This is a genomic window from Curtobacterium sp. AC272 (assembly GCF_979258155.1).
The window spans coordinates 3,283,701-3,735,918 of record NZ_OZ409838.1 but is presented as its reverse complement, the minus strand read 5'-3'; the positions used below and the strand labels follow the sequence as shown (position 1 = coordinate 3,735,918).

The 452,218-nt window shown below is 70.6% G+C and carries 392 protein-coding genes, 9 tRNA genes, 63 pseudogenes and 3 riboswitches (2 of these 467 only partly in view); of the genes and pseudogenes, 207 read left to right on the top strand and 257 right to left on the bottom strand.

What is annotated here, in order from left to right; genetic code table 11:
- Window positions 1–1,062, bottom strand: partial view of a M16 family metallopeptidase gene (locus tag ACZZ0J_RS19200; RefSeq protein ID WP_123293916.1) — the 5' portion only. The gene continues 273 nt to the left of window position 1, outside the view; 1,062 of the gene's 1,335 nt are visible here — the first part of the coding sequence; the start codon lies at window positions 1,060–1,062; its stop codon lies beyond the left edge, outside the window.
- Window positions 1,063–1,307: 245 nt separating this feature from the next.
- Here ACZZ0J_RS19200 and ACZZ0J_RS19195 point away from each other — a divergent pair, with 245 nt between their 5' ends.
- Window positions 1,308–1,955 carry a TetR/AcrR family transcriptional regulator gene (locus tag ACZZ0J_RS19195; RefSeq protein WP_463438023.1) on the top strand — a complete coding sequence of 216 codons (648 nt, stop codon included), beginning with the start codon at window positions 1,308–1,310 and terminating at the stop codon, window positions 1,953–1,955.
- A gap of 236 nt (window positions 1,956–2,191) precedes the next feature.
- Here the strand turns inward: ACZZ0J_RS19195 and ACZZ0J_RS19190 are convergent, their stop codons facing one another.
- Both ACZZ0J_RS19190 and ACZZ0J_RS19185 read right to left on the bottom strand, forming a co-directional pair.
- On the bottom strand, window positions 2,192–2,671 hold the full coding sequence (locus tag ACZZ0J_RS19190) for a ferritin-like domain-containing protein (protein WP_463438022.1): 480 nt from the start codon (window positions 2,669–2,671) through the stop codon (window positions 2,192–2,194).
- 122 nt (window positions 2,672–2,793) lie between these two features.
- Window positions 2,794–3,156 (bottom strand): annotated as a pseudogene (locus tag ACZZ0J_RS19185) (ferritin-like domain-containing protein); the annotation flags it as partial.
- A gap of 221 nt (window positions 3,157–3,377) precedes the next feature.
- Here ACZZ0J_RS19185 and ACZZ0J_RS19180 point away from each other — a divergent pair.
- Window positions 3,378–3,905 (top strand): YbhB/YbcL family Raf kinase inhibitor-like protein, encoded by a 528-nt coding sequence (locus ACZZ0J_RS19180; RefSeq protein WP_194648089.1) that lies wholly within the window; start codon window positions 3,378–3,380, stop codon window positions 3,903–3,905.
- 164 nt (window positions 3,906–4,069) lie between these two features.
- Here the strand turns inward: ACZZ0J_RS19180 and ACZZ0J_RS19175 are convergent, their stop codons facing one another.
- A complete protein-coding gene (locus ACZZ0J_RS19175; protein WP_463438021.1) occupies window positions 4,070–6,352 on the bottom strand; it encodes a polyribonucleotide nucleotidyltransferase in 2,283 nt (760 codons plus the stop codon).
- Between the two features lie 281 nt (window positions 6,353–6,633).
- Here ACZZ0J_RS19175 and ACZZ0J_RS19170 point away from each other — a divergent pair, with 281 nt between their 5' ends.
- Window positions 6,634–7,839 (top strand): coiled-coil domain-containing protein, encoded by a 1,206-nt coding sequence (locus tag ACZZ0J_RS19170; RefSeq protein ID WP_463438020.1) that lies wholly within the window; start codon window positions 6,634–6,636, stop codon window positions 7,837–7,839.
- Between the two features lie 25 nt (window positions 7,840–7,864).
- Here ACZZ0J_RS19170 and ACZZ0J_RS19165 read toward each other — a convergent pair whose 3' ends face one another.
- The 7 genes from ACZZ0J_RS19165 to ACZZ0J_RS19135 form a co-directional block, all read right to left on the bottom strand.
- The gene (locus tag ACZZ0J_RS19165) at window positions 7,865–8,074 is read right to left on the bottom strand and encodes a ferredoxin (protein ID WP_463438019.1); all 210 of its coding nucleotides are present in this window, start codon (window positions 8,072–8,074) and stop codon (window positions 7,865–7,867) included.
- A gap of 38 nt (window positions 8,075–8,112) precedes the next feature.
- Complete coding sequence (locus ACZZ0J_RS19160; RefSeq protein WP_463438018.1) at window positions 8,113–9,939, bottom strand: NADH-ubiquinone oxidoreductase-F iron-sulfur binding region domain-containing protein; 1,827 nt, start codon at window positions 9,937–9,939, stop codon at window positions 8,113–8,115.
- Window positions 9,939–10,886, bottom strand: coding sequence for an FAD:protein FMN transferase (locus tag ACZZ0J_RS19155; RefSeq protein WP_463438017.1), 948 nt, complete (start codon window positions 10,884–10,886; stop codon window positions 9,939–9,941). The genes ACZZ0J_RS19160 and ACZZ0J_RS19155 overlap by 1 nt, the downstream gene beginning before the upstream one ends.
- On the bottom strand, window positions 10,883–11,254 hold the full coding sequence (locus ACZZ0J_RS19150) for a hypothetical protein (protein ID WP_463438016.1): 372 nt from the start codon (window positions 11,252–11,254) through the stop codon (window positions 10,883–10,885). Before ACZZ0J_RS19150 ends, ACZZ0J_RS19155 begins: the two co-directional genes overlap by 4 nt.
- 124 nt (window positions 11,255–11,378) lie before the next feature.
- Entirely contained in the window at window positions 11,379–11,996 is a 618-nt protein-coding gene (locus tag ACZZ0J_RS19145) for a CE1759 family FMN reductase (RefSeq protein WP_123293925.1), read from the bottom strand.
- Window positions 11,997–12,132: 136 nt separating this feature from the next.
- Complete coding sequence (gene rpsO, locus ACZZ0J_RS19140) at window positions 12,133–12,402, bottom strand: 30S ribosomal protein S15 (RefSeq protein ID WP_070416523.1); 270 nt, start codon at window positions 12,400–12,402, stop codon at window positions 12,133–12,135.
- Between the two features lie 102 nt (window positions 12,403–12,504).
- Entirely contained in the window at window positions 12,505–12,951 is a 447-nt protein-coding gene (locus ACZZ0J_RS19135) for a VanZ family protein (protein ID WP_123293926.1), read from the bottom strand.
- Between the two features lie 143 nt (window positions 12,952–13,094).
- On the opposite strand from ACZZ0J_RS19135, the gene ACZZ0J_RS19130 reads away from it, so the two are divergent.
- The 3 genes from ACZZ0J_RS19130 to ACZZ0J_RS19120 all read left to right on the top strand — a co-directional run bounded on the left by ACZZ0J_RS19130 (window position 13,095) and on the right by ACZZ0J_RS19120 (window position 15,251).
- The gene (locus ACZZ0J_RS19130; RefSeq protein ID WP_463438015.1) at window positions 13,095–13,718 is read left to right on the top strand and encodes a glycoside hydrolase family 6 protein; all 624 of its coding nucleotides are present in this window, start codon (window positions 13,095–13,097) and stop codon (window positions 13,716–13,718) included.
- On the top strand, window positions 13,706–14,149 hold the full coding sequence (locus ACZZ0J_RS19125) for a glycoside hydrolase family 6 protein (protein ID WP_463438014.1): 444 nt from the start codon (window positions 13,706–13,708) through the stop codon (window positions 14,147–14,149). Before ACZZ0J_RS19130 ends, ACZZ0J_RS19125 begins: the two co-directional genes overlap by 13 nt.
- Window positions 14,150–14,312: 163 nt before the next feature.
- Window positions 14,313–15,251, top strand: a complete 939-nt coding sequence (locus ACZZ0J_RS19120) for a M4 family metallopeptidase (protein ID WP_463438013.1) — start codon at window positions 14,313–14,315, stop codon at window positions 15,249–15,251.
- A gap of 465 nt (window positions 15,252–15,716) precedes the next feature.
- Here the strand turns inward: ACZZ0J_RS19120 and ACZZ0J_RS19115 are convergent.
- From ACZZ0J_RS19115 to ACZZ0J_RS19105, 3 genes and pseudogenes are all read right to left on the bottom strand, one after another.
- Window positions 15,717–17,959 (bottom strand): annotated as a pseudogene (locus ACZZ0J_RS19115) (HelD family protein).
- Between the two features lie 73 nt (window positions 17,960–18,032).
- Window positions 18,033–18,869, bottom strand: a complete 837-nt coding sequence (locus tag ACZZ0J_RS19110) for an aldo/keto reductase (RefSeq protein WP_111084570.1) — start codon at window positions 18,867–18,869, stop codon at window positions 18,033–18,035.
- A complete protein-coding gene (locus ACZZ0J_RS19105) occupies window positions 18,869–19,240 on the bottom strand; it encodes an FKBP-type peptidyl-prolyl cis-trans isomerase (protein WP_123293932.1) in 372 nt (123 codons plus the stop codon). Before ACZZ0J_RS19105 ends, ACZZ0J_RS19110 begins: the two co-directional genes overlap by 1 nt.
- A 281-nt stretch (window positions 19,241–19,521) precedes the next feature.
- On the opposite strand from ACZZ0J_RS19105, the gene ACZZ0J_RS19100 reads away from it, so the two are divergent.
- Both ACZZ0J_RS19100 and ACZZ0J_RS19095 read left to right on the top strand, forming a co-directional pair.
- A complete protein-coding gene (locus ACZZ0J_RS19100) occupies window positions 19,522–20,628 on the top strand; it encodes an MFS transporter (RefSeq protein WP_463438012.1) in 1,107 nt (368 codons plus the stop codon).
- Between the two features lie 190 nt (window positions 20,629–20,818).
- On the top strand, window positions 20,819–21,904 hold the full coding sequence (locus tag ACZZ0J_RS19095) for a YihY/virulence factor BrkB family protein (RefSeq protein ID WP_194648102.1): 1,086 nt from the start codon (window positions 20,819–20,821) through the stop codon (window positions 21,902–21,904).
- A gap of 72 nt (window positions 21,905–21,976) precedes the next feature.
- Here the strand turns inward: ACZZ0J_RS19095 and ACZZ0J_RS19090 are convergent, their stop codons facing one another.
- The 3 genes from ACZZ0J_RS19090 to ACZZ0J_RS19080 form a co-directional block, all read right to left on the bottom strand.
- Complete coding sequence (locus tag ACZZ0J_RS19090) at window positions 21,977–23,467, bottom strand: aspartate ammonia-lyase (RefSeq protein WP_111084566.1); 1,491 nt, start codon at window positions 23,465–23,467, stop codon at window positions 21,977–21,979.
- A gap of 287 nt (window positions 23,468–23,754) precedes the next feature.
- On the bottom strand, window positions 23,755–24,051 hold the full coding sequence (locus tag ACZZ0J_RS19085; RefSeq protein WP_123293936.1) for a hypothetical protein: 297 nt from the start codon (window positions 24,049–24,051) through the stop codon (window positions 23,755–23,757).
- A 55-nt stretch (window positions 24,052–24,106) separates the two neighbouring features.
- Window positions 24,107–25,363, bottom strand: coding sequence for an inorganic phosphate transporter (locus ACZZ0J_RS19080; RefSeq protein WP_123673409.1), 1,257 nt, complete (start codon window positions 25,361–25,363; stop codon window positions 24,107–24,109).
- A 117-nt stretch (window positions 25,364–25,480) separates the two neighbouring features.
- Between ACZZ0J_RS19080 and ACZZ0J_RS19075 the strand changes: the two genes are divergently transcribed.
- Genes ACZZ0J_RS19075 through ACZZ0J_RS19065 form a run of 3 tightly spaced genes read left to right on the top strand, consistent with a single transcriptional unit; the run spans window position 25,481 to window position 29,106 of the window.
- Window positions 25,481–27,169 carry a cation:proton antiporter gene (locus ACZZ0J_RS19075; RefSeq protein ID WP_463438011.1) on the top strand — a complete coding sequence of 563 codons (1,689 nt, stop codon included), beginning with the start codon at window positions 25,481–25,483 and terminating at the stop codon, window positions 27,167–27,169.
- Between the two features lie 52 nt (window positions 27,170–27,221).
- On the top strand, window positions 27,222–28,790 hold the full coding sequence (locus tag ACZZ0J_RS19070) for an ABC transporter permease (RefSeq protein WP_463438010.1): 1,569 nt from the start codon (window positions 27,222–27,224) through the stop codon (window positions 28,788–28,790).
- A gap of 28 nt (window positions 28,791–28,818) precedes the next feature.
- The gene (locus tag ACZZ0J_RS19065) at window positions 28,819–29,106 is read left to right on the top strand and encodes a hypothetical protein (protein ID WP_463438258.1); all 288 of its coding nucleotides are present in this window, start codon (window positions 28,819–28,821) and stop codon (window positions 29,104–29,106) included.
- Between the two features lie 138 nt (window positions 29,107–29,244).
- Here the strand turns inward: ACZZ0J_RS19065 and ACZZ0J_RS19060 are convergent.
- Window positions 29,245–29,712 (bottom strand): annotated as a pseudogene (locus ACZZ0J_RS19060) (8-oxo-dGTP diphosphatase); the annotation flags it as partial.
- Between ACZZ0J_RS19060 and ACZZ0J_RS19055 the strand changes: the two are divergent.
- Window positions 29,711–30,061, top strand: a complete 351-nt coding sequence (locus tag ACZZ0J_RS19055; RefSeq protein WP_463438009.1) for a tryptophan synthase subunit alpha — start codon at window positions 29,711–29,713, stop codon at window positions 30,059–30,061. The pseudogene ACZZ0J_RS19060 and the gene ACZZ0J_RS19055 sit on opposite strands and share 2 nt — an antisense overlap.
- Window positions 30,062–30,107: 46 nt before the next feature.
- On the top strand, window positions 30,108–30,998 hold the full coding sequence (locus ACZZ0J_RS19050; RefSeq protein ID WP_463438008.1) for an aminodeoxychorismate lyase: 891 nt from the start codon (window positions 30,108–30,110) through the stop codon (window positions 30,996–30,998).
- 110 nt (window positions 30,999–31,108) lie between these two features.
- On the opposite strand, the pseudogene ACZZ0J_RS19045 reads toward ACZZ0J_RS19050, so the two are convergent.
- Window positions 31,109–32,307: pseudogene (locus tag ACZZ0J_RS19045) on the bottom strand (amidohydrolase).
- 165 nt (window positions 32,308–32,472) lie between these two features.
- On the opposite strand from ACZZ0J_RS19045, the gene ACZZ0J_RS19040 reads away from it, so the two are divergent.
- Both ACZZ0J_RS19040 and ACZZ0J_RS19035 read left to right on the top strand, forming a co-directional pair.
- Window positions 32,473–33,726, top strand: a complete 1,254-nt coding sequence (locus ACZZ0J_RS19040; RefSeq protein WP_463438007.1) for a Fic family protein — start codon at window positions 32,473–32,475, stop codon at window positions 33,724–33,726.
- 37 nt (window positions 33,727–33,763) lie between these two features.
- On the top strand, window positions 33,764–35,911 hold the full coding sequence (locus ACZZ0J_RS19035) for a S9 family peptidase (protein ID WP_463438006.1): 2,148 nt from the start codon (window positions 33,764–33,766) through the stop codon (window positions 35,909–35,911).
- A gap of 110 nt (window positions 35,912–36,021) precedes the next feature.
- Here ACZZ0J_RS19035 and ACZZ0J_RS19030 read toward each other — a convergent pair whose 3' ends face one another.
- Both ACZZ0J_RS19030 and ACZZ0J_RS19025 read right to left on the bottom strand, forming a co-directional pair.
- The gene (locus tag ACZZ0J_RS19030) at window positions 36,022–38,361 is read right to left on the bottom strand and encodes a CYTH domain-containing protein (protein ID WP_463438005.1); all 2,340 of its coding nucleotides are present in this window, start codon (window positions 38,359–38,361) and stop codon (window positions 36,022–36,024) included.
- Window positions 38,358–38,684, bottom strand: a complete 327-nt coding sequence (locus ACZZ0J_RS19025; protein ID WP_194648112.1) for a PadR family transcriptional regulator — start codon at window positions 38,682–38,684, stop codon at window positions 38,358–38,360. The genes ACZZ0J_RS19030 and ACZZ0J_RS19025 overlap by 4 nt, the downstream gene beginning before the upstream one ends.
- A 68-nt stretch (window positions 38,685–38,752) precedes the next feature.
- Here ACZZ0J_RS19025 and ACZZ0J_RS19020 point away from each other — a divergent pair, with 68 nt between their 5' ends.
- Window positions 38,753–39,025 (top strand): mycoredoxin, encoded by a 273-nt coding sequence (locus ACZZ0J_RS19020; protein ID WP_123293947.1) that lies wholly within the window; start codon window positions 38,753–38,755, stop codon window positions 39,023–39,025.
- A gap of 128 nt (window positions 39,026–39,153) precedes the next feature.
- Here ACZZ0J_RS19020 and ACZZ0J_RS19015 read toward each other — a convergent pair.
- Window positions 39,154–41,278: pseudogene (locus ACZZ0J_RS19015) on the bottom strand (DEAD/DEAH box helicase).
- 582 nt (window positions 41,279–41,860) lie between these two features.
- On the bottom strand, window positions 41,861–43,105 hold the full coding sequence (locus ACZZ0J_RS19010) for an aminoglycoside phosphotransferase family protein (RefSeq protein ID WP_194648114.1): 1,245 nt from the start codon (window positions 43,103–43,105) through the stop codon (window positions 41,861–41,863).
- 80 nt (window positions 43,106–43,185) lie between these two features.
- Here ACZZ0J_RS19010 and ACZZ0J_RS19005 point away from each other — a divergent pair, with 80 nt between their 5' ends.
- From ACZZ0J_RS19005 to ACZZ0J_RS18990, 4 genes and pseudogenes are all read left to right on the top strand, one after another.
- Entirely contained in the window at window positions 43,186–44,694 is a 1,509-nt protein-coding gene (locus ACZZ0J_RS19005) for an FUSC family protein (RefSeq protein ID WP_463438004.1), read from the top strand.
- Between the two features lie 189 nt (window positions 44,695–44,883).
- Window positions 44,884–45,561 (top strand): response regulator transcription factor, encoded by a 678-nt coding sequence (locus ACZZ0J_RS19000; protein ID WP_111084549.1) that lies wholly within the window; start codon window positions 44,884–44,886, stop codon window positions 45,559–45,561.
- Window positions 45,562–45,872: 311 nt separating this feature from the next.
- Window positions 45,873–46,424: pseudogene (locus ACZZ0J_RS18995) on the top strand (HAMP domain-containing protein); the annotation flags it as partial.
- 347 nt (window positions 46,425–46,771) lie between these two features.
- Entirely contained in the window at window positions 46,772–47,065 is a 294-nt protein-coding gene (locus tag ACZZ0J_RS18990) for an ATP-binding protein (protein WP_463438231.1), read from the top strand.
- Between the two features lie 36 nt (window positions 47,066–47,101).
- Here the strand turns inward: ACZZ0J_RS18990 and ACZZ0J_RS18985 are convergent.
- The 15 genes and pseudogenes from ACZZ0J_RS18985 to rplU form a co-directional block, all read right to left on the bottom strand.
- Window positions 47,102–50,525 (bottom strand): annotated as a pseudogene (locus ACZZ0J_RS18985) (error-prone DNA polymerase).
- Entirely contained in the window at window positions 50,525–51,907 is a 1,383-nt protein-coding gene (locus tag ACZZ0J_RS18980; RefSeq protein ID WP_463438003.1) for a DNA polymerase Y family protein, read from the bottom strand. Before ACZZ0J_RS18980 ends, ACZZ0J_RS18985 begins: the two are co-directional and overlap by 1 nt.
- Before the next feature lie 297 nt (window positions 51,908–52,204).
- Window positions 52,205–52,852: a hypothetical protein gene (locus ACZZ0J_RS18975; protein WP_463438002.1), complete on the bottom strand. Its 648-nt coding sequence runs from the start codon at window positions 52,850–52,852 to the stop codon at window positions 52,205–52,207.
- A 278-nt stretch (window positions 52,853–53,130) separates the two neighbouring features.
- Window positions 53,131–54,701: pseudogene (locus tag ACZZ0J_RS18970) on the bottom strand (anthranilate synthase component I family protein).
- Window positions 54,680–55,603: an aldose 1-epimerase family protein gene (locus ACZZ0J_RS18965; RefSeq protein WP_463438001.1), complete on the bottom strand. Its 924-nt coding sequence runs from the start codon at window positions 55,601–55,603 to the stop codon at window positions 54,680–54,682. The pseudogene ACZZ0J_RS18970 and the gene ACZZ0J_RS18965 overlap by 22 nt, the downstream one beginning before the upstream one ends.
- A gap of 80 nt (window positions 55,604–55,683) precedes the next feature.
- Window positions 55,684–55,755: transfer RNA gene (locus tag ACZZ0J_RS18960), tRNA-Ala, on the bottom strand.
- Between the two features lie 108 nt (window positions 55,756–55,863).
- A complete protein-coding gene (gene rsfS, locus ACZZ0J_RS18955) occupies window positions 55,864–56,238 on the bottom strand; it encodes a ribosome silencing factor (protein WP_111084542.1) in 375 nt (124 codons plus the stop codon).
- A gap of 131 nt (window positions 56,239–56,369) precedes the next feature.
- Window positions 56,370–57,926 carry a hypothetical protein gene (locus ACZZ0J_RS18950; protein WP_463438000.1) on the bottom strand — a complete coding sequence of 519 codons (1,557 nt, stop codon included), beginning with the start codon at window positions 57,924–57,926 and terminating at the stop codon, window positions 56,370–56,372.
- The gene (nadD, locus tag ACZZ0J_RS18945) at window positions 57,923–58,522 is read right to left on the bottom strand and encodes a nicotinate-nucleotide adenylyltransferase (RefSeq protein WP_111084540.1); all 600 of its coding nucleotides are present in this window, start codon (window positions 58,520–58,522) and stop codon (window positions 57,923–57,925) included. The genes ACZZ0J_RS18950 and nadD overlap by 4 nt, the downstream gene beginning before the upstream one ends.
- Window positions 58,523–58,532: 10 nt before the next feature.
- On the bottom strand, window positions 58,533–58,733 hold the full coding sequence (locus ACZZ0J_RS18940; RefSeq protein ID WP_194648122.1) for a hypothetical protein: 201 nt from the start codon (window positions 58,731–58,733) through the stop codon (window positions 58,533–58,535).
- Between the two features lie 41 nt (window positions 58,734–58,774).
- Window positions 58,775–60,040, bottom strand: a complete 1,266-nt coding sequence (locus ACZZ0J_RS18935) for a glutamate-5-semialdehyde dehydrogenase (protein ID WP_463437999.1) — start codon at window positions 60,038–60,040, stop codon at window positions 58,775–58,777.
- 76 nt (window positions 60,041–60,116) lie between these two features.
- Window positions 60,117–60,934, bottom strand: a pseudogene (gene proB / locus ACZZ0J_RS18930) (glutamate 5-kinase).
- A gap of 7 nt (window positions 60,935–60,941) precedes the next feature.
- Window positions 60,942–62,555, bottom strand: a complete 1,614-nt coding sequence (gene obgE, locus ACZZ0J_RS18925; protein WP_463437998.1) for a GTPase ObgE — start codon at window positions 62,553–62,555, stop codon at window positions 60,942–60,944.
- Between the two features lie 156 nt (window positions 62,556–62,711).
- Window positions 62,712–62,963, bottom strand: coding sequence for a 50S ribosomal protein L27 (gene rpmA, locus ACZZ0J_RS18920; RefSeq protein ID WP_071257351.1), 252 nt, complete (start codon window positions 62,961–62,963; stop codon window positions 62,712–62,714).
- 12 nt (window positions 62,964–62,975) lie between these two features.
- Entirely contained in the window at window positions 62,976–63,284 is a 309-nt protein-coding gene (gene rplU, locus ACZZ0J_RS18915) for a 50S ribosomal protein L21 (RefSeq protein WP_111084536.1), read from the bottom strand.
- Between the two features lie 178 nt (window positions 63,285–63,462).
- Here rplU and ACZZ0J_RS18910 point away from each other — a divergent pair, with 178 nt between their 5' ends.
- The gene (locus tag ACZZ0J_RS18910) at window positions 63,463–63,735 is read left to right on the top strand and encodes a DUF4031 domain-containing protein (RefSeq protein WP_123313478.1); all 273 of its coding nucleotides are present in this window, start codon (window positions 63,463–63,465) and stop codon (window positions 63,733–63,735) included.
- 373 nt (window positions 63,736–64,108) lie between these two features.
- Here the strand turns inward: ACZZ0J_RS18910 and ACZZ0J_RS18905 are convergent, their stop codons facing one another.
- Together ACZZ0J_RS18905 and ACZZ0J_RS18900 are read right to left on the bottom strand one after the other, a co-directional pair.
- Window positions 64,109–64,870, bottom strand: a complete 762-nt coding sequence (locus tag ACZZ0J_RS18905; RefSeq protein WP_463437997.1) for a hypothetical protein — start codon at window positions 64,868–64,870, stop codon at window positions 64,109–64,111.
- A gap of 160 nt (window positions 64,871–65,030) precedes the next feature.
- Entirely contained in the window at window positions 65,031–67,898 is a 2,868-nt protein-coding gene (locus ACZZ0J_RS18900; protein WP_463437996.1) for an Rne/Rng family ribonuclease, read from the bottom strand.
- A gap of 387 nt (window positions 67,899–68,285) precedes the next feature.
- Between ACZZ0J_RS18900 and ACZZ0J_RS18895 the strand changes: the two genes are divergently transcribed.
- Window positions 68,286–68,849 carry a vitamin K epoxide reductase family protein gene (locus ACZZ0J_RS18895; protein ID WP_123341079.1) on the top strand — a complete coding sequence of 188 codons (564 nt, stop codon included), beginning with the start codon at window positions 68,286–68,288 and terminating at the stop codon, window positions 68,847–68,849.
- Window positions 68,850–69,002: 153 nt separating this feature from the next.
- Complete coding sequence (locus ACZZ0J_RS18890) at window positions 69,003–69,821, top strand: DsbA family protein (protein ID WP_463437995.1); 819 nt, start codon at window positions 69,003–69,005, stop codon at window positions 69,819–69,821.
- A gap of 72 nt (window positions 69,822–69,893) precedes the next feature.
- Here the strand turns inward: ACZZ0J_RS18890 and ACZZ0J_RS18885 are convergent, their stop codons facing one another.
- The 5 genes and pseudogenes from ACZZ0J_RS18885 to ileS all read right to left on the bottom strand — a co-directional run.
- On the bottom strand, window positions 69,894–70,742 hold the full coding sequence (locus ACZZ0J_RS18885; RefSeq protein ID WP_463437994.1) for a DsbA family protein: 849 nt from the start codon (window positions 70,740–70,742) through the stop codon (window positions 69,894–69,896).
- A 19-nt stretch (window positions 70,743–70,761) separates the two neighbouring features.
- Window positions 70,762–71,181 (bottom strand): nucleoside-diphosphate kinase, encoded by a 420-nt coding sequence (ndk, locus tag ACZZ0J_RS18880; protein WP_111084529.1) that lies wholly within the window; start codon window positions 71,179–71,181, stop codon window positions 70,762–70,764.
- A gap of 38 nt (window positions 71,182–71,219) precedes the next feature.
- On the bottom strand, window positions 71,220–71,549 hold the full coding sequence (locus ACZZ0J_RS18875) for a DUF4233 domain-containing protein (protein WP_194648128.1): 330 nt from the start codon (window positions 71,547–71,549) through the stop codon (window positions 71,220–71,222).
- 152 nt (window positions 71,550–71,701) lie between these two features.
- A pseudogene (locus ACZZ0J_RS18870) lies at window positions 71,702–73,143 on the bottom strand (bifunctional folylpolyglutamate synthase/dihydrofolate synthase).
- A 410-nt stretch (window positions 73,144–73,553) separates the two neighbouring features.
- Window positions 73,554–76,711 (bottom strand): annotated as a pseudogene (gene ileS / locus ACZZ0J_RS18865) (isoleucine--tRNA ligase); the annotation flags it as partial.
- Window positions 76,712–76,955: 244 nt separating this feature from the next.
- On the opposite strand from ileS, the gene ACZZ0J_RS18860 reads away from it, so the two are divergent.
- Entirely contained in the window at window positions 76,956–77,990 is a 1,035-nt protein-coding gene (locus ACZZ0J_RS18860) for a cation diffusion facilitator family transporter (RefSeq protein ID WP_463437993.1), read from the top strand.
- Window positions 77,991–79,187: 1,197 nt separating this feature from the next.
- Here ACZZ0J_RS18860 and ACZZ0J_RS18855 read toward each other — a convergent pair.
- The gene (locus ACZZ0J_RS18855; RefSeq protein ID WP_463437992.1) at window positions 79,188–79,787 is read right to left on the bottom strand and encodes a TetR/AcrR family transcriptional regulator; all 600 of its coding nucleotides are present in this window, start codon (window positions 79,785–79,787) and stop codon (window positions 79,188–79,190) included.
- 32 nt (window positions 79,788–79,819) lie between these two features.
- Between ACZZ0J_RS18855 and ACZZ0J_RS18850 the strand changes: the two are divergent.
- The 5 genes and pseudogenes from ACZZ0J_RS18850 (at window position 79,820) to ACZZ0J_RS18830 (ending at window position 85,080) form a co-directional block, all read left to right on the top strand.
- A pseudogene (locus tag ACZZ0J_RS18850) lies at window positions 79,820–81,437 on the top strand (ABC transporter substrate-binding protein).
- Between the two features lie 5 nt (window positions 81,438–81,442).
- Complete coding sequence (locus ACZZ0J_RS18845; protein ID WP_463437991.1) at window positions 81,443–82,498, top strand: ABC transporter permease; 1,056 nt, start codon at window positions 81,443–81,445, stop codon at window positions 82,496–82,498.
- Entirely contained in the window at window positions 82,461–83,357 is an 897-nt protein-coding gene (locus tag ACZZ0J_RS18840; RefSeq protein WP_463437990.1) for an ABC transporter permease, read from the top strand. The genes ACZZ0J_RS18845 and ACZZ0J_RS18840 overlap by 38 nt, the downstream gene beginning before the upstream one ends.
- Window positions 83,354–84,367 (top strand): ATP-binding cassette domain-containing protein, encoded by a 1,014-nt coding sequence (locus tag ACZZ0J_RS18835; RefSeq protein ID WP_463437989.1) that lies wholly within the window; start codon window positions 83,354–83,356, stop codon window positions 84,365–84,367. Before ACZZ0J_RS18840 ends, ACZZ0J_RS18835 begins: the two co-directional genes overlap by 4 nt.
- Entirely contained in the window at window positions 84,271–85,080 is an 810-nt protein-coding gene (locus ACZZ0J_RS18830; protein ID WP_463437988.1) for an ABC transporter ATP-binding protein, read from the top strand. Before ACZZ0J_RS18835 ends, ACZZ0J_RS18830 begins: the two co-directional genes overlap by 97 nt.
- Before the next feature lie 105 nt (window positions 85,081–85,185).
- On the opposite strand, the gene proP is transcribed toward ACZZ0J_RS18830, so the two are convergent.
- A complete protein-coding gene (proP, locus tag ACZZ0J_RS18825) occupies window positions 85,186–86,772 on the bottom strand; it encodes a glycine betaine/L-proline transporter ProP (protein ID WP_463437987.1) in 1,587 nt (528 codons plus the stop codon).
- A gap of 278 nt (window positions 86,773–87,050) precedes the next feature.
- Here proP and valS point away from each other — a divergent pair.
- Window positions 87,051–89,630 (top strand): annotated as a pseudogene (gene valS / locus ACZZ0J_RS18820) (valine--tRNA ligase).
- A gap of 82 nt (window positions 89,631–89,712) precedes the next feature.
- Window positions 89,713–89,946: a hypothetical protein gene (locus ACZZ0J_RS18815; RefSeq protein WP_463437986.1), complete on the top strand. Its 234-nt coding sequence runs from the start codon at window positions 89,713–89,715 to the stop codon at window positions 89,944–89,946.
- Between the two features lie 80 nt (window positions 89,947–90,026).
- Here ACZZ0J_RS18815 and ACZZ0J_RS18810 read toward each other — a convergent pair.
- Window positions 90,027–90,862 (bottom strand): annotated as a pseudogene (locus ACZZ0J_RS18810) (alpha/beta fold hydrolase).
- A gap of 122 nt (window positions 90,863–90,984) precedes the next feature.
- Between ACZZ0J_RS18810 and ACZZ0J_RS18805 the strand changes: the two are divergent.
- Entirely contained in the window at window positions 90,985–91,584 is a 600-nt protein-coding gene (locus ACZZ0J_RS18805) for a TetR/AcrR family transcriptional regulator (protein WP_228510192.1), read from the top strand.
- 173 nt (window positions 91,585–91,757) lie between these two features.
- Window positions 91,758–93,782 carry a M3 family metallopeptidase gene (locus ACZZ0J_RS18800; RefSeq protein ID WP_463437985.1) on the top strand — a complete coding sequence of 675 codons (2,025 nt, stop codon included), beginning with the start codon at window positions 91,758–91,760 and terminating at the stop codon, window positions 93,780–93,782.
- 199 nt (window positions 93,783–93,981) lie between these two features.
- Here ACZZ0J_RS18800 and clpX read toward each other — a convergent pair whose 3' ends face one another.
- On the bottom strand, window positions 93,982–95,262 hold the full coding sequence (gene clpX / locus ACZZ0J_RS18795) for an ATP-dependent Clp protease ATP-binding subunit ClpX (protein WP_111084519.1): 1,281 nt from the start codon (window positions 95,260–95,262) through the stop codon (window positions 93,982–93,984).
- Window positions 95,263–95,495: 233 nt separating this feature from the next.
- Between clpX and ACZZ0J_RS18790 the strand changes: the two genes are divergently transcribed.
- Both ACZZ0J_RS18790 and ACZZ0J_RS18785 read left to right on the top strand, forming a co-directional pair.
- Complete coding sequence (locus tag ACZZ0J_RS18790; RefSeq protein WP_463437984.1) at window positions 95,496–96,224, top strand: YcnI family copper-binding membrane protein; 729 nt, start codon at window positions 95,496–95,498, stop codon at window positions 96,222–96,224.
- A gap of 50 nt (window positions 96,225–96,274) precedes the next feature.
- Window positions 96,275–96,880, top strand: coding sequence for a copper resistance CopC family protein (locus ACZZ0J_RS18785; protein ID WP_185041005.1), 606 nt, complete (start codon window positions 96,275–96,277; stop codon window positions 96,878–96,880).
- A gap of 179 nt (window positions 96,881–97,059) precedes the next feature.
- Here the strand turns inward: ACZZ0J_RS18785 and ACZZ0J_RS18780 are convergent, their stop codons facing one another.
- From ACZZ0J_RS18780 to ACZZ0J_RS18760, 5 genes are all read right to left on the bottom strand, one after another.
- On the bottom strand, window positions 97,060–97,719 hold the full coding sequence (locus tag ACZZ0J_RS18780; protein WP_111084516.1) for an ATP-dependent Clp protease proteolytic subunit: 660 nt from the start codon (window positions 97,717–97,719) through the stop codon (window positions 97,060–97,062).
- A gap of 26 nt (window positions 97,720–97,745) precedes the next feature.
- Window positions 97,746–98,375, bottom strand: a complete 630-nt coding sequence (locus tag ACZZ0J_RS18775; RefSeq protein WP_111084515.1) for an ATP-dependent Clp protease proteolytic subunit — start codon at window positions 98,373–98,375, stop codon at window positions 97,746–97,748.
- 169 nt (window positions 98,376–98,544) lie between these two features.
- A complete protein-coding gene (tig, locus tag ACZZ0J_RS18770; RefSeq protein WP_185003198.1) occupies window positions 98,545–99,852 on the bottom strand; it encodes a trigger factor in 1,308 nt (435 codons plus the stop codon).
- Window positions 99,853–99,904: 52 nt separating this feature from the next.
- Window positions 99,905–99,981, bottom strand: a tRNA-Pro gene (locus ACZZ0J_RS18765).
- A 93-nt stretch (window positions 99,982–100,074) separates the two neighbouring features.
- On the bottom strand, window positions 100,075–100,350 hold the full coding sequence (locus tag ACZZ0J_RS18760; RefSeq protein ID WP_463437983.1) for a hypothetical protein: 276 nt from the start codon (window positions 100,348–100,350) through the stop codon (window positions 100,075–100,077).
- Between the two features lie 53 nt (window positions 100,351–100,403).
- Between ACZZ0J_RS18760 and ACZZ0J_RS18755 the strand changes: the two genes are divergently transcribed.
- The 4 genes from ACZZ0J_RS18755 (at window position 100,404) to ACZZ0J_RS18740 (ending at window position 102,442) form a co-directional block, all read left to right on the top strand.
- A tRNA-Gly gene (locus tag ACZZ0J_RS18755) sits at window positions 100,404–100,474 on the top strand.
- A 151-nt stretch (window positions 100,475–100,625) separates the two neighbouring features.
- A complete protein-coding gene (locus ACZZ0J_RS18750; protein ID WP_463437982.1) occupies window positions 100,626–101,552 on the top strand; it encodes an ATP-dependent nuclease in 927 nt (308 codons plus the stop codon).
- Complete coding sequence (locus tag ACZZ0J_RS18745) at window positions 101,498–102,088, top strand: hypothetical protein (protein ID WP_463437981.1); 591 nt, start codon at window positions 101,498–101,500, stop codon at window positions 102,086–102,088. Before ACZZ0J_RS18750 ends, ACZZ0J_RS18745 begins: the two co-directional genes overlap by 55 nt.
- Window positions 102,089–102,160: 72 nt before the next feature.
- Window positions 102,161–102,442, top strand: coding sequence for a DUF3892 domain-containing protein (locus ACZZ0J_RS18740; RefSeq protein WP_463437980.1), 282 nt, complete (start codon window positions 102,161–102,163; stop codon window positions 102,440–102,442).
- An 11-nt stretch (window positions 102,443–102,453) separates the two neighbouring features.
- Here the strand turns inward: ACZZ0J_RS18740 and ACZZ0J_RS18735 are convergent, their stop codons facing one another.
- Both ACZZ0J_RS18735 and ACZZ0J_RS18730 read right to left on the bottom strand, forming a co-directional pair.
- Window positions 102,454–103,062 (bottom strand): site-specific integrase, encoded by a 609-nt coding sequence (locus tag ACZZ0J_RS18735; RefSeq protein ID WP_463437979.1) that lies wholly within the window; start codon window positions 103,060–103,062, stop codon window positions 102,454–102,456.
- Between the two features lie 11 nt (window positions 103,063–103,073).
- On the bottom strand, window positions 103,074–103,430 hold the full coding sequence (locus tag ACZZ0J_RS18730; RefSeq protein WP_463437978.1) for a hypothetical protein: 357 nt from the start codon (window positions 103,428–103,430) through the stop codon (window positions 103,074–103,076).
- Between the two features lie 12 nt (window positions 103,431–103,442).
- On the opposite strand from ACZZ0J_RS18730, the gene ACZZ0J_RS18725 reads away from it, so the two are divergent.
- Window positions 103,443–104,177, top strand: coding sequence for a DUF2511 domain-containing protein (locus ACZZ0J_RS18725; RefSeq protein WP_463437977.1), 735 nt, complete (start codon window positions 103,443–103,445; stop codon window positions 104,175–104,177).
- Between the two features lie 263 nt (window positions 104,178–104,440).
- Complete coding sequence (locus ACZZ0J_RS18720) at window positions 104,441–105,316, top strand: DUF3761 domain-containing protein (RefSeq protein ID WP_463437976.1); 876 nt, start codon at window positions 104,441–104,443, stop codon at window positions 105,314–105,316.
- A gap of 39 nt (window positions 105,317–105,355) precedes the next feature.
- Here ACZZ0J_RS18720 and ACZZ0J_RS18715 read toward each other — a convergent pair whose 3' ends face one another.
- On the bottom strand, window positions 105,356–105,688 hold the full coding sequence (locus ACZZ0J_RS18715) for a hypothetical protein (protein WP_463437975.1): 333 nt from the start codon (window positions 105,686–105,688) through the stop codon (window positions 105,356–105,358).
- A gap of 192 nt (window positions 105,689–105,880) precedes the next feature.
- A complete protein-coding gene (locus ACZZ0J_RS18710; RefSeq protein WP_463437974.1) occupies window positions 105,881–106,171 on the bottom strand; it encodes a DUF1905 domain-containing protein in 291 nt (96 codons plus the stop codon).
- 143 nt (window positions 106,172–106,314) lie between these two features.
- Between ACZZ0J_RS18710 and ACZZ0J_RS18705 the strand changes: the two genes are divergently transcribed.
- Together ACZZ0J_RS18705 and ACZZ0J_RS18700 are read left to right on the top strand one after the other, a co-directional pair.
- Window positions 106,315–106,647 carry a hypothetical protein gene (locus tag ACZZ0J_RS18705; protein WP_123293983.1) on the top strand — a complete coding sequence of 111 codons (333 nt, stop codon included), beginning with the start codon at window positions 106,315–106,317 and terminating at the stop codon, window positions 106,645–106,647.
- A gap of 102 nt (window positions 106,648–106,749) precedes the next feature.
- The gene (locus ACZZ0J_RS18700) at window positions 106,750–106,902 is read left to right on the top strand and encodes a hypothetical protein (RefSeq protein ID WP_159572741.1); all 153 of its coding nucleotides are present in this window, start codon (window positions 106,750–106,752) and stop codon (window positions 106,900–106,902) included.
- A gap of 8 nt (window positions 106,903–106,910) precedes the next feature.
- On the opposite strand, the gene ACZZ0J_RS18695 is transcribed toward ACZZ0J_RS18700, so the two are convergent.
- The 3 genes from ACZZ0J_RS18695 to ACZZ0J_RS18685 are packed head-to-tail and all read right to left on the bottom strand — an operon-like array spanning window position 106,911 to window position 110,046.
- Window positions 106,911–107,774 carry an EamA family transporter gene (locus ACZZ0J_RS18695; RefSeq protein WP_111084504.1) on the bottom strand — a complete coding sequence of 288 codons (864 nt, stop codon included), beginning with the start codon at window positions 107,772–107,774 and terminating at the stop codon, window positions 106,911–106,913.
- 13 nt (window positions 107,775–107,787) lie between these two features.
- Window positions 107,788–108,450 (bottom strand): response regulator transcription factor, encoded by a 663-nt coding sequence (locus tag ACZZ0J_RS18690; protein ID WP_111084503.1) that lies wholly within the window; start codon window positions 108,448–108,450, stop codon window positions 107,788–107,790.
- A gap of 39 nt (window positions 108,451–108,489) precedes the next feature.
- A complete protein-coding gene (locus ACZZ0J_RS18685) occupies window positions 108,490–110,046 on the bottom strand; it encodes a sensor histidine kinase (RefSeq protein WP_194648160.1) in 1,557 nt (518 codons plus the stop codon).
- Between the two features lie 130 nt (window positions 110,047–110,176).
- On the opposite strand from ACZZ0J_RS18685, the gene ACZZ0J_RS18680 reads away from it, so the two are divergent.
- Window positions 110,177–110,758 (top strand): hypothetical protein, encoded by a 582-nt coding sequence (locus tag ACZZ0J_RS18680; RefSeq protein WP_463437973.1) that lies wholly within the window; start codon window positions 110,177–110,179, stop codon window positions 110,756–110,758.
- A gap of 32 nt (window positions 110,759–110,790) precedes the next feature.
- Here ACZZ0J_RS18680 and ACZZ0J_RS18675 read toward each other — a convergent pair whose 3' ends face one another.
- The 5 genes and pseudogenes from ACZZ0J_RS18675 to ACZZ0J_RS18655 all read right to left on the bottom strand — a co-directional run bounded on the left by ACZZ0J_RS18675 (window position 110,791) and on the right by ACZZ0J_RS18655 (window position 114,888).
- The gene (locus ACZZ0J_RS18675; RefSeq protein ID WP_463437972.1) at window positions 110,791–112,443 is read right to left on the bottom strand and encodes a dipeptide ABC transporter ATP-binding protein; all 1,653 of its coding nucleotides are present in this window, start codon (window positions 112,441–112,443) and stop codon (window positions 110,791–110,793) included.
- Window positions 112,440–113,024 (bottom strand): GbsR/MarR family transcriptional regulator, encoded by a 585-nt coding sequence (locus ACZZ0J_RS18670; protein WP_463437971.1) that lies wholly within the window; start codon window positions 113,022–113,024, stop codon window positions 112,440–112,442. Before ACZZ0J_RS18670 ends, ACZZ0J_RS18675 begins: the two co-directional genes overlap by 4 nt.
- Complete coding sequence (locus ACZZ0J_RS18665; protein WP_463437970.1) at window positions 113,021–114,085, bottom strand: serine hydrolase; 1,065 nt, start codon at window positions 114,083–114,085, stop codon at window positions 113,021–113,023. The genes ACZZ0J_RS18670 and ACZZ0J_RS18665 overlap by 4 nt, the downstream gene beginning before the upstream one ends.
- An 86-nt stretch (window positions 114,086–114,171) precedes the next feature.
- Window positions 114,172–114,339, bottom strand: a pseudogene (locus tag ACZZ0J_RS18660) (serine hydrolase); the annotation flags it as partial.
- A 174-nt stretch (window positions 114,340–114,513) separates the two neighbouring features.
- Window positions 114,514–114,888 carry an ABC transporter permease gene (locus ACZZ0J_RS18655; RefSeq protein ID WP_463437969.1) on the bottom strand — a complete coding sequence of 125 codons (375 nt, stop codon included), beginning with the start codon at window positions 114,886–114,888 and terminating at the stop codon, window positions 114,514–114,516.
- Here ACZZ0J_RS18655 and ACZZ0J_RS18650 point away from each other — a divergent pair.
- Entirely contained in the window at window positions 114,806–115,396 is a 591-nt protein-coding gene (locus ACZZ0J_RS18650) for a hypothetical protein (RefSeq protein ID WP_463438256.1), read from the top strand. The two genes, ACZZ0J_RS18655 and ACZZ0J_RS18650, sit on opposite strands and share 83 nt — an antisense overlap.
- A 5-nt stretch (window positions 115,397–115,401) precedes the next feature.
- Here ACZZ0J_RS18650 and ACZZ0J_RS18645 read toward each other — a convergent pair whose 3' ends face one another.
- From ACZZ0J_RS18645 to ACZZ0J_RS18635, 3 genes are read right to left on the bottom strand one after another with little or no spacing between them, the layout of a single operon-like run.
- On the bottom strand, window positions 115,402–116,343 hold the full coding sequence (locus ACZZ0J_RS18645; RefSeq protein WP_123341105.1) for an ABC transporter permease: 942 nt from the start codon (window positions 116,341–116,343) through the stop codon (window positions 115,402–115,404).
- Window positions 116,343–117,764, bottom strand: coding sequence for a M14 family zinc carboxypeptidase (locus ACZZ0J_RS18640; protein WP_463437968.1), 1,422 nt, complete (start codon window positions 117,762–117,764; stop codon window positions 116,343–116,345). Before ACZZ0J_RS18640 ends, ACZZ0J_RS18645 begins: the two co-directional genes overlap by 1 nt.
- Before the next feature lie 11 nt (window positions 117,765–117,775).
- Entirely contained in the window at window positions 117,776–119,362 is a 1,587-nt protein-coding gene (locus ACZZ0J_RS18635) for a peptide ABC transporter substrate-binding protein (protein ID WP_228510196.1), read from the bottom strand.
- A gap of 158 nt (window positions 119,363–119,520) precedes the next feature.
- On the opposite strand from ACZZ0J_RS18635, the gene ACZZ0J_RS18630 reads away from it, so the two are divergent.
- The 3 genes from ACZZ0J_RS18630 to ACZZ0J_RS18620 are packed head-to-tail and all read left to right on the top strand — an operon-like array spanning window position 119,521 to window position 121,639.
- Window positions 119,521–120,174, top strand: a complete 654-nt coding sequence (locus tag ACZZ0J_RS18630) for an FMN-binding negative transcriptional regulator (protein WP_463437967.1) — start codon at window positions 119,521–119,523, stop codon at window positions 120,172–120,174.
- Window positions 120,171–120,695 carry a hypothetical protein gene (locus tag ACZZ0J_RS18625; protein ID WP_463437966.1) on the top strand — a complete coding sequence of 175 codons (525 nt, stop codon included), beginning with the start codon at window positions 120,171–120,173 and terminating at the stop codon, window positions 120,693–120,695. Before ACZZ0J_RS18630 ends, ACZZ0J_RS18625 begins: the two co-directional genes overlap by 4 nt.
- Complete coding sequence (locus ACZZ0J_RS18620; RefSeq protein WP_463438230.1) at window positions 120,581–121,639, top strand: amidohydrolase family protein; 1,059 nt, start codon at window positions 120,581–120,583, stop codon at window positions 121,637–121,639. The genes ACZZ0J_RS18625 and ACZZ0J_RS18620 overlap by 115 nt, the downstream gene beginning before the upstream one ends.
- Before the next feature lie 6 nt (window positions 121,640–121,645).
- On the opposite strand, the gene ACZZ0J_RS18615 is transcribed toward ACZZ0J_RS18620, so the two are convergent.
- The 3 genes and pseudogenes from ACZZ0J_RS18615 to ACZZ0J_RS18605 form a co-directional block, all read right to left on the bottom strand.
- Window positions 121,646–122,575, bottom strand: a complete 930-nt coding sequence (locus ACZZ0J_RS18615; protein WP_123293993.1) for an Fpg/Nei family DNA glycosylase — start codon at window positions 122,573–122,575, stop codon at window positions 121,646–121,648.
- 9 nt (window positions 122,576–122,584) lie between these two features.
- Window positions 122,585–123,082: a ribose-5-phosphate isomerase gene (locus tag ACZZ0J_RS18610; RefSeq protein ID WP_123293994.1), complete on the bottom strand. Its 498-nt coding sequence runs from the start codon at window positions 123,080–123,082 to the stop codon at window positions 122,585–122,587.
- A gap of 414 nt (window positions 123,083–123,496) precedes the next feature.
- A pseudogene (locus ACZZ0J_RS18605) lies at window positions 123,497–123,712 on the bottom strand (helix-turn-helix domain-containing protein); the annotation flags it as partial.
- A gap of 48 nt (window positions 123,713–123,760) precedes the next feature.
- On the opposite strand from ACZZ0J_RS18605, the gene ACZZ0J_RS18600 reads away from it, so the two are divergent.
- A complete protein-coding gene (locus ACZZ0J_RS18600) occupies window positions 123,761–124,237 on the top strand; it encodes an N-acetyltransferase family protein (RefSeq protein WP_463437965.1) in 477 nt (158 codons plus the stop codon).
- A gap of 51 nt (window positions 124,238–124,288) precedes the next feature.
- Here the strand turns inward: ACZZ0J_RS18600 and ACZZ0J_RS18595 are convergent.
- A pseudogene (locus ACZZ0J_RS18595) lies at window positions 124,289–124,887 on the bottom strand (mycothiol-dependent nitroreductase Rv2466c family protein).
- A gap of 199 nt (window positions 124,888–125,086) precedes the next feature.
- Between ACZZ0J_RS18595 and pepN the strand changes: the two are divergent.
- The 3 genes and pseudogenes from pepN to ACZZ0J_RS18580 all read left to right on the top strand — a co-directional run bounded on the left by pepN (window position 125,087) and on the right by ACZZ0J_RS18580 (window position 129,306).
- Window positions 125,087–127,666, top strand: coding sequence for an aminopeptidase N (pepN, locus tag ACZZ0J_RS18590; RefSeq protein ID WP_463437964.1), 2,580 nt, complete (start codon window positions 125,087–125,089; stop codon window positions 127,664–127,666).
- 81 nt (window positions 127,667–127,747) lie between these two features.
- Entirely contained in the window at window positions 127,748–128,542 is a 795-nt protein-coding gene (locus ACZZ0J_RS18585; protein ID WP_463437963.1) for a mechanosensitive ion channel family protein, read from the top strand.
- Window positions 128,543–128,854: 312 nt separating this feature from the next.
- Window positions 128,855–129,306, top strand: a pseudogene (locus ACZZ0J_RS18580) (globin).
- A gap of 198 nt (window positions 129,307–129,504) precedes the next feature.
- On the opposite strand, the gene ACZZ0J_RS18575 reads toward ACZZ0J_RS18580, so the two are convergent.
- A complete protein-coding gene (locus ACZZ0J_RS18575; RefSeq protein ID WP_463437962.1) occupies window positions 129,505–130,347 on the bottom strand; it encodes an NAD-dependent epimerase/dehydratase family protein in 843 nt (280 codons plus the stop codon).
- 37 nt (window positions 130,348–130,384) lie between these two features.
- On the bottom strand, window positions 130,385–131,086 hold the full coding sequence (locus tag ACZZ0J_RS18570; protein ID WP_123341116.1) for a hypothetical protein: 702 nt from the start codon (window positions 131,084–131,086) through the stop codon (window positions 130,385–130,387).
- A 47-nt stretch (window positions 131,087–131,133) separates the two neighbouring features.
- Here ACZZ0J_RS18570 and ACZZ0J_RS18565 point away from each other — a divergent pair, with 47 nt between their 5' ends.
- Window positions 131,134–131,997 carry an acyl-CoA thioesterase gene (locus ACZZ0J_RS18565; RefSeq protein ID WP_123673310.1) on the top strand — a complete coding sequence of 288 codons (864 nt, stop codon included), beginning with the start codon at window positions 131,134–131,136 and terminating at the stop codon, window positions 131,995–131,997.
- Here the strand turns inward: ACZZ0J_RS18565 and ACZZ0J_RS18560 are convergent.
- Both ACZZ0J_RS18560 and ettA read right to left on the bottom strand, forming a co-directional pair.
- The gene (locus tag ACZZ0J_RS18560) at window positions 131,984–132,439 is read right to left on the bottom strand and encodes an acyl-CoA thioesterase (RefSeq protein ID WP_123673308.1); all 456 of its coding nucleotides are present in this window, start codon (window positions 132,437–132,439) and stop codon (window positions 131,984–131,986) included. The two genes, ACZZ0J_RS18565 and ACZZ0J_RS18560, sit on opposite strands and share 14 nt — an antisense overlap.
- 32 nt (window positions 132,440–132,471) lie before the next feature.
- Window positions 132,472–134,156 (bottom strand): annotated as a pseudogene (gene ettA / locus ACZZ0J_RS18555) (energy-dependent translational throttle protein EttA).
- A 190-nt stretch (window positions 134,157–134,346) separates the two neighbouring features.
- Between ettA and ACZZ0J_RS18550 the strand changes: the two are divergent.
- Window positions 134,347–135,054 carry a hypothetical protein gene (locus tag ACZZ0J_RS18550; RefSeq protein WP_463437961.1) on the top strand — a complete coding sequence of 236 codons (708 nt, stop codon included), beginning with the start codon at window positions 134,347–134,349 and terminating at the stop codon, window positions 135,052–135,054.
- A 40-nt stretch (window positions 135,055–135,094) separates the two neighbouring features.
- Here the strand turns inward: ACZZ0J_RS18550 and ACZZ0J_RS18545 are convergent, their stop codons facing one another.
- From ACZZ0J_RS18545 to msrA, 3 genes are all read right to left on the bottom strand, one after another.
- Window positions 135,095–135,802, bottom strand: a complete 708-nt coding sequence (locus ACZZ0J_RS18545) for a single-stranded DNA-binding protein (protein ID WP_194672395.1) — start codon at window positions 135,800–135,802, stop codon at window positions 135,095–135,097.
- Between the two features lie 123 nt (window positions 135,803–135,925).
- Entirely contained in the window at window positions 135,926–136,129 is a 204-nt protein-coding gene (locus tag ACZZ0J_RS18540) for a methyltransferase (RefSeq protein WP_111086793.1), read from the bottom strand.
- Window positions 136,130–136,166: 37 nt separating this feature from the next.
- Complete coding sequence (msrA, locus tag ACZZ0J_RS18535; RefSeq protein ID WP_214546446.1) at window positions 136,167–136,694, bottom strand: peptide-methionine (S)-S-oxide reductase MsrA; 528 nt, start codon at window positions 136,692–136,694, stop codon at window positions 136,167–136,169.
- Window positions 136,695–136,852: 158 nt separating this feature from the next.
- On the opposite strand from msrA, the gene ACZZ0J_RS18530 reads away from it, so the two are divergent.
- The 3 genes from ACZZ0J_RS18530 to ACZZ0J_RS18520 all read left to right on the top strand — a co-directional run bounded on the left by ACZZ0J_RS18530 (window position 136,853) and on the right by ACZZ0J_RS18520 (window position 138,500).
- Complete coding sequence (locus ACZZ0J_RS18530; RefSeq protein ID WP_111086795.1) at window positions 136,853–137,119, top strand: hypothetical protein; 267 nt, start codon at window positions 136,853–136,855, stop codon at window positions 137,117–137,119.
- 90 nt (window positions 137,120–137,209) lie between these two features.
- Window positions 137,210–137,983, top strand: a complete 774-nt coding sequence (locus tag ACZZ0J_RS18525) for a hypothetical protein (protein ID WP_463437960.1) — start codon at window positions 137,210–137,212, stop codon at window positions 137,981–137,983.
- A gap of 154 nt (window positions 137,984–138,137) precedes the next feature.
- Window positions 138,138–138,500 carry a hypothetical protein gene (locus ACZZ0J_RS18520; RefSeq protein ID WP_463437959.1) on the top strand — a complete coding sequence of 121 codons (363 nt, stop codon included), beginning with the start codon at window positions 138,138–138,140 and terminating at the stop codon, window positions 138,498–138,500.
- A 104-nt stretch (window positions 138,501–138,604) separates the two neighbouring features.
- Here the strand turns inward: ACZZ0J_RS18520 and ACZZ0J_RS18515 are convergent.
- Window positions 138,605–138,676: transfer RNA gene (locus ACZZ0J_RS18515), tRNA-OTHER, on the bottom strand.
- A 112-nt stretch (window positions 138,677–138,788) separates the two neighbouring features.
- Between ACZZ0J_RS18515 and ACZZ0J_RS18510 the strand changes: the two genes are divergently transcribed.
- The 6 genes and pseudogenes from ACZZ0J_RS18510 (at window position 138,789) to ACZZ0J_RS18485 (ending at window position 141,879) form a co-directional block, all read left to right on the top strand.
- Complete coding sequence (locus tag ACZZ0J_RS18510; RefSeq protein ID WP_463437958.1) at window positions 138,789–139,262, top strand: acylneuraminate cytidylyltransferase family protein; 474 nt, start codon at window positions 138,789–138,791, stop codon at window positions 139,260–139,262.
- Between the two features lie 75 nt (window positions 139,263–139,337).
- Window positions 139,338–139,577, top strand: a complete 240-nt coding sequence (locus ACZZ0J_RS18505; RefSeq protein ID WP_463437957.1) for a hypothetical protein — start codon at window positions 139,338–139,340, stop codon at window positions 139,575–139,577.
- 10 nt (window positions 139,578–139,587) lie between these two features.
- A pseudogene (locus ACZZ0J_RS18500) lies at window positions 139,588–140,459 on the top strand (N-acetylneuraminate synthase family protein).
- A gap of 4 nt (window positions 140,460–140,463) precedes the next feature.
- Window positions 140,464–141,177: pseudogene (locus tag ACZZ0J_RS18495) on the top strand (DUF6716 putative glycosyltransferase); the annotation flags it as partial.
- Window positions 141,125–141,397 (top strand): DUF6716 putative glycosyltransferase, encoded by a 273-nt coding sequence (locus ACZZ0J_RS18490; RefSeq protein ID WP_463438229.1) that lies wholly within the window; start codon window positions 141,125–141,127, stop codon window positions 141,395–141,397. The pseudogene ACZZ0J_RS18495 and the gene ACZZ0J_RS18490, both read left to right, overlap by 53 nt.
- A 92-nt stretch (window positions 141,398–141,489) precedes the next feature.
- Window positions 141,490–141,879 (top strand): DUF6716 putative glycosyltransferase, encoded by a 390-nt coding sequence (locus ACZZ0J_RS18485; protein WP_463438228.1) that lies wholly within the window; start codon window positions 141,490–141,492, stop codon window positions 141,877–141,879.
- 173 nt (window positions 141,880–142,052) lie between these two features.
- On the opposite strand, the gene ACZZ0J_RS18480 is transcribed toward ACZZ0J_RS18485, so the two are convergent.
- Window positions 142,053–142,313 (bottom strand): thioredoxin domain-containing protein, encoded by a 261-nt coding sequence (locus tag ACZZ0J_RS18480; RefSeq protein WP_194648177.1) that lies wholly within the window; start codon window positions 142,311–142,313, stop codon window positions 142,053–142,055.
- 29 nt (window positions 142,314–142,342) lie between these two features.
- Window positions 142,343–142,633: an oligoribonuclease gene (locus tag ACZZ0J_RS18475; protein ID WP_111086801.1), complete on the bottom strand. Its 291-nt coding sequence runs from the start codon at window positions 142,631–142,633 to the stop codon at window positions 142,343–142,345.
- A 71-nt stretch (window positions 142,634–142,704) separates the two neighbouring features.
- On the opposite strand from ACZZ0J_RS18475, the gene ACZZ0J_RS18470 reads away from it, so the two are divergent.
- The 6 genes and pseudogenes from ACZZ0J_RS18470 (at window position 142,705) to ACZZ0J_RS18445 (ending at window position 146,441) form a co-directional block, all read left to right on the top strand.
- Window positions 142,705–142,896, top strand: coding sequence for a hypothetical protein (locus ACZZ0J_RS18470; RefSeq protein ID WP_463437956.1), 192 nt, complete (start codon window positions 142,705–142,707; stop codon window positions 142,894–142,896).
- Complete coding sequence (locus ACZZ0J_RS18465) at window positions 142,878–143,144, top strand: MarR family winged helix-turn-helix transcriptional regulator (protein ID WP_463437955.1); 267 nt, start codon at window positions 142,878–142,880, stop codon at window positions 143,142–143,144. The genes ACZZ0J_RS18470 and ACZZ0J_RS18465 overlap by 19 nt, the downstream gene beginning before the upstream one ends.
- Entirely contained in the window at window positions 143,141–144,382 is a 1,242-nt protein-coding gene (locus ACZZ0J_RS18460; protein ID WP_131878453.1) for an MFS transporter, read from the top strand. Before ACZZ0J_RS18465 ends, ACZZ0J_RS18460 begins: the two co-directional genes overlap by 4 nt.
- Before the next feature lie 802 nt (window positions 144,383–145,184).
- A pseudogene (gene orn / locus ACZZ0J_RS18455) lies at window positions 145,185–145,821 on the top strand (oligoribonuclease).
- A gap of 75 nt (window positions 145,822–145,896) precedes the next feature.
- Window positions 145,897–145,972: transfer RNA gene (locus tag ACZZ0J_RS18450), tRNA-His, on the top strand.
- Window positions 145,973–146,096: 124 nt separating this feature from the next.
- Window positions 146,097–146,441, top strand: coding sequence for a metallopeptidase family protein (locus ACZZ0J_RS18445; RefSeq protein ID WP_123341128.1), 345 nt, complete (start codon window positions 146,097–146,099; stop codon window positions 146,439–146,441).
- A 120-nt stretch (window positions 146,442–146,561) separates the two neighbouring features.
- On the opposite strand, the gene ACZZ0J_RS18440 is transcribed toward ACZZ0J_RS18445, so the two are convergent.
- Both ACZZ0J_RS18440 and ACZZ0J_RS18435 read right to left on the bottom strand, forming a co-directional pair.
- A complete protein-coding gene (locus tag ACZZ0J_RS18440) occupies window positions 146,562–147,827 on the bottom strand; it encodes an acyl-CoA dehydrogenase family protein (RefSeq protein WP_463437954.1) in 1,266 nt (421 codons plus the stop codon).
- A pseudogene (locus ACZZ0J_RS18435) lies at window positions 147,824–149,258 on the bottom strand (LLM class flavin-dependent oxidoreductase). Before ACZZ0J_RS18435 ends, ACZZ0J_RS18440 begins: the two are co-directional and overlap by 4 nt.
- A gap of 101 nt (window positions 149,259–149,359) precedes the next feature.
- Here ACZZ0J_RS18435 and ACZZ0J_RS18430 point away from each other — a divergent pair.
- Window positions 149,360–150,766 carry an MFS transporter gene (locus ACZZ0J_RS18430; RefSeq protein ID WP_463437953.1) on the top strand — a complete coding sequence of 469 codons (1,407 nt, stop codon included), beginning with the start codon at window positions 149,360–149,362 and terminating at the stop codon, window positions 150,764–150,766.
- 84 nt (window positions 150,767–150,850) lie between these two features.
- Here ACZZ0J_RS18430 and ACZZ0J_RS18425 read toward each other — a convergent pair whose 3' ends face one another.
- The 6 genes and pseudogenes from ACZZ0J_RS18425 to ACZZ0J_RS18400 form a co-directional block, all read right to left on the bottom strand.
- Window positions 150,851–151,456 (bottom strand): nucleoside/nucleotide kinase family protein, encoded by a 606-nt coding sequence (locus ACZZ0J_RS18425; RefSeq protein ID WP_463437952.1) that lies wholly within the window; start codon window positions 151,454–151,456, stop codon window positions 150,851–150,853.
- Window positions 151,449–152,558 (bottom strand): annotated as a pseudogene (locus ACZZ0J_RS18420) (CbiQ family ECF transporter T component); the annotation flags it as partial. The pseudogene ACZZ0J_RS18420 and the gene ACZZ0J_RS18425, both read right to left, overlap by 8 nt.
- A 292-nt stretch (window positions 152,559–152,850) precedes the next feature.
- Window positions 152,851–153,045 (bottom strand): annotated as a pseudogene (locus ACZZ0J_RS18415) (hypothetical protein); the annotation flags it as partial.
- A 455-nt stretch (window positions 153,046–153,500) separates the two neighbouring features.
- Window positions 153,501–153,965 (bottom strand): annotated as a pseudogene (locus ACZZ0J_RS18410) (ABC transporter ATP-binding protein); the annotation flags it as partial.
- Between the two features lie 41 nt (window positions 153,966–154,006).
- Window positions 154,007–154,645 carry an ECF transporter S component gene (locus ACZZ0J_RS18405; RefSeq protein WP_123294023.1) on the bottom strand — a complete coding sequence of 213 codons (639 nt, stop codon included), beginning with the start codon at window positions 154,643–154,645 and terminating at the stop codon, window positions 154,007–154,009.
- Window positions 154,641–154,752, bottom strand: a riboswitch (TPP riboswitch). (Overlaps the previous gene by 5 nt.)
- 99 nt (window positions 154,753–154,851) lie before the next feature.
- Window positions 154,852–155,172: a hypothetical protein gene (locus ACZZ0J_RS18400; RefSeq protein WP_111086838.1), complete on the bottom strand. Its 321-nt coding sequence runs from the start codon at window positions 155,170–155,172 to the stop codon at window positions 154,852–154,854.
- A gap of 129 nt (window positions 155,173–155,301) precedes the next feature.
- Between ACZZ0J_RS18400 and glgX the strand changes: the two genes are divergently transcribed.
- From glgX to treZ, 3 genes and pseudogenes are all read left to right on the top strand, one after another.
- Window positions 155,302–157,536 (top strand): glycogen debranching protein GlgX, encoded by a 2,235-nt coding sequence (glgX, locus tag ACZZ0J_RS18395; RefSeq protein ID WP_463437951.1) that lies wholly within the window; start codon window positions 155,302–155,304, stop codon window positions 157,534–157,536.
- Window positions 157,533–160,033 (top strand): annotated as a pseudogene (gene treY / locus ACZZ0J_RS18390) (malto-oligosyltrehalose synthase). Before glgX ends, treY begins: the two are co-directional and overlap by 4 nt.
- Window positions 160,030–161,784, top strand: coding sequence for a malto-oligosyltrehalose trehalohydrolase (treZ, locus tag ACZZ0J_RS18385; RefSeq protein WP_463437950.1), 1,755 nt, complete (start codon window positions 160,030–160,032; stop codon window positions 161,782–161,784). Before treY ends, treZ begins: the two are co-directional and overlap by 4 nt.
- A gap of 108 nt (window positions 161,785–161,892) precedes the next feature.
- Here the strand turns inward: treZ and ACZZ0J_RS18380 are convergent, their stop codons facing one another.
- From ACZZ0J_RS18380 to ACZZ0J_RS18345, 8 genes are all read right to left on the bottom strand, one after another.
- Window positions 161,893–162,687: a polyprenol monophosphomannose synthase gene (locus ACZZ0J_RS18380; protein ID WP_123294027.1), complete on the bottom strand. Its 795-nt coding sequence runs from the start codon at window positions 162,685–162,687 to the stop codon at window positions 161,893–161,895.
- A 127-nt stretch (window positions 162,688–162,814) separates the two neighbouring features.
- On the bottom strand, window positions 162,815–163,426 hold the full coding sequence (locus ACZZ0J_RS18375; protein WP_463437949.1) for a sortase domain-containing protein: 612 nt from the start codon (window positions 163,424–163,426) through the stop codon (window positions 162,815–162,817).
- Window positions 163,423–164,577 carry a glycosyl hydrolase family 8 gene (locus tag ACZZ0J_RS18370; protein WP_463437948.1) on the bottom strand — a complete coding sequence of 385 codons (1,155 nt, stop codon included), beginning with the start codon at window positions 164,575–164,577 and terminating at the stop codon, window positions 163,423–163,425. Before ACZZ0J_RS18370 ends, ACZZ0J_RS18375 begins: the two co-directional genes overlap by 4 nt.
- Before the next feature lie 102 nt (window positions 164,578–164,679).
- Window positions 164,680–165,501 (bottom strand): DUF4397 domain-containing protein, encoded by an 822-nt coding sequence (locus ACZZ0J_RS18365; RefSeq protein WP_463437947.1) that lies wholly within the window; start codon window positions 165,499–165,501, stop codon window positions 164,680–164,682.
- Window positions 165,502–165,848: 347 nt separating this feature from the next.
- Window positions 165,849–167,837 carry an ArnT family glycosyltransferase gene (locus ACZZ0J_RS18360; protein WP_194648189.1) on the bottom strand — a complete coding sequence of 663 codons (1,989 nt, stop codon included), beginning with the start codon at window positions 167,835–167,837 and terminating at the stop codon, window positions 165,849–165,851.
- Entirely contained in the window at window positions 167,834–169,825 is a 1,992-nt protein-coding gene (locus ACZZ0J_RS18355) for a glycosyltransferase (RefSeq protein ID WP_463437946.1), read from the bottom strand. The genes ACZZ0J_RS18360 and ACZZ0J_RS18355 overlap by 4 nt, the downstream gene beginning before the upstream one ends.
- A 264-nt stretch (window positions 169,826–170,089) precedes the next feature.
- Window positions 170,090–171,094: an aldo/keto reductase family protein gene (locus tag ACZZ0J_RS18350; RefSeq protein WP_194648192.1), complete on the bottom strand. Its 1,005-nt coding sequence runs from the start codon at window positions 171,092–171,094 to the stop codon at window positions 170,090–170,092.
- 663 nt (window positions 171,095–171,757) lie between these two features.
- Window positions 171,758–172,138 (bottom strand): hypothetical protein, encoded by a 381-nt coding sequence (locus ACZZ0J_RS18345; protein WP_463437945.1) that lies wholly within the window; start codon window positions 172,136–172,138, stop codon window positions 171,758–171,760.
- A gap of 157 nt (window positions 172,139–172,295) precedes the next feature.
- Between ACZZ0J_RS18345 and ACZZ0J_RS18340 the strand changes: the two genes are divergently transcribed.
- The 4 genes from ACZZ0J_RS18340 to ACZZ0J_RS18325 all read left to right on the top strand — a co-directional run bounded on the left by ACZZ0J_RS18340 (window position 172,296) and on the right by ACZZ0J_RS18325 (window position 175,332).
- Window positions 172,296–172,517: a hypothetical protein gene (locus ACZZ0J_RS18340; protein WP_463437944.1), complete on the top strand. Its 222-nt coding sequence runs from the start codon at window positions 172,296–172,298 to the stop codon at window positions 172,515–172,517.
- 109 nt (window positions 172,518–172,626) lie between these two features.
- Complete coding sequence (locus ACZZ0J_RS18335) at window positions 172,627–173,187, top strand: YceI family protein (RefSeq protein WP_123340768.1); 561 nt, start codon at window positions 172,627–172,629, stop codon at window positions 173,185–173,187.
- Window positions 173,188–174,009: 822 nt separating this feature from the next.
- Window positions 174,010–174,315, top strand: a complete 306-nt coding sequence (locus ACZZ0J_RS18330; protein ID WP_463437942.1) for a DinB family protein — start codon at window positions 174,010–174,012, stop codon at window positions 174,313–174,315.
- A 69-nt stretch (window positions 174,316–174,384) separates the two neighbouring features.
- Window positions 174,385–175,332 (top strand): aldo/keto reductase, encoded by a 948-nt coding sequence (locus ACZZ0J_RS18325; protein WP_463437941.1) that lies wholly within the window; start codon window positions 174,385–174,387, stop codon window positions 175,330–175,332.
- 194 nt (window positions 175,333–175,526) lie between these two features.
- Here ACZZ0J_RS18325 and ACZZ0J_RS18320 read toward each other — a convergent pair whose 3' ends face one another.
- A complete protein-coding gene (locus ACZZ0J_RS18320; RefSeq protein ID WP_463437940.1) occupies window positions 175,527–176,450 on the bottom strand; it encodes an oxygenase MpaB family protein in 924 nt (307 codons plus the stop codon).
- 96 nt (window positions 176,451–176,546) lie between these two features.
- Between ACZZ0J_RS18320 and ACZZ0J_RS18315 the strand changes: the two are divergent.
- A pseudogene (locus tag ACZZ0J_RS18315) lies at window positions 176,547–178,232 on the top strand (long-chain-fatty-acid--CoA ligase).
- 35 nt (window positions 178,233–178,267) lie between these two features.
- On the opposite strand, the gene ACZZ0J_RS18310 reads toward ACZZ0J_RS18315, so the two are convergent.
- From ACZZ0J_RS18310 to ACZZ0J_RS18285, 6 genes and pseudogenes are all read right to left on the bottom strand, one after another.
- Window positions 178,268–178,843 carry an EamA family transporter gene (locus tag ACZZ0J_RS18310; protein ID WP_463437939.1) on the bottom strand — a complete coding sequence of 192 codons (576 nt, stop codon included), beginning with the start codon at window positions 178,841–178,843 and terminating at the stop codon, window positions 178,268–178,270.
- Between the two features lie 11 nt (window positions 178,844–178,854).
- Window positions 178,855–179,178 (bottom strand): annotated as a pseudogene (locus tag ACZZ0J_RS18305) (EamA/RhaT family transporter); the annotation flags it as partial.
- Window positions 179,179–179,231: 53 nt separating this feature from the next.
- Window positions 179,232–181,132: pseudogene (locus tag ACZZ0J_RS18300) on the bottom strand (APC family permease).
- Between the two features lie 155 nt (window positions 181,133–181,287).
- Entirely contained in the window at window positions 181,288–181,443 is a 156-nt protein-coding gene (locus ACZZ0J_RS18295) for a hypothetical protein (protein WP_463437938.1), read from the bottom strand.
- Between the two features lie 115 nt (window positions 181,444–181,558).
- Window positions 181,559–182,968 carry a PspC domain-containing protein gene (locus ACZZ0J_RS18290; protein WP_463437936.1) on the bottom strand — a complete coding sequence of 470 codons (1,410 nt, stop codon included), beginning with the start codon at window positions 182,966–182,968 and terminating at the stop codon, window positions 181,559–181,561.
- Between the two features lie 308 nt (window positions 182,969–183,276).
- Window positions 183,277–183,774 carry a hypothetical protein gene (locus tag ACZZ0J_RS18285; RefSeq protein ID WP_463437935.1) on the bottom strand — a complete coding sequence of 166 codons (498 nt, stop codon included), beginning with the start codon at window positions 183,772–183,774 and terminating at the stop codon, window positions 183,277–183,279.
- 101 nt (window positions 183,775–183,875) lie between these two features.
- Here ACZZ0J_RS18285 and ACZZ0J_RS18280 point away from each other — a divergent pair, with 101 nt between their 5' ends.
- Window positions 183,876–184,313 carry a sensor histidine kinase gene (locus ACZZ0J_RS18280; RefSeq protein WP_463437934.1) on the top strand — a complete coding sequence of 146 codons (438 nt, stop codon included), beginning with the start codon at window positions 183,876–183,878 and terminating at the stop codon, window positions 184,311–184,313.
- Complete coding sequence (locus ACZZ0J_RS18275) at window positions 184,310–184,972, top strand: LuxR C-terminal-related transcriptional regulator (protein WP_194648201.1); 663 nt, start codon at window positions 184,310–184,312, stop codon at window positions 184,970–184,972. Before ACZZ0J_RS18280 ends, ACZZ0J_RS18275 begins: the two co-directional genes overlap by 4 nt.
- Before the next feature lie 12 nt (window positions 184,973–184,984).
- On the opposite strand, the gene ACZZ0J_RS18270 is transcribed toward ACZZ0J_RS18275, so the two are convergent.
- The 10 genes and pseudogenes from ACZZ0J_RS18270 to ACZZ0J_RS18225 form a co-directional block, all read right to left on the bottom strand.
- Window positions 184,985–185,833, bottom strand: coding sequence for an ABC transporter permease (locus ACZZ0J_RS18270; protein WP_123294045.1), 849 nt, complete (start codon window positions 185,831–185,833; stop codon window positions 184,985–184,987).
- Window positions 185,830–186,831, bottom strand: coding sequence for an ATP-binding cassette domain-containing protein (locus ACZZ0J_RS18265; protein ID WP_123340758.1), 1,002 nt, complete (start codon window positions 186,829–186,831; stop codon window positions 185,830–185,832). The genes ACZZ0J_RS18270 and ACZZ0J_RS18265 overlap by 4 nt, the downstream gene beginning before the upstream one ends.
- Before the next feature lie 61 nt (window positions 186,832–186,892).
- Complete coding sequence (locus ACZZ0J_RS18260; protein ID WP_463321982.1) at window positions 186,893–187,108, bottom strand: hypothetical protein; 216 nt, start codon at window positions 187,106–187,108, stop codon at window positions 186,893–186,895.
- On the bottom strand, window positions 187,062–187,712 hold the full coding sequence (locus ACZZ0J_RS18255) for a hypothetical protein (protein WP_463437933.1): 651 nt from the start codon (window positions 187,710–187,712) through the stop codon (window positions 187,062–187,064). Before ACZZ0J_RS18255 ends, ACZZ0J_RS18260 begins: the two co-directional genes overlap by 47 nt.
- Before the next feature lie 268 nt (window positions 187,713–187,980).
- On the bottom strand, window positions 187,981–189,591 hold the full coding sequence (locus tag ACZZ0J_RS18250; protein ID WP_463437931.1) for an inositol monophosphatase family protein: 1,611 nt from the start codon (window positions 189,589–189,591) through the stop codon (window positions 187,981–187,983).
- A gap of 574 nt (window positions 189,592–190,165) precedes the next feature.
- A pseudogene (locus ACZZ0J_RS18245) lies at window positions 190,166–190,663 on the bottom strand (ABC transporter ATP-binding protein); the annotation flags it as partial.
- Between the two features lie 44 nt (window positions 190,664–190,707).
- Window positions 190,708–191,520 (bottom strand): ABC transporter permease, encoded by an 813-nt coding sequence (locus ACZZ0J_RS18240; protein ID WP_123340755.1) that lies wholly within the window; start codon window positions 191,518–191,520, stop codon window positions 190,708–190,710.
- The gene (locus ACZZ0J_RS18235) at window positions 191,517–192,557 is read right to left on the bottom strand and encodes an ABC transporter permease (RefSeq protein ID WP_463437929.1); all 1,041 of its coding nucleotides are present in this window, start codon (window positions 192,555–192,557) and stop codon (window positions 191,517–191,519) included. The genes ACZZ0J_RS18240 and ACZZ0J_RS18235 overlap by 4 nt, the downstream gene beginning before the upstream one ends.
- A complete protein-coding gene (locus tag ACZZ0J_RS18230; RefSeq protein WP_463437928.1) occupies window positions 192,554–193,711 on the bottom strand; it encodes an extracellular solute-binding protein in 1,158 nt (385 codons plus the stop codon). Before ACZZ0J_RS18230 ends, ACZZ0J_RS18235 begins: the two co-directional genes overlap by 4 nt.
- 453 nt (window positions 193,712–194,164) lie before the next feature.
- Complete coding sequence (locus ACZZ0J_RS18225; protein ID WP_463437927.1) at window positions 194,165–195,115, bottom strand: hypothetical protein; 951 nt, start codon at window positions 195,113–195,115, stop codon at window positions 194,165–194,167.
- Between the two features lie 123 nt (window positions 195,116–195,238).
- On the opposite strand from ACZZ0J_RS18225, the gene ACZZ0J_RS18220 reads away from it, so the two are divergent.
- A complete protein-coding gene (locus ACZZ0J_RS18220) occupies window positions 195,239–195,661 on the top strand; it encodes a DUF3054 domain-containing protein (protein ID WP_463437926.1) in 423 nt (140 codons plus the stop codon).
- Window positions 195,658–197,073, top strand: a complete 1,416-nt coding sequence (locus ACZZ0J_RS18215) for a LacI family DNA-binding transcriptional regulator (protein ID WP_463437925.1) — start codon at window positions 195,658–195,660, stop codon at window positions 197,071–197,073. Before ACZZ0J_RS18220 ends, ACZZ0J_RS18215 begins: the two co-directional genes overlap by 4 nt.
- A gap of 448 nt (window positions 197,074–197,521) precedes the next feature.
- Here the strand turns inward: ACZZ0J_RS18215 and ACZZ0J_RS18210 are convergent, their stop codons facing one another.
- Window positions 197,522–198,466 (bottom strand): DUF3097 domain-containing protein, encoded by a 945-nt coding sequence (locus tag ACZZ0J_RS18210; RefSeq protein ID WP_463437924.1) that lies wholly within the window; start codon window positions 198,464–198,466, stop codon window positions 197,522–197,524.
- A 78-nt stretch (window positions 198,467–198,544) separates the two neighbouring features.
- Between ACZZ0J_RS18210 and ACZZ0J_RS18205 the strand changes: the two are divergent.
- The 7 genes and pseudogenes from ACZZ0J_RS18205 (at window position 198,545) to ACZZ0J_RS18175 (ending at window position 206,776) form a co-directional block, all read left to right on the top strand.
- Window positions 198,545–199,593, top strand: a pseudogene (locus tag ACZZ0J_RS18205) (zinc-binding dehydrogenase).
- 137 nt (window positions 199,594–199,730) lie between these two features.
- Window positions 199,731–200,972 (top strand): ROK family transcriptional regulator, encoded by a 1,242-nt coding sequence (locus ACZZ0J_RS18200; protein WP_123938924.1) that lies wholly within the window; start codon window positions 199,731–199,733, stop codon window positions 200,970–200,972.
- Between the two features lie 125 nt (window positions 200,973–201,097).
- On the top strand, window positions 201,098–202,456 hold the full coding sequence (locus ACZZ0J_RS18195) for an extracellular solute-binding protein (protein ID WP_463437923.1): 1,359 nt from the start codon (window positions 201,098–201,100) through the stop codon (window positions 202,454–202,456).
- A 150-nt stretch (window positions 202,457–202,606) separates the two neighbouring features.
- Window positions 202,607–203,494, top strand: coding sequence for a carbohydrate ABC transporter permease (locus ACZZ0J_RS18190; protein WP_463437922.1), 888 nt, complete (start codon window positions 202,607–202,609; stop codon window positions 203,492–203,494).
- Window positions 203,494–204,384 carry a carbohydrate ABC transporter permease gene (locus ACZZ0J_RS18185; RefSeq protein ID WP_123340746.1) on the top strand — a complete coding sequence of 297 codons (891 nt, stop codon included), beginning with the start codon at window positions 203,494–203,496 and terminating at the stop codon, window positions 204,382–204,384. Before ACZZ0J_RS18190 ends, ACZZ0J_RS18185 begins: the two co-directional genes overlap by 1 nt.
- A gap of 8 nt (window positions 204,385–204,392) precedes the next feature.
- Window positions 204,393–206,645, top strand: a complete 2,253-nt coding sequence (locus ACZZ0J_RS18180) for a family 4 glycosyl hydrolase (RefSeq protein WP_463437921.1) — start codon at window positions 204,393–204,395, stop codon at window positions 206,643–206,645.
- Window positions 206,642–206,776, top strand: a complete 135-nt coding sequence (locus tag ACZZ0J_RS18175) for a hypothetical protein (protein ID WP_463437920.1) — start codon at window positions 206,642–206,644, stop codon at window positions 206,774–206,776. The genes ACZZ0J_RS18180 and ACZZ0J_RS18175 overlap by 4 nt, the downstream gene beginning before the upstream one ends.
- Window positions 206,777–206,914: 138 nt before the next feature.
- Here ACZZ0J_RS18175 and gap read toward each other — a convergent pair.
- From gap to mnmA, 12 genes and pseudogenes are all read right to left on the bottom strand, one after another.
- A pseudogene (gene gap, locus ACZZ0J_RS18170) lies at window positions 206,915–207,889 on the bottom strand (type I glyceraldehyde-3-phosphate dehydrogenase); the annotation flags it as partial.
- Between the two features lie 111 nt (window positions 207,890–208,000).
- Window positions 208,001–208,951, bottom strand: coding sequence for a GlxA family transcriptional regulator (locus ACZZ0J_RS18165; protein ID WP_463437919.1), 951 nt, complete (start codon window positions 208,949–208,951; stop codon window positions 208,001–208,003).
- Window positions 208,952–209,002: 51 nt separating this feature from the next.
- Window positions 209,003–210,802: a methyltransferase domain-containing protein gene (locus tag ACZZ0J_RS18160; RefSeq protein ID WP_463437918.1), complete on the bottom strand. Its 1,800-nt coding sequence runs from the start codon at window positions 210,800–210,802 to the stop codon at window positions 209,003–209,005.
- A gap of 119 nt (window positions 210,803–210,921) precedes the next feature.
- Window positions 210,922–212,422 (bottom strand): annotated as a pseudogene (gene gatB, locus ACZZ0J_RS18155) (Asp-tRNA(Asn)/Glu-tRNA(Gln) amidotransferase subunit GatB); the annotation flags it as partial.
- A pseudogene (gene gatA, locus ACZZ0J_RS18150) lies at window positions 212,422–213,966 on the bottom strand (Asp-tRNA(Asn)/Glu-tRNA(Gln) amidotransferase subunit GatA). The pseudogenes gatA and gatB, both read right to left, overlap by 1 nt.
- Window positions 213,963–214,262, bottom strand: coding sequence for an Asp-tRNA(Asn)/Glu-tRNA(Gln) amidotransferase subunit GatC (gatC, locus tag ACZZ0J_RS18145; RefSeq protein ID WP_111085021.1), 300 nt, complete (start codon window positions 214,260–214,262; stop codon window positions 213,963–213,965). The pseudogene gatA and the gene gatC overlap by 4 nt, the downstream one beginning before the upstream one ends.
- 145 nt (window positions 214,263–214,407) lie before the next feature.
- The gene (locus ACZZ0J_RS18140; RefSeq protein ID WP_463438255.1) at window positions 214,408–214,824 is read right to left on the bottom strand and encodes a hypothetical protein; all 417 of its coding nucleotides are present in this window, start codon (window positions 214,822–214,824) and stop codon (window positions 214,408–214,410) included.
- A 57-nt stretch (window positions 214,825–214,881) separates the two neighbouring features.
- Window positions 214,882–215,298 (bottom strand): annotated as a pseudogene (locus ACZZ0J_RS18135) (penicillin-binding transpeptidase domain-containing protein); the annotation flags it as partial.
- 659 nt (window positions 215,299–215,957) lie between these two features.
- A pseudogene (locus tag ACZZ0J_RS18130) lies at window positions 215,958–216,467 on the bottom strand (transglycosylase domain-containing protein); the annotation flags it as partial.
- 470 nt (window positions 216,468–216,937) lie between these two features.
- Entirely contained in the window at window positions 216,938–218,305 is a 1,368-nt protein-coding gene (locus ACZZ0J_RS18125; RefSeq protein WP_463437917.1) for an alpha/beta hydrolase, read from the bottom strand.
- A gap of 181 nt (window positions 218,306–218,486) precedes the next feature.
- Entirely contained in the window at window positions 218,487–220,820 is a 2,334-nt protein-coding gene (ligA, locus tag ACZZ0J_RS18120; protein WP_463437916.1) for an NAD-dependent DNA ligase LigA, read from the bottom strand.
- Between the two features lie 65 nt (window positions 220,821–220,885).
- Complete coding sequence (mnmA, locus tag ACZZ0J_RS18115) at window positions 220,886–221,992, bottom strand: tRNA 2-thiouridine(34) synthase MnmA (RefSeq protein ID WP_463437915.1); 1,107 nt, start codon at window positions 221,990–221,992, stop codon at window positions 220,886–220,888.
- Window positions 221,993–222,048: 56 nt separating this feature from the next.
- On the opposite strand from mnmA, the pseudogene ACZZ0J_RS18110 reads away from it, so the two are divergent.
- The 3 genes and pseudogenes from ACZZ0J_RS18110 to ACZZ0J_RS18100 all read left to right on the top strand — a co-directional run bounded on the left by ACZZ0J_RS18110 (window position 222,049) and on the right by ACZZ0J_RS18100 (window position 224,354).
- Window positions 222,049–223,342, top strand: a pseudogene (locus ACZZ0J_RS18110) (MFS transporter).
- 112 nt (window positions 223,343–223,454) lie between these two features.
- Window positions 223,455–223,534, top strand: a tRNA-Leu gene (locus ACZZ0J_RS18105).
- Window positions 223,535–223,652: 118 nt separating this feature from the next.
- Window positions 223,653–224,354 (top strand): DedA family protein, encoded by a 702-nt coding sequence (locus ACZZ0J_RS18100; RefSeq protein ID WP_463437914.1) that lies wholly within the window; start codon window positions 223,653–223,655, stop codon window positions 224,352–224,354.
- Between the two features lie 64 nt (window positions 224,355–224,418).
- Here ACZZ0J_RS18100 and rdgB read toward each other — a convergent pair whose 3' ends face one another.
- The 3 genes from rdgB to murI form a co-directional block, all read right to left on the bottom strand.
- Window positions 224,419–225,009 (bottom strand): RdgB/HAM1 family non-canonical purine NTP pyrophosphatase, encoded by a 591-nt coding sequence (gene rdgB / locus ACZZ0J_RS18095; RefSeq protein WP_123340733.1) that lies wholly within the window; start codon window positions 225,007–225,009, stop codon window positions 224,419–224,421.
- Entirely contained in the window at window positions 225,006–225,737 is a 732-nt protein-coding gene (gene rph / locus ACZZ0J_RS18090; RefSeq protein WP_463437913.1) for a ribonuclease PH, read from the bottom strand. Before rph ends, rdgB begins: the two co-directional genes overlap by 4 nt.
- A 74-nt stretch (window positions 225,738–225,811) precedes the next feature.
- On the bottom strand, window positions 225,812–226,651 hold the full coding sequence (murI, locus tag ACZZ0J_RS18085; RefSeq protein WP_123340801.1) for a glutamate racemase: 840 nt from the start codon (window positions 226,649–226,651) through the stop codon (window positions 225,812–225,814).
- Window positions 226,652–226,729: 78 nt separating this feature from the next.
- On the opposite strand from murI, the gene ACZZ0J_RS18080 reads away from it, so the two are divergent.
- On the top strand, window positions 226,730–227,980 hold the full coding sequence (locus ACZZ0J_RS18080; RefSeq protein ID WP_463438227.1) for a nicotinate phosphoribosyltransferase: 1,251 nt from the start codon (window positions 226,730–226,732) through the stop codon (window positions 227,978–227,980).
- Between the two features lie 88 nt (window positions 227,981–228,068).
- On the opposite strand, the gene ACZZ0J_RS18075 is transcribed toward ACZZ0J_RS18080, so the two are convergent.
- A complete protein-coding gene (locus ACZZ0J_RS18075) occupies window positions 228,069–228,329 on the bottom strand; it encodes a DUF3039 domain-containing protein (RefSeq protein ID WP_111033217.1) in 261 nt (86 codons plus the stop codon).
- Between the two features lie 1,374 nt (window positions 228,330–229,703).
- Window positions 229,704–231,263 carry an ABC transporter ATP-binding protein gene (locus ACZZ0J_RS18070; RefSeq protein ID WP_463437912.1) on the bottom strand — a complete coding sequence of 520 codons (1,560 nt, stop codon included), beginning with the start codon at window positions 231,261–231,263 and terminating at the stop codon, window positions 229,704–229,706.
- Between the two features lie 298 nt (window positions 231,264–231,561).
- Here ACZZ0J_RS18070 and ACZZ0J_RS18065 point away from each other — a divergent pair, with 298 nt between their 5' ends.
- The 4 genes from ACZZ0J_RS18065 to ACZZ0J_RS18050 all read left to right on the top strand — a co-directional run bounded on the left by ACZZ0J_RS18065 (window position 231,562) and on the right by ACZZ0J_RS18050 (window position 234,314).
- Window positions 231,562–232,257: a phosphocholine cytidylyltransferase family protein gene (locus ACZZ0J_RS18065; protein ID WP_111085011.1), complete on the top strand. Its 696-nt coding sequence runs from the start codon at window positions 231,562–231,564 to the stop codon at window positions 232,255–232,257.
- 44 nt (window positions 232,258–232,301) lie between these two features.
- Window positions 232,302–233,126, top strand: a complete 825-nt coding sequence (locus ACZZ0J_RS18060) for an ABC transporter permease (protein WP_416371912.1) — start codon at window positions 232,302–232,304, stop codon at window positions 233,124–233,126.
- Entirely contained in the window at window positions 233,126–233,896 is a 771-nt protein-coding gene (locus tag ACZZ0J_RS18055; protein ID WP_111085010.1) for an ABC transporter ATP-binding protein, read from the top strand. Before ACZZ0J_RS18060 ends, ACZZ0J_RS18055 begins: the two co-directional genes overlap by 1 nt.
- A gap of 115 nt (window positions 233,897–234,011) precedes the next feature.
- The gene (locus ACZZ0J_RS18050) at window positions 234,012–234,314 is read left to right on the top strand and encodes a hypothetical protein (protein ID WP_111085009.1); all 303 of its coding nucleotides are present in this window, start codon (window positions 234,012–234,014) and stop codon (window positions 234,312–234,314) included.
- A gap of 17 nt (window positions 234,315–234,331) precedes the next feature.
- Here ACZZ0J_RS18050 and ACZZ0J_RS18045 read toward each other — a convergent pair whose 3' ends face one another.
- From ACZZ0J_RS18045 to ACZZ0J_RS18025, 5 genes and pseudogenes are all read right to left on the bottom strand, one after another.
- The gene (locus tag ACZZ0J_RS18045) at window positions 234,332–235,564 is read right to left on the bottom strand and encodes a hypothetical protein (RefSeq protein WP_463437911.1); all 1,233 of its coding nucleotides are present in this window, start codon (window positions 235,562–235,564) and stop codon (window positions 234,332–234,334) included.
- Window positions 235,565–235,606: 42 nt separating this feature from the next.
- Window positions 235,607–236,515: a glycosyltransferase family 2 protein gene (locus ACZZ0J_RS18040; protein WP_463438226.1), complete on the bottom strand. Its 909-nt coding sequence runs from the start codon at window positions 236,513–236,515 to the stop codon at window positions 235,607–235,609.
- 71 nt (window positions 236,516–236,586) lie between these two features.
- Window positions 236,587–237,408 (bottom strand): CDP-alcohol phosphatidyltransferase family protein, encoded by an 822-nt coding sequence (locus tag ACZZ0J_RS18035; protein WP_463437910.1) that lies wholly within the window; start codon window positions 237,406–237,408, stop codon window positions 236,587–236,589.
- A gap of 4 nt (window positions 237,409–237,412) precedes the next feature.
- Entirely contained in the window at window positions 237,413–238,456 is a 1,044-nt protein-coding gene (locus ACZZ0J_RS18030; RefSeq protein ID WP_463437909.1) for a glycosyltransferase family 2 protein, read from the bottom strand.
- A 340-nt stretch (window positions 238,457–238,796) separates the two neighbouring features.
- Window positions 238,797–239,618, bottom strand: a pseudogene (locus tag ACZZ0J_RS18025) (S1C family serine protease); the annotation flags it as partial.
- A 273-nt stretch (window positions 239,619–239,891) separates the two neighbouring features.
- On the opposite strand from ACZZ0J_RS18025, the gene ACZZ0J_RS18020 reads away from it, so the two are divergent.
- Together ACZZ0J_RS18020 and ACZZ0J_RS18015 are read left to right on the top strand one after the other, a co-directional pair.
- A complete protein-coding gene (locus ACZZ0J_RS18020) occupies window positions 239,892–240,755 on the top strand; it encodes a hypothetical protein (protein WP_463437908.1) in 864 nt (287 codons plus the stop codon).
- Window positions 240,756–240,898: 143 nt separating this feature from the next.
- Window positions 240,899–242,100, top strand: a pseudogene (locus tag ACZZ0J_RS18015) (aminotransferase class I/II-fold pyridoxal phosphate-dependent enzyme).
- 130 nt (window positions 242,101–242,230) lie between these two features.
- Here the strand turns inward: ACZZ0J_RS18015 and ACZZ0J_RS18010 are convergent.
- The 4 genes and pseudogenes from ACZZ0J_RS18010 to ACZZ0J_RS17995 all read right to left on the bottom strand — a co-directional run bounded on the left by ACZZ0J_RS18010 (window position 242,231) and on the right by ACZZ0J_RS17995 (window position 247,649).
- Window positions 242,231–243,145 (bottom strand): carbon-nitrogen hydrolase family protein, encoded by a 915-nt coding sequence (locus ACZZ0J_RS18010; protein WP_463437907.1) that lies wholly within the window; start codon window positions 243,143–243,145, stop codon window positions 242,231–242,233.
- A gap of 123 nt (window positions 243,146–243,268) precedes the next feature.
- Window positions 243,269–243,345 (bottom strand) — tRNA-Met (locus ACZZ0J_RS18005).
- Between the two features lie 63 nt (window positions 243,346–243,408).
- Window positions 243,409–246,425: pseudogene (locus tag ACZZ0J_RS18000) on the bottom strand (UPF0182 family membrane protein).
- A 114-nt stretch (window positions 246,426–246,539) separates the two neighbouring features.
- Window positions 246,540–247,649: a YlbL family protein gene (locus ACZZ0J_RS17995; RefSeq protein ID WP_323749176.1), complete on the bottom strand. Its 1,110-nt coding sequence runs from the start codon at window positions 247,647–247,649 to the stop codon at window positions 246,540–246,542.
- A 152-nt stretch (window positions 247,650–247,801) separates the two neighbouring features.
- Here ACZZ0J_RS17995 and ACZZ0J_RS17990 point away from each other — a divergent pair, with 152 nt between their 5' ends.
- Window positions 247,802–249,253, top strand: a complete 1,452-nt coding sequence (locus ACZZ0J_RS17990; protein WP_463437906.1) for a zinc-dependent metalloprotease — start codon at window positions 247,802–247,804, stop codon at window positions 249,251–249,253.
- A gap of 702 nt (window positions 249,254–249,955) precedes the next feature.
- Here the strand turns inward: ACZZ0J_RS17990 and ACZZ0J_RS17985 are convergent.
- The gene (locus ACZZ0J_RS17985) at window positions 249,956–251,866 is read right to left on the bottom strand and encodes an ATP-dependent helicase (protein ID WP_463437905.1); all 1,911 of its coding nucleotides are present in this window, start codon (window positions 251,864–251,866) and stop codon (window positions 249,956–249,958) included.
- Window positions 251,863–252,798, bottom strand: coding sequence for an NAD(+) diphosphatase (nudC, locus tag ACZZ0J_RS17980; protein WP_463437904.1), 936 nt, complete (start codon window positions 252,796–252,798; stop codon window positions 251,863–251,865). The genes ACZZ0J_RS17985 and nudC overlap by 4 nt, the downstream gene beginning before the upstream one ends.
- A gap of 129 nt (window positions 252,799–252,927) precedes the next feature.
- Between nudC and ACZZ0J_RS17975 the strand changes: the two genes are divergently transcribed.
- On the top strand, window positions 252,928–253,926 hold the full coding sequence (locus tag ACZZ0J_RS17975; RefSeq protein WP_123294087.1) for a phosphotransferase: 999 nt from the start codon (window positions 252,928–252,930) through the stop codon (window positions 253,924–253,926).
- Between the two features lie 217 nt (window positions 253,927–254,143).
- On the opposite strand, the gene ACZZ0J_RS17970 is transcribed toward ACZZ0J_RS17975, so the two are convergent.
- The 5 genes and pseudogenes from ACZZ0J_RS17970 to ACZZ0J_RS17950 form a co-directional block, all read right to left on the bottom strand.
- Window positions 254,144–255,172, bottom strand: a complete 1,029-nt coding sequence (locus ACZZ0J_RS17970; RefSeq protein WP_463437903.1) for a PD-(D/E)XK nuclease family protein — start codon at window positions 255,170–255,172, stop codon at window positions 254,144–254,146.
- A complete protein-coding gene (locus tag ACZZ0J_RS17965; protein ID WP_463437902.1) occupies window positions 255,169–257,433 on the bottom strand; it encodes an ATP-dependent helicase in 2,265 nt (754 codons plus the stop codon). The genes ACZZ0J_RS17970 and ACZZ0J_RS17965 overlap by 4 nt, the downstream gene beginning before the upstream one ends.
- Window positions 257,430–258,563 carry a RecB family exonuclease gene (locus ACZZ0J_RS17960; protein WP_463437901.1) on the bottom strand — a complete coding sequence of 378 codons (1,134 nt, stop codon included), beginning with the start codon at window positions 258,561–258,563 and terminating at the stop codon, window positions 257,430–257,432. Before ACZZ0J_RS17960 ends, ACZZ0J_RS17965 begins: the two co-directional genes overlap by 4 nt.
- Window positions 258,500–259,906 (bottom strand): DEAD/DEAH box helicase, encoded by a 1,407-nt coding sequence (locus ACZZ0J_RS17955; RefSeq protein ID WP_463438254.1) that lies wholly within the window; start codon window positions 259,904–259,906, stop codon window positions 258,500–258,502. Before ACZZ0J_RS17955 ends, ACZZ0J_RS17960 begins: the two co-directional genes overlap by 64 nt.
- Before the next feature lie 43 nt (window positions 259,907–259,949).
- A pseudogene (locus tag ACZZ0J_RS17950) lies at window positions 259,950–260,501 on the bottom strand (UvrD-helicase domain-containing protein); the annotation flags it as partial.
- On the opposite strand from ACZZ0J_RS17950, the pseudogene ACZZ0J_RS17945 reads away from it, so the two are divergent.
- From ACZZ0J_RS17945 to ACZZ0J_RS17935, 3 genes and pseudogenes are all read left to right on the top strand, one after another.
- Window positions 260,464–260,760: pseudogene (locus ACZZ0J_RS17945) on the top strand (hypothetical protein); the annotation flags it as partial. The pseudogenes ACZZ0J_RS17950 and ACZZ0J_RS17945 sit on opposite strands and share 38 nt — an antisense overlap.
- A complete protein-coding gene (locus ACZZ0J_RS17940) occupies window positions 260,654–260,935 on the top strand; it encodes a DUF3107 domain-containing protein (RefSeq protein ID WP_463437900.1) in 282 nt (93 codons plus the stop codon). The pseudogene ACZZ0J_RS17945 and the gene ACZZ0J_RS17940, both read left to right, overlap by 107 nt.
- Before the next feature lie 4 nt (window positions 260,936–260,939).
- Window positions 260,940–261,236 (top strand): hypothetical protein, encoded by a 297-nt coding sequence (locus ACZZ0J_RS17935; protein ID WP_123294090.1) that lies wholly within the window; start codon window positions 260,940–260,942, stop codon window positions 261,234–261,236.
- A gap of 22 nt (window positions 261,237–261,258) precedes the next feature.
- On the opposite strand, the gene ACZZ0J_RS17930 is transcribed toward ACZZ0J_RS17935, so the two are convergent.
- Window positions 261,259–261,975 carry a ferritin-like fold-containing protein gene (locus ACZZ0J_RS17930; protein ID WP_463437899.1) on the bottom strand — a complete coding sequence of 239 codons (717 nt, stop codon included), beginning with the start codon at window positions 261,973–261,975 and terminating at the stop codon, window positions 261,259–261,261.
- A gap of 90 nt (window positions 261,976–262,065) precedes the next feature.
- Here ACZZ0J_RS17930 and ACZZ0J_RS17925 point away from each other — a divergent pair.
- Window positions 262,066–263,567, top strand: a pseudogene (locus ACZZ0J_RS17925) (DEAD/DEAH box helicase).
- Window positions 263,568–263,726: 159 nt separating this feature from the next.
- On the opposite strand, the pseudogene ACZZ0J_RS17920 reads toward ACZZ0J_RS17925, so the two are convergent.
- A pseudogene (locus tag ACZZ0J_RS17920) lies at window positions 263,727–264,598 on the bottom strand (PHP domain-containing protein).
- Between the two features lie 69 nt (window positions 264,599–264,667).
- Here ACZZ0J_RS17920 and ACZZ0J_RS17915 point away from each other — a divergent pair.
- Window positions 264,668–266,151: pseudogene (locus ACZZ0J_RS17915) on the top strand (aminopeptidase P family protein).
- A 182-nt stretch (window positions 266,152–266,333) separates the two neighbouring features.
- Window positions 266,334–266,648: a GNAT family N-acetyltransferase gene (locus ACZZ0J_RS17910; protein WP_463437898.1), complete on the top strand. Its 315-nt coding sequence runs from the start codon at window positions 266,334–266,336 to the stop codon at window positions 266,646–266,648.
- A 55-nt stretch (window positions 266,649–266,703) separates the two neighbouring features.
- Here ACZZ0J_RS17910 and ACZZ0J_RS17905 read toward each other — a convergent pair whose 3' ends face one another.
- Window positions 266,704–267,615 (bottom strand): YflT domain-containing protein, encoded by a 912-nt coding sequence (locus tag ACZZ0J_RS17905; protein WP_463437897.1) that lies wholly within the window; start codon window positions 267,613–267,615, stop codon window positions 266,704–266,706.
- A gap of 83 nt (window positions 267,616–267,698) precedes the next feature.
- Between ACZZ0J_RS17905 and ACZZ0J_RS17900 the strand changes: the two genes are divergently transcribed.
- From ACZZ0J_RS17900 to ACZZ0J_RS17880, 5 genes are all read left to right on the top strand, one after another.
- Window positions 267,699–269,018, top strand: a complete 1,320-nt coding sequence (locus ACZZ0J_RS17900) for a magnesium transporter MgtE N-terminal domain-containing protein (protein ID WP_111084991.1) — start codon at window positions 267,699–267,701, stop codon at window positions 269,016–269,018.
- Between the two features lie 52 nt (window positions 269,019–269,070).
- Entirely contained in the window at window positions 269,071–269,571 is a 501-nt protein-coding gene (locus tag ACZZ0J_RS17895; RefSeq protein WP_463438225.1) for a DUF1003 domain-containing protein, read from the top strand.
- Complete coding sequence (locus tag ACZZ0J_RS17890) at window positions 269,564–270,724, top strand: Mrp/NBP35 family ATP-binding protein (protein WP_123294097.1); 1,161 nt, start codon at window positions 269,564–269,566, stop codon at window positions 270,722–270,724. Before ACZZ0J_RS17895 ends, ACZZ0J_RS17890 begins: the two co-directional genes overlap by 8 nt.
- 140 nt (window positions 270,725–270,864) lie before the next feature.
- Window positions 270,865–271,347, top strand: coding sequence for a carbohydrate-binding protein (locus ACZZ0J_RS17885; RefSeq protein WP_463437896.1), 483 nt, complete (start codon window positions 270,865–270,867; stop codon window positions 271,345–271,347).
- Window positions 271,244–272,176, top strand: coding sequence for a glycoside hydrolase family 18 protein (locus ACZZ0J_RS17880; protein WP_463438253.1), 933 nt, complete (start codon window positions 271,244–271,246; stop codon window positions 272,174–272,176). Before ACZZ0J_RS17885 ends, ACZZ0J_RS17880 begins: the two co-directional genes overlap by 104 nt.
- 80 nt (window positions 272,177–272,256) lie before the next feature.
- On the opposite strand, the gene ACZZ0J_RS17875 is transcribed toward ACZZ0J_RS17880, so the two are convergent.
- A complete protein-coding gene (locus ACZZ0J_RS17875; RefSeq protein ID WP_123340711.1) occupies window positions 272,257–272,631 on the bottom strand; it encodes a Sec-independent protein translocase family protein in 375 nt (124 codons plus the stop codon).
- A 64-nt stretch (window positions 272,632–272,695) separates the two neighbouring features.
- On the opposite strand from ACZZ0J_RS17875, the gene ACZZ0J_RS17870 reads away from it, so the two are divergent.
- The gene (locus ACZZ0J_RS17870) at window positions 272,696–273,328 is read left to right on the top strand and encodes an O-methyltransferase (protein WP_123294100.1); all 633 of its coding nucleotides are present in this window, start codon (window positions 272,696–272,698) and stop codon (window positions 273,326–273,328) included.
- A 16-nt stretch (window positions 273,329–273,344) separates the two neighbouring features.
- Here the strand turns inward: ACZZ0J_RS17870 and ACZZ0J_RS17865 are convergent, their stop codons facing one another.
- A complete protein-coding gene (locus ACZZ0J_RS17865) occupies window positions 273,345–274,058 on the bottom strand; it encodes an AAA family ATPase (RefSeq protein ID WP_463437895.1) in 714 nt (237 codons plus the stop codon).
- Between the two features lie 142 nt (window positions 274,059–274,200).
- The gene (locus ACZZ0J_RS17860) at window positions 274,201–274,371 is read right to left on the bottom strand and encodes a DUF3117 domain-containing protein (protein ID WP_017887054.1); all 171 of its coding nucleotides are present in this window, start codon (window positions 274,369–274,371) and stop codon (window positions 274,201–274,203) included.
- A gap of 211 nt (window positions 274,372–274,582) precedes the next feature.
- On the opposite strand from ACZZ0J_RS17860, the gene ACZZ0J_RS17855 reads away from it, so the two are divergent.
- On the top strand, window positions 274,583–275,734 hold the full coding sequence (locus ACZZ0J_RS17855; RefSeq protein ID WP_194648333.1) for an AI-2E family transporter: 1,152 nt from the start codon (window positions 274,583–274,585) through the stop codon (window positions 275,732–275,734).
- Here the strand turns inward: ACZZ0J_RS17855 and ACZZ0J_RS17850 are convergent.
- Entirely contained in the window at window positions 275,713–276,957 is a 1,245-nt protein-coding gene (locus tag ACZZ0J_RS17850) for a hypothetical protein (protein WP_463437894.1), read from the bottom strand. The two genes, ACZZ0J_RS17855 and ACZZ0J_RS17850, sit on opposite strands and share 22 nt — an antisense overlap.
- Window positions 276,942–278,024, bottom strand: a complete 1,083-nt coding sequence (gene dapE, locus ACZZ0J_RS17845) for a succinyl-diaminopimelate desuccinylase (RefSeq protein WP_123294103.1) — start codon at window positions 278,022–278,024, stop codon at window positions 276,942–276,944. Before dapE ends, ACZZ0J_RS17850 begins: the two co-directional genes overlap by 16 nt.
- Before the next feature lie 132 nt (window positions 278,025–278,156).
- Between dapE and dapD the strand changes: the two genes are divergently transcribed.
- Window positions 278,157–279,143 (top strand): 2,3,4,5-tetrahydropyridine-2,6-dicarboxylate N-succinyltransferase, encoded by a 987-nt coding sequence (gene dapD / locus ACZZ0J_RS17840; RefSeq protein WP_463437893.1) that lies wholly within the window; start codon window positions 278,157–278,159, stop codon window positions 279,141–279,143.
- 75 nt (window positions 279,144–279,218) lie between these two features.
- On the opposite strand, the gene ACZZ0J_RS17835 is transcribed toward dapD, so the two are convergent.
- From ACZZ0J_RS17835 to ACZZ0J_RS17810, 6 genes are all read right to left on the bottom strand, one after another.
- Window positions 279,219–280,517, bottom strand: a complete 1,299-nt coding sequence (locus ACZZ0J_RS17835; RefSeq protein WP_123340789.1) for a citrate synthase — start codon at window positions 280,515–280,517, stop codon at window positions 279,219–279,221.
- Between the two features lie 184 nt (window positions 280,518–280,701).
- Window positions 280,702–281,820, bottom strand: a complete 1,119-nt coding sequence (dapC, locus tag ACZZ0J_RS17830) for a succinyldiaminopimelate transaminase (protein WP_463437892.1) — start codon at window positions 281,818–281,820, stop codon at window positions 280,702–280,704.
- A gap of 13 nt (window positions 281,821–281,833) precedes the next feature.
- The gene (gene fdxA, locus ACZZ0J_RS17825; protein ID WP_069711637.1) at window positions 281,834–282,151 is read right to left on the bottom strand and encodes a ferredoxin; all 318 of its coding nucleotides are present in this window, start codon (window positions 282,149–282,151) and stop codon (window positions 281,834–281,836) included.
- Window positions 282,152–282,186: 35 nt separating this feature from the next.
- Window positions 282,187–283,377, bottom strand: a complete 1,191-nt coding sequence (locus ACZZ0J_RS17820; RefSeq protein ID WP_463437891.1) for a PIG-L family deacetylase — start codon at window positions 283,375–283,377, stop codon at window positions 282,187–282,189.
- A 19-nt stretch (window positions 283,378–283,396) separates the two neighbouring features.
- The gene (locus ACZZ0J_RS17815) at window positions 283,397–283,597 is read right to left on the bottom strand and encodes a hypothetical protein (RefSeq protein WP_463437890.1); all 201 of its coding nucleotides are present in this window, start codon (window positions 283,595–283,597) and stop codon (window positions 283,397–283,399) included.
- 548 nt (window positions 283,598–284,145) lie between these two features.
- A complete protein-coding gene (locus tag ACZZ0J_RS17810) occupies window positions 284,146–285,339 on the bottom strand; it encodes an amidohydrolase (protein WP_214546833.1) in 1,194 nt (397 codons plus the stop codon).
- Between the two features lie 102 nt (window positions 285,340–285,441).
- Between ACZZ0J_RS17810 and ACZZ0J_RS17805 the strand changes: the two genes are divergently transcribed.
- A complete protein-coding gene (locus ACZZ0J_RS17805; RefSeq protein ID WP_463437889.1) occupies window positions 285,442–286,314 on the top strand; it encodes a hypothetical protein in 873 nt (290 codons plus the stop codon).
- Between the two features lie 204 nt (window positions 286,315–286,518).
- Here ACZZ0J_RS17805 and typA read toward each other — a convergent pair whose 3' ends face one another.
- Complete coding sequence (gene typA / locus ACZZ0J_RS17800; RefSeq protein ID WP_111084979.1) at window positions 286,519–288,441, bottom strand: translational GTPase TypA; 1,923 nt, start codon at window positions 288,439–288,441, stop codon at window positions 286,519–286,521.
- A gap of 121 nt (window positions 288,442–288,562) precedes the next feature.
- Between typA and ACZZ0J_RS17795 the strand changes: the two genes are divergently transcribed.
- From ACZZ0J_RS17795 to ACZZ0J_RS17785, 3 genes are all read left to right on the top strand, one after another.
- A complete protein-coding gene (locus tag ACZZ0J_RS17795) occupies window positions 288,563–289,312 on the top strand; it encodes a CPBP family intramembrane glutamic endopeptidase (RefSeq protein ID WP_123294108.1) in 750 nt (249 codons plus the stop codon).
- Between the two features lie 9 nt (window positions 289,313–289,321).
- Window positions 289,322–289,801 carry a peroxiredoxin gene (locus tag ACZZ0J_RS17790; protein ID WP_123673108.1) on the top strand — a complete coding sequence of 160 codons (480 nt, stop codon included), beginning with the start codon at window positions 289,322–289,324 and terminating at the stop codon, window positions 289,799–289,801.
- Window positions 289,802–290,044: 243 nt separating this feature from the next.
- Window positions 290,045–290,596 (top strand): hypothetical protein, encoded by a 552-nt coding sequence (locus ACZZ0J_RS17785; RefSeq protein WP_463437888.1) that lies wholly within the window; start codon window positions 290,045–290,047, stop codon window positions 290,594–290,596.
- Between the two features lie 90 nt (window positions 290,597–290,686).
- Here the strand turns inward: ACZZ0J_RS17785 and ACZZ0J_RS17780 are convergent, their stop codons facing one another.
- A complete protein-coding gene (locus ACZZ0J_RS17780) occupies window positions 290,687–292,405 on the bottom strand; it encodes an ABC transporter family substrate-binding protein (protein ID WP_463437887.1) in 1,719 nt (572 codons plus the stop codon).
- A gap of 256 nt (window positions 292,406–292,661) precedes the next feature.
- On the opposite strand from ACZZ0J_RS17780, the gene ACZZ0J_RS17775 reads away from it, so the two are divergent.
- The 3 genes and pseudogenes from ACZZ0J_RS17775 to ACZZ0J_RS17765 all read left to right on the top strand — a co-directional run bounded on the left by ACZZ0J_RS17775 (window position 292,662) and on the right by ACZZ0J_RS17765 (window position 296,719).
- Window positions 292,662–293,642, top strand: coding sequence for an ABC transporter permease (locus tag ACZZ0J_RS17775; protein WP_123340698.1), 981 nt, complete (start codon window positions 292,662–292,664; stop codon window positions 293,640–293,642).
- A 3-nt stretch (window positions 293,643–293,645) separates the two neighbouring features.
- Complete coding sequence (locus ACZZ0J_RS17770) at window positions 293,646–294,584, top strand: ABC transporter permease (protein ID WP_123340697.1); 939 nt, start codon at window positions 293,646–293,648, stop codon at window positions 294,582–294,584.
- Window positions 294,577–296,719, top strand: a pseudogene (locus ACZZ0J_RS17765) (dipeptide ABC transporter ATP-binding protein). The gene ACZZ0J_RS17770 and the pseudogene ACZZ0J_RS17765 overlap by 8 nt, the downstream one beginning before the upstream one ends.
- A 104-nt stretch (window positions 296,720–296,823) precedes the next feature.
- Here the strand turns inward: ACZZ0J_RS17765 and ACZZ0J_RS17760 are convergent.
- From ACZZ0J_RS17760 to ACZZ0J_RS17740, 5 genes and pseudogenes are all read right to left on the bottom strand, one after another.
- The gene (locus tag ACZZ0J_RS17760; protein ID WP_123340696.1) at window positions 296,824–297,330 is read right to left on the bottom strand and encodes a PH domain-containing protein; all 507 of its coding nucleotides are present in this window, start codon (window positions 297,328–297,330) and stop codon (window positions 296,824–296,826) included.
- Between the two features lie 62 nt (window positions 297,331–297,392).
- Window positions 297,393–299,136, bottom strand: a pseudogene (locus ACZZ0J_RS17755) (dipeptide ABC transporter ATP-binding protein).
- Entirely contained in the window at window positions 299,133–300,083 is a 951-nt protein-coding gene (locus tag ACZZ0J_RS17750) for an ABC transporter permease (protein ID WP_111084969.1), read from the bottom strand. The pseudogene ACZZ0J_RS17755 and the gene ACZZ0J_RS17750 overlap by 4 nt, the downstream one beginning before the upstream one ends.
- Window positions 300,073–301,002 (bottom strand): ABC transporter permease, encoded by a 930-nt coding sequence (locus ACZZ0J_RS17745; RefSeq protein WP_111084968.1) that lies wholly within the window; start codon window positions 301,000–301,002, stop codon window positions 300,073–300,075. Before ACZZ0J_RS17745 ends, ACZZ0J_RS17750 begins: the two co-directional genes overlap by 11 nt.
- Before the next feature lie 227 nt (window positions 301,003–301,229).
- Entirely contained in the window at window positions 301,230–302,855 is a 1,626-nt protein-coding gene (locus ACZZ0J_RS17740; protein WP_194648252.1) for a peptide ABC transporter substrate-binding protein, read from the bottom strand.
- 306 nt (window positions 302,856–303,161) lie between these two features.
- On the opposite strand from ACZZ0J_RS17740, the gene ACZZ0J_RS17735 reads away from it, so the two are divergent.
- Window positions 303,162–303,635: a TolB family protein gene (locus ACZZ0J_RS17735; RefSeq protein WP_463437886.1), complete on the top strand. Its 474-nt coding sequence runs from the start codon at window positions 303,162–303,164 to the stop codon at window positions 303,633–303,635.
- Window positions 303,636–303,877: 242 nt separating this feature from the next.
- The gene (locus ACZZ0J_RS17730; protein ID WP_463437885.1) at window positions 303,878–305,158 is read left to right on the top strand and encodes an alpha/beta hydrolase family protein; all 1,281 of its coding nucleotides are present in this window, start codon (window positions 303,878–303,880) and stop codon (window positions 305,156–305,158) included.
- On the opposite strand, the pseudogene gcvP reads toward ACZZ0J_RS17730, so the two are convergent.
- The 3 genes and pseudogenes from gcvP to gcvT all read right to left on the bottom strand — a co-directional run bounded on the left by gcvP (window position 305,155) and on the right by gcvT (window position 309,589).
- A pseudogene (gene gcvP, locus ACZZ0J_RS17725) lies at window positions 305,155–308,092 on the bottom strand (aminomethyl-transferring glycine dehydrogenase). The gene ACZZ0J_RS17730 and the pseudogene gcvP sit on opposite strands and share 4 nt — an antisense overlap.
- The gene (gcvH, locus tag ACZZ0J_RS17720) at window positions 308,089–308,466 is read right to left on the bottom strand and encodes a glycine cleavage system protein GcvH (protein WP_123294121.1); all 378 of its coding nucleotides are present in this window, start codon (window positions 308,464–308,466) and stop codon (window positions 308,089–308,091) included. Before gcvH ends, gcvP begins: the two are co-directional and overlap by 4 nt.
- 4 nt (window positions 308,467–308,470) lie before the next feature.
- Window positions 308,471–309,589, bottom strand: a complete 1,119-nt coding sequence (gcvT, locus tag ACZZ0J_RS17715; RefSeq protein ID WP_194648254.1) for a glycine cleavage system aminomethyltransferase GcvT — start codon at window positions 309,587–309,589, stop codon at window positions 308,471–308,473.
- Between the two features lie 48 nt (window positions 309,590–309,637).
- Window positions 309,638–309,739: riboswitch (glycine riboswitch) on the bottom strand.
- A riboswitch (glycine riboswitch) is annotated at window positions 309,740–309,858 on the bottom strand.
- 96 nt (window positions 309,859–309,954) lie between these two features.
- Here gcvT and ACZZ0J_RS17710 point away from each other — a divergent pair.
- The 4 genes from ACZZ0J_RS17710 to ACZZ0J_RS17695 are packed head-to-tail and all read left to right on the top strand — an operon-like array spanning window position 309,955 to window position 311,854.
- Window positions 309,955–310,329 carry a BlaI/MecI/CopY family transcriptional regulator gene (locus ACZZ0J_RS17710; protein WP_111084962.1) on the top strand — a complete coding sequence of 125 codons (375 nt, stop codon included), beginning with the start codon at window positions 309,955–309,957 and terminating at the stop codon, window positions 310,327–310,329.
- Window positions 310,330–310,342: 13 nt separating this feature from the next.
- On the top strand, window positions 310,343–311,080 hold the full coding sequence (locus tag ACZZ0J_RS17705; RefSeq protein WP_111084961.1) for a M48 family metalloprotease: 738 nt from the start codon (window positions 310,343–310,345) through the stop codon (window positions 311,078–311,080).
- A 40-nt stretch (window positions 311,081–311,120) separates the two neighbouring features.
- Complete coding sequence (locus ACZZ0J_RS17700; protein ID WP_123673093.1) at window positions 311,121–311,603, top strand: FBP domain-containing protein; 483 nt, start codon at window positions 311,121–311,123, stop codon at window positions 311,601–311,603.
- Window positions 311,600–311,854 (top strand): hypothetical protein, encoded by a 255-nt coding sequence (locus ACZZ0J_RS17695; RefSeq protein WP_111084959.1) that lies wholly within the window; start codon window positions 311,600–311,602, stop codon window positions 311,852–311,854. The genes ACZZ0J_RS17700 and ACZZ0J_RS17695 overlap by 4 nt, the downstream gene beginning before the upstream one ends.
- Before the next feature lie 25 nt (window positions 311,855–311,879).
- Here ACZZ0J_RS17695 and ACZZ0J_RS17690 read toward each other — a convergent pair whose 3' ends face one another.
- On the bottom strand, window positions 311,880–312,764 hold the full coding sequence (locus ACZZ0J_RS17690; RefSeq protein WP_463437884.1) for a LysR substrate-binding domain-containing protein: 885 nt from the start codon (window positions 312,762–312,764) through the stop codon (window positions 311,880–311,882).
- Window positions 312,765–312,832: 68 nt separating this feature from the next.
- Between ACZZ0J_RS17690 and ACZZ0J_RS17685 the strand changes: the two genes are divergently transcribed.
- Entirely contained in the window at window positions 312,833–313,321 is a 489-nt protein-coding gene (locus tag ACZZ0J_RS17685) for a GNAT family N-acetyltransferase (protein WP_463437883.1), read from the top strand.
- On the opposite strand, the gene ACZZ0J_RS17680 is transcribed toward ACZZ0J_RS17685, so the two are convergent.
- Window positions 313,266–314,339, bottom strand: a complete 1,074-nt coding sequence (locus ACZZ0J_RS17680; RefSeq protein WP_463437882.1) for a MalY/PatB family protein — start codon at window positions 314,337–314,339, stop codon at window positions 313,266–313,268. The genes ACZZ0J_RS17685 and ACZZ0J_RS17680 overlap by 56 nt on opposite strands.
- A 504-nt stretch (window positions 314,340–314,843) precedes the next feature.
- Between ACZZ0J_RS17680 and ACZZ0J_RS17675 the strand changes: the two genes are divergently transcribed.
- A complete protein-coding gene (locus tag ACZZ0J_RS17675) occupies window positions 314,844–315,620 on the top strand; it encodes an isocitrate lyase/PEP mutase family protein (protein ID WP_463437881.1) in 777 nt (258 codons plus the stop codon).
- A gap of 82 nt (window positions 315,621–315,702) precedes the next feature.
- Here ACZZ0J_RS17675 and ACZZ0J_RS17670 read toward each other — a convergent pair whose 3' ends face one another.
- Both ACZZ0J_RS17670 and ACZZ0J_RS17665 read right to left on the bottom strand, forming a co-directional pair.
- Window positions 315,703–317,547: an amidase family protein gene (locus ACZZ0J_RS17670; protein ID WP_463437880.1), complete on the bottom strand. Its 1,845-nt coding sequence runs from the start codon at window positions 317,545–317,547 to the stop codon at window positions 315,703–315,705.
- Window positions 317,544–318,341, bottom strand: coding sequence for a hypothetical protein (locus ACZZ0J_RS17665; RefSeq protein WP_463437879.1), 798 nt, complete (start codon window positions 318,339–318,341; stop codon window positions 317,544–317,546). Before ACZZ0J_RS17665 ends, ACZZ0J_RS17670 begins: the two co-directional genes overlap by 4 nt.
- Before the next feature lie 228 nt (window positions 318,342–318,569).
- Between ACZZ0J_RS17665 and ACZZ0J_RS17660 the strand changes: the two genes are divergently transcribed.
- Together ACZZ0J_RS17660 and ACZZ0J_RS17655 are read left to right on the top strand one after the other, a co-directional pair.
- Window positions 318,570–319,088, top strand: a complete 519-nt coding sequence (locus ACZZ0J_RS17660) for an HD domain-containing protein (protein WP_463437878.1) — start codon at window positions 318,570–318,572, stop codon at window positions 319,086–319,088.
- A 273-nt stretch (window positions 319,089–319,361) separates the two neighbouring features.
- On the top strand, window positions 319,362–319,649 hold the full coding sequence (locus tag ACZZ0J_RS17655) for a hypothetical protein (protein WP_463437877.1): 288 nt from the start codon (window positions 319,362–319,364) through the stop codon (window positions 319,647–319,649).
- 79 nt (window positions 319,650–319,728) lie between these two features.
- Here the strand turns inward: ACZZ0J_RS17655 and ACZZ0J_RS17650 are convergent, their stop codons facing one another.
- Complete coding sequence (locus tag ACZZ0J_RS17650) at window positions 319,729–320,046, bottom strand: hypothetical protein (RefSeq protein ID WP_463437876.1); 318 nt, start codon at window positions 320,044–320,046, stop codon at window positions 319,729–319,731.
- Between the two features lie 278 nt (window positions 320,047–320,324).
- Window positions 320,325–320,789, bottom strand: coding sequence for a phage tail protein (locus ACZZ0J_RS17645; protein ID WP_463437875.1), 465 nt, complete (start codon window positions 320,787–320,789; stop codon window positions 320,325–320,327).
- 86 nt (window positions 320,790–320,875) lie between these two features.
- Between ACZZ0J_RS17645 and ACZZ0J_RS17640 the strand changes: the two genes are divergently transcribed.
- Window positions 320,876–321,355, top strand: a complete 480-nt coding sequence (locus tag ACZZ0J_RS17640; RefSeq protein WP_463437874.1) for a nucleotidyltransferase domain-containing protein — start codon at window positions 320,876–320,878, stop codon at window positions 321,353–321,355.
- Between the two features lie 30 nt (window positions 321,356–321,385).
- Here ACZZ0J_RS17640 and ACZZ0J_RS17635 read toward each other — a convergent pair whose 3' ends face one another.
- Window positions 321,386–321,793 (bottom strand): DUF2510 domain-containing protein, encoded by a 408-nt coding sequence (locus tag ACZZ0J_RS17635; protein WP_463437873.1) that lies wholly within the window; start codon window positions 321,791–321,793, stop codon window positions 321,386–321,388.
- Between the two features lie 11 nt (window positions 321,794–321,804).
- Complete coding sequence (gene ychF, locus ACZZ0J_RS17630) at window positions 321,805–322,878, bottom strand: redox-regulated ATPase YchF (RefSeq protein ID WP_214546851.1); 1,074 nt, start codon at window positions 322,876–322,878, stop codon at window positions 321,805–321,807.
- 134 nt (window positions 322,879–323,012) lie between these two features.
- Here ychF and ACZZ0J_RS17625 point away from each other — a divergent pair, with 134 nt between their 5' ends.
- The 4 genes and pseudogenes from ACZZ0J_RS17625 to ACZZ0J_RS17610 all read left to right on the top strand — a co-directional run bounded on the left by ACZZ0J_RS17625 (window position 323,013) and on the right by ACZZ0J_RS17610 (window position 325,590).
- Window positions 323,013–323,549, top strand: coding sequence for a hypothetical protein (locus ACZZ0J_RS17625; RefSeq protein ID WP_463437872.1), 537 nt, complete (start codon window positions 323,013–323,015; stop codon window positions 323,547–323,549).
- A pseudogene (locus ACZZ0J_RS17620) lies at window positions 323,540–324,177 on the top strand (exonuclease domain-containing protein). Before ACZZ0J_RS17625 ends, ACZZ0J_RS17620 begins: the two are co-directional and overlap by 10 nt.
- Window positions 324,178–324,278: 101 nt before the next feature.
- Window positions 324,279–324,737 (top strand): SRPBCC family protein, encoded by a 459-nt coding sequence (locus ACZZ0J_RS17615; protein WP_194648269.1) that lies wholly within the window; start codon window positions 324,279–324,281, stop codon window positions 324,735–324,737.
- 95 nt (window positions 324,738–324,832) lie between these two features.
- Window positions 324,833–325,590 (top strand): annotated as a pseudogene (locus tag ACZZ0J_RS17610) (GntR family transcriptional regulator).
- A 159-nt stretch (window positions 325,591–325,749) separates the two neighbouring features.
- Here the strand turns inward: ACZZ0J_RS17610 and ACZZ0J_RS17605 are convergent.
- From ACZZ0J_RS17605 to iolC, 11 genes and pseudogenes are all read right to left on the bottom strand, one after another.
- The gene (locus ACZZ0J_RS17605) at window positions 325,750–326,157 is read right to left on the bottom strand and encodes a tautomerase family protein (RefSeq protein WP_463438224.1); all 408 of its coding nucleotides are present in this window, start codon (window positions 326,155–326,157) and stop codon (window positions 325,750–325,752) included.
- Between the two features lie 193 nt (window positions 326,158–326,350).
- Window positions 326,351–327,472 (bottom strand): annotated as a pseudogene (locus ACZZ0J_RS17600) (Gfo/Idh/MocA family protein); the annotation flags it as partial.
- Between the two features lie 146 nt (window positions 327,473–327,618).
- On the bottom strand, window positions 327,619–328,731 hold the full coding sequence (locus ACZZ0J_RS17595) for a transaldolase family protein (RefSeq protein WP_463437871.1): 1,113 nt from the start codon (window positions 328,729–328,731) through the stop codon (window positions 327,619–327,621).
- Complete coding sequence (locus ACZZ0J_RS17590; RefSeq protein ID WP_123938993.1) at window positions 328,728–329,597, bottom strand: sugar phosphate isomerase/epimerase family protein; 870 nt, start codon at window positions 329,595–329,597, stop codon at window positions 328,728–328,730. Before ACZZ0J_RS17590 ends, ACZZ0J_RS17595 begins: the two co-directional genes overlap by 4 nt.
- A gap of 3 nt (window positions 329,598–329,600) precedes the next feature.
- Window positions 329,601–330,632, bottom strand: coding sequence for a Gfo/Idh/MocA family protein (locus tag ACZZ0J_RS17585; RefSeq protein ID WP_463437870.1), 1,032 nt, complete (start codon window positions 330,630–330,632; stop codon window positions 329,601–329,603).
- 49 nt (window positions 330,633–330,681) lie between these two features.
- Window positions 330,682–331,608, bottom strand: a complete 927-nt coding sequence (locus ACZZ0J_RS17580) for a sugar phosphate isomerase/epimerase family protein (protein WP_194648883.1) — start codon at window positions 331,606–331,608, stop codon at window positions 330,682–330,684.
- Between the two features lie 50 nt (window positions 331,609–331,658).
- A complete protein-coding gene (gene iolD, locus ACZZ0J_RS17575) occupies window positions 331,659–333,566 on the bottom strand; it encodes a 3D-(3,5/4)-trihydroxycyclohexane-1,2-dione acylhydrolase (decyclizing) (RefSeq protein WP_463438223.1) in 1,908 nt (635 codons plus the stop codon).
- Between the two features lie 35 nt (window positions 333,567–333,601).
- Entirely contained in the window at window positions 333,602–334,540 is a 939-nt protein-coding gene (iolB, locus tag ACZZ0J_RS17570; RefSeq protein WP_463437869.1) for a 5-deoxy-glucuronate isomerase, read from the bottom strand.
- An 8-nt stretch (window positions 334,541–334,548) separates the two neighbouring features.
- Complete coding sequence (locus tag ACZZ0J_RS17565; protein ID WP_173169470.1) at window positions 334,549–336,060, bottom strand: CoA-acylating methylmalonate-semialdehyde dehydrogenase; 1,512 nt, start codon at window positions 336,058–336,060, stop codon at window positions 334,549–334,551.
- Entirely contained in the window at window positions 336,057–337,013 is a 957-nt protein-coding gene (locus tag ACZZ0J_RS17560) for a class I fructose-bisphosphate aldolase (RefSeq protein ID WP_228510613.1), read from the bottom strand. Before ACZZ0J_RS17560 ends, ACZZ0J_RS17565 begins: the two co-directional genes overlap by 4 nt.
- On the bottom strand, window positions 337,006–338,037 hold the full coding sequence (gene iolC / locus ACZZ0J_RS17555; protein ID WP_463437868.1) for a 5-dehydro-2-deoxygluconokinase: 1,032 nt from the start codon (window positions 338,035–338,037) through the stop codon (window positions 337,006–337,008). The genes ACZZ0J_RS17560 and iolC overlap by 8 nt, the downstream gene beginning before the upstream one ends.
- On the opposite strand from iolC, the pseudogene rmuC (ACZZ0J_RS17550) reads away from it, so the two are divergent.
- Window positions 338,036–338,905 (top strand): annotated as a pseudogene (rmuC, locus tag ACZZ0J_RS17550) (DNA recombination protein RmuC); the annotation flags it as partial. The gene iolC and the pseudogene rmuC (ACZZ0J_RS17550) sit on opposite strands and share 2 nt — an antisense overlap.
- 101 nt (window positions 338,906–339,006) lie before the next feature.
- The gene (gene rmuC, locus ACZZ0J_RS17545) at window positions 339,007–339,534 is read left to right on the top strand and encodes a DNA recombination protein RmuC (RefSeq protein WP_463438222.1); all 528 of its coding nucleotides are present in this window, start codon (window positions 339,007–339,009) and stop codon (window positions 339,532–339,534) included.
- 3 nt (window positions 339,535–339,537) lie between these two features.
- Here rmuC (ACZZ0J_RS17545) and ACZZ0J_RS17540 read toward each other — a convergent pair whose 3' ends face one another.
- The 7 genes and pseudogenes from ACZZ0J_RS17540 to glpX form a co-directional block, all read right to left on the bottom strand.
- Window positions 339,538–339,912 (bottom strand): hypothetical protein, encoded by a 375-nt coding sequence (locus ACZZ0J_RS17540; RefSeq protein WP_463437867.1) that lies wholly within the window; start codon window positions 339,910–339,912, stop codon window positions 339,538–339,540.
- Window positions 339,913–340,074: 162 nt separating this feature from the next.
- Entirely contained in the window at window positions 340,075–340,623 is a 549-nt protein-coding gene (locus ACZZ0J_RS17535; RefSeq protein ID WP_463437866.1) for a suppressor of fused domain protein, read from the bottom strand.
- A 241-nt stretch (window positions 340,624–340,864) separates the two neighbouring features.
- Window positions 340,865–341,389: an ankyrin repeat domain-containing protein gene (locus tag ACZZ0J_RS17530; protein ID WP_463437865.1), complete on the bottom strand. Its 525-nt coding sequence runs from the start codon at window positions 341,387–341,389 to the stop codon at window positions 340,865–340,867.
- 9 nt (window positions 341,390–341,398) lie between these two features.
- Window positions 341,399–341,602: a GH-E family nuclease gene (locus tag ACZZ0J_RS17525; protein WP_463438221.1), complete on the bottom strand. Its 204-nt coding sequence runs from the start codon at window positions 341,600–341,602 to the stop codon at window positions 341,399–341,401.
- Between the two features lie 732 nt (window positions 341,603–342,334).
- Window positions 342,335–342,727: pseudogene (locus ACZZ0J_RS17520) on the bottom strand (putative T7SS-secreted protein); the annotation flags it as partial.
- A gap of 255 nt (window positions 342,728–342,982) precedes the next feature.
- Complete coding sequence (locus tag ACZZ0J_RS17515; protein WP_463437864.1) at window positions 342,983–343,879, bottom strand: hypothetical protein; 897 nt, start codon at window positions 343,877–343,879, stop codon at window positions 342,983–342,985.
- Window positions 343,880–343,950: 71 nt separating this feature from the next.
- Window positions 343,951–344,940 (bottom strand): class II fructose-bisphosphatase, encoded by a 990-nt coding sequence (gene glpX / locus ACZZ0J_RS17510; RefSeq protein WP_111084799.1) that lies wholly within the window; start codon window positions 344,938–344,940, stop codon window positions 343,951–343,953.
- Between the two features lie 159 nt (window positions 344,941–345,099).
- Between glpX and fbaA the strand changes: the two genes are divergently transcribed.
- Window positions 345,100–346,128: a class II fructose-bisphosphate aldolase gene (gene fbaA, locus ACZZ0J_RS17505; RefSeq protein WP_133936920.1), complete on the top strand. Its 1,029-nt coding sequence runs from the start codon at window positions 345,100–345,102 to the stop codon at window positions 346,126–346,128.
- A 93-nt stretch (window positions 346,129–346,221) separates the two neighbouring features.
- Window positions 346,222–347,481, top strand: coding sequence for a M18 family aminopeptidase (locus ACZZ0J_RS17500; protein WP_463437863.1), 1,260 nt, complete (start codon window positions 346,222–346,224; stop codon window positions 347,479–347,481).
- Window positions 347,482–347,498: 17 nt separating this feature from the next.
- Here the strand turns inward: ACZZ0J_RS17500 and ACZZ0J_RS17495 are convergent, their stop codons facing one another.
- Together ACZZ0J_RS17495 and ACZZ0J_RS17490 are read right to left on the bottom strand one after the other, a co-directional pair.
- Entirely contained in the window at window positions 347,499–348,263 is a 765-nt protein-coding gene (locus tag ACZZ0J_RS17495) for a DUF6264 family protein (RefSeq protein WP_463437862.1), read from the bottom strand.
- Window positions 348,260–349,324: a 4-hydroxy-3-methylbut-2-enyl diphosphate reductase gene (locus ACZZ0J_RS17490; protein WP_395873674.1), complete on the bottom strand. Its 1,065-nt coding sequence runs from the start codon at window positions 349,322–349,324 to the stop codon at window positions 348,260–348,262. The genes ACZZ0J_RS17495 and ACZZ0J_RS17490 overlap by 4 nt, the downstream gene beginning before the upstream one ends.
- A 125-nt stretch (window positions 349,325–349,449) precedes the next feature.
- Between ACZZ0J_RS17490 and xseA the strand changes: the two genes are divergently transcribed.
- The gene (xseA, locus tag ACZZ0J_RS17485) at window positions 349,450–350,742 is read left to right on the top strand and encodes an exodeoxyribonuclease VII large subunit (RefSeq protein WP_463437861.1); all 1,293 of its coding nucleotides are present in this window, start codon (window positions 349,450–349,452) and stop codon (window positions 350,740–350,742) included.
- A gap of 25 nt (window positions 350,743–350,767) precedes the next feature.
- Here the strand turns inward: xseA and ACZZ0J_RS17480 are convergent, their stop codons facing one another.
- Window positions 350,768–351,523, bottom strand: coding sequence for an alpha/beta hydrolase (locus ACZZ0J_RS17480; RefSeq protein ID WP_463437860.1), 756 nt, complete (start codon window positions 351,521–351,523; stop codon window positions 350,768–350,770).
- Between the two features lie 81 nt (window positions 351,524–351,604).
- Here ACZZ0J_RS17480 and ACZZ0J_RS17475 point away from each other — a divergent pair, with 81 nt between their 5' ends.
- From ACZZ0J_RS17475 to ACZZ0J_RS17460, 4 genes and pseudogenes are all read left to right on the top strand, one after another.
- Window positions 351,605–351,850 carry an exodeoxyribonuclease VII small subunit gene (locus ACZZ0J_RS17475; protein ID WP_111084805.1) on the top strand — a complete coding sequence of 82 codons (246 nt, stop codon included), beginning with the start codon at window positions 351,605–351,607 and terminating at the stop codon, window positions 351,848–351,850.
- The gene (locus ACZZ0J_RS17470; protein ID WP_463437859.1) at window positions 351,847–352,482 is read left to right on the top strand and encodes a DUF4245 domain-containing protein; all 636 of its coding nucleotides are present in this window, start codon (window positions 351,847–351,849) and stop codon (window positions 352,480–352,482) included. The genes ACZZ0J_RS17475 and ACZZ0J_RS17470 overlap by 4 nt, the downstream gene beginning before the upstream one ends.
- 76 nt (window positions 352,483–352,558) lie before the next feature.
- On the top strand, window positions 352,559–353,173 hold the full coding sequence (locus tag ACZZ0J_RS17465) for a carbonic anhydrase (protein ID WP_111084807.1): 615 nt from the start codon (window positions 352,559–352,561) through the stop codon (window positions 353,171–353,173).
- 206 nt (window positions 353,174–353,379) lie between these two features.
- Window positions 353,380–354,737 (top strand): annotated as a pseudogene (locus ACZZ0J_RS17460) (class II fumarate hydratase).
- A 91-nt stretch (window positions 354,738–354,828) separates the two neighbouring features.
- On the opposite strand, the gene ACZZ0J_RS17455 reads toward ACZZ0J_RS17460, so the two are convergent.
- The 4 genes from ACZZ0J_RS17455 to ACZZ0J_RS17440 all read right to left on the bottom strand — a co-directional run bounded on the left by ACZZ0J_RS17455 (window position 354,829) and on the right by ACZZ0J_RS17440 (window position 358,616).
- Window positions 354,829–356,190 carry a PhoH family protein gene (locus tag ACZZ0J_RS17455; RefSeq protein ID WP_463437858.1) on the bottom strand — a complete coding sequence of 454 codons (1,362 nt, stop codon included), beginning with the start codon at window positions 356,188–356,190 and terminating at the stop codon, window positions 354,829–354,831.
- 381 nt (window positions 356,191–356,571) lie between these two features.
- A complete protein-coding gene (locus ACZZ0J_RS17450) occupies window positions 356,572–357,414 on the bottom strand; it encodes an aminotransferase class V-fold PLP-dependent enzyme (RefSeq protein ID WP_463437857.1) in 843 nt (280 codons plus the stop codon).
- Window positions 357,411–357,680: a hypothetical protein gene (locus ACZZ0J_RS17445; protein WP_463437856.1), complete on the bottom strand. Its 270-nt coding sequence runs from the start codon at window positions 357,678–357,680 to the stop codon at window positions 357,411–357,413. The genes ACZZ0J_RS17450 and ACZZ0J_RS17445 overlap by 4 nt, the downstream gene beginning before the upstream one ends.
- A gap of 150 nt (window positions 357,681–357,830) precedes the next feature.
- A complete protein-coding gene (locus ACZZ0J_RS17440; RefSeq protein ID WP_173170760.1) occupies window positions 357,831–358,616 on the bottom strand; it encodes an isoprenyl transferase in 786 nt (261 codons plus the stop codon).
- Window positions 358,617–358,711: 95 nt separating this feature from the next.
- On the opposite strand from ACZZ0J_RS17440, the gene trhA reads away from it, so the two are divergent.
- Window positions 358,712–359,419 carry a PAQR family membrane homeostasis protein TrhA gene (gene trhA, locus ACZZ0J_RS17435; protein ID WP_111084811.1) on the top strand — a complete coding sequence of 236 codons (708 nt, stop codon included), beginning with the start codon at window positions 358,712–358,714 and terminating at the stop codon, window positions 359,417–359,419.
- Window positions 359,420–359,543: 124 nt separating this feature from the next.
- Here trhA and ACZZ0J_RS17430 read toward each other — a convergent pair whose 3' ends face one another.
- Complete coding sequence (locus ACZZ0J_RS17430; RefSeq protein WP_463437854.1) at window positions 359,544–359,849, bottom strand: hypothetical protein; 306 nt, start codon at window positions 359,847–359,849, stop codon at window positions 359,544–359,546.
- Window positions 359,846–360,631, bottom strand: a complete 786-nt coding sequence (gene mca, locus ACZZ0J_RS17425; protein ID WP_463437853.1) for a mycothiol conjugate amidase Mca — start codon at window positions 360,629–360,631, stop codon at window positions 359,846–359,848. Before mca ends, ACZZ0J_RS17430 begins: the two co-directional genes overlap by 4 nt.
- 127 nt (window positions 360,632–360,758) lie before the next feature.
- Between mca and ACZZ0J_RS17420 the strand changes: the two genes are divergently transcribed.
- Entirely contained in the window at window positions 360,759–361,259 is a 501-nt protein-coding gene (locus tag ACZZ0J_RS17420; protein ID WP_165918729.1) for a DUF4307 domain-containing protein, read from the top strand.
- A gap of 70 nt (window positions 361,260–361,329) precedes the next feature.
- The gene (greA, locus tag ACZZ0J_RS17415) at window positions 361,330–361,818 is read left to right on the top strand and encodes a transcription elongation factor GreA (RefSeq protein WP_111084815.1); all 489 of its coding nucleotides are present in this window, start codon (window positions 361,330–361,332) and stop codon (window positions 361,816–361,818) included.
- Window positions 361,819–361,964: 146 nt separating this feature from the next.
- Here the strand turns inward: greA and ilvA are convergent, their stop codons facing one another.
- Window positions 361,965–363,224: a threonine ammonia-lyase gene (gene ilvA / locus ACZZ0J_RS17410; RefSeq protein ID WP_123340649.1), complete on the bottom strand. Its 1,260-nt coding sequence runs from the start codon at window positions 363,222–363,224 to the stop codon at window positions 361,965–361,967.
- Between the two features lie 62 nt (window positions 363,225–363,286).
- Window positions 363,287–364,537, bottom strand: a complete 1,251-nt coding sequence (locus ACZZ0J_RS17405) for an AI-2E family transporter (RefSeq protein WP_463437852.1) — start codon at window positions 364,535–364,537, stop codon at window positions 363,287–363,289.
- Between the two features lie 92 nt (window positions 364,538–364,629).
- Here ACZZ0J_RS17405 and ACZZ0J_RS17400 point away from each other — a divergent pair, with 92 nt between their 5' ends.
- The gene (locus tag ACZZ0J_RS17400) at window positions 364,630–365,901 is read left to right on the top strand and encodes a winged helix-turn-helix domain-containing protein (protein WP_463437851.1); all 1,272 of its coding nucleotides are present in this window, start codon (window positions 364,630–364,632) and stop codon (window positions 365,899–365,901) included.
- 6 nt (window positions 365,902–365,907) lie between these two features.
- On the opposite strand, the gene ACZZ0J_RS17395 is transcribed toward ACZZ0J_RS17400, so the two are convergent.
- Both ACZZ0J_RS17395 and ACZZ0J_RS17390 read right to left on the bottom strand, forming a co-directional pair.
- Complete coding sequence (locus ACZZ0J_RS17395; protein WP_111084819.1) at window positions 365,908–366,810, bottom strand: M48 family metalloprotease; 903 nt, start codon at window positions 366,808–366,810, stop codon at window positions 365,908–365,910.
- A 19-nt stretch (window positions 366,811–366,829) separates the two neighbouring features.
- Window positions 366,830–367,410, bottom strand: a pseudogene (locus ACZZ0J_RS17390) (LemA family protein).
- A gap of 524 nt (window positions 367,411–367,934) precedes the next feature.
- On the opposite strand from ACZZ0J_RS17390, the gene ACZZ0J_RS17385 reads away from it, so the two are divergent.
- From ACZZ0J_RS17385 to ACZZ0J_RS17375, 3 genes are all read left to right on the top strand, one after another.
- Window positions 367,935–369,524, top strand: coding sequence for an Ig-like domain-containing protein (locus ACZZ0J_RS17385; RefSeq protein WP_463437850.1), 1,590 nt, complete (start codon window positions 367,935–367,937; stop codon window positions 369,522–369,524).
- Window positions 369,525–369,535: 11 nt separating this feature from the next.
- A complete protein-coding gene (locus tag ACZZ0J_RS17380) occupies window positions 369,536–369,994 on the top strand; it encodes a hypothetical protein (protein WP_463437849.1) in 459 nt (152 codons plus the stop codon).
- A 92-nt stretch (window positions 369,995–370,086) separates the two neighbouring features.
- Entirely contained in the window at window positions 370,087–372,090 is a 2,004-nt protein-coding gene (locus tag ACZZ0J_RS17375) for a class I adenylate-forming enzyme family protein (RefSeq protein ID WP_463437848.1), read from the top strand.
- Here ACZZ0J_RS17375 and ACZZ0J_RS17370 read toward each other — a convergent pair.
- From ACZZ0J_RS17370 to ACZZ0J_RS17340, 7 genes are all read right to left on the bottom strand, one after another.
- Complete coding sequence (locus tag ACZZ0J_RS17370) at window positions 372,014–373,339, bottom strand: threonine/serine exporter family protein (protein ID WP_159573638.1); 1,326 nt, start codon at window positions 373,337–373,339, stop codon at window positions 372,014–372,016. The genes ACZZ0J_RS17375 and ACZZ0J_RS17370 overlap by 77 nt on opposite strands.
- A gap of 10 nt (window positions 373,340–373,349) precedes the next feature.
- Complete coding sequence (locus ACZZ0J_RS17365) at window positions 373,350–374,042, bottom strand: class F sortase (protein ID WP_463437847.1); 693 nt, start codon at window positions 374,040–374,042, stop codon at window positions 373,350–373,352.
- Window positions 374,043–374,154: 112 nt separating this feature from the next.
- Window positions 374,155–374,373 (bottom strand): hypothetical protein, encoded by a 219-nt coding sequence (locus tag ACZZ0J_RS17360; protein WP_463437846.1) that lies wholly within the window; start codon window positions 374,371–374,373, stop codon window positions 374,155–374,157.
- 10 nt (window positions 374,374–374,383) lie between these two features.
- Window positions 374,384–375,685 (bottom strand): hypothetical protein, encoded by a 1,302-nt coding sequence (locus tag ACZZ0J_RS17355; protein WP_463437845.1) that lies wholly within the window; start codon window positions 375,683–375,685, stop codon window positions 374,384–374,386.
- A gap of 589 nt (window positions 375,686–376,274) precedes the next feature.
- On the bottom strand, window positions 376,275–376,493 hold the full coding sequence (locus ACZZ0J_RS17350) for a hypothetical protein (RefSeq protein WP_463437844.1): 219 nt from the start codon (window positions 376,491–376,493) through the stop codon (window positions 376,275–376,277).
- Window positions 376,490–377,386, bottom strand: a complete 897-nt coding sequence (locus tag ACZZ0J_RS17345; protein ID WP_463437843.1) for a tyrosine-type recombinase/integrase — start codon at window positions 377,384–377,386, stop codon at window positions 376,490–376,492. The genes ACZZ0J_RS17350 and ACZZ0J_RS17345 overlap by 4 nt, the downstream gene beginning before the upstream one ends.
- A 264-nt stretch (window positions 377,387–377,650) precedes the next feature.
- Window positions 377,651–378,586, bottom strand: a complete 936-nt coding sequence (locus ACZZ0J_RS17340) for an XRE family transcriptional regulator (RefSeq protein ID WP_463438220.1) — start codon at window positions 378,584–378,586, stop codon at window positions 377,651–377,653.
- A gap of 433 nt (window positions 378,587–379,019) precedes the next feature.
- Between ACZZ0J_RS17340 and ACZZ0J_RS17335 the strand changes: the two genes are divergently transcribed.
- The 47 genes from ACZZ0J_RS17335 (at window position 379,020) to ACZZ0J_RS17105 (ending at window position 410,060) form a co-directional block, all read left to right on the top strand.
- Entirely contained in the window at window positions 379,020–379,277 is a 258-nt protein-coding gene (locus tag ACZZ0J_RS17335; protein ID WP_463437842.1) for a helix-turn-helix domain-containing protein, read from the top strand.
- Window positions 379,278–379,812: 535 nt separating this feature from the next.
- Window positions 379,813–380,085 carry a hypothetical protein gene (locus ACZZ0J_RS17330; RefSeq protein WP_463437841.1) on the top strand — a complete coding sequence of 91 codons (273 nt, stop codon included), beginning with the start codon at window positions 379,813–379,815 and terminating at the stop codon, window positions 380,083–380,085.
- Window positions 380,085–380,483 (top strand): hypothetical protein, encoded by a 399-nt coding sequence (locus ACZZ0J_RS17325; RefSeq protein WP_463437840.1) that lies wholly within the window; start codon window positions 380,085–380,087, stop codon window positions 380,481–380,483. The genes ACZZ0J_RS17330 and ACZZ0J_RS17325 overlap by 1 nt, the downstream gene beginning before the upstream one ends.
- Before the next feature lie 150 nt (window positions 380,484–380,633).
- Window positions 380,634–380,960 (top strand): hypothetical protein, encoded by a 327-nt coding sequence (locus ACZZ0J_RS17320; protein WP_463437839.1) that lies wholly within the window; start codon window positions 380,634–380,636, stop codon window positions 380,958–380,960.
- Window positions 380,960–381,181, top strand: a complete 222-nt coding sequence (locus ACZZ0J_RS17315) for a hypothetical protein (protein ID WP_463437838.1) — start codon at window positions 380,960–380,962, stop codon at window positions 381,179–381,181. Before ACZZ0J_RS17320 ends, ACZZ0J_RS17315 begins: the two co-directional genes overlap by 1 nt.
- Window positions 381,182–381,213: 32 nt before the next feature.
- Window positions 381,214–381,693, top strand: coding sequence for a hypothetical protein (locus tag ACZZ0J_RS17310; protein WP_463437837.1), 480 nt, complete (start codon window positions 381,214–381,216; stop codon window positions 381,691–381,693).
- 47 nt (window positions 381,694–381,740) lie between these two features.
- A complete protein-coding gene (locus ACZZ0J_RS17305; protein ID WP_463438219.1) occupies window positions 381,741–382,127 on the top strand; it encodes an HNH endonuclease in 387 nt (128 codons plus the stop codon).
- A gap of 220 nt (window positions 382,128–382,347) precedes the next feature.
- A complete protein-coding gene (locus ACZZ0J_RS17300) occupies window positions 382,348–382,917 on the top strand; it encodes a hypothetical protein (protein ID WP_463437836.1) in 570 nt (189 codons plus the stop codon).
- Window positions 382,917–384,182 carry a replicative DNA helicase gene (locus ACZZ0J_RS17295; protein ID WP_463437835.1) on the top strand — a complete coding sequence of 422 codons (1,266 nt, stop codon included), beginning with the start codon at window positions 382,917–382,919 and terminating at the stop codon, window positions 384,180–384,182. Before ACZZ0J_RS17300 ends, ACZZ0J_RS17295 begins: the two co-directional genes overlap by 1 nt.
- A complete protein-coding gene (locus tag ACZZ0J_RS17290; RefSeq protein WP_463437834.1) occupies window positions 384,179–384,478 on the top strand; it encodes a hypothetical protein in 300 nt (99 codons plus the stop codon). The genes ACZZ0J_RS17295 and ACZZ0J_RS17290 overlap by 4 nt, the downstream gene beginning before the upstream one ends.
- A gap of 283 nt (window positions 384,479–384,761) precedes the next feature.
- Window positions 384,762–385,271 carry a hypothetical protein gene (locus ACZZ0J_RS17285; protein ID WP_463437833.1) on the top strand — a complete coding sequence of 170 codons (510 nt, stop codon included), beginning with the start codon at window positions 384,762–384,764 and terminating at the stop codon, window positions 385,269–385,271.
- A gap of 124 nt (window positions 385,272–385,395) precedes the next feature.
- Window positions 385,396–385,467: transfer RNA gene (locus tag ACZZ0J_RS17280), tRNA-Arg, on the top strand.
- A gap of 566 nt (window positions 385,468–386,033) precedes the next feature.
- Window positions 386,034–386,267: a hypothetical protein gene (locus ACZZ0J_RS17275; protein ID WP_463437832.1), complete on the top strand. Its 234-nt coding sequence runs from the start codon at window positions 386,034–386,036 to the stop codon at window positions 386,265–386,267.
- Complete coding sequence (locus ACZZ0J_RS17270; RefSeq protein WP_463437831.1) at window positions 386,264–386,449, top strand: hypothetical protein; 186 nt, start codon at window positions 386,264–386,266, stop codon at window positions 386,447–386,449. The genes ACZZ0J_RS17275 and ACZZ0J_RS17270 overlap by 4 nt, the downstream gene beginning before the upstream one ends.
- 23 nt (window positions 386,450–386,472) lie before the next feature.
- Complete coding sequence (locus tag ACZZ0J_RS17265; protein ID WP_463437830.1) at window positions 386,473–386,637, top strand: hypothetical protein; 165 nt, start codon at window positions 386,473–386,475, stop codon at window positions 386,635–386,637.
- A 202-nt stretch (window positions 386,638–386,839) separates the two neighbouring features.
- Window positions 386,840–387,178 (top strand): phage tail fiber protein, encoded by a 339-nt coding sequence (locus tag ACZZ0J_RS17260; protein WP_463437829.1) that lies wholly within the window; start codon window positions 386,840–386,842, stop codon window positions 387,176–387,178.
- A 13-nt stretch (window positions 387,179–387,191) separates the two neighbouring features.
- Window positions 387,192–388,658, top strand: coding sequence for a hypothetical protein (locus ACZZ0J_RS17255; RefSeq protein WP_463437828.1), 1,467 nt, complete (start codon window positions 387,192–387,194; stop codon window positions 388,656–388,658).
- Complete coding sequence (locus tag ACZZ0J_RS17250; RefSeq protein ID WP_463437827.1) at window positions 388,639–388,899, top strand: hypothetical protein; 261 nt, start codon at window positions 388,639–388,641, stop codon at window positions 388,897–388,899. The genes ACZZ0J_RS17255 and ACZZ0J_RS17250 overlap by 20 nt, the downstream gene beginning before the upstream one ends.
- A gap of 317 nt (window positions 388,900–389,216) precedes the next feature.
- A complete protein-coding gene (locus ACZZ0J_RS17245) occupies window positions 389,217–389,423 on the top strand; it encodes a hypothetical protein (protein WP_463437826.1) in 207 nt (68 codons plus the stop codon).
- Window positions 389,424–389,941: 518 nt separating this feature from the next.
- Complete coding sequence (locus tag ACZZ0J_RS17240; RefSeq protein WP_463437825.1) at window positions 389,942–390,268, top strand: hypothetical protein; 327 nt, start codon at window positions 389,942–389,944, stop codon at window positions 390,266–390,268.
- 40 nt (window positions 390,269–390,308) lie between these two features.
- Entirely contained in the window at window positions 390,309–390,686 is a 378-nt protein-coding gene (locus ACZZ0J_RS17235; protein ID WP_463437824.1) for a P27 family phage terminase small subunit, read from the top strand.
- Window positions 390,670–391,332 carry a hypothetical protein gene (locus tag ACZZ0J_RS17230; protein ID WP_463437823.1) on the top strand — a complete coding sequence of 221 codons (663 nt, stop codon included), beginning with the start codon at window positions 390,670–390,672 and terminating at the stop codon, window positions 391,330–391,332. The genes ACZZ0J_RS17235 and ACZZ0J_RS17230 overlap by 17 nt, the downstream gene beginning before the upstream one ends.
- Window positions 391,333–391,382: 50 nt before the next feature.
- Complete coding sequence (locus ACZZ0J_RS17225; RefSeq protein WP_463437822.1) at window positions 391,383–392,447, top strand: hypothetical protein; 1,065 nt, start codon at window positions 391,383–391,385, stop codon at window positions 392,445–392,447.
- A complete protein-coding gene (locus ACZZ0J_RS17220) occupies window positions 392,447–393,805 on the top strand; it encodes a phage portal protein (RefSeq protein WP_463437821.1) in 1,359 nt (452 codons plus the stop codon). Before ACZZ0J_RS17225 ends, ACZZ0J_RS17220 begins: the two co-directional genes overlap by 1 nt.
- Entirely contained in the window at window positions 393,771–394,580 is an 810-nt protein-coding gene (locus tag ACZZ0J_RS17215) for a VG15 protein (RefSeq protein ID WP_463437820.1), read from the top strand. Before ACZZ0J_RS17220 ends, ACZZ0J_RS17215 begins: the two co-directional genes overlap by 35 nt.
- 92 nt (window positions 394,581–394,672) lie before the next feature.
- Window positions 394,673–395,251 (top strand): hypothetical protein, encoded by a 579-nt coding sequence (locus ACZZ0J_RS17210; protein WP_463437819.1) that lies wholly within the window; start codon window positions 394,673–394,675, stop codon window positions 395,249–395,251.
- A 50-nt stretch (window positions 395,252–395,301) separates the two neighbouring features.
- Window positions 395,302–396,186 carry a P22 phage major capsid protein family protein gene (locus ACZZ0J_RS17205; protein WP_463437818.1) on the top strand — a complete coding sequence of 295 codons (885 nt, stop codon included), beginning with the start codon at window positions 395,302–395,304 and terminating at the stop codon, window positions 396,184–396,186.
- A complete protein-coding gene (locus ACZZ0J_RS17200) occupies window positions 396,186–396,650 on the top strand; it encodes a head-tail connector protein (protein WP_463437817.1) in 465 nt (154 codons plus the stop codon). The genes ACZZ0J_RS17205 and ACZZ0J_RS17200 overlap by 1 nt, the downstream gene beginning before the upstream one ends.
- Window positions 396,651–396,677: 27 nt before the next feature.
- On the top strand, window positions 396,678–397,061 hold the full coding sequence (locus ACZZ0J_RS17195; protein WP_463438218.1) for a DUF6093 family protein: 384 nt from the start codon (window positions 396,678–396,680) through the stop codon (window positions 397,059–397,061).
- Window positions 397,061–397,516, top strand: a complete 456-nt coding sequence (locus tag ACZZ0J_RS17190) for a hypothetical protein (protein ID WP_463437816.1) — start codon at window positions 397,061–397,063, stop codon at window positions 397,514–397,516. Before ACZZ0J_RS17195 ends, ACZZ0J_RS17190 begins: the two co-directional genes overlap by 1 nt.
- A 503-nt stretch (window positions 397,517–398,019) precedes the next feature.
- Window positions 398,020–398,520 (top strand): phage tail tube protein, encoded by a 501-nt coding sequence (locus ACZZ0J_RS17185; protein WP_463437815.1) that lies wholly within the window; start codon window positions 398,020–398,022, stop codon window positions 398,518–398,520.
- A 93-nt stretch (window positions 398,521–398,613) separates the two neighbouring features.
- Complete coding sequence (locus tag ACZZ0J_RS17180; RefSeq protein WP_463437814.1) at window positions 398,614–399,081, top strand: hypothetical protein; 468 nt, start codon at window positions 398,614–398,616, stop codon at window positions 399,079–399,081.
- 86 nt (window positions 399,082–399,167) lie between these two features.
- The gene (locus ACZZ0J_RS17175; protein WP_463437813.1) at window positions 399,168–399,479 is read left to right on the top strand and encodes a hypothetical protein; all 312 of its coding nucleotides are present in this window, start codon (window positions 399,168–399,170) and stop codon (window positions 399,477–399,479) included.
- Window positions 399,480–399,570: 91 nt separating this feature from the next.
- Window positions 399,571–400,710, top strand: coding sequence for a phage tail tape measure protein (locus ACZZ0J_RS17170; RefSeq protein WP_463437812.1), 1,140 nt, complete (start codon window positions 399,571–399,573; stop codon window positions 400,708–400,710).
- A gap of 354 nt (window positions 400,711–401,064) precedes the next feature.
- Window positions 401,065–401,316, top strand: a complete 252-nt coding sequence (locus ACZZ0J_RS17165; RefSeq protein WP_463437811.1) for a hypothetical protein — start codon at window positions 401,065–401,067, stop codon at window positions 401,314–401,316.
- The gene (locus tag ACZZ0J_RS17160) at window positions 401,313–402,203 is read left to right on the top strand and encodes a hypothetical protein (protein ID WP_463437810.1); all 891 of its coding nucleotides are present in this window, start codon (window positions 401,313–401,315) and stop codon (window positions 402,201–402,203) included. The genes ACZZ0J_RS17165 and ACZZ0J_RS17160 overlap by 4 nt, the downstream gene beginning before the upstream one ends.
- Window positions 402,204–402,861: 658 nt before the next feature.
- On the top strand, window positions 402,862–403,212 hold the full coding sequence (locus ACZZ0J_RS17155; RefSeq protein ID WP_463437809.1) for a hypothetical protein: 351 nt from the start codon (window positions 402,862–402,864) through the stop codon (window positions 403,210–403,212).
- 458 nt (window positions 403,213–403,670) lie between these two features.
- The gene (locus tag ACZZ0J_RS17150) at window positions 403,671–404,426 is read left to right on the top strand and encodes a hypothetical protein (protein ID WP_463437808.1); all 756 of its coding nucleotides are present in this window, start codon (window positions 403,671–403,673) and stop codon (window positions 404,424–404,426) included.
- On the top strand, window positions 404,362–405,462 hold the full coding sequence (locus ACZZ0J_RS17145; RefSeq protein ID WP_463437807.1) for a hypothetical protein: 1,101 nt from the start codon (window positions 404,362–404,364) through the stop codon (window positions 405,460–405,462). The genes ACZZ0J_RS17150 and ACZZ0J_RS17145 overlap by 65 nt, the downstream gene beginning before the upstream one ends.
- 239 nt (window positions 405,463–405,701) lie before the next feature.
- Complete coding sequence (locus tag ACZZ0J_RS17140; protein ID WP_463437806.1) at window positions 405,702–406,052, top strand: hypothetical protein; 351 nt, start codon at window positions 405,702–405,704, stop codon at window positions 406,050–406,052.
- Window positions 406,053–406,601: 549 nt separating this feature from the next.
- On the top strand, window positions 406,602–407,090 hold the full coding sequence (locus ACZZ0J_RS17135; RefSeq protein ID WP_463437805.1) for a hypothetical protein: 489 nt from the start codon (window positions 406,602–406,604) through the stop codon (window positions 407,088–407,090).
- Window positions 407,087–407,305 carry a hypothetical protein gene (locus ACZZ0J_RS17130; RefSeq protein WP_463437804.1) on the top strand — a complete coding sequence of 73 codons (219 nt, stop codon included), beginning with the start codon at window positions 407,087–407,089 and terminating at the stop codon, window positions 407,303–407,305. The genes ACZZ0J_RS17135 and ACZZ0J_RS17130 overlap by 4 nt, the downstream gene beginning before the upstream one ends.
- 680 nt (window positions 407,306–407,985) lie before the next feature.
- Window positions 407,986–408,579, top strand: coding sequence for a M15 family metallopeptidase domain-containing protein (locus ACZZ0J_RS17125; protein WP_463437803.1), 594 nt, complete (start codon window positions 407,986–407,988; stop codon window positions 408,577–408,579).
- Window positions 408,542–408,766: a hypothetical protein gene (locus ACZZ0J_RS17120; RefSeq protein ID WP_463437802.1), complete on the top strand. Its 225-nt coding sequence runs from the start codon at window positions 408,542–408,544 to the stop codon at window positions 408,764–408,766. Before ACZZ0J_RS17125 ends, ACZZ0J_RS17120 begins: the two co-directional genes overlap by 38 nt.
- 10 nt (window positions 408,767–408,776) lie before the next feature.
- Entirely contained in the window at window positions 408,777–409,109 is a 333-nt protein-coding gene (locus ACZZ0J_RS17115) for a hypothetical protein (protein ID WP_463437801.1), read from the top strand.
- 13 nt (window positions 409,110–409,122) lie between these two features.
- Complete coding sequence (locus ACZZ0J_RS17110; RefSeq protein WP_463437800.1) at window positions 409,123–409,587, top strand: hypothetical protein; 465 nt, start codon at window positions 409,123–409,125, stop codon at window positions 409,585–409,587.
- Window positions 409,584–410,060 (top strand): hypothetical protein, encoded by a 477-nt coding sequence (locus ACZZ0J_RS17105; protein ID WP_463437799.1) that lies wholly within the window; start codon window positions 409,584–409,586, stop codon window positions 410,058–410,060. Before ACZZ0J_RS17110 ends, ACZZ0J_RS17105 begins: the two co-directional genes overlap by 4 nt.
- 102 nt (window positions 410,061–410,162) lie before the next feature.
- Here the strand turns inward: ACZZ0J_RS17105 and ACZZ0J_RS17100 are convergent, their stop codons facing one another.
- From ACZZ0J_RS17100 to ACZZ0J_RS17085, 4 genes are all read right to left on the bottom strand, one after another.
- Window positions 410,163–410,660 carry a hypothetical protein gene (locus ACZZ0J_RS17100; protein ID WP_463437798.1) on the bottom strand — a complete coding sequence of 166 codons (498 nt, stop codon included), beginning with the start codon at window positions 410,658–410,660 and terminating at the stop codon, window positions 410,163–410,165.
- 97 nt (window positions 410,661–410,757) lie between these two features.
- Window positions 410,758–410,994: a hypothetical protein gene (locus ACZZ0J_RS17095; RefSeq protein ID WP_463437797.1), complete on the bottom strand. Its 237-nt coding sequence runs from the start codon at window positions 410,992–410,994 to the stop codon at window positions 410,758–410,760.
- Window positions 410,995–411,146: 152 nt separating this feature from the next.
- A complete protein-coding gene (locus ACZZ0J_RS17090; protein ID WP_463437796.1) occupies window positions 411,147–411,527 on the bottom strand; it encodes a hypothetical protein in 381 nt (126 codons plus the stop codon).
- Between the two features lie 4 nt (window positions 411,528–411,531).
- A complete protein-coding gene (locus ACZZ0J_RS17085) occupies window positions 411,532–411,954 on the bottom strand; it encodes a hypothetical protein (protein WP_463437795.1) in 423 nt (140 codons plus the stop codon).
- Between the two features lie 277 nt (window positions 411,955–412,231).
- On the opposite strand from ACZZ0J_RS17085, the gene ACZZ0J_RS17080 reads away from it, so the two are divergent.
- Window positions 412,232–413,587 (top strand): hypothetical protein, encoded by a 1,356-nt coding sequence (locus ACZZ0J_RS17080; protein ID WP_463437794.1) that lies wholly within the window; start codon window positions 412,232–412,234, stop codon window positions 413,585–413,587.
- A gap of 43 nt (window positions 413,588–413,630) precedes the next feature.
- Here the strand turns inward: ACZZ0J_RS17080 and ACZZ0J_RS17075 are convergent.
- The 7 genes and pseudogenes from ACZZ0J_RS17075 to ACZZ0J_RS17045 all read right to left on the bottom strand — a co-directional run bounded on the left by ACZZ0J_RS17075 (window position 413,631) and on the right by ACZZ0J_RS17045 (window position 420,276).
- Window positions 413,631–413,707: transfer RNA gene (locus ACZZ0J_RS17075), tRNA-Leu, on the bottom strand.
- A 76-nt stretch (window positions 413,708–413,783) separates the two neighbouring features.
- Window positions 413,784–415,259, bottom strand: coding sequence for an NAD(P)/FAD-dependent oxidoreductase (locus ACZZ0J_RS17070; RefSeq protein WP_123294735.1), 1,476 nt, complete (start codon window positions 415,257–415,259; stop codon window positions 413,784–413,786).
- A gap of 38 nt (window positions 415,260–415,297) precedes the next feature.
- Complete coding sequence (locus ACZZ0J_RS17065) at window positions 415,298–415,798, bottom strand: DUF501 domain-containing protein (RefSeq protein WP_205464068.1); 501 nt, start codon at window positions 415,796–415,798, stop codon at window positions 415,298–415,300.
- A gap of 113 nt (window positions 415,799–415,911) precedes the next feature.
- Entirely contained in the window at window positions 415,912–416,445 is a 534-nt protein-coding gene (locus ACZZ0J_RS17060) for an FtsB family cell division protein (RefSeq protein WP_111084824.1), read from the bottom strand.
- A gap of 154 nt (window positions 416,446–416,599) precedes the next feature.
- A complete protein-coding gene (gene eno / locus ACZZ0J_RS17055) occupies window positions 416,600–417,883 on the bottom strand; it encodes a phosphopyruvate hydratase (protein ID WP_111084825.1) in 1,284 nt (427 codons plus the stop codon).
- Window positions 417,884–417,979: 96 nt separating this feature from the next.
- A pseudogene (gene hisS / locus ACZZ0J_RS17050) lies at window positions 417,980–419,223 on the bottom strand (histidine--tRNA ligase).
- A 294-nt stretch (window positions 419,224–419,517) separates the two neighbouring features.
- Window positions 419,518–420,276 carry a MazG family protein gene (locus tag ACZZ0J_RS17045; RefSeq protein ID WP_463437793.1) on the bottom strand — a complete coding sequence of 253 codons (759 nt, stop codon included), beginning with the start codon at window positions 420,274–420,276 and terminating at the stop codon, window positions 419,518–419,520.
- A 90-nt stretch (window positions 420,277–420,366) separates the two neighbouring features.
- On the opposite strand from ACZZ0J_RS17045, the pseudogene nhaA reads away from it, so the two are divergent.
- Window positions 420,367–421,544 (top strand): annotated as a pseudogene (gene nhaA / locus ACZZ0J_RS17040) (Na+/H+ antiporter NhaA).
- Between the two features lie 95 nt (window positions 421,545–421,639).
- Here the strand turns inward: nhaA and mfd are convergent.
- The 16 genes and pseudogenes from mfd to ACZZ0J_RS16960 form a co-directional block, all read right to left on the bottom strand.
- Window positions 421,640–425,246: pseudogene (gene mfd / locus ACZZ0J_RS17035) on the bottom strand (transcription-repair coupling factor).
- Window positions 425,247–425,316: 70 nt separating this feature from the next.
- Entirely contained in the window at window positions 425,317–425,901 is a 585-nt protein-coding gene (gene pth, locus ACZZ0J_RS17030) for an aminoacyl-tRNA hydrolase (protein ID WP_123939048.1), read from the bottom strand.
- A 29-nt stretch (window positions 425,902–425,930) separates the two neighbouring features.
- On the bottom strand, window positions 425,931–426,563 hold the full coding sequence (locus ACZZ0J_RS17025; RefSeq protein ID WP_123294728.1) for a 50S ribosomal protein L25/general stress protein Ctc: 633 nt from the start codon (window positions 426,561–426,563) through the stop codon (window positions 425,931–425,933).
- 199 nt (window positions 426,564–426,762) lie between these two features.
- Entirely contained in the window at window positions 426,763–428,130 is a 1,368-nt protein-coding gene (locus ACZZ0J_RS17020) for an RbtT/DalT/CsbX family MFS transporter (protein ID WP_463437792.1), read from the bottom strand.
- Window positions 428,131–428,531: 401 nt separating this feature from the next.
- Window positions 428,532–429,443, bottom strand: coding sequence for a hypothetical protein (locus ACZZ0J_RS17015; RefSeq protein WP_463437791.1), 912 nt, complete (start codon window positions 429,441–429,443; stop codon window positions 428,532–428,534).
- A 16-nt stretch (window positions 429,444–429,459) separates the two neighbouring features.
- The gene (gene manD / locus ACZZ0J_RS17010; protein ID WP_228504708.1) at window positions 429,460–430,812 is read right to left on the bottom strand and encodes a D-mannonate dehydratase ManD; all 1,353 of its coding nucleotides are present in this window, start codon (window positions 430,810–430,812) and stop codon (window positions 429,460–429,462) included.
- Window positions 430,809–431,249: a mannitol dehydrogenase family protein gene (locus ACZZ0J_RS17005; protein ID WP_463437790.1), complete on the bottom strand. Its 441-nt coding sequence runs from the start codon at window positions 431,247–431,249 to the stop codon at window positions 430,809–430,811. Before ACZZ0J_RS17005 ends, manD begins: the two co-directional genes overlap by 4 nt.
- Window positions 431,250–431,296: 47 nt before the next feature.
- Window positions 431,297–431,578 (bottom strand): annotated as a pseudogene (locus ACZZ0J_RS17000) (mannitol dehydrogenase family protein); the annotation flags it as partial.
- Window positions 431,579–431,688: 110 nt separating this feature from the next.
- Window positions 431,689–432,096, bottom strand: a pseudogene (locus ACZZ0J_RS16995) (mannitol dehydrogenase family protein); the annotation flags it as partial.
- Entirely contained in the window at window positions 432,093–432,980 is an 888-nt protein-coding gene (locus ACZZ0J_RS16990) for a sugar phosphate isomerase/epimerase family protein (RefSeq protein WP_463437789.1), read from the bottom strand. The gene ACZZ0J_RS16990 and the pseudogene ACZZ0J_RS16995, both read right to left, overlap by 4 nt.
- Window positions 432,977–433,186, bottom strand: coding sequence for a hypothetical protein (locus tag ACZZ0J_RS16985; RefSeq protein ID WP_463437788.1), 210 nt, complete (start codon window positions 433,184–433,186; stop codon window positions 432,977–432,979). Before ACZZ0J_RS16985 ends, ACZZ0J_RS16990 begins: the two co-directional genes overlap by 4 nt.
- A complete protein-coding gene (locus ACZZ0J_RS16980; RefSeq protein ID WP_463437787.1) occupies window positions 433,150–434,181 on the bottom strand; it encodes a Gfo/Idh/MocA family protein in 1,032 nt (343 codons plus the stop codon). Before ACZZ0J_RS16980 ends, ACZZ0J_RS16985 begins: the two co-directional genes overlap by 37 nt.
- A pseudogene (locus ACZZ0J_RS16975) lies at window positions 434,178–435,016 on the bottom strand (sugar phosphate isomerase/epimerase family protein). The gene ACZZ0J_RS16980 and the pseudogene ACZZ0J_RS16975 overlap by 4 nt, the downstream one beginning before the upstream one ends.
- Before the next feature lie 85 nt (window positions 435,017–435,101).
- Window positions 435,102–436,061: a carbohydrate ABC transporter permease gene (locus tag ACZZ0J_RS16970; protein ID WP_165901164.1), complete on the bottom strand. Its 960-nt coding sequence runs from the start codon at window positions 436,059–436,061 to the stop codon at window positions 435,102–435,104.
- Complete coding sequence (locus tag ACZZ0J_RS16965) at window positions 436,058–437,074, bottom strand: carbohydrate ABC transporter permease (RefSeq protein ID WP_123294721.1); 1,017 nt, start codon at window positions 437,072–437,074, stop codon at window positions 436,058–436,060. Before ACZZ0J_RS16965 ends, ACZZ0J_RS16970 begins: the two co-directional genes overlap by 4 nt.
- Complete coding sequence (locus ACZZ0J_RS16960) at window positions 437,074–438,429, bottom strand: ABC transporter substrate-binding protein (protein WP_463437786.1); 1,356 nt, start codon at window positions 438,427–438,429, stop codon at window positions 437,074–437,076. The genes ACZZ0J_RS16965 and ACZZ0J_RS16960 overlap by 1 nt, the downstream gene beginning before the upstream one ends.
- Before the next feature lie 122 nt (window positions 438,430–438,551).
- On the opposite strand from ACZZ0J_RS16960, the gene ACZZ0J_RS16955 reads away from it, so the two are divergent.
- Window positions 438,552–439,610: a LacI family DNA-binding transcriptional regulator gene (locus tag ACZZ0J_RS16955; RefSeq protein WP_463437785.1), complete on the top strand. Its 1,059-nt coding sequence runs from the start codon at window positions 438,552–438,554 to the stop codon at window positions 439,608–439,610.
- A gap of 74 nt (window positions 439,611–439,684) precedes the next feature.
- Complete coding sequence (gene uxaC / locus ACZZ0J_RS16950) at window positions 439,685–441,124, top strand: glucuronate isomerase (RefSeq protein ID WP_463437784.1); 1,440 nt, start codon at window positions 439,685–439,687, stop codon at window positions 441,122–441,124.
- On the opposite strand, the gene ACZZ0J_RS16945 is transcribed toward uxaC, so the two are convergent.
- Complete coding sequence (locus tag ACZZ0J_RS16945) at window positions 441,114–441,923, bottom strand: sugar phosphate isomerase/epimerase family protein (RefSeq protein ID WP_463437783.1); 810 nt, start codon at window positions 441,921–441,923, stop codon at window positions 441,114–441,116. The two genes, uxaC and ACZZ0J_RS16945, sit on opposite strands and share 11 nt — an antisense overlap.
- A gap of 77 nt (window positions 441,924–442,000) precedes the next feature.
- Between ACZZ0J_RS16945 and ACZZ0J_RS16940 the strand changes: the two genes are divergently transcribed.
- The gene (locus tag ACZZ0J_RS16940; protein WP_463437782.1) at window positions 442,001–442,597 is read left to right on the top strand and encodes a class I SAM-dependent methyltransferase; all 597 of its coding nucleotides are present in this window, start codon (window positions 442,001–442,003) and stop codon (window positions 442,595–442,597) included.
- Window positions 442,598–442,713: 116 nt separating this feature from the next.
- On the opposite strand, the gene ACZZ0J_RS16935 is transcribed toward ACZZ0J_RS16940, so the two are convergent.
- From ACZZ0J_RS16935 to ACZZ0J_RS16925, 3 genes are all read right to left on the bottom strand, one after another.
- Window positions 442,714–443,091: a type II toxin-antitoxin system death-on-curing family toxin gene (locus ACZZ0J_RS16935; protein ID WP_123340626.1), complete on the bottom strand. Its 378-nt coding sequence runs from the start codon at window positions 443,089–443,091 to the stop codon at window positions 442,714–442,716.
- A complete protein-coding gene (locus tag ACZZ0J_RS16930) occupies window positions 443,088–443,291 on the bottom strand; it encodes a ribbon-helix-helix protein, CopG family (protein WP_463437781.1) in 204 nt (67 codons plus the stop codon). The genes ACZZ0J_RS16935 and ACZZ0J_RS16930 overlap by 4 nt, the downstream gene beginning before the upstream one ends.
- 112 nt (window positions 443,292–443,403) lie before the next feature.
- On the bottom strand, window positions 443,404–443,943 hold the full coding sequence (locus ACZZ0J_RS16925) for a gluconokinase (RefSeq protein WP_463437780.1): 540 nt from the start codon (window positions 443,941–443,943) through the stop codon (window positions 443,404–443,406).
- Window positions 443,944–444,052: 109 nt separating this feature from the next.
- Between ACZZ0J_RS16925 and gndA the strand changes: the two genes are divergently transcribed.
- Window positions 444,053–445,510 carry an NADP-dependent phosphogluconate dehydrogenase gene (gndA, locus tag ACZZ0J_RS16920; RefSeq protein WP_463437779.1) on the top strand — a complete coding sequence of 486 codons (1,458 nt, stop codon included), beginning with the start codon at window positions 444,053–444,055 and terminating at the stop codon, window positions 445,508–445,510.
- A gap of 96 nt (window positions 445,511–445,606) precedes the next feature.
- On the opposite strand, the gene ACZZ0J_RS16915 is transcribed toward gndA, so the two are convergent.
- A complete protein-coding gene (locus tag ACZZ0J_RS16915; RefSeq protein ID WP_463437778.1) occupies window positions 445,607–446,251 on the bottom strand; it encodes a hypothetical protein in 645 nt (214 codons plus the stop codon).
- 170 nt (window positions 446,252–446,421) lie between these two features.
- Between ACZZ0J_RS16915 and ACZZ0J_RS16910 the strand changes: the two are divergent.
- Window positions 446,422–448,049, top strand: a pseudogene (locus ACZZ0J_RS16910) (molybdopterin-dependent oxidoreductase).
- A gap of 223 nt (window positions 448,050–448,272) precedes the next feature.
- Here the strand turns inward: ACZZ0J_RS16910 and ACZZ0J_RS16905 are convergent.
- From ACZZ0J_RS16905 to ACZZ0J_RS16885, 5 genes are all read right to left on the bottom strand, one after another.
- On the bottom strand, window positions 448,273–448,401 hold the full coding sequence (locus tag ACZZ0J_RS16905) for a hypothetical protein (protein WP_463437777.1): 129 nt from the start codon (window positions 448,399–448,401) through the stop codon (window positions 448,273–448,275).
- Window positions 448,398–448,784, bottom strand: a complete 387-nt coding sequence (locus ACZZ0J_RS16900) for a methyltransferase (RefSeq protein WP_463437776.1) — start codon at window positions 448,782–448,784, stop codon at window positions 448,398–448,400. Before ACZZ0J_RS16900 ends, ACZZ0J_RS16905 begins: the two co-directional genes overlap by 4 nt.
- 340 nt (window positions 448,785–449,124) lie before the next feature.
- On the bottom strand, window positions 449,125–450,102 hold the full coding sequence (locus ACZZ0J_RS16895) for a ribose-phosphate diphosphokinase (RefSeq protein ID WP_111084848.1): 978 nt from the start codon (window positions 450,100–450,102) through the stop codon (window positions 449,125–449,127).
- A gap of 61 nt (window positions 450,103–450,163) precedes the next feature.
- Entirely contained in the window at window positions 450,164–451,591 is a 1,428-nt protein-coding gene (gene glmU / locus ACZZ0J_RS16890) for a bifunctional UDP-N-acetylglucosamine diphosphorylase/glucosamine-1-phosphate N-acetyltransferase GlmU (RefSeq protein ID WP_463437775.1), read from the bottom strand.
- A gap of 196 nt (window positions 451,592–451,787) precedes the next feature.
- Window positions 451,788–452,218, bottom strand: the end of a protein-coding gene (locus ACZZ0J_RS16885; RefSeq protein WP_463437774.1) for an MFS transporter. The gene runs 952 nt beyond the window's last position; 431 of the gene's 1,383 nt are visible here — the last part of the coding sequence; the start codon falls outside the window, past its right edge — the gene reads right to left on this strand; its stop codon occupies window positions 451,788–451,790.

The following is a 452,218-nucleotide window of genomic DNA, read 5'->3' as shown; positions in this document are numbered from 1 at the left end:
GGTGATGCCGTCGTCCACCATGCGGCGGAACTCGGCGTCGATGATCTCGATGACCCCGGGGACGTTGTCGGGCGCACAGCCCGCGTAGACGCCGAAGGCGCCGTTGTCGAGGTAGGCGGGCGCGAAGGACGACACCGCGTAGGCGAGGCCGCGTCGCTCGCGGACCTCTTGGAAGAGCCGGGAGCTCATGCCCCCGCCGAGCACGGCGTTCAGGACGCTGAGGGACGGCCGGCGGTCGTCGCGCAGGTCGAGCCCCTGCGAGCCGCGCAGCATGCTGACCTGCTCCGTCGGACGGTGGACCACCGACAGCTTCGGTTCGATGGGGTCGGCGACGGTCTGCGGCGTCCGGCGTGCGAGCGGCTCGGCGTGCGGGGCGTCGTGGAACACCGCGGCGACCGCGTCGCAGAACCGGTCGTGGTCGACGGCTCCGGCGGCGGTCACGACGATGCCGTTCGGCGCGTAGTGCTCGCGGTAGTGCGCCAGGACCTCGTCCCGCTGGACCGCGCGGATGCTGTCCGGGGTCCCGCCGATCGGGCGACCCAGCGCATGTCCACCGAAGGCCGCGGCGAAGAACGCTTCACCCGCGACGTCGGCCGGGTCGTCGGCGGCCATCGCGAGTTCTTCGAGGATGACGCCGCGCTCGACGGCGAACGCCTCGGGGTCGAGCACCGAACCGGTGACCATGTCACCGATGACCTGCACGGCCATCGGGACGTCGGCGTCCCGCACCCGTGCGTAGTAGCAGGTGTACTCCTTGGCGGTCGCGGCGTTGTGCTCGCCGCCGACCGAGTCGAACGCGATCGCGATGTCGAGCGCCGACCGGGTCTCGGTGCCCTTGAACAGCAGGTGCTCGAGGAAGTGGGTCGATCCGAACTGGCCGTCGCGTTCGTCGCGCGAACCGACGCCGACCCAGAACCCGATGCTCGTCGAAGCGGCACCGGGCACGGCTTCGGTCAGCACGCGGACACCCGACGGCAGCACGGTGCGGCGGACGAAGGCTCCTCCGGACGTCAGGAAGGACGTGTCCGGGGCCCCGAGCGGCAGTGGCACTGGCTGGTTCATCGCAGACGAGCCTACTGATGCTCCGGAGCCCACCGCCCAGTTTCCACAGGCCCGCAGACTGTCACTCGAAGAGGGGTACAGAAATTGCGGACAGACCGACTCGTCTGTCTGTCCTCCTTGTGGTACAGTCGTTCACGCCGGATCGAAAGCCCCCTAAGTTCCGATCCGGCGGCTCGGGACATCAGTCCTCGCGGCCACGAGTCCCCCCACTCGGTCGCGGAGCCGATGAACCAAGGAGCCACGCTGTGACGGTCGATTCCCCCCAACCGGCCGTCCAGCGTCTCCTCGGTCCGAGCACGAACCTCGCGTCGCCGGACGGGTCGAGCGTCCCCCCGACTCCCCGCTCCGGCGGCGCGAAGGTCCGCATCCTCGGGACGGCCACGCGACTCTTCTACGAAGAGGGCATCCACAGCGTCGGCGTCGACCGCCTCATCTCCGAGGCGAGCGTCACGAAGGCGACGTTCTACAAGCACTACGGGTCGAAGGACAACCTGATCCTCGCCTACATCCGCACGCAGCACGAGCGCGTGCAGGAACGCCTGGAACAGCTCGTCACCGACGCCGGCTCCTCCGCCGCAGCGGTCCGCGCGTGGGTCGCCGCCCTGGCTGACGAGGTCAACGACCCCGACTTCCGCGGGTGCGCGTTCCTCAACGCCGCCGCCGAGTACCACGACCCCCGAGACCCCGTGCGCGAGGTGGTCGCCACGCACCGCGACTGGTACACCGACCGGCTCGCCACCCTGCTGCAGGAGTCCGGACACCAGCTGCCCGGCGACGGCGCCGACGAGCTCATGCTCGCGCGCGACGGTGCGATGGCCGGCGCCTACGCCGGTGACGCCATCGCGGCGACGGCCGCACTCGGTCGCGTCGTGGACCGCGTCCTCGCCGCCTGACACCCGGCCGACGCCCGCGCCGACGCCCTCCCGGCTGCCACCCGGCTGCCGCGAAAGCGACAGTCTGCCGCGAACTGTTCGCGGCAGACTGTCGCCCTCGCGGCACGGACTCGCCGACGTGACGGACGTCCGTCGCTTTCGCGACCACGAGCGGACGGGAGGCACGGTGCCAGCTGGCACCGTGCCTCCCGTCCGCACTGTGGTCGCGCTCACCGCGACCGGTCGCGTCGCGCGGATCAGGCCGGTCCGGTGGCGCTTCCGGGGTTGCCGCTCGAGACGATCGACCCGTTGACGCCGTCCGGGAAGAACCCGCCCTTGTCGATCTGGTTCGGGTTCAGGAACACCACGTTCAGGACACGCTCCGCAGTGCGGCCGTAGGCGAGCGAGTTCGCGTCCGTCGGCACGAGGTTCACCGCTCCCGACCGGGTCGTCACCCCCTGGTCGTCATCGGTCGGACCGTCGAGCGAGTCACGGGCGTCGGAGATCTTGTTCGCCGGCGCCTGCAGCCCCTTGTCCGAGAGCTTCGACCGGATGATCCCGGCGTGGTAGGCCTCGACGGCGAGGATGCCCGCCGCGGCACTGAGGTACGTCTTGCTGGTGATGAGCGGCGCGGCCCCCTTGTAGGCGGTGACCCCGACGTCCTCGAAGATGTACGCCCCGAGCAGGAAGTTCTCCTCACTGGCGAACGGGTCGAAGGTGCCGGTCGGGCCGACCACACCGAAGCGCGCGCCGCCGCGGTGAAGCTCGACACGAGGTCGATCTTCGGACGTGAGACCGTCGCACCGCCGAGGGCGGATCGGAGGAACGCCACGTGCGCGCGCTCGTCGTTCGCGATCTCGGTGGCGATGCCGCGGATGGCCGCGGTCTTGAACGGCACCTTCTTGCCACCGATCACCGGCCCCTGTGGGTCGATGCCGGTGATCATGCTGTCGGCGAGCCCCGCGCCGAACACGGCACGCAGGTAGAACTCGGCCTCGAGGTACTCGAGGTTGAGGGCGAAGTTCAGGATGGCGGCGTCGGAGACGGCACCGTCCTCTTCCGGGGTGGCGGCGGCGCGGTCGGTGGTGAGCACCGACGAGCCGAGCGCGGCGATGCCGGCTGAGGCGCCGGCGACGCCGGCGGCTGCGAAGAACCGTCGTCGGTCGAGCGCGTTCTCGGCGCTGCGATCGATGGCGTGGTGGATGAAACGCTTGTCGAACATCGTTGTCCTCATGTCGTGCTGGCAGCACGGGACCCCACCGACGCTGCAGGGAAACGGGTCGGCGTGATCGCGATCGGCGGGTTGGTCGATCGTGGGGTGAAGATACCCCCGATCAGGGGGCGCTTCCACCGTTCCCGGTCATTCGGCGGAGTTCGGACAGGGCGGCCGCGTCGGGCGGCCGCGTCGGGCGACCGCCGAGGCTGCGGGTGTTGGCTGGGGGCATGGCCAACGACCCCAACTGGAACCTCCCCGAGGTCCCCTCGTTCACCCTGACCAGCCCCGACTTCACCGACGGCGGCGCACTGCCGACCTCGGCGCGCGGCACCGACGCGGGTGGCGAGGACCGCTCCCCCGCACTCGAGTGGTCCGGCGCTCCCGAGGGCACGAAGAGCTTCGTTCTCACCGTCTACGACCCCGACGCCCCGACCGGCTCGGGCTTCTGGCACTGGAGCCTGACCGACATCCCGGGCTCGGCGACCTCGCTGCCCGCCGGCGCCGGCACCGACGACGCCCTGCTGCCGGCCGAGGCACTCCGCCGCCGCAACGAGTTCGGCACCGACACGTTCCTCGGCGCCGCTCCGCCCGCGGGCCACGGCGTGCACCGCTACTTCTTCACGCTGAGCGCCCTCGACGTGCCGCTGCTCGAGGCGCCGGCCGACGCGACGCCCGCGGTCGTCGGCTTCGTCCTGCGTGAGCACCTGCTCGGTCGCGCGCAGCTCGTCGGCACGCAGGAGACCCCCACCGCCTGACCGGCGGCCACCCGCGGCTCGGCCGAGACTCGGCGTCAGCGACAGTTCTCGGGCCCCAGTGCCCGAGAACTGTCGCCCAGTCCGAGTCTCGGCACGGGCCGCCCTGCACGACGAACGGCCGCCGCCCCGGAAGGGACGACGGCCGTTCGTGTGCCAGGGGTGGATCAGACGGTGGCGTCCGTCGACTCCTCGCGGGCACCGCTGGAGTCGGTGTCCGACTCCTCGGCGACGACCGGCGCGAGCGACAGCTTGCCGCGGTCGTCCACCTTGGTGACCTCGACCAGGACCTTCTGGCCGACGCCCAGGACGTCCTCGACGTTCTCCACACGCTTGCCACCGGCGAGCTTGCGCACCTCGGAGACGTGGAGCAGACCGTCACGGCCCGGGAGCAGCGACACGAAGGCGCCGAACGTGGCGATCTTCACGACGGTGCCGAGGAACTGGTCCCCGATCTCCGGGTTGGTCGGGTTCGCGATCGCGTTGACCGACGCACGAGCGGCCTCGGCCGACGGTCCGTCGACGGCACCGATGTAGACGGTGCCGTTGTCCTCGATCGAGATGTCGGCACCGGTCTCGTCCTGGATGCCGTTGATCGTCTTGCCCTTCGGGCCGATCAGCTCGCCGATCTTGTCGACGGGGATCTGCACCGAGATGACGCGAGGAGCGGTGTCCGCCATCTCGTCGGGGGCGTCGATCGCCTCGTTCAGCACACCGAGGATGGCCGAGCGGGCCTCCTTGGCCTGCTTCAGCGCCGCGTCGAGCACCGTCGACGGGATGCCGTCGAGCTTGGTGTCGAGCTGGATCGCGGTGACGAACTCCGAGGTACCGGCGACCTTGAAGTCCATGTCGCCGAGGGCGTCCTCGGCACCGAGGATGTCGGTCAGCGCCGCGTAGCGGGTCTGACCGTCGACGGTGTCGGACACCAGGCCCATCGCGATGCCGGCGACCGGGGCCTTGAGGGGCACACCGGCGTTGAGCAGCGAGAGGGTCGAGGCGCAGACGGAACCCATCGAGGTCGAGCCGTTGGAGCTGAGCGCCTCGGAGACCTGACGGATGGCGTACGGGAACTCTTCACGCGTCGGCAGCACCGGCACGAGGGCGCGCTCGGCGAGGAAGCCGTGCCCGATCTCGCGACGCTTCGGCGAACCCACACGGCCGGTCTCACCGGTCGAGTAGGGCGGGAAGTTGTAGTGGTGCAGGTAGCGCTTCTTCGTGACGGGCGACAGCGAGTCGATCTGCTGCTCCATCTTGAGCATGTTCAGCGTGGTGACGCCGAGGATCTGCGTCTCGCCGCGCTGGAAGATCGCCGAACCGTGGACGCGCGGGATCACGGCGACCTCGGCGTCGAGCGGACGGATGTCGGCGAGGCCGCGACCGTCCATGCGGACCTGCTCGGTCAGGATGCGGCCGCGGACGACCTTCTTCGTGACCGACTTGTACGCGGCACTGACCTGCGAGTTGGCGACCTCGGGCAGTTCGCCCGCCGACACCTTCGACGCGATGGCCTCCTTGACGCGCGACTTGAGTGCGTCGTCGGCGTCCTGGCGCTCGGTCTTGGCGGCGATCTTGTAGACGTCACCGAGCTCGGAGAGCGCGATGGCCTCGACGGCCGAGTAGACCTCGAGCGCGTACGGCGGGAAGACCGGGTAGTCCTGGATCTCCTTGGCGGACTGCGCGGCGAGCTTCGCCTGGGCGTCGACGAGGGACTTGAGGAACGGCTTGGCCGCCTCGAGACCCTGCGCGACGACGGCCTCGTCGGGCTTGGTGGCGCCGCCCTGGATGAGCTCCCAGCTGTGCTCGGTGGCCTCGGCCTCGACCATCATGATGGCGACGTCCTCGTTGCCCGCCTCGTCGGTGACGACACGGCCGGCGACCGTGAGGTCGAAGACGGCGTCGGCGAGCTGCGATGCCTTCGGGAACGCGACCCACTGGTCGGTGCCGTTCGAACCCGGGATGAGCGCGAGGCGCACACCGGCGATCGGGCCGGAGAACGGCAGACCGGAGATCTGCGTCGACGCGGACGCGGCGTTGATGGCCAGCGCGTCGTAGAACTCGTCCGGAGCGATGCTCAGGACGGTGATGACGATCTGGACCTCGTTGCGCAGGCCGTCGACGAACGACGGGCGCAGCGGCCGGTCGATGAGTCGGCAGACCAGGATGGCCTCGGTCGACGGGCGGCCTTCGCGGCGGAAGAACGAACCGGGGATCTTGCCGGCGGCGTAGGAGCGCTCCTCGACGTCGACGGTCAGCGGGAAGAAGTCGAATCCTTCACGCGGGTGCTTGCCGGCGCTGGTGGCCGAGAGGAGCATCGTTTCCTCGTCGAGGTACGCGGCGACCGCGCCCTGCGCCTGCTGTGCGAGCCGACCGGTCTCGAACCGGACGGTGCGCTTGCCGTACTTGCCGTTGTCGATGACGGCTTCGGCGAACTTGATCTCGGGACCCTCCAAAAGGGTGCCTCCTTGATGAGTGTTCGGCAGGCCGTGGCGACGGCACTCGATGGTGCGTGCGCGCCGATCGTTCCGGACGCATGTCTGGCCAGCAGTAGAAGCACTCGGGAAACCGTTCCGGCCCGCGAGCCACCACCGATGACCAGCTCCGTGCCCGGCCTGCGCAGTGTTGTGTCGAACATCCGGGGAAACGGTCCTCGGACACGATGGACTTTACCAGTCCACAGGGAATCGGCGGCGCGGCTCGCTGACGGCCGGGCGAGCCTCGGTAACCTGCTGCCATGCGTCTCACCCCCTCGCGGGGCGTGCTCGTCGCGGCCGCCGTGGTCGTCGGCGCGCTCGTCGCCCCGGTCCTCACCGCTGTCCCGGCGTCCGCGACGGAGTACCCGACCTGGCAGGACGTGCAGCAGGCCAAGGGGAACGAGACCGCCAAGCGCGCCGAGGTCACCAAGGTGCAGGCCGCGCTGCAGTCGGCGCAGGACGAAGCAGCGGCGAAGTCGCAGGCCGCGCTGACGGCCTCGTCGAAGGCGGACGCGGCCGAGGCGGAGTTGGCGGAGGCCACCCAGGCCGCCACGAGCCTCCAGGCCCAGGCGCAGCACGCGACGGAGACGGCGGACCGGGCCCAGAAACGTGCCGGCCAACTGGCGGCGAACCTGTACCGCGACGGCAGCACGAACCAGATGACCACCCGGATCGCGACCGCGGGGAACCCCGACCAGCTGCTCTACCAGCTGGGCGCGCTCGACCAGCTGTCGTCCACGTGGTCCGGCGTGATGGACGAGGCGTCCGTCGCGGCCGGCACGGCATCGTCACTGCACGAACAGGCCGAACGCGCCGAGACCGAACGCGCGACGCGTGCGGAGGCGGCCGAGGAACGGTCCGCGGCGGCGAAGTCCGCCGAGTCCGTGGCGAACGCCGCGGTCGAGTCGACCGAGCAGCACAGCGACGAGCTGTACGCGCAGCTCGCGTCGCTCCGGGACACCACCGCGAAGCAGGCCGCAGGGTACGAGCTCGGGCAGAAGGTGGCGGCGCAGAAGGCCGAACAGCAGCGCAAGCGTGCGGCGGCCGCAGCGGCACAGGCGGCGGCAGCGTCGGCGAGCACCGACACCGGCAACGGCGGGAGCACCAGCGCCGGCGGCGGCACGAGCTACCCGAGCACCGGCGGTGTCGTCGTGGACCCCGCGGCCGCGCAGGCCTACGCCAGGAGCGCCCTGGGCTCGTACGGTTGGGGCGACGACCAGTTCTCCTGCCTGGTGTCGCTGTGGACGCAGGAGTCCGGCTGGCGGGCGAACGCGCTGAACGCCTCGAGCGGCGCCTACGGCATCCCGCAGTCGCTGCCCGCGGACAAGATGTCGGCGGCCGGGGCGGACTGGCGGACGAACGCGAACACGCAGATCAACTGGGGACTCGCCTACATCAAGAGCGCGTACGGGTCGCCGTGCGGTGCGTGGGGCCACGAGATGAGCGTCAACCCGCACTGGTACTGAGGACCACTGCTCGCCGCGTCCCTGCTCACTTCCCCACCAGTCGCAACGCCTGCAGCGGGCACATCGCCACCGCGTCCGCAGCGGCGGCGCGTTCGTCCGGCCGCACCGGCACGTCGCGGGTGCCGGTGCCGTCCCGCGCGATCGGGTAGCCCCACTCGTCGCGCACCAGCCGCTCGGCGAACAGTTCGGTGCACAGGCCGCGTCCCCGGCAGCGGGTCCAGTCGACGTGCAGCACGACGGGACCGGCTGCGGTTGCACCGCCCGGTGCGCCACTCACCGTCGTCCCCCGACCAGGCACGCGCCCCGCAGGTGCGCCTGGACGTCGTCGTGGAACACGTCGAGGGCGCTCCGCACCATCCGCGCGACGCCGTCCGGGTGGTGGCAGGCCCCACGTCCGTCGACGAGGGCAGCGACCCGCCGGACCTCGCCGGCCAGGTCGCCCGCCCGACGCCCGGAGGCCAGGTCGGCGACCACGTCGGCGATCCGCGGCAACCCGTTCACGCACGGCCCGCAGCGGCCGGCGGACGCCCCGGCGAGCGCCGCGGCGAGGCCCGCGGTGACCCCGACCGGGCAGGTCCGGTCGTCGAGCACGGCCAGCACGCCCGCCCCGGGCGCCGCACCCCACGGTGCGAGCCCGTCGACGTCGAAGGGCGCGTCGAGCGCTGCGGCCGGCACCCAGGTGCCGCCCCACCCGCCGAGCAGGACGGCTCGCGTCCGTCGCGGGTCGGCCGCCGGCAGCCGGGAGGCCCCCAGCAGCTGCCCGAGCGGCGCACCCCCCGCGGTCTCCAGCACCACGGCACCGCCCGGGTCGGTCACGTCGCTGACCGTCACGAGACGGGTGCCGGGAGCGTTCGCGCTGCCGACGCTCCGCGCCCACGCCGCCCCGTACCGTGCGACGAGTGCCGCCTGGGCGAGGGTCTCGACGTTCGACACGAGGGTGGGGTGACCGCTCGGGCCACGGTCGGCGAGCCGCACGACACGGTCCTCCGGCAGGCCTCGGCCTCCAGCGACGGCGGAGGCGAGCGCCGTGGCCTGCCCGGCGACGAAGCTGGTGTGCGGCAGGGCGCGGACCTCGATGGCGACCGGGTCGGTGCCGGTGCCGCGCTGGCCGTCGGTGCGTTCGGCCAGTGCCTGCCGGACCCGATCGGCGAGCCGTGCGCTCGTGGCGACCACGGCCTCGGTCGCACCGATCGCCTGCGCCACGACGACGATGCCGTCGAGCACCAGGTGCGGTGCGCGTTCGAGCAGGACGGCGTCCTTGCGGCTGGCGGGTTCCCCCTCGGCGCCGTTGGCGATGACGATCGGGGCACCGCGGCTGCCGCGGCGGGTCCGGCCCGCCACGGCGTCGAGCTTGCGGGCGAGCGGGAACCCGGCTCCGCCGCGGCCGTCGACCCCGGCGAGACCGATCTCGTCGATGATCCCGGGTCCCACGTGCGGCAGCGGCCCGTGCGTGCGGTGGTGGGCGTCGAGTCCGGGGCCGGGGGCTGCGAGGAGTCGCTGCGTGCCGGCGGGTGGTGGCACGGTGAGTGGGTGGGCCAGGGTCATCGGGAGGGCCTCCTTCGGGGTCGGACGGAACGCGGTGACGCCGGCCGTGCAGCGCCAGGCGACGGCTCCGAGGACGGCGGCGGCGCAGCCCCCGGCGACCACCAGGAACCAGGCGGACGTGCCGTCGGTCCCGGTGCCGATCGCGTGCGTCATCGCGATCGGCCACATGGCGTAGGCGGTCCAGTGCACGGCGCGGAACACCCGAGGACCGATCACCCGGCGGAGCATCCCCGTGACGACGAGCACCACGAGCAGGTCCACCGCCAGGGTGCCGAGCCCGAGCCAGAACCAGCGGTACGCCCCGACGAACGGCACGACGGCGTCCAGCAGGCGCAGTTCGGCCTCGGTGTCCAGCAGCAGCGTCACCACGTGCACGGCCACGAACACGGTGGACGCCAGGGCGACGTCCCGGTGCACGAGTTGCACGCCGAACCGCGGCAGGCCGGGGAGCGGTCGTCCGCCGCGGGTCACGATGCCGAGCAGGACCGTCAGGGTCAGGAGCACGACGGCGGCGACGCCCGTGCCGCGGCCGACCACCCAGAGCGCGGTGTCCATCAGGCGGCGTCCGCCCGGTCGACGTGGTCGACCTGGTCGTCGGGCCATCCGCCGATCCGCAGCACCGATCCGTCGGCCGCGACGAGCCGTGCCGCACGGCCGCTCTGCCGGAGCCACTCCACGGCGCCGTGCCCCCGGACGACCGCGGCGGTGGTCATCGTGTTGGCGGTGGTGCACGAGGGGGCGACGACCGTCACCGACCGCCACACCGGTTCGGCGGGCAGGCCCCACCGCGGATCGAGGATGTGGTGCCGCGCGGTCCCGTCCTGCTCCCAGCGGCGCTTCTGCGTGCTCGAGGTCGCGACGGACCACCCGGAGGCGATCCGGACGTGGTCGACGGGGTCGTCCGCCAGGTCCTGCACACGCACCTGCCAGCCGCCGGAGGGGTCCGGGCCGGCCGTGGCGACGTCCCCGCCGAGCGAGACGAGGGCGCCGATGCCGAGCCGCGCGGTGATGCTCGCGGCCGCCATGTCCGCGGCGGCGGCCTTCGCCGTGGCGCCGAGGTCGAGCGTGACGCCCTCGGGGACCCGCAGGAACGTGCCGGACAGCAGGATCCGCTGCCACGCCGGGCGGTCGTCGAGCGCTCGGGCGACGGCGTCGGGTGACGGGACCGGGGGCGCGTCGGCGAACGCGGCGTCGTACCCGAGGGACACCATGCGCCGTCCGAGCGTCGGGTCGACGTCCCCGTCGGACAGCCGTGCGGCGTCGACGGCCTGGTGCACGAGCGTCGCCAGCAGGGGCGAGACCTCGGCACCGCGCACCAGGTCCTCGGCGCGGGCCACGAGCTCGGAGTCGGCGCGGAACCGGCTGCACGCGGCGTCGACGGCGGCGGTGACCTCGCGGACGCAGGACTCGGCGGCGGCGAGGTGGCGGCGGTCGCGGTGGTCGAGGACGACCCGGGCGTTGGTGGTCCAGAGGTCCCACTCGGCGGCGGCGCGCACGGTCACGATCCCGTCGTCGTCGTGTCGGACGACCCACCGGTGGTGCCCTGCGAGACGCCGGTGTCGCTGCTGCTCGTGCCGCTGTCGGTCGACGTTTCATTCGACGAGTCGGTCGACGTGTCGGTCGACGTGTCGTTCGACGACGAGGAGGACGAGGACCCGGAGCCGGTGGTGGCGTCACTCGACGTCCCGGTACCCGAACCGGAGTCCGTCGCGGTGCTCGTGCTCGTGGACGTGTCGGTCGTCGTCGTGCTGGCCTGCTCGTGCCCGAACCACAGCCCGGCACCCGTGACCGTCGCGACCGCGAGTCCGCCCAGGCTCACGAGCGCACTCGTGACCCGTGCGGATCGCTTGCCGTTGCCTCTGGTGTCCATCGGTCCTCCTCGTCGTCACGACGAGGTTCCCGAGCACACCGATGAGCGAGCCGCCAGCCGGCCGCACGCCGACCCCACGAACCCTGTGGTCCGCCTAGAGCGCGCCGCGGGTCAGCGGTCCAGGTCAGTGGCCGAGGCCACCGAGCAGGCTCGCGAAGTCCACGGTCGCGGGGAGCGCGTCGGCTTCCTGCGGGGCCCGCCGGGAGGCCCGGATCGCCCAGGCCAGGTCCGCTCCGGCCCGGCGGATGCGTCCGTCCAGGGCCGCGGCGTCGCCGTCACTCCCCCAGTCGTCGGTCGCGGCGAACACGCCGGTCGGCACCACCGCTGCGCGGAGGTACGCGAAGACCGGACGCAGGGCGTGGTCGATGGCGAGCGAGTGCCGCGAGGTCCCGCCAGTGGCGCCGAGCAGGACGGGCAGGTCGGCGAGGGCGTCCTTGTCGAGGACGTCGAGGAACGACTTCGCGAGACCGCTGACGCCGGCCGTGAAGATCGGCGTGACGAAGACGACGGCGTCGGCCTCGACCACTGCAGCCATGGCGGCGGACAGCGCGGGCGCCGCGAAGCCGGTGAGCATCGCGTCGGTGATCTCGTGCGCGAGCGGCCGGAGCTCGACGTGCAGGACGTGCGCGGGCGTGCCCTCGGCGACGAGCGCGGCGACGGCGGCCTCGCCCAGGCGGTCGGCGAGCAGGCGGGTGGAGCTGGGCTCGGAGAGTCCGGCGGAGACGACGGCGATGGTGGTCATGGTGGTTCCCGACTTTCGATGCGTTTGCATGAACATGGTACTGAACCACACACAGCGCGCAACCATTCCCGGAACGGAGAACGCCCCGGTCCTCGCGAGGAGGACCGGGGCGTTCAGTCAAGCCGTGAGGCGTCGACTAGCGGCGCAGGCCGAGGCGCTCGATGAGCGCACGGTAGCGGGCGATGTCGACGTCGGAGAGGTAACCGAGGAGACGGCGACGCTGACCGACCATGAGCAGCAGACCACGACGCGAGTGGTGGTCGTGCTTGTGCTCCTTGAGGTGCTCGTTCAGGTCGTTGATACGACGCGTCAGAACGGCGACCTGGACCTCGGGGGAACCGGTGTCGCCCGGGTGGGTCGCGTACTCTTCGATGATCTCCTGCTTGACCTTCGCGTCAAGTGCCATGCGTAGATCCCCTTTCAGTCCGTTGCGCGGTGCCCGTGCCTGATGCACGAGCGCTCTTTGTCCGCGGCCGTTCGACGGCAACCGCGCAAGACTACCAGAGTCCTAGGCGGTCCTGGCGCGCAGGCGACGACGACGCGGGGCCGGCAGCAGACTGCGGACGAGTCCGACGAGGGTCGCGCCGAGCAGACCGCCGAGGCCGTTCGACAGCACGTCGCGGGGGTCGGCGACGCGGTACGGCAGGTAGGTGGCCTGCGCGAACTCGATGCCGGTCGACAGGGCCACCGCGACCAGGGCTCCGAGGATCCACCAGCGCCGCGGCAACCAGAGCGCGGCGAGCATGCCGACCGGCACGAACATCGCGATGTTGGCGAGGAACTCGGTGCGCTCGTACGTGAACCAGGTGCCGTGCGGCAGCTGCTGCACCCAGGCGATCGCGTGCAGGACGAACGAGTTCTGTGCCGACGTGAACACCTGCGGGGTCAGCGTCATCCGCCAGATCACCCAGGCGTACGCCGCGGTCACGGCGAGGAGGAGGAGTCGACGGAACATCCCGCCAGTCTGCGGTACCGCCCTGCACGCCCGCTGGAGCGCTCCTGGCAGAACCCGTCGGCCGACCTGGACGAACACCCCGGCGTCCTGGTCAGGACTTCCCCGCACCTGTCAGCATGGGTGCGAACAGGGAGGACCGCCGGATGCCGGAGCACCAGGGGAAGCGTGCGTCCGCGCGACGTCAGTGGCTGTGGATCACGGCCGCGGTCGTCGGCGTCGCGGCGGTCGTCACGACGCTCGTGGTCGTCGTGCCGCACGGCAGTGGGCCGGACGCCGACCCGACGGCGAGCGGACGGGACGTCGTGACGCGGAAGACCGTGGAACAGGCGTTCCCCGGCGGCCTCGCGCACCAGCCGTCGGACGTGAACCAGCCGGGCATCCGCGAGCGCCAGGCCCGCGCCGCCGGACACGACGACACCGCGGCGCAGATCGCCCGCATCGCCGACCAGCCGATCGCGACCTGGCTCACGAACACCTCGCGGTCCGAGACGCGCGCGACGATCCGCGCCGTCGTCCGGAACGCCGAGCAGCAGCGGGCCACCCCGGTGTTCGTGCTGTACACCGTGCCGGACCGCGACTGCGGCAGCTACTCGAAGGGCGGCACCACCGACGACGCGTACCTGCCCTGGGTCCGCTCCGCCGTCCGCGCGATGGCCGGCTCGAAGGCCGTCGTGCTCGTCGAACCGGACGCGATCGCACAGATCCAGAACTGCGAGCGCCTCCGCGACTCCCGGCTCCCCTGCTCCGCGAGGCCGTGGACGCGCTGACCGGGCACGGACTGACGGTGTACCTCGACGGCGGCAACGAGAACCGTGTCCTGACCGCGACGATGGCCGACTGGCTGCGTCAGGCGGGTGTCGACGAGGTGCAGGGCTTCTTCACGAACGTGTCGAACTTCTACCGCGTCGACCAGGAACGCGCCTACGCCGACGAACTCGCCGACGCGATCGGTGGTGACCCGCACTTCGTCATCGACGTGTCCCGCAACGGTCAGGGCTGGCGCGGGACCTGGTGCAACCCCGAAGGCGCGGGCCTCGGCCAGGACCCGCACGTCACCGGTGGATCGAGCCGGCTCGACGCCCTGCTCTGGGTCAAGACGCCGGGGCTCAGCGACGGCACGTGCAACGGCGGACCGGCCGCCGGGCAGTGGTGGGAGTCGTACGCGCTCGGCCTGGTCGAGAACCGCAAGCGCGACTGACCCACGGCCGGGGTGTCGGTGCCCGGTGGTTGCATGAGCGCATGACCCCGACCGACAGCCGGCGCTCCGTCGTCCCGCCCTACCTGCTCCACGCCGTGGCCCAGGCGACCGAGTTCCCCGTGCGGCTTCGGCCGCGCGCACCGCCCTGGCGTCGCTCGAGCTCGTGCAGCGCCCGAAGCACCGGCACCTGGTCGCCCCGCGCGGTGTCAGCGTCAACGGCAGCGGCGCGGTCGACCGGTCGCCCCAGCGCACGATCGCCGATGCCCGCGGCACGACGACGCTGCCCGGCACGGTCGTCCGGCACGAGGGCGACCCCGACACCGGCGACGCGGCCGTCGACGAGGCGTACGCGGGCCTCGGCGCGACCCACGCCTTCTGGCTCGACGTCTTCGGCCGGGTGTCGATCGACGGCGCCGGGCTCCCCCTCGACGCCACGGTCCACTTCGGGCAGGACTACGACAACGCCTACTGGGACGGCAGCCGGATGGTGTTCGGCGACGGCGACGACGAGGTGTTCCGACGCTTCACGATCGCGCTCGACGTCATCGGGCACGAACTGGCGCACGGCGTCACGCAGTACACCGCCGACCTGACCTACCAGGGGCAGTCCGGGGCACTCAACGAGTCGATCAGCGACGTGTTCGGCTCCCTCGTCGCCCAGTACGCGGCCGGGCAGACCGCCGAGCAGGCGAGCTGGCTCATCGGCGAGGGGCTCTTCACCGATGCCGTGCGCGGCGACGCCCTGCGCTCGATGCGGGCCCCGGGCACCGCCTACGACGACCCGGTGCTCGGCAAGGACCCGCAGCCCGCGACGATGGCCGACTTCGTCGTGACGACCGACGACGCCGGCGGGGTGCACACGAACTCCGGCATCCCGAACCACGCGTTCTTCCTGGCGGCGACCGCGATCGGCGGGTACGTCTGGCAGGGCGCCGGTGCCGTGTGGTGGGACGCCCTGACCTCGGAGTCCGTCACCGCCTCGATCGACTTCGCCGGGTTCGCCGCCGTGACGATCGACGCCGCTCGGTCCCGGTTCGGCGCCGGTTCCGCGGAGCACACCGCGGTGCAGGATGCCTGGCGGACGGTGGGCGTCCTCGACTGAGACGATCGAGCGCCACGCACCGGCGTACGGTCGGGAGCATGCGCATCGAGGTCCGTCGTTCCGGGGGCTTCGCCGGTACCACGCGGCACTGGCGGGTCGACACCGACACGAGCGCCGACCCCGCGGCGTGGTCCGAGGTCGTCGACGCGCTCCCCGGACCCCCGCGACGGCGTCGGCCGGGCCGCCGGTCCCCGACGACTTCACGTGGACGATCACCGTCGAGCGCACGACCGTGACGATCCCGGGTCGCCGCCTCGACGGCGCGTGGGCCGACCTCGTCGCGCGCGTCCGCTCTGCAGGCGACCCGTCCTGAGACGGCGGGGGTGTGGCGGAGCCGCCACGGGCCTCCCGTCCGCACCGCGTCGGCCGTACCGCCGCGGATCGTGAGCAGGAATGGTCGCGTCCGCGCCGCCGACCCGACCGTTTCTGCTCACGAAGTGGCCGCGGGAGCGCGCGACCCGCGGATCAGTCGACGTCGATGATCGTCAGGCGCCGCGTCGGACGGGTCATCGCGACGTAGACCGCGGCCGCCGGGCGCGCAGCGTCGGCACCGACCCGGTCGGGGTCGACGAGCAGCACGCCGTCGAACTCGAGGCCCTTGGCGTCGGCCCCGGTCAGCACCGTGAGCGACCCGGCGTGCGGCGAGGCGAGCCCGCGCACGTCGGCCTCGGTGCGCGTGAGCCGCTGCCGGACGGCGTCGACCTCGGACTCGGGGACGATCACGCCGATGGTGCCGGCACCGATCCGCGACCGTTCGGCATCGGCGACCGACACGACCGTGTCGAGCAGGTCGGCGCGGGCGACGCGGACGCGCTCGACGGGGTCGCCGTCGCGCACGGCCTCGTTGCGGGTGACGGTCAGGCCGGCGCCGTCGGCGAACACGCCGGCGGCCTCGACGATCGACCGCGGGGTGCGGTAGTTCACGGTGAGCTGCTCGATGCGGTGGTCGAGCGGCACGAGCGGTGCCCGGCCACGGCGTCGGCGGGCGAGCGCGCCGAGCACGTCGTCCCAGGTGCGCGCGGCCCCGGGCGAGGAGCCCTGCGCCATGTCGCCGACGATCGTGAAGGAGCGCAGCGGGTTGCGGCGGGCGAGCACGCGCCACTGCATCGGCGAGAGCTCCTGCGCCTCGTCGACCACGATGTGCCCGTAGGTCCACTCGCGGTCGTCGGCGGCGCGCTCCGCGGTCGAGCGGGGTCGCCACCCTCGGCGAACGAGCCGGCGACCTGTTCGGCAGTGACGATGCCCTCGACGCCCATGTTCTCGATCGCCTGCCGCGCGTTCTCGATGTCACGGTTCCGGCTGGCCTTCGCCGCGCGCTTGGCGGCGCCGCCGGTCGGGTCGAACGGGCCGAGCAGTTCGGCGGCCTCGTCGAGCAGGGGGACGTCCTCGACCGTCCAGGCACCACCGCGTGCGCGCTGCAGCAGGGCACGGCGCTCCGGGGTCCAGTCCGGGGTCAGCGAGGCGAGCCAGTTCGGACGGGCGTACAGGTCCTCGAGGAACTTCTCCGGGGGCAGCGGCAGCCACGCGGTGTTGAGCAGCACCCGGGCGTCGTAGGAGCTCCGGATGTCCTCGCGCAGGACCTTCTCGTCGGCTTCGTCCACCGTCGTCCCACGCTCGCGCAGCTGTTCGGCGAGCAGCCGGGTCATCGCGTCGAGCGCCAGCTTGTTGAACGTCACGCGCGCGGCGTTGTGGGGCTTGCCGCGGTCCTGGGCGCGCTTCATCGCATCGGCCACGAGCTGCGGCGGCACCACGAGCCGCTCGCCCTCGACGTCGAGGGTCACCGACTCGGTCGGCACCACCTGGCGGGACCGCACGGCGCGGCGCAGGAGCGCAGCCGTCTGCGCGGAGCCCTTCACGGCGGCGACGTCACGGGCGTCGTGGGTCGTCGCGTGCACCCCCGGGTAGAGCGAACCGAGCGAGGCCATCACGACGCCCGTCTCACCGAGCGACGGCAGCACCTGCTCGATGTAGGTCAGGAACGCCGGCGACGGGCCGACCATCAGGACGCCGGAGCCCCGCAGCCGCTCGCGGTACGAGTACAGCAGGTACGCGGCACGGTGCAGCGCCACGGCGGTCTTGCCGGTGCCGGGGCCGCCCTGCACGATCAGGACACCCTCGAGCGGTGAACGGATGATGCGGTCCTGCTCGCCCTGGATGGTGGCGACGATGTCGGTCATCCGGCCGGTGCGCTCGGCGGTCACCGCGGCCAGCAGCGCCCCCTCGCCCTGCAGGTGGGTGCGCTCGTCGTCGTAGAGCGAGGCGTCGAACACCTCGTCCTCGACGCCGACCACGCGACGGCCCTCGAGCGACAGGTGGCGACGCGAGCGCATCCCCATCGGGTGCGCCGCGGTGGCCTGGTAGAACGCGCTGGCACCGGGCACACGCCAGTCGAGCAGCAGCGGACGGTGATCGGCGTCGCGGAGCCCCACCCGGCCGATGTACCGGAAGGCGTCCTCGGAGCTGTCGGGCTCGGAGACCTCGAGCCGGCCGAAGACCAGACGGTCCCCCACGCGCTCCAGGGTCGCCACGGTGTCTTCGTAGAGTCGGGCGTACGCGTCGCGCTCGCTGCGGCTCTGGTGGTTCCCGCCGACCGCCTGACGACGGGTCTCGGCGAGACGCTGCTCGGCCTCGGCGGTCAGCTCGTCGAGACGGCGGAAGAGGCCGTCCACGTAGCCGCGCTCGCGGTCGATCTCGGTCGGTTCGGACACACGCAACCCTTCGGGAAGAGGGGAATCCAGTGTACTGCCCGCTGGAGGCCCGCAGTTCCCGAAGGGTCGTCGGTCACATCTCTTCGTGCGTGTCCGGGTCTGCGTCCCACAGCCGACCGCGCTCGAGGCCGGAGATGGCCTGCACCTCGGCGTCGGTCAGCTCGAAGCCGAACACGTCGAGGTTCTCGCGCTGCCGGGTGGCGTCGGCCGACTTCGGCACCGGCACGGCACCGAGCTGGACGTGCCACCGCAGCACGACCTGGCCGGGGGTCACGCCGTGGGCCGCTGCGGCGTCGGTGATCGGCTGCTCGGTGAGGAGCTCCGACCGGACCGCGAGCGGGCTCCAGCTCTCGGTCACGATGCCGAGCTCCTGGTGCACCTTCCGCAGTTCTGCCTGCGGGAAGTACGGGTGCAGCTCGACCTGGTTCACGGCCGGGGCGACACCGGTCGCGTCGATGATGCGGCGCAGGTGCTCCGGAGTGAAGTTCGAGACGCCGATCGAGCGGACCTTGCCGCTGTCACGCAGGTCGACGAACGCCTTCCAGGTGTCGACGAACCGGTCCACCGACGGGTTCGGCCAGTGGATCAGGTACAGGTCGACGTGGTCGAGCCCGAGGTTGCCCAGGGTCTCGTCGATCGAGCGGTGCGCCTCGTCGTAGCCGTGGTGTCGACCGGGGAGCTTCGACGTGACGACGAGGTCCTCGCGTGCCACGTCGGACTCGCGGACGGCGCGGCCGACGGCATCTTCGTTGCCGTAGTTCAGCGCCGTGTCGAGCAGCCGGTAGCCGCTGGCGATCGCGGTGCCGACCGCGGCCGCACCCTCGTCGCCGTTCAGGCCGTAGGTGCCGAGGCCGAGCTCCGGGAACCGGTGGCCGTCGTTCAGCTCGATGGTCGGGGCACCGACCTGCATCAGCGCACCCCGAGCAGGTCGATCACGAAGATCAGGGTCTTGCCGGACAGGAAGTGGCCGCCACCGGCGGGACCGTAGGCGAGCTCCGGCGGGACGACGAGCTTGCGGCGACCGCCGACCTTCATGCCGGGGATGCCCTCCTGCCAGCCGCGCACGAGCGCTGCGAGCGGGAAGTCGATGGGCTCACCGCGGTTCCACGAGCTGTCGAACTCCTCGCCGGTCTCGTACTCGACGCCGGCGTAGTGCACCTTGACGGTCGAGCCAGCGGACGCTTCCTCGCCGGAGCCCTCGACGATGTCGGTGATGACGAGGTCGGTGGGGGCCGGGCCCTCGGGCGCGTCGAACTCGGGCTTGCTGTTGAGGTCAGTCATGCGATCCAGTCAACCAGAGCGCGGCAACGGCAGACGCAACGGCCACCCAGGCCGCAGAATGGTTCCACCGTGACACGACCCACTCCCGCACCGCCGCGCCGCCGCCTGCTCGCCGACCTCACCCCGCTCCGCCGATCCCCCGCCTTCGCCCGGCTCTGGGCGGGCACCGCCATCGCCGGGATCGGCACGCAGATGACCACGGTGGCGGTCGGGCTCGAGGTGTACGAGATCACGCACTCCACCTTCGCCGTGGCGCTCGTGGGGTCATCGCCCTGCTGCCGATGGTGGTCGCCGGCCTGTACGGCGGCATGCTCGCGGACGCCTTCGACCGCCGAACGGTCGCGCTCGTGTCGTCGATCATCGCCTGGGTCGCGGTCGCCCTCATCGCCACACACTCGTGGCTCGGGCTGCACAGCGTCGCGCTGCTCTACGTCCTGGCGACCGTGAACGCCGTCGCCGCGACCGTCAGCAACGCCTCGCGTTCGGCGATCGTGCCGCGACTCGTCGGCACCGACCTGCTGCCAGCGGCGAGCGCCCTGGGCGGGATCGCCTCGGGGTTCCAGGTCACCGTCGGACCGGCCGTCGCCGGTGTCCTGATCGCGAGCGTCGGGTTCGCGCCGACCTACACGATCGACGTCGTCCTGTTCACCTTCGCGTTCCTCGGGGTGTTCACGCTGCCGAGGATGGCGGCCGACCACGGTGCCCTCCGCCCGGGGCTCAGCTCGCTCGTCGAGGGCGCGCGATTCCTCCGGCGGTCGAAGAACATCACCATGACGTTCGTGCTCGACATCGTCGCGATGACGTTCGGCCAGCCCCGCGTCCTGTTCCCCGCGATCGGGGCGCTCGTGATCGGCGGCGGATCGATCACCGTGGGCAGCCTCACGGCCGCCTACGCGATCGGCGCGCTGCTGTCGAGCGTCTTCTCCGGGCCGCTCGGACACGTGCGCCGCCAGGGTGAGGCGGTCGGGTGGGCCATCACCGCGTACGGCGGCGCGATCGCGGCGTTCGGCGTCGTCATCGCGCTCGCGCACGTGCTCGGCGGACGCTCGGGCGAGTCGTTCTCGGTCGAGATCCTGCCCGCGCTCGGGTTGGCGGCGCTATGCCTGGCGGCGGCCGGCGGTGCGGACAACGTCAGCTCGGTGTTCCGGAACACGATCCTGCAGGCGGCGTCGCCGGACGGCATGCGCGGCCGGCTGCAGGGCATCTTCATCGTGGTCGTCACAGGAGGCCCGCGGCTCGGCGACCTCTACGCGGGTCTGGTCGTGGCGGCCGGCATCGCGTACCCGCCGATCATCGGCGGCGTGCTCATCGTGGCGCTCGTCGCGCTGCTCCTCCGCCTCGTCCCCTCCTTCCGCCGCTACGACGCCCTGCACCCCCACGCCAACTGACGCCCGAGACTCGGGGCCGCTGCGCCGAGACTCGGCCCCAGCGACAGTCCTCGGGGCGCGCAGCGCGCGATCTGTCGCTCAGCCCGAGACTCGGCAGCGGCCACCGGACGCGACCACGGGACGGCCTGGAGGCCCGTGGCGGCGCCGCCACGGGCCTCCAGGCCGTCACGTGTCGGGTACCGTACAACGCATGCCGGACAGCGCATCGCGCGACCTCCAGCGGACGGGAGTCCGCGCCGTCGTCCGGCGCACCTACCACTCGGTCATCCGGCACCGCGTCGTCGACGCGGCGGCGTCGCTGACGTTCTTCGCGCTGCTGACCGTGTTCCCCACCGCGCTGACCGTGGTCTCCGCACTGTCGATCGTCGACCGCAAGGGCGACAGCCTGGCCGACATCATCGGTGTGCTCGGGTTCATCCTGCGCCCGGAGACGGCCGAGCACCTCGAGACCCCGCTGCGCCAACTGCTGACCCTCGACAACCCGTGGCTCGGCTTCGCGACCGGCGTCGTGCTGACGCTGTGGTCGCTGTCCGGGTACGCGACGGCGTTCGGGCGGGCGATGAACACCTCGTACGAGGTCGAGGAGGGTCGGCGGATCTGGAAGTTCCGCAGCATGATGCTCCTCGTGACGCTGCTCGTGATGGCGGGCGGGGCGATCGCGATCGTGATCCTGCTCGGCACCCCGACGATCTCGGCGGCGATCGTCGCGTCGTTCGGGTGGGCACCGTGGATCGACGACGTGTGGAACGTCGTGAAGTGGCCCGTGCTCGCCGCCGACCTCGTCGTGATGGTCGCGGTCCTGTACTACGCGACCCCGAACGTGAAGACGCCGCAGCTGCGGTGGGTGTCCGCCGGTGCCGCGTTCGCCATCGTCACCTGGGCGCTCGCGACCCTCGGCTTCGCCGTCTACGTCGAGACGATCGGCGGCGGGAACCGTGCGTACGGGTGGCTCGGCGGCGGGATCCTGCTGCTCGTCTACCTGTACATCTCGAACTTCGTGCTCGTGGTCGGCGGTGAGCTCGACTCCGAGGTGATCCGGATGCGGCAGCTCCTGGCCGGCATCGAGGCCGACGAGTCGATCCGGTTGCCGCTGCGCGACGTCACCCGCAACTTCACGCTCGCCCGCTGGCGGGACGCCGACATCGCCGCGGCGCGGAACGTCCGGACCACCGCGGCCCAGGTCGCCGCCGACGAGGACGTCGAGCCGACCCCGGCGCAGGAACACCTGCGCGACGTGGCCCAGCAGGTGCGCGTCGGCGAGACTCCGATGCCTTGAGGCGGTCGTGCCGCCCTTGCTTGCGCTGGTCGCGCTGGTCGCGCTGGTCGCGCTGGTTGCGCTGGTTGCGCGTCAGCGCTCGCGCGCCGCTTGGTCCAGCATCTCCTCGGTGACCACCGGGATCGCACCGGTCGCGAGCTCGATGCCGGACAGCCGCGCCGGGCTCAGCACGCGCTGCACCTGGTCCTCGTCCATCAGACCGGCAGCCACGACGAGCGTCGAGATCGGCGTCGACGTGGTCAGCGCCGTGTGCGCGATCGACGCCGCAGCCGCGTAGCCGATGTACGGGGTCAGGGCCGTGACCACCCCGACGTTCGTGTCGACCTGCGCCGCGAGCTTCGCCTCGTTCGCCTCGATGCCCGTCACGCAGTGCTCGCGCAACGTCGCACAGCCCCGTGACATCCACTGCAGCGACTGCAGGATCGAGTGCGCGATGATCGGCTCGAACGCGTTGAGCTGGAGCTGACCGCCCTCGGCTGCCATCGTCACGGTGGTGTCGGCGCCGACCACGGCGAACGCGATCTGGTTCACGACCTCGGGGATCACCGGGTTCACCTTGCCCGGCATGATCGACGAGCCCGCCTGGCGCGCCGGCAGGGTGATCTCGCCGAGTCCCGCCTGCGGCCCGGACGCGAGCAGCCGCAGGTCGTTGCAGATCTTCGAGAGCTTCGCGGCACTGCGCTTCACCGTGCCGGACAGCGTCATGAAGGCGCCGGCGTCGCTCGTCGCCTCGATCAGGTCCGGTGCCGTCACGACGTCGATGCCGCTGGCGTCCTGCAGCTGCCGGCGGACCTCGTCGCGGTAGAGCGGGTCCGCGGTGATCCCGGTGCCGATCGCCGTCGCACCGAGGTTCATCTCGGCCAGCAGCGGCAGGACCTTGCGGAGCAGGTCGGCGTCCTCCTGGATCGTGTGCGAGAAGCCGGTGAACTCCTGCCCGAGGGTCATCGGCACGGCGTCCTGCAGCTGCGTGCGGCCGACCTTGAGCACGTCGGCGAAGGCGTTCCCCCGCTCGGCGAACGCCGCGGAGAGCTGCTCGAGCTGCTCGATGAGCCGCCGGGCGGAGAAGATCATCGCGATCTTGATGCTCGTCGGGTACGTGTCGTTCGTCGACTGGCTGCGGTTCACGTGGTCGATCGGGTGCAGGTACCCGTAGTCGCCCCGCTCGCGACCGAGGAGCTCGAGGGCCCGGTTCGCCAGGACCTCGTTCGTGTTCATGTTCGTGCTCGTGCCGGCACCGCCCTGCACGATGTCGACGACGAACTGCTCACGCAGGGCGCCGTCCCGCACCTCCTGCGCAGCACGGTCGATGGCGTCGGCGCGCTCGTCGTCGAGGACCCCGATCGCCCGGTTCGCCCGCGCAGCCGCCTGCTTCACGGTGGCGAGCGCCTCGATGAGGTCCGGGTACACCGAGATCGGCACCGACGTGATCGGGAAGTTCTCCAGTGCCCGCAGGGTGTTGATGCCCCAGTAGGCGTCGATCGGGACCTCGCGCGACCCCAGCGAGTCGCTCTCGGTACGGGTCTGCGCCCCGGTGGGGGCCTGTGCTGCTTCGTTGCCGGTCACACGTCGAGGCTAGCCCAGTCCGTCCGGCCGGTCCGGAGCGCGCACCTGGTGAGCAGGAATGGTCGGGTCGCCGGAACGCACCCGACCATTTCTGCTCACGAAGCGCGCGTCGCGTCAGCGCCGCCCACACCCAGCCGGACGGGAGGCGCGGTGCCAGGCCGCCACGGGCCTCCCGTCCGGTGGACGCGAGCCAGCGCGTGCCCGTGGATGGTGAGCAGGAATGGTCGGGTCGTCGGAACGCACCCGACCATTCCTGCTCACGAAGCGCGCGTCGCGCGCACCCCGCGTCAGTGGAACTGGGGGACGATGAGGTAGATGCCGTACAGCACGACGGCGCCGCAGACCGCGTAGCAGAGGATCGCGAGCGCACGGAAGGCACGCACCGCGGTCGTCGCTCCTGCGGGGTTCGGGAACCCGGCGGTCGCCGGACCGATCGTGCCGTCGTCCTTCACGGTGAACTTGCCCGCGCGGGTGTCCGCGGCGCTCCAGAACCGGAGACCGACGGAGTACACGGCGACGACGAAGCACGACGAGACCACGGCGACGAGCGCCACGGTGACGAATGCGAACCAGTCGATACCCATCAGTGATCTCCCACCGTGAGGAATGCGAAACGGCGTCCGTCAAGCGCGATTCCCATCAGCGACGGCCTCCCTTGCGTGCGGCCATGCGACGGAGCGTGCGCTCGCGGCTCAGAGCTGCGCGGCGGTCCGCGACGGCGTCGGCGCGCTTCTTGCGCTGCAGGTCGCGCAGTTCCTTGCGGGTGTACACGGCGTTCGCGGCGACGTCGACCTCGATGGCCGAGGCCTGCTCGTGCGGCTTCCGGAGCGACCACAGGTACAGGCCGAGGATCACGGCGGCGCCGACGATGGCGTCGATCACGAGGCCGATGACGCCCAGGCGTGCGATGCCCGAAGCCACTGCGCCCACGGCTGCGGCGGCGGGCAGCGTGATGAACCAGGCGATGACGATCTTGCCGGCGGTGGACCACTGGATCTTCGAGCCGCGGCGGCCGAGCCCGGCGCCGATGATCGAGCCGGAGGACACCTGCGTGGTCGAGAGCGCGAAGCCGAGGTGGCTGGACGCCAGGATCGTCGCGGCGGTCGAGGCCTCGGCCGCGAAGCCCTGGGTGGCCCGGATCTCGGTGATGCCGGACCCGAGCGTGCGGATGATGCGCCACCCGCCCGTGTAGGTGCCGAGGGCGATCGCCAGGGCACAGGCGACGACGACCCAGAACTGCACGCCCTGGTTCGACGACTGCGCCCCCGAGGCGATCAGCGTCAGCGTGATGACACCCATCGTCTTCTGGGCGTCGTTCGTGCCGTGCGCGAGCGACACCATCGACGAGGTGAAGATCTGCCCGACGCGGAAGCCGCCGCGCTCGTTCGGGAACACCGGGCGCTTCGTGATCCGGTACGCGATGCGGGTCGACAGGAACGACACGAGCGACGCGATCACCGGCGACGCGAAGGCCGGGATGATGACGACCGTCAGCAGCGCGACGTAGTTGACGGACTGGAACCCGGCGCCGACGATCGCGGCGCCGATCAGTCCGCCGAACAGCGCGTGCGACGACGACGAGGGCAGCCCGCGGAGCCACGTGATCATGTTCCACACGACCGCTCCGATGAGCCCCGCGAAGATCATCTCCGGTGAGATCGCGACGCCGCCCGGGCCCTCGTTGATGAGGCCGTGCGAGATCGAGGTCGCCACCGCGGTGCTGAGGAACGCACCGACGAGGTTGAGCACCGCGGCGACCGTGACCGCGACCTTGGGCTTCATGGCCCCGGTCGCGATCGGAGTCGCCATCGCGTTGGCGGTGTCGTGAAAACCGTTTGTGAAGTCGAAGAAGAGGGCCAACGCGATGACCAGGACGACTATGAGTGTGATGTCCACCGCGGGCCAGTGTTCCCCATCGACGGCCTCCGGAGCAAACCTGATCGGCAACCTGCTGTTCACCGGAGCTTCAGACTCGTTCAGATTCGGAACCATGCCGATGCGAGAATGAGTCCCATGGACACCGTCGAGCTCCTCATCCTGTTGGTCGGATCGCTCGCGGTGACCGGGTTCGCACGGGCCAAGGGACTCCCCGCTCCGCTGCTCGTGACGGCGGTCGCGCTCGCAGCGTCGTTCCTGCCGGGGCTCCCCGCGATGGAGATCGACTCCGAGGTGATCCTGACGGTGATCCTGCCGCCGCTGCTCTACTCGGCGGCGCTCGACGTGTCGTGGCAGAGCTTCCGGACGTCGATCAAGCAGATCCGGCGTCTCGGCATCTTCCTGGTCATCGTGACGGCACTCGTGGTCGGCGCGGTGGCGTACTTCCTGATCCCGGACATGACCCTGCCCGCGGCGATCCTGCTCGGTGCGATCGTCGCTCCGCCGGACGCGGTGTCCGCCGCCGCGATCGGTCGCAAGCTCGGGCTTCCCCGCCGGGTGATGACGGTGCTGTCCGGCGAGAGCCTGATCAACGACGCCGCGTCCCTGACCCTGGTGCGCGTGTTCACCCTGATCATCGCGGGGACATCGCTCACCGTCTGGCAGGACCTCGGCATCTTCGGCTTGGCGATCGGCGTCGGCCTGGCCGTCGGCATCGTGCTCGGTGTCGTCGTGCACTGGATCCGGATGCGGCTCAACGACCCCGTGGTCGAGACGATCATGAGCATCCTGCTGCCCTTCGTCGCCTACATCCTCGCCGAGGACCTGTCCGGTTCCGGCGTCATCGCGGTCGTCACGGCCGGCCTGTACATCGGCTACAACTCGCCGAAGGAGGGCTACGCCACCCGCCTGCAGGAGCGCCCGCTGTGGACCAGCATCGACGTCATCCTCGAGGGCTTCGTCTTCGCCCTCATCGGCCTGCAGCTCAACACCGTGGTGCAGGACCTGGTCGAGAGCGAGCGGAGTCTCGGCCAGACGCTCACCGCCGCGGCCGTGGTGCTCGGCGTGGTGATCCTGGTGCGGCCCCTCTTCATCTTCGAGTCGTACGTGCGCAACCGCTTCAACGGGCGATGGCTCCGTCCGCTGCGCATCAAGCTCTCCCGTGGCCACCCGTCGCTGCGGTGGATGCGCGGGACGGCCGAGCCGAAGCTCAACTGGCGCGAGCTCACCGTCATCTCGTGGACCGGCATGCGCGGCGTGGTGACCCTCGCCGCCGCGGTGTCCGTGGTCGCGAGCCCGACGCAGATCCCCGCACAGGACACGATCTTCATCATCGCGTTCTTCGTCACCGTCGGCACCCTGCTGCTGCAGGGCCTGACCCTGCCCTTCGTCATCCGTGCACTCAAGGTGCAGGACCCGGCCGAGGGCGAAGAGGACGTCCGGAGCGAGATGCGGCTGAACCAGCGCACGACCGAGGCCGCGATCGAGCTGCTCGAGAAGCGTCGTCCGGACTGGTCGAAGCAGTACGGCGACGTCGCCGTCGACTCGGTGGTGAACCGGCTGAAGGCACGGCTCGAGCGACAGGTCGAGACCTTCCGCCAGGACGCCGAGGAAGAGGAGGTCGAGGAGCGCAACGCCCCGATGCGCCTGCGCGGCTCGCAGATCCAGGACATCCGGCGCGAGCTGCTCGACCGCCGACGCGAGATCGTGCTCGAGGAGCGCGAGAAGGGCAACCTCGACGAAGAGGTCATGCGCCGCGTGCTCGTGACCCTCGACGCCGAAGAACTCGCGATGGACTCGGCGCAGGCGTCACGCAGCCGCTCCTGAGGGCCTCGGGCGTATCCTGGCGCTCCGATCGAGTACAGGAGCACAACGCCGAGTGAGCACGCCGCGGAACGACGTCCCGAAGAACGACGACACCCCGGAACGTCCGGGAGGGTCCCGGCCGACGTCGGCCCCGAAGCCACGCAGCACACGGCCCTCGGCCCGTGGGACCAAGCCCCGTCGCGGCGCGAAGGTCGCCGGTTCCACCCGACCGGCACCGCGCCGACAGGCACCCGTGCCGGCACCGCAGCAGCACGGTGCGTACCGCCGCTGGTACTCGACGCTGCACCCGTCGCTCCAGCTCATCGGCCTGCAGCTCTGGATGCCGCTGTTCTTCATCGTCGGCTTCTGCCTCTGCTACGTCTTCGCGTTCCACGCACCGCACCCGCACGACGTGCCGATCGCCCTGGTCGGCAGCGACCCGACCCTCGTCGCCGCCGTGCAGAAGGCCTTGCCGGGCGAGTTCGTGTTCCACACCTACGACTCCCTGGCCGCGGCGAAACGTGACGTCATCGCCGGCTCGATGGCGGTCGCGTACGACCCCGCGACGAACGAGTTCTTCAAGGCGAGCGCCCACCAGTTCCAGGTCGCGAGCCTCGTACCGGCGACGCTGAGCGCAGTCCTGACCGGCATCGGGGTCGCGACCCCGAAGATCACCGAGCTCGCTCCCCTGCCCGCGTGGGACGAGTACGGCACCGTCCCGATGTACGTCATGCTCGCCTGGTGCATCGGCGGCTACATGGTCGCGATGTTCATCGGGATCATGGGCGGCCCGCTCCGCCACCGCACCCGCATGACCGTCATCGTCGTCGGCGGCCTCGTCATCTCCCTCATCACGAACACGCTCGCCGGTCCGGTCGTCGGCGCCATCCACGGCCACTGGATCCAGCTCGTGCTCATCGCGTGGGGGTGGATCGTCGCGATCGGTCTCGCCGTCAACGGGCTGAGCTACTTCGTCGGCCGGTTCATCGCCGCCCCAGCCATGATCTGCTTCGTGTTCCTGTCGATGCCGTCGTCCGGCGGGGCGTACCCGAAGTGGTTCATGCCGGAGCCGTTCGCCTGGCTCAACAACGTCGTCGTCGGTTCCAGCATGGTCGACATGATCAAGCACCAGATCTACGGCGTCGGCCCCGGCCCGGCCCGCGGCCTGATCACGATGGGCTGCTACGCGGCGGTCGGCCTCGTGCTCATGTACTTCGGCAAGAAGTGGTGGGAACGCCGACGCATCCGCGCCATCGTCACCGGCCGGACCACGATGTTCCAGGACGCCAACACCGCCAACCGCGAGTTCCTCGGCAAGGAGCGCGACGCCGAGCTCGAGCGCCACGGCCTCGAGTCCACCGAGACGGGCACCCTGAGCGTCCTGAGCGACGACGACTGGGAGGACGCCCGCGTCGGCGGCGACGTCTTCACCGGCGGCCGCGACGGCCTCGAGACCGAGACCACCCCCACCGGCCGCATCCCCGTGGTGCGGACCGGGGAGCGCACGGGAGGCGCGGGGACCGGACCGCGCACGCGTCCCGTCCCACGCACCGGGGGCTCCAGGGCACCGGCTCGGTCCGACACGTCGGCCCGCGTCGACACGTCGGACGAGCCGCCGCACGGCCGCCACGCGGACCGGTGAGGTGCCGGCGGCGCGTATCCTGGGGGGCATGAACCCCCGCATCACCTGGCACCGCGTCCTCGTCAGCGTCGTCGTCGTGCTCCTCGTGCTGACGGTCGGCTTCTACGTCGCGAGCATCGTGCTCGCGCCTGCCGACGGCCGGAACACCGCCGGGCTCTTCGTCGGCTGGGCGATGTTCGCCATGGTCGGCGCGATCGTGTTCGGGATCATCGACTTCTTCGTCCGGCCCCTCGGTGGTCGCAGCGGGGACGCCGAGGTCATCGCCGCCGCCGAGGAAGCACGCACCGGCAGCACCCGCACCCAGCAGACCCGCTGATCCGCTGATCCGCTGATCCGCTCTACGCGGGTGTCTCGACACCCGTCCCGGTGAAGCCCGCGACCGTCGCGTCGTCGTCGGCGAACGTGAAGCGTGCACGCACCGAACCCCGCGGAGCACCCCGGGGAGCCAGTACTTCGCGTCGTCCCACATCGCCTCGTAGGGGACGTCGGCGACCGGGATCCACCGCGGCTCGAGCTCGTCGGAGCCCGACGGGCTGCCCTGCCAGCGGCGGCACACGAAGACGTCCGAGACCTGGGACCAGGACGGCCGGTACGGGAACCGGTAGTCCAACGTGCCACGGGCCTCCAGGTCGACCGTCTCGAGACGCAGGTCGACCTCTTCGCGCACCTCGCGCACGGCGGTGTCGACCGCCGTCTCACCGGGCTCGCGCTTGCCGCCCGGGCCGACCAACCGACCGGTGCCGAGACCGCGGCGCTTCTCCCCGAGCAGGACCTCGGGCCCGCGCTCGCCGTCGCGCAGCAGGTAGACGACGACCACTCGGGGGTGCTGGGACTTGCTCTCGTCGCGCGGGGTCACCCGTCCAGTCTGGCCGAAGATGTGTCGTACGCTCTTCCCATGGCAGGCGTGCTGCGGGGGCACCATGGCTGAGCCCCGCAGGACCGGGCGCAGCCTCGAAGTGCTGCGCGCCGAGGCCGCCGAGGAGATCTCGATGCTCGTCGAGCACCGGAGCCGCCAGGGCGAGGACCCGTGGGAGTTCATGCCGACGCTCCCGACGGTGGACGAGCAGGTCGTGCTCATCCTGCGGGCCGACGCGGTCGACCTCGACGCCGCGATCGGCAAGCGGCACGCCCATTGGTCGATGCACCCCGCGTCCGGTCAGGGCACCGTCCTCGGCGAGGAGTACCACCGGTTACGCCGGATCGCGCTGCAGCACCCCGAGCTCACCCAGGCGGTGTGGAAGCTCATGGGCGCCCTGCCCGACGCGAGCTGAGGTCCACGCACAACGCACGCGGACGTGTGTGCGATTGGATGGGCGCATGACCGAAACCGTGCTCGCGATCCTCAACCAGCCCTCCCGCGACGCCGCGGCGCACGACCCCGCAGCGGACGCCTTCACCTGGGCCAAGCCGCTCGAGGAGCACATCCAGGTGCAGGACCTCGGCATCACCCGAGGCGACGGCGTCTTCGAGACGATCACGGTGGTCGACGGTCGTCCGCAGGCCCTCGAGGCGCACCTCGACCGGTTCGGCCGCTCCGCCGCGATGCTCGACCTGCCCGCGCCGGACCCCGATGCCTGGCGGCAGGCGATTGAGGCCGTCTGCGCCCGGCTCGACCCGGTCCGCGAGGCCTTCGCGAAGACCGTCCTGACCCGTGGCGTCGAGGGCACCGACCGACCCACCGGCTGGGTCTACGCCGCGCCGTCCGTCGACTCGACCGCCGCGCGCACCGAGGGCATCTCCGTCGTCGTGCTGGACCGCGGCTACCGTCACGACGTCGAGCGCACCTCGCCGTGGCTGCTGCAGGGCGCGAAGACCCTGTCGTACGCGGTCAACATGGCCGCCCTGCGCGAGGCCGCCCGGCGCGGTGCCGACGACGCCCTGTTCGTGTCGAGCGACGGCTACGTGCTCGAGGGCACGCGCGCGAACCTGATCCTGAAGGTCGGCGACCGGCTCGTCACGCCGCGCACCGACATCGGGATCCTGGCCGGCACCACGCAGGCCGACGTCTTCCGCTTCGCCGAGCAGGAGGGCATCGAGACCGCCTACGAACTCGTCACGCTCGCCGACCTGCAGGCTGCCGACGCGCTCTGGCTCGTGTCGAGCGTCCGGCAGGCGGCACCGATCCGCGCCGTGAACGGCGACGCCCGCGCGATCGACGCGGACCTGACGGACCGCATCAACGAGTTCCTCCTGGCGCGCGAGGTCTGAGCCGGCCGGGCCCGCCGGCCGTCACGACCCAGCGCCCCCGGCGCCACGGACGGGAGGCCCGGATCGCGACGTGCGGGCACGTCGCGATCCGGGCCTCCCGGCTCTCCCCGCTACCAGCGCGGAGTGGTGACGCCCGCGCCGTCCGCCCACTCGAAGACCTGGCGGCCGTCGATCCAGACGCGTGTCGCGCGACTGGTCGCGTCGAGCGGGTCGCCGTCCCAGAGCACGAGGTCGGCGTCGTAGCCCGCGGCCAGCCGGCCGACGCGGTCACCGAAGCCCAGGAACTCGGCCGGGTTGACCGTGAGCGCCTCGAGCGCGGTCTGGGCGGGCAGGCCCTCCTTCACCGCGGCCGTGGCCTGGTCGACGAGCATGCCGATCGGCACGACGGGGGCGTCCGTGGTGATCGCGACCCGGACGCCGGCGGCGGCGATGGTGGCGAGGTTCGGGATGCCGCGGTCGCGGAGCTCGACCTTCGAGCGGCTCGTGAACAGCGGGCCGTAGATGACCGGGATGTCCTTCTCGGCGAGCAGGCTGGCGATCTTGTGCGCCTCGGTGCCGTGGTTCACGACCAGGCGGTAGCCGAACTCCTCGGACAGCCGGATCGCGGTCGCGATGTCGTCGTGGCGGTGGGTGTGCTGGTCCCAGACGAGTTCGCCGTCGAGGACCCGGACGAGTGCCTCCTTCGTCAGGTCACGCGCGAACGGCTCCCCTTCGCGGCGGCGGCGTCACGGGCGGCGCGGTAGTTCTGGGCCTCGACGAAGGCGTCACGGATGATCTTCGCGACGCCGAGGCGCGTCGACGGCGTCTGACCCTTGCCGCCGTACACCCGCTTCGGGTTCTCGCCGAGCGCGCTCTTGATGCTCACCGAGTCCGAGATGAGCTGCTCGTCGACCGTGCGCCCGCCCCAGGTCTTGATGGCGACGGTCTGGCCGCCGATCGGGTTGCCGGACCCCGGTTTCACGACGATGCTCGTGATGCCCCCGGCGAGCGCGTCGCGGAAGCCCTCGTCGTCGATGTCGATCGCGTCGATCGCACGGACCCCGGCCATGTTCGGGCCGGTCATCTCGTTCGTGTCGTTCCCGGCTTCGCCGTTCGCCTCCTCGTGGATGCCGACGTGGCCGTGGGACTCGACGAACCCGGGGACGAGCCACGCACCGGCTGCGTCCACGACGGTGATCCCCGGGGGCGGTGTGACGTCCGGGCCGATCGCGGTGATGCGGCCGTCCTCGACGACGACCGCGCCGCCGTCGAAGGCGGGGGCGGAGACGGGGACGACGTGGGCACCGGTGATCGCGAAGGAGTTGCTCATGCCACCAACGCTACGCGGGCCGGCGAAATACGAATTCCTGGCGTCGGGCGTCCGGGGTCCCTACGCTCCCGGCATGGTGCATCGGAGCGAGACCCCGCACGTCCACGACGGCTCGACCGCGCTCGGGGGCCAGACCGCGCACGGCGGCGTGCTCCTGCACCGCGGATGGCCCGTGCACGGCAGCGCGGAGCGTCCGTGGCGCAGCGCCCGCCGGGGTTCCCGCGCCGATCGGATGACCACGTCCGTCCGGGTGTCGCTCCCACCGGTGATCGCTCGTGCTCGGTGGGAGCCCGATGCCCGGACCGAGGCGCTGCTCGATCGCGCAGCCGCGGCGCTCCGGTCGCTCGACGTCCACCACGGCTCCCGGCTCGCGCCCCTCGGATCGGTGATCGGTCGGACCGAGGCCGTCGCCTCGTCGCGGATCGAGGACGAGTCCGCGTCGCTCGACGACTGCGCCCGAGCGCTCGTGGGCATCCGCGCGAACCCGAGTGCGACCGTCGTCGTCCGCGCCGCCGGTGCGATCGAGGGGTTGGTCGCGGCAGCGAACACGGGCGTGATCACCGAGGCCGCGCTGCTCGGGCGCACCGGCTGCTCATGCGCGACGACCCGGTCGACGGGCGGTACGCCGGGCGCTACCGCAGCGTCCAGAACTGGATCGGTGGCGGTGACACCCCGCGGCTGGCGACGTACGTCCCGCCGCCGCCGGAGCTCGTCGCGCCGCTCATGGCCGACCTGTTCGCGTTCCTGCACCGGACCGACCTGCACCCGATCGCCCAGGCTGCGATCGGGCACGCCCAGTTCGAGTCGATCCACCCGTTCACCGACGGCAACGGCCGGATCGGACGGGCAGTGATCAGTGCCGTGTTGCGGCGGCGGGGCGTCACGACGACCGTGACCGCACCGATCGCCACCGCACTCGCAGCGGATCGAGGCCGGTACTTCCGGCACCTCGAGCGGTACCGCAACGGGGTCGTGGACGCCCTCGTGGCAGACATCGCGATCGCCATCGGTACCGTGTGCGACGAGGCGACCGTGACCGCCCTGCTGCTCGACGAGCACGCGGCCGACCGGATGGCGGGTCCGTGCGCCACGGGTGTGCACGCAGTCGTCGGGCGGGCGCTCTCCGCCGACCCGGTCCTGACCGAGACCCGACTGCAGGACCTCCTCGCCGGTGTCGACGACGGATCGGTCGATGCCGACCTGGCCGGCTCCGTGGCCGCAGACCTCGTCCGCGCCGGGGTGCTGCGTCCGGTCACCGAGCGGCGGCGTGACCGTGCCTGGGTCGCACCGGCAGTCGTGGACGAGCTCGAGGCGTTCGAGCAGCGGGTCCGCGCGGGGGTGGCCGGGCGGACGCGGTCCGACCGCTTCCGGACGGGGCGGCCCGGCAGAGCGCGGTGCGACCGGTTCCGGGCGGCGTGACGCCCGGCTCGCCACGGGGCCGTGCGCATAGGGTGGGATGGTGAGCACCGAGCACTCCCAGGCCACCCCGCCCACCGCCGCCAAGCGGCCCGTGACGCGGACCCACCACGGCATCGACTTCGTCGACGACTACGAGTGGCTGCGTGACAAGGAGTCGCCGGACACCCTCGCCTACCTCGAGGCCGAGAACGCCTACACCGACGCCGCCACCGACCACCTCGCCCCGCTGCGCGACCGCGTCTTCGCCGAGGTCAAGAACCGCGTCCAGGAGACGGACCTCTCGGTGCCGGTGCGCATGGGCGGCTGGTGGTACTTCACCCGCACGGCCGAGGGCAGCCAGTACGGTGTGCACTGCCGTGCGCCGATCGCCGGTCCGGACGACTGGACCCCGCCGGCTGTCGTCGAGGGCGAGTCGACCCTCCCCGGCGAGCAGGTCGTCCTCGACGGCAACGCCCTGGCCGACGGCCACGAGTTCTTCTCCCTCGGCACCTACGACATCAGCGACGACGGCACCCGACTGGTCTACGGCATCGACGTCGAGGGCGACGAGCGGTACACCCTGCACGTGCGCGACCTGGCCTCCGGCACCGATCTCGGCGACGCCATCCCGAACACCGGGGCCGGTGCGACGTTCGACCCGGCCGGTCGCTACGTCTTCTACCCGACGGTCGACGAGTCGTGGCGCCCGGACAAGATCTGGCGGCACGCGGTCGGCACCGCGGCGTCGGACGACGTCCTGGTCTTCGAGGAACCCGACGACCGCTACTGGGTCGGCGTCGGCGTCACCCGGTCGTCGCAGTACATCGTCATCGAGCTCGGGTCGAAGATCACGTCCGAGGCCCTGGTGCTCGACGCCGCAGACCCGACCGGCGAGTTCCAGGTCGTGTGGCCGCGGCGCGACGGCGTCGAGTACGAGATCGAGCACGCCATCGTCGGCGGCAGCGACCGGTTCCTGGTGCTGCACAACGACGGTGCCGAGAACTTCGAGCTCGTCGACGTCCCCGCCGACGACCCCACGTCCGAGCGGGACCGCCGGGTCGTGGTGGCGCACCACACCGAGCGCCGCATCGAGTCCGTCGACGCCTTCGCCGGGCACCTCGCGCTCGAGTACCGCTCTGAGGCGCTCCCCCGCATCGCGATCATCCCCATCGAGGGTGACGGGTACGGCGACGCGCACGAGGTCCCGTTCGACGAAGCACTGTTCTCGGCCGGCCTCGGCGGCAACCCCGAGTGGGACCAGCCGACGCTCCGCATCGGGTTCACCTCGTTCGTCACCCCGTCCGAGGTCAGCGACCTGGACCTGGCGACCGGCGAGGTGACGGTCCTGAAGCGCCAGCCGGTGCTCGGCGGCTACGACCCCGCCGACTACGCGCAGGAGCGCGACTGGGCCACGGCGGCGGACGGCACCCGCGTGCCGATCTCGCTCGTCTGGCGGCGCGACGCCGTCGACGCGGACACCCCCTCGCCGCTCCACCTGTACGGCTACGGCTCGTACGAGCACTCCATCGACCCGGGCTTCAGCGTCATGCGTCTGTCGATGCTCGACCGCGGCGTCGTCTTCGCGGTCGCCCACGTGCGTGGTGGCGGCGAGATGGGTCGCCACTGGTACGAGAACGGCAAGACGCTGACGAAGAAGAACACGTTCACCGACTTCGTCGCGGTCGCCGACCACCTGATCGAGTCCGGCCGCACCACCGCGGACCGGCTCGTGGCCGAGGGCGGCAGCGCCGGCGGGCTCCTCATGGGTGCGGTGGCGAACATCGCTCCGGACCGGTTCGCCGGGATCGTCGCCGCGGTGCCGTTCGTCGACGCGCTCACGAGCATCCTCGACCCCGACCTGCCCCTGACCGTCATCGAGTGGGACGAGTGGGGCGACCCGCTGCACGACGCCGAGGTCTACCGCTACATGAGCGAGTACACCCCGTACGAGAACGTCCGCGACGACGTGCAGTACCCGCGGATCCTCGCCGTGACGTCGATCAACGACACCCGTGTGCTCTACGTCGAACCGGCGAAGTGGACCGCGAAGCTGCGCGAGGTCGGGGCGCCGGTGCTGCTGAAGACCGAGATGTCCGCGGGCCACGGCGGCGTGAGCGGTCGGTACGCCTCGTGGAAGGAGCGGGCGTTCGAGCTCGCTTGGCTGCTCGACGTGCTCGGGCTGGCCGACGAGTCGCCCGCCGCCTGATGACTTCGTGAGCAGAAATGGTCGGGTTGCGCGCGCGCACCCGACCATTTCTGCTCACCAGCGACCGGCCGCGCCCGCGGCACGCGGCGCCCCGCGACCCGCCCCGCGCCTCACACGCGGTTGAGCGCGTGCACCGCCTCGTCGTAGGACTCCTCGGCCAGGCGCACCCGGTCCCCCGCGAGCACGCCGTACCCGAACGTGCCCTCGCCACCGCGTTCGGCGATCGCCGCGTTGGTCCGCAGCGCGTCGAGGGCGTGCAGCGACCGGACGCGCTCGGTCAGCACGTCGGCCGCGCTGCCGATCCGCTTCCACAGCGCGTGCGGGAACGCGTCGTCGCCGAGCACGTCCATCGCCATCCGCGCCCGCATCGTGCCCTGCCAGGCGGCTTCGGTGGTCGCACGGTCGGCGGCCTCGCGCTCGGCGGCGGTGTCCGAGGTGTCGTCGGCGACCGCGGCCCGGACGAGTTCGCGGATGTGCGGCTTCACGACGGCGCCGACGTCCTGCGCGACCTTCTTCGGCGAACGGAGCGACCACTCGGTCGGGGTCGGACGTTCGACGGCGTCGTCGAGCGCGTCGAGCAGCTCGAGGAACGGCTCGCCGTGCACGAACGCGACGACGTCCCGCACCGACTGGTCGCGGCGCTCACGGGTCGACGCCAGGATGCGTTCGCGGGTCATCGAGTCGACCAGGTCGTCCTGCGCCGGGGTCGACGCGCGCGGCAACCGGTCGATGAGGTACTCGTTGAGTGCTGCGCGCGCGGTCACGGCAGCCAGGCCGTCGGCCGCCTCGGCGGCGCGGTCGACGGCGTCACCGTCGGCGAACGCCGGACGGTAGGCGCCGAGGATCGAGGCGATCTCGAGGGCGGTCTCAGCCGTCTGCCGGAGGTCGGCCGCGTCGCCGGAGCGGAGCCGCGATTCCTGGCCGAGCAGCGCAGCGCGCAGCTTGCGCAGTCGCTTCGCGAGGACGCGTGCGGTCGTGCCCTTGTCCGGCTTCTCCTCGGTCTGGAGGCGCGGTGCCGGTGCTCCTGCCAGCCCGCGTGCCAGCTTGGACGCGACGGCGGCGGGGCCGGCGCCCACGGCCGCGAAGCGCCCGTCCAGCGCCGCGAAGAGCTCGTGCGCGACCTGCGGGTCGACGTCGGCGACGGCCTCGACCTCGACCTCGCGCCAGGTGCGCGGCGTCTCCGGAGCGTCGTCGTCGAGGCGCTGCGCGGTCACCTGGTCGTCGGCGAGCTCGGCGACCTGGTCGCCGTCCTCGTCGAGCAGGCGGGTCACGGTGCGGGTGGTCGTGATGCGGACCACGGGGCGCAGGCCACGGCCGCGACGCTCGGTGAAGAGCGCCGCGAGGACCTCGGTCGGCACCGTGTCGGCGTCGTCGGTCAGTGCGAAGTGCTGCTCGTGGCGGACCGTGTCCGACTCGGAGCGCTTGATGTGCCACCCGGCATCCGGGCCACCGGTACGCCGGCGGACCGTGACCCGCGCCGCCACCAGGTCGTACCGCTCGGTGTCCCAGTACGTCGCATCGAGCTCGAACGGCTCCTGGTGCTCGGTGCGGAGGATGCCACCGGCGCCGACGAGGTCGGGCAGGGCACCGCCCTCTGGCAGGTCGTAGGTGCGCTCGATCTCGAGGTGGGTGTCGCTCACGAGGGTCTTGTCTACCAGGGCTTCACCGTGCGCATCGACCACCGCGGGCGCATCGGTGGAGAACCGCGACGCCACCGCTCCGGCGAGGACGATCGCCAGGTGGGGCAGGGTGACGAGGAACGGGCTCCACCGCACCGGGACGAGCGGGTAGAGCACGCCGGCCCACTGCAGGGCGAAGACAGCGACCGGGAGGACCAGGAGTACCCAGGTCCACCGCGCAGCGCGTGCCGCGACCAGCCACCCGGCAAGGGCGAGGACGACGGGCACCAGGGCGATCGGCAGGCTCGTCGGCGGCGTGAGGATCGGCTGCAGCGCACCGCCGACGGCCGCCGCGACGATCATGCTGGCGCCGAGGCGACGGCGTCGAGCACTCGTGCGGAGCGTGAGCGCTGCCAGCGCGATGGCCGCACCGGGCACGAAGAACACCAGAGACCACGTCCCGGTGATGCCGAGGACTCGGTCCGAGGCGCTCTCGTAGCCGTAGTTCGGCTGCAGGATGAGCCACGCCCCTTCCACGAGCAACGACACGACCGCGAGGGCGACCAGCACCGGCACGGTCCGGATGGTGTGCGGTGCAGAACGGACGGGTGTCGGCAGTGCGGTCATGGTGTCCCCCCAGGTGGAACGGTGGCCGGCGCGTCGGTGGAACAGCGCCGTGGTGAACGCGCCGAACGCGAGTGCGGTCGGCGAGAGGTCGAGTTCGTGGGCATCGCGCACGTCGGCGAGCCACTGCTCGCGGCGGGCGGCGCGGTGTGCTGCGGGCGAGACGGCGACGGCGACCCCCACGAGCGCCCGGTCGAGCGCGCTCACGAGGTCACCGGCCGGTGGGCCGAGCGAGCCGGACGAACGGGCGTCGCGGCGGACGGACGCGCGGCGACGAGGTCGCGTGCGGCGTCGACCCCGTCGGGCGTGAACTCGTAGAGCCGACGACGCGGGCCCGGTCGGTCGGTCTCGTCGTCCCACGACGACGTGATCCACCCCTGCCGCTCGAGTCGCTCGAGGATCGGGTAGACGGTGCCGGCCTGGCGCCCGGTGGCCTTGATGACGAGCAGCCCCCATGCCGGGCCGTCGGCGGCCAGCAGTGCGTCGAGCACGTCGAGCGTCGGGGCGGTGACGCGTTGGATCGGTTCCATGCGGCTTAACCTGGCTATATCGGATAAGCCGGTCAAGGGCGTCCAGAAAGCGGGGTTAGCCTGACGCCATGAGCGACACGATCACCCGCGAGCAGTTCACCCCCGAAGCCGGCGGCGTCACGATGTTCACGACCACCTGGTGCGGCTACTGCGCCCGCCTGAAGAACCAGATGACGAAGGCCGGCGTGCCCTTCACCGAGGTCGACATCGAGCAGACCCCGGGCACGGCGGAACTCGTCGCCGAGGTCAACGGCGGCAACCAGACCGTCCCGACGCTGGTGTTCCCCGACGGCAGCACGGCGACGAACCCGTCGCTGGCCGAGGTGCAGTCCCGCATCTGAGCGGCGAAGTCCCGCACACATGCATCTGAGCGGCGACGCTTCGCACGACCGAAGTCCGTCCGAACCGCGTGATCACGTGGTTCGGACGGACTTCGGTCGTGGACGGATGCGCGCCGCCCGCCGCGGAACTAGCCCCCGAGCGCCTCGGTCAGCAGCGCTGCCATGGCGTCGAGCTGGATGTCGCCGGAGTCGACGAGTTCCTCGTCCGAACCGTCGAGCGCGCGGGCGGCCAGCGACGCCTTCGAGTCGATGAGCTCGGCGATCTTGGTGTCGATCGTCTGCGCGGCGATGATGCGCCACGCGGTGACGGGCTCTTCCTGCCCGATGCGGTGCACACGGTCGATCGCCTGGGTCTGCTCGGCGCTCGTCCACGACAGCTCGGCGAGCACGACGTTGGACGCCACCTGCAGGTTCAGGCCCACGCCGGCGGCGGTGAGCGAGCAGACGATCACGGCGACGTCGGGGTCGTTCACGAACGAGTCGATCTGCGCCGTGCGCTGCGTGGCCGTCTGGTCGCCACGGATCGTGGCGGTGCGCAGGCCCCGTCGAGCGAGACCTCTTCGGCCTGGTCCATCACGTCGAGGTGCTTCGCGAAGAACACGACCTTGCCGACGTTCGACGCGAGCTGCGCGGCGTAGTCGGCTGCGAGCTGGGCCTTGGCGCGGCCGATGCGCCGGACCATCGAGAACACGTTCTCGCCGGTCGACGAGGCGTCCTGGTCCTCGAGCTCCCAGCGCGCGACCTGCCGGACGAGCTTGTGGTCGATGCCGACGACCGGGTCCTGCCCGGTGCGGGCGTCGAGCGCCTGGTGGTACCGGCGGACGAGCTTCGCGGTGAGCTCGCGCTCGGCGTCGCGGATGGAGCGGCCCTCGTCGCCGTCGAGCTCGACGGGGATGTCGGCGATCCGGCGGGCCGGGATGTCCGCGGCGACGTCGACCTTGCGGCGTCGGACGATGCCCTGGTCGATCACGGCACGGCGGGCCTCGACGAAGAAGCCCTGGTCGGCCGGCGTCAAGCCGATCTCCTCGAGCTCGTTCATGAGCTTCGCGCGGGGCTTCTTGTCGTCGATCCAGCCGAGGTACTCCCAGATGGTCCGGAAGTCCTCGACCGAGTTGATCAGCGGGGTGCCCGTCAGCGCCATGAGCAGCGGTGCCGCGGTGCGCTGCCGGATGCGGTCGGCGATCTGGAGCACGAAGCGAGCGCGCTGCGAGTCCTTGTTCTTGATGAAGTGCGCCTCGTCGACGACCATGCCCTTGAAGCCGAAGCCCCCGAGCCAGCCGGCGTGCCGGTCGAGGATCTCGTAGTTCACGATGATGATGTCGGCGAACCCGTCGAGGTCGTTGCCGTCCCCGTGGATGACGGTGGCGCGGTGGTTCGGCACCCAGCGCTCGGCTTCGCGCGCCCAGTTCGTCTTGACGACGTTCGGCACCACGACGAGCAGCGGGAACGCGTTGGCGGCGTCGGCGGCGAGCAACGACTGCGCCGTCTTGCCGAGGCCCGGCTCGTCGGCGAGCAGGAACGTGCGGTGCCCCTGCGACGCGGCGGCGACCAGTTCGGCCTGGTGCTTCATCAGCGTGGTACCCGAGCGGGAGTGCAGCGAGGTCGGCTCGGGCAGCGGCATCGTCGCCGCTCCCCGCCCGCGCCGTACTCGAACGACTTGAACAGCGGCCCGAAGAGCTCCCAGTTCGCCAGGCGACGCGGGTGCGCGACGGGCTGGTCGGCGAGCGCGAAGTCCGGCGGCAGGAACGGGTTGGCGAGCTGACGCTGCACGACCGCCTGCGGGGTGACCGCGCGCACCGGGGTCTCGGCGACCGGGGTGGGCTCGGCCGCGATGACGAGGTCCTCCGGCTGCAGCTCCATGCCGCCGGCGATCATCATGTCGCGCTTGACGGCGCGGGTCGCCTCGGAGACCTGCACCTCTTCCGCGAGCAGCTGGATGACGCTGGTGTCGCGGGCCGCGGTCTTCGCCAGGATCGTCGCGACGCCGTCGAGCCGCTTGAGCTGCTCGGCGCGCTGCGAGTCCGTGAGCTCGGTGTCGCCCTTCACCCGTGCGCGTTCTTCGCGCATGAGCAGTGCGACGGCCTGGAACTTCGTCCGGTTCGTCGCCTTGAGCGGTCCGCGCTGCGCCGCCGCCTCGACCTCGCGCACCGCGCGGGCGAGGACGGGGATCACGCCGTCGTTGTCCAGCGGCCTCGTCCGACGTGACGCGGTCCGCGTCCCGCCGGCAGCTCGCCGGGTGCCTGATCGAGCCAACGCTCCTCCTGTTCCGCCCACGCATCGGGGCGAGCCGCCCGTGGGGCGGAAGTCCTGCACCGGGGCCTGACACGGCTCCGGTTCGGCTGCGGGCCACCGTGGCCCACCGCATCGCCGGTCCCCGCTTCGGGACGTCCGGTGGAGTCCCGCGGACCGTTCCACCGCGAGCGCCTGCTCGGCGCCGGGTGCGACGGTCCGCGCCGGGATCCGGCGTCGTCACACGCACGTGACGCCCCCGCGGGCGGTCGCGGCCCGGTTCCCGCGTCGATCAAGTGATCGACGGCTGCGTCCGGAATCGACGCGGCACGCGGGAACGCGGTGCGTGCGCGCTCAGTTTACTCCCCGACCCCCGACAGAGGCGACTCCGCGTCGCCCGCGCGCGTCGCGCCTCCTGGAACGCCCCGCGTGACGGACGGGAGGCACGGTGCGGGCCCGCCGCGCGCCTCCCGTCCGACGCCGGGCGCGTCCACCCCGCCGAAGCGACAGTTCCCGGGTCCCCACGCCGACCACCCCGCGAAAGCGACAGTTCCCCGCCAACGTTCCCCGCAGATCTGTCGCTTTCGCGACGGGCGCCGCGAGCCGTCAGACGCGGGGCGCGGACCGCGGGCGGACCAGGCCGGCCGCCGGCAGGACCGGAGCAGCCTCGGCCAACGCGGCCCGCGTCGCCGCGAGGAGCTGCTCGGCGGTCTGGATGCCGTTCGCGGAGCCGGTGGTCGCCTGGCCGCCGGCGTGGGCCAGCAGCTGGGCACCGATGGCGGGCCCGATGCGGTCGGTCTCGCGCGGGTTGCGGGCGACCCAGTCGCGGGCGATCGCGTCGGCGAGGCGCTCGGCCGCGGCTCCGCGGTCGGCGTCTCCGCGCGATCGGTGCCAGAGGCCGGTGACGACCAAGTGGGCGACGACCGCCCCGATGTCGCGGACCGGGAAGCCCCACCCAGCGGTGTCGATGTCCAGGAGCCCGGAGATGCGCCAGGGCTCGTCCTCGTCGACGAAGACCTGCTCGAGGTGCAGGTCACCGTGCACGACCTGTTTCGCCGCACTCGTCCAACCGATCGACCGGCGGCCGATGGCGTCGTACAGGCGGTCGATCTCGTCGGCATCCTGCGGCAACGCGGCGATGAGGGTGCGGCGGTGCCAGTCGGCGTGGTCCATCGCGTCGGCACGGGCCTGCTGGGTCATCGGGACGGTCGCGACCCGCCCGCTCAGGGCGGCCAGCGACGCGACGAACCGCGAGTCGTCGGCGATGTCGAGGATGCGGCTGCCGGCCGGCACGCCGCGGATCCGCTCGAGCACGAGGAGTCCGTCGCCGCGGCTGGACAGCACTCGGGGCACCGGCAGGCCCGCCGCCACGAACTGCTCGTGCGACTTCACGATCGGCGCGACCCGGTGCGGACGGACGATCTTCAGGAACAGGGTGCGCTCGGGGGCGTCCACCCGCACCACCGCACGCTTGCCCGGTCGGTACGCGGCCACCGTGAGCACCGGGTCGGTGACGGGCATGCCGAGCGTCGTCAGGAGCTCGGCGACCGCGTCGCGGTAGGTCACCTGCGGCAGCACCGGCAGACCCGGGTCGTTCGGGTACGCCCACACCGAGACGGGTTCGCCGGTCGCGGGATCGGTGACGATCGCACTGTTCTGGTCGTGCGCGCCGCCGGTGTCGACGTACGTCAGGACGGTGGCGCGCTGGCCGTTCCGGTCGACGGTGTCGACCTCGTAGCCGTACAGGTAGCCGTTGCCCGAGGGCTCGACGGAGTGCGCCCGTGCGGCCACGACGGAGGTCCCGGAGCCGGCGAAGGCCTGCGGGATGACGCGCTCATGGTTGGGCCACACGACATCAGTCAACCGTGTCCGGACGTTTTCGTCGCGTTCGTGCACGGCTCGGCGTGCGGGCGGTGGCTAGCGTGGTCGAGGTGAACCCGGTCGCGCGTCTCCGCAGCTCCAGTCGCACGCCGTTCCTGCAGGTCGTGAAGACCGCGGTCGCGGTCGTCGCGGCGGTGCTGCTGTGCCGGCTGCTGATCCAGGGACCGTTCCCGACCTTCGCCGCGATCGCCGCGCTGCTCGTCGTGCAGCCGAGCATCAACCAGTCGTTCGTCAAGGGCCTCGAGCGGAGCGCCGGTGTCGTGCTCGGCGTGCTGCTCGCCACCGGGTTCCACCTGCTGCTCGGCGACTCGGTGTGGGTCGTCCTGCTCGTGGTCGTGCTCGCCATCCTCATCGCCTGGGTGCTCCGGCTGACCCCGACCTCGGCGACCCAGGTCAGCATCAGCGGGATGCTCGTGCTCACCGCGGGGGTCGTCACGCCGAACTACTCGGCCGACCGGATCCTCGAGACCGTGATCGGTGCGGTCGTGGCCCTCGTCGTGAACGCCCTGATCATCCCGCCGGTCCTGCTCGAGCCCGCGCACCTCGCCGTCGCCCGACTCGCCCGCGACACCGCCGTGGCCTTCGAACGCGTCGCGATCGGCCTGACCGAGGGGTGGGACCGCGACCGCTGGCAGGACGCCCTGGTGCGGGCCCGCGCGCTCCGGCAGCAGCACGCGAAGACCGAGGCGTCCCTCAACGCGGCCCGCGAGTCCCTGACGATGAACCCACGAGGCGGCCGGCACCGCACGATCCTCGACCGCGACGTCGCCATCACCGAGCACTTGCGCGTCCTGGTGACGCGCGTCACCGGCATGACCCGGGCGATCCACGACAACACCGCACCAGACCTGCGCGCCGACCCGGTGGTCGGCGGCATCGCGACCGAGGTGGCCCGGATCGGCCTCGGACGTCCGCGCGCTGAGCGCCCGGGTCGAGTCGACACGGCTGGACCCGTCGTTCGCCGCGGGTGCCGATGGGGACGATGCCGGGGTGGCGACCGCGGAACCCGCACTGACGGCACCGATGGAGATCGTGCGACCGAACTCACGGCACTGGGTGCTCATCGGCGCTCTGCTCGAGGACGTCCGACGCGTGCGCGAGGAGCTGCTCGGCGAGGACGACTGACGCCGGTCGACGCGGCGTGCCAGCGCCGGCGCCGGTCGGGCGCGGCGTGCCAGTGCCGGTCAGCGCGTGGCGCGTGCGGCTTCGGCCGCCGTCTGCACGACGTCGTCCCAGATCACCGCGGCGGGCACGGCAGGATCGGTGCCGGGCACACCCGCGTCGGCGAACCGGCTGATCTCCGCGACGACGGCCTCGGTGCCGACCTCGCGCGCCGCGCGGCTCGCCACGTCGGGGACGGCCGTCCGCAGTTCGGCGACCACGCGGTCGCGGCGGACGCCCTCCATCTGGCCGAGTGCCCCGATGCCCTTCCACGCGGCGTCGAGCTCCGCGCGGAGACGGACGATGGCCGGGTGGTCGACGGACGGGTGGTCGACGGACGCGTGGTCGATCGGGTCGTTCATGGTGCCCCCTGGTGCAACGGACCGCCCTTCGGGTAAGCGCTGTCCGCCGGGTGATCCTACCAATGAAGCAAGAAGTCCTCATGTCCCTAGAACGCGGGACAGACCGTTCTGCCCGGTGGCCTGGCAGCCACGGTACCCGCTCCTGTGACGAGATTCAGTGAGTTCGGCCCGGGCATCGGCCCTCCACGCCCGTTCGATGCCACGATGGGTCCGAGGAGGTCCACTATGCGGCTGTTGGTGGTCGAGGACGACGACGAGATGCGTGCCCTGATGGAGCGCGGTCTCGCTGCCGAGGGGTACCGCGTGACGGCGGTGGAGAACGGGGTCGAGGCGCTCATCGCCCTCGGCGAGCAGGCGTTCGACCTGGCCGTCGTGGACGTGATGATGCCCGGCATGTCCGGGTTCGAGCTCGCACGACGGATCCGCGAGCGCGAGGATCCCGTGCGGATCCTGCTCGTCACCGCGCGCGACGCCGTGGACGACCGTGTGTTCGGCCTCGACGCCGGGGCGGACGACTACCTCACCAAGCCGTTCGCGTTCGCCGAGCTCACCGCCAGGCTCCGCGCCCTCGGTCGCCGCGAGTCCGCCGGGGCACCCCGAACGATCGAGGTCGGCGACGTCTCGATCGACTCCGAGGCCCGTCGCATCTCGATCAAGGGCCAGCGCGTCGCCGTCAGCCCGACCGAGTTCGCGCTGCTCCGCCTGCTCGCGCGCTCCGCCGGCAGCGTGGTCGACCGGCCGAAGATCCTCGAAGAGGTCTGGGACGGCTCGCAGCACGTCGACCCGAACGTCGTCGAGCAGTACATCTCGTACCTCCGCAAGAAGCTCGTCGCCCACGAGGCCACCGTCGCGATCGCCACCGTGCGCGGCCGCGGGTACCGCCTGGATCTGCTCGGGGCGTGAGCGGGGCCTCGCTCGCCCGGGGCCGGACCGCCCACGACGCGGTCTGGTCCGCCCCTGCGCCTGCTGTCGCTGCGGGCACGGATCACGATCGGCTCGACGGCGATCGCCGCGGTCGTGATCGTGCTGCTCGTGCTGGTGATGCGGTTCCAGGTGGTCAGCGTCGTCGCGAGTGCGACCTGACCCTGCTGGACGCCGACGCCGACCCCTACGTCGCCACGCTCGAGGTGGACAGCGATCCCGACCTGTCCCCGCCGGGCAACGCGCAGCTGGTCGCCGTGGTCTCACCGTCCGGAGACATCGTGCTCTCGACGATGCCCACCCGCGTGGAGAGCGCCCTCGGCAGCCTGACCTCCACGTCGGCCGGCACCTCGATCATCCGGGTGTCCGGGTCCGAGTACCGCGTGGTCGTGGAGCACCCGGTGAACCAGGCCGGCCGGTGGACGGTCGTCGCCGCCCGGAACTCGCAGGCCGAGGCGATCGTGGTCGACGACCTCACCTCGACCCTGTCGCTCACCGGCGTCGCGATCCTGCTCGCCTTCGGCATCGCCTCGTGGATCCTGGCGACCGCGGCACTCCGTCCCGTCAACCGCATGCGCCGTGAGGCCGAGCGGCTGTCCGTCGCGCCCGAACGGGCCGAGCTGCCCGTCGGCCCCGCGCAGGACGAACTCGCGTCCCTCGCCACGACCCTCAACGCCTTCCTCGCCCGCACGCGCCAGGCCACCGAGCGGGAACGGCAGATGGTGTCCGACGCCAGCCACGAGCTCCGCACACCGCTCGCCATCCTCACCACCCAGCTCGACCTGGCGTCGCTCGACGGTGACGACGCCGCCGCCCTGGCCGCCCACATCGAGCGCGCCAAGCACAGCGTCGCCCGGCTCTCCCGGTTGGCGAACGACCTGCTCGCGCTGTCGCGGATCGAGGAGTCCGAACGGCGGGAACAGGACGGCGACCAGCGCCCGGAGACCGGCTGGTCCGACCTGGGTGACGAGGTCATGGCGGCCGTCGACCGGGTCCGGCTCATCGCGTCGGCCAAGGACGTCACCGTCGACTTCGACCTCGAGGCCCCGGTGGCCGTCGGCGGCTCCGGGCCCGGCATCGGCGGTGGGACCCACGAGCCCCGCTACCGGCTCGACACCGGTGGCATGGCGCAGCTCGTCACGAACATCGCGGGCAACGCAGTGTCGGCGCTCCCCGCGGTGGCGGCATCTTCGTGTCCTGGCGCAGCACCGGGGGCGAGGGCGTCCTGCAGGTCACCGACGACGGCCCCGGCGTCCCCGAGTCGTTCATCCCGGTGGCGTTCGACCGGTTCACCCGACCGGACGAGGCCCGGAAGTCGCGCCCGAACCCCGACCCGGCCACCGGTGCGATCGCCCTGCCGGGTGGATCCGGGCTGGGGCTCGCGATCGTCCGTGCGGTGGCCGAGCGCGCCGGCGGGACGGCGTCGCTGCGGAACGTGCGCTCCGGCGGACTCGAGGTCACGGTGCGACTGCCCGAGGTCGAGTAGCCGCGCACCCGCTCCCCGCCCTTCGCCCGCGACCACTCACTGGAAGTCCCGCGACCGCGTGCGCACGGACAGCGACAGGTGCTCGATGCGGTCAGCCACGAGGTTGACCACACCGTCGGGTGACCGCTCGAGGATGCCCCGGACGATCACCGCCGGGGATTCCCGGGCGACCCGGCGGTAGCGTCCCACACCCCGACGCTGCAGATGACGTTGACCAGCCCGGTCTCGTCCTCGACGTTCATGAACGTGATCCCCGACGCCGTCGCCGGACGCTGCCGGTGCGTGACGATCCCACCGATCTCGACCCGCCGCCCGGTCTCGGCCGTCGCGGTGTCCTGCACACTGAGCACCCGGCGGGCGGCGAGCCGGTCGCGCACGTGCCGGACGGGGTGGTCGTCGGTCGTCATGCCCGTCGACCACATGTCGGCGATCAGGACGTCGCCGCTCGTCATCTGCCCGAACAGCGGCGGCTGGACGACGACCTGCGTGTCGGGCAGCTGGTCGGCGCGCTCCGCAGCGGCCTGGGCCGCCGACCACATCGCACCGCGGCGGTCGATGTCGAACGGGGCGAAGGCGTCGGCTGCGGCGAGTGCCTCGAGCTGCGCCGTCGTCAGCCCCACCCGGCGGGCCAGGTCGGACATGTCGGCGAAGGGGCCGTTCGCGTCACGCTCGGCGACGATCTTCTCGGCGCTCCTCCGGCTGAGCGAGGCGACCTCGGCGAGTCCGAGCCGGACCGCGAACGCGCCGTCGCGGCGGTGCCGTGCGGTGTCGTCGGGCAGTGCCTTGTCGAAGGGCAGCACCGGCGGCTGCTCGGTGTGCAGGCAGGCGTCGTCACCGCACGGGGGCACCACCTGGTCGTCGCCGAGCGGTTCGAGCGTCGCGTCGACACCCGAGCGCAGGATGTCCGGTCGGAGCACCTGGACGCCGTGCCGACGGGCGTCGGCGACCAGGGTCTGCGGTGAGTAGAACCCCATCGGCTGCGCGCGGAGCAGCGCGGCCAGGAACGCCCCCGGGTAGTGCAGGCGCATCCAGGCGCTCGCGTAGACGATCAGCGCGAAGCTGATCGAGTGGCTCTCCGCGAAGCCGAAGTTCGCGAACGCCTGGATCTTCGCGTAGATCGCGTCGGCGTCCTCGCCGTGGATGCCGTTGTCCGACATGCCCGCGTAGAGCTTGTCGCGCAGCCGGTCGATCTTCTCGTGGCCGCGCTTCGACCCCATCGCCCGCCGCAGCAGGTCGGCGTCGTCGCCCGAGCAGTTGCCGACCGCGATCGCCATCTGCATGAGCTGCTCCTGGAACAGCGGCACCCCGAGGGTGCGTTCGAGCACCGGTTCGAGCGACGGGTGGATGTACGTGATCGGTTCCTCGCCGGTCCGACGCCGGATGTAGGGGTGCACGGCACCGCCCTGGATCGGGCCGGGGCGGACGAGGGCGACCTCGATCACCAGGTCGTAGAACCGCCGTGGGAGCAGCCGGGGCAGGGTGCCCATCTGCGCACGGGACTCCACCTGGAACACCCCGATGGTGTCGGCTCGGCAGAGCTGGTCGTAGACGCCCTGTTCCTCCTTCGGCATGGAGTGCATCTCCCAGCGTTCCCCGCAGTGCTCCGCCGCCAGGTCGAACGAGTACTGCAGCGCCGCGAGCATGCCGAGGCCGAGCATGTCGAACTTCACGAGCCCCATGAAGGCGCAGTCGTCCTTGTCCCACTGCAGCACGGTGCGGCCGTCCATCCGCGCGTGCTCGATCGGCACGACCTCGCCCACCGGCCGGTCGGTGAGCACCATGCCACCCGAGTGGATGCCGAGGTGGCGCGGGAAGCCCAGGACGTCGCTCGCCAGCCCGACGACCGCTGGCGGGATGTCGTGGTCCTGGCTCTCGGTCACCGAGCCCCACCGTTCGACCTGCTTCGACCAGGCGTCCTGCTGCCCCGGGCTGTGGCCGAGGGCCTTCGCCATGTCGCGGACGGCACCCTTCGGGCGGTACGTGATGACGTTCGCGACCTGGGCGGCGTTGTACCGGCCGTACTTCTCGTAGACGTACTGGATCACCTCTTCGCGGCGGTCCGAGTCGAAGTCGACGTCGATGTCGGGCTCTTCGTCGCGCATCGCCGACAGGAACCGCTCGAACGGCAGGCCGTAGCGGATCGAGTCCACCGCGGTGATCTCGAGCAGGTAGCAGACCGCGGAGTTCGCGGCGGAGCCCCGCCCCTGGCAGAGGATCCCCCGGCCGCGGGCGTACTGCACCATGTCGCGCACGATCAGGAAGTAGCCGGGGAAGTTCTTGTCCTCGATCACGGCGAGCTCGCGTTCGATGCGCTCGCGCTTCTGCGGGTCCACCCCGTCGGCGCTGCCGGGGTAGAGGCGACGTGCACCCGTCCAGGTGAGCTCCCGCAACCAGGACATCGCGGTGTGGCCGTCCGGCACGTCGAGGTCGGGCAGCCCGGGCTTGACCGTGCGCAGCCGGAACCCGAGTTCGTCGGCCAGCGTGACGGTGTTCTCGATCGCCCCCGGGTACCGCCCGAACCGCCGGGTCATCTCGGCGCCGGAGCGCAGGTGCGCGGTGTCGGCGGCCGGCAGCCACCCGTCGATCTCGTCGAGGCTGCGCCGGGCCGCACCGCGGCCAGCGCCGTCGCCACCGGGAACCGGTCCGGGGTGGCGTAGTGGACGTTGCCGGTCGCGACCAGGGGCAGCGTGTACCGCTCGGCGAGGGTCGCGAGCACGTCGTTCCGCGCACTGTCGAGCGGGTCGCCGTGGTCGAGGAGCTCCACCACGACGTTGCTGCGCCCGAAGCGGTCGAGCAGCACGCGCAGCGCGGTCTCCGCCGCGGACTCCCCGCCCTGCTCGAGCGCCTGCCGGACGGTGCCCTTCCGGCACCCGGTGAGCACCCGCCAGTGTCCGTCGGCCCGCCCCGCGAGCTCGTCGAGGTCGTAGCGTGGGCTGCCCTTCTCGGACCCGGCCGCGAGGTGCGCACTCGTCACCGCGCCCGCGAGCCGGTGGTAGCCGTCCTGCCCGTCGGCGAGCAGGAGCAGGTGGGAGCCCTCGGGATCGGGGACGCCGTTCTGCGGTTCGGTCAGGCCCAGCGAGAGCTCGGTGCCGTAGACGGTGCCGACCTGCGGGTACGCCTCGGCGACCTCGGCCATCCGGGCAGCACCGTAGAAGCCGTCGTGGTCGGTGAGGGCGAGGGCGTGCAGGCGCAGCCGTGCGGCTTCCTCGAACAGCTGCTCGGGCTGGCTGGCACCGTCGAGGAAGCTGAAGGCCGAGTGCGCGTGCAGCTCGGCGTACGGCTCGACCGGAGGGCCGTCGTCCGCAGCCGCCGGCTGGTCCGTGGGCACGTACGGCTCGCGCTTGCGCGACCACGCCGGGCTGTCCCCGCCGTCACCGGCCTTCGCCGTCCCCGGACTGCGCTTGTCCGACAGGGCGCGTTCGAACTGCGACCACGGCACGGGTGGGTTGCTGTAGCCCATCAGGTCCTGCTCCTGGATCGGTTCACGTGGCGATCGCCTCCGCCCACCACCGGTGGTCCGCCAACACCAGGTACCAAGCACGGCCCTCGGCGTCGACGAGCTGCAGCCGGTGCAGTCGTCGACCGCCGGACTCCCACCACCGCACGACGAGCGGCCAGGGGCCCGCCCAGGCCGTGACGGGTGCGAACCGCCGCCCCGGTCCCCCTCGGCGCGGAAGCGTTCGGGCGCGCCGGACAGCACACCGCGGTCGTCGACGTCGACGCTCGCGCCGTCGCGTGAGACGACGTCGACCGGCCGGGGACGCTCGAGGACGGTGGCGGGCGGCGGCCCGGGCGGTTGCCGGGCCACGGTCGGTCGCGCACGGTGGCCAGGGCACGCTCGCCGCCGGGTGGGGCGTCGCCCGGCACGAGCACCACCCGCTCGGACAGGGTCCGACCACCACCGACTCGCGGGCTCACCACCCCGTCGTGCCCGACCATGCCCTGGATCCGGGCCAGCCCGTGGTGCACGCGCTCGTCCGGCCCGGAGCCCCAGAGTCCGCGTTCGTGGTTCGCCATGTCGTCGACGGCGACCGGCTCGAGCACGACCGAGGTGACCGGGGCCTCGAGCCCGGTCGGGTCGACCCCGCCGGCGAGCTGCCACCGCACCCGGTCGACGACGTCGGCGGCGTCGAACCAGCGGGGGTGTGCCCACGTGCGTTCGAGCAGGATGTCCCGCTCGTCGACGATCCCCACCCGGATGGTCGTCGCGACCAGCCCAGCGGCGCGGAGGCGTGCGGCGAAGTCGTCGGCGGAGCGCCGGAACGCGAACGCGATCTGGTCGGCGCGGTCGAGCGGGGGCTCGAAGGCGGCCTCGATCCGGAGCTCGGGCGGGATCGCGCGTGCCGGAATCTCCCGCGGGTCGCGTCCGCCGGCCAGCCGGTGCAGGAACGCTCCGGCGACCCCGAACCGGTCGCGGACCTGCTCGTCGCTGAGCGACGCGAAATCGCCCAGCGTGGTGATGCCGAGCCGGTCGAGCACCGTCGCGAGCTCGGGGTCGCCGAGCACACCGAGGGGCAGGGCCGCCAGGAAGTCCGACGAGCCGGAGACCGGCACGATCCGCACCCGTTCGCCGGGACGCACCGGTCGGGCCCGTGCTGCCTGCTCCGCCGCGAACGGGGTGTCCGCCACACCGGCCCGCACCGCCAGGGCACCGTGGTCGGCCGCGATCCCCGCCAGGGTCGCCGCGGCCGCCCGCTCGCCGCCGTAGTACCGCGCCGGTCCCCGGGCACGCAGGGCGAGGGTGCCGGGACGCAGTACCTCGACCCCGGGGACGGCCGCCTCGACCGCGCGGATGACGGGTTCGAACGCGCGGTGGTCGAGCGCGTCGTCGTAGGGGTGCACGACGAGCTCCGGGCAGCGCGCTGCGCCTCGCGCACCCGGAGGCCCCGGACGACGCCGTGCTGCCGTGCGGACGCGGAGCTCGCGAACACCAGGCCCTTCGCGACCACGGCGAAGGGCTGCTCCGGCGGTGCCCCGGCCGCGCGGGCCGCCGCGATCACGGGCCAGTCCGGGCACCAGAGCACGATGGTCCGGGTCGGTGGTGGCTCGGGCAGCGCCCCGCCGCGGGCGATCGCGTCGGCCCGGACCCGCCCCGGCGCGATCACGACGCCACCGCCACGCACAGCAGCACCGCGGCGGTCACGACGCCACCGCCACGGGCCGCAGCACCCGGGTGTCGCCGGACCCCACCGACGGCACGGGGGTCGCCGTCCGGACCGTGCCGTCGGCCGCGGGCAGGAAGAGCTCGGTGCTCGTGGGGCGCACCGCACCCGCACGGCCGGTCGCCGTCACGGTGGCGCGGCGCTCGGTCAGGTGCCCGTGGCCCTGCCCGATGCCGCTCCACACCGACGACGTGATCCGCAGCGTGACGTCGGCACCGGGCCAGGACCCGAGCGCGACGAGGGCACCGCCGCGTTGCCGGAGCCGTGCAGACAGCCGGGCGACGTCACCCGGCACGACCCGGCCGAGCGGTCGGGTGAGGACGATCTGGGCGACGTCCGCCATCGCCGCGGTCACCGCGAGCCACTGGTCGCCCGGATCGGGGACGAGCACGAGCCGCTCGAGGTCGATCCCCGCAGCGGCCGCGGCCTCGATCCCGAAGGACGGCACCCCGACGACCGCGCACCACGCACCGGCCGCCGAGGCCGCCTGCAGCATGGTGATCGCGAGCAGCACCGACTCGGGGACGGCGTAGGTGCCGCCGACCCGGATCGCACCGCCGGGCAGCAGCGGCTCGAGAGCGGAGGCGGTCGGGAGCCCGGCGGTGTCGACACGGGTGGACTCCATGTCGGTGACCCGGGACCGCAGGGACGTGATGCGGTCGAGCGCCGCCCGGGCGTCACCGAGGTGGTCCGCAGCGCCCGCGCCGCCCCCACGGGCAGCACCCGCGCCCCCGCGCGCAGCACCCGAACCCCCGCGCGCAGCACCACCCCGCCCGGCCCGGTCCGGGCCGGGCGACCGAGTGCCGCCGCCGTCTGCATGCCCTCATATTCGAACATGTGTTCGATGATGTCAATCGCGTCCGACATCCGTGGACAATCGGGTCGAACGCGTGTTCGGTCAGCTCACCACGTCGCCACCGCACCGACCGCGCCGAGCACGGACCGCGTCTTCGTCACGACCTCGTCCGCCTCGTCCGCCGCCACCGACGACCACGTCACCGCTCCCCCGGCGCCGAGCGTCCGCGACCGGACCTCGACCGGGCCCACCCCGCCCGGTGCGTCCACCACCGTCACCAGTGTCCGGATGACCACCGACAGGTCGACCGCCCCGCTCGCCGAGAAGTACCCGATCGTCCCCGAGTACACCCCGCGCGGCGCGCCCTCGAGCCGGTCGGCGATCGCCATCGCGCTGATCTTCGGCGCGCCGGTCATCGACCCGGGTGGAACGCCGCCCGCACCACGTCCGCCGGCGACGTCCCCGACGGCAGCACCGCACCGATCGTCGACACCATCTGGTGCACGCTCGCGTAGGTCTCGACCGCGCACAGCCGTTCGACGTGCACCGACCCGGGGATCGCCGTCCGCAGCAGGTCGTTCCGCAGCAGGTCCACGATCATCACGTTCTCGGCACGGTCCTTGGCGCTCACCGCGAGTTCGCCCCGCACGGCCGCGTCGGCAGCAGCGTCGGCGAGTCGTCGCCGCGTGCCCTTGATCGGTTCCGCCAGCACGGTGCGGTCCGCGGCGATCCGCAGGAACCGCTCCGGCGACCGGCTCGCCACACGCAGCGGGCCGAGCCGCAGGTACGCGCCGAACGGGACGGGGTCCGACGCCCGCATCCGCATGTAGTCGTACAGGTGCGGGTCGGACAGGTGCGGGTCGGACAGGTGCGGGTCCGTGCCGGGGCCGACCCGGGCCTCCCGGTCCACACCCGGCACGGAGAAGGAGGTGGTGAGACAGACCTGGAACGCGTTGCCCTCGCGGATCTCGGCGCGGCACGCGTCGACGGCGCGTTCGTGGTCGGCCCGCGACGTGCGTCCGACCGCTGACGACACCCCGGCCGGGAGGCCCGTGGCCGCGTCCGCCACGTCGGCCGGCGACGGCGACCCGGTCACCGTCTCGAGCCACGCGCGGTTCTGCGCGCTGGCCGCCGGCTCCGCGTCGGCGACGAGCGTCAGCGCCCAGGCGCCGCCGGTGTGGTCGACGACCACGGCGCGGTCCACGAACCGCAGGTCGGCGTCGGCGTGCCCGTCGGCGGTCCGGTCCGGGCCGCCGGACTCGCGACCGAGCTCGTACCCGAGGAACCCGACCCAGCCGAGTGCGAAGCCGCAGCCGGCGATCGGCTCGGGCAGCTGCGGCGTCCGCGCGAGGAGGTCGGCCAGCACGGTGAAGGCCGGACGGTCGTCGGAGGACGACGGACCGAACCAGCCGGCAGCGGGCGCGGCGACCTCGACGGACGCCTGCCGGTCCTGGTGGCGGAACCGGGCCGCGAACGGTCCGTCCGCCCACGTGAGCACCGACCATCGCGCCCGTGGTCGAGCGGCCTCCGGTGCGCCCTCCGGCAGCGCGGAGTCGAGCCACACCAGGTCGCCCTCGATCGCGGCGGCCAGTGCGCCGAGGTCGGGGACCGGATCGAGCCGGCGGACCTCGATGCGGGCGCCGGCCGACGGACCGGTCAGATCGCGGAGATCGTCCATGCGGCGGCGTGGGACGCACCGGCGGCGAGCACCACGAGACCACGGTCGACACCGTCGTTGAAGGCGTCGGGGGCGCACGTCGTCGGCTCGACCGCCAGCCCGGCGCGGTGGTACTCGGGGACGACGTGGTCGGCCGTGTGCACCTGCACCCACGGGCACTCCGGACCGAAGGTCGCGCGGACACCCCGGCCGTCCGCCGCGGTCAGGGCGATGGTCGCGGCCCCGTCGGCGTCGCGGTCGAAGCCCGTGAAGGCGTGGTCGATGAACCGGTCGCCGATGCGTGTGGCGGTGCGCAGGTCGAACTCGTCGTGCACGGGGACCAGGTCGGTCGGGATCAGCCGGTCCGGCGTGACCTCGAGCACCTCGGCCGCGGGCAGGGTGAGGGTCCAGTCGTCGACCGTGCCGGCGCCGGCGACCAGGTACGGGTGCGGGCCGGTCCCCCACGGGGCGTCGTCCGCGCCGGAGTTCGTGCCGGTGATCGTGGTGTGCAGCCCGGCGTCGTCCAGCCGGTACTCGACCAGGACCTCGACGCGGTACGGGTAGCCTGCCTGGGCCTGCACGGTGGTGGCGAGCACCACTCGGTCGGGCTCCTGCGCCGCCACCCGGAAGTCGGTCCAGGCGACCAGTCCGTGCAGAGCGTGGTGCCGTGCCGGTTCGGTGAGCGCGAGCTCGTGGTCGACACCGCCGAACGAGTACTCGCCGTCGACGACGCGGTTCGGCCACGGAGCGAGGACGGCACCGCGGAACGCCGGTCGGACCTCGTCGGCGGCGAACGGCACGATCAGGTCGCGACCCTCGTGCCGCAGGGTCCGGAGCGTCGCACCGACCGTGGCGATGTCGGCCGTGTACCCGGCGGCGGAGATCGTCAGCGGGGTTCCGGACAGCGGCGCATCGTTGCTCATGCGCTCAGCGTATCGGGCACGTGCGGCCACCCGCACCACGAGAAAACCCCCGCCGTTCCGGGGAACGACGGGGTTGTCGGTGGATCTGAGGGGACTCGAACCCTGACCCCCTGCATGCCATGCAGGTGCGCTACCAGCTGCGCCACAGACCCAGATTGTGTTGCTTCCGTGCCGACCGGTTCCCCGGAGGCACCATAGAAGCGTACACCATGCGAACGCCGGGCAACGAAATCGAAGCCGTCACCCGGGCGCGTCGCTGATCAGGCGGTGTGGTCCACCGGGAGCTCGAGCGGGATGGTCGGGCAGTCTGCCCAGAGACGCTCGAGCGAGTAGTACTGACGGTCCTCGTCGTGGAAGACGTGCACCACGATGTCGCCGACGTCGATGAGGACCCAGCGGCCCTCGCTCCGGCCTTCGCGGCGGAGGGTCTTGGCGCCGAGCTCGAGGAGGCGCTCCTCGACCGCATCGGCGATGGACTGCACGTTGCGCTCGTTCCGACCGGTTGCGAGCAGGAACACGTCCGTGAGCTGCAACGGCCCGGTCACATCGAGCGCGACGAGGTCCTCGGCCTGCTTGGCGTCCGCCGCGAGAGCGGCGGCCTGCACGAGTTCCAGTGCGCGAGTGGAGGCGGTCACGGATTCCTTCCGGTCGTCGACCCGGCAGGGAGCCGGATCGCTTGATGGGTCCCGATCATAAGCCACCCCGCCGACAGCGGCCAGGCCGGGGGCGGCGGGGTGGTGCAGGACGGACGTCAGGGACGGCAGCGTCAGCCGCCCATGTGGGTGGTGAGCAGAGCGGTGATGATGACACCTGCCGCTGCCAGTCCGACCGCGCCGACCGTGACACCGAGGATGAGCGGCGTGCGCGACTCCTTCGGCTTCGCGGCGGCGAGGACGACCTGGCGGGTCGAGGTGTGGCTGGACACCGCGCGGCTGGCGCGCACCGGGCTGGCGTCGGTCTCGGGCTGCTCGTCGTGCTGCTCGAGCAGGCGGTCGACCTCGGCACCGTCGATCGGTCGGTGCGACCCCGTCGAGGACAGCGACGCGGGCAGGTCGATGGACCCTGTGAGGATCACCTCGCCCGTCGCGTTCAGCGCTCCGGTCGGGTCGGCCAGGGCCGAGTTCGGCAGGATGATCGCGTTGGTGTCGGTGACCGCGATCCGGCGGGTGCCGGTCGAGTCGTCGTGCACCTCGGCGTCGTTCGAGCCGTGCGCCTGCTGCGACCAGTGCCCGACGGGCGGCTCGAAGGCCGTCGTCATCGGCTTCGGCTCGGCCGGCCGCTGGAAGGACGCCGGGACCTTCGGAGGGTCGGTCCGTGCGGGCTCCGGGATCGGCACCTCGTTGGTGTCGTCGTCGGTGTCGTCGTCCTCGGGGTCGAGCGACAGCGGGAACACCGCCGGGGTCGACGGCGCACCGTCGAGGATCCCCGGGAGCGACGTGGCCGAGGGGTGCTCGGGCGCAGCGACGTCGACCGGTGCGTCTGGAGCGATCGCGTCGGTGCTCGTCTGGTCGGTGCTCGTCTGGTCGGTGCTCGCCTGGCCGGTGCTCGTCTGGTCGCTGGACGTCGAGGCGGGAGCCGAGTCGGTGGACCCGGCCCCGGGCTGTGCGTCGGATGCGTCGTCGCCGTCATCGGCGGGCGGCGACCACGTCGACCGGTGGCGCCGGGGCTCCTCGGCGTGGGCAGCGGCTTCGTCGAGCGGCTCGAGGGCGTCGGGGGAACCGTCGGCCTCGGTGGCCTGGGCGACCGCTGCCTCGTCGAGCACGGTGGGGGTCTCGGAACCGGACGGCTCGTCCTCGGCGCGTGGGCCCGAGGCCGGCTCGATGGTGTCGACCGAGCCGAGGACGTCCTCGACGGTGCGGTCGGAGGACTGCGGCGTGGGGTTCTGCAGCGGGACCGGCAGCACCGCCTGGTCCTGGGCGGCACGCTGCTGACGGATCTGGCGGCGGGTGAGGCCACCACTGCCGGGCACGATCTCGGTCGCCGAGGCCGGCGGGAACGGCGACACCCCGGCTGCGGGGACCGACGTCACCGGCACGGAGGGCGCCGAGGCCGGCGTGCCCGTCGGTGCCGGCGTGCCCGTCGGTGCCGACGAGCCCGTCGGTGCCGACGAGCCCGTCGCGGCGGACGCCGGGGCAGAGGACTGGGTCGGACCGCCGGGGGCGGGTGCCACGTGCGAACCGGGTCGCGGACGGGGGTCCGTGGACTCGGCGGGGGCGGCTACGGTCGGCGGCGGCGTCGCGGGCTGCGAACCGGCTGCTGCGGCACGCTCCCGCTCGCGCGCCTGGCGCCGCGACGGGGGCGGCTGCGCGTCGGACGAACTCATGCAACGCTCCGATACAGGTGGTGCTTGGAGATGTACTGGACGACCCCGTCGGGGACCAGGTACCAGACGGGGGAACCACGTCTCACCCGGTCGCGGCAGTCGGTCGACGAGATGGCCAGTGCGGGGACTTCGAGCAAGCTTACGTCTCGCTCGGGAAGTCCACTGATACTCAGGTCGTGTCCCGGACGCGTCACGGCGACGAAGTGCGCGAGGTCCCAGAGACCATCATGGTCTTTCCAGTCGACAATCTGCTGAACGGCGTCTGCGCCCGAGATGAAGACGAGCTGCGCGTCGGGCCGCTGCTCGTGCAGGTCGCGGAGCGTGTCGACCGTGTACGTCGGGCCGGGGCGGTCGATGTCGACGCGACTCACCGTGAACATCGGGTTGGACGCGGTCGCGATGACCGTCATCAGGTAGCGGTGCTCGGCATCCGTGACGCCGGACTTCATGTACGGCTGACCGGTGGGGACGAACACGACCTCGTCCAGGTCGAACGCCCGAGCGACCTCGGACGCCGCGACGAGGTGACCGTGGTGGATGGGGTCGAACGTGCCGCCCATCACCCCGATGCGCGGTCGTCCGGTGCTCTCGAGCATCGCGTGCAGATCAGCTCTTGGTGTGACCGAACTCGTCGACACCCGTCTCGTGGTGGCGGGTGGCCTCGAACTTCTGCGAGTGACGGTAGGCCACGTCGCGGAAGCTCCAGGTGACGAAGCCCAGGAAGACGAAGAACAGCGCGCCGACGAGCGGGAACACGAACGCCGGGGCCCCGGAGGCGTGCTCCGCAGCTTCTGCGAGGAAGGTCATCGTTCGGTGCTCCGTTCGGTCGGGGAAAGACGCCGTTCAGTCTAGCCGCGGATCTGGCCGTTCCCGCGCACGATCCACTTGGTGCTCGTGAGCTCCGGCAACCCCATCGGGCCACGCGCGTGCAGCTTCTGCGTCGAGATGCCCACCTCGGCGCCGAAGCCGAACTCCCCGCCGTCGGTGAAGCGCGTCGACGCGTTCACCATCACGACCGCCGAGTCGACCGTCGCCAGGAACCGCTCGGCCGTGTCGACGTCGTTCGTGACGATCGACTCGGTGTGGTGGGTGGACCAGCGCGCGATGTGCGCCATCGCGGCGTCGACGTCCGGCACGACGCGGATCGACAGGTCGAGGTCCATCGACTCGGTCGCCCAGTCCTCGTCGGTGGCGCGCAGCACGCCCGGCACGATCGCCCGCGTGGCGTCGTCGCCGCGCAGCGTGACACCGGAGGCGCGGAGCCGGTCCGCGAGCACGGGCAGCAGCCGCTCGGCAGCCTGCTCGTGCACCAGCAGCGTCTCGAGGGCGTTGCAGACGCTCGGCCGCTGCACCTTGCTGTTCAGGACGATGTCGACGGCGCGCTGTTCGGGCGCCGATGCGTCGAGGAACACGTGCACCACGCCGGCACCGGTCTCGATCACGGGGACCTGCGACTCGGTGACGACGGTCTGGATGAGCGAGGCGCTGCCGCGAGGGATGAGCACGTCGACCAGGCCGCGGGCGCGCATGAGCTCGGTGGCACCGGCACGGCCGAACTCGTCGATGGTCTGCACGAGCTCGCGCGGCAGGCCGACCGACTCGACGGCGTCCTGGATGCGGGCCACGAGCACGGCGTTCGTCCGCTGGGCCGCCGAACCCCCGCGGAGCACGACCGCGTTGCCGGACTTCAGCGCGAGCGAGGCGATGTCGACCGTGACGTTCGGTCGTGCCTCGTAGATGGCGCCGACGACCCCGAACGGCACCCGCACCTGGGTGAGCTGCAGGCCGTTCGGCAGGAGCGAGCCCCGCAGGTGCTCCCCCACCGGGTCGTGCAGGCCGACGACGTCCTCGACCGCGGCGGCCAGCGCCTCGATGCGTGCGGGGTCGAGCCGGAGACGGTCGACGAGGCCGGAGGACAGACCGCTCTCCTCGCCCGCGACGAGGTCACCGTGGTTCGCGGCGACGATCTCGTCGGTGGCGGCGCGGACCCCGGCAGCGATCGCCACGAGGGCGGCGTCCTTGACCGCCGTCGTCGCGGTCGCCAGCGCCGACGAGGCGGTCCGAGCAGCCACGAGCGTGTCGGTCAGGGTCGGGGCGGGCGCGATCGACGACATGGACCGATTCTAGGTCCGACGCGAGCCCGTGTGACGGACGGGGTCCGGGCCTCCCGGCAGCCGTCGACGACCCGTGTCAGGGACGCGGCGCGGCGTGGAACCAGGTGCCGACGTGCTCGCCCGACAGGGCGCGGTCGACGAGGGCCGTGGCGGTCACCAGGACCGACGTGCCCGCCTCGGCCGCGAGCCGTGCAGCCGCGACCTTGGTGCCTGCTCCCCGGTCCCCACGCCGGACTTGCCGACGGAGCCGAAGGTGACGCCGGCGAGCTCGTCGCCGAACGGTACCTCGTCGATGCGCTCGGCGCCGGGCTGCTCGGGCGGCTTCGTGTACAGGGCCTCGACGTCCGACAGCAGCACCAGGGCGTCGGCACCGAGCAGCCGAGCCACCAGGGCGGCGAGCCGGTCGTTGTCACCGAAGCGGATCTCGTGCGTGGCGACCGTGTCGTTCTCGTTCACGATCGGCAACACCCGCAGGGCGAGCAGCCGGTCGATGGCGCGCTGCGCGTTGACCCGGTGCGTGGGGTTCTGCAGGTCGCCGGCGGTCAGCAGGATCTGCGCCGCGACGACCCGGTGCCGGTCGAGTTCCTTCTGGTACCGGAACATCAGGACGTTCTGGCCGGTGGCCGCGGCGGCCTGCTGCGTGGCGAGGTCGTCGGGACGGCCTTCGAGCCCGAGGAACGGGAACCCGGTCGCGATCGCACCGGACGACACGAGCACGACCTCGGTGCCGCGGCCGTAGGCGCTGGCCAGGGCGTCCACCAGCGGACCGATCTGGCCGGCGGCGTCACCGCTGACCGACGACGAGCCGACCTTGACCACGATCCGCCGCGCACGCGGGATGTCCTCTCGCCGGGTGACGGGTCCGAGGTCGGTGCGGGCGGTCGTGTCGGTCATGCCGCGGTCAGTCCTTCTGGTCGCTGGTCTCGAAGCCGCCGGCCTCGACGCCGGTCTCGGCGCCGCCGGTCTCGACGCCGGTCTCGGCGTCGCCGGTCTCGAGGTCGTCGCTGGTGACGACCTCGTCGTTCACCCAGAGGCCGGAGACACGCTCCTGCTCGAGCTCCGCACGGGCGGCCGCCTTGGCGTCCATCCGCTCGAAGTACTCCTCGCGACGCTCGTTGCGGGTCGGACGCGAGGTCGCACCGATGCGGGCGTCGGTCCCGCGCGCGCTCGTGATGAGCTCCGCGGTGGACGTGAGCGTCGGCTCCCAGTCGAAGACCATGCCGCCGTCGCCACCGATCACGACGGTCGAACCGGCGACCGCGCCGGCCTTGAACAAGCCGTCCTCGACGCCGAGCTTCGCGAGCCGGTCGGCCAGGAAGCCGATCGCCTCTTCGTTGGTGAAGTCGGTCTGCTGGATCCAGCGCTCCGGCTTCGCGCCGCGGACGCGGAAGAAGCGGTGCTCCTCGCCGCCCTCGGCACGGACCGTGAAGCCCTGGTCGTTGACGGCCCGGGGGCGGATGACGATGCGCTCGACGACGGGCTCAGCCGCGCGCTTGGCACGACCCTGCTCGACGACCTCGGCCAACGCGAAGGTCAACTCACGCAGACCCTTGTGCGACGCCGTGGAGATCGGGAACACGCGGTAACCGCGGCCCTCGAGCTCGGCGGTGACGAACTCGGCGAGCTCGGCTGCGTCCGGCACGTCGATCTTGTTGAGCGCGATGAGCTGCGGACGCTCGAGCAGCGGCACCTGGCCCTCGGGGACGGGGTAGCGCTCGAGCTCGCCGAGGATGACGTCGAGGTCGCTGATCGGGTCGCGGCCCGGGTCCATCGTCGCGCAGTCGATGACGTGCAGCAGGGCTTCGCAGCGCTCGACGTGCCGCAGGAACTCGAGGCCGAGGCCCTTGCCCTCGGACGCACCCTCGATCAGCCCGGGGACGTCCGCGACCGTGAAGCGGCTCTCGCCCGACTCGACGACACCGAGGTTCGGGGTGAGCGTGGTGAAGGGGTAGTCGGCGATCTTCGGCTTCGCGGCCGAGATCGCGGCGATGAGCGAGGACTTGCCGGCGCTCGGGAACCCGACGAGGGCGACGTCGGCGATGGTCTTCAGCTCGAGGCTGATGTCACCCGCCCAGCCCTCGGTGCCGAGGAGCGCGAAGCCGGGGGCCTTGCGCTTGGTGGTGGAGAGCGCCGCGTTGCCGAGGCCGCCCTGTCCACCGGGGGCCACGACGACGCGCATGCCGGGCTCGGTCAGGTCGGCGATGACCTCGCCGGCCTCGTCGTACACGACGGTGCCGATCAGGAGCGGGAGCTCCTGGACCTCGCCGCTGACGCCGCTGCGGTGGTCGCCCATGCCCGGCTGCCCGTTCTTGGACGAACGGTGCGGGGAGCGGTGGTAGCCGAGCAGCGTGGTGACCTGCGGGTCGGCCACGAGCACGATGTCGCCGCCGTCACCGCCGTTGCCGCCGTCGGGCCCGGCGAGGGGCTTGAACTTCTCACGGCGGACCGAGACGCAACCGTTGCCGCCCTTCCCCGCGCTGAGGTGCAGGGTCACGCGGTCGACGAAGGTCGCCATGGTTCCACTCCTGGAAGATCGTTGCGCCGACGGGGTGCGTCAGCGCGTTGTGCCGACGTGATCCGTCGGCGCGTTGTGCCGACGTGATCCGTCGGCGGGAAGCGAAGGAGGGGCGGGCACTCGGCCCGCCCCTCCCGCTGAAGCTGATCGTCGCGACTACGCGTTGACGATGTTGATGACCTTGCGGCCACCCTTGGTGCCGAACTCGACCGAACCGGCCGAGAGGGCGAACAGCGTGTCGTCGCCACCGCGGCCGACGTTGGCGCCCGGGTGGAAGTGGGTACCACGCTGGCGGATGATGATCTCACCGGCGTTGACGACCTCGCCACCGAAGCGCTTCACGCCGAGGCGCTGAGCGTTCGAGTCACGACCGTTGCGAGTGGAACTCGCACCCTTCTTGTGTGCCATGAGCTGACTCCCTTACGCGATCTTGGTGATCTTGACGCGGGTCAGTTCAGCGCGGAAACCCTGGCGCTTCTTGTACCCGGTCTTGTTCTTGAACTTCTGGATGATGACCTTCGGACCGCGCAGGTCGTCGAGCACCTCGGCGGTGACGGTCACGTTGACGAGCTCGGAAGCCGCCGACGTGATCTTGTCACCGTCCACGAGGAGCACGGGGGCGAGGTCGATGTTGCCCTTGTCGTCCGCCTTGACACGGTCGACGGTCAGGATGGTGCCGACCTCGACCTTTTCCTGACGGCCGCCGGCGCGCACTACTGCGTAAACCACGTGGAAATCCTTACGTAACTCTGCTTGAGGAAGTCTCGGGTGCCCACTTCTGCACGAGCGGCTCCCGGAAGGCCGGGCCCGATCGGCGACGCAGGCAGAACGGCCCGCTGACACCAGGGATCGAGAATACTCGATCCCCATGGGTCCGGTCAAACGGCGACACACGTACGATTGCACGGTGACCGTGTTGATCGACCCACCGACGTGGCCCGCTCACGACACTCTGTGGTCGCACCTCGTCAGTGATGAATCCTACGCGGAACTCCACGCGTTCGCTGCACGCGCCGGTGTGCCGCGTCGTGCGTTCGACCACGACCACTACGACGTGCCGCTCGCGAAGTACGACGAACTGGTCGCCGCGGGGGCCTCTGCGGTGTCCGGCCGGGAGCTCGTGCTGCGGCTCATCCGCAGCGGCCTGCGCGTGGCGCAGCGGGACAAGCGCGCCCACTGACGCGCCGCGCGCGCGGTGCGAGGTTCCCGACTCGGTGCGGGGCACGCTGGCTCGCACGGTGCAGACGGGAGGCCCGGCGCACCCCCGCCACGTCCGTCCCCCAGCACAGTGCGCGGCCGCGTCTCGGGCACGTGCGCACGGTGCGAGGTTGCTCACAGCGTGCGAGGTCGGCAGCACGGTGCGTCGCCAGAGGCTCGCATCGTGCATGACCTCGCCGGGCCGCCGTGGCGTCTCGGGCATGTGCGCACGGTGCGAGGTTGGCCACACGGTGCGAGGTACGAAGGCCGCACGATGTGGTCAACCTCGCACCATGCAGCGACCGACGCACGACCGAGGGCACGCACCACCGCACGACCGACCGCACGACCCGAGGTCAGCGGGGCGCGGGACCGCCCCAGGGGGCTGCCGGCGGCTGCTGCTGGTCCGGACGGGGCTGTGCGCCGTACTGGCCGCCGTACTGCCCGTGGGGGTCCGGCCGGACCAGACCCTGTCCGTACGGGCCCTGCTGCGGCTGCTGCGGCCCCGGCTGCACGGTCGCGGGCGGGACGGCGTCGGCGGGCCGCACCGTCCCCGGCAGGCCGGACGTCGGCGCGGCGCCACGGTTCCGTCGCGGGCGCCCGAGCCACAGCCACGCAGCGGTCGCGCTCGCCAGGAGCATCACCGTGAACGGCACGCCGTTGCGGAGCGGGTTCGTGACGACGTCGATCACCAGTCGGGAACCGCCCGAGGTGATCGCGCCGAACGCGCCCGTGAAGACACCGACGAGCGCGAGGGCGATCGTCCCGGCAGCCCCGGCGAGCACGGCGCGGAGCAGCACGGTCGGCAGCGGACTGCGGCGGGCGATCGGGGTCAGGAACGCCAGCGCCAGGAACGCCCCCGCGTAGAACGGGAACGGCGCCAGGAACACCGAGGCGATGAAGCTGCCGACCAGGCTGGCCCCCGCGCCGTAGTGCGCGAACGGGCTGACGACGAGGGACGTCCCGATGAGCCCGACGATGCCGGACACGAACTCGACCAGCACGAGGGACACCACGGCGATGAGCGCCCCGGCGGTGTTGTTCACCGAGGCGCCGGGCGCGAAGGCCCGACGCGGGTCGGCCGGTGCACGAGGCGGTCGTGGCGGGGCGTAGGGCACCCCGGCAGCGGGCTGGACACCGTGCGGCGGCTGCCCACCAGGCTGCCCACCGTACGGCGGCGCAGAACCACCGACTCCCCGGGTCCGGGCGGTGCGGGCTGCTGCCAGCCCGCACCGTAGTACCCACGATCCTGCTGCGGGTCACCGGGGTTCGTCACGCTCAGTTCCCCAGGATGACGGAGCCGTCGGTGTCCTCGCCGGAGGCACTCTCGGTCGTGGCCGGGGCGCTGATGCTCGGCGACGACACCCGGCGGGACCGCGAACGGCCCTGACCCGGCTGCTTCGGCTCGGGCAGCGCCTGGAGCACGGAGTCCAGCAGCGACTCGGCGTCCGGGGCGACCTGGCGCGGCTCGCGCTTCGGGGCGGCGTTGAGCGGGATGTCCAGGATCGCGACCGTGTTGTCGGTCGGGGTCACCGTCGCGCTGGAGCTGACCCGACGGCGAGCCGGGGCCTTGGCCTTCGGCTCGGCAGCAGGAACAGCAGCAGCATCGGCGACCGCCTGCTTCGGCGCAACCTGCTTCGGCTCGACAGCCGCCTCGACTGCGACGGGCGCCGACTCGGTGACCTCGGTGGCCTCGGTGGCCTCGGTCGCGGCAGCGTTCGACTGCTCGCCGCTCCGTCCACCCCGGCCGCCACGGCGCCGACGCTTCGACCCGGTGGGCTGCTCGCCAGCACCGGAGTCGTCGGACGCGGACGTCGCGGCGGGGACGTCGGCCGAGGCCGGTGCCTCCGCCGAGGTCGGCGAAGCCGGCGAGTCCTCGTGCGGGATCGTCGAGGCGGCGATCCGCGACAGCGCGTTCTTCACGTCGTCGGTGATCTGGTGCGCCTGGCTCGACTGTCCGTTCGACGAACCGGAACCCGAGCCACCGCCGGAGTTGCCCCCGCCGTTGCCACCGTTGCCGTTGCCGGCGTTCCCGTTGCCACCGTTGCCGTTGCTGCCGGCACCGCTGCGCCCCTTGCGACGCCCCTTGCTCGGGCCCGGGTCGGCGTTGTTGTCGTTGACCTTCGCGTTGACCTCGTCGAGCGACTCGCGCAGGCCGACGCCGATCTTCTTGCGGGTCATCTGCACGAGGCCGAGCGAGGTGACCTCGGCGACCTGGTGCTTCGTGCGGTCGCGGCTCAGGCACTCGATCAGGCGACGGAGCACGAGGTCGCGGTTCTCCTCGAGCACCATGTCGATGAAGTCGACGACGATGATGCCGCCGATGTCGCGCAGGCGGAGCTGGCGGACGAGTTCCTCGGCGGCCTCGAGGTTGTTCTTCGTGACGGTCTCCTCGAGGTTGCCCCCGGAGCCGACGAACTTGCCCGTGTTGACGTCGACGACCGTCATGGCCTCGGTGCGGTCGATGACGAGCGAACCACCGGAGGGCAGCCAGACCTTGCGGTCGAGCGCCTTGTCGATCTGCTCGTTCAGGCGGTACTCCTCGAAGGAGTCCGGGCCCTCGTAGCGGACGACGCGGTCCTTCAGGTCGGGCGCGACGGCCGACAGGTACTCGTCGATGGTGCCGCCGGCGGCCTCGCCGTCGATGATGAGCTTCGTGAAGTCCTCGTTGAAGACGTCACGCACGATCTTGACGAGCAGGTCCGGCTCCGAGTGCAGCATCACCGGGGCCTGGCCACCGGCGACCTTCTTCTGGATGGCCTCCCACTGGCTGGTCAGGCGCTGCACGTCGCGGGTGAGCTGCTCCTCGGTCGCACCTTCGGCAGCGGTGCGCACGATGACGCCCGCGTGCTCCGGCAGGACCTCCTTGAGGATCTTCTTCAGGCGCGCACGCTCGGTGTCGGGCAGCTTGCGCGAGATCCCGTTCATCGAGCCGTTCGGCACGTAGACCAGGTAGCGACCGGGCAGCGAGACCTGGCTGGTCAGGCGGGCGCCCTTGTGGCCGACCGGGTCCTTCGTGACCTGCACGAGGACCTTGTCGCCCGGCTTGAGCGCGGCCTCGATGCGACGCCCGTGGCTGGTGTCGACCGAGTTCCAGTCGACCTCGCCGGCGTACAGCACGGCGTTGCGGCCGCGACCGATGTCGACGAAGGCGGCCTCCATCGAGGGCAGGACGTTCTGCACCTTGCCGAGGTACACGTTGCCGATGAGCGACACGTTCTCGGACTTGGTGATGTAGTGCTCGGCGAGGATGCCGTCCTCGAGCACGCCGATCTCGATGGTCGACGAACTGGAGCGGACGATCATCTGGCGGTCGACGCTCTCGCGGCGGGCGAGGAACTCGTCCTCGCTCACGACCTGGCGTCGGCGTCCGGCGTCACGGCCGTCGCGGCGGCGCTGCTTCTTCGCCTCGAGTCGGGTCGACCCCTTGATGCGCTGCGGCTCGGTGATGAGCTCGGGCTCGCGGCGGCGGGGCTCCTGGTGGTCGCGCGGCTCGCGCGGCGCACGGGCCTCGCGGTCGGCGCTGCTCCCCCGACGACGCGAGCGCCGGCGGGATCCGCCCTGCTCCTCGCGGTCCTCGGAGTCGTACCGGTCATCGCGGTCGAACCGGTCCTCGCGCTCCGAGCGCTCCGAGCGCTCCGAGCGGTCGTCTCGGTCGTCCTCGTCGCGCTCGTACCGCGCGGCACGGCGCGGCAGCTCCGGCAGGACGGGGGCGTGGAAGATCAGGCTGAGCGTGCTCGTCGCCTTCGGGACGAACGGCTCGGCGGGGGCGGCGGGTTCGCTCGCCTCGGCCGTCGGCTCGGTCTCGGTCGGACGGGAGGCACCACTCGGCTCCGCCACGTCGGCTGCGGGCTCGGTCGGCTCGGCCTCGACCACCGGCAGGTCGCCGGTCAGCGTGCTCACGTCGTCCGGCTCGGCGCTCTGCGCGGAGACGGCCTCGACCGCGACGGACACGGCTTCTGCCGGTGCCCCGTCCGCCGGTGTCCCGTCCGTCAGTGCGAGGGACTCGTCGACGGCAGGCACCTGCACGGCGTCGGCCGCGACCTGCTGGCCGGACGACCGGGCGCGGCGTCCGCCGAACAGGCGGGTCCGACGCTTCGGGGCGTTCTCGTCGTTGGTCGTGTTGTCGTTGTTCTGCTCCACCATGGACTGGCGCACTCCTCGGCCCCACTCGCACCCTTGTCAGGCGGCGGGAATTCTTTGGTTGTGGCGGTGGCGTCGACGCCCCGCGCTCGCTGTCTTCGTGATCGGTCTGCGTCAACTTCTCGTTGCGTCCGCTGCCGTTCCGGTCCGGGCACCCGGCCCGGGTCGGCTCGGCGTCGGAGTGACGCTGTCCCGACCACGGTGCGCTCTCACCGCACCTGATCGTCCGGACACTGCCCCGTGGGGCACTGCCCGGAAAGCTCTCTTCGGTCTGCGGTTGCCCGCACGACCTCCGGCCAGTATCGCACGCCGCTCCCGGAAAGGACCGGAAGCCGCATGCGATGATGACGGCGTGAGCACGTCAGCGCCTGCCCCCGTCGTCCGATCGCGATGGCCGTCTTCCTCTTGATCACCGGGTTCGTCGGCCTGTACGGGTCCTTCTCCCTGGTGCTCGACGAGTTCAAGAAGTACGCCGACCCCGACACGGTGCTCTCGTGCGACGTGAACCCGTTCATCAGCTGCTCGGACGTGATGGCGAGCTGGCAGGGTCACCTGTTCGGGTTCCCGAACCCACTGCTCGGCGTGATGGGCTTCGTCGCGCCGATCGCCGTCGCGGTGATGATGCTCGCGGGCTTCCGCAACGGTTCACGGTGGTTCTGGATCGCGTTCAACGCGGGCGTGTTCCTGGCGTGGGTCTTCGTGACGTGGCTCTTCACCCAGACCGTCTGGTTCATCGGCGCGCTGTGCCCGTGGTGCATGCTCGTGTGGTCGATGACGATCCCGATGTTCTGGGTGTTCACGATCTGGAACGCCGCGCAGGGCCGCTTCGGTGCCCGCACGCAGCGGGTCGGCCGGGCACTGCTCCCGTTCTGCTGGGCGTTCCCGCTGGCGAACTACCTGTTCATCATCGTGACGATCATCATCAAGTTCCCGACCATCCTGACGGTCTTCTGATCTGCTGCTGGGCGTCCCCGATGCGGCGCCCATGACGCATCGATGACGCGTCACCGAATTCCTGGGGGCTTCCCAGGCAGGACGCCCGATCGACCTCCGTGCAGCACCTACGCTCGATCTCGATGAGCGAGAACGAGAGCAAGAAGGTCCGCCGTGACGCCGCCCGAGCGCGCTCGCGAAGCCCGGGTGCAGGAACAGGCGCGACGTCGCCGCAACAAGACGCTCGGGATCAGCGGCATCATCGTCGGCAGCCTGGCGGTCGTCGCCGTGGTCGTCCTGGTGATCGCGAACTCGGTGCAACCCGCTGGGCCGGGGCCGCGCAACATGGCGAGCGACGGCATCCTGTTCACCGGCCAGGGCGGCGAGATCGTGCCCGTCGAGACGAAGGCCACGCCCGACGGTGGGACCCCGACGGCGACGAAGCAGGACGACTCGGTGGCGAACATCACCGTGTACTCGGACTACATGTGCCCGTACTGCAACCAGTTCGAGACGGCGCAGATGGACCAGATCGAGCAGTGGGTGAAGGCTGGCTCTGCGACGCTCGAACTGCACCCGTTCAACCTGCTCGACCGGGTGTCGCTCGGGTCGAAGTACTCCACCCGCTCCGCCGCCGCGGCCGCCTGTGTGGCGAACTACGACCCGGACGCGTTCCTGGCGTACAACACGTCGCTCTACGAGAACCAGCCATCCGAGAGCACCAAGGGCCTGACGAACGACGAGCTCGCGTCCCTGGCGAAGGACGCCGGCGCGACGAACGGCAAGGTCGCCTCGTGCATCACCGGGCAGCACTTCGCCGGGTGGGTCGCCGACGCCACGAACCGGGTGATGAACGACCCGATCCCGAACTCGTCGCTCGACAAGGTGACGAGCACCCCGACGATCATCGTGAACGGCAAGCAGTTCACCGGCTCCCTGACCGACACCGACGCCTTCGCGTCCTTCGTCGAGCAGAACGGTGGCGCCGCGTAGGCACGAGGCAGCGCGACGACGAAGGCCCCCGCTTCCGGATGGAAGCGGGGGCCTTCGCTCGTGCGAGTGGTGCTACTTCGCCGCGGCGTCGATCGCGGTGATGACCGTGCTGAGGTCGTCGAGGCGCTTGCCGTTCACGACCACGGTCGGCGTGCCGAAGCCCTGCGTGCCCTGCAGTGCCTCGTCTGCCGTCACGAGCTTGGTGGACTTGGTCACCCAGCCCTTGAACTGCTCGGTCGACAGGCACTCGGAGACGTTCGACCCGGTCGCGCCGCCGGCTTTCACGAGCTTCGCGATCTCGGCGTTCGTCAGGCCCGACGTGCCCTCGGCGGGCTGGTTGTCGAAGAACTGCGTCTGGACGTCCAGGAACTTGTCCGGCGCGTAGTTCGCGACGCACATCGCGGCGTTCGCGGCGCGGCTGGCGTACCGCGAGCTCTGGTAGCTGCGGTCGAGGATCGACACCGGCTGGATGGCCAGCGTCGCGTCGCCCGACTTCACCTTGTCCAGGATCTGGTCGGCGTAGGCGGCCTCGAACTGCTTGCAGACCGGGCAGGCCCAGTCGACGTACTCGGTGACCGCGACCGCACCGTCGGTGTTCGACGTCGGAACGGCCGACGGGGTGCCCTTCGCGGTGACGGCCTTCGTGGTCACCGGGGTGACCTCGCCGCCCTCGCCGGTGAACTGGATCGCGCCGGTGGCCATGTTCTTCGGCCCGGAAGCGGACACGGCGGGTGCGTTGTTCACGTTCACCACGACGAGCGTGATGATCGCGGCGATCGCGATGATGCCCAGGCCGATGCCGCCCTGCAGGAACCACTTGTTGCGGCGCTTGCGACGCTTCTCGGCATCGGCGCGCTGGCGGGAGACCTCACGCGCGTGCTGGCGACGCTCGTTCTTGGTGGGTCGGTCGTTGTTCGTCACGAGTCGTTCCCCCGGCGTCTCAGGCGAACCAGAGCGCGAGCTCGCGCGCCGACGACTCGGTGCTGTCCGACCCGTGCACCAGGTTCTGCTGCACCTTGAGGCCCCAGTCGCGACCGAGGTCGCCACGGATGGTGCCGGGTGCGGCGCTGGTGGGGTCGGTGGTGCCGGCGAGCGACCGGAAGCCGGCGATGACGCCGTTGCCGGCGACGCGGACGGCGACGACCGGACCGGACTGCATGAACTCGACGAGCGGCTCGAAGAACGGCTTGCCCTGGTGCTCCTCGTAGTGCGCGTCCAACAGGTCGCGCGGCGCGGTGAGCATCTTCAGGTCGACGATCTCGTAGCCCTTCGACTCGATGCGGCGGAGGATCTCACCGGTGAGCTGGCGGGCGACGCCGTCGGGCTTGACGAGGACGAGGGTCTCTTCGAGGTCGGACACGCAGTACTCCTAGTGTGTTCGCGGGATCGGAGGGGTGGTCAGTCCTCGCCCATGGCGGCCCGGCGCGCGGCGTTCTGACGGTCGAGTTGACCGCCCTTGACGAAGCAGAAGACCCACAGCGCCAGGAACACCACGGCGACCGCGAACATGAACGGTTCGATGAACCCGGTGGCGAGGATGGCCGCCTGCAGCAGCCAACCGAACCCTACACCGGCGGGGTTGCCGGTCAGGCGTGCGGCCAGCGCCAGCACGATCATCGCGCCGATGCCACCGCCGAACGCCAGGGCCGGCGGCAGGGTCCCCTTGCCGAACACGACGAGCATCGGGAAGAAGAACATGATCGCCTCGAGCACGAGCGCGATCGACAACAGGCTCTCCTGCGCCCCGCGGTCGCGTCGCGGCTTGCGGGTGCGCGGTGCACGCCCCGGCCGGGAGGTGGGCCCACGCGAGCCGGTTCCAGACGACCGCGGAGCTTGCGGAGAGGTCGGCTGGCCGTGCTCGTGGGGACTGGGTGCGTTCGTCACTTCGTCTCGCCTTCCCGGTGGACCAGGTCCATGACCGCACCCACCATCACGATGGAGCCCGCGACGAGCACGAGGGCGTCCTCGGCGTCCGCCTCGTCCGCCAGGTCGCGTGCCTGCTGCAGCGCGGCGGCGAGCGACGGCTCGACGACGACGCGGTCCGCGCCGACCTCGTCCACGACGACCTTCGCGAAGGCGTCCGCGTCGAGGGCACGCTCCCCGGTGGCTGCGTGACGACGAAGGTCTCGACGGTGCCCTTCAGCGCGCGGACGAACCCGCGGGCGTCCTTGTCGCCGAGGATCCCGACGACGCCGACGACGTGCTCGGACGGGAACGCGACGGGCAGGGCCTCGGCCAGGGCCTTGGCGCCGTGCGGGTTGTGCGCCGCGTCGACCACGACGGTCGGGTCGGTGGCGATCGGCTGGAGTCGGCCGGGGCTGGTGGCACCGGCGAGGCCCTCGGACAGGACGTCCTCGTCGAGCGCCTGGGTACCCCGACCGAGGAACGACTCGACCGCGGCGATCGCGACGGCCGCGTTGTGCGCCTGGTGCCGCCCGAACAGCGGCAGGAACAGGTCGTCGTAGCGGCCGGCGATGCCCTGCACGGTGATGAGCTGACCGCCCACCGCCGGCGTCACGTCGACGACACTGAAACCGGTGCCCTCGACCGCGAGGGTCGACTCGGTGAGCTCGGCGGCACGCTCGAGTTCGACGAGTGCCTCCGGGACCTGCTCGCTCGACACCACGGCGGACGACGGCTTGATGATCCCGGACTTGGTCCGCGCGATCTCCGCCACGGTGCTGCCGAGCTGCTTCGCGTGGTCGATGGCGATCGGCGTGAACACCGCGACCTGGCTCTGCACGACGTTGGTGGAGTCCCACTCGCCGCCCATGCCGACCTCGATCACGGCGACGTCGACCGGCGCCTCGGCGAAGCACGCCAGGGCCAGGACGGTCAGTGCCTCGAAGAAGGTGAGCGGGAGCTCGCCCTTGGCGGTGAGCTCCTGGTCGGTCAGTTCGAGGACCGGGGCGATGTCGTCCCAGTTCTCGACGAGCCGGCTCGGCTCGATCGGCTGCCCGTCGATGACGATGCGCTCCCGGATCGACACCAGGTGCGGGCTTGTCATCAGGCCGGTGCGCAGACCGTGGGCGCGGACGATGCTCTCGGTCGTGCGCGCGGTGGACGTCTTGCCGTTCGTGCCGGTGATGTGGATCACCGGGTACGCCAGGTGCGGGTCGCCGAGCAGCTCGACGGCGCGACGGGTCGCGGTCAGGCGGTGCTCGGGCGACTGCTCACCGATCCGGGCGTACAGGGCGGCCTCGACGCGCTTGACCTCGTCGTCGTCACCGCCGTAGGGCACGGCTTCGACCGGAGCGTCACCGGACGGCCCCACCGGGATATCGATGCCGTCCTCGGACGGCTCGTCGGGGTATTCGCTCATGCGCGTGCCACCTTGAGCTCGACTGCGTTCTGACCGTCAACCTGCAGGTCCGCTCGCACACTATCGAGAGGCGCGAAAGTCACGGTGATCCTAGTCGCGAGCGTTTCTTGTGCCATTTGCGAGAGCAACTTTGAATTAACGAACATGTCTCGCCACCGGCGCGCAGACTCAGAGACAGCGTCTGAGTTGGCTCCCGCTGAAGCAGCAAGCTGCTCAGCTACCTTCCTGCGAGAGGCCAAGACATCTCCGGTCAGCGACCTCACCGACTCGCTAAGGCTAGGCATTACTCCGTCCAGTGAACGTGCAACCGCATCGACCGCGGAGCGCGAGACCTCCGTCAAGATCTGGTCGACCGCGCCGCGAACCTGGTCGTTGATCGGTTGGAGCGTAAGTGTGAGAGCCGCGTTGGCAGCCATTGCAGCCTCTGCGATTGCAGCGGAGTACGGCTCCGTAGCGCGACTGGCTGCAACTCGCAGTTCAAGACTGATGCGATCGCTCACCTCAAGCCCGGACTGCTTACGAACCTGCTGCACCTCGCGGACGACGTCGCGGGCAAGCCCCTCGGCCTCGAGCTCGGGCGTGGTCACGGTGTCGAGCACCACGAAGCCGCCCTCGTCGAGGAACGCCACGGCGACCGACGGGTCGGCGACGGTGAGGTCGAGCGTGTACTCGCCCTCGACCAGGTCGACACCGCCGACGGTCACGCCGGACTCGGTCGCGGTCCAGTCGCCCTTCTTCGCGGCCGGGATCACCTGCTGCACGGCCTTGCCGATGCGCGGGCCGGCGACGCGGGCGTTGACGGTGAGCTTCCGCTCGATGCCGTACTGCGCCAGGGACTCCTCGGCCTGGGCCTCGAGCACGACCCGCTTGACGTTCAGCTCGTCGCGCAGGATGTCGGCGAACGGTTCGACCGCCGCCGGGTCCGGCACCACGAGGGTGAGCGTGGCGAGCGGCAGCCGGACGCGCTTGCCGGTCGCCTTGCGGAGCGCGAGGCCCTTCGAGGCGACGTCGCGCACGCGGTCCATCGCCGCGACGAGGGCGTCGTCGGCGGGGAACTCGGCCGCGTCGGGGAAGTCCGTCAGGTGCACGCTCCGACCACCGGTCAGGCCCTTCCAGATCTCTTCGGTGACGAGCGGGGCGAGCGGGGCCGCCACACGGGTCAGGGTCTCGAGCACCGTGTACAGGGTGTCGAACGCCGCACGGGCGCCGTCCCCTGCCGCGCCGTCGGCCCCGGTCCAGAACTTGTCGCGCGACCGGCGGACGTACCAGTTCGTCAGCACGTCGGCGAAGTCGCGGACCGCCTGGGCCGCGAGCGGGGTGTCGAGCGCGTCGAGGTGCTGCTGCACGTCGGACACGAGCACCCGGGTCTTCGCGAGCAGGTACCGGTCGAGGACGTCGGTGCTGTCCGTCCGTCGGGTGGCCTGGTACCCGTCCGGCCCGGAGGCGTTCGCGTAGAGGGTGAAGAAGTAGTACGTCGACCACAGCGGGAGCATGAACTCGCGGACGCCCTGGCGGATGCCCTCTTCGGTGACGACGAGGTTGCCGCCGCGGATCACCGACGAGGACATCAGGAACCAGCGCATGGCGTCGGCGCCGTCGCGGTCGAACACCTCGGAGACGTCCGGGTAGTTCCGCAGCGACTTCGACATCTTCTGACCGTCCGAGCCGAGGACGATGCCGTGGCTGATGACGTTCTTGAAGGCCGGTCGGTCGAACAGCGCGGTGGACAGCACGTGCATGACGTAGAACCAGCCGCGGGTCTGCCCGATGTACTCGACGATGAAGTCGGCCGGGTTGTGCGACTCGAACCACTCCCGGTTCTCGAACGGGTAGTGCACCTGGGCGTACGGCATCGACCCGGAGTCGAACCAGACGTCGAACACGTCGGTGATCCGGCGCATCGTCGAGTTCCCCGTGGGGTCGTCGGGGTTCGGGCGGGTCAGGTCGTCGATGAACGGGCGGTGCAGGTCGACCTCGCCGTCGGCGTTCAGCGGCAGGCGTCCGAAGTCGCGCTCGATGTCCTCGAGCGAGCCGTACACGTCGGTGCGCGGGTACTCGGGGTCGTCGGACTGCCACACCGGGATCGGCGTGCCGAAGTAGCGGTTGCGCGACACCGACCAGTCGATGGCGTTGCCGACCCACTTGCCGAACTGGCCGTCCTTGACGTTCTCCGGCACCCAGTTGATGTCCTGGTTGAGCTCGCCCATGCGGTCGCGGAAGTCGGTGACCCGCACGAACCACGACGACACGGCCTTGTAGATGAGGGCTTCCGGCACCGCCAGCAGTGCGGGTAGCTGTGCTCGTAGGACGCCTGGCGGAGCAGGCGACCGGCGTCGCGGACGGCCTTGGTCAGCGGCTTGTTCGCGTCGGACCAGAGCATGCCGGCGACCTCGCCGAACTGCGAGGTGAAGACCCCGCCCTCGTCGAGGGAGAGCACCACGGGGATGCCGGCGGCGGCGCAGACCACCTGGTCGTCGGCACCGTAGGCCGGAGCCTGGTGCACGATGCCGGTGCCCTCGCCGGTCTCGACGTAGTCGGCGACCAGGATGCGCCAGGCGTGCTCCATGCCCTCGGTCTCGGCGAGGAAGTCGAACAGGCGCTCGTACTCGACGCCGTCGAGCTCCGCACCCGTCAGGGTGCGGACGACCGCGGCAGCGGCGTCCTCGGCCGTCTCGTAGCCGAGGTCCTTCGCGTAGGTGGCCACGGTGTCCGAAGCCAGCAGGTAGTGGACGGAACCGGCGTCGGCACCGTCAGCCGCGCCTCCCGGCCCCGCAGGGAGCACCACGTACGAGACCGCAGGCCCGACGGCCAGCGCGGCGTTCGTGGGCAGGGTCCAGGGGGTCGTCGTCCAGGCGAGCGCACGCACGCCGGCCAGCCCGAGCGACTCGGCACGCGCACCCTGCAGCGGGAACGACACCGTGACGGACTGGTCCTGGCGCATCTTGTAGACGTCGTCGTCCATGCGCAGCTCGTGGTTCGACAGCGGCGTCTGGTCGTTCCAGCAGTACGGCAGGACCCGGAAGCCCTCGTACGCCAGGCCCTTGTCCCAGAGCTGCTTCCACGCCCACAGCACGCTCTCCATGAACGTGGTGTCGAGCGTCTTGTAGTCGTCCTCGAAGTCGACCCAGCGCGCCTGGCGGGTGACGTACTGCTGCCACTCGTCGGTGTACTGCAGCACGGACTTCTTGGCGGCGGCGTTGAACACGTCGACGCCCATCTCGTCGATCTCGTGCTTCTCGGTGATGCCGAGCTGGCGCATCGCCTCGAGCTCGGCGGGCAGCCCGTGGGTGTCCCAGCCGAAGCGGCGGTGCACCTGCTTGCCGCGCATGGTCTGGTAGCGCGGGAAGACGTCCTTCGCGTACCCGGTCAGCAGGTGACCGTAGTGCGGCAGGCCGTTCGCGAACGGCGGGCCGTCGTAGAAGGTCCACTCGTCGCAGCCCTGGCGTTGGTCGATGGACGCCTGGAACGTGCCGTCGCCCTTCCAGAAGGCGAGGATCCCCCGCTCGACGGCGGGGAAGGACGGCGAGGGGACGACGCCATCGGCATCGGCGTTCAACGGGTACGGCACCGGGACTCCTTGTGGGTTCGCTCGATCTCCACGAGGACGGAGCACGCTCCGCGGTACCACCTCGCTTGCCATGCCGTGCTGTCCGCACGTCACGACCGCTCGTGTTCGGGTTCGGTGCGGCCCGGTCCGCCCGGTTCTACTGACGAGCCGCTCGCGCGGACCGCGTTCTTCCGGGAGCTCCCCGGTGATGGCCGGATCGACGCTCGTGTGACACGAGTTTAGCGGACGGGAGCATGCTGGAGGGATGCCCGACGACTCTGCCTCCGGCGAACGCCCGGAGTCCTCCCTCACCGTCATCATCGCCTTCGGCGCGAACCTGCTCGTCGCGATCGCGAAGACCATCGCGTCGCTCATCTCGGGTTCGGCCTCGATGGTGGCCGAGGCGGCGCACTCGTGGGCGGACACCGGGAACGAGATCTTCCTGCTCGTCGCCGAACGACGGGGCGCGCGGAAGCGTGACGCCGCACACCCGCTCGGGTACGGCCGCGAGACGTACATCTGGTCGATGTTCGCCGCGTTCGGGCTGTTCACCGCCGGCGCCATCGTGTCGATCTACCACGGCATCTCCGAGCTCGGCGAGACGGGTCCGGCCGAGGACGTCCTGCTCAACTACATCGTGCTCGCGCTGTCGTTCTGCCTCGAGGGCACGAGCTTCCTGCAGGCCTACCGCCAGGCGCACGGAGCGGCGACGAAGCGCAAGGTGCCGGTGCTGCGCCACGTGCTGCAGTCCTCGAACCCGACACTGCGGGCCGTGTTCGCCGAGGACGCCGCTGCGCTCATCGGCCTCGTCGTCGCCTTCCTCGGGGTGTTCCTGCACCAGATCACCGGCCTGGCGATCTTCGACGCGATCGGTTCCATCGCGATCGGCGTGCTGCTCGGGGTCGTGGCGATCATCCTCATCGACCGCAACCGCCGCTTCCTGCTCGGCGAGAGCACGTCGCCCGAGCTCGAGAACGCCGTGCTCGTCGAACTGCTCGGCCGCTCGCAGATCGAACGTGTCACCTACCTGCACCTGGAGTTCGTCGGACCGTCGCGGGTGTACCTCGTCGCGGCCGTCGACCTGACGGGCAACGAGAACGAGGAGCACGTCGCGGTGCGGTTGCGCGACGTCGAGAAGTCGCTCGAGGACAGCCCCTACATCGAGGAGGCCGTGCTGACGCTGAGCTACCCGGGCGACGCCTCGCTGCGGCCGACGAGCGACGAGGTGCCCGAGGTCGTGCGTGACGGGACGGCCTCGGACGTGGCCGCCGGCGGAGCGGGGACGCTGCGCACCGACTGAGATCCGGCGGGGACGGCAACGCGGGAGAGATCGACAACATTGCATATGTTAATATTGCATTTCCGCGCAGTTCCGCCCTTCTCCTCCCGAACAGGACCATGCCGACTCCCGATCTCCCATCCGTCGTCCTCCACGCCTCGGGCAACTCACACCACTCCCACCAGGTCATCGCCGGGTACATCGCACTCGCGCGCAACCGCGAGTTGGACCTCCGCATCACGTGGTCCCGCCACGACCCGGCGCTGCCGTCCAACGCCTGGCTCCTCGCCGAGGTCGACGGCCTCAGGATCGGCTACGACCTGGACGACGGAGAGCATCCTCGACCCCGTCGTCGTCGATGCGTTCGCGGACGACGTGGACGTGCTGTTCCGCCGGAGCCGGCCGATCACCCCGAACGACACCTACCGCACCGGCGCCGAGCACCGAGCGCTGGGCCTCAACTACCACGCGACGTCGCGGCACCCGTACTTCTGGAACGCCGCGTTCCGGAGCAACGTCGGACCACGCCGCTTCGGCGCGCTCGCCGTGGCCGAGTGGAGCCGATCCGCTCGGCTCCGCGTCGGCGACCAGCAGTCCGACAACGGGCAGATCCTGTTCCAGACCAGACTGTGGGAGCCCGAGACGAGGACGACGGGTCTCACCGCCAAGGAACGGTGGCGCGCGGACGATCGCAACGCGATCAACCTGGAGCGCATCGAGTTGATCCGCGCCCTGAAAGCCGAGTTCGGTGACCGGTTCCAGGGAGGACTCAGTCCGACGGACCACGCGCTTGCGGTCGCCCCGGAGCTCGTGCTCCCAGCCAGCCGGTCGAACCCTGCCACGTTCCTCCGCGCCTCGAGGGCGGCCCGGGTCTGCATCACCACGAGGGGGCTGTGGAACTCGAACGGCTGGAAGCTCGCCGAGTACCTCGCGCAGGGCTGTGCGGTCGTCTGCGAACGACCGACGCACGAGGCCCCGGCCTCCGAGAAGGGCACGAGTACCTCGGGTTCTCCTCCGTCGACGAGGCACTGGACGCCGTGCACCGCCTGGATGCGGACACCGCAGGGCGCTCCCGCCTCCGGACGGAGGCCCGGCGGTACTTCGACGGGTACGTGGAACCGTCGGCCCTCGTCCGTCGATCGCTCCGGGTCGCCGTGTCGGGTCAGGACAGCGGCCCGGCGGTGGGGACCGAAGTCGTCGCCTGACGACCCCTCCCCGTCAGCGGGCGTCGAGGCCGGCGACCACCGGGGTCAGCGCCGCCGCGACGTACTCGACGAGCGGCCGACGAGCCACCCCGTCGGCGACCCACACCCCGAACGCCGCCGCCGCCGCCCCGAGCACAGCGCCAGAGACCGTCTGCGGCCAGAGCGACACCGGCTGGTCCCCCGTGCGCCCGGCCACGAAGGCCGCGACGGCCCCGTGCTGCGCCATCACCCGGACGGCGACCCCGGCGACGAGCTCGGAGCCGATGCCCATCACCTCGGCCTGCGCGACCGCCCACGGCACCCGCTCGGGGTCGTGGGCCCGGGCCGCGGCGAGCAGGGCCTGCTCCACCGCACGCACCGCACTGGGTTCGGTCGAGGCCGCCAGGTACCCGGGGAGCCCCGCGACCGCGGCGTCGAGCTCGAGCCACATCACGTCGGACTTCGCCGTGAAGTAGTTGAAGAACGTCGCGCGGCTGACCCCCGCACGCACGGCGATCTGGTCGACCGTGGTGCGTGCGTACCCCTGCTCGAGGAACAGCTCGGCAGCGGCGTCCGCGAGGACCTCGGCGCTCGAGCGTCGGGGCCGGCCACCGCGGCGGATCGGTTCGTCCATGGGCCCCAGTAAACCGCTAGACTCGTCCAGCCATGATCTTGGACTCAGTACAGAAAACCGTCGCCGCCGTCGCGAGCGCCACAGCCGTCGTCCTCGTCCTCGCGGGGTGCAGCGGCGCCGGGACGAGCACCACGAGCAGCAAGCCGGTGAGCGGCGGGACCCTGACGTACGCCTCCGGCGACGCCGAGCCCACCTGCCTCGACCCGCACGTCGGCGGCAACTACCCGCAGGCGCTCCTGGCGACGCAGTACATCGAGGAGCTCGTCGGGCTCGAGGACGGCGAGCCGACCCCGAGCTCGCGACGAAGTGGACCACGAGCGACGACGGCAAGGCCCTCACCTTCACACTGCGCGACGACGTCACCTTCACCGACGGCACCCCGTTCGACGCCGCCGCCGTCGTGGCGAACATCGAGCACGTGCAGGACCCGGCCACCGCGTCGAGCACCGGCTACCTCGCGCTGCAGTCCATCACGAAGGCCACGGCCACCGACGACCACACCGTGACGCTCACCCTGAGCCGTCCGGACAGCGCGCTGCTCGAGTCCTTCTCGCAGCCGTGGGTCGGCATGGAGTCCCCGAAGGCGCTCGAACGCGAGCAGGCGACGAACTGCGAGTCGCCCGTCGGCACCGGCCCGTTCGAGGTCACCGGATGGAAGCACGGCGACCGCGTCACCCTGACGAAGAACAGCGACTACTGGGGCAAGACGAAGCCGCGCCTGTCCGGCATCACGTGGCGGTTCCTGCCCGACTCGACGTCGCGCTACGCGGCGCTGCAGTCCGGCCAGGTCGACGTCATCGACAACGCGCAGCCCGACCAGCTCAAGGCCGCGTCGGCGAGGGCGCCATCCGCGACCTCGACGCCCCGCGCCCCGGTGCCTCGAACCGCCTCGAGCTGAACTCCGGCCACGGCGTGTTCCGTGACGAGGCCGTGCGCCAGGCGTTCATCGCGGGTGCCGAGATCGACCCCGGCCTGCAGTCGCTGTTCCTCGGCACCGCGAAGCGCTCGTACTCCGTGCTCTCGAGTGCCGAACCGCTGGCGTACTCGGAGAAGAGCCGCTTCGACTACTCACCGACGAAGGCGAAGCAGCTGCTCGACGACGCCGGCTGGAAGGTCGGGTCGGACGGCATCCGGCAGAAGGACGGCCAGCAGCTCACCGTGACGTTCCCGGTCTCGACGAACCAGTCGGTGCCGGCCGAGCGCAGCCTGTTCCAGCAGATCCAGGCGTCCGAGAAGGCCGTCGGGTTCAAGGTCGTGCTCGACGAACTCGACCTGTCCAGCTGGTACGCGGCCCTCGCGGCGAACGAGTACGACGTCGTCAGCGCCCCGTACACGAAGGTCGGCCCCGACGTCCTGCGGATCCTGTACGACAGCGCGAGCATCGAGCCGGCGCCGTCCGGGTACTTCGCGAACCTCGCGCAGCTCGACGACCCCGCGCTCGACACCCTGCTCGAGCAGGCGGCCCGCACCTCGGACGCCGACGAGCGCGCCGACCTGTACGAGCAGGCGCAGAAGACGATCCTGGCGAGCGACACCGTGCTGCCCCTCTACGACCAGCAGAACCACTTCCTGGTGCGCTCGGCCGTGCACGGCATCCAGACGACCTCGGTGTCCACGCCCTGGTTCGGCACGGCCTGGATCGACCGCTGACGCGGATGTCCTGGGTGTGGTGGGCCGTCCGACGGCTCGCGGGCGGGATCGGCGTGCTCTGGGCCGTCGCGACGATCGTGTTCGTCGCGATCCGGCTCATCCCCGGCGACCCCGCACTCGCGATCCTCGGTGGTCCGGGCTCGCAGGCCTCCGCCGAGGCCGTCGCCCAGGTCCGGCACGAGTACGGCCTCGACCAGCCGGTGCTCGTGCAGTACGCGGTGTTCCTCGGACGCCTCGCCACCCTGCAGCTCGGTGACTCGTACGCCTTCCGCACCCCGGTCGCGACGCTGCTCGGCCAGCAGCTGCCCGTCACGCTCACCCTGGCGGTGACCGGGCTCGTCGTCGCCTGGGTCCTGGCGATCGTCGCGGCCTGGTGGTCGACGCAGCGCGGTCGGTTCGCAGCCGGGCTGACGAGCGCGCTGAGCGTCACCGCGAGCGTCATGCCGCACTTCTGGCTCGGCAGCGTGCTCATCGTGGTGTTCGCGAGCGCCCTTGGTTGGGTGCCCGCCGTCAGCGACGGAACCGTGCGCGGCTGGGTGCTCCCGGTGCTGACGGTGGCCGTCCCGGTCGCCGGGTACCTGGCCGAGACCGTGCGCGACGGGGTCGTCGACGCGCAACGGTCCGCCTTCGCCCTCGCCGCGCGGGGCCGTGGTGAGACCCGCCTCGGGCTGTTCGCCCGGCACCTGCTCCGCCACGCGGCGCTGCCCGGGATCGCCCTGTCCGCCTGGGCCTTCGGGTCCCTCGTGTCCGGCGCCGTCGTCGTCGAGTCCGTGTTCGCGCTGCCCGGCATCGGTCGCGCCCTGGTGACCGCGGTGACGCAGCGGGACATGCCGCTCGTCGCCGGCATCGCGCTGGTGTCGGCTGCCGCCTACGTCGTCGTGCTCGCGATCGCCGACCTCGTCGAACGTGTCGTCGACCCGCGCAGCGGAGGCCGGCGCACCGGCGCCCCGCGCACCGGCACCCCACGCCCCGCACCCCGCGAGCCGCGCGACGCCGTGGACCCGGCCCCGAGGCGGCGGCGCGGTGAGCGGCATCGCCGAGCCGAGCCTCCTGGCCGGTGAGCCGGTCGACGGACGACCGGCAGCAGCACGTCGCCGGCGACGGGGCCTCGGCGTCCCCGGAGCCGTCGCGGGTGCCGTGGTCCTGCTCGCCGTCGTGGCGGCCGCGTGGCCGGCGCTGCTCGGCGGCGCGGACCCGCTCGCCGTGCACCCGTCCGAGGCGCTCCTCGCACCGAGCGGCGTGCACCCCTTCGGCACCGACGAATCCGGACGCGACGTCCTGGCCCGGGTCGTCGCCGGCACGCGGGCCTCGCTCGTCGTCGGTGTCGCCGCGACCCTGATCGGCGGCGGGACCGGCGTCGTGCTCGGGGTCGTCGCCGGACTGGGCGCCGGCGCCGGACGCATCGGCCGACTGCTCGACGCCGTGATCGGCCGCGTCACCGAGGTCGCGTTCGCCCTGCCGCTGCTGCTCGTCGCCCTGGTGGTCATCGCCGTCACCGGCCCCGGCCCGGTCCCCGCCGTGCTCGCCGTCGGCTTCGCCACCGCCCCCGGCTACGCCCGCATCGTCCGTGGTCTGGTGCGTGCTGCCCGGTCGTCGCAGGTCGTCGAGACCGCCGTGCTGCTCGGCCGCTCCCCCGTCCGCATCGTGGTCCGGCACGTCCTACCCGCCGCGCTCTGGCCCGTCGTCGCGATCGCCACGCTCGGCGTCGGTCAGGCGATCGTCTGGGCCTCGGCGCTGAGCTACCTCGGCGTCGGCACACCGCCCCCGGCTCCGGAGTGGGGCGCGATGCTCGCCGACGGCCGGACCTACCTGCAGACCGCACCGTGGATGAGCACCTTCCCCGGGCTCGCCATCGTGGTGCTCGCGACCGCCGTCACCGTGCTCGGTCGCGCGATCCGCCGAACAGGAGTCGTCCGATGACCATCGTCCTCGAGGTCCAGGCGCTGCACGTCGCCATCGCGGGCACGCCGATCGTGCACGACGTCGCCCTGCGGGTCGACGCCGGTGAGTGCGTCGCCCTGGTCGGCGCGTCCGGCTCCGGCAAGAGCGTCACCGCCCGCGCCGCGCTCGGCCTGTCCGCACCCGGCTCCGCCGTCCGCGCCGACGCCTTCACCGTCGCCGGGCTCGACGTCCGCGCGTTCTCCGATCGTCGGTGGCGCCAGGTACGCGGGTCGCGGGTCGGCTACGTCGGCCAGGAGGCCCTGGGCGCGTTGGACCCGCTGCGTCCCGTCGGACGCGAGGTCGCCGACAGCCTCCGCCTGCACACCGAGATGGGTGCGGCCGAGCGCGTGGACGCCGTGCGCGATGCCCTGCGCGCGGTGGGCCTCGACCCGGACATCGCGACCGACGACCGACTCGCCGGCACACTGTCGGGCGGGATGCGACAACGGGCCCTCATCGCCGCGGCCACCATCGGGTCGCCGGCGCTCGTGGTCGCCGACGAGCCCACGACCGCACTGGACGCCGGGGTCGCGGTCACCGTGATGGAGCAGCTGCGGGCGGCGCAGCAGCGCGGGGCGGGGATGCTCGTGATCACGCACGACCTCGGGCTCGTCGCGGGGTGGGCCGACCGGGTGGCCGTCATGCACGAGGGACGGATCGTCGAGCAGGGCCCGGTCGCCTCGGTGTTGCAGGATCCGCAGCACGCCGCGACGCAGGCCCTGGTGCGCGCGGCGCACGGTGCCGATCTGGTCGACCGGTGCGAGGTTGATGGCTCCGTGCAGGCCGCTGACGACGCACCGAGCGGGCAACCTCGCACCGAGTGCACGTCCACGCACCGTGCGCCGATCGGCGACCGCGGCACCCAGCGCGCAACCTCGCACGGTGCGAGGAGGTGCTCGTCGCCGAGGGGCTCGCGCGCGACTACGAGGGCGTCCGCGCCGTCGACGACGTGTCGTTCGGGCTCGACCGCGGGCGGGTGCTCGGGGTGATCGGCGCCTCGGGGTCGGGCAAGACCACCCTGGCGCGGATGCTCCTCGGGCTCGAGGTGCCCGACGCCGGCACGGTCTCGCTCGACGGAGCGCCGTGGGTACCACTCCCGGAACACGACCGACGACCCCGACGCCACCGGGTCGCGGCCGTCGTGCAGGACCCGGGCGCCACGTTCGACGAGCGGTGGTCGGTCGAACGGGTCCTCGCCGACGCGTTCTCGCGGGGCGACGACCGCCGCGCCCGTGGCTCCCTCGCCGCCCGGGTGGACGCAGCCCTGCGACAGGTGGACCTCGACCCGGCGCTCCGGCCGCGGTCGCCGCTGACCCTCTCCGGCGGGCAACGACAACGCCTGGCGATCGCCCGGGCGTTGGCCACCGGCCCCGAGGTGATCGTCCTCGACGAACCGGTCACCGCCCTCGACGCCACCGTGCAGGACGCCGTGCTGACCCTGCTCGAGCGGCTCCGCGACGACACCGGCGTGGCGATGGTGTTCGTCTCACACGACCTGCGGGCCGTGCGCCGGATGGCCGACGACGTGCTCGTCGTGCACCGGGGCGCGGTCGTCGAGCACGGCCCCGCCGCGACGGTGTTCGCGCGCCCGGCGCACCCTGTGACCGCGCACCTGCTGCAGGCCGCCGAGCGGCTCGCCGCCGGCCCGAGTCTCGCGCAGGGCGACCAGCCTCGGGCCGCAGGCCGCGAGGCCGGTCGCTGACGCCGAGTCTCGTGGCCGGGGGCCACGTGCCCTGAACGTGACCAGAGGCCCGGCGCGCGTCCGTGGCGGACGTGCACCGGGCCTCCTGGCCGGGTCTGACCGGGATCAGGAGTCGGCGGACTCCTTCTTCTGCGTGTCACCCGAGATGATCGGGATCTCACTCGTCGCGAACTCCTTCGCCCAGTCGGACTGCGCGAACTCCGAGTTCGGGTCGTTGTAGTCGTCGATCACGCCGGCGACCTCGTCCTCGGAACCGACCGTCGGGCCGGAGCCCATGAGCGGCGTGGCGGCGGTCTCCTTGGTGAAGTACACCGCGACGAGCCCGATGACGGCGGCCAGCATCAGGTAGAAGGCCGGGATGTCCTCGGCCCAGCCGTAGCCGGCGTCCTTCGCAGCGTTGATGAGCGCCGAGGTCGCGAGCGGGGTGGTCCCACCGAACAGCGACACCGAGACGTTGAACGCGATCGCGAGGGCGCCGTAGCGGATGATCGTCGGGAACAGCGCGGGCAGCGTCGACGGCATGGTCGAGGTGAACGTGACGAGCACGACACCGAGGATCAGCAGGCCGGAGAAGACCCCGACGCCCGTGCCGGTCTGGACGAGCTTGAGGGCCGGCCAGGACAGCAGGATGAAGCCGATGCAGCCGGCGGCGAGGACCGGGCGACGACCGAACTTGTCGGACAGCCGGCCACCGAACGTGATGACGACCATCATGAGCAGCATCACGACGACGATCAGGATGAGGCCGAACGTGGCGTTCTGGCCGAGGTTCTGCTCGAGATAGGTCGGCATGTACGACAGCAGCATGTAGTCGGTCACGTTGAAGACCAGGACCAGGCCGATGCAGATGATGAGCGCGCGCCAGTTCTCGGCGAAGAGCTTGAGGAACGGGGTCTTCTGCCCCTCGCGCTCGGCGGCCTGCTCCTGCTGCTTCTGGAAGGCCGGGGTCTCCTCGAGCTTGAGGCGGAGGTACAGCCCGATCAGGCCGAGCGGGCCCGCGATGATGAACGGGATGCGCCAGCCCCAGCTGAGCAGGGCGTCCTCGGACAGGCCGAACTGCAGGCCGGTGACGATCGACGCGCCGAGCACGTAGCCGGCCAGGGTGCCGAACTCGAGCCACGAGCCCATGAACCCACGGCGCTTGTCGGGCGAGTACTCGGCGATGAAGGTCGCGGCGCCGCCGTACTCACCGCCGGTCGAGAAGCCCTGCACGAAGCGGGCCACGAGCAGCAGGACCGGAGCCCAGAAGCCGATCGAGTCGTACGACGGGATCAGGCCGATCATCAGCGTGCCGGCGGCCATCAGGATCATCGTCAGCGCGAGGACCTTCTGCCGGCCGATCCGGTCGCCGATCGGACCGAAGACGGCGCCACCGATCGGTCGGACGATGAACGCCGCGGCGAAGAACCCGAAGGTCGCGACGATGTTCGCGGCCGGGTCGCCCTGCGGCAGGAAGACCTGCGAGATCGTGACGGTCAGGTACGCGAAGATGCCGAAGTCGAACCACTCCATCGCGTTGCCGAGGGCGGCAGCTGCCACGGCGCGCTTGAGCAGCGACTCCTCGACGACGGTGACGTCGTCCTTCGTCAGCTTGCGCCGAGCGCGCTTCGCAGCGCCCTTCGAGCGCAGCGGTCGGTCGCCGTGCGGCAACGGCCGATCGCCGTGCGGGTGGGGTGCGTCGTTCGGTGCCAAGTCGTTCCTCCGGTGTGCGGTGCGTCCTTCGGGCGTCCGGCGGACGGCAACGGTGCAGTTCCTGCGAACCCGCGCTCGCCGGACAAACTCCGACAGACTACCAGGTCTCCGGCGTGTCCGACAGGTCGGTGTGGTAATCGCCGCTCCCGGCAGTCGTGAGCCGCGTCGGTCCTGCCCGCTACGATTGGGGCACCTCGCATCGAGCGGGGACACTCAGGCACCTCATCACGGACTCGGTGCCGCACACACGCACGGAAGGCGCAGCCATGACCAAGCCCATGCCCGAGAAGCCCAGCGTCGACGGACTCGAGCAGGTCTGGGGCCGGTCTGGGAGCAGGACGGCACCTACCGCTTCGACCGTGACGCCGCCGGCCACCGCGACGCCGTCTACTCGATCGACACCCCGCCGCCGACCGCCTCCGGGTCGCTGCACATCGGGCACGTCTTCTCGTACACGCACACCGACCTCAAAGCGCGGTTCGAGCGCATGCGGGGCAAGCACGTCTTCTACCCGATGGGCTGGGACGACAACGGCCTGCCGACCGAGCGCCGCGTGCAGAACTACTACGGCGTCCGCTGCGACCCGACGCTCCCCTACGACCCCGACTTCACGCCGCCGTTCGAGGGCGGCGACGGCAAGTCGTCGAAGGCCGCCGACCAGCTGCCGATCTCGCGCCGCAACTTCATCGCACTGTGCGACCAGCTGACCGTGCAGGACGAGCAGCAGTTCGAGGAGCTCTTCCGCACCCTCGGCCTGTCCGTGGACTGGACCCAGTCGTACCGAACCATCGACGACACCTCGCGGGCCAGCGCCCAGCGTGCCTTCCTCCGCAACCTCGAGCGCGGCGAGGCCTACCAGGCCGACGCCCCGACCCTGTGGGACGTCACGTTCCGTACCGCGGTCGCGCAGGCCGAGCTCGAGGACAAGGAGATGCCCGGCGCGTACCACGGCATCGCCTTCCACCGCACCGACGGCGGCGACGACGTCGTGATCCAGACGACCCGTCCCGAGCTGCTGCCGGCGTGCGTCGCCCTCGTCGCGCACCCGGACGACGAGCGGTTCCAGGACCTGTTCGGCACCACGGTCCGCTCCCCCTCTTCGACGTCGAGGTCCCGGTGCTCGCACACCACCTGGCGCAGAAGGACAAGGGCGCCGGCATCGCGATGGTCTGCACCTTCGGCGACACCACCGACGTGGTCTGGTGGCGCGAGCTGCAGCTGCCGAACCGCGCGATCCTCGGCTTCGACGGCCGCGTGCGCTCCGACGAGCCCGCGTGGATCGAGTCGGCGACGGGCAAGGCGCTCTACGCCGAGATGGCCGGCAAGACCGTGTTCTCGGCGAAGAAGGTCGTCGTGGACGCCCTGACCGAGTCCGGCGAGCTCGTCGGCGACGTCAAGACGATCAACCACCCGGTGAAGTTCTTCGAGAAGGGCGACAAGCCCTCGAGATCGTCTCGACCCGCCAGTGGTACATCGTCAACGGTGCCCGCGACGACGCCCTGAAGACGACGCTCCGCGCCCGCGGCGAGGAGATCGCGTTCCACCCCGACTTCATGCGTGTCCGCTACGACAACTGGGTGGGTGGCCTGTCCGGCGACTGGCTCATCTCGCGCCAGCGCTTCTTCGGCGTGCCGATCCCGGTCTGGTACCCGCTCGACGCCGACGGCAACCCGGTGTTCGACCAGCCGATCGTCCCGACCGAGGCGCAGCTGCCCGTCGACCCGTCGTCCGACCCGGCACCCGGCTACTCCGAGGACCAGCGCGGCGTGGCCGGCGGGTTCCAGGGCGAGCTCGACGTCATGGACACCTGGGCCACCTCGTCGCTCACCCCGCAGCTCGCGGGCAAGTGGGAGACCGACCCGGCGCTGTACGACCTGGTGTACCCGTACGACGTCCGCCCGCAGGCGCAGGACATCATCCGCACGTGGCTCTTCACGACGGTGCTCCGCAGCCAGCTCGAAGCGGACACCGTGCCGTGGAAGCACGCGAGCATCTCCGGCTTCATCGTCGACCCCGACCGCAAGAAGATGTCGAAGTCGAAGGGCAACGTCGTCACGCCGCTGTCGATCCTCGAGCAGCACGGTGCCGACGCGGTCCGCTACTGGGCGGCCTCGTCGAAGCTCGGCACCGACGCGGCGTTCGACCCGCAGAACCCGAAGCAGATCAAGGTCGGTCGCCGTCTGGCGATCAAGGTCCTGAACGCCGCCAAGTTCGTCTACGGCTTCCCGCTTCCCGAGGGCGCCACGAGCGTGACCGAGGCACTCGACGTCGACATGCTCGCCGAGCTCGGTGCGGTCGTCGAGCAGGCCACCGCCGCGTTCGACGGCTTCGACCACGCCCGCGCGCTCGAGATCACGGAGCGGTTCTTCTGGACCTTCTGCGACGACTACCTCGAGCTCGTGAAGGAACGTGCCTACGGCACGGCGGCCGACGCGACGCACGAGACCCAGGCGAGCGCGGTCCTGGCGCTGCGCGGCGCGATCGACGTGCTGCTCCGACTGCTGGCGCCGTTCCTCCCGTACGCGACGGAAGAGGTGTGGGCCTGGACCCACGAGACCAGCGTGCACCGGGCCTCCTGGCCGACCGCTGCCGACCTGCCCACCGACGCGGCCCCCACCGGGCTGCTCGCGGCCGTCGGGCAGGCGCTCATCGGGATCCGCGGGGCGAAGACGTCGGCGAAGGCGTCCCAGAAGACGCCCGTCACGCGTGCCGTCGTCGCGGCGCCGGCCGAGACGCGGGCGCTCATCGAGCGCGCAGCGGTCGACCTGGCGGCCGTCGGTCGCATCGAGAACCTGTCGTTCGTCGACGGCGACGAGCTCGCCGTCACCGAGATCGAGCTGGCGGAACAGCAGGCGTAACGTCGGTCGTCCGGGCCGGGTCGCGTCGGCGACCCGGCCCGTCCACCACCGGACAGGAGGCACGGATGCAGTTGGGCACACGATGGAGCGTGGGTGGGAGCCGCCTGCGCGACTGCCCGAGGCGATGGTCGTCGCCGTGCGCGGGGTCGAGGACGAACTGGCGGCCGAGTCGGTCGACACCGGTTCGTGGGGCTGGACCCTCACGTTCTTGGAGGGCAAGCCGATCGTCGAGCTCGACGACGGCACCTCGATCCACCTCGACGATGCCGGGCACGCGCAGGTCACGAACCCCGACGACGCCGCGGAAGAGGACTGACGCGGGGCGAGGTTGCTTGGTGAGCAGAAATGGTCGGGTCCCCGGTGGAACCCGACCATTTCTGCTCACGATGCGAGCGCCTACTCGGCGAGCCAGGTGAGCAGGACCTCGTTCACCTCGGCGGTGTGCGTGGTGAGCAGACCGTGCGGGGCGCCCTCGATCTCGACGTACTTCGCGGCCGGCAGCGCCTTGGTGAAGCGGCGACCGGTGGCGTCGATCGGCAGGATGTTGTCCGCCGTGCCGTGCACGATGAGCGCCGGGACGGTCACCTTCGGGATGTCCTGACGGAAGTCGGTCGGCCAGGTCAGCGGTGCTGCGGCGGACGCGATCGCACCCGAGCCGGCGGCGATGTTCCAGGCGTTCCGGACGGCCTCTTCCGAGATGCGCGAGCCGAGGTTCTCCGACAGGTTGAAGAAGTCCTGGTAGAAGTTCGTGAAGTACGCGTACCGGTCCTTCTCGACGTCGGCGGCGATGCCCTCGAAGAACGACATCGGGCCGGCGCCGTCGGGGTTGTCGTCGGTGATGGCCAGGAAGGGCTCGAGCGAGGCGAGGAACGCGACCTTGGCGATCCGGTCCTGTCCGTGGCGGCCGATGTAGCGGGCGATCTCGCCGGTGCCCATCGAGAAGCCGACCAGGATCACGTCACGCAGGTCGAGGGTCTCGAGGACGGTGTGCAGGTCGTCGGCGAAGGTGTCGTAGTCGTAGCCGGTGCTCGGCTGCGAGGACTGCCCGAAGCCGCGGCGGTCGTACGTGATCACGCGGTAGCCGGCCTCGAGCAGGGCAGGGTCTGGCCCTCCCACGAGTTGCCGTCGAGGGGGAAGCCGTGGATCAGCACGATCGGCTGTCCGGTTCCCTTGTCCTCGTAGTGGAGTTCGATGTCGACGCTGTTCTCGGTTCCGACGGTGATGGCACCCATGATCGTTTCCTTCCCTGAGCCTCGCGGAGAACGTCCGTTCTCCGTCGATGTGCCTTACACTAGAGAACGATCGTTCCCGGCGCAACTCGGGAACGGTGAACACGCAGCGAACGGGGTACGTCATGGCAACCAGCACCATCAGCACGGTCGACGCCGACGTCCGCGCACACATCGTGGACGTCGCCGACCAGCTGTTCTACGCGCGCGGCATCCAGACCGTCGGCATGGACGAGATCCGCACCGGCGCAGGCGTCTCCCTGAAGAAGCTCTACGCGGCGTTCCCCGGCAAGGAGCAGCTCATCGCGGCCGTCCTGTCCGGGCGGCACGACCTGTGGGAACGCGGCGTGCACGGCGCGGTCGAGGCGGCCACGACCCCGCGCGACAAGCTGCTCGCCGTGTACGACTTCCTCGAGTCGTGGTTCGGCGACGACACGTTCCGCGGCTGCGGGTTCATCAACGCCTTCGGGGAGCTCGGTGCGACCTCGCCCGCGGTCGCCGAGATCGCCCGCGACCACAAGGACTCGTTCCAACGGTTCGTGCAGGAGCTCACCGCCGAGGTCGTCACCGATCCCGACCGTGCCGAGGAACTCGCCGCACAGCTCGCCCTGCTCGCCGAGGGCGCGCAGACCACTGCTGCCATCGCCGGCACCACGGAACCTGCAGCGCACGCCCGCCGTGCTGCGTCGACGCTGATCGACGCCGCGACGGGGCCGTCTCGCTGACCTGGTCGTCCCGGGCGTACCTGGTCGATCCGGGTGTAGCTGGTCGATTCTTCCGACCAGGTACGCCCGATTCCGCTTTCCAGTTCGGTCGCGATGGGAAGGAACGCACCCACAGGGCGGAGGGGAGGCGCGGGGCGGGGCCGCCACGGGCCTCCCGTGAATAGGGTGGGGAGATGGCAACCCCGTTCGACGTCCCGAGCACCCTCCCCTACGCCCTGCCGCCCTTCGGCGACGTGCGACTCGAGCACTACCGACCGGCCTTCGAGGCCGGCATGGCCGAGCAGCGCGCCGAGGTCGAGGCCATCGCCACCGATCCGCACGCCCCGACAGTCGAGAACACCCTCATCGCCCTCGAGCGCTCCGGGCAGCTGCTGACCCGCGTCAGCCACGTGTTCTTCACGCTGTCGTCGGCGGACTCGACGCCGGAGCTGCACGACCTCGAGGCCGAGGTCTCGCCGCTCCTCGCCGCCCACCGCGACGCGATCACGCTGGACTCCCGGCTCTACGCCCGCGTGCAGTCCGTGCTCGACGGCGCCGCAGCCGCCGGGCTCGAGGGCGAAGCGCTCCGCCTGGTCGAGCGCACCCACGCCGAGATGACCCTGGCGGGCGCCGGGCTCGACGACGCGGGCAAGGAGCGCCTGACCGCGATCAACCAGGAGCTGTCGACGCTCACGACCACCTTCGAGCGCAACCTGCTCGAGGACACCAACGACTCCGCCGTGCACGTGACCGACGAAGCCGAGCTCGAGGGACTCGACGACGGCGCGAAGTCCGCCGCTGCCGGGTCCGCTGCGGACCGCGGCCTCGAGGGCTGGCTCATCACCCTGCCGCTCTACACCGGCCACCCGTGGCTGCCGTCGCTCGCGAACCGCGACCTGCGCGAGCGGATCATGCGCGCCTCGCTCGCCCGCGGCCGCCGCGGCAACCAGTACGACAACCGCGAGGTCCTGCTGCGCATCGTCCGGCTCCGTGCCGAGCGCGCCGAACTGCTCGGGTTCCCGAACCACGCCGCCGTCGTCACCGCCGATGAGACCGCGAAGACGCCGGAAGCCGTCGACGGGCTCCTGTCGTCGCTCGTCGGCGCTGCGGCTCGGAACGCCGACGACGAGCGGGCCGTCCGGTCCCGCACGGTCGGGTTCGACATCGAGTCGTGGGACTGGGCCTACGCCACCGAGATCCTGCGTGGCGAGCAGTTCGCCGCGGACAGCTCGGCACTCCGACCGTACTTCGAGGCCGACCGGGTCCTGCACGACGGTGTCTTCCACGCCGCGGGTGCCCTCTACGGCCTGACGTTCACCGAGCGTCCGGACCTGCACGGCTACAACGACGAGGTCCGTGTCTTCGAGGTCACCGGCGAGGACGACGAACCGGTCGGGCTCTACCTGCTCGACCTGTACACGCGCGACGGCAAGCGCGGCGGCGCGTGGATGAACCCCGTGGTCGAGCAGTCCGAGCTGCTCGGCACGCTGCCCGTCGTGGTGAACAACCTCAACGTCGCGAAGCCGGCGCCCGGGTCGCCGACGCTGCTCATCCAGGACGAGGTCGAGACGCTCTTCCACGAGTTCGGCCACGCACTGCACGGCCTGATCGCCCGAACCACCTACCCCCGGTTCTCCGGCACGAACGTCGAGCGCGACTTCGTCGAGTTCCCGAGCCAGGTGAACGAGATGTGGGTGTCGTGGCCGTCGGTCCTGGCGAACTACGCGAAGCACCACGAGACCGGTGCCCCGCTGCCACCGGAGCTCGTCCTGGGCTTGAGCGAGTCCGAGGGCTTCAACGAGGGCTTCGGCACGACCGAGTACCTGGCCGCGGCGCTCCTCGACCAGGCCTGGCACCGGCTCTCCGCAGCAGAGGCCGCCGCGGTGACGTCCGTCGAGGACTTCGAGCGCTCGGCGCTGGAGGCCGCCGGCATCGCGGTCGAGGCCGTGCCCCCGCGGTACTCGTCGACGTACTTCGCGCACACGTTCTCGGGCGGGTACGACGCCGGGTACTACGGCTACATCTGGTCCGAGGTGCTCGACGCGGACACGGTCGAGTGGTTCCGTGACAACGGCGGGCTGGACCGCGCGGCCGGTCGGCGTTTCGCGGAACGACTGCTGGGCGTCGGGGGCTCGAAGGACCCGCTCGAGGCCTACCGCGACTTCCGCGGCCGTGACGCCGAGGTCGGGCCGCTGCTGCGTCGCCGCGGGCTCGAGTAGGGCGCGCGGGGACCGCGCGCTTCCGGGCGTACCGCGCCAATCGGGCGTACCTGGTCGGAACTTCCGACCAGGTACGCCCGATCTCACCTTCCATCGCAGCCGTCATGGGAAGAACCAGACGTCGACCCGCCGCGCCGACCGCCCCACCACGACGAAGCCCCGCACCGATCCGGTGCGGGGCTTCGGAGCGAGCGGAGCGCTACGCCGACTTCTCGACGCGCTTCGCCCGCGGCCGGGGCACGATGGTCGGCGCCGCGTTCTCGAGCACGGACTCGCGGGTGATCACCACGCGGGCGACGTCGTCGTCGGACGGGACGTCGAACATCACCGGGCCGAGGACCTCTTCGAGGATGGCGCGCAGGCCACGGGCACCGGTCTGGCGCAGCACGGCCAGGTCGGCGATCGCTTCGAGCGCTCCCTGGTCGAACTCGAGCTCGACGCCGTCGATCTGGAACATCCGCTGGTACTGCTTGATCAGCGCGTTCTTCGGCTCGGTCAGGATCTGCATGAGCGCTGCCTGGTCGAGCTGCGACACCGTGGTGACGACGGGCAGACGACCGATGAACTCGGGGATCAGGCCGAACTTGTGCAGGTCTTCCGGCAGGACCTCGGAGTACAGGTCCTGGTGGTCGGTCGCACTGTGCAGCGGTGCCCCGAAGCCGATCCCCCGCTTGCCGACACGCGAGGACACGATGTCCTCGAGCCCGGCGAACGCACCGGCCACGATGAACAGGACGTTCGTCGTGTCGATCTGGATGAACTCCTGGTGCGGGTGCTTGCGACCACCCTGCGGCGGGACCGACGCGACCGTGCCCTCGAGGATCTTGAGCAGTGCCTGCTGCACGCCTTCGCCGGAGACGTCGCGCGTGATCGAGGGGTTCTCGGCCTTGCGGGCGATCTTGTCGACCTCGTCGATGTAGATGATGCCGGTCTCGGCGCGCTTGACGTCGTAGTCGGCGGCCTGGATCAGCTTGAGCAGGATGTTCTCGACGTCTTCACCGACGTAGCCCGCCTCGGTCAGGGCGGTGGCGTCGGCGACGGCGAACGGCACGTTGAGGCGCTTCGCCAGGGTCTGCGCCAGGTAGGTCTTGCCGCAGCCGGTCGGGCCGATGAGCAGGATGTTCGACTTCGCGATCTCGATGTCGTCGCGGTCTTCAGCAGCGGTGATCTGCCCCTGCGCACGGATGCGCTTGTAGTGGTTGTAGACGGCCACGGCGAGGGCGCGCTTCGCCGGGTCCTGCCCGATGACGTACTCCTGCAGGAAGTCGAAGATCTCGCGCGGCTTCGGCAGTTCGAAGTCACCGCTCGAGGTGTCCTCGCCGGCTTCCGCCAGACGCTCCTCGATGATCTCGTTGCACAGCTCGACGCACTCGTCGCAGATGTAGACACCCGGACCGGCGATCAACTGCTGGACCTGCTTCTGGCTCTTACCGCAGAAGGAGCACTTGAGGAGGTCCCCGCTCTCTCCGATGCGTGCCATTGCCGTGCCTCCCTGGTTGGACGTGCCGGCCCGCGCACTCGCACCGGCCGCTGGTGCACCGCTGCTGGTGGGCACCTCGTCGTGGACACGAGCCTAACCGCAACCGGTGACACCGACCGTGCGGCGCCGCGGGATTTCGCGCGCGCGTTCGCCCAGGGCGTTCGGGCCTGCTACCGTGATCCAGTCTTCTCTACAAGTTGTAGAAACACCGTCCCGACCATCGAAGGATCCCCATGCAGAAGCGTCTCGCCGCCGGCGGCGCCGTCACCCTCGGCGCCGTGGCCGTCATCGTCCTCGGCACCGCCGGCGCAGCCAGCGCGCACGTGTCCGCGACGGCCACCTCGACCGCCGCGAACTCGTACACCACGGCGACCTTCTCGGTCCCGCACGGCTGCGACGGCTCCCCCACCACGAAGATCGAGTTCCAGGTGCCGGAGTCCGTCATCGAGGTCACCCCCACCGTGAACCCGAACTGGAAGATCACGAAGGCGACCGAGCCGTACACGAGCCCCTCCGCCGCGGCCGACGGAGAGCACGCCGAGGACGCCGCCGAGCGCGTCACGAGCATCACCTACACCGCGAAGACCCTGCTCCCCGCCGACGAGCGCGACACCTTCGCCCTCTCCTTCTCGCTGCCGGACGGCAAGGCCGGCGATCTCGTCGAGTTCCCCGCGATCCAGACCTGCGAGAAGGGCTCGGTCGAGTGGAACCAGGAGCAGCAGGCCGGCGAGGCCGAGCCCGAGCACCCGGCCCCCTCGATCACGCTGACCGCGGCCGAGGCCACGGACGACGACGGTGACCCGGTCGCCACCACCCTGACCGCCGAGGCGGCAGCCGGCTCGACGACCCCTGCGGACCCCGACCTGGTCGGCCGCTTCCTCGGCCTGGGCGGTCTGGTGCTCGGCGCCGTCGCCCTGGTCGTCGCCGTCGCCGGCACGCGTCGTCGGAGCTCCGCCAAGTGACGCAGCGCGGCTCGCGTCGGGCTCGGCTGCGGTCCTCTGCCTGGAGGCTCGTGGCCGGGTCCGCCGCGGCCGTCGCGATCGCAGGCGGTGCGGTCCTCGGGCTCGCGGGTCCCGCCAGCGCGCACAACTACCTGATCGCGTCCACCCCGGAGGTCGGCGGCACGCTCACCGCGCTGCCGAAGGCGTTCGAGATCACCACGAACGACAAGCTGCTCGACATCGGCGACTCCGGTTCGGGCTTCGCCTTCCGGGTCGTGGGTCCGGACGGGAAGTACTACGAGGACGGCTGCGTCGACATCGACGGCCCCTCGATGACCACGCCCGCCGCACTCGGCGACTCGGGGAAGTACACCGTCGAGTGGCAGATCGTCTCCGCCGACGGCCACACCGTCTCCGACGAGTACGCCTTCACGTGGAAGGCCCCGTCCGGCTTCTCCGCGGCCTCGGGATCGACCACGCCGCCGACCTGCGCCACCGCGGGAGACGACTCCACCGCGGCCGCCACCACCGGCACCGCCTCTGGTGACACCGACTCGGCCGCGACCGACGCGCTCTGGATCGGCGCCGGAGGCGTCGTCCTCGTCGCCGCGGTCGTCGCGGTCCTGCTGCTCCTGCGGCGCCGCCCCGCGCCCGAGACGGACGACACCGAGGACTGAGCCGACGGGGCGGACCCGCGCCGTGCCTCCAGGCCGGTGTGCTGGCGAGTCGGCGCACCCAGGTTCCACGACTCCCCGCTCAGGTCCGCCGAGGTTCCACAGCACGACGAAAGGGCGGTCGAGATTCCAAGATCTTGGAACCTCGACCGCCCTTCGTCGGCGCCGAAGCGCCTGCGGTGCTACTTGACGAGCGCCGGCAGGTTCTTGCGGCTGGTGAGGACCTGGTCGATCAGGCCGTACTCCACGGCTTCCTGCGCGGACATGATCTTGTCGCGCTCGATGTCGTGGTTGATCTCCTCCGGCGTCTTGTTGGAGTGCTTCGACAGCGTCTCCTCGAGCCAGGTGCGCATGCGGAGGATCTCCGCCGCCTGGATCTCGATGTCCGACGCCTGACCGCCACCCTGCTGGACAGCGGGCTGGTGGATGAGCACGCGGGCGTTCGGCAGGGCCAGACGCTTGCCCGGCGTGCCACCCGCGAGGAGCACCGACGCGGCCGAGGCGGCCTGACCGAGGCAGACCGTCTGGATCTGCGGACGGATGTACTGCATCGTGTCGTAGATCGCCGTCATCGCGGTGAACGAGCCACCGGGCGAGTTGATGTACATGACGATGTCGCGGTCGGGGTCCATCGACTCGAGCACGAGCAGCTGGGCCATGACGTCGTCGGCCGACGCGTCGTCGACCTGGACGCCGAGGAACACGATGCGGTCCTCGAAGAGCTTCGCGTACGGGTCCTGGCGCTTGTAGCCGTAGGCCGTGCGCTCCTCGAAGCTCGGCAGGATGTACCGATCGGAGGGAGCCGGGACGTTCTGCGCGCCACCGAGCATTGGGAGATGCATTCTCGTTTCCTTTTCTTCGGTGGGGGTCAGGACTGGGCGTCGGGGTCGGCAGCCGCGGTCGGCGTCGCGCCGTCACCGACGGTGCCACCACCGCCGACGACCTCGGCCGACGAGGCACGCAGGTGGTCGACGAAGCCGTACTCGAGGGCTTCCTGCGCGCTGAACCAGTTGTCGCGGTCGTTGTCCTTGAGGACCTGCTCGATCGACTTGCCGGTCTGCTCGGCCGTGAGCTCCGCCATGCGCTGCTTCATGTCGAGGATGACCTTGGCCTGCGTCTGGATGTCGGCAGCGGTGCCGCCGAACCCGCCCGACGGCTGGTGCAGCAGGACGCGGGCGTTCGGCGTGATGTAGCGCTTGCCCGGCGTGCCGGAGGACAGCAGGAACTGTCCCATCGACGCGGCCAGGCCGATGCCCACGGTGACGATGTCGTTCGGGACGAACTGCATCGTGTCGTAGATCGCCATGCCGGCGGTGATCGAGCCACCGGGCGAGTTGATGTAGAGGTAGATGTCCTTCTCAGGGTCCTCGGCGGCGAGCAGCAGCAGCTTGGCTGCGATCTCGTTCGAGTTGTCGTCGCGGACCTCGGAGCCGAGCCACACGATCCGGTCTCTCAGAAGGCGGTCAAAAACACTGGGGTTCAGTGTTGCTTCGGCCATGGAAAAGCTCCCGTTCAGTTGTCGCTTGTTGTCGAACTTATCGGTTGCAACGCACCACTTCGCGTGTGTTCGCCGACAGCAATGCGGTGGTGCGGAAAACACGAGACGGGAGGCACGGTGCCAGCTGGCACCGTGCCTCCCGTCTGTATCGCTGGTGGCGTCGAGTTCGTTACTCGGCGTCCTCAGCAGGGGCCTGCGCGACGCCCGCCGTGAAGGCGGACAGGTCGACTGCGTCGCCGTTGGTGTCCTTGACGGTCACCTTCGACAGGACGGTCGCGACCGCCTTCGAGCGGGCGACCTCGCCGACCATGCCGGGGATCTGGCCGTTCTGGTCGATGACCTTGATGAACTCGGCCGGCTCCATGCCGTACTGCGCAGCAGCCTGGATGAGGTACTGGGTCAGTTCCTCCTGGGAGACCTGGATCTCCTCCTTCTCGGCGATGGAGTCGAGGAGGATCTGCGAGCGGAAGGCCTTCTCGCTGGACTCGGAGACCTCCTTGCGGTGCTCGTCGTCCTCGAGGCGGTTCTCCTGCTCGAGGTGACGGTGCACCTCGTCCTCGATGAGCTGCTCCGAGATCGGGATGTCGACGTCCTCGATGAGCTTCTCGACGAGCTTGTCGCGAGCCGCGGCGCCCTGACCGAAGGTCTTGGACTTCGCGATCTGCTCCTTCAGGTCCGCCTTGAGCTCGTCGATCGTGTCGAACTGGCTGGCGATCTGGGCGAACTCGTCGTCGGCCTCGGGAAGCTCGCGCTCCTTGACGGCGGTGACGGTGACGGCGATCTGGGCGGTCTCGCCCTCGCGGTCGCCACCGACGAGCTTCGACTCGAAGTTCGTCGACTCACCGGCGGTCAGGGACTCGAGCGCCTCGTCGATGCCCTCGAGCAGATCGCCGGAGCCGATCTCGTAGGAGACGCCGGTGGCCGAGTCGACCTCGTCGTCGCCGATGCTGGCGGTCAGGTCGATCTGCGCGAAGTCGCCGGTCTTCGCCGGACGGTCGACGGTCACGAGCGTGCCGAAGCGGGTGCGCAGGTTCTGCAGCTCCTCTTCGATCTCGTCGTCCGACACCTCGACGGCGTCGACGGTGAGCTCGTACGCGGAGTAGTCCGGCAGGTCGAACTCGGGACGGACGTCGACCTCGAAGGTGAGGACGAGGTCGCCCGCGAAGTCGGCGAGGTTCGGCAGCTCGGCGACGTCGGCCTCGGCACGGCCGAGGATGCGCAGCTCCTGCTCTTCGACCGCCTGGCGGTAGAAGTTGTCGATGGCGTCACCGACGGCGTGGTTCAGGACCTCGCCACGGCCGACGCGCTGGTCGACGATCGCCGGCGGGACCTTGCCCTTGCGGAAGCCGGGGATGTTGATCTGCTCGGCGATGTGCTTGTACGCGTGGTCGATGCTCGGCTTGAGATCTTCCGGCGTCACGTTCACGGTGAGCTTGACGCGGGTGTCGCTCACCTTGTCGACGGTGCTGGTGGCCACGGGATGTTCTCCTGTTGGTTGACGTTCGTGTGGTCGATGGTTCTCGAGGACCTGGTCGGGGCGACAGGAGTTGAACCTGCGACCTCCCGCTCCCAAAGCGGGCGCTCTACCAAGCTGAGCTACGCCCCGTTTGACTGGGCCAGGGTGTCCGCGCGCGCCGAAGGGCGCATGCGACGCCGATGAGTCTAGCGGTCCCCCGGTGCGCGGTTCCCGGGAGGGACGTCACTCGTCCGCCGCGGCACGTCGCAGGCCGTTGCGCCACCGCACGCCGACCACCACCTGGACCCCGAGCGCCGTGATCGCGAGCACGATGCCGACGACGATCCGCCACACGTGCAGCAGGGCGTGCGCGGGCTGCGACTGCGGATCGCCGAACAGCTCCGGGCGCATCGAGAAGACGATCGCGGCGAGGACCACCAGCGCGTACGAGACCACCCGCGACCGCTTGATCCGCCGCGCATCGGCGTCGGTCGGCGGGAGCATCACACGGGGTGGCATGTCGGTACTCGTTCGTCCGCTACGATGGTCGGGCTGCGGCACGTGCGCAGCGCGGGGATGTAGCTCAATGGTAGAGCCCCAGTCTTCCAAACTGGCCACGCGGGTTCGATTCCCGTCATCCCCTCCCATGCGGCTACTGGGCAGCAGGCCCGTCCGGGCAACGGACGCTCAGGCCGAACCCTCCGAAACCCCTCGCCCTGGTCGCTGTGTAGTGAGGCGAAGCCGAGAGATCGGACGCTTCGAGCTAAAGTCAGCTCGAAGAATGGGGAACCCGCTTGAGTCATGATGACAACCGCCGTCACCTGGAGAAGAAGTTCGCGGCGAAGCATCGCTTCGCCAACTTCGGTCCGATCCTGGAGACGATCACGATCAGCGGCTATCGGGGCGTCGCATCCCTGGAGCTCGAGCTCCGGTCTCCCGTGACCGCCTTGTCGGGGCTAAACGGAACTGGCAAGAGCACCGTCGCCCAGCTCGCCGCCTGTGCGTATCGACCGCTCGGCGCTGAGTTCGGCCCGCGGAACTATGTCCGGGACTACTTCCCCGTCTCCGCGCTCGACCCGCAACCGTTCAGTAACGACGCGCGCGTCGTGTATGACTACGCCGCAGCGAACCAGGCGACACAGCAGGTGACCGTGAGCCGAGCGAACAAGGAGTGGTCCGGCTACAAACGCCAGCCAGAACGCTTGACGCACTACGTCGGCCTTACGTCATTCCTTCCGAAGATCGAGAAGCGTGACTTCTCCGTTTACGCTGGCGCTCGCGTCGAGCTCGGTGCCTCGCACCCCGTGCGAGACACAACGCGCCTCGCCCTCCAGCGCGTGCTCGGACTGTCCTATCAAGAAGCCGACTTCACTCGCGTCGTCCTCGGACGGCAGGAAGCTGACCTCGCCCGTGTCCTCCGAAGCGGTCAGCGCTACTCCGAGAACCACATGGGTTTCGGCGAGGGCCGAATGTTCTACCTGGTGAATCTTCTCGAGAGCTCTCCGGCTGAGAGCCTGTTCGTGATCGAGGAGCCTGAGACCTCGCTGCACGGCGATGCGCAGTCACGCTTGGCCGAGTATCTCGTTGAGGTCGCTGATCGACGCAAACACCAGATCATCCTCACGACCCACAGCTCCGCCATACTCGATCGCCTCCCCGCGAATCAGTGGTCTATCTGCGGCGCGAGCCCGGCGGGGCAGTCAGCGCAACGACTGGCCTGAGCACGTACCAAGTTGACTCGTACCTTCACGAGCATCACAAGAACGATGCCACCATCTGTGTAGAGGACGACTTCGCGCAGGCGCTGGTGACCGAAGTGCTTCGAGCAGCAGACCCGGACCTGCTCGCTGGCGTGTCATTCCTCACGGTGGGCAGCCACGACAACCTCCGGAAGACGGTGCCGATCCTGCGTAGTGCTAGTCTGCGTGCCCTCGCGGTCACCGATAGCGACTGCAACGACACCGGCGACAACTTCGTCATGAGCCTGCCCGGTGCTGTCGCGCCAGAGAAAGAAGTGTTCAACGACACGGAGGTACAGAACTTCTTTGGAGCGGAGCCGTACCGGCTCGACATCGAACCACCTACGGCATCGCAACCCGATCATCATCGATGGGTCGGCACCATCGCCAATGCGCTAGCGCTACCAGACGCCGTCATCACGACGGAAGCTTGCCGCGTCTTCGTCGCGACGAGGCCCGACGGTTACTTCGATGCACTGGTGCACTTCGTTCGCAGCACGCTCGCCGATCGTTCCTAGGCGCGCTCCACTGTCAGAAGTACGTGACACACTCTCAATGACGGATCACCAGGTCGGGAGGAGGGCTGCATCGTGGCAGTTGAGATTACGCACGTTCGTTACGGGAGCACTGCGCGGTCGGAGGAGACCATCGTTGCGTACCGCTGGGTCAACGTCAGCGACGGAACGATCGGTGATAGTGACAAGGCGTCAATGGTGCAGTTCATCGACGTCAGTAAGGGGGCGGTCTTCGTTGGCAAGGGACAGGCCCGAGTCACGGTCACAGTCGTGCACCTCACCTACGGGAGCGCATATCTCCGCACCTACGCCGACGGCAAGTGGACGAACAACCTAGTGAACCTGCCGACGTTCTAGGGTCCGGCGCCTTACCCCTCTGCGACGAACGCCTCGAATCGCGCGATCTGGTCGTCGTAGTCGGTTGGGTACAGGTGGCCGTAGATGGTGTCGGTCGTGGAGACAGAGGCGTTCCCCATCCACCGACTGACCTCGTACGGCTTGAATCCGGCTGCGAGCATCAGCGAGGCGTACGTGTGGCGCAGGTCGTGGAAGCGCATGTGCTGCACGACTCCTGCCCGCTGGGCGGCTGTTACGAGGTAGTAGGCGCGCACTCCCCCGCAGTCGATGTTGCGTGACCAGTCGAGCCGGCGAGAGCCGGTGCGGCGGGCTGGCCAGAACAGCGCATCGGGGTCGCCGCTGTGCGGGTGCGCCAGCAGGTACTCGCGCAGGTCAGCGATGAGCGAACGCGAGAGCAGCGGCACGTTCCGGGTGGAGCGAGCGCTCTTCGGGGCACCGACCTGCCACTCGCCGTTTACGCGCCGGATGGAGTGCCGAACGTCCACGTGCCCGGCCGCGAGGTTGAGGTCGCGGATGCGTAGCCCTTGCAGCTCGGCGTCGCGCAGCCTTGTGCCCGCGGCGAAGCGGATCAGCAGCTCGTGCGGCTCGTACTCGTCTACCTCCTTGGCGACCTGCTCCACCTGTACAGCGGTCAGGAAAACGGCCAGGTCTCCATCTCTTCCGAAGTTATGGTCGTCATGCGCCGCGTGCCGAAGGTCGACAGCTTCGAGCACTGCTCGGCGGCCAGCTTCAGGTCGACACAGGTGCAGTCCAACTGGTGGCCTACGTGTGCGCAGAAGTGGAAGCCGCCGATCGCGCCTTCGGCGTTCGAGCGGGCGGGCAGACCAGCTCGAGGAGCACCCGCGACCGCATCCGTCGTCTGATCAAGCGGCCCACGCGCCGGGACGGCCTGGCCAGCAGCAACGCGAAGCCGGACAAGCACCCGAGCTAGAGCAGACCACGCAGCCAGTGGCACGACGAAGGCTATCGATAGCGGGCTCTGAGTCATACTCTGCTCCGTGTGAACAAGCACCTCTCCTTCATCGTTACGGCGCTCGCGGCAGTCAGCATCGTCGCGAGCACGGCAGCGCTGCCGTCGGGCACGGCATCCGCTGCCCCCACCCAGACCACCGCGGCAGTTGAGTCGACGCCCACGGCGACCGCGAAGAAGTCGAAGCGGATCAAGAAAGCAGAGAGGCTCGTTCTTGCCGAACTACCCGATGCACCGATCTGGGAAGGACTGACGGTCAACGGCGTCAAGGTCAGCAAGCGCCTGGTCTGCGTGGACCGTGCTTGGGCTCCTGGCGGCGGACCGGACGACAAGGGCGGCAACGCGGGATACGTCGTCGTGAAGTTCCCCAAAAAGAAGAGCGGCAGGATCAGGCTCGGCGACCCGCAGGACGGCGTGTGTGCCGACTACGCGCCTCCATCTGCAACCTCGGCCCCGAAGGTGCACGTACCGAAGAAGCTCAAGAAGAAGAAGGGGCTGCTGGTCAGCACCAAGTTCGGAGACGAGTGGCCGCTGACAGTGCCTTACGCGGTCGTGCGCTGCAAGAACATCACCGCGGGTGGGATGGACCTCAACGTCGTAACACTCAAGGCCCCTGATGGCACCCGCTACGCGGTCAACGGCACCGCACAGGACCACACCTCCTACCCTGAAGTCGATCCCATCTGGGCACCCAACCCCGACGTCGACGGGTTGAAGATCGACATCTCCCCCGTGATTGACGCAGGCTTGAAGCTCTGCAAGTAGGAACGGTTCGCTGCCGCTGCGAGACCCCCTGGCGAGCTCCTGGCCACGCGGTTCAGTCTCTTGTTTGCGAGCGCTACCCGGCGCTTCGTCGAATGGCGCCCGGTTGCACGCTCGGTGCGAGGTTGTTCCGGCGCACCGAGCCATCAACCACGCACGGAGCGAACGAGCGCGCACCGTGCGCGCGACACCGCCCAGAAGTGGGGATGGGGCGGCAGAGCTGCTTCCGGGACACTTGAGCGGTCCTCGCTATACCAAGGAGCTCCGTGCCGAACCCCCGCAATTCCACAAGCCCGCGCACCCCGCGCACCCCGCGTGCCCGTCGTCGAGTACCGATCATCACCTGGGTCGGCATCGTGGGCACCGCCGTCCTCGCACTCGCCGGCTTCGCATCGACGGGGTTCTGGGGGATGCTGCTGATGATCGCGCTCGTCGTCCTGCCCACGATGCTCTACGGCGTCGCGTTCCGTCGGTCGACCTGGCTCCGCATCCCCCGGAAGCGTGGCACTGCTGCGATCGGCGCCGGGATCGCGTTGGCGGCGCTGATCGGCTCGAGCTCCGCCTACGGAGCAACACACCCGTTGCCCGAGCGACCTGTCCCCGTAGCGGCCGCCGCGGTGACGACATCGAGTGCGAAACCGACCTCGACTCCGACTCGCACCCCGCGCCCGACGCGCACCGCGACTCCGACGCCGACCCCGACGCCGGTGATCACCACAGAGGAAGTCGTCGAGACCGCTCGGATCCCGTTCGGCGTGACGACGGTACAGAGCTCCACCGTCGCGCAGGGCACCTCATCCGTGACCACCCCGGGCACGGACGGCGCCATCACGAGGACGTACTCGGTCACCTCCACGGACGGCGTCGAGACCCGGCGGGTCCTGCAGAGCGAGCGCGTGACGACGCCGCCAGTGACGCAGGTCACCACCGTCGGAACGTACGTCGCACCCGTTGCGCCCGCTGCTCCGTCCTGCACGAACGGCACCTACGTCAACACCGCGGGTGCCACCGTGTGCCGTCCAGAGGTCGCGTCGAGCGCGCCAGCTGGCGCCACGGCGAAGTGCGGTGACGGCACGTACAGCTTCAGCCAGTCCCGGCGAGGCACGTGCTCCTCACACGGTGGTGTCGCCGTCTGGCTCTGACCCTCGCCGGCGAGGAGCGGGCACCCCATCGCACCGTCGTCAGGACGCTCCGGTCGGCTCTTCTTCGACTTCCTGTCGCAGCATCCGGTACTGCCGCTCCCAACCAGGGGCGCCACGCCCCGCGGCGTGCAGCGCAGTCCGGACTGCCCCGAGCGCGCGGTCGAGCGCACCGAACTCGTCATCCGAGACGACCCCGATCGAGAACGTGAGGATGCCGGTCGCGAGGTCGGCGTTCAGGTCCTGATCGTGGAGGTCGTCGAGATCGAAGAGCGCGTCCGCGATGACGTCGAAGTCCGCCGTGAGCTCGGCGCGGAGGTCGTCCGGTGCCTCGAGCTGCGCTGCGCATTCGACGCGCACGAGGTGGTTTGTCATGAGGTTCTCCTGTCCCAGCAGCCCGTTCTCGCGAGCCGATACTTCAGATGCACAACGTACCAGGGGTCCGACGGCGTCAGATGGACCGTGTGGAGGTGCTCCCCGCAGACGCTAGGGAAGGCAAGAGAGACAGCGGGGCTGGCAGTGAGCGTTGTGGAGACGCTCCGCGATCGACAGCGCTGTGGAGGAGTGTCAGGGGCCGCCGAGCTCGAGGGCGATCTGCGGGGCGTCCCCGAGGTCCACGTGCGCACGCTTGCGCTCGGCCGCCCGGAGCGGCACGAGGTACCCGCCGTCCTTCGGGAACAACGAGGTCGTCCAGGTCACCGAGCCGATCGTCACCCGGGCGGGGATCACACCCCACCCGTAGGTGAGCATCGGTGCGAGGTCGGCGATGACCTCGGCGGCGTCCGGTGGCACGACGGCGAAGAAGAACGGCGAAGGGCCGCGCCACTCGATGACCTCGCCGCGGAACTGGAGCTCCATGCCGCGATCGTACGGCGACGCCCCTCGCACACAACCTGGCACCAGGCCGTTCGGTCGCGACGACACGCCCAGCGGGCGTCCGACCGAGGTCCACGGCACGCGGCGGACTTGACTCCCGTTCGAACACACGTTCGAATACCGTCGTGGGACGGCGTCGCGAGAACCGGTGGCAGCCCCCGGAACACCCGGAGGTCGAACGTCCGCGCGCCTACTCGCTGTCCGAGGACGCCCGCGGGCCCGACGTCTGCCACGCCGTCACCCCCGTGCCGGTCTGGGCGTGGATCCAGTTCCCGACCTTCCACGTCCGGGTGAAGGCCTTCGCGAAGAGCTGGACCCGCGATGCCGTCATGGTCGAGTGGGCGCAGTTCGGACAGCAGGCGGACGCGTGGGTGTGGCGGTCCGCCGTGAAGCACCGCACCCTGCGTGCCGACCAGGCGGAACGCGCGATGCGGAGTCCGCAGAACGCAGCGCGTTGACTTCCGGTCGCACCCCGAGGATGGTTTAGCGAACACCGGTTCGGCAAGTAACTCACTGATCGAGGCATTCGTTCGAGTGCCGCTCCGGGACGAGGAGGCACCATGAAGAACACTGCGGTGCCGTCCTGGGTCGCCCACGTGCTCACCCCACCCGAGGTCATCAGCGCCTACGTCGAGGCTCGGGTCAACGATCCGGCCCTGCTGTCGGGCGAGCACACGGAACCCACGTACGCCGACTTCCTCGGCGACGAGTAGACGGTCGTTCAGCGGCGTCGGCGGCGCGCGGACAGTGTGACGCCGACGCTCGCAGCAGTGACGCACACCAACGCCACCGTCTCCAGTACGGACAGCCCCTCGCTGAGCACCACGAGGCCGGCCAGCGCGGCGATCGCCGGGCCGAGACTCTGCAGCACGCCGAACACCCGCGTCGGCATCCGCCGCAACGCCAGCATCTCGAGGGCGTAGGGCAGCACGCTCGACAGGACGGCGACGGCGCCGAAGACGAGCAGGAGCACGGGTTCGCGGACCACGCCGTCGATCGCGGACGGGAGCCCGAACGGCAGCGACACGAGCATCGCGACCACCATCGACACCACCAGGCCGTCGACACCCGGGATCGCGGCGCCGACGTGCCGGTTCATCACGATGTAGCCCGCCCAGCACGCCGCCGCGAGCACGGCCCAGACCACGCCGCCGACCTCGGTCACGGCGCTCGGGCCGACCCCGAGCAGCACGACGCCGGCGAGCGCCAGGGCGGCCCAGAGCGCGTCCCGCCACCGCCGGGTGTGCACGAGGGACAGGGCGAGCGGACCGAGGAACTCGATCGTCACCGCGACCCCGATCGGGATGGTCGCGAAGGCCAGGTAGATGAAGACGTTCATCCCGCCGAGCGCCAGTCCGAGGCCGACAGCGCCGAGCCACTGCGCGCGGGTCCAGTGTCGGACGCGGGGACGGACGACCAGCGCGAGCACCACCGCGCCGATGACGAGCCGGAGCGTCGCGGCCCCGACCGCGCCGACGTCGTCGAAGTGGGTTTTCGCGATCGCGGCACCGAGCTGGACGGACACCATCGCGGTGAGGGCGAGCAGCGGAGCCGGGATCCGGTCGGTACCGCGGGCCTGGTTCATCCGCGGGACCGGCTCATCCGAGGTAGGCGAGCACGGCGAGGACGCGGCGGTGGTCCTCGCCGGTGTCCTCGAGCGCGAGCTTGCCGAAGATGCTCGACACGTGCTTCTCGACGGCGCCGGTACCGATGACGAGGGCCCGGGCGATGGCCGCGTTCGTGCGGCCCTCGGCCATCAGGCCGAGCACGTCGCGTTCGCGCGGGGTGAGCGCGGCGAGCGGGTCGCGCCGCCGGCTCATCAGCTGCGTGACGACCTCGGGGTCGAGCACGGTGCCGCCGGCCGCGATCCGACGAACGGCGTCGTCGATCTCCTCGAGCCGGGTGACGCGGTCTTTGAGCAGGTAGCCGATACCCGTCGCACCGGCGGCGAGGACGTCTTCGGCGTAGGTGGCCTCGACGTACTGCGAGAGGAGCAGGACCCCGGTGCGCGGGGCGATCCGGCGGGTCTCGACGGCGGCGCGGACGCCCTCGTCGGTGAAGGTCGGCGGCATCCGGACGTCCATGACGACGACGTCGGGAGCGCCGTCCGGCAGCGTCGCGAGGAACGCACGGGCGTCCGCGTACTGGCCGATGACGTCGATGCCGGCTTCGTCGAGCACGCGGGCCAGGCCCTCGCGCAGCAGGACGGCGTCGTCGACGACGACGGCCCGGATGCGTGCTGCATCCGGGCCGTCTGTCATGCCGACCAGCCTAGTGGGAGCGCGGGCGCTCCCGTGGGGTCACGACCGCGGGTTCGCCGTCGTGGGGACGCCGTTCAGGGCACCGAGCGGGATCCGCGCCGTGGCCTCGGTGGGGCCGCCCTCGGGGCTCGCGACGACCAGGTCGCCGTCGAGTGCACGCATCCGGCCGATCAGGCCCTCGATGCCGTGGCCCTGCTGGGGTCGGGCTCCGCCGCGGCCGTCGTCGGTCACGCTGACGGTCAGGTACCAGAGCCCGGAGGCGTCGACCACGAGGCCGAGGTACACCCCGGCGGTCGTGGCACCGGCGTGCTTCATGGTGTTCGTCAGGAGCTCGCTCACCGTGAAGTACACGTTGCGCTGGATCTCCGTCGCGAGCTCGAGGCCCTCGGGCAGGCGGACGTCGAGGCCGACCGGGATCGGGGTGCGGGCGACGAGCGCTTCGAGGGCCGCCACGAGCCCGCGGTCGAGCAGGATCGGCGGGGCGAACCCGCGGGACAGCGCACGCAGTTCGTCGAGGGCGTCCTGCGCGTGCTCGGAAGCCTCGCCGATCAGCTGCTTCGCCTTCTGCGGGTCCTTCTCGAACGCACGTTCCGCTGCCGACAGGTCCATCCGGAGCCGCACCAGGCGCTGCTGGGGGCCGTCGTGCAGGTCGCGCTCGATCTGGCGCAGGGCCTGGCCCTCGGCGGTCACGGCACCGGCACGGGAGGCCTGGAGTCCGGCGACGCGCTGCTCGAGCTGCTCGGCACGGAACCCACCGAGCAGACCGAAGTCCACCCAGTAGTGCGCGATGACCGAGCCACGGGCCCAGAGCGGGAACAGCACGACCGAGGCGGCCATCGACAGCAGTCCGAGGAACCCGATGCCCGTGGCGAACCCGAGGCCGTCCGGGAAGTACCCGGTCCGGACGTTGTTGAGCAGGAACACCCCGCCGACGGCGATCGGCCAGAGGAACCCGGCGAGCAGGATCGCGCCGGCACCGACGGTCACCAGGGCGACGAGCGGGTACACGACCGCTGCGTGCAGCAGGTAGAGCCAGTAGTGCGGGTTGGCGACGGCGGAACCGGTGCGCGTCCACCAGTTCTGCTGCCAGCGGGGCGTCCAGTCCACCGGGCGGATCGGACGCCGATCGGCCCATCCGATGCGGAGCTTCTCGAACTGTCCGAGCCACCGCGCCACGAACAGCGCGATGAAGAACATCAGCAGCACGAACGGGTTGAACAGGTCGCGGAAGCCTCCGCCGAAGATCGCCGCGGGGAACGCGAAGTAGAGCGTGCAGAGCAGCACCCCGGTCAGGGCCATGTAGCCGAAGTCGCGCGGCAGGCGCTTCCACGACTCGCGGTAGAACGCGCCGGCGGTCATGCCGGAACCCGCACTGCCACCCCGGCCGCCACCCGGTGCCGATCCGTTCGGCGGGGTCGCTCCCCACGACGCCGGCGGCGTCTGCTGGTCGTGCTGTCGCGGGTACTGCGGCATCGGCTTGGTGGCTCCAGGTGGGACGGAGTCGCCCAGCGGGACGGTCTGGGCCTGGTCGGGCGAGGGCGTGACGTCGTCCAGCGGGACGGTTCGCGCCTGGTCGAGGCGGTCGGTGTCGGTCATGACTCCAGCCTCGCGATCGCGTGGCCGTTCCCCCATCCTGCCCCCTCCCCACCCCGGGTGGGGTTATCCCCCGTTCCGCCGGCCACCGGGGCCCATCGCGGCGTGACGGGCGCGGGAGTAAGGTGCGGGTATGCAGAACATCACGGGGGTTCGGGTGGTCTCGGCCGCGGCGGTCGTCGCAGCGGTCGTGTTCGGGGCGCGCGGATTGGTGGGGACGATCTGGCTCGCGCCGTGGGACCTGCCGAACGGACTGCTCCTCGTCGCCACGGCGCTCGCCGGGCTGGCGGGTGCGGTCGTGCTCGTCGCCGCGGTGCGCGCTCGGGACCGTCGGGCGCTCGCGTTCGCGGTGTCGGTCCTGGCGTTCGCGCTCCTGTGGCCGGCGCCGGGCTGGGCCACCGCGGTGCTCGTCGTCGTCGCGCAGGGTGCACTCGTGGCGTTCGGGGCGCTGACCGTCCGGAACGAGGAGAGCGTGCAGCGGGCCTTCGGCTGGGTCGTCACCGTGGCGGCGTCACTGTGGTTCATCGCGGCGCTGCTGTCGAACACGGTCCTCCTCACGGCGCTGCCGCAGGAGGCACTCGGCGTCACCTTCTCCGTCCCGGGGCTGCTGCAGACCGTGGCGTACCTGGCGGCGACGGTGCTCGTCGCCGTCCCGCTCCTGCGTCCGGTGGGTCGGGGCGTGAACGCGCTCTGGGCCTCGGCCGAGGTGCGCTGACTCCGCAACGACGCTGAGCCGGCGAGCGCCCCTCAGCCGGCCCGTGCCGCCAGGCGCTCGGATCGGCGCACTGCCTGCTCGTCCGGGTCCGGCACCGGCGCGGCCTGGATGAGTCGACGCGTGTAGGGGTCCTGCGGCGACCGGAGGATGGCGTCGCGGGTCCCCTGCTCGGCGACCTTCCCGCCGTGCAGCACGACGACCCGGTCGCACAACGTGTCGACCACGGCGAGGTCGTGGGTGACGAACAGGCACGCGAAGCCGAGGCGTTCCTGCAGCTCCCGGAAGACGTCGAGCACCCGGGCCTGTACCGAGACGTCGAGGGCGCTCGTCGGCTCGTCGGCGATGAGCAGTGCGGGGTCGAGCGCGACGGCGCGGGCGATCGCGACGCGCTGCCGTTGTCCGCCGGAGAGCTCGTGCGGGAAGCGCTCGCGGTACCCGCCGTCCAGGCCGACGTCCGCGAGCAGCCGGTCCACCCGTTCGTCGATCTGTGCCGACGGCAGGCGCAGGATCTGCCGGAGCGGCTCGGCGACGGTCTGTCCGACCGTGTAGCGGGGGTTGAGCGACCGGAGCGGGTTCTGGAAGACCACGCCGACGTGTCGCCGCATCTCGCGACGAGCTGCTCGCCGGGCGACCGCCACGTCGGTGCCCTCGACGACGACCGAACCGGACGTGATCGGTGCCAGCCCCACGGCGGCGCGGCCGATGGTGGTCTTGCCGCTGCCGGACTCGCCCACGAGTCCGACGATCTCACCGCGACCGACCGTGAACGACACGTCGTCGACCGCGCGGAACCGCCCGCGCAGTGCACCGCCGTACTCGACCACGAGGTGCCGGACGTCGAGGACGACCGACGGGGCCTCCGTGACGGGGTCGACCCGCGCCTCCCGGCCGACCTCGGTGCCCATGCGTGGGACCGCAGCGAGCAGGTCACGGGTGTAGTCGGCGGACGGTGCGGCGAAGACCGCGGCGACGGTGCCCGTCTCGACGACGCGACCGCGGCGCATGACGACCACGCGGTCGGCGATGTCGGCGACGACGCCCATGTCGTGGGTGATGAGGAGGATCGCGGTGCCGGTGCGTTCCCGCAGCGCACGCAGGACGTCGAGCACCTCGGCCTGCACCGTGACGTCGAGTGCGGTCGTCGGCTCGTCGGCGATGAGCAGGTCGGGGTCGGCGGCGAGCGCCATCGCGATCATCACCCGCTGCGCCTGTCCGCCGGAGAGCTCGTGCGGGTACTGGCCGAGCCGGCGTTCGGGTTCCGGCACCTCGACGGCACGCAGGAGTTCGAGCGACCGCGCACGGACGGCGGCGCGGTCGTGCGAGGCGTCGGCGCGGCGGACGGCCTCGGCCAGCTGGAACCCGACCGTGAACACCGGGTTGAGGGCGGCCGACGGGTCCTGGAAGATCATCGACACGCTGCGGCCGCGGACCCCGCGCAGGGTGCGTTCGTCGGTGCCGAGCACCTCGAGGTCGCCGAGCCGGATGCTGCCGGAGGACCGCGCCCCGTCCGGCGCGATCCCCATCGCCGTCATCGCGGTCATGCTCTTGCCGGATCCGGACTCCTCGACGACGGCGACGACCTCGCCGCGGCCGACGGTGAACGAGGCGTCGTCGACTGCGCGGACCTCGGCGCCGTCGACGTCGAAGGTCACGGACAGGTGGTCGACGGTCAGGACGTCGGTCATGGGGTCTCCGAGCGGTCGGTGCGGTCGCGGGCGGCCTTGAACGCCTCCCAGTCCTCGAGCATCTTGTGGTGGTGGCCCTGCAGCCATTGCATGTAGTCGCGGCCGTTGAGCAGGCGCTCGCGGACCTCGGCGTCGACGTCGCCCGCCCCGGTGCGGCCGGCGTGCTCGACGACGGCCAGGCCGTGTCCGATGATGTCGCGCTGCCGGTCGAGGTACTTCCGTTCGCCGGCGAGCCAGGATCCCCATACGTCGGCCTCGGCACGGAAGTAGTGGCTGCGCTCGCCCGCGACGATCTGCCGCTTCACGAACCCGGAGTCGACGAGCCGGCGCGTCGCCATCGAGACCGAACCCGAGCTGGCGCCGAGGGCGCGTTGGAGATCGGCCGAGGACGAGTGCGGCGCGCGCGTCATCATGAGGTAGCCGAGCACCCGGGCGTCGGTGAGCGCCATGCCCGCACCGTCGTTGAGCATGAGGGCGAACTCCTCGACGAACGCCTGGCGCTCGGGTTCGAGCACGACGTCGTCGTGCCCGACTCCGTCGTCGTGCCCGGCACCGTCGCCCCGACCGTCGACGTCGCTCACGGTGCCAGCCCTGCCGCGACCTCGGGCGACTCGGTCGGGATCGTCCACGGTTCCTCGGTCATGCCCCCACCGGCGCGGATCGACCGGACGGTACCGTCGGCGTCGCGCGTGAAGGTGATGTCCTCGTCGACCGAGCCGAAGCGGTTGCCGTGCGTCATCCGGAGCGTGTCCGCGTCGACGACCTCGAGCCGGGTCGGGGTGTCGAGCGGTTCGGGTCCGGACGGGTCGACCTCGACGAGCCGGTCGCCGATCCGGGCGATGTCGCTGACGCCCCACGGGTTGGCGAAGCGTCCGGTGTAGGCGGCGGTGTCGACGTCGTCGGGCACGGGAGTACCCGGCGCGGACGTGTCCGCCGCGGCGTCGAGCATCTGCACGACGGCGGTGGCGATGAGGGTGGCGGGCCCGGCGGCGGCGCTCGTCATCACGGACACGACGAGTCCGGACGCCGGGTCGAACAGCGACTGCGTGATGTGCCCGGGGAACCCGCCCGAGTGGCCGCGGACGTCGCGGCCGCCGATGCGGTCGACGATGAACCCGGCGCCGTAGCCGCGGGCGGCCGGGTCGTCGGTGGCGCTCCAGGCCTTGCGCTGCGCGAGTCGCTTCGAGTGGTCGTCGAGCAGGCTGCCGGCCTCGATGACGTGCTGCGAGAAGTACTTGACCAGGTCGGAGGCGGTGCCGTGGAACCCGGTGGCGGCGGCCATCGCGTGGGTGTCCACGTGGTCGATGCGCTGCCGGTGCCGCGCGGTGTGGAAGCCGGTGTACCCGACCACGAAGTCGTCGGCGCGCGTGGGGTCCCAGTCGGGGCCGGTGTTCCGCAGGCCCAGCGGCTCGGTGATCGACTCGCGGACGAAGTCGTTGTAGGACCGGCCGGAGACCGCGGCGATGACGAGCCCGAGCAGCGAGTAGCCGAGGTTCGAGTAGTTGAACGACGACCCGGTGGGGACCTTCTGCCCGCGGTCGAGCACGAGCGCCAGCAGCTCCTGCTCGTCGGGGAACGGGCGCAGGAGCGACCAGTAGTCGCCGTCGTGGCCGTCGCGGATGACCCCGGCGCCCATCTCCATGAGCTCACGGATCGTGGCGTCGGCGAGCGGGAGCCGCCGTCGACCAGCGCCGGGACGTACGTGCCGACGGTGTCGTCGAGCCGGAGCGACCCGCGCTCGGCGAGCTGGAGCAGTGCCGTCGCGGTGAAGGTCTTCGAGTGCGAGGCGATGCGGAACAGGTCGGTGGTGGTCAGGCGACGCCCGGCCTCGACGTCGGCGTAGCCCCACGCCTCGTCGAACAGCGCCTCGCCGCCGAACCCGATGGCGACCTGCACGCCCGGCACCCGCAGCTGCCAGACCTTGTACGACACCCACTCGTGGATGTAGGGCAGGGTCTTCCGGTACGCGGAGAGGGTGTCGGTCACGGTGGTCCTTTCGAAGGGCGGTGGTTCGAGTCTGGCGCGTCGGTCGCGACGGTGCCCACCGCGACGCGGCGTGCACCGTGCAGGTCAGCGCCGACGCGGGTCGAGCGCGGCGCGCAGCGTGTCGCCGAGCGCGATGACGGAGAGCACCGTGACGGCGAGGAACGCCGCGGGTGCGATGAGCATGTGCGGGGCGCGGAGGAACTGCGACGTCGCGGCGGAGAGCTGCAGTCCCCACGAGATCGCCGGGCTCTCGAGCCCGATGCCGAGGTAGGTCAGCGACGACTCGGACACGATGACGCCGCCCACGGTGATGGTCGCGAGCACGAGCAGCGGCGAGATCGACGACGGCAGCACGTACCGGGTGGTGATCCGCCAGGTGGACAGCCCCATCGTGCGGGCGGCGAGCACGAACTCGGCGTTCCGCACGCTGCGGACGCTCGACCGCACGAGCCGGGCCATCGTCGGCCACCTCGAACAGCGCGAGCACGAGCGACACCGTCAGCACGGACCGCTCCCCCACGCTGTTGAGCACCACGACGGCGCCGAGCAGGAACGGGAAGCCGAGGAACACGTCGGTCAGGCGGGCGAGCACGGCGTCGACCCAGCCGCCGACCATGCCGGCGATCGTCCCGACGACGACGGCGACCATGCCGGCGAGCACGGTGGTGAGCACCGCGACGGCGATCGACGACCGGGTGCCGTACACGACGTTGGCGTACACGTCGCAGCCCTGCAGGTCGAAGCCGAACGGGTGTCCGCTGGTCGGCGAGGCGCCGCTCTGCCCGAGGTCGCACACCCGGGGGTCGCCGTGGCCGAACAGCCCGGCGAACAGCTGCGGGAACGACGCGACGAGCAGCACGACGACCAGGACCGAGGCGGGGACCCAGAAGCCCGGGGTGCGGGCCACGGCCAGCAGGGGTCGTCGTCGTCCGCCGACGACGGGTTCGACGGTGGCGCTGAGCGCTGAGGTGGTCATGCGGCTGCTCCGGTCCGGACGCGGGGGTCGAGGGCGGCGTGCAGCAGGTCGACGAGCACGCTCGTGACGAGGAACACCAGGATGAGCGCGGTCGAGATGCCGACGACGACTGCGCCCTCGTGCGACCGGATGCCCTGGAACAGCAGGTTCCCGACGCCGGGCAGGTTGAAGATGCCCTCGATGATCACGGTGCCGCCCATCAGGTACCCGAGGTCGGTGGCCAGGTAAGTGGCGGTGGGGATGAGCGAGTTCCGCATCACGTGCACGCCGACGATCCGACCGGGCGCGAGCCCCTTGGCCCGTGCGGTCCGGACGTAGTCGGCGTCGAGGGTCTCGATCATCGAGGTGCGGGTGAGCCGGGACACCGCGGCGAGCCCGAACAGCGCGATGACGAACGCCGGCAGGATGTACGCCGTCGGCCAGCCCGCGGTGACGCCGGCGACCGGGAACCAGTGCAGCCGCACCGAGAACACGAGCTGCAGGGCGACGCCGAGGACGAACACGGGGATCGCACCGACGACGATGGTGCCGACCAGGACCGTCTTGTCGAGGGCGGTCCCGCGCTTCAGGGCGGAGAGCACCCCGAGGCCGATGCCCAGGACGATCTCGAGGGCCCACGCAGTGAGCGCCAGGGTGATCGTGACGGGCCACCGCGAGGCCATCTGCTCGCCCACGGACTGCCCGTTGAAGTCGGTGCCGAAGTCGCCGCGGAACAGCCCGCCGAGGTACTGCACGTACTGCAGCCAGAGCGGCTGGTCCAGGTGGTACTCGGCCCGGAGCGTGCGGACGACCGCGTCGCTGAGCGGCCGGTCGCCGCCGAGCGCCCGGATCGGGTCACCGGGCAGCGCGAACGTCATCGCGTAGATGAGGAACGTCACCCCGAGGAACACGATGGCCAGGCCGCCGAGCCGGCGACCGACGGCGAGCGTCGGACGCATCACGCGCCTCCCGACACGGCCGCCGACACCGGACGGGAGGCACGGGTCGGGTCCGCGCTGTGCCTTCCGTCGTCGCCTTCGGCGACGTGGCTCGCGCAGGCGAGGATCGCCCCGAACTGCACCCCCACCAGTTTGCGGATCGGGATCGGTTCGGCGCCCGTGGCGGCGTCCGCCTGCCAGTGCGCGTAGCGCTCCGCCAAGCGGTCGCGCAGGCGCCGGAGCGGCGCGGACGCCGTACCGGCGGTGGTCTCCGCCTCGAACGCCCGGAGCAGCATGCCGCCGTAGCGCAGCCGGAAGCAGCGGACCAGGTCCTCGCAGCCGAAGCGCTCCGCGACGGTGGCCCGCCGGTCGGCCGGCTCGCGGTCGGCCCGGCGGCGGTCGGTGTCCGCCGTGCCGGCGAGCATCGGCACGAAGGCCCGCGACGCCTCGAGGAACGGCGACGCGATCGACAGCATCGGCGACGCCTCGTCGAGCAGCTGCTGGAGTTCCTCGCCCGAGGCACCGAGCCCGGCGGAGCAGCGCCGCAGCAGGTCGGCGTACGACTCGTCGGTCGGGGTCTGGTCGTCGGCGTCCGGGTGGCTCCAGTACGGCAGTTCGGCCACCATGCACAGTGCTCCGTGCCGCATCGCCCACGCCGCACTCGACGCACCGTGGATGTGCTCGCCCGGGTCGACCCCGAGTGCTTCGAGGTAGTCGTACGCGGTCTCGATCCCGTCCATCGCGAACACCGCGGGGGCGAGTTCGCGCAGGAACGGTGACTCGGGCTCCCCGGTGTCGAGCGGCAGCCCGAGCGCGGCGGGGACTGCGTGCAGGGTGTCGACGACGTCGGGCAGGTCCTCGGACAGGTAGTAGTAGACCCCGCCCATCTCGCCGTTGTGCAGCGACACCAGCAGGTCCGGCTCGGTGTCGTCGATGAGCCGCATGAACGCGAGCGTCTCCGGCAGCACCTGGTCGAAGTACACCGACTTGTGGCTGTTCGGGAACGTCCACTCCACCTGGCTGTCGGGTGCCGGGCGGTAGAAGTGCCGCGAGTAGAACACCCGGTCGTGCGGGTCGTGGAACCATGCCTCGTTGAGCCGCATGCCGTCCGGGTCGATCGTCGGGACGATGTGCCAGGTGACATCGAGCGCACGGGCGTCGTCGTCGGTGAGCACCGTCTCGGCGAGGTGCAGGGCCGTCCACGAGCCGATCGGTTCGTTCGGGTGCACGCCGCCGACCACGACGGCAGCGTGCGCCCCGGTGCCGATCCGGTAGGAGTGCAGCGGTTCGCCGAGCCGGCTGGTGCCGATCCGGGTGACCGTGACCTGGTCCGGGTGGGACGCTGCGAGCGCGTCGAACCGGGCGTGCAGGTCGTCGACGAGCGGGAAGCCGTCGTGGTCGGGGACCTCGGCCGCCAGGCGGAGGATGGTGCGCTGGTCCATGTGGTGGTGCCCTACTTCACGGCGATCTGCGCGACGACCGGGCTGCCGGCGACCGCGGGGAGCTTGGTGACCTTGTCGCTCGTGACGTACGAGTACTTGTCGAAGAAGGTCGGCACGACGGGGAAGTCCTCGAGCACGGCCTCCTGCGTCTTCGTGTAGTACTCGTTCGCCTCGTCCTGCGAGCCGGCCGAGTCGGCCTTCGCCAGCAACGCGTCGACGGTGTCGGACTGGTAGTACCCGGTGCAGGGCGAGCAGCCGCCGGCCAGGGTGAACAGGGCGCGGAGGGTGTTCTGCTGGCTGATGTACAGCGCACCCCAGTGACCGAAGTGCGGGCCGGCGACCTTCTTGTCCGTCAGCTCGGAGTAGTACGAGGCCCAGTCGGTGGTGGCCTTCGCGACGGTGTCGACGCCCAGGTTCTGCCGGATCTGGTTGGCGTACGCCTCGTACAGCGAGTCGAGGCCGCTGCCACCGGGGTAGACGAGCGTGATCGTGCCGTCGAAGCCACCGGACTTCGCCAGGAGCTGCTTCGCCGCCGCGGGGTCGAACTCGCACGCGTCGCCGCAGATGCCCTCCTCCGTGCCGGACATCGACGGGGGCGTGAGTGCGGTGGCGGGTTCGTACAGGCCGCCGTAGATGGCGGTGTTCACCTCGTCGCGGTCGATCGACATCGAGATGGCACGCCGGACGTCGGGGTCGGAGTAGCGGTCGTCCCAGAGCGGGAAGCCGAGGTAGTCGATGCCCGGGGCGTCGAAGGAGTGCAGGCGGTCACCGAAGTCGGCCTTCGCGCTCGTCATCTTGTCGGTCGGCAGGAACAGCACGTCGGCGTTGCCCGCGAGGACGTCGGTGTAGGCGGTGTTCATGTCCGAGTAGCTCCGGAACGTGACGTCCTTCGTGACCGGCTTCGTGCCCTCGTAGTCCTTCCACGCGGTGACGGTGAACTCCTTGTCCGCCTTCCACGCCGACTGCATCTCGTAGGGGCCGTTCCCGATCGGCTTCTCGTCGTACGCCTTCAGGTCGTCGTAGGCGGCCTCGGGCATCGGGTAGAACGCCGTCTGGGCCTGGCTGAGCTGCAGCGGGAACTGGCTGTCGGCGTGGGTGAGCGTGACCGTGAAGGTGTCCTTGCCGGTGACCTGCAGCCCCGACATCTCCTTGGTCTTCGGGGTGCCCTTCGCCGGGTTGAGGTCGGTGTACCCGACGATCGCGGCGAGCTGTCCGCTGTTCTCCCACGCGTTGGGGCCGTAGGCGACGTGGTTCCAGGCCTTCACGTAGCTCTCCGGGGTGACGGCCTCGCCGTTCTGGAACGTCCAGCCGTCCCGGAGGGTGATGGTCCACGTGGTGGCGTCGTCGCTCTCGACGCTCTTCGCGGCGACGTCGTGGAGCTCGCCCTTCGCGTCGGTCTGCGTCAGCGGGGCGAACAGGCTCTGCACCTGGTCGAACGCGACGGTCTGTCGTCCGGGCGTCAGGTGGTCGGGCTCGCCGGTGGCGTACACCAGGCTCGATCCGCCGGCGGAGTCGGCCGTGCCGCTCGCCGAACAGCCGGTCACCACGAGCGCCAGTGTGGCTGCCGTGGCCAGGGCGGCGATGGTCCTGCGTCGCATGGGGGTCTCCTCGGGTCGTCGTTGATGAGTGAAGCTAGGCCCGTTCGAGTACCCGGCACAATGCTTCTTTCAATGAACTCTGAAACTTTTACTGTTCTGAAACACTCGCGAAACGACAGGTGTCGCGCTCGACGGGGGCCGTGTGCCACGCTCGGACCATGCGGCACACACCCCACTTCCTGATGACGGACGTCGACGAGGTCAAGCGCCTCGTCGCCGGCAACCCGTGGGCCACGATCGTGTCGCACACCGACGCCGGGATCGTCGCGTCGCACTACCCGTTCCTGCTCGAGACACCCGGGCCGGACGACGACCCCGACGAGGTCGTCCTCGTCTCGCACGTCGGCCGCCCCGACGAACTCGCGCACGAACTCGGCCGCCACGAGGTCCTGGTCGTGGTGCAGGGTCCGCACGGCTACGTCTCCCCCGCCTGGTACCCGCCCGAGCAGTTCGTCCCGACCTGGAACCACGTCACCGCCCACCTGTGGGGCACGCCCGAGCTGCTGTCCGACGACGAGAACTTCCGGGTGCTCGGCGAGCTCGTCGACCACTTCGAGCAGGTCATGCCGGAGCCGGTGTCCCTCGAGATCGACGAGGAGACCGCACGCCGGATGGCGAAGGGCACCGTGGGCATCCGGATCCGCATCACCTGGTTCGACGCTCGCGCGAAGCTCTCCCAGAACAAGGCGCCCGAGGTCGTCGACCGCATCATCGCGGGGCTGCGCGGCGACGGCCCCTACGCGTCGCCGGCGCTCGCCGACGAGATGGAACGAGCGCACGCTGCGCGCGCTGACGACCGGGAGGCTCGATGAGCGAGATCCTGCTCCGTACCGTCCGCAGGGTGGGCACCTCCGGGGCCCCTGCCGACGTCCGCATCGCCGACGGCCTGGTCACCGAGATCGCGCCGGCCGGCACGCTCGACCCCGCCGGCCCCGACACCGAGGTCGTCGAGGCCGCCGGCGCCTGGCTCGGCCCCGGCCTCCGCGACCACCACACGCACTTCGACCAGTGGGCCCTGGTGCGCCGCCGCGTCGACGTCTCCGGCTGCGACTCCGCGGAGTCGACCGCCGACCTCCTCGCCGCGGTCGCGCGGACCGGGGTGCCGGACCGCGTGCTGATCGGCCACGGCTACCGCGACGGGTTGTGGCCGACCCCGCACGACGCGAGCTGCTCGACCGGGCCGCACCGGGCCTCCCGACCGTCGTCATCAGCGGTGACCTGCACGCGGTCTGGTGCAACGCCCTCGCGCTCGCGCACTTCTCCGCACTGGTCGGCCGCTCGCTCGAGGCGGGTGACGACGGGATCCTGCGCGAGCAGGACGCCTTCGACGTGACCGGTGCGCTCTCGCAGGTGCCGGACGACCTGCTCGACGGGTACGTCGCCGACGCCGTGGAGGCCGCTGCCGCGCGCGGTGTGACGGGCATCGTCGACCTCGAGATGCGCTTCGGCCTCGACCGCTGGGCGCGCCGGATCCACGCCGGCACCGACGCACTCCGGGTGGCGTCCGGCGTCTACCCGGCCGAACTCGACGCGGCGATCGACCGCGGACTCCGCACCGGCGACGTCGTGGACCGGACCCGCGGCCTGCTCACGATGGGGCCGTTCAAGGTCGTCACCGACGGCTCGCTCGGGACCCGGACCGCGGCCATGACCGACGGCTCCGGTGTGCTGGCGTGGGAGTTCGACGACCTCGTCGCGATCACCCGCCGAGCCGTCGACGCCGGACTCGTCCCCGCCATCCACGCCATCGGCGACCGCGCGAACACCCTCGCGCTCGACGTCTTCGAAGCCGTCGGCGCCCGCGGCACCATCGAGCACGCGCAACTGCTCGTCGACACCGACGTCGACCGGTTCGCCAGGCTCGGAGTGGCCGCCTCGGTGCAGCCCGAGCACGCCATGGACGACCGGGACATCGCCGACCGGCACTGGGCGGGCCGCACCGACCGCGCCTTCGCGTTCGCGTCGCTCGCCCGAGCCGGTGCCCGGCTGCTGCTCGGGTCGGACGCCCCCGTCGCGCCGCTCGACCCGTGGATCTCGATGGCCGCGGCCGTCGGACGCGACCGGGACGGCCGCGACCCGTGGCACCCCGCCGAACGGCTCTCCGCGCTCGCCGCGTGGCAGGGCTCGACGGACGGTCGGGTCAGCGTGGCCGTCGGCGACGTCGCGGACCTGGTGCTCGTCGGGTCGGACCCGCTGGCAGCGTCGTCGTCCTCGTTGCGGTCGATGCGCGTGCTCGCGACCGCGATCGCCGGACGGTTCACGTACTCAGAGCTCTGAAGCGCGCTACTTCTGGTCCTTCGGGCACCAGTAGAGCTTCCGGCCGGCCATGTCGGCCACCCGGATCTCGGTGCCGCACACCCGGCAGGGCTCGCCCTGGCGGTGGTAGACCCAGTGCCGGTCCTTGCGCGACCGCTGCGCCTTCTTGTACTCGGCGTCGGACAGGCCGTCCATCGTCATCATCAGGCCGTCGCGGACGCCGTCGTGCAGCAGCTTCGACCAGTCCGCCCACAGCGCCTTCGCCTGCTTGACGGTGATCTTCTTGCCGACCTTGTACGGGTCGATGCGCTGCCGGAACAGCAGCTCGGCGCGGTAGATGTTGCCGATGCCGCTCACCACGGACTGGTCCATGAGCAGCTGGCCGATGGCGACGTTCCGCTTGCGGACGTTGTCCACGAAGGTCTTCTCGGCCTCGGGACCGTCGTCGTTCATCGGGTCGGGGCCGAGCTTGTCGAGGGCACGCTGCACCTCGGCCGGGGTCTCCACCACGCAGGCCGTCGGGCCGCGCAGGTCGGCAACGGTGTCCTCGGTCAGGATCCGGACGCGCACCTGGCCGACGGGGTCCGGCGGGAACGACTCGATCGGGTCCTCGACCTTCTCCTGCTCGGCCATCCGGTACCGCGCCAGGCGTGGAGCACCGATGGAGGTGAGCGATTCCTCGCCGTCGTCGTCGGCCGACAGCGCCGTGGCGGTCGACAGGTCGCCGGCGAAGTCCCACGCACCGTAGAGCCCGAGGTGGACGCGCAGGAACAGGTCGCCCTCGAACTCGAGGAACATCTGCTTCGCCACCGCCCGGGCAGCGATCATCCGCTTGCCGTCGAGCTGGGCGGCCCCGGCGGCGAACCGCCCCTGCGGACTGGACACCTCGCAGCGCTTGCCGACGAAGTGCCGGGTGAACTGGTTGGCGATTCGGTGGACGGAGTGACCCTCGGGCATGGGACCTGTCTACTCGGCCGAGCCGTCGATCTGCTTGCCGGCGATGTGCCCCGTCTGCTCGTACTCGGCCAGCTGCGCGATGCGGCGCGCGTGACGCTCCTCGCCCGAGAACGGCTCGGCGATGAACAGGTCGACGAAGCGGATCGCTTCGTCCTCGGTGTGCTGGCGCGCACCGATCGAGATGACGTTGGCGTCGTTGTGCTGGCGTGCGAGGAGTGCGGTCGACTCGTTCCAGACGAGCGCTGCGCGGACGCCCTCGACCTTGTTCGCGGCGATCTGCTCACCGTTGCCGGAGCCGCCGAACACGACGCCGAGCGCCTGGACGCCGGCTCGCTGGTCCTGCACCACGGCGTGCGCGGCGTTGATGCAGAACGAGGGGTAGTCGTCGAGCGCGTCGTACTCGGTCGGTCCGTGGTCCACGACCTCGTGCCCGGCTTCGGTCAGGTGCGTTGCGAGGGTCTGGTTGAACTCGAGGCCGGCGTGGTCCGTTCCGAGGTGGATGCGCATGGAACCGATCCTATTCCTGCGGCTACTGCCCCGGACCACCACGACGACGTACCGCGTGGGCCCCTCGCCCGGGTTCCGGTAGACCACGTCGGCGGGGTCACCGAGCTCGATCCGGTCGCCCGCGGCGAGCCGCGTCGGCTCGCCGCCGACGACGAGCTCGAGCACGCCGTCGACCACCCAGATGCAGTGCCGCAGGAACGCGTAGGCGGACGCCGGGTAGGCCACTTCGCGGCCGGCCGGGAGGCGCACCTCGGTGACGTCCGCGGGGAACGCCGCACTCGAGACCGGACGGCGGCGGTACCCGGTGTCAGGATCGGTCCAGGACTCCGCGGTCGCGCCGCGTTGGATGCCACGTGCGTCGTCCGGGTCGGTCGCCCTGGGCACCTCGTGCTCGAGGGCTTCATCGAGGAGCTGCGAGATCGTCAGGCCGAAGGCGCCGGAGAGCCGGCCGAGGATCGTCGCGGTGGGGCTCGACACCCCGCGTTCGACGCGGTTGATCATCGCGCGGGAGACACCGGACTCCTCGGCGAGCTCGGTGAGGCTCCACTTCCGTTCGGTGCGCAGGCGCTGGAGACGCTCGCCGAGGGCACGTTCCGCGAGACCCGGCTCGTCGTCTACGATGTGAGACATGACGACAGCATATGCGACGAACGGGACGGATCCGGTCGTGGTGCGCGATTGCGGACCCCGCGACCTCGACGTCGTGCACGCCCTGCACGTCGACGCCGTGCTGCACTCCACCGCCATCTGGCAGGAGACCCCGCACCCCGCGCGTACTTCGACGGCTGGCTGGCCGAACGGCAGGGCGACGGGTACCCGGTGCTCGTCGCCGAGGTCGACGGCACCGTGGCCGGGTACGCCACGTACTCGCAGTGGCGACCGCACCACGGGTACCGACTGACCGTCGAGCACAGCGTCTACGTGGTCGAGTCGTTCCGCGGTCAGGGCATCGCCTCGACCCTGATGCGGTCGCTCGTCGAGCGGGCGACCGCCGAGGGCCGACACGTCATGATGGCCGGGATCTGCAGCACGAACACCGGGTCGATCGCCCTGCACGAGAAGCTCGGGTTCAGCACGGTCGCGGTCGTGCCCGAGGTCGGACGCAAGTTCGACCGCTGGCTGGACCTGACGCTCATGCGCCTGCCGCTCGCCTGACGCGAGCCGAGGGGCGGGGCGAGCCGCGCCTCCCGTCCGCTTGCCGGAGCGTCAGGCGGTGGTGTCGAAGACCGGGCCGACGGTGCGCGAGCGCTTGAGCTCGAAGAAGCCGGGGTACTTCGCCACCGCGACGACGCCGTCCCACAGGTCGAGCGCTTCCTGGCCCTTGGGTGCCGGGGAGATGACCGGGCCGAAGAACGCGGTGCCGGCGACGGCGATGACGGGCGTGCCGACGTCCTGTCCGACGCGGTCGATGCCGTCCTGGTGGCTGACGCGCACGGCGGCGTCGACCTCGTCCGTCCAGGCGTACTCGAGCAGGTCGGCGTCGAGGCCGAGTTCCGCGAGCACAGCGGGGACCACCTGGTCGGGGTCCTGCTCCTGGCGGTGGTGGATGTGCTCACCGAGGGCGTCGTAGAGCGGCTTCACGATGTCCTGGCCGAGCCGGAGCCGCGCCGCCGTGACGATGCGCGGGTAGAGCTGCCCCTTGTGGATGCGCTCGCGGTACTCGTCGGGGATGTCCTGGTCCTCGTTCAGGACGAACAGGCTCATCACCTTCCACGTGACGTCGAGGTCGCGGTGCTCGGCGACCTCGCCCACCCAGCGGCTCGTCATCCAGGCCCAGGGCAGTTCGGGTCGAACCAGAACTCCACGGTGGTGCGTTCGGTCGGGTGTTCCGTCGTGTGTTCCGTCGTGTGTTCCGTCGTCTTGTCCACAGTCGTCTCGCTCACGCTCCGAGCGTACGCGGCGTCGCTAGGCTGGGGATGACCGTCCCGCCGGTGCACGACGCCGTGCCGGGACTCCCCTCGCGGACCACGATCGTCCGCGTCCTCAGCGAAGATGGAGCGTTGCGTGCCCGGAGAGAACCTCACCAGAACCGAAGCCCAGGAACGTGCCGGCATCGTCAGCGTGCAGACGTACGACGTCGAGCTCGACCTGACCCGCGGCGCCGAGACGTTCGGCAGCACCACCCGCGTGCGCTTCACCGCGACCGCCGGTGCGTCCACGTTCATCGACGCGATCACGAAGACCGTGCACTCCGTCACCCTGAACGGCACCGCGCTCGACGTCGCCGCGGTGAACGACGGCGTCCGCATCCAGCTCGACGACCTGCAGGAGCAGAACGAGCTCGTGGTCGTCAGCGACGCGCTGTACACGAACACCGGCGAGGGCCTGCACCGCTTCGTCGACCCCGTGGACGACGAGGTGTACCTGTACTCCCAGTTCGAGGTCCCCGACTCGCGCCGCATGTTCGCGGTGTTCGAGCAGCCCGACCTCAAGGCACAGTTCTCCTTCACCGTGACGGCGCCATCCCGGTGGCAGGTCGTGTCGAACTCCCCGACGCCCGAGCCCCACGTCGACGGTGAGAACGCGACCTGGGCCTTCCCGCCCACCGCGACGATCTCGAGCTACATCACCGCGCTCATCGCCGGCCCGTACGAGGTCGTCCGCGACGAACTGACGAGCAGCGACGGCCGCACCATCCCGCTCGGCGTCTTCGCGCGCAAGTCGCTGGCCGAGTACCTCGACCCCGAGTACGTGTTCGAGACCACCAAGAAGGGCTTCGCCTACTACGAGGAGAAGTTCGACGTCCCGTACCCGTTCGAGAAGTACGACCAGCTCTTCGTGCCGGAGTTCAACGCCGGCGCGATGGAGAACGCGGGCGCCGTCACGTTCACCGAGACCTACGTCTTCCGCTCGAAGGTGACCGACGCCATCAAGGAGCGCCGGGTCGTCACGATCCTGCACGAGCTCGCCCACATGTGGTTCGGCGACCTCGTCACGATGAAGTGGTGGAACGACCTGTGGCTGAACGAGTCGTTCGCCGAGTGGGCCTCCACGATCGCCACCGCCGAGGCCACCGAGTGGACCGAGGCCTGGACCACGTTCCAGGCGATGGAGAAGTCCTGGGCCTACCGCCAGGACCAGCTCCCCTCGACCCACCCGATCGTCGCGACGATCAACGACCTCGAGGACGTCCAGGTCAACTTCGACGGCATCACGTACGCCAAGGGCGGCTCCGTCCTGAAGCAGCTCGTGGCGTGGGTCGGCATCGACGCGTTCTTCGCCGGTGTCTCGGCCTACTTCAAGAAGCACCACCACTCGAACACCGAGCTGCGTGACCTGCTCGTCGAGCTCGAGGCCACCAGCGGCCGCGACCTGTCCGAATGGTCGAAGCTCTGGCTCGAGACCGCGGGCGTCAACACGCTCCGCCCGGAGATCGAGGTCGACGCGTCCGGCGCGATCACCTCGTTCGCCGTCCTGCAGGAAGCGCCGGCCGACTACCCGACGCTCCGCCCGCACCGCCTCGCCATCGGCGTCTACGCGTTCGGGACGGACGACTCCGCGCCGTTCGGTGCCGACACCGCGTCCTCGGGCGGCAAGCTCGAGCGCGTGCACCGCGTCGAGATCGACGTCGACGGCGCACGCACCGAGGTCCCCGAGCTCGTCGGCGTGCAGCGCGGCGACCTCGTGCTCCTCAACGACGACGACCTGGCCTACGCCAAGATCCGTCTCGACGAGCAGTCCCGCACGACGGCGATCGAGCACCTCGCGGCCATCGCGAACCCGCTCGCCCGCTCGATCGTGTGGGGTGCGATGTGGGACGCCACGCGCGACGCCGAGTCGCCCGCCAGCGACTACGTCCGGCTCGCGCTCGGCAACATCGCGACCGAATCCGAGTCGACGACCATCCGCACGACCCTGTCGCAGCTGCTCCTGACGACGCGCAACTACGTGGCGCCGTCGAAGGTCGACGCCACGGTCCGTACGGTGGGCGAGACGCTCTGGCAGCTCGCGGCATCGGCCGAGGCCGGGTCGGACGCCCAGTTCCAGTTCGTGAAGTTCTTCGCGCAGATCGCGTCGACGCCCGAGCACGTCGCCACCCTGCAGGGGCTCCGCGACGGTTCGGTCACGCTGAACGGGCTCGAGATCGACACCGACCTGCGCTGGGAGCTGCTCGAGGGCCTCGTGCTCGCCGGTGCCGCCTCCGACGCCGAGGTCGACGCCGAACTCGCGGCCGACAAGACCGCGTCGGGTGAGCAGGCCGCGGCCCGCGCCCGTGCGACGATCCCGACCGCCGAGGGCAAGCTGGCCGCGTTCGCGTCGCTCGTCGACTCCGCCGAGCTGCCGAACGCGATCGTGCGCCAGACCACTGTCGGGTTCCAGCACGTGAACAGCCCCGTCGTGCTCGAAGGCCTCGTGCCGAAGTACTTCGAGGTGCTCACCCGCATCTGGGCCGAGCGCAGCTACCACATGGCCGACACCATCGTCTCGGGCCTCTACCCGGCGCCGCTCGCGTCGGCCGAGCTCCGCGACGCCGCCCACGCGTGGCTCGAGGCGCACCCGGAGACCCCGGCGCTGCGTCGCATCGTGTCCGAGAGCGTCGCGGGCACGGAGCGTGCGCTCCGGGTGCAGGCCGCCGACGCCTGAGTCTGCGTCGCTGATCTGCGGGGCCTCGGCGTTCCTCATGGAACGCCGAGGCCCCGCCCTTAGCATCGACCGGATATGACCTTGGCTGCAGAGACCTCCGACGTCCCGAAGTGGGCATCCAACGCGTTCACCCAGTTCGTCGACGCCTGGCACATCCCGATCACGATCGTGATCACGATCATCGCGGCGATCATCCTGCGCGTGATCCTCCGCCGGATGATCAAGCAGATCGTCGACCGTGTCGTGAACGGCGTGAAGAAGCGTCAGGGCGCCGAGGACACGCAGGCACTCATCGCGTCGCCGGTCCAGACCGCGCGCGTGGTGCAGCGGACCCGCACCCTGGGCAGCGTGCTCGAGAACCTCGCGACGGTCATCGTCGTGGTGGTGGCCCTTGCGATCATCATCCCCGTGGCGATCCCGAACGCCGCCGTCGGCATCGTCGGTGGCGCATCGCTCGTGGCCGCGGGCCTCGCCGTCGGCGCGCAGTCGATCGTGAAGGACCTGCTGTCCGGAATCTTCATGATCCTCGAGGACCAGGCCGGCGTCGGCGACGTCGTCGACACCGGGCAGGCCACGGGCGTCGTCGAGAACGTCGGACTCCGAGTCATGCAGGTGCGCGACGTCAACGGGATCCTGTGGTTCGTGCCGAACGGGCAGATCCTGCGCGTCGGCAACCTGTCCCAGGGCTGGTCGCGCGTCCTCGTCGACATCACCGTCCCCTACGACACCGACATCGATGCCGTGCAGGACGCCCTGCTCGCGGCCGCCGTCACCATGTCGCAGGAGCCCCGCTGGCGCCAGCGCATCGTCGAGAAGCCCGAGATCTGGGGGCTGCAGTCGGTCTCCCCGACGGCATGGTGTTCCGCCTCGTCGTGAAGACCCGCGCCTCCGAGCTCGACGTCGTCGGCCGCGAACTCCGCGCCCGCCTGAAGCACGCCGTCGACGAGCTCGGCATCACCCTGCCGGCGATGGCGATGATCATGCCAGAGGGCTGGGAGAACGCCACCTCGATCAACGGGCTGCGGTCCGTGCAGACGCGTCCCACCCCGGCACCGACCAAGCCGCGCCGCGCCAAGCGCAACGTGCTCGGGCAGCCGATCCGCACCGACGACCACCACGACGGTGGGAAGGACCCCAGTGACCGATCCCACACCTCCGAGCGGTGGCCCCGGCGGGGCTGGTCTCGGCATGCCCGGCGTGCCCGGCGTGCCCGGTGTTCCGGCGCAGCCCATCACGCTTCGGGTCGGCGAGCACGGCGTCTCGGCCACCGGCTCGCTCTTCGACCGCATCGGCGGCGCCCCGACCTTCGACCGGCTCGTCCGCCGCTTCTACGAGGGCGTGCAGCAGGACGACGTCATCTGGCCGATGTACCCGGCCGACGACCTCGAGGGTGCGATCTGGCGCCTGTCGGCCTTCCTGCAGCAGTACTGGGGCGGGCCGGGCACCTACAGCGAGGAACGCGGACACCCCGGCTCCGGATGCGGCACAACCCGTTCCGCATCACGTCCGAGGCCCGCGAGCGCTGGCTGCACCACATGCGCGAGGCCGTCGAGTCCCTGCAGCTCGCACCCCTCGACGAGGCCGAGCTCTGGGCGTACCTCGACCGCGCCGCGCACGCCATGACGAACACCTTCGACTGACGCCAGCTCTTCAGCCGCCCACGTTCCGACTGCCGCCCACGTTCCGCCTGCCGCCCACGTTCCGCCTGCCGCCCAGGTTCCGAAATCTGCACATCTCGGTGCCGTCTCGTCCCGTTCGTGGAACCTCGGCGAACGGCGCGCGGCGTGTTGTGGAACCTCGGCGGCGCTGACGCCGTCGTCGAGGGCCGTTCGTCGTCCTCAGCGCACGTACGAGCCGGTGGCGAGGTCCTGGACCAGGGACGGGTGCGTCGGGTTCCAGCCGAAGGCGGAGCGGGCGTGGGATCCGGACGCCTCCTGGTGCAGGAGCAGCGCGTCGGCGAAGGCCTCACCGAGTCGCTCGCGCGAAGCATCGACGCTCTCGGCGACGACCGGTGCGCCGTGCGCCCCCGCTTCGGCGAGTTCGCGCACCGTCGGGTTGTCCCCGGTCGCGGCGACGATGTACCCGTCCTGCTCGGCACACTCCAGCGCCAGGACGTAGAGCTCGCCGAGGTCGTCGACGTGCACCGTGGTCCAGCGCTGCGAGCCGTCACCGACCAGCGTGACCGGCTGGGTGCCGTCGCTGACGAACATCGCGGGGATGCCGGCACCGCGCCCGTACACGATGCCCGGGGCGACGATCGTGGTCCGCACGTCGCTCGCCCGCACGGCAGCCTCGTTCGCCGTGCGCCACGACGTCAGTTCTGGCGGATCGATCGGCGACTGCTCGGAGATGTCCGTCGAGTTGCCGAAGGTGAAGATGCCGCCGGTGTGCACGAACGGCTTCGGTGTGCCGACGGACGAGCGAAGGACCGTCGCGGTGAAGTCCGGGTCGACGTCGGGCGCGGACGCCGTGTGGACGACGCCGTCGGTCTCGTGCAGCAGTCGCTCGACGACCTCGGTGTCGGTGACGTCCCCGACGAGGGCGTGCCCACCGGCGTCACGCACGTGCTGCGCCTTCTCGTCGGAGCGGACGATGGAGGTCACCTCGTGCCCGTGGGCGACGAGGGCGCGGAGGACGGAAGAACCGATGTACCCGGACGCGCCGGTGAGCAAGACGTGCATGCGGCCAGCCAACCACCTCGCCAGGACGTGACGTTCGCTACAGGTTCAGGGTCCAGGCGCGGCGTTTGACGAGCACGTGCCCGCGCGACGTCGTCAGACGGCTCCACGGGCCCGTCTCGAACAGGCGGACCGGGTCGTGCCCGAGGAAGCCGAGGCTCTCCCCCGCGAAGCCTGCACCAGCCGGCAGGTGCTCGATGCCCGGCACCGGACGGCCCCAGACCTCGGATCGCACCTTGCGGATGATCGCCTCACCCGCGTTGGTCGGGACAGCGTCGGCGACCTCGGCGATGCCGTCACGGGTGGCGCGGCGCAGCAGCTCCGGCGAGACGTCGGGCAGCGGCACCCATCCGCCACGGGGCGGGGAGATCGCCGCCCACGTCACGGTGTGGACCTCGTGCGGGAGCTCGACCTCGATCGGGGTGGCCCGCGTCGGGTCGGCACCGTCGGCGTGCTCGGCGTCCTGCGCCTCGGCGAGGAGCCGGAGGCGCTCGAGCAGGGACTGCAGCGGCACCACGACGTCGATCGTCGCGGGCTCGGTGAGCGAGAACGTGCGGAGGCCGAGCACCGTCGGCAGCTCGTCGAGGAGCCCGAGGGGGTACAGGATCGCCGTGTAGACCGCGAGGACACCTGAGTCGGCGATGAGCCGGACCGAACCGTCCTCGATCCGAGCGGCACGTCCGAGGTACGTGCGGAGGTCACCGAGGGAGGCGGCGTCGGGAAGCGTGAACGAGGTGCCCATGTCGAACCGATCCTACCGGCGCACCCTGTGTTCGTAGACTGCACCACGTGAACGGCGAACCCGACTTCCTGCGGACACTCCGACTCGAGGACACCGGTGCGAGCACGGGTGAGACGATCCTCACCGGCGCGAACCACTGGTCCCCCGGTGGGCGGGTGTTCGGCGGTCAGGTGCTCGCCCAGTGCATCGTCGCTGCGCAGGCCACCATCGAGGGGCGTGACATCCACTCGATGCACGGGTACTTCCTGCGCCCCGGCGACATCGACGTGCCGATCACCTTCGGCGTCGAACGCATCCACGACGGTCGGTCCTTCGCGACGCGGCGCGTGCAGGCCTACCAGCGCGGTGTGCCGATCTTCTCGATGATCGCGTCGTTCCAGGTGCCGGACACCGGGGTCGAGCACCAGGACCCGTACCCGGTGGACACGCCGTCACCGGAGTCGCTGCCGTCCGCCGCGTCGATCCTGTCCACCATCGACCACCCCGTCGCCAAGGCCTGGGCCGAACGGTCGATCGACCTGCGGCACGTCGAGGGACCGGTGTTCGTCGACGTGCAGGGCGAGCACGTGCCGCACCAGGCGGTCTGGTTCCGTGTGCAGGGCGACCTGCCGGACGACCCCGCGCTGCACCGTGCGGTCCTCGGGTACGCCAGCGACCTGTCGATCCTCGAACCGATCATGCGGCGGCACGGCGTCGCCTGGGGCACGCCCGGCGTGAAGAGCGCCAGCCTCGACCACGCGATGTGGTGGCACCGCGACGGTCGGGCCGACGAGTGGGTCCTGTACACGCAGGAGTCCCCCAGTGCGCAGGGCGGCCGGGGGCTCGCGTTCGGCCGGATGTTCTCCCGCGACGGACGCCTGCTGGCGACCGTGGCGCAGGAGGGGATGATGCGGGTCCCTACGGGCGGCTGAACTCCACCGGCGCCTCGAGGTACTGCTCGCACGCCGCACGCTCGGCCGCGGTCAGCCGCCGAGGACGGTTCGTGGCGGCGTCCACCATGACGAGCGCGGTCGTCGCCCGGGTGTAGAGCTCGGCTGGCTGCTGCCCGACCGGCGACCAGACCTCGTACGACACGTCGACGCTCGCCCCACCGAGCCGCCCGATCCACATCTGGATGTCGAGCGGCTGGCGCAGGTACGGGATCGACGCGAGGTACTCGAGGCGCTGTCCGGCGATCACCGTCATCGTGCCGGAGCCCGGCCGACCGTCGATGATCGGCTCGGGAAGGCTGCCGTCAGCCGACAGCTCACCGGCGTCCGGGCCCCAGAACCCCACGATGCGCGCCTCTTCGAGCAGGCGCAGCATCGCGGAGTTGTTGACGTGGCCGTAGGCGTCGATGTCGCTCCACCGCATGCGGATGGGAGCGTGCAGTCTCGCCACGCGGGTCAGTCGCGGGTGAGCTTGCGGTACGTCGCGCGCCCGGGCTTCGCGGCGTCGGCACCGAGGCGCTCGATCTTGTTCTCCTCGTACGCCTCGAAGTTGCCCTCGAACCAGTACCAGTTCGGCGTGCCGTCCTCGTTGAGGCCTTCCCACGCCAGGATGTGGGTCGCGATGCGGTCGAGGAACCACCGGTCGTGGGTGATGACCACGGCGCAACCGGGGTACTCGAGCAGGGCGTTCTCGAGGCTGCCGAGGGTCTCGACGTCCAGGTCGTTCGTCGGCTCGTCGAGGAGCAGCAGGTTGCCGCCCTGCTTGAGGGTCAGCGCGAGGTTCAGACGGTTGCGCTCACCACCGGACAGGATGCCAGCACGCTTCTGCTGGTCCGGGCCCTTGAACCCGAACTGCGAGACGTACGCGCGGGACGGGATCTCGGTCTTGCCGACCTGGATGTAGTCGAGCCCGTCGGACACGACCTCCCACAGGTTCTTGTTCGGGTCGATGCCGCCGCGGCTCTGGTCGACGTACGAGATGTCGACCGTGTCGCCGATCTTCAGCGTGCCGCCGTCGAGGGGCTCGAGCCCGACGATCGTCTTGAACAGCGTCGTCTTGCCGACACCGTTCGGGCCGATGACACCGACGATGCCGTTGCGGGGCAGCGTGAAGGACAGGTCACCGATGATGACGCGCTCACCGAACTGCTTGTGCAACTTCTCGGCGTCGATGACCTGCGAGCCCAGACGCGGGCCCACGGGGATCACGATCTCCTCGAAGTCGAGCTTGCGGGTGCGCTCGGCCTCGGTGACCATCTCTTCGTACCGGGCGAGACGGGCCTTCGACTTCGCCTGACGGCCCTTGGTGTTGCTGCGGACCCAGTCGAGCTCGGAGGACAGGCGCTTCGCGAGCTTCGCGTCCTTCTTGCCCTGCACCTCGAGGCGCGCACGCTTCTTCTCGAGGTACGTCGAGTAGTTGCCCTCGTACGGGTAGAGGCGACCACGGTCGACCTCGGCGATCCACTGGGCCACGTGGTCCAGGAAGTACCGGTCGTGGGTCACGGCGAGGACGGCACCGTGGTACTGCTGCAGGTGCTGCTCGAGCCACTGCACACTCTCGGCGTCCAGGTGGTTGGTGGGCTCGTCGAGCAGGAGCAGGTCGGGCTTCTGGAGCAGGAGCTTGCAGAGCGCGACACGACGCTTCTCACCGCCGGACAGGTGCGTGACGAGCTCGTCCCCCGGGGGCACTGGAGCGCGGCCATGGCCTGCTCGAGCTGCGAGTCGAGGTCCCACGCGTCGGCGGCGTCGATCTCCTCCTGCAGCGTGCCCATCTCGGCGAGGAGCGCGTCGAAGTCGGCGTCGGGCTCGGCCATCAGCGCGGAGATCTCGTTGAAGCGGGCGAGCTTCGCGTGGATCTCGCCGACGCCTTCCTGGACGTTCTCGAGCACGGTCTTCGTCTCGTCGAGCTCCGGCTCCTGCATGAGGATGCCGACGGTGAAGCCCGGCGTGAGCTTCGCCTCGCCGTTCGACGGCTGGTCGAGACCGGCCATGATCTTCAGGATCGTCGACTTGCCCGCACCGTTCGGTCCCACGACGCCGATCTTGGCGCCGGGGAGGAACGACATCGTGACGTCGTCGAGGATCAGCTTGTCGCCGACCGCCTTGCGGGCGCGGACCATCTGGTAGATGTACTCAGCCATATCGGCCCCAAGTGTAGTGACCCCGTCGGTGCGTCGCGCGCCCGGCACCGGATCGCCGCTTCGCGCACCCGGCGGAACGGGGGTCTGTCGGGATCCGTGACGACGACGTAGGTTGTCCTCGCCAACCACCTCGGGGCCCGTCGCTCACCACGACGCGGACCGGCTCAGGATCACGGACGGGATGACAACCATGACCAGGCACGCCACACGACTGCGCCGACTCGCGCTCCCCTTCCTCGGAGCGATCGCGCTCACCGCTGCCCTCGTCGCGCCTGCGTCTCCGGCGACGGCCGCCGGCGCAGTGCCGAAGGGCTCCCCGTACCTGCTCTACACGGCGACCATCAGCGCGGACGGGGCAGGTACGGGGTACTCGTCGTACATCAACGTGCACGACGCCCACAACAACGCCTACGCGTTCGGCATCCAGTCGGACAAGGGCTCGCCTGAGAGCAAGGGCAAGCCGCGCTTCATCTGGGAGCGGGTGCAGAACGGCAAGTTCACCTACGGGTACCTCGGTCCGGCGACGAACAAGAACACCCCGATCGGGATGCGCTGGTACCAGAACGACGTCGCGACGATGATCGTCAACCACAAGACGATCGGCACGCTCAAGCTCAACCTGGACGGTCGGCTGTTCTTCAACGCCGAGGCGAACGGCCGCCTCAACGGCGACGTCGTGCACTCCACTGTCCAGGACACCCGCATCACGGTGGGCAACGTCAAGGGCCGGACCGGTCTGAACGGCACGTGGAACACGAACTTCTCGTTCCACGGCATCAAGGCGACCCAGATCAACAAGCCGGCGGTCCAGGAGCGACGTTCCGGATCAACGGTCGGGTCTCCGGGCTGCCGCGCGGCGGCAACTGGGACACCGACCAGGTGTCCGGCATCGGGATGATCGCGCAGAAGTGGTGACCGTCCGGCGCGTCTGACCAGGGTCACGCGGCGGCCCGAGTGAGCGGCCCGTCGTCATCCGACGGCTGGGGGTCGAATGCGGCTCCGTCCTGCTCGAGCATCCGCTCGGACGGCCCGACCGCGTCCGCGCCGTCCAGCCCGTGGTCGGTCCCGGCCTCGTTCTCGTGGTCGGGCCCGTCGCCGTGGTCGGCCTCGGCCCGGTGGTCGGTCTCCGCCTGAGGGTCCGCCCCGAGCTCGTGGCCGGCGTCCTGCCCGTGCTCGTGCCGTTGACCGTCGAGCGCCGGAGCAGCGACGAGGCCGCCGCCGTGCACCTCGCCGGTTCGGGGATCGACGCCCCGCACGCCGCCGTGCCCGGACGTGGTGTCGTTCACCTGCCGCGGCACCCGGACCCAGTTGCTGATGCCCCACGCCAGGTCGTGCCCGATGCCGTCGGCATCGATCTCGACCGACGTGCCGCCCCGGCCGTCGCGCTCCCAGGTGCGGATCCGGACGCGGCCGGACACGACGATGCGGTCGCCCTTCTTCAGGGACTTGAACACGTTCGACGCGAGGGAGCGGAACGCGGTGACGGTGTACCAGTTGGTCGCACCGTTGACCCAGGCCGCGCTGGCCCGGTCCCATCGACGTGACGGTGAGGCGAGGCGCAGGCTCGTGATGGCGATGCCGGTCTCGGTGACGAGGTGACGGGGTTCCGTGGCGACGATTCCGCAGACGGTGATGATGTCGTTCATGCGTCGATCGTCATCGAGCCCGGGGCTGCGGAAGCAGCCCCGGGCTCGATCTGTGGCGTGTGGACCCGACCAGGCGACCTGTGGAGGACGAGTCCCCCGGGCCTCCTGTCCGGCCCTGGACCGCTAGTGCGCTCGGAACTCGGGCCGCGCCGCGAGCGGGCCGAGCGCCGCGTGGACCGCGCCCTTCGCCGACTCGAGCGACGGGTAGAGCCCGCCGGTGCGCCCTCGTCCGTAGAGCTCGACCTGGAAGCCGTCCGCGGCACGGTGGATGCTGCCCACCGCACCTGCCGGACCGATCGCGACCCAGGTCCCGGTGTTGTTCGTCATCGTTCGACCACCTCCTCGTGGCCCCGACGCCCGAGGATCAGGACGCCAGGATGTACTGACTGTAGGCCTTGCGGACCTTGTTCACCTTGGGCAGCGCGACTGCGAGGCAGTAGCCCTGACCGGGGTTCTTCGCGAAGAAGTCCTGGTGGTACTCCTCCGCTGGGTAGAACGTCGAGAGCGGCTCGATCGTGGTGACGATCCCGCCGTCCCAGATGTCGGACGCGCGCTCGATCGCCTGCTCGAACAGTGCGCGCTGCGCGTCGTCGGCCGGGAACATCGCCGAGCGGTACTGCGTGCCGACGTCGGCACCCTGCCGGTTGAGCTGCCGCGGGTCGTGCAGCGTGAAGAACACGTCGAGGATGACCTCGGCCGGGATCACCGTCTCGTCGAAGGTGACCGCGACCGCCTCGGCGTGACCGGTCGACCCCGTGCACACCAGCTCGTACGACGGGTTCTCCACCCGACCGCCGATGTAGCCGGACTCCACGTCCTGCACGCCCTGGAGCGTGCGGTACACGGCGTCGAGACACCAGAAACATCCACCTGCGAGCACGAACGTGGTCATGGCCACAACCTACCTCCCCGACATCCGCGCGGGGCCGGACCGGGGACATGCCCTCCACAGCACGCACCGCCCACCCTGCCGTCCACGATGCGTCAGCACGGCCCCGGCGTGTCGGTGGTGGCCCGTAACGTCGAGACCACACCGACCAGGAGGCCACGATGCAGACCACGACCGAACCCGCACTGCGGATCCGCACCGTCCCGCTCTCCCGGTCGCGCGGCGACTACCGCATCCTCGACGTCCGCGACGACCTGAGCCGCGTGACCCGCGCCAACGGCGAGATCGTCGGCTACGTCGACCGCATCGACGTCGCCGGTGACACCGCCTACCGCGCCCGTCGCTACGTCGCGACCGAGCGTCGGTTCGTCGAGCTGCCGAACGTGTGGTCCGCCGACGACGCCGTGGACTGCCTCCGCTGGTCATGATGTTCCAGATTGGAATCATCTCGGGTCGGATGCGCGGAACGCCGTTCGTCCTCCCCGGGGCCTGACCGTTTCGGTGAGTATGGTGCGCGCATGGACTGGTGGAACGAGCTGACCGACTGGACTTCGTCCGACGACGGGTGGCGGGTGATCTCGGGTGCCGTGATCCCCTTCGTCGCCATCGTCGTCGCCGGCGTGATCGCGGCGCTCATCGGACGGGGTGCGACCAAACGGGTCGTGGCCCTGCAGGAGCGCGAGTCGAAGAACGCCGCCGTCGCGGCGATCATCTCCGCGGCGCGCAAGGCCGCTGCTTGGGGTTCGCTCGGGCACGACGAACGCGGCTACGCGGACCACCTGGCAGAGGATGCCGACATCCGGCTCCGGCTGCTCCCCGTGCAGGGTGCGCCCCTCGCCGCCAACTGGGCACAGCACGAGATCGCCGACATCAAGAAGAACTCGTCGACCTTCAGCTTCCAGGCCGACCAGTCGCTCGCGGAGTTCCGCGACCGCCTGCTCGAGTGGCAGGCCCGTCCGGGCCGCGCACGCAAGCTCTTCAAGGCCGACCTCGAGCGCTGGAAGTTCGAGTCCCCCGACCCGGATGCCGACCTGATCAAGCGCCAGCAGGACTGGAACGCCGACCAGAACAGCACCGCCCGCCCGCAGACCCCGGCAGCGCCCGCTCAGGCCGCTCCCGTCGAGCGCCCGACGCCGACGACGACTTCCCTGCGTCCGGCACAGCGTCCAGGAGGCACGCCCGCCTCCGCGCCGTCGGCCCCGGCCAACGCCGGGTCGGCCCCCGCCGGTGGCGCCCCGCTGCCGCAGCCGGGTCGGCGTCCGCTCCCGCTGCAGGACCCGGGTTCTCGGTGAACCGCGGTGGGTCGGACGCCAACGCCACCCGCTCCTACGGCGAGAACACCACCCGCGTCTACGGTGACGACGCCGCACCGCCCGTGCGCCCGGCGCTCGGCACACCCACGTCCCCGCACGCTCCAACCCGAGCCGCGGCACCGACGACACCGAGGTGGTGGACGACGACGCCGTCACCAAGGCCTTCGGTGACGCCGACCGGGTGACCCCGGCCCGCGGCACCGACCGTCCCGCGTCGTCCACCGTCGCGACGCCGGCGCCCACCTCGGCCGACGCCCACGTCAACCGGACGCCCGCCAACGACGTCCCGACGACCCCGGGCGCACCGACGACCCCGGCATCCGCTCCTGCTCCGAGGGTCGAGACCCCGGGCACGACGAACACGACGTCGATCCCGACCCGCATCACCCAGGCGCCGGCAGAGCCCACGGACGCGGACGAGACGTCCGAGGCGACGCACACGCAGCCGATCAGCGCCTCCGAACTCCGCCGCCGCGCCGCGGACGACGACGAGTAGCGGGCACGGACAAGCAGCACCCAGCACCCAGCACCCAGCGTCCGACACCCCCCACGAACGAGCAACGGGCCGCCATCCGATCGGATGGCGGCCCGTTCGCGTCGTGCCCCCGGCAGGAATCGAACCCGCGGCACGGTGGGTAGAACCACCTGCTCTATCCACTGAGCTACGGAGGCGAGCGACGTCGATTCTAACCGGGACCCGCCGGTCGAGCGGTTCCGGAACGGTTCGGCCGTCGTCTGCCCGCAGTTCGCCTCCGGGACACCCGCGCTTCGTACCGTCCGGGAGATGCACTCCTCGGCCACCGTCCTCGCCGTCGTCCCCGCACGCGCCGGCTCGAAGGGCATCCCGGGCAAGAACCTCCGGACCGTCGGCGGCCGGTCGCTCGTCCGCCGGGCCGTGGAGTCGGCACGCAGCGCAGCACTGATCGACGCCGTGGTCGTCACGACCGACGGTGACGCCATCGCCGCGGAGGCCCGCGCCGCCGGTGCCGACGTGGTCCGACGGCCGGCCGACCTCGCGGGCGACCAGGCGTCATCGGAGTCCGCGCTGCTCCACGTGCTCGACGAACTCGAGGCCGCCGGCGGTGCGCTGCCCGAGGTCCTGGTGTTCCTGCAGGCGACCTCGCCGTTCATCGACCCGGACGACCTCGACACGGCGATCCGGCGCGTCTCGGAGGGCACGCCGACGTCGTGTTCGCCGCAGCGCCGTCGCACGCGTTCCTGTGGCGGGTCGCCGACGACGGTTCCGCCGTCGCCGTGAACCACGACGCGGCCACCCGTCCGCGTCGCCAGGACCGCGCGGCCGAGTACCGCCGAGACCGGCGCCTCGTACGTCATGCGGACCAACGGCTTCCGGCAGCACCGGCACCGCTTCCACGGCCGCGTCGAGCTCATCGCCGTCGACCCCGCCGGCGCGATCGACATCGACGACGAGACCGACCTGATCGCGGCCGAAGTCACGGCCGAAGTCACGGCCGAAGTCACGGCCGAAGCCGCGGCCGAAGTCACGGCCGATGTCGTCGCTCCCCAGATCCCCGACCACGACCCATCCCCGACGCGGGCAGCCCCGCACTGAACGGAGCACCATGACCGTCACCATCGGCACGTCCACGATCGGCGCGGGCCACCCCGCGTACCTCATCGGCGAGATCGGCCTCAACCACAACGGTGACGTCGACATCGCGAAGCAGCTCATCGACGTCGCCGCCGACGCCGGGCTGCAGGCCGTCAAGTTCCAGAAGCGCACCCCGGCGATCTCCACGCCCGAGCACATGAAGAACACGCCCCGCAGCACCCCGTGGGGCGAGATGACCTACCTGGAGTACCGCTACCGCGTCGAGTTCGACCGCGACCAGTACATCGAGATCGGCGACCACGCGACGCTGCGTGGCCTCGACTGGTTCGCCTCCCCTGGGACGAGCCGTCGGTGGACTTCCTCGAGGACCTCAACGTCGTCGCGTACAAGATCGCCTCGGCGTCGGTGACCGACCTCGGGATGCTCGCGGCCGTCGCAGCGACCGGCAAGCCCGTCATCCTGTCGACGGGCATGTCGACGCTCGAGCAGATCGACGCCGCCGTCGACGCCCTCGGGACCGACCGCCTCGTGCTCATGCACGCCACGTCGACGTACCTGCTCCCCGCCGAGGAGGCGAACCTGCGCATGATCGACACCCTCGCGCACCGCTACTCGGGCGTTCCGGTCGGGTACTCCGGCCACGAGCCGGGCCTGCAGATCTCGATCGCCGCCGTGGCCCTCGGAGCGACCGCGGTCGAACGGCACATCACGCTCGACCGCACGATGTGGGGCTCGGACCACGCGGCCTCGCTCGAGCCGCACGGCCTGAAGACCCTGGCGCGGGACATCCGGATCATCGAGACCGCGCTCGGTGACGGGGTGAAGCGCATCTTCCCGGGCGAGCGGGCGCCGCTCGCCAAGCTGCGCCGCGTCGGCGCGTGAGCGCATGCAGCACCCATCCGACCGCCGGCGAGCGGGCGCCGCTCGCGAAGCTGCGCCGCGTCGGCGCGTGAGCGGAGACCACGTGAGCAGCGACCGCGTGAGCGGCCCGGTCGACGAGACCGGCGCCCTGGACGTGCCGGCTGACGGGGGTGCGTCGACCGTCGGACGGGAGGCGCGCCTCCCGTCCGGCCCGTCATCCCGCGGCCGACGTGTGGTCGCCCTGGTCGACACCGACTCGTTCGCCAAGTGGGGCGCCCACCTGCTCGCGGCGGCACCGGCCGGCTGGGACCTCGACCTGCGGACCGTCGCGACGCCGCGTTCGGCCAGCGCGAAGCAGCTGCGCTCGGCGTTCCGCGGGCTCGACGCACGACTCGCGCACCTGCGCACGACGCCGCCGACGCCGAAGGACGTCGACGCCGTCGTCGAGGAGCTCCGCGTCGATCCGCCCGACGCCGTCCTCGTGTCCCTGATCGGCCCGGTCGCCGAACTCGTCATCGACGAGGTGCACCGCCGGATCCCGGACCGGCCGGTGCTGGTGTCCGGCCTGCCGGGCATCTCGTTCCCGGCGAAGTGGAAGGGCATCTTCTTCCGTGCGCGTGCCGACCTGTTCGTGCTGCACAGCCACCGCGAGGTACGGGCGTACGAGGAGATGGCGACCGAGGGCGGTGTGGAGCCGCACTTCGCGCTCGCCACGCTGCCCTTCGCCCGGAGCGCGACCGCCAGCACGGGCGCGACTGCGAGCGCCATCGCCAGGACGCGGCACGAACGGCGCACCCGTCCGCGACGCCGTCGTCTTCGCGGCCCAGCCGAGCGTCCCGCTGGAGCGCGTCGACCGGGCCCTCGTCGTGGAGTGGCTCGTCGCGACCGCACGGCAGCACCTGGAGTGGCGCGTCGATCAAGACCCGCGCGGCCGCCGGCGAACACCAGACGCACCGTGAGGAACACCCGTACCCCGACCTCGTGCCGGCCGACGCACCGCCCAACCTGGTGGTCGAGAGCGGGCCGATGGCCGAACACCCTCGACCGTGCGGTGGCCCTCGTGACGATCAGCTCGACGGCGGTCCTCGAAGCGGCCGCACGTGGTGTGCCCGCGCTGACGCTGACGGACTTCGGCATCGGCCGCCACCTCATCAACGAGGTGTTCGTGTCGAGCGGCCTCGAGGGCGACTCGGTCGACCTGGTGGACGGCCGGTTCGGGACGGTCCGCCCGAGCTGGATGCAGGACAACTACTTCCACCCGGCCTCGGACGACGACTGGCAGCGCCGGCTCACCGCGCTCATGGTGCAGCGGGACACCGGGACGCTCGTCGACCGGGAACCCGCACGCCGCAGCCGGGGCGGGGTACTGCGCCGGGCCTGGAGCGGAAGAACGCCCTGGGCGGAGCGGACCGCTCGGCGCTGGGCTGGCTCGCCCTCGTGATCGGGGCGCCGATCCGGACGACGAAGCGGCTCGCGCGGAAGGCCAGGGCGCTGGTCGACCCGCCGGAGCCGGTCGTGGTGGCGGCGCCGACGTCGCAGCGGGCAGCGGGCGGCGATGGCGAGGCGGGCGGCGACCGTGCGGCGGGCGGCGACCGTGCGGCGGGCGCAGCCGCGTCAGAGGGCCTTGGCGATCGCCAGCAGGAGCTGGTCGCGGGTGGGGACCCCGGGTGAACGGAAGACCTCGGCACCGTCCTCCCGCCGCACGATGATCGTGGGCGTGGAACGGATGCCGAGGTCCTCTGCGTCGTCGGGGTACGACGCCACGTCGCGTTCGGTCACGGCGAGCCCGGGGACGAGCTCCGAGGCCTCGGCCGACACCCGGCGGGCGGCGGCGCACGGCGCACAGAAGGCGGACGTCCAGAGGTCGAGCTGCATGTGACCGTGCAACGCGGCGGCGCGGGGTTCTACTCCCGGTCGAACTCGCCGCTGCGGTCGCCGCGGTCAGCGAGGTCGTCCACCGGGTCGGACTCCCCCGGCTCGTAGGTGAACTCGACCGAGGTCTGGTCGAGGACCTGACGGGACTTGGTGGCGCGGTAGGTGAAGGCCGTCTGCAGGCCCTCGACGTCGGCGAACACCGTGACCTCGTCGTCCAGCGCGTCGCTCGTCGCGGTGCGGGTGTCGGTCGTGCCGTCGAAGGGTCCGCCGTGGAAGATCGCGGTGTACTCGTCGCCTTCGTGGATGGTGATGTCGCTCATGCATCCCTTCTACCAGGCGGCCCCTGATGCGGTCTGTTGCGCAATGCATAGCATCGCTATATAGTTCAGCTATGGAAACAACGCGCGCGCAGACGATCGAGACGCTTCTCGTCTCCGTCAACCGCCTGATCCGCAGCGCCGCGCAGTCGACGGGCAACACCACGTCGGCAGCGGTCTGGCGCACGCTCGGCATCCTGGAGTCCGACGAGCCGCTCCGGCTCGGTGAGCTCGCGGCGGCCCGCGCGTGGCGCAGCCCACGATGACCCGGCTCGTCACGGGCATGCTCGCCGACGGCCTGGTCACGCGGAGCGTCGACCCCGACGACTCCCGCGGCCAGCTCATCGAGATCACCGACGCGGGCCGTGCCCGGCTCACCGCCTGGCGCGCCACGCTCACCGACACGGTCGGCCCGTTGTTCGCCGACCTCACCGACGACGACTGGGATGTGCTGCACCACGCGTCCGTCCTGATCGCCCAGCGCACCACCACCAGAACGGAGACCACCGCGTGAACGCCCACGCACCTGCCGGCCAGTCCGGCTCCATCCTCAAGCAGTCCTCAGCGGTCTGGGCGATCGCCTTCGCCTGCGTCGTCGCCTTCATGGGCATCGGCCTCGTCGACCCGATCCTCCCCGCGATCGCTGGATCGCTCAAGGCGACCCCGGCGCAGACCGAACTGCTCTTCACGAGCTACCTGGCCGTCACCGGCGTCGCGATGTTCTTCACGAGCTGGGTCTCGAGCCGCATCGGCGCGAAGCGCACGCTGCTCATCGGCCTGGCGCTCATCGTCGTGTTCTCGGTCCTCGCCGCGACGTCGAACAGCGTGTGGAGCATCATCGACTTCCGTGCCGGTTGGGGCCTCGGCAACGCGCTCTTCATCTCCACCGCCCTGGCGACCATCGTCGGTGCGGCGTCGGGCGGGACCGCCTCGGCGATCATCCTGTACGAGGCAGCGCTCGGCCTCGGCATCGCCGTCGGCCCGCTCGTCGGCGGGCTGCTCGGGTCGGTCAGCTGGCGCGGCCCGTTCTTCGGGGTCACCACCCTGATGGCCGTCGCGTTCATCGCCATCGTGGCGCTCCTCAAGACCGGCAGCCTCGAGAAGCCCACGCCCACGAAGCTCTCGGCGCCGTTCCGCGCCCTCGGCCGTCCCGCACTCGCCGCACTCGCCGCGACCGCGCTCTTCTACAACATCGGCTTCTTCGTCCTGCTCGCCTACACGCCGTTCCCGCTCGGCTTCGGTGCGCTCGGCATCGGCTTCACGTTCTTCGGCTGGGGCCTCGGTCTCGCGATCACCTCCGTCTGGGTCGCCCCGATGCTCACCGCCCGTCTCCGCAGGACGACGGTGCTGAAGATCGCGCTGCCCCTGCTGGCACTCGACCTCTTCGCCGCGGCCGTCGTCGTGGACTCGCAGGTCGGCCTCATCATCTGCGTCATCATCGGTGGCCTCGTGCTCGGTGTGCTGAACACGGTGCTCACCGAGTGCGTCATGGAGGCCACGGACCTGCCCCGCTCGGTCGCCTCGAGCGCCTACTCGGCCGTCCGCTTCATCGGCGGCGCCATCGCCCCGCCCGTCGCGACCCTGCTCGCCGACGCGTACGCCCCCTCGGCCGCGTACGTCTTCGCCGGAGCGTCCGTTGCCGTCGCGTTCGTCGTCATCCTCTGCACCACGAAGGTCCTGCGCCGCGTGGACGACGGTGCCGAGCCGGAGCGCGTCGAGGCCGAGGCGATCGGCGCCGGCGAGATGTCCTAGCCGCACACCTCTCCCCCCCCGCCCCGCTGCCGCTTCCGCGAGCGGGCGAAACACCCGGGTGCCTCCCGACGCGGCCCGGGTATTTCGCCCGCTCGCGCTCTGCGCACTGCGCACTGCACGCACGCACGTCCGCCTGCCGTCGTCCGGCTGGCTGGCTGGCTGACTGGCTGTCCGCGAGCGGGCGGAATGTCTGGGTTCCCTGCAACGTGGCCCGGGTATTCCGCCCGCTCGCGCTCTGCGCACTGGGCGCGACCAGCCTGGAGGCGCGGCGCCAGTCCGACGGACCGCCACGGGGCCTCCAGGCGGTCACCACCACGGCCCTCACCCTCCCGCCCCGCCCCGTCTTCCGCGAGCAGGCGAAACACCCGGGTGCCGCCCGACGCGGCCCGGGCATTTCGCCCGCTCGCGCTGGCGCGGAGCGGCCAGAGCGCAGGCCCTCCCCAGGGTCTCGCCGAGCGTCTCGCCGAGCGGGCGAAATGTCCGCGTCACCCCGCCGCGCAACCGCGGCATTTCGCCCGCTCGCGGTGCGCGCACCGGACGCGACCAGCCGGGAGGCCCGGCGCCAGCCCGGCGGACCGGCACCGGGCCTCCAGGCCGTCACCACCACCGCCACACGCGCCTCCGGCACCGCCGCGCCCGCGAGCGGGCGAAACACCCGTGTGCCCCGCGACACGACCCGGGCATTTCGCCCGCTCGCGGGTTCGGGGGACGGGACCGCGCACCAGCCGCGGACGCGAGCCCCACACCGGCCGCGCACCACCCGCGCACGGGGCGTGCGCAGGCCGGGAATAGGATCGTGCACATGGCAACCGCGAATGACCGCCTCGTCTGGATCGACTGCGAGATGACCGGCCTCGACCTCGAGGTCGACGAACTCGTCGAGGTGGCCGTGGTCATCACCGACTTCGACCTCGAGCCCGTGCACCCCGGATTCGACATCGTGATCAAGCCGGACCAGTCCGCGCTCGACAACATGAACGAGTTCGTGACGAACATGCACGTCACGTCGGGACTCATCGAGGAGATCCCGAACGGCGTCAGCCTGGCGGACGCCGAGTACCAGGTGCTCGAGTACATCCTCGAGCACGTCCCGGCCGAGGGCACCGCCCCTGGCCGGCAACACCATCGGCACCGACCGCGCGTTCCTGTCCAAGTACATGCCCCGCGTCGACGGCCACTTGCACTACCGCAGCGTCGACGTGTCGAGCATCAAGGAGCTCTGCCGCCGCTGGTTCCCGCGCGTGTACTTCAACTCGCCGGAGAAGCACGGTGGGCACCGGGCCCTCGCGGACATCCTCGAGTCGATCCGCGAGCCCGAGTACTACCGCCGCGCGGGCTTCGTCGCCGAGCCGGGGCCGACCACCGACGAGGTGCGTGCCGTCCAGGCCGAGGTCGTCGAGAAGTGGGAACCGCGCTTGGCCCAGCCTGCGGCCGAGTGACGACACGGGTGGTCGGCACCGCCCGCAGCATGTACTACTATTGAGTGGTCGCGCCGGTCCGCCGGTGTGTGCATGGTGGATATAGCTCAGTTGGTAGAGCGCCTGGTTGTGGTCTAGGAGGTCGCGGGTTCGAGACCCGTTATTCACCCCAGTCGAGGGAGAGTCCTGTTGCGTGTGACGCAACCGGGGCTCTCCCTCAGTGTTTGTCTGGGCGCCTCCGGCGCCGTGCGGCTTCGCCGCGAGTGGTCAGCGCGGTGTGGGACGATCCCTGCGTGATGGAGATGTCCGCCGACGACTTCGAGCAGCTCGTGACCGACGAACTCGACCTGCTCCCCGACGAGATGGTCGACGGGCTCGACAACGTGGTGTTCGTGGTCGAGGACGAGCCGGAGAACGGCGAAGAGCTCTTCGGCGTGTACGACGGCATCGCGGCGACCGAGCGCGGGCAGTACGGCTTCGGTGAGCTGCCCGACCGCATCGTGGTGTTCCGCAAGCAGCACCTGGCCGAGTGCGACACCGTCGAGGAGCTCAAGGACGAGGTGCACACCACCCTCGTGCACGAGATCGGGCACTTCTACGGCATCGACGACGAGCGGCTGCACGAGCTCGGCTGGGCGTAGGCGCCCCGAGACTCGTCGCGCGGGGGCCGAGACTCGGGCTGAGCGACACTGCTCGGCGCTCGGGACGCGAGAAGTGTCGCCTACGCCGAGTCTCCGCCGCCGCCCCGCGGCAGCGCCCCCTCAGAACCGCGTCGGCCCCACCTCGTGGTACTTCTCCCACGCGTCCACCGGCCCCCGCCCGTGCAGCGCGTACTTCCCCACGAGCCGCTCCTTGTAGACGGCCGGGTTGTGCGATGCCACGACGCGGGCGTTCCGCCAGTGCCGGTCGAGCGCCCGGGTGCGGTCGGCCGCGGACGCCCCGCCGACCTCGAACAGTTCGGACGCCGACCGCAGCACCCGCGGCCCGATCTCGACCTGCGCCTGGTACACGGCGTTCTCGGCGGCATCGAGCAGCACGCGGTCGACCCCGACCCCGGGCTCGTTCGTCGCGACGACCTGGTCGAGCAGCCCCGCGGCCGCGACGACGAGCGACCGGGCGGTGAACGCCCCGGCGGACAACCGACCGAGGACCGCCAGCACCTGCGGGTCCTCCCCCGGCGTCGCCGCGTTCGCGTGGATGTACGTCCGGGTCCGCGGCCGCACGAAGGCGACCGCGTCGTCGGACACCGCCTGTCCGATGCCGGCCAGGACCGCCAGCAGGTACAGCTGGAAGAAGGCCTGGATGTGCGACAGCGGTGCGTCCTTGTACGCCGACACCACGGCGGGGTCGACCGGCACACCCTCGAAGACCGTGGTGCCGGACGCGGTCAGCCGCTGGCCGAACCCGTCCCAGTCGTCGACGCTCGTCACGCCCGGCGCGTCGACCGGCACGGCGAACGTCACGCGGTCGCCCGAGCGGTCCGCCGCCAGGTAGATCCAGTCGGCGTAGAGCGTGCCGGTCGAGTAGAACTTCCGCCCGTCGAGACGGAGGGAATCGCCAGCCGGCGTCACCGTCGTCGAGATGTCGGCCAGGGTCGTCCCGGTCCGCTCCGAGGTCGCGTTCCCCACGATCGCCCCGTCGACGATGCGTTGGAGCCACTCGTCCCGTCCGGCCGACGATGGCCGGAGCAGCACGAGTTCGGTGTACCCGAAGTGCCCCCGCCACAGGTGCGCGATGTTCGAGTCCGCGGCCGCCAGGTCCGCCACCAGGTGCACGAGTTCGACCAGGCTCACGCCGAACCCGCCGCGGTCCTCCGGCACGCGCAGCCGCCCGAACCCGGCGTCGGCGAGTGCGCGGACCTCGGCGTGCGGCAACGGCCGGTCGCCGGGGGTGCCGGACGCGAGCTCGCGCTCGACCGCGCCCTCGCGGATGGTCGCGAACACGGGTGCGAAGCGTTCGCGCAGGGTCGCCAGACGATCGGCCGGGAGGCCCGTCACCCGTCCGTCGGTCGTCGTCGCGTCCGTCATGCCGTCACCTCCACGGCACGTGCGGCGTCCGCAGGCGCCGGCACAGTCGCGCTCGCGCCGCCCGTGAACGCACCGCGCCACTGCCGGGCGGGGTGCGAGTCCGGCAGCTGCGGGTGCCCGAAGAGCTTCTCGCGCAGGGTGCCCTCGCGGTACTCGGACTGCATCAACCCACGCTCCTGCAGGGTGGGCGCGATGTGGTCGACGAACTCCTCGTACGAGCCGGGCAGGGTCCAGTTGATGACGTTCACCCCGTCGACGCCGACGCGCTGCCAGTCCGCGAGTTCGTCGGCGATCTGGTCGGGCGTGCCGACGACCCGGGCACGGAGCTTGGCGGACAGGCGGGCGAGGTCGGCGATGGTCGGTTCGCGGTCGCCGGCGGCCTCGCGGAGCCACTGCAGGTGCGACTGCCCGGCGTGGGTGCGGACCTCGGACAGCGGGGTGTCCGGGTCGAGGGCCTCGCCGGTGTCCGGGTCGAAGCCGAGGTTCGAGTGCACCAGGAAGCCGTCGGCCGCCAGGTACTCGTCGATCTCCGCTTCCTTCGCCTTCGCCTCGGCCTCGGTGGACCCGGTGACGAAGGTCAGCCCGAGGAAGAACGCGATGTCCTCCCGCCGACGCCCGGCTGCCCGGGCGAGGTCGCGGGTCTCGCGGATGAGCTGCTCGGTGGCGTCGCGGTTCGAGGTCAGGATGAACTGGGCCTCGGCGTTCCGTGCGGCGAAGGCCCGACCGGCGGGCGAGGAGCCGGCCTGGAACAGCACCGGCGTCCGCTGCGGGCTCGGCGCGCTCAGGTGCGGCCCCTGCACGTCGTAGCGCTTCCCGTGGTGGTCGATGCGATGCACCTTGTCGGGGTCGGCGTAGCCACGCACCGGGTCCTTCAGCACGGCGCCGTCCTCCCACGAGCCCTCCCAGAGCTTCGCGCAGACCTCGAGGTACTCCTCGGCCCAGACGTAGCGCTCGTCGTGCTCCTCGAGCCGGTCGGCGCCGAAGTTCCGGGCGGCGCTGTCGAGCGCGCTCGTGACGACGTTCCAGCCGATCCGGCCCCGGGTGATGTGGTCGAGGGTGGAGACCTTGCGGGCGAAGTCGAACGGGTGCGACTGGATGACGCTCGACGTGAACGCCAGGCCGAGGTGCTCGGTCGACACGGCGAGCGCGGAGAGCAGCACCGAGGGGTCGTTCGAGGGGATCTGCAGCCCCTCGCGCAGGTTGGTCGAGTAGTCGCCGCGTCCCGGCCCGTAGGTCCCGACGACGTCGGCGAAGAACATCGCGTCGAACTTGCCGCGCCTCGAGGGTCTTCGCCAGGTCGGTCCAGAGCGTGACGTCGTCGAAGTCGGCCTGGCGGGCGTCCGGGTGCCGCCAGAGGCCGTGCTGGATGTGCGACGTCGTGTTCATGACGAAGGCCGCGAAGCGCAGCGGTCGGTTCGGTGCATCGCTCATGCACCCCATCGTGGTCGGCGGGCACCGCCCGACGACAGCGACGTGACCTTCCGTTACGCGCGGTGTTCCCCCGGCCCTGGAGGCGACCATGCTCCTGAGGCATGCCGACCCCGAGCACCGTCACCGCGCCTCCCGGCCGTCCCGCCGCACCGTCGACCACCGCGACCCGCCGTCGCGTCGCCCTCGCCTCGTTCGTCGGCACGACGGTCGAGTACTACGACTTCTACCTGTACGCGACGGCGTCCGCCCTGGTGTTCGCGCCCACGTTCTTCCCGTCGGTGACGCCCGCGGTCGGGGTGATCGCGTCGTTCGCGACCTACGGGGTCGGCTTCGTCGCACGGCCGCTCGGCGGGGTGATCGCCGGACACCTGGGCGACCGCATCGGACGCAAGAAGCTGCTCGTCGCGTCCCTGGTGCTGATGGGCATCGCGTCGACCCTGATCGGGGTCGTGCCGTCGGCGGCGACCATCGGGGTCGGTGCCGTCGTCGCGCTGGTGTTCCTGCGGCTGCTGCAGGGTGTCGCCGCCGGCGCGGAGTGGGGCGGGTCCGCGCTGCTGTCCGTCGAGCACGCACCCGAACGGCACCGCGGGCTGTTCGGGGCGTTCACGCAGATGGGGTCGGCGGGTGGGATGCTGCTCGCGACCGGCGTGTTCACCCTGGTGCGGTCCCTGCTCGGCAACGAGGCGTTCCTCGCCTGGGAGTGGCGGCTGCCGTTCCTGTTCTCCGCGGTGATCGTGGCCGTCGGCCTGGTGATCCGGCTCGGCGTGCAGGACGCGCCGGTGTTCCAGGAGCTGCGGGCCTCCGGCGGGGTCGAACGGTTCCCGGTCTGGCAGGCGATCCGGCACCACCCGCGCGCGATCCTGGTGACCGCCGGACTGCGCCTGGTGCAGCCGGCGCTGTACTCGATCCTGACGACGTACTCGCTGACCTACCTCGCGGCCGTGCGGGGACCGTCGGGCTCGGACGCCGGGCTGCAGGCGGTGCTCGTCATCTCGGCGGTGTCGCTCGTGTCGACGCCGTTCTGGGGGTGGCTGTCCGACCGGGTGGGACGCCGCGTGCTCACGATCTGGTCGGCCGTCGGCATCGCCGTGCTCATCTGGCCGTTCTTCGCGTTCCTCGACGCCGGGCCGCTCGTGCTGCTGCCGCTCGTGGCGCTGATCGGGATGTGCGTCTTCCACGACAGCATCTACGGGCCGCAGGCAGCCTGGTTCGCGGAGCAGTTCCCGACCGGTCGGCGGTACTCGGGGATGTCGCTCGGGTACCAGATCGGGTCGATCTTCTCGGTCGGGCTGACGCCGCTGCTCGCCGCGGTGTTCGTGGAGCTCGGTGGGGGCTCGCCGTGGATCCTGTGCGGGTACCTCGGGGTGTACGCGGTGCTGACCATCGTGGCGGCGGTGTTCGCGGTGGACCCGGTCGCGCGGGGCGGTGCTGCTGCGCGGGGTGCTGCGCGGGGCGGTGCTGCACGGGGCGCTGCGCGGGGCGCTGCGCGGGGCCGAGTTTCGCGGTGAGCGACAGTTCTCGCGCTCGGGCGTCCGTGAACTGTCGCTCAGCCCGAGACTCGGCGCGGCCAGCCCGAGACTCGGCGCGCCCCGCTACGTCCGCAGCACCACGTCGGCCAGGGACGCCGGGTCCTCGGCGGCGATGAAGTCCTGCTCCTGCGCCGCCCACCGGTCCCACTCGCGCGCGAAGGTGTCGCCGTCGCGGCCGATCGCCCGGTCCCAGCGGACCGCATCGTCGGCCTCGAGCCACACCGCCAACGAGGCCAGCGGCGCCGACGCCCGGGACACCGCCCCGCAGCCCTCGATCACGATCGGCAGGTCGGGGTCGACCGCGGTCCACTCCGCCGGGCCGTCGGCGACCCAGTCCCACCGGCGGTACCCGCTGGGAGGCCCGAGCACGTCGCGGACCACGGCGTCGGCCGCCGCGCGGAGTCCGTCCCACCCCGGGTAGACGTCGTCGAGGTGCACGACCTGCGCCCCCAGCGCCTGCGCGAGCTGGTTGCCGAGGGTCGTCTTGCCGGTGCCGGAGCGGCCGTCGACGAGCACCACGAGGCGCCCGCCCGATGCCGCCGCAGCACCGGCCGCGGCCGCAGCGACGCCTGCGGCGAGGCCCTCGCCGTTCGCCGGGTGCGCCGGGTCCGCCGGGTCCACCGGGTGCGCCGGGTCCGCCGGGTCCGCCGGGTCCGTCGACTCACGCACGCCAGGTCCCCGCTGCCACGGCGACCGCGATCGACGCGACACCGATCCCGACGAGCACCGCCACCATCGCCCACTCCGGCCACGCGAACCGTGCGGCCCGCGCCCACGTGCGTCTCCCGGGAGCCCCGAACCCGCGCGACTCCATCGCCACCGCCAACGTCGTCGCCCGTCGCAGCGCCAGGACCAGCAGCGCGAACGCCATCGACGCCCCGCGGCGCAGCCGCCCGGTGTCAGCAAGACCCCGCGCACGCCGCGCCATCGCGAGCTGCCGCCAGTCGTCCACCAGCAGCGTCATCATCCGGATGGCCGCGAGGGCCCCGAGCACGAACCGTGCCGGCAGCCGCAGCACCTGCGCGAGCCCGTCGGCCAGGTCGGTCGGGTCGACGCGGATGAACAACGCGACCGCGGGCAGCCCCACCGCGAGCACGCGGAGCGCCGTCGCCAACGCGAGCGTGAGCGACCCGTCCGTGACGTGGGCGAACCCGAAGTCGAACCACTCCCGTCCGGAGGGCCGTCCGTACAGCGCGATGCTCACCGCCGTGAGCGGCACGGCCACCAGGATCGGTGACACCCGCAGCAGCAGGGTCTGCACCGGCAGCCGCAGGAGCGGCAGCAGGGCGAGCTCGAGCGCGAGGGCGACGGCTGCGGACACGACGTCCAGGCTGAGCACGAGGCACACGCCGAGCGCGAGGACGCCGACGAGCGAGGCCACCGGTTGGACGGCGCGGACGCCGCGGTGGTGGTCTGTCGGGTCGGTGGCGGTCGTCGCGTGGGCTCGGCCTGGAGGCGCGGTTCGGCCCGTCGACGTCGGCCCCGTCTCCGGGGTGGTCGCAGCCGCACCCTGGTCGCCGTCCACACGCCGGGCGCCGTCCGCCGCGAGCACGACCTCGTCGGCGTCGAGCGCCCGGATCAGGTCGCGGTCGTGCGTGACGGCGACGATGGTGGTGCCGGCGTCGGCGAGCGCTCCGAGGTGCCGGACGACGGCATCCCACGTGGACCGGTCCTGCCCGGAGGTCGGTTCGTCGAGCACGACGACCGGCGGCCGGGCGGCGACGACCGCGGCGATGGCGAGCCGCCGCTGCTCGCCGCCGGACAGCGTGAACGGGTTGGCGTCGGCGAGGTGGCCGAGGCCGAACTCGCCGAGGAGCACGTCCGCCCGGCCAGCGACGTCCGGAACGCCGATCGCGCGGGGCCGGCCTCGACCTCCTCGCGGACGGAGCCGGCGACGAACTGGTGCTCGGGGTCCTGGAAGACGGTGCCGATGCGGGCGGCGAGTTCGCGGCTCGACCACGTGTGCGGCGCCGGCGGGACGCCAGCGGCGAGGTCCGTCGTGGCGGCGAGCTCCCCGCGACCGGAGGCAGGAGCCCCGCGAGCGTGAGGCCGAGCGTCGACTTGCCGATGCCGTTCGGCCCCGTGATAGCCAGGACCTGTCCGGCTCGGAGTTCGAGGTCGATCCCGCTGCCCACCCGCTGTCGCTTGCCCCGGGCGGTCCCGAGATCCCGCGCCTCGAGCAGCGCGCCCGCCCCAGTGCCCGCCCCCTCGCCGAGCGGGCGAAATGCCGCGGTCCCCCCGGCAGCCGACGCGGGCATTTCGCCCGTTCGCGCAGCCGCACGGATCTCGTCGCCCGCCACCTCTCCGGCCGTTTCGCCGAGCGGGCGAAATGCCGCGGTCCCCCGGCAGCCGACCCGGGCATTTCGCCCGTTCGCGCAGCCGCACGGATCCGCCCGCGGGCCGCGCCACGCTCGGGCTCGGCGCCAGGCACCCACACCCCGGCCGCGGTGAGCGCTGCGCCGTGGTGCGCGAGCACCTCGGCAGGCGCGCCGTCCGCGACGACCCCGCCGCCGGGTTCGAGCAGCACGAGTCGGTCGACCAGGTCGAGCCAGGTGCCGATCCGGTGCTCCACCACGAGCAGGGTCGCCCCCGACTCGTCGAGCAGTGCGCGGACGGCGTCGTGCACCTGGGCCACGCCGGCCGGGTCGAGGTTCGCGCAGGGTTCGTCGAGCACGAGGGCTCCCGGACGCATCGCGAGCACCCCGGCGAGTGCGAGTCGTTGCCGCTGGCCGCCGGAGAGCATCGCGGTCGACCGGTCGAGCGGCAGGTCGAGCCCGACGACCGCGAGCGCCGACCGCACCCGTGCCCAGGTCTCGTCGCGCGGGACGCCGAGGTTCTCGCACCCGAAGGCCACGTCGTCGCCGATCCGTGACATCACGGTGTGCGCCTCGGGGTCCTGCATGACGAGGCCGACACGCCCGCGGACCGCGCGGGGGTCGGCACCGTCGACCAGGACCGAGCCCTGCACGGAAGCAGCGGTGTCGTCGGTGGGGTCGGGTTCGTCGGGCAGCACGGCGGCCACTGCCCGGAGCAGCGTCGACTTGCCGGAGCCGGACGGCCCGACGATCGCGACCCGCTCCCCCGGCTCGACGGTGAGGTCGACGCCACGGACCGCCCACTCGGCGCGTTCGGGGTAGCGCCACCCCCAGTCGCGGAACGCGATGCGCGCGGCGAGCACGCCGACGACGTCCGGGGACGTCGATGACGGAGCGGACACCGTCACACCAGTTCGCGCGGCCGACGCCGGCTGTGCTCCCGGCCGGCAGCGAACGAGGACAGCACACCGGTGCGTGCGAGCGCGCGGACGACCAGCCACGAGCCGGCGCCCGCGATGACGGCACCGGACACGATCGCGCACACGACGTAGACGACCTTGAACGCGGCGTCGAGACCCGGGTACCACAGCACGGTGTCGTTGATGCCGAGCGCGAGACCGGCTGCCGCGCCCGCCAGGACGACGACCGGCAGCCGGTACACGCGGTACAGGAAGAGTGCGAGGACGATCTCGGCACCGAGTCCCTGGACCAGTCCGGCCTCGAGGGTCAGCCACCCCCACTGCGTGCCGAACAGCGCCTCGACGGACGCGGCGACCATCTCGCCGTAGAGCGCGGCCCCGGGCTTGCGGACGACGATCGCGACGAGCGGCCCGGCGAGCAACCACACTCCGCCGAACAGGGCCTTCGTCCCCGGGAGGACGAGGTCCATGACGGCGCTGATAGGTTCGTAGCCGAACTCCCACAGCCGGAAGACGACGCCGAGCGCCACCGCGAGCACGCTCGCGACGACGATGTCGACGACCCGCCAGCGCAGCGATCGCCGCGGGGCGGTGTGGACGGTTGATGACGTGCCAGAAGACATGGTGCTGGACTCCTCCCTGCGCCGGCATGATCCGGATCAGGTTCGACGGTCGGAGCGCCACTCGCTCCCTCTCAGCCCGGCGGTCCCGGACTCCCGTGTGTGTCCCAGCAGTCTAGACGTGGTCGCGACCGCGTGACGGGTCGCGACCACACATCGGACGGGAGGCCCGTGGCGGGTCCGCCACGGGCCTCCCGTCCGATGTGTCGCTACTTCTTCAGGACGCGCACCAGTTTGCGGAGCACGGTGCCGGTCACCCAGACGAGCGGGATGCTCACCGCGACGAGCGAGATGAGGTTCGGCTCGAACTCGAGGTCCTTGCCGGGGCGACGGATGTACGCGCCGACCGGGATCGACGCGCCGCCGCCACCGCCGCCGCCGTTCTCGTCGTCCCCGCCGCCCCCGAAGCCGAACCAGCCGAGGGACACCGGGATGAGGGTCTGGTCGCCGACCTCGACGGGGTCTCCGTAGTTCGTGGAGACGCCGATCGGGCGTACCTTGTCTGCGATCTGCGTGACGATGTTGGCCATGCGCGCGACGCTACTCGCCCGTTCCTCCACAGGCCGGGCCACGCGCGCACGGGTACACAGCTGGTGCTTGTCTGCGGACGCGGACGGGTGTCACCGATATGTTGGCGCGACCATCACCTGGAGGACCGTTTGCACACCTGGCCCGGCAACCCGTACCCGCTCGGGGCGACCTACGACGGAAGCGGCACGAACTTCGCGCTCTTCAGTGAGGTCGCCGAGCGCGTCGAACTCTGTCTGTTCGACACCGACGGCAACGAAGAGTGCATCCCCCTCGTCGAGGTCGACGCCTACGTCTGGCACGCCTACCTGCCGAACGTCGGCCCCGGCCAGGAGTACGGCTTCCGTGTCCACGGCCCGTACGACCCCGACAGCGGTGCACGCTGCAATCCGTCGAAGCTCCTGCTCGACCCCTACGCCAAGGCGACGAGCGGCGAGATCGACTGGGACCAGTCGCTCTTCGCCTACACGTTCGGCGACCCGGACTCGACGAACGACGACGACTCCGCGGCGCACATGATGAAGGGCGTCGTGATCAACCCGTTCTTCGACTGGCAGGGCGACCGCGCACCGCGCACGCCCTACGGCGAGACGGTCATCTACGAAGCGCACGTCAAGGGCCTCACCGAGACCCACCCCGACGTGCCCGAAGAGCAGCGCGGCACCTACGCCGGCGTCTCGCACCCCGCGGTCATCGAGCACCTGAAGCGACTCGGCATCACGACGCTCGAGCTCATGCCGGTGCACCAGTTCGTGAACGACTCGACCCTGCAGGACAAGGGGCTGTCGAACTACTGGGGCTACAACACCATCGGCTTCTTCGCGCCGCACTCCTCGTACTCGTCCTCGGGCGACCAGGGGCAGCAGGTGCAGGAGTTCAAGACGATGGTGCGGGAGCTCCACCGCGCCGGCATCGAGGTCGTGCTCGACGTCGTCTACAACCACACCGCCGAGGGCAACCACCTCGGGCCGACGCTGTCGTTCCGCGGCATCGACAACGCGGCGTACTACCGCCTGGTGGACGACGACAAGAAGTTCTACATGGACTACACGGGCACCGGGAACTCGCTCAACGTCGGGCACCCGCACTCGCTGCAGCTCATCCTCGACTCCCTGCGCTACTGGGTGACCGAGATGCACGTCGACGGCTTCCGCTTCGACCTCGCCTCGGCGCTCGCCCGCGAGTTCTACGAGGTGGACCGGCTGTCCGCGTTCTTCGAGCTCGTGCAGCAGGACCCGATCGTGTCGCAGGTCAAGCTCATCGCCGAGCCGTGGGACGTCGGCCCCGGCGGCTACCAGGTCGGCAACTTCCCGCCCCAGTGGTCCGAGTGGAACGGCAAGTACCGCGACACCGTGCGTGACTTCTGGCGCGGCGAGTCGTCGACCCTCGGTGAGTTCGCCTCGCGCATCTCCGGCTCGGCCGACCTGTACGAGCACGACGGCCGGACGCCCAAGGCGAGCATCAACTTCATCACCGCCCACGACGGCTTCACGCTGTACGACCTCGTCGCCTACAACGAGAAGCACAACGACGCCAACGGTGAGGACAACAACGACGGCGAGAGCCACAACCGGTCCTGGAACTCCGGCGCCGAGGGCCCGACGGACGACGAGTCCGTGAACGCCCTGCGGCTCCAGCGACGCCGGAACTTCCTGGCGACGCTGCTCCTCAGCCAGGGCGTGCCGATGATCGCCCACGGTGACGAGCTCGGCCGTTCGCAGTCCGGCAACAACAACGTCTACGCACAGGACTCCGAGCTCAGCTGGATCGACTGGGACACCGCGGACGACGACCTCGTCCAGTTCACGGCCGACGTCGTCAAGCTGCGCCACGACCACCCGACGTTCCGCCGCACCCGGTACTTCAACGGGCGCCCGGTGCGCCGTGGTCAGGACGAGCCGCTGCCCGACGTGGTCTGGCTCACGCCCGAGGGCGACGCCATGTCGCCGGAGGACTGGGACTCCGGTTTCGGCAAGAGCGTCGGCATGTACCTGAACGGCGACGGCATCCGCGGGCGTGACTCCCGCGGCGAGCGCGTCACCGACGTGGCGTTCATCACGTACTTCAACGCCCACGACGACGTCGTGACCTTCACGCTGCCGCCCGAGGAGTACGCACCCGGCTGGACGGTCCGCATCGACACCGCCGAGCCCGGTGCCCGCGACGAGATCGTCGAGGCGGGCACACCGCTCGACGTGCCCGCGCGGTCGATGATCGTCCTGCGTGCCGAGCCGAACCACGAGGTCTCGGTCACCCCGGTCGAGGTGCAGCACCACGACGGCGCCCCCGAGCCCCGGTCCCCGCAGGACGCCGTCACCCCGGCCAACCCGGCCGGTTCCACCGCACCGAGCGGCACCGCGCGATGACGACCGGCACGACGGGGGCCGGGCGTCGCGTGCCCGTCTCGACGTACCGGCTGCAGGTGTCGGCGGACTTCGACCTGGCCGCCGCACGCGACCTCGTCGACTACGTGCACGACCTCGGGGCCGACTGGCTGTACCTGTCGCCGGTCCTGCAGTCGGAGCCCGGCTCGAACCACGGCTACGACGTCGTCGACCACACGCACGTCGACACCGACCGCGGCGGCGACGAGGCTCTCCGGGTCCTCGCCGAGGCCGCGCACGCGGTCGGGCTCGGCGTGCTGGTCGACGTCGTCCCGAACCACGTCGGGGTCGCCACCCCGGCGGTCAACCCGTGGTGGTGGTCCCTGCTCGAACTCGGCCAGGGCTCCCCGTCGCCTGGGCGTTCGACGTCGACTGGGACGCCGGCGACGGCAAGGTCCGGGTGCCGGTCCTCGACGACCGGCTGCTCGACGCGGTGACGCTCGACACGTCCGACGCCGAGCACCCGGTGCTCCGGGTCGGCGAGACCGCGTACCCGACCGCGCCGGGCACCGCCCACCCGGGCGACTCGGTCGAGGCCGTGCACGCGCTGCAGCACTACGCGTTCGTGCACTGGAAGCGTGCGGACCACGAGCTGAACTACCGCCGGTTCTTCGCGGTGAACACGCTCGCGGCCATCCGGGTCGAGGAACCCGAGGTGTTCGCGGCGTCGCACGGCGTCATCGGCGGCTGGTTCCGCGACGGCCTCGTCGACGGACTGCGCATCGACCACCCGGACGGACTGTACGACCCCGCCGGCTACCTGCAGGACCTCGCCGAGCTGACCGGCGGTGCGTACACCCTCGTCGAGAAGATCCTCGAACCCGGCGAGGAGCTCCCGAGCTCCTGGCCGGTCGACGGCACGACCGGGTACGACGCGCTCGGCGTCCTGGACCGTGTGCTCGTCGACCCCGCGGGCGAACCCTCGCTGACCGCGGCATCGGGCGCGGAGCCCGCCGACTGGCAGCAGCTCACGCACGACACCCGCCGCGGCATCGCCGACGGGATCCTCGGCAGCGAGGTCGAGCGACTCGCCCGACTGCTCGCGCCGGTCACCGCCGGAGCGGACGCGATCACGCACGAACGGCTCGTCGACGCCCTCGCCGAGGTCGTGGCGTCGTTCGACGTGTACCGCACCTACCTGCCCGAGGGCGCGCACCACCTCATCGCGTCGCTCGAACGCGCGGCAGAGGCCCGTCCCGAGCTCGACGACGTCATCGACCGGATCGCCCCGGCGCTCGTCGACCCGGACAACGCCGCCGCGATCCGCCTGCAGCAGACGAGCGGCATGGTGATGGCCAAGGGCGTCGAGGACACCGCGTTCTACCGCACATCGCGCCTGACGTCCCTGAGCGAGGTCGGGGGTGACCCGAGCGTCTTCGCGGTGTCCGTGGCCGACTTCCACCAGGCGCAGCGCGACCGCCTCGGCAGCTGGCCGCACACCATGACGACGCTCACCACCCACGACACGAAGCGCAGCGAGGACACCCGCGCACGCATCGCGGTCCTGGCCGAGCTCGGCAGCGAGTGGGCCGACGCGCTCGACCGGTTGCAGTCCCTCGTCCCGCTCGAGGACCGCGTGTTCGCGGACCTCCTCTGGCAGGCGATCGTCGGCGCCCGGCCCGCGAGTCGTGAGCGGCTGCACGCCTACGCCGAGAAGGCATCACGCGAAGCCGGCGACAGCACCACCTGGACCGAGCCGGACGCGGGGTTCGAGGAGCGCATGCACGCCCTCGTCGACGCAGCGTTCGACGATCCCGCCGTGGTGGCCGTGCTCGATGCCCTCGACGAACGGATCGACGCGGCGGGGTGGTCGAACGGGCTCGCGCAGAAGCTCGTGCAGCTCACGGCACCCGGCGTCCCCGACGTCTACCAGGGCACCGAGTTCTGGGACCGGTCCCTCGTCGACCCCGACAACCGCCGAGCCGTGGACTACGCCGAACGGCGCCACGTCCTCGCCGAGATCGACGGCCCGGACGACGACGGCCCCGAGGACCTTCCGGCGATCGGGATCGACGGCGCCGCGAAGCTCCTCGTGACCGCCCGTGCACTCCGTCTCCGCCGCGACCACCCGGAGCTCTTCACCCGGTACCTCGGCCTCGAGGCGACGGGCAGCGCGGCGGACCACGTCGTCGCGTTCGACCGCGGCGGTGCCGTGACGATCGCCACGCGACTGCCGATCGGCCTCGAACGGGTCGGTGGCTGGGGTGACACCCTCGTGCACGCCGTCCCCGTCGACCGGGTCGACCTGCTCACCGGCAGGTCCTTCCCGGCCAGCCGGGGCATCGCCCTCGCGGACCTGCTCACCACCTACCCGGTCGCGCTGCTCGTGCCGGCCGCCACGGTCGGGGAACCCGGCCACGCCGACACGGTGACCGACGCGTCCGGCGCGGAACGGGCCTCCCGGTCGACCGCCCGGACCACCCCGGCGACCGAGTCCGACGCGCAAGCGGAGATCGACATCCTGGAGGGTCACGCATGACCGCACCCGACCGTTACGCCGTCTGGGCGCCCGAGCCGGACCGCGTCCGGCTGGTCGTCGACGACGTCGAGTACCCGCTGACCCGGGGCGACGACGACTGGTGGTCGACCGACGCGATCATGCCGGTCGTCGGTGCCCGCTACGGGTTCCGCCTCGGCGACGACGACGCGGTGCGACCCGACCCCCGCAGTCGCTTCCAGCCGGACGGAGTGCACGGCACGTCCGCCGTCGTCGACCCTGCGCGCTTCGCGTGGACCGACGAGTCGTGGACCGGACGTCCAGCCCGCGGTGCCGTGATCTACGAGATGCACGTCGGCACGTACACGCCGGAGGGCACCCTCGACGCGGCGGCGCAGAAGCTCGACCACCTGGTCGAGCTCGGCGTCGAGTTCGTCGAACTGCTGCCCGTGAACGGTGTGAACGGCGAGTGGAACTGGGGCTACGACGGGGTCGCCTGGTACGCGGTGCACGCCCCGTACGGCGGCCCCGACGCCTACGACCGGTTCGTCGACACGGCGCACGCACTCGGCCTGGGCGTCATCCAGGACGTCGTCTACAACCACCTCGGGCCGAGCGGCAACTACCTGCCGCTGTTCGGGCCGTACCTGGTGCCGGGGCTCGCGAACACGTGGGGCGACTCGGTGAACGTCGAGCACCCCGAGGTGCGTCGGTACGTCCTCGACAACGTGCGCATGTGGTTCCGCGACCACCACGTCGACGGGCTCCGACTCGACGCCGTGCACGCGATCCGCGACACCACCCGACCGCACGTGCTGGCCGAGATGGCCGACGAGACGGACGCCTACGGTTCCTTCGTCGGTCGTCCACTGTCGCTGATCGCCGAATCGGACCTCAACGACCCGGTGATGTTCCGCCCGCGGGAAGCCGCCGGGTACGGACTCGCCGGACAGTGGTCCGACGACTTCCACCACGCCGTGCACGTGGCGCTGACGGGCGAGACGAACGGCTACTACGCCGACTTCGCACCGCTGTCGGCGCTCGCGAAGGTGCTCGACCACGGGTTCTTCCACGACGGCACGTGGTCGTCGTTCCGTGGCCGACGCCACGGGCAGCCGATCGACCGTGGGACCTCCCCGGCGACGGCCCTGGTGGTCACGAACCAGAACCACGACCAGATCGGCAACCGCGCGGCGGGCGACCGTCTGGCGGCGACGCTCGACGACGAAGGCCTCGTCATCGCCGCGGCACTGACGCTGCTGGGTCCGTTCACGCCCATGCTGTTCATGGGCGAGGAGTTCGCCGCGACGACACCGTGGCAGTTCTTCACCTCGCACCCGGAGCCCGAGCTCGGCAAGGCGACGGCCGAGGGCCGCATCCGCGAGTTCGCGGAGCACGGCTGGGACGAGTCGGCCGTGCCGGACCCGCAGGACCCGACGACGTTCACGAACTCGAAGCTCGACTGGGCCGACGTCAGTTCCGAGCGGGGTGCAGTGATCCTGCGCGCCTACCGGGTGCTCGTCGCCCTGCGCCGGACCGACCAGGCCTTCGTCGACCACCGGTACGAGGCGAACGCCGTGCGGTTCAGCGAGGACCGGCGGTGGCTGGTGCTCACGCGTGGGCTGCTCGGACCGGACGTGGCACCCGTGCACGTCGTGGTGAACTTCCTCGACGACGCAGCCGAGGTGCCGGTCCCCGGTGCCACCGGCGAAGAGCTCTACCGGTTCGGAGCGGCCGACGTCGCGACGGACTGCGTGCGGTTCCGGGGGCGGGGCGTGGTCGTGCTGCGCTAGTCGCTGCGCTGTCACCGAACCGAGACTCGGGGTGGGCGACGGTCTTCGTGCTGCACAGCACGAGTCCTGTCGCCCACCCCGAGTCTCGTCGAACGGTGGGCCAGCGGGTCAGGCGGCGTGGTCGGCCACGGCGTGCGCGTTCGTGCGCACGGACGGCAGCTTCCGGTGGTCCTTGACCAGGGAACGGGTCTCGCGGATGCGGCGGTCGATGCCCCACTTCGTCACGAGGGCCAGGCTCTCGCGCACGATGTTGCCGCTCATCTTCGAGACACCGAACTCCCGCTCGGTGAACGTGATCGGGGTCTCGACGACGCGCAGGCCAGCCTCGAGGGCACGCCAGCACAGGTCCACCTGGAAGCAGTACCCCTTCGACGCGACGCCGGCCAGGTCGATCCGCTCGAACGCCCGCGAGGTGAAGACCCGGAACCCGCCGGTGGCGTCGCGGACAGCGATGCCGAGGGCCAGGCGCGTGTAGAGGTTGCCGCCACGGGAGAGCAGTTCGCGGTACCAGGGCCAGTTCTCCACCTTGCCGCCCTTGATCCAGCGGGACCCGAGCACGAGGTCGTTCGTGTCCGCGAGCTCGAGCATCCACGGCAGGTACTCGGGGTGGTGCGAGCCGTCGGCGTCCATCTCGACGAGCTTGGCGTAGCCGTGCTCGAGGCCCCACGCGAACCCGGACAGGTACGCGCCGCCGAGGCCGTCCTTCACCGTGCGGTGCATGACGTGCACGCGGTCGGTCTCGCGTGCGATGGCGTCGGCGATGTCACCGGTGCCGTCGGGTGAGTTGTCGTCGACGACGAGCACGTGGACGTTCTCGTCGGTGGCGGCGAGCGTGCGCTCGACGATGGGACGGACGTTCTCCGCCTCGTCGTAGGTCGGGATGATGACCAGGGTCTCGCTCATGGTGCTCCTCGTGCTCCACATCGAATGTATCGGTCGGTGGTGGGTCAGTCCGACGAGAGGTCTGCGAACACGATCAGGTTGTCCGTGTAGTGCCCGGTGGCGGTGTCGAACACGCCGTCGCAGGTGATCAGTCGGAGCTGGGGGTCGGGGTGGTGCCGTAGACGTCGCTCGTCGGGAACGCCGACTTGGCGGCGCGTTCCGAGCGGTCGACGGTGAAGGTGCGGGTGCTGCCGTCGGACATCGCGACGTGGATCTCGTCGCCGGCGACCAGTTCGTCGAGCCGGAAGAACACCGCGGCGCTCGTCGGGCTGTCGACGTGGCCGGCGATGACGGCCGGGCCGACCTCACCGGGGACGATGCCGTCGCTGAACCACCCGGCGCTGTCCCAGTCGACGGGCGGATCGAGTTCGCCGGCCGTGCCGCGGTGCAGGTCCTCGAGGTTCGACTGCACGCCGATCGCGGGGATCGAGACGCTGACGGGGGTCGCCGCGGATCGGGCAGCGGGTGCCGCCGGGTCCTGGAACCCCTCGATGCCCGACCCCGCAGAACCCGACCCGGCAGACGCAGAAGCAGACGGCGCCGACCCGGCCCGCCCGTCCGACCCATCGCTGCCGACGGTCGACGCGAGCGCCACACCGGTGACACCGCCGCCCACGACGACCGCGGCGAGCACGGCCCCGATCACCACGCCACGACGTCCGAACACCGAACCGCGCCCGGCGGACCGTCGGCCGGTCACGATGCTCCTCCGGCCGTCGTCGCGCAGCCGCCGAGCACGTCCGAGGTGAGCATGGTCGAACCGAGTGCCGCCCAGGCGTCCCCGTAGTAGGTCGGCGTGGTGGCGGCCGTCCGGTCTGCACGCTCGAGGTCGTCGGCAGCCGCACCGGAGGAACCGGCCGCGTACTCCGCGGCGGCCCGGGCGGTGTACGCCAGGGCGTTCGTGTCCCCGGTCACGGCGGTGCCGCCCAGGTCGAGCTGCGCCGCGAGCTGCGTCGTCCGACGCAGGGTCGGGGCGAGCGACCCGGCCAGGGCGCGGTCGTCGGCGGAGCAGGCCTCGGCGTAGCGGACGGGCGTCCGCATCGCGTCGTAGCCGTACAGCACGCGCTGGTCTCCACCGGTGGCGGGCATCGGGTCGACGGTGCCGTCGGCGTGCACCTGCGACCAGTCGCTCGGCAGCTGCGACTCGTCGAGCACCGCCGCGGTCGCCGCGCGGGACCCACGGTTCAGCGCGGTCCAGCGGTCGTCGCCCGTGGCCTTCGCCAGCACCGCGAAGGCTGCCGGCGACGCGTACGAGGCGTTGTACCGGTACGGCTCGGAGTCCGCCCACGGCCCGGGCAGCAGGATCGTGCCGAGCTCCGTGGTCGCGGTCTCGTGTTCCAGGATCGCCGAGGCGATGCGCTTGCCGGCTGCCGTGTAGCGGTCCTCGCCCCACGCGTCGCCGGCGAGCACCAAGGCCCGCGCGGCGTCGAGGTCGGCGTCGCTCGCCGGCTGCTCGTCGGCGACACCGTCGTCGGGCGTCCAACGCCAGGCGAGCAGGTCGTCGTCGGTCAGCATGTGCGCCTTCGTCCACTTCCAGATGTCGTCGAACCGGTCGCGGTCACCGTTCGCGAAGGCGATGAGCAGCCCGTAGGCCTGTCCCTCGCTGACGGTGTCGTCGCCCTGGTCGGTGCGGACGACACGGCCGTCCTGCACGTACCGGTCGAGGAACTCCGTGCGGAGCTCCTTCGGGGAGCGTGCCGCGTCGGGCGCGCTGGTCGAGGTCGGGGTGGCGACCGAGCCGCTCGAGGCCTCGGTGTCCTGCCCCCACGGGCGAACCGCGATGAGCGCGACGCCGACGGCGACGACCACCGCCGCTGCGGCGGTGACGGGTATCCAGGTCCTGCGGGTCATGCTGGCCTGCCTTTCCGTGGATGGTGACGAAGGATCTGGACGGGGAGGACCGGATCACGTGCGCGTGTCGGCGCACGTGATCCGTGCCTCCCGGCCAGGGCGTCAGCGGTACAGCGAGCGGAGCGACGCGATGGCCGCGTGGACGGCCTCCGTCATCAGGCGGTCGGCGGCTGCGCCGCCGCCACCCGTCTGCACGCCACCGGTCGGGGTCGCGGCGGTGGCCGCGGCGTCCGTCACCGGCACGACCGTCAGGTCGCCCTTGCTGTCGTCGAGGACGAACAGGGTGGAGACCGTGTTGCCCGCGAGGTCGACACTGGCGGTGCCCTGCTGGCCGCTGCCGGAGACGTCGAGCGTCCACTTGCCGGAGTCGACGGTGGCGTACTTGGTGGCGGTGCCGAACTTCGCTCCCTCGGCGATGGCGGTGCCCTCGGAGGTGCTCACGTCGACCTGCTTCGCCGTGGTGGCGGCCTGGACGAGCCGGAGCTTCGCCTTGCCGTCGCCGGGCTGCTGCAGGTCGTCGGTGAACGCCGTCGTCTTGAGGTCGGTGTTCTTGCCGTACGCGACGACCGTGCTCGCGTCGCCCTTGTCGACCTTGACGTCGGTGGAGATCACCGGCGTCGAGTCCGGGGCGTCCGAGGCCCGCATCGACAGCACGTAGGTGCCGACCGGGAGCTCCTGGTACTTGCTGACCTGGCCGTACGTGACGTCGTCGAGCTCGAAGATCGTCTTGCCGCCGGACAGGCTGGACAGCTCGACGTCGACGCCCTTGGTGTCGGGCGAGAGGTGGCCGACGCGGAGCCAGCCCTCGTCGGCGGTGGCGGCGGAGGCGGTCTGGGGCGCTGCGAGTCCGACGGTCGCGGCGACGAGGGTCGCTGCGAGTGCGCCGACGACGACGGTGCGGCGTCGCTGGGTGTGTGCGGTCATGGTCGTGCTCCTTCGGGTCGTGGTGCTGGTCGAGTTCTGTGCGGTGGTGCTGCGGGCGTTCCCGGGGGCGTCGCTGCGGGTGTTCCCGCGGACCGCCCCGCGAGCGGGCGAAATGCCGGGGTCGCCGTCCGGAGCACCCCGGTGTTTCGCCCGCTCGGCGATCCCGCGTGTGCGGGTGGTGCGAGCCGCCCCGCGAGCGTCGCCGCGCGTCGCCCCGCGAGCGTCGCCGCGCGTCGCCCCGCGAGCGGGCGAAATGCCGGGGTCGCCGTCCGGAGCACCCGGGCATTTCGCCCGCTCGGCGAACTGCTCGGCGAACCGCTCGGCGGACGGGGCGGCAGGGCGGCGGGTCACGAGGCGCTCGTCGCGGTCGTGGTCGGGTCCGCCGGGGTGTAGGTGACGGTGAGGCGTTCGCCCTCACGCTCGACCGACGCCGGCCGGAACGAATCGGGCATCGCCTCGAAGGTGGCGGCCACGCGCTCCGCCGAGGCAGCGTCGCTCGTGTGCAGGACGGCGGTGCGGAACGGCTGGCCGGTCTCGCCCGTGAGCGGGGTGAACCGGTCGACGCGGACGTCCTGGTCGGCGAGCACCTGGCCGAGCGCGATCATCGCTCGCGAGTCGACCTGACCCGCGCGGAACTGCGACTTCGTGCCGTCGTCGGCCCGGAGTGCCGGGTTCGACGCCAGCTCGGTGCCCATGGTCTTCCGCAGGTCGCTGGCCCGGGTGATCGCGGTCTGCGCGGCCGTCGATCCCTCGGCGTGGATGCGTCGGACCTCGACCTGCTGGTCGCCGGACCCGAAGGTCGCGACGGCCGTCGAGTTCTCGATCGCCTGGCGGATGTCGGACGACGAGTTGCCGCCGGTCCGCATGGAGTCCGTCGTGATGACGTAGTCCGAGTCCTTCCACCCGTTGGGCGACTGGCGCTCCACGGCTCCGTCGGTGTCGAGCTTGTAGTACCAGACCACGTTGTTCCGGGCGAAGCCGTCCTCGACGAGGTCGACCCACATGGCGTCGTCCACCAGCAGTCGGGAGGACTTCGAGACGTTGTCCCCGACCCACTGCTCGGCCTGCTGCATCGGCAGGTCGAGGTTGCCCAGGACGAAGCCGCGAAGCTGTGTTCCCCAGAGCGGCACCGCCACGACGAGTGCGACCGCGGTGGTGACGGCCCAGGTGATCCCGAGTCCGCGACGGGTCCCGGCGCCGAGGCGGGTACGGGTGCGGACCCGACCGGCGATCGCCAGGACGGCACGCTCGGCCGTGTAGGCGACCAGCAGGGCGGCGAAGGGGATGAGCATGATGACGTACGGCACCGGCAGGTACCCGTTCGGGCGGAACATCATCGCGAGCAGGAAGACGAGCATCGCGGCGATCGGACGGACCCGGCGCATGAAGAGCCCGACGACCGCGGCGGCCGAGCCGAGCACGATGAACACCGGGTCGAGCGCCCACCACTGCGACGCGGCGGCGTTGGCCAGGCTGCCCGGGTCGAACAGCGAACCCGATGCCGAGCGCGAGCCGAGCTGGTAGGTGATGCCCTCGAACAGGCTGACCCGACCGCTGCTCGGCAGCAGCTCGCCCTTGACCGCGGCGAGCAGCAGGTACCCGCCGCCGATGATGACGAGGACGGCGCCGGCGACGCTCAGCGTGTACCGGCGCGTGCTCTTGTCGGCGCGACGGATCGCCATCCAGATGAGGAACGGCAGCGCGAGCAGGTACGTCTCCTTGGAGAGCACCGCGATGCCGAGGCACGCAGCGGCGCCGGCGAACCCGGCGAGCTGCTGACGACGGCTCAGGACGAGGACGAACGCGGCGAGCAGCCACGGCGTCGCGACGTTGTCGATGTAGACCGTGCGGTGGTACTGCAGGGCGAGCGGCGACAGCGCGAAGACGAGTCCGGCTGCGGCAGCGGTGATCCGGCCGGCACCGAGGCGGCGGGCCAGGACGAACAACAGGATGCTCGAGACGGCGGAGAAGAAGACCATCGCCTCGCGCCCGGCCTCGACGGCGAACGGGTAGCGCGCGAACGCCCCGGTCAGGCCGGTGTAGCCGGCGATCTGGATCCAGCCGAGTGGCGGGTGGTCGTACCAGTACGTGTAGTGCGTGATCTCGCCGAGGTGCATGATCGCCCAGGCCTGCGCCGTGTACGTGCCCTCGTCGTCGATCCGCTGCGGGGTGCCGGACATGTTCCAGGCCTGCACGATGACGGTGACGGCGACGACCGGCAGCAGCCACGTCAGGCTCGCGGCGTGCCGGCGGAACCAGGCGCCGATGCCGGTGTGCTCACCGGCGACGGCACCGCGGATCGGGATGCCGGTGGTGTTGGTGATGCTGGCGGTCATCGGGTCCCTCCTGTGGTCGTGCCGGCGAGCTCACGCTCGGAAGACGAAGACGAAGACGAAGACGAAGACGACGTCGCGCCCGCGGACCCGGTCAACTCCGACGCGAAGCCGACGACCTCAGCGGGCTGCTCAGTGTTCCGGTGCTGGCCCGTGTGCTCCGTCTTCTCCCAGCCGTTCTGCCCCTTGGCGTGGCGGACGACGGCTCGGACGGCTGCTGCGGCGAGGAAGATCTGGTACGGCACGAGACCGAGCACGAGCTTCACGTAGTCGCGGAACCGGACCTTCTCCTTGTAGATGCGACCGAACTCGTTGAGGCCGACGACCTCGACGGCCAGCAGCATGAGCGTCGGTGCCACCGGGATGAACGACACCAGGGCGATCGCCGTCGGCACCTTGACGAACAGGATCATCAGGACGCTGAGCGGGATGAGCAGACCGGTGGCCGCCTGGATGAACGGCATGGTCAGCATGTACCGGGCGAAGAAGCGCTGACGGAACGACGGCAGCTTCTTCCACTCCCCCTTGCCGAGCACCTGCAGGAAGCCCTGGTTCCAGCGCGTCCGCTGCTTGAGCAGCGAGGCGAAGGTCGGCGGGGTCTCCTCGCGGGTGACGGCCTCGGGGCTGTAGGCGACGACGACCTTCGCGCCGTCGGCGGACAGGCGGACGCCGAGCTCGCAGTCCTCGGCGAGGCAGTGCGCGTCCCAGCCGTTCGACCAGTCGAGGCGCTCCTTCGTCACGAAGACGGTGTTGCCGCCGAGCGGGATGAACTTCGAGCCGGCGTGGAAGTGCAGGCGCGAGCGGAACCAGAAGTAGTACTCCAGGACGTTCCGGAGCGACCACCAGCTGGACTTGAAGTTCATCAGCTGCACGCCGCCCTGGACGACGTCGGCGCCGGTCTCCTGGAACCGCGAGTCCACCAGGGTGAGCAGGTGCGGGTAGACCTCGTCCTCGGCGTCGAACACGCCCACGACGTCACCGGTCGCGTACTGCAGCGCCAGGTTCATCGCCTTCGGCTTGTTCTTCGGCAGGGTGTCGTCGACGACCACCCGGATCAGCTCGGGGTGGCGGGCTGCGGCGGCGCGCACGACGGCGTCCGTCTCCGGGTCGTCCTCGCCGACAATGGCGATGATCTCGAAGTCGGGGTGGTCCTGCTTCGCGAGCATGTCGAGCGTCTGGCCCATGACCTCCTGCTCGTGTCGTCCGGGCACCAGCAGGGTGAAGCGGTGCGCGGCCGGGCGCGGGGTCTGGCTGAAGCTCGTCGACTTCAGCGCGTCCCGCGAGCGCCAGGCGTGCAGCATCCACCAGAGGGTCGTCAGCGCGACGATCGTGAGCAGCACGGAGATCGCGATGAGGGCGGAGTAGCCGATCCACTCACCCAGCGACCACGCGGCCTGCTGGACGGCACCGGAGCCTCCGGTCGGGACGTCGGTGGTCCCTCGGTTCGGGACGCTCGACGGAGCGGTCCCTCGTTCGGCTGGAGCAGCGGCCCTGCGGCCGTCAGCAGCGTGGCGGAGATGGTCATGCGGCGAGCCCTTCGTGCGACGAGCATCGGTGGAACGGAAGACGAGGGCCTTGTACGCGGCGAACCGGAAGGCGGTTCCGAGCACGAGGCCGACGCCGTTGCCGGCGACGTTGTCGGCGAGGGTCGAGGTGAACCCGAGGACGTAGTGCGAGACGAACAGGCAGGCCGCGGCGATGCCGAGCCCGACCAGGTTCGTGGCAGCGAAGAGCAGCCCCTCGCGCACGGTCTCGCGGCGGCCGGTCTGGCGCTCGGCGCGGAACGTGATGAAGCGGTTGCCGATCCACGCCACGGCGGTCGACACGACGGCCGACACGATCTTCGCGGCGATGGGACCGTCGGGCATGACGGTGGCGCGCAGCAGGTTGTAGATGCCCAGGTCGATGACGAAGCAGACGGCACCGATCGTGCCGAACGACGCGAGTTGCCTCGCGGTGGCGAGCAGGCGCGAGACCGTGCCGGGTCGCACGGTCGGCACCGTACCGGTGTCGGGTGACACCAGAACGGGGGTATCAGTTCGGGTCATGCCCCCGATTCGGGGGTGACCGGATTACCGTTTGGGTGGGGTACGGGCTTACCCAGGCATCTGCCAGTTCCACGACACGTGCCGTTCATCCGGGGTACGGACGGCCGGTCTGTGCAGACCGGACCGGTCTGTGCAGGTCAACAAGAAGCGGACGGGAGGCCCGTGGCGGCGTCGCCACGGGCCTCCCGTCTGATGGTGGGTCGCGTCTCAGGCGGGACGCTGCGCCGGCGACACGGTCTTGGCCGCGTCGCGCTCCGGGAGGTCACCCAGGGCCGCGTCGATCGCAGCGAGCGCGTCGGCGTCGAGCGTGACGCCCGCTGCCTTGACGTTGTCCGTGACCTGCTCCGGACGCGAGGCACCGACGATGGCGCTGGCGACGTTGTCGTTCTGCAGGGTCCACGCGATCGCGAGCTGCGCGAGGGTGAGGCCGGCCTGGTCGGCGACGGGCTGCAGGCGCTGCACGGCCTCGAGGACCTCGTCGCGCATGAACCGTTTGATCATGTCGGCGCCGCCCTTCTCATCCGTGGCACGTGAGCCCTCGGGCAGCGGCTGACCCGGCTTGTACTTGCCGGTCAGCACGCCCTGCGCGATGGGCGACCAGACGATCTGCGACAGGCCGAGCTGCTTCGAGGCGGGGACGACCTCGCCCTCGATGACCCGCCACAGCATCGAGTACTGCGGCTGGTTCGAGATGAGCTGGAAGCCGAGCTCCTTCGCGAGCGCTGCGCCGGCGCGGATCTGCTCGGCGTTCCACTCGCTGACGCCGATGTAGAGCGCCTTGCCCTGACGGACGACGTCCGCGAAGGCCTGCATGGTCTCCTCGAGCGGGGTCTCGTGGTCGTAGCGGTGCGCCTGGTAGAGGTCGACGTAGTCGGTCTGCAGGCGGGTCAGCGAGCCGTTGATCGACTCCGTGATGTGCTTGCGGCTGAGGCCGACGTCGTTGTGCTGCTTGGGGCCGGTGGGCCAGTACACCTTCGTGAAGACCTCGAGCCCCGCACGCCGCTCGCCCTTGAGCGCTTCGCCGAGGACGGTCTCGGCGGCGGTGTTGGCGTACGTGTCCGCGGTGTCGAACGTGGTGATGCCGGCGTCGAGCGCTGCCCGCACGCACTGGGAGGCGACGTCGTTCTCGACCTGCGAGCCGTGCGTCAGCCAGTTGCCGTAGGTGATCTCGGAGATCTTGAGTCCGGAGTTGCCCAGGTACCTGAATTCCATGGTCCCGACGCTACTGGAGCCCGCCGACACGTGAGGGGCCCCGCGAGTGCCTGCCGCCCGCCGCGCGGTGGGTGGGGTGGCGGGTGGGGGTGGGTCGGCGTGCGGTGCGGTCGGCCGCCGCGAGCGGGGTCCCGCGAGCGGGGGTCCCGCGAGCGGGCGAAATGACGGCGTGCCCGACGGCGGCACCCGGGCAATACGCCCGCTCGCGTCGTCGCCGAGGTCGCGACCGCGGCAGGCTCGCCGAACCAGACGAGCTGACGCCGCCCTCACGGTCCCGACCGCTGCATTGAAAGGCGGCGGGCAGCGCTGCGGTCCGCGCCGGCGGGCGCCCCCGCGAGCGGGCGAAATGCCGCGGTCGCCACGCAGCCGGACCCCGGTGTTTCGCCCGCTCGGCCGCGGGCCGACTCCTCCACAGAGGCGCCGGAATCGCAGGCCGTCCACACAGGAGGCACGACGCACCACCGTCGCGCCCGCTCGGCTCCACGATGTGGAGATGACCGCCAGACGCCGACTCCCGTTGACGCTGCGGGACGCCTCGTTCCGCGTCCGTGACGCACTGCATCGAGGGGTGTCCCGCGGCCGCCCGAGGCACGTGACCTCGTCCGCCCGTTCCACGGCATCCGATCCGCGGTTCTGCCACGAACCGTCGCCGAACGCGCCCGGTCACTGGCTCCTCGACTGCGCCCCGACCAGGTGTTCAGCCACGTCACGGCCGCCGCGATCCTCGGCATCCCACTCCCCCGCCGGTTCGAGGGCACACCGCGGCTCCACGTCACGACGATCGGGGTCGATCAGGCGCTCCGTGTCCGCGGCGCCGTCGGACACCGCGCCCACCAGGGCAGGGTCAGCGCGACCAACAGCCGAGGTGTGCGTCTGACGGCCCCGGCGGACACGTTCGTCGCCTTGAGCACGATGTTGACGCTCGACGAACTGATCATCGCGGGTGACGCCCTCGTCGGGTGGCTCGGATGGGCGACGCTCGACGAGCTCATCCAGGCCGTCGGCCGGCGGCGCGGGCTCCGGGGCGTCGTGAAGCTGCGCCACGCTCTCGCGGAGATCAGACCGGGCTCACGCTCCCCAGGTGAGACCAGGGCACGGCTGGCCCTCGTCCGCCGTGGACTCCCGGAACCCGCCCTGAACCACGACGTGATCGTGGACGGTAGGTGGATCGCATGCGTGGACCCTCGCCTACCCCGCACGCGTGGCGATCGAGTATGAGAGTGATCTCCACCGCACCGACCCGGCCACCTTCCGGAAGGACCTCACCCGCGGTGAGCACTTGAAGGACGTGGACTGGTGGTTGGTCCGGGCCACTGCGGACGACGTGGGCCGAGGTGTCGATCGGTTCGTAGAGCGTGTGAGACGACTCCTGCATGCCGGGTTCCGCGCACCGCACGACCACCGCTTCGCGACGCTTCAGTGAACAATGGTTGACGCTTCAACCAAAAGGGTGCACACTGGCGTAGTATCAGGTTGATGCAGGCGCATGGATCGCGTCGCACCACAGACTCTCGTTCGGAAGAAGGACCACCATGACGCTCACCGCCACCACCATCCCCGGCTACCAGACCGGCACCTGGAAGATCGACCCCACCCACTCCGAGGTCACCTTCTCGGTCCGCCACCTCGCGATCAGCAAGGTCAAGGGCAAGTTCGAGACGTTCGACGCAACCGTCGTCACCGCCGAGAACCCCCTCGAGTCGACCGTCGAGGCGAACATCGACGTCGCGTCGATCAACACCGGCCAGGAGCAGCGCGACCAGCACCTGAAGACGAGCGACTTCTTCCTCACCGAGGAGCACCCGCAGCTCACCTTCCGCTCGACGAGCATCGAGGCCAAGGGCGATGACCTGCACATCGCTGGCGACCTGACCCTGCGCGGCGTCACCAAGCCCGTCGTCCTCAAGGCCGAGCTCGGTGGCTTCACGACCGACGGCTACGGCCAGGTCAAGTTCGGCGCCGAGGCGTCCACGAAGATCGACCGCACCGAGTTCGGCGTGAACTGGAACGCAGCGCTCGAGGCCGGTGGCTTCACCCTCGGCAACGACGTGACGATCAACCTCGACGTCCAGTTCGTCCTCCAGGCGGCCTGAGTCCCTTCGGTCTCGCTGCCTGACTGAGGGCACCGAACAGCACCACCCGAACCCGAGACACCGCCCCGGCTCCCCACGGAGCCGGGGCGTTCGTCGTCCCTGCCGGGCTTCGGGGGTGCGCGCGTGCCCACTGCCCGCCGCTGTAACCCGAGCGGGTGCGCCATCGCGAGCGCAACCGGGCGAAAAACCAGCCTCATCTCGTACTCGACCCCGGCATTCCGCCCGCTCGCTCAGGGACCACGCCCTGGCACGCCCCTCCGGTGTCAGCGAGTGCAGTGCGAACCGAACCCCGCGCGGGCGTGAACGGGCGGAAACGTCCGGTGGGTACGCTCACGGCCGCGGCATTTCGCCCGCTCGGCCGGGCTCCTCGGCGTAGCGTTGGGCAGCGGACGGGGGCACGCCCGCGAAGCACGGGAATCCGCACACCCGCCCTCGAGTTACAACGACACACGCACGACACACACGCACGACACACCCGCACCAACCGCACCACCCGCACCACCCGCACCAAGCACCACCCGCACCACGCACCGCACGCCAGCCCGACGAACAGGAGCACCACCATGGCCACCGACTGGATCGCGATGCAGGCCCTCGCGGCAGCCGAGTTCGGCCGCCGCGTCGCCGCCGTGACGGACTGGGACGCCGCCACCCCCGACTCCGAGTGGACCACCCGCGACCTCGTCACCCACGTGGTGGACGAGCAGCGCTGGATCCCGAAGCTCCTCACCGGGTGCGACTACGCCCAGGCCGAGGCCGACCTCGAGTCCATCGGCGACGACCTCGTGTCCGAGTGGCAGCGCTTCGCGACCGCAGCGACCGATGCGTGGCGGAACGCCCCGCAGGACACCCCGTGCACTCAGCACCGACGTCGTGCCGGCTGGCCAGTACCTGACCGAGCAGACCAGCGACATCACGATCCACACATGGGACCTGGCACGGGCGACCGGCACGGACGAGTCCCTGCCGGACGAGCTCGTGCAGGCGGTGTGGGAGTACTTCGAACCGCAGATCGAGGACCTCGCGGCCACCGGCTTGTACGCCGCCCCGGTCGACGTCGACGAGGACGCTCCGCTGCAGGTCCGCCTGCTCGCCGTCACAGGCCGCGATGCCAAGGTGAGCGCATGACCAACGCAGCGCCGAGCAACGCAGTCACCACCACCCGCCTCGGCGCCTCCGGCCTCGGAGATCAGCACCGTGATCCTCGGCATGATGTCCTACGGCGCCCCCGACCGCGGCTCGCACGCGTGGAGCGTCGGCATCGACGAGGCCCGCCCCTTCGTCCGTCGCGCGTTCGACGCCGGCATCACCACCTTCGACACGGCGAACGTGTACTCCGACGGCTCCAGCGAGGAGATCACCGGCACGCTCCTCAAGGAACTCGCCCCGCGCGAGGACGTCCAGGTCCTCACCAAGGTCTTCAACCGGATGCGGCCCGGTCGGAACGGCGCCGGGCTCTCCCGCGCCGCGATCATGCACGAGATCGACGCCTCGCTGACCCGGCTCGGCACGGACTACGTCGACCTGTACCAGATCCACCGCTTCGACCCGGTGACCCTGATCGAGGAGACGATGGAGGCCCTGCACGACGTCGTCAAGGCCGGCAAGGCCCGCTACCTCGGCGCGAGCAGCATGTGGACGTGGCAGTTCGCGCAGATGCAGCACGTCGCCGACCTGCACGGTTGGACCCGCTTCGTCAGCATGCAGGACCAGTACAACCTGCTCGAACGCGAGGAAGAACGCGAGATGCACCCCTTCGCGCACGCGACGGGCGTCGGCGTGATCCCGTGGAGCCCCTCGCCCGCGGCAAGGTCACCCGGCCGTGGACGCCGACGGCTCCGGTTCGCGCGCGAGCACCGACGAGTTCGGCAAGACGCTCTACCGCCAGGACGAGGACGCGAACCGCGCGATCGTGGGAGCCGTCGAGTCGATCGCGAGCGACCGCGGCGTGAGCATGGCGCAGATCGCCCTCGCGTGGGTCGCGGGCAAGCCCGCGGTGAGCGCGCCGATCGTCGGTGCGACGAAGGAGCACCACATCGACGACGCGGTCGCGGCCGCCGCGATCACGCTGACCGACGACGAGGTGACGCGACTCGAGTCCGCGTACACGCCCCGGGTGCCGTCCGGTTTCTGACGCTCCCATGAGCGGACGGGAGGCGCGGTGCCAGCTGGCACCGCGCCTCCAGGCCGCCGTTCGGACGCGTCTCCTGCACGCGACACGCCGTCGGGTCAGCACACGCCGTCGTGTCCGCGCGACGCCGCTCCGGCGTCGAGACGCCGCCGGATCCGGCGGCGTCTCGACGTGACGGCGGCGTCTTCCACCGCACACAACCGTCGTCTCAGGCGACGGCGCCGCGCTCGCGTTCGAGGCGCGCGATGCGCACGAGCGCAGCGCGCTCGGTCCCCGTCTGGTTGCCGAGCACCCCGCCGATCCCGTCGAGCACGAGTCCGGTCGCCCGGCCGACGGGCAGTTCGACGGGGCCGATCGCGGGGGTCCGCAGGCCGAGCATCGAGCGGTGGCGGGGGTCGAGGGTCGAGACGGCCCCCTGGAACAGCGCCTGGTAGCCAGGCCGCAGCATCAGCGCGAGCGGCGGGTTCTTGATGAACTTGACGACGTCGCGGGTGCGGGCCGTGACGGCCAGTTCGCCGCGGTCGAGGTACCCGTCCATCTGTGCGCGGAGCTCGGCCTCGGACTCCGGGGCGTCCTCGACGCGCATGAGCCGGCCAGCGGTGGCCCACTCGCGGACGTAGGCGTCGGCACCACCGGGGATCGGGCCGCCCCAGCGCTGCGCGGCGCGGAGGAACGCGTCGGTGAAGGCGAGGTGCACCCAGCGCGCCAGGTCGGGGTCGTTGGCCGCGTAGTCGCGTGCGATGCCGTGGCCGTCGACGTACTGGCCGCGAACCCGCTCGTGCAGGCGCAGCACCCACTCGCTCGCACCACGGGCGGTCGCGGTGTCGCCGTGCGAGACCGTGTAGATCCACCGGATGGTGCCGGCGAGTCGACCGAACGGGTCCTCGCGGTAGCGGGAGTGGTCCGCGACGCCGGCGAGGGCTCCCGGGTGCAGGGCCTGCACGAGGAGTGCGCGGACCCCGGCGACGATCGTCTGCTTGCCGCCGTGCACCGCCCACGTCGCGGAACCGGGGCCGAAGAAGCCGGCGTCGGTGCCGTCCTCGAGTTCGTCGATCCACTCCGGCTTGCTCGTCGCCCCACCGGTGAACGTGTCGTTGAGGCGGGAGCGGAAGGCATCGGAGACGGAGGGCATGGCGTCATCGTCCGTCCGCCCCCTGGGAGCGCGCTCGGCTTCGTGCACCCCGATGCCTCCCAGCGGGCGCCGGGGTGGCCCGCTAGGTTGGGACGCGTGAGCATCGACACGCCTCGTCCCTGGCTTGCCTCGTACGCCCCGGGGGTCCCGCACGACATCGAGGAACAGCACGGTTCCCTGATCGACCTGGTCGAGGAATCGGCGCGACGGTTCCCGGGCAGGGTCGCGCTCGAGTTCTTCAAGCGGACCACCAGCTACGCCGACCTGCAGGAGCAGATCCTCCGCGCGGCGAACGGCCTCCGCAAGCTCGGCGTCGGTGCCGGCGACCGGGTGGCGATCGTGCTGCCGAACTGCCCGCAGCACATCGTGGCGTTCTACGCGGTCCTGCGCCTCGGCGCGATCGTGGTCGAGCACAACCCGCTGTACACGCCGCGCGAGCTCCGCCACCAGTTCGAGGACCACGGCGCCAAGGTCGCGATCGCCTGGGACAAGTCCGTCGCGACGCTGCAGGACTTCCCCGCCGACGTGAAGCTCGACGCGATCGTGTCGGTCGACTCTGACCCGAGCGATGCCCCGCAGCACCCGGCTCGCCCTGGCCCTGCCGGTGGCGAAGGCCCGCGAGTCCCGCGCGAAGCTCACCACCGCGGTGCGCGGCACGACGAAGTGGGACGACCTGGTCCACACCCGCAAGCTGTCGAAGCGCCACCCGCGGCCGTCGACGGACGACATCGCCCTGATCCAGTACACCTCGGGCACCACCGGCACGCCGAAGGGCGCGGTCCTCACGCACCGGAACCTGCTGGCCAACGCCGCACAGGCCCGCGCCTGGGTGCCGCAGATCCGTCGGGGCGACAACGTCGTGTACGCGGTGCTGCCGATGTTCCACGCCTACGGCCTCACGCTGTGCCTGACCTTCGCGATGAGCATGGCCTCGCGGCTCGTGCTGTTCCCGACGTTCGACCCGGCGCTCGTGCTCACCGCGATCAAGAAGCACCCGCCGACGTTCCTGCCCGCCGTCCCGCCGATCTACGCCCGACTGCAGCACGCCGCCGACTCGGCGAAGGTCTCGCTCGAGGGCATCGAGATCGGCATCTCGGGCGCCATGCCGCTGTCGCAGGACATCGTCGAACCGTGGGAAGCCCGGACCGGCGGGTACCTGGTCGAGGGCTACGGGCTGTCCGAGTGCTCCCCCGTACTGATGGCGAACCCGGTGTCCCCGGAGCGTCGCCTCGGCTCCATCGGGCTGCCGTTGTCCTCCACCGAGGCCCGCGTGGTCGACCCCGACGACAGCACGAAGGTGCTCGGCGTCGACGAGCCCGGTGAGCTGCAGGTCCGCGGGCCGCAGGTGTTCCGCGGCTACTGGGGCAAGGCCGAGGCCACGGACGAGGTCTTCACCCCGACGGCTGGTTCCGCACCGGCGACATCGTGGCCATCGGCGCCGACGGCTACGTCCGGATCGTCGACCGGCTCAAGGAACTCATCATCACGGGCGGCTTCAACGTGTCGCCGTCCGAGGTCGAGGACGCCCTGCTCAAGCACCCGAGCGTCAAGGAGGTCGCGGTCGTCGGCATCACGCAGGGCGGCAACGAGCAGGTCGTCGCCGCCGTCGTGCCGAAGGACCCGTCCTCGTTCGACGCCGCGGCGCTGCGGGCGTGGGCGCGTGACCAGCTGGCGGCGTACAAGGTGCCGCGTCGGGTCGTCGTGGTCGAGGACCTGCCGCGCTCGATGATCGGCAAGGTGCTGCGGCGGAAGGTGCGGGACCAGATCCTCGCCGACGACTGACGCGCGTGAGCGTCCGCGGCGGCCGATGACGCGCGTCAGCGCAGGCGTCGCCCCGGCCCCGCGAGCACGGCGAGCCCGGCCACCACGAGCGCGATGCCGACCCACCCCGTCGTGCCGAGGTGCTCCCCGACGACGAGCACGGCGAGCACCGCCGCGACCACGGGCTCGAGCAACGACACCAGGGTCGCGACCGAGGCACCGACGGACCGCAACCCCACGGCGTACAGCGAGTGCCCGAGGACCGTCGGCACCAGCGCGAGGTACAGGAACACCGGCCAGTTGCCGCCCTCGCCGAGGGACGGTGCGCCGGCGACGACCTCGAGCACGACGAGCGGCACGGCAGCGATGCCGAACACGGCGCCGACGAGCCCCCGGCCGTTCGGCAGCCCCGCCGCGACGGCTTCGACCCCGGGCCCGCCGGGCACCGACACCGCCCCGGCCGCCGCGTGCAGGCCCCGCGCCACCGCCCACGAGTACAGCGCGTAGGTGAGTCCGGCGAGCAGGGCACTGGCGATCCCGAGCGCGAGCGCACCACCACCCCTTCGTGTTCCGACCGCGCCAGGGTCACGACGACCATGCCGGCCACGCTCACCAGGGTGGCGATGATCCACCTGCCGGTGACGGGCCTCCTGTCCGACACCCACTCGACGAGCCCCGCGAACACGGGTGACGACCCGATGGCGATGGTGGTGCCGAGGGCGACGCCCGCGTCGGCGAGGGCTGCGTAGAAGGCGACCGCGTAGACGACGAGCGCCCCCGCGCCGAGCAGCGCCCACCCCCGCGTGCGACGCTCGGCGACGGCGCGGAGCGTGCCGCGTCCGGCGACGGCGGCGAGCACGAGTCCACCGATCCCGAACGTGACGGCACCGAAGACGAAGGCGGGGACGCCCGGGGCGAAGTGCGTCGCGGTGCCGGTGGTCCCCCAGACCGCGGCGGCGACGACCACCGCGGCGAGCCCACCAGCGGGCGTCGGGACCCGGCGCCCGCCGGTGGGACCCGTCACGAGACGTGGATGGACGGCCGGCGGTGGACGTCCGGTTCGGCTTCGCGCAGGACCTCGCGCGTGACGGGAGCGACGTCACCGGCACCGGTGAACACGAACCGCAGGGCGTTCCGGATCGGGCTGCCCTCGTTCCACTCGAAGTAGATGCTCGGGACGACCCCGGCGGTGTCGCGGATCGCGAGCAGGGTCGAGGCGATGGTGTTCGGCACGTTGCCGGACCGGACCCGGAGCACACGGTGTCCGTGCACGACGTGCCCCTCGACCAGCAGGTCCTCTTCGAAGTCGGACGAGTCGGCGGGCAGCACCTCGAGGAACATCGTCGGGACGCGCGCGGGGATGCCGGAGTCGCGCCGTTCCTCGCGCCCCTTCGCCCGGTACGCCTCGGCGGTGCCGGCACCCGGCTCGTTCGCGATGATGCAGACCGCGCTGAACTGGTCGGCGTCGGCCTCGACGAACTGCCGGGCCGTTGCGTCCAGCTCGATCGAGGACGCGCGGAGCTCGAACGACCGGCGAACCCGCGAGACGAGCGACACCACGACGATGGCGATGATGAAGATCGCCGCGATCCGGACGCCGTCGGGCCGCTCGATGACGTTCGCGACGGTGGTGTAGACGAACACGACCGAGATGACGCCGAACGCGATGGTGCGCTTCTTCTGCTGCTTGCGACGGGCCGACAGGGTGACCGCGACCGCGGCGCTCGTGATCAGGACGAGCACACCGGTGGCGTAGGCCCCGCCCTGGGCGTCGACGTTCGCGCGGAACACGATCGTGATCAGGAAGGCGATGAGCGTGAAGATGATGACGAGCGGCCGGGTCGCCCGCGCCCACTGCGGGGCCATGCCGTAGCGGGGCAGGAACCGCGGCACCAGGTTGAGCAGGCCGGCCATCGCGCTCGCGCCGGCGAACCACAGGATCGCGACGGTCGAGAAGTCGTAGATCGATCCGAACACCCCGCCGAGGTACTGGTGTGCCAGGAAGGCCAGGCCCGCCCGTTCGCACCGCCGCCCGGCTGGAACTCGTGCTGCGGGATGAGGAAGGTCGTCGCGATCGACGAGGTGATCAGGAACGAGCTCATGATCACGGCCGCGACGGTCAGGAGCCGCTTGGTGCCGCGGATCCGTCCCTCGGGCCGAGCACTCGTGTCGTCCGATGCGTCGCCGCGCACCTGCGGCATCACCGCGACGCCGGTCTCGAACCCGGACAGGCCGAGCGCGAGCTTCGGGAACACGACGAGCGCGATGCCGATCATGACGAGGGGGTTGCTGTGCTGCGCGGTGAGCCCCGACCACCAGTCGCTGGCGACCATCGGGTGCTCGAAGACGTGCCAGAGCGCGACCACCACGACGACGGCGTTCAGCGCGAGGAACACCGCGACGAGGCCGACGGCGATGCCGATCGCCTCCTTGAAGCCGCGGAGGAACACCACGCCGAGCAACAGCAGCAGCGCGAGGGTGAGCGGGACGGGGATCTCGGTGAACCAGTGCGGCGTGTACGGGTTCTCGGCGATGTGCGCCGTGGCGTCCGCCGCCGACAGCGTCATCGTGATCATGAAGTCGGTGACGGCGAACCCGAGCAGCACGAGCACCAGGAGCTTGCCGGCCCACCACGGCAGGAGCTTCTCGAGCATCATGATCGACCCGGCACCGCGGAAGCTGTCGCTCGCGACCCGGCGGTACACCGGTAGCGCACCGAACAGGGTGACGAGCACGAGCACGATCGTGGCGATCGGCGACAGCAGGCCGGCGGCGAGCGCCGCGATCGCCGGCTGGTACCCGAGGGTCGAGAAGTAGTCGACGCCGGTCAGGCACATGACCCGCCACCACGGGTGGGTCTTCTCGACCTCGACCTGGTGCGGACCCTGGTGGGATGCCCCTTGGTGGGCGCCCTGCAGCATCCAGCGACGCAGTCGGGTACTGCGGTCGAGGGGTGGCTCCGTGGCGTCGCGCTGGGCGGCCCGCTCGGCGTCTGTCGCGGTCACGTGGACGATGCTAAGCCGTCCGGGTGACGCACGCGCGCACCCGGACGGCCCCGCCGGACAACCCCGTCCGGCTACCGCGGGGGCCGGGTGAACACCGCCACCAGCCCCGCCACCACCAACAGCGCCCCGGCAGCCAGGCAGGCCGCCAGCAACAGGGTGGTCGGGTCGACCGAGAACACCGGTATCGCACTCACGGCCATCGCGACCGCGAACACGAGCAGCACCACACCCCAGAAGATCGTGCCGAAGCGTGCACCACGGCGCGCCCGCGCAGATGCCGGTACCGGCGCCGCGGGTGGAACGTCTGCGTCGTCTCGTCGTCGTTCGTCATCGTCTCGTCCTTCACTCGTTGACGGTCAGCGCACGGGGCACGTCGGCGGCGCCCCCGAGGATCCACACGTGCACGGTCGTCGTCCCGCCCGCGTCGGCACCGGCGGACCGTGCCGCCCGGTTCTCGACGGTGGTCGTGCTGAACAGCCCACCGCTGCCGTCGTCGCCATCGTCGCCGTCGGTGTCGACGCCGTACCCGACGCCGCTCACTTCGACCCGGACCGGCACGTCGGTCGGCAGCAGCACCTCGGCCCCGCCGGCGCCGAGCCACAGGTTCACGTCCCCGCCGGCGTCGGTCTCGTCGAGGCCGCGCAGGTCGAGGGTCGGTCCGCCGACGAGCATCGCGTAGTTCCGTTCCGATCCGGCGGCGACGCTGTCGACCCGCCAGGTGGTCCCGCCGATCAGCGAGACCTGCGTGCCGGCGGGGAGCACCCCGGTGACGACCAGGGCGACGACCCCGATCGTCGAGAACAGGCCGAGGGCGCCGTCGTCGCGTCCCCGGATCCCGGCGACGATGGTCGCGATCGCCAGCACGGCGACCGCCGCGGCGATGCCGAGCACGGCCACCGGCCAGGCCTGCGCCTGCGCCCAGACCGCGACGCCGGCACCGGCGACGAGCGCCAGCCCGAGCGACACAGCGACGTACGCCGCGCTCGACCGTCGCTCGGCGCGGGTCGCGCGCCACGCGGCCGCTCGCTCCCGTTCGGAGCGCATGCGCTCGTCGTGCCGCCGCTGTCGGTCCTGCGGGGTGCCGGGGGCGTTCCACTGCCAGGAGGCCCGGCCCGCGTCCGACGTCTCCCCTGCGTCCGCCGTCCACGTGGCTCCACCGGCCGGGCGCGGGTCGTCGGGGCTCGTCCAGAAGTCGCGCCGTGCGCTCGCGCCCGTGCCCGTGCCCGTGGCACCGTCCGCGTCGGGCGCCGGCCCGTCGGTACGACGACGGGCGACCACCACGGCCAGCCAGACGATCCCGCCGACGAGCGCGATGCTCCACGCCGTGCGCAGGGTCGCCTCGAGCCAGCCGGGCATCCCCCACGCCGAGGGCACGCCCTGCCACCAGATCCCCTGGACCGCGGGCACGAAGGTCAGCACCACGAAGACGCCGATCCCGATGAGCGCCGGGTCGAGCACGCCGCGGATCATCCGCTCGACGTGGATCCGACCCGTGGTGTCCGGCAGCAGCGCCCACCCGACGGCGTACGCCAGGAAGACCGGACCGCCGAGCAGGGCGACGACGATCGCGACGCCGCGGACGACGAGCGGGTCGAGTCCGGTGCGTCGGGCCACGGCACCGCAGACGCCGGCGAGCCAGCGGTCGTCGGTGCGGGGGACGTCGAGTCCGCGGATCCAGTCGAAGAACCGGGCCGTCGAGTCGGCGGTCCCGGCAGCCGGGCCGGGAGCCGTGTCGTGCTGGTGATCGGTCATGGCCACCAGCATCGCGGCCCGCGGTGGCCGACACCATCGGGGTTCCCCCTGACCGGTCCCTGATCCCTGCCCCGACCCCTGCTGGTTCGGGCACCCGAGTGCCAGGATTGGCCCATGGCCACCGCTCGGATGACCCGCCCGACCCCCAGGGTCCTCGGCGGCGTCTGCAGCGGGTTCGCGACGCACGCCGGTCTGCCCCTGGGGCAGTCCGCGCGGCGACGGCGGTCCTCGCCGTGTGCGGCGGGGCCGGTGTCCTGCTCTACGCGTGGTTGTGGGCCACCACCCCGAGCGCGACGGCAGCCGCGACGTCACCGCTCAAGGCCGTGCTCACGGCGCCCCGTCCGGACGGCGACGCGGACGCGACCGTGACCGTGAGCCGTCGAGCGCCCGTCGTCGAGATCCTGCTCGGACTCGCGCTGCTCGCCGCCGGGGGCGCCATCGTCGCCGCGCGGCTCGGCGCCCAGGTCCCGCTCGAGGTCGTCGTGCCCGGCGTCGTGGTCGTCACCGGTGCTGCACTGGCCTGGCGGCAGTTCGACGCCCTCCGCACCGTCCGGGCCGCGGCGTCGTCGACCCTGGTCGTCCGGGCCCTCGGTGCACTGGTGCTCGTCGTGCTCGGCATCCTGTTGTTCTTCACCACGAGCGACCGGCCGAACGTGTGGACGGTGCTCAGCGCAGCGGTCGCCGTGCTGCTCGGCGTCGCCGTCGTCGTCGCCCCCTGGGTCGTGCGGCTCGTCCGGGACCTCGCCGACGAGCGCGCGGCACGGGTCCGCGACCTCGAGCGCGCCGAACTCGCCGCGCACCTGCACGACTCGGTGCTGCAGACCCTCGCGCTCATCCAGCAGAAGGCCGAGCCCGATCCGACGCCGCACGGCTCGCCCGGGCGCAGGAACGCGAACTGCGGTCGTGGTTGTTCGCCGAGCAGACCGAGCCGGCCCGTGACCTCGGCGCCGAACTGCGCGACGCGGCCGCCGACATCGAGGCCGAGTACCCGGTCCGCATCGACGTCATCGCGGTCGGCCCGTCGCGCACCGACCTGCCGGACGGTGTCGTCGCCGCTGCCCGCGAGGCGATGCTCAACGCGGCCCGGCACGCCGGCGGCACGATCAGCGTGTACGCCGAGACCGCGCAGGACGTCGTCGAGGTCAGCATCCGCGACCGTGGGCCGGGCTTCGACCCCGACGCCGTGCCCGAGGGACGGTACGGCGTGCGCGAGTCGATCACCGGGCGGCTGCACCGACTCGGCGGTCGGGCAACCATCGCCCCGGGGCCCGGTCGCACCGGGACCGAGGTCCGGCTCCGGCTCCCGCTCGCGCCCACCGACCCCCACCACGAGGAGGACGCATGACCGAGCCCGACCTGCTCACCGTCGCCGTCGTCGACGACCACTCCATCTTCCGAGCCGGCGTGCGCGCCGGACTGCCACCGGGCCTCCAGGTCGTGGGTGAGGCTGCCACCGTCGACGAAGCCGTGACGCTCGTGGCGACCACCGCACCCCGCGTCGTCCTGCTCGACGTCCACCTGCCCGGCGGAGCCGGCGGTGGCGGCGCCGAGGTGATCACACGGTCCGCTGCCGAGCACCCGGGCACGCTGTTCCTCGCGCTGAGCGTGTCCGACGCGGCCGACGACGTCGTGCGGGTGATCCGGGCCGGGGCCCGCGGGTACATCACGAAGAGCTCTTCGAGCGCCGAGGTGGCCGAGGCCGTCCGACGGGTGGCGGAGGGCGACGCGGTGTTCTCGCCCCGCCTGGCCGGCTTCGTGCTCGACGCCTTCGGCGCGGTGAGCGGCGAGACCGCGCAGCACGACGCGGAACTCGACCGGTTGTCGGCGCGCGAGCAGGAGGTGATGCGCCTCATCGCGCGCGGGTACGCCTACAAGGAGGTCGCGACGGAGCTCTTCATCTCGGTGAAGACCGTCGAGACCCACGTGTCGAGCGTGCTGCGGAAGCTGCAGCTGTCGAACCGGCACGAGCTGACGGCGTGGGCGCTGCAGCGCAAGCTGCTCTGAGCGCCCACGCGGTCACTTCGCGCTGATGCGGGTGTACTTGTTCACGGCCCACGGCACGAACACGACGAGCATCACGGCGATCCCGATCAGCACCGTCACGATCGGGTGCTGCATCGTCCAGATGTCCGGCACCGGCGCCGACCCGACGTTGCCGAACAGCTCGCGGGCCGCCTGCACGAGCGACGACACCGGGTTCCACTCCGCGAACACCCGCAGCACCAGGGGCAGCGTGTCGCTCGGCACGAAGGCATTCGAGATGAACGTCAGCGGGAACAGGATCATGAACGAGGCGTTGTTGATGACCTCCGGCGTCTTGACGCTCATCCCGAGCAGCGCCATCACCCAGCTGAACGCGTAGCTGAACAGCAGCAGCAGGGCGATGCCGGCCAGGAACTCGAGCGGCGACGAGTTCACCCGCCACCCGACGGCCAGCCCGGTGAGCATCATGATCGCCATCGAGATCGAGTTGAGCACGAGGTCGGAGTTGGTCCGGCCGACGAGCACCGCGGACGCCGACATCGGCAGCGTGCGGAACCGGTCGATCAGGCCTTCCTTCAGGTCCTGCGCCATCGCCGAGCCCGAGAACGTGGCCCCGAAGACGACGGTCTGCGCGAAGATCCCCGCCATCAGGAACTGCGTGTAGTCGGTGCCCTCGACCGCGATCGCGCCGCCGTAGACCTGGCTGAAGAGCAGGACGAACATGATGGGCTGCAGCACCGCGAACACGAGCATGTCCGGCGACCGCTTGATCTTGATGAGGTTCCGCTTGGTGACGGTCCAGCCGTCCTCGAACCAGATGGCGACCGGCGAGGTGACGACGACGGGCAGTTGCCGACCCGGCGCGATGGTGGTGGCGGTCATCGGGCCGTCTCCTTCTGCTTGGTGGCGGCGGCTTCGTCGGCCTCGTCCTCGGTCGCGGCGTGGCCGGTGAGCCGCAGGAACACGTCGTCGAGGGTCGGTCGGCGCATGCCCGCGTCGTGCAGCTCGATGCCGGCGTCGCCGAGGTCGGCGAGCACCCGTTGCAGCGCGGTGGGGCCGGCCTCGACCGCGATGGCGTGGGTGCGGCCGTCACCAGAGGCCTCGACGTCGCCGACGCCGTAGCGCCGCAGGACGGTCGTCACGGCGTCACCGTCGGTCTCGTCCACCAGGGTCACGACGACCCGGTGGCCGCCGACCTGCGCCTTGAGGTGGTCGGCGGTGCCCTCGGCGATGACCCGGCCGTCGTCGATGACCGCGATGTCGTCGGCGAGCCGGTCGGCTTCTTCGAGGTACTGCGTGGTGAGCAGGACCGTGGCACCCTGGGCCACCAGGTCTTCGATGATGCCCCAGAGCGCCAGCCGGCTGCGGGGGTCGAGGCCCGTGGTCGGCTCGTCGAGGAACAGCACGCGCGGGTTCATCACGAGGGCTCCGGCGAGGTCGATCCGTCGCCGCATGCCACCGGAGAAGCCCTTCACCGGGCGGTCTCCGGCCTCGGCCAGGTCGAACACGTCGATGAGCTCCCGGGCACGCTCCCGCGACGTCTTCCGGCCCAGGTGGTAGAGCCGCCCGATCATCTCGAGGTTCTCGAAGCCGGTCAGGTTCTCGTCGACCGCGGCGTACTGCCCGGACACCCCGATGGACCGCCGGGTGGCCTGCGGGTCGGCGATCACGTCGATGCCGTCGATCGTGGCCGTCCCGGAGTCCGGGGTGATGAGGGTGGTCAGCACCTTCACGGTCGTGGTCTTGCCCGCCCCGTTCGGCCCGAGCAACGCCTTCACGGTGCCCTGCGGCACGGACAGGTCGAGTCCGGCCAGTGCGTGCACCGGCCCGGACTTCGACCGGTAGGTCTTGGTCAGCCCGGAGGCTTCGATGATGGCCATGTCGCTCCCTTGTCGACCACGGAGAATATCAGTGGGTCGGTGGGAACTCGTGACCGGTCACTCAGATGCCGAAGTCACCACCGAAGTCACTGGAGCCACCGCCGAAGTCGGATCCGCTGTCGCCCCAGCCCGCACTCTCGAACCCGCCGCCGTCGGACGCGCCACCGTCGGACGCACCGCCGTCACCGGAGTCGGCTCCAGTGTCCTCCGAACCACCGTCACCCGCAGCGTCAGTACCGCCATCGAACGATCCGGGGTCCGGCAGGAAGGCGCTCATGATCGCCGAACCGATGACGTAGCCGGCCACGGTGCCGAGGATCGAGGCACCGATCATGCTGCCGAACGACGGTCCGCCGCGCTGCCCGCCGAAGCGGCCACCGCCGCCGACGCCACCGAGCGAGCGCTCCATGAAGCCCGGTTGGCGGATCTCGGACCGCGTCGCCGACTGCGCGAGCGAGCGGGGTCGTCGCCGCGAGGGCCTCGCCGGGAGGCGCCGTGCGGGTGAACTCGTCGTAGACCATGCGGCGCTGCTCGTCGGTCAGCTTCGCGAACGCCTCGGCGTGCACCTCTTCGATGCGCTCGGGCGGCGCCGTGCGGAGCAGGTAGCGGTACCGCTCCACCGCGCGCTCGTCGTCGGTCGTCGCGCCCTGCTGCTGCGCGGGTGCACCGCCCCACTGCGGCACGCCGTACTGGCCGCCCTGCTGCTGCCCGGCCGGCACCCCCGTCGGCGCGGGCTGGTGGTACGACTGCTGGCCGTACCGGTAGCCCTGCTGCTGCGGTTGCTGCGGCTGCCCCCACTGGTTCTGCTGCGCGTCGTACTGCTGCGCGTCACCGGTGCGGTCGCGGTCCGGACGTCCGAGCAGGCGGTCGAGGAATCCCATGGTCGATGCTCCTTCGGGTGCACGGGTGATCCGGTCGGACCGCCCGTGGCCTGCCACCCTATGGAGCGCGGTCGGCCGCTGACTGAGCGCCCGCTCAGAGTCAGCCGTGCGCCGCCGCGCCCGCGGGCGCACCGTGCGCACCTGCACGACCCGTGCCGGGTCGGCAGCACCGTGCGCGCCTACAGCACCGCACCCAGCGGCCGACTCCGCACCAGAACGCAGGCCCCGCACCGTGCGCCGGCCACACCTGCTGCGCGCACGCGCCGACTCAGCCCGCCGCCGCGCTCGCCGTGGCGCCCGCGGCGAGCGCGGCAGTCCACACCGCGTGCAGCTCGTCGGCCGCCCCGGGGTGCGCCACCAGGAACGGTTCGCCCATGGGCGGGAAGCCCTCGACCGGACCGGAGCGGGTCAGCACGATCCCGCCGGCCTCGTGCACGAGCAGCACGGCGGCCCCGTGGTCGACCGGGTTGAACGCCGACACGCACCCGCCGATCCCCCGCCCGGCCGCCACCTGCGCGATGGTCAACGTGCCGGAGCCCTGCACCCGCAGCGTGCACGACCGGTCGGCCAGGGCGTCGAGGAACGCACCGAACCCGGGCCACGGCCGGTGCCCGTCGAGCTCGGTGCCGACGACCGCCCCGGCGAGCGGCCGCGGGGTGTCGTCCAGCTGGAGCCGACGGTCGCGCAGGGTGGCGCCGCGTCCACGCCGCGCCTCGAGGACCTCGCCCCGCCACGGGTCGGCGACGACCCCGACGAGCGGACGGCCACCGCGGGTCAGGCAGAGCGACATCGACGTCCAGGGCACCCCGTTCGCCAGGTTCGTGGTGCCGTCGACGGGGTCCAGGTACCAGCGGTGCCGGTCGCCGGGAGCGTCACCGTACTCCTCGCCGGTGAAGCCGTGGGTCGGGAACGCCATCCGGACGCGGGACCGGACGTGCTGCTCGACCAGTCGGTCCACGTCGGTGACGAGGTCTGCGGGGTTCGCCTTGGTCCGCACCTCGCTGACGGGGTGCTCGCGGGTGAAGGCGATGACCTCGTGCGCGATGCGGTGCGCCAGGGCCTGGGCGCGCGAGGCCACCTCGGTCTCGGTCGGTTCGCGGTCCCGTTCCGGCCAGCCGTCCCGCTCTGCCGACGACAGTGCGGCGCCGATCGCGCCGACGTCGTTCGTGGTGATTGAGTCGACGCCGAGCCGTGCCGCCCAGAGCGCCGGTTCGGCCTCGTCGACGGTCCAGACGGCGACCCGCAGTCCCAGGGCGTGCGCGGCCTCGATGGTGCGCGGGGTGAGGAACGCGATGTCGAGGTTCAGGGTCGACGGGGTCAACGCCTCGAGGTCGGCCGGAGTGGGCGGGTCGAGCGACTCCCACGCGAGCCAGACGTCGGCCTCGGGCAGCACCGAACGGACCGCCGCCATGGCCGCTGGCGCTCCGCACCACGCCACGGTGGTGGACGCGGTGGACCCCGCGACGGTGCGGGCAGCGACGAGTCCGTCGGCCGCGTCCGTCAGGTCGACCAGCAGCACCGAGTGGCAGCCGTCGAGCCGTTCGAGGGCGGCGTCGAGCCGCGGGATCCGGTCGAGGCCGTTGCCGAGCCGGGCGACGTCGCACCACGCGACGTCGGACACCCGTCGGGCATCGCCCCACATCCGGCCGAGGGTCTCGTCGTGCAGCAGCACGGCGACGTCGTCGGCCGTGCGACGGACGTCGACCTCGATGACCTCGGCGCCGAGCGCCTCGGCGACCGCGATGGCGGGCAGGGTGTTCTCGCGCCGGACGCGCGGCGCACCGCGGTGGGCGACGAGCCGTGGCGGACGCACACCGGGCCTCCCGGTCGGGCTGGTGGCGACCACTTGGTCGGCGGGCGCCGACACCGGGGCGCTCATCGGGTGCCCTCGAGCAGGGCGCCGTCGCGGTACACGAGCACCTCGCCGAGGCGGACCCCGGTCTCGGTGCCGACCGCCGGGGTGCTCCGGTGACGAACGCGCGGAGCTCGGCGCCGTCGGCGGCCAGCACCACCTCGGCGAAGTGCCCGCGCATCAGCACGCGGGCGACGGTCGCACGGATCGGCGAGTCGTCGGTGAGCACGACCTGCTCGGGTCGGATCAGGACCGTGTCCGCGACGGTGGGGCTGACCGACGTGCCGGCCAGGAACCGACCGGCGACGGGACTCGTCGACCCGATGAACGACGCGACGAACCCGGTGGCGGGGCGGGCGTACAGCTCGGTCGGTGTCGCGATCTGCTCGATGCGGCCGTCGTGCATGACGGCGATCCGGTCCGAGATGCTGAGCGCTTCGTCCTGGTCGTGCGTCACGATGACGGTCGTGATGCCGAGGCGCTGCTGGATGCGCCGGATCTCGTCGCGGACGCTCACCCGGAGCTTCGCGTCGAGGTTCGACAGCGGCTCGTCGAGGAGCAGGACGTCGGGCTCCTGCACGATCGCCCGCGCCAGGGCGACCCGCTGCTGCTCACCGCCCGAGATCGCCGTCGGCTTCGACCCGGCGTGGTGGCTCAGCCCGACGAGTTCGAGCGCCTCGCGCACCCGCTCCGCCACCCGCTGCTTCGGCACGCGTCGGGTCCGCAGCGGGAACGCCACGTTCTGCGTCACCGTCATGTGCGGCCACAGCGCGTAGTTCTGGAACACCATCGCGCTCGGCCGACGCTCCGGACCGATCGACGTGACGTCGCGGTCCCCCATCGTCACGACGCCGCCGTCGGCGGGCAGGAACCCCGCCACCATCCGGAGCGTGGTCGTCTTGCCGCACCCGGACGGGCCGAGCAGCGAGACGAGCTCGCCCTTCGCGACGTCGAGGTCGATGCCCGCGACCACGTCGCGTCCGCCGAGCGTCTTGCGCAGTCCGCGGATGGTGAGTCCGCCGGTGCGGGCCCGGTCGGTCGTGCTGCCGTCGGCCGGGAGGCCCGTGGTGCGTTCCGCGACGAGGGTCGTGTCCGTCATCTGGTCGCCTTTCGTGCTGGTGGTGGTCATCGGTGTCTGTCGCTTCATCGGATCTGGAAGCCGTCCGCCAGGCGGCCGCCCATGATGTGCTTCCGGGCGAGCAGCAGCAGGACCACGGACGGGATGCTCAGCGCGATCGCGAACACCGCGGAGACCTGGCGTGGGGAGTTGAGGACGAGCGAGTACATCGCCGTCGGCATCGTCATGTACGTCGGCGCGCCGACCAGGTACGTGCCCTGCGCCTCGTCGAACGACGCGAGGAACGACATCACCATCGCGACGAGGATCCCCGGCCACGCGATCGGGAACGTCACCCGCCAGAAGGTCCGCCAGCGGCTCGCTCCGGCGTCGCGTGCTGCTTCCTCGAGGGACCGCGGGACGGCCGAGAACGCAGCGGCGGGCAGCCAGGTCATGAACACCACGCACCCGAGGACGTGCACGATGAGGATGCCCGTGACCGTGTTCATGAGGTTCAGCGCGGTGAACATGGCCGACATCGTGACGAAGAGGCCCATCTTCGGGAACGCGTTCGTGGCGAACAGCCCGACCAGGACGAGCCGGCGCCCGGGGAACTCGATGCGGCTGATCGCCCACGCGGCCGGCAGGCAGACCACCGCGGCGATGAGGACCGTCAGCGGGGCGAGGACGAGCGAGTTCTGGACGGCGACCGCCAGGCTCCGGTCCTCGAACACGGTGCCCCACCACTGCAGCGTCCAGCCGTCGGGCAACAGGTTCGGGTACGTCCACGTCGTGGCGAAGGCACGAGCCGCCAGCCAGAGGAGCGGGCCGAGCACGAAGACCGCCAGCACGACGGCGGTGGCCCAGACGAGGGTGTTCCCGGTGAGTCGCTTGATCACGGCTGCTCCTGCTTCTGCTGCTGCTTCCGCAGCTCGCCGGCGTTCGCCCGGACCGTCGAGCGGAGGTAGAACACGCTCGCGGCCGCGGCGAAGGCGAACACGATGAACGCCATCGCCGTCGACTGCTGCGGGCGGTTGTAGGCCTGGAAGTACTTCGAGATGTCGACGCCGAGCATCGTCGGGGCGTTCGGACCGGTGAAGTACGGCACCGTGAACGACCCGAGGACCCCGATGACGGTGAACGTCGTCGCGATGACGAGCGGGGTCGCCGCCATCGGCAGGAGCACCTGCCAGACCACCCGCCACGTGCTCGCGCCGGCGTCCTTCGCGGCCTCGACCAGGGCGTCCGGGGTGCCCTGCAGCGCGCCGGCGATCATCAGCACGGCGAACGGCAGGCTCGTCCAGACGCTGCCGAACACCACGGCGACGAGGGTGTAGCCCCACACCGGGACGTCGAGGCCGAACTGGGCACCGAGGCTGCGGAGGAAGCCCTGCGCGTCGGTGAACGTCAGGACCGACCAGCTCGCGATGACCACCGGCACGAAGAGTGGGACGACTGCCAGGACGCTGAGGCTCTTGCCGAGGAAACCGCCCCGGAGCCGGAGGATCACCGCCACCGCCACGGCGAGCGCCACGGTCAGGCCGGTCGACAGCGCGGTGACCCCGAGCGTCGCGACGAGGTCGCGCAGGAACGTGGCGTTGCCGAGCAGGGTGCCGTACACCGCGAACGAGAACCCACGAACGGTGTCGCCGCCGATGTCCGCGAGTGCCTGGTTCAGGCCGCCGGTGAACCCGAGGCTGAACAGGGCGGCGTTCACGACGGGGACGCCGACGAACAGGACCACGACGAGGACGGGCGCCGCGACGAGGGCGAGGCCCTGCCACCGCCGACGGCGGTCGAGCCGCTCCTGGACGGACAGCCGAGCTGCGGGGTCCGCCGTGCCGTGGGCGGGCGACGGGACGGGCGGGAGGCCCTTGGCGGAGTCGCCACGGGCCTCCCGGTCGGTCGCCGGGCCGTCCTGGACGGTCTGGGTCACTGCGGGACCTTCGCGTCCCACGCCGCGTTCATGTCGGCGGCGAAGTCGCTCTGGAACCCGAGGCGCAGCTGCGAGGGGTTCGCGTCGGCGAACTGCTCCGCGACCGACGCCGGCAGGCTGTCGAGCGGGATGACCGGGTAGCCGGAGACGGCGCTCGCGACGAGCTGCTGCCCCTTCGAGCTGAGGACGAAGTCGGCGAGCTTCTCGGCTGCCGCCTTCTTGGCCTTCGGCTCGGTCTTCGGGATGCCGAGGAAGCTCGCGCTGCCGGTGAACGACGGGTCGGTGATCTGGATCGCCTTGACGGTCTTCGGGATCACGCCGGTCTTCTGCGAGGTGATGAACTGGTCGCTCCACACCGGCGCCATCGCGATCTGGCCGCTGCCGAGCAGCTGCACGACCTGGTCGTTGCCGTTCGGGTAGACACCCTTCTGGTACGTCGAGGGGCCGAGGTCCTCGAGCGCTGCGAAGCCCTTGTCCCACTTCGACTCGAGCGACTTGTCGTACGTTGTCTGCATCGTCGCCTGCTCATCGGCGGTCAGGTACTTCGCGAGCACCGTGGCGACGAACGAGCCGCCGGAGCCGCCGGACGACGGGGAGTTGTACGCGAACTGACCGGGGTTGGCCTTGATCCAGGCGAGGAGGTCGTCGAGGGTCTCCGGCGGGTCCGTCACCTTGCTCGAGTCGTACGCGAGCAGGACGCTCGAGGCACGGTACGGGATCGCACTGTCGCCACCCTGCTGCTTCGTGGCCTCGGGGACGTCCTTCAGGTTCGGGATCGTGCTGTCGCTGACCTTCGCCATCAGGCCGGCCTTGCCTGCGGTGGAGACGAAGCCGGCGTCGACGAGGTCGTACGCGACGGACTTGCCGGCCTTGACCGCGGTGGCCAGGTTCGCCTGGGTCTGCGCGTCGTGCTCGCCGTGCAGGTCGATGCTCGTGCTGACGTGGATCTTCGGGTTCGCCTTCTCGAAGGCGGGGATGAGCGACTTGTCCCAGAGGTCCTGGACGTTCGTGTCGCCGCTGATGAACACGGTGAGGTTCGTGGTGCCGCCGCTCGTGTCCGCGGCGTTCGAGGCGTTGGCGCTCTGGACGCAGCCGGACAGTGCGACGGTCGCGGCCGCCGCGATGGCGAGGCCTGCGAGGACTCGGGTCTTCACGTGGGTTCTCCCTGTTCCGTGGGGTGGGGGTCGTGCGGGGTGGGGGTCGTGCGGGGTGGGCCGTGTGGGAACGTTCCCGCGCCGAGGTCGAGTGTGGCGCTGCCGGGTGAACGCCGGGTGCCGCGGGCGTCGCCGCCGGGTGAACTCCGGGGGCCGCGCGGGCGGCGGCGGCGCGGGCGCGGAGTCGGGAGCGGTGGCGCGGGGTCGGAAACGGCGCGCCCGCACCGTGCCGGCTTCTCCACCTGGTGCGAGGTTGACCGCTCCGTGCCCGCCTACAAGTTCGCACCAAGCGGGCAGCACACCCCCGAGCGGCGAATGTCGCACGGTGCGAAGTCGGTCGGACCCACCGATGACCTCGCACCGAGCTGACTTCCTGCCGCCGACCGCGCGACTTCGCACCGTGCGCCGCCTCGAGGGCCGGAACAAAGTCGCACGGTGCGCGGTCGAGCGGTCTCAGCGCGACATCCGCACGCCAGCCTGACGGAGCTTCGCCCGCAGGGTCCACTCGTTCCGCAGGTCGGACCAGGTCAGCCGGAGCACGATCCGGACCTCGGGGAACGCGCGGAGACGGTCCTCCCGGATCTTCTCGTCGAGTAGCGCTTCCTCAGGGGTACGCCCGCGCAGGTACTCACGGCGCTGGTACTTCACGGCACCGTCGAACTCCACCACCACCCCGGACTCCGGGAACCAGAAGTCCACGACGATGTCCGGCTCGCCCGCCGTCCGGAACCGGTGTTGGAGGACGGGGGTCGGCGTACCGAACTGGTCGAACCGGGCGCGCGCGTAGGACTCCCCGGGTGAGTCCGACGCGGCGTCGGCGAAGGCGACGGCCCGCAGTGCTCGCCGCCGGCCCTTCTGTCCCCGCCGCTCGACGGCCGACCGGACCAGGTCTCGTTCCACCGCACGGCGGAGGAGCGAGTCAAGGGCGACGATCGCATCGGTGAAGGGCAGCGTGAGCGCCAGATCCGTCGCCAGCCGCTCCAGCCCGCACAGCACCAGCCCATCCGGTGTCGTCACTGCTCGTCGGTTCCGCTCGGGGTCGAGGTCCGCGTGCACGATGAAGGTCGCGTTGGTGGTCCGCCGGTCGCCGCCGCTCGAGGTCACGTGGATCCGCGTCGGTGGCGGGGTCAGGAGCGGCACGCCGAAGACCACCGCCGCGGACACGTGGGACACCAGGTCTCCTGGCCGGATGCGGTCGGCGAACGAGCGCACGCGGACGTGGTGCTGCTCGGTGGTTCGAAGTGCTGCCCATCCAGCGGCCTCCGCGTACAGACCGCGTGCGACCCGGATGAGCTCTCCTGCCGCCGCCCGTCGTCTGATGACGTCGGACTCGTCCGGCCGCTGCGCTGATGTTCGGTAGGTGAGGACTTCGGGGACTGGTGCGAGCTTGAGGTTCATCGACATGCCCCGATGGTCGGGAACCCGGTGGAAGAACGCAGCGCCGGACACGAGCCCTGTGGACGGATCACCGCCCGCATGCCGTGTGGAGGAATGAGTCCCACCACCGGAGGCTGCGAGACTGTCCGGGTGAACACACGCACCTGGGGTTGGCTCGCAGCCGTCATCGACGTCGTCCTCATCGTCGTCTTCGCGCTCATCGGCCGCTCCTCCCACGGCGAGGGCAACACCGCACTGGGGATCTGGACCACCGCCTACCCGTTCCTGGCGGGCTGGGCGATCGGGTACGTGACGAGCGGAGCCTGGGCGCGCCCACTGCGCTTCTGGCCGACCGGCGCCGTCGTCTGGATCCTCACGGTGTTCGTCGGCATGGCGATCCGCGTCGCCACGGGTCAGGGCGACGTCGACGGCAACCCGCTGCCGATCTCCTTCGTCATCGTCGCGACGATCGTGCTCGGGGTGTTCCTGCTCGGATGGCGCGCGATCGCCCGCGGGGTGCTGCGCTTCACCGCGTCGCGGTCCGGACGAGACGCCGCAGCGTCCGACGCGTGAACGGTGGCCGCGGGTCCCAGCCGACCATCCTCGACGTCGCCGCACGAGCAGGCGTCTCGAAGTCCGCGGTGAGCCGCGTCCTCTCCGGCACCGGACGGTTCTCCGACGAGACCCGTGAGCGGGTCGAGCGCGCCGCAGCCGAGCTCGGGTACGTCGCCAACGCCATGGCACGAGGGCTCGTCAGCGGTCGGACGCACACCATCGGCATGCTCGTCCGCGACGCGTCGTCGATGGTCTACACCGCACTGCACGCCGTGATGGAGCGCCGCGCGTCCGAGCTGGGCTACCGCGTCGTCACCACCACGGGTGTCGGCCGTGTCGAGGACGAGAAGTCCGCACTCGCCGCACTCGTGTCGATGCGGGTGGACGGCCTCGTGGTCTGCAGCGGCCTGATGCCGTCGACCGACATCGCCGAGTTCGCACCGCGGATCGCCACCGTGGTCGCCGGTCGGCCCGAACTCCACCCGGCACTGTCCAGCGTGTACTGCGACGAGGTGGACGGTGGCGCGACCATCGCCGACGCCGTCGCCGACGCCGGCCACGGCACGGTCGCCGTACTCACCGTCCCACTCGACAACGCGATCACGCAGCACGCCCGCTCGACGGCGATGGTCGAACGGCTCCGCGCGCGTGGTGTCCGGGTCATCGACATCGACGCCAGCTTCGTGCGGCCGCCCGACGACCTCGCCGCTGACCTGGTCGACGCGATGCACGAGTCGGACGTGACCGCGGTGATGTGCCCGACGGACCGGCTCATGCTCGACGTGTGCGAGGCGCTCGCCCGCCGCGGTGTCCGGGTCCCGCACGATCTGTCGGTCACCGGGTTCGACGGCGTGTACCCCCTCGCGAGCGACTGGATCGGGTTCACGACGCTCGAGCAGCCGATCGAACGCATCGGCCGCGAGGCGATCGACCTCGTCATCGGCCGGATCGACGACCCGACGCGTGCTGTCGAGCACCGCTCGCTCCGGGGCACGGTCGTGCCCGGCCGCACCCTGCTCCCCGCTGAGCGGGACCTTCTCGGTGCGAGGTTGACCACTCGGTGCAGCGCAACAAGCGCGCACGGCGTGGTCAACCTCGCACCGAGCGAAGCCCGCGCCACGCGCCGCGCCGCGCGCGCCGCGCGCGCACGGCTAGAACAGCCGGCTGCGCGGCCCCTCGTCCGGACCGTCGAACCCGCGGAACATGTCGGACACGAGTGCCTCGATCTGCGGTTCGACCAGGCGCTCGACCGCCTCGGCGATGCGGGGCCGGTGGTCGATGAGCGCCAGGCACACCGCCGTCCCGGTCGAGCGAGGCGCACTCGTCGGACAGCTCGATCTCGTGCCGGAGCGCCGCCTTGGCCTCGTCGGACAGCGGCTCCCGCGGTGCCTGCTCGCCCGCGCCCGTCCCCGCCAGCTCCCCGAGCGTGAAGAGGAACGGCGAACCCGGCGAGGGCTCCGGATCGACGTCGAGGCCCTGGAACTCGGGCGACAACCCCTCCGCCGGCTGGTACCCGGCGTGCCGCTTCCCGCGCCGCGGCCCGCTCGAGCTCGCGCTGCAGCAGCGGCAGGTTCTTGGCGGTGTAGTCGTCGACGGCGTCCTCGACGATGGTCGAGATCCGGCCGATCAGCGCGTGCTGGACGGCGTGCGGGACGTCCTGCCCGAAGCCGGCGGCACTCGCGATCGGGGACCCGGTGCACTTCCGGCAGATGCGGGTGCGCGGCCGCGCGGTCCCGATCTGCCAGCGCGGCAGCCAGCGCAGCCAGACGTCGACAGCGCTGCGCACGCGTCCGTCGATGCCGTCCATGCCCCAACGATACGGAGCGGAGGCGCGGATCACCCGCTCATTCCGCTCGCCGACCCAGAACGGCCGGGTTCTCAGGCCTTGGGTTCCGTCACGAAGTCGATGAGCTCCTCGACGCGGCCGAGCAGCTGCGGCTCGAGGTCGGCGAAGGTGCGCACCTGCCCGAGGATCCGCTGCCAGGCCCGCGCGATGTCGGCCTGCTCGGCGTTCGGCCACCCGAGCGCCTGGCAGATCCCCTTCTTCCACTCGATCGACCGCGGGATCGTCGGCCAGGCCTGCAGTCCGACGCGTGCGGGCTTCACGGACTGCCAGACATCGACGAACGGGTGCCCGACGACGAGCACGTGCGCTCCCCACTTGCCACGCATCACGGCGTCGGCGAACCGGGATTCCTTCGACCCGGGCACCAGGTGGTCGACGAGCACGCCGACGCGACGGTCTCGCGAGGGCTGGAACTCATCGAGCACCGACGCGAGGTTGTCGACGCCGGAGAGCTCCTCGACGACGACGCCCTCGACGCGAAGGTCGGTTCCCCAGACCTTCTCGACGAGCTCGGCGTCGTGCTTGCCCTCGACCATGATGCGCGAGGGCAGGGCCACCCGAGCACGCTGCGACTCCACCGCGAACGATCCGGACGCGGTGCGGAGGCGACCACCGTCGGACGTCTGCCGCACGGCGGGCGCGGCCCCGGGCCTCCAGTCCGAGTGAACGGAACCCAGCGAACCCGGCGAGCCGGCAGCGGCTGCGGCAGACCGGCCGACCGGCGCCTGCGGGCGCCCCAGCGTCACGAGCTCGCCCTCGAGCAGGAACTGCCCGGTGAAGGGGAAGGAACGGGTGCGGCCCTTCCAGTCCTCGAGCGCGATGTTGCCCGCCTCGAGTCGGACGACGGCTCCGGCCCACCCGGAGTCCGGGTCCTCGAGCACCATGTCGCGTTCGAGCGGCACCTGCCGCACCTTCTTCACCCCGCGGGAGCGCCAGTCTCCCGAGAGCACGTCCCCGCCGTACCGGTCGTCGTCCACCCGCACGAGGGTACTGTCGACGTCGGCCCGGACGACGTCGACCGCGCCGACACCCACCATCTCGACGGAAGGCCTCCCGTGCGCGCAGCGATCATCCACGCCCCGAACGACATCCGCGTCGAGGAGCGCGACCGCCCCTCGGTCCTCACCCCGACGGACGTCGTCGTCAAGGTCGTCGCCGCCTGCGTGTGCGGCTCGGACCTGTGGCCGTACCGCGGCGTCACGAAGACGAAGGAGCCCCGGCCGATCGGGCACGAACTCGTCGGCGAGGTCGTCGCCGTCGGCGACGCGGTCACCGACCTGCACGAGGGCGACTTCGTCATCTCCCCTTCACCATGAACGACGGCACCTGCCAGGCCTGCCGCCACGGGATGACCAGCGGCTGCGACCACCTGTCCGGCTTCGGCGGGAAGGACGCGTACGGCGACCCGGTCGGCGGCGCCCAGGCGGAGTACGTCCGCATCCCGGACGCGTCCGCGACGCTCGTCGCGGTGCCCGGCCCCGTCGACCCGGCGCTCGTGCCGTCGCTGCTGACCCTGTCCGACGTCTTCTCCACCGGGCACCACGCTGCGGTGTCGGCGGCGGTCGGTCCGGGCAAGACGGTCGTGGTGGTCGGCGACGGCGCGGTCGGCCTGTCCGCCGTCCTGGCCTCGAAGCGGCTCGGCGCCGAGCGCATCATCGCCATGAGCCGGCACGCCGATCGCCAGGCGCTGGCACGTGAGTTCGGCGCGACGGACATCGTGTCTTCCCGTGGCGAGGAGGGCGTCGCGGCGATCCGCGAGCTGCTCGGCGGCGACCTGGCCGACTGCGCGGTGGAGGCCGTGGGCACCGAGGAGAGCATGGACCAGGCGCTGCACTCGGTGCGCGCGGGCGGCAACCTCGGCTTCGTCGGGGTCCCGCACGGCGTGCCGACGATCGGTACGCGCTACCTCTTCGACACGAACATCGCCGTCGCGGGCGGCATGGCGCCGGCACGGAAGTACATCCCGGAGCTGCTGCCCGACGTGCTGTCCGGAGCGATCGACCCGGGGCGCGTGTTCGACCTCGAGCTGCCGCTCGACGAGGCCGCCGAGGCGTACCGGGCGATGGACGAGCGCCGGGCGATCAAGGTGCTGCTGCGTCCGTAGGCGCCGGTCGCTCACCGGCGCACGGCCGGCGTCCGGCGCGCCTCCGTCGGGGCGGCACGTTTCGCGCAGCAGAACGCGTGTTTCGGATCGGTAAACAAACCTTTCAGTAAAGAAGGTTGTCCGTTACAGTCCTCGACATGACCACACGAGGACGCACCCCCGGCCAGCCCGGTCTGCTGCGCGTCCTGAACGACCGTGCGGCCCTCGAGCTGCTGCTCGACGACGGCCCGCTCACCCGCAACGAGATCGCGCAGCGGACCGGGCTCAGCAAGCCCACCGCTGCCGAGATCATCCGCCGGCTCGAGTCGGCTGCGCTCATCCGCCAGGCCGGCACGGACACGCAGGCCGGACGCCGCGGGCCGAGCGCCGTCGTGTACGAAGCGATCACCGACCGCGATCTCGGTGTCGCGGTGGACGTCCAGCTCGTCGACGTCCGGTCGACCGTGGTGGACGCCGCCGGTCGCACGTTCCCGGTCGCCACGCACCGGATGTCCGAGGCCGAGGTGCGCTCCCCCGGCGCCGACATCGTCGCCGCCGCGATCTCCCGCGCAGCCGCCGCGGCCGGCGTGGACCCCGAGCTCGTCACCGCCGTCGCCGTGGGTGTGCAGGCGAGTGTCGACCACGCCACCGACACCCTCATCTTCACCGATGGACTGCCCGGCTGGCCTCGTGAGCAGGTCAGCACGACCCTCTCCGCCGAGCTCGGCGTCCACGTCGTCGTCGAGAACGACGCCAACCTCGCCGCCATCGCCGAACGCAACATGGGCGCCGGTCGGGCTCCCGGGTCGTTCGCGCTCTTCTGGATGGCCGAGGGCCTCGGCATGGCCCTCGACCTGCACGGTCACCTGCACACCGGTGCCTCCGGTGCCGCGGGTGAGATCGGCTACCTCAGCGTGCCCGCAGACGCACGCTCCATCGACCCGACGGCCACGATCGTCGCGGACCTCATCTCCGAGTCCGCGATCATCGCCCTGGCCGCCGAGCACGGGATCACGGCACCGGACGGCACCGCAGCCGACTGGCGCCAGGTGCTCCCGCAACTGCCCGGCCTGCCCGAGCAGCACCCCTTCACCGTCGCCCTCGGCGAGCGCGTCGGGCACAACGTGCTCCCCGCCCTCGCCGTGGCCGATCCCGAGACGGTCGTCCTGCACGGCCCGACCGGGATCGCCGGTGGCCCCGCCCTGGCCGCCGCCGTGACCGCCTGGCTCCGGACCCGCTCGCGCTGGTCCACCGCCGTGGTCGCGCCCGGCGTCCCCGACACCCCCGTCCTGCACGGTGCGCGGCACGTCCTCATCGACGTCGTCCGCACCGCGCTCGCGGACCGGCTCGAGCGCATCAGTGACGATGCCCCGACGCCGGACCCCGTCGAGCGCCCCTGAACGTTCCACCCGCACCACTCGAGGCACCATCACCCAGCCCTGTCACAGGGCTCTTCGTCGCGCCCGGAAACGGGCAGCGCCCGGAAACGGACGGCGACGGAGCGAGATCGAGAGCGAGTACCGCCTTGTCCCTCCCCGAACCGAACGTCCCGCGCCGCCGGGTGTTCCGCCGCATCGCCACCGCCACGGCCGTCGCCGCGGCCGGCGCCCTCGTCGTCGCCGGCTGCAGCTCCGGCAGCAGCGCCGACTCGATCGAGAAGAGCGCCCCGAAGGAGCTCAAGGGCACCGTGTCCCTGTGGCACTTCTTCACCGGCCGTGAAGCCGGCGTCGTGAAGACCGCCGTCGAGGGCTTCGAGAAGGCCAACCCCGACGTCACCGTCGACATCCACGCCGGACAGGACGACGAGAAGCTGCAGAAGGCGATCTCGTCCGGCCAGAACATCGACGTCGGCCTGTCGTACTCGACCGCCATCGTCGGCAGCTTCTGCTCCTCGGGGGCGTTCCGCGACCTGTCGCCGTACATCGAGCGCGACAAGGTCGACCTGTCCGACATCCCGAAGGCCGTGCAGTCGTACACGCAGTACAAGGGCACGCGCTGCACCCTGCCGGCCCTCGCCGACGTCAGCGCGCTCATGTACAACAAGCCGCTGCTCGAGAAGGCGGGCATCACGGCCCCGCCGAAGACGCTCGACGAGCTCAAGACCGACGCGCTGAAGCTGACGACGTACAACGCCGACGGCTCCATCAAGCAGCTCGGCTTCAACCCGCTCATCGACTTCTACGAGAACTCCCCCGAGCACTGGGCGCCGATGGTCGACGGTTCATGGCTCGACAAGGACGGCAACAGCGTGATCGGCACGTCCGACGCGTGGAAGAAGCTGATCACCTGGCAGAAGGGCTTCGTCGACGAGATCGGCTACGACAAGCTCAAGGCCTTCACCTCCGGCCTCGGGCAGGAGTTCGCGGCCGACAACGCGTTCCAGACCGGTCAGGTCGCGATGCAGATCGACGGCGAGTACCGCACGGCGTTCCTCAAGGACCAGAAGCCGGACCTGGACTACGGCACGTCCCCGACCCCGGTGATGGACGGCCTCGGCAACTACGGCTCGACGTACATCGCGGGCAACGTCGCAGGCATCGCGAAGGGGTCCAAGAACCCCGAGCTGTCATGGGCGCTCCTGAAGTACCTGTCCACCAACACCGACGCGCAGGTCACGATGGGCAACGGTCTGAAGAACATCCCGACGCTCACCTCGGCGCTGGAGTCCCCCGACCTCGAGGTCGACGAGAACTACAAGACCTTCGTCGACGTCGCGGGCAACAAGGACACGATGACCTCGCCCGGCACCGCGGACGGCGCCGCCTACATCGGCACCTTCACGAAGTTCTGGCAGGCCTACCAGCAGAACGGCGGCGACCTCGACGCGAAGCTCGAGAAGCTGGACTCCGACATCGACAACGCGAACCAGCTGGCTGGTCCGTGATGAGCCTCACCACCAAGACGACCGGCCGGGAGGCGCGGCTCGCCCGCGCCGCCCGGCCCACGACCGACGGGGTCCGGTCCGGTGCCCCCGACGGCTCCGCGACGTCGGCCCCGCTCCGCAGAGTCCCGGCGCCGCCTCGTCGCCCTGACGATGCTCGCGCCGGCCCTGGCGGGCCTGGTGATCTTCTTCGCCTACCCGCTCGTCGCATCGATCTTCTACTCGTTCACGCGCTACAACCAGCTGCAGGAGCCCGAGTTCGTCGGGCTGCTGAACTACAAGTTCCTGTTCACCCAGGACCCGCAGATCGGGCCGGCGGTCGTGAACACGCTGTGGTTCGTCGTCGTCCTGGTACCGGTCCGGATCGTGTGCGGACTCCTGGTCGCCGGGCTGCTCAGCCGGGCCAAGACGGCCACCGGGTTCTGGCGGACGCTGTTCTACCTGCCCGCCCTCGTCCCGCCGGTCGCGAGCGTCGTGGCGTTCGTCTTCCTCTTCAACCCGGGCACCGGGCCGGTGAACCAGATCCTCCGGGTCTTCGGCATCGACGGCCCGCTGTGGTTCAACGACCCGGCGTGGTCGAAGCCGTCGCTCGTGATCCTGGGCGTCTGGGTGATGGGCGACATCATGATCATCTTCCTGGCGTCGCTGCTCGACGTGCCGCGCGACCTGTACGAGGCCGCGTCGCTCGACGGTGCGAACGGCGTCCAGCAGGTCCGGCACATCACCCTGCCGACGATCGCCCCGGTGATCGGGTTCGCCGCCGTGACGGGGGTGATCGCCGCGCTGCAGTACTTCACCGAAGCGGCCGTCGCCTCGGGCGTCGCGAGCGGCAAGGCGACGATCGGTGGCGGGACCGCCGCCCAGCTCGGCTACCCGGGCACCTCGCTGCTCACGTACACCGAGCTGCTCTACCAGCACGGGTTCGCGAACTTCCAGTTCGGCTACGCGTCCGCCATGGCCGTGGTCCTGTTCGTGATCACCGCCGTGGTGCTCGTCTTCACGATGCGCCGGATCAGTGTGTTCCGGCCGGAGGAGTCCTGATGACCGCTGTGTCCCAGTCCCCGCTCACCCGGGCGCCCCGGGGTTCCGCTCCCCGCACCGGCAGACCGCGCGGTCGCACGCTCGTGTGGATCGCCGAGCACGCCGCCCTGGTGGCCCTCGGCGTCCTGACCATCGCGCCGATCGTGTTCGTGGTCCTGACCTCGCTGATGTCGAGCAACCAGGCCCTCACGGCGTCGATCGTGCCCCGGCCGTTCGACTTCTCGAACTACGCGCGGGTGTTCACCGAGCTGCCGCTCACGCAGTGGTTCGGCAACTCGTCGATGTACGCCGTCCTCGCCACCGCGTTCATGCTCATCAGCTCGGTGCCGGCGGCCTACGCGCTCGCCCAGATCAGGTTCAAGGGCGCGAACCTGATCTTCACGGTGATCATCGTCGCGATGCTCCTGCCCCCGCAGGTCACCGCGGTGCCGGTCTACGTGATGTGGTCGCACCTGCACCTGACCGGCACCCTGTGGCCGCTCATCCTGCCGAACCTGCTCGGCGACGCCTTCAGCATCTTCCTGCTCCGCCAGTTCTTCATGACCATCCCGAAGGAGTACGGCGACGCCGCCCGCATGGACGGCTGCAGCGAGTGGGGCGTGCTCTGGCGGGTGGTCGTCCCGATGGCACGCCCGGGCATCGCGTCGGCGGCGATCTTCATGTTCTTCCACTCGTGGAACGACTACTACGGCCCGCTCCTGTACGCGTCCGAGAACCAGGCCGCCTGGCCGGTGGCGTACGGGCTCGCCACGTTCCGCGGACAGCACGGCACCGACTGGTCGATGACGATGGCGATGACCGTCGTCGTCATGGTCCCCGTCGTCATCATCTTCTTCTTCGCACAGAAGGCATTCGTCGAGGGCATCGCGCTCACCGGCGTGAAGGGATAGCAGCTCCAGTGAAACTCACAGTCGTCGGTGGCGGATCCACCTACACCCCCGAACTCGTGGACGGCTTCGCCCGGCTCCGCGACCAGCTCCCCATCGACGAGCTCTGGCTCGTCGACCCCGACCCGGTGCGCCGAGAACTCGTCGGCGGCGTCGCCAAGCGGATGTTCGCGCACGCTGGCCACCCCGGCACGATCCACGTCACCGACGACGTCGTCGCCGGGGTCACCGACGCCGATGCCGTCATGTTCCAGCTCCGCATCGGCGGGCAGGCCGCACGGCAGCAGGACGAGACGTGGCCGCACGAAGCGTGCTGCATCGGGCAGGAGACCACCGGTCCGGGCGGGTTCGCGAAGGCGCTCCGCACCGTGCCCGTCGTCCTGGAGTACGCCGAACTCGTCCGGAAGCACGCCAAGCCGGACGCCTGGATCGTCGACTTCACGAACCCCGTCGGCATCGTCACCCGCGCCCTGCTCGAAGCCGGGCACCGCGCCGTCGGCCTGTGCAACGTCGCGATCGGGTTCCAGCGCCGCTTCGCGAAGGAGTTCGGCGTCGCCCCCGACCACGTCCGGCTCGACCACGTCGGCCTGAACCACCTGACGTGGGAGCGCGGCGTGCACGTCACGGGCGCGGACGGCGTCGAGCGCGACGTGATGGCGGACCTGCTCGCCGAGTCGGACGGTGCCCTCGGCCGCACGGCGGAGAGCGTGCACATGCACCCGGACCTCCTCCGTCTGCAGCACGCGATCCCCTCGTACTACCTGCGGTACTTCTACTCGCACGACATCGTGCTGCAGGAGCAGCTGCACGAGCCCACCCGTGCCGAGGCCGTCATGGAGACCGAGCGGGCCCTGCTCGCGAAGTACGCCGACGAGTCGGTCGTGACGAAGCCCGCCGAACTCGAGCAGCGCGGCGGCGCTTACTACTCCGAGGCGGCGATCGACGTGCTGTCCTCGATCCTCGGCGACCGCGGCGACGTGCAGGTCCTGAACGTGCGGAACGACGGCACCTTCCCGTTCCTGCCCGACGACCACGTCATCGAGGTGCCGTCGCGTGTCACCCGCCGAGGCGATCACGCCGTTGCCGGTCTCCCCGCTCGCCCCGGACATGATCGGTCTCGTGTCGCACGTCGCCGGGTACGAGCGGCTCGCGCTCGACGCCGCGGTGCACGGCGGCCGCGACCGGGTGCTCCGCGCCATGTGGGCGCACCCGCTCGTGGGGCAGGTGGACAAGGCGGAGCAGCTCACCGACCTGCTCCTGGCCGCGAACGCGGAACACATCCCGTGGGCGCGATCGGAGCAGGTGACGTGGGCGGGCTGAGCCGGACCGGCGCGGCGGGCCCGGCCCGAGCCTCCCGTCCGCCCGCGCCGGTCCCGCCGGACGCGACCGACGTCGTGCTCGCCGTCGACGGCGGCGGCAGCAAGACCGACGTCGTCGCGATCGCGCTCGACGGGACCATCGTCGGGCACGCACGCGGTCCCGGGTCGAACCCGCAGACGCGGGGATGGGACCTCGCCGGCCCGATCCTCGACGACGTCCGCGCGCGGGTCGTCAGCGAGCTGGGCGACCGGCGCATCCGCACGACGCACGTGTACCTGGCCGGGCTCGACCTGCACGACGAGCTCGTCGCGGCGACCGCGGCCCTCGCGCACTGGGCCGAGGACGGCGGCGAACCGCACGTCCTGGACAACGACCTGTTCGCGCTGCTGCGGGCCGGCACCCTGTCCCCCGACGCGGCGGCCGTGGTGTGCGGCACCGGGATCAACGCCCTCGCGGTGCGGGCCGACGGTACGACCGCACGGTTCCCGGCCATCGGGGACGTCTCCGGCGACTGGGGTGGCGGCGCGTGGCTCGGCAACCGGGCGCTCTGGCACGCGGCGCGGGCCGACGACGGCCGTGGTCCGGCGACGGCGTTGGTCGACGCGGTGCCGGCGGCGGTGGGCCTCCGCAGCGTCCGCGAGGTCACCGAGGCCATCCACTTCGGCTGCTTGGACCAGCGCGTCTTCAACCGGCTCTGCCCGGTGCTGTTCGACGTGGCCGGAGCCGGTGACGTGGTGGCTCGGGCCGTCGTGGAACGGCAGGCGGAGGAGATCGTCCTGCTCGCCGCGGTCGCGCTCGAGCGCTTGGGCCTCGGTGGTTCGGCGGCCGAGCCGGTGCCCGTCGTGCTCGGCGGCGGGTGCTCGCTGCTCGGCACCCGTTGCTCGTGGACGGTGTCGTCGACGGGCTCGCTGACCGGGTCCCCGGAGCGGTGCCGACCTGGGTGACCGATCCCCCGGTGCTCGGCGCAGGGCTCGCGGCGCTGGAGTCGGTCGGTGCCGACGACGCGGCGCTCGAGCGGTACCGCGAGGCCGTGCGCTCCCGAGCCTTCGCGAGCACGACCGCGCTGATCCGCTGACGCGCTGCTGACGTCACCCGAGACTCGGCCTGAGCGACACGGTTCGCGCTCCAGAGCGCGAGCATGCCGCTCAGGCCGAGTCTTGCGGCCCGCGGCCCTCGGCCCGCGGCCTACGCGCGCGCCAGCATCCCGAGCGATGTCGACCACGCGGTTCGAGAAGCCCCACTCGTTGTCGTACCAGGCGACGACCTTCACGTGCCGGCCCCGTCGACGCGGGTGAGCAGCGAGTCGAAGATGCTCGACTCCGGCCGCCCGGTGATGTCCGTCGACACGAGCGGGTCCGCCGTGAACGCCAGGACCCCGGCGAGCGGACCGGAAGCCGCGGCACGGTAGGCCTCGTTCACCTCGTCCACGGTCACGTCCCGCGAGACGACGGTGTTCAGCTCGACGATCGACCCGACGGGCACCGGCACGCGGATGGCGTCACCGGACAGCTTGCCCTCCAGGCGGGGCAGCACCAGCCCGATGGCCTTGGCCGCCCCGGTCGTCGTCGGCACGATGTTCACGCCGGCTGCGCGGGCCCGACGCAGGTCGCGGTGCGGCCCGTCCTGCAGGTTCTGCTCCTGCGTGTACGCGTGCACGGTGGTCATGAACCCGTGCTCGATGCCCGCCAGGTCGTCGAGCACCGACGCCAGCGGCGCGAGCGCGTTGGTGGTGCAGGACGCGTTCGAGATCACCGTGTGCACGGCGGGGTCGAACGTGTCCGAGTTCACGCCGAACGCGATGGTGGCGTCCGCTGCGGTGGCCGGCGCACTGATCAGGACCCGTCGGGCGCCGGCGGACAGGTGGCCGGCTGCCGCGTCGCGTGCGGTGAAGCGTCCGGTGGACTCGAGGACGACCTCGACGCCGAGTTCGGCCCAGGGCAGGTCCGCCGGCGAGGTCGATGCGAGCACGCGGACGCGGCGGCCGTCGATGACGAGTGTCGCCGTCGACCTCGACGGTGCCGTCGAACGGCCCGAGGGCGGAGTCGTAGCGGAACAGGTGCGCGAGCGTGTCGGGGGCGGTCAGGTCGTTCACGGCGACGACCTCGAGGTCGTCACCGCCCCGTGCGAGCAGGGCGCGGAGCGTGTTGCGGCCGATGCGGCCGAAGCCGTTGATGGCGATGCGGGTCATGTGGAGTTCCTTTCGTTCCGTGGTCCATGCTCACGGGCCGGGAGGCACGGCTCCAGTGGCAGGGACGCCAGTGTCCGAAAGGATGTCGCCACCACCGCCGCGACGGCGCGGTCAGTCCTGGAACGTCCGTCGGTACTCGGTGGGCGAGGTCCCGAGGATCCGCCGGAAGTGCGTCCGCAGGTTCGCGTCGGAGCCGAGGCCCGCTCGCTCGGCCACCTGGTCGACGCCGAGGTCCGACTGCTCCAGGAGCTCGCGCGCGAGGTCGACGCGCGCCCGCAGCACCCACTGCATCGGCGTGTACCCGGTGTCCTCCACGAACCGGCGTGAGAACGTCCGGGTCGACACCGTGGCGTTCCGCGCGAGCGCTTCGAGCGTGAGCGGCTCGGCGAGGTGCCGGAGCGCCCACTCCCGGGTGTCGGCGAACACGTCGCCGAGCGGTTCGGGAACGCTCCGCGGCACGTACTGCGCCTGGCCGCCGCTGCGGTACGGGGCGCTGACGAGCCGTCGGGCGACGTGGTTCGACAGCGCCACACCGTGGTCCTGTCGGACGATGTGCAGGCACAGGTCGATCCCGCTCGCGGCGCCGGCGCTCGTCAGCACCGAGCCCGCGTCGACGAACAGCACGTCCTCGTCGACGTCCACCTCGGGGTACCGCTCACGGAGCACCCGCGTGTAGTGCCAGTGCGTCGTCGCCCGGCGGCCGTCGAGCAGCCCGGCTGCCGCGAGCGCGAACGCCCCGGTGGAGATCGCCGCGATGCGGACGCCGCGGTCGTGGGCCCGCGCGAGTGCCGCGACGACGTCGGCCGGCGGCGCCGAGTCCGACGGGCGGCGGTAGCCGGGCACGAAGACGGTCTCGGCCCAGTCCAGTGCCTCCAGCCCGTGGTCGACCGCGTAGGCCAACCCGTCGCCGCCGGTGATCCGACCGACCCGGGGGCCGCACACCCGCACCTCGTAGGGCATGCTCGGCCGGTTCGAGAACACCTGCGCGGGGATCCCGACGTCGAGCGGTTTCGCGCCGTCGAGCACCAGGACCGCGACGCGGTGCAGTGGGAACGCAGCCATACCGGCGACGCTAGCGGACGTGGCCGCCCGGCTCGCGGAGTGCCCTGACCGTCAGGCGTCGCGGACGGCCAGCACCCGGTGCGGCGATGCCCGTTCCGCTCGCCATCCGGTCGGCAGCGTGTCCCGCAGCTCCGCCAGGGTGAAGGACCGGCGGATCGACCGCAAGCCGTCGACCCGGACGAAGGTCCCCGCGGACACCAGCGGCGACGCCAGCGCGTACGCCCGGTAGGCCTCGCGTGACCGACGGATGTCCGAGTGCACGCTGCGACCCGACGCGAGCGCCGCCGAGTCCGCCAGGAACCCGTTCCGCTCGTCGTCGCCCAGGTGGTGCAGGACGTGGTTCGACACCACGACGTCGAACCGCTCGCCCGCCGTGACCAGGTCACCGCTCGACTGCTGCCGGAAGGTGACACCCCGCGGTGCCCGCCGGTTCGCCGCGTCGATCGCCCGCGGGTCCGGGTCGACCCCGACGACCTCGACGTCGAACCCGTCGCTCGCCGCCCACCGCACGACGGCCCGGGCCAGGTCGCCGCCGCGCCCGAGGTCGAGGACCCGGGCGCGGCCGTTCACCGGCAGGGCCGGAACGACGTGGGTCCGCCACGCCGAACGCCAGCCGCTCACCAGGGCGTTGACGAGGGCGAAGCGCCGGAAGGTCCGCGCGAGCGCGCGCGGGTCGCAGTCCGGGTCGTCCATGAGTTCGGTCAGGTCGACCGCGCGCGTGCGCAGGTCGAGGACCGGGAGGCCCGTGGAGCCGCCGTCAGGACGGCTCACGTGCGCACCGTGGTCAGTCGCGCACTCTCGACCGTGAGACCGGGGCCGAAGGCGAGCGCCACGACGGCAGCACCGTCCGGGACCCCGACGTCGAGGGCCTCGCGGAGCACGAACAGCACGGTCGCGCTCGACATGTTCCCGTGGTCGCGCAGCACCGTCCGGCTCGCCGCGATCGCCGTGTCCGGCAGGTCGAGCGCCTGCTGCGTGCGGTCGAGGATCGCACGCCCCGGGGTGCACGGCCCACACCGGCACGTCGGCGGCCGGTCCGTCGAGCAGCGACGCGACGGCCTCGGCGACGCTGCTGCCGACGAGCTTGGGGACCGCGGTGCTCAGGACCATCTCGAAGCCCTCGTCGCCGATGTTCCAGGCCATCTCGCCGGCGCTCTCGGGCACGACGGCGGTGGCGAACGCGTCGAGGCGCAGGCCGGGGCCGTCGGCGGTACCACGACGGCGGCGGCACCGTCCCCGAAGACGCTGTTCGCGACGATCTGGTCGGGGTCGTCGCTCGCGCGGACGTGCAGGGTGCAGAGCTCGGCGCAGACGACCAGCACGACGGCGTCCGGGTCGGCCTCGGCGAACGCGGCCGCGATCCGAGGCGCCGGGAACGCCGCGCAGCACCCCCATGAACCCGATGTGGTGGCGGAAGACGTCACGGCGCAGGCGGAGCTCGGTCACGATGTCCAGGTCAGGGCCGGGCTGCGTGAAGCCGGTGCACGACACCGTGACGACGTGGGTGACGGACGCCGCGTCGACGGCCGCGCGGTTCAGGGCGTCACGAGCAGCCTCGACGAAGAGCGTCGGTGCGAGCTCGCGGTAGCGGTCGTTGCGGGTGCCCGTCGAGGGCGAGTGCAGCGCGCCGTCCGCGTCGCGGAACGTGCCCGCTGGACGGCTCCGGTCGAGTTCGGCCAGCACGGTGTGCCGGTGCTCGACCGCCGAGGCGTCGAAGGCTGCGGGGACGAGCCGCCGGCCGAGACGACCGAGCTCGGGCTGCGCAGCGAGAGGTCTCGCACGGCAGCCTGCTCGAGCGTCGTCTCCGGGACGGCGGTTCCGATGGCGCGGATCGTTGCGGACACGACTCATCCTGTCACCGGGTCGCTGACGCGTCCCCAGATTCGACGATCTCGAACGCGACCACGGACGGACGGGAGGCGCGGCGCCAGCACCGCGCCTCCCGTCCGTCGCCGGAACTCGTCTAGCGCCTGCTGCGCGCGCTCCAGCACGAGCTCGCGGACGCGGGCGGCGTCCGCCTGGCCCTTCATGGCCTTCGACGACGGCACCGATGATGGCGCCGGCGGCCTGGACCTTGCCGTCCTTGATCTTCGCCAGCACGTCCGGCTGGCCGGCGAGCGCCTCGTCGACCGCGGCGGTCAGCGCCGAGTCGTCGGACACGACCTTGAGCCCACGGGCCTCGACGACCTGGGCCGGCGAGCCCTCGCCGGCGATGACGCCCTCGAGCACCTGGCGGGCCAGGCGGTCGGTCAGGTCACCGGACTCGACGAGGGCGATGACCTCGGCGACGTGCTGCGGCGACACGAGGTCGCCGGGCTCGGCGTCCTGGGCGTTCGCGACCCGGCTGATCTCGCCGGTCCACCACTTGCGGGCGGCCTGCGGCGCAGCCCGGCGGCGACGGTGCCCTCGACCTGGTCGAGCAGCCCACCGTTCACGACGTCCTGGAACTCCAGGTCGGCGAAGCCCCAGTCACCCTTGAGGCGACGACGGCGAGCCACCGGGGCCTCGGGCAGGGACGCACGGAGCTCCTCGACGACCGCGGGGTCCGGCACGACCGGCAGCAGGTCGGGCTCGGGGAAGTAGCGGTAGTCGTCGGCGTCCGACTTCGGACGGCCGGCCGAGGTGCGGCCGGTGTCCTCGTGCCAGTGGCGGGTCTCCTGCGTGATCGAGCCGCCGTCGGCCAGGATCGCGGCCTGGCGCTGGATCTCGTAGCGGATCGCACTGCTCGACGGCACGGAACGAGTTGACGTTCTTCGTCTCGGTGCGGGTGCCGAGCTTCTCCTGGCCGCGGGGGCGCAGCGAGATGTTGGCGTCGCAGCGCAGGTTGCCGCGCTCCATGCGGGCCTCGGAGACACCGAGTGCGCGCACGAGGTCGCGGATGACCTGCACGTACGCGGCACCGAGCTCGAGGGCACGGTGCTCGGCACCGAAGATCGGCTTCGTGACGATCTCGACGAGCGGCACACCGGCGCGGTTGTAGTCGACGAGCGAGTACTCGGCACCCTGGATGCGGCCGGTGGCACCACCGACGTGCGTCAGCTTGCCGGCGTCCTCTTCCATGTGGGCGCGCTCGATCGGGACGTTGAAGATCGTGCCGTCGGCCAGTTCGACCTCGACCTCGCCCTCGAACGCGATGGGCTCGTCGAACTGCGAGACCTGGTAGTTCTTGGGGTTGTCCGGGTAGAAGTAGTTCTTCCGGGCGAACCGCGACGACTCGGCGATCGAGCAGCCGAGCGCGAGCCCGAGCTGGATCGAGTACCGGACGGCCTGCGCGTTGACGACGGGCAGCGACCCGGGCAGCCCGAGGTCGACCGGCGTCACGTTCGTGTTCGGCTCGCCACCGAAGAAGTTCGGCGCGTCCGAGAACATCTTGGTCTTCGTCGCGAGTTCGACGTGCACCTCGAAGCCGAGCACCGGCTCGTAGCGCTCCAGTGCCTCGTCGAAGTCCGTGAGCGCGTCCTTCTGCGCCATCAGATCACCACACCTTCCTGCGCAGCCGACTGCTGACTCTGGTCGAGGTCCGGGATCCGGTCGATGAGCGGGGCTCCCCACTGCTGTTCGAGCAGACGCTCGAGCGCCGCACCGTAGCGGTACAGGCGGGCGTCCTCGCGCTGCGGGGCCATCAGCTGGACGCCGACGGGCAGGCCGTCCTCGTGCGAGGCCGTTCGGGATGCTCATGCCGGGCACGCCCGCCAGGTTCGCCGGGATCGTGGTGAGGTCGTTGAGGTACATCGCGAGCGGGTCGTCGATGCGCTCACCGATCGGGAACGCGGTCGTCGGGGCCGACGGGCTGATGAGCAGGTCGACCTGGTCGAACGCGGCCTGGAAGTCGCGCTGCACGAGCGTGCGGACCTTCTGCGCCGAGCCGTAGTACGCGTCGTAGTACCCGGCGCTCAGGGCGTAGGTGCCGAGGATGATGCGACGCTTCACCTCGGGACCGAACCCGGCTTCGCGCGTGGCGGCCATGACGTCCTCGACCGTCGCGCCGTTCTCCGGCGTGACGCGCAGGCCGAAGCGCACCGAGTCGAACTTCGCCAGGTTCGACGAGGCCTCGGCCGGCAGGATCAGGTAGTAGGCGCTGATCGCGTAGGCGAACGACGGGGCGTCGATCTCGACGACGACCGCACCGGCCGACTCGAGCAGGGCGACGGTCTCCTGGAAGCGCTGCGTGACGCCGGCCTGGAAGCCGTCGCCCCCGGCGAGTTCCTTCACCACGCCGACGCGCAGACCGCGCAGCGTGTCCGCCTGCAGTCCTTCGCGGGCGGCGGCGGCCATCGAGGGCCAGGCGTCGGGGATCGAGGTGGAGTCGCGCGGGTCGTGCCCGCCGATGACGTCGTGCAGGAGCGCGGCGTCGAGGACGGTGCGGGCGACCGGCCCGATCTGGTCGAGGCTGGACGCCAGGGCGATCGCGCCGTAGCGGCTGACTCCTCCGTAGGTCGGCTTCACACCGACGGTGCCGGTGACGGCGCCGGGCTGACGGATCGAGCCACCGGTGTCGGAGCCGAGGGCGATGGGTGCCTCGTGCGCGGCGACGGCAGCGGCCGAGCCACCGCCGGACCCGCCGGGGATGCGATCGAGGTCCCACGGGTTGTGGGTCGGCCCGTACGCCGAGAACTCGGTGGTCGAGCCCATCGCGAACTCGTCCATGTTGGTCTTGCCGAGCGGCACGAGGCCGGCGGCGCGGGCTTCGCGACCGGGGTGGCGTCGTACGGCGGCATCCACCCTTCGAGGATCTTCGAGCCCGAGGTGGTCGGCATGTCCTGCGTGCACAGGACGTCCTTGATCGCGATCGGGACACCGGCGAGGGGCCCGAGGTCGTCGCCGGCCGAGCGACGCGAGTCGATCGACTTCGCGACGGCGATGGCGTTCTGGTTGACGTGCAGGAAGGCGTGCACGTCGCCGTCGACGGCGGCGATGCGGTCGAGGTGGGCCTGCGTGGCCTCGACGCTCGAGACGTCGCGCGCCACGAGGGCGTCGGCGAGCGCCGCGGCGCTCATCCGCGTGATGTCGGTCACTGTTCTTCTCCCAGGATGGCGGTCACTCGGAACCGTTCGCCGTCGGAGTCCGGCGCTCCGGAGAGCGCCTGCTCCTGCGTCAGCGTCTGGCCGACGACGTCGGGTCGGGTGACGTTGCCGAGCGGCACGGGGTGGCTCGTCAGCGGGACGTCGTCGGTCGCGACCTCGGCGACCTTGGCGACGCTCTCGACGATGTGCGACAGCTCCCCGGTCAGCTTCTCGATCTCGTCGGGCGTGAGTGCGATACGCGCGAGGTTCGCCAGGTGCGCGACCTGCTCGCTCGTGATGTCAGGCATGGTGCTCCGTCGATCGGTTCGTGGACGTCCGACAGTCTATTGGCTGCGGTCGATCGCGCAGGCGCGGCTGTGGACGGCCGCACGGAGGCCCGTCACCGGTCCGGCGGACCGGTGACGGGCCTCCCGGCGGCGTGGACCCGAGCGGTCACTTCCCGTTCTGGTCGCCCGCTGCCGGAGCCGCCGTGGCGGCGGGTGCCGCCGGCGCGGCCGGCGCCGCAGGTGCCGCCGGAGCAGCGGGAGCCGCCGTCTGCGTCGGCGTGGTCGGCGTCGGCTGGCCGGCCTGCGACGCGCCGGATCCCGACGACGCCGAGGACTGCGACTGCGACGACTGCGACGAGTGGCTCGCCTGCCCGATCATCGCCTGGCTCGGCGTGGGCAGGGCGTCCCCGCCGACCGTCTGGTCCAGGTACGCCATCATCGACTTCCCGACCCCGAACTTCGCGCTGTACCCGGTGGTGCCCTGCAGGAACGGCCAGTTCGCCAGGCTCACGCTCCCCTGCACGTTCCCGATCCAGGTGGCGTTCGTGTACTTCGTCGACGACGCGACGAGCCAGTTCTGCACGTCGCCGTCGGTGGTGCCGGTCTTCGCGAACTTCGGCACGCTGTCGCCGGGGTTCGCACTGGCGGCGGTGCCGGAGCCGGACAGCACGCCCTGCAGCGCGTAGTCGACGGTGCCGGCGACGTCCGCCGAGACCCCCTGCGTGCAGGACGACGGTGTCGGGGTGATCTTCGTGCCGTCCGCCTCGGTGACCGAGTCGATCGCGGTCGGCGTGCAGACGACGCCGCCGTTCGCGAAGCCGGCGTACGCCTCGGCCAGGTCGATCGGCGACAGTTCGTTGACGCCGAGGATCGACGAGGGGTCTGCCCGAGGGCACCGCCGTCGGCGCGATGGATGCCCATCGACTGCGCGAGCTGCGCGATCTTGCAGAGGTCGAGCTGCTTCCCCATCGCGCCGAAGGCGGTGTTGATCGACTCGACGGTGGCGGCCTGCACGGTCATCGACGCCGGCACGGACTCGGCGTTCGCGACCGGCCACGTCCCACCGCTGACGTTCTGGCACGAGTTCGTGAACTCCGAGTTCTGGAACGTGTGCTCGGTGGTCGACACCGACTCGGAGAGCGTGTGGCCGGTCGCGAGCCACTCGGCCAGGGTGAACACCTTGTAGGTGGAGCCGGTCTGGAACCCGCCGGAGTTGCCGTAGCCGGAGTCCGCGCTGTAGTCCACCGCGGTCGACCCCGCTGCGGCGTTGTCGCCCTGCGTGTACGACGTGTTCTGCACCATCGACATGATGCGTCCGGTGCCGGGCTCGACGGTGACGTTGGAGCCGCCGACGTCGACGCCGGCCATCGTGGCGGGCACGTAGGTCGACAGTGCGGTTTGCGCCTGGCCCTGCAGGTCGAGGTCGAGCGAGGTGTGGATCTGCAGGCCCTTGGTGTCGAGCGTCGCGATGCGCGCCGCGGCGGTCTTGCCGAACGCCGGGTCCTGCAGCACCTGGTCGCGGACGTAGTCGCAGAAGTAGCCAGCGTCGTAGTTCGTCGCCGCGGTCGAGCAGCCGTTCGCGGTCTCGGTCATCTTCGGCGTGACCGGGGTCGCGATGGCCTTCGTCATCTCGGCCTTCGTGATCGACCCGTGCGCCTGCATGCGGCGGAGGACGTAGTCGCGTCGCTCCTTGGTGAGCGCGTAGCCGTTCGCCTGCCCGTTCGCCTTGTCACCGGGCACGTCGATGCGCAGGTTCGAGGGGTTGTTGAGGATCGCCACGAGCGTGGCCGACTGCACGAGCGACAGGTCCTTCGCGTGCACCCCGAAGTAGTACTCCGCACCGGCCTCGGCTCCGTACACCCGACCGCCGAGCCCGACGATGTTCAGGTACCCGGTCAGGATGTCGTCCTTCGAGTACTTCTTGTTCACGGCGATCGCGTACCGCATCTCCTGCAGCTTCCGCTGCGGGGTGACGCCGGCCGCGTCCTCGTAGCAGGCCTCCACCTTCTTCGCCGTGGCGGCCTGGTCCTTGCCGGTGAGTTCCTCGCACTGCTGCACGAGGACGTTCTTGACGTACTGCTGCGTGATGCTCGATCCGCCCTGGACGTCGCCACCGACGACGGTCGCGGCGACTCCGCGCAGCGTGCCGAGGACGTCGATGCCGCCCTCGTCCTGGTAGCGGGGGTCCTCGGTGTCGATGGCGGCCTCCTTGAGCGTGTCCGCCATCTGGTCCGCCGTGACGTTCGTCCGGTTCTCGGCGTAGAACGACGCGATCTTGACCTGCTTGCCGCCCTTCGTCGCGTACACCGACGACACCTGCTGCGGCGTCTGCACGTCGAGGTAGCTCGGCAGGTCCTCGAAGAACGCGACCGCACCCGAGGTGCCCTCACCCGCCACGGCGACCGCGGGCGTCACCGCGACGGCGACGAGCATGCCGGCGAGCACGGACATCACCACGAACATCAGGAGAGCACCAGGCCATCGCACCACACGCATGCCCCGAACCGTAGGGAGGCGGGCTGTACTGGTTCTGCCGTGGAACCGACTGAGGCTGCGCCGTCGCTCAGGTTGCCGCTCAGGCACCACCTGTCGCGGGTCGCGATCCGCGCGGGGCCGCGGATCCGGCCAGGAGGCCCGGTGCGGCCCCGGCACGTCGGCCCCGGTCACGATCCGGTCACGCCCAGGGCCGCGCCCCGTCAGTCGCGCGGCTGCAGGTCCTGCGGACGGACCAGGTACATGTCGACCGACGCTCCGACGACGCCGTCGTCACCGGTGCTGCCGCGTCGGACCTGCTCACGGACGAGGTCACCACGGCCGATCCCGATCAGGGCTACGTCGTGCAACGATGCGGTGCCTGGCTTGAGGTAGTCGTTGTGCCCGACCGGACGGCGGAACAGCTCCCCGGCGGCCAGTGCGTCGGCACCGCCGGCCAGGTTCATCACGGTGGCGCCGAACGACGAACCGCCCGGGTCCGTGCCGTAGTACCCGGACCCCGCGATCGGGTCGCTGTGCGCGACCCCCACGAACACCTCGTCCGAGGCGACGTCAAGGTCCGCCGCCGACCGGACGTCACTGCCCGGTGACCCGAGCACGGTGAGGGTGTCGGCGCTCATCCGTCCGGAGGCGAGCGCCATGAGTGCCATCGTCGACCCGTACGAGTGCGCCACGATGTTCAGCCGGGGCTGGTCGCCGCCGCGGATCTGCCGCAGGCCGTCGACGGTGCGCTCGAGTCGCTGCGCCCCGGAGTCGGCGAGGCTGAGCGACATGATGTTCGACAGGTCCGGCGTGCGGTAACCCATCCACGCCACGACGGCGACGCCCGTCCCGTCGCCGGAGCCACCGGCGGCCAGCGGCGCGAGGGTCGCCTGCTCGCTCGCCAGGTCGTTGGCGGTGTTCGTGAAGTCGGCCATCTGCCCGGTCACGGTGAAGAACATCCCGGGGACGATGACGGTGACGTCCGCCGCGGTGTCGAGGTCACCGATGCTGATCGCCGCTCGGCCCGCCGCCCGGGTGTCGAGCGTGATGAGGAACCGCTGCGGGTCACCGGGTTCGCGCCGCAACGAGTCCCGCACCTGTCCGAGCATCGCGGCGTGCGCGGCGCCGGTGTCGGGGTCGGCGAGTCCGGTGGTCAGGGTCGACCGGTTCGCGCGGTCGCGGACGGCGTACGGCACGCCCTCGAGGTTGCCGATGATCGACGGCGCGTGGACCAGGAGCGTGCCCTGTTCGTCGGCGCCCAGTCCCGCCCACCACTGCGCGACGACGGCCGCCGCGGGCGGGTCGTCCTGGGCGGTCGCCACGACACGGCGGTCGTCGGCGGCGCGGCGCAGGTCACCGGCGCCGAGGACCCCGAGGTCGTCGAGGAACGCCCGACCGTGCGCGTCGGCCACGGTGTCGACGTCGATCTGTCCCCCGGTCATGACCGGCTGCGGCACCGTGTGGCGCTCGGAGACGAGCGCGACCGTCACGGTGGCCGTGGCGGCATGGGTCGGAGGCGCGACGGGGGCCTCGACCACTCCGAGCGAGTGCATCGAGGCGGTGAGCAGAGCCGCGGCGATGAGCAGCAATCGGGTCTCCCCTGGAAGGCCGTCCCGCCGTCTCCCTGCAGACGACGGGTGATGCTCTGTCGAGTGTAAGGAGAATGCCCGAGGATCGGTCATGCGCGATGCAACTTGTCCCCCGAACTGGGTGCGTTGCACGGCGCGCCGCAGTGTGCGGCCGCATCGCGGTCGTGCTCGTCGCCCCGGCTCAGCCCTCGGGCGCGGGGACCTCCGGCTCGGGGAGCGCGCTCGGCCCCTCGGTCACGAGCAGGTGGAACTGCTCGGCGTCGATGATCCGGAGCCCCAGCTGCTCGGCCTTCGTGAGCTTCGACCCGGCCCCGGGACCCGCGGCGACGAAGTCGGTCTTCTTGCTGACGCTCGACGCCGCCTTGCCGCCGGCGGTGATGATCGCCTCCAGCGCACCCTCGCGCGTGTACCCCTCGAGGGACCCGGTCGCCACGACCGTGACGCCGCTCAGGACACCGCCCTCGACCGCCGTGCCCCCGGGGCCGGGGTGGTCCGGCGTGGTGAACTGCACGCCCGCCGTCGTCCAGCGGTCGATGATCTCGCGGTGCCAGTCGACCTCGAACCACGCGAGCAGGGCGTCGGCGATGATCCCGCCGACCCCGTCGACCGCCGCGAGTTCCTCACGCGAGGCACTGCGGATCCGGTCGAGCGACCCGAAGTGGTTCGCGAGTGCTCGCGCCGCGACCGGTCCGACGTGGCGGATGCTCAGCCCCACCATGATGCGCCAGAGTGGCTTCGTCTTAGCCGCGTCGATGTTCGCGAGCATCTCGAACGCGTTCTTCGACGGGAAGCGGCTCGGCTCGCCGGTGTAGTCGGCACCACGTGCTTCGGGGTCGAACGGCGGGTCGGTCTTCTTGCGCGCCCGGCTGAACGGGGTCACGCGCTTCGGAGCGCCGGCGTCGTCGACCTTCTCCATGCCGGTCTCGGCGTCGCGGACGATCACCTCGATCGGGACGATGTCCTGCATCGTCAGGTCGAACAGCCCGGCCTCGGTCACGAGCGGCGGGGTCTCCGGGTGCAGCGGCTGCGTGAGCGCTGCGGCTGCGACCTCGCCGAGGCCCTCGATGTCGAGGGAGCCGCGCGATGCGATGTGCTCGACCCGACCGCGGACCTGCGCGGGGCAGCTCTTCGCGTTCGGGCAGCGGAGGTCGATGTCGCCTTCCTTCGCGGGGGCGAGCTCGGTGCCGCACTCCGGGCAGTGCGTCGGCATCACGAACTCACGCTCCGTGCCGTCGCGCAGGTCGACGACCGGCCCCAGGACCTCGGGGATGACGTCGCCGGCCTTCCGCAGCACGACAGTGTCGCCGATCAGGACGCCCTTCGCCTTGACCACCTGCTGGTTGTGCAGGGTGGCCTGGCGGACGACCGACCCGGCGACCTCGGCCGGGGCCATCACCGCGAACGGGGTCGCACGCCCGGTCCGACCGACGCTGACGACGATGTCGACGAGCTTCGTGTGGACTTCTTCCGGCGGGTACTTGTACGCGATCGCCCACCGGGGCGCACGAGACGTCGAGCCGAGTTCCTCGTGCAGGGCGAGGTCGTCGACCTTGATCACGACGCCGTCGATCTGGTGCTCGACCGAGGCGCGGCGGTCACCCGTCGAGCGGACGAAGGCGTTCACCTCGTCGATGGTGTCGAAGACCCGGTAGTGGCTGCTCGTCGGCAGGCCCCAGGTCTCGAGCAGCTCGTACACCTCGGACTGCGAGCGGACGTCGGTCTCCTGCTCGAGCTCGCGCACGGGCCACGCGCCGATGCCGTGCACCAGCATCCGCAAGCGCCGGAGCCGGTCGACCATGAGCGCGCGCTTCGCCTCGGACTTGCCCTCTTCCTTCTGGCGGAGGGACCCGGCGGCGGCGTTGCGCGGGTTGGCGAAGACCCGCTCCCCCGCCTCGCGCTGGTTCGCGTTGAGCTCGTCGAACTCGGCGACCGGGAAGAAGATCTCGCCGCGGACCTCGACCAGGGGCGGGTGGCCGGTGCCCGACAGCCGGTCCGGGATCGTGCCCATGGTCCGGACGTTGCCGGTGACGTCCTCGCCCACGACGCCGTCACCACGGGTCGCCGCCGACACCAACCGGCCGTGCTCGTAGCGCAGGTTGATCGCGAGGCCGTCGATCTTCAGCTCGGTCAGGAACCGGACCCGCTCGGCGCCGGCGTCGCGCTGCACCTTGACGGCCCACTCGGTGAGCTCGTCCGGGCTGAACACGTTGTCGAGCGACAGCATCCGCTCGGCGTGCTCGACCGGCGCGAACTGCGTCGTCTGCGCCTGGCCGCCGACGGTCTGGGTCGGGCTGTCCTCGGTCAGGAGCTCCGGGAACCGCTGCTCGATCGCGTCGAGCCGGCGGACCAGCACGTCGTAGTCGGCATCGGCTTCCGGTGAGCCGTTGTCGCCTTGGTAGTACGCCTGTCGCAGCTCGTTGATGCGGGCCCGCAGCCGGTCGACCTCGCGCCCGGCCTGGGCGGCGTCGAGCCCGTCGGGGTCGATGGTCTCGAACGTGGCGTCGGTCTCGCTCATGTCATCAGTTCTACCGTGTGCCACCGACGGCGCGTGCAGCGGACCCACCGCCCGGAGCGGCGGTCTCAGGCGTCGACGGGGACGGCGCTGACGGTGTTGTCGATCGTGCACTGCCCGAGCACCCGGGTGCCGACGTAGACCACGGCCGTCTGGCCTGGGGCGACCCCGTGGAGCGGCTCGTCGACGTCGATCACGAGCACGTCGTCCTGCACCCGCGCGGTCGCCGGCACCGGGTCGGCGTGCGCCCGGATCTGCACGTCGCACGCGAACGGCGTCTGCGGGTCGGCCGGTGCGGTGCCGGCCCAGGTGAAGCGGGAGCCCGACATCGACGACACGGCCAGGGCCTCCTTCGGACCGACCACGACGGTGTTGTCCTTCGGGCGGATCTCGAGCACGAACCGGGGCTTGCCGTCGGCGGCGGGGCGCCCGAGCGACAGTCCGCGGCGCTGCCCGACCGTGTAGCCGTGCGCGCCGTCGTGGGAACCGACGACGGTGCCATCGCGCTCGACGACGTCACCGGTCTCGCTGCCGACACGGTCGGCGAGCCAGCCGCGGGTGTCGCCGTCCGGGATGAAGCAGATGTCGTAGGAGTCGGGCTTCTGGGCGACGGTCAGCCCACGCTCGGCGGCCTCGGCCCGGACCTCGTCCTTCGACGGGGTCGCCCCGAGCAGGAACATCGCGTGCTGCAGCTGCTCGGCGGTCAGGACCCCGAGCACGTAGGACTGGTCCTTCGCCCACGCGGCCGACCGGTGAAGTTCGCGGGAGCCGTCCGGGCCGGTGACGATCGAGGCGTAGTGCCCGGTCGCGACGGCGTCGAAGCCCAGCGCCAGAGCCTTCTCGAGCAGCGCCGCGAACTTGATCCGCTCGTTGCACCGCATGCAGGGGTTCGGGGTGCGACCGGCCTGGTACTCGGCGACGAAGTCGTCGACGACGTCCTCCTTGAACCGGGCCGAGAAGTCCCACACGTAGTAGGGGATGCCGAGGGCGGACGCGGCGCGCTGGGCGTCCATCGAGTCCTCGATCGTGCAGCACCCGCGGCTGCCGGTCCGGAGCGTGCCCGGCATCCGGCTCAACGCCAGGTGCACACCGACCACGTCGTGCCCGGCGTCGACCGCCCGGGCAGCAGCCACCGCCGAGTCGACCCCACCGCTCATCGCCGCCAGAACACGCATGCCTCCAGGGTAACCCGCCGACGAAGCCGTACCGCTGGCGTACCGTTGTCCCTGCGATGGCCACGACGGGGAACGACTCATTCGACTTCCGGTCCGTCCTGTTGTCCGGGTTCCTGCCCGCGGCGCTGTTCGCCATCGGCGAGGGCGCGATCATCCCGATCATCCCGATCGCCGCGGACTCCCTCGGCGCGACCCTGGCGTTCGCGGGCTTCGTCGCGTCGCTCATCCTGGTCGGCGAACTCATCGGCGACGTGCCGTCGGGCATCGTCGTCGCGCGGATCGGCGAGCGGAACGCGATGATCGGCGCCGCCCTGGTGTCGGTCGGCGGCCTCGTCGTCTGCACGACCGCGGCGAACGCGTGGGTGCTGGCCCTCGGGGTGTTCCTGGTCGGCGTCTCGACCGCGGTGTTCGCCCTGGCACGGCACGCGTACATGACCACGGCGATCCCGGTCCGCATCCGTGCCCGGGCGCTGTCGAGCCTGGGCGGGGTCTTCCGCTTCGGGTACTTCGTCGGGCCGTTCCTCGCCGCCGGTGTGATCCACCTGACCGGCACCACCGCGAGCGCCTTCTGGATCCACGTCGTGTGCTGCCTGGCGGCGGCGACCGTGCTCCTGGTGCTGCGCGACCCGGCGACGGGCGCACGAGGTCTGCGGATGCCGCCACGGGCCTCCCGGTCGGGGTCGGACGCGACCGGCGTGACCGAGCCGTCCACCGACACCGGCGCGGTCTTCGTCGGCAAGGAGGCGCACGGCCTCTTCCGGACCCTGCGCACGAACCGGGCCGTGCTGCTGCGGCTCGGCAGCGGCGCCGCGCTCATCGGCGCGATGCGCGCCGGACGCCAGGTGATCCTGCCGCTGTGGGCGGTCAGTGTCGGGTTGAACGACTCGACGGCTGCGTTGATCATCGGCATCGCCGGTGCCGTCGACTTCGCGCTGTTCTACACGAGCGGCCAGATCATGGACCGCTGGGGGAGGTTGGCGAGCGCACTCCCCTGCATGCTCGGGCTGAGCATCAGCTACTTCCTGCTCGCCTGGAGCGGGCACCTCGACGCGCGGGTCGGCTGGTTCGTCGGGATCGCGATGGGGATGTCGCTCGCGAACGGCGTCGGCTCCGGCATCCTCATGACGCTCGGCGCCGACCTCGCCCCGCGCAACGACCCGGCGCCGTTCCTCGGAGCCTGGCGGTTCACCGGCGACTTCCGGGTCGGCAGCGGCACCGCTCGTGATCTCCGGGGTGACGGCCGTCGCGACGATCGCGGTGGCGAGCGGCGTGATGGGCGTGCTGGGCCTGATCGGTGCCGGTGTGCTGCTGCGGTACGTGCCGCGGTACCTGCCGCGGCAGCTCCGCTGACGCGCGCGCTGCGCGGCAGGCGCACGGGGCGCTGCGCGCTGCGCGGCCGGCGCACCGTGCGCACGCACCGACGTCCGCCGACCAGGGACCGCTCGGTAGACTGCCGCTGCTCGCGGGAGTGGTGGAATCGGTAGACACGCAGGATTTAGGTTCCTGTGCTCAGGCGTGAGGGTTCGAGTCCCTCCTTCCGCACCGACCGTTGCGTGCTCGCGCATCTCATACCACCGAGGGACGTTCCGGTCACGCGCGGACGGTACCCTCGTCGTGCGGGTGACCCTCCCGTCACCGCATCTGCACGACCGGAAGAGACATGCACTCCGTCGCACTCGCCCTGATCCCATGGCTGGATCCGCAGTACATCCTCGACCACTTCGGGGCGGTCGCCGTGCTCGTCGTCTGTGCGATCGTCTTCGCCGAGACCGGTCTGCTGATCGGCTTCATCTTCCCGGGCGACAGCCTGCTCGTCATCACCGGCCTGTTCGCGTTCGACCGCGGCGGCGAGATCGGCGGAATCCCGATCTGGGTCGCGGCCCTGATGATCGGCGCGGCGGCGTTCCTCGGTGGGGAGCTCGGCTACTACATCGGCAAGAAGGCCGGTCCGCCGATCTTCGAGCGCAAGGAGAGCGGTCTGTTCTCCAAGGCGAACGTCGAGCGGACCAGCGCGTTCTTCCACCGCTTCGGCCCGCTCGCGGTCATCCTGGCGCGCTTCGTGCCGGTCGTCCGCACCTTCGCGCCGATCGCCGCCGGCGTCGGCCGCATGGACTACAAGAAGTACTCGCTCTACAACGCGATCGGCGCCGTCGTCTGGGGCGTCGGCGTGACGTTCCTCGGGTACTTCATCGGGCACATCCCGTTCGTCGCCCACATCGTGCGCGAGTACATCGACATCATCCTGCTCGCAGCCGTCCTGGTGACCGTCGTGCCGATGGCGCTGACCTACATCCGGAACGCCCGCAAGGCGAAGAAGCACGAGCACCAGGCCGAGTCGACGGCCGTCGACCCGCAGCTGTAGCCGGACCGAACACGACAGGCCCACACCGTTCGGTGTGGGCCTGTCGTCGTCGCAGGTGGGCAGTTCAGAGCCCGAAGTGCTCCCGCACGACCGGCGCGATGCCCCGGAACGCCTTGCTGCGGTGCGACAGCGCGTTCTTCTCGTCGCGGGTGAGCTCGGCCGACGAGCGATCGGCGTCGTCCGGCCGGAACACCGGGTCGTAGCCGTGTCCGCCGTCGCCGACCGGCGCGGTCAGCACCTCGCCGTTCCACACCGCCTCGACCACGTGCTCGAACCCGTCGGGCGTGACGAACGCGGCCGCGCACACGAAGGCGGCGGTCCGCTCCACGACGCCGTCGAGGTTCTGCAGCAGCAGCGCGATGTTGTCGGCGTCCGACCGTGTGCCCGCGTACCGCGCCGAGTGGATGCCCGGGGCGCCGTCGAGCGCGTCGACCGCGATGCCGGAGTCGTCGGCGAGCGCCGGGAGCCCGGTGTGCGCGACCGCGGCACGGGCCTTGATCAGGGCGTTCGCGGCGTAGGTGTCGCCGTCCTCGACCGGCTCGGGGCCGTCGTACCCGACGAGCTCGACACCCTCGCCCAGCGCTGACCCGAGGATCTCGCGCAGTTCCACGACCTTGCCCTGGTTGTGGGTGGCCAGGACGACGGTGCCGGTCACGCCAGCCCCAGCACGGTCTTCTGGATCGCCGCGAGCGACTGGTTGCCGGCCAGGCCCAGGTCGAGCAGGACGTTCAGCTCGTCGCGGTCGAACGGCGCGTGCTCGGCGGTCCCCTGCACCTCGATGAACTTGCCCGACCCGGTCGTGACGATGTTCATGTCGGTGTCGGCGGCGGAGTCCTCGGTGTACGCCAGGTCGAGCATCGGCTCACCCTTGACGATGCCGACCGAGATCGCCTGCACGCTGTCGGTGAGCGGGGTGGCCTTCTTGCCGATGAAGCCCTTGCCGCGGCCCCACTCGATCGCGTCGACCATCGCCACGTAGGCGCCGGTGATCGACGCCGTGCGGGTGCCGCCGTCGGCCTGCAGCACGTCGCAGTCGATGACCAGGGTGTTCTCCCCGAGGGCCTTCGTGTCGACCACGGCGCGGAGCGAACGCCCGATCAGCCGGGAGATCTCGTGGGTGCGGCCGCCGACCTTGCCCTTGATCGACTCGCGCTGCATGCGCTCGTTCGTCGACCGCGGCAGCATCGAGTACTCGGCGGTGACCCAGCCGGTGCCCTTGCCGGCGAGCCAGCAGGGCACGCCGTTCGTGAACGAGGCGGTGCAGAGCACCTTGGTGTTGCCGAACGAGATGAGCGCACTGCCCTCGGCCTGCGTGCTCCACCCCCGCTCGATGGTGACGGGACGGTGTTCCTCGGCCTGGCGGCCGTCGATGCGGGTGGTCATGGTGTCCTTTCGGTCCGGCCTGGAGGCGCGGTGCGGGTCATCGGGGCGGGTGGCGGCTGGCGGCTGGTCGCCGCTCAGGCCCGCCCACGGGGCAGCGTGATGGCGCCGGTCTCGAGATGGCCGACGCGGACGATCTCGGGGCCGAGGAACCGGCGGGCGAGCCGCAGGAACCCGTCCTCGTCGTCGCCGGTCGACTCGAACGAGTACGTCGGGGCGGTGGTGGAGGTGCGTTCGAGGCCGTGCTCGACGAGCCGGCGGTACACGTCGCTGGCGGTCTCCTCGGCACTCGACACCAGGGTGACGTCCGGGCCCATCACGTACTGGATGGCGGCGGACATCAGCGGGTAGTGGGTGCAGCCGAGCACGAGGGTGTCGACGTCGGCGGCGCGGATCGGATCGAGGTACCCGGCGGCGACCTCGCGCAGCTCCGGCGACGAGGTGTCCCCCGCCTCGACGAACTCGACGAAGCGCGGGCACGCCGCCAGGGTCAGGCTGACGTCCGAGGCCACGGCGAAGGCGTCCTCGTAGGCGCGCGAGGTGATGGTGCCGACCGTGCCGATGACGCCGATGCGCCCGGTCCTGGTCTGCTTCACGGCGGCGCGGGCGGCGGGCTGGATGACCTCGACCACCGGGATGCCGTACGCCTGCTCGTACCGTTCGCGGGCGTCGCGGAGGACGGCCGACGACGCGGTGTTGCAGGCGATGACGAGTGCCTTGACGCCGAGTTCCACCAGGTCGTCCATGACCTCGAGCGCGTAGCGGCGGACGTCGGCGATGGGCTTCGGGCCGTACGGCGAGTGCACGGTGTCGCCGACGTACCGGATGCTCTCGCGCGGCAGTTGGTCGATGATCGCGCGGGCCACCGTCAGCCCGCCGACCCCGCTGTCGAAGACTCCGATCGGTGCATCCGTCACGGTGACCAGCGTACCGACGCTCGCAGTAGTGTCGGGGAGGTGACCAGCGCGCTCCTGACGGACCAGTACGAACTCACCATGGTCGACGCGGCCCTGAAGGACGGCACCGCCCACCGGCGCTGCGTCTTCGAGGTGTTCGCCCGGCGGCTGCCCGACGGCCGTCGCTACGGCGTCGCGGCCGGACTCGGCCGGTTCCTGACCGCCCTCGGCGACTTCCGCTTCGGCGACGACGAGATCGGGTTCCTGCGCGACCGCGGGGTCATCGACGAGGGCACCGCAGCCTTCCTCGCCGACTACCGGTTCACCGGGGACGTCCGGGCGTACCGCGAGGGCGAGGTCTACTTCCCCAACTCCCCGATCCTGCAGATCGAGGGCACGTTCGCCGAAGCCGTCGTGCTCGAGACGCTCGCACTGTCGGTCTTCAACGCCGACTCCGCCATCGCCTCGGCCGCCGCCCGCATGGTCTCCGCCGCCGACGGGCGTCCGCTCGCCGAGATGGGCTCGCGCCGCACCGGCGAGTGGAACGCCGTCGCCGCAGCACGGGCCGCGTACATCGCCGGGTTCGGCGCGACGAGCAACCTCGAGGCCGGCCGCACCTGGGGCATCCCGACGATGGGCACCGCGGCGCACGCCTTCACCCTGCTGCACGACTCCGAGGAAGAGGCGTTCTGGTCGCAGCTCGACGCCCTCGGCAACGGCACGACGCTGCTCGTCGACACCTACGACATCGAGCAGGCCGTCGAGACCGCTGTCCGGCTGACCGACGGCAAGCTCGGCGGTGTGCGCATCGACAGCGGCGACCTGCCCTCGGTCGTCGCGGCCGTCCGGGCACAGCTCGACCGGCTCGGCGCGACCGACACGAAGATCACGGTCACGAACGACCTGGACGAGTACACGATCGCGGCCCTCCGTGCGGCCCCGGTCGACTCGTACGGCGTCGGCACCTCGGTCGTCTCCGGCTCCGGACACCCCGCGGCCGGCATGGTCTTCAAGCTCGTGGCGCACCAGTCCGCCGACGGCGCCGACTGGGTCGCCGTCGCCAAGAAGTCGGCGGACAAGGCCTCGATCGGCGGGCGCAAGGAAGCCGGCCGACGCCTGCGCAACGGTGTCGCCACGGCCGAGGTCGTGCTCACCGCCGGACAGGTCGGCCCCGACGAGCGCCCGCTGCTCGTGCCCGTGGTCACCGGCGGCGAGGTCGATCCGGCGTTCCTCGGAGCACAGGGCGTCGAGGCCGCGCGAGCGCACCACAAGCGGGCGAAGGCCGAGCTGCCGGCGGACGCCGCGCGCATCGGTCGCGGCGACCCCGCGATCCCCACCCTGGTGATCTAGCGCGCCGCTGCGCATCGCTGAGTGAGCAGAAATGGTCGGGTCCCCGAAGGCGACCCGACCATTTCTGCTCACGATGCGCGGGCTGCGTCTACTCGGACTTCATCTTCTCGTAGATGGCCTTGCAGTCCGGGCACACCGGGAACTTCTCCGGGTCGCGGCCAGGGATCCACTTCTTGCCGCACAGCGCCTTGACCGGCTTGCCGGACAGGGCGGACTGCAGGATCTTGTCCTTCTTGACGTAGTGCGAGAACCGCTCGTGGTCGCCGGGTTCGATCGCTTCGTCTTCGAGGAGCTTCTCGAGCTCCCGGTCCATCACGTCGAGGCCGCCGCCTGGTTCCGTCATGCTCATGGGTCCAGGGTACGACGGTCTGCGCACGGTGTCGTCGTTCCGGGACGCTAGTTGCGCTGCGCCGCGGCCAGCAGGTCCGGGCCGCGCCGGTCGAACAGCCGCCCGCCCGCGAAGATCCCGATGACGAGCACGACCGCACCGACCGCGATGCCCACCGCGAGCGTCAGCATCGACCACGGCTCGGCGCCGCGGACGAAGGCCAGCACCGCGAGCCACGCAGCCGGGACGGTGCAGAGCACGATGCCGATCACCATCATCGACTGCGCGACCGTCGCCGTCACACCCGCGGCCTGTGGCTGCTGGAACGGGTGGTCCCCCGGCCGCACGGTCGGGTAGGGCAGCAGCACGGACACGACGCTCGACAGCCCGAGTCCGGACAGCAGAGCGCTGGCGCTCACGCCGATCAGCAGCGGGAACACCGTCCAGTCGTCGAACAACCAGGCGGACACCGCCGAGCCGGCCACGATCGCCGGCGCACCGACGACGAGCACCGGGACGACACGGCCGAGACGGTCGCTCCACCCGGGAGCCCCGGAGGCGACGTGCAGCCACACCGCGGTGTTGTCGTACGAGACGTCGTTGTGCGGCAGGAACCCAGCGATCAGCGCCATGAGCGGCAACGGCACGAGCGCGGTCCAGTGCCACGGCACCCCGGCGACCCCGAGCGGGATGACGACGAGCGGGACGAACAGGATGATCAGGTACGAGGTGCGGTACCGCGGGTCGCGCACCCAGTAGGTCAGGGCCCGGGCGGCGACGGCGGCGACCGGCGTCGAGCCGAGCCGGTCGAACCAGCCGAGCCCCTGGTAGCGCCGGGTCCGGGTGCGACCGTCGACGGTGTCGAGCGCCCGACCGACGAGTGCCCACCACGCCCAGGTCAGCAGGGCGACGACGGCGATCGCGACGAGCAGCTTGAGGAACCCGGTGCCGACGTGGCCGCTGGCGACCTCGGCGGGCACGGCCCAGGCGGCGCCCCACGGCGTCCACCCCGCGACGTCCGCGACGCGTTGCATCTCGGTGCCTTCGGGGTCGAGCCAGTCGACGCGGAGCAGCAGCGAGACCGCCGGGATCGCGAGCACGATGATCACGAGCGCGACGAGCCACCCGGCGTCGCGGGACCGGTGCGGACCGATCAGCCGCGAGCCGACGGTGCAGCACACGCGGACCAGGAGGGCGCAGGTGGCGATCGCGAGCAAGCCGCCGACCACCGCGAGCACACCGGTGCCCGCGTCACGCGCCCAGGCGATCGACTGGGCGACGGCAACGACGACGACCCCGATCACCGGGACGCCGATCAGGCCGGCGACGACGAGACCGATCGCGAGCCCGCGACGGCCGATGCCGAACACCGCGAACCGCCGCGGGTCGAGCTGGTCACTCCGTCCGACGACCAGCGGCACGACGGTGAACGCGAACGCGATGAGCGTGCCGACCGGCACGGTGACCGCGCGGGCCGTGTCGGGGTCGGCGGACCGCAGCGCGACCGTCTGCGTCGCGACGAACACGGCGGCGAGGAGCCCGACGAGGCTGCCGAGCACGACGAACACGGACCGGCGGGCGCTGCCGCGGACCTCGCCCGCGAGCAGGTCGGCCCTCAGCCGGAGAAGCTGTGCAACCATTCCATGCTCTCTGCGACGACGCGGCCGCCCGCGAGTTCGACGAACTTGTCCTCGAGGCTCTTGCGACCGCGCACCTGGGCCATGGTCCCCGAGGCGAGGACCTTTCCGCCGACGATGATGGCGACGGAGTCGCAGGTGCGCTGCACGAGCTCCATGGAGTGGCTGGAGAGCACGACGGTGCCACCCCGCGCGTGTAGCGGCGCAGGATGTCGGTGATGGTCGCAGCGCTCACGGGGTCGACCGACTCGAACGGTTCGTCGAGCACGAGGACCCGCGGCGAGTGGATGAGCGTGGCGGCCAGGGCGATCTTCTTCGCCATGCCCACCGAGTAGTCGGCGACCTGGCGACCGAGTGCCTCGCCGAGCCCGAACGCCTCGGCCAGGTCGGTGCTGCGTTCACGGGCCGTGGCACCGTCGAGGCCGCGCAGGGTGGCCGAGTAGTAGAGCAGCTGCGCACCGGTGAGGCGGTCGAACAGCCGCAGGCGGTCCGGCAGCACGCCGAGGCTGCGCTTGGCGGCCGTGGGGTCGGCCCAGACGTCGTGGTCGAGGACCGTCACGGACCCGGCGTCGGGACGCAGCAGACCGGTGATCATCGACAGGGTGGTCGTCTTGCCGGCGCCGTTGGGGCCGACCACGCCGAAGATCGAGCCCTGGCGGATCTCGAGGTCGACCTCGTCGACGGCGAGGGTCTGCCCGTACCGCTTGACGAGGCCGTCGGCGGCGAGCACGACGGGCTGCAGCTTCTGCGGGGCCTTGGGTGGCGTGGCCCGGGGGGCACGCTTCTTCGCGGCGGGGCTCGACGCGGTGTCGGTCTCCGGTGCGTCCGCCTCCGGTGCGCCCTGGGCCGTGTGCGCGGTCGCGTCCGTCGCGGACGTCGCGTCGCTCGCCGCGGGGCCGGGAGGCACGGTGCCGGACGTGCCGGCAGCCTTCGCCGGTCGCTTGGTGCGTTGCTTCGTGGTGCGCGCCTTGGCGGGTCGGGCGCCGGTGGTCGTCGTCGGGGCCGCTGCCGCGGCACGTGCCGCGGGACCGGGCGCTGCGGGACCGGGCGCTGCGTCCGACTGCGGCTCGGTGACCGGATCGGTGTCGGCGGCATTGGTGTCGGCGGCCGTGGTGTCGTCGGTCATCTCGTCATCAACGGAGGCGTCGCGCGCATCCGGTTCCCCCATGTCGTCGTCGTCGGCGTCGTCCCCCGCCGCGGCGTCCACCTGGTCGGCGGCACGCTCGTCGGCGTCCTGCTCGTCGGTGTCACTCGCTTCGGTCATCCAGGCAGCGTCGGTCGTGGCGTACACGTCCTCGTTCTCTGCTCTGGCGGCCATCGCCCAACCGTACCAACGGTCTCCGGACAGCGGGGAACCGCCCGCTCCAGTGTCACGAAATGAGTACGAAGCGCGGCAGACCTACCCCTTGAGCGGGTGTTTCCGTATCATTCACCAGGGCACGAAGGAGTGTTCACCACTTGGAAACCTGCTCCGGCGGGCTCTCCGACACCGCGCAGCAGCCGGCCCCCGTGGCCAGCGGCGTCCGGTTCTCGGCGAACTCGGACGTTCCGCGAGCAGACTCGACGAGGCCCGCCCGTGCCCCAGGGCGCGCGGGCGGACACCAGAAGGGACCAGCATGACCACGCAGATCGTGATCCTCGCAGCGGGGATGGGCAGCCGGCTCGGCCGCAGCCTGCCGAAGCCGCTCACGGAGCTCAGTGACGGCCGCACCATCATGCAGCAGCAGTTCGACAACATCCGCGCCGCGTTCGGTTCGAGCGCCCGCGTGACGATCGTCGTCGGCTACAAGTCGGAGCACATCGTCGAGGCCTTCCCCGACGCGTCCTTCGTCTACAACGAGTCCTACGACTCCACCAACACCTCGAAGAGCCTGCTGCGCGCCCTCAAGGCGACCGGCAAGAGCGGTGTCCTCTGGATGAACGGCGACGTGGTCTTCGACCCGATGGCGCTCGTCCGTGCGGCCGACATGATCGACGAGGACCACTCGTTCGTCAGCGTCAACACCGACAAGGTCTCCGACGAAGAGGTCAAGTACACCGTCGACGCCGAGGGCTTCATCCACAAGCTCTCGAAGCAGGTCGTCGGCGGGCTCGGCGAAGCCGTCGGCATCAACTACGTGTCGGCGAACGACAAGCAGGCCCTCATCCGCCAGCTCGGTCGCGTCGACGACCAGGAGTACTTCGAGGGCGGCATCGAGGCTGCCATCGCCGAGGACGGGCTACGCTGGTCCCCGATCGACATCTCCGACCTGTACGCGGTCGAGATCGACTTCGCCGAGGACCTCGAGCGCGCGAACAACCTGTTCGCCTGAACCTCCGTCAGGACCCCTTCGGCGGTTCCGCCCGAAGGGAAACCGTGACCACAGCGAGCGCGCCGACCGTGCCCGCGGCTGCCGCACCAGCGGCGACCCGGAGCGCCGGTCGGCGCTATCGTCATGCCCTCTGGCTGCTGACCGTCCGCGACCTCCGGGTCCGGTACTCGACGTCGGCGCTCGGGTACGTCTGGTCGATCCTCGACCCGCTCGTGATGTCGGCGATCTACTGGTTCGTCTTCACCCAGGTGTTCCACCGCGGCTCGGTCGGTGAAGACCCGTACATCGTCTTCCTGCTCTCCGCGCTGCTGCCGTGGATGTGGTTCACCGGGGGCGTCTCGGACTCCACCCGGGCGTTCATCAAGGAGTCGAAGCTCATCCGCTCGACGACGATCCCCCGCACCATCTGGGTCGCGCGGATCGACGCGTCGAAGGGCATCGAGTTCCTGCTGAGCCTGCCGGTGCTGGCGGCCTTCGCGATCGCGACGGGTGCGCACCTGCACTGGCAGGTCGTCTTCTTCCCGCTGGCGATCGTGCTGCAGTGCGCGCTGGTGTACGGCCTCGGCCTGATCGTGGCGCCGCTCGTCGTCTTCTTCCGCGACCTCGAGCGTGCGACCAAGCTCGTCCTGCGCTTCCTGTTCTACGCATCGCCGATCATCTACGGCACGCACGCACTGCCCGACGCCCTGCGCCCGATCGCCGCGGTCAACCCGCTCACCGGCATCTTCGGGATGTACCGCGCCGCGTTCTTCCCGAGCCAGCTCGACTGGTTCGAGGTCGGGGCCTCGGTGGTCATCACGGGCATCGTCCTGGCGATCGGCTTCGCGGTGTTCCGACGCAGCGAGCACCGCGTGCTGAAGGAGCTGTGATGACCGCCACCGACCAGACCCGACGCACCGAGACCGTCGCACCGGTGATCTCCGTGCGCGACGCCGGCATCTGCTTCAAGCGCAACCGGCGGGCGAGCCGCAACTTCAAGGACCTCTTCGCCGGACGCGGCCGCCGCAAGCGTGCCGACGAGTTCTGGGCGCTCCGCAACGTGTCGTTCGACGTCCGTCCGGGCGAGGCGATCGGCGTCGTCGGTCGCAACGGTCAGGGCAAGTCCACGCTCCTGAAGCTCGTGGCGCAGGTGATGCTGCCGGACGAGGGCCGGATCGACGTCGGGGCCGGTGTCGCGCCGCTCATCGAGATCACCGGCGGGTTCGTCGGCGACCTGTCCGTCCGCGACAACGTCTACCTCACCGCGGGCCTGCACGGCATGTCGCGCGCCGAGATCCGTGCCGCCTTCGACGAGATCATCGACTTCGCCGAGATCGCGGACTTCGTCGACACCCCGTACAAGCACCTGTCGAGCGGCATGAAGGTCCGCATCGCGTTCGCGGTGATCTCGCGGCTCGACGAGCCCGTCATCCTGGTGGACGAGGTCCTCGCCGTCGGCGACAAGGCCTTCCGCGAGAAGTGCTACAAGCGGATCGAAGAGCTCCTGGCCGGCGGTCGGACGCTCTTCTTCGTGTCCCACAGCGACAAGGACCTGCGCCGCTTCTGCGACCGCGGTCTGTACCTCGACAAGGGCCGGCTGCAGCTCGACGGCACCATCGAGGAAGCGCTGGCGCAGTACTCCGCCGACTACGGCGTCTGACCGGTCGGGTACTCCCCCTCCACAACCACGGCGCCACGGTGCCCCCTCCACAGCGACGGGTTCCCGGGGCTGCGCCGGGGGCCCACCGTCGGACCCTCCCCCTAGCGTTCCCCCCATGCACCACCCAGCACCCGCGTACGCCGTCCCGTTCACCATCGACCGCTCGCAGGCCCCGCGCCGGTACGACCTCGTCAACACCGGGGACGAACCGGTCGACGGCCTGACCCTCACCCACCTCGGCAACGGCTACAGCCCGCCGCTGGCGGTGCACCGGCTCGAACCGGGTCGACGTCTGTCCGTCGCCGTGTTCGGCGCGGATCCGCAGGACACCGGCGTCGTGATCGTCCGCTGGCGCCGTCCGGACCGCTCCGAGTACGTGTGGCGGATGTCACTGGTCGGTCAGGGGCTGCACCCGTGACCGTGTCCGGACGCGGCTCAGCGTTCGCCGCGCTCGGCAGCGACGGTGCGCCAGCGCTCCAGCAGCCACTCGACGGCGGCGTGGAACCTGGCCGTCGCGGCACCGGGCGCGGTGTCGCCGAAGTAGCGCGCCACCCACTGCTGCAGCTTGGCGAGCTCGGCGGCGTCCCCCACGGCGGCATCGATCCGCGCGAGCACCGACGGCGCGTCGGCCGCGGTCAGCCAGTTGGCATCGCTCAGGTAGCCGCGTTCGTCCACGTCGGCCCCCGGCGACACCGGGCGGGTCACGATCAGCGGCTTCCCGACGGCCAGGCGGTCGTAGATCATCGCGCTGATGTCGGTGATCGCCACGTCGGCGTCGGCCAGCTGCCAACCGAGCTCCCCGCCCTCGTCGTGGACGTGGTGCGCGGTCGGGTCGGCCGCGTTCGCCGCCGTGATCGCCGCGACGATCCGCTCGTGTGCCGTTCGGTACGCCGGGTCGAGCACACCGCTCCGCGGGTGCGGTCGGTACACCAGGCGGTGTCGGGGCGACGCGAGCACCTGCTCGGCGATGGTGGTGCCGTGGGACGCGATCGAGCCGTACGCAGCGGCGCCGCGGTCACCCTCCCACGTCGGTGCGTACAGCACGACGGTCCGGTCGTCGGCGGGGTACGGTGCCGCGCCGGCGAAGTGGTCGGCCTGTGGGCGGCCGATCGCGATGGTCCTGGCGTCGAGGTCGTAGTCCCACAGCGCCTCGGCGAGCCGGCCACGCGCGGCGTCCCCGGCGATCAACGCGTAGTCGTACGCCTTGAACTGGTTCGTCGTCATGTACATCTTGTCGCTCTCGCCGTGGTTGACGAAGACGTGCCACATGCGCCCGTACCGCATCATCTGGAAGTTGCGGGCGTTCTGGTTGACGTACAACACCACCTTCGGCGCCTGGGTCTCGACGAACTGCTCGAGGTCGACGACCTGACGGGCGTACACGGCGGGGACGGGCGACTCGTCGATGAGCGTGGTCATCGTGCCCGGGCTCCGCGCGATGATCGCGACCGGGTGCGTCTTCGCCAGTTCAGCGAGCGGCGCGTACCACTGGCGCACCTGGTACATGTTCACGGGGCCGTCGGCGAAGTACACCGCGATCTCGATCGTGCCGGGCGCCGGCACCGCGACCGAGGGCAGGCGACGGGCGAGCGCCCGGCGGCTCCGGCGCGAGGCGAGCAGGCGCTGGGCCAGGCGTACGGCGGTCCGCACGTCACTGGTGATCGGCATGGACTGTCTCCCGTTCTGCGGTGGCGGTGTGGGTCGGGGTGGTCAGACGACGGGCGGGCGCCCGGCGAGCGTCATCCGGGCGGCGGTCAACCAGCTCATCGGTCGGGCCGGTCCGCAGTCGGTGGTCCATCCTTCGCGGATGCCGGCGAACCACGTCGTCAGGCGCCTCGGGTGTCGCCACCAGCGCGCGACCTGGATCGCGGCCCACGAGCCGACGTAGAGCGGCCGGAGCGGTGCCGGCAGGTTCCGTCGGGCCAGCCACACCCGGTTGCGGGCGTTCAGGCGGTAGTACTCGGTGTGCCGCGCCGGGTCGATGGCCGGGTGGTGGGCGACCAGGTCGCCGGCGTACCAGGTACGTCGGCCGGCGTCCCACACGCGCCACGCGAGTTCGATGCCCTCGTGCGCGTAGAAGTACTCCGCGCCCCAGCCCCCGACGACCCGGTACACGTCCATCGGCAGCACGACGGCGCCCTCCCACACCGAGAACACCGGCGACGAGTGGTCCGGCTCGCCCTTGCGGATGCGCGGTACCCAGCGCCGTGGGTTCGCGGCGCCGGTCGGGTCGACCACGCGGGGCTGGAGCAATCCGAGCGAGGGGTCGCGTTCGAAGCGGCCGACGGCGTCCTGCAGGAACGTCACCGAGGGGATCGAGGCATCGTCGTCCAGGAAGAACACGTAGTCCCCGTCGACGACCTCGGCACCGGCGTTGCGGCCGGCCGGGATCCCGAGGTTCTCCGGCAGCGCCAGCGTCCGCACTCCGTCGGGCAGACCGGTCGGCTCCCAGCCGTTGCCGACGCAGACCACGTCGAGTTCGACGCCCTGCTGCGCGAGCACGCTGTCGAGCCCGCGGCGCAGGTCGTCGGGCCGGGTGCCCTGCGACAGGCTCACGACGGCGACGCGCGGTCGCTGCGGGTGCGCGACCGCGTGGCGACGAACGGTGCTCGGGGTCACGGTGCCATCGGGCACCGCGTCGTGGGGCACCGCGTCGTGGGGCACCTCGTCGTGGGGCACCGCGTCGTCGGTCACGCCTTGACCCGCTTGGACGCCATGATCGCCAGGAAGTGTCCGACGGTCGCCAGCACGGCCAGCGGCAGCAGCGCCCCGACCAGGATCCGGCTGGCGAGCGTGTCGCCGATCGCCAGTCCGATGAGCGCGAACAGGAACGCGAGCATGCTCAGCTCGACCGAGTGGTACAGGCGGTGGAACGGCAGGAACCGGGCCAGGCGGCGGAGCGAGGCGAGCTTCCGGCCGGACGGCGCGGTCGAGGCGTCGCGTCGGTCGACGAGCTTGTCGAGCCCCGCGTTCGCCCGGGCGACGTGCACCATGTCGTTGAGGGCCTTGTTCAGCACGATCACCAGGCCGAGGGCGCAGCCGATCGTGGTCCACATCCAGTCGGCACCGTGGATCGGCCAGGTGGCGGCCCGGATGCCCAGCGCGACCGGGATCAGTCCCTCGGTCGTGTAGTGCCCGACCTTGTCCAGGAACACCCCGGCGGGCGAGCGGGTGCCACGCCACCGTGCGACCTCGCCGTCGCAGCAGTCCACGAGCATCTGCAGCTGCCCGAGCACCAGGGCGAGCGCTGCGCCCCAGATGCCGGGGATGAGCAGGGCCGCGGCGATGCTCCACCCGACCAGGATCATCAGGCCGGTCACCTGGTTGGCGCTGACGCGGGTCTTCAGCAGCACCCAGGTCAGGTACGGCGAGACGTCGCGCAGGTACAGCGAAGCCGTCCAGTGCTCGGCGTTGGCGCGGGCGCGGACCTCGTCCGGCTGGGCGACGGCACGCAGCTCGGCGATCGACGTCGGGCGTGCGGAACCGCGGCCGTGGGAGGCGTGGTCGGTCATGGGGTCACCGTCCGGTGTGGGTGGTCAGCTCGGAGGTGCGGGTGAGGAACCCGATGATGAAACCGAGCCCCCATCCCACGTGGATGCAGGGCAGCACCACGAGCAACCAGAGGAAGGTCGCCACCCCGGACCGGCGCGCGACGGCGACCGACCCGAGGACGACGAAGAGCAGGTACACGGCCGGCACGACGAACCCGAGCAGCGCCCAGGCGACCGGGCTGCCGAGGGCTGCGCCGACGACACCGACGACGCCGGCGAGGATCCCGACGGCCATGGCCGCGACCATCGCGGGCGGCACGAAGTACCGCAGGCCGTTGTTCGCGGGGAACCGACGGGCGAGTTCGCCCCGCCACAACCCGGTGGCGACGAACTGCCGCACCAGGCGCTTCAGGCTCGGTCGCGGGCGGTACGTGACGACCAGCTCGGGCGTGAACCACACGGTTCCGCCGGTCTGGCGCAGGCGTCGGTTGAGCTCCCAGTCCTGGCCGCGCTTGATGCCCTCGTCGAACAGGCCGACCTCGAACAGGCGGTCGCGGCGGAAGACGCCGAGGTACGCGGTCTCGGCGGGGCCGGCGGTCCCACCGACGTGGTGCGGGGTGCCGCCGAGTCCGACGCGGCTGCCGTACGCCAGCGCGACGGCCCGCTCGAACGGGCTGCGGCCCTCGGCACGCATGATGCCACCGACGTTGTCCGCACCGGACTCGAGCAAGGTCCGGACGGCGATGCGCGTGTAGTCCGGGGGCAGCACCGAGTGCGCGTCGACGCGGACCACGACGGGGTGCACCGACGCCGTGATCGCGACGTTCAGTCCGGCCGGCGTGGACCCGACCGGGTTGTCGATCGCCCGGATGCGCGGGTCGGCCGCGCTCATCTCGGCCACGAGTTCGTTCGTGCCGTCGATCGAGGGACCGAGCGCGAGGATGACCTCGAACACGCCGGTGTAGTCCTGGTCGAGCAGGCTGGCGACCGCAGCGCGGACCTCGGTGACCTCGTTGAGCACGGGCATCACGTACGAGACGCCCGGCAGGGGCTGTCCGTCTGTCTGCATGCGTACCTCGGGGTGCTGGCTGGGTGCACGGGACGCACCGGGGCGGTGCCGCCCCGCAGAGCGACCATGAGCCTATCAAGACCCGAACCCGGAACCTGCGGGGCGCCCGCGACGCGACCCGCAGACGGACGGGAGGCCCGGCGCACGTCGTGCACCGGGCCTCCCGTCGTGTCCGTGGTGGCGTCAGCCCTTGCTGTCGTACGTGCCCAGGGTCACGTCCGCCTCGCGGGACTGCCCGTTCCGGAGGTAGCTGATCGTCGTCGACGCCGCCCGCGAAGTAGCGCACCTGCGCCGTCAGGTCGGTGGCGTCCGAGACGGTCGCCGATCCGATCTTCGTGACGACGTCGCCCTTCTGCAGACCGGCCTTCGCCGCAGCACCGCCGGACGAGACCGACTTGATGAGGGCACCCATCTGGGTCGCGCTCGCGTTCTCCGAGGCATCGCCGACCGTGGCACCGAGCAGCCCGTGCGTGGCCGAGCCCTTGTCCTTGATCTCGTTCGCGACCCGCTTCACCAGGTTCGACGGGATCGAGAAGCCCACACCGATGCTGCCGGCCGCCGAGTCGGACGACGACGAGCTGCCGGCCGAGGCGATGGCCACGTTGATGCCGATCAGCTTGCCCTTCGCGTCGAGCAGGGCACCACCGGAGTTGCCGGGGTTGATCGACGCGTCGGTCTGGATGACGGGCAGCGAGACCGTGGTGTTCGCAGACGAGCTGCTGCCGTTGTCGCCGTTGCCCCAGAAGTCGAACGGGCCGCTGCCGCCGTTGCCGCCCTCGTTCGAGTCGCCGCCCTCGCTGGGAGCGCTCGACGTGACCTGGATGCTGCGGTTCAGGGTCGAGACGATGCCGTCCGTGACCGTGTTCGACAAGCCCAGGGGTGCACCGATCGCGACCGCGGTGTCACCGACGTTGAGCTTCGTGGAGTCCGCGAACTCCATCGGCTTGAGGTCGGTCGCGTCGATCTTGATGACCGCGAGGTCGACCGTCGGGTCGGTGCCGATGAGCTTGCCCTCGTAGATCTTGCCGTTCGAGGTCGTCACGGTGATCGAACCGCTCGAGCTGTCGCCGTCGAGCGTCACCACGTGGGTGTTCGTGACGATGTAGCCGTCCTTGCTCATCACGACGCCCGAACCGGTGCCGGCCTCGCTGCTGGACGACACGTTGATCGTCACGACCGACGGCGTCGCCTGAGCAGCGACCGCGGTGACGACGGTCGCGGAGTCGTAGTCGTTGACCGTGAGGTTGCCGCCCTGCGACGAACCGGACGACGACGTGACGGTGCCGCCCTGCGACGACCCGGCGAGCCACCCGGCGCCGCCGCCGACCAGACCCGCGACGACCAGTCCGGCGATGATCGGCAGGACGAGCTTGCTGCGCCCGGAGCGGGTGGTCGTCGTGGTGGCCGCTGCACCCGCTGTTCCGTCGGCGAAGTAGTGGCCGTTGCGCTGGTTCGCGCCGTCCACGTCCCCGAAGGCGCTCGTGGCGGACTGCGGCGCCTGCGCCGACGCGGTCGCGTACTCCGACGAGGACGCGGGGGCAGCGGCGGAGGCCGGCTGGGCGTACTCGCCGTACCGCGGCTGGCCCGCGGTCGGCTGCTGGCCGTACTGCGGCTGCTGGCCGTACTGCGGCTGCTGGTTCTGGCCGTACTGCGACTGCTGACCGTACTGGGACTGCTGGTTCGGCTGGTTCTGGCCGTACTGCGACTGCTGACCGTACTGGGACTGCTGCCCGTACGGGCTCTGCTGGGACTGGCCGTACTGCGGCTGCTGGTTCTGGCCGTACGGGCTCTGCTGGGCCTGCCCGTGCTGGTTCGTCTGGTCGGCCGCCGGCTGCTGGCCGTACTGCGACGCCTGTCCGTAGGGCGAGGTCTGCTGGCCGTACCCGGCCGGCTGCTGGCCTGCATCGCGCTGCTGGCCGGCGTCGCGCTGCTGGTCGCCCGAGAGCGTCGGGTACGGAGCCGTGTAGCGGTCCGTGGGGTGGTCGGTCGCCGACGGGATCACGTCGGTGTGGTCGGCGTTCGTGGCGTCGTCGGACGGAGCCGCGTGCTGCGCGGCGGCGTCGGAGCGCTCGGCGTCCTTGGACTGCTCGGCGTCGTTGAACTGCTCGGCGTCGTTGAACTGCTCGGAGTCGTTCGGCATCGACGTGTTCCCCTTCGTGGCCGCTGCGGCGGCGTCCTCACTGGCGGCAGGCGATGCCGCATCGTCCGGACGGCGGTCGTCGCCCTGCCCGTTGGGCGTGGTGTCGGTCATGCTGGACGTGCTCCTTTCAAGCTCGTGCAGTCTGTCGCAACCACCTGAGCGGTGCTTCTGGCGACGCTGGAAGCATCCTCTGCCGATCTTATGCGTGGGCTGTGGGTCCGTCCCCGGATCGCCGTCGGACGGCCAGCTAGGTTGGGGTCCGTTCAGCGCGACACGTCGTCGCCGTCACCGGAGGGAACCACATGCGGCAAGCAGGACCCTGGTTGCGAGCAGCCGAGGGAGCGATGCTCCTGGGACCCGACGGCGTCCCGGCGCCCACCGTCTTCGCCGAGATGAGCGCCCTCGCCGCGAGCACCGGCGCGATCAACCTCGGGCAGGGCTTCCCCGACCAGGACGGCCCGGCCGAGGTGCTCGAGGCCGCGGTCCGCGCGATCAGGGACGGCGTCAACCAGTACCCGCCCGGCCGCGGGACGGCCGACCTCCGCACCGCCGTGGCCGAACACCAGCAGCGGTGGTACGGCCACGAGGTCGATCCCGACCGGCAGGTCCTGGTCACCGCCGGCGCCACCGAAGCCCTGGCCGCGACGCTCCTCGCCCTGGTCGAACCGGGCGACGAGGTCATCACGTTCGAACCGTTCTACGACGCCTACGGTGCGCTCGTCCGGCTCGCCGGCGGTACCCACGTCACCGTGCCCCTCACCGCTCCGGACTTCCTGCCGGACGAGGACACCCTCCGCGCCGCGTTCACCGACCGCACCCGCGTCGTGCTCGTCAACACGCCGCACAACCCGACCGGCCGGGTCCTGCCCGACGAGGTCCTGCGCACGATCGTGGAACTCGCGACGCGGTACGACGCCCTCATCGTCACCGACGAGGTCTACGAGCACCTGACGTTCGCCGTCCCGCACACGCCGATCGCGACCCTGCCCGGAGCCGCCGAGCGGACGGTCTCGATCTCGAGCGCCGGCAAGACCTTCAGCACCACCGGTTGGAAGATCGGTTGGCTCACCGCTCCCCGACGCTCGTCGACGCGATCACGACGGTGAAGCAGTACCTGACCTTCGTCAACGGCGCACCGTTCCAGCCGGCCGTCGCCGTCGGACTGCGGTTGCCCGACGCCGTCTTCGCCGGGATCGCCGCCGAACTCGCCGCCAAGCACGAGCTGCTCGCCTCAGGGCTCCGGTCAGCGGGCTTCGACGTCATGCGGCCGGACGGCGGGTACTTCGTGATCGCCGACACCGCGCCGCTCGGCTACGACGACGCACGGGCCTTCTGCCTCGAACTGCCCGCCCTGGCCGGGGTCGTCGGCGTGCCGGTGTCGGCCTTCGTCCGGCCGGACCACGCCGCGGGCTACCGGTCCCTCGTCCGCTTCGCGTTCTGCAAGCGGCGCTCCGTCCTCGAGGACGCCGCCGACCGCCTGGCACAGTTGGCCTCTGGCGCGTAGCGAGACGTCCCGCGCGTGAGAGGACGTTCCGCGCGTGGGAGGACGTCCCGCGCGTCGAAGGCCGGACGTTCCTGCTCCCCACGCGCGTTCCGGCATTGCAGGGCGACCGCGATGGGACGGAACGCGCCTGTCAGGGGCGAGCCGTGCCTCCTGGCTGGGCGCGCAGCGCGACGTCGTACCGGCGGAGTGCCAGCGACGGGTTGACCTTGCGGACCGCATCGGTCACGGCGGTGTCGACGGTCGCGACGAGCGTGCCGGGCGTGGAGCCGGCCGACGCCACGGCGACACCGGAGGGGTCGAGCACCACCGAGGCGCCGATGCCGATCGGGGGCGTCTGGCCGACACCGACGACCCACACGGTGTTCTCGATCGCCCGCGCGGCGAGCAGGGTCCGCCAGTGGTGCTCCTTGCCAGGGCCGCGCACCCATTCGGCCGGCAGGACGACGACGTCGGCCCGACCGTGCTCGGGTGCCGCCAGCCGCCGGGTGACCTCGGGGAAGCGCAGGTCGTAACAGGTCTCGAGCCCGATCCGGAGGCCTTCGAACTCGAAGACCGGCAGCTGCTCCGGGTCGCCGGCTTCGATGCGGTCGGACTCCCGCGAGCCGAAGGCGTCGTAGAGGTGCACCTTCCGGTAGGTCGCCGCGAGCTCGCCGGTGGGGAGCACCGCCACGAGGGTGTTGCGGAAGCGCGTGGGGCCTGCCGCGGCCGCCGCGTCGGACGTTGATGCGTCGGACTTCGCTGCTTCCGTCGTCGCTGCGTCGGTCGTCGCTGCTTCCGTCGTCTCGGCGATCCCGACGATCAGTGCGACACCGGTGTGGCGGGCGATGTCGCGGAGCCCGGAGACGAACGGGCCGTCCAGCCGTTGCGCTGCGGCAACGAACCGGTCGTCGATGTCGGCGGTGAAGTACGACGAGTACTCCGGCGTGACGAGCAGGGCCGCTCCCCGCGCCGCTGCGTCGGCTGCCGCGGCCCGGACGGTCTCGAGGTTGGCTGCCGGGTCGTCCACGGGAGCGAACTGTGCGGCGGCGATCGTGAGGGTGCCCATCCGCCGAGCGTACTCGGCGGTATCCGGCGCCCTTGGGTGCGCTCTGGCATGCACGAGTCCAGGGAGGCGTCCGCGAACGAGGAAAGCCCCGGTCCTTTCGGACCGGGGCTTCCATGTGACGCTTGGTTGCGGGGGCAGGATTTGAACCTACGACCTCTGGGTTATGAGCCCAGCGAGCTACCGAACTGCTCCACCCCGCGGCACATTGAATAGCCTACACACGGTCGTGGCGGGGCACAAATCGTGTGCCCCGCCACGGCGTGTCAGCTGCCGTCTTCGGCCGCGGTCGCGGCCTCGATCGCGTCCTGCAGGCGCTTGTCGGCCTCGGCTGCTGCCACCAGATCGTTGTCGGCGTAGGCGTCCTGACGGTCCTGCAGTGCGGCCTTCGCGTCGGACAGCGCCTTCTGGAGCGCGTCGTTGTCGACGGTGCCCGAGCCGGTCGAGCCACCGGTCGAACCGGAACCCGAGTCGGAGCCGGAGCCGGCGTCGGACGAGCCCGAACCGGAGTCGCTCCCCGAACCACTGGCATCGGAGTCTCCGGCAGCAGCACCCGAGTCACCGCCGAACAGCGAGTTGAGCGCCTCGTCGAGGGTGTCCTCGAACGCGATCTTGTCGCCGAACGCGACGAGCACCTTCTGCAGCAGCGGGTACGAACCGCTCGACGTCGACTGGACGTACACGGGCTGCACGTACAGGAAGCCGCCGCCGACCGGCAGGGTGAGCAGGTTGCCCTGCTTCACCGTCGAGTTGCCGCGCTTCAGGATGTTCAGCTCCTGCGACACCGTGGTGTCCGAGTTGAACAGGTTCTGCACCTGCGCCGGGCCCGGGATGTTGTCGGTCTTCGGCATCGTCAACAACGTGAGCTTGCCGTAGCCCGACGCCTTCTTGCCCTTGCCCGCACCTCCCGCGTCGGAGTCGGCGGCCAGGTACCCGGTCAGCACGTTGCGGTTGTTCGCCCCGGCCGACTGCTGGGGGATGTAGGTCGTGTACAGGTTGTACGCGGTCTCCTGCCCTGGCACCTTCATCGTCAGGTAGTACGGATCCTGCAAGTTCGCCTTGCTCGCGGTGGTCGTCGTCTGCGCGCCCAGGGCGTTCGTGGTCGTCGACGTGTCAGCGGCGCTCGCATCCGTGTCGGTCGACCCCGTGGTGGTGGGCTCCTGCGGCGTGTTCCACGCGTCGTCACCCGAGTAGAACGAGTTCGCGTTCGTCACGTGGTAGGTGCCGAGGATCGACCGCTGCACCTTGAACAGGTCCGTCGGGTAGCGGACGTGGTCCAGCAGCTCGGCGCTCATGCTCGACACCGACTTCACCGACGTCGGGAAGATCTTCTCCCACGTCTTCAGCACCGGGTCCTTGGTGTCCCACGCGTAGAGGGTCACCTTGCCCGTGTAGGCGTCGACCGTGGCCTTCACCGAGTTGCGGATGTAGTTGACCTGGTCGGTGCGGTACGCCGAGGACTCCGAACCGGCGATGCTGTCCGACAGGCTCTGGCTCTGCGAGTACGGGTAGGCATCGCTCGTCGTGTAGCCGTCGACGACCCACTGGATGCGGTGGTCGACGATCGCCGGGTAGGCGTCACTGTCGACCGTCAGGTACGGAGCGACCTTCTGGACACGCGTGATCGGGTCGCGGTCGTAGAGGATCTGCGAGTCCTTGTTGACCGCGTCCGACAGCAGGACCTGCTCCGACTGGAACTTCGCCGCGTAGACGAGTCGGTTGAAGAAGTTGCCCACACTCGGTCCGCCGTCGCCGGAGTACGTCGTGGTGGCGTTGCCGCCGTTGTCGTCGTCGGAGCCGGACGGGTAGTCGAGCTCGACGTCCTTCGAGCCCTTCGGCGCGCCCACGATCGAGTACGCCGGCGAGGTCTCGCCGAAGTACACGCGCTGCTGGAAGTCACCCAGCGCGCCGTTCGAGGGGATGCCCGACTCGAGGAAGACCGGCTTGCCGTCGCTCGCGCGCTGGTTGCCGAAGGCCGCGGTCACGCCGTAGCCGTGGGTGTACACGAACGCCCGGTTGTACTGGGTGTTCGCGGCCGAGCTCAGGCCGTCGAGGTCGATGTCGCGCACCGCGATGACGGTGTCCTCGGTCTCGCCCTTGACGTCGTAGCGGTCGACGTCGAGCTCGTCCGGGAACTGGTAGTACTGCCGGTACTGCTGCAGCTGGCTGAAGGTGTCGGAGACGATCTTCGGGTCGATGAGGCGGATGTTCGCCGTCGTCTGGGCGTCCTGCGCGAGGGCGCCGGAGCTGGCCTCGGTCGTGGCGTCGTAGTTCTGTTCCTTGACGTCGGAGACACCGTAGGCGTCACGCGTGGCCTTGATGTTCCGCTCGATGTACGCGGACTCGTACGTACGTTCCGAGGGCTTGACCTGCAGGCGCTGGACGATCCAGGGGTAGATGCCCCCGATGACGATCGCGGCGACGAGCAGCAGGCCCGTGCCGACGATCGAGATGCGCCAGCGGCCGATCACCGCGGTGACGATGAACAGGATCGCGACGATCGCCGCGATGCCCGCCATGATCTCGCGACCCGGGATGACCGCGTTGACCTCGGTGTACTGGGCACCGGTGATGAGCGAGTTCGACTTGGTGAGCGCCGCGTACTGGTCGAGCCACAGGCTGACGGCCTGCAGCGCGATGTAGAGCGCGGCAGTGACGGCGAGCTGGATGCGCGCTGCTCGGGAGATCCGGACTTCACGTCCCCGAAGCGCAGCGCGCCGTACAGGTAGCAGGCAGCGAGGGCGGCGAGCCCCGCGATCAGGACCACGGCCGACGAGTACGCCACGATCGAGCGCCAGAACGGCAGCTCGAAGACGTAGAAGCCGATGTCCAGGCCGAACTGCGGGTCCGTCTTGCCGAACAGGGTCCGGTTGAAGTACTCGAGCACCATGCTCCAGCGCCCCGAGGTCGACAGCCCGGCGAAGATGCCGAGCACCACCGGGATGCCGATCATGACGGCGCGGCGCAGCGGTTCGATGACCTGCTGGTACCGGTCCAGCTGCGAGTTGAGCTTCGCGTAGACCGGGCGGTACCGGAAGGCCAGTCCGATGCTCAGGAAGACCGGGATCGCCATGCCCAGGAAGCCCGCGATGAACATCAGGGTCCCCGCGATCCACCGCGTCGTGAGGACCTGCTGGAACCCGAGCTGCGCGAACCACGCGTAGTCGGTGTACAGGCTGGCGAAGATGAAGAAGCCGATCACCAGTGCGGCCAGCACGATGATCGTGACCACGATCGGGACCCGCGGCGAACGCCGCCCCGAGGTGGACGAGGTTGTCGTCACTTGATGTGCTCCAGACGTGTCGGACCGGCGGGCCCGGCTCGCGGCGGGCCGTCAGTGCACTGATCCTATTGGACCGGGCGGACTGTGAAACTGTGCGAGGACTCAGGAACCCGGTCAGGAACCGCAGCGGGCGAGCTTCGCGGTGCTCTTCCCGTCGGCGATGGTCTGCAGGTCGGTGACGGCCTGGTCGAGCGTCGACACCTTGTAGACATCGAGCCCGTCCGGCACGTGCCCGACGACCTCGCCGCAGTTGTCGGCCGGGGCGAGGAACACCGTCGCTCCCGCTTCCCGCGCCCCGTAGAGCTTCTGCCGGATGCCGCCGATGGCTCCGACCTCGCCGTCGGCGGTGATCGTGCCCGTGCCCGCGACGTGCTTGCCGCCGTTGAGCTTGCCTGGTGTGATCTCGTCGATGATCCCGAGCGCGAACATCATGCCGGCCGAGGGGCCGCCGACGTCCTGCAGCTTGATCGAGACGTCGAACGGGAAGTCGTACTTCTCCGTGACGCCGACACCCAGGAGCGCGGTGCCCTGCTCGTCGCGCGGGGTCACCCGGACGTCCTTCGTCGCACCGTCGCGCTCGATCGTGACGGTGGCCGGGGTCGAGGTGCCGTGCTTCGCGACGAGCTCCCGCAGCGAGGTGGCGTCGGCGTTCGTCGTGAGCGAGGTGCCGTCGAAGGCCGTGATGACGTCGCCCTTCTCGATCGGGCCGTCAGCAGCCGAACCCTTCTGCACCGTGCCGACCTCGAGCTCCGTCGGCAGGTCGTTGCCCTGCTGGATGAGTGCTGCGGCCACGGCGGACTGCTGCGACGCCTGCATGTCGGCGGAGTCCTGCTGGTTGACCTGCTCGGTGGTGGTGCCGGTCGGGTAGATCGCCTCGACCGGGATCACGGCCTCGGACTTCGTGAAGATCGCCCGGACGACGCTGGTCCACGACGGACGGTTCGTCGCGTCGCCCTGGATGCCGACCGTCAGCATGTCGAGCGCCCCGGCGGTGGGGTAGGTCTCGTGCCCGGAGACCTGGATCAGCTTGACGTCCTTCGCGTCCTTGCCCGTGCCCTGCTTCTGCGTCCCGATGGTGTTGTAGACCGGTCCGGGGACCTCGATCAGGTACGGGCTCGGCAGCACGCTCGCCAGGATCCCCAGCACGACGGCGCCGATCACGAACGCCCACCCGACGGTCCTGGCACGCGAACGACGACGGGGCGCGGGGGCGAAGAGGGTCACGCGGGGTCCTTCCAGGGGCGGTCGCCGGGCCTGACGGCAGGGCGGTCGTCCTCGCCGTGCGGCGGGACTGTTCGCCCTCGGCGCAGCGGTTCGGGCGTTCCCACGGGGGCATCCCAGGTGCGGCCCCGTGAGCAGCGATTAGCGTAGTCGGCATGCCTGATGAACCACAGCCGGGGCCGGACGACGACTTCCAGGAGATGCTGCGCAAGCTGCTCTCGGGCGAGGGCCAGATCGACCCGTCGCAGCTCGCCGGTGCAGCCGGCCTGCCGAACGACCCGGCCTTCGTCGCGAACCTGATGAGCCAGCTGCAGCAGGCCGCGCAGTCCGGCGGCGACGGCATCGACTTCTCCGCAACCGCCGAGCGCGCAACCGCGATCGCCCGGGAGGGCGGCCACGCCGTCGACCCGGTGGCCTCGCAGGCGGCCGACCAGGCGTTCCAGGTCGCCGCCCTCTGGTTGGACGAGGTCACGACCGTGGCCGAACTCACCGCGACCCCGAGCCTGTACACGCGGGAGCAGTGGGCGAAGGCGACGGTGCCGGTGTGGACCCAGATCGCCGAGCCCGTCGCGTTCAGCATCGCCGATGCCCTGACCGAGGCCATCGACCAGCGTGCTCCGGAAGAACTCAAGGCGATGCTCGGCGACGTCTCGAAGGCGATGCGCGGCGTCGGCGGGGCCCTCTTCGCCATCCAGCTCGGCCAGGTCGTCGGCCAGCTGTCGAAGGAGGTCGTGTCCGGCGGTGACGTCGGTGTCCCGCTGCTGGACGAGCAGGTCGCTGCACTCCTGCCGCAGAACGTGGCCGAGTTCGCCGAGGGACTCGACGTCTCCGAGGACGAGGTCCGCATCTACCTGGCGGTCCGCGAACTCGCCCACGCACGGCTCTTCCGCTCGGCGCGATGGCTGCGACTGCACATCATCTCGTCGATCACGGACTACGCACGGGGCATCCACATCCCCTTCGACCGCGTCGAGGAGCTCGCCGCGGACATCGACCCGACCAACCAGGAGCAGCTGCGGGACGCGCTCGCCTCGGGTGCGCTCATCCCGCCGCGCACGCCCGAGCAGGACGCTGCGCTGGCGCGTCTCGAGACCATGCTCGCGCTCGTCGAGGGCTGGGTCGACACGGTGACCGCCGCCGCAACCGTCCGGCTGCCGAAGAGCGGCGCCATCGCCGAGATGGTCCGCCGTCGCCGGGCAGCCGGAGGACCCGCCGAGTCCGCGTTCGCGACGCTCGTCGGCCTCGAACTGCGACCCCGCCGTCTGCGCGAGGCCGCCGCGATGTGGCAGCGGGTGACGGACGAGCTCGGTGCCGAGCAGCGTGACGCGCTCTGGTCGCACTTCGACCTGGTCCCGACGTCCGACGACGTCGACGCGCCGGACGCCCTGGTCGCCCGACTGCGGAACCCCGCGCAGACGGAGGAGGACGACGCGTTCGACAAGGCGCTCGAGGACCTGCTCAACGACGCCACCGGCGCCCGTCCGCACGAGGACGAGTCCGGCCGGATCGACGACGGCGCCCCGGGCACCGACGGAACCGGCACCGACGAGAGCGGCCCCGACAGAACGGGCACCGACGAGGACCGCCCCGGCGACCAGCCCCGCTGAGTCCGGCCCCGCCGAGTTCTCCACAGATCCACCACCCGGCCCCACGCGTGCCCCCGACTCGGGCACCGTGGGGTCATGGGCATCCGCATCGATCCGACACTCGAGTTCGTCTGGCGCGACCCGACGACGGTGCAGCTCGGGGTCGATCCGCCTCGTGCCGTCGTCGACGTCCCGACCACGGGCGAGGAACGGTTCCTCAGCGCCCTGCGGCGTGAGACGGGGCGCGAGGCCCTGAGCGGCCTCGCCGTCACCTCGGGCTGCCCACCGGACGTCGCCGCGCGCGTGCTCGGTGCGGCGTCCCCCGCGGTGATCGACGTCCTGCCCGAACCGCTCGAACGGGTCGAGGTGCACGGGGCCGGCGGGTTGGCGGACACGATCGCGGCACACCTGTCCGGCGAGGGTGTGACCGTCGCCCGGACCTCGTCCCCGCGGGGCGGCCCCGTCGACCTGCCGGAGCACGAACCCCGGCTCGCCGTGGTGGTCGCCGACCACGTCGTCGACCCGGCGCTCCGCGCCGCCTGGACCCGCAGGGGCGTGCCGCACCTGGCGGTCGTGGTGGGCGACGGCCGCATCCGCCTCGGGCCGTTCGTGGTCCCGGGGGCCGGCCCGTGCCTCCAGTGCGCCGAGTTCGCACGCGTGGACGACGACCCGGCGTGGCCGGCGATCGCGTCGCAGCTGTGGGGACGACCACCGTCGACGCTGTCACCGTGGCGGTCCGCCGCGGTGGCCGCGGCCACCACCCGGCTGCTCGTGCAGCGCCTGCCGCTCCGGTCGCAACGTGCCGACCCGGACCAGGTGGTGTTCGACCGCGACGACCTGGCCGTCAGCCGGTGGTCGGTGCCGCTCCATCCGCGGTGCGCGTGCCGAGCGCTGCCAGGAACCGACTCGGAGCGCGGGCTCCCCACGCGTGGAACCCTGTCTCGACCACGTGATCGTCACGGTCCGCCGGGCGCGGGTCAGGCCGACGTAGAACAGGCGCCGTTCCTCGTCAACCTCGGTGTCGGTGGTGGCGTGCGAGATCGGCAACAGGCCCTCGGCGGCACCGGCGATGACCACGTTCGGCCACTCGAGGCCCTTGGATGAGTGCAGGGTCGCCAGGGTCACGGCGTCGACCTCGGGCTCGTGGTGGGTCGCGGCACGGTCCACCAGGTCCTGGGTGAACTGCTGCATGGTCGTCCCGGCAGGGGCGTCCTCGGCCAGGCCCATGATCGCCTGCAGCGCTTCCCACTGCTCGCGGACGGCGCCGGTGCCCTCGGGGGCGGTCGACGTCCACCCGCTGACCTGCAGCACGAGGCGGACACGGCGGGTCAGTTCGTCGTCGGTCTGCCGGATCGCCTCGCCGCGCATGTGGTGCACCGCGAGCTTCACCTCGGGCCGGTTGAAGAAGCGCGTGCCGCCCTGCACCCGGTAGGGGATGCCGTTGCGGCCGAGCGCGGACTCGAGGGCCGCGGACTGGGCGCCGACGCGGAACAGCACCGCGCAGTCGCCGTACGACGCTCCGCCGGCGACGAGTTCCGCGATCCGTCTGGCGATGGTCTGCGCCTCGTCGCCGTCGTGCACGCACGGCACCACGACGGGTTCGGGGCCGGCCTCGTCCGTCTGGGCGACCAGGTCGAGCGCGCCCGGTTGCCCGCGCATCAGGGCGTTGGCGGCGTGCACGACCTCGCGGGTGGAGCGGTAGTTCCGCTCGAGTCGCACGACCGAGCCGCGGGGGAACTCCGAGCCGAAGCCGAGCAGGTAGTCGCTCGACGCACCGGCGAACGAGTAGATCGTCTGGCTGGCGTCGCCGACGACGCACAGGTCGTCGCGGCCGCCGAGCCAGGCCCGCAGCAGGTCGTGCTGCACGGGCGAGACGTCCTGGTACTCGTCGACGACGAAGAACCGGTACTGCTGCCGAACGTAGGACGCCACCCGCGGCTCCGACTCGACCATGCCGAGCGTGGCGAGCAGGACGTCCTCGAAGTCGAGCTGTCGGCGGTCGTCCTTCAGGCGCTCGTAGGCCTTCATCAGGTCGATCACCCGGCGCGGTGAGGTGTCGCGCGGCATCACGCGCTCGGCGGCGGCGGCCTCGTACTCCTCGAGCGAGAGCATCTGCACCTTGCGCCACTCGACCTCGGCGGCCAGGTCGCGCAGCACCGGGGTGTCGACCGACATCCCGACGGTGTCCGCGGCGTGCGCGATCATCCGGCCCTTGGACTCGACGATCTTCGGTGCGTGCCCGCCGACGGTGTCCGGCCAGAAGTAGCTGAGCTGCGCCATCGCCGCGGCGTGGAAGGTCCGAGCCTGCACCGTGCCGGCGCCGAGCGAGCGGAGCCGCGACCGCAGTTCCCCGGCGGCGCGGGTGGTGAACGTCAGCGCGAGGACGTGGTTCGGCGCGTAGGTGCCGGTCGCGACCCCGTAGGCGATGCGGTGGGTGATCGCACGGGTCTTGCCGGTGCCGGCACCCGCCAGGACCGCGACGGGGCCGAGCAGGGTCCGGGCGACGGTGCGTTGCTCGGTGTCGAGAGCGGCGAGGAGTTCATCGGGCGACGGCGGACGGACCTCGGCCGAACCGGCTGACCCGGCCGAACCGGCTGCACCAGCTGGCACCGGCCCACGACCAGCGCTGCTCACGGCAGGTCCAGCGGCCCGCCGTACCACTCCTCGATGATGGCGCGGGCGATCGAGGTCCGACCGGGCAGCAGCAGGGTGTCCCCCGCACGCTCCCGGATGTCCTCGCGCGAGAACCAGCGCACGTCGAGGATCTCGACGCCGTCGGGCCGGGCGGTCGACGGGCCGCCGTCCACCGCGCGGGCACGGAAGCCGACCATCAGCGACGCGGGGAACGGCCACGGCTGCGAGCCGAGGTACTCGGGCTCCTCGACGTGCACGCCGGACTCCTCGAAGACCTCGCGGCGGACGGCGTCCTCGAGCGACTCGCCCGGTTCGACGAACCCGGCGAGCAGCGAGTAGCGGTTGGCGTCCCACGCGGCGTTCGAGCCGAGCAGGATGCGGTCGTCGGCGTCGACGACACCGACGATGATCGCGGCGTCGGTGCGCGGGAAGTGCTCGTGTCCTTCGGGGTCGCGGCGGACCCAGCCGCCGGTGACGACGTCGGTCGCGGACCCGGTGCGGGGCGAGAAGCCGTGGACGGCGTGCCAGTTCGCCATCGCCACGGCCTCGACCGCCAGGCCCTGGTCGCGCGGGGACAGCTCGGTGCCGAACATGCGCAGGCTCTCCCACGCGTCGTCGGACGGTTCGATGGCCGACGCGGTGGCGTCGTCGACGAGGGCCGCGACGAAGCGGGTGCCGGCGAGGGCGTCGGCAGCGTCGGACACGGCGCGGCCGAGGTACAGCGTCACGGTGCCGTCGGGCACCTCGGCCGCGGTCACGAACCGCAGGGTGCCGTCGGCGTTCCGGAGCATCTCCGAGCCGTGCACCGGCAGGTACCGGGTCGCGGAGTCCTCGCGCAGGACCCGGTCGAGGTCCGGCGTCGTGCGGAACTCGGCGTCGCGGTCGAGTTCGTTGCGGGACAGCGGGAGCCGGGAGGCGAACTCGACGGTCACGGCAGAGGGCTCCTCGGTTCAGGTGCAGGCGAGGCCTGCGGGCAAGGCGTGCGGCAAGGCGTACTGGGAAGGCTTCGGGAACAGCGTGGCGTGCACCGGCGCAGCCGTCACGCACCTACCCTGAGGGGCATGGCGGGATCCCAGTTCACTCTAGCCGCGTTGGCGACGACGGCCGTGCCCGGTCTCGTCGTCACGGGCACGCGCACGCTCGGCTCGGCCGCGGCCGGCGACTACGAGTCGGCTCTCCTCCGCGACGCCGACGGCGCCCTGACGGTCATCCGACGTCCCCGGAACCAGCGGGCGGAAGCCCGGCAGTCGGCCGACCTCGTCGCGATCCGTGCGCTGAGCGCCGGGATCCGCACGCGCCTCCCGTTCGGTGTGGCCGAGTACCGCGGTCAGGCGCCGATCGGATCGACCCGCGCCATCGTCACCACCCGGCTGCCGGGCGCGCACCCGACGCTCGCGTCGTTCGCCGAGCGCCCCGAGCTCGCCACGAGCGTCGGCCGCGCCCTCGCCGCGATCCACCAGCTGCCGACGAGCTTCGTCTCGGACGCCGGCCTGCCGTCACTCACCCCGTTCGAGGTGCTGCGCTCCGCCGTGTCCGTGATGGACCGCGCCGTCGCCACCAAGCTCGTGCCCGCCGCCCTGGTCGAACGGTGGGAGGGTGCCGCGCGCGACCAGCAGCTGTGGCAGTTCACCCCCACCGTCGTGCACGGATCGATCGGCACCGGCGTGCTGCTCGTCGACGGCGACGCCGTCAGCGGGATCCTCGACTGGGGCGAGCTCCGACTCGGCGACCCGGCGAAGGACCTCGCCTGGGTGCTCGCCGGCCGACGCGACGCCTTCGACACCGTCCTGAGCGCCTACGAGGCGAACGGGGGCGGACGCGACCGCCAGCTCGCGCAGCGCGCCCGCGTGCACCACGAACTCGAGACGGCGCACTGGCTGCTGCACGGCGTCCAGGCGAAGAGCACCGAGGTCGTCGACGACGCGGTCGCCATGATGCACCGGCTGGTCGACGCGGTGCACGCGCCGAGCGCGGAGCCGCTGCAGTCGGTGTCCCCCGAGACGATGGAGATCGGCGAGGTCGAGCAGTTGCTGTCGTCGACCGAACGCCGACACGGCTGACCCCACGCGTCGGCCGGGCGGCCGACGACGGTCGCACGGGACGCGGTGTCCGCGACCGCCTGGAGGCCCGGTGCCGGTCCGGCGGGCCGGCACCGGGCCTCCAGTGCGTTGCCGGACGGGCGCGGGGCGCTCCGCCGAGCGGTCACGTCTGCCGGGCGGTCACGTCGTCGATCAGCCAGGACCCGGCGACCCAGCAGCTCGGCAGCTCGGTGGCCCGTCAGCCGATCGCGGCCGTCCAGGCGCGCTCGAGGCCGGCACGGTCCAGCAGCTCGGTCGGACGCACCTCGAGGTCGTCCGCGACGAAGTAGAACACGGCGTCGACCTGGTCGAGCGGTCGACCGGTGAACTCGGCGTAGGCCACCCGGTACAGGGCGAGCTGCAGCGTCCGTCGGGCCAGGTCGTCGGCACCGGACGGTGCCTTGCCCGTCTTCCAGTCGACGACCTCGGCACGCCCGTCGATCTCGTAGACGGCGTCGAGCTTGCAGACGACGCTGTGCCCGAGGAACGGGATGTGGATCTCCCGCTCGACCTCGACCGGCGTGCGGCCGGCCCACCGTGAGCGGGCGAAGGTGGCTTGGAAGTCGGCCAGCCGTCGGGCGTCGTCGTCCGTGACCACGGCGTCCGGCGAGGCGTCGACCAGGTCGTCGGCGTCGAGGTCGAGCTCGTCGCCCCACACGTCGAGGGTCTCGAGCGACCCGCCCGAACGGGCACGCTGCTCCACCCACTGGTGGAAGAGCGTGCCGAGCCGGGTCGCTCGGTACGGACGCTCCGGCATCGGCCGCCGCAGGCGTTCGGCCACCGTGTCCGGCTCGGTCAGGTAGTCCTTGAAGCCGGACGCCGGCACGCGGTGCGGGACCACGACCGCGTGCTTCGCGTTCCGGGTCGCGCGTCGTTCGGCGAGCAGCAGGTCGATGTCGGCCGCGTACCGGCCGGAGGCACCGGGGTTGGCGTTCCGCACCCGCTCGGCCGCCGCCAGCACCCGGGGCGCACGCTGCCCGAACGGCACGTGCGGCCAGAGCTGCTGGGCGCCGTCCTCGCCGAGGGGATTCTCGTCGTGCACGGTGGTCTCCGGGATCGCGGTGCCGTCGACGACCCCGGCCTCGACCAGGTCGTGCAGGTACCGGCTCGGCTCGGTGGGGCGCACACCGCCGGCCCAGAACGAACCGGACACGAGCAGGTCGTGGCGGGCACGGGTCAGCGCGACGTACGTGAGTCGTCGTTCCTCGTCCTCGTTGCGGGCCTTCACCTGCTCCTTGAAGGCGTCGATCGCGGTCGTGACGTCCTTCTGGGTCTCCTGCCCGCGCCACGCCAGGCTCGGCAGCTCGGCGCCGTCCCCCGGAACTCGTACGGCAGACGGCCGAAGCCGAGCCACCCGGACGAGCCCTCCTGCGGCCGCGCGGGCAGCCCGCCCTCGACCATGCGCGGCACCGCGACGGCGTCCCACTCGAGGCCCTTCGACCCGTGGATCGTCAGGATCTGGACCGTGCCGGCTTCGGGTTCCTCGGAGCGCGGGCCCATGTCGTCACGACGGGCGGCGGCGTCGATCCATCCCAGGAACGAGCCGAGGTCGGCGCGGTCGTCGGTGGACACGAACCCGGCGAGCTCGTCGATGAAGGCGTCGAGGTACGCCCCGCTGCCCTGCTCGTGCGCCGCGACCTCGATGTCGAGCCGCATCTCCTGCACCACGAGCGTCACGAAGTCGACCAGGTCGCTGCCGGCCCGCGACCGCAGCATCGCGAGCTGCGCGCCGAGCGCCCGCATCCGGCTGCGGCCGGCGGGCGTGATGCCCTCGAGCGCGCCGTGCTCGTCCGGTGCGGTCGCCACGAAGTCCAGGGCGTCGACGATCGAACCGTGCTCCCCCGCGGCCACCGAGGCGCGGAACGCCGCCGTCAGTTCGTCGTCGAGCCGCTGCTGGGTGTGGTCGCGCTGGAACAGCCACCGCGCGAGGTGGTGCAGGGCGACGACGTCCGCCGCGCCCACCCGCCACCGGGCACCCGCGAGCAACCGGATGAGGTCGTTGCCGGCAGCCGGGTCGTGCAGCACCCGCAGGCACGCGACCAGGTCCACGATCTCGGGGCGCTGCAGCAGGCCGCCGGTACCGAGCACGTGGAAGGGCACCGCGCGCGCTCCGAGCGCCGCGGTGAACGACGCCAGGTCCTTGCGGGCACGGAGCAGCAGGGCCATCGACCCGGTCGGGTTCCGCTTCCGGTGGCCCTGGAACCACGCGGCGACCTCGTCGGCTTCTTCCGGCAGGGTCTCCGGGAACACCGCCCGGACCGTCCCGGCGTCCGCACCGGGTCGCGGTGACAGGCGCTCGACGTCGACCTCGGATGCCTCGGACAGCGGCGCCACGATCGCGTTCGCCCCCGCGAGGACGTCGACCGGGTTCCGCCAGCTCGTCGACAGCGCGAACGTCACCGGCCGGACCGCATCCGGCTCGGTGCCCCCGAAGTCGTGCGGGAAGCGGGCGAGGTTCGCGGCACTCGCACCGCGGAACCCGTAGATCGACTGGTGCGGGTCGCCCACGGCCATCACCGAGTGCCCGCGGAACAGCCGGGCGAGGAACCGGGTCTGCACCACCGAGGTGTCCTGGTACTCGTCGAGCAGCACGACGCCGAACCGCTGCCGCAGGTCCGCGACCACCCGCGGCGCGGACTCGGCCGCGGCGAGCGCCAGGGCGATCTGGTCGGAGAACTCGACGAAGCCGCGGTCGACCTTCTGCCGCCGGAACTCCGCGACCAGGTCGGCGAGCGGCTCCAGCGCACCGATCGCGGCGACGGCGTCGGTGATCGCCTTGTACGGTTTGCCACGGTTGCCGGGCAGTTCGAGCAGGTCGGAGAACTCGACGGCGAACCGGCGGAGGTCCTCGGGTTCGACGAGGTGCTCGGACGTGGCCCCGGCGAGCGCCACGACGGCCGCCGTGAGCGTGTCGACGTCGCGGTCGAGCCCGGCCAGACGGTCGTCACGCGCGGCCACCACGACGCGCCGGGCCAGCTGCCAGGCGGACGGTTCGGTCAGGACCTGGGACTCGCCGTCGCGGCCGACGAGCAGGGCGTTCTCGCGGAAGACGGCGTTCGCGAACGCGTTGTAGGTCGAGACCGTTGGCGCTTCGAAGGCGTCGCCCGGGGTGATCAGACCGACGTCCTCGAGTGCACGGATGCGGTCGTTGATGCGCACCGAGAGCTCGCCGGCGGCCTTGCGGGTGAAGGTCAGACCGAGGACCTCGTCGGGGCGGACCATCCCGTTCGCGAGCAGCCAGACCACCCGCGACGCCATCGTCTCGGTCTTGCCGCTGCCGGCTCCGGCGACGACCAGGGCGGGGGTGAGCGGGGACTCGATGACGGCGCGCTGCTGTGCGGTCGGGCGCGGGCGGCCGAGGGCGTCGGCGATGGCGTCGGCCCCGTGCCGGATCGCGGGCGCGTGGGTTCCGGGCGCGTGCGTCGTGCCGGTCGTGCCGGTCGTGCCGGTCGTGTCGGTCGTGTCGGTCGTGTCGGTCGTGTCGGTCACCAGGTCACCTCCGAGACCACGTGGATGCGGCACTCGACACCGGTCCAGGCCTTCTCGCAGTGGTCGTCCACGTTCGCCAGGAAGGTCCGTCCGGCCATGCCGCGCGCGACCCCGTGCAGGCGCTCCCGGTAGGCGTCGCGCGCCTCGGCGTCGAACGCGTGCTGGGTGCGCTCCGAGTAGGCGTGCCCGCCGCGGGGGTTCTGCACGAACACGAGTCGGGCGTCCGTCATGGCCGAGCCGGCCGGAACGCCCTCGACCGCGCCGTCCTCGATCGCCAGCTGGTACGCGCCGAGCTGCGGGTGCTCCGGCATGTCGTTCTTCTCGCTCGGCATCGAGCGTCCGGTCTTGAGGTCCACGACGCTGACGCGGCCCTCAGGGTCGACCTCGATGCGGTCGATGCTGCCGCGCATCCGGGCGGGGCCGGTGACCAGGGCGAACGAGGTCTCGGCGCCGAGCAACCGGCGGCCGGCGCCCGCGAAGGTCCGCAGGTAGTCGCTGAGCCCCTCGATCATGCGGCGGGTGCGCGCGCGTTCCCGATCGGCCACCCACGGCGACTCGAAGGTCAGTTCGTCCCACCGGGCCTCGACCCGCTCCCACAGCGACTCGACGTCGATCTCGGTCGCGTGCTCCATCGCCTCGTGCACGATCGTGCCGATCCCCATCGCCGGACTCGGCGCACCGCCGCCGAAGGTCTGCACGAACCAGTGCACCGGGCACTCCTCGAACGTGCCGATGCGCGACGGCGAGACGGACACGGTCGGGGCGACGGGCTCGCCGCCCTCGACCTCGGGCACCGGCTCGGCGTCGAGGTCGACCAGCGGCTCGTCGGTGGTGGGCTCGGCGAGGCCGTACCAGTCGTCCGGTGCGGCCCCGGGGACCTCGGCCGCGGCCAAGCGGGCCAACGCCGAGGCGGCTTCGTGGTCGCCGGAGAGCACCACGCGGCGTCGCAGGGACCCGGCCAGTCCACGAAGGGACAACGGGTGCACGGTCGGCTGCCGGTCCGGCGGCACCGGCACCAGGCGGACGAACGGCGACGGGGACTCGTCGTCGTTGGCAACGGTGCCGATCACGACCTGCGTGGTCGCGCGGGAGACGGCGCGGGCGAACAAGCGGAGTTCGTCGGCGACCACCGCGGCGCGGTCGTCGATCGGCGAACGCTCGGCCCCCGACGCCGCACGGACCAGACCGTCCGGATCGAGCAGACTGCCACGCACCCGGGTGTTCGGCCACACGCCGTCCTGCAGTCCGAACACCACGACGACGTCGCACTCGAGTCCGATCGTCGCCGAGGGGTGAGCACCCGGACCCGGCCGGCGGTGCGGTCGGGTCCGATGGAGTCCTCGGGCAGGTCGGCGCCGAGCAGGTCGTCGACGAACACCCGGGCCGGGGCGTCCGGGGTGCGTTCGACGAACCGCTTGGCGGCGGTGAACAGGCCGACGACGGCGTCGAGGTGCCGGTCCGCCTCGCCCGCTCCGACCCCGCCGGCTGCGGACTGCCCGCCCCACGACTTCGCGAGGCCGCTGCGTTCCCACAGGCCCCAGAGGATCTCCTCGATGCTCGATCCGGCCTCGGCGTCGGCGTGTGCCTGCACCAGACTGCGTGCGAGTCGGGTCGCCCGTCTGGCGAAGCCGGCGTCGACCGTGGCCAGACGCTCCGGGGCACCGAGCGCGTCGATCAGGAGTTCGTCAGCCGTGCGGGTGCCGTCGCCGGCGAGCTCTTCGCGCCGCAGGGCGAGCCGCAGCCGGCGCATCGCCAGGGTGTCGAGTCCGCCGAGCGGCCCGGTGGCGAACGCGGTGGCCAGGGCGGCGTCGAGGGGCAGGACCCCGAGGGCGACCGCCGCGGCGTCGAGCAGTGCCCGCGCCGCCGAGTCGTCACGGGGGCGGACGGGCGCGGCACCGGCGGTCGCGGGGACCTCGGCGACCGAGAGCGCACGCACGAGCTCGGGGATCGCGGCGCCGCTGCGGGTGACGACGGCCATCCGGTGCCACGGCACACCATCGAGCAGGCGGTGCTCTCGGAGCCGTCGGGCGACGGCGACGAGCAGCGCCGACCGGCTCGCCGCCTCGAGGTGCACGACGGCGTCTGCTCGGGCGTCCTCGTCGCTCGCCGTCGCCGCGCGCTGCCGACCGGCCGCTGCCGTGCCGATGCGCCCCGTGATCCCGGAGACCAACGACCGGATCGGCGCGGGGTACCGGTGCACGGTGCCGAGGAAGAGTTCGTCGACCCGGTCCACGCCGAGCCGCACGGCCAGGCGCCCGAGCACGTCCGGTTCGGCCCCGCGGAACGCCGAGGCGGCGATGTCCGGGTCGCCGAACGCGACGACCTGCACACCGGACCGGGCGAGCGCACCGAGCAGTGCCACCTCGCCCTCGACGAGTTCCTGGGTGTCGTCGACCACGATGAGTCCGAGGGCGGCGACGCTCGCGGGCAGCTCCCCGCAGCACGGCGGCGGTGGCGAACGCGACGAGCTCACCGGAGTCGAGGCTGGTCGCACGGAACGCGGTGACCGAGGCCCGGTACTCGTCGACGAAGTCACCGACGGCCCGCCACTCGGGTCGACCGCCCTCGTCGCCGAGCTCGCGCATGTCCTCGGGCTCGACGCCCGCCGCGACCGCACGCATCATGACGTCGCGCAGCGCGGTCCGGAACCCGGCGCGCTCCCGCACCACCGCGGTGATGGGTTCGGGCCAGTCCGGACCGGTGCCGTCGAGCTCGTGACCGGCGAGCAGGTCGGCGATGATGCGGTCCTGCTCGCCACCGGTCAGCAGCGTGGGTGCTTCCTGCCCCTGGACCGCCGCGGCGTGCGCGACGATCTGGAAGGCCAACGAGTTCACGGTCCGGGCGAGCGCTCCGGGCACCACGCGGTCGACGGCGGCGGCGAGGCGGTCACGCAGGGCGGTGGCAGCGGTCCGCGACGAGGTCAGCGCGAGCACGGTGGCGTGCCCGTCGGGGCTGATCGCGTGCGGTCCGCGCAACCGGTCGGCGACGAGCCGGGCGAGCGTGGTCGTCTTGCCCGTGCCGGGAGCGCCGATGACCGCCGCGTGTCGGCCGTCGGGCAGCGCGAGCACGGCGGTCTGGGACGGGTCGTCGACCAGGGCGCGTGCGACGCCGACGTCTGCGGGGGCTGGCGTCAGCGTGGTCTGCGGCACGCTCGTACGGTACCCACGACCGCCGACACCACCCGGCCCGACGCGGGCGCGGCGCGTACCCGGGCCGCCGAGTGCGCCCGCGGCGAACGTCCGATGTCCTCCGGGACCGCTCGGATACGCTGTGCTCGTGGACATCAAGATCGGCATCATCAACAGCCCGCGCGAGATCGCGTTCGAGACCGCCCAGACCGCCGACGAGATCGAGAAGGCCGTGTCTCGAGGCCCTCGCGTCGAAGGCGACGCACCTGTCGCTCCAGGACGAGAAGGGCCGTCGCTTCATCGTTCCGGTCGCCGCCCTGGCGTACGTCGAGGTCGGCGCGGAAGAGGCACGCCGCATCGGCTTCGTCGCCTGACGACGTGGAACTGCTCTTCGCCGTCCTCGGCGGCCTGATCATCGGCGGGATCGCGCACGTGGTCCTGCCGTGGCGCGCCAGTCGTGGCGTCCTGATCGGGCCCGCCGTGGGCGGCATCGCCGCTGCCGTGCTGTGGGAGGCACTGACCTGGGCCGGCTGGCGGTACGACGCCACCTGGATCTGGGTCGTGGCCCTGGTCGGTGCCGGCGTCGTCGCCCTCGTCGTCGAGTGGCTGCTCGGGACGCGCCGCGACAAGAGCGACGTCGAGTACTACGAACGACTCAAGGCCCGCGGGGCCTGAGCCGAGCACGGGACCGCCGCGCCTAGGCCGTCAGGCCGAGTGCATCCATCCGTCGGGTGTGCGCCGCGATCAGTTCGGTCCAGACCGGCTCGAGCCGCTCCTGGTCCTCGCGAGCGTGCGACGCCAGCGCCGACCGTGCCACGAGCAGGGTGTCGCCGACCAGACGCCGGCCCCACATCGCCAGGCGCGAGCCGACCTCGGGGTCGTCCTCGATGCGGGCGGTCAGTTCCTCGACGACCGCGGGTTCCTCACGCGCGTCGAACACGGAGCGCAACCGCTGCCGCACGTCGTTCGGCAGCGACCGCAGCAGGTTGCCGAACAGGTCGTTCAGGATGCCGGCCGTGACGTAGCCGGTCAGCATCGACTCGTACCAGTCGGCGCCGCTCGTGCGCGCGAGGAACCGATCGATCGCCTCGCGGTGCGGCGCCATCAGTTCCGCCGGGTCCGACCCGTTGCGTTCGATCTCGGCGACGATCGTGCGGTGCCGGTCGAGCGCCGTCGTCGCGAGCACGCCCGTCACCAGGCGACCGGACAGCGTCGGCGCCGAAGCACCGGCACGACCCATCGTCTCGTAGACGGAGAGCTGCAGGTACGCGGCCTGGCCCAGGTAGACGTCGAGCTCGGGGGTGACGTCGTCGAGCGCCAGACGCTTGACCTGGCTTGCGTTGCGCGGGTTCCGCGACGCGAGCCACGCTGCTGCGAGCTGCGCCGCGCGCTTCCGGTTCCACCACGACACCACCCGGAGAGCATAGCGGGAACCGCCTCGCGCCCCGCTCCACCCGCCCATCGGTAGACTGGCCCGGACTTCCACCAGAACTAAGGTGATTCTTTGACTTTCGCAGACCTCTCCATCGAGCAGGACATCGTCGACGCGCTCGCGGGCAAGGGCATCCTCGAGCCCTTCCCGATCCAGCAGCAGACGATCCCGCTCGCCCTCACCGGCCAGGACATCATCGGCCAGGCCAAGACCGGTACCGGCAAGACCTTCGGGTTCGGCCTCCCCTCATCCAGCGACTCGGCGCCGACCCGGCCCCCGGCGTCAAGGCCCTCGTCGTCGTCCCGACCCGCGAACTCGCGGTCCAGGTGACCGAGGACCTCGAGGTCGCCACCTCGAACCGCCCGACCACCGTCGCGGCGATCTACGGCGGCAAGGCGTACGAGGGCCAGATCGAGCAGCTCAAGGCCGGTGCCCAGATCGTGGTCGGCACGCCCGGGCGCCTCATCGACCTGCAGCGCCAGCGACTCCTCGACCTGTCCCACGTGCAGGAAGTCGTCCTCGACGAGGCCGACCGCATGCTCGACCTGGGCTTCCTGTCGGACATCGAGCGCATCTTCCAGGCCATCCCCGAGGTGCGGCACACGATGCTGTTCTCGGCCACGATGCCCGCGCCGATCGTCGCCCTCGCCCGCCGGTTCATGAGCCGTCCGGTGCACATCCGGGCGACCGACCCGGACGAGGGCCTGATGCAGGCCAACATCAAGCACCTCATCTACCGCGCGCACTCCCTGGACAAGGACGAGGTCATCGCCCGCATCCTCCAGGCCGAGGGCCGCGGCAAGACCGTGATCTTCACCCGCACCAAGCGTGCGGCGGCGAAGCTGGTCGAGGAGCTCAAGGACCGCGGGTTCAACGCCGCAGCGGTCCACGGTGACCTCAACCAGGAGCAGCGCGAGCGCGCGATGGCCGCCTTCAAGGCCGGCAAGCGTGACGTGCTCATCGCCACCGACGTCGCCGCCCGCGGCATCGACGTGGACGACGTCACGCACGTCATCAACCACACGATCCCGGACGACCCGGACACCTACCTGCACCGCGCCGGTCGTACCGGCCGTGCCGGCAAGACCGGCATCGCGGTCACGTTCGTCGACTGGGACGACCTGCACAAGTGGACGCTGATCGACAAGGCCCTCGAGTTCGGCATCCCCGAGCCCGTCGAGACCTACTCGTCGTCGCCGCACCTGTTCGAGGAACTCGACATCCCCAAGGGCACCAAGGGCCGTCTGCCCGGTGCCTCGTCGCACGCCGCGTCGGCCGGTGCCCCCGCCGAGAAGCGCAGTAGCGACCGTCCGGCCTCCGGTCCGCGTGACGCGTCGCGTTCGCGGTCGCGCAGTCGCACCCGGTCAGGAGGCTCTGAGCAGCCCGCCTCGCAGGCTCCCGCCACCGAGTCCGCGGCTCCGACCTCCGCGCCCACCGACGACACGTCGGCCACCGAGGGCGGGACCACCGACGGCGCCGCGAAGCGTCGCCGCCGTCGCCGCCGTCGCGGAGCCGGCACCGGCGATGCCTCGGCGACCGCCTCGGCACCGCAGGGTTCGTCGGACGGCGAGTAGCGCCTCCAGACCGAAGGGTCCGTCGCCGGCGCGACGGGCCCTTCGTCGTCCCCGCCCGCACACCGCCCCGAGACTCGGGCTGAGCGACATTCCTCGCGCCCGCGGACACGAGAACTGTCGCTGAACACGAGTCTCGGACCGGTGGGGACGAGCCTCGGATCAGGACAGGCGCGAGCCGGGGCCGACCACGGGCGCGCTGCCGGTGGCCTCGGACAGGATGGCGTCGAACGCGACCCGCGCCGTCCGGTGCTCGCCGAGCCGGTTCGGCTTGCCCGTGCCGTGGTAGTCGCTCGAACCGGTGACGAACAGGCCGTAGCGCGACGCCCAGTCGAGCAGGGTGCGCTTGCCGTGCGCGAGGTTCTCGCGGTGGTCGACCTCGAGCCCGCCGAGCCCGGCGTCGACGAGGTCACGGAGCATCGGCTCGTCGATGACGATCCCCGCGACGAGGCTGCCGGGTGCGCGATGACCGGCACACCGCCCGCCTGTCGGATGAGTTCGACGCCGCGCAGGGGCGACGGCGCCTCGTGCGGCTCGTAGTAGCCGGACGCCGGGTGCAGGATGCCGCGGAACGCCGCACTCCGGTCGGACTCGAGGCCCCGCGCGACGAGCGCGTCGGCGATGTGCGGGCGGCCGATGGTGGCCCCGGGGCTCGCCTGCGCCAGGACGTCTGCCCAGGTGATCGGGTGGTCCTCGCTGATGCGGTCGACCATGCGGTGCGCGCGGGAGAGGCGGCCGGAGCGGATGCGGTCGGTCTCCTCGACCAGGCCCGGGTCGTGCGGATCGACCAAGTACCCGAGGACGTGCACGCTGCGGAAGCCGATGCGCGTGCTGAGCTCGAGACCCGGCAAGAGCGTCAGTGGCAGCTCGCGTGCGGACCCGGATGCGTCGGCCCAGCCGGCGGTCGTGTCGTGGTCGGTCAGCGCGACGGCATCCAGGCCGGCGGCCGCGGCCGCTCGGACGAGCTCCGCGGGTCGCTCGGTGCCGTCGGAGACACTCGAGTGCGCGTGCAGGTCGATGAACGGGTCGGGCACGTCGACAATGCTATCCACAGGTGAGGGGCCGCACAGGACGCCGGTGCAGCGCGGTGCGATGATGGGGGCATGGCCGACACGACTCCCCGCGCGACGAGCAACCGTTCCACGACCCCCGGGTCCTCGACCTTCAAGGACTTCATCGGGTCGCAGTGGGCCGACCGCGAGCAGACGATCCCCGAGCCCCGCGAGCAGGCCGCCTTCGCCGCCGAGCGTCGGGCCCGCATCTCCGAGCTGCACCCGGGCCGCACGATCGTCGTCCCCGCCGGGCAGGCCAAGGTCCGCTCGAACGACTGCGACTACCCGTTCCGCCCGCACTCCACGTTCGCGCACCTGACCGGGTGGGGCACCGACACCGTCGTGGGCTCCGTCCTCGTGATGACGCCGAACGGCTCCGGGCACGACGCCACGCTGTACTTCCGCGCCACGGCCGGTCGTGAGTCGGAAGAGTTCTACGCGAACCCCGAGATCGGCGAGTTCTGGGTCGGCCCACGTCCCTCACTCGACGCCGTCGCCGCCGACCTCGGGCTGGCCACGGCCGACCTCGGTGCCTTCCCGGACGTCGCCGACGGGCTCGACGCCTCGGCACTGCTCGTGCGCGAGGCCGACGACGACCTGACCCGCACCCTCGACGCACGACTCGGCAGCGCCGTCGGCGGCGCACCGGAGACCGACGACGCACCAGCGACCGACGACGTCCTCGCCCGTGACCTGTCCGAGCAGCGCCTGGTGAAGGACGCGTACGAGGTGGGCGAGCTCCGCAAGGCCGTCGACGCCACGAAGCACGGCTTCGACGACGTGATCGCCGACTTCGACGCCGTCCTGGCACACCAGCGGGGCGAGCGCATCGTCGAGGGCACCTTCAACCGCCGGGCCCGCGCCGACGGCAACACGGTCGGCTACGACACGATCGCCGCCTCGGGCCACCACGCCTGCATCCTGCACTGGACCCGGAACGACGGCGCCGTGCAGCCGGGCGACCTGATCCTCATCGACGCGGGGGTCGAGGTCGACTCGTTCTACACGGCCGACATCACCCGCACGCTGCCGGTCAGCGGCACGTTCTCCCCCGTGCAGCGCATGGTCTACGACGCCGTGCTCGAGGCGGCAGACGCCGCGTTCGCCATCGTCAAGCCGGGCATCACGTTCCGCCAGGTGCACGCCACCGCGATGGAGGTCATCGCCCGCAAGACCGCCGAGTGGGGCTTCCTGCCCGTCTCGGCGGAAGAGTCGCTCGAGCCGGACAACCAGTTCCACCGCCGCTACATGGTGCACGGCACGAGCCACCACCTCGGCCTCGACGTGCACGACTGCGCGAAGGCCCGTCGCGAGATGTACATCGACGGCGTCGTGCAGCCCGGCATGGCGTTCACGATCGAGCCCGGTCTGTACTTCCAGCAGGACGACCTGACGGTGCCCGAGGAGTTCCGCGGCATCGGCGTCCGGATCGAGGACGACATCCTGGTCACCGAGGACGGGGCCGAGAACCTGTCGATCGGCATCCCCCGGACCCCTCGGAAGTGGAGGGGTGGATCGCCCGCTCCGGCCGCTAGCCTGAGCGGGTGACGACGCCCGACGCCTCCTCCGACACCCGCACGCCGCAGTTCTCGATCGAGGTCGAGCACTTCGACTCCCCGACGCGCAGCGGCTCCGGGCCGCGCAGCGCCTGGAGATCGACCGCGCCTACGGCGGCGACACCGAACCCGGCGACAAGCCGACGGCAGACTCCATCGCGGTGTTCTTCCTGGCGCGCGACGAAGCCGGTACTCCGCTGGCGTGCGGCGGACTGCGGGTCGTCGACGACGGCATCACCGAGATCAAGCGCATGTACGTCCGGCCGGAGTCCCGCGGCTCGGGCGTGGCGGCCGCGCTGCTGCGCCGGCTCGAAGAGGCCGCGCTCGACCTCGGGTCACCGGCGCTCGTGCTCGAGACGGGGAACGAGCAGAAGCGCGCCGTCGGGTTCTACGAGCGCGAGGGCTTCACGCGCATCGCCAACTTCGGTCCGTACGTCGGCGCCCCGCTGTCGATCTGCTACTCGAAGGTGCTGTAGCCCGAGCACACCGGCCCCGAGCACACCGGCCCCGGGAACACCGACCCTGCAGGCGTCAGGGGCGCTCGTCGCCCTTCGGTGACGACGGGGACGACGGGGTCGACGAAGACGACGGTGCCGGCGGCGTCGCACCGGGCACCCGCTCGCCGTACTGCGGCGGGTCCTGCGGACGACGCTCGGGGATCGCCGGCCCACCCGAGGTGGGTCGGTCGGCGGGTGCGGCAGCGGACGGGTCTGCGTTCTCCCCGTACCGGGGTCCGTCGTTCGTGCCGTACCGCGGCGGGGCCGTGGGCGCATCCGTCTGCCCGCCGGGGGCCGACCTGCCGGGCTGCTGCGGGCCTCCTGGCTGCTGGTGGGGTGTCGCGTGTCCGCCGTACGGCGACTGCTGCTGCGGCGGGGCGGGACGCCACGGCTGCTGTCCCTGCACCGGTGCTCCGGGAGCGCCCTGCTGGGGCTGCTCGTTCCAGTGTGTGGACGGCGTCGCGCCGTGCTCCCCGAGGATGCGCTGCGCCTGACCGGTCAGCTGCGGGTTGACGACGATCTGGTAGTTGGTGGCGAGCACCTGGTGGACGCTCGTGAAGTCACGCTGCCGCTTGGTGATCGCGAACGAGACGATGCCGTAGAGCATGCCGAACGCGGCGCCGATGATCGCGGCGGCGAGGATCAGGCCGCCGGCGCTCGGGGAGAACAGGGTGAGCACGATGCCGAAGAAGATGCCGAGCCAGAGACCGGACAGGGCTCCGGCGATCGCCGCACGGCCGTAGGTCATCTTGCCGGTGACGCGCTCGACGGTCTTCAGGTCGTTGCCCACGATCGAGAGCTGGTTGACCGGGAAGTCGGCGTCGGCGAGCTTCGCCACCACGCGCTGCGCATCGGGGTAGCTGTCGTACGTGCCGAGGACGTCGCCCTTGGGCAGCGTCGGGAAGGCCTGGGCGGTCCTGCCGGCGAAGGGACTCTGATTGCTCACACAGCCATCATTCACCGCGCACCTTGCAATCGCACGTGCACCGCCGGGGAAGCGCCAGCACGCAACCGACTACGCTGGGTCGGGTGAGCGCCACGAAGGTCTTCGTCGCCCGCCTCGCCGGGTGCTCCGTCTTCGACCCCGCGGGCGACCGCGTGGGCAAGGTCCGGGACGTCCTGGTGGTCTACCGCCGGGCCGATCCCCCGCACGTCGTGGGGTTGATCGTCGAGGTACCGGGCAAGCGCCGCATCTTCGTCAGCGTCGGTCGCATCACCTCGATCGGTGCCGGCCAGGTCATCACCACCGGGCTCGTCAACATGCGCCGCTTCGAGCAGCGCGGCGGCGAGGTCCGGGTGATCGCCGAGATGCTCGGTCGCAAGGTGCTCATCAAGAACCAGCGCATCCGCGCCACGATCGAGGACGTCGCGATCGAGGACCGCGGGCAGGGCGACTGGGAGGTCGCGCAGCTCTTCCTCCGCAAGCCGAAGACCACACCGTCGCCGTTCGGCAAGGGCCCGACGACGTTCGCGACGTGGAACGAGGTCACCGAGGACGAGCTCCCCGGCGAGGCCCAGTCCGCCGAGCACGTCATCGCCGCGTACTCCGACCTGGTGCCCGCCGACCTGGCGAGCACGCTGCTCGACCTGCCGGAGGAACGCCGGTTCGAGGTCGCCGAAGAGCTCCCCGACGACCGACTGGCCGACGTGCTCGAGGAGATGCCCGACCAGGAGCGCGTCGAGATCCTGTCGCGGCTCGAGGACTCCCGTGCGGCCGACGTGCTCGACCAGATGCAGCCGGACGACGCCGCCGACGTCCTCGCGCAGTTCTCCGACGAACGGAGCGAGGCACTCCTGCAGCTCATGGAGCCGGAGGAGGCGCAGGACGTCCGCATGCTCCTGGAGTACGAGCCGGACACCGCCGGTGGTCTGATGACCACCGAGCCCGTCATCGTCTCCGCCGACGCGACCGTCGCCGAGGGGCTCGCGCTCGTCCGCCGCCACGACCTCGCCCCGGTGCTCGGCGCCGCGGTGTGCGTCACGCTGCCGCCGTACGAGCCGCCGACCGGTCGGTTCCTCGGGCTGGTGCACTTCCAGCGCATGCTCCGCTACCCGCCGAACGAACGACTCGGCACGCTCATCGACCAGCAGACCGAACCGGTCCGGGTCGACGCGAGCGCAGCCGAGGTCACCCGCGTGATGGCGACCTACAACCTGCTGTCCGTCCCCGTGGTCGACGACGCCCACCGCCTCGTCGGGGTGGTGACGATCGACGATGTCCTCGACCACGTCCTGCCGGACGACTGGCGAAGTCAGGGCGAGGGGGAACCCTCACCGCTTCCACGCCAACGCCCGCGCAAGACACCCGTGACGACGGGAAGGAGGACCACCCGTGGCCCGAACGGATGAGAACCGTCGTGATCGTGAGCGCTCCGACGTCCGCCTCGACTCCCCCAAGGGCATGCGCACGCGCGTGCTCCCGACCCGCCGTCGTGGCGGACGCGGTGACACGTTCGGTCGCGCGACCGAGGGCATCGCACGGGGCATGGGCACGCCGTGGTTCCTCATCGGCCTCACCCTGTTCTGTGTGGTCTGGATGGGCTACAACACCCTCGCGCCGAAGCCGTGGCAGTTCGACTCCGCCGCGATCGGCTTCACCGCACTGACCCTGGTGCTGTCGCTGCAGGCCTCGTACGCCGCCCTGCTCATCCTGCTCGCGCAGAACCGGCAGGACGACCGCGACCGCGTGCAGTTCGAGCAGGACCGGCAGCGTGCGGAGCGCAACCTGGCGGACACCGAGTACCTGGCGCGCGAGGTCGTCGCGCTCCGGCTGGCGATGCGCGACATGGCGTCGAAGGACTTCATCCGCGCCGAGCTGCGGTCCCTGCTCGAGGAACTCGACCGGCGCGACGCCGACGACGCCGGCTACGCGAACGAGCCCGGCAGCTCCACCCGTGGCTGACGCGGCTCCCGCCGACGAGCAGCTGGGCACGGCGGTCCTCGCTGCGCTCGGCCGCGTGATCGACCCCGAGATCCGTCGGCCCGTCACGGAGCTCGACATGATCCGTGGGGTCGACGTGCAGCCTGGAGGCGCGGTGCGCGTCGACCTGCAGCTCACGATCGTGGGGTGCCCCGCCGCCGACACCATCGAGCGCGACGTGCGCGTCGCCGCCGGTTCCGTCGACGGGGTGTCGTCGGTCGACGTCGACGTGTCGGTGATGGCCCCCGCGACGCGCGCCGCGCTGACCGAACGCCTGCGGGCCGGCCGGCCGAACGGCATCCAGTTCACGGCGGACTCGCTCACCCGGGTGATCGCCGTCACGAGCGGCAAGGGCGGCGTCGGCAAGTCGACGGTCACCGCCAACCTCGCCGTCGCGCTCGCCCGCCGCGGCCTGCGGGTCGGGATCGTCGACGTCGACGTGCACGGCTTCAGCATCCCCGGGCTGATGGGACTGACCGACGAGCACGGCGTCGCGCCGCGTCCGACCCGGGTGGACAGCATGATCCTGCCGCCCGTCGCCCACGACGTGAAGGTCGTGTCGATCGGGATGTTCGTCGACGACGCCTCCACCGCGGTGTCCTGGCGCGGCCCGATGCTGCACCGCACCGTGAACCAGTTCCTGACCGACGTGTTCTTCGGCGACCTGGACGTCCTCCTGCTCGACCTGCCGCCCGGTACCGGCGACGTCGCGATCTCGGTCGGCCAGCTCCTCCCGCACGCCGAGGTCCTCGTCGTCACCACACCCCAGGCGGCCGCGGCCGACGTCGCCGAGCGCAGCGGGATCGTCGCACGCCAGACGGGCCAGCGGGTGATCGGGGTCATCGAGAACATGGCCGGGCTCGTGCAGCCCGACGGCTCGGTCCTGCACCTGTTCGGCGAGGGCGGAGGCGCCGAGACCGCCGCGCGGCTGTCCCGCGGGCAGGACGCCCCCGTGCCGGTGCTCGGCAGCGTGCCGCTGTCCGTGCCGCTCCGCGAGGGCGGGGACACCGGCCTGCCGGTGGTCCTCGGCGCGCCGGAGGACCCCGCGGCCGTCGCCCTCGCCGCAATCGCCGACGGCATCACGACGATGGGGCGCGGACTGGCCGGACGGAAGCTGGGTCTCTCGCTGTCCTGACAGGACCGGACCGTCGTCCCCCTGGCGCACGCCTGTACGTTCGTTCATGGACAGGTCGTTCCACCCCGGAGCATTATGCAAGGGCATTGCACAATGCCCTTGCGGAATGTGACCGCCTGGGCTCCACCCGTCGGACGACGATGTCCGGCCGAGGACAGGAGAACCGTGTGAACCAGAACACCCGAGTACGGATCGGCCTCGTGGCCACCGTCGCCGCAGTGATCGCCGGGGGATCACTCGCCGCAGCACCGGCCATCGCCGCGACACCGTCGTGCGCGACCGCGTGGACCGCCGGCACCGCCTACTCCGGCGGTGCCACCGTCAGCGAGAACGGATCGAACTACACCGCGAACTGGTGGACGCAGGGCGACGACCCCGCGACGCGCGCCGGGGCGACGGGCAGCGGCCAGCCGTGGACGTCGACCGGCGCCTGCTCCGGCACGGGCGGCGGCACCACTCCTCCCGGCGGGGGACGACAACCCCGGCACTGGCGGGAGCGGCGGCACGGCCAGCGGACTGGTGTTCAGCCCGTACAAGGACATCACCGTGAACCTCGACTGGAACACGAACGTCATGAACACCGCGGTCACCGGGACGCGGATCCCGGTGGTCGGCTCGAGTAACAGCCTGGTGTCGACCCGCGAGCCCGGCCTCAAGGCGATCACCCTCGCCTTCGCGACCGGCACGTGCGGCAGCGAGAACTGGGGCGGCGTCGCGGCGGATGCCTTCGCGAACGCCAACATCCCGAAGCTCGATGCCGCCGGGGTGAACTACATCGTCAGCACCGGCGGAGCCGCCGGTTCGTTCAAGTGCTCGGGCGCCGCACTGCAGTCGTTCATCGCCCGGTACGCGACCCCGCACATGATCGGCGTCGACTTCGACATCGAGAGCGGTCAGTCCCCCGCCGACGTGCAGAACCTGGTGAGCGCCGCAGCCCTCGCCCAGGCGAAGTACCCGGGCATGCGCTTCTCGTTCACGCTCGCGACCCTGGCCGCCAGCGACGGCTCGTACGGCGGGCTGAACAGCACCGGCGACGCCACCGTGAAGGCGATCAAGGCGTCGACCCTGACGAACTACACGATCAACCTCATGACGATGGACTTCGGCCGCGCGACCGCCGCGAACTGCGTGCTCTCCGGCTCCACCTGCCAGATGGGCAAGTCGTCGATCCAGGCCGTCACGAACCTGCAGCACACGTACGGCATCGCGTCGTCGAAGATCGAGGTCACCCCGATGATCGGCGTCAACGACACCACCGACGAGGTCTTCACCCTCGCCGACGTCGACACCCTGTCCGCCTACGCGAAGGCGAACGGCCTCGCCGGGATCCACTACTGGTCGCTCGACCGGGACACGCCCTGCGCCTCGACGACGGCGTCGTCCACCTGCAGCTCCGTCCCGAGCGCACCGGCACTCGCCTGGACCGATCGTTTCCTCGCCGACCTGAAGTAGTCGTCACCACACCGAACACGGGAGGCCCGGTGCCAGCTGGCACCGGGCCTCCCGTCCGTCAGGTGGTCACGTGACGGGCGTCAGGTCGCTTCCGCGTCGAACGGCGGCGCTTCTCCCGCGGCCAGCGGCACGACGGGAGCCGTCGCGCGCACCTTGGAGGCGGTCACCTGCGCGGTCTGGACCGCGGCGGCGCTGCTGGCGCCGCCGGAGTCGAGGAGTGCATCGCGGATGATCCGGCGGGGATCGTACTGTCGCGGGTCGAGCTTCTGCCACTCGATGTCGTCGAACTCGGGGCCCATCTCGTCGCGCATCCGCTCCTTCGCGGTGTCGGCGAACCGGCGGACGGCCTTCACGAACTCGGCCAACTTCTGGGCGTACATCGGCAGGCGCTGCGGCCCGAGCAGGAGCACGGCAATGATCCCGATGATCAGGATCTTGTCGAGCGGGATGTTCACGTGAGCGAGCCTAACCCGTACGGCTCCGATGCACCCCTAGAGTTGTCAACCGAACGGAGTGTGCGTGTCAGAGAAAGAGTCGAACTGGAAGTTCGCCGAGGACATCGTCTCGGAGTCCGAGGCGATCGCCCGCGCTCGTGAGCACTCCCTGGAGCTCGGTGTCGAAGCGATCTCGCCCGCGATCGGCGCGCAGATCGGTGTCATCGCCGCAGCCTCCCGAGCCACGAGCATCATCGAGATCGGGACGGGCCTGGGAGTCTCCGGGCTGTACCTGCTCGGCGGCGCGCCGGACGCGACCCTGACCACGATCGACGTCGAGGTCGACCACCAGCAGTTCGCCCGCGACGCCTACATCAGCGCCGGCACCGCCCCCGCTCGGATCCGGCTCATCCCTGGTCGCGCGAACCAGGTGCTCCCCCGGATGAACGAGGCGTCGTACGACGTCGTCCTGGTGGACGCCGACCCCGAGCACGTCATCGAGTACGTCGAGCACGGGCTGCGGCTCGCGCGCCTCGGCGGGACCGTCCTGGTGCCGCACGCGCTGTGGCGCGGACGCGTCGCCGACCCCGTCAAGCGCGACCGGGCGACGACCGACTTCCGGCTGCTGCTGACCGAGGTGTCGACGTCGGGTGCGGTGCGCAGTGCGCTCTCGCCGGCCGGCGACGGGCTGCTGCAGCTGACGAAGGTCACCGCGTAGCGCCGTCCCCTGTCGGTCACTCCAGGTGCCGCAAGTACCGCTCCGGGGACTCGAGGAACGACCGCTGGTTGCGCACCAGGTCGAGGTCCTCCCACTCGGTGCGCCGGAACCCCCACTCGCCGACCTCGTGGATCGTCGCGCCGGGGAACGCCGCCAGGACCGGTGAGTGCGTCGAGAGCACGACCTGCCCGACCCCGCTGTCGACGATCGACCGCAGCAGCGCGATGAGCGTCAGACACCCGGAGAAGGACAGCGCCGACTCCGGTTCGTCGAGGATCCAGAGCCCCGGCCACTGCGCGCGGTCGATGACGAAGTCGAGGAACGACTCACCGTGGCTGCGCTCGTGGAACACCGGCTCGGGGCGGGAGTGGTTGGGATTGTCCTCGAGGTAGGTGAAGAAGCCGTGCATGGTCTCGGCGCGCAGGAAGAACCCGCCGCGGGGCGCACCGAAGTCACGGCGGAGGACGATGTGCTGCCACAGCGACGACTCGGACGGACGCGTCGAGTGGTTCGCCAAGGTGGAGCCGCCCTCGGGTGACATGCCGAACCGGAGCGCGATCGCCTCGATCAGGGTGGACTTGCCGACACCGTTGTCGCCGACGAACACCGTCACCGGGTCGAGGTCGAGTCCCTCGTCGAGCAGCTGCCGCACCGGGGGCAGCGTCGCCGGCCACACGTCGCGCGGCATCGGGTCCGGGTCGCGGTGCTCCTCGACGCGGCGGATCGGCATGTGGGTCCTCGGCACGAGGCCATCCTGCCGGACCCGACCGACAGCGCGACGGGCGCGGACGCCGACGGCGCGGCACCCCGGACGCAGACGACGGGCCCGGCGCGTACACGCTCCGGACCCGTCGTTCTGGTGCTTTCGACTACTAGGCCGAGACGACCTCAGCGAGTGCGTCATGGAGTTCCTTGGCCTCGGCATCGTTGACCGAGACGACCAGGCGGCCTCCTCCTTCGAGCGGAACCCGCACGATGATGAGTCGACCCTCCTTAACAGCCTCCATCGGCCCGTCACCGGTCCTCGGCTTCATGGCTGCCATCAGATGTCCCCTTTCGTGCAGTACATGCCCGCTCATTATCTCGTATTGATGGGGCAACTGCGAAACCGCCCAGGTTGGGGGTGTCGGATCGCCGGATCTTCGCGGGTTCCGTTCGTAACCTTGGCGGATGCCGAACATCCGCTCCATGCGCCGTCAGTCCCCCAGCGGGCGACCCGACCGGTCCGAGCCAACCGGCAGGTCCGACGACGCAGTGCCCGCCGGCCTGCGGATCGGCGCGGCGTTCACCTGGCGCATCCTCGTCGTGGGTGCCGGCCTCGCCCTCCTGGTGGCCCTGGTCGTGCTGCTGCAGGACATCGTGGTGCCGTTCCTCATCGCGCTGCTCGTGTGCGCACTGCTCATGCCGATGTCGTCGTTCCTGCAGCGGCACCGGTGGCCGAAGTGGACGGCGGTGCTGTCGAGCCTGGTCGCCTTGGTGCTGGCGCTCGGTGGGCTGGCGCTGCTCGTCACCGAGCAGGTGCGGTCCGACCTGCCGTCGCTCGAACGCCGGCTCCACCACAGCGTGCAGTCCCTGCGGACCCTGCTCGACAGCGAGCCGTTCGGGATCACGGCGAAGGACGTCGACTCGTGGGTGTCGAACGGCTTCGACTACCTGCAGGCGCACGCCGCGACGATCCTGTCCGGGTTCCAGGCCGCCGGCACCGGCGCCGTGCACGTGCTCGAGGGGCTGTTCATCATCGTGTTCACGACGCTGTTCGTACTGATCGACGGCCCGCGCATCTGGGGGTGGGTCGTCCGGCTCTTCCCACGGCGCGCACGTGCGCGCATCGACGTCGCCGGGCACGCCGGCTGGAAGACGCTGACGAGCTTCATCCGCGTCCAGCTGGTCGTCGCCGTCACCGATGCCCTCGGCGTGACGATCGGCGCGCTCGCCCTGCAGATCCCGCTGGCGATCCCGATCGGCGTCATCGTGTTCTTCGGCGCGTTCGTCCCCGTCGTCGGGGCGATCGTCGCCGGTGCGGTCGCGGTGCTCATCGCCCTGGTCTTCAACGGCTGGGTGCCGGCGCTCGTGATGCTCGGCATCGTGGTGGTCGTGCAGCAGCTCGAGAGCCACGTCCTGCACCCGTTCCTGACCGGCACGGCCGTCAAGGTCCACCCGCTCGGGGTCGTCCTCGGGGTGACCGCGGGCACGACGATCGCGGGTGTCGTCGGCGCGTTCTTCGCGGTGCCGTTCATCGCCACCGTCAACGCGATGGTCGTGGCGGCGGCGAACTGGCGACCGGGTGACCCGGAGCCGATGTCAGCGACGGTGCCGAAGCGCGAGCGGAGCGGCCCCGCCGCACGGCTCCTGGCCCGCGCCCAGGCCCGTGAGCGCCGTGCCGATCACGGCGGGGTCCAGTCGTAGCCATCGACCCACCAGCAGTAGTACAGCCAGACCCACTGCAGCCCGACGAACGCCACCACGACGGCCACCCAGTAGACGCGGGACCGCGGCAACGCCACGATGCCGAGCAGTGGCGCGATCGGCACCAGGATCCGCCAGGTGCTCGACTGCGGGAAGAACACGGCGAGCAGGTACACGACGTAGGCGATGCCCCAGAGGCGCAGCTCGATCCCGATCACCCGTGCTGCGGGCATGCACACGAACGCCACGAAGCCGACGACCACGACGGCCAGCAGGATCCCGCCGGCCGGCTGGTGGAACCACCACCCGAAGCCCTGGATCCACGGCGCGAACGGCACGAGCTCCTGCCACCCGACGTAGGACGACCGCCAGGCGAGCTCGGTGTCGGTGTAGGCCTTGGGCACCCCGGTGACGGCCCAGGCGATCGCCGGCCACGCCAGGCCGACCAGTCCGGACACGACCGCGACCACGGCGGGCGGCACGAGGCGGCGCAGGGTGAGCGGCTCCGACGACCGCACCCACGCGGGCCGGATCGCCCACGCGCCGACGAACAGCACGACGAGCAGCGCGAAGGCGAGCCCGGTCGGCCGGGTCATCCCGAGCAGCAGCACGACGGGCAGCATCGTCCACCACCGTCGGTCGACCATGAGCAGCAGCGCGACGAGCAGCAGGAACAGCCCCATCGACTCGGCGTACGCCACCTGGAATATCGCCGACACGGGCGCGGCGCAGAACAGCACCGTGGCGAAGGTCGCCCGCGCCGGGTCGAGGAAGCGCCCCATCAGGCGACGGAACACCAGTGCAGCGCCGAGCCCGGCGAGCAGCGAGACCGCCACCGCGACGAACTCGAACGACGCGCCGGTGAGCAGCATCAGGCCGCGCACCAGGAACGGGTACGCGGGCATGAACGCCCACGCGTTCTCGGTCACGTGCCCTGCCGTGTCCACTGGCAGGGTCGACGGGTAGCCGCCGGTCGCGATCACGCGGTACCAGGCGCCGTCCCAGATGGACGCGAACGACAGGTACGCCGGGTGCTGGACGGTGAACGAGTTCGCCGCCTGCACACTCGCGAAGGCCTGCATCATCAGTCCGGTGACGAACCGGGCGAGCACGTAGACGACCGTGATGCGGACCCACCACGGCACCACCCGGTAGCGGGCGCGCCAACGGGTGCGTGCAGGAGTCGGCCGGGTGGCCCCGGCCGTCGTCAGGCCGTCAGCCACCGACGGAGGCCGGCCTCGACCGCGGTGATCTGCGCGACCGGGACCTGCTCGTCGTCGTGGTGGGCGAAGACGGGCTCACCGGGGCCGTAGTTGACCGCGGGCACCCCGAGCGCCGAGAAGCGGGCGACGTCGGTCCAGCCGTACTTCGGGCGGGGCTCCGGGCCACCGACCGCCGACACGAAGTCCTGCGCGAGCGGGGCGTCGAGACCGGGGCGGGCGCCGGCCGCGAGGTCGACGATGGTCACGTCGTAGCCGTCGAAGAGCTCGCGGATGTGCGCCACGGCCTCGTCGGCCGAACGCGACGGCGCGAAGCGGTAGTTCACGTGCACCATCGCCTCGTCCGGGATGATGTTGCCCGCGATGCCGCCGCTGATCCCGACGGCGTTGAGGCCCTCGCGGTACTCGAGCCCGTCGACCGTCACAGTGCGGGGCTCGTAGGCGGCCAGCGTGGCGAGGATCGGTGCCGTCTTGTGGATCGCGTTGTCCCCGATCCAGCTGCGGGCGCTGTGCGAGCGCTTGCCGAACGTGCGGATCTCGGCGCGGAGGTTGCCGTTGCAGCCACCCTCGATCTGCGCGCCGGACGGCTCCCCCAGGATGGCGAAGTCGGCGGCCAGCAGTTCCGGACGGGTCCGGGCGAGACGACCGAGGCCGTTCAGCAGGTCGCTGACCTCTTCGTGGTCGTACCAGACCCACGTGACGTCGACCGAGGGCTCGACCAGGTCGTACGCGAGCTTGAGCTGCACTGCACAGCCCGCCTTCATGTCGACGGTGCCGCGACCCCACAGGATCTCGGTGCCGTCCTCGGCGGTGCGGAACTCGGTGGGCAGGTTGTCGTTGAGCGGCACGGTGTCGATGTGCCCGGCGATGACGACGCGGCGGTCGCGGCCGAGGTTCGTGCGGGCGACGATCGCGTCGCCGTCCCGGATCACCTCGAGGTGCGGCAGCGGTGCGAGCACCGCCTCGATCGCGTCGGCGAGGGCCTGCTCGTTCCCCGACACCGATTCGATGTCGCAGATGGCACGGGTGATGTCGATGGACGAGGCGGTGAGGTCGAGCTGCTCCGGCATGCGGTCACCTTATCTGCCGTCGCCCCCGTCGCGCTGGCCCACGGCACGGCGGCCCGGGAGGCACGGTGCGGTTCCGCAGCGTCCGTCCGGTCGGTCCGGTGCTCCCGTCCAGTGCGTCGGTACCCTGGTGCGGTGACCGACACGACCGCTGCCGCCGACCCGACCGCCACCGCCGACCGCCCGACGCACGCCTGGGGCCACGGCCTCGCGACGATCGCCGCCGACGGCACGACGCTCGACACCTGGTACCCGGAGACCCACCTCGGCCCGCTGCCGACCGACGCGGTGTTCCCCGCTGAACTGCAGGCGCACGTCGGCGACGCCCCCCGCCGCGAGGTCCGGATCGAGGCCGTCACCACCGAGGTCACCATCGACGCCGCCCCGACCAGCACCGAGGACGCGTACCTGCGCCTGCACCTGCTGAGCCACCTGCACGTACGTCCGAACACCATCAACCTCGACGGTGTCTTCGGGTACCTGCCGATCGTCGCGTGGACGAACGCCGGGCCGGTCCACCCGGAGTCCCTGACCCGCCTGCGCCCGTCGCTGCAGCGCGCGGGCATCGCCGTGCACGCCATCGACAAGTTCCCGCGACTGGTCGACTACGTCGTGCCGGACCGCGTCCGCATCGGTGACGCCAACCGCGTCCGTCTCGGTGCGCACCTGGCACCGGGCACGACCGTCATGCACGAGGGCTTCGTGAACTTCAACGCCGGCACGCTCGGCGACGCCATGATCGAGGGCCGCGTCTCGCAGGGCGTCGTCGTCGGCAACGGCACCGACATCGGCGGTGGTGCGTCCATCATGGGCACGCTCTCCGGCGGCGGCACGCACCGGGTCTCCCTGGGCGAGCGCGCGCTGCTCGGTGCGAACGCGGGTCTCGGCATCTCCCTCGGCGACGACTCCGTCATCGAGGCCGGCCTGTACGTCACGGCCGGCACGAAGGTCGTCCTGGTCGGCGCCGCACCGAACCCGGACGGCACACCGAAGACCGTCAAGGCCGCCGAGCTGTCCGGCACCCCGAACGTCCTGTTCCGGCGCAACAGCCTGACCGGCGCGGTCGAGGCCCTGCAACGCAAGGGCGAGGGCATCCAGCTCAACACCGCGCTCCACGCGTAGGCCTGGCCCGCGAAAGCGACAGAGTCCTGCGAACTGTTCGCGGGACTCTGTCGCTTTCGCGGGTGAGAACGCGCGTCAGCGCGCGGGGAGGTCCCGCTTCGGCGCACCCACGTAGAGCTGCTGCGGGCGACCGATCTTGTTGAGCGGGTCGTTGTTCAGCTCGCGCCACTGCGCGATCCAGCCGGGCAGGCGGCCGATCGCGAACAGCACCGTGAACATGCGCGGCGGGAAGCCCATCGCCTTGTAGATGATGCCGGTGTAGAAGTCGACGTTCGGGTAGAGCTTGCGGTCGATGAAGTACTGGTCGCTCAGCGCGATCTGCTCGAGCTCCTTCGCGATGTCGAGCAGGTCGTCCTGCACGCCGAGGGACTCGAGGACCTCGTCCGCCGACTCCTTGACGAGCTTCGCGCGGGGGTCGTAGTTCTTGTAGACGCGGTGTCCGAAGCCCATGAGCTTCACGCCGCGCTCCTTGTTCTTCACCCGCTCGACGAAGCGCTGCACGGGCTCGCCGGAGTCCTTGATCTGCTGCAGCATCTCGAGCACGGCCTCGTTCGCGCCGCCGTGCAGCGGCCCGTACAGGGCGTTGATGCCGGCCGAGATCGAGGCGAACATGTTGGCCTTCGTCGAGCCGACCAGGCGGACCGTCGCGGTGGAGGCGTTCTGCTCGTGGTCCTCGTGCAGGATGAGGAGCCGGTCGAGGGCCTTCGACAGCACCGGGTTCGGCTGGTAGGTCTCGGCCATGGTGCCGAAGTTCAGGCGCAGGAAGTTGTCGACGAACGACAGCCCGTTGTCCGGGTACAGGAACGCCTGCCCGATGGACTTCTTGTGCGCGTAGGCGGCGATGACCGGCAGCTTGGCGAGCAGCCGCACGGTCTGCAGCTCGACCTTCTCCGGGTCGTCGACGTCCATGTCGTCCTCGTAGTACGTCGACAGGGCGCTGACGGCGCTGGACAGCACGGACATCGGGTGCGCGGAGTGCGGGAGCGCGTCGAACAGGCGCCGGAGGTCCTCGTGCAGCAGGGTGTGCCGACGGATCCGGGCGTCGAAGTCGGCGAGTTCGGACTCGTCGGGCAGCTCGCCGTAGATCAGGAGCCACGCGACCTCGAGGAAGGTGCAGTTCGACGCGACCTGGTCGATCGGGTACCCGCGGTACCGCAGGATGCCCTCGTCGCCGTCGATGTAGGTGATCGCGCTCTTGGTCGACCCGGTGTTCACGAACCCGTAGTCGAGCGTGTTCATCCCGGTCTGCTTCTTGAACGTCGAGATGTCCATCGTGGACGCGCCGTCGACGCTCGGCAGGATCGGGAACTCCGCGCTGCCGCCCGGGTACGTCAGCGTCGCGGTCTCGCCCGTCTGTTCGGCGGCGGGACTCACGGGCACGGGCGTCGTGGGCGGTGTGGCCGTCTTCTGAGCGTCGTTGGCAGTGTCAGTCACGTTGACAGCCTAATCGCGGCGTCTGTCGCTCGTGCACACATCGATGGTCACGACTTGGTGGGAACCCCCGGTTGCGCTCCGGGCGGAATGCACGATCCGCCCGGTCGCGGGGTCCGTCCCCGCGCTACGCGGTGCCGAGCCGACGGCTGCTGGCCAGCCGCTGGGCCGCCGCGGCGATGCGCTCGTCGGTCGCGGTGAGGGCCACCCGGACGTGCTCCCCGCCCGCCGTGCCGTAGAACGTGCCCGGTGCGACGAGGATCCCGCGGTCGGCCAACCACGACACCGTGTCGAGCGCGGGCTCACCGCGGGTCGCCCAGAGGTACAGGCCGGCCTCGCTGTGGTCGATGCGGAAGCCGGCGTCCTCGAGTGCCCGTCGGAGCATGTTCCGGCGCGCCCGGTAGCGGGCCTTCTGCTGCTGCACGTGGGTCTGGTCCGCGAGTGCGACGATCATCGCTTCCTGCACCGGCAGCGGCGGCATCAGCCCCGCGTGCTTCCGGACCGCGAGCACGTCGGCAAGGATCCGGGCGTCACCGGCGACGAACGCCGCACGGTACCCGGCCAGGTTCGACTGCTTCGACAGCGAGTACACGCTGAGCACACCGTCGACCGAGTCGCCGACGACGCGGGGGTCGAGGATCGTGGGGGTCGGGGTGGTCGCGTACTGCGGGTCCCAGCCGAGCTCGGCGTAGCACTCGTCGCCGACGATGACGGCACCGAGTTCGCGGGCCTGGTCGACCGCGACGCGCAGGTCGTCGATCGAGAGCACCCGGCCGTCGGGGTTGCCGGGCGAGTTCAGCCACACCAGCTTCGTCGTCGCCGGCCACGCGGCCGGGTCGTCCGAGGCGAGGGCGTCCGCGCCGACCAGGGCTGCCCCGAGCTCGTACGTGGGGTACGCGGCGGCGGGGAAGGCCACGGTGTCGCCGGCGCCGATGCCGAGCCAGAGCGCCAGGCCGGCGATGAACTCCTTCGACCCGATCGTCGGCAGGGTGTGCGCCTCGGTCAGCTGCACCCCGTGCCGGCGGCCGTACCAGTCGGCGATGGCCTGCCGCAGCGCCGGGGTGCCGGCGACCTGTGGGTAGGCGTGCGCGTCGGTGGCGTCGGCGAGGGCGCGTCGGACGACCTCGGGGGTGGGGTCGACGGGCGAACCGACGCTGAGGTCGACGATGCCGCCTTCGTACCCGGCCGCGCGCTGCTTGAACGGGACGAGCTGGTCCCAGGGGAAGTCGGGCAGGTCGAGCGCCACGTGCGTGTCCGGCTCAGCCGCGGGGCGGTTCGGCCATGACGACCGGGTGGTCCTTGTGGATCACACCGACCTTCGCGGCGCCACCGGGCGAGCCGACTTCCTGGAAGAACTCGACGTTGGCCTTGTAGTAGTCGGCCCACTCGTCGGGCAGGTCGTCCTCGTAGTAGATGGCCTCGACCGGGCACACCGGCTCGCACGCACCGCAGTCGACGCACTCGTCGGGGTGGATGTACAGCGAGCGGTCGCCCTCGTAGATGCAGTCGACGGGGCATTCGTCGATGCAGGCACGGTCCTTGACGTCGACACAGGGCTGGGCGATCACGTAGGTCACGGTTCGGGTGCTCCCTTCGACGAGCGGGTTCGAGTCTACTCGCGGCCAGGGGCCGTCCGGGACCGCAGCCCCGACAGGTCCGGCCACGCGAGCACCAGGGCGGCGATGACGGCGGGGGCGAACGTCCAGACGTACCCGGCCGCGTTCGCCAGCACGAGCGGCGAGCCCTGGCCGCCGACGGAGACGAGCACCTGCGTCGCGACGAGGATGCCGATGCCGATCGCGGCGACCATCGCCCGCGACCGGTACAGCAGCCGGATGCCCACGGTCAGCCCGATCACGAGCAGCGTGGTGATCACCATGCCGATCGGGAACGCGGCGGCGCCGACGGTCTGCTGGTGCGTCACGGTGCCGAGGCCGCCGGTGACGAGCCCGAGCACGAGCGCGACGGCGACCGCGGCGACCTTGCCCTGGCCGGACATCTCGGCGTACGTCTGCGGTGCCGGGGGCTGCGGGTCGGCGTCGTGCCGGAAGGCCTCGACGGCGGGGGCGTGCTCGCGGACGCCGTGCGGCATCACCCACGACAGCGCGGTCGGGTCGGCGGGGTCGACCGGGTCGACGGTGACCTGCGAGCGGTACTGCTCGACGGCGGCACGCACCTTCGCCCGTACCGGCAGGACGTCGACGGTGACGTCGGCGTCCCCGGTGTCCGGGGCGACGATCATCGCGAACGCGACCTCTTCCGCCCGGGCCGCGTACCGAGCAGCGTGGTGCACACGCACGTGGTCGGGGTGGCCGTACCCGCCGTCGTCGGCGTAGCTCACGACCGCGTCCGCACCGGTGGAGCGGATCGCGGCACGGACGTCGTCGACGACCTCGCCCAGGTCGGCGGCGGTCAGCGAGTCGACGGGGGCGTCGTCGGCGGCGGTCGCCCGACCGTCGGGCCCCCACTGCATGCCGGAGTCGACGTACCGTCGTTCCGGCAGATCGGTGGGCCGCGCACCGCGACCGCCGAGCCACAGGTGCGCCGGGCCACCGAGGGCCGCGAGCGCCGCGTCGATCTCGGTCGTACGGTGCGCGGCGACGCGCTGCGCGTCGCCGGCCAGGGGGGCGAGCCGCTCGGTGAGCATCTCGCCGCGCTCACCGCGGGTCGCCGTCAACACGGTGACCTCGGCGCCGAGCTCGAGCAGGGTCGCGATCGTCCCGCCGGACGACAGGGTCTCGTCGTCGGGGTGGGCGTGCACGAACAGGACGCGCTCGGGGCGCGTGACGGAGGCCTTCGACATCGCCCCCAAGGGTACGGGACTAGCGGGCCGTGACGATGTAGGTCGCGGTGACGCCGTCGTCGCCGTCCGAGAACGTGAGCACGACGCGGTACCCGTCGCTGCGGAACATCCCGAAGGCACTCGACGAGTCGGCGCGCTTCGCCGACTCGGTGTAGCCGGCGTCGGCGAGCTGCTGCGCGGCGGAGGCGAAGTCGTCGACCGACCCGGCGCGCACCTGCACGACCCACCCGGAGCCGTTCGGTCCCGCTCCCCGCCGAGCACCGTGCCGTCCACCAGCGGCACGTCGGACGACGGGAACCCGTCGGGCACCTTGCCGTCAGAGGTGACGTTGGCACCCTTGAGCGCCGTGTCGAGTGCACCGTCGATACCGCCCGCGACCGAGGACATGCCGTCCTGGATCGCCTTGCCGTCGATGCCCGCGACGCCGTCCGCGACCGTCGAGGCCACCGAGGACCCGAGGTCCGTCGCCTGCTTCACGGAGTCGGAGGAGCAGCCGGTGAGTCCGGCCAGGGCGATGCCGGCGGCGACGGCGGCGATCAGCGGGGTACGGAGGGAACGCATGCGCCGACGGTAACGGGTGAGCCGGGAGGCACGACGCGAGTTGGCTGTGAACGTCCTGTCCCCGGGACGGTCACCCGCGCGGCGGGGCCGCCCCGCGCCTCCCGTCCGCCTCGCGCGTACCTGGCCGAAACGGGCGTACCTGGTCCTTCGTTCCGACCAGGTACGCCTGTTCCCGCTTCCCACCGCCCGCGCGATGGGAAGGAAGCGTCAGGCGACGTAGGCGCGCGTCGCGGCCACCAGGGCGTCGACGCCCACCGGGATCGCGGTCTCGGCCTGCGGCGCGTAGAACGGCGAGTGGTTGCTCGGGATGTCCTCGCCACGGCGGAACAGCTCCGGGTCGGTGATCCCCGTGAACCAGTACACGAGCGGGACGCCCGCCGCCGTCGCGAGCTGCCCGACGTCCTCCGACGCCATCGCCAGCCCGATCTCGAGCTCGCGCGCACCCGGCACGGCGGCGCTGACGGCCGCGAGCACCCGGGCAGCGGACTCCGCGTCGTTCACGGTCACCTCGGCACCGGGCGACCGCACGATCGTCGGCTCCGGCAGCCCGCCGGCGTCGCTCTCGGCACGGACGATCCGCTCGATCGACGCGATGATCCGCGCACGGGTCTCCTCGTTGCGGGCACGCGTCGAGATCTCGATGACGGCCTGGTCGGGGATGATGTTGGCGCGGGTGCCGGCGTGGAAGCTGCCGACGGTGACGACACCGGCGTCGCTCGGCGAGACCTCGCGCGAGACCACGGTCTGCAGCCGGACGACGGCGGACGCGGCGGTGACGACCGGGTCGAGGGAGGCCTGTGGTGCGGAGCCGTGCGCCCCGCGACCGTTGAAGGTCACCGTGAGCCGGTCGCTCGACGCCATCACCGGGCCGGAGCCGATCGCGACGATGCCGACCGGGGCCGGAGCCGAGTGCTGGCCGAGCACCACGTCGGGCTTCGGGAACCGGTCGACCAGGCCGTCCTCGACCATGGCGCGGGCGCCGGAGATGACTTCCTCCGCCGGCTGGAAGACGCCGACGACCGTGCCGCTCCACTGGTCCTTCGTGGCGACGAGGCGCTCGAGCGTGCCGAGCAGCCACGTGACGTGGATGTCGTGGCCGCAGGCGTGCATCGTCGGGACGTCGTTGCCGTCCTCGTCGGTGCCGCGGTGCTGGCTGGCGTAGGACAGCCCCGTGCGCTCCTGGACCGGCAGGCCGTCCATGTCGGCGCGGAGCCACACGACCGGGCCCTCGCCGTTCGACAGGACGCCGACGACACCGGTGCCACCGACGCCGGTGGTCACCTCGATGCCTCCGAGCTCGGCGAGCCGGTCGGCCACGATGCCCGCAGTGCGGTGCTCCTGGAAACCGAGCTCGGGGTGGGCGTGCAGGTCCTGGTACAGCGAGAGGAGGTCGAGGGTCACGCGCACCACGCTACAACTCTCGAGCAGTTGAACATCTTCACAAGTCGGCACATCACTGCTAGAACGTGTCATGTGAAATTCTCATCGAGTACCACCTTGGCCGTGACCGCGCTCAGCCTGATGAGCACCCTGATCGCCGCTGCGCCCGCTGCGGCGGCCGTCGACCCTCCGTCCGGAGCGGGGATCGCCCCCGCGCTCGTCGACATGCCCTCGACCGAGACGACGGTGTCGTGCTCCGCAGGCGGCATGACCGGTGAAGCGCGCCTGACACTCGCCAGTGACGGCACCCGGTGGACGACGACGGTCGACTCGTACCGGATCACCGCGAACGGCCGGAGCAAGGGCAACATCAACGCGTACGTCTACGGCAAGAACTTCGCCGGTCAGACGACCCTCGACCACAAGGAGTCGTCGCGGGATGCAATGGTGCAGAACGGCCAGTGGCAGAACCTCGGTCTCGAGCTCTCCCGGTCGAGCGTCCCGTGGACGTCCATGTCACAGGCATCCGGCACGGGTGTCGAGTTCGTGTTCGACAAGTCCGGCTCCGACCCACGGTGCACAGCTGGCGTGTCCTCCAGTGGCGCCCACCGCGCCGTGCAGCACATCGCGACCAGCCCCGGTGTCATCGACAAGCTCCGACCGTTGACCTCGTGTCAGGTCCTGACCGACGGCATCACCTGCTCCATCGCCGAGACGAAGACGGTGACGAGTTCGGTCACCCTCAACGGGTCCGTCAATCCGACGGGGCCGTCGTTGGACTGGCTCACCGCCGGCATCAGCAGCTCCTGGACCAGTGCGCGGAGCGTCGACGTCCGCTGCACCTCGCCCGCGATGCACCGCGGGCAACTCTTCGTCGCGTACCCGACCGGGACGACGACCGAGTTCCGCGTGCAGGTCAACGCGTTCGGTGTGCGCATCGACGGACCGGGGAAGGCGGTCGAGGTCGCTTCCGGCATCGCCTGCGAAGTGGTCTGACGCTGACCCTGCTCGCTGCTCGCTGCGCGCTGCGGATCGGCGTCGGGACGACGACGGCCCGGGCACCTCGTGCGAGGTGACCGGGCCGGTCGTGGCGGGCGTACGCCGGGCTCGTACCCGTGGGCGCTACGCGTCGCGCAGCTGCGAAGCCGCTACGCGTGGCGCAGCTGCGAAGCCGCTACACGTCGCGCAGCTGCGAAGCCGCTACGCGTCCTGACGCTTCAGGCGGGCGTACGAGCGCTGGCGGGCCTGCGCGTCGAGCTCGACCTTGCGGATGCGGACGACGGCCGGGGTGACCTCGACGCACTCGTCCTCGCGCGCGAACTCCAGGCACTCCTCGAGGGAGAGCTGGCGCGACGGCGTCATCGACTCGAAGGAGTCGGCGTTCGCCGAACGCATGTTCGTGAGCTTCTTCTCCTTCGTGATGTTGACGTCCATGTCGTCGGCGCGCGAGTTCTCGCCGATGACCATGCCCTCGTAGACCTCTTCGGTGGGGTTGACGAAGAACGTCATCCGCTCCTGCAGGTTCGTGATGGCGAACGGCGTGACGACACCCGAGCGGTCGGAGACGATCGAGCCGTTGATGCGGGTCTGGATCGGGCCGGCCCACTCGTCGTAGCCGTGCGAGATCGCGTTGGCGATGCCGGTGCCGCGGGTCTCGGTCAGGAACGACGTGCGGAAGCCGATCAGGCCGCGCGACGGGACGATGAACTCCATGCGCACCCAGCCGGTGCCGTGGTTCGTCATGTTCTCCATGCGGCCCTTGCGAGCGGCCATGAGCTGCGTGATCGCGCCGAGGTACTCCTCCGGCGTGTCGATCGTCATGTGCTCGTACGGCTCCTGCAGCTTGCCGTTCTCGTCACGCTTCGTGACGACCTGCGGCTTGCCGACGGTGAGCTCGAAGCCCTCACGACGCATCTGCTCGACCAGGATGGCGAGCGCGAGCTCACCACGGCCCTGGACCTCCCACGCATCGGGACGACCGATGTCGAGGACCTTGAGCGAGACGTTGCCGATGAGCTCGCGGTCGAGGCGCTCCTTGACCATGCGGGCGGTCAGCTTGTGACCCTTGACCTTGCCGACGAGCGGGCTGGTGTTCGTGCCGATCGTCATCGAGATCGCCGGGTCGTCGACCGTGATGGTCGGCAGCGGGCGGACGTCCTCGGGGTCGGTCAGCGTCTCACCGATGGTGATCGTGTCGAAGCCGGCGACGGCGACGATGTCACCGGGGCCCGCCGACTCGGCCGGGTAGCGCTCGAGGGCCTTGGTGATGAGGAGCTCGGTGATGCGGGCGTTCACGACGGTGCCGTCGTGCTTGACCCACGCGACCGTCTGGCCCTTCTTCATCGTGCCGTGGAAGATGCGCAGCAGCGCGAGACGACCGAGGAACGGCGACGCGTCGAGGTTCGTGACGTGGGCCTGCAGCGGGTGCTGGTCGTCGTACTTCGGCGCGGGGACGTGCTGCAGGATCGCTTCGAACAGCGGCTCGAGGTCGTCGTTGTCGGGCAGCGAGCCGTCGGCCGGCTTGTTGCGCGACGCGGCACCGGCACGGCCCGAGGCGTAGACCACGGGGACGTCGAGGATCGCGTCGAGGTCGAGGTCGTCGACCTCGTCCGACAGGTCGGACGCCAGGCCGAGGAGCAGGTCCTGCGACTCGGAGACGACCTCGTCGATGCGGGAGTCGGGGCGGTCCGTCTTGTTGACGAGCAGGATCACCGGGAGCTTGGCGGCGAGCGCCTTGCGGAGCACGAAGCGCGTCTGGGGCAGCGGGCCCTCGGACGCGTCGACGAGCAGGACGACACCGTCGACCATGGAGAGGCCGCGCTCGACCTCACCACCGAAGTCGGCGTGACCCGGGGTGTCGATCACGTTGATGGTGATGGGGCCGTCCGCGCCGAACTCGGTCGCGTGCTTGCCGTTGTAGAGCACCGACGTGTTCTTCGCGAGGATCGTGATGCCCTTCTCGCGCTCGAGGTCGTTCGAGTCCATCATGCGGTCTTCGCCCTCGAAGTGGGCGTCGAACGAGTTGGTCTGCGTGAGCATCGCGTCGACGAGGGTGGTCTTGCCGTGGTCGACGTGTGCCACGATGGCGACGTTGCGCAGGTCGGACCGGGTGGCGAGCGCCATACAGGACATCCTTCAATTTCTGGGAGAGTGTCGGGCCAGTGATTTGTCGGCACCGCACCCGCGGGCAGAACGCCCGACACGCCAGTCTACCGGTAGTTCGCAACCGTCAGGAGTACAGCAGATGAGCCGACGGCGAACGTGGGTCGAGATCACCATCGTGCTGCTGCTCTCACTGGGTGCCAGCGCGCTGTACTCGATCCTCCAGATCATCGACGACCTGTCGCAGACGACGCCGCTCGGCGAGCAGTCCACGGCGCTCAACACGTCGTCGACGACGGTGCAGTACGTCGACCTGGCCCGGCAGCTGCTCGGCATCGCAGTGGACCTGGCACCGGTCGCGCTCGTCTGCTTCCTGCTGTGGAGCACGTCCCGCCCGCACCTGTCCCGGCTCGGCATCGACCGGTTCCGGGTGAAGCCCGACCTGGGCGGTCCGGCGCTCATCGCGCTGTGCATCGGGATCCCGGGGCTCGCCCTGTACTTCGCCGGGCGTGCGCTCGGCATCACGGTGAACGTGGACCCCGCTGCCCTGAACTCGTACTGGTGGACGGTGCCGGTCCTGCTGCTGTCCGCGATCCGCTCCGGCCTGCAGGAGGAGGTCATCGTGATCGGGTACCTCTACGCCCGGCTCGGCGACCTGGGCTGGGGGCGGTGGCAGGTGATCCTGTCGACGGCACTGCTGCGCGGGAGCTACCACCTGTACCAGGGCTTCGGCGCGTTCGTCGGCAACGCCGTGATGGGCATCGTGTTCGGCTGGATCTACACGAAGTGGGGCCGCCTGATGCCCTTGATCATCACGCACTGCCTGCTCGACGCCGCGGTGTTCGTCGGTTACCCCTGGGTCGCGAGCGCGTTCCCCCGGTTGTTCTCGTAGCGTGAGCACATGAGCATCCCCGAGGTCGGCGAGTCCGCGCCGACGTTCACCCTGCCGGGCATGATCGTCCGCGACGGGGTCCGCACCGACGACGAGTACGACCTGTCGTCGGAGATCGGCCGGACCGTGGTGCTCGCCTTCTACCCCGGCGACGCGACGGCCGTCTGCACCGCGCAGCTGTGCAGCTACCAGGCGGAGCTCGACGAGTTCGACGAACTGGGCGCCGTGGTGTGGGGCATCAGCCCGCAGGCCCTCGACTCGCACGAGACGTTCGCGCGCGGCTCCTCGCTCACGTTCCCCCTGCTCAGCGACACGGCCGGCTCGGTGATCCGCGACTACGGCGTGCGTGCGCCGGGGATCGGACTTCGCCGATCGGTGTTCGTGATCGGCCCCGACGGCATCGTGCGGTGGCGGCACGTCGGGCTGGTCGGTCTGCGGTTCCCGAAGGCCGAGACCATCCGTGAACAGATCGAACTGCTGGTCTCGTAACCGGATCCCGCGGATCCCGCGGACCCCGCGGACCCCGCGGCTTCGGCCGCTCCCGGCGTGGGGAATCCCGGAATCCGTCGCCATGGGGTATTGACACCCGAACTGGGGGCGACGACCATTGTCGGCACGAGAGGTCCACGCAGGATCTGCCTCCCCGGGGAATCGGGTCGTCCGGAGATACGCGCTGGTGTGTCACACCCGCTCCCCGGGCGTCTCCGGGGAGGCATCTCGTAACCTCGTCCGGTGCACACCACCATCGTCGCCCCGGGCCTCCGCCGTCTCGCCATCGTCCTCTGGGTCGTCGCGGTGGCGCTCGTTCCCGTGGCCCTGCTCGGTGGCAGCACCCCGTGGCTCGTCCCGGTCCCGAGCATCTGCATCGTGTTCGTGGCGTGGGCCGCGCTCTGGCGTCCGCGCATCGAGCTGACCCCCGAGCACCTGCGGATCCTGGACGTCCGCCGCACCAGCACCTACACGTGGTCGCGCGTCACCGAGGTGCGCACCAAGTACGGCATCGAGGTCGTCACGAGCGAGGGCGTCCGCCGCGTCTGGATCGCGACGCGCCCGACCGCGCGGCTCGCCGCCCAGGTCCAGGGCCGACCGGGAGGCCCGGATCACCTCGACGTCGACGCTGCGGCCGCGCGGATGCTGGCCCTCGTACCCGCCCCGGCTCCACAGGACGGCCCGCCGCCCGCGACCGTGACGGCGGCGCCGATCACCCACCGGGTGCACGGGTGGACGGTCCTGGCGTTCGTCGTGCTCGGGATCGCGGCGTCGCTGGCGGCGGCCCGGATGTAGCGTCCCGGCGTCCACTCCCCGCCGACGCAGAACGACACCCCGACGTCGTGCGACGTCGAGGGTGTCGTTGCGGGTCGTGCGACCGCGGGACTACTTGGTGTAGCCCACGTCCTGCCACTTGACCGAGTACTGCTGGAACTGCGCGGGCCCGTAGTTCACGAGGTCCTTGCGCACACCCCAGGCGTACGGCTCGGCGAACAGCGGGATGGTGCCGGCGACGGCGACGATCTTCTTGTCGATCGCCTGCGCGTCCTTGATGCGGGCGTCGGCGTCGAGCTCGGCGTTCGCCTTGTCCCATGCCGCGCCGAGCGAGTCGTCCGTCACGCCGGTGTAGTTCTGGCCGGCGTCGGCGGGGTAGTAGATCGACTTGAGCGACGAGATCGGGAACGGCGTGCCCTGCCACGCGAAGTACGTGGCGTCGAAGTCACGGCCGTCGGTGGTGATGTACTTCGTGAAGAAGTCGTCCGAGGGGACGGTGTCGATCGTGACCTTGAAGCCGGCGAGCTTCGTCTGCTGCTGCACGAGCTGCGCGACGTTCGCCGAGTTCGGGTTGTCCGACGGGATCACGAAGCGGACGTCGAGTTCCTTGCCGCCCTTGGTCGCGTAGCCGTCCGAACCGACCTTCCAGCCGGCGTCCTCGAGCTTCGACTTCGCCTTGTCGGTGCTGTAGCCGTAGACCGACGAGACGTCGTCCTTGTACCCCTCCTGACCGGGCAGGTACGTCAGGTTGTTGAGCACGTCACCCGGGCTCTTCACCGGCGACAGGATCGCCTGGGCGAGGACCTTGCGGTTGATGGCCTGGGCGAACGCCTGGCGCACGTCCTGGTCCTTGAAGACGTCCGAGGTGCCGTTCAGCGTGATCTGCCGCTGCGTGGTGCCGAGCGAGCGCTCGATCTTCGAGTCGGAGCGGGAGTTCGCCGTCTTGAGGTTGTCGGCGCTGCCGTTCAGGTTGAACGCGTCGAGTTCCTTGTTGCCGTACGCCTGCGCGACACCGTCACGCGAGACCGTCTTGAAGACGATGGTGTCGAGCTTGCCCGGGTCGCCCCACCACTTCGAGTTCTTCTCGAACGTGAGGACGCCGCCGTTGGCGTCGAAGGACTTCACGATGTACGGGCCACCGGAGACGTAGGTCTTGCCGTCAGCGGTGTACGGGCCCTTGGCCCAGGCGGTGTTGAAGTGCTCGGGGGTGTCGACGGCCCAGTACGGGTAGATGGAGCCCAGGACGCTCGCCCAGTCGGCGTTCGTCTTCGAGAACGTCATGATGACGTCGCGCTCGTCCGAGCCCTGCTTGACCGAGTCGACGTCCTCCCACACGTTGGTGGCGAGGGGCGCGAAGGCCTTGTTCGTGCCGTTCAGCGCCTTCCAGTTGGCGATGACGTCCTTCGCGCTGATCGGGGTGCCGTCAGACCACACGGCCTTCGGGTTGATCTTGATCTCGACGGTCTGGGGTGAGTCCTTGGTCAGCTCGACCGAGGTCGCGAAGTCCTTGTTCACCTCCCACTCGCCGTTCTCCTTGAACTGGATGAAGCCCGGCAGGTACGCACCGGAGATCGTCTGGTCGTCGACGGTTCCGGAGTCGAGGTTGTTGATCTGGAAGTTCGCCGGAGCGGTGTCGATCGGCAGGGTGATCGACCCGCCGTCCTTGACGTCCGCGCGGTCCGCGACGGTCCAGCCGGTCGACTTCAGCGACGACTCGGCGACCGCGGAGCTGCTGTTGCCCGCCTGTCCACCGCCGGAGCAGCCGGCCAGCACGACGGCCGCAGCCGCAGCGGTGGCCAGCACGGCGATGCCCTTGATCCTCTTTCGCATGGCGAGGATTCCCTTTCGTTGTGGTTCGCGCAGTTCGCGCTGGAACGCGGCGACCCCCGCCGCCACGCCTGTTGGTTGAGAACCCTAGTCACATCCGAAGGCTCCACAAGGGTTGATGTGGGGAATCGAAACATGCTCGTAACGAATGTTGCATAGCGTCACAACGGAAGTCCCACCCCTCCGTCGCGAGCGGCTAACCTGTCGCCACCGACAACGCCGTCCGGACGGACGGCCGCACCCCACGAGGTCCCAGTACATGCTTGCCTTCATCGCAAAGCGGATCGTCAACTACATCGTCCTGACGATCGTCGCGACGACCCTCGGTTACATCCTCGCCAGCAGCACGCTGAACCCGGCTGCCCGGTTCCTGGGCCGCAACCCGGCCGTGCCGCAGGGCACGATCGACGCGTCCCTGCGGAAGCTCGGTGCCGATCCGGACACCCCGCTCATCGTCCGGACGTGGACCTGGTGGTCGAACCTCGTCACGCACGGGTCGCTCGGCATGAGCACCCGCGGCACCGAGGTCACTGCCGACATCGTCGCCCGCTCCGGCACGAGCCTGCGCTTGCTGGTCATCGGCACGCTGCTCGGCGCGATCCTCGGGGTGCTGCTCGGCGTGTGGAACGCCGTCCGCCAGTACCGCACGTCGGACCAGGTCTCGACGTACCTGTCGTTCGCCGTGCTCGCCACCCCGACCTTCGTCATCGCGGTCGTCCTGATGATCCTCGCGACCGCGATGAACCAGGGGCTCGGCACCCAGGTGATCCGGTTCACGGGTGAGTACACGCCGGGGGTGAACGGGTTCTTCCCGGTGCTCGGCGACCGGCTGATCCACCTGTTGTTACCCACGATCTCGCTGACCATCGGCGCCGTCGCCACGTACTCGCGGTACCAGCGCTCCGCGATGCTCGACGTGCTGTCGAACGACTTCATCCGCACCGCGCGGTCGAAGGGCCGGACGCGCGGATCGGCCATCATGCGCCACGGCGTCCGCGTCGCCCTCATCCCGATGTCGACGTTCTTCGCGTACTCGTTCGGGCTGATCCTGACCGGCGCGAGCATCACCGAGCTGGTCTTCAGCTGGCACGGCATGGGCGAGTACTTCGTCCAGGGCATCACCAACAACGACATCAACGCGGCCTCGGGCACGATCCTCTTCACGGCGATCCTCGTGCTCATCGCAGGAACCCTCGCGGACCTGCTCTACGCCGCGCTCGACCCGCGAGTGAGGGTGTGACCCGTGTCTGTTCTCGACCCCACGACCACGACCACCGCCGGCGACCCCGGTGACGGCAACGCCGGCACCCCGGCGCACGTCATCGAGGTCAAGGGCGGCCGCACGCCGCTCTGGCGCAAGGTGTTCGGCACCTGGCGTGCCCGCATCGGTGGCGGCGCCCTGCTGCTCATCCTGCTGTGGGCCTTCGTCGGCCCGCACCTGTACCACTGGAACGCCGTCGACTCCGACGGTCTGGCGTTCGGCATGCCGCCGAGCGCCGCGCACTGGTTCGGCACGAACGACATCGGCCAGGACATCTACGCGCAGACGCTCGTCGGCCTGCAGAAGTCGCTGCTCATCGGCCTCATCGCCGGTCCGGCCGCGACGCTGATCGCCGGCATCGTCGGTGCGATCGCCGGCTACTTCGGCGGCACCGTGGACCGCGTGCTCGTGTGGGTCATCGACCTGCTGCTCGTGATCCCCTCGTTCTACGCGCTCGTGCTCCTGAGCCCGGTGTTCAAGAACCTGACGTGGGTGGCGCTCATCGTCGGCCTCGCGGTGTTCAGCTGGATGGTGATGGCGCGCGTGATCCGCGGCCAGACGATGTCCCTGCGCGAACGCGACTACGTCAAGGCCGCCCGCTTCATGGGCGTCCCGGCGTTCACGATCATCCGACGGCACATCCTGCCGAACGTGGCGTCCCTGCTCATCATCGACGCGACGCTCGGCGTCGGGGCCGCGATCCTGGCGGAGAGCTCGCTGAGCTTCTTCGGCTTCGGCATCCAGATCCCCGACGTCTCGCTCGGCACCCTGCTCGCCGCCGGCAGCCAGTCCGCCGTCACCCGCCCGTGGCTGTTCGTCCTGCCCGCCGCGACCCTCGTCGCGACCGTGCTCTCGACCAGCCTGCTCGGCGACGCCCTGCGCGACGCCATCGACCCCACCTCCGGAGCCAACCGTGACTGAGCCGCTGCTGACCGTGTCCGACCTGTCGGTCACGTTCAACCCGAAGACCAAGCCCGTCTACGCCGTCCGCGGGGTCGACTACACGGTGGCCCCCGGCGAGTTCCTCGGGATCGTCGGCGAGTCCGGCTCCGGCAAGTCGGTGTCCTCGATGGCCGTGATGGGTCTGCTCCCGTCGTCCGCCCACGTCGAGGGCAGCATCCGCTTCGACGGCCAGGAGCTCCTCGGCAAGAACGACCGCGAGATGTCCCGCCTGCGCGGCGGCGACATCGCGATGGTGTTCCAGGACCCGCTGTCCGCCCTGACGCCCGTGTACACGATCGGCCAGCAGATCATCGAGGGGCTGCGACTGCACGACCGCTCCCTCACCCAGCACGCCGCCCGCACCCGCGCCGAGGAGCTGCTGCGCGTCGTCGGCATCCCGAACCCCGCTCGGCGCCTCGACGCGTTCCCGCACGAGTTCTCCGGCGGCATGCGGCAGCGCGCGATGATCGCCATCGCCATCGCGAACGACCCGAAGCTGATCATCGCCGACGAACCGACCACCGCGCTCGACGTGACGATCCAGGCGCAGATCCTGGACGTGCTGCAGACGGCGAAGGACATGACCGGCGCCGCCGTCGTCCTCATCACGCACGACCTCGGTGTCGTCGCCGGCAACGCGGACCGCGTCGCCGTGATGTACGCGGGCCGCATCGTCGAGACGGCTCCGGTCGAGCCGCTCTTCCGCGAGCCCGTCATGCCGTACACGATCGGGCTCCTCCGCTCGATGCCGAACATGACCGCGGCCCGCACCGAACGACTCGTCCCGCTCGAGGGCCGCCCGCCCTGCTCACGCAGAAGCCGACCGGCTGCCCGTTCGCCGACCGCTGCCCCGCGGTCATCGACGCCTGCCGCGACGGCGAGCCCGCGCTGGTCGAGCCGACCGTCCCGCAGAGCGGTGACAACCCGGTCCTGACCGGGACCGTCCCGACGATCGGCAACGGCACGCTGCTCGACGACCACACCGCCGCGTGCATCCGTCGCGACGAGATCGCGGCGGGCACCCTCGAGCGGTCGGAGATCTTCCCCGCCCCGAGGACATCCCCGAGGCCGCGGTCGACCACGGCGACGACGTCGTCCTCGAGCTCACCGACGTCGTCAAGACGTTCCCGCTTACCAAGGGCGCGCTCTTCCGCCGGCAGATCGGCGAGGTGCACGCGGTCGACGGCATCTCCCTGACGCTGAAGCGCGGGCAGGTGCTCGGCCTGGTCGGTGAGTCCGGCTGCGGCAAGACCACCACGATCATGGAGATCCTCGAGCTCGCCGGCGCGCAGCAGGGCACCATCCGGGTGAACGGCGTCGACACCGCATCGCTGTCGAAGAAGGACCGCCTGGCGATCCGCCGCGACATCCAGGTCGTGTTCCAGGACCCGATGGCGTCGATCGACCCCCGGCTCGACATCGGTTCGGTGATCGGTGAACCGCTGACGGTGCACGGCGTCGCGAAGGACGAGATCCGCCGCCGGGTCCGCGAGGTCCTGGAGCTCGTCGGGCTCGAGCCGAGCTACATCGACCGGTACCCGCACGAGTTCTCCGGCGGCCAGCGGCAGCGCATCGGCATCGCGCGGGCGCTCATCGTCGAGCCGAAGATCCTGGTGCTCGACGAGCCGGTCTCGGCGCTCGACGTCTCGGTGCAGGCCGGCGTGATCAACCTGCTCGAGGACCTGAAGCACCGCCTCGGCCTGTCGTACCTGTTCGTCGCGCACGACCTGTCCGTCGTCCGGCACATCGCCGACGACGTCGCGGTCATGTACCTCGGGCGGATCGTCGAGTACGGCGACGGCGACAAGGTGTTCTCGGACCCGCAGCACCCGTACACGCGGGCGCTGCTGTCGGCCGTGCCAGTGCCGGACCCGTCCGCCGAGGCCGCCCGCGGGCGGATCCTGCTCGACGGCGACCTGCCCTCGCCCACGGAGCGCATCGACGGCTGCCGGTTCCGCACCCGCTGCCCGCTCTACCAGCTCCTCGACGAGGGCCGGCAGGAACAGTGCCGCACCGTGGATCCGCGCCTGCAGGACGTGCACGGCCGCGGCGTCGCGTGCATCCAGACCGACCAGGAGCACCTGCTCACCGAGCGGGTCGGCGCGGTCGTCTGACGACGCGGGTCACGTGGTGGACGTGACCAGCAGACGGACGGGAGGCCCGTTGCCAGCTGGCAACGGGCCTCCCGTCCGTCTTGTCGTCGCGATCGCGAGCCGCGTCAGCCGCCCAGCGTCAGGCTCAGCAGCGAGACCACGAGGAGCGCCAGCGCGACCGCGCCGACGATGACGGCGGGGCGGTCCCAGCCGCGCACGGCGTCGCCGTCACCGGCGACGGCACGCTGCTCAGCCCACCGGTCGAGCAGCACGGTCATCTCGTCCGGCTGGCGCAGCACAGCACGCTCGCCGCGCCGGGCCGGCTTCGGCCGCGGCAGCGACGGGCCGCCCCAACACTGCACGCGACGGCCCGCGACCGTCTCGATGACGATCTGCCAGCGGAGCTTGACGTCGGCGACCGCGTGCCACGGCACCACGGTGCGGCGGAGCGGGTTGACGACGGTGACGGCCGTGTCGTCGATACGGATGCACGGGCGGTACGTGAGCACCCACAGGACCCAGACGAGCACGGCGATCGGTCCGACGGCGTCGAGCACCACGATCCAGCTGCCGCGCACGGCCGCGTCGACCAGCAGGAAGAGGCCCAGGACGGCTACGAGGCCGGCCGCCACGGCGCCTCCGCGACCAGCGCGGAGGACGACGGGACGTCCGGCCTCGTTCGTGTCCAGCAGGATCAGCGTCCGAACTCGAACCCGGCGCCGGGGATGGCGGCCAGGAGGTCCTTCGTGTACTGCTCCTTCGGGGCGGCGAAGACCTCGTCGGTCGTCGCCTTCTCGACGATCTTGCCCTGCCGCATGACGCACACGTTGTCCGCGACCAGGCGGACGACCGCCAGGTCGTGCGTGATGAACAGGTAGGTCAGGCCGAGTTCGGTCTGCAGCTCCGTCAGCAGGTCGAGGATCTGCCCCTGCACGAGCACGTCGAGCGCGGAGACGGCCTCGTCGAGGACGATGACCTCCGGCTTGAGTGCGAGCGCGCGGGCGACGGCGATGCGCTGCCGCTGCCCACCCGAGAGCTCGTTCGGGTAGCGGTTGACCATCGACTTCGGCAGCGCGACCTGGTCGAGCAGCTCGAGCACGCGGGCCCGACGCGACGCCTTGTCGCCCACCTTGTGCGTGGCGAGCGGCTCGGCGATCGTGTTCCCGACGTTGTACATCGGGTCCAGCGAGCCGTACGGGTCCTGGAACACCGGCTGCACGCGGCGGCGGAAGTCGAAGAGGTCCTTGCCCTTCAGCGCGCCGATGTCGATGCCGTCGAACTGCACGGTGCCGCTCGAGATGCTCCTCGAGCTGCAGCACCAGCTTGGCGACGGTCGACTTGCCCGAGCCGGACTCACCGACGAGCGCCGTGGTGGTGCCCTTCGGGATCGCGAACGACACGTCGTCGACGGCCTTGAGCTCGCGGGTGGCGAGGCTCTTGCCACGCAGCTTGTAGATCTTCTCGAGGTTCTTCACCACGATGAGGTCCTCGGCCGGACGGTGCTCTCGCTCCTGCGCCCGGGCGATGAGCTCGGCGTCGTCGCTGCCGGCGTCGGCGATCTCGATGCGCTCGTGCTGCACCTTCGACTGGATGCGGCGGCTCGCGAGCGAGGGCGCCGCAGCGACCAGGCGCTGCGTGTACGGGTGCTGCGGGTTGGCCAGGATCTCCTTCGAGGGACCGGCCTCGACGACCTGGCCCTTGTACATCACGACGAGCTTCTCGGCGCGCTCGGCGGCGAGGCCGAGGTCGTGCGTGATGAACAGCACCGAGGTGCCGAAGTCGCGGGTCAGGCTCTCGAGGTGGTCGAGGATGACGCGCTGGACCGTGACGTCGAGCGCACTCGTCGGCTCGTCGGCGATGAGCAGCTGCGGGCGGCTCGACAGACCGATGCCGATGAGCACGCGCTGCCGCATACCGCCGGAGAACTCGTGCGGGTACTGCTTGAGGCGGGTCGAGGCGTCGCCGAGGCCGGCTTCCTTCAGGACCTCGATCGCGCGGTCGCGGACGGCCTTCTTGCCGGTGGCCATGCCGTTCGCACGGATCGCCTCCTCGACCTGGAAACCGATCGACCACAGCGGGTTGAGGTTCGACATCGGGTCCTGCGGGACGTAGCCGATCTCCTTCCCGCGGATCTCGGACATCTCCTTGTCGCTCAGCCCGACGAGCTCGCGCCCGTTGAACTTGATCGACCCGCCGGTGACCTGCCCGGTGCCGGGCAGCAGCTTGATGATCGCCTGGGCGCTCGTCGACTTGCCGGAACCGGACTCGCCGACGATGGCCAGACGCTCGCCCTGCTCGAGGGTGAGGTCGACACTGCGCACGGCCTGCACGAGACCGGACTGCGTCTTGAAGCCGACCTGCAGGTCGCGGATCTCGAGCAGCGGAGCGCCGTCGGCGTTGGTGCGTCGGCCGGTGGGGTTGGTCAGCGTCTCGCTCATCGGCGGGCCCTCGCCTTCGGGTCGAGCGCGTCGCGCACCACGTCACCGAGGAGCAGGAACGCGAGCACGGTGATGGACAGCGCGGCCGACGGCCAGAAGATCGTCGACGGGTTGGTGCGGATCGACGTCTGCGCCGTGCCGATGTCGAGACCCCAGCTGAGGGCCGACGGCGGCAGTCCGATGCCGAGGAACGACAGGGTCGCCTCGGCCACGATGAACGTGCCGAGCGACACGGTCGCGACCACGATGACGGGAGCCAGCGAGTTCGGGATGACATGGCGCACGAGCGTCTTGAACCGGCTGACGCCCAGGGCCGCCGACGCCATGACGTAGTCGGCCTGCTTGGCGCTCAGGACGGCACCACGCATGATGCGGGCGATCTGCGGCCAGGCGAACGCAGCGAGCACGAGCGCGACGGTGATCGCGTTCCGCGCGGGGATGACCGACATGATCACGATCGCACCGAGGACGGTGGGGATCGAGAAGAAGATGTCACCGATGCGGGACACGATCGTGTCGAGCCAGCCGCCGTAGAAGCCGGCCAGCGCACCGATCACGATGCCGACGAGCGACACCAGGACCGTCGCGACGATGCCGACGATGAGCGAGTTCTGGGCGCCCCAGATCACGCGGGCGTAGACGTCGGAACCCTGACGCGTGAAGCCGAGGATGTGCCCGGCCTCGGGTCCGCCGTCGCTGTTGTCGAGGTTCGACGCACGCGGGTCGACGTGGGCGAAGAGCCCCGGGAAGACCGCGACCACGATGATCAGCAGGATCAGGATCGAGGAGATCCAGAACGTCGGACGGGTCCGCATGGACTCCCAGGCGTCGGTCCACAGGGAACGGGTCTTCTCGTCCTCGTTGACCTGGTCGATCGCCTGCAGGGGCGTTTCCTCGAGCGGGGCGACGAAGTGCGTCGCCGAGCGGGGTGCGGCGTTACTTGGCATAGCGGATCCTCGGGTCCAGGACGGCGTAGAGCAGGTCCACCAGGAGGTTGGCGAGCATGAAGATGATGACCATCACGGCGACGAAGGAGACCACCGTCGGGCCCTCGCCGAGCTTGACGGCGCGGAAGACCGTGCCGCCGACACCGTTGATGTTGAAGATGCCCTCGGTGACGATCGCACCGACCATCAGGTTGCCGATGTCGACACCCAGGTAGGTCACCACGGGGATGAGCGAGTTCCGGAAGATGTGCACGCCCACCACACGACGACGGGGCAGGCCCTTCGCGGTCGCGGTGCGCACGAAGTCCGCCGTGGTGTTCTCGGCCACGCTCGCGCGGGTGAGCCGCACGATGTAGGCGAACGACACGGACGCCAGGACGATCGCCGGCAGGATCAGTTCGTCCCAGGGCGCTTGCCCGGACACCGTGACCCGGAACAACCCGAGCTTGATGCCGAACACGTACTGCAGCACGAACCCGACGACGAAGGTCGGCACCGAGATGAGCAGGAGCGAGACGACGAGCGCGGTGGCGTCGAACAGCTTGCCCTTGCGCAGACCCGCGATGACACCGACGACGATGCCGGCGACGGCCTCGAACACGAGCGCGAGGATCGCGAGACGAGCGGTGATCGGGAACGCGGAGGCGAGCTGCTGGCTGACCGGCAGACCGGAGTAGGTCACGCCGAGGTCGCCACGGAACACGCCGCCGATCCAGAGCAGGTACTGGACGATGAACGGCTTGTCCAGGTTGTACTGCTGGCGCAGGGTCTCGATGACCTGCGGCGACGGCTGGCGGTCGCCGAACAGCGCTGCGATGGGGTCGCCGGGCAGCGAGAACACCATGAAGTAGATGAGGAACGTGGCCCCGAAGAACACGGGGATGAGTTGCAGGAGGCGCTTTCCGAGGTACCAGAGCATCAGATCCCTGCCCGGTCCGGAGCGATGTCGATCAGGTTCATTGTGGTGAGGGGTGGACGTTCCGAGGGTCGGCACGGATGTCCGGTTCGGGCGGCGGCGCCCGATGTGGTGGGGGAAGGTGTTGCCGCCGTGGTACGGGGTTCGGGGACCGTTGCGGTCCCCGAACCCCCGTCCGGTGGTCGCGAGGCAGGATACCTGCCCACGCGGTGCTCTCGAGGAGAGCGGTGTTACTTCTTGACCTCGATGTCGTAGTACAGCGGCACCGAGTTCCAGCCGAACTTCACGTTGGACACGTTGTCGGCGTTCCAGACACCGGTGACGTTCGAGTACCAGAGCGGGATCTCCGGGAGGTCCTTGAACAGGAGCTCCTGGGCCTGGTCGAAGGCCTTGTTGCCCTCTTCGACCGTGGCGGCCGAACGGCCCTCGGCGAGCAGCTCGTTGTACTCCTTGGAGTCGTACCGCGAGTAGTTGTTCGACGAGCCCTCACCCATGGTCGGGCCGAGGAAGTTGTACAGCGACGGGTAGTCGGCCTGCCAACCGGTGCGGCTGCCGCCCGTGAGCTTGTCGTTCGTCTGGAGGTCGAGGGCCTCCTGGAACGTCGGGATCGCGTTGCCCTCGGCCTTGATGCCGAGCGTGTTCGAGATCGAGTTCGTGACCGCGGTCACCCACGCCTCGTGCCCACCGTCGGCGTTGTACGTGATGGTGAGGGTGTCGTCGTACTTCGAGATCTTGTCGGCCTCGGCCCACAGCTTCTTGGCCTCGGACTCGTTGTAGTCCAGGACGTCGGAGCCGTCGAGGTCGTCGTTCCAGCCCGCGATGACCGGCGACGTGAAGTCCTTCGCCGGGGTGCGCGTGCCGTCGAAGATCTTGTCGGTGATCTGCTTGCGGTTGATGGCCATCGAGACGGCCTCACGACGCAGCGTGCCTTCCTCGCCCTTCCAGTGGTCGAGGTAGTACGGCAGGTAGATCGCCTGGAAGATGGCGGCCGGCTGGTTGACGTTCGAGTCCGGGAAGTCCGACTTGTACGTCTTGAAGGCGCTGTCCGGCACGGCGTCGAGGACGTCGAGGTTGCCGCCCTGCGCGTCGGAGTACGCGGTGTCCTGCGAGGCGTAGAACGTGATCGTCAGACCACCGTTCTTCGGCTTGCGCTTGCCCTCGTAGTCCTTGTTGGTGACGAGCTTGATGGACTGGTTGTGCGTCCAGGCCTTCTTGCCGTCGAGCTTGTACGGACCGTTGCCGATCGGGTTCTCACCGAACGCCTTGGTGTCGTCGTAGAACGAGGACGGCAGCGGCACGAACGCCGAGTAGCCGAGCGACAGCGGGAAGTCCGACTGGGCCGACTTCAGCGTGACGGTGAACTCGTCGTCGTCGACGACCTTGAGGCCCGTGAGCTCCGAGTCCTTGTCGGCGTCGTAGCCCTCGATGTTCTCGAAGAAGTAGCTGGCGCCCTGGGCGTTCGACTTCTGCGCGGCCCAGTTCCAGGCCTTGGTGAAGGACTCCGCGGTGACCTTCTCGCCGTTCGTGAACGTGTAGTTCGTGTTCAGCTTGATGTCGAAGGTCTTCGAGTCATCGGTGTCGATGCTCTTCGCGACCTCGTTGACGGACTTGCCGTCGGCGTCGTAGGACACGAGGCCCTCGAAGAGCGAGTCGATGATCTTGCCGCCACCGGTCTCGGTGGTGTTCGACGGGATCAGCGGGTTCTGCGGCTCGCTGCCGTTGGTCGTGACGATGCCGGAGGCGTTGGACGAGCCCGAGCCACCCCCACTGTTGCTGTTGCTGGAGCAGGCGGTCAGGGCGAGTGCTGTGGCCCCGAGCACGGCGAGGGCTGCAAGCCCGGCGCGCTTCTTGATCAAGGTTCCTCCTGGTGCATGGGACGCGCAAGGGCACGGCGGTGTCACCCGGGCGCGTTTGACATCTGCACTGTAGGCAAGGTGGACAGCAGCCTCCAAACCCTGGAGCGAACGGTTACAAGCCGGTAACCAACTTGCACGATCCTTGCGAGAAGATGCAAGATTCGCGCGCTTGCTGAACGCCCTCGCGCTTTTGTTGCATCTGCATGAAATTCGTTGCACTGCGACACAGTTCTGTGCAAGGAAGAACTGTTCCGAGGCCCCCTCAGGACCCGGGCATCCGCGCCGCACCAGCCGTACCGTGAACACGTGCTCGCGAACGACATCCCCCATCTCCACGTCCCCTCCTCCCCCACCGTCAGCGGTGATCCCGGGAACGGCGGAGCTGCCTTCGTCGCGGTCGCCCGTCCGGACCTCGACCAGGACGCGTACCGCAGCACCATCGAACGCGTGACCACCGAGGGCGCGGTCCGCTGGACGTCCGGCGACCGCGACTCGTCGCCGGCCCTGTCCCCCGACGGTCGCGCCCTCGCCTTCCTCCGGTCCGTCGAGGACGACCACGGCGTCGCACACCCACAGCTCGCCGTGGCGCCGGTGCACGGCGGCGAGGCCCGCGTGGTCACCGCCCTGCCGCTCGGCGCCGGCACCCCGGTCTGGTCGCCCGACTCGACACGCGTCGCCGTGACCGCACGCTTCCCCGAACCCGGCCGCTACGGCTCCGAGGTCCCCGGCGGCGACCGTCGTCCGGCGGCGGACGCCGAGGCGCCGCGGCTCGTGTCCTGACTCGACTTCCACGTCGACGGCACGGGGTACCTGCTCGACAAGCCGCAGCAGATCGTGGTCGTCGACGTCACCGACCCCGCAGCGGCACCGGTGGACTCCCGCTCACGAGCGCGCCCTGCTCGGTCTCCGCACCGGCCTGGTACCCGGACGGCGGCGCGCTCCTCGTCGTCGCCCCGCGGGACCTCGGTGCGCGTGAGACCCACGACGACGACCTGTACCGCGTCGACACGTCCGACGGCACGATGGCGCTGGCGATCCGGACCGAGGGCTCGGTCAGCTCGATCGCGATCACCCCGGACGGCACCGTCCACTACGTCGGGGCGTCGCACCGCGACGGGCGGCTGGTCGGCGAACCCGAAGGGCTGTGGGTCGCGGCGCACGACTCCGAACCGGTCCGACTGACCGCCCGCGAGACGGTCGACGTCTCCGGGACGCCGGCGTTCCACCGCGACGACGTCCTCGTGCAGGTGCTCGACCGCGGCACCGTCACCGTCCGTCGTGTCCCCGCCGTCACGACGGCCCCGCTCCGGCTCGACGAGCTCGGGGTCGTCCTCGGCGGCCGTCTGGTCGTCTCGGGCTTCGACGTCGACGGGGACGTCCTGGTCGCCACGGCTGCCACGACGGACTCGCCCGGCGAGGTCCACGTGGTCGACCTGACCGTGACCGACGATGCCCTCCCGACGGTGCTCACCGACTACGCGGCCCCGCTCCGGTCCGAGGCATCGGCCCCCGGTGTCCGCCGCATCGAGGAGCTCACCGGCACCGCTCCGGACGGTAACCCGGTGCACGGCTGGGTCGTCCTGCCCGAAGGCGAGGGGCCGCATCCCGTCCTCCGGGTGGTGCACGGCGGACCGTTCGGCCAGGACACCTGGGCGTTCTTCGACGAGGCGCAGGTCTATGCCAGCGCCGGGTACGCCGTGGTCATCGGCAACCCGCGCGGATCCGGTGGCTACGGGCTCGACCACGGCCGCGCGGTCATCGGGGCGATGGGCACCGTCGACGTCGACGACGTGCTCGCCCTGCTCGACGCAGCGCTCGAGCGCCCCGACCTCGACGCGGCACGCGTCGGCATCATGGGCGGCTCGTACGGCGGGTTCATGACGAGCTGGGTCGCCGCCCACCACGGCGAGCGGTTCGTCGCCGCGTGGAGCGAGCGCGCCGTGAACGCGTGGGACTCGTTCGCGGGCAGTTCCGACATCGGTTGGTACTTCGCCGACGCGTACGTGGGCGCCGACCCGGAAGAGCAGCGTCGACGGAGCCCGCTGACCTACGCCGCGCAGGTCACCATCCCGTTCATGGTCGCGCACTCGGAAGCCGACTGGCGCTGCCCGATCGAGCAGGGGCAGCGCCAGTTCGTGGCCCTCCGGCGCGCGGGGGTCGACGCGTCGTTCCTCGTGTTCCCGGGCGAGGGCCACGAGCTCTCCCGCTCCGGCACGCCGTGGCACCGCGTACAGCGGTTCGAGCACGTCCTCGCGTGGTGGGCGGAGCACCTGCCCGTCACACCGGTGGACGCGGGTCGCTAGGCGAACGCCTCCACCGGCGGGCACGCGCACACCAGGTTGCGGTCGCCGTAGGCCTGGTCGATCCGGCGCACCGGCGGCCAGTACTTGCGGCCACTGATGCCCGGCAGCGGGTAGACGGCCTGCTCGCGGGTGTAGGCGTGCGCCCACTCCCCGAGATCACCGACGACGCCGTGTGCGGGGCGTGCACGAGCGGGTTGTCGTCCGCCGGCCACTCCCCGCGCTCCACGGCCGAGGCCTCGGCACGGATGGCGAGCATCGCGTCGACGAACCGGTCGAGCTCGGCCAGGTCCTCGCTCTCGGTCGGCTCCACCATCAGGGTGCCGGCGACCGGGAACGACATGGTCGGGGCGTGGAAGCCGTAGTCGACCAGCCGCTTCGCGACGTCGTCGACGGTGATGCCGGTGGTGTCGCGCAACGGTCGCAGGTCGAGGATGCACTCGTGCGCCACGAGGCCGTCCTCGCCCGTGTAGAGCACCGGGAACGCGTCGCGCAGTCGAGCCGCGATGTAGTTCGCCCCGAGCACGGCTGCCTCGGTCGCACGGGTGAGGCCCTCGAGCCCCATCATCCGGACGTACGTCCACGTGATGGGCAGGATGCTCGGGCTGCCGTACGGTGCCGCGCTGACCGGACCGCCGGCGTGCGCCAGGCGGTCGTCGGCCTCGGCCGCGGTCGACCCGGCCGTCGGTCGGCCTGCTGGGCGAACGGGTGCCCCGGCAGGTACGGCGCCAGGTGCGCCTTCGCCGCGACCGGACCGACACCGGGTCCGCCGCCGCCGTGCGGGATGCAGAAGGTCTTGTGCAGGTTGAGGTGGGAGACGTCGCCGCCGAAGTCGCCGAAGCGGGCGTGGCCGAGCAGCGCGTTGAGGTTCGCGCCGTCGACGTAGACCTGGCCGCCGGCGTCGTGCACGGCGTCGCAGATCTCGCGGATGTCGTGCTCGTACACGCCGTGGGTCGACGGGTACGTGATCATCAGCGCGGCGAGCTGGTCGCCGTGCTGCGCGGTCTTCGCCCGGAGGTCGGCGAGGTCGACGTTGCCGTTCTCGTCGCAGGCGACCACGACGACCTGCATGCCGGCGAGCACCGCGGACGCGGCGTTCGTACCGTGCGCGCTCGACGGGATGAGGCAGACGGTGCGCTCGGTGCCGCCGTTCGCCAGGTGGTACCCGCGGATCGCGAGGAGTCCGGCGAGCTCGCCCTGGCTGCCCGCGTTCGGCTGCAGGGACACGGTGTCGTACCCGGTGACCTCGGCCAGCCAGGACTCCAGGTCACCGATCATGTCGAGGTAGCCCTCGACGTCGCCGCGCGGCGCGAACGGGTGGATGTTCGCGAACTCCGGCCACGTCACCGCGGCCATCTCGGTCGCCGCGTTGAGCTTCATCGTGCAGCTCCCGAGCGGGATCATGCCCCGGTCGAGCGCGTAGTCCTTGTCCGCCAGGTGCTTCAGGTACCGCATCATGCGGGTCTCGCTGCGGTGGGCGCTGAAGACGGGGTGCGTCAGGTACTCGCTCGCGCGCAGCAGACCGGCCGGGAGGCCCGTGGCCGCGTCCCGCACGGCCGCCTCGGTCGCGGGGACGGTCACGTCCACGGCCCCGAACACGCCCGCCAGTCGGGTGACGTCGTCGGGCGTGGTCGTCTCGTCGACGGAGAGCTGGAACACGTCCTCGTCCACCTGGTGCAGCAGGAAGTCGGCGTCCTGCGCTGCGGCGACGACCGCCCCGGCGCGACCGGTGGCCCGCAGGGTGAGCGTGTCGAAGAACGCGTCGTGCACGACCTCGAGCCCGGCGTCGCGGGCGACCGCGGCGAGCGCCGACGTCGTCCGGGCGACCCGGTTCGCGATGAAGCGCAGCCCCTCGGGCCCGTGGTAGACGGCGTACATCGAGGCCATCACGGCGAGCAGGACCTGCGCGGTGCAGATGTTGCTCGTCGCCTTCTCGCGGCGGATGTGCTGCTCGCGGGTCTGCAGGCTGAGGCGGTAGGCCATCGCACCGTCGGCGTCGAAGGACACCCCGACCAGGCGACCGGGCAGCTGGCGTTCGAGCCCGGCGCGCACGGCGAGGTAGCCGGCGTGCGGGCCGCCGAAGCCGAGCGGGACGCCGAAGCGCTGGCTCGTCCCCACGGCGACGTCGGCACCCAGGTCACCGGGGCTGGCGAGCAGGGTCATGGCGAGCAGGTCGGCCGCGACGACGGCGATGCCGCCACCGGCGTGGACGCGCTCGATGATCGACGACGGGTCGACGATCCGGCCGGAGGCACCGGGGTACTGCACGATCACGCCGAAGGCGCCGTCGAGCTGCTCGTCGGTCGGCCCGGTGACGGGGTCGAACGCACGCAGCGTGATGCCGACGGCGTCGGCGCGGTGGTCGAGCAGCGCGCGGGTCTGCGGCAGCAGGTCGTCGTCGACCAGGAACGCGTCGCCCTTCACCTTGGAGGCGCGGCGGGCGAGGAGCATGCCCTCGACCACAGCGGTGCCCTCGTCGAGCATCGAGGCGCCGGCGGTGGCCATGCCCGTCAGGTCGGAGACCATCGTCTGGAAGTTGATGAGCGCTTCGAGCCGGCCCTGGGAGATCTCCGGCTGGTACGGCGTGTAGGCCGTGTACCAGCTCGGGTTCTCGAGCACGTTCCGCTGGATCACGGCGGGGGTGTGGGTGCCGTGGTACCCGAGCCCGATCATGGCGCGGCGGACGGTGTTGCGGCCGGCCTTGGCGCGGAGTTCGGCGAGCGCCTCGGTCTCGCCGACGGCGGCGGGGATCACCGAGTCGGTGACGGGTGCTGCGTGGATCGACTCCGGGATCGCGGCGCGGACCAGGGCGTCGAGCGACGGCCGGCCCACGGTGTCGAGCATCGTCTGCTGGTCGGCCGGGGTGGTGCCGATGTGGCGGTCGGCGAACGAGGTCTGCAGGTTCTGGAACACCTGCTGGTCGTCGGGGCCGGTCATGCGATGGACGCCCGGTACGCGTCGTGGTCCATCAGGTCCTCGGGGAACGAGGTGCCGTCGACCTTGATCTTGACGAGCCAGCCGGTGCCGAACGGGTCCTGGTTGACCGTGTCGGGGGCGTCGACCACGGCGTCGTTGACCGCGACGACCTCGCCCTCGATCGGCGCGAAGAGCTCACCGACGCTCTTGGTGGACTCGATCTCGCCGATCTGCTCGCCCGCGGTGGTGGCGGTGCCGACGGCGGGGAGCTCGACGTAGACGACGTCACCGAGCTGCTCGGCGGCGTGGTCGGTGATGCCGACGGTGACGGTGTCGCCCTCGACGAGGAGCCACTCGTGGTCGGCGGTGTACTGGAGTGCGGTCTGGTCGCTCACGGGATCAGCCTTTCTGAGGACGGCGGTAGAAGGGGAACGCGGTGACGGTGCTGGGGATGGCCGTTCCGCGGACGTCGATGTGCAGGACTTGTCCCTCGGTGGCGAGCGCCGGGTCCACGAAGGCCATCGCGACCGGGTGGCCGAGCGTCGGCGAGAGGGCACCCGAGGTGACGGTGCCGACGACCGTGCCGTCGTGCACCACGTCGTAGCCGGCACGCGGGGCGCGGCGGCCCTCGGTGACGAGCCCGACGAGCACGCGGGCGTCGTTCGACGGCGCGACACCGGCAGCGCCGACGAAGTCACCGGTCTTCGCGACCACGCGGCCGAGGCCTGCCTGGGCGGGGCGCACGTCGGTGCCGAGCTCGTGTCCGTACAGGGGCATGCCGGCCTCGAGCCGCAGGGTGTCGCGCGCTGCGAGTCCGGCGGGGACGACACCGCGGTCGGCGCCGGCCTCGAGCAGCGCGTCCCAGATCGCCGGGGCGACCTCGGGTGCGCTGTACAGCTCGAAGCCGTCCTCGCCGGTGTACCCGGTGCGGGCGACGAGCACCTCGGAGCCGTCGAACACGGCGTGCAGGGCGCGGTAGTAGCCGAGGTCGTCGAGCGGACTCTCCGGCTGCAGGCGGTCGGCGACGACGAGGGCGTCGAGCGTGCCGGCGGCCGCGGGGCCCTGGATCGCGACGAGTGCGGTGCTGTCCGAGTCGTCCGACACCGCGACGTCGAAGCCGTCGGTGCGCGCGGATAGCGCGGCGACGGCGACCTCGCGGTTCGAGGCGTTCGCGACGACGAGGAACACGTCGTCGTCGGTGCGGTACACGACGAGGTCGTCGAGGATCCCGCCGTCCTCGGCGAGCAGCAGGGAGTACTTCGCGCGGCCGAGTGGCATCGCACCGAACGACCCGGCGAGCGCGTGGTCGAGGAACGCGACGGCGTCCGGACCGGTGACGCCGATCTCGGCCATGTGCGACAGGTCGAAGACCCCGGCCGACTGGCGCACCGCGTGGTGCTCGGCGAGGTCGGACGAGTAGCGCACGGGCATGCGGTACCCGGCGAAGTCGGTGAAGGTCGCACCGGCGGCTTCGTGCGCGGGTTCGAGCGGGGACGAACGCAGTGGCGTCGGACTCATGGCGGAGTTCTCCTGGCATCAGCAGGGCCCGGCGACGATCGCCGGGTGGAACTCCCCTCTGTCATGGGCCTGAGAGTTTCACCGCGGCCCGTGAGGTCCGGCGGCTTTCACCGTGGGCGAGACGACTGAGCGTCTGCTTTTCAGAGTGGCCTGTCCGCTGCGGTGTGGGACCTGAGAGATTGACGGGGGATTGCTCCTTCGGTGCCGTGCGCGCGCCCGAGGGCACGATGTGCCCGTGGGCACTGCACGGCGTCTCCCGCGACGGATGAGCGGCCGGTGTGTTCAGTTGTCCGCGCCGAGCATACCGAGACCGCGTTACGAACGTGTGTCGCGTGCCGGCCTTCGACATCTCGTAGAATGCGGGGATGGCCGGACAGCGATCACGCCCCAGGGGGCAGCTCGAGCAAGCGGTGCTCGACGCGCTCCGCTCCGTGACCGACGGCCTCACCGCACGACAGGTGCTCGATGCCTTCCCGGAGCCCCGACCGGCGCTGACCACGGTGCTCACCGTCCTCGACCGGCTCGGCCGCAAGGGGCAGGTGGAGCGGCAGGAGCACGACGACGCCCCGCTGAGCTTCCGTGCCGTGCACAGTCGCGACGAACAGACCGCGTCCCTCATGTCGAGTGCGCTCGCCGCCTCGGCCGACCGTGAAGCAGCGTTGCTGCAGTTCACCGGCTCGCTCGCCTCCGACGACCTCGAGGCCCTGCGCCGCGCCCTCGACGCCCGCGCACGTTCCTGACCGGGGCCGCTCCGTGGTCGTCGCCGGCATCGCGCTCATCGTCCTCGCCCTGCTGGTGGTCGTGTTCGCCCCGAGGGTGCTCACCCGGTCCGCCTGGACCATCGACCGGCCGCGCACCGCCCTGGTGTGCTGGTCGCTCGCGGTGCTCCTCGGCGTCGTCGGGTTCGTCGCCGGCATCGCGCTCGTCGTGCTCGCCGACCGCCCGCTCACCGAGCTCCTCGGCGGCGACGGCTCCCCCACGCACGGCTTCAACGTCGGCGTCGCACTGCTCGCGGTCATCGCGTTCGTCGTCGCCGTGCGCGTCCGGCCCGGGCCCGAACACGAGGCCGTCCGTCAGGCCATGCGCTCCGGCGTCGCGCCGCACCGCGAGATCGACGGCACCCCGGTGGCCGTCGTCGACGCGGACCACGCCCTGGCCTGCGCGGTGCCCGGGCGGAGCGGCGGTGTGCTGGTCAGCACCGGCTTGGCAGACCGGTTGCGGACGGACGAACTGGAGGCGGTGGTCGCCCACGAGCGCGCCCACCTGACTCAGCACCACGCGGCTGCGGTCGCGGTCGCCGAATCGATCGAGCGTGCGGTCCCGTGGGTGCCCGGTGCGCGCGCCATGGCGCGCTCGACGCGCGTCCTCGTGGAGTTCGCCGCTGACGACGCCGCGGCCCGACGGGTCGGACGCGACGCCCTGCGCCGGGCCGTCCTGGTGGCGGACGAGAGCAGCGCGCTCGGGGCGATCCGCGCCTCCCGTCTGTCCTGAGCGAGCACGTGTCGGAGGCGAGGCATATGGTGATCGGACCGTGAAGCCACTGACCGAAGCCGACATCCGATCCTCGTTCGTCAACGCCACCCCCGACGAGCTCGAGCAGCTGCCGATCCCCGGCCTGCACGAGATGCTCTGGGACGAGCGCGAGTTCCTGGGCTGGCGCGACCCGCAGGCCGCCCGCCGCGGGTACATCGTGTCCTGGATCGACGACCGCCCCGTGGGCATCATCGTCCGCTCCGCGGGTGGGTCCCTGCGCGCCGGCATCGCCGCGATGTGCTCGTTCTGCCACTCCCCACAGCCGGCGACGCAGGTGCGGCTGTTCTCGGCTCCCCGTGCGGGCGAGGCCGGGCGCAACGGCAACACGATCGGCACCTACATCTGCGAGGACCTCGGGTGCTCGATGCTCATCCGCACCGCTCCTCCGCACCTCAACCCGCCGGCGACGATCGCGATGCGCGGTGCCTCGCTGCTGCAGCGCGTCCAGAACTTCACCGCGGACATCATGAAGTCGGCGTGAGCCGCTTCGGCACCGCCCGCTGGGCCGTGGTCGAGGAGCTCGGCGACGGCCGCTGGCGCCTCACCCTGCGCGACGAGGCCGACGACGAACTCGGTGCGTTCGGCCTCGGGGTCGAGGGGCCGTGGGACCCGGACGTCGAACCCCACGTCGGGTTCGTGCTCGTGCAGCTCGGGCTGACCCTGCGGGGTGCACGGCCGTGGCACGTCGACGAGCTCGGCGACCACCGGGCGCCGGTCCTCGCGCTCGGCTGAGCGGAGCGCTTCCTGCCGACGTCGCTCAGTCGGCTTCGACGAAGTTCCGCAGGATCTCGCGGTCGTCGTCGGCGCGCATCGCCCACGACAGCTCGCTGCGGTGATCGCTGTCGGTCAGCGGCAGCAGCACGACGGTGTCCGGTGCGGCGAGCGCGGCACTCTCCGGAGCGACGGTCACGCCGAGTCCCGCACCCACCAGGTGCAGGACGGTGGCCCAGGTCGTGGCCTCCTGCACGACCACGGGCCGTCGGCCACCGGCGGTGACCGGGGCGAGGTTCCGCTCGGTCGCGAGCGAACCGGCCACGGCCGGGAAGAACACGAACGGCTCGTCCACGAGCTCGGTGCCGCGGATGGCCGCACGGCCCGCGAGCCGGTGTCCGCGCGGGACCGCCGCGACGAACGCCTCGGTCCGGAACGGCAGCAGCCGCACAGCGGGGTCCGGGTCCGGGTCGCGCACGACGGCCAGGTCCAGCTCGCCCCGCACGATCCGGGCGAGGAGCGTCGACGAGTAGCCCTCGGTCAGGTCCACACGGACCAGCGGGTACCGCGCACGGAACGCCTGCACGCGCTCGATCGGCCCGAGGGGCAGCGCGGAGACGACGAACCCGACGTCGAGCCGGCCGGCCTCACCCCGCCCCACCCGGACCGTCTCGTCGAGGTCACGGCGCACCTGCCCGAGCAACGACCGCGCACGCCCCTGCAGCGCCTGGCCGGCGGCGGTGAGGGCGACGCTGCGGCTCGTCCGGACGAACAGGTCGACGCCGAGCTCGCGCTCCGTGCGGCGGATCTGCTGGGACAGCGCGGGCTGCGCGATGCGGAGGCGTTCGGCAGCGCGCCCGAAGTGCAGTTCGTCGGCCACGGCCAGGAACGCCCGGAGCTGGCGGAGGTCGACGTCCGGATCCCGATTCATGCACGCAGCCTATCGATCGAAGCGAACGAGTATTGGACGAGACCTCATCCGGGTCGGAGGATGGAGCCATGCCCGAAGCGACCTCCACCGTCACCATCGCCGACCTCGCCACCCCCGCTGACGCCGAGGCGTTCCGCGTCCTCAACGAGGCCTGGATCACGCAGTTCTTCGCGCTCGAGGACGAGGACCGCAAGTTCCTCGGGGACCCCGTCGGTCACGTCATCGAGCCCGGCGGCGCCGTCTTCGTCGCGCGACTCGACGACCAGGTGATCGGGTGCATCGGCATCGTGCCGACGACCCCGGGGGTGTTCGAACTCGTGAAGATGGCCGTCGCTGCCGGCCACCAGGGGCACGGCACCGGGCGCAAGCTCATCGCCGCTGCACTCGACCGCGCCCGGGAGCTCGGCGCGCAGCGGATCGACCTCGAGAGCAACGCACAGCTGGCCAGCGCCGTGCACCTGTACGAGGCGTTCGGCTTCCGACACCTGCGCGACGACGAGCTCATGCCGAGCCCGTACGTCCGCGCCGACGTGCACATGACGCTCGAACTGCGCTGAAGGCAGAGCCGTTTCGGTACGCTCGCGACATGGCGACGTACGAGGTGCAGGCGGTCCGTGAGCGCGGCGCGTGGCAGGTGTTCATCGACGGCTTCATGGTCACCGAGGTCGACCGCTGGCCGGCCGTCGGCTTCGTCGCCCGCGAGATCCTGGCGATGGACCGCACCGACGAGCTGCAGATCCGCGTCGTCGGGCGCAACCAGTACGTCGACTGACCCGAGCGCTCACGCGACGTGCCAGACCAGCCCTCCTGCGCACTCGACGGGTACGCCGAGGCGATGCGGAACACGGCCTCGCGCAGGGTCTCCGGTGAGCACGCCAGGTTGAGGCGGACGAACCCGCGCCCCTCGCTCCCGAACCCGAGCCCGGAGTTCAGCGCGACGTAGGCGTTCTCGCGCAGTGGAACGGCCGGGTCGTCGCCGAGCCCGATCCCCCGGAAGTCGAGCCACGCCAGGTACCCGGCGCGCGGCCGCGTGTAGACAACGCCGGGCAGGTGCTCGGCGAGGAGCTTCGCGAGCAGCCGGTCGTTGGCCACGATCCGGGACACCACGTCGTCGAGCCAGGTGGTCCCGACGGTGAACGCGGCGAGGTTCGCGTGCAGCCCGAGGATGCTCGTGCGGCAGGCGACCTCTTCCCACAGGGTGTCGAGGAGTGCGGCGGTGCGGTCGTCACCGGCGACGATGATCGAGCACTTCACGCCCGCGAGGTTCCACCCCTTGCTCGCCGAGGTCACGCAGACGCTGCGGGCTCCGACGGGCTCGGCGACGGCCGCGAACGGGGTGAACTGCACGCCCGGGTGAGTCAACGGTGCGTGGATCTCGTCGCTGATGACGAGCACGTCGTACTTCGCCGCGAGTTCGGCGATCGCGAGCAGGTCGGCGCGGTCGTGCACGAGACCGACGGGGTTGTGCGGGTTGCAGAGCAGGAAGACCCCGACCCCGCTCGCGAAGGCCCGCTCGAGTCCCTCGAGGTCGAGCCGGTACTGCCCCCACTGCTCGAGCAGCGGGACCTCTTCCACCTCGACATCGGGCCTCGTCGACGAGCTCGAAGAACGGCGGGTACACCGGCGGCGTGATCGCGACGCGGCCGCCGTCGGGCAGCGCGAGCCGTAGCGACTCGACGATCCCCACGCTGACGTCGGTGGCCAGGTGGATGCGGGACGGATCGATCTCCCAGCCCCAGCGGTCGAGCGCGAACTGCGCGAACGCGGGCGCGAGCGGCCCGGGCCCGTCCAGGTAACCGAGGTCGGACTGCGACACGCGCTCGATCAGGGCCTGCCGGATCTCCGGCGCGACGTCGTGGTCCATCTCGGCGACGAACAGGGGCAGCACGTCGGGCGCGTACCGCGTCCACTTGATGCTCGTACGGACCTCGCGGAGCGTGCCGACCGGGTCCTGCTCGTCGCTCGCCATGCGTCCCAGCATGCACCGACCGGGAGGCCCGGCGCGAGCCCGCCTGTCATCCAGCGTCGTCTTCCGCGCACCCTGGGACGCGGGGCGTCGCCCCGCCTACTGTCGGTCCCATGAGCACGAGCACCGCCGACAAGGCCACCACCCTCAAGCAGCTGCACGAAGCCCCGGAGATCCTCCGCGTCGTGAACGTGTGGGACGCGATCACCGCGAAGGTCGTCAGCGACCTGCCCGGCACGAAGGCGATCGCCACCGCCGGGCACTCGATCGCCGCGTCGTACGGCTACGAGGACGGCGCGATGCCCCTCGACCTCGCGCTGTCGGGTGCCGCGATCGTGGCCGCCGCGACCGACCTGCCGGTCACCGCAGACCTCGACGACGGCTACGAGGACCCGGCTGAGACCATTCGCCGCGCGATCGGCTCCGGCATCGTCGGCGCCAACGTCGAGGACCGCCTGCGTCCCTTCGACGAGGCCGTCGCCCGGGTCGCAGCGATCACGGCCGCTGCCCAGGCCGAGGGCGTCGACTTCCAGCTGAACGCCCGCACCGACGCGATCGCCCGCGGCGGCGACCGTCCGATCGACGAGAGCATCGCGGACGCCATCGCACGCGGCAAGGCGTTCCTCGACAACGGCGCCGCGCTCGTCTTCGTGCCCGGCGCGATCCAGCGCGACGTCGTGGAGCAGCTCGTCGCGGGCCTCGGCCGCGGCAAGCTGTCGGTCATCGGTCTGCCGGGAGCCCTGCCCGCCGCCGAGTACGAGGCCCTCGGCGTCGCCCGCATCTCGTACGGTCCGCTCACGCAGCGCGTCGCGCTGCGGGCGCTCCGCGACCTGGCGACCGACCTGTACGCCGACGGCGTCGTGCCGGAGGACACCCCGACCCTGAACTGACGGAGCAGACAGACGGGAGGCCCGGTGCCAGCCGGCACCGGGCCTCCCGTCTGCATGTGGTCGCGATCGCGACCCGCTCAGCTCAGCCGAGCGCCGGGTACAGCGCGGGCGTGGTGCGCGCCTTCGTCTCCTGCTCGAAGGCGTAGCCGAGGCCGATCAGCGTGCTCTCGTCGAACGAGCGGCCGAGGAACTCGAGGTTCACGCCGGCACCGGTGATCGTGCCGTCGGCCGCGGTCGCCTGCCCCATCGGGACGGTGATCGCCGGCATGCCGGTGTTCGGGCTCAGACGCATGTTCGTCGACTGCGTGCCGTAGGGCGTGCCCGACGGGTAGATGAGCGAGTCGAGGTCCTGGTCGTCGAGCATCTGCGTGACGAGCTGCTTGCCGGTGGCGAGCTGCGTCGTGTGCGACCCCGCCGGCCCGGCCCACGCCTGGTACTGCGCGTCGGTGATCAGGTCGCGGGACTCGTAGGTCGACTTGCGGCTCGGCACGTACTCGCCCGACGCCAGGATGCCCTGCAGCGACCGGGCGGTCACGTCGGGGTCGAGGTGCTTCGCGACGTACTCGTCCAGGTCGTGCTTGAACTCGTTGGTGCTGCCGCTGCCCTCGGACAGGACCCGGTTGAATGCCGTCGTCGCGGTGATCGGGACGACGGTCGCGCCAGCGGCCTCGAGCTTCGCGACGGACGCGTCAAACAGTCGCTTGGCCGTGGCGTTCGTGCCGACCATCGACGTGACGTAGCCGATGCGGGCGCCGTCGAGCGAGTCTGCGTCGAGCGAGGACGTGTACGAGGTCGGCACCTTGCCGGACTGGGCACTCGTGACGGGGTCGGCCGCGTCCACGCCGGTGACGGCGTCGAGCGCGACGGCCGCGTCGGTCACCGAGCGGGCGATGGGCCCGCCGGTGTCCTGCGACAGTGCGAGCGGGATGATGCCGTCGCGGCTGGCCAGACCGACGGTCGGGCGGATGCCGACGAGCTGGTTGTACGTCGACGGGATGCGGATCGAGCCCCCGGTGTCGGTACCGAACCCGATGCCGGCGAGGTTCGCCGCGATCGCCGCACCGGTACCACCGCTGGAGCCACCGGCGGTCTGCGCCGTGTTGTACGGGCTGGCGACCAGGAGCGACGAACCGGCGGGCTGGTTCGACGAGAACTCCGAGACGAAGCCGTAGGCGAACTCGTCGAGGCTGGCCTTGGCGAGGATCACCGCACCGGCACCGCGCAGTCCGGCGACCATCGTGGCGTCGGTGTCGGTCTGGTTGTCGTCCCAGCAGCCGCAGCCGCCCGTGGTCGGCATGTCCTTGGTGTCGTAGTTGTCCTTCACCGCGATCGGCACGCCGAGCAGCATGCTCGTCATGCCGTGCTCGGCACGCTCGGTGTCCGCCGTCTTCGCTGCAGCGAGGGCCTCGGCGTTCGTCGTGACGATCGAGTTGAGCGCGCGGCCGGTCGACGCGGAGTCGACCTTCGTGCGGTCGTACGCGGCGATGCGGTCGAGGTAGTCCTGCGTGATGGCGACCGAGGTGGTGACCCCGGCGTTCATCGCGGCCTGCATGTCGATGGTGGACGCCTCGACGAGCGTGAACGGACCGTCGTCGTAGATCATCCGCTGGGACAGAGCCGCGACGTCCGCGACGGTGATCGTGCCATCGGCGTCGGAGTCCGCGGCGCTGACCGTCGCCCAGTCACCGCTGGCGCTTGTCGCACCGAGGTGCTCGGTGAGCACCGCGAGGTCGGCCTTCGTGACCTGGTCGTCGCCGGTCAGGTCGAGGTCCGTGTAGTACGGCGCGAGCATCGCTGCTGGGCTGGCGTCCACGGCTGCCGGTGCTGCTGCGGCGGTGATCGCGGGGGTCGCGGCGAGGACGGTGCCGACGAGGGCGATGAGCGAGGCGCCGGCGACGGCCGAGCGCTTCCGGCTGGTGGCGGTCATTCGGCTGCTCCGGTGCGTTCGCGGCGGGCGCGGCGCGCACGCAGGGTGATCAGGGTCCCGCCGGCAGCGAGGAGGGCCAGCGACGCGGCGATCCACGGCGCGACGTCGGCGCCGGTCCAGGCGAGTTCGCCGCCGGTCGGACGGTCGCCACCCGCTGCGGCCACGGCGGTGGCGCCGCTGGTCGGGCCGGCGGTGGTCGTCGGGTCGGGGTCGCCCGCGCCGGTGCCCGGGTCGGCCGTGGCGGTGGCGCCCGGGGTGGGCGTGGCCGTCGGGGTCGCTGTCGCCGCTGCTGCGATCGAGATCGTGGTGCTCGCCGGGTCGGTGAGGGTCGTCGAGGTGCCGTCGGATCCGACGAGGGTGATGCTCGTGACCGCCAGGTCGACGCTGCCCGGTGCGGTCGGCGTCAGGCCGATCGAGGCAGCGAGGTCGCCGCTGAGTGCCGGGGAGGTCCCGAGGCGGGTGTGCACGATCGTCAGGGCGTCGCCGTCCTGCTCGACGCTGTCGAAGCCGCCGTCGGGACCGGTGACGCTGTCCTCCACGTACGACACGGACTCCGCGTCGGCGTCGAGGGTGATCTCGTAGGCGTAGACGTCGGTCGTCGCCGGGATCGTCAGGTCGACGTCGAAGGCGGTGCCGACGGTCGCGGTGGTGGGGGCGTCGATGGTCGCGGTCGTCGCGGTCGGTGCTGCCTGAGCCGGCGAGGCGGTCAGGGCGGCGAGGCCGATCGCCCCGGCGGCGACGAGTGTCGAGGACACGATCGTCGCGCGGGGGCGCAGCCGGAGGCGGTGCTGCATGGGTGCAGGTCCTTCGGGAGGAGGTCGGGTGCTGAGCGGGTACTCAGTGATCCGAAAGCTAACGGTGCGCTGTTTCCGGCTCGGGCCCGGCACGTTTCCGCGCCGTTACGGCTCCGTCGCACCGCTACTGTCGTGCCATGCCGCTCGACGTCGAAGCCCTGCTCACCCCGCCCTCCCCGTCGCCGCACGGGCGTTGGACGTCGTCCGCACCTGGTCCTCCCCGCCCTGGTGAACCACTGCCTGCGCTCGTGGGCGTGGGCGGTCCTGCTCGCCCCGACCGTCGACCTCGAGCCCGACCCCGAGCTGCTCTTCGTCGCGACGATGCTGCACGACCTCGGCGTCACACCGTCGTTCGACGCCCACGCCGTGCCGTTCGAAGACGCTGGTGGTGCCGTGGGCTCCGTCTTCGCCCTCGGCGCCGGGTGGGACGCAGCGCGCGCTCGACGCGTCGGCGAGGTCATCGAGCGGCACATGTGGACCTCCGTCGACCCCGCGGTCGACGTGGAGGGGCACCTGCTCGAGGTCGCCACCTCGCTCGACGTCTCCGGTGCCGGGTTCTCCAGGTGGTCCACGGAGGACCTGCACGCGGTCGCCACGGCACTGCCCCGCCTCGGGTTCTCCGGCGCGTTCGACGAGCTCATCCACGCGCAGGCTTCGCGCAAGCCGTCCTCGGCAGCTGCTCGGCTCGACGGCTCCGGCAACGTGGCTGCAGGTGGCGCGCGATGGGACGCGTTCCTGGCGTCCTGAACCGTCTTCCTGGTCTGCGCTGGACTTCTGCGCTTCGGGTGCGTATAGTTCTTGGTTGGTGCACTGCAGCGAACCCATCTGACTCGCGCACACCAACGTCTCGAGACCGACTCACCCGAGTCGCATTCCAGCCGAGACCACCGCTTGATCCGAACGGATCAGCAGCACGTTGAAACTCGACGTGCGCGCCCCGCACTCGATGCGTCGCGCCGGACTGAGACGTCCGCCGACACCGAGTCGCCCTGGCGCCGAATGACCAGGAAGTACAGCACCATGACCAGCAACGAACGAATCACCGTGTTCGGGACCGCACTCGCGGCCCCGACGATCACCCTCGACCGCATCGCCGAGTTCCCCGTGCGTGACGACCGCTCGCAGCGCGAGTACCTCGTCCGCATCGCGGCCGACGACCTGCAGACCTTCGTCACCCGCGGCACCCGTCTGGACGCCGTCGGCGAGGCCGGCTGGACCGTCCCGGGCCGCTCCTGGGCCGGCGAGGCCAGCCGAACCCTGCTGCAGGCGCAGTCCGTGCACGCGGGCGACATGGCCCTCGCGGCCTAGGCACCACCAGTACGAACGCGAAGCGCCGCCGGGCTGTCCCGGCGGCGCTTCGTCGTTCCCACGACCGGCCGTGCGACGGTCATGCACCTCGACGGGCCGCAGCCACGACCTGGGACGCCGCCCCGAGTACTCCCGGCACGATCGCTGCGAGCGCCCCGACCGTGTGACCGGTCGAGATGAGGATCGCTCCCGCGATGAGCGCTCCGACCGTGAGCACCTGCGCACCGATGACACCCGTCAGGACGGCGACTGCCTCCGCCCTGCTCAGACGCTCGACGGCGTCAGCAGCGACGGCTTCGGAGCGGAGGTGGCAGCCGATCATCCGCTCGGCCGCTCCCGGAACGAGCCGCTCGTACTCGGCCAGGACACGCGGGGACGCTACCGGTCCACTGAACATCTCCGTAGCAGCGATGTTGAGGACGTTCGCGTCCGCCTCTCCTCGGCTGCCGCTCGCTGTGCCGCTGACGCCCGCTTCTCGTTCAGCAGCAACCGCATCGCCCGCGCTCGGGAGCTGTCGCCCGTGAACCCGACGTACAGGCCGCGCATCACCGCAGTCTTCACCAGAGTCGCCGTCATAGCCCATTCCCTGCCCTTCATCACCGGTTCGTGGTGACCAGGGTCGATCAGCACTGCGTGCAGTACCAAGTATTTTGCATGCACGGAATCTTCACGATGTCAGTACTCGCCCTTCACGACGAAGAACGAGCCGCGGATCGTGCCGGCGAGCTTCGACTTCTGCCGCGCGAACTTGAACTTGTCGGCAAGTTCCTCGGGCACGTCCATCCCGTCGGAGAGCTTGAAGCCGACCGCACGCTTGCCGCCCGGTTCGAGCGTGTAGAGCACGTTGATCGCCAGGCCGGACTCGTAGAAGACGTACGTCCAGCGCACGCCGTCGACCAGGGCTTCCGTGGCTTCGAGCGGTGGTGGGGCGATCACCAGCCCGCGCTCCTCCTCGAGCACCCGCCGCACGTAGGCGACCAGGTCCGGCACGTCAGCTGCGGCGTGCGTGGTGAACACGTGGTCGTACTTGTTCGCGAAGTACCGTGCTTCGTTGGCCCGCAGCCCGGCGAGTGCGTCGGCAACCGGCGAGGACTCCAGACCCACCGTGGACACGTTCACGAAGTCGACGACGTACGACATGGGGCCTCCTCGGGCACTCGGACGGTCTGAATCTAGCCCCTCAGCTCCCTCCCGGAGCCGCCGCGGTCCACCTACAGTCGATGACCGTGACGGAAGCGACGACGCGAATCGACCGCGCCGCGGAACTGATCCGTGCTGCGCGCGAGGACATCGGGTTCTCGCAGGCCGACCTCGCCGAAGCCGCCGGCGTGGGATTGCCGGAGCTCTCCGACTACGAGAGCGGACGGATGCGACCGAACCCGGAGTCGCTCGGGTGGATCCTCACCGCGGCTCGCACCCGGCCGAGCATCCCCCTCGTGGTCTTCGCGGACACGATCCGCGACGAGGCGAAGCGCTTCCACATCGAGAACGTCCGCGTCTTCGGATCTGCTCTTCGAGGTCACGACACCGAGCACAGCGACATCGACCTCTTGGTCAGCCTGACGCCCGCGGCTTCGCTGTTCGACCTCGGCGGATTCGCCAATGTGGTCGAGCGCCTCACCGGGTTCGAGGTCGACGTCCTCACTGATGACATCGAACACGACAAGTTCTTCGCGCATGTTCTCACCGAAGCCGTGCCGCTCTGACGACGCGCGCCGTCAGCCGAACTCGCCGACTCAGCTGATCCGCTCGAACACCATGGTGGCTTGGAGCCGGTCTCCGCCGCCGAATCCGGTGCTGCCCGACGAAGCAGTCGTGATCGTGTGGAGCCGGTAACCGAGCGCAGCCTGCGCGTTGATCGCCTTCTCCAGCTCGGTGAGGTTGCCGGACCCCGTCCCGAAGAACTTCTCCCGCAGCACCACCTGCAGGACGACGTAGCTCATGCCGTTCTGCGCCGGACGAGGCTGCCCGCCCGCCGCGGCTTCCGCTTGGATACGGTCGATCACTCCGCCGATGCCAGCCGCGCCCGGTGCCTTCGGCTGCACCTGCTCCGTCCACGCCGAACCATCCCACCACCGCATGGTGCCGGAACCGTCGTCGTACCAACCTGCCTGTGGGTTCGTCATGCGCTCATCCTGGCGCACCCGCGGCGGGGTCAGTTGTTGAAGCGGAACTCCACCACGTCGCCGTCCTGCATGACGTAGTCCTTGCCCTCGATCCGGGCCTTGCCGGCAGCGCGGGCCTCGGCGATGGAGCCGGTCTCGACCAGGTCACCGAACGAGATGACCTCGGCCTTGATGAAGCCCTTCTCGAAGTCGGTGTGGATGACGCCGGCAGCCTGGGGCGCCTTCCACCCCTTGCCGATCGTCCACGCACGGGCTTCCTTCGGACCGGCCGTCAGGTAGGTCTGCAGCCCGAGGGTGTCGAAGCCGATCCGGGCGAGCTGGTCGAGGCCGGACTCGGTCTGCCCGGTCGACTCGAGCAGCTCGGCCGCGTCAGCGGGGTCGAGGTCGATGAGCTCCGACTCGACCTGGGCGTCGAGGAACACGGCCTGGGCGGGAGCGACGAGGGCGGCGAGCTCGGCCTTGCGGGCGTCGTCGGTCAGGATCGCTTCGTCGACGTTGAACACGAAGATGAAGGGCTTGGCCGACAGGAGTCCGAGCTCGGCGATCGGCGCGAGGTCGATCGTGGTGGCGGACAGCAGGGTGCCCTGCTCGAGCGCGGCACGGGCCTCGCGAGCGGTCTCGAGCACGATCGGCTCGGCCTGCTTCAGCTTCACGGTCTTCTCGTACCGCGGGAGCGCCTTGTCGATCGTCTCCATGTCGGCGAGGATCAGCTCGGTGTTGATGACCTCGAGGTCGTCCTTCGGGGACACCTTGTTCGCGACGTGCACGACGTCGTCGTCGGTGAAGCCGCGGACGACCTGCGCGATGGCGTCGGCCTCGCGGATGTTGGCGAGGAACTTGTTGCCGAGCCCTTCACCCTCGCTTGCACCCTTGACGATGCCGGCGATGTCGACGAAGGACACCGGCGCGGGCACGGTCTTCTCCGAGTGGAAGAGTTCGGCGAGCTGGTCGAGCCGCGAGTCGGGCAGGTTCACCACCCCGACGTTCGGCTCGATCGTCGCGAACGGGTAGTTCGCGGCGAGGACCTGGTTCTTGGTCAGGGCGTTGAACAGGGTCGACTTGCCGACGTTCGGGAGACCGACGATTCCGATGGTGAGAGCCACGGAAGAAGAGCCTACCGGCGGCGGCCCGCCGGAGCCGACCCGGGCCTCCAGTCCGTCCTTCAGAACCGGCGCGAGCCGGTCGTGGCAGCGTGGACCCCGTCGTCCGGACCGGGCGACGGAACAGGAGGACGTCGATGTGGTTCGAACGCGACGAGCGCGGTGTGCACTCGGTGGGCATGGGAGCACCGGCGCTGCGGCAGCGCTTCGCCCCGAAGACCCTCGCCGCACTCGAGCAGGCCTCCCGCGCTGAGCTCGAGCAGCTGCACGACGCGATGGCCGAGCTCGAGGCGGACGTCCTGGTCGTCTACGACCCCGAGGACGACACGATCGACTACGCCGAAGAGGACCGGTTCCGCGGGATCCCCTCCCCGGGACGCAGGGTTCCCGGTCGTCACCGGCGATCTGACCGCCGGGCTCACCGAACACGTCGAGCGCCTGCCGCTGCGCTGGCGGCTGGACGGCGTCGCGGTGGCGTTCGAGATGGTGGGCACGCTGCTCGCGCCGCACTGGAAGCGCGAACGAGCCCGACGGACGGCGACCTGGCGCGCAACGGCGCGACGTCGGCGCAGCGGTTCCCGCTCGGCACGACGCCGCTGAGCGTCCGGCCGCAACGCCGAGGCGGCTTCCGGCGATGTCGGCGCCCCGTGCGACGATCGGAACCGTGCCGTTGAACTTCACCGCGATCGACTTCGAGACCGCGAACAGCTCGCCCGCCAGTGCGTGCTCCGTCGGACTCGTCAAGGTCCGCGCGGGCCGGGTCGTCGACCGGGCGTCGTGGTTCATCCGCCCGCCGTTCGGACACGACGCGTTCCTCGAGTGGAACACCCGGATCCACGGGATCGTCGCCGAGGACGTCGTGCGCGCGAAGACGTGGAGCAGCAGTACCCCGACCTCGTGGCCTTCGCCGAGGGTGACGTCCTGGTCGCGCACAACGCTCGGTTCGACATGGGCGTCATCGCCGGCGGCTGCTCGGCCACCGGCATCGACCTCGCCGAGCACCACTCGATGTGCTCGCTCGCGGTGGCCCGCAAGACCTACACGCTCGACTCCTACCGGCTGCCGGTCGCCGCGATGGCCGCCGGGTTCGAGGGCTTCCAGCACCACGACGCCGCCGCCGATGCCGAAGCGTGCGCCGCGATCGTCATCCACGCTGCCAGCCACCACGGCACCGACACGGTCGAGGCCCTGGGGGCAGCGACCCGGGTGACGATCGCCCCGGTCCGGGCCCGTGCCGAGAAGCCCAAGGCCTCGACGCCGCAGCCACGGCTGTCGAACCGCCCGATGGTGTTCGCCGACTGAGCTGACCGAGGTCACCGAGTCGGCCGAGCCGGCCGAGTCGGCCGAGTCGGCCGATCCGAAGGTCCCTGTCGCGCCCTCGACCGCGGCACTACGCTCAGCGCATGGCTGCGCCCACCACGATCGAACGCGAGACCGTCATCACGGCTCGCGCCACGGACATCACGCCGTACCTGGCAGACCTGCACCGCTGGGTCGAGTGGTCGCCGTGGGAGGGGCAGGATCCCGCGCTGCACCGGACGTACACCGGTGAACCGGGGGCGGTCGGCTCGACCTACAGCTGGAAGGGCAACCGCAAGGCCGGTGCCGGATCGATGGCGATCACCCGGGTCGATGCCACCGAGGTCGACGTCGACCTGCAGTTCACCGCACCGTTCAAGTCGTCGAGCGCGGTGGCGTTCCGGTTGCACGAAGCGACCGACGGCACGCGGGTCGTCTGGTCGATGACGAGCCCGCAGAACCTGATGTCGCGCGTGATGGGCGTGTTCGTCAACATGGACAAGTTCCTCGGCGGCGACTTCGAGAAGGGCCTCGCCAAGCTGAAGGCCGCGGTCGAGCACTGACGGGAGTGGCACACCGGGGAGCAGAGCACCCGGTGGTATTGTCACGACAATCCCTCGGCATCGCTGCCGAACCCGCAATTCCCCGAAGGACCGCGATGACCAACGAAGGCCAGCTGCCGTCCGACCTGTTCATGGACCTGGACCGGTCGGGTCCGATGCCCTCTACTTCCAGGTGGCCTCGCGCATCGAGGAGTCGATCCGCTCCGGCGTGATGCCTCCCGGCGCCCGTCTCGAGAACGAGATCGCGCTCGGCGAGCGCCTCGGGCTGTCCCGCCCGACGATCCGCCGGGCGATCCAGGACCTCGTCGACAAGGGCCTGCTCGTCCGCCGCCGCGGCATCGGCACACAGGTCGTGCACGGCCCGGTGACCCGCAAGGTCGAGCTCACGAGCCTGTACGACGACCTGGCCCAGGGGTCACAGGCACCGGCAACGAAGCTCCTCGAGCGCAACGACGTCCCTGCCTCGGACGAGGTCGCCGCAGCCCTGAGCATCGAGCCCGGCACGATCGTGGCGCACATCCGCCGCGTGCGGTTCGCCGAGGACGTCCCGATGGCGATCCTCGAGAACTACCTGCCGCCGGAGTTCCTCGAGATCACCGACCAGGACCTGCAGGACCACGGCCTGTACCAGCTGCTTCGCGGCCGCGGTGTGACGATGCGGGTGGCGAAGCAGCGGATCGGTGCCCGCGCGGTCACCGACGAAGAGGCCGGTCTGCTCGAGATCGAGGACGGCGACCCCGTGCTCACCATGAGCCGCACGGCGTACGACGCCTCGGGCCGCGCGGTCGAGTACGGCGTGCACTGCTACCGCCCCGACCGCTACTCGTTCGAGGTCACCCTCGTCGACAAGTAGGCAGTTCGTGCTGTCCGCGTGACGTCGAGGTTCCACGAACTGCCGCGCGCGTGACGCCGAGGTTCCACGGACGAGCGCCGGACGCCTCGAGAAGCCAAGATTTCGGAACCTCGGGCCGGGGCCGGGGCCGGAGCGAGCGGGCGCAGCCCCCCCCCCCGCTCAGGCGGACGCGGGCACGCCGAGCTCGCCGGTCACGTACTGTGCGCGGCCGAAGCCGAACGACCAGTCCTGCGGCCCGTTCTCGACGTAGCCGATGAAGACGTCCTCGGACGCCACTCCAATCGCTGCCAGAGCGTCGTGGACGGCCGCGTACAGCGTCGTCTTCGCCTCGTCGGTGCGCCCACGCTGCGTGAAGACCTGGATCATCACCACGCCGTCGGTGCGCTCGAAGCCGAGCCCCGCGTCCTCGGCGATGATCTGACCCGCCGGGTGCTCCGTGACGATCTGGAAGCGATCGCGCAGCGGGATCCCGTAGACGTCGACGATGGCCGTGTGGATCGCGTCGGCGATGGCGCGCACCGCCTGCGGCGTGCGGCCGGTGGCGAGGTCGATACGGACGAGCGGCATGGTGCCTCCTGCAGTTCGGGACTTTGTCCTGACAAACTAACATGGATCGAGACCCGGCAACAGACGGACTGGAGGCGCGGTGCCAGCTGGCACCGCGCCTCCCGTCCGTCGTCCGCGACCGTCTAGAGCACGGGGTCGCCGCCGCGTAGGTGAGCGGTCCGTCGACGCGCGCGACGTCGTGCCACGCGCCGTCGGCGAGGGACGCCTCCGCCGCCTCGACGATGGACGCAGCGGCCAGTCCGTCGGCAACCGACGGCGCGAGCTGCTCCCCGCGACGGACGCTCGCGATGAACTGGGCGGCCTCGATCGTCTTCAGGTCGTCGTAGCCCATGGCCGTGCCGGCGCCGGGCTGGAAGCGCGCGAACTCGCCGTCACCCGAGGCGACGTAGTGCGTGGCGTAGCCGTCGACCTCCTGCCCGTCGAGGTACACCTCGAGCTCGTTGAGCCGCTGGAAGTCCCACCGCACCGAACCCTTGGTGCCGTAGATCTCGAGCGTGTACTCAGCGTGCGGTCCCCGCATGACGCGGCTCGAGTCCATGGTGCCGACGGCACCGTCCTCGAAGCGGAAGAGCAGGGCTGCGTAGTCCTCGTTCTCGACGCGGCCGAGCTCGCCGGTGGCTGCGGCGCTCCGGTCGACGATGCCCGCGGCCGGCTTCGGGCGCTCCTGGATGAACGTCTCGGCCAGTGCGCTCACGCTGGCGATCCGGCCGACGACGTACTGCGCCAGGTCGAGGCCGTGCGACAGCAGGTCGCCGAGCACGCCCGAACCGGCACGCTCCCGCTCGAAGCGCCACGTGAGCGGCGCCGCGGGGTCCGACGAGTAGTCGGCGAGCAGCGACCCGCGCACGTTCGTGATGCGACCGAGGCGACCGCTGCGCACGAGTTCGCGTGCCCGCTCGATCGCGGGTGCGTGCCGGTAGTTGAACCCGACGCTCGTGATGACGCCCGCACGCTGGACGGCCTCGTGGATCTGCCGGGAGTCGCTGGCGTAGCGGCCCATCGGCTTCTCGATCCAGAACGGCTTGCCGGCCTCGGCAGCGGCGACCGCCATCTCGCGGTGCAGGAAGTTCGGCGAGCAGATCGAGACGACGTCGACGGCCGGGTCGGCCAGGACCTCGTGGTAGTCCGCGACAGCCCGCTCGTAGCCCAGGCGGGTGACGGCTTGGTCGCGTGCGGCCTCGATCGGGTCCGCGGCGACGACGAGCCGTGGCTGCACGCCGAGCTCGGGGAAGTGGTCCGGCAGGGCGCGGTAGGCGCGCGAGTGCAGCCGCCCCATCCAGCCGACCGAGACGAGGCCGACGCCGATGCTGTCCATGGGAACTCCTTCGTTCGTGGGCGCCGATTGGAGCGCGCCAACCATCGTACGGGATTGCTCGTGGTTTGTCAGTACGAAGACCGTGAGCAGAAGACGTCGGGTCACCTGGGGCGACCCGACGTCTTCTGCTCACGAAGTGACTCGGCTCAGTTCGGCGGGAAGATGATGTCCCGCACCAGGGCGTCGAGCTGCGCGTCGGCGTCGAGGAACTGGCGCAGCGTCGTCACCGTGGCGCCGAACCGGTCGAACTCGTCGATCGTCATGCCGTCGACGTCGTACCCGCGCGCGAACTCGGGCGTCGCCGCGCGCAGGGCCGCGATGACGTCGGCCGGCACCTCGTCGTGGATGGCGTCCGGACGGAACGGGAACGCGTTCGCGTTGATGTCCTTCGTCCACTGGAACGGCGGCGAGACGACGAGGTCCCCGCCCTGGAACTCCGACCACTGCAGGGCGTTCCGGAAGGCGGCGACGAGCACGCGCGACCGGAAGCCACGCTCCTGGAACACCCGGTAGGCGTTCTTCACCGCGGCGACGCCGGCCCACTCGAGGATGCCGGGGTCGACCATGACGTGGTCGCGCTTGACGACGGTCTTCAGCCAGTCGTCGAACCGGCCGGCCATCAGCGTGACGACGTGGCCGAACTCCTGGTCGGGCAGCCCGTCGGCGGCACGACGGTCGAGCGCACGCTCGATGGCCGCACCGACGGCGACGACCTGCGGCACCGTGAACGACACCGTCGCGTTGATCGAGACCCCGCGGTAGGCGGCCTCCTCGATCGCGGCGATGCCGACCTTGGTGGCGGGGATCTTCACGATGATGTTCGGGGCGAGCTGCGAGAACCGCACGGCCTGCTCGACCAGGGCGTCGGCGTCGCGGTGGAAGCGCGGGTCGGTCTGCATCGACAGGCGACCGTTGCGGCCGCCGGACGCCTCGAACGCGGGCAGCAGCTGCTCGGCCGCCGCGATGGAGAGCTCCTCGACGGCCTTCCAGCCGATCCAGGACTCCCCTGCCGTCGGGTGCTCCGCGGCGATCTCGCGGATGCGCGGCACCCACGTCTCCGGGTCCTGCTTGATGCAGGTGTACGCGATCACCGGGTTGCAGGTCGCCCCGACGGCGCCGTACTCGTGGATCGCGGTGGACAGTTCGCGCGGGTCGGCGGAGTCGTTCCACAGGGCGGTCACGGTCTGCGACGCGGCCTGCAGTGTGACGGGTCGGACGTCGGCGTCGGTGATCGCCGGTGACGAGAGGGTGTCGGTCATCGTGTGAGTCCCTTCTTGATCGTGTCGAGCTGGAAGCGCGAGACCTCGTCGGCGTTCTCGTCCTCGGCGAAGACGCTCGACACCGCGACGGTGTCCTCGCGCGCCGTGAAGCCGACCCGGTCGAGGGCGGCCCAGAAGGCGTCGAAGTCGACGTCCGCCTGGCCGACCGGCAGGTGCTGGTGCACGCGGACCGGGTTGCCAGGCGGGTTGGTGATGTAGCGCAGGCCGTGCGACCGGTGGTGGTCGTACGCGTCGGCGACGTGCACGAGCTGCAGCGAGTCGCCCGCGGCGTCGATGATCTCATCCATGTTCCCGCCGTAGTGGAACGTGTGGCAGGCGACGTAGACGAAGCCGATGCTCTTCGAGTTCAGCCCGCGGATCACCCGGAGCGCCTCGAGTCCGTCCTCGACGAAGTCGTCGGGGTGCGGGTCGATGAGGACCCGGATGCCGGAGTCCTCGATGATCGGCAGGAGCTCCTCCATCGCCCAGTGGAACTGGTCCTCGGACTCCTCGGCGCGTTCGGGGCGGCCGGAGAACTCCGTGTTGATCGTGTCCACGCCCAGGCGCTTCGTGATCTCGATGACCCGCTTCCACTTCTTGACGGCGGCCTCGCGGGCCTCCTTGTCCGGGCCGGCCCAGCGCAGGACGGGCAGGACCGACGCGACCTGGACCCCGGCCGTCGTGCACGCCGCGGCGAACGCGTCGACGAGGTCGTCGTCGGCCGTGGGGTGCCGGTAGAACGGGATGAAGTCCTTGTGCGGGGTGAGCTGCAGGTACTCGTAGCCGAGGTCGGCCACCTTCTGCGGGAACTCCAGCAGCGACAGGTCGTGGTGGTAGGGCGTGGGGTCGAGTGCGATCTTCGGCATCGATCAGGCCGTCTCGTAGAACGCGGGCTTCGCTGTGGCGTACGTGATCGGCTCGAGCGCACCGGACTGTTGCGCACGCACGGCGACCTCGGCGACGACCGACGCCGTGTAGCCGTCCCAGGCGCTCGGGCCGTCGATGCCACCGGTGCGCGCGGCGTCGACCCAGCGCTGCACCTCTTCGTCGTACGCGGCACCGAAGCGCTCGACGAACGACGGGGTGACGCCCTGGCCGGAGACACCTTGCGACACGAGGTTGAGCGAGGTCTCGCGACCGATGTACGCGACCCCGGACTCGAACACCGCGTCGGTCGTGACCTGGTAGCCGAACTGGGCGTTCACGTTGATCTCGACGATCGCCATGGTGCCGGACTCGGTGGTGAACAACACGAACTGCGGCTCGGGCAGGTCGGCCGGCGCCAGCGAGTTCTTGCGGGGCTTCTTGACCTCGACGCTCGTGATCGCCTCGCCCGTGATGAACGGGATGATGTCGATCTCGTGGATCACCGAGTCGTGGATGAGCATCGACTCGCTGAAGTTCGGCGGCGTGGTCGGGTTGCGGTGCGCGTGGTGCAGCGCGAGCAGGGCGCCGTTGGCCCCGGACTCGCGCAGCGCGCGCAGCTCCTGGTAGCCCTTGTCGAAGCGGCGCATGAAGCCGACCTGGATCTTCGGACGGTCGGACGTGGCCTGCTCGAGCTCGACGATCCGCAACGAGTCCTCGGCCGAGGTCGTCAGCGGCTTCTCGCACAGGACGGCGAGACCGCGCTCGATCGCCGGCACCAGGACCGGCTCGTGCAGGAAGCCGGGCGTCGCGACGATGACGGCGTCGATCGCGGTGGCGTCGAGCGCCTCCTCGAACGATGCCGCGGTGATCGCGCCGGGCGCCTTCGCCACGGCCGCGGTCGCGCGGCCGGTGTCGGGGTCGACGATCGCGACGACGTCGGCGCCGGCGATGGTCGAGGTGATGCGACGGATGTGGTCGCTGCCCATGGCGCCCGCGCCGACGACGGCGACGCGGAGGTTGTCAGTGGTGCTCATGGCGGTGCTCCTGGGGTAGATGACGCTGCGTGGACGGCTGCTGGGCCGGTCAGGACACGCGGGCGGCGGACGTGGAACCGAAGATGTGCTGGAAGGTGCGCTCGGCGATCGGGCCGGGGGCGTCGACCGAGCAGCCGTACATGTCCTGCTCGACGATGCCGAAGACGTCCGGGTTGATCTTCGCGACCGCCTCGATGATCGGGCCGAGCTCCGGGGTGCCGTGCGGCGGCTCGGTCATGATCCCCTGGGACACGGCGGTGGCGAACGGCACGTCGTTCTTCAGCACGTCGAACAGCAGGTCGGTGTCGACCTGCTTGAGGTGCAGGTATCCGATGCGCTCCGGGTGTGCGGCGATGAGCTTGAGGTTGTCGCCGCCGTAGTACGCGAAGTGGCCGGTGTCGAGGCAGAGGTTCGTGTACTCGGGGTTCGTCACCTCGAGGAACCGCACGGTCTCCTTGTAGGTGCCGACGTGGCTGTCCGCATGGGTGTGGAACTGCTGGTGGACGCCGTACTCCTCGAGCAGCGCCTTGCCGAGCTGGTCGTGCCCCTTGCCGAGGCGGTCCCACTGCTCGTCGGTCAGGGTGCGCGACTCGAGGACCTCCTCCGTGGCGTCCGAGCGCCACAGGTCCGGGATCGTCACGAGGTGCTGGGCGCCGAGCTTCGCCGCCAGACCCGCGACCGCCACGGCCTGGTCCCAGGCACGCTGGAACTGGTCCTCGCCCTTGTGGAACCCGGTGAACACCGTGCCGGCGGACAGCTTCAGCCCGCGCGACTCAAGCTCGTCCGACAGCTGCGACGGGTCGGTCGGCAGGTAGCCGTACGGTCCGAGCTCGATCCACTCGTACCCGGCAGCGGCCGCTTCGTCGAGGAAGCGCTTCCACGGCACCTGCTTGGGGTCGTCGGGGAACCAGACGCCCCACGAGTCGGGGGCGGTGCCGATCCGGATGGCGTCGGTGGCGGTGGCGGTGTCGGTCATGACGTCGTCGTCTGCTTTCTGGGTGTGGTGCATGTGGTGGACGGTGGTGCTCATCCGAGCAGCGGGCGCTGCGTAGCGACCTGCTGCTCGTACTCGGCGCGGGCGGTCTGCGTGCTCGACAGCGTCGAGGTCTGCGCCACCGGCACGTCCCACCAGCCGTCGCCCTCGGGGGCGTAGACCAGCGGGTCCGAGTTGATGTGCACGAGGGTGGTGTGGTCGTTCGCCTTCGCCTGGCGCACCGCGGCCTTGAGGTCCTCGATGCTGTCCGGGCCGGGCTGGACCTCGATCACGTCGACGCCGTACGACCGCGCGTTCGCCGCGAGGTCGACCGGCAGCGGGTCGCCGTTGTCGAACGACTGCGTCTCGTCCAGGTAGCGGTACTTCGTGCCGTAGCGCTCGGACCCGACGGTCTCGGACAGGTGCCCGATCGACGCGTACCCGTGGTTCTGGATGAGCACGACGATGATCTTGATGCCCTCGGCCACGGCGGTGACGAGCTCGGTGTGCAGCATGAGGTAGCTGCCGTCGCCGACCATGACGATCGCCTCGCGGTCCGGGGCGCCACGACGGACGCCGATGCCGCCGGCGATCTCGTAGCCCATGCACGAGAACGCGTACTCGACGTGGTACCCGAGGGCGTCCCGCACGCGCCAGAGCTTGTGCAGGTCGCCGGGCAGGGAGCCGGCCGCCTGGATGACGACGTCGCGCGGGTCGGACACCGACTGCACGGCGCCGATGATCTCCGGCTGACCGGGCAGGTCGGCGCCGGACGGCGCGAACGCGCCGTCGACGGCTGCGTCCCACGCCGCCTTCAGCGACGCGATCTCCGCAGCGTAGGCTGCGTCGACGACGAACGCGGGCTCTGCGGGTGACGACCCGGACGACGCGAGCGCCGCGGTCAACGCGACCAGGGCCTCCCGGGCATCCGCGATCAGCGGCAGCTGCGAACCGTGCTTGTACGCGTCGAACGCGGCCACGTTGACGTTCACGAACGTGACGTCCGGGTTCTGGAACGCGGTCCGCGACGCGGTCGTGAAGTCGCTGTAGCGCGTGCCGATCCCGATCACGACGTCCGCCTGCGCGGCGACCGCGTTCGCGGCGGCCGTGCCGGTCGCGCCGATGCCGCCGAGGTACTGCGGGTGGTCCCAGACGAGCGAGCCGCCGCCGGCCTGCGAGGTACCGACCGGGATGCCGGTGGCCTCGACGAAGGCGGCGAGCTCGTGCTCCGCGCCGGAGTAGAGCACGCCACCGCCCGCGACGATCACCGGACGCTGCGCGCCCCGGATCGCGGCGACGGCACGCGCCAGCGGCCCGTGCTCGGGCAGCGGCCGACGGATGTGCCACTCGCGCGGCTGCAGGAACGCGACGGGGACGTCGAACTCCTCGGCCTGGACGTCCTCGGGCAGGGCGATCGTCACGGCACCGGTCTCGGCCGGGTCCGTGAGCACCCGCATCGCGGCGAGCGCGATCGAGAACAGCTGCTCGGGGCGCTCGACGCGGTCGAAGTAGCGCGAGAGCGGCCGGAACGCGTCCGTCACCTGGATCGAGGTGTCGTGCGGCAGCTCGATCTGCTGGAGCACCGGGTCGGTGGTGCGCGTCGCGAACGTGTCCGACGGCAGCAGCAGTGCGGGCAGGCGGTTCGTCGTCGCGAGCGCCGCAGCGGTGAGCATGTTCGCGGCACCCGGGCCGACCGACGCGGTCGCTGCGAAGGTCGCACGGCGGCGGTGCATGCGGGCGAAGCCGACGGCCTCGTGGACCATCGCCTGCTCGTTGCGGGCCTGGTGGTACGGCAGCAGGCCGGGCTGTTCGACGTGGAGCTGCTTGATGGCCTGTCCGACGCCGGCGACGTTGCCGTGCCCGAAGATGCCGAAGATCCCCGGGATGGTGCGTTCGCGGACGTCACCGTCGACGGTCCACTGGTTCGCCAGGAACTCGACGAGTGCCTGGCCGACGGTCATCCGGCGCGTCGCGCCGGCTTCGCGCGTGGTGGTGGTCACGCGGACTCCTTCTCGTAGGGCAGGCGCGGGTCGAGCTGCTCGCTCGCCCAGGCCTGGCGGACCCAGCCGTGGGCCGGGTCGTCGGTGATGTTCCAGACGCGCTCCGGGTCGGGCCCGGCCATCACGTTCAGGTAGTACATGTCGTAGCCCGGAGCAGCGACGGCGGGACCGTGCCAGCCGTGCGGCACCAGCGCGATGTCGCCGGTGCGCACTTCGCGGAACTCGTCGATCGGACGGTCGTCCGAGGCGTAGGTCCGGTGCAGGGCGAACGGGTCGGCGGTGGCCGGAGCGGAGAGGCCGCGTGCGACCGCGGACTCGTAGTAGTAGATCTCCTCGAGGTTCGACTCCTCGCCCGGCACGTTGGTGTCGTGCTTGTGCGGCGGGTACGACGACCAGTTGCCGGCCGGCGTGATCACCTCGCACACGATGAACTTGTCGGCGTCGAGGGCCGCCGGGGTGCCGAAGTTGTGCACCTGGCGGCTGGACTGCCCGGCACCGCGGAGCTCAACCGGCACGTCCTGCCGGGCCACGTACGTGGTCGGCTCGACGGTGTCGGTGGGCGCCTCGGCGACCGCGAACCGGCCTGCGCCGGTGATCGTCGCCGCGGTGCCGGACCCCAGGTACAGGACGTCGGTGGGGCCCTCGAAGACGCTCGCGCGTCCCTGCAGGGCCTGCTCGCCGTCCTCGGCGGCGCCCGCGTAGGTCACGTGGAACGACCCGGCGAGCGGCACGACGATGCGCTCCACGGCGTCGGCCGGGAGGCGCAACTCGCGCGTGCCGGTCGGGTCACCGTCCGTCAGGGTGCCGGTCCGGAGCCCGGTGTGCGCCCATCCTGCGATGCGGCCGTCGACGACGTCGGTCCAGCCGGCCTCCGGCCGGCTCCCCTTCGGGATGAACCACTGGTCGTGCTCGTGCTCGTGCTGTTCGTTCGCCATGCTGCGGCTCAGTTGTTCGACGGGAAGCCGAGGTTGATGCCGCCGTGCGACGGGTCGAGCCAGCGGCTCGTGATCGCCTTCTGGCGGGTGAAGAAGCTCACGCCGTCGGCGCCGTACGCCTTGTGGTCACCGAACAGCGAGTTCTTCCAGCCGCCGAACGAGAAGTACGCGACCGGCACGGGGATCGGGACGTTGATGCCGATCATGCCGACCTGCACGTCCCGCTGGAAACGACGCGCCGCGCCGCCGTCGTTGGTGAAGATGGCGGTTCCGTTGCCGTACGCACCCGAGTTGATGAGCTCGAGGCCCTCCTCGTACGTGGCGACGCGGACGACGCTCAGCACCGGGCCGAAGATCTCCTCGGTGTAGACGCGGCTCGTGGTGGGGACCTGGTCGATCAGCGTCGGGCCCAGCCAGAAGCCGTTCTCGTCGCCGTCGGGTCGGACGGTGCGGCCGTCCACCACAACCACCGCACCGTCCTGCTCTGCGACCTCGATGTACGAGGCGACCTTGTCACGGTGCTGCTTCGTGACGAGCGGGCCCATGTCGCATCCGCGACGACCGTCGCCGATGCGCAGGGTGGCCGCGCGGTCCTTGATCTTCTGGATGAGCTCGTCGGCCACCGGCTCGACGGCGACGACGACCGAGATCGCCATGCAGCGCTCACCAGCGGAGCCGAAGCCCGCGTTGATGGCGTTGTCCGCGACCAGGTCGAGGTCGGCGTCCGGCAGCACCAGCATGTGGTTCTTCGCGCCGCCCAGGGCCTGCACGCGCTTGCCGTGCTTCGTGCCGGTCTCGTAGACGTACTGCGCGATCGGCGTGGAACCGACGAACGAGATCGACTCGACGTCGGGGCTCGTGAGCAGGCCGTCGACCGAGAGCTTGTCGCCGTTCAGGACGTTGAAGACGCCGTCGGGCAGACCGGCTTCGGAGAACTTCTCGGCGAGCCAGATGGCGGCGCTCGGGTCCTTCTCGGACGGCTTCAGCACGACGGTGTTGCCCGCGGCGATCGCGATCGGCAGGAACCACAGCGGCACCATCGCCGGGAAGTTGAAGGGGCTGATGATGCCCACGACGCCGAGCGGCTGCCGGATCGAGTACACGTCGATGCCGGTCGAGACCTGGTCGGAGAACTCGCCCTTGAGCAGGCTCGGGATGTTCGTCGCGAGCTCCACGACCTCCTGCCCACGGGCGATCTCACCCAGGGCGTCGTCGATGACCTTGCCGTGCTCGCTCGTGATGATCTCGGCGAGCTCGCCCTTGTCGCGGTTCAGGATCTCGCGGAACGAGAACAGGATCTGCTGGCGCTTGGTGAGCGACAGGTTGCTCCACGCCGGGAACGCCGCCTTGGCGCTCGCGATGGCGGCCTGGATCTCGTCCTCGTTCGCCAGGGCGACCTGCTTCGTCGCGACGCCCAGGGCCGGGTCGTACACGGGGGCGCTGTTGCCCGACGCGGACTCGACGTGCTTGCCGCCGATCCAGTGGCCGACGGTGGTGGTGGCGGTCTCCGTGGTGGTCATGCGTTGCTTCCTTCGAGTGTGGTGGCGTGTTCGTGCGTGGTGCCGGCGTTCCCGGTGCCGGCGCTCCCGGTGTGGACGAGGCCGGCGGCGACGTCGACCGCGGTGGCGACGTCGCCGTCCGGCGGGTAGAGCAGGGTCCGACCGACGACCAGGCCGCGCACGCCGGGGAGTGCGAGGGCGTCGGCCCACTTGGCGTACGTCTCGAGCGGCTTGCTCGACGGGTCGCCACCGAGCAGGAGCGTCGGCAGCGTCGTCGCCGCCATCACCCGCTCCATGTCGTCGACGACGGGGATCTTCAGCCAGCTGTAGGCGCTGGACTCCCCCAGGCCCGCGGCGATCGCCATCGAGGTGATGACGGCGTCGGCGGTCAGGTCGTTCACGACCCGGCCGTCCTGCCACGCGGACATGAACGGTTCGAGCATGATCGGCAGCTGGAGTGCGGCGGCCTCGCTCACGGCGCGGGCCGTGGCCTCGAGCGTCGGGGCCGTGCCCGCGTCCTCGAGCGCGATGCGCACCAGGAGCTTGGCGAAGTCGAGCCCGGAGTCCTTGATGGCCTGCGCCGAGTAGGCGGTGTAGCGGTCGTCCATCTCGAACGTCGCGCCGCGCAGCCCGCCGCGGTTCATCGACCCGACGACGACCTTGCCGTCGAGGGCGCCGAGCAGTGCCAGGTCCTCGAGGATGTCGGGCGTCCCGAGCACCCCGTCGACGCCGGGGCGACCGAGCGCCGTGACGAGCCGCTCGAGCAGGTCGTAGCGGTCGGCCATGGCGGACTCGTCGTTCCGGACCGCCAGGGCGCCGCGTGCCGGGTGGTCGGCGGCGACGATGAAGAGCTTGCCGTCGTCGGCGAGCAGGGAGCGCTTGTGCCGAGCGTCGAGCACGGACCGCACCAGTTCGGGCTGTCCGGCGCGGATGTCCCGGAGGCGCTGGAAGTCAGCGGGGCTGATCTCAGGCATGGGTCTTCTCCTCGGTGTTGGTCGTACCCGTGCTCGTGTGCGTCGTTCCCTCGGCGGGGTTGTCGGTCAGGAACTGCTCGATCTCGTCGCTCGTGGGCATCGCCGTCGAGCACTCGAACCGGGTCGCGACGATGGCGCCGGCGGCGTTGCAGAAGGCGAGGATCCGCTCGAGGCCCCAGCCCTGCAGCAGGCCGTGGGTCAGCGCGCCGCCGAAGCCGTCGCCCGAGCCGAGCCCGTTGACGACGTCGATGTGGTGCGGGCGGAACTCGACGATCTCGTCGCGGGTCTTCGCCAGCACGCCCTTGGGACCCTGCTTGACGATGGCGATCTCGACGCCGCGCTCGAGCAGGGCATCGGCCGCACGGACCGGGTCGGTCTCACCGACGGCGACCTCGCACTCCTCGCGGTTGCCGACGGCGACCGTGGCGTGCTCGAGGGCGACGGCGACCTCGCGCGTCGCGGCCTCGGGGCTCGACCAGAACATCGAGCGGTAGTCCAGGTCCAAGACGGTGTGGTTCTTCGTGCTGTTCTGCGCGGCTGTGCGCGCTTCGTACGCGACGTGGTGTGCCTGCCGACTCGGCTCTTCGCTCAGGCCGGTCACCGTGGTCCAGAAGATCCTCGCCCGCTCGATCTCGTGCAGCGGCAGCGACTTCGCCGTGATCATCAGGTCCGGCGCCTTCGGGGCACGGTAGAAGTACAGCGGGAAGTCGTCCGGCGGGAAGATCTCGCAGAACGCGACGGGGGTGTTCAGCCCCTCGACCGTCTCGACGAAGGCGTTCGCGACGCCGAACTCCGGCAGGGTGCGGGCGATGTACCGGCCGAAGGGGTCGTTGCCGGTGCGGGTGATGACCGCGGCGTCGGCACCGTGGCGCGCTGCGGCGATGGCGACGTTGGTCGCGCTGCCGCCGACGGACTTCGAGAACGTCGTGACGTCTTCGAGCGGGCCGGTCTGCTGCGGGTAGATGTCGACGCTGACGCGTCCCATCGTGATCACGTCGTAGGCGTGGGGAGCGGGGTTCGTCATGCGACGTGGTGGACCTTCCGTGCGGCTTCATCGGCGGACGTTCACGACTGTACACCGTGTTTGCCCTAATGTCATGACATGGTTTCCCGGGCTGGTCCCGCCGGGCCGGTGGCCGCGTCGCTGCGCCAGGAAACCCGGGATCGGTGGGCCGGGAGGCCCGGTGTCGGTGGGCCGGGAGGCCCGGTGTCGGTGGGCCGGGAGGCCCGGTGTCGGTGGGTTCTGCCAGGGTCACGACATGCAGATCCTCGCCCTGGTCATCGGTCTCGTGATCGGCATCGCCGTCGGTGCGGTCGTCGCCTGGTCGCTCGCGCGGTCGCGCGCCGGCGTCGACGCCGCAGCGTCCCGCGCGAGCGCCGAGGCACTCCGCACGCGGCTCGACGAGGTCCGCCGCGACGCCGAGGAACGCCTCGACGCGCAGGACGCCCAGTACCGCCGACAGGTCGACTCCCTCGAACGGCGCGCGGCCGAGCTCGAGCACCTCATGCAGCGCATGCACGGCGCCGACTCGGCCCGGAACCAGAACGAGTCGAAGGTGCTGTCCGCCCTCAGCCCCGTCGCGCAGACCCTCGACGTCATGCGCACGAAGATCGCCGAGCTCGAGCAGTCCCGCAGCGAGCAGTACGGCGCCCTGTCCGCGCAGCTCCGGTCGGCCGCCGAGTCCGAGGAACGCCTGCGCGCCACGGCCGACACCCTGGCCAGCGCCCTGTCGTCGAACAGCACCCGCGGGGTGTGGGGTGAGACGCAGCTGCGCAACGTGGTCGAGGCCGCCGGGTTGCTCGAGCGGGTCGACTTCGACGTGCAGTCCTCGGTCACCACCTCGGCCGGCACCGCCCGGCCCGACATGGTCGTGCACCTGCCCGGCGGCAAGACCATCGCCGTCGACGCCAAGGTGCCGTTCAGCGCCTACCTGCAGGCCGCCGAGATCCCGGCGACCGCAACCGGCACCGAGGGGCTCGCCGCGAGGCGCTCATCGGGCAGCACGTCAAGGCGCTCCGCGCGCACGTCGACGCCCTGGCCGCGCGCGAGTACTGGACCGGGTACGACGCCTCCCCCGAGCTCACCGTCGCCTTCATCCCGTCCGAGTCGCTCATCTCGAGCGCCCTCGCCGCCGACCCCGGCCTGCTCGACCACGCCTTCCGCAAGCGCATCGCGCTCGCCTCGCCCGTGACCCTGTGGTCCGTGCTGAAGACCGTCGCGTTCTCGTGGCAGCAGGACGTCGTCTCGCAAGAAGCGCACGAGCTCTTCCGCGTCTCGCGCGAGCTCTACGGTCGGCTGTCCACGATGGCGGGGCACGTCGACAAGCTCGGGCGTTCGATCCGGGGCTCCGTCGTCGACTACAACCGGTTCGTGGGGTCGCTCGAGCGGCAGGTGCTGCCGAGTGCACGGCGGTTGTCGCTGCTCGACGAGTCGAAGGTGATCGCGGACCCGGCGTCGATCGAGGACGAGCCGCGGTTGCTCACGGCGCCGGAGCTGGTGGGGGCGGTCGACGAGGACTGACCGTCACCCGTGGATCAGGCCTTCCTGCTCCGCGAGCCACACTGCTCGGTGCTCCTCCATCTCCTCCCACCAGACGTCGAACGACGTCCACTGACCCCGGTACTCCGTCCCGGGCGAAGCGAACGTGTGGATGATCAGCACAAGAGGGTCGCCCGAACGGTCGCCACCGTCGAAACAGAACACGTCGTCCGTGTCCTGGTGCTTCGCGAAGGGCACGAGGGAACGGGTCGGATACTGCTCCGCAACGATGTCAGCCCAGTTCTTTGTCTGGCTCTCGTACTCAGACGTCCACATGAAGGGATCGATGTCGGGAAGCGGGTCTTGTGCAAGGGCACGTTGGAAGCGCTCGGGGTACTGGAATCCCTCGGGCGCGATCAAGCGCGCCTCGACTCGCCGTTCCTCGACGGTTGTTAGTCGACGTTCCCTCACTGTGGTGCTCCGGTGAGCTTCGGGAGGTCGTGAGACCCGGCTGGCTTCGCTTTCGACCAGTTCGTGCCTCGGCTCACTGTCCGAACCTCGGCCGCTTCGGCTTCGCGAGGTTCATGGCCGCTTGAGGTTCAAGAGATCTTGATCATCGAGTTTCCCGAGCGCCGAATCGCGCTCAGCCTCTGGTGTGCGCGTGAGCGTCTCGAGCTCTTCGTCCGTCAGCGGGAGCATCGAGACGAACATGGTCTGCACTTCACGGCCATCACGACGGGTCGCTGACTCGGCCGGGAGCCACGGGTTCACATCGGCGATCAAGCCCGAGATGCGCGTTCCGATGAGAAGCGGTTCGCTGTTCCCGACCAGATCCCCGTAGGTGAACCCGCGCCCGCGTTCAAGGGCGACTTCCAATGCGGTCTGCAGCAGAATGAGCGCGCCCTCCCAGTGGTCAGCTTGCACTGTCACGAGGAGTTCTTGGGGAAACATGCTTGCGATCGGACGCTCAGCCAGTCCCGCGGACATCACCACGACGAACGGTTCCTTGGGGCCGGAGATCGCCAGAAGGTCGATCCCATCGACCTCGCCTACCTGCTGCGCAGCACCGACGTCGGCTCCGAGGAATGAGGCAATCCATCCTACGTCTTGCACAACACGTGGCAGGGTCATGCACGCTCCTTCTTGGCCGCTGCGTCAAGGGTCTTGATCAGGGGCTTCGGCGCCAGGAATGCTCGCGCGAACCCTTGAGCGGTGAAGCCGTCTGCACCAACTTTGCGGGCTTTGGCTCCGGCACTCAACATCGCATTTGCACCCGACACCGCGTCGCCCACAGCGAGCGGGTGCGGGTTTGGTCGATTTGGTCGCACAGGAAGAGCACGTCGGACGAGGAGACGAAGCGGGGTCTCCCCATCTACCGTCGAGTTGAGCACGGCCGGATCGCCTCGAACTGCCGCTTGAATATCGGCGAGTGACCCGCGCGCAGCGGCCTCAAACACGACTGATCCATCCCCTCGTCGTCATCGACCGCCCGGTCTCGGTGCAGCGCGGTGATGATCCCGTCGGGCGCGTCCGCAAAGAGTCGAGCGTAGCTCAGCGGGGTCGCGCCAAGGTCGTTGACGGAGCAGGGATCGGCTCCGGCAGCGAGCAAGAGGGTCACCGGATCGATTCCGCCGTCACCCGAGTTGGCTACTGCGAGCTGGAGAGCCGTCGACCCCCATCGATCCCGCGCGTCTACCTCCACCCCGAGGTCCAAGAGCGCTCGCATCGCTTGCACCGCACCGTTCTGAGCGGCGAAGTGGAGCGGCGTGATGGCATCCGGGTTCACTCGTGACGCTGCCGACGCTTCGAAACCTTCAGCTGCTGTCCTCGCGATCGCCCGCGGATCGTCGGCCGTGATCGCGTCCCAGAAAGCAGAACTGTCGGTTGCAGTGCTCATCGGTTGATTCTATCGAGCGCTTCCGCGTCCGGCCTCGTGCGCATGTGACATGTTCTCGTCAGGATCCTCGAGTCGGAACTTCTTCGGATCGTTCTCGTGTTCGATGACGCGCCGTCGACTCCATCCATTCTCCGTGGCATGAATGCGGGTCTCGCTCCACTCGTGGCCAGGGCGGTGCCCGTAATGCACCGCTCCGGCCTCCGGCACAGTCATGCCGGTGTCAGACGGACGACCCGTCTTCGGATGATGCAGCACAGGGTGCCCCTCCGGCGTCCGTTTGATCGGGATGACGGTACCGGTACCGGTACCGGAAAGGATGTCACCGTCGGGGGTCCGCTCTGCGTCCCGGATGATCGCCAACTTGGTGTCTTTCCGCAGCTGAACTCTGCTCCGGACGGCTGGGTTGGCGCGCACACGCGCGGCGAGTTCTGGGGAGACGTCCCGCAGCGTTCTCCTGATCTTCGTGCCTGTCTCGACAGCCTTCGTCGAGGCGGCGACCACCTTCGGAGCGCTTGCGAGCTCGCCAGCTACTCGCGCGATCGCCGCGGTTCGTCCCAGACCGCTGGCCAACGGGACGCAGTCGAGCAGGGAGAACGCGAGGTCCCACCCGTCGGCTTCGCCCTTGCTCATCTTGTACAACGTGTCCGCCAACACCACGAGCGCGATCGCCGCGATGATCAACGTCCACGGCCCAGGGATGATCATCGCGATGATCCCGCCCACAGCGACGACCACCTTCGCCACCGACACGATGGTCTCCCACGCCTCGGACCCGAAGATCTTGTCCCACGTGGACTGCTTCCCCAGCCCCGCGTCGGCGGCTTCACCGATCTTCGTCGCAGTCCGCTGCTCCGCGTCCTGCCAGTCACCCTTCGCATCCGCCACGAGCCGCTTCGCCGCGTCGATCCGCGACTGCGCCGCCGCGATGTCGCCCTGCGCGGACGACACCGACCCCTGCGCGACGGCGGCGTTGTCGGACGCGGCCCGCAACTGCGCCGGCGACGGCACGTCCACCCCGTCCGGCACGTCGGAGCCGGCCGGGTACTCGTCCGCGACCTTCGACAGGTCCTTCGACGCCGACTGGTAGTGCGACAGGTTCGACTGCGCATCGGAGAGCCGGTCCTGCGCCGCGGCGAGGTCCCCGGAGGCGTCCTTCGCGTCCGCGAGCGCCCCATCAGCCCGGTACTGGGTGTCATCGACCGTGTCCGCCCACCCCGACAACGCCGTCGCAGCGAGTTCGTACGAGTCGACGAGCTTGGTCAGGTCCGACGGGGTGTCCTCGATCGCGTCGACGAACACGTCGGCCGCTTCACCTCCCAGTCGGTCAGCCACCCGGACCCCTTCACCGACTGCAGCCGGGTCGAGGCGTCATCCGCCGCGTCGGAGATGCGCTGGTACTCCCGCGACATCATCCGCAACGTCGACGGATCACCCTTGACCGGATCATCACCCTGATCGACAACGTCCCACCCCGACGGCCGCCCCATCATTCCTCCCCAGGTCCGATCTCTCGCCCTGTTCTCCACAGGCGCGCGAATGTGACCATATCAGGGGACATCGACGTGGACGCGTGCCCCCGACGCGGCCGCGGCGTCAGAGGGCTGCCCGGATGGCACCGAGCTCCGGGAACCCTCGGAACCGGTACCGGGCGGGGCGGACATCGAGCTCGTCGATCAGGTCGGTCGCCAACTCCCGGAGCCGACCGAAGGGCACGGGCTGTGTCTGGCCGTCGAGTGTGACGAGCACCACGGTGTCGACCGCGGCGACGATCGTCTCGACGTCCTGGGTCCACGACGAGTACGAGAAGGCCGGGGAGTCTTCGGCGAGCCGCGCAACCGACACCGCAGCGACGTGGACTTCCTCGCCCCGGCGATCGAACGACGCCTGCAGGTCGTCCTGCTGCAGGTTCGCGACCGTCGACGTCCACAGCGCTCGGATCGTCCGCAGTTCCCCGTCGAGCGACGGGTGCTCGAACCGTACCCACCCGTCAGCGCGCAGCACCATGGGCGGTCCGCTCAGGACCTCGCCCTCGTCGTCGGCCAGGATCTGCTGGACGACACCGGCCGCGACCTGGAGCCCGTCCTCGTCCTGGTCGCCGGTGACGATGAACGTCGTCGGCGCCACCGGGAAGACCACTGCGCTGCCGCGGAACTCGATGCCCTGGAACGTCTGCGGTGCGAGCACGAGCACGACGGCGAGGTCAGGGTCCTGGATGACGATCGTGCCGGCCTGGATCACCGCGACGTCACCGCCGGCCTGCTCCTGCGCAGCAGCAACGGCCGCACGCAGGACGTCCTCGTCCGTCCACCCCGTCTCGGCGAGCGCCGACGTGGTGAGGACCGACCCGTCGTCATCGGCGAGGATCACCCCGAGGTCAGGCGCCACCGGCACGACGTGCGGCAGGCGGTCGTCCGTGCCGTCCGCTTGCGCACGCAGGGTGCGGATGCCTGCGGTGTCCAGTCCGACGATCCGTGCCGTGGTGACAGTCATGCGTCGAGCCTGTGCAACGGGGCGCCGACGGCGGACCGGCGACGCCCCGAGACGGCGGACGGAAGTTCTGCCTAGAACCACTTCTCCGCACGGTGGTCCGCCTGGATGCGACGGATGGTGTTCGAGCGCGACCGCAGCACGAGCGAGTCGGTGTGGATGACACCGCGCGAGCGACGGACACCGTCGACCAGGACGCCGTCGGTGACGCCGGTGGCGACGAAGAACGTGTTGTCACCCGTGACCAGGTCGTCCTGGTCGAGGACCTTGTCCAGGTCGTGGCCGGCGGCGATGGCGCGCTCGCGCTCCTCGTCGTCCTTCGGCTGGAGCTTGCCGAGGATCACACCGCCGAGCGCCTTGATCGCGCACGCCGTGATGATGCCCTCGGGGGTGCCACCGACGCCGACGCACATGTCGATCGTCGAGCCGGGCAGCGCCGCGGCGATGCCACCGGCGACGTCACCGTCGAGCAGCAGACGCGTGCCGGCGCCGGTTGCACGGATCGCGCGGATCAGCTCGTCGTGGCGGGGACGGTCGAGCACGGCCACGACCATGTCCTCGAGGTCCTTGCCCTTGGCCTTCGCCAGCGCGCGGATGTTCTCGCCGATGGGCTTCTCGAGGTCCAGGACCCCGCGGCCCTCGGGGCCGGCGGCGATCTTGTCCATGTAGAACACGGCGGAGGGGTCGTACATCGAACCGCGGTCCGAGACGGCCATGACGGAGATGGCGTTCTGACGGCCGGCGGCGGTGAGCGAGGTGCCGTCGATCGGGTCGACCGCGATGTCGCAGGCCGGGCCGTGCCCGTTGCCGACGTGCTCGCCGTTGTAGAGCATCGGGGCGTTGTCCTTCTCGCCCTCACCGATGACGACGACGCCGTCGAAGTTCACGGTGCCGAGGAACTTGCGCATCGCGTCGACGGCCGCACCGTCGGCGAGGTTCTTCTCACCACGCCCGACCCACGGCTGCGCACGGATCGCGGCGGCCTCCGTCGCACGCACGAGCTCGAGGGCCAGGTTGCGGTCGGGCTGGAGGAACAGGGAGCCGGTTTCCGTAGAGGGAGTCACGACCCGAGCCTACCGACCGGCGGCCGACCGGCGGTCCGGACACCGGGCCCGTGCACGCATGTGCACGGCGGACGCGAGCCGACCGCGTAACCCGCACCGTCCCTCCAGTCCGGCTGACTACGATCGGCGGGGACATCACCGAAGTCGAAGGAGATCCACGTGCCCATCGCAACGCCGGAACAGTACGCCGAGATGATCGAACGCGCGAAGGCGGGCAAGTTCGCGTACCCCGCGGTCAACGTGTCCTCGTCGCAGACCATCAACGCGGTCCTCCAGGGCCTGCAGGAGTCCGGCTCGGACGGCATCCTCCAGGTCACGACGGGCGGTGCCGACTACTTCGCCGGCCAGACGATCAAGAACCGTGCCGCCGGTGCCCTCGCGATGGCGAAGTTCGCCCACGAGGTCGCGAAGAACTACGACATCACGGTCGCGCTGCACACCGACCACTGCCCCAAGGACGCCCTCGACGGCTTCGTCCTGCCGCTCATCGCGGCGAGCGAGGAAGAGGTCCGTGCCGGCCGCAACCCGATCTTCCAGTCGCACATGTGGGACGGCTCGGCCGTGCCGCTCGACGAGAACATCGAGATCGCGAAGACCATGCTGTCGAAGACGCGGAACATCAACGCGATCCTCGAGGTCGAGATCGGCGTCGTCGGCGGCGAAGAGGACGGCGTCGAGCACGAGGGCACGAACGACGCCCTGTACACGACCCCGAACGACGTCGAGAAGGTCGTCGACGCACTCGGCCTGGGCGACAAGGGGCGCTGGATCGCCGCGCTCACCTTCGGCAACGTGCACGGCGTCTACAAGCCGGGCAACGTCAAGCTCCGCCCCGAGCTCCTCGGCGAGATCCAGGCCTCGGTCGCGGCCAAGCACGGCACGGGCGAGAACCCGCTCGACCTCGTCTTCCACGGCGGCTCCGGCTCGACCGACGACGAGATCCACGAGGCCGTCCGCAACGGCGTCATCAAGATGAACATCGACACGGACACGCAGTACGCGTTCACACGCTCGATCGCGGACTCGATGTTCCGGAACTACGAGGGCGTCCTGAAGATCGACGGCGAGGTCGGCAACAAGAAGCAGTACGACCCCCGCGCCTGGGGCAAGGTCGCCGAGTCCGCCATGGCGGCTCGCGTGGGCGAGGCCGCGAAGGTCCTCGGCTCCGCCGGTCACACCAAGGGCTGACACCGGGAGCAACTGCCAGGAGGAACGGGGCGCGTCCGACGGACGTGCCCCGTTCTGCGTCCGGTCGACTCCACCGCATGCCACGATGGGCAGGTGACCGTCGACGCCATCGCCTCCGAGTTCGCCCAGTTCGTCACCGAGTCGCCCACCGCGTTCCACGCGGCAGCGGCCGCCCGCGACCGCCTCCTCGCAGCCGGGTTCACCGAGCTGTCCGAGCTCGACGCCTGGCCCACCGGACCCGGCGCGTACGTCGTGGTCCGCGACGGTGCGGTCATCGCGTGGCGCCTGCCGGAGGGTGCAACGGCGACGGCCCCGTTCCGGATCCTCGGCGCACACACCGACTCCCCCGGGTTCCGGATCAAGCCGAACCCCGGAGTCCGCACCGGCGGGTGGGAGCAGCTGAACGTCGAGGTCTACGGCGGCGCGCTCCTGTCGACGTGGTTCGACCGCGACCTGCGCATCGCCGGCCGGGTCGTCGACGCCGACGGCAGCGTGCGGCTCGTCAGCACCGACGCGGTCGCCCGCATCCCGAACCTCGCGATCCACCTCGACCGCGGGGTGAACGACGGCAAGGAGATCGACCGCCAGCGCCACACGCTGCCGATCGTCGGCGTGGACGGCGACGCCGGCGGGACCTCGGTCGTGGAGTGGTTGCGCGCTCGCCTCGGAGACTGTGCAGTCTCGTGGGACCTCTTCCTCGCCGACACCCAGGCCCCCGCCCGCATCGGCATCGAGCGCGAGTTCCTGGCCTCGGGCCGGATGGACAACCTGACGAGCGTGCACGCCGGACTCCGCGGCATCGTGGACGCCCCGGCGGACGGCGACCACATCCCCGTGTTCGCGGCGTTCGACCACGAGGAGATCGGCTCCTCGACCCCGTCCGGTGCCGGTGGCCCGTTCCTCGAGGACGTCCTCGGCCGCGTGCAGGAGGGTCTCGGCGCCACCCGCTCCGAGGCCGCCCGGGCGTTCCGCGCCTCGTGGCTGCTCTCGAGCGACGCCGGTCACCTGGTGCACCCGAACCAGGCGGAGAAGCACGACCCGACGAATCGCCCGCGCCCCGGAGCCGGTCCGCTGCTGAAGATCAGCGCGAACCAGCGCTACATGACCGAGGCCAAGGGCGAGGCCGTCTGGGCCGCCGCGTGCGACACCGCGGGGGTGCCGTGGCAGCCGTTCGTCAACGTCAACACGATCCCCGGTGGCTCGACCATCGGCCCGATCGCGGCGACCCGGCTCGGGATCCCGACGATCGACATCGGCGTCGGGCTGCTGTCGATGCACTCGATCCGCGAGCTCGTGCACGTCGAGGACCTGGCGTCACTGCACGGCGCCGTCGCCGCCTTCCTGGCCGGCTGAGCCCCGCCCAGCTCGGGTCAGGCGCCGGCCTGGCGCATCATGAACTCGACGAACTGCGGGTCCTGGAACACCACGACGACGAACGCGATGGTGCTCACGAAGGTGGCCACGACCGCACCGACGATCGGCACCCAGAACGTGCGCTTGCGTGCCCGGAGCCGGCGGATCGACCACCACGCCACGAGCGCGAAGACCACGACGTTCGTGATCGCCCCGATGATCGCGGCACCACTCAGTGCACTCGGGTCGTTCAGCGCCGTGTACTGCGTCTCGAGGGTCCGACGCACCGTCGACGCGACGTTCGTCACCGCGAGGGACTGCACCACGGAGATGAGTCCGAAGGCGAGCAGCCCCACCGTCAGGACGAAGTCGGCGGGCGTGCGGCCGAACCGGCTCGTCGACGCGGACCGCTGCGGCCCGCCCGTGGTGGGGTCGCCGGCTGCGCCGGGTCGGCCTGGAGGCACGGTGTCGGTCGGCGCACCGGCACCCGACCGGTACGCGGTCGCGCCGTCCTGCCCGGCCTGGCTCGCCGCCTGCTGGCGGCGGTCGCGCTCCTGCTGCTCGCGCTCCTGTCGTTCCTGTTCGACCAGGACCGGGTTGACCCATCCCTCGGGCGCGTACTCGCCGTACGCGGGGGCGGGTCGGCCGTGGACCCGGCCGCTGACGGCACCGGCGGCCGTCGTCGGGGCCGTGCCCCGGGCCTCCTGGCCGGCTGCCGCCGTGTCGTCGACGTGACCCGGCTCGCGCTGCGGCACCGAGCCCCAGCCGTCCGCGCCGCTCATGCCCGACGCCCGCCGAGCGCGCGCGTCGGGTTGCCCGACGCGTCGGTGCGGAGCTCCTTCGGGAGCGAGAACATCAGGTCTTCGTGTGCGGTCACGACTTCTTCCACGGCGCCGTACCCGGCGTCGGCGAGTTGTTCGAGGACCTCGGCGACGAGCTCTTCCGGGACGGACGCACCGCTCGTGACGCCGACGGTGGCGACGCCGTCGAGCCACTCCTGGCGGATCTCCTCCGCGTAGTCGACGCGGTGCGCGGCCTTCGCCCCGTGCTCCAGGGCGACCTCGACCAGACGCACGCTGTTCGACGAGTTCGCGGAGCCGACGACGATCACCAGGTCGGTGCCCGGGGCGACCTTCTTGATCGCGACCTGGCGGTTCTGGGTGGCGTAGCAGATGTCGTCGGACGGCGGATCCTGGATGGTCGGGTACTTCTCCCGCAGCAGGCGGACGGTCTCCATCGTCTCGTCGACGCTCAGCGTGGTCTGCGACAACCAGACGAGGTTGTCGGGATCGGGGACGTCGAGCGCGGCGACGTCGTCCGGTCCGTTGACCAGGATCGTGCGGTCGGGGGCGTGTCCCATCGTGCCCTCGACCTCTTCGTGGCCGGTGTGCCCGATCAGGATGATGGTCCGCTCGGCCTTGGCGAACCGGGTGGCCTCGCGGTGGACCTTCGTGACCAGGGGGCAGGTGGCGTCGATGGCGTGCAGGTCGCGGTCGGCAGCACCGGCGACGACGGCCGGCGAGACGCCGTGGGCGCTGAAGACGACGTGCGAACCGCGCGGGACCTCGGCGACGTCGTCGACGAACACCGCACCGCGCTGCTCGAGCGTCGACACGACGTGGACGTTGTGGACGATCTGCTTGCGGACGTAGACCGGCTCGCCGTACTGCTCGAGCGCCTTCTCGACCGCCACCACCGCTCGGTCCACCCCGGCGCAGTAGCCGCGGGGTGCCGCGAGCAGCACCTTCTTCGGACCGGCGACCGGCTCGTCACGCAGTCGCCCACGCGCCGCGTGCACACGCGGTGGGGCGAGCGGGACCGTGTGGCCGTTGGTGATCGTCACGTCCCCGATGATAGGTGAGCGGGACGCACGCGACCTGGGCGCGGGCGCCGTCGGTGGAGAACCCGCCGCTCGCCCGCTGTCACCGGTGTCGGGCACGATGGACGTCCCGCACGAGAAGGAGCGACATGGCGATCGAACAAGGCCCGCCGACGGCCGACAACCCGTGGCCGGTCGCGCTCCTCGGCGCGAAGCTCCGCGACTGGATCGACCGGCTCGGCACCGCGTGGATCGAGGGCGAGATCACGCAGTGGAACGTCGCCGGCGGCAACGTGTACGGCAAGCTCAAGGACGTCGAGGTCGATGCGACGGTGTCGTTCTCGATCTGGTCGAGCGTGCGGTCCCGGGTACCGGCGGACATCAAGCAGGGCGACCGGGTCGTCGCGGCCGTCAAGCCGAACTACTGGGTCAAGGGCGGCTCGCTGACCATGCAGGTCGTCGAGATGAAGCACGTCGGCCTCGGGGACCTGCTCGAACGGCTCGAACGCCTGCGCCGGACCCTGGGCGAAGAGGGGCTGTTCGACCCCGCACGCAAGAAGCGTCTGCCGTTCCTGCCGCACCGCATCGGCCTGATCACCGGCAAGGACTCCGACGCCGAGAAGGACGTCAAGCGCAACGCGCAGCTCCGGTGGCCGCAGGTCGAGTTCCGCACCGTCCACACCGCGGTGCAGGGCGAGCGCACCGTGGGCGAGGTCACGGCGGCGATCCTCGAACTCGACGCCGACCCGACGGTGGACGTCATCATCATCGCCCGTGGTGGCGGTGACTTCCAGAACCTCCTCGGCTTCAGCGACGAAGGACTCGTCCGCGCAGCAGCAGCGGCGAGCACACCGATCGTGTCGGCCATCGGGCACGAGGCCGACCGTCCCATCCTCGACGAGGTCGCGGACCTCCGTGCCTCCACCCCGACCGACGCCGCCAAGCGCGTCGTGCCCGACGTCGCGGAGGAGCTCGCGAACGTCCGGCAGGCCCGCGCCCGCATCGGCCTGCGGTTGTCGCAGACGCTCGCGGTCGAGGCCGACCGGATCGCCGCCCTCCGGTCACGCCCGGCGCTCGCGTCGACGGCGTGGCTCGTCGACACCCGTGCGGAAGAAGTGGCCCGCGACCTCTCCCGGTCGCGGGAGCTGCTCGATCGTCGGCTGGAGCGGGGCCACTCCGAGGTCGGGCACCTGACCGCCAGGCTCCGTGCGCTGTCGCCGCGCGACACCCTGCGCCGCGGCTACGCGATCGTGCAGCGGGCCGACGGCGGCGTGGTGCGGTCGTCCGACGACCTGACCGGACGGACGCCGGTGCACGTCACGCTCGGCGCGGGGACGGCGACCGGAACGCTCGAGCCGGACGGGCCGGGTCCCGACGGGTCGGGTTCGACCGGGTCCGGTCCCGACGGGTCGGGTTCGACCGGGTCGGGTTCGGCCGCCTGACGCGTCGGGCTCGCCGACGGCCTGGTCACCAGCCGCGGTCGCGCAGCCAGGTCGTCGCCAACGTGCTCCACGCCTCGGCCGGCCCGAGGCCCTCGGCGAGCCCGATGCCGTGCACCCCGCGCTCGAACACGTGCAGGTCGAACGGCACCCCGTGCCGCGCCAGCGCGTGTGCGTAGGACAGCGAGTGCGTCACCGGCACGTGCTCGTCCTCGGCCGTGTGCCACAGGAAGGTCGGCGGGGTCCGGTCGTCGACGAGCAGGTCCGCGTCCACCGCGGACCGCTCGCGGACGCTCGCGCCCGGTCCGAGCAGGTTGTCGGAGCTGCCGACGTGCGGGTGGTCCGTCATCGACGTCACCGGGTAGCAGAGCACCGTCAGGTCGGGTCGGTCGTCGACGTCCGACACGGCGCGCTCGGCCGGCGTCGGTGCGTTCGACACGAGGGCCGCCAGGTGCCCGCCTGCCGACGAACCGATCACGACGATCCGCGGATCGGACGGGAGGCCCGCCCAGCGTCCGGCACGCAGGTCGCGGACGAGCGCTCGGGTCGCCACCACGGCGTCCGGGTGGCGGTGCGGGGCGAGCGGGTACGCGAACACGACCGCGTCGATGCCGATCCCGTTCAGCCAGCGGGCGTACCCCTCACCCTCGTGCGGAGCGTGCATGCCGTACCCGCCGCCGGGCAGGACGACCGCGAGCGAGCGGCGGCCCGGCAGCCCGTCGCGCTCCGCGCTCGGTCCGTCCGGTGCCGGGTACCAGTCCACGCCCTCGGGGAGATCCGTCATGGCGCGACCCTACCGGTCGGTGTTCTCCCCAGGCGCAGCGGACACGTCGGTCAGTCGGTGGACCCTCGGTAGGATCGAGTCGTGCCATCCCAGCAGGAACCCGAGCAGACCGACGTCCAGTCGCTGAGCTACGAAGCAGCCCGCGACGAACTCGTGCGCGTCGTGAGCGAGCTCGAACAGGGCTCCGCGACCCTCGAGCGCTCGCTGTCGCTCTGGGAGCGCGGCGAGGCCCTGGCCGCCCGGTGCGAAGAGTGGCTCGTCGGTGCCCGGGCCCGGCTCGACGCGGCCCGCGCGGCCAGCAGCGCCGAGGACGGCTCCGCCCGATGACCGACGCGAACGGTCGCCCGATCGTCGCCGAGCTCGGCCGACCCGAGACGGCAGAGGAGACCTGGGCACGCAAGGACGCCGCACGGACCGCTCGCCGCCAGCACCAGACGGCCTTCAACCTCGTGATCGCGCTCATCGCGTCGCTGGGCATCGTGCTGTTCCTCGTCGCCGTCGTCGTGCGGCCGAACACCACGGTCGACCGCACCGTCGACTACCAGCAGATCGCGGCCGATGCCCACGTCGGCGACATCACGCTCGCCGCCCCCGACCTGCCGAGCGGCTTCACGTCGAACCGCGCCGACTTCTCCGACAAGACCTCGGACGACGTCGACGTCTGGACCGTCGGGTTCGTGACGCCGGACAAGCAGTACCTCAGCCTGCAGCAGGGCGTGGACGCGAACGGCTCGTGGGTGTCGAACCAGCTCGACCAGCGACCGTCGACCGGCACCCGCGTCATCGACGGCACGAAGTGGACCGTGTACGACCGACGGGCCGAGGGCTCCGACGCTGGCAACCACGCGTACTCGCTCGTGTCGGCGTTCGGCACCAACACGATCGTGCTCTCCGGCACCGCCGACGACTCGTCGTACCGCACCGTGGCCACGGCCGTGACGAAGCAGTTCTCCCAGTAGCGACCGCCGGACGGATCCTGCCGGACACCCCGCAGCCCGACCACTCGACCTGATCCGACCCGATCCGAGGAGCCCCATGCCCGACCGCGCCGCCTCCACCCCGTCCGACGCCCTGCGCCTGCTCGTCGACGGCAACGCCCGCTTCGCCGCCGACAAGCGCCGCATGGGCCGCACGGACCCCGACCGCCGCACCGAGCTCCAGGGGTCGCAGGCGCCGTTCGCGACCGTCCTCGGCTGCTCCGACTCGCGCGTGCCGTTCGAGCACGTGTTCGACGCGGGCATCGGCGACCTCTTCGCCATCCGCAACGCCGGGCAGATCGTCGACGACGTCGTGCTCGGGTCGATCGAGTTCGCGGTCGTCGCACTCGGCACCCCGCTCGTCGTCGTCCTGCGTCACACCCGGTGCGGAGCCGTCGCCGCCGCCCGCTCGGGTGAGCCCGTCCCCGCGCCGCACCTGCAGGCCCTGGTCGACGCCATCGCCCCGAGCGTCGAGAAGGTCCGTGCTACCGACGCCGAGCTCCCGCAGGAAGCGATCGGCGCCGCCCACCTCGAGGCCACGCTCCGTCAGGTGCTCGAGCGCTCCGGTGCCGTCTCCGACGCGATCGCCGAGGGCCGGCTGGCCGTCGTCGGCGCGACCTACGACCTCGGCACGGGCGAGGTCACCATCGACACGGTCGTCGGCAACGCCTGACGGCCCCGCGGCGTCGCACCCGCACGTCCCACATCCGTCGCACCGGTACAGTCGAACGAGACGCCCGGCGCCGGTTCCGTGACCCACGGAGACCTCGTGCGCCGGCGCAGTCCCCCGACGCGACCGCGTCCGGCGAGCACCCCAGGAAGGACCACGACGACGTGACCGACACCACCGAGACCGAGTTCCGCATCGAGCACGACACCATGGGCGAGGTGCGGGTGCCGAAGTCGGCGTTGTACCGCGCCCAGACCCAGCGCGCGGTCGAGAACTTCCCCATCTCGGGCACCGGGCTCGAGTCGGCCCAGATCGTGGCGCTCGCCCGCATCAAGCGCGCCGCGGCCATCGTGAACGGCGAGCTCGGCATCGTCGAGCCCGCCGTCGCCGACGCCATCGCGGGCGCGGCGGACCTGATCATCGGTGGGCAGCACCACGACCAGTTCCCCGTCGACGTGTACCAGACCGGCAGCGGCACCTCGTCGAACATGAACATGAACGAGGTCCTGGCCACGCTGGCCTCGGACATCGGCGGCACCGCGGTGCACCCGAACGACCACGTCAACGCCTCGCAGTCGTCGAACGACGTGTTCCCGACCTCGGTGCACGTCGCCGTGACCGAAGCCCTGCTGCGCTCGCTCGTCCCGGCGCTCGAGCACCTCGCCGAGTCGCTCGAGACCAAGGCCACGTTGTGGGCCGACGCCGTGAAGTCCGGCCGCACGCACCTGATGGACGCCACCCCGGTCACCCTCGGCCAGGAGTTCGGTGGCTACGCACGCCAGATCCGCCTGGGCATCGAGCGGGTCACCGCGACGCTCCCCGCGTCGCCGAGGTCCTGCTCGGCGGCACCGCCGTCGGCACCGGCATCAACACCCCGAAGGGCTTCCCGCAGCGGGTGATCGCCCAGCTCGCGAGCGACACCGACCTGCCGATCACCGAGGCCGTCGACCACTTCGAGGCCCAGGGCGCGCGCGACGCCCTGGTCGAGGCCTCCGGGGCGCTCAAGGTGCTCGCGGTCAGCCTGACGAAGATCAACAACGACCTGCGCTGGATGGGGTCCGGCCCGAACACCGGGCTCGGCGAACTGCACATCCCCGACCTGCAGCCGGGCTCGTCGATCATGCCCGGCAAGGTCAACCCGGTCATCCCCGAGGCCACCCTGATGGTGGGCGCGCGGGTCATCGGCAACGACGCCACCATCGCCTGGGCGGGTGCGTCCGGCGCGTTCGAGCTCAACGTCGCGATCCCGGTCATGGGGACGGCGCTGCTCGAGTCGATCCGCCTGCTGGCGAACAGCTCACGGGTGCTGGCCGACAAGACCATCGACGGGCTGCAGGCGAACCTCGAGCGGGCCCGGGCGTTCGCCGAGTCGTCGCCGTCGATCGTCACCCCGCTCAACCGGGTCATCGGCTACGAGGCCGCGGCGAAGGTCGCGAAGTACGCTGTCGCCGAGGGGATCACCGTCCGCCAGGCCGTCGTGGCGCTCGGCCACGTCGAGCGTGGCGAGGTCACCGAGGAGCAGCTCGACGCGGCACTGGACGTCCTGTCCATGACCCACCCGAACTGAGCCGCTGCCGCGGGCAAGTTCGCGGTGAGCGACAGTTCTCGCGCCGCTGAGCGCGAGAACTGTCGCTCAAGCCGAGTCTCGGCCGAGGGACCTACACCAGGTCGGGCGAGTCCAGCAGGTCCGTCACGAGGGCGGCGATCGCGGAGCGCTCCGACCGCGTCAGCGTGACGTGGGCGAACAGCGGGTGGCCCTTGAGCCGCTCGATGACGCTCGCGATGCCGTCGTGCCGTCCGACCCGCAGGTCGTCGCGCTGCGCGACGTCGTGGGTGAGCACCACGCGGGAGTTCTGCCCGATGCGGGAGAGCATCGTGAGCAGCACGTTCCGTTCGAGTGACTGGGCCTCGTCCACGATCACGAACGCGTCGTGCAGGGACCGACCGCGGATGTGCGTGAGCGGCAGGACCTCGATCAAGCCGCGTTCGACGACCTCGTCGAGGACGTTGTCGGACACCACCGACCCGAGGGTGTCGTAGACCGCCTGCGCCCACGGGTTCATCTTCTCGCCGGCGTCACCGGGCAGGAACCCGAGGTCCTGGCCGCCCACGGCGTACAGCGGCCGGAACACCATGATCTTCTTGTGCTGCTGCCGCTCGAGGACCGCTTCGAGCCCGGCGCACAGGGCCAACGCGGACTTGCCCGTGCCGGCGCTGCCGCCCAGGGAGACGATGCCGATCTCGGAGTCGAGCAGGGCGTCGATCGCGAGCCGCTGCTCGGCAGACCGGCCGCGCAGCCCGAAGACCTCGCGGTCGCCACGGACCAGGGCGACGGAACCGGCGGTGTGCACACGGCCGAGGGCCGAACCGCGCTCGGAGTGGATGACGACTCCGGTGTTGACCGGCACGCCGTCGAGCTGGACGGAGCGGATCTCCTCCTTCTCGTACAGGTCGGCCATCTGCTCGCCGGACACCTGCAGGTCGGCGATGCCCGTGTAGCCGGAGTCGACCGCGAGCTCGGCACGGTACTCCTCTGCCGCCATCCCGATCGACGACGCCTTGACGCGCAGGGGCAGGTCCTTCGACACGACGACCACGTCGAGCCCGTCGTTCTGCAGGTTCGAGGCGACGGCGAGGATCCGGGAGTCGTTGTCGCCGAGCTGCAGCCCGGACGGCAGGACGGATTGGTTGGAGTGGTTCAGCTCGACCCGGAAGGAACCGCCGTCACCGAGCGCGATCGGGAAGTCGAGCCGTTCGTGTTCGATGCGCATCTCGTCCAGCAGCCGCAGGGCCTGCCGTGCGAAGTACCCGATCTCCGGGTCGTTGCGCTTCGACTCGAGTTCGCTGACGACCACCACGGGCAGGACCACCGCGTGCTCGGCGAAGCGGAACAACGCCCGCGGATCGCTGAGGAGCACCGATGTGTCGAGCACGTACGTGCGCTGGGCGACCGACGTGGACGAGTCCGCGGTGGGCTGGTGCTGGGTTCCGCGAGAGACGTTCTGAGAGGTCACGACCACTCCATCCCCGGGCCGCGAGCAGCCCGGTCCATGTCCTCGAACGCGGCCGTGGAGCGGGTCCCGAAGCACCGACTGTGGCCGCTTCGATCGGGCGCGGTGCCCGATGGGGACAACGTACGTCCGCCCTCCGACACCCCGCCAGCGACACGCGGTTCCCGGCGTTACGGTCACGTGAACAACGTGACACCGGCAGTCGACGCGGCAGGATGCCGGACGGGAGGCCCGTGGCGGCGCCGCCACGGGCCTCCCGTCCGCCATGGTGCAAGCCGAGACTCGGCGACGCTGACCCGAGACTCGCGGTGAGCGACAGTTCTCGCGCTCTGCGGTGCGAGAACTGTCGCTCAGACCGAGACTCGGCGCGGCGGGCGCGGCGGGCGCGCGCTACTGCAGGGTGGCGTACGAGACGCAGGCGTCCCGGAACATGTCCAGCGTCTCGTCCGTGGTCGACGCGAACACCGACACCCGCGCGACGCCGAGCCGCGTCGTCGCCGTCACGCCGTGGTTGTGCAGCGCCGCGGACAGCGCGGTCAGGCGCCCCTCGGCCGGCCGCAGCACGACGATGCCGGCGCGCTCGCGCGGGTCACGGCTGGACTCGACCTCGAGCCCGAACTCGTCCGCGATCGCGAACACGCGCTCGACGCGCTCGGTGACGCGCTCCTGCACGGCGGCGACACCGACGGCGGTCAGCCGGTCCAGTGACACCGCGAGGCGCGCCTGCGCGATGGGGTCGATGCGGGTCATCTGGTACCCGGCGGCACCCGGGCGGACGGCGGGGACGTCCGCGGGCCAGCCGGTGGTGCCGTGCGGGCCGGACAGGGCCGGACGCAGGCGGTTCAGGGCACGGTCGCTGAAGGCGGTGAAGCCCGTGCCCCAGCCGGCGTGCAGCCACTTCTGGCCGCCGGTCGCGACGACGTCCGCGATCTCGTAGGGGGCATCGACGACCCCGAAGCCCTGGATCGCGTCGAGGATCAGCAGGCGGTCGCCGATGACCTCGCGGATGCCGGCGAGGTCGGCCAGGTAGCCGGTGCGCCAGTCGACCAGCGACACCGCCACGGCCGTCACGTCGTCGGTCAGGCGCTCCTGGATGAGCGAGGGGGTCATCCAGCCGGCACCGGACTCGATGACGACGGGCTGGACGCGGCCGCCGGTCGCCGAGGCGGCACTCGCCAGCGCGAGCGGCAGCGAGGGGTACTCGTCGGCCGACACCAGCACGCCGCCGGTCACGCCGAAGGCGGTGTGCAGCAGACCGGGGTCGTCGCGGTCTGCGAGACGACCTGGTCCTCGCGGCGACCGACCAAGCGGGCGGCGACCGTTCTGACGCGGGCGTCCTGCTCGTCGAGGGTCTCCATGGCGCCGAAGCGCATGTGCTCCTGGATCGTGCCGAGCACGCGCTGCTCCTCGAGCACGGCGGTCTGCACGGGGCCGAACGCAGCGTGGTCGAGGTAGCCGGGGTCCTCGGAGAAGCCGGCGGCGTACTCGTCGATGTTCACAGGGTGCACCTTTCACAGTGTCGAACCCTGAGAGCCTACTGGGACGGGGCTGCCGCGGCCGACGCGACGCGGGACGTGGCCACTCCGTGCGCGGTGTGGGCCGCGTCCGCCGGGTCAGCCTGGTCAGCCGCCTCAGCCGCCTCAGCCGCCTCAGCCGCCGAAGCGTCGCGACCGCAGCCCGAAGTCGCGGACGGCACGCAGGAAGTCGACCTCGCGCAGGTCGGGGTAGAGCGCCTCGACGAAGTAGAACTCGCTGTGCGCGCTCTGCCAGAGCATGAAGTCGGACAGCCGCTGCTCGCCCGAGGTCCGGATCACCAGGTCGGGGTCTGGCTGTCCCTGCGTGTACAGGTGGTCGCCGATGAGCTCGGGGGTCAGGACCTCGGCCAGGGTGTCGATCGTGCCGCCACCCGCGCCGTGCGACTCCACGATGCTGCGCATGGCGTCGGCGATCTCGCGGCGTCCGCCGTACCCGACGGCCAGGTTGATGTGGAGTCCGGTCCGGCCGGCGGTGCGCTCCTCGGCCTGCGCGAGCGCGGACACGAGCGAATCGGGCAGCCCCTCGTTCGACCCGACGTGCTGGACGCGCCAGTCCGTGGTGTCGGCGAGCACCCCGGCCAGGTCGCCGATGATGCCGACGAGCTCACTGAGTTCCGCTCCGGCACGTCCGGTCAGGTTGTCGGCGGAGAGCAGGTAGAGCGTCACGACCTCGATGCCGAGCTCGTCGCACCAGGTCAGGAACTCCGGGATCTTCGCGGCGCCGGCGCGGTGGCCGTGCGCGGCGGACTCGAGCCCGAGCTGCTTCGCCCACCGACGGTTGCCGTCGACGATCATGGCGACGTGCTTCGGCTTCGCGCTGCCCTCGATCTGGCGGCGGATGCGGCTCTGGTAGGCGCGGTAGAGGATCCCTCGTCCTGCCCATCCCACCCTGCCGGTCACGCACCGAGCGTAGTGCACCGTCGGTCGGAGCGTCCCGAGTGCGGCTCCCCCAGAACTCGTGGCATCCGTTCGGGCGCGGGGCTTACAGTCGGCACATGCAGGACGAGCACGAGACCGCCACCCTCCCCCACGTCCCGTTCACCGAAGAGGCCGCGACGACCACGGAGGACACCCGCCCCGCCTGGCGCGGGTGGATCCACCTCGGTGCGTTCCCGTTCGCCATCGCGATGGGCATCGTCCTCATCGCCCTGGCCGACAGCACCGCGGCGAAGGTCGGAAGCGCGGTGTTCATGGCCACGTCGCTGGCCATGTTCGGGGTCTCCGCGACGTACCACCGGTTCCCGTGGGGGCCGACCGTCAAGGCGGTGCTCAAGCGCATCGACCACACGAACATCCTGCTGCTCATCGCCGGCACCTACACGCCGATCGCGATCTGCGCCCTGCCGCACACCCTGATGGTGGTCGTGCTCTGGGTGATGTGGTCCGGCGCCGCCCTCGGCATCGCGTTCCGGGTGCTGTGGATCAACGCACCCCGGTGGCTGTACGTGCCGATCTACCTGGTGCTCGGGTGCGCGGCGCTCGGGCTGCTGCCGCAGTTCTTCGCGGCGAGCGTCCCGATGACCGTGCTCATCCTGTCCGGCGGCGTCGCCTACATCGTCGGCGCGCTGGTCTACGGCTTCAAGCGGCCGAACCCGGTGCCGACCCAGTTCGGCTTCCACGAGGTGTTCCACGCCCTGACGGTCGTGGCCTTCGGCGCGCAGTGGGTCGGCGTGCTCATCGTCGCCCTGGACCCGGTGCGCTGACGGTCGCACGTTCCTTCCCAGGACGCGCGCGATGCCTGGTCGTTCCGGGCGTACTCACCCGGAACTCTCGACCAGGTACGCCCGTTCGGTCCGGGTACGCCCGGTTCCGTCAGGCGCTAGCGGGTCAACCGCGTTCGGTGTCGTCCCCGACGTCGGCTCGGCCGTCCTCGGCCGCACGCCGCTCCGACTCGTCCGTCGCCGGACCGTCGACCGCGGTGCCGTTCGCTTCCGCCTCGAGGCGCTCGCGGATCTCCGACCGGTAGCGCGTCCGGCGGATGCGCCGGGTCATGTCCACGACCAGGACGATCGTCGCGATCGCCACGAGTGCGATGGCGATGAACCCGACGACACCGGGGGTGACGTTCACGTCCGGCACGATGCTGGGGCTGGGACTGGGGGTGGCGGCGAGTGCCGCCGCGATGGAGCTCACGGGGTCGGTTCCTTGTCGGCAGGGATCCCGGCGAACAGATCGGTCTCCGGGAGCTCGGTCGGCACGCGGGCCTCCACGAGCTGGTAGTCCTCGGTCGGCCACACCGTGGCGAGGAGGTCGTTCGGCCAGTAGAAGAACGCACTGTCCGGTGCCACCTGGCTGGCGTGGGCACGGAGCGCGGCGTCGCGCTGGTCGAAGTACTCGTGCACGTCGACGTGCGTGGTCGCGAGGTCGGGCCGGTCGGCGAACCGCTCGACCCACTCGCGCAGCTGCTCGATCGCGGGGCTGTCCGGGTCGCGGTCCTGCAGCGCCTCGAAGATCGTGCGGAAGCGGCGCGGGTTCATCGTGCGCTCGTAGTAGAGCTTCGCGATCGACCACGGTTCGCCGGCCGCGGGGTACGCAGTGGGGTCGGCCGCGGCGCTCCACGCGGCGACGGACACCTCGTGCGTGCGGATGTGGTCGGGGTGCGGGTAGCCGCCGTTCTCGTCGTAGGTGACGAGCACGTGCGGACGGAACCGGCGGATGACCCGGACGAGCGCCTCGGTGCTGTACTCGAGCGGCACGGTCGAGAACGTGCCGGGTCGGACGGTCTCGCCCTTCTCGGCGTCGGGCAGCCCGGAGTCGTGGTAGCCGAGCCACAGGTGGTCGATGCCGAGGGCTGCCTGCGCGGCGGCCATCTCACCGCGGCGGTACCCGGCCATGTCGCGGTGCGCACGGCTCGTCGCGGGCTCGCCGAGCTGGTCGTTGAGGATGTCGCCGGCCTCGCCCCCGGTGCAGGACACGACCAGTACCTCGTGCCCCTCGGCCACGTACTTCGCCGCGGTCGCCGCCCCTTGCTCGACTCGTCGTCGGGGTGGGCGTGGACGGCCAGCAAGCGGTACGGCACGGGACTTCCTCACGTGGGTGAGCGTGGGCGAGCGGAGGACGAGCGGGGACGGGAAGTGCACAGCGACACGTGAACTACCCTGGGATCAGGATAATCACCCCGGGAGCCCCGAACTGTCCGAACAGCACCACACCGCCACCCTCGACGACCGCTACGGCCGCACCCCGGCCCGCGCGCGCCGCAGCAAGGCCGTCGCGATCACCGCCGCCATCGCCGTGGTCGTGGTGTTCGCCGCCTGGGTGATCTGGGCGGGTCTCGACCAGTCCGACCGCGGCCTCACCGACGACGTCGTGGGGTACGAGGTCCTCTCCCAGCACAGCACGGTCGTGCACTCGCAGGTCTCCGTCGATCCGGGCGTCCGGGCGAAGTGCGCCGTCCAGGTCCTCGACAAGAGCTACTCGATCGTGGGCTGGAAGGAGATCACCCTCGCCCCGTCCGAGCAGCGCACCCGCAGTGTCAGCACCGAGGTGACGACCACGACCCGAGGCGTCACCGGCTTGATCCACGACTGCTGGATTCCCTAGACTGTCCTGATTCGCCTCTCGAGACCGACCACTCGGCCGGTCTCGTTTTTCATGGTCGAAGGGACAGAAGATGAGCAACGACACGCAGGTCACCTGGCTGACCCAGGAGGCGCACGACCGTCTCCAGGCGGAGCTCGATGAGCTGAGCGGCGAGGGCCGTGCCGAGATCGCGCGCCGCATCGAGGCCGCTCGCGAAGAGGGCGACCTCAAGGAGAACGGCGGCTACCACGCCGCCAAGGACGAGCAGGGCAAGATCGAGGCGCGCATCCGCGTCCTCACGAACCTCCTCAAGCACGCGACCGTCAGCGAAGCCGTCTTCGACGGCACGGTCGAGCCCGGCACCGTCGTCACCGCGGTCATCGCGGGCGACGAGTCGACGTTCCTGGTCGGCAGCCGCGAGATCGTCGCCGAAGGCTCCGACCTGACGGTCTACAGCCCGGTCAGCCCCGTCGGCGCGGCGATCGTCGGCCTCAAGGCCGGCGACAAGGCCACCTACACGGCTCCGAACGGCAAGGAGATCGCGGTCGAGGTCGTCAAGATCGAGCGCTACGAGCCGTAGGCAGCACCACAGACGGACAGGAGGCCCGGGGCGACACCGCCACGGGCCTCTTGTCCGTCTGTGGGTCGCGTCCACGGCCCCGCTCGCCGGGGCGCACCACAGATGCGACGGGACACGCGTCGAACGACTCGTGGATCGTCACAGGGCTAGTGCTCGAGGAGCTCCGGGCGGAAGCCGACCTCGTGCAGGCGCTGGATGACCTCTTGTGCGTGCTCGGGGCCGCGCGCCTCGATCGACAGGTCGAGGGCCACCTCGTTGATGACCAGGCCCTGTCCGTGGCGGGTGTGCAGGACCTCGACCACGTTCGCGCCGGCGTCCGAGATCACCTGGGCGACCCGGGCGAGCTGGCCAGGACGGTCCGGCAACATGATGCGGATGCCGATGTAGCGCGACGCGGCGACCAGACCGCGGGTGATCACACGCTCCATCATGAGCGGGTCGATGTTGCCGCCGCTCAGCAGCACGACGGTGCGCCCGGTGTCGCGGACGGCGCCGGACATGATCGCGGCGACACCGACGGCTCCGGCGGCCTCGACCACGAGCTTCGCACGCTCGAGCAGCACGAGCAGGGCGCGGGCGGTGTCGTCGTCGGAGACCGTGACGATGTCGTCGACCAGGTCGCGGATGATCGGGAAGTTCAGGTCGCCGGGGCGGGCGACCGCGATGCCGTCGGCGATCGTCGGTGTCGTCGTGATGGTGACGGGCTCGCCGGCGCGGATCGACGACGGGTAGGCAGCGGCGTTCTCGGCCTGCACCCCGATGACCTTGATCGGTCGTCCGAGCCGCTCGGCCATGCCCTTGACGGCGAGGGCGATGCCGGAGATGACCCCGCCGCCGCCGATCGGCACGACGACGGTGTCGACGTCGGGCACCTGGTCGATGATCTCGAGGCCGAGGGTTCCCTGGCCGGCGATGACGGCGGGGTGGTCGAACGGCGGGATGAAGACCGCGCCGGTGTGTGCGGCGAAGTCCTTGGCGGCGCTCAGGGCTTCCTCCACCGAGTGGCCGCGCAGGACGACCTCGGCGCCGTAGTGGCGGGTGGCCTGCAGCTTCGGCAGCGCGACGCCGACCGGGGTGAAGATTGTCGCCGGGATGCCGAGCTCGCGGGCGGCGAGGGCGACGCCCTGGGCGTGGTTGCCGGCACTGGCCGCGACGACGCCCTTGGCGCGCTGTTCCTCGGACAGGGTCGACAGGCGGTTGTAGGCGCCGCGGACCTTGTACGCGCCGGTGCGCTGCAGGTTCTCGCACTTCAGGTGCACCGGTGAACCGAGCACCTCGGCCAGGAACTGCGAGGTCTCCATCGGGGTGACGCGCGCGACGCCCGAGATGGTCTCCCGCGCCGTCTCGATGTCCGCGAGGGTGGGGATCGCGGCGAGCGTGTGCTGGGAGGCGCTGGTGTCGGTCACTCCCCCATCATCGTCGTTCCGGGCGTCCGCGGCGAACCCGTGACACGAGGGATCGTTCAGTGTCAGCCTGCCGTCCCCTTGACCGCGGTCGGCTGCTCGTCGGTGCCCGGCTTCGGGACGTCGCCACGCCGCTTGCGCAGCTTGAGGATCTTGCGCCGGCGCTTGGTCCGGACGTTCTCGTCGTGCGCGTCCTGCTTGGCCTCGCGCACGTGGTCGGAGTCCATCGTCTTCCACCGGCCGCTCGAGATGGTCGTGACCATGGAGTTGACGGTGGCGATGAGCGGGACGGCGAAGAACGCGCCCGCGATGCCGGCGAGACCCGACGCCGCGGTGACCCCGAGGACGACGGCGAGCGGGTGCACCTTGACGGCGCTACCCATGACGAGCGGCTGCAGGATGTGTCCCTCGACCTGCTGCACGACCAGGATCACGCCGAGCATGATGACCGCCGCCACCGGGCCGTTGAAGACCAGGGCGACGAACACCGCCAGGAACCCGGTGACGATCGCACCGACGACCGGGATGAACGACCCGAGGAACACGAAGACCGCGATCGGCACGACGAGCGGCAGCTGCAGGAAGAACGCACCGAGGCCGATGCCGACGGCGTCGACGAACGCGACGAAGATCTGCACCCGGATGAAGCTCGTCAACGTCGTCCAGCCGGCGACCCCGGCGCCGTCGATCGCGCTGCGGGCGTTCTTCGGGAAGAGCCGGACCGTCCAGCGCCAGACGTTCTTGCCGTCGATGAGCAGGAAGATCACCGTGAAGATGACGATGAACAGGCCGGTGAGGATGTGCGTCAGCGACGACCCCGCGCTGGCCACACCGGACAGGATCGAGCCGGAGTTGCTCTGCAGCCAGTCGGTCGCCTGGTTGAGGTAGGAGTTCAGGTCCTTCTGGCTGATCCCGAGCCCGGAGCTGAGCACGAAGTCGCGGATGTTGTCGTACTGCGACAGGGTGCGGTCGCGGAGCGATGGGTACGCGGCGGCGATCTGGTCGACGACGAGCCAGATGAGCGCCCCGACGGCGGCGAGCCCACCGACCAGGCTGACGATCACGGCGAGCCACTTCGGCACGTGGTGGCGCTGCATCCAGTTCGACAGCGGCACCAGGAGCGCGGCGACGACGATGCCGATGAGGAACGGGATGAGGATCTCGCTGAACAGCGTGACGAGGTAGATGACCACCGCGACGACGCCGACCACCACGAGGATGCGCCACGACCACGCACCGGCGATCCGCATGCCGGGCGGCACCGCGTCATCGACGACGACGGGATCCGTGTGCGGTGTCTTCTTTCCCCAGGCCATGGGCCGATCCTAGCGATCCGCACGTCCTCGCGTTCCAGATACGGCATACGTTCCAACCCCGCGCTGTCGGCGGGGTTCGGTAGCGTCGGCGCATGGTCAGGTCCTCGCTCTCCGCCGCAGAAGCCCGCCGCGTCGCCCTCGCCGCGCAGGGGTTCGGTCGGCCACCGGCGACCGAGGTCTCGACGCGTGCGGTGAACGCAGCGTTCGCCCGACTCGGGCTGCTGCAGATCGACTCGGTGAACGTGTTCGAGCGCAGCCACTACCTGCCGCTCTTCGCACGGCTGGGGGCGTACGACCGGTCCACGCTCGACCGGCTGACCCTCGGCCGGTCCGGGCCCTACACCGAGTACTGGGCGCACGAGGCCGCCCTCATCCCGCGCGACGACCTGCGGCTGTTCCGCTGGCGGATGGACGCCCTGCGGGAGCGCGACGCCGGCCCGACCAGGATCGACGGCGTCACCCGCACCGCCGGGGTCCGACGCGAGCTGCACGCGCTCCTGCGTGCCGAGGGGCCGATGCGGGCCAGCGCGGTCGAGCACGAGTCGAACGTGCGCCGTGGGCCGTGGTGGGGCTGGAGCGACGTGAAGACCGGGCTCGAGCAGATGTTCCGCTGGGGCGAGGCCGTGAGCGCCGGACGGTCGGGCTTCGAGCGCGTGTACGCCCTGCCCGAGCAGGTCCTGCCGGCCGGGTTCCTCGAGACGGCACCACCGCGCGCTGCCGCTGTGCTCGAACTCGTCCGGCACGCCACCCGCGCCCTCGGCGTCGGCACCCGAGCGGACATCGCCGACTACTACCGGCTGCGGTCGGACGACACCGCCAGCGCCATCGCGGAGCTCACCGCTGCCGGCGAGCTCCTGCCCGTGCGGGTCGAGGGCTGGGGTGAGCGGGCCTGGCTCCACCCCGATGCCCGAGTGCCCCGGCAGCTCACCGCCGACGCGGTGCTCAGCCCGTTCGACCCGGTCGTGCGGTTCCGCCGGCGGGCGGAGCGGATGTACGGGTTCCACTACCGGATCGAGATCTACACACCGGCGCCGAAGCGGGTGTTCGGGTACTACGTGCTGCCCGCGCTGCAGGACGACCGCCTCGTCGGCCGGGTCGACCTGAAGAGCGACCGGCAGCGCGGCGTGCTGCGGGTCCGGACCGCGTGGCAGGAACCCGGCGAGCACCTCGATGCCGAGCGGCTGGCCGAGACCCTCCGACGCACCGCTGCCTGGCAGGGACTCGACGCGGTCGAGGTCACCGATCGGGGCACGGCTGCAGCCGCGGTCGCCGGGGCGCTCGGCCTTCCGCTGGTCCCGCACGAAGCCGTCGACGACGCCGATGCCCCGGAACCCACGGCGCTGCTCGACGCCGTCGAGGCCTGACCGGGCTCAGAAGCGGTCGGCGTTCGCCCGCAACCGTGCGATGCGGTCCGGCAGCGGCGGGTGCGTCGAGAACAGCCGGTCCATCACACCGGGGCGCATCGGGTCGGCGATCCACAGGTGGGCCATCGACGAGTTCTGCGTCTGCATCGGACGGCCGTACGCGCCGAGCTTCTCGAGCGCCCGGGCGAGGCCCTCGGGGTGACGGGTCGTCATCGCACCGGTGGCGTCGGCGAGGTACTCGCGCTGCCGGGACACCGCAGCCTGCACGCCCGCCGCGGCGATCGGCGCCACGACGACGGCCACGATGCCGGCGATGAGCAGCACCGGGTTCGCGCCGCCGCCGTTGTCCGAGTTGCGGTTCCGACCGCCGGACAGGCCGCTGAAGATCGAGATGCGCAGGAGCACGTCGGCGATCAGGCCGACGGCGACCACCAGCCCGAACACCATCGTCGACACCCGGATGTCGTAGTTGCGGACGTGCCCGAGTTCGTGGGCCATCACGCCCTGGAGCTCCTGGTCGTCCATGATCTGCAGCAGCCCGGTCGTCGCCGCCACCACGGCGTGCTCCGGGTCGCGCCCGGTGGCGAAGGCGTTCGGCGACGGGTCCTGGATCACGTAGACCCGGGGCATCGGCATGCCCGTCGAGATCGCCAGGTTCTCGACCGTCCGCCAGAGCCGCGGTTCGGAGGTGCGGTCGATCTCGATGCCACCGGCGATGGCGGTCGCCTGCCGAGCGGCGAAGAAGTACTGCAGCACCGCGTAGCCCAGGGCGACGGCGAGCACGATGACGCCGATCGAGACGTTCCCCGCCAGGTAGCCGCCCAGGAACCCGAGCGCGCCGATGATCAGCAGGAAGACCAGGACGATGACGACGGTGTTGCGCTTGTTCCGCGCGATGGCGCTGTACACGGCAGCTGCGAGGCTGGGGTCAGAACTGGACGCGCGGCGGCTCGGCGATGGCCGCCGGCTCGGCGGTCTCGAAGAAGGTCGCCTCGGCGAAGCCCCGTCGCTTGGCGAAGGTGGAGTTCGGGAAGACCCGGATCTTCGTGTTCAGTTCGCGCACGCCACCGTTGTAGAAGCGCCGGGCGGACTGGATCTTGTCCTCGGTGTCGACGAGTTCGGTCTGCAGCTGCAGGAAGTTCTGGCTCGACTGCAGCTGCGGGTACCCTCGGCGACCGCGAACACGCTCTTCAGCGCCTTCTGCATGTGTCCCTCGGCCGCGGAGGCCGTGCCGGCGTCGCCGGCCGTCAGCGTCTCGGAGCGCGCCTTGGTGACGTCGTCGAAGACGGCCTTCTCGTGGGTGGCGTACCCCTTGACCGTGTCGACGATGGTCGGGATGAGGTCGGCGCGCCGCTTCAGCTGCACCGAGATGTCGCTCCAGGCCTCGTCCACGCGGACCTTGAGCGTGACGAGCGAGTTGTACGTCACCCAGAGGTAGATCCCGATGATGACCAGGATCACCACCACCACTCCGACGACGATCAGCGTCGTGACGAGTCCGGTGTCCATGCGTGGGTGCTCCTTCTCGCGTTCGGATCCGCGGTGCTGCGTGGCCTGAACGGCCGTCGTGAAGTCTACCGACGCGTCCGCAGTGCTCGCGTCGACCGCCAGGGTTCACGGGCGATTCCCGAGTCACGCACACCGGGCGTTCGGGCTGCGGGGTGAACACGACCGGATGCGGGACATCATCCGCGAGGTGTATTGACCCAGCGGCGCACATCACGTGGGATGGAGCCGGTGAGCACGCGAGGGGACAACGTGGACGACCGGGCCGTCGGGGGCGACGGCCCTCGTCGTCGTGCCCGGTTCGTCGCGCTCGCCTCGGCCACGGCGGTCCTCGCCGCGGCGCTGCTGGCGGCGGCAGCCACCCCGCGTTCGCCGGCGCAGCGACCCACGGACAAGCGGCCACCGCGACCCCCGCACCGAGCGAACTCGTGGGCCCGCCGAGCAGCGGGCGCCCCGGCACCCCCACGCCCCCGCCCGCGTCCACCGGGCGACCTCCCGTCGCACCGACCATCGCCGACCCGGGGGACGTGACGAGCAGCACCGCCCGGTTCCACGGCACCGGGACCCCGGCGCACGTCGTCCGCGTCGCGGGCCCCGCATCGACCGGTTCGGCCGGGTGCTCGGCCCAGGTGCAGGCGAACGGTTCGTGGTCGTGCCTCGGTACGGTGCGGTCGGGTCCGCAGCAGGTCTTCACGGTGCGGGACGTCACCGCACCGAGCCAGCCGCCCGCGAGCGCCCCGGCCTCCGACGTCATCGTGCCGCCGACCATCGCGTCCGACCACCCGACCAGCGGCGCGCTCTCCGGCACGGGCTTCCCCGGTTCCACGGTGGTGCTGTCGGTCTCCGGGTCGTCGACGCAGCAGTCGGCGCCGGTCGGTCCGGACGGGCGGTGGACGACCTCGCTCGTGCTGCGATCCGACACGACCGTCACGGTGACCGCGTCGCAGACCGCGAGCACCGCGCGCGGCTACCGCTCCGACCTGCGCAGCGCGTCCTCGGCCCCCGTCCGGATCACGGTCGACCGCACCGCGCCGGCGGCCCCGCGGATCACCGCACCCGACGACGGCGACCGCGTCGGTCCGCGCGCCACGGTCGTCCGTGGCACCGGCGAACCCGGTGCCGACGTGACCGTCTACGTCGACCGCGCACCCGTCTGCCGCGCCGAGGTCGCTGCGAACGGTTCCTGGTCCTGCTCCACCGCGGGGTCGCAGCTGCGGGCCGGCGGACACGACCTCACCGCGACGCAGCACGACGCAGCCGGCAACTACTCGCGGTCGTCCGCTGCCGTGCAGGTCACGGTGTGGTCGACCTCGGGCACCCCGAACGGCACCCCCGGCACCTCCGGCACCTCCGGCACCTCCGGCACCGGCGGGGACGCACCGACCAACGGCACCGGCACCAACGGCACCGGTACCGGTACCGGCAGCACGACCGCACCGGGTGACGGCCAGAGCCCCGGCGACACGGGGGCCCCGGCCGGCACCGGAACCGGGAACACCGGCGACGACGGCCCCGGATCGGCGGCAGCGCCCGGTGACGGCACCGACCCGACCAGCACGAGCATCCCCGGGGCCGCGGGCTCCGGCGGCCACACCGATTGGTCGGGCCCCGCGGGCGACTGGACCGCCGAGACCGCCTACGACCGCACCGTTCCGACGATCCAGGCCGCGTTCTCGTGGCGGACCGTCCTGATCGCCACGGCCGTCGCCGCCGGGTTCCTCCTGCTCATCGCCGCGCCCCTCGCGCTCGTCGCCGCCGCTGCCCGCGGGCGCATCCGCTCGCCCTTCGCCGGACTGCTCGGGCGGAACCGCTCGCGCTCGGACCGCTCCGGGTCCGACGACGTGCTGCCGACGTGGGTGTCGATCACGGTCGCGGTGGCCGTCGCCGCCCTGTGCACACTGCTCGGCGTGGGCGTCTCGCTCGAGGCCCGCTACGTCCGCCTCGCCATCGCCGTGCTGCTCGGCACCGCGGTGCTCACGGTGGCCGTGGTGCTCGTGACCCGGTGGGCAGCCGGGCCCGACCACCGTGCGGTGGGTTTTCGGGTGTCCCCGTGGCTGGTGCTCGCGGCGCTCGTGGCGTGCGGGATCACGCGGGCCGCGGACCTCTCCCCGCTCTGATCGTCGGAGTGGTGCTCGTGCCCTCGGGACGCCCGGACCTGGACACCGCCGCACTGCGCCTCGGCTCCGGGATCGCCGCCGGTGCCCGGAGCGCGACCTGGCGGACGGTCGCGCTGCTCGGACTCGCGACCGCGGGCTGGGTGCTCCACAGCCTGACCGCGGGCGGGGGTTTCTGGTCGGCGTTGACGTCGGAGTTCGCCATCACCCTGTGCGTCGGCGGGGTCGGTGCCGTCGTCGCGACACTGCTGCCGTTCGCCGGGTCCGCCGGCAGTGCGCTCCTCACGGCCTCGCGTGGCCGGTACGTGGCACTGGCGGTCGTCGCGGTCGCGCTCACCGCCGCGGTCTACTCCGGTCCCTCGGGGACCCACGCGTCGCCGGTGCTGCTCGGCGCGATCGGCGCGGCCTGCGTGGCGGGCGCGATCGGGGCCTGGTTCTGGGCGCGCACCACGCGACCGGACGCGGCCGCCTGACCCGCACCGGGCCTCCCGTCCGCCGTCCCCGCGCGGCGGATACAGTGACGATCGGTGCGTGACGCGCCGTTCGACCGCCCCAGGGAGCGATGATGACCGAGACCCGATCCGACTACGACCCGACGCGGTTCCGCGAGGTGTTCGAGGGCAGCTACACGTACGCGAACGGCTTCGCGCGGAACACCCACCGCTTCGCGGACCGGCCCGCGCTGCGCGACCCGGACACAGGTCGATCGTGGACCTACGCGGAACTCGGGGGCGTCGTCGACCACATCGGCGGGTGGCTCGTCCGGCACGGAGTCGGTCGCGGTTCGGTCGTGATGGTCGAGCTGTTCAACTCGCCCGAGTTCGCGATGCTCTACCTGGCGTGCCACCGCATCGGCGCGGTGTTCTCGCCGACGAACTTCCGGCTCGCGCCCGACGAGGTCGCCTTCATCATCGAGGACTCCGCGCCCGTGGTGCTGGTGCACGACGCAGTGCGTGGCGACGACATCGCCCGAGCGCTCGAGACCGCGCCGCACCGTCCCGACCACGTCGTCGTCGTCGGTGGCGACGACGAGGTCGCCGACCACGACGCGCACGACCCCGACGCGCACGACGACCACGCCACACATGCCGCGCGGGTCGCGTTCACCGCGCTCCTCGCCGCCGACCCCGTCACGCCCGCCGAACTCGCCGCGACCGAGCCCCGCAGCACCTACGACGAGACCACGCGGCTCTACACCTCCGGCACCACCGGGCGACCGAAGCCGGTGCCCCTGCCGAGCCTGGTCGAGGTGCTCAGCGCCCACGACGTCGTGATGCACTTCCCGCTCAGCCCCTTCGACAAGACGCTCAACATGTCGCCGCTGTTCCATCGCGGCGGCCTGTACTCGGGCGGCCCCAACCCGGTGTTCTACGTCGGCGCCGAGCTCACCACCCTGCGGCACTTCGACGCCGAGCGGGTGCTCGACCTGGTCGAGTCCGAGCGGCTGACGTTCCTGATCGGTGCGCCGCCGAACCTGGTGCAGCTCGCGAACGCGCAAGAGGGGCGGCCCCGCGACCTGTCGTCCCTGCACGGCATCGTCACGATGGGCGCCCTGCTCGACCGCGCCGCCGCACTCCGCTACCAGGAGCTCCTGTCCCCGCGGATCTTCAACGGCTACGGCACGACCGAGACTTTCTGGAACACGTTCCTGCGTCCTGAGGACTTCCCCGACGGTGCCGGCTCCACCGGACGCGCGTCGACGGACGACGACGTCGCCGTGGTGCGCGTGTACGAGGACCGCCTGGCCGACCCGAGCGACACCGTGCCGAAGGACGGCTCCGAGATCGGCGAGTTCGCGGTCCGGACCGTGAAGTCCGGCTACTCGTACCGCAACCCGGGGCTCGAGGCGGAGAAGTTCGCGAACGGCTGGTTCTACCCCGGCGACCTCGCCACGTGGGACGAGCACGAACGGGTGACGATCGTCGGTCGCAAGGACGACATGATCATCTCCGGCGGCGAGAACGTCCACCCCGTCCAGGTCGAGGCCGCACTGCAGGAGCACCCCGGCGTCGCCGACTCGATCGTCGTCGGGATCTCGGACGAGCGCTGGGGCGAGGTCGTCACGGCGTACGTGGTCCGTGCCGCGGACGGCTGCCGGACGACGACGTCGCAGCCGCCGCCGTGCTCGAGGAGTGGACGGGCTCGCACCCCGGGCTCGCCCGCTACAAGCGGCCGCGGCGGTACCGGTTCGTCGACGAGCTGCCGTACAACGCGACGGGCAAGAAGGTGCACTACCTCGCGAAGGCGACGGCAGCGGAGGACCAGGCGGCGGGCCGACTGCTCGAGCCGTAGCGGGTTCTGCACGTGCGCGGTGCCGGACGGGAGGCCCGTGGCGGCCCCGCCCCGCGCCTCCCGTCCGTCAGCCGGTCGCGCCGACGGCTGCGGTCGCGGCTGCAGCCGCGGTGCCTTGCGGGATCGGGCGTACCTGGTCGAAACTTCCGACCAGGTACGCCCCATTCGGCCCGGTACGCCCCGGGCGGCGCGGGGCCGCGCTACGTGTGGCTCGGCGCGTTCCGGGCGAACAGGCCCGGCAGCAACCCACCGATCTTCGTCCCGATGCACAAGCTGACGAAGGTCGCCAGGGGCGTCGCGAGGGACTCGGGGTCGAACGTGGCCACCGCCACCAGCCCGACGGTCCCGGGGACGAGCAGCAGGAACGCCGGGAAGAACGACACCGTCGCCGGGATCGCCGGCACGAGCCGCTCGAGCAGCCGTGTCGCGACGAACAACAGGGCCGCCGTCGCCCCGGTCGCGACGACGCTCCCCCACACCGGCGTCGTCCCGCTCACCAGGGCGTAGGCGGTGACCATGACCGCCACCGACACGAGCGTCAGCCGCCAGCCCGATCGGAACACCAGGCCGAGGCCGACCGCCAGGACCACGACGGCGACCCACGACACCCAGTAGGACGGTACGGACTCCCACCCGGCCAGGTCCGTGCCGACGCCGGCGACCTCGCCGACGAGCGCCGCCGAGGACGGGTCGACGTGCAGCCCGGTCAGCGCACTGCCCGAGGCGATGCCGGCCGCCATGAAGCCGAGCATGATGAGCCCCTGGACCAGCCGCGAGGACCCGGTCACGATGTCCGCGGCGGTCAGTTCGAGCAGGGCGTTCGTGATGAGGGCACCGGGGACGAACACCGCCACCGGGGCGCACACGGCGAACAGCGGGACCTGCTCGAACCCGGTACCGGCGGCGACGAGTCCGACGATGGCCGTCGACACGAAGGCCGCCAGGAACGGGATGATCGCGACGGCCTCGCGGAAGCGCCGGAGCAGCAGCCCGATGACCCCGACGAGCGCTCCGACCAGGAGCGCGAGCAGGATCGCCCACCACGGGCACCGGAACACGACGGCGAGCCCGGCGGAGGTCAGCGCGTTGCCGAGGATCCACGGCAGTGCGGGCGGCGGGACGGTGCCGGCACGGATGGCCCGGACCCGCGCGGGGATCTCGGCGAGGGCGATGGACCCGCTCTCCAACCCGAGCACGACCCGGTTCGCCCGTGCAGCCTGCCGCGACGACAGCTCGACGCCCTCGGCGTTCACGATCGTCGCCGCACCGGTCGAGACCTCGCTCACCATCACCAGCGCTGGCAGCACCCCGATCGCCAGGGTCGGACCGACCCCGGCGGCGTCGCGGGCCTTCTCGAGCGCCGAGCGGACGTCGGTGACGGAGCTGCCCGCGTCGAGCAGCAGTGCACCGAGCGTGCCGAGGAGCATGCCGACGGGGACGGTCTCGCCGTCGACGACCTCGACGTGGGCCTCGGGCCGACGGAGGGCGTTCTGCAGGTTCGCGAGTGCGCTTCCGAGTCCGACCACGCAGGCGATGTTAGCGATCGAGCGTGGCCTCGATGACCACGTTGTCGACCGACGCGGAACCGTCCGGCCGCTGCAGGCACGTGATGAGCAGGAGCCGGCCGGGCTCGTCCGCCCAGACGTCGGCATCGGCGGCCACGGTCGCCTTCGTGATCCGCTCGGAACCGGTCACCGTCCACCGCGCGTCGCCGATCCGGACGCTGCTTCCGACCGCGACCTCGGAGCGTTGCCCGTCGACGTCGATGAGCAGGTTGCCCGGGCCGATCGCACCGTTCCGCAGCGAGTGCATGACGACGAACACGGTGCCGCCCGCGCGGTCCGCCAGCGAGACCCCCAGGTTGCGGACCCGGTAGGCCTCGCGGAACCCCGGCGGCGTGATCTGCCCGTCGACGGCATCCAGTTCGCCGAGCGGCACGTCGAGCCCGACCGACGGCACCACGAGCTGCACGCCGGTGTCGGCGACCGCGTGCGACGCAGACGCCGCCGTCCCCGACTCGCCCGGGTCGAGCGTGACCTGCTTGCCGTCGAGCGACGTCCCGGTGATCGCCGTCGGCGAGGCCGCTCCGGTGGTCGCCGTGACCACACCGACCACGCCGACGACGCCGACGACGAGGGTCGCCGCGGCGAGCACGGCGATCGTCCAGAGCAGCGCGCCGCCGCGACGGCGGGGCCGCCGCCTGCGGGGCTTGGTGCGAGGGGCGGTCATCTTCCGTTTCCGGGGTGGTGACGGACGTGTCGGACGGGAGGCGCGCTCCCGTCCGACACCTGGGTGTCGGGATCCGCGTGGCGGGGTCGACCGCCCCACGGATCCCGGTGCGTCAGTCCTGCTGGGTGACGCGGCGGCGGTACGCGATGAACGCGACCGAGCCGAGGGCGACGACGCCGACGGCCGACAGGCCGATCCACGGCAGGGCCGAGGTGCCGGAGACGGTGCCTCCGGTGTTCACGGCTGCTCCGGTGGTGACGGCCGTGGTGGTGTCGATCGGGTCGACGACGACGGTGCCGTCAGCGGTGACCGTGATGGCGAGCGAGACCACCGCGGTGCCGTCAGGACGACTCCACCGCGATGGCGTGTGCGCCTGCCGGGGTGTCCGCGGGGATCACGACCGAGGTCGCGAAGGCCCCGTCGGCGTCCGTGGTCACGGTGCCGAGGACGACCGGGTCGCTGTGCAGGACGACCGAGAACTCCGTCGCTGCCGGCAGGCCCTCGGCGCGCAGCGGCACCGAGTCGCCGACCGTGAAGGTGGTGGTGCCACCGGTGCTGATCGACGGGGCCGGGGTGGTCGGCCCGGTGGTCGGGCCGGTGGTCGGGCCGGTGGTCGGGCCGGTGGTCGGGCCGGTCGTGGGCTCCGGGGTGCCGGGCTCGCTCGGCTCGGTCGTCGGTTCCGGGGTGCCGGGCTCGGTCGGCTCGGTCGTGGGCTCCGGCGTGCCGGGCTCGCTCGGCTCGGTCGGCTCGGGCGTGGGCGTCTCGGCCGCCGTGTACGCGATCGAGATCGGCTGCGGCTTCTTGGCCGCGGCGTCGTTCGCGCCGGACGTGTACCAGTACGAGCTCTGACCGGTCTCGTTCTGGAAGTCGACGAAGTCCGCCGGCCACGAACCCCAGTCGGCGTTCGTCTTGTTCAGGCTCGTCGCCGACGCGGGCTCGACGCCCTGCCAGTCCGGGCTCACGGTGATGCCCGAGCTCGTGACGTCGACGTCGGTGAGGGTGGCGAGGTGCACGGTGCGCGGGGTGAGCGGCGCCCAGCTGCCCCCGTCGCGCGAGGCCGCGTAGCCCGAGACCGTCGCGGTGAGCTCACCCGTGCCGTCCGCTGCGACGTGCAGTTCCGGGTCCTCGGCGGACCAGTAGGTCAGGCCGCCGTAGAACGCGACCGTGAAGCCGCCGTCCCACGCGATGTCCGCGGTGCCGGCTGCGGCGTCGACGGTGCCCGTCCCCGCGGCGAGCGTCAGGACCCCGGCGGTCGTGGTGCCCGGGCGGACCGTGGCGCCGTCGCCGGTCTGGCACTTCGTGGCGAAGGTCGGGGTCGAGGTACCGCCCGCGGCCTTCGGGTAAGCGATCGAGACGTCGCCGGCCGAAGCGGCGTAGCCGGGCGACGGGTTGGTCGCGGTCCACGGAGCCGAGGCACCCGAGTTGCCGGCGACCCCGGCGGACAGGAAGTTGCAGCCGCCGAAGTAGGCGCCGGCGTTGGCCTCGTTGCTGAGGCTCCAGGACAGCGACGCGTCGGTGACGTCGGCGGAGGCGGCGTTCGCGGGGGCGGCGCCGAGCGCGGCGGCCGCGGCGATCGTCGCGCCGACGGCGACGGCGGTCGCGCCGGCGGCCAGACGCCGGGCGCGAGGAGAGGACAGGTGCATTCGGGTGGTCTCAAGTTTGGGTAGCCTTACCTAACTCCCTGAGCATAGGGACAGGAGTTAGGTAAGGCAACCCTAAGTTTGGGTCGACTGGACATGTTCGTGCGCGGACCTGGTTCGCGCACGTCAAAGCGACAGTTGTCCGCACGGACGCGCCGTCCTGCCCGCGAAAGCGACGTAGTGCCGCGAACGGTTGGCGGCACGACGTCGCTTCCGCGAGACGCACGCATGTGACGGACGGGAGGCGCGGATGCGCTGTCTTGCCCGCCAGGGCGACAGTGTGCCGCGAACGGTTGGCGGCACGACGTCGCTTCCGCGAGACGTGCACGGGTACCCCCGGTGGGACTCGAACCCACAACTCGGCGAATAGGGACGGACTATCCCGTCACTGCCCCCATGTATCCCGGAAGTACCTCTAACCAGGACTTTTGCGGACCGTCACTGCCCCGACTGTCCTCTGCTATCCCGGAGAATCCCGAGCAAAGCGGAGGATAAGCGGTAGCTTCGCTACTCGCCGTCTTCCATCTGCTCACGCTGCAGCTGCTCGACCTCGTCACGGATCCACGCAAGCGCCGCAAGGGTGTTCGGGGCGTCATCTCGAGGCGTCGCTGCTCGCGCCGTCAACGATGGCGAGCGGGATACCAGCGCCGACGACCAGCTGCAGGGTTACGGCGTCGTTGCCCATGTACCCAGCGACGGGGACGGCGATGCTGCGACCCTCGTTCGCAAACTCCGTGCACGCCGCGCTCACCCACTCTGCAAGGTCGGCTGCCACGTCGATCGACAATGCCCCGTAGTGCAGGCGCTTCACGCGCTCTCCCCGAACTGGGAGAGAATGTCGCGGACGTCGGGACCCAGGTACTCGCGTGCCGCGTAGAACTTGCGGGTGACCGCGGAGTTGGCGTGCCCCAGCTGAGCACCCGCTTCCTCAATGTCCGAGCCGTCACGGATGGCGGTGGCAACGGTCTTGCGGAACGTCTTGGGTGTCACCCAGTCCGGGTAGTCGTTCGCCAGCTTGAATTCGCGCCACTGCCGGCGCATGTTGGCCGGTGATCGGAGCGTGCCCGTCGAGGACGGGAACACCCAGTCCGTGTATGCGCGTTCGCGACGGCGGACCAGCATGGCCCAGGCGAACGGCGGCAGCTGCAGTCGACGGAACGACGAGTCGGACTTGGGGCGTTCCTGGCGGATCAGCCCCACGTCGTCAAGCTGCACCGCGGTGGCTTGAATGGTGACGGTCGGCACGTCAACGTCGAGGTCCAAGTCAGACCACTTGAGCGCGACGAGCTCACCAGTACGCATGCCCGTGCCCAGCAGCATGTCGATCGGTTCAGCGAGGTCCGTGGTCCGCACGCGCCCCGCTCCGTCTTTGCCAGAGTCCCAGGCCACCAGGTCTACGCGCAGTCGCTGCACCTCTGCCAGCGTGACGACACGGACTTCCTTGCGCTCCATGTGCACGGACTGCGCTTCACGCACAGGGTTGGTTGCGACCGCACCACGGCGGACCGCCAGAGAGAACATGCTGTTGAGGACCACACGGGCCGTCTTCGCTGCACCGGGGCCGCGTCGCGAGGCCAGCGTCTCAACCACACGGTCAATCACCGGGACCGTCGCTTCACGGAGACGCACGCCACCGAGCGCCGGCAGCACGTTGGTCTGCAGTGACCGCTTGTACTGCTGCACCGTGGTCTGCGCTCGCCCCAACTTCTCCGAGCACGGTGACCCACTGCGCGGCGAGGTCAGCGACCTTGCTGTCTGCGGTCAAGTCGGATCCGTGGGTGCGCACGCGGTCACGCAGGTGTTCCACTAGGGCGTCTTCGGCGCGACGGCCGGTAGCCCCCTGACGGGCAACCTTGCGGGTCACGCCGTCGAAGTCACGGAAACGGGCGCTCGCCGTCCACTTGCTCGGACCCTGCTGCGTCCGGCTGATCGATCCCCAAGTGCCAAGCACCAATGTTGGACGCGCCATTAGCCAACCCTTCTATGTCCAGCATACGTCCGATCCCCAATTCGATTGAGGATGTGGCGACGGAATGCCTTGACAATGTCAACGGTGACGCAGAGGTCATCCGCGATTGCATGCACGTCCGCGTTGAAACGCTCGCATCGGGCGTACTCAATGGGATCAATGAGCAGTGCCGCCGCGAAGGCGTCAGCCTGCCGCTCGATCGCGCTGCTCCCGCCAAGGTCGCACGTGTGCCCGTAGTAGACGTGCCCCAACTCGTGAGCGATGACGGATCGCCGCTCGAACGGCGTCAACCGCAAGTCAGCGTAAACGCGAGCTTCGAGCGGGTTGTAGCAGCCGATCATGTTCCCCGGAAGGTGGGAGTACGTGATGCGTACTCCCAGTTCCCCAGCCACCCGTCCTAGAGACCCCCGCCGCGTTCGGTCGGGGTCATTCTGCATGCGGTTCATCCGCCTTCCTCGCACCCGCTTCGCTGCGAGGCCATACGTTGCCTGACGCTCCCCGGCGTCCGGCGCGATGTCGAAGTCTTCGTCTTCGTCGTTGAGGTCGGCGGTCGCAGCAACCTCTGACAGTTCCTCGCCCTTGCGAGCCGGACGCTCCATGAACACGGGCGACTCAAGGGGGCCGTCGCGGCGGATGATGGCGCGCCCGTAGACCTCTTTCGCGAGCTCAACGTCAGTGAAGCGACGCAGCTGCAGCATGCGGGGCATGACCATGCCAGAGGGAACCTCCGCATCGTCCAGGTAGCCGGCAGCTACGAGCGCCGCCAGCGGGCTTTCGTCGAAGCGACGGGCCACGTTGATGACCTGTTCGGCCTTCGGGAGACTCTGGCCGCTCATCCAGCGGCTGACGGTGCCGGTGTTAACACCCGCCGCTCGAGCGATTGCCGACTGGTTGTTCGACAGCGCGCGCAGGTACTCAGGCCAACTCATGTCCATGTCCACGGGCAGGAACGTAGCACCAGATGTTGCACGCGCGCAACGACTTTGACCCGAAAGAGGGGTGCAAACATGGGGTATGCGGCGCGACACACCGGAGACACGCCGCGCAGGGTCGTTGCGTAGGCGCATAAGCGGACGTACCTTGTTCGCATGCAGAGCAACCCGAACGCAACGCAGAGCCGCTTCCCCACGCAACACCAGCTGCAACGCTGGTCCTCAACGTCAACAAGCTAAACGAGCTGCGGCGAGCGCACGAGCTCCAGAACGACACCGAGTTCGTCAAGTTCGTCGGCATCGACCGCGCGACCCTCTACCGAGTCACCACCGGCAGGTCAGCACCGTCCAACGCCTTCATGGCGCGGGTCAAGTTCGCCTTCCCGTCCGTGTCACTCGACTCCCTCTTCGTCGTCGACACCCTGGCGGCCGTCTCGTGAGCGCCGTTCTGCGCACCAGCGCCGCCGCTGAGTACATCGGCGTCTCCCCCAAGACACTGCTCAATTGGCGCTCGCTCCGCAAGGGACCCGTCGCGGTCAAGCAGGGCCGGCTGCTGGGTTACCGAGTCGAAGACCTCGACGCGTACCTGCAGCAACACGTCGAGTCGACTCCGGGCGGCGACCCGGACGCCGTTCTGCGGACCTCAGGCCGAACACCACTCGCTCTGCAGGGCCTCTCCGACTGGACGGATTGACGCGGTTCGAACCCGCGGAGGCTCACTGCGCCGCAAGGCGCTGTACCACCCACATAGCTCCACGGACGACGTCACCAACGCCAATGCGCCGGGGCAGCACCACACAGCGGAATGAACAGAACAAGAGGCGGGAGAACCGCAAGTGTGCGGGTCCCTCGTGGTGGTCGGACCAGCATCCCCCCTCGTCGCAGTCGCTAGGCAGCCCCGGCAGGGGTGCTCCCTCAAGTTGTCCCGCGATCGACCGCGACACAGAACACAGCCCGTCCCTAGGAGCCAGCGCGCAGGCGGCTGGCGGGGGCACGTCGGGATCGGCACCCGACGGCGGGCACTCCACTAACTGCCCCTTACAGAAGGAACCCCATGCAGAAGCACTCTCGGCTCCGCACCACAGCGAGCGCACTGGCCCCGTTCGGGCTGATCGCCATATGGCTCGCAGCGATATTGCTGCCGTCGGCCCTCTGACCCGCACCGACCCAAAGCAAAGGCCCCGTCAGCGCTGCAACGCCCGGGGCAAATCGTTCTAGGAGAACAACCAATGTCGATTCTCGCACACAGCACGTTCGTCCGCCGCAACCGCCGCAAGGCCCGCCGCGACGTCCGGATCATGACAGGCAACATCAAGCGCGCCGCCGCCCGACAGGGCCTCACCAACATCGCCACGCTGTCGAAGGCCGCGGGCATCCCCCTCCACCGCGTCACCCTGATGTGGCTCGGGCTGAACATGAACATCGTCGAGATGACCGGCTACATGCTCCGGCTCAACCTCAGCGTCGAAGACCTGTTCGCCGACACCGGAGACCGCGCCTGATGGCCGCGTTCAAGCCGACACCGGCACAGCGCCGCAAGTACGCCGACCACGATGTTGAGTACCGGCCTGCGAAGTCCAACCGCGCTCACATCGGGGTTGACGACCACGGCAACGTCATCCGCTGGTTGTTCCAGGTGCACCGCATCCCCTCCGAAAAGCTCTTCGTCGTCTTCATCTACGAAGGCGCAACCCCTGCAGAGGTCGAACAGATCCAGCGTGACTGCGCGGTGCTCCCCCGCGGCGAATGGGCACGCTTTCCCGACCGCTGGTGGCGCTCGCAGTACCGCAGCACCGCTCGCGTGTTCTACCGCCAGACCCGCGGCATCCGAGCCGACGACCCCTTCGCCCAGCTCGAGCTCGAGCTGATGATCGACGCGACCACTGAGGTACACGCATGAAGACCACACACAACCGCGCCGGCGCTTCCCTCAAGCACCTGCGCACCAGCCACAACGTCTCTCAGCCGCTCGTCGCCGCAATGGCTGGCACGAGCACCGCTTACCTGGCGAAAGTGGAAGACGGCCTCAATCGCCCCCACGAACAGCTACATGCGCAAGGTCACCGAGGCCGTGGTGCGACTGATGGAAGCGCCACCGAAGCCGTGCCCCGTACTCGGCTGCGACAACACCCGGCACATCGACGGCTTGGACGCGCGCAAGGGGATGTCCGGCCTGCACCACGCCGACGAGAGGCACGGGGAGGGATGGACTCTCTCAGTTGAGTGGGTCGACGAGCAGGACTGTGAATGGGTCGTCTACGCCGGAGTGTCGGGTGACATGGCGTTCGCCCCCGCCGACTTCCTCGCATTCTCGACCGCGTACCGCGAAGCCTCGGCGCTCGCCGCAACCCTCAACGGGCGAGGGGCGGTCATCTGATGGCCAGCTTCCCCGTCGCTTCCGAGCAGTTCGAAGACGACCCGCCCGTGGTGTCGGTCGCGCTGGACCGGATGCTCCGCGACCTCAAAGGCACACCCGAATGGGACGGCACGACGCTCGTGCTCACCCCGGACCGCGCTGACGAGCTCGCTGGGGCACTCATGCGGAAGGCGACCGACTGCCGCATGAACAACGTCGACATTCAGTTCGAAGACAACTGAGAGGGCATACCCGAATGGCCATTCACTTCCCCGTGAGCAACACCCTGTCCGTGCCAGCACGTACGGCGCTGCTGGACCACCTGAACAGCGAGCCACTGACCCGCGACCTGCTCGACGTCGATGGCGGACCGTGGACGGTCGACGACTCCGCGGCTGTGGCGGCTGAGCTCGAAGCGGCCGGGTACGGCAAAGCACGAGATGGAAGCTTCCACTTCGAGTTCGAACTGCGAGCACCAGCACAGCTACCCACAGACCTGCTCGACGAGCTCGTGCCAGCGGTCACGTTGGTCGACAAGATCGTGCAGGACGTCATGGCGGCGCGCACCCCGGAGAACCCCAACCCGGTCAACCCGCTGGGCGTCTCGTGGGGCGTGCTCATGCAGTTGCACCACGTCCTGCTCATCGCGAAGTACGCGCAACAGGGGATGCTCACCAGCACCGACGTGAACACGCAGCTGCCGGCAGTCGCCACGATGCTCGCCAAGGCAATCCGGACCCAGGTCCCCGATTGACGACCACCGCAGTCGAACGGTGGATCCCCACGTGGGACCTGCCGTGGATGCCGGCCAGCTGCTGGGGCGCGTCCCCGAAACGCGTCAGGCGGCTGCCCCACTGGCGGCGCATCATGTTCGCCGAATCACGGTGGCAGTGCGCCGCGTGCGGACGCGCTGACGGCGACGAGTCGCGCCCCGTGCCCATCCCAGTTCGTAGCGGCGGGCAGGACGCCGTTCTGTGGTTCACGTTCCCCGTAACCCTGACGCTCGACCACGTCGTGGCGCGCGCTCGTGGGGGCTGCAACCACCGCCACAACCTGAGTGTCCTCTGCGACCAGTGCAACAACGAGAAGGGCGTCCGGCTGCCATGGGAGAACGACACACGGCAGCCCAGCCCGCTACACAACAGGCGCGCAACCCTGCCCGCGTCCTGGTCCTTGGAGGTGACATGAGCGGAGTACCACTGTCAGAAGCCACGGCCCCGGACTTCATCAACGTTCGCGCCGCCCTGATCAAGCGACTTGGCGGCAACGCCAACCACGCCGTCGTCTGGCAGCGCATCTTTTCCGCACCGCACCCGCCAACCCGGAAGCGTACGAACGCGACGGGCACCGCTGGTGGAGGGCCAACCGTGACGACCTAGCGGAAGAGACAGGACTGCGTACAGAACAGGTGCGCAGGGCCATCGAAGCGCTCGAGAGTGACGGCTACTTGGAGGGCGCACAGCACGCTTTCGACGGCCCGTACGACCGCAAGAAGTCATACCGCTGCATCCTTGCAAACACCGATATGGCAAATCCGCCTGACGAGATGGCAGATACGCCCGATGACGGGGCGGATTTGCCATCTCGTGGGGCGTACACGCCCAATGTTCCTCTTACTCAAGAAGTAGTAATTACGTCGGCAGTTGCTGACGCAACTCTCCGACCCGATGTCGAAGAGATCCTTGACTACCTCGACGCAGCCATTGAGCGGAACGAGGCGAAGCGTCCACAGCGGAACAAGCGGAACAAGGAAGCGGCCCGACTGCTGATCGACCGCGACGGCCACACCGTCGAGAAGATCAAGAAAGCCATCGACTGGTCAACCTCGCACAGCTTCTGGCGGGCGCACATTCTGTCCGCCTACAAGCTCCGCGAGAAGTACGACCAGATGCGGCTGCAGGCGTCGAACACAGGCCCCGCCGCGCAGCCGACGCAACCCGCCTACGCGGGCAGAGAGGAATACACCCCACCCGAATGATGGAAGACAGCAACGAGCTCCAATACGCAGAGCTAGCAGTCATCGGCGCAGTCCTGCACACGCAGGGCCGCGCGTTCGACAAGATCGCACTCGCTGGACGGGACTTCACCGACGGCCGGCACGGCGCTCTGTTCGACACCTTGCGGGACCGGCACGAGCACGGTCAGCCCGTCGACCACATCACGATGATGACCATGCCGAATGCGGACGTCCAGTACATCGACGCCGCGTACGAGGCTGGCTGGTCGCACGCAGTGGTGACAACGCACGCCGAGACGGTCGCACTCGCAGCGCTGCGACGTCGGCTTTCCGGTGTCGGCCAACGGCTGCAGTCGGTCGGCTCCGACATCACCCAGGGGCAAATCCGGGAGCTCGTCTACAAGCTCGTTGACGAAGCAATGGGTGCCACCGTCTCGAAGGTCGCCTACCTCGAGGACATCCTTGACGAGACGATCCAGTACATGACCGAGGCGCAGCAGTTCGTGCCGACGCCGTGGCCGAAGCTCAACAAGATGATCGGCGGGCTTCGACCCGGAGCGCTGTACGTGTTCGGTGCCCGTCCGGGCGTCGGCAAGACCGTCGTAGCGCAGCACCTGGCACAGACCCTCGCCGGGCACGGCGGGGTGTCGTTCAACTCTCTCGAGATGGGCCGCTACGAACTGCACCAACGGTTCATTGCAGCCAACAGCCCGGTCACCCTGTACCGGATCAAGAACGGCGAACTGAACGACGCCGACGTGCAGACGATCCGGCAGAACGCCCGCGCCGTCTCCCCCAAGGTCGCAATCGACGACCGATCCTCCGTCGGCCTGGCAGAGATCCGCCAGCACGCACGCCAGGTGCAGCACGACAGCGGCCTATCCGGCATCGTCGTCGACTACCTGCAGCTGATGGAAGGCGCGCCGGGTGCTGCCCGGCAGGAAGTTGTGGCCGCGTTTTCCCGCGGACTCAAGATCCTCGCCCGCGACCTGCACGTGCCCGTCATCGCCCTGTCGCAGCTGAACCGCAACAGCGAGTCGACGGCGACCGGCCAGCCGAAGCTGTCGGACCTGCGCGAGTCTGGCGCGATCGAACAGGACGCAGACCTGGTGGTCCTGCTGCACCGCGAAAAGGACCCGATCACCCAGAAGCTCGACGACGTCTCAATCACGTTCGACGTCGCCAAGAATCGCCACGGAGACACCGGCATCGTCCGTCTCGACTGGGACGGCCGCAACTCTCGCATCACCGACCCCACCGTCACCGGTTGGGAGTCGGCAGCATGAGCACCTACTGGTACTTCGAGTGCCGCGACCACACCCCCGCGCTGCGCAGCGACGAAGAGTTCACCCAGCACACTGAAGACCGCTGGTTCTGGCAGGCCATTGCACTCGCGAACAGCCGACCAGTCACCGAGGACGACGGTTCCTACTGGAAGTCATGGGACGTCCCTGACCAGCAACGCTTCGACCTGTACTTCGGCATGCAAGCCCGCAACTTCCTCACCCAGCACCCCACCTGCACCATCGGCCTCGTCAACGGATACGGCGAGCGCCGGGATCTACCCACGGAGGTCCCATGACCGACACCGCCAGCCAAATCGAAACCGCACGGGACGCGCTACGGCAAGTCCCTGACCTCGTCGAACACATCGTCGCCATGATCGGCGTCAAGGCCAAGCCCGGTCCCGACGATGAAGTGCGCTCCAAGCGAGTGCACGCGCCACTTCCGTTCAACGAAGGCGCGTTCAACGACGCGAACGAGCTCTACGGCCGACTGACGCACTGGGCAAACCACTGGGGTAAGGAACTGGGAGCACCAGCCCCAGGCCCTGCCAGGCGCTGCTACGCAGCAGCTGGACCGTCGTGGGGCTGCCCGTCGGGACGGAGCCGCAGCAGGCTCGCTACGACACCGGGATCATGGCGACTTGGTTGCTGATCCACCTGGACGAAATCTTCCGCCGCACCCCCGACGACGTCGACTACTTCCGGACCGAGCTCAACGAGATTCATCAGGCAGCAGCCCGATACCCCGTCAACCTGCAGCCGCGCTTCACCGACATCCGGTGCCGGGTGGTCGGATGCGCCGGCACGGTCGCCCTCTGGCCCTTCACCGAGGTCAAGCATTGGACCGAGAACGGGGCCAACGTCTACCTGCCACCCGAAGGCGCTCGAGTCCTCTGCGATGAATGCTCCGACAGGTGGACGGAAGCGGAGTACACCGACGAAGTGGACAGGCGCGTACTCGCAGCGAAAGAGCAGCAGAAAGCCGACAACGTCGCCCGACGGCTCGCCAAGAAATACGCGGACCCATCGCAATACCCACTGTTCAGCGGAACGGTCGCGGGAAAGGTCCGGCACGTAAAGCCGAAATAGCCGACGACACGCACCGGGTACTTGACAAATGCCCGGTGCGCGCGGCTATCATTGACGTGTCGGCGCATGCCCGCCACTAAGACCTCCCTCCGGTCATTAACCACTTGCATGACCGATGGGATTTGCGCCCCTAGCTCAGCGGAAGAGCAACGAGCTTCTACCTCGAAGGTCGGCAGTTCGAATCTGCCGGGGCGCTCGCGGAGTACCGCCCGCACGGGTAAGGCACCAGCCATGGCAGGCGGCAAGGAATAGTCGGCCACCCAGCAAGCCACAGGGGATGCACCCGGGACGGCAGCTTCGGCTACCGAGACCCGCTCTGCCCCCCGTGGCTTGCTGGCTTTTGCCGTCCTCGGAACCGCAACCGAGGACTACCCGCGCTCACCACGCGGATGAGGCGCAACGGTTGAGGGACCGTTCATTGAGTCCGTCGTGGGACAAGAACGCCGGACACGAACGCGGAGGCTGCTAACCGCGCCATCAACAGCCACCACTTCCACGCTGAGACGTCTTCGGGTGCCGGCTCAGCGTGGAACCACACGTTGGCACAGGATCGGGAACGCCCAATCGGCCAACGAGTGCGGCTCTATCTTGTTCTGTTTCGTTAGCCAGACCGAGCCGCAACAACTTCCCGCCCAGCCGGCCGACCCACACAACGGACCAGCGATGCCCTGCCAAGCGCAATAGCCACGGTGGGTGTGCATCGCGCCATGTCGAGCAACCGCGGCTCGAGCTGGGCGGGAACCACCACAGGAGGGACGCGCTGTGACTGACTCACGCCTCGACGTCCTAGCCCGGCGCGGCATCGTCGGGGACGACGCACGCACGCAGCTGGCGGCGATCGACGCCAAGCTGCAGTCCAAGCGTCTCGCCTGGTCCAACTTCACCGACGTCGTCGAAGCGCAGACCACCGTGTCGCCGTCCATGCTCAGCGCCATCGTCTTCGGCCATGAATCAGCGCGGGCAGCAGCAGTCCTCTACGCCGAAGGGTGGAAGTGAACGTCAAGCTCACCGCAGACCTGACCGCCTACCTCGACGGCATGCAGAGAGTTGAGCGCGCAATGAAGCGTGAACGCCGACGCGAACGCGCACAGCAAGCGCTGGGCATCGCCCTCGCGATCATCTCCGTCGCGGGTGTGGCACTCACCAGCATCTGGCTCGTCGCCACCGCAGCCTGGTAACCGACCCGAGCATTGGACCCGACGTGAACCTCGCCAAGATCCGCGCGCTGATCAAGAGCGCCGGCTACAAGACCACCGACGCCGTCGACCGAGTCAGCATCCGTTACGACCACGGCAAGCCAATCGGCATCGACGTCATGTTCACCAGCGGCACCGTCGACTACATCGCCGCACCCTCTGAGGGCTGACGTGGACGACCGCGAACCCCGCACGACTGGCGAACACGGGTGCGAGCAATGGCCCCCGCCGCCCGAGTTTGTTTCGATGCAGCAGCCGCCGTACCGCTGGCGACTGCGTGGCGAACTGCCCGACGGTACCCAACCCCCACGCACGATCAACTGGCTGGCCCCAACCGACTGGGCGTAGTCACAACCAGCCAGGGAGGCTGACATGGCGATCCAGACGAACGCTGGCAAGAACGCGGCAGCATCCGGCTATGCCGGTGTCGCAACCCACGCAGCCCTCTACACCACGGCACCCGGCGGCAGCGCCGGCACCGAGGTGACAGGCGGCAGCTACGCACGCAAGCCGATCACATGGGGCGCTCCGAGCAACGGTGCCATCACCGCAACCGCCACCTTCGACGTCCCCGCAGGCGTCACCATCGCAGGTGCGGGACTGCACACCGCAGTCACGGGCGGCACGTACGTGGACGGCGGCACCGTCCCATCGCAGGCGTTCGCATCTGCCGGTCAGTACGTCCTGTCGCTGACGTTCACCCAGTCCTAGCAAGGGGGTCGCCATGACGACCCTCGCCACCGAACAGTGGACAGCGAACAGCACCACCGCATGGCCGGCGCAGTGGTCGGCAGTGAACGTCGGCGGCAACTCGTCGGTCGCGAACAGCCGGGGCCGACTCACCCCGATGTCGATGTACTCGTCGGTACGGTGGCAACTCACCGGGCTGGGGACGTCGACAGCGAAGCGCCGCCTCACCGGCACGTTCGTGATGCAGGCCATCACCGAGTCCTACACGCGTCTGGTCATCCGCGAGCAGGTCGGCGCAACAGGCACGTACCCGAACGGGTACTACGTCACGGTCTCCCCCGCTATCGGCAGTTGGAAGATCTGGGGCGGGTACGGCACCGGCGAGTACGGCAACGCTGCCGCCGTCACGATGACGATGGTCGCGGGCAACACGTTCGGGTACGCCGTCGAGGTCGACGGGTTCACCGTATCCGCTCGGCTGTGGAACATCACGGCAGGGCAGACCGAGCCGACCAGCTGGCAGTCCACGTGGACCGACACCGACAAGGGGACACCAACCGGTGTCCCCGCGCTGGGTCAAGCCTCGGGTATGTCCACCAGCCCGTACGTCGAGTTCGGCCCCGTAACCGTCACCGACGGCGCAACGGGTTCCGTCGCAGGCTCAGTGGCCCTATCCGGCGCTGGCACGCTCACCACGGCAGCAACACCCAAACCGACCGGGACGCGCGGTTACACAGGCGCAGGGACGCTCAACCTGACCGCTCAGCCCGCACCAACCGGCGCTCGCGACGGCTCCGGCTCCGGCGCACTCACCCTCAGCGGATCCGCCAGCCAAGCCGCAACACTCGCACTGACCGGTGACAGCGCACTCACGCTCACGGGCCAGCCCGTGCAAGCCGGCGCACTCACGCTGACAGCAATCGGACAACTCGCCAGCAACGGTGAACCCCGCGTCGCCGGCAACAGTGAGCTCAACAGCAGCGGCACGCTGGAGCCGTCAGGCGCACCGATCGTCAGCGGCAGTCACACGCTCAGCGGATCCGGCACGCTCAACGCGGCCGGCACCACCGCCATTCGCAGCGACCTCGCCTCACTTGGCGCAGGCACGCTCACACTCAGCGGCCAACCGACAACCCACGCGACGCTCGACCTCACCGGGTCGGGCACACTCACGTACGCCACCAACGGGTACGCCAGCGGACACGCAGAGCTCGCAGGCACAGGGCAACTCACCCTCGCAGGCACTGCCACCACGCACGCGGCACTGACGCTCACCGGCAACGGCAGCGTCACCCCCACGGCCAAGCCAACAGTGCTCGCCAGCATCAACCTCACAGGCACAGGCGCACTCACGCTGCGACACCAGCAGGACGACCAGCGTGCCGTCATCACCGCGACGCTGGCTGACCGCAGCACCGCCGCCACCGCCGCACACCGACGGCACGCGGCCAGCATCACCCGACCTTGGAAGGCGACAGTCAATGCCAACCATCCCGCGTGAGTCCCGCGAATACCTGTTCGTCACCGTGCGCCGAGACACCGCCGTTGTCACCACTGGCGTGCGTCTCGCCATCACGGGAGAGAACGAACGACCTACAGCCTGGGTCGATGCCAACGTGATCAGCAACGCCACCGCCATCCTCGTCGACAGCCTCACGCCTGGCCGCTACCGAGTGTGGGCAGAAGTCACAGTCGGCAGCGAACGCATCGTCGAACCAGCCGGCTCACTCGTCATCACCTGACGCATGGTCTGGACCAGCAGCGACCGACGCTTCCGCCTGCCACGCAACTGGGCCGAGCTCAAGCGCAAGGTCAAGCACCGGGCGCACGGACTGTGTGAAGCCGAGCGCCACCACCCCGACTGCGATGGCATCGGCACCGACTGTGACCACGTGGTGCAGGGCGATGACCACAGCCTCGCCAACCTGCAGTGGTTGTCAGCCCCATGTCACCGAGCCAAGACCAGCAACGAGAACGCTGCACGCAACCGAGCTAACGCAGCACTCAGGCGCAGGCCAACCGAGCAGCACCCAGGTCAACGAACGAAGGGCACAACAACATGACGAGCATCAAGATGCTGAGCACTGTCGGCGGTCGCAAGGAAGGTGAGGTCGTGGACGTCACGCCAGGTGCCGCTGCATTCCTGGTCAACGCTGGGTATGCTGAGTCAACGGGCAAGACCGAACAGCCTAAGCGCGCACGCCGTGGTGCTGCGCGAACCGAGGCAGAAGCATCGGAGAGTGAGAGCGAAGACGATTCGGAGTGACCTCGACAAGCATTGTCGAGTGACATATCTCCTACCGAGTCGCCGCCCTCACACCCACCTGCGGGGACCCCCACTCGCTCCCCGGAAAAACCGCCGGATAGCAATTCCCGTCCTGCGTGCGCTTCTTTCTGTGTTTTGCCGCTCGAAAAGCCCTGATCAGACCCCAGATTGGGTGCTTTAGGGACTTTGGGGTGCTTTAGTAGCGACCACCGCGAACGGCGTACTTCCGCATGTTTCCGCCACTTATCCGTTTCATGGCCTAGACTGAGGGCATGGAGTCGACGGCGTGTGCGGAGTGCGGTGCATCACTGCGGTTGCTGCGTTCTGGGGCACGGTTTTGCGGGTCTAACTGCCGTCTAAGGGCACACCGGAAGGCCCGTGCTGCTGCCGAACTGCCTACCGATATGAGTTCCCGGCCGCGGTTCGTTCGGTACACGAAGACGAAGCGCCCGATCACTGTTGCTGGTCGGTCGGCGTCTTCCACGAACCCCGCCACCTGGTCAACACACGCTGAGGCGGTGGCGTCGAACAAGGGCGAGGGCGTCGGCTTTGTCCTGGGCGATGGCATTGGCTGCATCGACTTGGACCACTGCATTTCTGACGGCGTTGTCGCTGGCTGGGCGCAGGAAGTCCTCGACAACAACCCCGGCACCTACGTGGAATTCTCCCGTTCCGGTGAAGGGCTCCACATCTTCGGCCTGCTCGACGAGAGCGCTGGCCGCAATTTCCGCGATGGAGTGCGGCAGATCGAGTTCTACTCGGTTGGCCGCTACATCGCGTTGACGGGTAAGCGCTTCCGTGGCGCACCCGTTCGCCTGGCTGCACTCAGTCTGCCGGCGTTGTAACCGCGCCCCGGTGGCGCATCACGCGTCCCCGGAGGGCACCATGACCGACAGCACGAAGATCCCTGTTCCCCGCGCGCTTAAGACGCACGGTCGGAAGCTGTGGAAAGAGACGACCGACAAGTACGACCTGCGGCAAGACGAGCTCGAGACGCTGCGTGCAGCATGCGCAGAGCTCGACCTGATCGTCCGCATGGAGAGCGAACTTGAGGGCGAGCCGCTGACGGTCCAGGGGTCGCAGGGTCAGATTGTGGCGCACCCGCTCGTGCAGGAACTTCGGCAGCACCGGTCCACCATGTCGACGCTGCTGCGTTCGTTGAAGCTGCCTGACGACGGTGCTGGTGCCGGCGCGGCAGTGGTCAACCAGCAGCGATCGGCTGCACAGACGCGTTGGGCGGCCTCGCATGGCCGTAGCGCGTAACGCTGGACCTGCCCTAGTCGTCAACCGTGACGCCGAGTACGCCGAAATCAAGCAGTGGTATCGCGACAAGCTCGCTGACACGTTTCCTCGCACGGACCTCCCGTATGAGCCGGTCAAGATCGGCCCTACGTGGCAGTTCGACGCGGGTTCGTGGGTGCTGCCTGAACGCTCCATGGGGTGGGAAGCCCTCGCGTTCGCGGGCCGCTGGCTGACCCACAAGGGCAAGCCGTGGCAGTACACGATGGAGCAGACGCGCTTCCTACTGTGGTTCTACTCGCTCACGCCGCAGGGGCAGCTGGACTACGTCTCCGCGGTCCTGCAGCGGCTGAAAGGCTGGGGCAAGGACCCGTTTGCTGCGGCGCTGTCCATGACGGTGCTGTGCGGCGAAATCGAGTTCGACCACTGGGACGCGAACGGCGAACCGGTCGGCCGTCAGGTGGACGCCGCGTGGGTGCAGATTGCCGCGGTGTCGCTCGACCAGACCAAGAACACCATGAAGCTGTTTCCGGCTCTGATCCCCGCTGAGACGCGTAAGCAGTTCGGCATTCAGATCGGCAAGCAGAACGTGGGGCGCGCGGTGATGAGGCGCAGATCGAGGCTGTCACCGCATCACCGCTGGCGATCGAGGGTGGCCGACCAAAGCTGATCATCCGCGCCGAGACGCAGAACTGGAACAGCTCGAACGGCGGGCACGACATGGCCGGCGCAATGGAGGGCAATGCGGCGAAGGCTGAGATTGACGCTCCCGCCCGGGTTCTGGACATCTGCAACTCTTACCGGCCCGGTGAAGACTCGGTCGGCCAGCGCCAGCGGGAGGGTTGGGAGCAGACGCAGGGCGACGACGCTGCAGCGGCCGACTTCGGTCTGCTGTACGACTCGCTCGAGGCACCGCCGAACGCACCGCTGACTGCGGCTGCTGCTCCGGAAGTGGTTGAGTCCGTCCGGGGTGATTCGGTCTGGCTCGACGCTCGCGGGCGCATCCTCAAGTCGATCCTGAACCCCGCTAACCCGCCCTCTGAGTCACGGCGCAAGTGGTACAACCAAATCACTGCCGCCGAAGACTCGTGGACGGAGCCCGCGGAGTTCGATCCGCTCGCAGCCCCCGACGCTGTCGTGGATCCGGGCGAAGAGATTGCCATGTTCCTCGACTGCTCGAAGTCGGACGACGCGACAGCCCTGGTCGGCGTTCGCATGTCTGACGGGCACGTGTTCACGATCGGCATGTGGCAGCGCCCACCCGGGAAGCGTGGCGACGGCTGGCTGGCACCGCGTGAGGAAGTCGACGCGAAGGTGCAGAGCGCTTTCGAGCAGTACCGCGTGGTCGGCTTTTTCGGCGACCCGTCGCACGTTCGTGACGACGAAACGATGGACCGCTACTGGGATCCGTTGTTCGACAAGTGGCACCGGGAGTACCGGTCGCAGCTGCGTATCTGGGCGTCCGGCTCCAAGAACGGCAAGGGTCACGCCGTCATGTACGACATGTCCGCCCGCGACAACGCAAGTGAGTTCGCTTCGGCGGTCGCGTTCACGCTTGAGGAAATCAAGTCGGGGTCATTCACTCACGACGCCGACGCACGCTTGCGCCGGCACGTACTGAATGCGCGCCGCTATCCCGTTCAGGGCTACGTGTCCATCTCCAAAGATGGCCGTGAGTCGAAGAACAAGATCGACCTTGCTATCTGCATGGTTGGCGCTCGAATGGTGCGCCGTCAGATCCTCAACAACCGAACAACGAAGAGGGGCAAGGGCCAAGTATGGTGATGAAGTCCGCCGACGTGCTTGAGCTTGCCCAGGAAGTGCTTCTGCCTGGCGCGCAGCAGGAATGGCAGCGTCTCGACGACCTCGACAACTGGTTGCGCTGGTCCCCGACAAAGCTGCAGCTGCCTGACCGAGCGAACCAGGAACACAAGCAGCTGCGGGATATCTCGGAGACGCCGTGGATTTCGCTGATTGTGACGACGGTTGCGCAGCAGCTGGTTGCAGAGGCGGCGCGATCGACTGACGGCCGCGACCTCAGCACGTTCTGGACGCCGTGGCGCAACAACCGCATGCAGTCCCGTCAGCGGGCGATTCACCGCGCGGCGCTGGGGTACGGGTATTCGTACACGACTGTCATGCCGGGCGTTCTCGACGCCGACGAGGGTGAGCAGCAGGCAGCGGCGATCCGCGGGCGTTCCCCGCGCGACATGTACGCCGTCTACGCCGACCCGGTCGAAGACGAGTACCCCATGTACTACCTGCTGAAAAAGGGCAGTCACTTCCACATCGTGGACGAAGAGGCCGTCCACATCATCGGGCGCGAAGACGGCCGGCTGGTGTTCATCGAAAGCAGGGTGCACGGCATCGGGGTCGCGCCGGCCATCCGGTACTCCAACCAGATCGACCTGGAAGGCCGCACGCCTGGCGAGGTTGAACCGTTCATCCCGATGGCGAAGCGGATCAACAAGACCACCTTCGACCGGATGACGGTCCAGCACTTCAACTCGTGGAAGGTCCGCTACGCGACCGGCCTCGAGGAAGCGCAGGACGACGAGGAACGCGCCAAGCGCAAGCTGGTGCTGCAGCAGGCCGACATTCTGACGGGCGGCGACGGCGTCACGTTCGGCACCCTCGACGAGACGGACCCGGCAGGGCTCATCTCCGCTGAGGAACGCGACGTGAACACGCTGGCGGCTGTCTCGCAGACGCCCGCGCACGCGCTGACCGGGCAGATGATCAACCTGTCCGCCGACGCCATCACTGAGGCGCGCGCGATGCTCGACATGAAGGCCGGCGAACGCAAGGTCGGCTTTGGTGACTCGCACGCGCAGACGCTTCGGCTGGCGGCGCACGTTGAGGGCCGCGACGACGACGCCAGGGACTTTTCAGTGGTCATCGACTGGACGGACTTCCAGTCGCGGTCCATGTCTCAGGCTGCCGACGCGCTGGGCAAGCTCGCGTCGCAACTCGGTATCCCCGTCGAGAAGCTGTGGGACCGCATTCCCGGTGTCACGCCCGACATCGCTAAGGGCTGGCTCGAGTACAAGCAGGCGAACCCGTCAGCCGAAGAGCAGCTGGCCAACGCACTGAGAGGGCAGGCGGGCAATGGCGCTGACAGCGGAGGGTCGACGGCTAACTGAGGCGAACCGCCTCCGTCAGATTCGTCTGGCCGCGCAGGCAGCTGGGGTCGGGCTCGTTCTCTGGAACGACCTCGACCCCGGTGACCTAGACCGGTCGGGCGTGCGCTGGCTGGCCGAGAACACCGCACTGGCTTCCACCTACTACGCCCAGGCCGCCAACACCACCGCGACCTACATAGAGCAGTACCGGGCCGCTGAGGGCGTCTCTGGTGCCGGCGCGATCGTCCGGCCGTCGTTCGACGCGGCCCTAACGTCGCAGATTCTGCTGGTGGCTGGTCCGATCCGGGTCAAGAACCTGGTCGGCTCCGGCATGAGTGGCAGCGCTGCCCTGGCGACTGTGAAAAGTGGCTACGCGGGCATGTTGCGACGTCAGGTGCTCATGGGTGGCCGTGAGGCGATCGACCAGACCGCCGCCCAGGATGACCAGGCAATCGGGTGGCGTCGCGTCTCAGACGGTGACCCCTGCACGTTCTGTGCCCTTTTGTGCTCCCGCGGCCCTGTGTACCGCTCCCGTGCGCAGGCAGGCGATGACCCCGTTGCCGGCGACGGCATGCGTTACCACTCGCACTGCGGCTGCCACGCGGAGCTCGTCTACGACTCATGGCAGCCGAACGAGCAGGAGCAAGGCTTCATCGACAGCTACAACCGTGCCGCACGCCAGGCCAACGCTGCCGGCGACGCACGAACGCAGCAGACCGTGCTGCCCCGCATGCGCGAAAGCGGCGACTTCCGAGACTCGCCAGCCGTGCGCAACCAGACCACCCAGCCCGAATAGGGCCTGGGTTACACCGCTGCCCTGGTGGCAGCCAGGACGCCCCGGGAGGGCACATGAAGAGCACCATCGGCACGAACTACGCCCCGTGCGACGTGGACGGACTGGCCCGTATCGGCCTGTCCCCGTTCCAGCTGCGCGGCATCCGCTTCGTCGAAGGCGAGGCCGGAGCAGGCACCGGCACCGGCGCTGACACCGGCACCGAGCAGACCGGTCAGGAAGGGTCCCAGGAGGGCGCTGACAAGACCGGCGGTGAGGGCGATGGCGACGGCGACGAGGGCGACAAGTTCGACGCCGACAAGGCTCGAGAGAAGATCCGGAAGGCCAACTCCGAGGCCAAGAACCTCCGGGAACGAGCAACGAAGGCCGAGCAGGAGCGCGACGAGCACAAGGGCAGCAGCGAGAAGGTGCCGGCTCTGGAAGCCGAGAACCTCCGGCTGCGCGTCGCCGTCAAGCACGGCCTGCCCGAATCGCTCGTAAAGCGCCTCACCGGCACGACCGAAGAGGAACTGCTGCAGGACGCCGAGGAACTGCTGGCGATGTTCGGTAAGGGCGGCTCCAAGCCGCCGTCGGGTGCTGCCCGTGAGCAGCTGCGCGGTGGAGGCAACGCCGACATTGCAGCCGACCCCACGGCCGACCTCGACAAGTTCGCGGAAGAAGCCTTCCGGCGATAACAACGCCCCCCCCACGGTGGCGTAACCAATCCACACAGAAAGGGGCCATCGTGGCTCTCTACACCCCTGAGCAGGCGGCACGTGCAACGCTCGCGTCCCTGCGTTACCTGACCCTTCTGCCTCGAACCGTCCGCCAGGACTTCTCCGCGGACTTCGTGGCCGGCGTCGGCCAGACCGTCAACGTGCTCGGCCCCATCTCGGCCGGCAAGGCGAAGGTCTACACCAAGGCCAACCGGACCGCGCGTGACGCGATTCAGTTCAACGAGCTCGGCCAGACCTGGGTGCCGGTCACCCTCGAGAACCAGGTCTACAACGCCGTTCGCCTGCCCGACGACTTCGAGACGTTCACGCTCAAGGACATGACCCGTCAGGTCCTGATTCCCCAGGCCGAATCCGTCGTCGACGAGCTCGCAACGCCGCTCATCGCGCAGATGACCGCTATCGGCACCGACGCCAGCATTCCGAAGATCAACCCGGACGGTTCCAACTTCCGTGCCGCGCTGATCAAGGCGCGTCAGGTGCTGAACGACCGCAAGGTCCCCGCCGCCAACCGCACCTTCGCGGTCGGTTCGGACCTCGAGGCCGCTGCACTGCAGGACACCCTGCTGCAGAAGGTCAACGAGTCCGGCTCGTCTGACGTTCTCCGGAACGCCACCATCGGTCAGCTGTTCGGCTTCACCATCGTCGCTGACCCGTCGCTCCCGTCGGACTTCGGGAGCGCCTACCACAAGGATGCGTTCGCTCACGTGACGCGTCCCTCGAAGCAGCCGCAGGGTGCCGCGTTCTCCGCGACCGTGGCCCAGGACGGCTACGCGCTGCGCTGGATCCAGCACTACAACCCGACGCAGCTCGAGGACCAGTCGGTCGTCGACACCTTCTACGGTGCCAAGACGCTCGACGCCAACCGCGCCGTCTCGGTCGAGCTGGCTGCGTAGTGGGGACCCCGGCGACTCTCGCCGGGGTTTCTGACCTCGGTGACTGGCTCAGCGAACCGATTGAGCAGGACAGTGCCGAGGCACGCCGAGCGCTGCTGTGTCTCCGGCTCGCGTCCGCCCTGGTCCGCAAGGAAACAGGGCGGACGTGGCTGGACGACGCAGGGGTGCTGGTCAATCCGCTTCCGGACGACGTGCAACTGGTCACGCTGTATTGCGCTGGCCGTGTGTACGACAACCGGGAAGCGCAGACCCAGGGCGGTGTCGACGACTACAGCGAGGGCTGGAAGGTCGACGAGTCCGGGGCGTACCTCACCGCGTCGGAAAAGCGAATGCTCTCCACGCACCGCGGAGGCAGCACCTTCCGCGGTCTGGGCGTCGTGTCCACCACTCGCACGGAGTCCGTGGACTCCGGTGCTGGGCGGGTTCCGACCCCTACCCCCGGCGTCACCTTCCCCTGGTACTGATTGGAGCCCGCTGTGCGCGGAACGCAGATGACTCGACGCGGCCGGCGAATGGCCGAGCAGCTTATGAGCTCGACGTGTCGCGTGCAGCGGGCCTCCGGTCCACCCGTGAAAGGGCCGACCGGAGAGCTAGAGACGCCGCTGGCCACGGTGCTCGAGGACGTGAGCTGTCGCTTGCGGTTCGTGTCCGGGGTCACTAGCGACGTGGATGCTGCGGCGCAGCTGCTCGTCAGTCAGACCGCGGTGCTGTCCCTGCCCGTTGAGGGCACTGGGGATATCCGCCCCAACGACCTGGTGAAGATCACATCGTCGGATCTCGACCCCTCGCAGGTTGGGTCCGTCTTCCGCGTCACAGGCCGGCACTTCCAGACGCTCGCCACCGCACGGCGGCTGTCCGTGGAACTGGTGTCCTAGTGGCTGGGTTCGCGGTCGACAGCAGCCAACTCGACACCCTCGCTGCCGCGCTGGGGGAAGTCGCGTCGTCGGCCGGCCTCTACGTCCGAGATGCCGTCGAGACGACAGCGATCGACGTCCGAGACGACTGGCGCGAACAGGCGTCGGGCATGCGTGGCCTCGAGGCGTACCCCTCGTCGATCGGGTACGACTTCACCGGCTTCCAGGGGTTCGGCTCAACGGTCCTGACGTGCGAAGTCGGACCGGACAAGGGCCGCGGGCAGGGTTCCTTCGGCGGCATCGTCGAGTACGGCTCCCCCACGTTCGCACCACGCCACTACGGCGACAACGCGCTGGAAGCGCACTCTGACCAGTTCGAACAGCTGCTGGACGAAGCGCTGCAGAAGGCCGAGCGCGCCCTGACATTCGGCGGCGTCACCCGTTCGGTGCTCGCCGGAAGGAACACGATCCTATGAGCCGCAGACAGCACGTAGAAGCGGTCCTGCAGCGGCTGCGTGAGCATCCCGACCTGGCCGGCCGCGTCTTCACGGGCGTGGCCCTCAGGGATGCAGACAACAAGCCGCGCAGTAGGTACGTCACCGTCTGGGTGGGCACTCCGCGCCGCACTGGCTCGTTACTCCGGCCCGCAGGACACGGAGCGTTACCGCTTCACTATTCACTCCACGTCGATCGATTCCGACGACGTCGGCGACCTCGACGACGCAGTGACACAGCAGCTACTCGACTGGACGCCGACAATCCCCGGTCGGGTGTCGCGCCGCATGACGTCCGATGAAGCTGACGAAATGCAGTACGACTCGGATCTAACCCCACCCCTCTACTGGATCCCAGCGACGTGGCAACTTGTCACCGATTTAGAACCTAAACCCCTCGTCATCTGACGGGGGGTTTTCCTATGCCGCCCGCGCCGCGGGTTCCCGTCCTCGTTTGAGGACACCACCACACAAAAGGAGAGAGCATGTCGCTCGACACCGCCCCGGCGTCCACTCAGTCCGATGGTCGCCACAAGATTGCGTTTGTGCCGTATGGCCCTGACGTGAACCCGCTTTCCGTCGCCACGCTGAAGGCTGACACCACCAAGAACGTCACCTACTCGTTCACCCCGGACGGGTTCAACCACGCCGTCACACAGGCGACCGTGGAAGACAAGCGCTACACGCTCGAGCAGGATCTGTCCCGCCCCGGTAAGACGTCGGAAACGCTCGAGGTCAAGTACGTCGACTCGGAGAACCCGGATTCCGCATCGCAGACGTTCCTGAAGGACACGGCCGGCTGGTTCGTGCGCCGCAAGGTGATCCCGAACGCGACCGACTGGACCAAGGACCAGCTTGCCGACGTCATCTCGGTGGTCGCAGGCGTCCAGCGTCCCGACGCCCCGGCTGAGAACGGCGTGGACACCACCACCCAGGGCATGTACATCACTGCCCCCACTCAGTACCGCCAGAAGCTCGTCGCCTGACGCCTGGCCGCTCTACCCTGACCGGGGCGTTCTCCGCCGTCGCCCCGGTCGAGGCCCCTCATTCATACGGCGGAAGAACGGCGGTTAGACAACATGGGTTTCGCAGAAGACCTCGCAGCAGCACAGACCCCTGAGGACCGTTACATCGACGTGCTGGTCCTCGTCAGCAAGAACCCGTACACGCTCCGATTCAGGGCGATGGACGGCATGGAGTGGGCTTCAGAGGCTGACCGCCACCCCGCGCGTCCGAACGTTCTGGTGGACGCCCGGTATGGCTACAACCTCCGCTCGCTTGTGCGAGCCGCAGCACCGCGTTGTGGAGTCATCGTCGTTGACGGCGAAGAGCGCACGTTGCAGGTCGACCCGATCGTCCCGCACCTGCCAGGACAGCCGAAGCCGCCCAAGCGGGTCGACGAGTGGGCCGATCTATTCAAGGCCGTTTCCCCTCACGACTTCCAGCGCATCACTGACGCCATTTGGTCGCTGAATGAGTACCTGCCGCAGCAGGAGGTTGAAGCAGCGGGAAACGCGCTCGCGGACTCCGCGAACACCTCCAACTAGCTCTCACTCTCGGCATTGCGCCGAAAAGGCTATGGGGCTGGGAGCCGCGGGAGTTCGCGGAGTATCACTACGACGATTCCGGAAATTTGGTCGGCGTCACAACGACGCGCGAACCGGAATTCGACAGGCAGCAACTGAGCTTGCTTCTGTCGCACCAGCGGCAAATGGCCGACATTGGCCCACATGGCCAGCCAATGTCCGAAGCCACTGACCCGCAAGCAAATCCCTCTGTTGAGGGCGGCTGGCATTACGAAGCTATCGAGAACGGTATTACCGACTATGCCGCGCTTTCCCTTGCCACAGCGCGCAACCGGTATTTCGACTTGCACGGCAAGAAGATGACCGAAGCGCAAAAGTCGGCAAAGCACTGGACCGTCCGCAAGGTGGTCGACTCATAACAGCAAATTGAGACTTGGAGGCGCACTGTGGCCAATCGCACAGCCAGGGTTTCGCTTGTAGCAGAGGTCAACGGCTACATCTCCGGAATGAATGCAGCGGCGCAGAAGACGCGTGAGCTCGGCTCTGAGACGGAGAAGCTGGGGCAGAAGCGCGAGGCGTTCGACGGACTCGGCCGAGCGGGCGACTGCATTCGGCGCAGTCGCTGCAGCCGCTGTCGGCTTGGCCGTTGCGAAGTACGCCGAGTTCGACGCGGCCATGTCTTCGGTGCAGGCGGCAACGCACGCCTCGGCAGCAGAGATGAACCAGCTGCGCGATGCGGCGGTGGAGGCGGGCGCAAAGACCGTCTTCACCGCGACCGAGGCCGCGAATGCGATCGAAGAGCTTTCCAAGGCTGGCGTCGGCACGACGGACATCATCAACGGCGGCTTGTCGGGTGCGCTCGACCTCGCGTCTGCCGGCGAGCTCAAGGTGGCTGACGCGGCGCAGATCGCGGCCACAGCGATGACGCAGTTCAACAAGCACGGCAACGAGGTGCCGCACATCGCAGACCTGTTGGCTGCGGGCGCGGGCAAGGCGCAGGGTTCCGTGCAGGATCTTGCGCAGGCGCTTAGCCAGGGCGGTCTGGTCGCGTCGCAGGCCGGGTTCAGCATCGAAGAGACGACCGGCACCCTGGCTGCGTTCGCGTCTGCGGGTCTGCTCGGCTCCGATGCGGGTACGTCCCTCAAGACGGCGATTATCGCCCTGCAGAACCCGTCTGAAAAGGCACGGGCGACCATGCAGCAGTACGGCCTCGATGTGTACGACTCGTCCGGCAAGATGCTGTCGTTCGGTGGGATCGCGGCGCAGCTCGAGGACAAGCTCGGCGGGCTGTCTGACGAGCAGCGCAACGCCGCCCTTGCCACGATCTTCGGCAACGACGCAGTGCGTGCCGCGAACGTCCTCTACAGCCAGGGGGCGTCAGGGATCGCCGAGTGGACCGGCAAGGTCAACGACAACGGGTACGCCGCGGAGACCGCCCGCCTGAAGCTCGACAACCTGAAAGGTGACGTCGAGAAGCTTGGCGGTGCGTTCGACACCGCTCTGATCAATCCGGGTCGGCCGCGAACGGCAGCCTCCGTGAGCTCGTCCAGACCACCACGTTCCTCGTTGACGGCATCAACTCGATGCCGAAGCCCGTCCTCGCGGCGGGGGTGGCCGTCGCTGCCCTTGCGGCCGGGGTCGGTCTCGTAGGCGGCGGTGCGCTCATCGCTGTCCCGAAGATCGCAGCTCTGAAGGTGCAGCTCTCCACGATGGGGGTCAGCATGCGCGGCGCTGCTGCGTCGGCAGGCGTGGCCGGCGTCGCGCTCGGCGCTCTGACATTTGCTGTCGGCTCCGCTTTTTCGGTCATCGCGCAGCAGAAGAGCAACGCTGAGGCGTTCACTCAGACGCTCGACGAGCAGACCGGTGCGATTACGAAGTACAGCCGGGCTGCCGTGATCAAGCAGCTGTCTGACCAGGGCCTCTTCGACTCCGCGAAGAGGGCTGGTGTCAGTCAGAAGGACCTCACCGACGCGGTGCTCCAGGAGTGGGGACGCCTACGAGGCCATGAAGGACAAGCTCGGCGGTGGCAGTCAGCTCGCCGCGAACGCGCTTGGCTTCAACCTGCTGACGGGCAAAGCGAACAACGCCCGCCTTGCTCTTGACGGCGTCCGCGGTTCGGTCGAGCAGGGTAAGGAGGCGTTCGACAATGCCAGCGCTGCGAATGACGAGTCTGGCGATACCGCCCAGACTGCCGCCGAGCAGTACCAGGCGGAAGCCGCAAGGTTGCTGACCTGTCCTCTGAGCTGTCGGAATTGATTTCGCAGTTCGATGAGGTCAACAACAGCAACCAGGACGCCATCAGTGCTAACGCTTCCTACCGGGAAGCTCTGGCCGGGCTGAGTGACCAGGTGGCTCAGCAACGGGAGAACACCCAGGGCTATACAACTTCGCTCGACGAGAATACTGCTATTGGCGCTGGCAATGCTTCCATGCTCTCGGACTTGGCAAGCAAGGCGCAGGATGCGGCAAACAAGCAGTATGTCGTGGATCAGTCCACCATGTCCGCGAAGGACGCGGCTGACAAATACGCAACCACCCTGGCAGCTCAGCGGCAGAAGTTCATTGAGTCTGCGACTGCGGCAGGCTTCAATGCGGGCGAGGTCAAAAAGCTTGCCGACCGCGTCTTTCAGCTGCCTTCGGAGAAGCAGATCAAGATTCTCGACAACGTTGCCGCCGCGCAGCAGAGAACGGACACCTACAGAGGCAAGCTGGACGCCCTTCCCGCTGAGAAGCGCGTGGCAATTAGTGCCGCTACGGCACAGGCGCAGTCGGCAATCCAGAGCGTTCTTAATTCGCTTGGCCTGGTGCAATCAAAGACCATCACGGTCACTACTAACCAGGTGACCGTGGCGACGCCGGGTAACACCAATGGCGTGTTCAAGAACAACCTGAATGGGTCGGTAACGGACTACTACGCGAATGGCGGCCTTCGCGAAAGCCACGTGGCACAAATTGCACCAGCTGGCGCAATGCGGTTGTGGGCTGAACCGGAAACGGGCGGCGAAGCGTATATCCCGCTCGCCGCATCAAAGCGGTCCCGCTCCCTCGCCATCTGGGAGGAAACCGGCCGACGCCTGCAGGCATTCGCGGACGGCGACGTACGCGGCGGAACGCCGACGTACGTCCCGACCCTGAGCGACTAGTTGTCGCGCAGCCCGCCGCGACGAGCGGGAACGACAAGGCGTGGGTGTACGCGCCGCAGTTCGTGTCGTCGGGCAGCCAGCGGCGTGACCAGGACGAGTCGCAGTGGGTCTTCGGACGACTGCAAAACAAGCAGAGAGGTGGTCGGTAATGCCCAATGCTTGGGGAGATCCGCTACGGCGACGTCGACGAGATGTTCACCGACGGATCCGGCATCTACACTGCGTAGCGCCCCCGACTTGCCGGACTACGACATTACGGACGAGGACGAAGACCTCGCGCGTGCTGACGGGTCCGGCTTCGGGACCGACTTCCACGGCGGTCGCACCATCGGCATCGAGTTCGGTATCACCGGCCGGACTGAGGCGGAGATGTGGGACCGGTTCGGCCTGCTGTCCCGCGTGTGGGACGCAGCGTCCGTACGTGCGCGCCCGGGCGCATACGCGGAGCTTGTGACTGAGCGGGGCCGTTCGGCGTTCGGCCGGCCACGCAAGATCGCGCCCGCCGACGTCGCCCCAGAGGCGCGGATGATGACGGTGCAGACCACGTTCCGACAGAAGGACCCGAACTACTACGGAGCTGCGGAAGGCGTTGACGTACCGCTGGCGTCGTCGCAGGGCGGGGGTCTGGTTTCCCCTCTGGTGTCCCCGTTGGTCGCCCGTGGCTACTCGGCCCGCCAGAACACGTTCGTCGTGTCGGGCGAGAAGTCCCGCAGCGCTGGTTGCGGAGATCCGCGGACAGATTCTCAACCCGCGCATCGAGGTCCCGGGCCTCTTTCAGTACGCCGCGCCGACGTCGCTCGCATACGACGAGTGGCTGACGATCGACACCCGCCCCGGGCAGATGAGCGTGCTCCGCAACGGGTCGAAGATCGCCTCTCTCACCCTCACCTCGAGCCTGCTCACCGACGGGCTTCTCGCGCCGGGCGCGCACGCGCTCCTGTTCTCGGGCTCATCCACCGGCAACCCCCGGGCGTCGCTGACGTGGCGTCCTGCGTTCCCTTCCCCCTGACGAAAGGCAGCCTCAATGGCACTCGATCCCGTTCCTTGGTTCATCGGCGGTGAAGCGGAGCACGGCCCCGATGTTGCTCGACGCCTGCTCTATGCAGCCACTGGCGGCAAGCAAGGCGTCAGCGGCCCTGGCGACCTAAAGGCAACCCCCTCGACGTACCCGGCGCTGGCGTGAAAGATCGCTGCAGGTGGCGGCACGATCCTCAACCGGGTTGCGTCGCAGCAGTCGTATGGCGTTCGCAACCCGACTGCGGACGCAGAATCGGTGAAGATCGCAGCAACTGGCTCGTCCGGGGGCCGCTCGTACCTGGTCATCTGCCGCGTCGACAACCCATATGTCGACGGCAATGCCGCAGATGCCCGAGGACCCGGCCCATGGCCCGTACGACAAGTTTGACGTCATCCCCGGGGTGCCGTCGGGCACCCGGCGATTGCAGGATCTCGACGACTACAAGGGGCATGTCGGCAATCGAGATCTGCCGCGTCGACTTGCCCGCCAACACCGGCACCGTCACGTCGGCGATGATCACTGACCTTCGCCAGCTGACGAGCCCACGGTCCGAGTCCTTCACGCTCACCGACTTCGGTGTGAGTATCGCGACGCTGTCACAGACAGTGGGTACCGTCTTCCCGCCGTACCGGCCGACCGTGACCGTCCCCGACTGGGCGAACTTTGCCCGCGTCGAACTCGTTCTGGCCGGGCTGTCGGCGCTGGGGAACTCGACCGGCGTGTACAACCTGCAGCTTCAGGACGCGGCCGGGGCAACTGCCGTCAGCGGCAACTCGATCGGGTACAACGCGGACGCGGTGGTCACGTCCACCCGCATGGCGCTGCTCGGCTTCGCTGAAGGCAATGTCGCGCGGATATCGAGGTCGAGGCGCTGCGCCCAACCACCACGATGCGCAAAACCGATGCCGGGCAGGCGAACCTCAAGTACGACGCCTCATCGCAGATGCTCTACCAGGTCACGTTCTCCGAACGCCTCGCGTAGCAGGGAGGGGAATCTGATGGCGGAACGGATCATCGTCCAGCGGGCGATTACGAAGAAGGTGCTTTCCTACGACCTTCCCGGCGTCGTGCCGGGCGCGAAGACCACGGAACTGTCCGCCGGTTGGGTCCTTGCAGCTGACCGTCTCGCCTACTACGGTCATGCAGCTCGCAGCCGACAACCTGCCGGTTTTCCAGGAGTGGAACACCATCGTCACCGTCGATAGAGACGGCGAAATTCGATTCCGCGGTCTTGTCGTCGATATGGAGTGGTACGCCCCCGGGTGGAAGATCACCCTCGCGTCAATGGCAACCTACCTCTTCGGCACCCCGTACGAGGGCGCGGCCTACTACGGCGCGAAGGTCGACCCGGCGACGATCGTCCGGAAGCTCGTTGCACACGTGCAGTCGTATACACAGCCACCGTCCGACCTCGGCCTCACCGTCTCCGGCACGACGCCAGTGAAGATCGGCACGTACTCGACGCAGAACAAAGCCGACACCCTTGCCGTCTACAACGCCGCGGTGAAGGCGTACAACTCCGAGAACGCCGAGCTTAAGCCGCTGCGCGCGGCCGTGAAGTCCGCCCGGGACGACTACTCGGCACTGGTGAAACAGTCTGAGACGGCGAACGCAGAACTCTCGGCGGCGAAGAAGGCAAAGCCGAAGGATCAAGCCCGTATCAACCGTGCGCAGGCTGCGGTGAACCAGGTGAAAGCCGACAAGGCTGCACAGCAGCGCGTCATCGACTCGCGGGTTGCTGCCGTTGACGCGCAAGCGAAGGTTGTCGCGGCGCGGAAGGCGACGAAGGACGCTGCGTACAAGAAGAAGGTCGCAGCAGCGAAGGCGGCAAAGGCGGATGGTGGAGCATATGAGCTGCTGCCTTGGGAAGCGCCTGACTGCGGGAACCTGCTCCGCGATCTGGCGAAGTCGACACCCTTCGACTGGTTCGAACGTTCTCGTTGGGACAGCAATGGACTCCCGCAAACGGAGATCGTGGTTGCCTATCCACGCATTGGCCGGCGTCTCTCCGGCGACGGTGATCCAACGTTCATGCAGGGCATGAACATCACCGTGCCGCTCAAGCCGGAAACCTCCGGAGACGAATTCGCTAACACCGTGTACGGCGTCGGAGCGGGAGAAGGTGTTGGCGCGATTCGACGATCGGTATCAACCCCCAACGGTCGACTTCGCCGAGTAGCGGCACTGTCGTCCAAAGACGTCAAGACCGCCACGCCGGATGGACGCCCGCTTGCGCGCTGAGCTCAACTCCCGCAAGGAGACGTTGCGGGTGCCAAGCATCACCGTGGCAGATCACGCGAATTCACCCCGCGGTTCCTACAACCTCGGCGACGACATCTATGTGCAGGGCAACTGTCGCAGCACCTTGGGCGCTTTGGACTCTGGCACCGCATCGTCGGCATCACCGAGAACACCAACGGCAGCACCGAGCTCAACCTCGAACGATCCGACTCGTTCACCTACGGATCAGGAGTACCCGAGTGACCAACTCCGAGGCAGCCCTTGCAACTCTGATTGACGACCTCCGAAGACGAACCAGCGACCTCGAAAAGACCGTGCAGATGGGGTCCTCTACCGTCAGCGACGACGAGGACGCCGACACTGTCGAAGACATCGTCGCCGAAGCGGCCGTCACCGCGGACACGCTCCCCGACCTTCAGGACGACATTGCTGACGCGAACGCTGGCGTCTCAACGCTCGGCGCGCAGATCGACGCGCAGATGGCGGATCTCGACACCCAGCTCGAGCTGGCCGCTACCAACCTCGACGTCGCTCGGGAAGAGATCGAGGAAGCGCAATGCGGTGGACGCGGCATTTGGGACCCGAGTTGACGGGATATCCGAAGACGTCGACACTGCCATCGTCGCTGCTGGGTCCGCTAAGACCGAAGCGGAATCCGCCACCGCAGCAGCACGGGACGCAGCAGGCCTCGCAGCGTCTAAAGGCAAGACCATCGTGCAGGTTTCCGAAGCCGACTGGTGCGAACGCGATCCGCTGAACCTGTGGATCAACATCAGCACCGACAGCAATGGGGTGCCGAAGAACCAGCCGAACCGGTACGACCCGTCCATCCCTGACTGGGTACCGGTCACCGATGCGCAAGCGGTTGCTGCGGCCCAGACTGCAGCAACCGCGCTTACTCGGCGCAGGCGGCAAAGGACGTCGCAGACCAGGCCAACGCCGCGCTGCGGGTGTCGCGAAGACTGCCGCCGACAACGCGAACACCGCGGCTCTTCAGGCGGCTGGGATCGCGAACGGCAAGGGCAAGGTCATCCCGCAGGCGTCGAAAGCCGACGGGCTCGAACGCCGCCGCGAGGAACCTCTGGATCCGGACGACCGACAACACCCCATGGATTTACGACGCCTCGATCCCGGACTGGGTGCAGGTCACCGATCAGACGGCGAAGGATGCCACCGCCGCCGCGGTGAAGGCCCAGCAGGACGCCACCGCGGCCTCCAACGCCGCGAAGGCAGCGCAGGCGACCGCAGACCAGCAAGCCGCTGATCCTGTTCTCGGTGCACGCGCGGGACCGTCCGGGACCGCGCCGACGGGCACGATCTGGTTCCTTTGGGACAGCGCGAAGAACGTTGCCGGGCAGTGGCTGCAGTCGGGCACGCTCGCTTCCCCGGTGTGGACGCCGCAGCAGATCCGCTCCGAGGTCATCGCCAACCTCGACGTCGCGAAGCTCACCGCGGGCTCTGCTGCCATCGCAGACCTGGTGGCACAGAAGATCGCGGCCGCGACGAGCAACTTCCAGACCGTCAACGTGTCGAACCTGTTCGTCACGTCCGGCGCGACGATGTCGCAGGCGGTCATCGACTACCTCTTCGCCAACGTCGTGCAGGCGAAGAGATCACTGCCGGCATGATCGACGTCGACTCGCTCAACGGCATCACCCTTACCGGCGCGATCGTGCAGACCGCGGCCTCCGGCAAGCGTGTGGTCCTGTCGAACAACCGGCTGAACTTCTACGGCGTCAGCGGCACGACTGCCGTGAACGCTGGGGTGATCGAGGGGGTACCGAACGGCGCGTCCGGTGGTCTGATCAGCATCGGCCCGGGCACCGGCACTTGCACCTGCTGATCGGCACCCAGAGCCTGCCAGGTCGCGGGGTCCGCGGTGGTCTACTCGCCGGCCGTGTGGTTCGACGTCGTCAACGCCGGAACACTGCTCGACCCGAACACCGGGCAGTCCTCTCTCCCGCTGACCGGTTCAGCGACCTACTCCGGAACACTCGCCGCGAACAGCTCGGACACGCTGACGGTCTCGTTCCCTTCGGGGCGGTTCACGAAGGCACCCTGGTCAACGCGAACGGTTCCAACTCGCGCCTCACCATCGGCATCAACTCGGTCACGAAGGACGCCGTCACGTTCGCCCTGGGCAACTGGACGTCTGGCGCGGCCGGCGCTCCCGTCGTCTACTACACCGCCACCCCGGAGACCGTAGGAGAGCCATGACCGACCCGACGCCCGCAGTGGCTTCGTTGCAGAGCCAGTACCTGACTTCACGTGCGGAAGCCGCTGAATGCAGGTCGACCGCGCGATCGGTTCGTCGCACGTGCAGCAACGGCAGACCAGACGGCCGACAGCCTCGCCGCGGCGATCACATCGCTCGGCGGCGAGATCCCCACCTACCCGCCCGTACCGGCGCAGGACCCCGCGGACGAGCCGCCCGGCGGCGAAGCCGCCGAGACGGTCTGATCCCGTCAATACATCATCACGAGCCGCCCTTCACGGGCGGTTTCGTCGTTCAAGGGAGGGCGCATGGTCGCCAAGTTCAGCGTCGGCCCGTCGTCGTACGGGGATCTCCGACGCATCCGGCAGTACGTCTCGTCCGCACGGATGGCACTGCAGGTGCTGTCCGTCATGGTCGACTTCAACAACTGGCAGAAGGCGCGCGGTGCCACCGGGAAGCTGTCCGTCAACGAGGGCATGCGCTCCCGGCCCCGGCAGTCCTGGTTCTGGGCCAATCGCTTCATCCTCGGCATCGCTGTCGCACCCCCGTTCACCTCGCGCCACGACGAGATCACCCACGGCAACGCGGTCGACTTCGGCATCACCATGCCCGACGGATCGAACCGGGCACTCACCGACACCGAGTTCGCAAAGCTCCACGCGATCGTCGAATCCCGCGGCGGCACCTGGACGGGCGTGAACTTCGGAGAGCCATGGCACCACGAGATGGCGACCCGGGCGGAACAACTCGCCCCCGTACCCGAACGCTGCGGACCTGTACCACGGCACCAACGCGCAGCCGTCGAAATCCACCATCAAGAAGCCGGCAGCACCGGCCGTCATCACGTCCCCGGGAGGGATGCACATGCTGTTCAAGGCGAAGTATTACTACCTCATTGGTGAGTTCACGGCTCAGAAGTTCACCGACAAGGCCGACGCGGTGCCGTACTCGCAGGCGACGAAGCGCGCCACGAAGGTCACCTCGGGCCGAATGAACCTGATCATCCGGCAGACCGCCGAGCGTCGAAAGGCAGCGTTCGGCTCGATCGACGCCGGCCTGCAGAAGCTCATCGACGACCGCAACCTCTGAGGGGACCACCATGACGGACAACAGCAAGCACGAAGCAGTCCCCGCGTCCGGGCTCAGCCGGTTCATCGCGGACCTCGGCGCTCGAGCGAAGAAGGCATGGTCAGCGGGTGTCGCTGGTGCCGCGCTCGCGATCGGAGGCATCTCGGTGACGGGGTTCTGGGCTGACGGCAAGATCGACACCGCGAAGGTCGGTGCCGCAGCTGGCGCTGTGGCGACCGGCTTCGTCGTCGGATTCCTCGCAGCCTTCCTCCCGAAGAACGCCATCAACCCGGCAACACCGGAGCTGCAGCCCGCGCAGTACGAACCGTCGAACACGGACTACCGCACGCAGCAGGACGGTTGAGGGCGGCGGCATCATGAAGACCGTTTGGTCGAAGGATGCGCTGCCTCTCGTTCCGCCCCGATTCCGGAGCATCTACCGATACCTGCTGCCGGGTATCGACTTCGGCGTTGCAGGCTTCGGGCTGTGGTCGCTGGTGCTCGGGTCCAAGATCGTCGGTGACTTCACTGTCCCTGTCTTTTTGTACGCCTGGGCAACCATGATCCTGGCCGGAGCAGTGACAGCGATGGTCAGCCTCGCGGTCATGCACGATCGCCTCGAGCTCGTCGGCCGGATCATGGTTGAGCTCGGCTTGGCGGTGTACGCGGTTCTGACGGTCTTCTACATCTTCAAGGGCAACGTCACCAGTGCACTCACGCTCACGCTCGTGGGCATCCGTATGTACGCGTCGCTCTGGCGGATATTCGACATCATCGGAGAGATGGTCCGGGAGGAACGGCTGCGGCCTACGACCCAGAACACGAAGGGTCGGCATGCATGAGCGACCAGGTAGCCATTTCGATCGTGACCACTGCCGGCGTCACCATCGCCGCAGTCCTGACCTACCTCGGCATCCTGGCGAAAGTTCGGACAGCACGCGGGGCGACGGTACCCGACGAGGAAGAGCGCATTGCTGAGGGCAAGGCACAGATCGCCGCTGACCCGGACGGCTGGGCGGACCGGGTACTCCGGTCGAACGAACAGCTAATCTCCCGCGTAGAGGCTGCTGAGCGACGTGCAGCGGCTGCCGAGAAGCGAGCCGACGAGGTTCAAAACGCGTTCGACGCGTTCAAGCGGGAAGACCGACAGCGCCAGGGCGCTCTAGCCCGGTGGCTTGGCCGGATCATGCAGGACTGGGGCATTGCCACGGAGATGCCATACCCCGAGGGGAACGACGCCGAAATCCTCGCTGACATCATCCCGTTTGCGCTCGAGGCCACCCAGCCGCGGAGACCTCGACGCGCGCCCAGCTAGTCGGTACCATCCGACGGTGCCTGGTCCACCATTCACGGCGGGAAATCAGCCAGGCATACGAACGCCCCCACCTACCTAGGTGGGGGCGTTCTCGTCGTTAGTTCAGAGGTAGGGCGACCAGGCCGCTAGTTTCGAATTCAGCTGCTGGTAGAACGCCCTGCGCTGACCGAGAGCCGTCGAGCAGTCCTCCCGCTCCACGTCCCACTTATCCTCTCCGCACAGCGAGGCGAGGTCGGTTCTGCTGATTTTCGTGAGAATGTCGTCTGTCTCGTCGACCAGAGACGACATGGAGTCTGGGACGTTGAGCTTGCGGAGGTCGCGGGACGCGAGTCCAGCCGTAACGCCCATGGTCTGTTCGCGCGTCTGACAGACATACTCGGTCGCGACGTCCGTGCCGGCGACATATCCGACGAGACATTCCTGCGCACTGTCGATCGTGTCTTGCCAGTCCGCCGCGTACTCCGCGACGACCGAGGCCACCTGATTTTCCGACGCCACCTCAACAGTTGGAGTGGGAGACTGTTCCGACGCAGACTCGCTCGAGCATGCCGATAGCGTCAATAGGGCGAGCGCGACGGTTGCTGCGGAGAGGATCTTCACAGGCTGATCGTAGGTGCCGAGCGGACGGATCGGTACACCCTCATCCGCGGGGCGGCCCATCGATCGACAGTGCCTTCTGGCCGCGGAACGCCCGCTGTCACTCGTCCTTGTCGAAGTCCTCGGGTGACGGCCCGAAGCTGTCGATGGCATACCGAGCAATCTCGTCGGCCAGCTCGCCAGCATCACGCGGCGGTTGACCGCTCTGCGAACGGTATCGATGGCAGATCCGGAGGATCTCAACCACATCGTCAGTGACGTTGTTCATGTCGGCGTTGCCGTAGCTTGCTGCCCATGCGTTGACTGTCCCTGCGGCCTGTTCCTGCAACGATGACATTTTGATTCCCAATCTTGCTGTGTGTACTGCTGTGTGCACTGGGTCGGAAAAAGCCCCGGCCATTGCGCTCCATGAGTGCGATCTGACCAGGGCTTTCCGTCTGAGCCGCCTGACGGAATCGAACCGACGACCTATTCATTAGGAGTGAGTAGCTAGGCGTAAGACATTTCGGACTCGAAGGACGGCACTTCCGCGTCTGTGTCGCGGAAACGGAGCCGGACTGTGACGCCCGGGTTTTCCTTCAGTTTGATTGCAAGCATCCCCATACTCAGGTCGTGGTTGATCACGAGCTCAGCCTGGGTGGGCGCGTTGTCCTCAAAGGTCAGAACCTCGAAGGACTTGGCATACGCGATCGCAACGCTCGCGCGCCCTCCGGCTCGACGTACTCGATCGACCACCTCGCTGGCATACTCGCCAGGGAGCGCCACCACCAGAGGCGACGTGCCGTCTTCCAGCTTCAGGAGCTCGAAGCGCTTTGGCCCCAGGGCGATCGTCTTCATGATGCGTCGCGTCTTGTCGATGCGCTTGTCCACTGCATCACCCTTCTTGGTCCTCAAACAGATCATATGCTTCATCGACTGCGTCCGACAGACCGATTTGGACGTCCGAAGCTGACTGGATGGTCCGGATGGTCTCCGGCTCGAGCTTGTGGTTGCCATCGCGATGACGGTGCACCGTCCCATGATTACAGGTGTCGATGCACAGGCGCTCAGTCCACTCATCGCCCTGCAGCTCGCTCACGATGACAGCGAACTCCGCCAACATGCCGCTTCGCGCGTAGCGAACCGTGCGCTCTGTCACTCGCATCGTAGCCGTGACGTCCGTGAAGATCGTCTGTTCTTCGGTCTCTTCGTCGGCATCCGGGCTCCACGAGCGCGCTTCCTCCGCGAAGCGCTTCTGCTCGGCAACTTCTCGGCGCGACTTACGTCGGTTCTGCCGCCCGTACTTGCCTCCGCCCACGACACGAGACTCTATCGTCTCCGGATCCGCGGGGTGGAGCCCGGCCGTCCGTCCGAACTTGTTGCGCCTGCGCCGCGCGTCGGTGCCGAGTCCGCAGCGACTCCGCAACAGCACCGCTGTCGTACTCATACCGGCTGCTCCCGCCACACGCCGATCCTTGCCAAATCAACGATCACACCACCCCGCAACCACCGGCTGCACTCCCGCGCGTGTACTTCGGCTACTCGGAGCTGGCAACGCGCATCTTCTGTGACCGCCGACCGAGCAGTATGGCCCTGTGCCCCACTCGCCCGACCACCTCAACGACAAGCAGGTCCGGGTACTCGCCTGGATCGCCGAAGGACGCCCGAACGGGACCTTCCCGCCCGACAGCTACGCGCACCGCGTCACTGCCCGCGCCCTTGAAACACGAGGCTGGCTGAGGTTGTCGGGGAAAGGCGCGGGGTGGACGGCGACCTTGACTGCCGAAGGGCGAGCGAGACTCGAGACCGAGCAAGCACGGACCCGAAATCAGGAGCAATCGCTCACTGCCGGCGCACAGCTCATTGCCGATGTGCTGGCGGCGGGTGGCTCCTTGGATGTGACCGACTGCTCCAGCCCGCGCACGGACTGGGACTCCCTGATCCGCAACGCCAACCAGTCCAAAGCTCGGCCCTACGGCAAGATGCTCGTTCGGGCTACGGGGTCTCGAGCAGGCTCAATAAGGCTGCGATTCAAGCCTGATTACTGGGATACGACCGGCCGCCCCGATGTTGCGATGCCCGCGCGACCTCGTACTCTGCACCCAGCAGTGAAGCTTTATGCCGGCGACGGGGACTGGCACTACGTCACGCAGCCTCACCTGCGCCGCGCGATCAACATCCTGGAGGGCGTCGCCCGAACGGCTGAGCGGCTTGGTATGAGCGTCAAGACCGGGGCTCCGTGGTGGAACCCTCCGCAGACTTGGCAGCAGAGTCGACAAGCAGCTTCGCATCTCCGGATTGAGCACCGCGATCGCAGCTACCGGCTGGTCATTCGTGAATTGAAGGGCGAGGGGTCGGTACGACGCGATCCCCGCGCCTCGATCAACAAGCGACTCCCTCGCTGGCTGGACCTACAGCACTTCACGTTCGTCCCCACGGGACGGATCGCGATCGACGTGGCCGGACCCGGGATGCCCAACTTCGTCGCAAAGGACACGCGATCGCAGACCCTCGAGAGCCAGCTGAGCCGGGTTCTGCAAGCTGTGCTCGTCGGCAGTCTTGAGGCCGACGAGCGTGACCAACACGTGGCCCAACGGGAAAGGTCAAAGCAAGAAGAGTGGCAAGCTGCGATGGAGCAGGCGCGGGCGAGCTGGGAGCGCTCGCAGAGAATCAGGATGCTCGACGAGCGCGCTACCGCTTGGGAACAAAGGCAGAGAATCGCTACGTACGTCGATGCTGCTGCAACTAACCCCAACGTCGACGCCAACGAGACCAGGTGGTTGACATGGGCTCGCGAGTGGCTGCGAGCCAACGAAGCACCTCGACCTCTCGAAGCGTTTGAGCTGCACGCGCCCTCACCCTCTGAGCTACAAAAGCACCTCGCGGGGTGGAGCGCATACGGCCCAGCGGCCACGTCTTCCCAACACCTTCGGCCTCAAAGCGGTGGGTAAACGGTGAGTGTGGGCAAGGCTTGCGCTTCCCTCCCAAGCGAACTGGTACCCCCGGTGGGACTCGAACCCACATCTCGGCGATTTTAAGTCGCATGCCTCTACCGATTGGGCCACAGGGGCGGGCCGCAACAGCCTACCGATGCGCGAGAGGCGGCCACCCCGAAGGGTGACCGCCTCTCGCGGACTGCTGCTGGGACTACTTGGCGTCGGCCGGGGCCTTCACGGGCTCAGCCTCGTTCGAGACGTCCTTGGCGGGCTCGCCGTACGCCGGGCCTGCGGCACCAGCGGGCTTGCCCTCTTCAGGAGCCGGAGCGGCGGCCGGAGCTGCCGGGGCCTCGGCCGCGGGCTTCGGACGGGACGCGAAGGCCTCGAACGCAGCGCGCGGGGTCTCACGGTCGTCGAGCGACGCGATGTCGCGGCCCAGGAAGAAGCCACCGACCCAGTCGCCGATGACGCGCCACTTGCGCTCCCACGACGGCATGGCCATGCCGTGGTAGCCGCGGTGCGCGCCCCACGCCAGGAAGCCCTTCATGGCGAACTTGCCGGACTGGAACACGCCGATGCCGAGACCGAGGCCCGCGACGGCCCCGAGGTTCTCGTGCTTGTAGTCGGTCGTGGCCTCGCCACGGATGGTCGCGACCAGGTTCTTCGCGAGCTGCTTCGCCTGACGGACGGCGTGCTGGGCGTTCGGCACGCAGAAGCCGCCGACGCCACCACCGGTGAGGTCCGGCACGGCGGCGACGTCGCCACAGGCCCATGCGTCCGCGATCACGCCGTTGTCGTCGACGACGCGCAGGTCGGGCTGCACGCGGATGCGACCGCGCTGCTCGAGCGGGAAGTCGGTGCCCTTGACCATCGGGTTCGCCATGACACCGGCGGTCCAGATGATGAGGTCCGACTCGATCTTCTCGATCGCGCCGTCGCTCGTCTTGAGCTCGCAGACGCCACCGACAGCCGAGGCCAGCTGGGTCTCGAGGTGCACGTTCGCACCGCGCTGCGCCAGGTTCTTGAGCACCCAGTGCGAGGTCTCGAGCGAGACCTCGGGCATGATGCGGCCCATCGCCTCGACCAGGTGGAAGCGCGTCTCGTCGAAGGAGAGCTGCGGGTAGCTCTTCAGCAGGTCGGTGACGAAGGAGCGGAGCTCGGCGAAGACCTCGATGCCGGCGAAGCCACCACCGACGACGACGACGGTCAGCAGGCGGTCACGCTCGGGACCGGCCGGCAGGTTCGCCGCCTTGTGGAAGTTCGTGAGGATCTTGTCGCGGATCGCCGCGGCTTCCTCGATCGTCTTGAGGCCGATGGCCTCGTCCGCGACACCCGGGATCGGGAACGTGCGGGACACCGCGCCGGCGGTCATGACGATCTGGTCGTAGGACTCCTCCCACGCCTCACCCTCGGTCGGGGTGATCGTGGCGGTCTTCGTCGCGTGGTCGACCTTGGTGACCTTCGCGGTGACGACGCGGGTGTTCTTGAGGTGGCGGCGGTGCGAGACGACCGCGTGACGCGGCTCGATCGAACCGGCGGCGACCTCGGGCAGGAACGGCTGGTACGTCATGTACGGCAGCGGGTCCACCATGACGACCTCGGCTTCGCCCTGGCGAAGGTGCTTCTCGAGCTTCCATGCGGTGTAGAAACCGGCGTAACCGCCGCCGACGACGAGGATCTTGGGCACGGGGGATGATCTCCTTGGATGGGGGTTTCGGAGTCGAGTCAGACTTCGCCGCCACCCGCCCCGACTCCAGCGTCTGCACCGTCATCATACGCCCGGCACTCACACCGGGAGGGCGACCAGTCCGCGCGCTCGAGCGCGAGGTCACCGATGGGGTTGACGCCGGGTCCGGCGGCGAGGGCGTGACCGACGAGGGCGTGCAGGCACTTCACACGGGTGGGCATGCCACCGGCGCTGATGCCGACGATCTCGTCGACGTGCTCGATCGACTCGCGATCGGCCAGGTAGGACTCGTGGGCCGCGAGGTACGCGGCCGCAGTGGTGTCGTCCTCGAGCAGTGCTGCCAGCTCCGGCATCACCTGGTTGGCCTCGAGGGTGCTGACCGCGGCGGTGGCCGCGGGGTGGCACAGGTAGTAGAACGTCGGGAACGGGGTGCCGTTCGACAGTCGGGGCTTCGTGGAGACGACCGTGGGGTTGCCACAGACGCACCGTGCCGCGATCCCGATGACGTCGCGTGCCGGTCGGCCGAGCTGCGCCGACACGACCTGGACGTCGCGGTCGGAGGGCGGGTCGAAGGAGGGTCGTCACGGGAACGTGAGCCTACCGGAGACCCGGCGCCCCGCGCACCGTCGCGCCGGACGGGTCCGGTTCGGTGCTACTTGCTCTCGCCGGTGCCCGAGACGTCCGGGGCCACGAGGTCGGCAGCGGTCTCGTCGGTGAGCCCGGACTGCAGCACCGAGGACAGCATCGCCTGCACCCAGTCCACCTTCGGCGTCTGGACCTTCGTGCTGACGGGCGTCCCGGAGTCCGTCGTCGGCGTGGTCTCGGCCTTGCGGTCCTCGGCCCCCATCACGAGGTAGCTCTCCTCGCCCGGGTACACGTAGAGCAGGCGGTCGCGCGCCTGCGCCTCGATGTAGGCGGGGTCGTCCCAGCGGGCGACGTCCTTCTTCTTCTGCGTGACGTCGGCCTTCTGGCTCGCGACCTCACGCTGCTGCTGGGCGATCTGTTCCTGCTGCTGGATGAGCGTGCGGAGCGACGGGGCGAGCACCACGACGAAGAGCACGATGATCGCGAGCATCAGCAGGCTGAACCCGGAGAAGTGGATCGAGCGGTACCAGGGCTGCGCCGACGTGCTGCCGTCAGGCATCGCCACGGGGACTCGGCGGACGCGGGGCTTCTGGCTGGGCACGTCCCGACGATAACCCGACCGACGCGGTGGGGGCGCCCGGCACGCGGCCGTTCGGTGGCCTCTCAGCGACTCGCCGAGGTCCGCGCACGACGAGACGCCGCCCTCTCGGAAGAGGACGGCGTCTCGGTGGTGCTGGTACTGCTGGCCCGGGTGGTTACAGGGCAGCGGCGCGCGGGAAGGCCGAGCGACCGGCGTACACCGCAGCGTCGCCGAGCTCTTCCTCGATGCGGAGCAGCTGGTTGTACTTCGCGACGCGGTCCGAGCGGGCCGGTGCGCCGGTCTTGATCTGACCACCGTCGACCGCGACCGCGATGTCCGCGATCGTGGTGTCCTCGGTCTCGCCGGAGCGGTGAGACAGGATCGAGGTGAGGCCGTGACGGTGCGCGAGCGAGACTGCATCGAGGGTCTCGGTGAGCGTGCCGATCTGGTTGACCTTCACCAGGATCGAGTTCGCGGCCTTCTCGTCGATGCCCCGCTGCAGACGCTTCGGGTTGGTGACGAACAGGTCGTCGCCGACGATCTGGACCTTGTCGCCGAGCTCGGCGGTCAGGTGCGACCAGCCTTCCCAGTCGTCCTCGGCCAGCGGGTCCTCGATCGTGACGAGCGGGTAGTTCGCGACGAGGTCGGCGAAGTACGCGGTGAACTCCTGGCTCGAGAGCTGCTTGCCCTCGAACGAGTACTTGCCGTCGTGGAAGAACTCGGTGGACGCGACGTCGAGGCCGACGGCGATGTCCTTGCCCGGGGTGTAGCCGGCCTTCTCGATCGCGGTCAGCAGGAAGTCGAGCGCCGCACGGTTCGACGCGAGCTCCGGCGCGAAGCCGCCCTCGTCGCCGAGGCCGGTCGCGAGGCCCTGCTTCTTCAGCTCGCCCTTGAGGGCGTGGTAGGTCTCGACGCCCCAACGGAGCGCCTCGGAGAACGACTCGGCGCCGTAGGGCACGAGGAAGAACTCCTGGATGTCGACGTTGGTGTCCGCGTGGGCACCGCCGTTGACGACGTTCATCAGCGGAACGGGCAGCGTGTGCGCGTTCGGGCCGCCGAGGTAGCGGAACAGCGGCAGGTCGGCCGAATCGGCAGCGGCACGGGCCACGGCGAGCGAGGCACCGAGGATCGAGTTCGCGCCGAGGCGGGACTTGTTCTCGGTTCCGTCGAGCTCGATGAGCGCGGCGTCGACGAGACGCTGGTCGGTGGCGTCGAAGCCCTCGAGCGCCGGGCCGATCTCGTCGAGGACGGCGTCGACGGCCTTGAGCACGCCCTTGCCGCCGTAGCGCGAGGCGTCGCCGTCGCGGAGTTCGTACGCCTCGAACGCGCCGGTGGAGGCACCGGAGGGGACGAGCGCGCGGGACACGACGCCGTCGTCGAGGAGGACCTCGACCTCGACCGTCGGGTTGCCTCGGGAATCGAGGACTTCGCGTGCGCCTACGGCATCGATCAGGGCCACGGGGTACTCCCTACACATTGGTTGTGGTGTTTGCGGGACCGATCCTAGCGAGCCGAGGTGAACACGACGTCGACCGTGACGCCCGGTGTGGACAACTCAGTCGAGCGGGCGGAACTCCACACCCTCGAGCGACGTCGTGTCGGCGCCGACGGTCGCGAAGGCGGAGAACCCCTGCGCGACCAGACCGGCGAGCAGGTTCTTCGTGTTCTTGGTGCGCCGTTCGAGCCGCACACGCCGGTGCGATCCGAGCGCCTCGGTCTTGAGGGCCGCGAGCCGGACCGGGTCGACGTCCTTGTCGTAGACGAGCACCACGGCGTCCGACTCGGCGGACTCCGGGAGTGTCACGAGGTCGACCAGCCGCTCGAAGCCCAGCGAGAAGCCGACCGCGGGGACGTCCTGCCCGAGGAACCGACCGATCATGCCGTCGTACCGACCGCCGCCGCCCAGGCTGTAGCCGAAGTCGGGGTGCGCGACTTCGAAGATCGTGCCGGTGTAGTAGCCCATGCCGCGCACGAGCGTCGGGTCGAAGCGCAAGTCGACGCCGGGCAGCGCTTCCCGCAGACGCAGTAGGTCGGCGAACGCGTCGGCGTCGAGCCACGCAGCTCCTCGACCGTGGTCCAGTCCGCGGCCCCGAGCGCACGGATCGTGTCCTCGAGCCCCGGCAGCTCCTGTCCGACGGTGCTGCGGAGCTCGGCGGCGACGCCGTCGGGGCCGATCTTGTCGAGCTTGTCGATCGTGATGAGCGCGCGGTCGGCGGCAGCCGGGTCCGCGATGCCCCACGACGCCAGCAGGGTCAGCAGGATCCGCCGGTCGTTGATGCGGATCGTGGTGCCGGTCACCCCGAGCGCATCGAGCGCGGCGGTCGTGGCGCGGATGAGCTCGATCTCGGCCAGCTGCCCCGGCTCCCCCAGGATGTCGATGTCGCACTGCACGAACTGGCGGTAGCGCCCCTTCTGCGGACGCTCGGCGCGCCAGACGGGCGCGATCTGCACCGATCGGAACACCGAGGGCAGCTCGGCACGGTGCGAGGCGTAGAACCGGGCGAGCGGCACGGTCAGGTCGAACCGCAGCCCGAGGTCGGCGAGGTCGAGCGGCGACTGGGCCGTCTGCAGGTCCTCGGCGCTGAGCCCGCGCTTCATGACCGCGAACGCCAGCTTCTCGTTGTCGCCGCCGAGCCCGGAGTGCAGTCGTGCGGCGTCCTCGACCACGGGGGTCTCGATCTCGTCGAACCCGTGCCGCGAGTAGACGTCGCGAACGACACCGAGCACGTGCTCGCGCCGGGCCTTGTCCGCCGGGAGGAAGTCACGCATGCCACGGGGTGCCGTCACGGTCGTCGCCATGGCGTCAAGTCTGGCAGATGCGCATCGACGAGTTGCGCGGCATGCGTCCTACTGGCATACTGCATTCAGTACCTCGGTTCGGAGCGTGCCTGATCCACTCTCCGGACCGATCGCGTGGGCACCGTGCTGCAGTGTGCCCCGCGACCCGAGCGGGTTCTGCGTGCACACCTCTCCCTGGGGGTGTGCCCACCCGCTCACGGGCGCCCTCCTTTTTCGGGTTAGGAGGGCGCCCTTCTCTTTCGGGTGCACGCACGCTGCGGCTCCCGCGCACGCACGCTGCGGCTCCCCGCGCCTTCACTCCGCGGCGCGGCCGGCTTCCTCGAGCGCAGCGACCGCCGCGCGGAGACTCGCGACCGGGTCGATCCCGTCCCGCACCGCTCCGGCGACCTCTTCCAGCATCGCGATCCCCCACGCCGGGTCCACCGCCCCCGCACCGTCGGCCGGTGCCGGAGAGCCGACCGATGCCCGAGCGGTCCCCGCTCCGGGTGCCGCAGCCGACGTGGCGGACGTGCCATGGGCCTCCCGGTCGGCAGCCGAGCCGGACGCGACGGGCGCGGCGGCCACGACCGACGCGACGGCCGCGTCGGCCGCACCGTGCTCCTCCAGGCGCTCCAGCAGCTTGACGGCCCGCTCCAGTGGCGGCATCGCGCGCGGGACGCCGTCGAGGGCGCTCGTCCGGGCCGACTTCTCCGCGGCCTTCGCCGCGCGCCACACCCGGACCACGTCGTCGACGGTGTCCGCGGTCTCGTCGCCGAACACGTGCGGGTGTCGACGGACCATCTTGTCGCGGACCCCGGCGGCGACGTCCTCCAGGGTGAACTCCCCCGCGCGTTCGGCGATCCCGGCGTGCAGGACGACTTGGTACAGGACGTCGCCGAGCTCCTCGCGGACGTCGTCCGGGTCGCCGTCGTCGATGGCGTCGACGAGTTCGTAGGACTCCTCGACCGCGTAGCGCGCGAGCGTGGCGTGGGTCTGCGCACGGTTCCAGACGCAGCCCCCGTCCTCGGCGAGCAGGCGGTCGACGACGGTGACGAGGTCCGGTACGGCGGTCATCGCGCCATCGTCTCACCCACGTATGCTGGCGGTGGTGTGTCGGGAAGTCTGGTCGACGGACAACCACCCGACCCCTCGAGACGGAGATCCATGTCGTCCCTCGTCCGCTCCCCCCGCTTCAGCGCCATCGCGCTCCTGACCGCCGCCGTGCTCGGCCTGGTCGTCGCGAACTCGCCCGCCGGCCCCGGCCTCGAACGGCTGCTTGACGCGCATCCGCCCCTGGGCGCCGTCGGCCTCGACCTGTCGATCGCGCACTGGATCAGTGACGGCCTGCTGGCGGTCTTCTTCCTGCTCGTCGCGATCGAGTTGAAGCAGGAGCTCGTCGACGGCGAGTTGTCGAACCCGAAGACCGCGATCATCCCCGCCATCGCGGCGGTCGGCGGCGTGCTCGTGCCGGCGGGCATCTTCCTGCTCGTCACCGCGGGCACCCCGTACACGCACGGCTGGCCGATCCCGACGGCGACCGACATCGCGTTCGCGCTCGGTGTCCTGGCGATGTTCGGTCGCGGGCTGCCGAGCGGCATCCGGGTGTTCCTGCTCGCGCTCGCGGTGCTCGACGACCTCATCGCGATCATCATCATCGCCGTCGTCTTCGCGCACGACACCGACTTCCTGGCCCTCGCCGGTGCCGTCGTCACGCTCGCGGTGTTCTGGCTGCTCGGCCGGATGCTCCGCCCAGGGCGCAACGGGCAGACGCTGCTCATCGTGGCGATGGTCGTGGTCGGGCTCCTGACCTGGTGGCTCGTCTACCACTCCGGCGTGCACGCCACCATCGCCGGCGTCGCGCTCGGGCTCGTGCTCCCCGCCGCCCGGGGCACACGCTGCACGAGCACGTCGAGCCGTGGTCGAACGCCATCGTGTTGCCGGTGTTCGCGTTCGCGTCGGCCGCAGTGGTCATCCCCGCCGTCGGCATCAGCGAGCTCTCGCCCACGTTCTGGGCCGTCGTCATCGCGCTGCCGGTCGGCAAGGTCATCGGCATCACGCTGTTCGGCGCGGTCGCCACCCGGATCTTCCGCTCACCAGGACGGTCGTCGTTGTCGTTCTTCTCGATCATCACCGTCGGGGTGCTCGGCGGGATCGGCTTCACGGTCTCGCTGCTCATGAACGAGCTCGCGTTCGCCCGGAACGAGGAAATCCTCGACGAGGGTGTGCTCGCCGTGCTCGTCGGCTCGGGCATCGCCATCGTCGCGTCGGCGGTCGTGGTCACGCTGCGGGCCCGGGCGTACCGCGGGCGGCGCGAGCTGTCCGAGGCCGAGGCGACCGAGTAGCTGGGCGCGGGCCGCCGGCGCGGTCCGACTCGGAACGACGTTCTCGTTGTCGTACGACATCGAGAACGTCGTTCCGAGTCGAAGTTCGCCGCCCTCTACGCGGCCGGGGCCTCCGCCGGCGTCGTCGCGCCGTACACGGCGGTGAGGATGCTCTCCACCCACTGGATCAGGGCGTCGTCCGGCAGCGCCTGGTCGTGCGGCCGCGGCATCGGGATGCTCGCCGCGTTCTGCTGCGGGAACCACTTCGCGCCCGGGAACATCCGCTTGAGCCGCACCTGCGACGAGTCGGCGAGCTCCTTGCCCGCCACGCGCAGGTTCGAGCCCATGACCACCACGTCGGACAGCCCGACCTGCTGCGCCATCCGACGCAGGCGCGAGACCTCGACCAGCGTCTGCACGGCCTGCGGCGGCTGCCCGTACCGGTCGGTGAGCTCGTCGAGCACCATGTCGATGGCGTCCTGCTGCGCCGTCGGGGCCGAGGCCGCTGACAGCTTCTGGTAGGCCTCGAGCCGGAGCCGCTCCGACTCGACGTAGTCCTCGGGGATGTGCGCATCGACCGGGATCTCGAGTCGGAGCTCGGTCTGCCCCTCGGCCACGTCACCGCGGAACTGCGAGACGGCTTCGCCGATCATCCGGAGGTACAGGTCGAACCCGACGCCCGCGATGTGCCCGGACTGCTCGCCGCCGAGCAGGTTGCCGGCGCCGCGGATCTCGAGGTCCTTCATGGCGACCTGCATGCCCGCGCCGAGCTCGTTGTTCGCCGCGATGGTCTCGAGGCGGTCCTGTGCGGTCTCGGACAGGGGCTTCTCGGAGTCGTACAGGAAGTACGCGTACCGCGCTCGCGCCCTCGGCCGACACGACCGCGCAGCTGGTGGAGCTGCGACAGCCCGTACTTGTCGGCCTTGTCGATGATGAGCGTGTTCGCGTTCGCGATGTCGAGGCCGGTCTCGATGATCGTCGTCGACACGAGGACGTCGAACCGGCGCTCCCAGAAGTCGACCATGACCTGCTCGAGGGTGCTCTCGGACATCTGCCCGTGTGCCACGGCGATGCGTGCGTCTGGAACGATCTCGGCCAGGTGCGCGGCGACGCCCTGGATGTCCCGCACACGGTTGTGCACGTAGAACACCTGGCCCTCGCGCAACAGCTCGCGGCGGATCGCGGCGGCCACCTGCAGGTCGGACTGCGGCCCCACGAAGGTCAGGATGGGGTGGCGGTCCTCGGGTGGGGTGGCGAGGGTCGACATCTCGCGGATGCCGGTGACCGCCATCTCGAGCGAGCGTGGGATCGGGGTCGCCGACATCGCCAGGACGTCGACGTTCGTCTTGAACTTCTTCAGCTGGTCCTTGTGCTCGACACCGAACCGCTGCTCCTCGTCGATGATGACGAGCCCGACGTCCTTGAAGGTGATGCCCTGCGACAGGATCCGGTGGGTCGCGATGACGATGTCGACGGTGCCGTCGGCGAGCCCGGCGATGGTCTCCTTCGACTCCTTCTCGGACTGGAACCGGCTCAGGGCGCGCAGGTGCACGGGGAACCCGGCGAAGCGCTCCTGGAACGTCTCCATGTGCTGGCGGACGAGCAGGGTCGTCGGCACGAGCATGACGACCTGCTTGCCGTCCTGCACCGCCTTGAACGCGGCACGGATCGCGACCTCGGTCTTGCCGTACCCGACGTCGCCCGACAGCAGGCGGTCCATCGGGATCGGCCGCTCCATGTCCCGCTTGATCTCGTCGATGGTGGTGAGCTGGTCGGCGGTCTCGGCGAACGGGAACGCCTCTTCCAGCTCGCGCTGCCACGGGGTGTCCGGGCCGAACGCGTGCCCCTTCGACGCCATCCGCGCCGAGTACAGCTTCACCAGGTCGACGGCGATGTCGCGGACGGCCTTGCGGGCCTTCGACTTGGCGGCGGACCAGTCCGAACCGCCCATCTTCGACAGGGTCGGGGACTCGCCACCGACGTACCGCGAGAGCTGGTCGAGCTGGTCGGTCGGCACGAAGAGCTTGTCGCCGGGGTAGTTCCGCTTCGACGGCGCGTACTCGAGCACGAGGTACTCGCGCTGCGTCTTCACCGCGTTGCGGCCGCCGGAGCTGACCTCGCGGCTCACCAGTTCCACGAACTTGCCGATGCCGTGGGTCGCGTGCACGACCACGTCGCCCGGCTTGAGCTGCAGTGGGTCGACCACGTTCTTGCGACGGCTGGCCAGCTTCTTGACGGTGCGCGCGCCCTGCTGGACGCTCCGGCCGTAGAACTCCGCTTCACTGAGGACGACGATGCGCGGATCCGGGATGGCGAAGCCGTGCTCGACGGTCGCGGTCGTGACGATGGCGACACCCGGTTCGGGAGGCGCGGGCAGGGCCTCGGCACGGGCTGCGACCCCGGCGTCGGCGAGGACCTGCACCGCCCGCTCGACCAGCCCCTGGCCCTGGGCGGTCACCACGACCGCCCACCCGTCATCGGTGAGCGCCTTGACGTGCGCGATCGCGCCGTCGGCGCTGCCCGCGAAGCTCGGCACTGCCTCGGCGCGGACGCGGATGTACTCCCCGCCTCGGCTGCTGCCTCGGCGTCGGTGAGCACGCGCGCTGTGTCGCCTTCGTCGAGACCGGAGTCGAACGGCGACACCGTCCACCAGGTGCGCTGCCCACGGGTGTTCTTGAGCTGCTGCACCGTCAGGAAGTTGCCGGCGTCGAGGTCGATCGGCGCCTGGGCCCCGGCGACCGCGGCGCTCCACGCGGCCTGCAGGAACTCGGTGTTCGTCTCGGCCAGGCTGTTCGCGCGACCGTTCACCCGCTCGGGCGAGAACACCGCGATGGTGGCGTCCTCGGGCAGGTACGAGGTCATCGGGACGAGGTCCTGCACGAGCGCGGGGGCGAGGGACTCCATGCCCTCGACCGGGATCCCCTCGGCGATCTTCGCGAGCATCTGGGACAGGTTCGGGAACTCGTGGAGCATCTCGCGCGCCCGCTGCCGGACGTCGTCGCTGAGCAGGAGTTCGCGCGAGGCCGTGAGTTCGACCGAGCCGAGGTCGTCCTCGGTCGTGCGCTGGTCGGCGACCGAGAACGCCTTGACGGCCTCGATCTCGTCGCCGAAGAAGTCGACGCGGACGGGGTGGTCCGCGGTGGGCGGGAAGACGTCGAGGATGCCGCCGCGCACCGCGAACTCACCGCGCCGCGTGACGAGGTCGACGCGGGCGTAGGCCATGTCGACGAGCTTCGCGGCGATGGCGGCCAGGTCGTTGCCGCGCGAGTCGGTGCGCAGCACGACGGGCGCGAGCGAGGTCAGGTTGGCGGCGATCGGCTGCAGCGCTGCGCGGACGCTCGCCACGACGATGGTGGTGCGGCGATCGGTGGCCTCGGCCGCGGACCACGACGCGAGCCTGCGGAGCGTCGCGATGCGGGTGCCGACGGTCTGGGCACTCGGGCTGAGACGCTCGTGCGGCAGGGTCTCCCACGCCGGGAACTCGAGGACGTCGGCGTCGGGGACGTAGCTGCCGAGGGCGTCGCGGACCGCTTCGGCTTCACGCCCCGTCGCCGTGATGACGAGCACGCACTGCGGCCCGTTCCGCTCGGCGAGCAGCGCCCCGAGCAGCGGGACCCGCAGGCCGTCGACGACCGAGAAGTCGGCGTCACGAGGCGCGGCGCGGAGCACGCGATCGAACGCGGAGGCGCGCGAGAGCGCAGGGATGATGCCCGAGATCGTCACTCAGGAGATGGTACCGGCCCCCACCGACACCGCCCGCGTGGTGCGCGACGGGCGAACACGGCCGGCGCGGTCAGGACGGTGCGTGCACCCGCTGCTGCGCGGCGACGAGTCCGACCTCGGCGATCGCCTCGACCGCGTCCGCGGCGTCGGCCAGCAGGATGGGCAGCGACTTCTTCTCGGCTGCGGAGAAGTCACGCAGCACGTAGTCGGCGGGGTCCTGACGACCGGGCGGACGACCGATGCCGACCCGCACGCGCGAGAACTCGTTCGTGCCGGTGGCCTTGATGATGTCGCGCAGGCCGTTGTGCCCGCCGTGACCCCCGCTGCCCTTCAGGCGGACGGTGTCGAACGGCAGGTCGAGCTCGTCGTGCACGACGACGAGGTCGGCCGGGGTGGCGCTGTAGAACCCGAGGACCGACGAGACCGGTCCACCCGAGGTGTTCATGAACGAGCCGGGCTTCGCGAGCACCAGGCGCGGACCGCCGGGCACCAGGCGCCCCTCGGCGACCTGGTTCGGCGTCTTGTGCTTCTTGAACCGCGCACCCATGCGGGACGCGAGTTCGTCGAGGACCATCTGGCCGACGTTGTGACGGTTGCCGGCGTAGTCGGGCCCGGGGTTCCCGAGTCCGACCACGACCAGCGTTCGATCCGCCACAGCGTCGACCAGATGCCTTGGAAGGGGTGTTACTCGGAGTCGACCGGCTCGGAGCCGCCCTCGGCACCGGCTTCGGCACCGGCCTCGGCCGAGGCCTCGTCCGCAGCGTCGTCGTCAGCGGTGCCACGCGGGGTGACGATCTGCACGACGAGCGCCTCGCCGTCGGTCTCGAGCTCGGCGCCCTCGGGGAGGGTGAGCTCGGCGGCCGTGATCTGCTTGCCGTCCTCGAGGCCCTCGACGTCGACGACGACGTGCTCCGGGATGTCGGTCGCGAGGACCAGCAGGGAGACGGTGTTCAGGTCCTGCACGTGGATCGTGCCGGAGAAGGACTCGCCCTCGATGACGACGGGCACGTCGACCGTGACCTTCTCGCCGCGGCGCAGGACCACGAGGTCGATGTGCTCGATGATCTGGCGCACCGGGTCACGCTGGACGTCCTTGACGAGGGCGAGCTGGGCAGCACCCTCGATGTCGAGGTCGACGACCGCGTTGGCGGTACGGACGAGCAGCATGGTCTCGTGACCGGGCAGCGAGATGTGCTTCGGCTCGGTGCCGTGGCCGTAGACCACTGCCGGGATCTTGTCGGCGGCGCGGAGCTTGCGCGCTGCACCCTTGCCGAACTTGGTGCGGACGTCCGCTGCGAGCTTCGTGTAGTCGGCCATGGTGCCTCCTGGTCTCGGGGGTCGACACCGGCGGTCCGGCATCGTGGGGGTCTGTGGTGTTGCAACTCGAACGCGTGCACGCGTGAGGAACGTTCCCTGGGCTGGGCCGGGTCTCCCACCGCGTCGATCACGGCCGCTGTCGCGGCCCTCGCCGAAGTCAATCACCGACTCTACCAGCACCCGCCGGGCGTGTCGTGCCTCAGTGCCCCGCGGCCACCGCCTCCTTCGGCACCCTGAGGAACGACAGCACCACGAAGGCGAGGACGTAGAGGCCGACGAACGTCCAGACCACGCCACCGGGCCCACCCCACGGCAGGACGGCGCTGACCACGGCGTTGCCGAGGAAGGTCGCACCACCGGCCGCCGTGGCGTACATGGCCATCGCGGCACCCCGACGCTCCTCGCCGGCGAAGGCGGGGACGATCGCGCCCATGGGTGTGAACCCGGCGAGCATGATGCCGAACACCGTCCCCGCGGCGGTGGCGAGCCAGAAGCCCCACTCGGAACCGGCCGGCACCAGGTGCGGGACGTACCACCAGGCCAGCAGCCCGATCGCCGAGGCGCCGATGCCGAACCACTTGACGGTGCGGATCCAGCCGATGCGGTCGCCGAGTGCGCCGAAGAAGGCGTTGAACAGGATGTTGCCGGCGTAGACGATCACGGTCATCGTGAGCCACTTCGACTGGCCCCACCCGAGCTCGGTGCCGATGATCGCCGGCATGATCACGAACATGCCGAACTCGGGCGCCGTGTTGACGAGCCGGATCAGGACGGCGAGCAGGACCTTGGGGCGCGTGATGCAGACCTCGATGCCGCTGGCGATGACCCGTGCGGCGGAGTGCGCGCGGGGGGCGATGCGGCCGAGCCCGGTCTGCTCGTGCACGCCGAACCGGACGATCACCCAGCCGGCCACGACGAGGACGAGCGACAGGGCCATCGACCACGTCTCCCCCGTGTGACCGCCGCCGAACGCGGGGATGCTGCCGATCGCGATGAGCGAGCCGAGCGTCGGCAGGCCACCGGTGAAGACGACGTAGAACCAGCCGACGGCCGTGGCGTTCCGGTCGCGCGCCACGGTGTGGTTCACCCAGCAGAGGAACGAGAAGGCGAACAGCGGGAACCCGAGTCCGCGCAGGAAGTACGTCAGGGCGATCAGCCCGACCGACCCGGTGGGCAGCGCCGCGAGGAACGCGACCTGGAACACCACCCACAGGACGGCGCCGATCGTCATGACGCGGCGCGGACCCCACAACTCGGAGAGCACGCCGGCGAAGTAGGACGCCACCAGGACGGCGACGCCGTAGATGGCGATGACCATCGCGGCGCTGTCCGTGCCGCCCGAGCCGAGGGCCGCGGCGATGTGCGGAGCGATGAAGTTCGACTCGATGCCGTCGCCCGTCATGAAGACGAGGACACCGAGGAAGCCCCAGCGCAGCGGGTGCGGGATGCCGAGGCGGGCGATGAAGCCCTCGCGCCCGGCGGCCGGTGGAGCGGTGGCAGGTGGTGCGGTCGTCACGCCGTTCGGCGGGGTCAGGGTCATGGTGCGGTTGGTGCGGGGTTCCGACATGTGTCGTCTCTCCTGGAGGGGCCCCGGAGTGCTCGACCCGGCATCGCGGCATGTCTCCGGGGTGCGCCGCGCGCCACGCACCCGACCGCCCGCGCAGTGGCTGCGGGCGGTCGGGGCGTCGGCGATGATGCGAGTCCTGTACCCGGGGCGCCCCGTGCTGATGCGGAGACGGATCCCGGCGGACCATCGCCGGCCCGAAGCATGGTGTCCGACGTTAGACCGCTCCAACACCCCTCGTCAAGAACGACAACTGTTGTGTAACGATCGGCGGTCGTGCCGCGCGGAGGAGTCGTCCCGGGCGTAGTGGGTCGTTCCGGGCGTAGGTGGTCGTTCCTTTCGGCCGAGGACGCCCGATTCGACCTTCCATCGCGCGCGTGATGGGACCGAACGCTCCGCGAGGATCAGCGACCGAGGCTGCGCCGGTGCTCCTGCGCCGCCGCCAGCAGCTCGCGGGCGTCGTTGCTCGTGGCCTCGGCGGCGTCGCGCGCCTGTTCCCACCGCGCGACCTCGGCGTCGGCCTGCTCGAGCTCCCGCTGCAGCTGGCTTCGGCGCTCCTCGGCCCACTCGAGGTCCGCCTCCGCGGCGTCGAGTGCGGCATCGGCGTCCCGGGACTCGCTCCGGGCGGCGGTCTCCGCCTGGCGCGCGGCCTTCCGCGCAGCGGCCGGGTCACGCTTCGGCTCGGGCTGGGCGTCCGGCTCCGGTCCGTCCTGGGGTTCCGTCTCCGTCGACCGGGAGGCACGGCTCGCCTTCCGCGCGCCCCTCGCCTGGGTGATCGGAATGGGTGGGGCATCGCTGCCGGACCAGGCGTCCGGCACCGCGTCCGGGTCCGCGAGCGCCCCGTCCAGGTCGACCGCGTCGAACCCCACGCTCTCCAGCGGCGTCACGAGCAGCCCCGAACGCACAGCGGCGCCTGCGTGCGGGTCGGCCATCGCGGCCTCGATCGTCGCGCGCACCTGGTCGAGCACGGCGGGCGTCGCGGGGTGTCCGGCGTCCGAGGCGAGGTCGGCGCCGGCCTGCGTCAACGCCTCGATCACCTCGGAGCGTTGCTGTCGGAGTGTCCGGATCGCTCCGGGGTCGGCGTCGGCCTGCGCCGTGCGGAGGGCGGGTCCGAGGTCGACCGCGTCGTCGAGGGCGCCGTCGTGCGCGAGCAGGTCCACGACCCACGCTGCCGGTGCCGGCTTCCGGAGCTTCCCGATCGCCGCCGCCAGGGCCCGGTCGTCCTTCCGCACCGCGCGCTGGCGGGCGGTGCGCTCGGCGATGAAGTCCCCGGGTGCGACGAGCAGCAGCTCCCTGGCGACGTCCGCGAACTCCATGCCCCCAGCCTGCCCGCTACCAGTCGTGGACGGTGCCGTCGGCCAGGCGGTTGAACGGCAGGTAGGCCTGCTCGTACGGGTACTTGCCGGCCTCGTCGACGTCGAGGCTGACCCCGAGGCCGGGCTCGTCACCGGGGTGCAGGTAGCCGTCCGTGAAGGTGAAGGTCTGCTGGAACACCTGGTTCGTCTGCGGGCCGTGCTGCATGTACTCCTGGATGCCGAAGTTGTGGATCGCCATCCCGAGGTGCATCTGGGCGGCCAGGCCGACGGGCGAGATGTCGGTCGGCCCGTGGAACCCGGACTTGATCTGGTACATCGCGGCGTAGTCCATCGTCTTCTTGAGCGGGGAGATGCCGCCCATGTGCGTGACGGCTCCGCGGACGTAGTCGATGAGCTGGTCGCGGATGATGTCCTTGAAGTCCCAGATCGTGTTGAAGACCTCGCCGATCGCGAGCGGCGTGGTGGTGTGCTGCCGGACGAGCTTCAGTGCCTCCTGGTTCTCGGCGGGGGTGCAGTCCTCGAGCCAGAACAGGTCGTACGGCTCGAGCGACTTGCCGAGCTTCGCGGCCTGCAGCGGGGTCATCCGGTGGTGCCCGTCGTGCAGGAGCGGCAGTTCGGGTCCGAACTCGTTGCGGACGGCCTCGAACACGGTGGGCACGTGGCGCAGGTAGGCGCGGGTGTCCCAGTCCTCCATGGCGGGGAAGGCTCCGCGCTGTGCCGGCTCGAAGTCGTACCGGACGCCCTCGTTGCCCTCGGTGGTCTTGTTCGAGGCGATGCCGTAGATGCTCTCGAGACCGGGGACGCCGGTCTGCACGCGGATCGAGCGGTAGCCCTCCTCCTGGTGCTCGCGGATCGAGTCGAACAGCTCGGGGAGCTCCTTGCCCGAGGCGTGTCCGTAGGCCATCAGCCCGGTGCGGGATGCACCACCGAGCAGCTGGTAGAGCGGCATGCCGGCGACCTTGGCCTTGATGTCCCAGAGCGCCATGTCGACCGACGCGATCGCGGCCATCGTGACCGGGCCGCGACGCCAGTACGACGAGCGGTACAGGAACTGCCAGGCGTCCTCGATGCGGCTGGCGTCGCGGCCGATCAGCAGCGGCACGACGTGCTCGGACAGGTACGCGGCGACGCCGAGCTCGCGGCCGTTCAGCGTCGCGTCACCGAGGCCCGTGACGCCGTCGGCGGTCGTGATCTTCAGCGTGACGAAGTTCCGGTTCGGGCTGGTGACGATCACCTCGGCGCGCTCGATGAGCTGGCCGCGGTCGGCCGACGCCCACGTGTCCGGACGCCCGGAGGTGTGCCCGGTCGCCGCGCCGGTGTCGGCGGCGCCCGGCACCGGGGCCGCGGGGTTCGTGGTGGTGTCGGTCATGCGTGGACTCCTTCGTCGGTGCTGGTGGTGGTGCGTGCGGCGGTGCTCGCCGCTCGGATGTCGTCGGCCGCCGCGGTGATCGCGTCGACCACGTCGGTGGTGTCGAGGTCGGGGGCGATGACGCGCAGCACGTCGCGCACGTCCGAGTCTGCCCCGGGGGCTCCGTCGTCGTCCACGAGGTCGGGCTGCGTCGTGACGTGGAGCCACCACGCGGCGATCGCGGTCGCGGCGCCGGGCCCGATGCCGGCGGACGGCTCACGCTCGAGTCGGTGCCGCACGACGTCGACGACCCGAACGGGCAGCTTCTGCGATCCACCGGAGGCGATCTGTCGCAGGGTGTGCCGGATGCGGGGGTTCTGGAACCGGTCCACCAGGGCGGCACGGGCGTCGGTGACCTCGTCGGCGGCAGCGGCAGTTCGCGGGCGGCCTCGTCCCACAGCTGCTCGACGGCGGCACGGCACACCGGGTCGTCCACGGCCGCGGCGACGGTCTCGTGCCCGCGCTGGAGCCCGAGGTACGCGAGCAGCGAGTGCGAGCCGTTCAGCAGCCAGAGCTTCCGCTGCTCGTACGGGGTGACGTCGTCGACGACGCGCACGCCGGCGGTCTCCCACGCGGGGCGGTCGATCCCGTCGAAGGCGTCCTCGAGCACCCACTCCGCGAAGGGCTCGGTGACGACGGGGACCCGGTCCCCGGCGAGCGCTCCCGGCAGGGCGGCGAGGCCCTCGACGTCGGCGTCGGTGGTCGCGGGCGTGATCCGGTCGACCATCGACGACGGGAACGAAACGTTCGCCTCGATCCAGCGCGCAGTCCGGGGTCGGTGGTGGCACCCAGCACGGCCTCGCGCAGCACCGCGCCGTTGTGCGTGAGGTTGTCGAGGCTGACCAGCGCGATGCGCCCGCCGCCGGCCGTGCGCCGGGCGTCGAGCCCCGTGACCAACCGGGCGGGGACGTCGGAACCGGACCGGTAGCCCTGCTCGGTGACCGTCAGCGTCACGATGGTGGTCTCCGGGGACGCGACCACGTGCCTCCAGGCCGTGTCGTCGCTGCCCGGGTGGGCGGCCACGATCGTGTCGACCACCTCGGCGTCGTCGCCGGACGCAGCACGCGTGACCAGCGTGTACCGGCAGTCCTGCGCGGTGAGGGCGTCTGCCGCCGCGGGCGAGCGGCCGGTGAAGGCCGTGATGCCCCACGGGTCCCCCGTGGTGTGGGCGGTGTACCAGGCGAGGTGGGCGCGCGCGAACGCGCCCACCCCGAGGTGGACGATGCCGGGGCGGCGATCGGTCATGCCGACACCGGGACCAGGGACCGCAGGTACGCCAGGTTGTCGGCGGTGCGGGCCTCGAGGGGCAGGTCGGTGGAGAAGTCCTCGATGGTGACCCAGCCGTCGTAGCCGACCTGGCGGAGGGCGTCGAGGTACTCGGAGACGGACGCCTGCCCGGTGCGCAGCGGTGCCCACTCGTTCTGCCAGATCGTGCTGCCGTCGGCGCGGGTGTCGCCGGTGTCGACCCAGCGGGCGTTCTTCACGTGGGCGTGCGCGAGGTACGGGCCGAGGAGCTCGAACGCGGCGAGGTGGTCCTCCTGCCCCTCGATGACCAGGTTGCCGAGGTCGTGGATGACGCCGACGTGCTCCGGGTCGAGGCCGTCGACCAGCCGCAGCGCCGCCGAGGCCGAGGGCGTGATCGTCATGTGGTGCAGCTCGACGAGCGCCTTGACGCCGAGCTCGGTCGCCCGGGTCACCGCCCACTCGAGGTCGGCGCGGGTGCGGTCGAAGATCTGCCCGTACGTCTCGCCGGTGCGTTCCTTCTCCTGCCGGTACATCGGCATCGAGACCCGCACCTGGCGGGCGCCGAGCTCGCTCGTGACGCGGAGCATCGTCTCGACGCCCTCGTGGTCCGACGCCTGCTGGTACCCGCCGATGCCGGAGTACTCGAGCCCGGCGGCGTCGGTGATCCGGGCGATCTCGCCGACGTGGTCCTGGATGCCGGTGAACTGCCACGTGGAGTTGTTGCCGGCCCAGAACGAGCGACCGGCGGGCACGACGGCGCCGTCCGCGGGGCGGTCGTCGACGATGCGCCACTCGACGCCGTCCCAGCCCTGCTCGGCCAGCGTCGAGGCGGCCTGCGACGGGGTCCAGTCGGGGGTGGAGGCGGTGAACACGGAGAACTTCATCGGGTGACTCCTTCGGTGGCGGTGTCGGACGCTGCTGCAGCGCCCACCACGGGCACCACGTCGTCGTACTTGCCCTCGATCACGTCGTCGATCCGGACGGGCTGCCCGAGCGTCGCACTGATGTACAGCCCGCGGACGGTGGCGAGCGACACGAGGGCCGCGTCGACGGTCACGCCGGGCTCACGGCCCTCGCGGATCGCGGCCACGATGTCGGTGTACTGCCGGCCGTGCCCGCGGCGAAGTGGTCGGGCTCGGCCGGGCCGCCGACGACGTGCTCCGGCGGGACGACGTCGTCCTTCTGGTCGACCGCGCCCGCGACCGCCGAGGCGTTCGAGGTGGTCGACGCGGACTCGAGGGTCGCGGCGTCGGGTGCGATGTGGAAGTACGCCAGGCGGTCGTCGTCGACGATCGCCGACCCGTGCGTGCCGTACACGGCGTAGCGCGCGGACAGGCCCGGGTACGCGGCGGTCGTGCAGTGGATGACGCCGAGCGCGCCGCCGGCGAACCGGACGGTGGCGACGGCGGTGTCCTCGACCTCGATGCGGTCGTGCGCGAGCAGCCCGGTCTGGGCCGAGATCTCGACCGGACGGCCGAGTGCCCAGACGAGCAGGTCGACGGTGTGCACGCCCTGGTTCATCACGGCGCCGCCACCGTCGAGCGCCCAGGTGCCGCGCCAGTCGCCGGAGTCGTAGTAGCCCTGCGACCGGTACCAGGCGACGCTCGCCAGGCCGGAGGTCACGGTGCCGAACCCGCCGTCGTGGGCGGCTGCGGCGACGGCGGCCGAGGCCGGGTCGAAGCGGTGCTGGCTGATGACGCTCGTGACGAGTCCACGGTCGCGTGCCGCCGCGGCGAGCGCGGCGATCTGCCGGGCCCAGGGCATCGTGGTGTCGAGGGGCTTCTCGATGACGACGTGCTTGCCGGCGGCCAAGGCGGCCTCGGCGAGCTGCACGTGCATGCCGGAGGGCGAGCAGATCGCGACGACGTCGATGTCGGTCTGCGCGATCGCCTCCTCGATGGTGGACGTCGTGACGGGGCGGGTGGCGCCCATCGCCTCGATCTCGTCGGCGGCGCTCGTGGCGGCGGCGGGGATCGCGTCGACGAGGGCGACGACCTGCAGGTCCGGGTGGTGGACGGCGACCTTGGCGTGGTGGCGTCCGATGACGCCGGCGCCGACGACTGCCAACTTCAGTGGGGTGGTCATCGCAGGGTGACTCCGATCTGGTCGGTGAGGGTGCGGAGGGCACGACCGGCACGACCGAAGGCCGCGGGGCCGGAGAACCCGCCGAGGGAGGTGAAGTCGCTGAGGTGCGGCTCGAGCGAGGCGTAGCCGGAGTAGCCGGCGTCGCGCAGCGCGGTGAGGGTCTGGAGCAGTTCGCCGTCGCCCTCACCCGCGGGGACGACCGACGAGTCGGCGGCCAGGGCGTCCTTGACCTGCAGGTAGTCGACGTAGGGCGCGAGCTGCGCCCACCCGTCGGTGAACGGCTTGACGCCGCACTGCACGTAGTTCGCGTTGTCCCAGGCCAGTCGGAGCGCCGGCGACCCGACGCCTCGACGATGTCGAGCACGCGCGAGGGGACGTCGCCGTAGATGTCCTTCTCGTTCTCGTGCAGCAGGGTCACGCCCTCGCGTGCGGCGAGGTCGGCCAGGGCGCGCATCCGGACGAGGACGTCGTCGCGGACGTCCTCCGGTTGCCGGCCCTCGAAGTAGAACGAGAAGATCCGGATGTTCGTGGTGCCGAGGGCGTGCGCGGCGGCGATCGCGCGGCCGAGCCGTCCGACCTCGTGCTCGACGGGCTCGTCGACGGAGACCTTGCCGATCGGCGAGGCGATGGCGGACACGGTCTGTCCGCGCTCCTCGAGCAGGCGGTGGAGTCCGGCGAGCTGGTCCTCGTCGAGGTCGACGACGTTCACGCCCCAGGCGCTGCGGACCTCGATGGCGCTCGCGCCGAGCGCCTGCAGGACCGCGACCTGGACGACGGGGTCTGAGTCGATCTCGTCGCCGAAGCCGGAGAGTTCCCACGTGGGCTGGTCGGTCATGGTGTCCTTTCGTGTCGGACGGGAGGCGCGTGGCGGGGCCGCCACGGGCCTCCAGTCCGGTTCTGGGTTGCGGTGACTGCCGCGCTCACTTGACGGAGCCGGCCGTCAGACCGCCCACCAGGTAGCGCTGGAAGATCAGGTACAGGGCGACGACCGGCACGGCGCAGACGATCGAGGCGGCCATCATCTGGCCGTAGATCGGGACCGCACCGCCCTCCTGCGCGGTGCCGAGCACCTGCAGGACCACGGCCACCGTCCGGGTGTTCGGGGTCGTCATGATCGTGGAGAACAGGACGTCGTTCCAGCCGAGCAGGAAGGCGAAGATCGCCGAGACGACGATGCCGGGCCACGACAGCGGCAGGACGATCTTCGTCAGGATCTTCGTGCTCGAGGCGCCGTCGATGCGGGCGGCCTCCTCGAGTTCCTTGGGCAGACCACGCAGGTAGGTGACCATCACCCAGGTCGAGAACGGCAGGGCGAACGTCAGGTAGGTGACGAACAAACCCCAGCGGGTGCCGATGATCTGCACGCCCGTGGCACTGGCGATGTTCGAGAACACCACGAACACGGGCAGCAGCAGGAGCGTGCCGGGGATCGACTGCAGCGCGAGGAGCCCACGCAGGATGGTCAGGCGACCGAGGAACCGGAACCGGACCAGCACGTACGCGGTGGACACGGCGAGCGCGGCACTCGCGATGGCGACCGCGCCGGCGGTGAGCATCGAGTTGACCAGCCCCTCGCCGAGGGCGACCGTCGACCAGATCTCGACGTAGTTCGACAGCGTGAACTCGGACGGGAAGTACTCGCCGCGGGCGACCGCGACGTCCGAGTTCACCGAGCCGAACAGGATGTACAGGACCGGGACGGCGATGAACGCGATGATGATCGCGATCACCACGATGAGCAGCCAGCGGGGCAGGAGCCGGGTGACGTCGGTGTCGTAGGGGCGCTTGTGGCGTCGACCGGGCGCGGTGATGCTCTCGGTCAGGGTCGACGTCGGGCGGGTCCGGGTGGTGCCGGCGAAGGATGTGCTCTGGGCGCTCATGCTCGTGCTCCGTCGATGTCGGCGGCGGTCGGGGCGGCGGCGAGCGTGGCGCGGTCGGCGCGGCGCTGCTTCCGGTTGGGGCCCGCGTCGTCACCGGTGTCGAGCTTGACGGCTCGCAGGTAGACGAACAACGGGATGGCGACGATCACGAGCGAGCAGATCGCCATGGCCGCGGACAGGCCGAAGCGGAACGACTGGAAGCTCGCGATGTACGTCAGGACGGGCATGACCTCGACGCTCGACGGCAGCGGGATGCCGAACAGCACGAACGGCAGGGTGAAGTTGTTGATGTTGTGCAGGATCGCGATGATCACCGCCAGGCTGAGCGGCCCGCGCAGGTACGGGAAGATGATGTAGCGCAGCTTCGCCCACCAGGTCACCCCGTCGAGCGCGGCGGCCTCGTGCACCTCGTTGTCCACGGCCTGCAGCCCGGCGAGCGACAGCAGGTAGACGAACGGCCAGCTCGTCCAGATCATCACGCCGGCCAGCGCCCAGTAGGACGCGGAGCCGTTCAGCCAGAGCACGTCGGTGTGCAGGATCGAGTTCACGACGCCCTGCGGCTGCAGCATCGTGCGGAAGAACGTGCCGACGACGAACGCGGGCAGCACGTAGGGGATCAGGTAGATCGACCGGACGAGACCGCGCCCCGGGAACCGGTTCTGCGTCGAGATCGCGGCCGCGACGCCGATCGGGACGGTGACCGCGGTGACCAAGACGGACAGCGACACCGAGATCCAGATGGAGTGGAGCAGGGGCGAGTTCGTGAAGGCCTCGGTGAAGTTCGCGAAGCCGATGAAGGGGGCGCTGAACCACTGCCGCAGCGTGTACTGGTCCAGGTCGAGCATCGCGATGTAGAAGCCCACCAGGAGCGGCACCACGATGACGGCGAGCATGAGGACCCCGCCGGGGATGAGCATCCAGAGCGGACGCTCCTTCTTGTACAGCGGCGTCGTGCCGTGCGGGCGGACCGTCTGCTCCGTGCGCTGCGGCGGTCTGGTCTGGGTGCTGGTCATCACAGACCTCCGTTCTTCTGACGGTCGAGGGTGGACTGGGCGTCCTTCTGGGCGTCCTGCAGACGCTTGCGGAGCTGGTCGTCGGTGACCTCGCCGCTCTTGAGCGACGGGATCGACTGCACGACCACGTCGACCAGGGCGAGCTGGATGTCGGACCAGGCGCCGGTGAAGGCGGTGGGCTTCGACAGGCGGCCCGCGTCGATGATCGGCTTGAGCTGCGGGTTGTCGGCGGCCAGGTCGGCGGCGGCGGACGCGTTGGTCGGCAGGTTGCCGAACAGGTCGTAGTACTCGAGCTGCGCCTTCGGTGCGCTGAGCTGCTTGACGAAGTCGAAGGACAGCTGCTGCTTCGTGCCGTAGTCGGCCACCACCCAGTTGTCGCCGGACAGGATGCTCGCGGCCTCGATGCCGTCGGCCGGGCGCTCGCTGGCCCCCGGCGGGACGGTGGGGAGCAGGGCGAACTCGTACTTGCCGTCGACCTTGGTGTCCTTGAACGAGTTGATCGCGGTGGTGGTCGTCATCGGGAAGAACGCGGCCTTGCCCTCGGTGAACTGTGCCAGGGCCTGCGCGTTGTTCCAGCCGATCGCGGCCTTGTCGACGACGCCGTCCTTCGTGACCCAGTCGAAGTAGGTCCGGTACGCGTTCTCGACGGCGTCGCTGTCGATCTCTGCCTTCGTGCCGTCGACGATGGTGTTGCCGGCGTTCTGCGCCATGCCCCACACGAACTTCCACGGGTCGAAGCCGTCGGCGTAGGCGATCGCCAGGCCGTGCCGACCGTCACCGGTGGTGGCCTTCGCGTCCTCGGTCAGCTCGTCCCACGTGGTCGGCATGTCGGTGATGCCGGCCTTCGCGAGGAGGTCCTTGTTGACGGCCATCACGAACGGACGGCTGGCGAACGGGATCCCGATCTGCTTCGAGTCGCTCGGCCCCGAGATGCCGAACGAGGCCGGGTCGAACTGGTCCTTGCCGCCGATGGCGTTCCACTCCTTCGATCCCATCTCGACGAACGCACCGGTGGCGTAGGCGGTCGGGGTGAACGTGGTGCCGATGGCGTAGACGTCGGGGCCCTGGCCGGAGATGACGCTGGTCTGGATGGCGGTCAACTCCTCTTGCGCGGACGAGTAGGTCTCCCACTGGATGTCCGCACCAGTGGTGCGCTTGAACTCGGCAGCGGTGTCCTGCTGCCACTGCTTGCGCTCCTTGGGGTACGTGGTGTCCGCGCCCATCATCACGCGGAGGGTGTTCGGGTCGTCGCCGCTGCCGTTCACGACGGCGCAGCCCTGCAGGGAGAGAGCGGCGAGGGCGATCACCGCGACGGCACCGACGAGGGTGCGGGGCTTCAGCCGTGTTCTGTTCATCCGGGGGCTTCCTCCTCGGGACCTCCTCCGGGCGGCGCTGCCCGGTGGCACCACTGTTCCGCCGTTGGCAACATCCGGCAACCGGTTGCCACTTGTTGCCAGACGCGAATACGTTCGGCCTCGTGAGCGACACAGACATCGACGCCACCGGCGCCGGGGCCGGTTTCAGCGCCGCCCGGCGCGTGACCATCCGGGACATCGCCGACGCGACCGGCGTGGCCCCGTCGACCGTGTCCCGCGCGCTCTCGCTGCCCGACCGCGTGAACCACACCACGCAGGAGCGCATCCAACGCGCGGCCCGCGAACTCGGCTACGTCGCCAACTCGCAGGCACGCGCCCTGACGTCCGGCCGCACCCGGGCCGTCGCCGTGCTCGTCTCCGACATCACGAACCCGTTCTACTTCGACGTCATCCGTGGCACGCAGCACCAGCTCGCCGGCGCCGGGTGGACGCAGTTGCTCGTCGACACCGAGGAGTCCGCCGACGCCGAACTCGCCACCCTGAGCTCGATCGGCGCGAAGGCCGACGGCGTGGTCCTCACCGCCTCACGCCTGTCCGACGCGCAGATCGCCCGGTTCGCCGAACGGATCCCCCTCGTCGTCGTCAACCGTCGCCCCGCCGGGGTGCCCTCGGTGCTCATCGACACCCCCGGCGGCGTCGAGCAGGCCGTGCAGCACCTCGTCTCCCTGGGCCACCGCGACGTGCTCTACGTCGCCGGTCCGGACAGCTCGTGGTCGAACGAACGCCGGTGGAAGGCGCTCGTGCGCGTCGCGAAGCGGCTCGGGGTCCGCGTCGCCCGCATCGGGCCGCACGCGCCGTTCGTCGACTCCGGAGCCGCAGCCGCCGACGCCGCCGTGCACGCCGGGGCCACGGCCTGCATCGCCTTCAACGACCTGATCGCGATCGGCATGCTCGCGCGGCTGCGGGAACGGGGCGTCCGCGTCCCCGAGGACATGAGCATCGTCGGCTGCGACGACATCTTCGGTGCCGACTTCTGCAACCCGCCGCTCACCACCATGACCTCGCCGATCGAACGCGCCGGACGGGTCGCGATCCGGATGCTGCTCGGCCGGCTCGGTGCGATCCCCGCCGACGAGCTGCCCGGTGAGCACATGACCGGCGCCGTCGCACTGCCCACCCACCTGACCGTCCGGGAGTCGACGGGTCCTGCGCCCGCCTGACCCTGGCGCACGCCCGCTGCACCCGCCGGCCCCGCCGCGCCCCGCCGTCCGTACCGTTCTCGAAGGAGTCGATGATGACCCAGACCAGCACCGCCACCCGTCTCGCCCCGCACCCCGACCGGCTGCTCCCCGCCGACCCCGGTGCACGCCAGGTGGCACGGACCGTCTACGACTCGGTCAAGGACGCACCGATCATCTCCCCGCACGGCCACGTCGACGCGGCACTCATCGCCGCCGACCAGCCGTTCAGCGACCCCGCGTCGCTGCTCATCACGCCCGACCACTACGTGCTCCGGTTGCTGCACGCGAACGGGGTGGACCTGGCCGCGCTGGGACGCGCCGACCTGTCGGGGACCAGCCCCGTGCCTCCCGGTCGTGCCATCTGGCGGAACCTGGCGGACCACTGGGACCACTTCCTCGGCACCCCCGTCCGCTACTGGTTCGAGACCGAGCTGCACGACGTCTTCGGGCTGACGGAGCAGCCGTCGGCGGCGAACGCCGACGCCCAGTACGACCACATCGCCGGCCTGCTGGCGTCGCCCGCCTTCCGGCCGCGCGCCCTGTTCGACACCTTCGGCATCGAGGTCCTCGCCACCACCGACGGCCCGGCCGACGACCTCGCCGCGCACGCGCAGCTCGCCGCCGACCCCACGTTCACCGGCCGGGTGGTCCCCACGTTCCGCGCGGACGCCGTGTTCGACCCGTCGCGGTCGGACTGGAGGCCCGTGGTCGCGTCCGTCGGCGAGGCCGCCGGCATCGACACGGGCACCCACGCAGGGCTGTTGGCAGCACTCCGCGCACGTCGCCAGTACTTCATCGAGCACGGCGCGACCGCCACGGACACCGGGGTGCTCGACGCCGGGTCGTCGCCGTTGTCCGCCACGTCGCGCGAGCGTATCCACGCCGCGGCGCTCCGCGACCCGTCTTCCGTCTCCGAGGCGGACGCCACCGCGTACCGGCACGACATGCTCTACCGCTGGGCCGAGATGAGCGTCGAGGACGGCCTCGTCATGCAGCTGCACCCCGGCGTCATCCGGAACCACCACGCGCCGACGCTCGAACGCTTCGGCCCGGACACCGGCCACGACCTGCCCGCCGTCGGGTCCTTCACCACGCCGCTGCGACCGCTCCTGGAGTCCTTCGGGACCGCGCCGGGCTTCCACCTCGTGCTCTTCACCGTCGACGAGACCGTCTTCTCGCGCGAGATCGGCCCGCTCGCCGGCTTCTACCCCGCCGTGTACGCCGGAGCACCGTGGTGGTTCATCGACACCCCGGCGGCGATCGGCCGCTACCGCTCCGCGATCACCGACTCGGCGTCGTTCACGAAGACCTCCGGGTTCATCGACGACACCCGGGCGTACTGCTCCATCCCCGCGCGGCACGACATGGCGCGGCGAGCGGACGCGGCGTACCTGGCGTCGCTCGTCGTCACGCACGAGATCTCGGAAGAGGACGCCGTCCGCACCGCACGGCGAATCGTGTCGGACATCCCGCGGGCGACGTTCAAGCTGTAGCGGTGCGGGCCTCGGCCGGGGCCGGGGCCGTGACGCTGCGGACGCGTTCCAGCGCGGAACGGATCTCGGCTTCGGCGGTCTCGGCGTCGGGCGCCCACCGGCACTCGAGCGAGACGGCGCCCCGGTACCCGCCGTCGTGCACGGCGGCGAGGAACTCGCGCCAGACGTCGTCGACCGTGCCGGGGGGCCGACGGTCCGGATCGCTGAGGTGGACGTGCCCGATCCGGTCGCCGTGGCGCCGCAGGACTTCGAAGGACTCGCCCTCGTTCCGGATGTGGAACAGGTCGGCGACGACGCCGACGCCGTCGAGGGCTGCAGCGTCGAGGAACGCCACCGTCGCATCGACGGTGTGCAGGACGTTCGTCTCCGCGCGGCTCAGCGGCTCCACCACGATGCGCAGGTCGTTCGCCGCTGCCACGTCGCGCGCGGTCCGGACCACCTCGCCGAACCGGCGCAGGGCGTCGTCGCCCGCCATGCCGTCGGGGGCGTTCCGAGCGGTTCCCGACCCGAAGACGATCGTCGCGCCCGGTTCCGCGACCGACCGCACGATCGGCAGGACCGACTCGAAGGAGGACCGGACCGTCCCGAGCTCCGTGGTCAGCAGCGAGAGGTCGCCGGGCACCAGGACGGCGAAGGACGGGAACCGCTGGCCGGCGTAGACCTCGTTCCGCCGCCACCCGGCTCCGTCGCGGACCGCGAGGTTGCCGGCGATCGTCGGCTCCACGTGGTCGGCGCCCGCGCGGCGGACCACCTCGGTCAGTTCTGCCCCGGCCACGACGCCGAGTCCCCTGGACGACATGCGGTCCATGCAACTCGCCCGAGGTGCCGACGGCGACTGTTGCCGTCCGTTGCCACCGGCGCCGGTACGGTCGGACGATGGACCTCGACGTCACCGCTGCGTACGGCGACCGTGCAGGCGAGTACGCGGAGCTCCTCGGATCGATGACGGCCGTCCACGACGAGGACCGGACACAGGTCGAGGCCTGGGCGTCCGGATCCGGTGCGCGCATCCTCGACGCAGGGTGCGGGCCGGGGCACTGGGCCGCACACCTGGCGGATCGTGGGCACGCCGTGATCGGCATCGACGCGGTCGCACCCTTCGTCGAGCACGCACGACGCGCGCACGACGGCGTCGACTTCCGCCTGGGCGCGATCGAGTCCACCGGTCTCGACGACGGCAGCGTCGACGGGGTGCTCGCCTGGTACTCCGTGATCCACCACGATCCGTCCGGCGTCGGCGCGGTCTTCGCCGAGTTCCGCAGGGTGCTCCGCCCGGGCGGCGGCCTGCTGGTCGGGTTCTTCGAGGGGCCCTCGATCGAGTCGTTCGACCACGCGGTCGTCACGGCGTACCGGTGGCCGACGGGCGCGCTGGCGGAGGTCCTCGACGACCACGGGTTCGACGTGGTGGATGTCAGGGGCCGGGTCGATCCGGGACGACGGCCGCACGCTGCCGTCCGCGCGACGCGGCGGTGAGGCGCCTCAGCCGGCGGTGAGGCGCCTCAGCCGGCAGTGATCACGAGCGCGACGGTGGTGGTCGTCACGGTGCCGTCGATCGACATGTCGTCGGTGCCATCCGCTGAAGCCGTCGTTCAGGCTTCAGCAACCAGCGATTGCAGCACCGCGGAGATGTCCGCAACCGCGTCCAACTCCCCTTCGGCGATGGCGATGATCAGTTCGTACGCCTCGTCGTTCGTCGCGCGCAACCGAAGCCCGTTGACCCCGAGGAACACCACCAGCAGCATCAACCCCAGGCGCTTGTTGCCGTCGACGAGTGCATGGTTCCGAACCGCGGAGTGCACGAGCGCTGCCGCCTTCTCGAGCAACGACGGATAGGCGTCGCGTCCACCGACCGAGGTCGCTGGTCGGGCCACCGCGGCCTCGAGGAGTCCAGCATCTCGGATGACGAAGTCCGGCCCCAACGTCCGCCGAGCGATGTGCAGCGCTTCGTCGATCGTCAGGTGGATCATCGTCCGAGTCGCTCGAGCGCCTCGGCGAAGTTCGGCAACTCGCGGTCGAGGACCCCGTCGATGAGGTCACGTCGGCTGTGGTGCTCGATGTACTCGCGGATCGCTTCCCGCGCGACGTCCTGCATCGATCGGGCTTCGAGGTCGGCCCGGGTTCGGAGCGCAGCCGCCTCGGCATCGTCCAGTCGAAGGGTCATGGCCATGCGCAAGACGGTATCACGGTTGATACCACAGTCATCGATCAGCAGCACCGACCGGCGTCCCTAGAGGTTGTGGACGATCCCTTGCGAGGACTTCACTGTGGAGAAGTGCGGTTCAACCGGAAGTGACCGACAGCGCCGCGAGGATCGTCGTCACCGTGTCGTCGACCGGCCCGTCGATGGAGACGTCGACGGCGGCCTCGTCGGGCTGCGGCCGTTCGAGCGTCGCGAACTGGGAGTCGAGCAGCGACGACGGCATGTACTCGTGGTGCCGGTGCGCCTGCCGCTCGGCGATGAGGTCGTGCGAGCCGTCCAGGAACGCGATGACGAAGCCCGGCGCCGACTGCCGGAGCCGATCGCGGTAGACGCGCTTGAGGGCCGAGTTGGCCATCACGCAGCGGCTCCCGGACGCCTCGACCGCGGCGATCCGCGCGGCGCAGGCGTCGAGCCACGGCCAGCGGTCGTCGTCGGTGAGCGGGATGCCCTGCCGCATCTTCTCCTTGTTCGCGGCCGGGTGCAGGTCGTCGGCGTCGACGAACACGGTCGGCTGGCCCTGCTCGGCGAGCGCATCGGCGAGTGCCTGCCCGATCGTGGACTTGCCGGAACCGGAGACGCCCATGACGAGGACGGGCGGGAGGACAGCGGTGTCGGTCATCCCTCCACAGTATTGACGGGGTGAACAGTGGTCCCCAGTTGCCGTAACACCCGTGCGGTCCCAGGGCGCCGACCGTAGGTTGGTGTCACGTCCGGACAAAGGAGACGACGTGGCAGACAGCACTGGTCAGGCGAACATCGGGGTCATCGGCCTCGCCGTCATGGGGTCGAACCTCGCACGCAACCTCGCGTCGCGTGAGGGCAACACGGTCGCGGTGTACAACCGCACCTACGCCCGCGCCGAAGAACTCATCAAGGAGCACGGCGACGCCGGCTTCATCGCGTCCGAGGACATCGACGGCTTCGTCGCCTCGCTCTCGAAGCCACGCACGGCGATCATCATGGTGCAGGCCGGCAAGGGCACCGACGCCGTGATCTCGCAGCTCGCCGAGAAGTTCGAGGAAGGCGACATCATCGTCGACGGCGGCAACGCCAACTTCCACGACACGATCCGGCGTGAGCACGACCTGCGCGAGAAGGGCCTCAACTTCGTCGGCACGGGCATCTCCGGTGGTGAAGAGGGCGCGCTCAAGGGTCCGTCGATCATGCCCGGCGGCTCGAAGGAAGCCTGGGAGACCCTCGGACCGATCCTGAAGTCGATCGCGGCGGTCGCCGAGGGCGAGCCCTGCGTGACCCACATCGGCACCGACGGCGCCGGCCACTTCGTCAAGATGGTGCACAACGGCATCGAGTACGCCGACATGCAGCTCATCGCCGAGTCCTACGACCTGCTCCGCCGCGTCGGCGGGCTCTCCGTCGAGGACCTGGTCAAGGTGTTCCAGGAGTGGAACGGCGGCGACCTCGAGTCCTACCTGATCGAGATCACGGTCGAGGTCCTGAAGCAGCGCGACGCCGACTCCGGCAAGCCCCTCGTCGACGTCATCCGCGACGAAGCGGGTTCCAAGGGCACCGGCGTGTGGACCGTGCAGAACGCGGTCGGGCTCGGCATCCCGGTCTCCGGCATCGGCGAAGCGGTGTTCGCCCGCGCGGTGTCGTCGAAGCCGTCGCAGCGTGCCGCGGTGCAGCAGGCGTTCCCGGACCGGCCCGACATCGCCGAGGTCCCCGACGGCTTCGAGGACGACGTCCGCGCGGCGCTCTACGCCTCGAAGGTCGTCGCCTACGCGCAGGGCTTCGACCTGATCATCGCCGGGGCGAAGGAGTACGGCTGGGACATCAACCTCGGCAACGTGGCGAAGATCTGGCGGGGCGGCTGCATCATCCGCGCCCAGTTCCTCAACCGCATCGTCGAGGCGTACGACAAGAACCCGGAGCTCGAGTCACTGCTCGTCGACCCGTACTTCGCGAACGCCGTGCAGGAGGGCGAAGCCGCCTGGCGCCGCATCGTCGGGATCGCCGCTGCGTCGGGGATCCCCGCGCCGGGCTTCTCGTCGGCGCTGTCCTACTTCGACTCGCTCGCCTCCGAGCGGCTGCCCGCCTCGCTCATCCAGGGGCAGCGCGACTTCTTCGGGGCGCACACCTACCAGCGCATCGACAAGGACGGCACCTTCCACACGCTGTGGTCCGACGACGACCGCCGAGAGGTCGACCAGGAACCGTCGACCCACTAGACCGCGGCACGACCGCACCCTCGAAGGGCCCTGCCGATCGGCGGGGCCCTTCCCACGTCCGACCGCTGTGCGCTCGGTCACGACGATGCGCTCGGTTCAGGCGACGATGCGCTCGCGCGCGAGGTCGGCGACGAGCCGGTCCAGGCGTGGCCCGCGGCCGAGCAGCCGACGGGAGCCGGGAGCCGTTCGCACGAAGAAGGTCGCGACCGCAGGTGTGTCGTCCGGTCGGACGTAGTGGATCGCGACCGCACAGGCCCGGCGTCCGTCCGCGCGGTCGCCGTCTCCGTGGACGTCCTCGATCCCGACGTGCACCACCCGGCTCCACCGGACCACGAGCAACCGTGTGGCCTTGCGGTCGTCGAGTTCCCACAGGGAGGCCTCGGTCGCCCCGAACGCCCAGGTCACGCGCGCACCGAGGCTGACCTCCGGCCGGACCTCGGCGATCGCGTCGCGCAGTTCGGTCGTCGGAGCGGCCGGCACGAGCCAGACCGTGGGGTCGATGCGGCGGATGGCGAGCGCGAGGGCCTCGTCGGCATGCCGGCGTCGCACCGCAGCGGCACGGAAGACCGCGACCACGATGACCGTGACGCCCAGCGCGATCGCACCGAACTCGACGATCCCGAACCAGGCCAGGTCGACGTCGGGCGCCGTCGCGACGACGATGATGCGTGCGGTGAGGAGCGCCGCCCAGATGCCCACGATCACCCACCGCAGCGTGGACAGGCGCTGCGCGGCCGACATCGGTGTGCGGTCGGAGCGGCGGGCGCGGCCGGGGCGCGGAACTGGATCTGGACGCCTCGGCACACCTCGATCCTCGCACGGCCCGATCGGCAGGTGCTGGCCGGGGTCGGTGAACGCCCGGGGAACCGCACGCACAGCCGACGAGCGGCCGGGCGACCTACGCTCGGGCGGTGACCACCGAACGCACCACGGACGTCCCGACGCCGGACGACCCATCGACGGACGAACGCCCCGTCGGAGCCCCGCTCCGCCGGCCCGCGGTCCTCGCTGCGGCCGTCGGTCTCGTGGCCGCCGCCGCCTTCCTCGGGATCGCCGAGTTCGGGGCGCTGCTCCTCGGTGGTGCCGGCAGCCCGTTGGTGGCCGTCGGGTCGGCCGTGATCGACCTCGCACCGGCCGGGGCCAAGAACCTGATGGTCGCCCTGTTCGGCACCGGCGACAAGGTCGCGCTCTTCGCGCTCATGACCGTCATCGTCGCCGCGATCAGCGCCGGGGCCGGGGTCCTCGAGCGCGCTCGGCCGCCCTTCGGGGCACTCGTCTTCGCTGTCGGCGGCGTGCTCGCGCTCATCGCGGTGAGCACCCGTTCCGGCAGCGGCACGTTCGACGGCGCTCCCACCGTGTTCGGCGTGGCGGCCGCTGTGATCACCCTGCGGCTGCTGCTCCGCCGGCTCCGGCGCTGGGAGGCCGCAGCGGCCGTCCCGTCGGCGTCACCGCGACCTGCCTCGACCGAGCGCCGCGCGTTCCTGGTCTGGGGCGTCGGTACCGCAGCGGTCGCGGTCGTGGTGGGCACGGCCTCCCGGGGTGGGGTCGTCCGCGATGCAGGCGGTCGCCGCTGCCCGACGAGCCGTGCGCCTGCCCGCGGCGGCGACACCCGCACCGGCCGTGCCGGGCGGCGCCTCGCTCGACGTCGACGGGATCACGCCGTACGTCACCCCGAACGCCGACTTCTACCGGATCGACACCGCGCTGCGCGTCCCGTCGATCGACCCGGCCGACTGGAGCCTGCGCATCCATGGCGCCGTCGAGAACGAGGTGACGCTGGACGTGGGACGAGCTGCTCGCCCTGCCGCTCGAAGAGCACATGGCCACCCTGAGCTGCGTGTCCAACGAGGTCGGCGGCGACCTGATCGGCAACGCGCTCTGGCTCGGGTACCCGATCCGTGAGCTGCTGGCCCGCGCGAAGCCGACCGGGGACGCCGACATGGTGCTGTCCCGCAGCATCGACGGGTTCACCGCCGGGACGCCGTTGGACGTCCTGCAGGACGAGGGCACCGACGCGCTGCTCGCCGTCGGCATGAACGGCGAACCGCTACCGACCGAGCACGGGTTCCCGGCACGGATGGTCGTGCCCGGGCTGTTCGGCTACGTGTCGGCGACGAAGTGGGTGACCGAGATGGAGGTCACGCGCTTCGCCGATGCGCAGGGCTACTGGACACCGCGCGGATGGTCGGAGCGGGGGCCCGTGAAGCTCGAGTCCCGCATCGACACCCCACGGAACGGGACGACCGTGACCGTCGGTGAGCAGGTCGCCATCGCCGGGGTCGCCTGGCAGCCGCACACCGGGGTGAAGGCCGTGCAGGTCCGGGTCGGCTCGGGTGCGTGGCAGCAGGCGGAACTCGCCGAGTCGGTGTCCGCGGACACCTGGCGCCAGTGGGTGCTGCGGTGGACGCCGACCGCGGGGTCGCACCGGATCGAGGTCCGTGCCGTGAGCGCCGACGGCGAGGTGCAGACGAGCGTCGAGCGGCCGCCCGCGCCGAACGGTGCTTCGGGCTGGGCGTCCGTGACGGTCGACGCGAAGTAGCGCGGTCCGCGGCGGCGTCGGGGGCGTCGGGTGGCGGCACGTGGCACGCCGTCCGCTGGTCGTCGAGGTTCCGAGATCTCGGCATGTCGAGCGCCCGAACGGCCCTCTGTGCGACCTCGGCGGAAGTGAGCGGCGTGTCGCGACCCGGCGGCGAACCAGGCACCGGCCGAACTGCGCGGGTCGAGCCCGTGCGGCTCGGGCTCGTCGGGTCGGACTCGTCGGGTCAGGCGGGGAGCGTCGCGACGACGCAGGTGCCGTCGACCTCGTCGTCCTGCTCGACCACGGCCGTGAACCCGGCGGCCACGAACGCCGCGAACGACGCATCCGCCTGCGCCACGGAGACCTCGATCACGACCGAACCACCGGGGCGCAGCCACTCCCCGCTCCCGCGGCGATCCGCCGGTGCAGGTCGAGGCCGTCCGCCCCGCCGTCGAGGGCCACACGCTGCTCGTGGTCACGCGCTTCGACCGGCATCGTCGCGATCGATGCCGTCGGGACGTAGGGGGCGTTCACCGCGATGGCGTCGACGGCACCGCGGAACCGGTCCGGCAGCGGCGCGAACAGGTCGCCGGCGACGACGATCCCGCGGTCGCCGATGTTCTCGGCCGCGACGTCGACGGCGTCCGGGTCGATGTCCGTCGCCACGAGGTCGAGGGCACCGACCCGGCCGAACAACGCCACCGAGATCGCTCCAGCACCGCAGCACAGGTCGACCACGCGGTCGTAGCGCTGCAACCGACGAGCGGCCTGCTCGACGACGACGGTCGTCCGGGCACGGGGACGAACACCCCAGGGGTCACCCGGATGCGGTGTCCGTCGAAGGCGGCCCAGCCGAGGACGTACTCGAGCGGCTCACCGGCGAGGCGACGCTGCACCAGGGAACGCAGCCGGACGGGCTCACCGGTGCCGGCCTCGAGGAGCAGGTCGGCTTCGTCCTCGGCGAAGACGCTCCCCGCGGCCCGGAGCCGGGCCGCGAGGGCGTCACGCGCGGGATGGGTCACCAACGTTCCGCAGACACGTCACGTCGACGAGACGGTGAGGCGCCGTCGGCTGTGCCCATGGTTCGACGGCTCCGCTACGCTGCGCCGTCGAACATCGACGTGACGGACCCGTCGTCGAAGACCTCGTGGATGGCGCGGGCCAGGAGCGGGGCGATCGGCAGGATCTCGAGGCGGTCCCAGCGCTTCTCGACCGGCACCGGCAGGGTGTCGGTGACGACGACGCGGTCGATGAACTCGCTCTGCAGCAGCTCGGTGGCCGGGTCGGAGAACACGGCGTGGGTCGCGGCGACGACGACGCCGATCGCGCCGGCCTCCTTCAGCGCCTCAGCTGCCTTGGCGATCGTGCGCCCGGTGTCGATCAGGTCGTCGACGAGCAGGCACCAACGGCCGGAGACGTCGCCGACGATCTCGTGGACCGTGACCTGGTTCGGGACCAGCGGGTCGCGACGCTTGTGGATGATGGCGAGGGGCGCGCCGAGCTTCTCGGACCAGATGTCGGCGACGCGGACGCGGCCCATGTCGGGCGACACGACCGTCAGCATCGACGGGTCGAGGATCTCGCGGAAGTGCTCGAGCAGCACCGGCATGGCGAAGAGGTGGTCCACCGGGCCGTCGAAGAAGCCCTGGATCTGGGCGGCGTGCAGGTCGACGCTCATGATGCGGTGCGCGCCCGCTGCCTTGAACAGGTCGGCGACCAGGCGGGCCGAGATCGGCTCGCGGCCGCGGCCCTTCTTGTCCTGACGGGCGTACGGGTAGAACGGCGCGACGACGGTGATGCGCTTGGCCGAGGCCCGCTTCAGCGCGTCGACGATGATGAGCTGCTCCATGAGCCACTCGTTGATCGGTGCCGTGTGCGACTGGATGACGAACGCGTCGCACCCGCGGACCGACTCGTCGAACCGGACGTACAGCTCACCGTTCGCGAAGGTCCGGGCATCGGTGGGGACCAGGTCGACACCGAGTTCCTCTGCGATCTCGGCGGAGAGCGCCGGGTGTGCTCGCCCCGAGACGAGGACGAGTCGTTTCTGGCCGGTTGTCTTGATTCCGGACAAGTGCGGTGCTCACTCCCTGACCCGTGTGGGGTCGATGTCGACGACCGGTGGTCGCCAGGATCTATTCGCCGTTCGCGTGCCGAGCAGCCTCGGCCGCCGGTGTGCCGGGTCGGTGTTCCTCGACCCATCCGTCGGTGTTGCGCTGTGGGGCGTAGCTGATCGCGAGCGATCCGGCCGGGACGTCCTTGCGGACCGTCGTTCCGGCACCCGTGTACGCACCGTCACCAATCCTAACCGGGGCGACGAACACGTTGTGCGAGCCTGTACGAACGTGCGAGCCGACCTCGGTGCGGTGCTTGTGCACGCCGTCGTAGTTCGCGGTGATCGTGTTCGCACCGATGTTCGAGTCCTCGCCCACCTCGGCGTCGCCGATGTACGACAGGTGCGGGACCTTGCTGCCGCGGCCGATCTTCGCGTTCTTCGTCTCGACGAAGGTGCCGATCTTGCCCTGGTCGCCCAGGATCGTGCCGGGACGCAGGTACGCGAACGGCCCCACCGAGGCACCGTCACCGATGACCGCGAGGGTGGCGTCGACCCGGTTCACCGTCGCGCCGGCACCGACCTCGGTGTCGCGCAGTGTGGTGTCCGGCCCGACGACGGCACCCGCGGCGATGGCGGTCGCGCCGAGGAGCTGGGTGCCGGGCAGGACCTCGGCATCCGCTTCGATCGAGACGTCGAGGTCGATCCAGGTGGTGGCCGGGTCCTGCACGGTGACGCCGGCGAGCTGGTGCCGGCGGACGATGCGGGCGTTGAGCTCGCGGGCGGCGTCGGACAGCTGCGCGCGGTCGTTGATGCCGGCGACGAGCCACGGGTCGGTGAGCGTGACGACGTCGATGATCCCCCCGCGCCCGGCGATGAGCGTCGGGGCGTCGGTGATGTACTTCTCGCCCTGTGCGTTGGCGGTCGTCAGCGACGGCAGCACGGCACGCAGGTGGGCGGCGTCGAAGGCGTAGATGCCGGCGTTCGTCTCGGTGATCGCGAGCTGGTCGGCCGTCGCGTCCTTGTGCTCGACGACGCCGACGAACGCCCCGGAGCTGTCCCGCACCACGCGCCCGAGTCCGGTCGGGTCGGGTGCGATCGCACTGACGAGGGTGACGGCGTTGGCCGCGCCGAGGTGCGCGTCGACCAGCGTCCGGAGCGAGCCGGCGTCGAGCAACGGGACGTCGCCGGAGAGCACCACGACGGCACCGTCGAAGTCGGCGGGGAGTGCCTGGACCGCGACCTCGACCGCGCGGCCGGTGCCGGGGACGTCGTCCTGGTCGACGACGATGGCGTCGGGCGCGCGCTCGGTGATCTCCGCTGCGACCAGGTCACGCTCGTGCCGTACGACCACGGCCACGTGCTCCGGCCCGAGGGACGACGCCGTCCGCAGCACGTGCGCGATGAGCGGCAGCCCGGCGAGCCGGTGCAGCACCTTGGGGGTGGACGACTTCATGCGCGTGCCCTGCCCGGCGGCGAGGACGACGACGGCGATGCGCTGGTCGGTCATGGGTCCATCCTGGCGCACCCGCGCTTCGGAGTCCGGTGGAACCGCGGCCCTGGCAGAACCGTGCGCACAACCGCACGGGTGACGTTCCTTCCCATCACCGTCGGGATGGAAAGCGGGATCGGGCGTACCTGGCCGGAAGGAACGACCAGCTACGCCCGGAACGACCAGCTACGCCCACACCCCTACGCCCGAACACCTACCCGCGCAGCACCCGCGGCTCGGGCTTCACGAACGCCATCAGCACCAGCCCCACGACGAGCACCACCACGATCCCGAGGATCCCGAAGCGCGTCGAGCCGCCGACCGTCACCGCGACACCGAACAGCGCCGGCGCCAGGAACGACGCCGCCCGGCCGGTGGTGGCGTAGAGGCCGAAGAGCTCGCCCTCGCGGCCGGGGGTCGCCAGCCGCGCCAGGTACGCCCGCGACGACGACTGCACGGGTCCGACGAACAGCGCCAGGGTCAGGCCCAGCACCCAGAACCACTCCGTCCGACTGCCGACCGCCAGCACGCCGAGCCCGCAGGCCGCGAGGCCGATCAGCGAGACCATGATGAGCGCGCGCGAGCCGAAGCGGTCGTCGAGGCGTCCGGACACGAAGGTGGCGATGCCGGCGACGACGTTCGCGG

What these genes read in the sequence shown, in the direction of transcription:
- ACZZ0J_RS19180 (WP_194648089.1), top strand. Translation starts at nt 3,378, where the DNA reads ATGGCCAACGACCCCAACTGGAACCTCCCCGAGGTCCCCTCGTTCACC.
- ACZZ0J_RS19170 (WP_463438020.1), top strand. Translation starts at nt 6,634, where the DNA reads ATGCGTCTCACCCCCTCGCGGGGCGTGCTCGTCGCGGCCGCCGTGGTC.
- ACZZ0J_RS19160 (WP_463438018.1), bottom strand. Translation starts at nt 9,939, where the DNA reads ATGGACACCGCGCTCTGGGTGGTCGGCCGCGGCACGGGCGTCGCCGCC.
- ACZZ0J_RS19150 (WP_463438016.1), bottom strand. Translation starts at nt 11,254, where the DNA reads ATGGACACCAGAGGCAACGGCAAGCGATCCGCACGGGTCACGAGTGCG.
- ACZZ0J_RS19145 (WP_123293925.1), bottom strand. Translation starts at nt 11,996, where the DNA reads ATGACCACCATCGCCGTCGTCTCCGCCGGACTCTCCGAGCCCAGCTCC.
- rpsO (WP_070416523.1), bottom strand. Translation starts at nt 12,402, where the DNA reads ATGGCACTTGACGCGAAGGTCAAGCAGGAGATCATCGAAGAGTACGCG.
- ACZZ0J_RS19135 (WP_123293926.1), bottom strand. Translation starts at nt 12,951, where the DNA reads ATGTTCCGTCGACTCCTCCTCCTCGCCGTGACCGCGGCGTACGCCTGG.
- ACZZ0J_RS19130 (WP_463438015.1), top strand. Translation starts at nt 13,095, where the DNA reads ATGCCGGAGCACCAGGGGAAGCGTGCGTCCGCGCGACGTCAGTGGCTG.
- ACZZ0J_RS19110 (WP_111084570.1), bottom strand. Translation starts at nt 18,869, where the DNA reads ATGCAGGTCGGTGCCCCGACCATCGAGCTGAACGACGGCCACCGGTTC.
- ACZZ0J_RS19105 (WP_123293932.1), bottom strand. Translation starts at nt 19,240, where the DNA reads ATGACTGACCTCAACAGCAAGCCCGAGTTCGACGCGCCCGAGGGCCCG.
- ACZZ0J_RS19100 (WP_463438012.1), top strand. Translation starts at nt 19,522, where the DNA reads ATGGTGGTCGCCGGCCTGTACGGCGGCATGCTCGCGGACGCCTTCGAC.
- ACZZ0J_RS19095 (WP_194648102.1), top strand. Translation starts at nt 20,819, where the DNA reads ATGCCGGACAGCGCATCGCGCGACCTCCAGCGGACGGGAGTCCGCGCC.
- ACZZ0J_RS19085 (WP_123293936.1), bottom strand. Translation starts at nt 24,051, where the DNA reads ATGGGTATCGACTGGTTCGCATTCGTCACCGTGGCGCTCGTCGCCGTG.
- ACZZ0J_RS19075 (WP_463438011.1), top strand. Translation starts at nt 25,481, where the DNA reads ATGGACACCGTCGAGCTCCTCATCCTGTTGGTCGGATCGCTCGCGGTG.
- ACZZ0J_RS19065 (WP_463438258.1), top strand. Translation starts at nt 28,819, where the DNA reads ATGAACCCCCGCATCACCTGGCACCGCGTCCTCGTCAGCGTCGTCGTC.
- ACZZ0J_RS19055 (WP_463438009.1), top strand. Translation starts at nt 29,711, where the DNA reads ATGGCTGAGCCCCGCAGGACCGGGCGCAGCCTCGAAGTGCTGCGCGCC.
- ACZZ0J_RS19050 (WP_463438008.1), top strand. Translation starts at nt 30,108, where the DNA reads ATGACCGAAACCGTGCTCGCGATCCTCAACCAGCCCTCCCGCGACGCC.
- ACZZ0J_RS19040 (WP_463438007.1), top strand. Translation starts at nt 32,473, where the DNA reads ATGGCCCGTGCACGGCAGCGCGGAGCGTCCGTGGCGCAGCGCCCGCCG.
- ACZZ0J_RS19035 (WP_463438006.1), top strand. Translation starts at nt 33,764, where the DNA reads ATGGTGAGCACCGAGCACTCCCAGGCCACCCCGCCCACCGCCGCCAAG.
- ACZZ0J_RS19025 (WP_194648112.1), bottom strand. Translation starts at nt 38,684, where the DNA reads ATGGAACCGATCCAACGCGTCACCGCCCCGACGCTCGACGTGCTCGAC.
- ACZZ0J_RS19020 (WP_123293947.1), top strand. Translation starts at nt 38,753, where the DNA reads ATGAGCGACACGATCACCCGCGAGCAGTTCACCCCCGAAGCCGGCGGC.
- ACZZ0J_RS19000 (WP_111084549.1), top strand. Translation starts at nt 44,884, where the DNA reads ATGCGGCTGTTGGTGGTCGAGGACGACGACGAGATGCGTGCCCTGATG.
- ACZZ0J_RS18975 (WP_463438002.1), bottom strand. Translation starts at nt 52,852, where the DNA reads ATGGAGTCCACCCGTGTCGACACCGCCGGGCTCCCGACCGCCTCCGCT.
- ACZZ0J_RS18965 (WP_463438001.1), bottom strand. Translation starts at nt 55,603, where the DNA reads ATGAGCAACGATGCGCCGCTGTCCGGAACCCCGCTGACGATCTCCGCC.
- ACZZ0J_RS18950 (WP_463438000.1), bottom strand. Translation starts at nt 57,926, where the DNA reads ATGAGTTCGTCCGACGCGCAGCCGCCCCCGTCGCGGCGCCAGGCGCGC.
- nadD (WP_111084540.1), bottom strand. Translation starts at nt 58,522, where the DNA reads ATGCTCGAGAGCACCGGACGACCGCGCATCGGGGTGATGGGCGGCACG.
- ACZZ0J_RS18940 (WP_194648122.1), bottom strand. Translation starts at nt 58,733, where the DNA reads ATGACCTTCCTCGCAGAAGCTGCGGAGCACGCCTCCGGGGCCCCGGCG.
- ACZZ0J_RS18935 (WP_463437999.1), bottom strand. Translation starts at nt 60,040, where the DNA reads ATGTCGTCGATCGCGCCCGCCCCGACCCTGACCGACACGCTCGTGGCT.
- obgE (WP_463437998.1), bottom strand. Translation starts at nt 62,555, where the DNA reads ATGGCGACCTTCGTCGACCGCGTGACCCTGCACCTCAGCGCGGGGAAG.
- rpmA (WP_071257351.1), bottom strand. Translation starts at nt 62,963, where the DNA reads ATGGCACACAAGAAGGGTGCGAGTTCCACTCGCAACGGTCGTGACTCG.
- ACZZ0J_RS18900 (WP_463437996.1), bottom strand. Translation starts at nt 67,898, where the DNA reads ATGGTGGAGCAGAACAACGACAACACGACCAACGACGAGAACGCCCCG.
- ACZZ0J_RS18895 (WP_123341079.1), top strand. Translation starts at nt 68,286, where the DNA reads ATGGCCGTCTTCCTCTTGATCACCGGGTTCGTCGGCCTGTACGGGTCC.
- ACZZ0J_RS18860 (WP_463437993.1), top strand. Translation starts at nt 76,956, where the DNA reads ATGCCCGACGACTCTGCCTCCGGCGAACGCCCGGAGTCCTCCCTCACC.
- ACZZ0J_RS18855 (WP_463437992.1), bottom strand. Translation starts at nt 79,787, where the DNA reads ATGGACGAACCGATCCGCCGCGGTGGCCGGCCCCGACGCTCGAGCGCC.
- ACZZ0J_RS18845 (WP_463437991.1), top strand. Translation starts at nt 81,443, where the DNA reads ATGTCCTGGGTGTGGTGGGCCGTCCGACGGCTCGCGGGCGGGATCGGC.
- ACZZ0J_RS18835 (WP_463437989.1), top strand. Translation starts at nt 83,354, where the DNA reads ATGACCATCGTCCTCGAGGTCCAGGCGCTGCACGTCGCCATCGCGGGC.
- ACZZ0J_RS18815 (WP_463437986.1), top strand. Translation starts at nt 89,713, where the DNA reads ATGGAGCGTGGGTGGGAGCCGCCTGCGCGACTGCCCGAGGCGATGGTC.
- ACZZ0J_RS18805 (WP_228510192.1), top strand. Translation starts at nt 90,985, where the DNA reads ATGGCAACCAGCACCATCAGCACGGTCGACGCCGACGTCCGCGCACAC.
- ACZZ0J_RS18800 (WP_463437985.1), top strand. Translation starts at nt 91,758, where the DNA reads ATGGCAACCCCGTTCGACGTCCCGAGCACCCTCCCCTACGCCCTGCCG.
- clpX (WP_111084519.1), bottom strand. Translation starts at nt 95,262, where the DNA reads ATGGCACGCATCGGAGAGAGCGGGGACCTCCTCAAGTGCTCCTTCTGC.
- ACZZ0J_RS18790 (WP_463437984.1), top strand. Translation starts at nt 95,496, where the DNA reads ATGCAGAAGCGTCTCGCCGCCGGCGGCGCCGTCACCCTCGGCGCCGTG.
- ACZZ0J_RS18780 (WP_111084516.1), bottom strand. Translation starts at nt 97,719, where the DNA reads ATGCATCTCCCAATGCTCGGTGGCGCGCAGAACGTCCCGGCTCCCTCC.
- ACZZ0J_RS18775 (WP_111084515.1), bottom strand. Translation starts at nt 98,375, where the DNA reads ATGGCCGAAGCAACACTGAACCCCAGTGTTTTTGACCGCCTTCTGAGA.
- ACZZ0J_RS18760 (WP_463437983.1), bottom strand. Translation starts at nt 100,350, where the DNA reads ATGCCACCCCGTGTGATGCTCCCGCCGACCGACGCCGATGCGCGGCGG.
- ACZZ0J_RS18730 (WP_463437978.1), bottom strand. Translation starts at nt 103,430, where the DNA reads ATGACTCAGAGCCCGCTATCGATAGCCTTCGTCGTGCCACTGGCTGCG.
- ACZZ0J_RS18715 (WP_463437975.1), bottom strand. Translation starts at nt 105,688, where the DNA reads ATGACAAACCACCTCGTGCGCGTCGAATGCGCAGCGCAGCTCGAGGCA.
- ACZZ0J_RS18710 (WP_463437974.1), bottom strand. Translation starts at nt 106,171, where the DNA reads ATGGAGCTCCAGTTCCGCGGCGAGGTCATCGAGTGGCGCGGCCCTTCG.
- ACZZ0J_RS18700 (WP_159572741.1), top strand. Translation starts at nt 106,750, where the DNA reads ATGAAGAACACTGCGGTGCCGTCCTGGGTCGCCCACGTGCTCACCCCA.
- ACZZ0J_RS18695 (WP_111084504.1), bottom strand. Translation starts at nt 107,774, where the DNA reads ATGAACCAGGCCCGCGGTACCGACCGGATCCCGGCTCCGCTGCTCGCC.
- ACZZ0J_RS18690 (WP_111084503.1), bottom strand. Translation starts at nt 108,450, where the DNA reads ATGACAGACGGCCCGGATGCAGCACGCATCCGGGCCGTCGTCGTCGAC.
- ACZZ0J_RS18685 (WP_194648160.1), bottom strand. Translation starts at nt 110,046, where the DNA reads ATGACCGACACCGACCGCCTCGACCAGGCGCGAACCGTCCCGCTGGAC.
- ACZZ0J_RS18680 (WP_463437973.1), top strand. Translation starts at nt 110,177, where the DNA reads ATGCAGAACATCACGGGGGTTCGGGTGGTCTCGGCCGCGGCGGTCGTC.
- ACZZ0J_RS18675 (WP_463437972.1), bottom strand. Translation starts at nt 112,443, where the DNA reads ATGACCGACGTCCTGACCGTCGACCACCTGTCCGTGACCTTCGACGTC.
- ACZZ0J_RS18665 (WP_463437970.1), bottom strand. Translation starts at nt 114,085, where the DNA reads ATGGAGATGGGCGCCGGGGTCATCCGCGACGGCCACGACGGCGACTAC.
- ACZZ0J_RS18655 (WP_463437969.1), bottom strand. Translation starts at nt 114,888, where the DNA reads ATGGCCCGGCTCGTGCGGTCGAGCGTCCGCAGCGTGCGGAACGCCGAG.
- ACZZ0J_RS18645 (WP_123341105.1), bottom strand. Translation starts at nt 116,343, where the DNA reads ATGCGTCCGACGCTCGCCGTCGGTCGCCGGCTCGGCGGCCTGGCCATC.
- ACZZ0J_RS18640 (WP_463437968.1), bottom strand. Translation starts at nt 117,764, where the DNA reads ATGGACCAGCGCACCATCCTCCGCCTGGCGGCCGAGGTCCCCGACCAC.
- ACZZ0J_RS18635 (WP_228510196.1), bottom strand. Translation starts at nt 119,362, where the DNA reads ATGCGACGCAGGACCATCGCCGCCCTGGCCACGGCAGCCACACTGGCG.
- ACZZ0J_RS18630 (WP_463437967.1), top strand. Translation starts at nt 119,521, where the DNA reads ATGCGGCACACACCCCACTTCCTGATGACGGACGTCGACGAGGTCAAG.
- ACZZ0J_RS18625 (WP_463437966.1), top strand. Translation starts at nt 120,171, where the DNA reads ATGAGCGAGATCCTGCTCCGTACCGTCCGCAGGGTGGGCACCTCCGGG.
- ACZZ0J_RS18615 (WP_123293993.1), bottom strand. Translation starts at nt 122,575, where the DNA reads ATGCCCGAGGGTCACTCCGTCCACCGAATCGCCAACCAGTTCACCCGG.
- ACZZ0J_RS18610 (WP_123293994.1), bottom strand. Translation starts at nt 123,082, where the DNA reads ATGCGCATCCACCTCGGAACGGACCACGCCGGCCTCGAGTTCAACCAG.
- ACZZ0J_RS18575 (WP_463437962.1), bottom strand. Translation starts at nt 130,347, where the DNA reads ATGCACGTCTTGCTCACCGGCGCGTCCGGGTACATCGGTTCTTCCGTC.
- ACZZ0J_RS18570 (WP_123341116.1), bottom strand. Translation starts at nt 131,086, where the DNA reads ATGGGCACCTCGTTCACGCTTCCCGACGCCGCCTCCCTCGGTGACCTC.
- ACZZ0J_RS18560 (WP_123673308.1), bottom strand. Translation starts at nt 132,439, where the DNA reads ATGCGGTGGAGCGACATCGACGCCTACGGCCACGTCAACAACTCCGCG.
- ACZZ0J_RS18550 (WP_463437961.1), top strand. Translation starts at nt 134,347, where the DNA reads ATGACCAGGCACGCCACACGACTGCGCCGACTCGCGCTCCCCTTCCTC.
- ACZZ0J_RS18545 (WP_194672395.1), bottom strand. Translation starts at nt 135,802, where the DNA reads ATGAACGACATCATCACCGTCTGCGGAATCGTCGCCACGGAACCCCGT.
- ACZZ0J_RS18540 (WP_111086793.1), bottom strand. Translation starts at nt 136,129, where the DNA reads ATGACGAACAACACCGGGACCTGGGTCGCGATCGGTCCGGCAGGTGCG.
- msrA (WP_214546446.1), bottom strand. Translation starts at nt 136,694, where the DNA reads ATGACCACGTTCGTGCTCGCAGGTGGATGTTTCTGGTGTCTCGACGCC.
- ACZZ0J_RS18530 (WP_111086795.1), top strand. Translation starts at nt 136,853, where the DNA reads ATGCAGACCACGACCGAACCCGCACTGCGGATCCGCACCGTCCCGCTC.
- ACZZ0J_RS18525 (WP_463437960.1), top strand. Translation starts at nt 137,210, where the DNA reads ATGGACTGGTGGAACGAGCTGACCGACTGGACTTCGTCCGACGACGGG.
- ACZZ0J_RS18510 (WP_463437958.1), top strand. Translation starts at nt 138,789, where the DNA reads ATGCACTCCTCGGCCACCGTCCTCGCCGTCGTCCCCGCACGCGCCGGC.
- ACZZ0J_RS18505 (WP_463437957.1), top strand. Translation starts at nt 139,338, where the DNA reads ATGCGGACCAACGGCTTCCGGCAGCACCGGCACCGCTTCCACGGCCGC.
- ACZZ0J_RS18480 (WP_194648177.1), bottom strand. Translation starts at nt 142,313, where the DNA reads ATGCAGCTCGACCTCTGGACGTCCGCCTTCTGTGCGCCGTGCGCCGCC.
- ACZZ0J_RS18475 (WP_111086801.1), bottom strand. Translation starts at nt 142,633, where the DNA reads ATGAGCGACATCACCATCCACGAAGGCGACGAGTACACCGCGATCTTC.
- ACZZ0J_RS18470 (WP_463437956.1), top strand. Translation starts at nt 142,705, where the DNA reads ATGGAAACAACGCGCGCGCAGACGATCGAGACGCTTCTCGTCTCCGTC.
- ACZZ0J_RS18445 (WP_123341128.1), top strand. Translation starts at nt 146,097, where the DNA reads ATGGAGATGTCCGCCGACGACTTCGAGCAGCTCGTGACCGACGAACTC.
- ACZZ0J_RS18440 (WP_463437954.1), bottom strand. Translation starts at nt 147,827, where the DNA reads ATGACGGACGCGACGACGACCGACGGACGGGTGACGGGCCTCCCGGCC.
- ACZZ0J_RS18430 (WP_463437953.1), top strand. Translation starts at nt 149,360, where the DNA reads ATGCCGACCCCGAGCACCGTCACCGCGCCTCCCGGCCGTCCCGCCGCA.
- ACZZ0J_RS18405 (WP_123294023.1), bottom strand. Translation starts at nt 154,645, where the DNA reads ATGTCTTCTGGCACGTCATCAACCGTCCACACCGCCCCGCGGCGATCG.
- ACZZ0J_RS18400 (WP_111086838.1), bottom strand. Translation starts at nt 155,172, where the DNA reads ATGGCCAACATCGTCACGCAGATCGCAGACAAGGTACGCCCGATCGGC.
- treZ (WP_463437950.1), top strand. Translation starts at nt 160,030, where the DNA reads ATGACCGCACCCGACCGTTACGCCGTCTGGGCGCCCGAGCCGGACCGC.
- ACZZ0J_RS18380 (WP_123294027.1), bottom strand. Translation starts at nt 162,687, where the DNA reads ATGAGCGAGACCCTGGTCATCATCCCGACCTACGACGAGGCGGAGAAC.
- ACZZ0J_RS18370 (WP_463437948.1), bottom strand. Translation starts at nt 164,577, where the DNA reads ATGACCCGCAGGACCTGGATACCCGTCACCGCCGCAGCGGCGGTGGTC.
- ACZZ0J_RS18365 (WP_463437947.1), bottom strand. Translation starts at nt 165,501, where the DNA reads ATGACCGCACACACCCAGCGACGCCGCACCGTCGTCGTCGGCGCACTC.
- ACZZ0J_RS18360 (WP_194648189.1), bottom strand. Translation starts at nt 167,837, where the DNA reads ATGACCGCCAGCATCACCAACACCACCGGCATCCCGATCCGCGGTGCC.
- ACZZ0J_RS18350 (WP_194648192.1), bottom strand. Translation starts at nt 171,094, where the DNA reads ATGGAATTCAGGTACCTGGGCAACTCCGGACTCAAGATCTCCGAGATC.
- ACZZ0J_RS18335 (WP_123340768.1), top strand. Translation starts at nt 172,627, where the DNA reads ATGACGCTCACCGCCACCACCATCCCCGGCTACCAGACCGGCACCTGG.
- ACZZ0J_RS18330 (WP_463437942.1), top strand. Translation starts at nt 174,010, where the DNA reads ATGCGTGGCGGAACGCCCCGCAGGACACCCCGTGCACTCAGCACCGAC.
- ACZZ0J_RS18320 (WP_463437940.1), bottom strand. Translation starts at nt 176,450, where the DNA reads ATGCCCTCCGTCTCCGATGCCTTCCGCTCCCGCCTCAACGACACGTTC.
- ACZZ0J_RS18290 (WP_463437936.1), bottom strand. Translation starts at nt 182,968, where the DNA reads ATGACCGATCACCAGCACGACACGGCTCCCGGCCCGGCTGCCGGGACC.
- ACZZ0J_RS18275 (WP_194648201.1), top strand. Translation starts at nt 184,310, where the DNA reads ATGACCGAGCCCGACCTGCTCACCGTCGCCGTCGTCGACGACCACTCC.
- ACZZ0J_RS18270 (WP_123294045.1), bottom strand. Translation starts at nt 185,833, where the DNA reads ATGACCGCCACCACCATCGCGCCGGGTCGGCAACTGCCCGTCGTCGTC.
- ACZZ0J_RS18265 (WP_123340758.1), bottom strand. Translation starts at nt 186,831, where the DNA reads ATGGCCATCATCGAAGCCTCCGGGCTGACCAAGACCTACCGGTCGAAG.
- ACZZ0J_RS18260 (WP_463321982.1), bottom strand. Translation starts at nt 187,108, where the DNA reads ATGAGCGCCTTCCTGCCGGACCCCGGATCGTTCGATGGCGGTACTGAC.
- ACZZ0J_RS18255 (WP_463437933.1), bottom strand. Translation starts at nt 187,712, where the DNA reads ATGGGATTCCTCGACCGCCTGCTCGGACGTCCGGACCGCGACCGCACC.
- ACZZ0J_RS18250 (WP_463437931.1), bottom strand. Translation starts at nt 189,591, where the DNA reads ATGAGCGCCCCGGTGTCGGCGCCCGCCGACCAAGTGGTCGCCACCAGC.
- ACZZ0J_RS18225 (WP_463437927.1), bottom strand. Translation starts at nt 195,115, where the DNA reads ATGTCGATGAACCTCAAGCTCGCACCAGTCCCCGAAGTCCTCACCTAC.
- ACZZ0J_RS18200 (WP_123938924.1), top strand. Translation starts at nt 199,731, where the DNA reads ATGACCACACGAGGACGCACCCCCGGCCAGCCCGGTCTGCTGCGCGTC.
- ACZZ0J_RS18190 (WP_463437922.1), top strand. Translation starts at nt 202,607, where the DNA reads ATGCTCGCGCCGGCCCTGGCGGGCCTGGTGATCTTCTTCGCCTACCCG.
- ACZZ0J_RS18185 (WP_123340746.1), top strand. Translation starts at nt 203,494, where the DNA reads ATGACCGCTGTGTCCCAGTCCCCGCTCACCCGGGCGCCCCGGGGTTCC.
- ACZZ0J_RS18165 (WP_463437919.1), bottom strand. Translation starts at nt 208,951, where the DNA reads ATGGCTGCGTTCCCACTGCACCGCGTCGCGGTCCTGGTGCTCGACGGC.
- ACZZ0J_RS18160 (WP_463437918.1), bottom strand. Translation starts at nt 210,802, where the DNA reads ATGAGTCGTGTCCGCAACGATCCGCGCCATCGGAACCGCCGTCCCGGA.
- gatC (WP_111085021.1), bottom strand. Translation starts at nt 214,262, where the DNA reads ATGCCTGACATCACGAGCGAGCAGGTCGCGCACCTGGCGAACCTCGCG.
- ligA (WP_463437916.1), bottom strand. Translation starts at nt 220,820, where the DNA reads ATGAGCGAGACCGACGCCACGTTCGAGACCATCGACCCCGACGGGCTC.
- mnmA (WP_463437915.1), bottom strand. Translation starts at nt 221,992, where the DNA reads ATGCGTGTTCTGGCGGCGATGAGCGGTGGGGTCGACTCGGCGGTGGCT.
- ACZZ0J_RS18100 (WP_463437914.1), top strand. Translation starts at nt 223,653, where the DNA reads ATGCACTCCGTCGCACTCGCCCTGATCCCATGGCTGGATCCGCAGTAC.
- rph (WP_463437913.1), bottom strand. Translation starts at nt 225,737, where the DNA reads ATGACCACCCGCATCGACGGCCGCCAGGCCGAGGAACACCGTCCCGTC.
- ACZZ0J_RS18080 (WP_463438227.1), top strand. Translation starts at nt 226,730, where the DNA reads ATGGTCGACGCGGCCCTGAAGGACGGCACCGCCCACCGGCGCTGCGTC.
- ACZZ0J_RS18075 (WP_111033217.1), bottom strand. Translation starts at nt 228,329, where the DNA reads ATGAGCATGACGGAACCAGGCGGCGGCCTCGACGTGATGGACCGGGAG.
- ACZZ0J_RS18070 (WP_463437912.1), bottom strand. Translation starts at nt 231,263, where the DNA reads ATGGCCGCCAGAGCAGAGAACGAGGACGTGTACGCCACGACCGACGCT.
- ACZZ0J_RS18065 (WP_111085011.1), top strand. Translation starts at nt 231,562, where the DNA reads ATGACCACGCAGATCGTGATCCTCGCAGCGGGGATGGGCAGCCGGCTC.
- ACZZ0J_RS18055 (WP_111085010.1), top strand. Translation starts at nt 233,126, where the DNA reads ATGACCGCCACCGACCAGACCCGACGCACCGAGACCGTCGCACCGGTG.
- ACZZ0J_RS18050 (WP_111085009.1), top strand. Translation starts at nt 234,012, where the DNA reads ATGCACCACCCAGCACCCGCGTACGCCGTCCCGTTCACCATCGACCGC.
- ACZZ0J_RS18045 (WP_463437911.1), bottom strand. Translation starts at nt 235,564, where the DNA reads ATGCCGATCACCAGTGACGTGCGGACCGCCGTACGCCTGGCCCAGCGC.
- ACZZ0J_RS18035 (WP_463437910.1), bottom strand. Translation starts at nt 237,408, where the DNA reads ATGACCGACCACGCCTCCCACGGCCGCGGTTCCGCACGCCCGACGTCG.
- ACZZ0J_RS18030 (WP_463437909.1), bottom strand. Translation starts at nt 238,456, where the DNA reads ATGCAGACAGACGGACAGCCCCTGCCGGGCGTCTCGTACGTGATGCCC.
- ACZZ0J_RS18010 (WP_463437907.1), bottom strand. Translation starts at nt 243,145, where the DNA reads ATGGGCACCCTCACGATCGCCGCCGCACAGTTCGCTCCCGTGGACGAC.
- ACZZ0J_RS17990 (WP_463437906.1), top strand. Translation starts at nt 247,802, where the DNA reads ATGCCTGATGAACCACAGCCGGGGCCGGACGACGACTTCCAGGAGATG.
- ACZZ0J_RS17975 (WP_123294087.1), top strand. Translation starts at nt 252,928, where the DNA reads ATGGCGGGATCCCAGTTCACTCTAGCCGCGTTGGCGACGACGGCCGTG.
- ACZZ0J_RS17895 (WP_463438225.1), top strand. Translation starts at nt 269,071, where the DNA reads ATGCGCACGCGCGTGCTCCCGACCCGCCGTCGTGGCGGACGCGGTGAC.
- ACZZ0J_RS17885 (WP_463437896.1), top strand. Translation starts at nt 270,865, where the DNA reads ATGTCCGGCCGAGGACAGGAGAACCGTGTGAACCAGAACACCCGAGTA.
- ACZZ0J_RS17865 (WP_463437895.1), bottom strand. Translation starts at nt 274,058, where the DNA reads ATGCCGATCCGCCGCGTCGAGGAGCACCGCGACCCGGACCCGATGCCG.
- ACZZ0J_RS17860 (WP_017887054.1), bottom strand. Translation starts at nt 274,371, where the DNA reads ATGGCAGCCATGAAGCCGAGGACCGGTGACGGGCCGATGGAGGCTGTT.
- dapE (WP_123294103.1), bottom strand. Translation starts at nt 278,024, where the DNA reads ATGCCGGAGCAGCTCGACCTCACCGCCTCGTCCATCGACATCACCCGT.
- ACZZ0J_RS17820 (WP_463437891.1), bottom strand. Translation starts at nt 283,377, where the DNA reads ATGTCGAAGGCCTCCGTCACGCGCCCCGAGCGCGTCCTGTTCGTGCAC.
- typA (WP_111084979.1), bottom strand. Translation starts at nt 288,441, where the DNA reads ATGGCGCTCGCCACCCGGTCCGACCTGCGCAACGTCGCCATCGTGGCA.
- ACZZ0J_RS17795 (WP_123294108.1), top strand. Translation starts at nt 288,563, where the DNA reads ATGAGCCGACGGCGAACGTGGGTCGAGATCACCATCGTGCTGCTGCTC.
- ACZZ0J_RS17790 (WP_123673108.1), top strand. Translation starts at nt 289,322, where the DNA reads ATGAGCATCCCCGAGGTCGGCGAGTCCGCGCCGACGTTCACCCTGCCG.
- ACZZ0J_RS17780 (WP_463437887.1), bottom strand. Translation starts at nt 292,405, where the DNA reads ATGCGAAAGAGGATCAAGGGCATCGCCGTGCTGGCCACCGCTGCGGCT.
- ACZZ0J_RS17775 (WP_123340698.1), top strand. Translation starts at nt 292,662, where the DNA reads ATGCTTGCCTTCATCGCAAAGCGGATCGTCAACTACATCGTCCTGACG.
- ACZZ0J_RS17750 (WP_111084969.1), bottom strand. Translation starts at nt 300,083, where the DNA reads ATGCCAAGTAACGCCGCACCCCGCTCGGCGACGCACTTCGTCGCCCCG.
- ACZZ0J_RS17745 (WP_111084968.1), bottom strand. Translation starts at nt 301,002, where the DNA reads ATGCTCTGGTACCTCGGAAAGCGCCTCCTGCAACTCATCCCCGTGTTC.
- ACZZ0J_RS17730 (WP_463437885.1), top strand. Translation starts at nt 303,878, where the DNA reads ATGGCGCTGGCGATCCGGACCGAGGGCTCGGTCAGCTCGATCGCGATC.
- gcvT (WP_194648254.1), bottom strand. Translation starts at nt 309,589, where the DNA reads ATGAGTCCGACGCCACTGCGTTCGTCCCCGCTCGAACCCGCGCACGAA.
- ACZZ0J_RS17710 (WP_111084962.1), top strand. Translation starts at nt 309,955, where the DNA reads ATGGCCGGACAGCGATCACGCCCCAGGGGGCAGCTCGAGCAAGCGGTG.
- ACZZ0J_RS17690 (WP_463437884.1), bottom strand. Translation starts at nt 312,764, where the DNA reads ATGAATCGGGATCCGGACGTCGACCTCCGCCAGCTCCGGGCGTTCCTG.
- ACZZ0J_RS17685 (WP_463437883.1), top strand. Translation starts at nt 312,833, where the DNA reads ATGCCCGAAGCGACCTCCACCGTCACCATCGCCGACCTCGCCACCCCC.
- ACZZ0J_RS17675 (WP_463437881.1), top strand. Translation starts at nt 314,844, where the DNA reads ATGAGCACGAGCACCGCCGACAAGGCCACCACCCTCAAGCAGCTGCAC.
- ACZZ0J_RS17670 (WP_463437880.1), bottom strand. Translation starts at nt 317,547, where the DNA reads ATGACCGCCACCAGCCGGAAGCGCTCGGCCGTCGCCGGCGCCTCGCTC.
- ACZZ0J_RS17665 (WP_463437879.1), bottom strand. Translation starts at nt 318,341, where the DNA reads ATGCAGCACCGCCTCCGGCTGCGCCCCCGCGCGACGATCGTGTCCTCG.
- ACZZ0J_RS17655 (WP_463437877.1), top strand. Translation starts at nt 319,362, where the DNA reads ATGACCAGCAACGAACGAATCACCGTGTTCGGGACCGCACTCGCGGCC.
- ACZZ0J_RS17650 (WP_463437876.1), bottom strand. Translation starts at nt 320,046, where the DNA reads ATGTTCAGTGGACCGGTAGCGTCCCCGCGTGTCCTGGCCGAGTACGAG.
- ACZZ0J_RS17645 (WP_463437875.1), bottom strand. Translation starts at nt 320,789, where the DNA reads ATGTCGTACGTCGTCGACTTCGTGAACGTGTCCACGGTGGGTCTGGAG.
- ACZZ0J_RS17625 (WP_463437872.1), top strand. Translation starts at nt 323,013, where the DNA reads ATGTGGTTCGAACGCGACGAGCGCGGTGTGCACTCGGTGGGCATGGGA.
- ACZZ0J_RS17615 (WP_194648269.1), top strand. Translation starts at nt 324,279, where the DNA reads ATGGCTGCGCCCACCACGATCGAACGCGAGACCGTCATCACGGCTCGC.
- ACZZ0J_RS17605 (WP_463438224.1), bottom strand. Translation starts at nt 326,157, where the DNA reads ATGCCGCTCGTCCGTATCGACCTCGCCACCGGCCGCACGCCGCAGGCG.
- ACZZ0J_RS17595 (WP_463437871.1), bottom strand. Translation starts at nt 328,731, where the DNA reads ATGACCGACACCCTCTCGTCACCGGCGATCACCGACGCCGACGTCCGA.
- ACZZ0J_RS17590 (WP_123938993.1), bottom strand. Translation starts at nt 329,597, where the DNA reads ATGCCGAAGATCGCACTCGACCCCACGCCCTACCACCACGACCTGTCG.
- ACZZ0J_RS17585 (WP_463437870.1), bottom strand. Translation starts at nt 330,632, where the DNA reads ATGAGCACCACTGACAACCTCCGCGTCGCCGTCGTCGGCGCGGGCGCC.
- ACZZ0J_RS17580 (WP_194648883.1), bottom strand. Translation starts at nt 331,608, where the DNA reads ATGACCGACACCGCCACCGCCACCGACGCCATCCGGATCGGCACCGCC.
- iolD (WP_463438223.1), bottom strand. Translation starts at nt 333,566, where the DNA reads ATGACCGTCGGCCAGGCACTCGTCGAGTTCCTGGCGAACCAGTGGACC.
- iolB (WP_463437869.1), bottom strand. Translation starts at nt 334,540, where the DNA reads ATGGCGAACGAACAGCACGAGCACGAGCACGACCAGTGGTTCATCCCG.
- ACZZ0J_RS17565 (WP_173169470.1), bottom strand. Translation starts at nt 336,060, where the DNA reads ATGACCACCACGGAGACCGCCACCACCACCGTCGGCCACTGGATCGGC.
- ACZZ0J_RS17560 (WP_228510613.1), bottom strand. Translation starts at nt 337,013, where the DNA reads ATGCCTGAGATCAGCCCCGCTGACTTCCAGCGCCTCCGGGACATCCGC.
- iolC (WP_463437868.1), bottom strand. Translation starts at nt 338,037, where the DNA reads ATGACGAACCCCGCTCCCCACGCCTACGACGTGATCACGATGGGACGC.
- ACZZ0J_RS17535 (WP_463437866.1), bottom strand. Translation starts at nt 340,623, where the DNA reads ATGACCCTGCCACGTGTTGTGCAAGACGTAGGATGGATTGCCTCATTC.
- ACZZ0J_RS17530 (WP_463437865.1), bottom strand. Translation starts at nt 341,389, where the DNA reads ATGAGCACTGCAACCGACAGTTCTGCTTTCTGGGACGCGATCACGGCC.
- ACZZ0J_RS17525 (WP_463438221.1), bottom strand. Translation starts at nt 341,602, where the DNA reads ATGACTGTGCCGGAGGCCGGAGCGGTGCATTACGGGCACCGCCCTGGC.
- ACZZ0J_RS17515 (WP_463437864.1), bottom strand. Translation starts at nt 343,879, where the DNA reads ATGACTGTCACCACGGCACGGATCGTCGGACTGGACACCGCAGGCATC.
- ACZZ0J_RS17495 (WP_463437862.1), bottom strand. Translation starts at nt 348,263, where the DNA reads ATGAGCGGCGCGGACGGCTGGGGCTCGGTGCCGCAGCGCGAGCCGGGT.
- xseA (WP_463437861.1), top strand. Translation starts at nt 349,450, where the DNA reads ATGGCGATCGAACAAGGCCCGCCGACGGCCGACAACCCGTGGCCGGTC.
- ACZZ0J_RS17480 (WP_463437860.1), bottom strand. Translation starts at nt 351,523, where the DNA reads ATGACGGATCTCCCCGAGGGCGTGGACTGGTACCCGGCACCGGACGGA.
- ACZZ0J_RS17470 (WP_463437859.1), top strand. Translation starts at nt 351,847, where the DNA reads ATGACCGACGCGAACGGTCGCCCGATCGTCGCCGAGCTCGGCCGACCC.
- ACZZ0J_RS17465 (WP_111084807.1), top strand. Translation starts at nt 352,559, where the DNA reads ATGCCCGACCGCGCCGCCTCCACCCCGTCCGACGCCCTGCGCCTGCTC.
- trhA (WP_111084811.1), top strand. Translation starts at nt 358,712, where the DNA reads ATGCAGGACGAGCACGAGACCGCCACCCTCCCCCACGTCCCGTTCACC.
- greA (WP_111084815.1), top strand. Translation starts at nt 361,330, where the DNA reads ATGAGCAACGACACGCAGGTCACCTGGCTGACCCAGGAGGCGCACGAC.
- ACZZ0J_RS17405 (WP_463437852.1), bottom strand. Translation starts at nt 364,537, where the DNA reads ATGGCCTGGGGAAAGAAGACACCGCACACGGATCCCGTCGTCGTCGAT.
- ACZZ0J_RS17400 (WP_463437851.1), top strand. Translation starts at nt 364,630, where the DNA reads ATGGTCAGGTCCTCGCTCTCCGCCGCAGAAGCCCGCCGCGTCGCCCTC.
- ACZZ0J_RS17375 (WP_463437848.1), top strand. Translation starts at nt 370,087, where the DNA reads ATGACCGAGACCCGATCCGACTACGACCCGACGCGGTTCCGCGAGGTG.
- ACZZ0J_RS17365 (WP_463437847.1), bottom strand. Translation starts at nt 374,042, where the DNA reads ATGACCGCCCCTCGCACCAAGCCCCGCAGGCGGCGGCCCCGCCGTCGC.
- ACZZ0J_RS17355 (WP_463437845.1), bottom strand. Translation starts at nt 375,685, where the DNA reads ATGCACCTGTCCTCTCCTCGCGCCCGGCGTCTGGCCGCCGGCGCGACC.
- ACZZ0J_RS17340 (WP_463438220.1), bottom strand. Translation starts at nt 378,586, where the DNA reads ATGGACATGAGTTGGCCTGAGTACCTGCGCGCGCTGTCGAACAACCAG.
- ACZZ0J_RS17330 (WP_463437841.1), top strand. Translation starts at nt 379,813, where the DNA reads ATGTCGATTCTCGCACACAGCACGTTCGTCCGCCGCAACCGCCGCAAG.
- ACZZ0J_RS17325 (WP_463437840.1), top strand. Translation starts at nt 380,085, where the DNA reads ATGGCCGCGTTCAAGCCGACACCGGCACAGCGCCGCAAGTACGCCGAC.
- ACZZ0J_RS17320 (WP_463437839.1), top strand. Translation starts at nt 380,634, where the DNA reads ATGCGCAAGGTCACCGAGGCCGTGGTGCGACTGATGGAAGCGCCACCG.
- ACZZ0J_RS17315 (WP_463437838.1), top strand. Translation starts at nt 380,960, where the DNA reads ATGGCCAGCTTCCCCGTCGCTTCCGAGCAGTTCGAAGACGACCCGCCC.
- ACZZ0J_RS17305 (WP_463438219.1), top strand. Translation starts at nt 381,741, where the DNA reads ATGCCGGCCAGCTGCTGGGGCGCGTCCCCGAAACGCGTCAGGCGGCTG.
- ACZZ0J_RS17295 (WP_463437835.1), top strand. Translation starts at nt 382,917, where the DNA reads ATGGAAGACAGCAACGAGCTCCAATACGCAGAGCTAGCAGTCATCGGC.
- ACZZ0J_RS17290 (WP_463437834.1), top strand. Translation starts at nt 384,179, where the DNA reads ATGAGCACCTACTGGTACTTCGAGTGCCGCGACCACACCCCCGCGCTG.
- ACZZ0J_RS17260 (WP_463437829.1), top strand. Translation starts at nt 386,840, where the DNA reads ATGGCGATCCAGACGAACGCTGGCAAGAACGCGGCAGCATCCGGCTAT.
- ACZZ0J_RS17255 (WP_463437828.1), top strand. Translation starts at nt 387,192, where the DNA reads ATGACGACCCTCGCCACCGAACAGTGGACAGCGAACAGCACCACCGCA.
- ACZZ0J_RS17250 (WP_463437827.1), top strand. Translation starts at nt 388,639, where the DNA reads ATGCCAACCATCCCGCGTGAGTCCCGCGAATACCTGTTCGTCACCGTG.
- ACZZ0J_RS17245 (WP_463437826.1), top strand. Translation starts at nt 389,217, where the DNA reads ATGACGAGCATCAAGATGCTGAGCACTGTCGGCGGTCGCAAGGAAGGT.
- ACZZ0J_RS17235 (WP_463437824.1), top strand. Translation starts at nt 390,309, where the DNA reads ATGACCGACAGCACGAAGATCCCTGTTCCCCGCGCGCTTAAGACGCAC.
- ACZZ0J_RS17230 (WP_463437823.1), top strand. Translation starts at nt 390,670, where the DNA reads ATGGCCGTAGCGCGTAACGCTGGACCTGCCCTAGTCGTCAACCGTGAC.
- ACZZ0J_RS17225 (WP_463437822.1), top strand. Translation starts at nt 391,383, where the DNA reads ATGGCCGGCGCAATGGAGGGCAATGCGGCGAAGGCTGAGATTGACGCT.
- ACZZ0J_RS17220 (WP_463437821.1), top strand. Translation starts at nt 392,447, where the DNA reads ATGAAGTCCGCCGACGTGCTTGAGCTTGCCCAGGAAGTGCTTCTGCCT.
- ACZZ0J_RS17215 (WP_463437820.1), top strand. Translation starts at nt 393,771, where the DNA reads ATGGCGCTGACAGCGGAGGGTCGACGGCTAACTGAGGCGAACCGCCTC.
- ACZZ0J_RS17195 (WP_463438218.1), top strand. Translation starts at nt 396,678, where the DNA reads ATGACTCGACGCGGCCGGCGAATGGCCGAGCAGCTTATGAGCTCGACG.
- ACZZ0J_RS17185 (WP_463437815.1), top strand. Translation starts at nt 398,020, where the DNA reads ATGTCGCTCGACACCGCCCCGGCGTCCACTCAGTCCGATGGTCGCCAC.
- ACZZ0J_RS17180 (WP_463437814.1), top strand. Translation starts at nt 398,614, where the DNA reads ATGGGTTTCGCAGAAGACCTCGCAGCAGCACAGACCCCTGAGGACCGT.
- ACZZ0J_RS17170 (WP_463437812.1), top strand. Translation starts at nt 399,571, where the DNA reads ATGCAGCGGCGCAGAAGACGCGTGAGCTCGGCTCTGAGACGGAGAAGC.
- ACZZ0J_RS17165 (WP_463437811.1), top strand. Translation starts at nt 401,065, where the DNA reads ATGAAGGACAAGCTCGGCGGTGGCAGTCAGCTCGCCGCGAACGCGCTT.
- ACZZ0J_RS17150 (WP_463437808.1), top strand. Translation starts at nt 403,671, where the DNA reads ATGTCGGCAATCGAGATCTGCCGCGTCGACTTGCCCGCCAACACCGGC.
- ACZZ0J_RS17145 (WP_463437807.1), top strand. Translation starts at nt 404,362, where the DNA reads ATGCAGCTCGCAGCCGACAACCTGCCGGTTTTCCAGGAGTGGAACACC.
- ACZZ0J_RS17130 (WP_463437804.1), top strand. Translation starts at nt 407,087, where the DNA reads ATGATCGACGTCGACTCGCTCAACGGCATCACCCTTACCGGCGCGATC.
- ACZZ0J_RS17125 (WP_463437803.1), top strand. Translation starts at nt 407,986, where the DNA reads ATGGTCGCCAAGTTCAGCGTCGGCCCGTCGTCGTACGGGGATCTCCGA.
- ACZZ0J_RS17120 (WP_463437802.1), top strand. Translation starts at nt 408,542, where the DNA reads ATGCTGTTCAAGGCGAAGTATTACTACCTCATTGGTGAGTTCACGGCT.
- ACZZ0J_RS17115 (WP_463437801.1), top strand. Translation starts at nt 408,777, where the DNA reads ATGACGGACAACAGCAAGCACGAAGCAGTCCCCGCGTCCGGGCTCAGC.
- ACZZ0J_RS17110 (WP_463437800.1), top strand. Translation starts at nt 409,123, where the DNA reads ATGAAGACCGTTTGGTCGAAGGATGCGCTGCCTCTCGTTCCGCCCCGA.
- ACZZ0J_RS17105 (WP_463437799.1), top strand. Translation starts at nt 409,584, where the DNA reads ATGAGCGACCAGGTAGCCATTTCGATCGTGACCACTGCCGGCGTCACC.
- ACZZ0J_RS17095 (WP_463437797.1), bottom strand. Translation starts at nt 410,994, where the DNA reads ATGTCATCGTTGCAGGAACAGGCCGCAGGGACAGTCAACGCATGGGCA.
- ACZZ0J_RS17045 (WP_463437793.1), bottom strand. Translation starts at nt 420,276, where the DNA reads ATGACCGCCGTACCGGACCTCGTCACCGTCGTCGACCGCCTGCTCGCC.
- ACZZ0J_RS17025 (WP_123294728.1), bottom strand. Translation starts at nt 426,563, where the DNA reads ATGGCCGACTACACGAAGCTCGCAGCGGACGTCCGCACCAAGTTCGGC.
- ACZZ0J_RS17020 (WP_463437792.1), bottom strand. Translation starts at nt 428,130, where the DNA reads ATGTCGGAACCCCGCACCAACCGCACCATGACCCTGACCCCGCCGAAC.
- ACZZ0J_RS17015 (WP_463437791.1), bottom strand. Translation starts at nt 429,443, where the DNA reads ATGGAGTTCGCGGACGTCGCCAGGGAGCTGCTGCTCGTCGCACCCGGG.
- manD (WP_228504708.1), bottom strand. Translation starts at nt 430,812, where the DNA reads ATGACCGACACCACCACGAACCCCGCGGCCCCGGTGCCGGGCGCCGCC.
- ACZZ0J_RS16990 (WP_463437789.1), bottom strand. Translation starts at nt 432,980, where the DNA reads ATGAAGTTCTCCGTGTTCACCGCCTCCACCCCCGACTGGACCCCGTCG.
- ACZZ0J_RS16980 (WP_463437787.1), bottom strand. Translation starts at nt 434,181, where the DNA reads ATGACCACCCCACTGAAGTTGGCAGTCGTCGGCGCCGGCGTCATCGGA.
- ACZZ0J_RS16970 (WP_165901164.1), bottom strand. Translation starts at nt 436,061, where the DNA reads ATGAGCGCCCAGAGCACATCCTTCGCCGGCACCACCCGGACCCGCCCG.
- ACZZ0J_RS16965 (WP_123294721.1), bottom strand. Translation starts at nt 437,074, where the DNA reads ATGACCAGCACCCAGACCAGACCGCCGCAGCGCACGGAGCAGACGGTC.
- ACZZ0J_RS16960 (WP_463437786.1), bottom strand. Translation starts at nt 438,429, where the DNA reads ATGAACAGAACACGGCTGAAGCCCCGCACCCTCGTCGGTGCCGTCGCG.
- uxaC (WP_463437784.1), top strand. Translation starts at nt 439,685, where the DNA reads ATGACCCAGACCAGCACCGCCACCCGTCTCGCCCCGCACCCCGACCGG.
- ACZZ0J_RS16945 (WP_463437783.1), bottom strand. Translation starts at nt 441,923, where the DNA reads ATGTCGTCCAGGGGACTCGGCGTCGTGGCCGGGGCAGAACTGACCGAG.
- ACZZ0J_RS16940 (WP_463437782.1), top strand. Translation starts at nt 442,001, where the DNA reads ATGGACCTCGACGTCACCGCTGCGTACGGCGACCGTGCAGGCGAGTAC.
- ACZZ0J_RS16935 (WP_123340626.1), bottom strand. Translation starts at nt 443,091, where the DNA reads ATGATCCACCTGACGATCGACGAAGCGCTGCACATCGCTCGGCGGACG.
- ACZZ0J_RS16930 (WP_463437781.1), bottom strand. Translation starts at nt 443,291, where the DNA reads ATGGCCATGACCCTTCGACTGGACGATGCCGAGGCGGCTGCGCTCCGA.
- ACZZ0J_RS16925 (WP_463437780.1), bottom strand. Translation starts at nt 443,943, where the DNA reads ATGACCGACACCGCTGTCCTCCCGCCCGTCCTCGTCATGGGCGTCTCC.
- ACZZ0J_RS16915 (WP_463437778.1), bottom strand. Translation starts at nt 446,251, where the DNA reads ATGTCGGCCGCGCAGCGCCTGTCCACGCTGCGGTGGGTGATCGTGGGC.
- glmU (WP_463437775.1), bottom strand. Translation starts at nt 451,591, where the DNA reads ATGACCGACCAGCGCATCGCCGTCGTCGTCCTCGCCGCCGGGCAGGGC.